General features: G+C 40.6%; 388 protein-coding genes, 7 tRNA genes, 8 pseudogenes and 5 riboswitches. Of the genes and pseudogenes, 182 read left to right on the forward strand and 221 right to left on the reverse strand.

Annotated elements, in window-relative coordinates; all coding sequences use genetic code 11:
• The 4 genes and pseudogenes from DPV92_RS00005 to DPV92_RS00020 all read left to right on the forward strand — a co-directional run.
• Window positions 1-382 (forward strand): annotated as a pseudogene (locus DPV92_RS00005) (glycosyltransferase family 25 protein); the annotation flags it as partial.
• A gap of 9 nt (window positions 383-391) precedes the next feature.
• Entirely contained in the window at window positions 392-703 is a 312-nt protein-coding gene (gene cyaY, locus DPV92_RS00010; protein WP_111353020.1) for an iron donor protein CyaY, read from the forward strand.
• A gap of 72 nt (window positions 704-775) precedes the next feature.
• Window positions 776-2,581 (forward strand): ATP-dependent DNA helicase RecQ, encoded by a 1,806-nt coding sequence (recQ, locus tag DPV92_RS00015; protein ID WP_111353021.1) that lies wholly within the window; start codon window positions 776-778, stop codon window positions 2,579-2,581.
• Window positions 2,582-2,680: 99 nt separating this feature from the next.
• Window positions 2,681-3,766: a 5-methyltetrahydropteroyltriglutamate--homocysteine S-methyltransferase gene (locus DPV92_RS00020; RefSeq protein WP_111353022.1), complete on the forward strand. Its 1,086-nt coding sequence runs from the start codon at window positions 2,681-2,683 to the stop codon at window positions 3,764-3,766.
• 145 nt (window positions 3,767-3,911) lie between these two features.
• Here DPV92_RS00020 and DPV92_RS00025 read toward each other — a convergent pair whose 3' ends face one another.
• Window positions 3,912-4,394, reverse strand: a complete 483-nt coding sequence (locus tag DPV92_RS00025; protein WP_111353023.1) for a Dps family protein — start codon at window positions 4,392-4,394, stop codon at window positions 3,912-3,914.
• Between the two features lie 306 nt (window positions 4,395-4,700).
• Between DPV92_RS00025 and cdd the strand changes: the two genes are divergently transcribed.
• The 3 genes from cdd to rho all read left to right on the forward strand — a co-directional run bounded on the left by cdd (window position 4,701) and on the right by rho (window position 8,098).
• On the forward strand, window positions 4,701-5,579 hold the full coding sequence (gene cdd / locus DPV92_RS00030; RefSeq protein ID WP_111353024.1) for a cytidine deaminase: 879 nt from the start codon (window positions 4,701-4,703) through the stop codon (window positions 5,577-5,579).
• A gap of 108 nt (window positions 5,580-5,687) precedes the next feature.
• The gene (gene cysK / locus DPV92_RS00035) at window positions 5,688-6,638 is read left to right on the forward strand and encodes a cysteine synthase A (RefSeq protein WP_111353025.1); all 951 of its coding nucleotides are present in this window, start codon (window positions 5,688-5,690) and stop codon (window positions 6,636-6,638) included.
• A gap of 197 nt (window positions 6,639-6,835) precedes the next feature.
• Window positions 6,836-8,098, forward strand: a complete 1,263-nt coding sequence (gene rho, locus DPV92_RS00040; protein ID WP_005708792.1) for a transcription termination factor Rho — start codon at window positions 6,836-6,838, stop codon at window positions 8,096-8,098.
• 59 nt (window positions 8,099-8,157) lie between these two features.
• Here the strand turns inward: rho and ribH are convergent, their stop codons facing one another.
• The 5 genes from ribH to ribD form a co-directional block, all read right to left on the reverse strand.
• On the reverse strand, window positions 8,158-8,619 hold the full coding sequence (gene ribH / locus DPV92_RS00045; protein ID WP_111353026.1) for a 6,7-dimethyl-8-ribityllumazine synthase: 462 nt from the start codon (window positions 8,617-8,619) through the stop codon (window positions 8,158-8,160).
• 146 nt (window positions 8,620-8,765) lie between these two features.
• Window positions 8,766-9,965: a bifunctional 3,4-dihydroxy-2-butanone-4-phosphate synthase/GTP cyclohydrolase II gene (locus DPV92_RS00050; protein ID WP_111353027.1), complete on the reverse strand. Its 1,200-nt coding sequence runs from the start codon at window positions 9,963-9,965 to the stop codon at window positions 8,766-8,768.
• Between the two features lie 26 nt (window positions 9,966-9,991).
• A complete protein-coding gene (locus tag DPV92_RS00055; protein ID WP_111353028.1) occupies window positions 9,992-10,534 on the reverse strand; it encodes a cysteine hydrolase family protein in 543 nt (180 codons plus the stop codon).
• A gap of 9 nt (window positions 10,535-10,543) precedes the next feature.
• The gene (gene ribE / locus DPV92_RS00060; RefSeq protein WP_111353029.1) at window positions 10,544-11,191 is read right to left on the reverse strand and encodes a riboflavin synthase; all 648 of its coding nucleotides are present in this window, start codon (window positions 11,189-11,191) and stop codon (window positions 10,544-10,546) included.
• Complete coding sequence (ribD, locus tag DPV92_RS00065) at window positions 11,191-12,276, reverse strand: bifunctional diaminohydroxyphosphoribosylaminopyrimidine deaminase/5-amino-6-(5-phosphoribosylamino)uracil reductase RibD (RefSeq protein ID WP_111353030.1); 1,086 nt, start codon at window positions 12,274-12,276, stop codon at window positions 11,191-11,193. The genes ribE and ribD overlap by 1 nt, the downstream gene beginning before the upstream one ends.
• Before the next feature lie 178 nt (window positions 12,277-12,454).
• Window positions 12,455-12,578: riboswitch (FMN riboswitch) on the reverse strand.
• Between the two features lie 152 nt (window positions 12,579-12,730).
• Between ribD and lon the strand changes: the two genes are divergently transcribed.
• Window positions 12,731-15,133, forward strand: a complete 2,403-nt coding sequence (gene lon / locus DPV92_RS00070) for an endopeptidase La (protein WP_111353031.1) — start codon at window positions 12,731-12,733, stop codon at window positions 15,131-15,133.
• Window positions 15,134-15,249: 116 nt separating this feature from the next.
• Here the strand turns inward: lon and uvrA are convergent, their stop codons facing one another.
• A complete protein-coding gene (gene uvrA / locus DPV92_RS00075; protein ID WP_111353032.1) occupies window positions 15,250-18,078 on the reverse strand; it encodes an excinuclease ABC subunit UvrA in 2,829 nt (942 codons plus the stop codon).
• Between the two features lie 149 nt (window positions 18,079-18,227).
• Here uvrA and DPV92_RS00080 point away from each other — a divergent pair, with 149 nt between their 5' ends.
• Complete coding sequence (locus DPV92_RS00080; RefSeq protein ID WP_111353033.1) at window positions 18,228-18,767, forward strand: single-stranded DNA-binding protein; 540 nt, start codon at window positions 18,228-18,230, stop codon at window positions 18,765-18,767.
• Window positions 18,768-18,806: 39 nt separating this feature from the next.
• Here DPV92_RS00080 and dcd read toward each other — a convergent pair whose 3' ends face one another.
• Together dcd and udk are read right to left on the reverse strand one after the other, a co-directional pair.
• Complete coding sequence (gene dcd, locus DPV92_RS00085; protein WP_111353034.1) at window positions 18,807-19,388, reverse strand: dCTP deaminase; 582 nt, start codon at window positions 19,386-19,388, stop codon at window positions 18,807-18,809.
• A gap of 1 nt (window position 19,389) precedes the next feature.
• Window positions 19,390-20,043: a uridine kinase gene (gene udk, locus DPV92_RS00090; RefSeq protein WP_111353035.1), complete on the reverse strand. Its 654-nt coding sequence runs from the start codon at window positions 20,041-20,043 to the stop codon at window positions 19,390-19,392.
• Window positions 20,044-20,141: 98 nt separating this feature from the next.
• Here udk and DPV92_RS00095 point away from each other — a divergent pair, with 98 nt between their 5' ends.
• From DPV92_RS00095 to lpdA, 9 genes are all read left to right on the forward strand, one after another.
• On the forward strand, window positions 20,142-20,768 hold the full coding sequence (locus tag DPV92_RS00095) for a LysE/ArgO family amino acid transporter (RefSeq protein WP_111353036.1): 627 nt from the start codon (window positions 20,142-20,144) through the stop codon (window positions 20,766-20,768).
• A 133-nt stretch (window positions 20,769-20,901) separates the two neighbouring features.
• Complete coding sequence (locus tag DPV92_RS00100) at window positions 20,902-21,702, forward strand: class II glutamine amidotransferase (protein ID WP_111353037.1); 801 nt, start codon at window positions 20,902-20,904, stop codon at window positions 21,700-21,702.
• A gap of 95 nt (window positions 21,703-21,797) precedes the next feature.
• The gene (gene lolB, locus DPV92_RS00105) at window positions 21,798-22,430 is read left to right on the forward strand and encodes a lipoprotein insertase outer membrane protein LolB (protein WP_111353038.1); all 633 of its coding nucleotides are present in this window, start codon (window positions 21,798-21,800) and stop codon (window positions 22,428-22,430) included.
• Window positions 22,431-22,433: 3 nt separating this feature from the next.
• Window positions 22,434-23,273, forward strand: coding sequence for a 4-(cytidine 5'-diphospho)-2-C-methyl-D-erythritol kinase (gene ispE, locus DPV92_RS00110; protein ID WP_111353039.1), 840 nt, complete (start codon window positions 22,434-22,436; stop codon window positions 23,271-23,273).
• Window positions 23,274-23,300: 27 nt separating this feature from the next.
• The gene (locus DPV92_RS00115) at window positions 23,301-24,251 is read left to right on the forward strand and encodes a ribose-phosphate pyrophosphokinase (RefSeq protein WP_111353040.1); all 951 of its coding nucleotides are present in this window, start codon (window positions 23,301-23,303) and stop codon (window positions 24,249-24,251) included.
• Window positions 24,252-24,455: 204 nt separating this feature from the next.
• On the forward strand, window positions 24,456-25,463 hold the full coding sequence (gene pyrD, locus DPV92_RS00120) for a quinone-dependent dihydroorotate dehydrogenase (RefSeq protein ID WP_111353041.1): 1,008 nt from the start codon (window positions 24,456-24,458) through the stop codon (window positions 25,461-25,463).
• 302 nt (window positions 25,464-25,765) lie between these two features.
• Window positions 25,766-28,423, forward strand: a complete 2,658-nt coding sequence (gene aceE / locus DPV92_RS00125) for a pyruvate dehydrogenase (acetyl-transferring), homodimeric type (RefSeq protein ID WP_111353042.1) — start codon at window positions 25,766-25,768, stop codon at window positions 28,421-28,423.
• 80 nt (window positions 28,424-28,503) lie between these two features.
• The gene (aceF, locus tag DPV92_RS00130) at window positions 28,504-30,402 is read left to right on the forward strand and encodes a pyruvate dehydrogenase complex dihydrolipoyllysine-residue acetyltransferase (protein WP_111353043.1); all 1,899 of its coding nucleotides are present in this window, start codon (window positions 28,504-28,506) and stop codon (window positions 30,400-30,402) included.
• Between the two features lie 91 nt (window positions 30,403-30,493).
• Window positions 30,494-31,918, forward strand: a complete 1,425-nt coding sequence (gene lpdA, locus DPV92_RS00135; RefSeq protein WP_111353044.1) for a dihydrolipoyl dehydrogenase — start codon at window positions 30,494-30,496, stop codon at window positions 31,916-31,918.
• A gap of 352 nt (window positions 31,919-32,270) precedes the next feature.
• On the opposite strand, the gene pntB is transcribed toward lpdA, so the two are convergent.
• Both pntB and pntA read right to left on the reverse strand, forming a co-directional pair.
• A complete protein-coding gene (gene pntB / locus DPV92_RS00140; protein WP_111353045.1) occupies window positions 32,271-33,719 on the reverse strand; it encodes a Re/Si-specific NAD(P)(+) transhydrogenase subunit beta in 1,449 nt (482 codons plus the stop codon).
• A 12-nt stretch (window positions 33,720-33,731) separates the two neighbouring features.
• On the reverse strand, window positions 33,732-35,270 hold the full coding sequence (pntA, locus tag DPV92_RS00145) for a Re/Si-specific NAD(P)(+) transhydrogenase subunit alpha (protein WP_111353046.1): 1,539 nt from the start codon (window positions 35,268-35,270) through the stop codon (window positions 33,732-33,734).
• A gap of 214 nt (window positions 35,271-35,484) precedes the next feature.
• On the opposite strand from pntA, the gene trmJ reads away from it, so the two are divergent.
• The 11 genes from trmJ (at window position 35,485) to mepA (ending at window position 47,989) form a co-directional block, all read left to right on the forward strand.
• Window positions 35,485-36,243: a tRNA (cytosine(32)/uridine(32)-2'-O)-methyltransferase TrmJ gene (trmJ, locus tag DPV92_RS00150; protein ID WP_111353563.1), complete on the forward strand. Its 759-nt coding sequence runs from the start codon at window positions 35,485-35,487 to the stop codon at window positions 36,241-36,243.
• Between the two features lie 110 nt (window positions 36,244-36,353).
• The gene (gene mukF / locus DPV92_RS00155) at window positions 36,354-37,697 is read left to right on the forward strand and encodes a chromosome partition protein MukF (protein ID WP_111353564.1); all 1,344 of its coding nucleotides are present in this window, start codon (window positions 36,354-36,356) and stop codon (window positions 37,695-37,697) included.
• Window positions 37,698-37,718: 21 nt separating this feature from the next.
• Window positions 37,719-38,426 carry a chromosome partition protein MukE gene (gene mukE / locus DPV92_RS00160; protein WP_111353047.1) on the forward strand — a complete coding sequence of 236 codons (708 nt, stop codon included), beginning with the start codon at window positions 37,719-37,721 and terminating at the stop codon, window positions 38,424-38,426.
• The gene (locus DPV92_RS00165) at window positions 38,426-38,647 is read left to right on the forward strand and encodes a hypothetical protein (RefSeq protein WP_005708682.1); all 222 of its coding nucleotides are present in this window, start codon (window positions 38,426-38,428) and stop codon (window positions 38,645-38,647) included. Before mukE ends, DPV92_RS00165 begins: the two co-directional genes overlap by 1 nt.
• 7 nt (window positions 38,648-38,654) lie before the next feature.
• Window positions 38,655-39,362, forward strand: a complete 708-nt coding sequence (locus tag DPV92_RS00170; protein ID WP_111353048.1) for a zeta toxin family protein — start codon at window positions 38,655-38,657, stop codon at window positions 39,360-39,362.
• Between the two features lie 13 nt (window positions 39,363-39,375).
• Window positions 39,376-43,848 carry a chromosome partition protein MukB gene (gene mukB, locus DPV92_RS00175; RefSeq protein ID WP_111353049.1) on the forward strand — a complete coding sequence of 1,491 codons (4,473 nt, stop codon included), beginning with the start codon at window positions 39,376-39,378 and terminating at the stop codon, window positions 43,846-43,848.
• Window positions 43,849-44,063: 215 nt separating this feature from the next.
• Window positions 44,064-44,777, forward strand: coding sequence for a UMP kinase (gene pyrH, locus DPV92_RS00180; protein ID WP_005708728.1), 714 nt, complete (start codon window positions 44,064-44,066; stop codon window positions 44,775-44,777).
• Window positions 44,778-44,816: 39 nt separating this feature from the next.
• On the forward strand, window positions 44,817-45,374 hold the full coding sequence (gene frr, locus DPV92_RS00185; RefSeq protein WP_005706753.1) for a ribosome recycling factor: 558 nt from the start codon (window positions 44,817-44,819) through the stop codon (window positions 45,372-45,374).
• A 68-nt stretch (window positions 45,375-45,442) separates the two neighbouring features.
• Entirely contained in the window at window positions 45,443-46,336 is an 894-nt protein-coding gene (locus DPV92_RS00190) for a cation diffusion facilitator family transporter (RefSeq protein WP_111353050.1), read from the forward strand.
• Complete coding sequence (locus DPV92_RS00195) at window positions 46,336-47,097, forward strand: Zn-ribbon-containing protein (RefSeq protein WP_111353052.1); 762 nt, start codon at window positions 46,336-46,338, stop codon at window positions 47,095-47,097. Before DPV92_RS00190 ends, DPV92_RS00195 begins: the two co-directional genes overlap by 1 nt.
• 64 nt (window positions 47,098-47,161) lie before the next feature.
• On the forward strand, window positions 47,162-47,989 hold the full coding sequence (mepA, locus tag DPV92_RS00200; protein WP_111353054.1) for a penicillin-insensitive murein endopeptidase: 828 nt from the start codon (window positions 47,162-47,164) through the stop codon (window positions 47,987-47,989).
• Window positions 47,990-48,063: 74 nt separating this feature from the next.
• On the opposite strand, the gene priC is transcribed toward mepA, so the two are convergent.
• Window positions 48,064-48,564, reverse strand: coding sequence for a primosomal replication protein PriC (gene priC, locus DPV92_RS00205; protein ID WP_111353056.1), 501 nt, complete (start codon window positions 48,562-48,564; stop codon window positions 48,064-48,066).
• A 482-nt stretch (window positions 48,565-49,046) separates the two neighbouring features.
• On the opposite strand from priC, the gene DPV92_RS00210 reads away from it, so the two are divergent.
• Window positions 49,047-50,099, forward strand: coding sequence for a porin (locus DPV92_RS00210; RefSeq protein WP_111353057.1), 1,053 nt, complete (start codon window positions 49,047-49,049; stop codon window positions 50,097-50,099).
• Window positions 50,100-50,178: 79 nt separating this feature from the next.
• Here DPV92_RS00210 and cmoA read toward each other — a convergent pair whose 3' ends face one another.
• Entirely contained in the window at window positions 50,179-50,901 is a 723-nt protein-coding gene (cmoA, locus tag DPV92_RS00215; RefSeq protein ID WP_111353058.1) for a carboxy-S-adenosyl-L-methionine synthase CmoA, read from the reverse strand.
• A gap of 17 nt (window positions 50,902-50,918) precedes the next feature.
• Complete coding sequence (locus DPV92_RS00220; protein ID WP_111353059.1) at window positions 50,919-51,704, reverse strand: alpha/beta fold hydrolase; 786 nt, start codon at window positions 51,702-51,704, stop codon at window positions 50,919-50,921.
• A gap of 114 nt (window positions 51,705-51,818) precedes the next feature.
• Here DPV92_RS00220 and seqA point away from each other — a divergent pair, with 114 nt between their 5' ends.
• From seqA to aroC, 5 genes are read left to right on the forward strand one after another with little or no spacing between them, the layout of a single operon-like run.
• On the forward strand, window positions 51,819-52,400 hold the full coding sequence (gene seqA, locus DPV92_RS00225; RefSeq protein ID WP_111353060.1) for a replication initiation negative regulator SeqA: 582 nt from the start codon (window positions 51,819-51,821) through the stop codon (window positions 52,398-52,400).
• Window positions 52,401-52,406: 6 nt separating this feature from the next.
• Entirely contained in the window at window positions 52,407-53,858 is a 1,452-nt protein-coding gene (gene menE / locus DPV92_RS00230; protein WP_111353061.1) for an o-succinylbenzoate--CoA ligase, read from the forward strand.
• Window positions 53,855-57,175: a mechanosensitive channel MscK gene (mscK, locus tag DPV92_RS00235; RefSeq protein ID WP_111353062.1), complete on the forward strand. Its 3,321-nt coding sequence runs from the start codon at window positions 53,855-53,857 to the stop codon at window positions 57,173-57,175. Before menE ends, mscK (DPV92_RS00235) begins: the two co-directional genes overlap by 4 nt.
• Window positions 57,176-57,182: 7 nt before the next feature.
• On the forward strand, window positions 57,183-60,494 hold the full coding sequence (mscK, locus tag DPV92_RS00240) for a mechanosensitive channel MscK (RefSeq protein ID WP_111353063.1): 3,312 nt from the start codon (window positions 57,183-57,185) through the stop codon (window positions 60,492-60,494).
• A 32-nt stretch (window positions 60,495-60,526) separates the two neighbouring features.
• The gene (gene aroC / locus DPV92_RS00245) at window positions 60,527-61,609 is read left to right on the forward strand and encodes a chorismate synthase (protein WP_111353064.1); all 1,083 of its coding nucleotides are present in this window, start codon (window positions 60,527-60,529) and stop codon (window positions 61,607-61,609) included.
• Window positions 61,610-61,769: 160 nt separating this feature from the next.
• On the opposite strand, the gene DPV92_RS00250 is transcribed toward aroC, so the two are convergent.
• A complete protein-coding gene (locus tag DPV92_RS00250) occupies window positions 61,770-62,141 on the reverse strand; it encodes a YhcB family protein (protein WP_111353065.1) in 372 nt (123 codons plus the stop codon).
• A 299-nt stretch (window positions 62,142-62,440) separates the two neighbouring features.
• Between DPV92_RS00250 and rplM the strand changes: the two genes are divergently transcribed.
• The 11 genes from rplM (at window position 62,441) to DPV92_RS00305 (ending at window position 73,660) form a co-directional block, all read left to right on the forward strand.
• On the forward strand, window positions 62,441-62,869 hold the full coding sequence (rplM, locus tag DPV92_RS00255; RefSeq protein ID WP_005596850.1) for a 50S ribosomal protein L13: 429 nt from the start codon (window positions 62,441-62,443) through the stop codon (window positions 62,867-62,869).
• 15 nt (window positions 62,870-62,884) lie between these two features.
• The gene (gene rpsI / locus DPV92_RS00260; protein ID WP_005708818.1) at window positions 62,885-63,280 is read left to right on the forward strand and encodes a 30S ribosomal protein S9; all 396 of its coding nucleotides are present in this window, start codon (window positions 62,885-62,887) and stop codon (window positions 63,278-63,280) included.
• Window positions 63,281-63,363: 83 nt separating this feature from the next.
• Window positions 63,364-64,137, forward strand: a complete 774-nt coding sequence (yaaA, locus tag DPV92_RS00265; RefSeq protein ID WP_111353067.1) for a peroxide stress protein YaaA — start codon at window positions 63,364-63,366, stop codon at window positions 64,135-64,137.
• Entirely contained in the window at window positions 64,137-64,691 is a 555-nt protein-coding gene (locus tag DPV92_RS00270) for an ABC transporter ATPase (RefSeq protein ID WP_111353069.1), read from the forward strand. Before yaaA ends, DPV92_RS00270 begins: the two co-directional genes overlap by 1 nt.
• Before the next feature lie 103 nt (window positions 64,692-64,794).
• On the forward strand, window positions 64,795-66,588 hold the full coding sequence (lepA, locus tag DPV92_RS00275; RefSeq protein WP_040215983.1) for a translation elongation factor 4: 1,794 nt from the start codon (window positions 64,795-64,797) through the stop codon (window positions 66,586-66,588).
• Window positions 66,589-66,679: 91 nt separating this feature from the next.
• A complete protein-coding gene (lepB, locus tag DPV92_RS00280; protein WP_111353070.1) occupies window positions 66,680-67,558 on the forward strand; it encodes a signal peptidase I in 879 nt (292 codons plus the stop codon).
• Window positions 67,559-67,638: 80 nt separating this feature from the next.
• The gene (rnc, locus tag DPV92_RS00285) at window positions 67,639-68,307 is read left to right on the forward strand and encodes a ribonuclease III (protein ID WP_111353565.1); all 669 of its coding nucleotides are present in this window, start codon (window positions 67,639-67,641) and stop codon (window positions 68,305-68,307) included.
• 106 nt (window positions 68,308-68,413) lie between these two features.
• A complete protein-coding gene (gene era / locus DPV92_RS00290) occupies window positions 68,414-69,319 on the forward strand; it encodes a GTPase Era (RefSeq protein WP_111353071.1) in 906 nt (301 codons plus the stop codon).
• A gap of 48 nt (window positions 69,320-69,367) precedes the next feature.
• Window positions 69,368-70,105, forward strand: coding sequence for a DNA repair protein RecO (gene recO / locus DPV92_RS00295; RefSeq protein ID WP_111353072.1), 738 nt, complete (start codon window positions 69,368-69,370; stop codon window positions 70,103-70,105).
• A gap of 130 nt (window positions 70,106-70,235) precedes the next feature.
• A complete protein-coding gene (locus DPV92_RS00300; RefSeq protein ID WP_111353073.1) occupies window positions 70,236-72,383 on the forward strand; it encodes a TonB-dependent siderophore receptor in 2,148 nt (715 codons plus the stop codon).
• Window positions 72,384-72,484: 101 nt separating this feature from the next.
• Entirely contained in the window at window positions 72,485-73,660 is a 1,176-nt protein-coding gene (locus DPV92_RS00305; protein WP_225791938.1) for a sugar transporter, read from the forward strand.
• Between the two features lie 38 nt (window positions 73,661-73,698).
• On the opposite strand, the gene upp is transcribed toward DPV92_RS00305, so the two are convergent.
• The 6 genes from upp to rpoE all read right to left on the reverse strand — a co-directional run bounded on the left by upp (window position 73,699) and on the right by rpoE (window position 78,867).
• Window positions 73,699-74,325 (reverse strand): uracil phosphoribosyltransferase, encoded by a 627-nt coding sequence (gene upp / locus DPV92_RS00310; protein ID WP_005705829.1) that lies wholly within the window; start codon window positions 74,323-74,325, stop codon window positions 73,699-73,701.
• Between the two features lie 24 nt (window positions 74,326-74,349).
• Window positions 74,350-76,038, reverse strand: coding sequence for a long-chain-fatty-acid--CoA ligase FadD (gene fadD / locus DPV92_RS00315; RefSeq protein WP_111353076.1), 1,689 nt, complete (start codon window positions 76,036-76,038; stop codon window positions 74,350-74,352).
• 6 nt (window positions 76,039-76,044) lie between these two features.
• Entirely contained in the window at window positions 76,045-76,494 is a 450-nt protein-coding gene (locus DPV92_RS00320) for a SoxR reducing system RseC family protein (RefSeq protein WP_111353077.1), read from the reverse strand.
• A gap of 10 nt (window positions 76,495-76,504) precedes the next feature.
• A complete protein-coding gene (locus DPV92_RS00325) occupies window positions 76,505-77,458 on the reverse strand; it encodes a MucB/RseB C-terminal domain-containing protein (RefSeq protein ID WP_111353078.1) in 954 nt (317 codons plus the stop codon).
• Between the two features lie 190 nt (window positions 77,459-77,648).
• A complete protein-coding gene (locus tag DPV92_RS00330) occupies window positions 77,649-78,236 on the reverse strand; it encodes a sigma-E factor negative regulatory protein (protein ID WP_111353080.1) in 588 nt (195 codons plus the stop codon).
• 55 nt (window positions 78,237-78,291) lie between these two features.
• Complete coding sequence (rpoE, locus tag DPV92_RS00335) at window positions 78,292-78,867, reverse strand: RNA polymerase sigma factor RpoE (protein WP_078208066.1); 576 nt, start codon at window positions 78,865-78,867, stop codon at window positions 78,292-78,294.
• 242 nt (window positions 78,868-79,109) lie between these two features.
• Between rpoE and DPV92_RS00340 the strand changes: the two genes are divergently transcribed.
• Window positions 79,110-80,141: a TrmH family RNA methyltransferase gene (locus tag DPV92_RS00340; protein WP_111353082.1), complete on the forward strand. Its 1,032-nt coding sequence runs from the start codon at window positions 79,110-79,112 to the stop codon at window positions 80,139-80,141.
• 392 nt (window positions 80,142-80,533) lie between these two features.
• A pseudogene (locus tag DPV92_RS10015) lies at window positions 80,534-80,722 on the forward strand (hypothetical protein); the annotation flags it as partial.
• 322 nt (window positions 80,723-81,044) lie between these two features.
• Here the strand turns inward: DPV92_RS10015 and DPV92_RS00345 are convergent.
• The 3 genes from DPV92_RS00345 to mfd form a co-directional block, all read right to left on the reverse strand.
• A tRNA-Gly gene (locus DPV92_RS00345) sits at window positions 81,045-81,120 on the reverse strand.
• A gap of 19 nt (window positions 81,121-81,139) precedes the next feature.
• Window positions 81,140-81,226 (reverse strand) — tRNA-Leu (locus DPV92_RS00350).
• Between the two features lie 167 nt (window positions 81,227-81,393).
• A complete protein-coding gene (gene mfd, locus DPV92_RS00355; RefSeq protein ID WP_111353083.1) occupies window positions 81,394-84,852 on the reverse strand; it encodes a transcription-repair coupling factor in 3,459 nt (1,152 codons plus the stop codon).
• Window positions 84,853-85,432: 580 nt separating this feature from the next.
• Between mfd and DPV92_RS00360 the strand changes: the two genes are divergently transcribed.
• The 3 genes from DPV92_RS00360 to DPV92_RS00370 all read left to right on the forward strand — a co-directional run bounded on the left by DPV92_RS00360 (window position 85,433) and on the right by DPV92_RS00370 (window position 89,183).
• The gene (locus tag DPV92_RS00360; RefSeq protein WP_111353084.1) at window positions 85,433-86,359 is read left to right on the forward strand and encodes an ABC transporter permease; all 927 of its coding nucleotides are present in this window, start codon (window positions 85,433-85,435) and stop codon (window positions 86,357-86,359) included.
• An 8-nt stretch (window positions 86,360-86,367) separates the two neighbouring features.
• The gene (locus tag DPV92_RS00365) at window positions 86,368-87,165 is read left to right on the forward strand and encodes an ABC transporter ATP-binding protein (protein WP_111353085.1); all 798 of its coding nucleotides are present in this window, start codon (window positions 86,368-86,370) and stop codon (window positions 87,163-87,165) included.
• Window positions 87,166-87,251: 86 nt separating this feature from the next.
• Window positions 87,252-89,183, forward strand: coding sequence for an ATP-dependent DNA helicase (locus tag DPV92_RS00370; RefSeq protein WP_111353087.1), 1,932 nt, complete (start codon window positions 87,252-87,254; stop codon window positions 89,181-89,183).
• A 61-nt stretch (window positions 89,184-89,244) separates the two neighbouring features.
• Here DPV92_RS00370 and DPV92_RS00375 read toward each other — a convergent pair whose 3' ends face one another.
• Together DPV92_RS00375 and zapB are read right to left on the reverse strand one after the other, a co-directional pair.
• Window positions 89,245-89,826 carry a thymidine kinase gene (locus DPV92_RS00375; protein ID WP_111353088.1) on the reverse strand — a complete coding sequence of 194 codons (582 nt, stop codon included), beginning with the start codon at window positions 89,824-89,826 and terminating at the stop codon, window positions 89,245-89,247.
• A 64-nt stretch (window positions 89,827-89,890) separates the two neighbouring features.
• Window positions 89,891-90,109: a cell division protein ZapB gene (zapB, locus tag DPV92_RS00380; protein ID WP_111353090.1), complete on the reverse strand. Its 219-nt coding sequence runs from the start codon at window positions 90,107-90,109 to the stop codon at window positions 89,891-89,893.
• A gap of 193 nt (window positions 90,110-90,302) precedes the next feature.
• Here zapB and glpX point away from each other — a divergent pair, with 193 nt between their 5' ends.
• Window positions 90,303-91,298, forward strand: coding sequence for a class II fructose-bisphosphatase (gene glpX, locus DPV92_RS00385; RefSeq protein WP_111353091.1), 996 nt, complete (start codon window positions 90,303-90,305; stop codon window positions 91,296-91,298).
• Between the two features lie 51 nt (window positions 91,299-91,349).
• On the opposite strand, the gene DPV92_RS00390 is transcribed toward glpX, so the two are convergent.
• The 4 genes from DPV92_RS00390 to mazG form a co-directional block, all read right to left on the reverse strand.
• Entirely contained in the window at window positions 91,350-93,272 is a 1,923-nt protein-coding gene (locus DPV92_RS00390; RefSeq protein WP_111353093.1) for a MacB family efflux pump subunit, read from the reverse strand.
• Window positions 93,273-93,381: 109 nt separating this feature from the next.
• Entirely contained in the window at window positions 93,382-94,791 is a 1,410-nt protein-coding gene (gene cpxA, locus DPV92_RS00395) for an envelope stress sensor histidine kinase CpxA (protein ID WP_111353094.1), read from the reverse strand.
• A 50-nt stretch (window positions 94,792-94,841) separates the two neighbouring features.
• The gene (locus tag DPV92_RS00400) at window positions 94,842-95,579 is read right to left on the reverse strand and encodes a response regulator (protein WP_111353096.1); all 738 of its coding nucleotides are present in this window, start codon (window positions 95,577-95,579) and stop codon (window positions 94,842-94,844) included.
• A 78-nt stretch (window positions 95,580-95,657) separates the two neighbouring features.
• On the reverse strand, window positions 95,658-96,464 hold the full coding sequence (gene mazG / locus DPV92_RS00405) for a nucleoside triphosphate pyrophosphohydrolase (RefSeq protein WP_111353097.1): 807 nt from the start codon (window positions 96,462-96,464) through the stop codon (window positions 95,658-95,660).
• 177 nt (window positions 96,465-96,641) lie between these two features.
• Here mazG and accD point away from each other — a divergent pair, with 177 nt between their 5' ends.
• Both accD and folC read left to right on the forward strand, forming a co-directional pair.
• Window positions 96,642-97,532, forward strand: a complete 891-nt coding sequence (gene accD / locus DPV92_RS00410) for an acetyl-CoA carboxylase, carboxyltransferase subunit beta (protein ID WP_005710015.1) — start codon at window positions 96,642-96,644, stop codon at window positions 97,530-97,532.
• Between the two features lie 58 nt (window positions 97,533-97,590).
• Complete coding sequence (gene folC / locus DPV92_RS00415; protein WP_111353098.1) at window positions 97,591-98,883, forward strand: bifunctional tetrahydrofolate synthase/dihydrofolate synthase; 1,293 nt, start codon at window positions 97,591-97,593, stop codon at window positions 98,881-98,883.
• A gap of 62 nt (window positions 98,884-98,945) precedes the next feature.
• On the opposite strand, the gene purK is transcribed toward folC, so the two are convergent.
• Genes purK through purE form a run of 3 tightly spaced genes read right to left on the reverse strand, consistent with a single transcriptional unit; the run spans window position 98,946 to window position 101,533 of the window.
• Complete coding sequence (gene purK, locus DPV92_RS00420) at window positions 98,946-100,049, reverse strand: 5-(carboxyamino)imidazole ribonucleotide synthase (RefSeq protein ID WP_225791940.1); 1,104 nt, start codon at window positions 100,047-100,049, stop codon at window positions 98,946-98,948.
• Window positions 100,050-100,070: 21 nt separating this feature from the next.
• Window positions 100,071-101,036 carry an asparaginase gene (locus tag DPV92_RS00425; RefSeq protein ID WP_111353100.1) on the reverse strand — a complete coding sequence of 322 codons (966 nt, stop codon included), beginning with the start codon at window positions 101,034-101,036 and terminating at the stop codon, window positions 100,071-100,073.
• On the reverse strand, window positions 101,036-101,533 hold the full coding sequence (purE, locus tag DPV92_RS00430; RefSeq protein ID WP_111353101.1) for a 5-(carboxyamino)imidazole ribonucleotide mutase: 498 nt from the start codon (window positions 101,531-101,533) through the stop codon (window positions 101,036-101,038). The genes DPV92_RS00425 and purE overlap by 1 nt, the downstream gene beginning before the upstream one ends.
• A gap of 201 nt (window positions 101,534-101,734) precedes the next feature.
• Between purE and DPV92_RS00435 the strand changes: the two genes are divergently transcribed.
• The 12 genes from DPV92_RS00435 (at window position 101,735) to DPV92_RS00490 (ending at window position 111,487) form a co-directional block, all read left to right on the forward strand.
• The gene (locus DPV92_RS00435; protein ID WP_005705513.1) at window positions 101,735-102,379 is read left to right on the forward strand and encodes a glutathione S-transferase N-terminal domain-containing protein; all 645 of its coding nucleotides are present in this window, start codon (window positions 101,735-101,737) and stop codon (window positions 102,377-102,379) included.
• Entirely contained in the window at window positions 102,379-102,795 is a 417-nt protein-coding gene (locus tag DPV92_RS00440; protein ID WP_111353103.1) for a ClpXP protease specificity-enhancing factor, read from the forward strand. The genes DPV92_RS00435 and DPV92_RS00440 overlap by 1 nt, the downstream gene beginning before the upstream one ends.
• Window positions 102,796-102,946: 151 nt before the next feature.
• Complete coding sequence (gene dapB / locus DPV92_RS00445; RefSeq protein WP_111353105.1) at window positions 102,947-103,756, forward strand: 4-hydroxy-tetrahydrodipicolinate reductase; 810 nt, start codon at window positions 102,947-102,949, stop codon at window positions 103,754-103,756.
• Between the two features lie 176 nt (window positions 103,757-103,932).
• Complete coding sequence (locus tag DPV92_RS00450) at window positions 103,933-105,069, forward strand: methionine biosynthesis PLP-dependent protein (RefSeq protein ID WP_111353106.1); 1,137 nt, start codon at window positions 103,933-103,935, stop codon at window positions 105,067-105,069.
• A 149-nt stretch (window positions 105,070-105,218) separates the two neighbouring features.
• A complete protein-coding gene (locus DPV92_RS00455) occupies window positions 105,219-106,100 on the forward strand; it encodes a metal ABC transporter substrate-binding protein (RefSeq protein WP_111353108.1) in 882 nt (293 codons plus the stop codon).
• A gap of 18 nt (window positions 106,101-106,118) precedes the next feature.
• The gene (locus DPV92_RS00460) at window positions 106,119-106,901 is read left to right on the forward strand and encodes a metal ABC transporter ATP-binding protein (RefSeq protein ID WP_111353109.1); all 783 of its coding nucleotides are present in this window, start codon (window positions 106,119-106,121) and stop codon (window positions 106,899-106,901) included.
• A 3-nt stretch (window positions 106,902-106,904) separates the two neighbouring features.
• Window positions 106,905-107,789 (forward strand): metal ABC transporter permease, encoded by an 885-nt coding sequence (locus DPV92_RS00465; RefSeq protein WP_111353111.1) that lies wholly within the window; start codon window positions 106,905-106,907, stop codon window positions 107,787-107,789.
• Window positions 107,789-108,616, forward strand: a complete 828-nt coding sequence (locus tag DPV92_RS00470; protein WP_005710046.1) for a metal ABC transporter permease — start codon at window positions 107,789-107,791, stop codon at window positions 108,614-108,616. Before DPV92_RS00465 ends, DPV92_RS00470 begins: the two co-directional genes overlap by 1 nt.
• A 367-nt stretch (window positions 108,617-108,983) precedes the next feature.
• Window positions 108,984-109,289, forward strand: coding sequence for an acyl-CoA dehydrogenase family protein (locus DPV92_RS09885; protein WP_225791941.1), 306 nt, complete (start codon window positions 108,984-108,986; stop codon window positions 109,287-109,289).
• Entirely contained in the window at window positions 109,274-110,056 is a 783-nt protein-coding gene (locus tag DPV92_RS00480; protein WP_225791942.1) for an acyl-CoA dehydrogenase family protein, read from the forward strand. The genes DPV92_RS09885 and DPV92_RS00480 overlap by 16 nt, the downstream gene beginning before the upstream one ends.
• Window positions 110,057-110,250: 194 nt before the next feature.
• On the forward strand, window positions 110,251-111,021 hold the full coding sequence (locus tag DPV92_RS00485; RefSeq protein WP_111353112.1) for a threonine/serine exporter family protein: 771 nt from the start codon (window positions 110,251-110,253) through the stop codon (window positions 111,019-111,021).
• A gap of 1 nt (window position 111,022) precedes the next feature.
• Window positions 111,023-111,487: a threonine/serine exporter family protein gene (locus DPV92_RS00490; protein WP_111353113.1), complete on the forward strand. Its 465-nt coding sequence runs from the start codon at window positions 111,023-111,025 to the stop codon at window positions 111,485-111,487.
• Between the two features lie 37 nt (window positions 111,488-111,524).
• Here DPV92_RS00490 and DPV92_RS00495 read toward each other — a convergent pair whose 3' ends face one another.
• A complete protein-coding gene (locus tag DPV92_RS00495) occupies window positions 111,525-112,052 on the reverse strand; it encodes a hypothetical protein (protein WP_111353115.1) in 528 nt (175 codons plus the stop codon).
• 68 nt (window positions 112,053-112,120) lie between these two features.
• Window positions 112,121-113,791, reverse strand: a complete 1,671-nt coding sequence (gene glnS, locus DPV92_RS00500; RefSeq protein ID WP_111353116.1) for a glutamine--tRNA ligase — start codon at window positions 113,789-113,791, stop codon at window positions 112,121-112,123.
• A 176-nt stretch (window positions 113,792-113,967) separates the two neighbouring features.
• On the opposite strand from glnS, the gene DPV92_RS00505 reads away from it, so the two are divergent.
• The 14 genes and pseudogenes from DPV92_RS00505 to DPV92_RS00570 all read left to right on the forward strand — a co-directional run bounded on the left by DPV92_RS00505 (window position 113,968) and on the right by DPV92_RS00570 (window position 137,691).
• Window positions 113,968-114,044, forward strand: a tRNA-Met gene (locus DPV92_RS00505).
• A gap of 188 nt (window positions 114,045-114,232) precedes the next feature.
• Window positions 114,233-114,694 (forward strand): ribosome maturation factor RimP, encoded by a 462-nt coding sequence (gene rimP / locus DPV92_RS00510; RefSeq protein ID WP_111353118.1) that lies wholly within the window; start codon window positions 114,233-114,235, stop codon window positions 114,692-114,694.
• 30 nt (window positions 114,695-114,724) lie between these two features.
• Complete coding sequence (gene nusA, locus DPV92_RS00515; protein ID WP_111353119.1) at window positions 114,725-116,221, forward strand: transcription termination factor NusA; 1,497 nt, start codon at window positions 114,725-114,727, stop codon at window positions 116,219-116,221.
• A 21-nt stretch (window positions 116,222-116,242) separates the two neighbouring features.
• Window positions 116,243-118,795 carry a translation initiation factor IF-2 gene (gene infB, locus DPV92_RS00520; protein WP_111353121.1) on the forward strand — a complete coding sequence of 851 codons (2,553 nt, stop codon included), beginning with the start codon at window positions 116,243-116,245 and terminating at the stop codon, window positions 118,793-118,795.
• 526 nt (window positions 118,796-119,321) lie between these two features.
• Window positions 119,322-121,928 (forward strand): site-specific DNA-methyltransferase, encoded by a 2,607-nt coding sequence (locus tag DPV92_RS10020; RefSeq protein ID WP_225791943.1) that lies wholly within the window; start codon window positions 119,322-119,324, stop codon window positions 121,926-121,928.
• Window positions 121,858-123,981 (forward strand): annotated as a pseudogene (locus DPV92_RS10025) (DEAD/DEAH box helicase family protein); the annotation flags it as partial. The gene DPV92_RS10020 and the pseudogene DPV92_RS10025, both read left to right, overlap by 71 nt.
• A complete protein-coding gene (locus tag DPV92_RS00535) occupies window positions 123,981-127,442 on the forward strand; it encodes an SNF2-related protein (RefSeq protein WP_225791950.1) in 3,462 nt (1,153 codons plus the stop codon). The pseudogene DPV92_RS10025 and the gene DPV92_RS00535, both read left to right, overlap by 1 nt.
• Window positions 127,443-127,527: 85 nt before the next feature.
• On the forward strand, window positions 127,528-127,908 hold the full coding sequence (rbfA, locus tag DPV92_RS00540; RefSeq protein ID WP_111353122.1) for a 30S ribosome-binding factor RbfA: 381 nt from the start codon (window positions 127,528-127,530) through the stop codon (window positions 127,906-127,908).
• A 2-nt stretch (window positions 127,909-127,910) separates the two neighbouring features.
• Window positions 127,911-128,828 carry a tRNA pseudouridine(55) synthase TruB gene (gene truB / locus DPV92_RS00545; protein WP_111353124.1) on the forward strand — a complete coding sequence of 306 codons (918 nt, stop codon included), beginning with the start codon at window positions 127,911-127,913 and terminating at the stop codon, window positions 128,826-128,828.
• Between the two features lie 10 nt (window positions 128,829-128,838).
• Complete coding sequence (locus DPV92_RS00550) at window positions 128,839-129,942, forward strand: lytic murein transglycosylase (RefSeq protein ID WP_111353126.1); 1,104 nt, start codon at window positions 128,839-128,841, stop codon at window positions 129,940-129,942.
• Window positions 129,943-130,085: 143 nt separating this feature from the next.
• A complete protein-coding gene (gene zorA / locus DPV92_RS00555) occupies window positions 130,086-132,407 on the forward strand; it encodes an anti-phage ZorAB system protein ZorA (protein ID WP_111353127.1) in 2,322 nt (773 codons plus the stop codon).
• The gene (locus tag DPV92_RS00560; RefSeq protein ID WP_111353129.1) at window positions 132,407-133,174 is read left to right on the forward strand and encodes an OmpA/MotB family protein; all 768 of its coding nucleotides are present in this window, start codon (window positions 132,407-132,409) and stop codon (window positions 133,172-133,174) included. Before zorA ends, DPV92_RS00560 begins: the two co-directional genes overlap by 1 nt.
• Window position 133,175: 1 nt before the next feature.
• Complete coding sequence (locus DPV92_RS00565; protein ID WP_111353131.1) at window positions 133,176-134,699, forward strand: EH signature domain-containing protein; 1,524 nt, start codon at window positions 133,176-133,178, stop codon at window positions 134,697-134,699.
• A 1-nt stretch (window position 134,700) separates the two neighbouring features.
• Window positions 134,701-137,691 carry a DEAD/DEAH box helicase gene (locus DPV92_RS00570; protein ID WP_111353133.1) on the forward strand — a complete coding sequence of 997 codons (2,991 nt, stop codon included), beginning with the start codon at window positions 134,701-134,703 and terminating at the stop codon, window positions 137,689-137,691.
• 53 nt (window positions 137,692-137,744) lie between these two features.
• Here DPV92_RS00570 and dld read toward each other — a convergent pair whose 3' ends face one another.
• From dld to DPV92_RS00590, 4 genes are all read right to left on the reverse strand, one after another.
• Complete coding sequence (gene dld / locus DPV92_RS00575) at window positions 137,745-139,439, reverse strand: D-lactate dehydrogenase (RefSeq protein WP_111353135.1); 1,695 nt, start codon at window positions 139,437-139,439, stop codon at window positions 137,745-137,747.
• 177 nt (window positions 139,440-139,616) lie between these two features.
• The gene (gene pta / locus DPV92_RS00580; protein WP_111353137.1) at window positions 139,617-141,755 is read right to left on the reverse strand and encodes a phosphate acetyltransferase; all 2,139 of its coding nucleotides are present in this window, start codon (window positions 141,753-141,755) and stop codon (window positions 139,617-139,619) included.
• 57 nt (window positions 141,756-141,812) lie between these two features.
• Entirely contained in the window at window positions 141,813-143,021 is a 1,209-nt protein-coding gene (locus tag DPV92_RS00585; RefSeq protein ID WP_111353138.1) for an acetate kinase, read from the reverse strand.
• A gap of 329 nt (window positions 143,022-143,350) precedes the next feature.
• Window positions 143,351-145,177, reverse strand: a complete 1,827-nt coding sequence (locus tag DPV92_RS00590; protein ID WP_111353140.1) for a monovalent cation:proton antiporter-2 (CPA2) family protein — start codon at window positions 145,175-145,177, stop codon at window positions 143,351-143,353.
• Between the two features lie 169 nt (window positions 145,178-145,346).
• Here DPV92_RS00590 and ybeY point away from each other — a divergent pair, with 169 nt between their 5' ends.
• The 3 genes from ybeY to DPV92_RS00605 all read left to right on the forward strand — a co-directional run bounded on the left by ybeY (window position 145,347) and on the right by DPV92_RS00605 (window position 149,040).
• The gene (gene ybeY / locus DPV92_RS00595; protein WP_111353142.1) at window positions 145,347-145,838 is read left to right on the forward strand and encodes an rRNA maturation RNase YbeY; all 492 of its coding nucleotides are present in this window, start codon (window positions 145,347-145,349) and stop codon (window positions 145,836-145,838) included.
• Window positions 145,838-147,763 (forward strand): GNAT family N-acetyltransferase, encoded by a 1,926-nt coding sequence (locus tag DPV92_RS00600; protein WP_111353144.1) that lies wholly within the window; start codon window positions 145,838-145,840, stop codon window positions 147,761-147,763. The genes ybeY and DPV92_RS00600 overlap by 1 nt, the downstream gene beginning before the upstream one ends.
• 80 nt (window positions 147,764-147,843) lie before the next feature.
• Complete coding sequence (locus tag DPV92_RS00605; protein WP_111353146.1) at window positions 147,844-149,040, forward strand: amino acid aminotransferase; 1,197 nt, start codon at window positions 147,844-147,846, stop codon at window positions 149,038-149,040.
• A gap of 53 nt (window positions 149,041-149,093) precedes the next feature.
• On the opposite strand, the gene DPV92_RS00610 is transcribed toward DPV92_RS00605, so the two are convergent.
• From DPV92_RS00610 to pheS, 8 genes are all read right to left on the reverse strand, one after another.
• Entirely contained in the window at window positions 149,094-151,271 is a 2,178-nt protein-coding gene (locus DPV92_RS00610; protein ID WP_111353148.1) for a transglycosylase SLT domain-containing protein, read from the reverse strand.
• 91 nt (window positions 151,272-151,362) lie between these two features.
• Window positions 151,363-151,905, reverse strand: coding sequence for a hypoxanthine phosphoribosyltransferase (gene hpt / locus DPV92_RS00615; RefSeq protein WP_111353150.1), 543 nt, complete (start codon window positions 151,903-151,905; stop codon window positions 151,363-151,365).
• An 85-nt stretch (window positions 151,906-151,990) separates the two neighbouring features.
• On the reverse strand, window positions 151,991-153,277 hold the full coding sequence (gene pepP / locus DPV92_RS00620; protein WP_111353152.1) for a Xaa-Pro aminopeptidase: 1,287 nt from the start codon (window positions 153,275-153,277) through the stop codon (window positions 151,991-151,993).
• Between the two features lie 18 nt (window positions 153,278-153,295).
• Entirely contained in the window at window positions 153,296-153,745 is a 450-nt protein-coding gene (nrdR, locus tag DPV92_RS00625) for a transcriptional regulator NrdR (RefSeq protein WP_005709859.1), read from the reverse strand.
• A 270-nt stretch (window positions 153,746-154,015) separates the two neighbouring features.
• Complete coding sequence (locus DPV92_RS00630; protein WP_111353154.1) at window positions 154,016-154,531, reverse strand: NlpC/P60 family protein; 516 nt, start codon at window positions 154,529-154,531, stop codon at window positions 154,016-154,018.
• A 151-nt stretch (window positions 154,532-154,682) separates the two neighbouring features.
• Window positions 154,683-154,970, reverse strand: coding sequence for an integration host factor subunit alpha (locus DPV92_RS00635; RefSeq protein WP_111353156.1), 288 nt, complete (start codon window positions 154,968-154,970; stop codon window positions 154,683-154,685).
• A gap of 18 nt (window positions 154,971-154,988) precedes the next feature.
• On the reverse strand, window positions 154,989-157,376 hold the full coding sequence (gene pheT, locus DPV92_RS00640; RefSeq protein ID WP_111353158.1) for a phenylalanine--tRNA ligase subunit beta: 2,388 nt from the start codon (window positions 157,374-157,376) through the stop codon (window positions 154,989-154,991).
• A 127-nt stretch (window positions 157,377-157,503) separates the two neighbouring features.
• On the reverse strand, window positions 157,504-158,487 hold the full coding sequence (pheS, locus tag DPV92_RS00645) for a phenylalanine--tRNA ligase subunit alpha (protein ID WP_111353160.1): 984 nt from the start codon (window positions 158,485-158,487) through the stop codon (window positions 157,504-157,506).
• A gap of 301 nt (window positions 158,488-158,788) precedes the next feature.
• Between pheS and DPV92_RS00650 the strand changes: the two genes are divergently transcribed.
• Window positions 158,789-159,451: an NAD(P)H-dependent oxidoreductase gene (locus DPV92_RS00650; protein WP_192574167.1), complete on the forward strand. Its 663-nt coding sequence runs from the start codon at window positions 158,789-158,791 to the stop codon at window positions 159,449-159,451.
• Window positions 159,452-159,495: 44 nt separating this feature from the next.
• On the opposite strand, the gene rlmM is transcribed toward DPV92_RS00650, so the two are convergent.
• Together rlmM and DPV92_RS00660 are read right to left on the reverse strand one after the other, a co-directional pair.
• Window positions 159,496-160,584 (reverse strand): 23S rRNA (cytidine(2498)-2'-O)-methyltransferase RlmM, encoded by a 1,089-nt coding sequence (gene rlmM / locus DPV92_RS00655; protein WP_111353164.1) that lies wholly within the window; start codon window positions 160,582-160,584, stop codon window positions 159,496-159,498.
• Complete coding sequence (locus DPV92_RS00660; RefSeq protein ID WP_111353166.1) at window positions 160,584-160,982, reverse strand: DUF423 domain-containing protein; 399 nt, start codon at window positions 160,980-160,982, stop codon at window positions 160,584-160,586. Before DPV92_RS00660 ends, rlmM begins: the two co-directional genes overlap by 1 nt.
• Window positions 160,983-161,143: 161 nt before the next feature.
• Window positions 161,144-161,290, forward strand: a riboswitch (molybdenum cofactor riboswitch).
• Here DPV92_RS00660 and moaA point away from each other — a divergent pair.
• The 4 genes from moaA (at window position 161,283) to moaE (ending at window position 163,576) form a co-directional block, all read left to right on the forward strand.
• Window positions 161,283-162,320: a GTP 3',8-cyclase MoaA gene (moaA, locus tag DPV92_RS00665; RefSeq protein WP_111353168.1), complete on the forward strand. Its 1,038-nt coding sequence runs from the start codon at window positions 161,283-161,285 to the stop codon at window positions 162,318-162,320. (Overlaps the previous riboswitch by 8 nt.)
• Window positions 162,321-162,387: 67 nt before the next feature.
• Complete coding sequence (moaC, locus tag DPV92_RS00670) at window positions 162,388-162,864, forward strand: cyclic pyranopterin monophosphate synthase MoaC (protein ID WP_111353170.1); 477 nt, start codon at window positions 162,388-162,390, stop codon at window positions 162,862-162,864.
• A 9-nt stretch (window positions 162,865-162,873) separates the two neighbouring features.
• Window positions 162,874-163,119 (forward strand): molybdopterin synthase sulfur carrier subunit, encoded by a 246-nt coding sequence (gene moaD, locus DPV92_RS00675; RefSeq protein ID WP_111353172.1) that lies wholly within the window; start codon window positions 162,874-162,876, stop codon window positions 163,117-163,119.
• Window position 163,120: 1 nt separating this feature from the next.
• A complete protein-coding gene (moaE, locus tag DPV92_RS00680) occupies window positions 163,121-163,576 on the forward strand; it encodes a molybdopterin synthase catalytic subunit MoaE (protein WP_111353174.1) in 456 nt (151 codons plus the stop codon).
• Window positions 163,577-163,648: 72 nt separating this feature from the next.
• Here the strand turns inward: moaE and DPV92_RS00685 are convergent, their stop codons facing one another.
• Complete coding sequence (locus DPV92_RS00685; protein WP_111353176.1) at window positions 163,649-164,467, reverse strand: PHP domain-containing protein; 819 nt, start codon at window positions 164,465-164,467, stop codon at window positions 163,649-163,651.
• On the reverse strand, window positions 164,467-165,069 hold the full coding sequence (locus DPV92_RS00690) for a DNA glycosylase (RefSeq protein WP_111353178.1): 603 nt from the start codon (window positions 165,067-165,069) through the stop codon (window positions 164,467-164,469). Before DPV92_RS00690 ends, DPV92_RS00685 begins: the two co-directional genes overlap by 1 nt.
• Window positions 165,070-165,174: 105 nt before the next feature.
• Here DPV92_RS00690 and DPV92_RS00695 point away from each other — a divergent pair, with 105 nt between their 5' ends.
• Window positions 165,175-167,967, forward strand: coding sequence for a DNA methyltransferase (locus tag DPV92_RS00695; RefSeq protein WP_111353180.1), 2,793 nt, complete (start codon window positions 165,175-165,177; stop codon window positions 167,965-167,967).
• A 163-nt stretch (window positions 167,968-168,130) separates the two neighbouring features.
• Here the strand turns inward: DPV92_RS00695 and pmbA are convergent, their stop codons facing one another.
• The gene (gene pmbA / locus DPV92_RS00700; protein WP_111353183.1) at window positions 168,131-169,480 is read right to left on the reverse strand and encodes a metalloprotease PmbA; all 1,350 of its coding nucleotides are present in this window, start codon (window positions 169,478-169,480) and stop codon (window positions 168,131-168,133) included.
• 99 nt (window positions 169,481-169,579) lie between these two features.
• On the opposite strand from pmbA, the gene yjgA reads away from it, so the two are divergent.
• Complete coding sequence (gene yjgA, locus DPV92_RS00705; RefSeq protein ID WP_005709848.1) at window positions 169,580-170,110, forward strand: ribosome biogenesis factor YjgA; 531 nt, start codon at window positions 169,580-169,582, stop codon at window positions 170,108-170,110.
• Window positions 170,110-170,484 (forward strand): SirB2 family protein, encoded by a 375-nt coding sequence (locus DPV92_RS00710; protein WP_111353185.1) that lies wholly within the window; start codon window positions 170,110-170,112, stop codon window positions 170,482-170,484. The genes yjgA and DPV92_RS00710 overlap by 1 nt, the downstream gene beginning before the upstream one ends.
• A gap of 39 nt (window positions 170,485-170,523) precedes the next feature.
• On the opposite strand, the gene sbcB is transcribed toward DPV92_RS00710, so the two are convergent.
• Together sbcB and DPV92_RS00720 are read right to left on the reverse strand one after the other, a co-directional pair.
• Window positions 170,524-172,068, reverse strand: coding sequence for an exodeoxyribonuclease I (gene sbcB / locus DPV92_RS00715; protein WP_111353187.1), 1,545 nt, complete (start codon window positions 172,066-172,068; stop codon window positions 170,524-170,526).
• 244 nt (window positions 172,069-172,312) lie between these two features.
• Entirely contained in the window at window positions 172,313-173,695 is a 1,383-nt protein-coding gene (locus DPV92_RS00720) for a chloride channel protein (RefSeq protein ID WP_192574154.1), read from the reverse strand.
• A 193-nt stretch (window positions 173,696-173,888) separates the two neighbouring features.
• Between DPV92_RS00720 and asnS the strand changes: the two genes are divergently transcribed.
• Window positions 173,889-175,292 (forward strand): asparagine--tRNA ligase, encoded by a 1,404-nt coding sequence (asnS, locus tag DPV92_RS00725; RefSeq protein ID WP_111353189.1) that lies wholly within the window; start codon window positions 173,889-173,891, stop codon window positions 175,290-175,292.
• A 151-nt stretch (window positions 175,293-175,443) separates the two neighbouring features.
• On the opposite strand, the gene tsf is transcribed toward asnS, so the two are convergent.
• The 5 genes from tsf to rlmE form a co-directional block, all read right to left on the reverse strand.
• Window positions 175,444-176,295, reverse strand: coding sequence for a translation elongation factor Ts (gene tsf / locus DPV92_RS00730; protein WP_005710032.1), 852 nt, complete (start codon window positions 176,293-176,295; stop codon window positions 175,444-175,446).
• Window positions 176,296-176,400: 105 nt separating this feature from the next.
• Entirely contained in the window at window positions 176,401-177,117 is a 717-nt protein-coding gene (gene rpsB / locus DPV92_RS00735) for a 30S ribosomal protein S2 (protein ID WP_005706354.1), read from the reverse strand.
• A 260-nt stretch (window positions 177,118-177,377) separates the two neighbouring features.
• Window positions 177,378-179,156, reverse strand: coding sequence for an ABC transporter ATP-binding protein/permease (locus DPV92_RS00740; RefSeq protein WP_111353191.1), 1,779 nt, complete (start codon window positions 179,154-179,156; stop codon window positions 177,378-177,380).
• 145 nt (window positions 179,157-179,301) lie between these two features.
• Complete coding sequence (gene ftsH / locus DPV92_RS00745) at window positions 179,302-181,233, reverse strand: ATP-dependent zinc metalloprotease FtsH (RefSeq protein ID WP_111353193.1); 1,932 nt, start codon at window positions 181,231-181,233, stop codon at window positions 179,302-179,304.
• 47 nt (window positions 181,234-181,280) lie between these two features.
• A complete protein-coding gene (gene rlmE / locus DPV92_RS00750) occupies window positions 181,281-181,907 on the reverse strand; it encodes a 23S rRNA (uridine(2552)-2'-O)-methyltransferase RlmE (RefSeq protein WP_040216014.1) in 627 nt (208 codons plus the stop codon).
• Window positions 181,908-182,178: 271 nt separating this feature from the next.
• Between rlmE and guaB the strand changes: the two genes are divergently transcribed.
• The 4 genes from guaB to DPV92_RS09765 all read left to right on the forward strand — a co-directional run bounded on the left by guaB (window position 182,179) and on the right by DPV92_RS09765 (window position 185,991).
• The gene (gene guaB, locus DPV92_RS00755) at window positions 182,179-183,645 is read left to right on the forward strand and encodes an IMP dehydrogenase (protein WP_111353195.1); all 1,467 of its coding nucleotides are present in this window, start codon (window positions 182,179-182,181) and stop codon (window positions 183,643-183,645) included.
• A 70-nt stretch (window positions 183,646-183,715) separates the two neighbouring features.
• Window positions 183,716-184,045 carry a hypothetical protein gene (locus DPV92_RS00760; protein WP_111353197.1) on the forward strand — a complete coding sequence of 110 codons (330 nt, stop codon included), beginning with the start codon at window positions 183,716-183,718 and terminating at the stop codon, window positions 184,043-184,045.
• Window positions 184,046-184,058: 13 nt separating this feature from the next.
• Complete coding sequence (gene guaA / locus DPV92_RS00765) at window positions 184,059-185,630, forward strand: glutamine-hydrolyzing GMP synthase (RefSeq protein ID WP_111353199.1); 1,572 nt, start codon at window positions 184,059-184,061, stop codon at window positions 185,628-185,630.
• The gene (locus DPV92_RS09765; protein WP_133253059.1) at window positions 185,596-185,991 is read left to right on the forward strand and encodes a hypothetical protein; all 396 of its coding nucleotides are present in this window, start codon (window positions 185,596-185,598) and stop codon (window positions 185,989-185,991) included. Before guaA ends, DPV92_RS09765 begins: the two co-directional genes overlap by 35 nt.
• A gap of 219 nt (window positions 185,992-186,210) precedes the next feature.
• Here DPV92_RS09765 and DPV92_RS00775 read toward each other — a convergent pair whose 3' ends face one another.
• Together DPV92_RS00775 and pepN are read right to left on the reverse strand one after the other, a co-directional pair.
• Entirely contained in the window at window positions 186,211-190,728 is a 4,518-nt protein-coding gene (locus tag DPV92_RS00775) for a S6 family peptidase (RefSeq protein ID WP_111353203.1), read from the reverse strand.
• Between the two features lie 48 nt (window positions 190,729-190,776).
• Window positions 190,777-193,383, reverse strand: a complete 2,607-nt coding sequence (gene pepN, locus DPV92_RS00780; protein ID WP_111353205.1) for an aminopeptidase N — start codon at window positions 193,381-193,383, stop codon at window positions 190,777-190,779.
• Between the two features lie 309 nt (window positions 193,384-193,692).
• Here pepN and DPV92_RS00785 point away from each other — a divergent pair, with 309 nt between their 5' ends.
• Window positions 193,693-194,004 carry a CidA/LrgA family protein gene (locus DPV92_RS00785; RefSeq protein ID WP_404810732.1) on the forward strand — a complete coding sequence of 104 codons (312 nt, stop codon included), beginning with the start codon at window positions 193,693-193,695 and terminating at the stop codon, window positions 194,002-194,004.
• A gap of 8 nt (window positions 194,005-194,012) precedes the next feature.
• Window positions 194,013-194,699, forward strand: coding sequence for an LrgB family protein (locus DPV92_RS00790; protein WP_111353209.1), 687 nt, complete (start codon window positions 194,013-194,015; stop codon window positions 194,697-194,699).
• 73 nt (window positions 194,700-194,772) lie between these two features.
• On the opposite strand, the gene tsaB is transcribed toward DPV92_RS00790, so the two are convergent.
• From tsaB to rnd, 5 genes are all read right to left on the reverse strand, one after another.
• On the reverse strand, window positions 194,773-195,468 hold the full coding sequence (tsaB, locus tag DPV92_RS00795; RefSeq protein WP_111353211.1) for a tRNA (adenosine(37)-N6)-threonylcarbamoyltransferase complex dimerization subunit type 1 TsaB: 696 nt from the start codon (window positions 195,466-195,468) through the stop codon (window positions 194,773-194,775).
• A gap of 225 nt (window positions 195,469-195,693) precedes the next feature.
• A complete protein-coding gene (gene aroG / locus DPV92_RS00800; RefSeq protein WP_111353213.1) occupies window positions 195,694-196,776 on the reverse strand; it encodes a 3-deoxy-7-phosphoheptulonate synthase AroG in 1,083 nt (360 codons plus the stop codon).
• Between the two features lie 194 nt (window positions 196,777-196,970).
• A complete protein-coding gene (locus tag DPV92_RS00805; protein WP_111353215.1) occupies window positions 196,971-199,961 on the reverse strand; it encodes a DNA translocase FtsK in 2,991 nt (996 codons plus the stop codon).
• Window positions 199,962-199,972: 11 nt separating this feature from the next.
• Window positions 199,973-200,455, reverse strand: a complete 483-nt coding sequence (gene lrp / locus DPV92_RS00810; protein ID WP_005705549.1) for a leucine-responsive transcriptional regulator Lrp — start codon at window positions 200,453-200,455, stop codon at window positions 199,973-199,975.
• Between the two features lie 15 nt (window positions 200,456-200,470).
• Window positions 200,471-201,589, reverse strand: a complete 1,119-nt coding sequence (gene rnd, locus DPV92_RS00815) for a ribonuclease D (protein ID WP_111353217.1) — start codon at window positions 201,587-201,589, stop codon at window positions 200,471-200,473.
• A gap of 153 nt (window positions 201,590-201,742) precedes the next feature.
• On the opposite strand from rnd, the gene DPV92_RS00820 reads away from it, so the two are divergent.
• Window positions 201,743-202,945, forward strand: a complete 1,203-nt coding sequence (locus tag DPV92_RS00820) for an ROK family protein (RefSeq protein ID WP_111353219.1) — start codon at window positions 201,743-201,745, stop codon at window positions 202,943-202,945.
• Window positions 202,946-203,048: 103 nt separating this feature from the next.
• Window positions 203,049-203,768, forward strand: a complete 720-nt coding sequence (gene bioD, locus DPV92_RS00825; RefSeq protein WP_111353221.1) for a dethiobiotin synthase — start codon at window positions 203,049-203,051, stop codon at window positions 203,766-203,768.
• A 70-nt stretch (window positions 203,769-203,838) separates the two neighbouring features.
• Here bioD and nanQ read toward each other — a convergent pair whose 3' ends face one another.
• The 9 genes from nanQ to zipA form a co-directional block, all read right to left on the reverse strand.
• On the reverse strand, window positions 203,839-204,312 hold the full coding sequence (gene nanQ / locus DPV92_RS00830; RefSeq protein WP_111353223.1) for an N-acetylneuraminate anomerase: 474 nt from the start codon (window positions 204,310-204,312) through the stop codon (window positions 203,839-203,841).
• A gap of 43 nt (window positions 204,313-204,355) precedes the next feature.
• The gene (gene nagA / locus DPV92_RS00835) at window positions 204,356-205,501 is read right to left on the reverse strand and encodes an N-acetylglucosamine-6-phosphate deacetylase (protein ID WP_111353225.1); all 1,146 of its coding nucleotides are present in this window, start codon (window positions 205,499-205,501) and stop codon (window positions 204,356-204,358) included.
• Window positions 205,502-205,596: 95 nt separating this feature from the next.
• Window positions 205,597-206,409 (reverse strand): glucosamine-6-phosphate deaminase, encoded by an 813-nt coding sequence (gene nagB, locus DPV92_RS00840; RefSeq protein ID WP_111353227.1) that lies wholly within the window; start codon window positions 206,407-206,409, stop codon window positions 205,597-205,599.
• Between the two features lie 124 nt (window positions 206,410-206,533).
• The gene (gene nanA, locus DPV92_RS00845; protein ID WP_111353229.1) at window positions 206,534-207,412 is read right to left on the reverse strand and encodes an N-acetylneuraminate lyase; all 879 of its coding nucleotides are present in this window, start codon (window positions 207,410-207,412) and stop codon (window positions 206,534-206,536) included.
• Between the two features lie 18 nt (window positions 207,413-207,430).
• Entirely contained in the window at window positions 207,431-208,297 is an 867-nt protein-coding gene (locus DPV92_RS00850; RefSeq protein ID WP_111353231.1) for a MurR/RpiR family transcriptional regulator, read from the reverse strand.
• A 34-nt stretch (window positions 208,298-208,331) separates the two neighbouring features.
• On the reverse strand, window positions 208,332-209,213 hold the full coding sequence (locus tag DPV92_RS00855) for an N-acetylmannosamine kinase (RefSeq protein ID WP_111353233.1): 882 nt from the start codon (window positions 209,211-209,213) through the stop codon (window positions 208,332-208,334).
• Window positions 209,214-209,351: 138 nt separating this feature from the next.
• On the reverse strand, window positions 209,352-210,038 hold the full coding sequence (locus DPV92_RS00860; protein WP_111353235.1) for a putative N-acetylmannosamine-6-phosphate 2-epimerase: 687 nt from the start codon (window positions 210,036-210,038) through the stop codon (window positions 209,352-209,354).
• 214 nt (window positions 210,039-210,252) lie between these two features.
• Entirely contained in the window at window positions 210,253-212,295 is a 2,043-nt protein-coding gene (ligA, locus tag DPV92_RS00865) for an NAD-dependent DNA ligase LigA (RefSeq protein WP_111353568.1), read from the reverse strand.
• Window positions 212,296-212,374: 79 nt separating this feature from the next.
• Window positions 212,375-213,313: a cell division protein ZipA gene (gene zipA / locus DPV92_RS00870; RefSeq protein WP_111353237.1), complete on the reverse strand. Its 939-nt coding sequence runs from the start codon at window positions 213,311-213,313 to the stop codon at window positions 212,375-212,377.
• Between the two features lie 105 nt (window positions 213,314-213,418).
• Here zipA and cysZ point away from each other — a divergent pair, with 105 nt between their 5' ends.
• Entirely contained in the window at window positions 213,419-214,267 is an 849-nt protein-coding gene (gene cysZ, locus DPV92_RS00875) for a sulfate transporter CysZ (protein ID WP_111353238.1), read from the forward strand.
• Between the two features lie 21 nt (window positions 214,268-214,288).
• On the opposite strand, the gene DPV92_RS00880 is transcribed toward cysZ, so the two are convergent.
• Window positions 214,289-214,480: an alternative ribosome-rescue factor A gene (locus DPV92_RS00880; protein WP_111353239.1), complete on the reverse strand. Its 192-nt coding sequence runs from the start codon at window positions 214,478-214,480 to the stop codon at window positions 214,289-214,291.
• 144 nt (window positions 214,481-214,624) lie between these two features.
• Window positions 214,625-217,225, reverse strand: a complete 2,601-nt coding sequence (gene topA, locus DPV92_RS00885; RefSeq protein ID WP_111353240.1) for a type I DNA topoisomerase — start codon at window positions 217,223-217,225, stop codon at window positions 214,625-214,627.
• Window positions 217,226-217,475: 250 nt separating this feature from the next.
• Between topA and DPV92_RS00890 the strand changes: the two genes are divergently transcribed.
• Window positions 217,476-218,069 (forward strand): SGNH/GDSL hydrolase family protein, encoded by a 594-nt coding sequence (locus tag DPV92_RS00890; protein ID WP_111353241.1) that lies wholly within the window; start codon window positions 217,476-217,478, stop codon window positions 218,067-218,069.
• 66 nt (window positions 218,070-218,135) lie between these two features.
• Here DPV92_RS00890 and DPV92_RS00895 read toward each other — a convergent pair whose 3' ends face one another.
• Window positions 218,136-218,993 (reverse strand): DUF808 domain-containing protein, encoded by an 858-nt coding sequence (locus tag DPV92_RS00895; RefSeq protein ID WP_111353242.1) that lies wholly within the window; start codon window positions 218,991-218,993, stop codon window positions 218,136-218,138.
• 73 nt (window positions 218,994-219,066) lie between these two features.
• The gene (gene rpsO / locus DPV92_RS00900) at window positions 219,067-219,336 is read right to left on the reverse strand and encodes a 30S ribosomal protein S15 (protein ID WP_039851642.1); all 270 of its coding nucleotides are present in this window, start codon (window positions 219,334-219,336) and stop codon (window positions 219,067-219,069) included.
• Window positions 219,337-219,536: 200 nt separating this feature from the next.
• Between rpsO and glnE the strand changes: the two genes are divergently transcribed.
• Window positions 219,537-222,398, forward strand: coding sequence for a bifunctional [glutamate--ammonia ligase]-adenylyl-L-tyrosine phosphorylase/[glutamate--ammonia-ligase] adenylyltransferase (glnE, locus tag DPV92_RS00905; protein WP_111353243.1), 2,862 nt, complete (start codon window positions 219,537-219,539; stop codon window positions 222,396-222,398).
• Between the two features lie 59 nt (window positions 222,399-222,457).
• A complete protein-coding gene (locus DPV92_RS00910; protein WP_111353244.1) occupies window positions 222,458-222,835 on the forward strand; it encodes a YacL family protein in 378 nt (125 codons plus the stop codon).
• A gap of 77 nt (window positions 222,836-222,912) precedes the next feature.
• On the opposite strand, the gene DPV92_RS00915 is transcribed toward DPV92_RS00910, so the two are convergent.
• Window positions 222,913-223,695, reverse strand: a complete 783-nt coding sequence (locus DPV92_RS00915; RefSeq protein WP_111353245.1) for an FNR family transcription factor — start codon at window positions 223,693-223,695, stop codon at window positions 222,913-222,915.
• A gap of 220 nt (window positions 223,696-223,915) precedes the next feature.
• Here DPV92_RS00915 and DPV92_RS00920 point away from each other — a divergent pair, with 220 nt between their 5' ends.
• The 4 genes from DPV92_RS00920 (at window position 223,916) to DPV92_RS00935 (ending at window position 229,211) form a co-directional block, all read left to right on the forward strand.
• Complete coding sequence (locus DPV92_RS00920; RefSeq protein WP_111353246.1) at window positions 223,916-224,341, forward strand: universal stress protein; 426 nt, start codon at window positions 223,916-223,918, stop codon at window positions 224,339-224,341.
• Window positions 224,342-224,562: 221 nt separating this feature from the next.
• Window positions 224,563-227,187, forward strand: coding sequence for an alanine--tRNA ligase (alaS, locus tag DPV92_RS00925; protein WP_111353247.1), 2,625 nt, complete (start codon window positions 224,563-224,565; stop codon window positions 227,185-227,187).
• Between the two features lie 82 nt (window positions 227,188-227,269).
• Window positions 227,270-227,452: a carbon storage regulator CsrA gene (csrA, locus tag DPV92_RS00930; RefSeq protein ID WP_111353569.1), complete on the forward strand. Its 183-nt coding sequence runs from the start codon at window positions 227,270-227,272 to the stop codon at window positions 227,450-227,452.
• A 313-nt stretch (window positions 227,453-227,765) separates the two neighbouring features.
• A complete protein-coding gene (locus tag DPV92_RS00935) occupies window positions 227,766-229,211 on the forward strand; it encodes an alanine/glycine:cation symporter family protein (RefSeq protein WP_005710038.1) in 1,446 nt (481 codons plus the stop codon).
• A gap of 70 nt (window positions 229,212-229,281) precedes the next feature.
• On the opposite strand, the gene apaH is transcribed toward DPV92_RS00935, so the two are convergent.
• The 5 genes from apaH to pnp all read right to left on the reverse strand — a co-directional run bounded on the left by apaH (window position 229,282) and on the right by pnp (window position 235,947).
• Window positions 229,282-230,094, reverse strand: a complete 813-nt coding sequence (gene apaH / locus DPV92_RS00940) for a bis(5'-nucleosyl)-tetraphosphatase (symmetrical) ApaH (RefSeq protein WP_111353248.1) — start codon at window positions 230,092-230,094, stop codon at window positions 229,282-229,284.
• Between the two features lies 1 nt (window position 230,095).
• Complete coding sequence (gene tadA / locus DPV92_RS00945) at window positions 230,096-230,629, reverse strand: tRNA adenosine(34) deaminase TadA (RefSeq protein WP_111353249.1); 534 nt, start codon at window positions 230,627-230,629, stop codon at window positions 230,096-230,098.
• 145 nt (window positions 230,630-230,774) lie between these two features.
• The gene (locus DPV92_RS00950) at window positions 230,775-232,619 is read right to left on the reverse strand and encodes a DEAD/DEAH box helicase (protein ID WP_111353250.1); all 1,845 of its coding nucleotides are present in this window, start codon (window positions 232,617-232,619) and stop codon (window positions 230,775-230,777) included.
• A 183-nt stretch (window positions 232,620-232,802) separates the two neighbouring features.
• Window positions 232,803-233,735 carry a lipoprotein NlpI gene (nlpI, locus tag DPV92_RS00955; protein WP_111353251.1) on the reverse strand — a complete coding sequence of 311 codons (933 nt, stop codon included), beginning with the start codon at window positions 233,733-233,735 and terminating at the stop codon, window positions 232,803-232,805.
• A gap of 88 nt (window positions 233,736-233,823) precedes the next feature.
• Window positions 233,824-235,947, reverse strand: coding sequence for a polyribonucleotide nucleotidyltransferase (gene pnp, locus DPV92_RS00960; protein ID WP_111353252.1), 2,124 nt, complete (start codon window positions 235,945-235,947; stop codon window positions 233,824-233,826).
• 321 nt (window positions 235,948-236,268) lie between these two features.
• Here pnp and parC point away from each other — a divergent pair, with 321 nt between their 5' ends.
• Window positions 236,269-238,512 (forward strand): DNA topoisomerase IV subunit A, encoded by a 2,244-nt coding sequence (gene parC, locus DPV92_RS00965; RefSeq protein ID WP_111353253.1) that lies wholly within the window; start codon window positions 236,269-236,271, stop codon window positions 238,510-238,512.
• Window positions 238,513-238,553: 41 nt separating this feature from the next.
• Here parC and galU read toward each other — a convergent pair whose 3' ends face one another.
• Window positions 238,554-239,441: a UTP--glucose-1-phosphate uridylyltransferase GalU gene (gene galU / locus DPV92_RS00970; protein ID WP_111353254.1), complete on the reverse strand. Its 888-nt coding sequence runs from the start codon at window positions 239,439-239,441 to the stop codon at window positions 238,554-238,556.
• A 230-nt stretch (window positions 239,442-239,671) separates the two neighbouring features.
• On the opposite strand from galU, the gene gyrB reads away from it, so the two are divergent.
• The gene (gyrB, locus tag DPV92_RS00975; RefSeq protein WP_111353255.1) at window positions 239,672-242,101 is read left to right on the forward strand and encodes a DNA topoisomerase (ATP-hydrolyzing) subunit B; all 2,430 of its coding nucleotides are present in this window, start codon (window positions 239,672-239,674) and stop codon (window positions 242,099-242,101) included.
• Window positions 242,102-242,174: 73 nt separating this feature from the next.
• Here gyrB and DPV92_RS00980 read toward each other — a convergent pair.
• The 11 genes and pseudogenes from DPV92_RS00980 to DPV92_RS01025 all read right to left on the reverse strand — a co-directional run bounded on the left by DPV92_RS00980 (window position 242,175) and on the right by DPV92_RS01025 (window position 249,734).
• Window positions 242,175-242,883, reverse strand: a pseudogene (locus DPV92_RS00980) (tape measure protein).
• A gap of 59 nt (window positions 242,884-242,942) precedes the next feature.
• Window positions 242,943-243,188 carry a hypothetical protein gene (locus DPV92_RS00985; RefSeq protein WP_111353256.1) on the reverse strand — a complete coding sequence of 82 codons (246 nt, stop codon included), beginning with the start codon at window positions 243,186-243,188 and terminating at the stop codon, window positions 242,943-242,945.
• Between the two features lie 59 nt (window positions 243,189-243,247).
• A complete protein-coding gene (locus DPV92_RS00990) occupies window positions 243,248-243,475 on the reverse strand; it encodes a phage tail assembly protein T (protein ID WP_111353257.1) in 228 nt (75 codons plus the stop codon).
• A gap of 44 nt (window positions 243,476-243,519) precedes the next feature.
• The gene (locus DPV92_RS09780) at window positions 243,520-243,687 is read right to left on the reverse strand and encodes a hypothetical protein (RefSeq protein WP_192574155.1); all 168 of its coding nucleotides are present in this window, start codon (window positions 243,685-243,687) and stop codon (window positions 243,520-243,522) included.
• A gap of 98 nt (window positions 243,688-243,785) precedes the next feature.
• Window positions 243,786-243,871: transfer RNA gene (locus DPV92_RS00995), tRNA-Leu, on the reverse strand.
• A gap of 12 nt (window positions 243,872-243,883) precedes the next feature.
• Window positions 243,884-244,213 (reverse strand): preprotein translocase subunit SecG, encoded by a 330-nt coding sequence (gene secG, locus DPV92_RS01000; RefSeq protein WP_111353258.1) that lies wholly within the window; start codon window positions 244,211-244,213, stop codon window positions 243,884-243,886.
• Between the two features lie 105 nt (window positions 244,214-244,318).
• Entirely contained in the window at window positions 244,319-246,256 is a 1,938-nt protein-coding gene (locus DPV92_RS01005) for a DNA topoisomerase III (RefSeq protein ID WP_111353259.1), read from the reverse strand.
• A gap of 13 nt (window positions 246,257-246,269) precedes the next feature.
• On the reverse strand, window positions 246,270-246,566 hold the full coding sequence (locus tag DPV92_RS01010) for a YcgL domain-containing protein (protein WP_225791944.1): 297 nt from the start codon (window positions 246,564-246,566) through the stop codon (window positions 246,270-246,272).
• A gap of 16 nt (window positions 246,567-246,582) precedes the next feature.
• Window positions 246,583-248,046 carry a replicative DNA helicase gene (locus DPV92_RS01015; protein WP_111353261.1) on the reverse strand — a complete coding sequence of 488 codons (1,464 nt, stop codon included), beginning with the start codon at window positions 248,044-248,046 and terminating at the stop codon, window positions 246,583-246,585.
• 18 nt (window positions 248,047-248,064) lie between these two features.
• Window positions 248,065-249,072, reverse strand: a complete 1,008-nt coding sequence (gene epmB / locus DPV92_RS01020) for an EF-P beta-lysylation protein EpmB (protein ID WP_111353262.1) — start codon at window positions 249,070-249,072, stop codon at window positions 248,065-248,067.
• Window positions 249,073-249,131: 59 nt separating this feature from the next.
• Entirely contained in the window at window positions 249,132-249,734 is a 603-nt protein-coding gene (locus DPV92_RS01025; RefSeq protein WP_111353263.1) for a flagellar basal body-associated FliL family protein, read from the reverse strand.
• A gap of 147 nt (window positions 249,735-249,881) precedes the next feature.
• On the opposite strand from DPV92_RS01025, the gene efp reads away from it, so the two are divergent.
• From efp to DPV92_RS01050, 5 genes are all read left to right on the forward strand, one after another.
• Window positions 249,882-250,448 (forward strand): elongation factor P, encoded by a 567-nt coding sequence (gene efp / locus DPV92_RS01030; RefSeq protein WP_005705817.1) that lies wholly within the window; start codon window positions 249,882-249,884, stop codon window positions 250,446-250,448.
• Window positions 250,449-250,634: 186 nt separating this feature from the next.
• Window positions 250,635-251,543, forward strand: a complete 909-nt coding sequence (locus DPV92_RS01035) for a siderophore ABC transporter substrate-binding protein (RefSeq protein ID WP_111353264.1) — start codon at window positions 250,635-250,637, stop codon at window positions 251,541-251,543.
• Window positions 251,543-252,490: an ABC transporter permease gene (locus DPV92_RS01040; protein WP_111353265.1), complete on the forward strand. Its 948-nt coding sequence runs from the start codon at window positions 251,543-251,545 to the stop codon at window positions 252,488-252,490. The genes DPV92_RS01035 and DPV92_RS01040 overlap by 1 nt, the downstream gene beginning before the upstream one ends.
• On the forward strand, window positions 252,490-253,431 hold the full coding sequence (locus DPV92_RS01045) for an iron chelate uptake ABC transporter family permease subunit (protein ID WP_111353266.1): 942 nt from the start codon (window positions 252,490-252,492) through the stop codon (window positions 253,429-253,431). The genes DPV92_RS01040 and DPV92_RS01045 overlap by 1 nt, the downstream gene beginning before the upstream one ends.
• Window positions 253,428-254,186 (forward strand): iron ABC transporter ATP-binding protein, encoded by a 759-nt coding sequence (locus DPV92_RS01050; RefSeq protein WP_111353267.1) that lies wholly within the window; start codon window positions 253,428-253,430, stop codon window positions 254,184-254,186. Before DPV92_RS01045 ends, DPV92_RS01050 begins: the two co-directional genes overlap by 4 nt.
• A 58-nt stretch (window positions 254,187-254,244) precedes the next feature.
• Here DPV92_RS01050 and DPV92_RS01055 read toward each other — a convergent pair.
• The 4 genes and pseudogenes from DPV92_RS01055 to DPV92_RS01070 all read right to left on the reverse strand — a co-directional run.
• A pseudogene (locus DPV92_RS01055) lies at window positions 254,245-254,775 on the reverse strand (IS3 family transposase); the annotation flags it as partial.
• Entirely contained in the window at window positions 254,763-254,996 is a 234-nt protein-coding gene (locus tag DPV92_RS01060; protein WP_111353570.1) for an IS3 family transposase, read from the reverse strand. The pseudogene DPV92_RS01055 and the gene DPV92_RS01060, both read right to left, overlap by 13 nt.
• Window positions 254,997-255,037: 41 nt before the next feature.
• Window positions 255,038-255,412: a transposase gene (locus DPV92_RS01065; RefSeq protein WP_111353269.1), complete on the reverse strand. Its 375-nt coding sequence runs from the start codon at window positions 255,410-255,412 to the stop codon at window positions 255,038-255,040.
• A gap of 154 nt (window positions 255,413-255,566) precedes the next feature.
• On the reverse strand, window positions 255,567-261,497 hold the full coding sequence (locus DPV92_RS01070) for an ESPR-type extended signal peptide-containing protein (protein ID WP_111353270.1): 5,931 nt from the start codon (window positions 261,495-261,497) through the stop codon (window positions 255,567-255,569).
• A 527-nt stretch (window positions 261,498-262,024) separates the two neighbouring features.
• On the opposite strand from DPV92_RS01070, the gene DPV92_RS01075 reads away from it, so the two are divergent.
• The 3 genes from DPV92_RS01075 to DPV92_RS01085 all read left to right on the forward strand — a co-directional run bounded on the left by DPV92_RS01075 (window position 262,025) and on the right by DPV92_RS01085 (window position 264,700).
• Complete coding sequence (locus tag DPV92_RS01075; protein WP_111353271.1) at window positions 262,025-262,705, forward strand: TIGR00153 family protein; 681 nt, start codon at window positions 262,025-262,027, stop codon at window positions 262,703-262,705.
• 10 nt (window positions 262,706-262,715) lie between these two features.
• Window positions 262,716-263,981, forward strand: coding sequence for an inorganic phosphate transporter (locus DPV92_RS01080; RefSeq protein ID WP_111353272.1), 1,266 nt, complete (start codon window positions 262,716-262,718; stop codon window positions 263,979-263,981).
• A gap of 113 nt (window positions 263,982-264,094) precedes the next feature.
• Complete coding sequence (locus DPV92_RS01085) at window positions 264,095-264,700, forward strand: TIGR04211 family SH3 domain-containing protein (RefSeq protein WP_111353273.1); 606 nt, start codon at window positions 264,095-264,097, stop codon at window positions 264,698-264,700.
• Window positions 264,701-264,791: 91 nt separating this feature from the next.
• On the opposite strand, the gene pdxY is transcribed toward DPV92_RS01085, so the two are convergent.
• Together pdxY and DPV92_RS01095 are read right to left on the reverse strand one after the other, a co-directional pair.
• Window positions 264,792-265,655 carry a pyridoxal kinase PdxY gene (gene pdxY / locus DPV92_RS01090; protein ID WP_111353274.1) on the reverse strand — a complete coding sequence of 288 codons (864 nt, stop codon included), beginning with the start codon at window positions 265,653-265,655 and terminating at the stop codon, window positions 264,792-264,794.
• A gap of 199 nt (window positions 265,656-265,854) precedes the next feature.
• Window positions 265,855-266,202 carry a hypothetical protein gene (locus tag DPV92_RS01095; protein ID WP_111353275.1) on the reverse strand — a complete coding sequence of 116 codons (348 nt, stop codon included), beginning with the start codon at window positions 266,200-266,202 and terminating at the stop codon, window positions 265,855-265,857.
• 98 nt (window positions 266,203-266,300) lie between these two features.
• On the opposite strand from DPV92_RS01095, the gene DPV92_RS09785 reads away from it, so the two are divergent.
• The gene (locus DPV92_RS09785) at window positions 266,301-266,450 is read left to right on the forward strand and encodes a hypothetical protein (RefSeq protein ID WP_192574157.1); all 150 of its coding nucleotides are present in this window, start codon (window positions 266,301-266,303) and stop codon (window positions 266,448-266,450) included.
• 125 nt (window positions 266,451-266,575) lie between these two features.
• On the opposite strand, the gene DPV92_RS01100 is transcribed toward DPV92_RS09785, so the two are convergent.
• A complete protein-coding gene (locus tag DPV92_RS01100) occupies window positions 266,576-266,986 on the reverse strand; it encodes a hypothetical protein (RefSeq protein WP_111353276.1) in 411 nt (136 codons plus the stop codon).
• 3 nt (window positions 266,987-266,989) lie between these two features.
• Entirely contained in the window at window positions 266,990-269,008 is a 2,019-nt protein-coding gene (uvrB, locus tag DPV92_RS01105; protein WP_111353277.1) for an excinuclease ABC subunit UvrB, read from the reverse strand.
• A 149-nt stretch (window positions 269,009-269,157) separates the two neighbouring features.
• On the opposite strand from uvrB, the gene DPV92_RS09790 reads away from it, so the two are divergent.
• On the forward strand, window positions 269,158-269,304 hold the full coding sequence (locus tag DPV92_RS09790; protein ID WP_192574158.1) for a hypothetical protein: 147 nt from the start codon (window positions 269,158-269,160) through the stop codon (window positions 269,302-269,304).
• 77 nt (window positions 269,305-269,381) lie between these two features.
• Here DPV92_RS09790 and msbA read toward each other — a convergent pair whose 3' ends face one another.
• From msbA to DPV92_RS01150, 9 genes are all read right to left on the reverse strand, one after another.
• Entirely contained in the window at window positions 269,382-271,130 is a 1,749-nt protein-coding gene (gene msbA / locus DPV92_RS01110) for a lipid A ABC transporter ATP-binding protein/permease MsbA (protein ID WP_111353278.1), read from the reverse strand.
• A 312-nt stretch (window positions 271,131-271,442) separates the two neighbouring features.
• Complete coding sequence (locus tag DPV92_RS01115; RefSeq protein WP_111353279.1) at window positions 271,443-274,604, reverse strand: type I restriction endonuclease subunit R; 3,162 nt, start codon at window positions 274,602-274,604, stop codon at window positions 271,443-271,445.
• A 320-nt stretch (window positions 274,605-274,924) separates the two neighbouring features.
• The gene (locus DPV92_RS01120; protein ID WP_111353280.1) at window positions 274,925-276,181 is read right to left on the reverse strand and encodes a restriction endonuclease subunit S; all 1,257 of its coding nucleotides are present in this window, start codon (window positions 276,179-276,181) and stop codon (window positions 274,925-274,927) included.
• On the reverse strand, window positions 276,174-277,871 hold the full coding sequence (locus DPV92_RS01125) for a class I SAM-dependent DNA methyltransferase (RefSeq protein WP_225791945.1): 1,698 nt from the start codon (window positions 277,869-277,871) through the stop codon (window positions 276,174-276,176). The genes DPV92_RS01120 and DPV92_RS01125 overlap by 8 nt, the downstream gene beginning before the upstream one ends.
• A 163-nt stretch (window positions 277,872-278,034) precedes the next feature.
• Window positions 278,035-279,702 (reverse strand): FAD-binding protein, encoded by a 1,668-nt coding sequence (locus tag DPV92_RS01130; RefSeq protein WP_111353281.1) that lies wholly within the window; start codon window positions 279,700-279,702, stop codon window positions 278,035-278,037.
• Between the two features lie 146 nt (window positions 279,703-279,848).
• Entirely contained in the window at window positions 279,849-280,658 is an 810-nt protein-coding gene (locus DPV92_RS01135; protein ID WP_005705671.1) for an ABC transporter ATP-binding protein, read from the reverse strand.
• A 1-nt stretch (window position 280,659) separates the two neighbouring features.
• A complete protein-coding gene (locus DPV92_RS01140; RefSeq protein WP_111353282.1) occupies window positions 280,660-282,645 on the reverse strand; it encodes a dipeptide/oligopeptide/nickel ABC transporter permease/ATP-binding protein in 1,986 nt (661 codons plus the stop codon).
• Complete coding sequence (locus tag DPV92_RS01145) at window positions 282,645-283,598, reverse strand: ABC transporter permease (RefSeq protein WP_111353283.1); 954 nt, start codon at window positions 283,596-283,598, stop codon at window positions 282,645-282,647. Before DPV92_RS01145 ends, DPV92_RS01140 begins: the two co-directional genes overlap by 1 nt.
• A 198-nt stretch (window positions 283,599-283,796) precedes the next feature.
• A complete protein-coding gene (locus DPV92_RS01150) occupies window positions 283,797-285,395 on the reverse strand; it encodes an ABC transporter substrate-binding protein (protein ID WP_111353284.1) in 1,599 nt (532 codons plus the stop codon).
• Between the two features lie 394 nt (window positions 285,396-285,789).
• Between DPV92_RS01150 and nagE the strand changes: the two genes are divergently transcribed.
• Window positions 285,790-287,256, forward strand: a complete 1,467-nt coding sequence (nagE, locus tag DPV92_RS01155) for an N-acetylglucosamine-specific PTS transporter subunit IIBC (protein WP_111353285.1) — start codon at window positions 285,790-285,792, stop codon at window positions 287,254-287,256.
• 69 nt (window positions 287,257-287,325) lie between these two features.
• Here the strand turns inward: nagE and hisC are convergent, their stop codons facing one another.
• The 3 genes from hisC to ppx form a co-directional block, all read right to left on the reverse strand.
• Window positions 287,326-288,426 (reverse strand): histidinol-phosphate transaminase, encoded by a 1,101-nt coding sequence (hisC, locus tag DPV92_RS01160; protein ID WP_111353286.1) that lies wholly within the window; start codon window positions 288,424-288,426, stop codon window positions 287,326-287,328.
• A 70-nt stretch (window positions 288,427-288,496) separates the two neighbouring features.
• Entirely contained in the window at window positions 288,497-289,585 is a 1,089-nt protein-coding gene (gene serC, locus DPV92_RS01165) for a 3-phosphoserine/phosphohydroxythreonine transaminase (protein ID WP_111353287.1), read from the reverse strand.
• A 105-nt stretch (window positions 289,586-289,690) separates the two neighbouring features.
• Window positions 289,691-291,208 (reverse strand): exopolyphosphatase, encoded by a 1,518-nt coding sequence (gene ppx, locus DPV92_RS01170; protein WP_111353288.1) that lies wholly within the window; start codon window positions 291,206-291,208, stop codon window positions 289,691-289,693.
• A 229-nt stretch (window positions 291,209-291,437) separates the two neighbouring features.
• Between ppx and DPV92_RS01175 the strand changes: the two genes are divergently transcribed.
• Both DPV92_RS01175 and lysC read left to right on the forward strand, forming a co-directional pair.
• The gene (locus DPV92_RS01175; RefSeq protein ID WP_005708000.1) at window positions 291,438-291,767 is read left to right on the forward strand and encodes a DUF496 family protein; all 330 of its coding nucleotides are present in this window, start codon (window positions 291,438-291,440) and stop codon (window positions 291,765-291,767) included.
• A gap of 194 nt (window positions 291,768-291,961) precedes the next feature.
• A riboswitch (Lysine riboswitch) is annotated at window positions 291,962-292,156 on the forward strand.
• A gap of 79 nt (window positions 292,157-292,235) precedes the next feature.
• Window positions 292,236-293,585 carry a lysine-sensitive aspartokinase 3 gene (lysC, locus tag DPV92_RS01180; protein WP_111353289.1) on the forward strand — a complete coding sequence of 450 codons (1,350 nt, stop codon included), beginning with the start codon at window positions 292,236-292,238 and terminating at the stop codon, window positions 293,583-293,585.
• A gap of 68 nt (window positions 293,586-293,653) precedes the next feature.
• Here the strand turns inward: lysC and yciH are convergent, their stop codons facing one another.
• The 13 genes from yciH to ung form a co-directional block, all read right to left on the reverse strand.
• On the reverse strand, window positions 293,654-293,965 hold the full coding sequence (gene yciH / locus DPV92_RS01185; RefSeq protein WP_111353290.1) for a stress response translation initiation inhibitor YciH: 312 nt from the start codon (window positions 293,963-293,965) through the stop codon (window positions 293,654-293,656).
• Window positions 293,966-294,040: 75 nt separating this feature from the next.
• Entirely contained in the window at window positions 294,041-294,733 is a 693-nt protein-coding gene (pyrF, locus tag DPV92_RS01190; RefSeq protein WP_111353291.1) for an orotidine-5'-phosphate decarboxylase, read from the reverse strand.
• Window positions 294,734-294,744: 11 nt separating this feature from the next.
• On the reverse strand, window positions 294,745-295,941 hold the full coding sequence (gene lapB, locus DPV92_RS01195; RefSeq protein ID WP_111353292.1) for a lipopolysaccharide assembly protein LapB: 1,197 nt from the start codon (window positions 295,939-295,941) through the stop codon (window positions 294,745-294,747).
• Window positions 295,941-296,225 carry a LapA family protein gene (locus DPV92_RS01200; protein ID WP_039851043.1) on the reverse strand — a complete coding sequence of 95 codons (285 nt, stop codon included), beginning with the start codon at window positions 296,223-296,225 and terminating at the stop codon, window positions 295,941-295,943. The genes lapB and DPV92_RS01200 overlap by 1 nt, the downstream gene beginning before the upstream one ends.
• A gap of 22 nt (window positions 296,226-296,247) precedes the next feature.
• Window positions 296,248-296,529, reverse strand: coding sequence for an integration host factor subunit beta (locus DPV92_RS01205; protein ID WP_111353293.1), 282 nt, complete (start codon window positions 296,527-296,529; stop codon window positions 296,248-296,250).
• Window positions 296,530-296,662: 133 nt separating this feature from the next.
• A complete protein-coding gene (rpsA, locus tag DPV92_RS01210; RefSeq protein ID WP_111353294.1) occupies window positions 296,663-298,327 on the reverse strand; it encodes a 30S ribosomal protein S1 in 1,665 nt (554 codons plus the stop codon).
• Between the two features lie 96 nt (window positions 298,328-298,423).
• Window positions 298,424-299,095 carry a (d)CMP kinase gene (gene cmk, locus DPV92_RS01215; protein ID WP_111353295.1) on the reverse strand — a complete coding sequence of 224 codons (672 nt, stop codon included), beginning with the start codon at window positions 299,093-299,095 and terminating at the stop codon, window positions 298,424-298,426.
• Window positions 299,096-299,110: 15 nt separating this feature from the next.
• Window positions 299,111-300,184, reverse strand: coding sequence for a trypsin-like peptidase domain-containing protein (locus DPV92_RS01220; RefSeq protein WP_111353296.1), 1,074 nt, complete (start codon window positions 300,182-300,184; stop codon window positions 299,111-299,113).
• 64 nt (window positions 300,185-300,248) lie between these two features.
• Complete coding sequence (locus DPV92_RS01225; RefSeq protein ID WP_111353297.1) at window positions 300,249-300,872, reverse strand: DUF1919 domain-containing protein; 624 nt, start codon at window positions 300,870-300,872, stop codon at window positions 300,249-300,251.
• Window positions 300,873-300,953: 81 nt separating this feature from the next.
• Window positions 300,954-301,910 (reverse strand): ABC transporter substrate-binding protein, encoded by a 957-nt coding sequence (locus tag DPV92_RS01230; RefSeq protein ID WP_111353298.1) that lies wholly within the window; start codon window positions 301,908-301,910, stop codon window positions 300,954-300,956.
• Window positions 301,911-302,055: 145 nt separating this feature from the next.
• Window positions 302,056-304,059: a bifunctional tRNA (5-methylaminomethyl-2-thiouridine)(34)-methyltransferase MnmD/FAD-dependent 5-carboxymethylaminomethyl-2-thiouridine(34) oxidoreductase MnmC gene (gene mnmC, locus DPV92_RS01235; RefSeq protein WP_111353572.1), complete on the reverse strand. Its 2,004-nt coding sequence runs from the start codon at window positions 304,057-304,059 to the stop codon at window positions 302,056-302,058.
• A gap of 4 nt (window positions 304,060-304,063) precedes the next feature.
• The gene (gene glnD, locus DPV92_RS01240; RefSeq protein ID WP_111353299.1) at window positions 304,064-306,610 is read right to left on the reverse strand and encodes a bifunctional uridylyltransferase/uridylyl-removing protein GlnD; all 2,547 of its coding nucleotides are present in this window, start codon (window positions 306,608-306,610) and stop codon (window positions 304,064-304,066) included.
• A 3-nt stretch (window positions 306,611-306,613) separates the two neighbouring features.
• Entirely contained in the window at window positions 306,614-307,285 is a 672-nt protein-coding gene (gene ung, locus DPV92_RS01245) for a uracil-DNA glycosylase (RefSeq protein ID WP_111353300.1), read from the reverse strand.
• Window positions 307,286-307,486: 201 nt separating this feature from the next.
• Between ung and grcA the strand changes: the two genes are divergently transcribed.
• On the forward strand, window positions 307,487-307,873 hold the full coding sequence (grcA, locus tag DPV92_RS01250) for an autonomous glycyl radical cofactor GrcA (RefSeq protein ID WP_040217094.1): 387 nt from the start codon (window positions 307,487-307,489) through the stop codon (window positions 307,871-307,873).
• A 134-nt stretch (window positions 307,874-308,007) separates the two neighbouring features.
• Here the strand turns inward: grcA and trhP are convergent, their stop codons facing one another.
• Window positions 308,008-309,402 (reverse strand): prephenate-dependent tRNA uridine(34) hydroxylase TrhP, encoded by a 1,395-nt coding sequence (gene trhP, locus DPV92_RS01255; protein ID WP_192574159.1) that lies wholly within the window; start codon window positions 309,400-309,402, stop codon window positions 308,008-308,010.
• Between the two features lie 142 nt (window positions 309,403-309,544).
• Here trhP and DPV92_RS01260 point away from each other — a divergent pair, with 142 nt between their 5' ends.
• Entirely contained in the window at window positions 309,545-309,928 is a 384-nt protein-coding gene (locus DPV92_RS01260) for a cytochrome b562 (RefSeq protein ID WP_111353301.1), read from the forward strand.
• Window positions 309,929-309,998: 70 nt separating this feature from the next.
• Here the strand turns inward: DPV92_RS01260 and DPV92_RS01265 are convergent, their stop codons facing one another.
• The 7 genes from DPV92_RS01265 to mepM all read right to left on the reverse strand — a co-directional run bounded on the left by DPV92_RS01265 (window position 309,999) and on the right by mepM (window position 318,032).
• The gene (locus tag DPV92_RS01265; protein ID WP_111353302.1) at window positions 309,999-310,511 is read right to left on the reverse strand and encodes a GNAT family N-acetyltransferase; all 513 of its coding nucleotides are present in this window, start codon (window positions 310,509-310,511) and stop codon (window positions 309,999-310,001) included.
• 47 nt (window positions 310,512-310,558) lie between these two features.
• Entirely contained in the window at window positions 310,559-312,271 is a 1,713-nt protein-coding gene (gene narQ / locus DPV92_RS01270) for a nitrate/nitrite two-component system sensor histidine kinase NarQ (protein WP_111353303.1), read from the reverse strand.
• 20 nt (window positions 312,272-312,291) lie between these two features.
• The gene (locus tag DPV92_RS01275) at window positions 312,292-313,110 is read right to left on the reverse strand and encodes a pyridoxal phosphatase (RefSeq protein ID WP_111353304.1); all 819 of its coding nucleotides are present in this window, start codon (window positions 313,108-313,110) and stop codon (window positions 312,292-312,294) included.
• A gap of 89 nt (window positions 313,111-313,199) precedes the next feature.
• Window positions 313,200-314,048: an OmpA family protein gene (locus DPV92_RS01280; RefSeq protein WP_111353305.1), complete on the reverse strand. Its 849-nt coding sequence runs from the start codon at window positions 314,046-314,048 to the stop codon at window positions 313,200-313,202.
• Between the two features lie 144 nt (window positions 314,049-314,192).
• A complete protein-coding gene (gene recJ / locus DPV92_RS01285; RefSeq protein ID WP_192574160.1) occupies window positions 314,193-315,908 on the reverse strand; it encodes a single-stranded-DNA-specific exonuclease RecJ in 1,716 nt (571 codons plus the stop codon).
• A 3-nt stretch (window positions 315,909-315,911) separates the two neighbouring features.
• Complete coding sequence (dsbC, locus tag DPV92_RS09795) at window positions 315,912-316,625, reverse strand: bifunctional protein-disulfide isomerase/oxidoreductase DsbC (protein ID WP_192574161.1); 714 nt, start codon at window positions 316,623-316,625, stop codon at window positions 315,912-315,914.
• 18 nt (window positions 316,626-316,643) lie between these two features.
• A complete protein-coding gene (gene mepM / locus DPV92_RS01290) occupies window positions 316,644-318,032 on the reverse strand; it encodes a murein DD-endopeptidase MepM (RefSeq protein ID WP_111353306.1) in 1,389 nt (462 codons plus the stop codon).
• 209 nt (window positions 318,033-318,241) lie between these two features.
• Here mepM and znuC point away from each other — a divergent pair, with 209 nt between their 5' ends.
• The 6 genes from znuC (at window position 318,242) to holA (ending at window position 327,813) form a co-directional block, all read left to right on the forward strand.
• Entirely contained in the window at window positions 318,242-319,054 is an 813-nt protein-coding gene (gene znuC, locus DPV92_RS01295) for a zinc ABC transporter ATP-binding protein ZnuC (protein WP_111353307.1), read from the forward strand.
• Window positions 319,055-319,252: 198 nt separating this feature from the next.
• Window positions 319,253-322,066, forward strand: a complete 2,814-nt coding sequence (sucA, locus tag DPV92_RS01300; RefSeq protein ID WP_111353308.1) for a 2-oxoglutarate dehydrogenase E1 component — start codon at window positions 319,253-319,255, stop codon at window positions 322,064-322,066.
• A 30-nt stretch (window positions 322,067-322,096) separates the two neighbouring features.
• Window positions 322,097-323,326: a 2-oxoglutarate dehydrogenase complex dihydrolipoyllysine-residue succinyltransferase gene (odhB, locus tag DPV92_RS01305; protein ID WP_111353309.1), complete on the forward strand. Its 1,230-nt coding sequence runs from the start codon at window positions 322,097-322,099 to the stop codon at window positions 323,324-323,326.
• Between the two features lie 206 nt (window positions 323,327-323,532).
• Window positions 323,533-326,118, forward strand: coding sequence for a leucine--tRNA ligase (leuS, locus tag DPV92_RS01310; protein WP_111353310.1), 2,586 nt, complete (start codon window positions 323,533-323,535; stop codon window positions 326,116-326,118).
• A 94-nt stretch (window positions 326,119-326,212) separates the two neighbouring features.
• Window positions 326,213-326,719 (forward strand): LPS-assembly lipoprotein LptE, encoded by a 507-nt coding sequence (locus DPV92_RS01315; RefSeq protein ID WP_005708371.1) that lies wholly within the window; start codon window positions 326,213-326,215, stop codon window positions 326,717-326,719.
• A 71-nt stretch (window positions 326,720-326,790) separates the two neighbouring features.
• Window positions 326,791-327,813: a DNA polymerase III subunit delta gene (holA, locus tag DPV92_RS01320; RefSeq protein ID WP_005708376.1), complete on the forward strand. Its 1,023-nt coding sequence runs from the start codon at window positions 326,791-326,793 to the stop codon at window positions 327,811-327,813.
• Between the two features lie 41 nt (window positions 327,814-327,854).
• On the opposite strand, the gene DPV92_RS01325 is transcribed toward holA, so the two are convergent.
• The 3 genes from DPV92_RS01325 to DPV92_RS01335 form a co-directional block, all read right to left on the reverse strand.
• The gene (locus DPV92_RS01325; RefSeq protein ID WP_005708380.1) at window positions 327,855-328,898 is read right to left on the reverse strand and encodes an ATP-binding cassette domain-containing protein; all 1,044 of its coding nucleotides are present in this window, start codon (window positions 328,896-328,898) and stop codon (window positions 327,855-327,857) included.
• Window position 328,899: 1 nt separating this feature from the next.
• Entirely contained in the window at window positions 328,900-330,885 is a 1,986-nt protein-coding gene (locus DPV92_RS01330; RefSeq protein ID WP_111353311.1) for an ABC transporter permease, read from the reverse strand.
• A gap of 98 nt (window positions 330,886-330,983) precedes the next feature.
• Window positions 330,984-332,033 (reverse strand): ABC transporter substrate-binding protein, encoded by a 1,050-nt coding sequence (locus DPV92_RS01335; protein ID WP_111353312.1) that lies wholly within the window; start codon window positions 332,031-332,033, stop codon window positions 330,984-330,986.
• A gap of 228 nt (window positions 332,034-332,261) precedes the next feature.
• Between DPV92_RS01335 and DPV92_RS01340 the strand changes: the two genes are divergently transcribed.
• Window positions 332,262-332,337 (forward strand) — tRNA-Gly (locus DPV92_RS01340).
• A 15-nt stretch (window positions 332,338-332,352) separates the two neighbouring features.
• Window positions 332,353-332,426, forward strand: a tRNA-Cys gene (locus DPV92_RS01345).
• A gap of 139 nt (window positions 332,427-332,565) precedes the next feature.
• Here the strand turns inward: DPV92_RS01345 and DPV92_RS01350 are convergent.
• From DPV92_RS01350 to ppc, 8 genes are all read right to left on the reverse strand, one after another.
• Entirely contained in the window at window positions 332,566-333,210 is a 645-nt protein-coding gene (locus DPV92_RS01350; RefSeq protein ID WP_111353313.1) for a lipoprotein Hlp, read from the reverse strand.
• A 63-nt stretch (window positions 333,211-333,273) separates the two neighbouring features.
• Window positions 333,274-333,942 carry a lipoprotein HlpB gene (locus DPV92_RS01355; RefSeq protein ID WP_111353314.1) on the reverse strand — a complete coding sequence of 223 codons (669 nt, stop codon included), beginning with the start codon at window positions 333,940-333,942 and terminating at the stop codon, window positions 333,274-333,276.
• 116 nt (window positions 333,943-334,058) lie between these two features.
• Window positions 334,059-334,916, reverse strand: a complete 858-nt coding sequence (gene rapZ / locus DPV92_RS01360) for an RNase adapter RapZ (RefSeq protein WP_111353315.1) — start codon at window positions 334,914-334,916, stop codon at window positions 334,059-334,061.
• A gap of 14 nt (window positions 334,917-334,930) precedes the next feature.
• The gene (locus DPV92_RS01365) at window positions 334,931-335,440 is read right to left on the reverse strand and encodes a PTS sugar transporter subunit IIA (RefSeq protein ID WP_111353574.1); all 510 of its coding nucleotides are present in this window, start codon (window positions 335,438-335,440) and stop codon (window positions 334,931-334,933) included.
• A gap of 45 nt (window positions 335,441-335,485) precedes the next feature.
• Window positions 335,486-336,211, reverse strand: coding sequence for an LPS export ABC transporter ATP-binding protein (lptB, locus tag DPV92_RS01370; protein ID WP_111353316.1), 726 nt, complete (start codon window positions 336,209-336,211; stop codon window positions 335,486-335,488).
• A 7-nt stretch (window positions 336,212-336,218) separates the two neighbouring features.
• On the reverse strand, window positions 336,219-336,722 hold the full coding sequence (lptA, locus tag DPV92_RS01375; RefSeq protein WP_005706872.1) for a lipopolysaccharide transport periplasmic protein LptA: 504 nt from the start codon (window positions 336,720-336,722) through the stop codon (window positions 336,219-336,221).
• Entirely contained in the window at window positions 336,719-337,321 is a 603-nt protein-coding gene (gene lptC, locus DPV92_RS01380; RefSeq protein ID WP_111353317.1) for an LPS export ABC transporter periplasmic protein LptC, read from the reverse strand. Before lptC ends, lptA begins: the two co-directional genes overlap by 4 nt.
• Window positions 337,322-337,479: 158 nt before the next feature.
• Complete coding sequence (gene ppc / locus DPV92_RS01385; protein ID WP_111353318.1) at window positions 337,480-340,116, reverse strand: phosphoenolpyruvate carboxylase; 2,637 nt, start codon at window positions 340,114-340,116, stop codon at window positions 337,480-337,482.
• 199 nt (window positions 340,117-340,315) lie between these two features.
• Here ppc and DPV92_RS01390 point away from each other — a divergent pair, with 199 nt between their 5' ends.
• Entirely contained in the window at window positions 340,316-340,825 is a 510-nt protein-coding gene (locus DPV92_RS01390) for a peptidylprolyl isomerase (RefSeq protein WP_111353319.1), read from the forward strand.
• A gap of 90 nt (window positions 340,826-340,915) precedes the next feature.
• Window positions 340,916-342,154, forward strand: a complete 1,239-nt coding sequence (locus DPV92_RS01395) for a multifunctional CCA addition/repair protein (protein WP_111353320.1) — start codon at window positions 340,916-340,918, stop codon at window positions 342,152-342,154.
• A gap of 73 nt (window positions 342,155-342,227) precedes the next feature.
• On the opposite strand, the gene DPV92_RS01400 is transcribed toward DPV92_RS01395, so the two are convergent.
• Complete coding sequence (locus DPV92_RS01400) at window positions 342,228-344,165, reverse strand: ABC transporter ATP-binding protein (protein WP_111353321.1); 1,938 nt, start codon at window positions 344,163-344,165, stop codon at window positions 342,228-342,230.
• Window positions 344,166-344,387: 222 nt separating this feature from the next.
• On the opposite strand from DPV92_RS01400, the gene DPV92_RS01405 reads away from it, so the two are divergent.
• The 3 genes from DPV92_RS01405 (at window position 344,388) to DPV92_RS01415 (ending at window position 346,400) form a co-directional block, all read left to right on the forward strand.
• Window positions 344,388-344,975, forward strand: coding sequence for a YajG family lipoprotein (locus DPV92_RS01405; protein ID WP_111353322.1), 588 nt, complete (start codon window positions 344,388-344,390; stop codon window positions 344,973-344,975).
• A gap of 117 nt (window positions 344,976-345,092) precedes the next feature.
• On the forward strand, window positions 345,093-345,824 hold the full coding sequence (gene rsmE / locus DPV92_RS01410; protein WP_111353323.1) for a 16S rRNA (uracil(1498)-N(3))-methyltransferase: 732 nt from the start codon (window positions 345,093-345,095) through the stop codon (window positions 345,822-345,824).
• A gap of 12 nt (window positions 345,825-345,836) precedes the next feature.
• Window positions 345,837-346,400 carry a YqgE/AlgH family protein gene (locus DPV92_RS01415; protein ID WP_111353324.1) on the forward strand — a complete coding sequence of 188 codons (564 nt, stop codon included), beginning with the start codon at window positions 345,837-345,839 and terminating at the stop codon, window positions 346,398-346,400.
• 116 nt (window positions 346,401-346,516) lie between these two features.
• On the opposite strand, the gene DPV92_RS01420 is transcribed toward DPV92_RS01415, so the two are convergent.
• Together DPV92_RS01420 and pyk are read right to left on the reverse strand one after the other, a co-directional pair.
• On the reverse strand, window positions 346,517-349,453 hold the full coding sequence (locus DPV92_RS01420) for an ESPR-type extended signal peptide-containing protein (RefSeq protein WP_111353325.1): 2,937 nt from the start codon (window positions 349,451-349,453) through the stop codon (window positions 346,517-346,519).
• A gap of 280 nt (window positions 349,454-349,733) precedes the next feature.
• On the reverse strand, window positions 349,734-351,173 hold the full coding sequence (gene pyk / locus DPV92_RS01425; protein ID WP_111353326.1) for a pyruvate kinase: 1,440 nt from the start codon (window positions 351,171-351,173) through the stop codon (window positions 349,734-349,736).
• 125 nt (window positions 351,174-351,298) lie between these two features.
• Between pyk and sixA the strand changes: the two genes are divergently transcribed.
• The 3 genes from sixA (at window position 351,299) to fis (ending at window position 353,254) form a co-directional block, all read left to right on the forward strand.
• Window positions 351,299-351,787: a phosphohistidine phosphatase SixA gene (gene sixA / locus DPV92_RS01430; protein WP_111353327.1), complete on the forward strand. Its 489-nt coding sequence runs from the start codon at window positions 351,299-351,301 to the stop codon at window positions 351,785-351,787.
• Window positions 351,788-351,981: 194 nt separating this feature from the next.
• The gene (dusB, locus tag DPV92_RS01435) at window positions 351,982-352,947 is read left to right on the forward strand and encodes a tRNA dihydrouridine synthase DusB (protein ID WP_111353328.1); all 966 of its coding nucleotides are present in this window, start codon (window positions 351,982-351,984) and stop codon (window positions 352,945-352,947) included.
• 13 nt (window positions 352,948-352,960) lie between these two features.
• Window positions 352,961-353,254, forward strand: coding sequence for a DNA-binding transcriptional regulator Fis (gene fis, locus DPV92_RS01440; RefSeq protein ID WP_005705819.1), 294 nt, complete (start codon window positions 352,961-352,963; stop codon window positions 353,252-353,254).
• A 253-nt stretch (window positions 353,255-353,507) separates the two neighbouring features.
• On the opposite strand, the gene DPV92_RS01445 is transcribed toward fis, so the two are convergent.
• The 4 genes from DPV92_RS01445 to DPV92_RS01460 all read right to left on the reverse strand — a co-directional run bounded on the left by DPV92_RS01445 (window position 353,508) and on the right by DPV92_RS01460 (window position 356,480).
• Window positions 353,508-354,338 carry a MetQ/NlpA family lipoprotein gene (locus tag DPV92_RS01445; protein WP_111353329.1) on the reverse strand — a complete coding sequence of 277 codons (831 nt, stop codon included), beginning with the start codon at window positions 354,336-354,338 and terminating at the stop codon, window positions 353,508-353,510.
• 36 nt (window positions 354,339-354,374) lie between these two features.
• Window positions 354,375-355,052: a methionine ABC transporter permease gene (locus DPV92_RS01450; protein ID WP_111353330.1), complete on the reverse strand. Its 678-nt coding sequence runs from the start codon at window positions 355,050-355,052 to the stop codon at window positions 354,375-354,377.
• Window positions 355,042-356,079 (reverse strand): methionine ABC transporter ATP-binding protein MetN, encoded by a 1,038-nt coding sequence (metN, locus tag DPV92_RS01455; RefSeq protein ID WP_111353331.1) that lies wholly within the window; start codon window positions 356,077-356,079, stop codon window positions 355,042-355,044. The genes DPV92_RS01450 and metN overlap by 11 nt, the downstream gene beginning before the upstream one ends.
• Before the next feature lie 131 nt (window positions 356,080-356,210).
• Window positions 356,211-356,480, reverse strand: coding sequence for a GNAT family N-acetyltransferase (locus DPV92_RS01460; protein WP_111353332.1), 270 nt, complete (start codon window positions 356,478-356,480; stop codon window positions 356,211-356,213).
• A gap of 131 nt (window positions 356,481-356,611) precedes the next feature.
• Here DPV92_RS01460 and purH point away from each other — a divergent pair, with 131 nt between their 5' ends.
• The gene (purH, locus tag DPV92_RS01465; protein WP_111353333.1) at window positions 356,612-358,201 is read left to right on the forward strand and encodes a bifunctional phosphoribosylaminoimidazolecarboxamide formyltransferase/IMP cyclohydrolase; all 1,590 of its coding nucleotides are present in this window, start codon (window positions 356,612-356,614) and stop codon (window positions 358,199-358,201) included.
• Between the two features lie 81 nt (window positions 358,202-358,282).
• Here the strand turns inward: purH and selD are convergent, their stop codons facing one another.
• Entirely contained in the window at window positions 358,283-359,323 is a 1,041-nt protein-coding gene (gene selD, locus DPV92_RS01470) for a selenide, water dikinase SelD (RefSeq protein ID WP_111353334.1), read from the reverse strand.
• Between the two features lie 82 nt (window positions 359,324-359,405).
• Complete coding sequence (gene ndk, locus DPV92_RS01475; protein ID WP_111353335.1) at window positions 359,406-359,822, reverse strand: nucleoside-diphosphate kinase; 417 nt, start codon at window positions 359,820-359,822, stop codon at window positions 359,406-359,408.
• Window positions 359,823-360,001: 179 nt separating this feature from the next.
• Between ndk and sodA the strand changes: the two genes are divergently transcribed.
• On the forward strand, window positions 360,002-360,643 hold the full coding sequence (gene sodA, locus DPV92_RS01480; protein WP_111353336.1) for a superoxide dismutase [Mn]: 642 nt from the start codon (window positions 360,002-360,004) through the stop codon (window positions 360,641-360,643).
• Between the two features lie 218 nt (window positions 360,644-360,861).
• On the forward strand, window positions 360,862-363,615 hold the full coding sequence (locus DPV92_RS01485) for a TonB-dependent receptor domain-containing protein (RefSeq protein WP_111353337.1): 2,754 nt from the start codon (window positions 360,862-360,864) through the stop codon (window positions 363,613-363,615).
• 183 nt (window positions 363,616-363,798) lie between these two features.
• Here the strand turns inward: DPV92_RS01485 and DPV92_RS01490 are convergent.
• The 5 genes from DPV92_RS01490 to DPV92_RS01510 all read right to left on the reverse strand — a co-directional run bounded on the left by DPV92_RS01490 (window position 363,799) and on the right by DPV92_RS01510 (window position 368,213).
• Window positions 363,799-363,874 (reverse strand) — tRNA-Asn (locus DPV92_RS01490).
• Between the two features lie 106 nt (window positions 363,875-363,980).
• Window positions 363,981-364,733 carry a molybdopterin-synthase adenylyltransferase MoeB gene (gene moeB, locus DPV92_RS01495; protein WP_111353338.1) on the reverse strand — a complete coding sequence of 251 codons (753 nt, stop codon included), beginning with the start codon at window positions 364,731-364,733 and terminating at the stop codon, window positions 363,981-363,983.
• Between the two features lie 13 nt (window positions 364,734-364,746).
• On the reverse strand, window positions 364,747-365,991 hold the full coding sequence (gene moeA / locus DPV92_RS01500) for a molybdopterin molybdotransferase MoeA (protein WP_111353339.1): 1,245 nt from the start codon (window positions 365,989-365,991) through the stop codon (window positions 364,747-364,749).
• Window positions 365,992-366,166: 175 nt separating this feature from the next.
• Entirely contained in the window at window positions 366,167-367,693 is a 1,527-nt protein-coding gene (gene purF, locus DPV92_RS01505) for an amidophosphoribosyltransferase (RefSeq protein ID WP_111353340.1), read from the reverse strand.
• A gap of 13 nt (window positions 367,694-367,706) precedes the next feature.
• Window positions 367,707-368,213, reverse strand: a complete 507-nt coding sequence (locus DPV92_RS01510) for a CvpA family protein (RefSeq protein WP_111353341.1) — start codon at window positions 368,211-368,213, stop codon at window positions 367,707-367,709.
• A gap of 293 nt (window positions 368,214-368,506) precedes the next feature.
• Between DPV92_RS01510 and DPV92_RS01515 the strand changes: the two genes are divergently transcribed.
• Window positions 368,507-369,424, forward strand: coding sequence for an SPFH domain-containing protein (locus DPV92_RS01515; protein WP_111353342.1), 918 nt, complete (start codon window positions 368,507-368,509; stop codon window positions 369,422-369,424).
• Between the two features lie 21 nt (window positions 369,425-369,445).
• Window positions 369,446-369,901, forward strand: a complete 456-nt coding sequence (locus DPV92_RS01520) for an NfeD family protein (protein ID WP_111353343.1) — start codon at window positions 369,446-369,448, stop codon at window positions 369,899-369,901.
• A 57-nt stretch (window positions 369,902-369,958) separates the two neighbouring features.
• Here the strand turns inward: DPV92_RS01520 and rnhA are convergent, their stop codons facing one another.
• Window positions 369,959-370,423 (reverse strand): ribonuclease HI, encoded by a 465-nt coding sequence (rnhA, locus tag DPV92_RS01525; RefSeq protein ID WP_111353344.1) that lies wholly within the window; start codon window positions 370,421-370,423, stop codon window positions 369,959-369,961.
• An 82-nt stretch (window positions 370,424-370,505) separates the two neighbouring features.
• Window positions 370,506-371,837 carry an argininosuccinate synthase gene (gene argG, locus DPV92_RS01530; RefSeq protein WP_111353345.1) on the reverse strand — a complete coding sequence of 444 codons (1,332 nt, stop codon included), beginning with the start codon at window positions 371,835-371,837 and terminating at the stop codon, window positions 370,506-370,508.
• 187 nt (window positions 371,838-372,024) lie between these two features.
• Here argG and DPV92_RS01535 point away from each other — a divergent pair, with 187 nt between their 5' ends.
• The 4 genes from DPV92_RS01535 to groL all read left to right on the forward strand — a co-directional run bounded on the left by DPV92_RS01535 (window position 372,025) and on the right by groL (window position 376,027).
• The gene (locus DPV92_RS01535; RefSeq protein ID WP_111353346.1) at window positions 372,025-373,062 is read left to right on the forward strand and encodes a glycosyltransferase family 9 protein; all 1,038 of its coding nucleotides are present in this window, start codon (window positions 372,025-372,027) and stop codon (window positions 373,060-373,062) included.
• A gap of 76 nt (window positions 373,063-373,138) precedes the next feature.
• On the forward strand, window positions 373,139-373,960 hold the full coding sequence (locus tag DPV92_RS01540; protein WP_111353347.1) for a D-alanyl-D-alanine carboxypeptidase family protein: 822 nt from the start codon (window positions 373,139-373,141) through the stop codon (window positions 373,958-373,960).
• 113 nt (window positions 373,961-374,073) lie between these two features.
• Entirely contained in the window at window positions 374,074-374,364 is a 291-nt protein-coding gene (locus DPV92_RS01545; protein ID WP_005706053.1) for a co-chaperone GroES, read from the forward strand.
• Between the two features lie 19 nt (window positions 374,365-374,383).
• Window positions 374,384-376,027 (forward strand): chaperonin GroEL, encoded by a 1,644-nt coding sequence (gene groL, locus DPV92_RS01550; RefSeq protein WP_111353348.1) that lies wholly within the window; start codon window positions 374,384-374,386, stop codon window positions 376,025-376,027.
• 68 nt (window positions 376,028-376,095) lie between these two features.
• Here groL and DPV92_RS01555 read toward each other — a convergent pair whose 3' ends face one another.
• The 5 genes and pseudogenes from DPV92_RS01555 to DPV92_RS01575 form a co-directional block, all read right to left on the reverse strand.
• Window positions 376,096-377,160, reverse strand: coding sequence for a YcjF family protein (locus DPV92_RS01555; RefSeq protein WP_111353349.1), 1,065 nt, complete (start codon window positions 377,158-377,160; stop codon window positions 376,096-376,098).
• A 1-nt stretch (window position 377,161) separates the two neighbouring features.
• A complete protein-coding gene (gene dusC / locus DPV92_RS01560; protein WP_111353350.1) occupies window positions 377,162-378,115 on the reverse strand; it encodes a tRNA dihydrouridine(16) synthase DusC in 954 nt (317 codons plus the stop codon).
• A 52-nt stretch (window positions 378,116-378,167) separates the two neighbouring features.
• Window positions 378,168-379,031 (reverse strand): co-chaperone DjlA, encoded by an 864-nt coding sequence (gene djlA, locus DPV92_RS01565; protein WP_111353351.1) that lies wholly within the window; start codon window positions 379,029-379,031, stop codon window positions 378,168-378,170.
• A gap of 260 nt (window positions 379,032-379,291) precedes the next feature.
• Window positions 379,292-379,414 (reverse strand): annotated as a pseudogene (locus DPV92_RS09890) (homocysteine S-methyltransferase family protein); the annotation flags it as partial.
• 8 nt (window positions 379,415-379,422) lie between these two features.
• Window positions 379,423-380,259 (reverse strand): hypothetical protein, encoded by an 837-nt coding sequence (locus DPV92_RS01575; RefSeq protein ID WP_111353352.1) that lies wholly within the window; start codon window positions 380,257-380,259, stop codon window positions 379,423-379,425.
• A 222-nt stretch (window positions 380,260-380,481) separates the two neighbouring features.
• Between DPV92_RS01575 and metK the strand changes: the two genes are divergently transcribed.
• On the forward strand, window positions 380,482-381,627 hold the full coding sequence (metK, locus tag DPV92_RS01580; protein WP_111353353.1) for a methionine adenosyltransferase: 1,146 nt from the start codon (window positions 380,482-380,484) through the stop codon (window positions 381,625-381,627).
• A 72-nt stretch (window positions 381,628-381,699) separates the two neighbouring features.
• On the opposite strand, the pseudogene DPV92_RS01585 reads toward metK, so the two are convergent.
• Window positions 381,700-381,807: pseudogene (locus DPV92_RS01585) on the reverse strand (OmpW family outer membrane protein); the annotation flags it as partial.
• A 202-nt stretch (window positions 381,808-382,009) separates the two neighbouring features.
• On the opposite strand from DPV92_RS01585, the gene clpB reads away from it, so the two are divergent.
• The 4 genes from clpB (at window position 382,010) to DPV92_RS01605 (ending at window position 386,069) form a co-directional block, all read left to right on the forward strand.
• On the forward strand, window positions 382,010-384,583 hold the full coding sequence (gene clpB / locus DPV92_RS01590) for an ATP-dependent chaperone ClpB (RefSeq protein ID WP_111353354.1): 2,574 nt from the start codon (window positions 382,010-382,012) through the stop codon (window positions 384,581-384,583).
• 105 nt (window positions 384,584-384,688) lie between these two features.
• Window positions 384,689-385,291 (forward strand): RdgB/HAM1 family non-canonical purine NTP pyrophosphatase, encoded by a 603-nt coding sequence (gene rdgB / locus DPV92_RS01595; RefSeq protein WP_111353355.1) that lies wholly within the window; start codon window positions 384,689-384,691, stop codon window positions 385,289-385,291.
• Window positions 385,288-385,608: a YbjQ family protein gene (locus DPV92_RS01600; protein ID WP_111353356.1), complete on the forward strand. Its 321-nt coding sequence runs from the start codon at window positions 385,288-385,290 to the stop codon at window positions 385,606-385,608. The genes rdgB and DPV92_RS01600 overlap by 4 nt, the downstream gene beginning before the upstream one ends.
• A gap of 5 nt (window positions 385,609-385,613) precedes the next feature.
• Window positions 385,614-386,069, forward strand: a complete 456-nt coding sequence (locus tag DPV92_RS01605; RefSeq protein WP_111353357.1) for a YcgN family cysteine cluster protein — start codon at window positions 385,614-385,616, stop codon at window positions 386,067-386,069.
• A gap of 64 nt (window positions 386,070-386,133) precedes the next feature.
• Here DPV92_RS01605 and lptD read toward each other — a convergent pair whose 3' ends face one another.
• Genes lptD through yihI form a run of 4 tightly spaced genes read right to left on the reverse strand, consistent with a single transcriptional unit; the run spans window position 386,134 to window position 390,931 of the window.
• The gene (gene lptD / locus DPV92_RS01610) at window positions 386,134-388,482 is read right to left on the reverse strand and encodes an LPS assembly protein LptD (RefSeq protein WP_111353358.1); all 2,349 of its coding nucleotides are present in this window, start codon (window positions 388,480-388,482) and stop codon (window positions 386,134-386,136) included.
• Between the two features lie 11 nt (window positions 388,483-388,493).
• Window positions 388,494-389,861 carry an oxygen-independent coproporphyrinogen III oxidase gene (gene hemN / locus DPV92_RS01615; RefSeq protein WP_111353359.1) on the reverse strand — a complete coding sequence of 456 codons (1,368 nt, stop codon included), beginning with the start codon at window positions 389,859-389,861 and terminating at the stop codon, window positions 388,494-388,496.
• Window positions 389,861-390,328: a DUF2489 domain-containing protein gene (locus DPV92_RS01620; RefSeq protein ID WP_111353360.1), complete on the reverse strand. Its 468-nt coding sequence runs from the start codon at window positions 390,326-390,328 to the stop codon at window positions 389,861-389,863. Before DPV92_RS01620 ends, hemN begins: the two co-directional genes overlap by 1 nt.
• Window positions 390,329-390,352: 24 nt before the next feature.
• A complete protein-coding gene (gene yihI / locus DPV92_RS01625) occupies window positions 390,353-390,931 on the reverse strand; it encodes a Der GTPase-activating protein YihI (protein ID WP_111353361.1) in 579 nt (192 codons plus the stop codon).
• A gap of 251 nt (window positions 390,932-391,182) precedes the next feature.
• On the opposite strand from yihI, the gene gltS reads away from it, so the two are divergent.
• The gene (gltS, locus tag DPV92_RS01630; protein WP_111353362.1) at window positions 391,183-392,403 is read left to right on the forward strand and encodes a sodium/glutamate symporter; all 1,221 of its coding nucleotides are present in this window, start codon (window positions 391,183-391,185) and stop codon (window positions 392,401-392,403) included.
• Between the two features lie 100 nt (window positions 392,404-392,503).
• Here the strand turns inward: gltS and ruvX are convergent, their stop codons facing one another.
• Window positions 392,504-392,917 carry a Holliday junction resolvase RuvX gene (gene ruvX, locus DPV92_RS01635; RefSeq protein WP_111353363.1) on the reverse strand — a complete coding sequence of 138 codons (414 nt, stop codon included), beginning with the start codon at window positions 392,915-392,917 and terminating at the stop codon, window positions 392,504-392,506.
• A gap of 12 nt (window positions 392,918-392,929) precedes the next feature.
• A complete protein-coding gene (gene ampD / locus DPV92_RS01640; RefSeq protein ID WP_111353364.1) occupies window positions 392,930-393,493 on the reverse strand; it encodes a 1,6-anhydro-N-acetylmuramyl-L-alanine amidase AmpD in 564 nt (187 codons plus the stop codon).
• Between the two features lie 52 nt (window positions 393,494-393,545).
• On the opposite strand from ampD, the gene DPV92_RS01645 reads away from it, so the two are divergent.
• On the forward strand, window positions 393,546-394,388 hold the full coding sequence (locus DPV92_RS01645) for a 23S rRNA (adenine(2030)-N(6))-methyltransferase RlmJ (RefSeq protein WP_111353365.1): 843 nt from the start codon (window positions 393,546-393,548) through the stop codon (window positions 394,386-394,388).
• A 139-nt stretch (window positions 394,389-394,527) separates the two neighbouring features.
• Entirely contained in the window at window positions 394,528-395,169 is a 642-nt protein-coding gene (gene pyrE / locus DPV92_RS01650; RefSeq protein WP_111353366.1) for an orotate phosphoribosyltransferase, read from the forward strand.
• Window positions 395,170-395,228: 59 nt separating this feature from the next.
• On the opposite strand, the gene DPV92_RS01655 is transcribed toward pyrE, so the two are convergent.
• From DPV92_RS01655 to plsB, 3 genes are all read right to left on the reverse strand, one after another.
• Window positions 395,229-395,990, reverse strand: a complete 762-nt coding sequence (locus tag DPV92_RS01655; protein WP_111353367.1) for a glycosyltransferase family 2 protein — start codon at window positions 395,988-395,990, stop codon at window positions 395,229-395,231.
• A 108-nt stretch (window positions 395,991-396,098) separates the two neighbouring features.
• On the reverse strand, window positions 396,099-397,280 hold the full coding sequence (gene purT, locus DPV92_RS01660) for a formate-dependent phosphoribosylglycinamide formyltransferase (protein WP_111353368.1): 1,182 nt from the start codon (window positions 397,278-397,280) through the stop codon (window positions 396,099-396,101).
• A 113-nt stretch (window positions 397,281-397,393) separates the two neighbouring features.
• A complete protein-coding gene (gene plsB, locus DPV92_RS01665) occupies window positions 397,394-399,805 on the reverse strand; it encodes a glycerol-3-phosphate 1-O-acyltransferase PlsB (RefSeq protein WP_111353369.1) in 2,412 nt (803 codons plus the stop codon).
• Window positions 399,806-400,203: 398 nt separating this feature from the next.
• Between plsB and lexA the strand changes: the two genes are divergently transcribed.
• The 6 genes from lexA to DPV92_RS01695 all read left to right on the forward strand — a co-directional run bounded on the left by lexA (window position 400,204) and on the right by DPV92_RS01695 (window position 405,826).
• Window positions 400,204-400,833 carry a transcriptional repressor LexA gene (gene lexA / locus DPV92_RS01670; protein ID WP_111353370.1) on the forward strand — a complete coding sequence of 210 codons (630 nt, stop codon included), beginning with the start codon at window positions 400,204-400,206 and terminating at the stop codon, window positions 400,831-400,833.
• A gap of 21 nt (window positions 400,834-400,854) precedes the next feature.
• Window positions 400,855-401,544 carry a DNA mismatch repair endonuclease MutH gene (gene mutH, locus DPV92_RS01675; RefSeq protein WP_111353371.1) on the forward strand — a complete coding sequence of 230 codons (690 nt, stop codon included), beginning with the start codon at window positions 400,855-400,857 and terminating at the stop codon, window positions 401,542-401,544.
• A 56-nt stretch (window positions 401,545-401,600) separates the two neighbouring features.
• A complete protein-coding gene (gene nagZ / locus DPV92_RS01680) occupies window positions 401,601-402,638 on the forward strand; it encodes a beta-N-acetylhexosaminidase (protein WP_111353372.1) in 1,038 nt (345 codons plus the stop codon).
• A gap of 2 nt (window positions 402,639-402,640) precedes the next feature.
• A complete protein-coding gene (gene rlmC / locus DPV92_RS01685; RefSeq protein WP_111353575.1) occupies window positions 402,641-403,819 on the forward strand; it encodes a 23S rRNA (uracil(747)-C(5))-methyltransferase RlmC in 1,179 nt (392 codons plus the stop codon).
• Window positions 403,820-404,012: 193 nt separating this feature from the next.
• Window positions 404,013-405,323, forward strand: a complete 1,311-nt coding sequence (eno, locus tag DPV92_RS01690) for a phosphopyruvate hydratase (protein ID WP_111353373.1) — start codon at window positions 404,013-404,015, stop codon at window positions 405,321-405,323.
• Window positions 405,324-405,415: 92 nt separating this feature from the next.
• The gene (locus DPV92_RS01695) at window positions 405,416-405,826 is read left to right on the forward strand and encodes a DUF2251 domain-containing protein (RefSeq protein WP_111353374.1); all 411 of its coding nucleotides are present in this window, start codon (window positions 405,416-405,418) and stop codon (window positions 405,824-405,826) included.
• Between the two features lie 46 nt (window positions 405,827-405,872).
• Here DPV92_RS01695 and trpCF read toward each other — a convergent pair whose 3' ends face one another.
• Window positions 405,873-407,279, reverse strand: coding sequence for a bifunctional indole-3-glycerol-phosphate synthase TrpC/phosphoribosylanthranilate isomerase TrpF (gene trpCF / locus DPV92_RS01700; RefSeq protein WP_111353375.1), 1,407 nt, complete (start codon window positions 407,277-407,279; stop codon window positions 405,873-405,875).
• A gap of 115 nt (window positions 407,280-407,394) precedes the next feature.
• On the opposite strand from trpCF, the gene DPV92_RS01705 reads away from it, so the two are divergent.
• From DPV92_RS01705 to DPV92_RS01720, 4 genes are read left to right on the forward strand one after another with little or no spacing between them, the layout of a single operon-like run.
• The gene (locus DPV92_RS01705) at window positions 407,395-407,706 is read left to right on the forward strand and encodes a YqcC family protein (RefSeq protein WP_111353376.1); all 312 of its coding nucleotides are present in this window, start codon (window positions 407,395-407,397) and stop codon (window positions 407,704-407,706) included.
• A 1-nt stretch (window position 407,707) separates the two neighbouring features.
• The gene (gene truC / locus DPV92_RS01710) at window positions 407,708-408,433 is read left to right on the forward strand and encodes a tRNA pseudouridine(65) synthase TruC (protein ID WP_111353377.1); all 726 of its coding nucleotides are present in this window, start codon (window positions 407,708-407,710) and stop codon (window positions 408,431-408,433) included.
• 21 nt (window positions 408,434-408,454) lie between these two features.
• Window positions 408,455-408,628: a YoaH family protein gene (locus DPV92_RS01715; RefSeq protein ID WP_111353378.1), complete on the forward strand. Its 174-nt coding sequence runs from the start codon at window positions 408,455-408,457 to the stop codon at window positions 408,626-408,628.
• On the forward strand, window positions 408,625-409,101 hold the full coding sequence (locus tag DPV92_RS01720; RefSeq protein ID WP_111353379.1) for a hypothetical protein: 477 nt from the start codon (window positions 408,625-408,627) through the stop codon (window positions 409,099-409,101). Before DPV92_RS01715 ends, DPV92_RS01720 begins: the two co-directional genes overlap by 4 nt.
• A gap of 309 nt (window positions 409,102-409,410) precedes the next feature.
• Here DPV92_RS01720 and DPV92_RS09895 read toward each other — a convergent pair whose 3' ends face one another.
• Both DPV92_RS09895 and DPV92_RS09900 read right to left on the reverse strand, forming a co-directional pair.
• Window positions 409,411-409,575, reverse strand: coding sequence for a hypothetical protein (locus tag DPV92_RS09895; RefSeq protein WP_225791946.1), 165 nt, complete (start codon window positions 409,573-409,575; stop codon window positions 409,411-409,413).
• Window positions 409,576-409,585: 10 nt separating this feature from the next.
• On the reverse strand, window positions 409,586-409,786 hold the full coding sequence (locus tag DPV92_RS09900) for a hypothetical protein (protein ID WP_225791947.1): 201 nt from the start codon (window positions 409,784-409,786) through the stop codon (window positions 409,586-409,588).
• 103 nt (window positions 409,787-409,889) lie between these two features.
• Between DPV92_RS09900 and queF the strand changes: the two genes are divergently transcribed.
• Entirely contained in the window at window positions 409,890-410,729 is an 840-nt protein-coding gene (gene queF, locus DPV92_RS01730; protein ID WP_111353380.1) for an NADPH-dependent 7-cyano-7-deazaguanine reductase QueF, read from the forward strand.
• Between the two features lie 69 nt (window positions 410,730-410,798).
• Here the strand turns inward: queF and znuB are convergent, their stop codons facing one another.
• From znuB to citD, 12 genes are all read right to left on the reverse strand, one after another.
• Window positions 410,799-411,581: a zinc ABC transporter permease subunit ZnuB gene (gene znuB, locus DPV92_RS01735; protein ID WP_111353576.1), complete on the reverse strand. Its 783-nt coding sequence runs from the start codon at window positions 411,579-411,581 to the stop codon at window positions 410,799-410,801.
• Window positions 411,582-411,649: 68 nt separating this feature from the next.
• Window positions 411,650-412,987: a replication-associated recombination protein A gene (locus DPV92_RS01740; RefSeq protein WP_111353381.1), complete on the reverse strand. Its 1,338-nt coding sequence runs from the start codon at window positions 412,985-412,987 to the stop codon at window positions 411,650-411,652.
• 11 nt (window positions 412,988-412,998) lie between these two features.
• Entirely contained in the window at window positions 412,999-413,487 is a 489-nt protein-coding gene (gene mreD, locus DPV92_RS01745) for a rod shape-determining protein MreD (RefSeq protein WP_111353382.1), read from the reverse strand.
• Window positions 413,487-414,551: a rod shape-determining protein MreC gene (gene mreC, locus DPV92_RS01750; protein WP_111353383.1), complete on the reverse strand. Its 1,065-nt coding sequence runs from the start codon at window positions 414,549-414,551 to the stop codon at window positions 413,487-413,489. The genes mreD and mreC overlap by 1 nt, the downstream gene beginning before the upstream one ends.
• Before the next feature lie 89 nt (window positions 414,552-414,640).
• Window positions 414,641-415,693 carry a rod shape-determining protein gene (locus tag DPV92_RS01755; protein WP_111353384.1) on the reverse strand — a complete coding sequence of 351 codons (1,053 nt, stop codon included), beginning with the start codon at window positions 415,691-415,693 and terminating at the stop codon, window positions 414,641-414,643.
• Window positions 415,694-415,897: 204 nt separating this feature from the next.
• On the reverse strand, window positions 415,898-416,185 hold the full coding sequence (gene rplY / locus DPV92_RS01760) for a 50S ribosomal protein L25 (RefSeq protein ID WP_111353385.1): 288 nt from the start codon (window positions 416,183-416,185) through the stop codon (window positions 415,898-415,900).
• Between the two features lie 188 nt (window positions 416,186-416,373).
• Window positions 416,374-417,642, reverse strand: a complete 1,269-nt coding sequence (locus DPV92_RS01765; RefSeq protein ID WP_111353386.1) for a malic enzyme-like NAD(P)-binding protein — start codon at window positions 417,640-417,642, stop codon at window positions 416,374-416,376.
• Between the two features lie 152 nt (window positions 417,643-417,794).
• Window positions 417,795-419,246 carry an anion permease gene (locus DPV92_RS01770; RefSeq protein WP_111353387.1) on the reverse strand — a complete coding sequence of 484 codons (1,452 nt, stop codon included), beginning with the start codon at window positions 419,244-419,246 and terminating at the stop codon, window positions 417,795-417,797.
• A gap of 17 nt (window positions 419,247-419,263) precedes the next feature.
• On the reverse strand, window positions 419,264-420,646 hold the full coding sequence (citG, locus tag DPV92_RS01775; protein ID WP_111353388.1) for a triphosphoribosyl-dephospho-CoA synthase CitG: 1,383 nt from the start codon (window positions 420,644-420,646) through the stop codon (window positions 419,264-419,266).
• Window positions 420,647-420,706: 60 nt separating this feature from the next.
• On the reverse strand, window positions 420,707-422,209 hold the full coding sequence (gene citF / locus DPV92_RS01780) for a citrate lyase subunit alpha (RefSeq protein ID WP_111353389.1): 1,503 nt from the start codon (window positions 422,207-422,209) through the stop codon (window positions 420,707-420,709).
• A gap of 12 nt (window positions 422,210-422,221) precedes the next feature.
• Entirely contained in the window at window positions 422,222-423,097 is an 876-nt protein-coding gene (citE, locus tag DPV92_RS01785) for a citrate (pro-3S)-lyase subunit beta (protein ID WP_192574168.1), read from the reverse strand.
• Window positions 423,098-423,105: 8 nt separating this feature from the next.
• Window positions 423,106-423,393 (reverse strand): citrate lyase acyl carrier protein, encoded by a 288-nt coding sequence (citD, locus tag DPV92_RS01790; RefSeq protein ID WP_111353390.1) that lies wholly within the window; start codon window positions 423,391-423,393, stop codon window positions 423,106-423,108.
• Between the two features lie 239 nt (window positions 423,394-423,632).
• On the opposite strand from citD, the gene metF reads away from it, so the two are divergent.
• Entirely contained in the window at window positions 423,633-424,511 is an 879-nt protein-coding gene (gene metF / locus DPV92_RS01795) for a methylenetetrahydrofolate reductase (protein ID WP_111353391.1), read from the forward strand.
• Between the two features lie 171 nt (window positions 424,512-424,682).
• On the opposite strand, the gene DPV92_RS01800 is transcribed toward metF, so the two are convergent.
• From DPV92_RS01800 to DPV92_RS01815, 4 genes are all read right to left on the reverse strand, one after another.
• A complete protein-coding gene (locus DPV92_RS01800; protein WP_111353578.1) occupies window positions 424,683-425,120 on the reverse strand; it encodes a hypothetical protein in 438 nt (145 codons plus the stop codon).
• A gap of 71 nt (window positions 425,121-425,191) precedes the next feature.
• On the reverse strand, window positions 425,192-426,283 hold the full coding sequence (locus tag DPV92_RS01805) for an IS1595 family transposase (RefSeq protein WP_111353392.1): 1,092 nt from the start codon (window positions 426,281-426,283) through the stop codon (window positions 425,192-425,194).
• Window positions 426,284-426,484: 201 nt separating this feature from the next.
• Window positions 426,485-429,007 (reverse strand): N-6 DNA methylase, encoded by a 2,523-nt coding sequence (locus DPV92_RS01810; RefSeq protein WP_318655603.1) that lies wholly within the window; start codon window positions 429,005-429,007, stop codon window positions 426,485-426,487.
• 115 nt (window positions 429,008-429,122) lie between these two features.
• Window positions 429,123-429,455 carry a helix-turn-helix domain-containing protein gene (locus DPV92_RS01815; RefSeq protein WP_111353394.1) on the reverse strand — a complete coding sequence of 111 codons (333 nt, stop codon included), beginning with the start codon at window positions 429,453-429,455 and terminating at the stop codon, window positions 429,123-429,125.
• 131 nt (window positions 429,456-429,586) lie between these two features.
• Here DPV92_RS01815 and DPV92_RS01820 point away from each other — a divergent pair, with 131 nt between their 5' ends.
• Window positions 429,587-430,624, forward strand: a complete 1,038-nt coding sequence (locus DPV92_RS01820; protein ID WP_111353395.1) for an IS1595 family transposase — start codon at window positions 429,587-429,589, stop codon at window positions 430,622-430,624.
• A 4-nt stretch (window positions 430,625-430,628) separates the two neighbouring features.
• Window positions 430,629-431,047 (forward strand): annotated as a pseudogene (locus DPV92_RS09990) (hypothetical protein).
• 28 nt (window positions 431,048-431,075) lie between these two features.
• Here the strand turns inward: DPV92_RS09990 and DPV92_RS01830 are convergent.
• The gene (locus DPV92_RS01830; RefSeq protein WP_111353396.1) at window positions 431,076-431,573 is read right to left on the reverse strand and encodes a hypothetical protein; all 498 of its coding nucleotides are present in this window, start codon (window positions 431,571-431,573) and stop codon (window positions 431,076-431,078) included.
• A 122-nt stretch (window positions 431,574-431,695) separates the two neighbouring features.
• Window positions 431,696-432,235, reverse strand: coding sequence for an endonuclease SmrB (smrB, locus tag DPV92_RS01835; protein ID WP_111353397.1), 540 nt, complete (start codon window positions 432,233-432,235; stop codon window positions 431,696-431,698).
• A gap of 95 nt (window positions 432,236-432,330) precedes the next feature.
• Here smrB and prmB point away from each other — a divergent pair, with 95 nt between their 5' ends.
• Window positions 432,331-433,275, forward strand: coding sequence for a 50S ribosomal protein L3 N(5)-glutamine methyltransferase (gene prmB / locus DPV92_RS01840; RefSeq protein WP_111353398.1), 945 nt, complete (start codon window positions 432,331-432,333; stop codon window positions 433,273-433,275).
• A gap of 108 nt (window positions 433,276-433,383) precedes the next feature.
• Here the strand turns inward: prmB and rnt are convergent, their stop codons facing one another.
• Both rnt and gloA read right to left on the reverse strand, forming a co-directional pair.
• Window positions 433,384-434,028 carry a ribonuclease T gene (gene rnt / locus DPV92_RS01845; RefSeq protein ID WP_111353399.1) on the reverse strand — a complete coding sequence of 215 codons (645 nt, stop codon included), beginning with the start codon at window positions 434,026-434,028 and terminating at the stop codon, window positions 433,384-433,386.
• 5 nt (window positions 434,029-434,033) lie between these two features.
• Window positions 434,034-434,441, reverse strand: a complete 408-nt coding sequence (gloA, locus tag DPV92_RS01850; RefSeq protein WP_111353579.1) for a lactoylglutathione lyase — start codon at window positions 434,439-434,441, stop codon at window positions 434,034-434,036.
• Window positions 434,442-434,527: 86 nt separating this feature from the next.
• On the opposite strand from gloA, the gene DPV92_RS01855 reads away from it, so the two are divergent.
• From DPV92_RS01855 to DPV92_RS01865, 3 genes are read left to right on the forward strand one after another with little or no spacing between them, the layout of a single operon-like run.
• Window positions 434,528-435,349, forward strand: a complete 822-nt coding sequence (locus DPV92_RS01855) for a hypothetical protein (RefSeq protein WP_111353400.1) — start codon at window positions 434,528-434,530, stop codon at window positions 435,347-435,349.
• A gap of 12 nt (window positions 435,350-435,361) precedes the next feature.
• Entirely contained in the window at window positions 435,362-438,091 is a 2,730-nt protein-coding gene (locus DPV92_RS01860) for an intermembrane phospholipid transport protein YdbH family protein (protein WP_111353401.1), read from the forward strand.
• Window positions 438,088-438,285: a YnbE family lipoprotein gene (locus DPV92_RS01865; RefSeq protein ID WP_111353402.1), complete on the forward strand. Its 198-nt coding sequence runs from the start codon at window positions 438,088-438,090 to the stop codon at window positions 438,283-438,285. Before DPV92_RS01860 ends, DPV92_RS01865 begins: the two co-directional genes overlap by 4 nt.
• 105 nt (window positions 438,286-438,390) lie before the next feature.
• Here the strand turns inward: DPV92_RS01865 and DPV92_RS01870 are convergent, their stop codons facing one another.
• The 4 genes from DPV92_RS01870 to nhaB form a co-directional block, all read right to left on the reverse strand.
• Complete coding sequence (locus tag DPV92_RS01870) at window positions 438,391-439,782, reverse strand: DASS family sodium-coupled anion symporter (protein WP_111353403.1); 1,392 nt, start codon at window positions 439,780-439,782, stop codon at window positions 438,391-438,393.
• A 134-nt stretch (window positions 439,783-439,916) separates the two neighbouring features.
• On the reverse strand, window positions 439,917-441,113 hold the full coding sequence (gene metC / locus DPV92_RS01875) for a cystathionine beta-lyase (RefSeq protein ID WP_111353404.1): 1,197 nt from the start codon (window positions 441,111-441,113) through the stop codon (window positions 439,917-439,919).
• A 79-nt stretch (window positions 441,114-441,192) separates the two neighbouring features.
• Window positions 441,193-441,732, reverse strand: coding sequence for a disulfide bond formation protein DsbB (gene dsbB / locus DPV92_RS01880; protein ID WP_111353405.1), 540 nt, complete (start codon window positions 441,730-441,732; stop codon window positions 441,193-441,195).
• Window positions 441,733-441,830: 98 nt separating this feature from the next.
• Window positions 441,831-443,375: a sodium/proton antiporter NhaB gene (gene nhaB / locus DPV92_RS01885; protein ID WP_111353406.1), complete on the reverse strand. Its 1,545-nt coding sequence runs from the start codon at window positions 443,373-443,375 to the stop codon at window positions 441,831-441,833.
• Between the two features lie 181 nt (window positions 443,376-443,556).
• Between nhaB and fadR the strand changes: the two genes are divergently transcribed.
• Window positions 443,557-444,279 (forward strand): fatty acid metabolism transcriptional regulator FadR, encoded by a 723-nt coding sequence (fadR, locus tag DPV92_RS01890; RefSeq protein ID WP_111353407.1) that lies wholly within the window; start codon window positions 443,557-443,559, stop codon window positions 444,277-444,279.
• Between the two features lie 8 nt (window positions 444,280-444,287).
• Entirely contained in the window at window positions 444,288-445,382 is a 1,095-nt protein-coding gene (locus tag DPV92_RS01895) for a PhoH family protein (protein WP_111353408.1), read from the forward strand.
• A gap of 504 nt (window positions 445,383-445,886) precedes the next feature.
• Here the strand turns inward: DPV92_RS01895 and pgsA are convergent.
• A complete protein-coding gene (pgsA, locus tag DPV92_RS01900) occupies window positions 445,887-446,435 on the reverse strand; it encodes a CDP-diacylglycerol--glycerol-3-phosphate 3-phosphatidyltransferase (RefSeq protein ID WP_111353409.1) in 549 nt (182 codons plus the stop codon).
• A 167-nt stretch (window positions 446,436-446,602) separates the two neighbouring features.
• Between pgsA and DPV92_RS01905 the strand changes: the two genes are divergently transcribed.
• Both DPV92_RS01905 and DPV92_RS01910 read left to right on the forward strand, forming a co-directional pair.
• On the forward strand, window positions 446,603-447,268 hold the full coding sequence (locus tag DPV92_RS01905; protein ID WP_111353410.1) for a Bax inhibitor-1 family protein: 666 nt from the start codon (window positions 446,603-446,605) through the stop codon (window positions 447,266-447,268).
• A complete protein-coding gene (locus DPV92_RS01910; protein WP_111353411.1) occupies window positions 447,268-447,603 on the forward strand; it encodes a TusE/DsrC/DsvC family sulfur relay protein in 336 nt (111 codons plus the stop codon). The genes DPV92_RS01905 and DPV92_RS01910 overlap by 1 nt, the downstream gene beginning before the upstream one ends.
• A gap of 86 nt (window positions 447,604-447,689) precedes the next feature.
• Here the strand turns inward: DPV92_RS01910 and aspA are convergent, their stop codons facing one another.
• Both aspA and msrB read right to left on the reverse strand, forming a co-directional pair.
• Window positions 447,690-449,117: an aspartate ammonia-lyase gene (gene aspA / locus DPV92_RS01915; protein ID WP_111353412.1), complete on the reverse strand. Its 1,428-nt coding sequence runs from the start codon at window positions 449,115-449,117 to the stop codon at window positions 447,690-447,692.
• Window positions 449,118-449,290: 173 nt separating this feature from the next.
• Window positions 449,291-449,686, reverse strand: coding sequence for a peptide-methionine (R)-S-oxide reductase MsrB (gene msrB / locus DPV92_RS01920; protein ID WP_111353413.1), 396 nt, complete (start codon window positions 449,684-449,686; stop codon window positions 449,291-449,293).
• 229 nt (window positions 449,687-449,915) lie between these two features.
• Between msrB and gap the strand changes: the two genes are divergently transcribed.
• Entirely contained in the window at window positions 449,916-450,920 is a 1,005-nt protein-coding gene (gene gap / locus DPV92_RS01925; protein WP_111353414.1) for a type I glyceraldehyde-3-phosphate dehydrogenase, read from the forward strand.
• A gap of 497 nt (window positions 450,921-451,417) precedes the next feature.
• Here the strand turns inward: gap and DPV92_RS01930 are convergent, their stop codons facing one another.
• The 11 genes from DPV92_RS01930 to leuB form a co-directional block, all read right to left on the reverse strand.
• Complete coding sequence (locus tag DPV92_RS01930; protein WP_111353415.1) at window positions 451,418-452,722, reverse strand: MFS transporter; 1,305 nt, start codon at window positions 452,720-452,722, stop codon at window positions 451,418-451,420.
• Entirely contained in the window at window positions 452,706-453,386 is a 681-nt protein-coding gene (gene thiE / locus DPV92_RS01935; protein WP_111353416.1) for a thiamine phosphate synthase, read from the reverse strand. The genes DPV92_RS01930 and thiE overlap by 17 nt, the downstream gene beginning before the upstream one ends.
• A gap of 10 nt (window positions 453,387-453,396) precedes the next feature.
• Window positions 453,397-454,206 carry a bifunctional hydroxymethylpyrimidine kinase/phosphomethylpyrimidine kinase gene (gene thiD / locus DPV92_RS01940; protein WP_111353417.1) on the reverse strand — a complete coding sequence of 270 codons (810 nt, stop codon included), beginning with the start codon at window positions 454,204-454,206 and terminating at the stop codon, window positions 453,397-453,399.
• Window positions 454,199-454,990, reverse strand: a complete 792-nt coding sequence (gene thiM, locus DPV92_RS01945) for a hydroxyethylthiazole kinase (RefSeq protein WP_192574162.1) — start codon at window positions 454,988-454,990, stop codon at window positions 454,199-454,201. The genes thiD and thiM overlap by 8 nt, the downstream gene beginning before the upstream one ends.
• Before the next feature lie 114 nt (window positions 454,991-455,104).
• Window positions 455,105-455,193, reverse strand: a riboswitch (TPP riboswitch).
• Window positions 455,194-455,286: 93 nt separating this feature from the next.
• The gene (locus DPV92_RS01950) at window positions 455,287-455,496 is read right to left on the reverse strand and encodes a pyruvate kinase (protein WP_111353418.1); all 210 of its coding nucleotides are present in this window, start codon (window positions 455,494-455,496) and stop codon (window positions 455,287-455,289) included.
• A gap of 204 nt (window positions 455,497-455,700) precedes the next feature.
• Window positions 455,701-456,240: a tetratricopeptide repeat protein gene (locus DPV92_RS01960; protein ID WP_111353420.1), complete on the reverse strand. Its 540-nt coding sequence runs from the start codon at window positions 456,238-456,240 to the stop codon at window positions 455,701-455,703.
• A 286-nt stretch (window positions 456,241-456,526) separates the two neighbouring features.
• The gene (tenA, locus tag DPV92_RS01965) at window positions 456,527-457,174 is read right to left on the reverse strand and encodes a thiaminase II (RefSeq protein WP_111353421.1); all 648 of its coding nucleotides are present in this window, start codon (window positions 457,172-457,174) and stop codon (window positions 456,527-456,529) included.
• 9 nt (window positions 457,175-457,183) lie between these two features.
• Complete coding sequence (locus DPV92_RS01970) at window positions 457,184-458,128, reverse strand: ABC transporter substrate-binding protein (protein ID WP_111353422.1); 945 nt, start codon at window positions 458,126-458,128, stop codon at window positions 457,184-457,186.
• Between the two features lie 22 nt (window positions 458,129-458,150).
• Window positions 458,151-458,888 carry an ABC transporter permease gene (locus DPV92_RS01975; RefSeq protein WP_111353423.1) on the reverse strand — a complete coding sequence of 246 codons (738 nt, stop codon included), beginning with the start codon at window positions 458,886-458,888 and terminating at the stop codon, window positions 458,151-458,153.
• Window positions 458,885-459,607, reverse strand: coding sequence for an ABC transporter ATP-binding protein (locus DPV92_RS01980; protein ID WP_111353424.1), 723 nt, complete (start codon window positions 459,605-459,607; stop codon window positions 458,885-458,887). The genes DPV92_RS01975 and DPV92_RS01980 overlap by 4 nt, the downstream gene beginning before the upstream one ends.
• A gap of 73 nt (window positions 459,608-459,680) precedes the next feature.
• A riboswitch (TPP riboswitch) is annotated at window positions 459,681-459,769 on the reverse strand.
• A gap of 145 nt (window positions 459,770-459,914) precedes the next feature.
• Window positions 459,915-460,997, reverse strand: coding sequence for a 3-isopropylmalate dehydrogenase (gene leuB / locus DPV92_RS01985; RefSeq protein WP_111353425.1), 1,083 nt, complete (start codon window positions 460,995-460,997; stop codon window positions 459,915-459,917).
• Between the two features lie 93 nt (window positions 460,998-461,090).
• Between leuB and DPV92_RS01990 the strand changes: the two genes are divergently transcribed.
• Window positions 461,091-461,333 carry a YceK/YidQ family lipoprotein gene (locus DPV92_RS01990; RefSeq protein ID WP_111353426.1) on the forward strand — a complete coding sequence of 81 codons (243 nt, stop codon included), beginning with the start codon at window positions 461,091-461,093 and terminating at the stop codon, window positions 461,331-461,333.
• The last annotated feature ends 40 nt before the right edge of the window (window positions 461,334-461,373 follow it).

Below are 461,373 nucleotides of genomic sequence, written 5' to 3' on the forward strand. Positions count from 1 at the left end.
TAGAAAATTTTATAAATTAACCAAATCAAATTCTGGAACTGGAGGCTATATTGTTACTAAAAAAGGAATCGATTTTTTAGTTAAAAATATAAAGGAAATTAAATATATTGAGATAGACAATTTATTATTTAAGCAACTTTTACTAAAAAAAGAATATACTGTATGGCAAATGCAACCTGCAGTATGTATCCAAGATTGCCTATTAAATCCTCAAACATCTAGTTTTGGTGTTATGGGAGGAGAAGGTGGTGAAAGAGATCAAAGAAGGGATAAGAAAAATAAAAAGAAATTACCACTTATTATTAGATTAGTAAAAGAAGTTAAACGCCCATTTGTAAAATTAAATAAAAAATTTTTGGGTAAAAAAGCTTATTTTAAATAAGGAATAAAAATGAACGTAGCACAATTTCACCAATTAGTTGAACAAACGTGGGACGAAATCGAAGAAAAAATTGATGATGAAGGTTTATCGGTTGATGCCGAAATTCAAGGGGCAGTTTGTACTTTAACTTTCGATGACGATTCACAAATTATCATCAACAAACAAGAAGCAATGCTTGAACTTTGGCTTGCAAGTAAACTGGGCGGCTTCCATTTCAAATATCTTGATGATGAATGGAAAACCGCTGAAGGGCGTTCTTTCTGGCAGCACCTAGAAGAAGCCTTCGCAAGACATGGGGAAGAGGTTAAATTTACTTCTTAATTCGTAGGGTGGGCTTTAGCCCACCATTTTCAATTTAAACCCAGTGATGGGCTAAAGCCCTCCCTACATTCAATGCAACCATATTCTGCCCCACAAACCGTACTACAAAACGTATTCGGTTATCAGCAATTTCGTCAAGGTCAGCAAGAGGTGATTGAATCCACGCTTGTGGGCAAGGACACGCTTGTTATTATGACCACTGGCGGTGGAAAATCGTTATGCTATCAAGTGCCAGCCCTCTGTTTAGAAGGGATTACCCTTGTGATTTCGCCGCTGATTTCATTGATGAAAGATCAAGTTGATCAGCTTCTTACAAACGGCATTGAAGCCGCTTATCTCAACTCAACCCAAACGCTTGAAGAACAGCGAGCCGTTGAGCAAAAAGCCTTAAATGGGCAGCTTAAATTGCTCTATCTTTCGCCCGAAAAAGTGATGACCCAAGGTTTCTATCACTTTATTTCTCATTGCAAAATCAGCTTTATTGCGGTTGACGAAGCCCACTGTGTTTCACAATGGGGGCACGATTTCCGTCCTGAATACACTCTTTTGGGCAATTTGCGAAATACTTTTCCAAATATACCGCTTATGGCACTCACCGCCACGGCAGACCCAACCACGCGTGCGGATATTTTGCACCATCTTCGCTTAAACAATCCGTACACTTATTTGGGGAGCTTTGACCGTCCGAACATTCGCTACACCGTGCAAGAAAAATTCAAGCCAATGGAACAGTTAGCAAAATTTATCGCAGGGCAAAAAGGTAAGAGTGGGATTGTCTATTGTAACAGCCGCAAAAAAGTGGAAGAGATTACCGAGAAACTGAGTGCCAGAAACATTTCCGTGATGGGCTACCACGCGGGTATGAGCGTGCAACAGCGGGAAACGGTACAGAATGCCTTTCAACGAGACAACATTCAAGTGGTAGTAGCGACCATTGCTTTTGGAATGGGGATTAACAAATCCAACGTCCGTTTCGTGGTGCATTTTGACTTGCCGAGAAGCATTGAATCTTACTATCAAGAAACGGGGCGGGCTGGACGTGATGATTTGCCTTCACAAGCGGTAATGTTTTACGACCCAGCAGATTATGCGTGGCTGCAAAAAATGCTGTTGGAAGAACCCGAAAGCGAGCAACGCGATATTAAACAACACAAATTACAAGCCATTGGTGCATTTGCTGAATCACAAATTTGCCGTCGCTTGGTTCTGCTCAACTATTTTGGCGAATCTCGTCAAGAACCGTGCAAAAACTGCGATATTTGCCTCGATCCACCGCGTAAATATGATGGGCTAGTTGATGCACAAAAAGTGATGTCGGTGATTTATCGCACAGGGCAAGCATTCGGAATGCACTACATTATTTCTGTGCTACGTGGCTTAAATCATCAAAAAATCCGCCAATATGGACACGACCAACTGAGCGTTTATGGGATCGGAAAAAGCCAAAGCCAAGATTATTGGGTAAGTGTGATTCGTCAGCTGATTCATTTAGGCTTAATTAAGCAAAACATTGTGAATAATTCAGCCTTGCAACTTACCGAAGAGGCACGCCCTGTATTACGTTCAGAAGTGAAGTTGGAATTGGCAACGCCTCGTTTAACTTTCTCAGCTTCTGCATATAGCCAGAAACAAGCTACTGCCCGCTACGACAAAGATTTATTTGCTCGCTTACGTTTCTTACGCAAACAGATTGCCGACAAAGAGAATATTCCGCCTTACGTAGTGTTCAACGATGCGACTCTCGAAGAAATGGCACAATTCACACCAACTACAAAAGCGGAGATGTTAGACATTAACGGCGTGGGTGAACGAAAATTAGAACGTTTTGGCGATGCTTTTATGAACTTAATTCAGTCGCATTTGGCGGCTAGGCAGTAAGCGGTGAAATTTTGTTACTAATTTGTGAAAAAGCGAAAGACTTTCTGGTAAATTTATTGCAAAATCTTACCGCTTATTTTATTAAAGAAGGAAGTGAAAATGACTAAAAAATTACCATTACATGCTGACACTGTTGGCTCTTATTTACGTTCTGATTCTTGGAAACAAGCTCACGCTGATTACAAGGCAGGCAAAATCTCGCTTGAAGCACGCGATGCAATTGTAGAACAAGAAGTGCGTAAATTAGTGGCAGCTCAACTTGAAGCAGGTATTCAAGTAGTTACCGATGGCGAATATCACCGTTCTTGGTGGCACATTGATTTCTTAGAAAACTTAAATGGTATTGAAGGTTATGTGCCAGAAAAAGCCTATGCATTCAAAGGTGTGGAAGTTCGCCCTTACAATACTCGCTGCTGTGGCAAAGTTTCTTGGAATCCAAATCACCCATTTATTGAGCATTTCAAAAAATTTAACGCAATCGTTGATGGTCGTGCGGTCGCAAAATTTACCATCCCAAGCCCGAACCAATTAATGTACCCAGTGCAATGGGATCACGGTGTGTATGCAACTCGTGAAGAATTTGCCAAAGATGTACAACAAGCTTATAAAGAAGCCATCAAAGCATTCTACGAAGCAGGTTGTCGCTACTTACAAATTGATGATGTGTATTGGGGCTCGCTCTGTAACAATCACGCACAACCAACTTTTGAAGCTGATAAAGCCCAAGCAGTTGCGAACGTGCAAGCGATTCTTGCAGACAAACCTGCTGATATGATTATTACCACTCACGTTTGTCGTGGTAACTACAAATCGTCTTACTTATTAACGGGTGCCTATGATCCTGTGGCAGATGGCTTATTTGGTCAAACTAGCTACGATGGTTATTTCTTAGAGTATGATGATGAACGTTCAGGCGGTTTTGAGCCGTTAAAACATTTTGCGAACAACAAAGGTCGCGTGGTGTTAGGTTTAATCAGCTCAAAATTCCCAGAGTTGGAAGATAAAGAAGCCATCAAAGCACGTATTCACGAAGCGGCAAAATATGTGCCACTTGAGCAACTTTGCTTAAGCCCGCAATGTGGTTTCGCTTCAACCGAAGAAGGTAACGTGATGACTGAAGCTCAACAATGGGCAAAAGTTCGCCATGTTGAAGCGATCGCGAAAGAAGTTTGGGGCGAAGATTAATTTTCCCCATTTCATAGAAAAAATAACCGCTTATAGAGTATTCTATAAGCGGTTATTTTTATTTGTTATATATACCTCTTCTTTTCAAAAATTGAGAAAGGCTAACAGCCTCACTGTTAGCCTTTGATTTATTTAATGCTTAAAATTAAGCATGACAAGTTTGGCAAGCTGCTTGGAACATCCACACTAATTTTTCTTGCTCTTTGATGTAGTCACTCATTTGAGAATTTGTGCCTTCATCACCCGCTTCACCTGCAAGTTCAAGAATTTCACGTTGTTGTTCAAGTAACACTTTTAAGCCTGCTAAAGTGCCAGATAAGCACGCTTGAGCACTGCTTATCGCAATGTCTTCTTGAATGCGTGACACTTTTAAGTATTGGCTGTATGCGTTATTTGGTGTGTAACCTAACGTTAAGATACGCTCTGCGATTTCATCTACTTTTGTGATTAAATCTGTATAAATTTCTTCAAATTTAGCGTGTAATTCAAAGAAGTTCACGCCTTTGATATTCCAGTGATAACCACGAACGTTAGTATAAAATACTTGATAGCTTGCTAATAAATCATTTAATTTTGAAGCTAATTCTGCTGATGCAACTTTATCTAAACCGATTGATGATTTTGACATAATGTGTTCCCTCTTTATGTAATATTAAAAAATAAATCAAGGAGCCTTTGCTCTTTGTGCTGATAAGTATATGCCTTTCATTTAACAGATACAAATTACTTCACTCAATAAAATATATAGATAATACCTATCTGTTAATAATTTGTTAAAGCTTGTGCCTATCAATAGTGATCTATAAATGTGATCGGGTTCACAAATTTCAAGATTGCTTTAGCGTAAAGAAGCAAACTTCTCGCGATAAAAACAAATTTCTGCTTTAATAACAAGCGGTTAGATTTTAAATATTTTTTAGATTAGGAGATATTTATGCAAAATGCTATTTCGCAAACGTTATCGGAAAATAGACCGCTTGATCAGGCTCTTCTTCACATATTAAGCCATCAAAATTGGGAGGGGTTTCTTTCTCATCAACAAGTTCAGCAATTATGTCAGCAATTTAAGCTAGACCCTTTAGTCCTGTCAATGCAACTTCTGCCCATCGCTGCTTGTTATAGCCATACCGACATTTCACATTTTCATGTTGGGGCGATTGCCATTGGCGAACACGGCGATTTTTATTTTGGTGCGAACCAAGAATTTTCGAATGTAGAAATTCAGCAGACCATTCATGCTGAACAAAGTGCGATTAGTCATGCTTGGCTTCGAGGAGAAAAACGTATTACTGATATGGTTGTGAATTACACACCTTGTGGTCATTGTCGTCAATTTATGAATGAACTCTATCAAGCCGAAAAGATTTCGATTCACTTACCACATAGCCAACATAACCCACTGCATCGTTATTTACCTGATGCTTTTGGACCAAAAGATTTAGATATTCATACGTTATTACTTAATCAAGAAAATCACCAACTTGATGAAAATCATCCTGATAAGCTGGTTCAACAAGCTATCCACGCGGCAAATCAAGCTCACTGCCCTTATTCAAATAGCTCACACGGTGTTGCTATTTTATTTAGAAATGGGACGATAATAACAGGGCGTTATGCAGAAAATGCTGCATTTAATCCGAGCCTTCCAGCCCTACAAACAGCGCTAAATTATGCTTATCTCAATAATTTAGATTTAGCTAAAGTTGAACGCATAGTATTGGCAGAGAAACCAGAAAAACTTAGTTATAGAGGTATGTCGGAACAATTATGGGCGATGATATCAAAAGTGAAATTAGAATATATTCCACTGTAGCTCCATATGCTTTTTAGTTATATGAAATGATTTTTAACCACTACACTTTTACCCAAAATAGCGTATGCTTATTCCAACTTTAACCTAATTCAAAATAAGGAATTTCCCATGACAATTTATGCAGACAACTCATACACTATTGGTAACACTCCACTCGTACGTTTAAAACATTTCGGCAATAATGGCAACTTGGTGGTTAAAGTTGAATCTCGTAACCCGAGCTTTAGCGTGAAATGCCGTATTGGTGCAAATATGGTATGGCAAGCAGAAAAAGATGGCATCTTAACCAAAGGCAAAGAGATCGTAGATGCAACCAGCGGTAATACAGGGATTGCATTGGCGTATGTTGCAGCAGCTCGTGGTTATAAAATTACTTTAACCATGCCTGAAACTATGAGTCTTGAGCGTAAGCGTTTATTACGTGGTTTAGGCGTAAACCTTGTATTAACCGAAGGGGCAAAAGGGATGAAAGGGGCGATTGCAAAAGCTGAAGAAATCGTGGCAAGCGATCCAAATCATTATGTGATGTTAAAACAGTTCGAAAATCCAGCGAACCCTGCCATTCACCAACAAACGACAGGCCCTGAAATTTGGAATGCGACTGAAGGAAAAGTAGATGTTATCGTGGCGGGCGTCGGCACGGGCGGTACAATTACAGGGATTTCTCGCCATATCAAACAAGATCAAGGCAAACAGATTATTTCTGTTGCGGTTGAGCCGAAAGAGAGCCCAGTGATTACACAAACCTTAAATGGCGAAGAAGTGAAACCAGGTCCGCACAAAATTCAAGGTATTGGTGCGGGTTTCATTCCGAAAAATTTAGATTTAAGTTTAATTGACCGAGTTGAACAAGTCTCTAGCGATGAAGCTCTTGCAACCGCTCGTCGTTTAATGGCTGAAGAAGGGATTTTAGTCGGCATTTCATCGGGTGCTGCAGTAGCTGCAGCGAATCGCTTAGCACAACAACCAGAGTTTGCAGATAAACTGATTGTCGCCATTTTACCATCTGCTTCAGAGCGTTACTTAAGTACAGCGTTGTTTGAAGGTATTGAGGTTTAAATTCATATTTAGGAGATGCTAGTAAAGTGCTAGCATCCCTTTTTATATTTATAAGCGGTCTAAAACTAGAAAAAATTTGCAATTTCTTACTATTTGGCGTATTCTTCGCAAGTCAAATTTATAGCAGGATGCTATATCTCTCATAGTAATATGATGTCCAATCTTCTTTATTTTTAACTTATCAAATTAAAATTCCTATGCATCTTACTCAGTTAAAAAATACCCCAGTTTCGGAGCTTGTCGAAATTGGTGAAAACCAAATGGGTTTAGAAAATTTAGCCCGTTTACGCAAGCAAGATATTGTTTTCGCTATTCTTAAACAACACGCAAAAAGTGGCGAAGATATTTTCGGTCAAGGCGTGTTAGAAATCTTGCCAGATGGCTTTGGTTTCTTACGTTCAGCAGATAGTTCTTACTTGGCTGGTCCTGACGATATTTATGTTTCGCCAAGCCAAATTCGCCGTTTTAACTTACAAACGGGGGATAAAATTGAAGGTAAAATTCGTCCTCCTAAAGAAGGTGAACGTTATTTTGCGTTACTCAAAGTAGATCTTGTCAATGATGACAAGCCAGAAGTTTCTCGTAGCAAAATCCTTTTTGAAAACTTAACCCCCCTTCATGCTAACTCTCGTTTACGTATGGAACGTGGTAATGGCTCAACGGAAGATTTAACCGCTCGTATCTTAGATTTAGCCGCACCAATCGGTAAAGGTCAGCGTGCGTTGATCGTAGCGCCGCCAAAAGCGGGTAAAACCGTTCTTCTGCAAAATATTGCACAAAGCATTACCCATAATTACCCAGAGTGTGAGTTAATCGTGTTATTGATTGATGAGCGACCTGAAGAGGTAACAGAAATGCAACGTACCGTGCGTGGCGAAGTGATCGCTTCAACTTTCGATGAACCTGCAACCCGCCACGTTCAAGTTGCGGAAATGGTAATTGAAAAAGCGAAACGTGCAGTTGAACACAAAAAAGATGTAGTGATTTTATTGGACTCTATTACGCGTCTTGCTCGTGCTTACAATACCGTGACACCTGTTTCAGGCAAAATCTTGTCAGGTGGTGTAGATGCTAACGCTTTACATCGTCCAAAACGTTTCTTCGGTGCAGCCCGTAATGTTGAGGAGGGGGGGAGCTTAACTATTATTGCAACAGCGCTTGTAGACACTGGCTCGAAAATGGATGAGGTTATTTTCGAAGAGTTTAAGGGAACAGGTAATATGGAACTGCATCTTTCTCGTAAAATTGCAGAACGTCGTATTTTCCCAGCAATTGAATTTAACCGTTCTGGTACACGTAAAGATGATCTATTAATGAGTCCAGAAGAGCACCAAAAAACGTGGATGTTACGTAAAGTGCTTAACCCTATGGGTGAAGTGGAAGCTATGGAATGGTTAATTGATAAATTAGGCGTTGCAAAAACTAACGAAGAGTTTTTCGAGATTATGAAGCGCTCATAACCTCTATCATTTAGAAAAATTAAGGGCTGTGATTAAACAGCCCTTTCTTATGCTTAAAATTAAAGCGCTCTTAACACATTCACCATTTCCACCGCCCCTAAAGCACATTCCGCCCCTTTATTGCCTGCTTTTGTACCTGCGCGCTCAATCGCTTGTTCAATGCTTTCGGTGGTTAATACGCCGAACATTACTGGCACGCCAGTTTGTAATGCCACTGCACCAATGCCTTTTGCAGCTTCGTTACAAACGTAGTCGTAGTGAGTAGTTGAGCCACGGATTACTGTACCTAAACAGATTATCGCATCGTATTTGCCGCTTTCTGCCATTTTTTTCGCCACCAGTGAAATTTCAAACGCACCTGGCACCCATACGGTATCGATATCGTCTTCAGATGCACCGTGACGTATTAAAGCATCTACTGCACCACTTAATAATTTGTCGTTGATGAAATCGTTAAAACGAGCCGTTACGATACCGAATTTAATGCCCGTTGCCACTAGGTTGCCTGTAATTTTTGCCATTTAGAAGTTCCTTGTTGAAATAAAAATAAACCATTTGTAGAGTGTGTGAATTGGAAATCCACGCATGTTCTGTAAAACATATAGAAAATTATACCGCTTGAGTGCGTAAATTTTTCAAATTCACACACCCTACGTTTTTTCTCTCATTAAAAATTAAACATATGCCCCATTTTAACTTGTTTAACTTTCAAGTAATCAATGTCGTTTTTATTGGGTTCGACGATAATCGGTTCGCGGGAAACAATGTTCATTCCTTGCTCTTTTAAGCCTTCGATTTTCGCTGGATTATTGGTTAATAAGCGAATGGATTTCACACCGAGGCTTTGTAGCATTTGTGCGCCAATGTAGTATTCACGTTCATCTTCTTTGAAGCCTAATGCTATATTGGCTTCTACCGTGTCCATCCCTTTATCTTGCAATTCGTAAGCACGCAATTTGTTGATTAAGCCGATGCCGCGCCCTTCTTGGCGAAGATAAAGCACCACACCTCGCCCTTCTTTTTCGATTTGGGTCATGGCTGCAGCGAATTGTTGCCCGCAATCGCAGCGTTGTGAGCCAAACGCATCGCCAGTTAAACATTCTGAATGAATGCGGGTGAGCACGTTTTCTCCATCGGCAATATCACCTTTCACCAAGGCAACATGTTCTTTGCCCGAAATAATTTCCACAAAGCTGTGTGCTATAAATTCGCCATATTTGGTTGGCATTTTTACTATAGAAACTTGTTTGACCAAACAATCGTGTTTACGGCGATATTCTTGCAGCTGGGCAATGGTAATAAACGGGATATTGTGTTTAGTTGCTAATTTTTGTAGTTCTGGCATCGTCATCATTGTGCCATCTTCCGCTATGATTTCGCAGCATAAGCCAGCAGGTTTTAAGCCTGCAAGGCGAGTTAAATCGACTGTCGCTTCAGTGTGACCATTACGCACCAACACACCGCCATCTTTCGCGATCAGTGGGAACATATGCCCAGGGCGGCGGAAGTCGGTCGCTTTCGCATTATCATCCATCATTTTTAACACGGTTAATGAACGCTCAAAGGCTGAAATGCCCGTGCTTGTATCAATGTGGTCAATCGTCACCGTGAAAGCTGTTTCGTGATTGTCGGTGTTTTTGGTCACCATCGGGTGCAAGTCTAATTTGTTGGCTAATTCTTGCGAAATTGGAGTACAAATCAAGCCCTTACCGTGTGTTGCCATAAAGTTGATATTTTCAGGTGTTGCGAACTCTGCCGCACAGATAAAATCGCCTTCATTTTCGCGATCTTCATCATCTGTTACTAAAATAATTTTACCTTCAGCAATCGCTTTGAGGGCTTCTTCTACGGTTGAAAATTGGAACATAATCTTTCTCTCTTTTTAATCTAACGTTAAACCACGCTATCAATCAATTCTTGGGTGGATAAAATCAACGCAAATTCTTCGTTTAACGTTGCAATGTTGATTTTATGAACTTGAGCGGCATCAATTTCCTCACCATCTGGCATTTTTAATGGGAAGGAAGCTGTCGCATTTTCAATCAGTTTTACCAAAAAGCCGTAATTGGCTGCCATTCTGATCGTGGTAGAAACACAATGCGGTAAAGTTAACCCCGCAATCGCTAATTCTATAATGCCTTGGCTTTTCAAATAATCTAGCAACGCCGTGCCGATAAATGCGCTATTTACCTTTTTCTGAAAAATAGGCTCATTGGCTAATGGTTCAAACCTAGCTTGAAATGCCTGCGTTTCATCTTGATAAAACAGCGAATTTGGGTTATCTGAAACGTGCTGAATGTGAATAATCTTTCGTTTTTTTACACGAAAATGTTGCAACAATCGCAACATATTTTGCTCTGCATTCGGATTGTTCCGCTTGCCCCATTTCGGGTCTAAAAAGGCATTTTGCACATCAATCAACATCAAGGCTTGCATTCTGTTTCCTTAAAACCCTGCATTTTTCAGAAAATCAACCGTTAATTGGCTTGTTGGATTTTCAGAACCTTTTTTCAGTAAAAACTGCTCAATATATTTTCCGACAATGTCGTTCTCTAAATTCACTAGGCTACCGATTTTTTTCGAGCCTAAATTCGTTTCTTTAATCGTATGCGGAATAATCGACACTCGGAACGAGGCTTCATCGGTATCCACCACTGTAAGGCTGATGCCATCAATGGTAATTGAGCCTTTTTCGATAATATAACGCATCAATTTGGGGGCAGCTTTAATGCGGTACCACGTCGAATTATGTGCAGGCTTAATTTCCACCACTTCGCCTGTGCCATCAATATGCCCTGAAACGATATGTCCACCAAAACGTCCATTTGCTGCCATCGCGCGCTCTAAATTCACAGGACTGCTCGGTTTTAGCTCGCCAAGTGAAGTGCGTTTTAAAGTTTCCGACATTACGTCTGCGGAGAATTGATTCTCTGTGAAAGAAGTTACGGTTAAACATACGCCATTCACTGCAATACTATCGCCTAAATGCACGTCCTCCAGCACTTTGCTGGCTTGAATAGTTACTACCGCAAACTCGCCTTGTTTGTTGATTTGCACAATTTTGCCCACTTCTTCGATAATGCCTGTAAACATCATTCCACCTCGTAATCAATCAAAATATCTTCCCCAACCATTTCCATTGAAACTAACTTCAATTTCACGGCTCGGGATAAATCAACAATTCCTTCGCCACCAATCGGTGTTTTTGCCTGTTTGCCACCAACTAATTTTGGTGCGATGTAACAATGCACACGGTTTACCATGCCACTTTCTAAAGCACTGAAATTCAGGCTTGAACCACCTTCAATTAGGAGGCTGTCGATCTGCATTTCACCGAGCTTTTGCAAAAGATCCTCTAAATCCACCCGCTTGTTTTTCGCTTTACAAACTAGCATTTCTACGCCAAACGGTCGATATTGTTCAATCTTTTGCAAATCCTCACAAACTGTCGCAATCACCGTACGATATTCGTTCGCTGTCTGTACAAGCTGACAATCTAAAGGCGTGCGTAATTGGCTGTCGCACACCACTCGAATAGGCTGTCTGGCATTCGGCATTCTGGAATTCAGCATCGGGTTATCCGCCAACACAGTTTCCACACCAACCATAATCGCACTATATTGATGGCGAGTTTCTTGCACTTTAGCACGTGCTGTTTCGCCCGTAATCCACTTCGATTCGCCCGTGCTGGTCGCGATTTTGCCGTCAGCGGTCATTGCATATTTCAGCAGCACATAAGGGCGTTTGGTTTGAATGTAGTGGAAAAAAATCGGGTTGAGTTTATCGCACTCTTCTCGCATAAAATCTTCCACTACTTCCACGCCAGCTGTTCGCAACTGCTTCGCTCCTTTACCAGACACTAACGGATTCGGATCGCGAGAGCCGATAAAGACTTTTTTAATCCCACGTTCAATCAATAAATTGGAACAAGGCGGTGTGCGCCCGTGATGACAACAAGGCTCTAACGTTACATATACGGTTGCCCCTGTGATATCAGCATCGCTATTTAAAATCGCATTGCGTTCAGCGTGCCAGCCCCCGATTTTTTCGTGGTAGCCTTCGGCAATAATTTTGCCATTTTTGACAATCACACAACCGACTAATGGATTTGGACTTGTCCAACCTCTGCCACGTTCGGCAAGGTTAATAGCGCGTTGCATATATTTAATGTCAGTCATACATTATATTTGTAAAATAGATTTGTAGGGGAGGGCACACTCCCTCTTTATTCAAGGCAGGATTGGGCGTGTACAACACGCCTCTACAATGCTAGATAGAAATAAAAGCCTTGAAATCTCACGATCTCAAGGCTTGCAAAAAAGACATAGAAAACCACCGCTTGCACGGGGTTGTTTTTACGCTCTTCTTCCATCCAGACTATACTGTCGGTACTGGAGTTTCACCAGTTCCTGCCAAGTGTTTTGCTTAGCTCGCGGACTTTACCGCCGATCGGGAATTTCACCCTGCCCTGAAGATTTATAAATTGCCAAGGATTTTGCTCGTATTTAGCAAGAATGTCAAGCCATATATTATTCATTGCACTTATTGAAAAAGTTAATAAAATTCCCTTGTTTTTCCATTTTTAAGCCTCATAATGAGAAATTATTTTGAAATCAAAGAGAGAGCAAATTTATGGCGCCAAGAAAAAAGAAAACTATTGCATTGCCACTTTTGCCACTACGTGATGTAGTGGTGTTCCCGAATATGGTGATGCCATTATTCGTTGGGCGTGAAAAGTCGGTACTTGCACTACGTGCTGCGATGGATGCGAACAAGCAGCTGTTTCTTGTTACCCAAAAAGATCCACAAAATGAAAATCCGACATTAGACGATATTTATGATATTGGTGTAACGGCAAACATTATCCAGATGCTAAATCTGCCAGATGGTACGGTAAAAGTGTTAGTGGAAGGTCAAACTCGTGCAAAAATTGAGAAAGCTCACGACGATGAATCGGGTTTTTGGGCTGAATTAAGTGTGATTGAAACAACGGATAATGTTGAATCTGAAGAGTTAGATGCACTGGCGAAAACTACTTTTGCTGAGTTCGAAAATTACGTTAAAAATAACAAAAAGATTCCTGCTGAGATTTTAGTTAAATTACAAAAAATTACCGTTCAAGAACGTTTAGTTGATACAATTTCAGCTAATCTTTTAACGCCGGTTGCAAAAAAACAAGAGCTTTTAGAAGAAAGTAGCTTGCTCAAACGTTTTGAAACCTTATTGATCGCAATGGCAACTGAGCTTGATTCAATGCAGATGGATAGCCGTATTCGTGCTCGTGTAAAAGAGCAGATGGAAAAAAATCAGCGTGATTACTATCTAAACGAGCAAATCAAAGCGATCCAAAAAGAGCTAGGTAATAACGAAGATGTTGAGCAGAGCGAGCTAGATAAACTTAAAGCGAAAATTGATGAAGCTAAATTGCCTGCCGAAGTATTGGAAAAAACCGAAGCGGAATTTAAAAAGCTCAAAGCGATGCCACAAAGCTCGTCTGAAGCGGCAGTTATTCGAGGTTATATCGACTGGATTTTACAAATGCCTTGGCATAAAAAATCGGCGGTTAAAAAAGATTTAGCGAAAGCCCAAGAGATTTTAGATAAAGATCATTACGGCTTAGAGCGTGTGAAAGAACGCATCGTGGAATATCTTGCGGTGCAAAGCCGTTTGAACAAGTTAAAAGGCCCAATTCTTTGCTTGGTTGGTCCACCTGGGGTGGGGAAAACCTCGCTTGGTCAATCCATTGCAAATGCAACGGGGCGTAAATATGTGCGTATGGCGTTAGGTGGCGTGCGTGATGAGGCAGAAATCCGCGGGCATCGTCGTACTTACATCGGCTCAATGCCAGGCTCATTGATGATGAAAATGGCAAAAGTAGGCGTGAAAAATCCGCTCTTCTTGCTCGATGAAATCGACAAAATGGCACAAGATATGCGTGGCGACCCTGCTTCTGCATTATTGGAGGTGTTAGATCCAGAACAAAACAAAGCGTTCAACGATCACTATTTAGAAGTGGATTATGATTTGTCTGATGTGATGTTCGTTGCAACCTCGAATTCGATGAACATTCCGCCTGCGTTATTAGACCGTATGGAAGTGATTCGTCTTTCAGGTTATACCGAAGATGAAAAACTACACATTGCACGTGAGCATCTAATTGCGAAACAGCAAGAAAACAACGGCTTGAAACAAGGCGAATTGACCATTGAAGATAGCGCAATTATGAGCATTATTCGCTACTATACCCGTGAAGCGGGTGTGCGCAACCTTGAGCGTGAAATTGCTAAAATCTGCCGTAAAGCCGTGAAAGCACTGGTGTTGGATAAAAAATTAAAATCTATCACCGTGAACGAAGATAACATTACCGATTACCTCGGCGTGAAACGTTTTGACTACGGTAAAATGGACAACCAAAACCGTGTGGGTGAGGTAACAGGTTTAGCATGGACGGAAGTTGGAGGCGATCTCTTAACCATTGAAACCGCTTCTGTACCAGGTAAGGGCAAATTCTCTTACACTGGCTCATTGGGCGATGTGATGAAAGAGTCTATCCAAGCGGCAATGATGGTAGTGCGTGCACGTGCCGATAAACTCGGTATTACAGATGACTTCCACGAAAAACGCGATATTCACGTTCACGTTCCAGATGGTGCAACGCCGAAAGATGGTCCAAGTGCAGGTATTGCAATGTGTACTGCGTTAATTTCGAGTCTCACAGGCAATCCTGTGCGTAAAGAAGTGGCAATGACAGGTGAAATTAGCTTGCGTGGTAAAGTGTTGCCAATCGGTGGTTTAAAAGAGAAACTCTTGGCAGCACATCGTGGCGGGATTACCACCGTGATTATTCCAAAAGAGAACGAAAAAGACTTGGAAGAGATTCCTGCAAATGCGAAAGCTTCACTTTCGATTCACCCTGTGGAAACCATTGATGAAGTCTTGGCTATCGCCCTTGAAAATCCACCGCTTGGTATTGAAATTGTGCCGAGTAAAGCGGTAAAAGTGAAGAAAACAACGAGAGCGAAGGCGATTCAATAAGCTCTAAAGCAAAATCCTCCAATATCAGTTGATATTGGAGGATTTTAGGTATCATAGGACGAGAAATGAGATTGTAGAGATAAATTACCTACAATGCCGTTTTTAATCTTTAAGTTCTACCCCTTCGTCAAAATTTCTTTTAAAAATCTTGCTGTATGCGATTTTTTATCTTTAGAGATTTGTTCTGGCGTGCCTGTAGCAATAATTTGTCCGCCGCCAGAACCCCCCTCGGGGCCTAAATCGACAATCCAGTCTGCAGTTTTAATCACATCTAAATTATGCTCAATCACCACAATCGTATTGCCTTGATCGCGCAGTTTATGCAGCACGGAAAGAAGCTGTTTAATATCAGCAAAATGCAAACCTGTAGTTGGTTCGTCCAAGATATAAAGCGTTTTGCCCGTATCGCGTTTGGAAAGCTCGGTTGCAAGTTTTACCCTCTGAGCCTCACCGCCAGAAAGCGTGGTCGAAGATTGCCCTAAACGAATGTAAGAAAGCCCCACATCCATTAAAGTTTGTAATTTACGCGCAATGGCAGGAATCGCATCAAAGAATTCGCGGGCTTCTTCAACCGTCATATCCAACACTTGGTGAATGCTTTTGCCTTTGTAGCGAATTTCCAGCGTTTCGCGGTTGTAGCGTTTTCCTTTACAATGGTCGCAAGGCACGTACACATCTGGCAAGAAGTGCATTTCCACCTTAATTACGCCATCACCTTGACACGCCTCACAGCGCCCACCACGCACGTTAAAGCTGAAACGCCCAACGTTATAACCACGAGCACGAGCCTCTTGCGTGCCCGCAAACAACTCGCGAATTGGGGTGAATAAGCCTGTGTAAGTCGCAGGGTTTGAACGCGGGGTTCGTCCAATCGGGCTTTGGTCAATGTCGATTACTTTATCGAAATGTGCTAAGCCTTCAATGCTATCGTAAGGGGCAACATCGGTGCGTTCAGCTCGGTTTAATGCATTTTGTGCTAGTGGGAATAAGGTGTCGTTAATCAAGGTTGATTTACCTGAGCCCGAAACGCCCGTAATACAAGTGAACAAACCAACAGGCACATCTAACTGCACACCTTTGAGGTTGTTACCTCTCGCCCCTTTTAATGTGAGCACCTTGCTCTCATCGTAAGGAACACGTTTGGCAGGAATTTCTATTTTCTGTTTGCCTGATAAGAATTGCCCCGTAAGCGACTCTTCCACCTGCATAATTTCTTCTGCTGTTCCCTGTGCAATAACATTACCACCGTGCACCCCCGCACCAGGTCCAATATCCACGATATGATCTGCCGCACGAATAGCATCTTCATCGTGCTCAACCACAATCACAGTATTGCCTAAATTACGTAGATGAATCAGTGTGTTTAACAAACGTTCGTTGTCGCGTTGGTGCAATCCGATGGAAGGCTCATCTAACACATACATCACGCCCACTAAGCCTGCTCCAATTTGACTTGCCAAACGAATCCGTTGAGCCTCACCGCCCGAAAGCGTTTCTGCTGAACGAGAAAGCGATAGATAATTCAAGCCAACATTGACAAGGAAAGACAAACGCTCACGAATTTCTTTGAGAATTTTCTCCGCAATTTTGGCACGCTGGCCAGAAAGCTCAAGTGTTTCGAAGAATTTCAAGGCTTCGCCAATAGACTTCTCTGCCACCATCGGCAAGTTGGTTTTCTCTAAGAAAACATAACGAGCCTCACGGCGTAAGCGTGAACCACTGCAATCCAAACACGGGCGGTTGTTGATATATTTCGCTAACTCCTCCCGCACCGCATTCGATTCGGTTTCTTTATAGCGACGAGCCATATTGTTTAATACGCCTTCGAATGCGTGCTTGCGTTTAATTTTATCGCCACGATCATTCACATAAACAAACTCAATTTCCTCTTTTGAACCGTTTAAAATGATATTTTGGAATTTTTTGCTCAATTGGCTAAATGGCGTTTCTATATCAAAACCATAATAATCCGCCACCGATTTCAACAAGCCGAAATAATAGAAACTTCTGCGATCCCAACCCTTAATTGCGCCGCTCGAAAGCGATACATCAGGATTTAGCACCACTTTATTGGGGTCAAAAAACTGCTCTACGCCTAAGCCATCACAAGTTGGACATGCGCCCGCTGGGTTGTTGAACGAGAACAATCTAGGCTCTAGTTCGTGCAACGAATAACCACAATGCGGACAAGCAAAGGAAGAAGAGAAAACTAACTCTTCCGCATTAGGATTGTCCATATCCGCAATCACTGCGGTTGAGCCAGATAAATCTAATGCTGTTTCAAACGATTCCGCCAAGCGAGTTTTAATATCCTCACGCACTTTGAAACGGTCTACCACCACTTCGATGGTGTGTTTTTTCTGTAATTCTAACTTCGGTGGATCAGATAAGTCACAAATTTCGCCATCAATACGTGCTCGAATGTAACCATTAGCGGTCAAATTTTCTAAAAGTTTTACGTGTTCACCTTTGCGATCTTTCACCACTGGGGCAAGCAACATCAAGCGTTTACCTTCCGGCTCTTCCAAGACACGATCGACCATTTGTGAAATGGTTTGAGCTGTAAGTGGAATATCGTGATCAGGGCAACGCGGTTCACCCACACGAGCAAATAATAAACGCAGATAATCGTGAATTTCGGTTACAGTGCCCACAGTTGAACGTGGGTTGTGAGAAGTGGATTTTTGCTCAATGGAAATTGCAGGTGAAAGCCCTTCGATATGATCCACATCGGGCTTTTCCATTAAAGAGAGGAATTGACGAGCATAGGCAGAAAGACTTTCTACATAGCGACGTTGTCCTTCAGCATAGAGCGTATCAAACGCCAAAGAAGACTTGCCCGAACCAGACAAGCCAGTAATAACGATAAATTTATCTCGCGGTAAAATCAGATTGATATTTTTTAGGTTATGGGTTCTTGCCCCACGAATGTCGATTTGCTTCATACGATCTCTTAAAGTATGGGTGGGAATTTTTTCACATTATATACTAAAAATAACGCTGTACAAAATATCAGTTTATTCTAGCTTTTTAGTTTGAAAGCGGTTAAAATGCCACTTAATCTTGTAATTCTAATTCAAGCTAAGAGGATTTTATGGCTGGAGTAAATAAAGTAATTATCGTGGGCAATTTAGGCAACGATCCTGAGATGCGTACAATGCCGAATGGCGAAGCAGTGGCAAACATTAGCGTAGCAACCAGTGAAAGCTGGACAGACAAAAATACAGGCGAACGCCGTGAAGTGACTGAATGGCACCGTATTGTGTTCTATCGTCGCCAAGCAGAAGTCGCTGGTCAATACCTTCGCAAAGGCTCCCAGGTGTATGTTGAAGGTCGCTTAAAAACCCGTAAATGGCAAGACCAAAATGGTCAAGACCGCTACACGACTGAAATTCAAGGTGATGTATTACAAATGTTAGGCAGCCGCAACCAAGGTGGCGAAATGGGCGGTCAAGGCGGTTGGAGCCAATCTAACAACCAAGGTGGCAACTGGAACCAAGCACCAGCATCAAATAACTACAATCAAGGTAATGGTTACAATAACAACTATTCACAAACATCACCAAAACCTGTGGCGAAACCAGCACAAGCTGAACCGCCAATGGATAATTTTGATGATGATATTCCTTTTTAATTATATAAGAAAACCCAGCTTAAGCTGGGTTTTCTGTATCTAATCCTCATTAATCCGACTTGACACCGCACTCTGCTGATTCTTATATTTTGCATCTTTACGGGCATTATATGGTTTGGTGGCGTGTCCGCTTAATACTTCGAAACTTAATGCTCCGATTGCCATATTTGGGCGAAGTGCAAGCGGTAATTTTCCTGCATTGAAAAACTCAAGTACAATACGCCCTTCCCAACCAGGGTCAATGCGGTGAGCTGTCACGTGAACCATTAAGCCAAGGCGTGCTAGTGAAGATCGACCATCTAGCCAACCAACGATATTGGAAGGCAGTTTTACTGATTCAAGAGTAACTGATAAGGCTAACTCTCCAGGATGAAGGAAAAAGGCCTCATCATCACCGATAATAATTTCCTCACTCATTACCCGTTCAAGCTGTGCAGTTACCGCTTCACGTGGGCCGCTGACGTCAATATAAGGCGTTGAATGCTCGCGGAAAATACGGAATGAGTTGCCTAAACGAACATCAACGGTCGCGCCAGAAATTTTATCATTCGCTGGGCGTGGGGTAATTTCGATTAAGCCTTGATCTAAATAACGCTCAATGTCGGTATCACACAGACGCATCTTATTTTTTCCCTAATAATTGTTGAATTTGAGCTTTTAAGATATTGATCGCAATACGATTTTTTCCACCTTTTGGCACGATAATATCGGCATATTGTTTTGATGGTTCAATGAACTGCAAGAACATTGGACGAACGGTTTTGCGATATTGCTCAATTACAGATTCCATTGTTCTACCACGTTCAACCATATCGCGCTGTAAACGGCGGATAAAACAGATATCAAGAGGAGCATCAACGAAGATAGAAACATTGATTTCGTCTCGGATCTCTTCGTCAGTAAGTAATAAAATACCTTCAAGGATAATAATTTTTTTTGCATTAAAGCGGGTGGTAGAGGTTTTGCGGTTGTGTTCCGCATAATCATATTCAGGAATGTCGATAGATTTGCCTTGTTTTAATTGGCGTAAGTGTTCAACCAATAAATGGTGATCCATTGAGCTTGGGTGGTCGTAGTTGGTTTTAACGCGTTCTTCCATCGTCAAATGGCTTTGATCTTTATAATAGGCATCTTCTGAAATAATTCCGATGTCGTCCGAACCTAACTCTTCTTTTAGCTCTTTATAAATGGTTGAGGCGATTAAACTTTTGCCAGAAGCGGAGGCTCCTGCAATGGCAATCACGATACACGCTTGGTTTTCACTGATTACAGACATTTTCTTTTCTCTTGTCAAAATAAAATTCGGGCAATTATACCTTAATTTTGTAAAAAGTTGCGTATAATTGCCCTCTTGCTAAGTTAAATGGAGGAAAAATGGAACATTTTATTCAAGGTTTAATAGTTTGTTTTGGCTTGATTGTATCTATTGGGGCACAAAATGCCTTTTTATTAAAACAAGGTATTTTAAAACAGCACGTTTTTGCCGTCGCACTTTTATGCTTTTTAGGCGATGTGCTTTTAATGACTATCGGCGTGCTAGGCTTAGGAGAATTGATTTCTCAATTGCCTTGGGTCAGTTTTTTACTGGCAATTTTAGGTGTGGTTTTTCTGTTCACTTATGGCAGCCAATCTTTTATTAGTATGTTTAAACAGAGTGGCGCATTAAAAGAGAGTGATAGTTCGGCAACCAGTCTAAAAAGAACCTTGATGATTACGTTTGCGATTACTTTTTTAAATCCGCACGTTTATATTGATACGGTGGTGATTTTAGGCGCAATTGGTGGAAAATTGGCACTTGCTGAAAAATGGATGTTTCTGGCAGGAGCACTAACCTGTTCTTTGATTTGGTTCTTTGGTGTAGGCTATGGGGCTGGCTTTCTCGCCCCTTATTTTGCAAGACGCCGTGTTTGGCAAATCTTGGATTTCATTACTGGCGTGATTATGTATGCGATTGCGATTAGCCTTGCCATTTTTGTGGTTGGTTTGTTTGAGAAACTTTAATCGGTTTTTATTCCCAAAAGTATCAATAAATAAAAATTAGCTCTAACTTTTTTTGAGCAAATGCTATTGAAATTCCCCGAATAATTTACCAAAATGGGGTATCATTTTCAGAGATGTTTTAAGAAGTGAAATTATGTGTCAATTATTAGGAATGAATTGTAATACACCGACCGATATTACTTTCTCTTTTGAAGGTTTTCGGCGGCGTGCAGGGGTAACTGATCAACATACTGATGGGTTTGGTATTGCTTTTTTTGAAGGTAAGGGCGTGCGTATCTTTCGTGATAACCGCCCTGGGGCTTCTTCACCAATGGCGGATTTAGTCAGTCAATATAAAATTAAGTCGTTCAATGTGATTTCGCATATTCGTAAGGCAACGCGTGGGGATGTAAATTTGGAAAACACCCACCCTTTTATTCGCGAATTGTGGGGCGAAAATTGGGTATTTGCTCATAATGGTACTGTGGAAGGCGTTCGCCCTTGTCCTGATTGCCATTATCAACCGATTGGCACAACCGATTCAGAAGCCGCATTTTGTTGCATTGTATCCCGTCTGCGTGAGCGTTTTGATAAAAAACCGAGTGAAAAAGAGATTTTTGATGCAGTGGTTGAGATTACTTCTGATATTGCCACCCACGGTGTGTTTAATTTTATTATGTCGAACGGGCATTGGATGATTGCTCGTTGTTCAACTAGACTTTATTATGTGACACGTAAGGCACCATTTAGCAAGGCATTACGCGATGATGATGTGGAAATCGATTTTAGCAAATACACCACAGAAAATGATAAAGTGACTATTATTGCCACGCAGCCACTCACAAAAAATGAAAATTGGATAAAAATGAAAAATGGCGGTTATGTCTTTTTTAAAAATGGCGAGTTAGTGGAAGAGATTGAAGGGACATTACCAGATAACCAATCGCACGTTTAGTCATTCACTTCATGAAAATTAAGACAAGCGGTGAGATTTCGAGTAGAATTTACAAAATTCTACCTAAATCTTACCGCTTTATTTATATGATAAGTATGAAAAAACTTTCTTTTCTTGGCTCGTTGAGTCTTTCGCTTTTTCTTGTCGGTTGTCAATCAGTGTTGGATGCACCGACTCAAATTGAGCAGCCTGTCGTTCAAATTCCGCATAATGATCCGCAGTGGCAAGCTCATCTTGCTCAGCTTGAAAAAATCAGTGGTTACCAAGCGAAAGGGCAGTTTGGTTATATTTCACCAGAAGAACGCTTTTCCTCACATTTTGATTGGCAATACAAAAATGCGAGCAATTTTGGTTTGGAGCTTTCGTCTAATCTCTCGAGTAAATCATTGAAATTACATCGTAATGCACGTGGCTTGACCGTGTCAGATAGTGAAGGGAATAGCCGCTCTGATCGTGATATTGATGCGTTAATGCAAGAAATTATTGGTGTTTCATTTCCTATTGATCAGTTTGCTTATTGGCTGAAAGGCTTGCCTGAAAAAGAAGGAAATTATGTGGTAAATGAAAAACGCCAATTAGCCCAATTTAGTTATCTGCTGAATGGGGTAGTTTGGAAAGTGACTTACGTTTCGTATGATGAAACTCGCCAGCCGAATTTACCTAAACTAATCGTGCTCGAAAATGGTTCACAAACCTTGAAAATTCGGATAGATAATTGGACGTATTAAAGAATGAATACTCAGATGAAATTACCAAGTCCTGCAAAACTTAACCTCTTTTTATATGTGACTGGCAAGCGGTCGGATGGCTATCACGAATTGCAAACGCTATTTCAATTCTTGGATTTTTGCGATGAGTTGGAATTTGAGGTCACAAATGATGGCGAGATTGTTTTGCTTGACGAACTGCCAGATGTGCCGAAAGAGAAGAATTTGATTTATCGTGCTGCAAAACTGTTGCAAGAAAAGACCGCTTGTAAGCAAGGAGCGAAAATCCATTTGACTAAAAAATTGCCAATAGGCGGTGGCGTGGGAGGCGGTTCTTCTAATGCCGCAACTGTATTGGTCGGGTTAAATCATTTATGGCAAACAGGGCTTTCACTTGAGCAACTTGCAGAAATCGGCTTGTCGCTTGGGGCGGATGTGCCGATTTTTGTGCGAGGTTTTGCCGCATTTGCGGAGGGAATCGGGGAGGTTTTAACGCCTTGTGAACCTGCTGAGAAATGGTATGTGGTGTTAAAGCCTGATGTATCGATTTCAACCCCTGCTGTTTTTCGCGATCCGAATTTGCCCCGTAATACACCTAAACGGACGATGGATGCGTTATTAAATGCAAAATGGGAAAACGATTGCGAAAAAGTTGTTCGAGATCATTATTTCGAGGTTGAAGAATTGATGTCAAAGTTGGTAAAATATGCCACGTTCCGTTTAACGGGAACGGGGGCTTGTATTTTTGCTGAATTTAACAGTAAAGAAGAAGCTGATGCCGTTTTTACTCAAAGACCTGACAACGTGTTTGGCTTTGTAGCAAAAGGGCAGAATCTTTCACCGTTACACCAACGTCTTTTTTAACACACTTATCCTAAAGGATCTATTCCAATGCCAGATATTAAATTGTTTGCAGGTAATGCAACGCCAGAACTCGCAAAACATATTGCAGAACGTCTTTATATTTCTCTCGGTGATGCGACAGTGGGACGCTTCAGTGATGGTGAAATCCAAGTTCAAATCAATGAAAATGTACGTGGTTCAGATGTATTTATCGTGCAATCGACTTGTGCACCAACGAATGATAACTTAATGGAATTGATCGTCATGGTAGACGCATTACGCCGTGCTTCAGCAGGTCGTATTACTGCTGTAATTCCTTATTTTGGTTATGCTCGTCAAGACCGCCGTGTGCGTTCAGCTCGTGTGCCAATTACAGCAAAAGTCGTAGCAGATTTCCTTTCAAGTGTGGGCGTGGATCGTGTTTTAACTTGTGACCTTCACGCAGAACAAATCCAAGGTTTCTTTGATGTACCAGTAGATAACGTATTCGGTTCCCCTGTACTTATCAGTGATATTCTTCAAAAAACTAACCTAAACAATCCAATCGTTGTATCGCCAGATATCGGTGGTGTGGTGCGTGCTCGTGCAATCGCGAAATTATTAAACGATGCGGATATGGCAATCATCGACAAACGCCGTCCAAAAGCAAATGTTTCTCAGGTAATGCATATTATTGGCGATGTGGCTGGTCGTGATTGTATCCTTGTTGATGATATGATCGACACAGGCGGTACTTTAGTGAAAGCCGCAGAAGCGTTAAAAGAACGTGGTGCAACGAAAGTGTTTGCTTATGCTACTCATGCGGTATTATCAGGCACCGCAGCGAAAAACTTGGCAAATCCAGCGTTAGATGAAGTGGTAGTAACAGATACCATCCCACTTTCAGATGAAATCAAAGCGCTCAACAAAGTACGAGCATTAACTTTATCAGGTATGCTTGCAGAAGCGATTCGTCGTATTAGCAACGAAGAATCCATTTCGGCAATGTTTGATGCTTAATTTTTTAAACCCAGTCGAAAGATTGGGTTTTTTCTTGTCTATTTTCTCCCTAGGGCCTTCGCCCTAGGTTATAAATCAGTCCCTTTGGGGCTGGAAATTAGGTTCTATTTAATTATATCGTAATGCAAAACGGTTGCTGAGCTTGTTGAAGCATTAGTTTTGTAATAAAAGAACGACATAATTTTGTTTTAATTTTGGAAGAATATGTATTCCCTCATTCGCAAATTTCTTTTTTCAATGCAGCCTGAAACGGCACATAATTTTACTGTGCAATCTTTAAAACTAGCAGGGAATTTGCCTTTTCCCATCTTTCCGATGCCTGAAAACCCAACTGAAGTGATGGGATTGAAATTTAAAAATCCTATTGGTTTAGCTGCAGGGGCGGATAAAAATGGCGAGGCGATTGATGGCTTTGGTAAACTTGGGTTTGGCTTCATTGAAGTGGGGACGGTAACACCGCTGGCTCAAGATGGGAATCCGAAACCACGTCAGTTCCGCATTGTGGAAGCAGAAGGAATTGTTAATCGTAATGGGTTTAATAATTTAGGCGTAGATGTACTTGTTGAGAATGTGAGAAAATCGAAATATGAGGGCATTCTTGGTATCAATATCGGTAAAAATGCGATTACCCCGATAGAACGAGCGTTAGATGACTATCAGATTTGTTTGCGTAAAGTTTATGAGCATGCAGATTATATTACCGTGAACATTTCCTCGCCAAATACCAAAAACCTTCGTACTTTACAGTATGGTGAGGCGTTAGATGATTTATTAAAATCACTCAAAGCGGAACAAACTCAGCTTTCGCAAAAATTTGGCAACTATAAACCGCTTGTGTTGAAGATTGCCCCTGATTTAAGTGAAGAAGAGATTGCATCGGTGGCGGATAGTTTGGTTCGTCATCAAATTGATGGAGTGATTGCGGGGAATACCACGCTTTCTCGCGATCCTGTGGCGGGGCTTATAAATGCAGAGCAGCAAGGTGGTTTAAGCGGTAAGCCATTGAATGCTCTGAGTTCGCGTTTAATCCGTACGCTTGCTAAGGAACTAAATGGTGCATTGCCGATTATTGGTAGCGGCGGTATTCATTCTGTCGTATCGGGTCAAGAAAAAATTGATGCAGGGGCGAAATTGTTGCAAGTTTATTCAGGGATGATTTACGCAGGACCCAAATTAATTCAAGATTTAGCAAGAGAGATTAAGCTTGGTTAAACGCTCATAGGCTCAGCTTATCTTTCCCATTGCATAGGTCAAAAAAATAGACAAAACAACCGTTTTTTGTTATCTTTATTTAAAAATTTATCTACATTTTTACAACATTTTCACAAATATCAGAAAATCTTTGTAAATCAAATAGATATAGATTGTGTGATAGGCTTTAACAATAATTTGCAAGGCAATTTAGTTGAGAGTGCAAGTTGTTGTTAAGGCTTGTTGCATAAGCATTCAGCACACGATAGGGTTTATTTTTAGCCCTATTTCCATTCAATAATCAATACATTAAGGGAAAACCTATGTCAGAGATTTTAGTAAATGACGTAGATCCAATCGAAACTCAAGATTGGTTACAATCATTAGATTCATTAATTCGTGAAGAAGGCGTTGAGCGTGCTCAATACATCATTGAGCAAGTTATTGGTCAAGCTCGCACAAATGGCGTTTCATTACCTACAGGCGTAACAACAGATTACGTAAACACCATTCCAGCATCTGAGCAACCTGCTTACCCAGGTGATCACGCAATTGAGCGTCGTATCCGTTCTGCGGTACGTTGGAATGCGATCGCAATGGTTTTACGTAGTCAGAAAAAAGATCTTGACTTAGGTGGTCACATCTCAACATTCCAATCTGCAGCAACCATGTATGAAGTGTGCTACAACCACTTCTTCAAAGCTGCGACCGAGAAAAACGGTGGAGACTTAATTTTCTTCCAAGGCCACGCTGCACCAGGTATGTACGCACGTGCGTTCTTAGAAGGCCGTTTAACAGAAGAGCAAATGGATAACTTCCGTCAAGAAGCTTTTGCAGACGGTTTATCTTCATACCCACACCCTAAATTAATGCCTGAATTCTGGCAATTCTCAACCGTTTCAATGGGTTTAGGTCCAGTAAACGCAATCTACCAAGCACGTTTCTTAAAATACTTAGATAACCGCGGCTTAAAAGACACCAAAGATCAAAAAGTATACGCATTCTTAGGCGATGGTGAGATGGATGAAATCGAGTCTAAAGGTGCATTAACTTTCGCCGCACGTGAGCACTTAGATAACTTAATTTTCACTATTAGCTGTAACTTACAACGTTTAGACGGTCCAGTTAATGGTAACGGTAAAATCATTCAAGAATTAGAAGGTTTATTCACTGGTGCTGGCTGGGAAGTTATCAAAGTATTATGGGGCAGCGAATGGGATAAATTATTCGCCAAAGATACTTCTGGTAAATTAACTCAGTTAATGATGGAAGTAGTTGATGGTGACTATTTAACCTTCAAATCAAAAGATGGTGCTTACGTACGTGAACACTTCTTTGGTCGCTACCCAGAAACTGCAGCATTAGTAGCGGATATGACAGATGATGAAATCTGGGCATTACGCCGTGGTGCACACGATAGCGAAAAACTTTACGCAGCGTATGCGAAAGCACAAAAAGCAACTAAACCAGTTGTAATTTTAGCACATCAAGTGAAAGGTTATAAAATCCCTGAAGCGGAAAGTAAAAACACTGCTCACCAATCGAAAAAAATGTCTTACGAAAGCCTTAAAGGTTTCCGTGACTTCTTCGAATTACCATTAACGGATGAGCAAGTAGAAAATCTTGAATATATTAAGTTTGCAGAAGGTACACCAGAGTATGAATATTTACACGGTCACCGTAAAGCATTAAACGGTTATGTACCGGCTCGTCGTACTAAGTTTGACGTAGAGTACAAAGTTCCTGCATTAGAAGAGTTCAAAGCATTATTAGAAGAACAACCACGTGGTATTTCAACCACAATGGCATTTACTCGCGCATTGAATATCTTATTAAAAGATAAAAACATCGGTAAAACAATTGTTCCAATGATCGCAGATGAAGCACGCACATTTGGTATGGAAGGTTTATTCCGTCAAGTGGGTATCTACAATCCACACGGTCAAAATTACGTACCTTCAGACCGTGACTTAGTGGCTTACTACCGTGAAGCGAAAGATGGTCAAGTATTACAAGAAGGTATCAACGAATTAGGTGCAACCGCATCTTGGTTAGCAGCGGCGAACTCATACTCTGTAAACAACCAACCGATGATTCCATTCTTCATCTATTACTCTATGTTTGGTTTCCAACGTGTGGGCGATATGATGTGGGCTGCTGGTGACCAATTAGCTCGTGGTTTCATGGTGGGTGGTACTTCAGGTCGTACAACCTTAAACGGCGAAGGCTTACAACACGAAGATGGTCACAGCCATATCCAAGCAGGTATTATCCCGAACTGTGTAACTTACGACCCATCATTCGCATTCGAAGTTGCAGTAATTATGCAAGACGGTATCAACCGTATGTACGGCGAAAAACAAGAAGATGTGTTCTATTATATGACCACATTAAACGAAGTCATGGATCAACCAGCAATGCCTGCAGGTGCAGAAGATGGTATCCGTAAAGGTTTATATAAATTCGAAACCGTTAAAGGTAAAGGTAAAGGCCATGTTCAATTATTAGGTTCTGGTGCGATTATGCGTCACGTTCGTGAAGCAGCACAAATCCTTGCAAATGACTACGGTGTGACTTCAGATGTGTTCTCAGCACCTTCATTCAATGAATTAGCACGTGAAGGTAACGATGCTGCACGTTGGAACTTATTACACCCAACAGCGGAACAACGCGTACCATACGTTGCTCAAGTATTAGCAGATTTACCAACAGTGGCTTCAACGGACTATGTGAAAGCATACGCAGATCAAATCCGTGCATTCGTACCAAGCAAACACTACCACGTGTTAGGTACTGACGGTTTTGGTCGTTCAGACAGCCGTGCAAACTTACGTGAACACTTTGAAGTAGACGCACGTTATGTGGTGGTTGCAGCACTTTCACAATTAGCGAAAGAAGGCACAGTATCGAACCAAGTGGTTGCAGATGCTATCGCAAAATTCGGCTTGAATGTAGATCGTATTAACCCGTTATACGCATAATACAAGCGGTCTAAATAAGTTAGAATTTTGCAAAATAGGGTAGGGATTCCCTACCCATTTCAAAAAGAAGGATTACCAAAATGTCAAAACAAATTAATGTACCAGATATCGGTAGCGATGAAGTTACCGTAACAGAAGTGATGGTAAACGTGGGTGATACCATTTCTGCTGATCAATCAATCATCAACGTAGAAGGCGATAAAGCTTCAATGGAAGTGCCAGCACCAGAAGCGGGCGTGGTTAAAGAAGTTTTAGTAAAAGTGGGCGATAAAGTAACTACAGGTTCACCAATGTTAGTGTTAGAAGCAGTGGGGGCAGCATCAGCAGCAGAAACTCCTGCAGTAGCGGCTCCAGCAACAGTTGCAACAGCATCAGCAATTGTTGAAGTTAATGTACCAGATATCGGTGGCGATGAAGTTAATGTGACTGAAATTATGGTGAAAGTGGGCGACTCAGTAGAAGTTGACCAATCTATCATCAACGTTGAAGGCGACAAAGCATCAATGGAAGTTCCTGCACCAATCGCAGGTGTAGTAAAAGAAATTTTAATCAACGTAGGTGATAAAGTTTCTACTGGTAAATTAATTATGAAATTTGAAACAGCATCTGCTACACCAGTAGCATCAGCAGCACCAGCTCAAGTGGCTGCACCTGCAGTGCCAGCGGCGGCTGCAATTAAAGATGTAAATGTACCTGATATCGGTGGCGATGAAGTAAACGTAACCGAAATTATGGTAGCTGTAGGCGATACCATAACTGAAGAGCAATCTTTAATTACCGTTGAAGGTGATAAAGCATCAATGGAAGTGCCTGCACCATTTGCAGGTGTCGTGAAAGAAATTTTAGTGAAATCAGGCGATAAAGTTTCAACAGGTTCATTAATTATGCGTTTTGAAGTGGCGGGTGCAGCACCGGCTGCGGCACCAGTTCAAGTAGCAACTTCAGCGCCACAAGCGGCAGCAGCTGCACCTGTAGCTCAATCAGCACAAAGCGGTAACGTTGCAGGCTTAAGCCAAGAGCAAGTGGTAGCAAGTGCAGGTTACGCTCACGCAACACCAGTGATTCGTCGTTTAGCACGCGAATTCGGTGTGAACTTAGATAAAGTGAAAGGTACAGGTCGTAAAGGTCGTATCGTTAAAGAAGACATCGAAGCCTATGTGAAAACTGCAGTGAAAGCTTACGAAAGCGGTGCAACAGCAGCTTCAGCTGGCAACGGCGTGGCGAATGGTGCGGGCTTAGGCTTATTACCATGGCCGAAAGTAGACTTCAGCAAATTCGGTGAAGTTGAAGAAGTAGAATTAAGCCGTATTAACAAAATTTCTGGTGCGAACTTACACCGTAACTGGGTAATGATTCCACACGTGACACACTTCGATCGTACCGACATTACAGAGTTAGAAGCATTCCGTAAAGAACAGAACAAGATTGTTGAAAAACAAAAACTTGATGTGAAAATTACACCAGTTGTGTTCATTATGAAAGCGGTTGCAAAAGCGTTAGAAGCTTTCCCACGTTTCAATAGCTCAATTTCTGAAGATGGTCAAAAATTAACAATTAAGAAATACATTAACATTGGTGTCGCGGTAGATACACCAAATGGCTTAGTGGTTCCTGTATTCAAAAACGTGAACAAAAAAGGCATTATTGAGTTATCTCGCGAGTTGATGGAAGTCTCGAAAAAAGCACGCGAAGGCAAATTGACTGGTTCAGATATGCAAGGCGGTTGCTTCACGATTTCAAGCTTGGGCGGTATCGGTACAACCCACTTTACCCCAATCGTGAATGCACCAGAAGTGGCAATTTTAGGTGTATCTAAATCTGAAATGGCTCCTGTATGGAACGGTAAAGAATTCGCTCCACGCTTAATGCTCCCATTATCATTATCATTCGACCACCGTGTGATTGATGGTGCTGATGGTGCTCGTTTCTTAAGCTACATCAACGGTGTATTAGCAGATATCCGTCGCCTAGTAATGTAATTAGGTCGTGTAACTTAGCAATGTAATCAATCTGTAAGCGGTCGGATTTGCAAGAAAATTGACAAAATCGACCGCTTGAAAAGGAAAAGATATGAGTAAAGAAATTAAAACCCAAGTAGTTGTACTTGGTGCCGGTCCTGCAGGTTATTCAGCTGCGTTCCGTTGTGCTGACTTAGGTTTAGAAACCGTTCTTGTAGAACGTTATTCAACTTTAGGTGGGGTATGTTTAAACGTAGGTTGTATTCCATCAAAAGCGTTATTACACGTTTCTAAAGTAATTGAAGAAGCAAAACACGCAACTAAAAACGGTATTTACTTTGGTGAACCAACTATCAATTTAGACGAAGTTCGTGCAGGTAAAGATGCTGTAGTCGCTAAATTAACGGGTGGCTTAGCAGGTATGGCAAAAGCACGTAAAGTGACTGTAGTTGAAGGCTTAGCAGCATTTACTGATCCAAATACATTAGTTGCACGTGATCGTGATGGTAACCCAACTACTATTAAATTTGATAATGCAATTATTGCGGCGGGTTCTCGTCCAATTCAATTACCATTCATCCCGCATGAAGATCCACGTATTTGGGATTCAACAGATGCACTTAAATTAAAAGAAGTACCGAAAAAACTTCTTATCATGGGGGGCGGTATCATTGGTTTAGAGATGGGTACAGTTTATCACTCTCTAGGTTCAGAGATTGAAGTGGTTGAAATGTTTGACCAAGTTATCCCAGCTGCAGATAAAGATGTTGTAGCAATCTACACCAAACAAATCGAGAAAAAATTCAAGTTAATGCTTGAAACTAAAGTAACTGCAGTTGAAGCTAAAGATGATGGTATCTATGTTTCAATGGAAGGTAAAGCATGTAACGATACTAAACGTTATGATGCAGTACTTGTTGCTATTGGTCGTACACCAAACGGTAAATTAATCGATGCAGGTAAAGCAGGTGTTCAAGTTGATGAGCGTGGTTTCATTCGTGTAGATAAACAAATGCGTACCAATGTACCTCACATCTTCGCAATCGGTGATATCGTAGGTCAACCAATGTTAGCACATAAAGGTGTTCACGAAGGTCACGTTGCAGCAGAAGTGATTGCAGGACAAAAACACTACTTTGATCCTAAAGTGATTCCATCAATCGCTTATACTGAGCCAGAAGTGGCATGGGTAGGTAAAACAGAGAAAGAGTGTAAGCAAGAAGGCTTAAACTACGAAGTGGCTAAATTCCCATGGGCTGCATCAGGTCGTGCGATTGCTTCTGAATGTTCAGAAGGCATGACTAAACTTATCTTCGATAAAGATACCCACCGCGTATTAGGTGGTGCGATTGTAGGTAGCAATGGTGGTGAATTATTAGGTGAAATCGGCTTAGCAATCGAAATGGGTTGCGATGCAGAAGATATTGCATTAACTATCCATGCCCACCCAACGCTTCATGAATCTGTTGGTTTAGCAGCAGAAGTGTTTGAAGGCTCAATTACAGACCTTCCAAATGCAAAAGCGAAAAAACGTTAATTTACGTTGAGTTTTATAGCCCCCTTTATTGGGGGCTTTTTTATATTGTGTTGTGATATTTAAAAATGTGATAAGAGTAAACTCATAAAACTTAAAAAATGCTCTAAATTGATCTATAAAATCATTATATACTTGATTCAATCTAAATAACTTTCTTAGATGTTTATAAACTGGAATAGGGAATGTGAGCATTTAAAAGATACTTATGCTATACCATAAATTTAATATTGAATAAGCTGATTTAAGGTAAACAAAATAACTTGTGAGTTTTGAATTAGAGGATGCAAGAGAATAAAAAAACCTGATTGAAATTGCTCTCAATCAGGTTTTTTATTGTTATGATTTATTTAATTTACGCATTCAACGCTCTTAAAATATCATCCACACGTTCTTTCGCATCACCAAATAACATTTGGGTGTTTTCTTTGAAGAAGAGTGGGTTTTGAACGCCTGCGTAGCCTACTGCCATTGAGCGTTTGAATACCACTACATTTTGTGCTTTCCAAACTTCTAATACTGGCATACCTGCGATTGGGCTTGATGGATCGTCTAATGCCGCTGGATTTACGGTGTCGTTTGCACCGATAACTAATACAACATCAGTATCTTCGAAATCGTCGTTGATTTCGTCCATTTCTAATACCACATCGTAAGGTACTTTCGCTTCCGCTAATAATACGTTCATATGACCAGGTAAACGACCCGCAACAGGGTGAATACCAAAGCGAACATTCACGCCTTTTTCGCGTAATTTTGCGGTGATTTCAGCTACAGGGTATTGCGCTTGTGCTACCGCCATACCGTATCCAGGTGTGATGATCACAGAGCCTGCATTTTTAAGCATTTCTGCTACTTCTTCCGCTGAAGTTTCGCGATATTCGCCTTGTTCTTCTTCACCAGTGCTTGCTTTTACTTCTGTGCCGAAACCACCTGCAATTACGCTGATGAATGAGCGGTTCATCGCTTTACACATAATGTAAGAAAGGATTGCACCTGAAGAACCTACTAACGCCCCTGTTACGATTAACAAGTCGTTGCTTAGCATAAAGCCTGCTGCAGCCGCAGCCCAACCAGAGTATGAGTTAAGCATTGACACCACTACTGGCATATCGGCCCCACCGATTGATGAGACTAAGTGCCAGCCGAATGCAAGTGCGATTGCTGTCATAATTAATACAGGGAAGATATTATCTGGACTGTTTAAGAATGACACCATTAAGAAAGCTGAAATCACTAATGCCGCAAGGTTTAATTTGTGTTTGTGCGGAAGGTGTAATGCTGCAGAGTTTACTTTACGACCAAATAATTTACCGCTTAATTTACCAAACGCAACTAATGAACCAGAGAAGGTTACCGCACCGATGAAGATCCCTAAGAACACTTCCACATTGTGAATGTTCGCAAGGGTTGCTTGTTCTGCGTGGAATGCAGCAAGTGCGACTTCATCTAAGTTTGCAGGTGCAACTGCTTCTACGTGTAAGCCCCAGCTGTTGAAGCCCACTAATACTGCAGCTAAACCTACAAAGCTGTGAAGAATTGCCACAAGCTCTGGCATTTCAGTCATTTCTACTTTAAGGGCTTTTTTTACACCAATGAAACCACCAATTGCCATTGCAATTAAGATCCAAAGTGTGCCTTGTGATTGTGGGCCAAAGATGGTTGCAACTAATGCAATTGCCATACCCACGATACCATACCAACAACCAGCTTTTGCGGTTTCGTGTCTAGAAAGTCCCGCTAGGCTCATAATAAAGAGGATAGCAGCAATAATGTACGCTGCGGTAACAAATCCAAATGACATCTTGCTTTCTCCTTAACCTTTTCTAAACATTGCAAGCATACGTTGCGTAACTTTGAAACCACCAAAGATATTGATGCTTGCGACTAAAATCGCGATAAAGGCAAGAATATCAATGAAGAAATTACCCGTTGGTTGGCGAATTTGTAACACCGCCCCCACGATGATAATCCCTGAAACCGCATTAGTTACCGCCATTAATGGGGTGTGTAATGCGTGGCTTACGTTCCAAACCACGTAGTAACCCACCACACACGCCAATACGAATACGGTAAAGTGAGATAAGAATGCCGCTGGTGCAACAGAAGCTAACCAGAGGAACAGTGCACCAACACCTGCCATCACGCCATATTTTATGCGTGGATCTGTTGGTTTCTCTTCTTTTTTCTCAACTGGTGCTGCCGCCGCTTGTTTTTGCGGTTGTGCAGAAACTTGAATTGGTGGTGCTGGCCACGTTACTTCGCCTTCGCGAACAACGGTTACGCCGCGTAATACCACATCTTCAAAGTTAATGTTGATTTCACCATCTTTGTTAGGTGCTAATAGTTTTAATAAATTCACTAAGTTAGTACCGTAAAGTTGTGAAGATTGGGTTGGTAAACGTGCTGGGAAGTCGGTGTAGCCAATCACTTTTACTTGATTGTTTGTTACCACCATTTCACCTGCTTTGGTGTAGTCACAGTTACCGCCAGTTGCTGCGGCTAAGTCCACAATCACTGAGCCTGGTTTCATTGAATCTACCATCTCTTTCGTGATTAAGCGTGGTGCTGCTTTACCTGGAATTGCCGCTGTCGTGATGATAATATCCACTTCTTTCGCTTGTTCAGCGTAAAGTTCCATAGCACGACGGTTGAACTCTTCTGACATCACTTTCGCATAACCATCGCCTGAGCCGCCTTCTTCTTCGAAGTCAATTTCTAAGAAATCTGCGCCCATTGATTTTACTTGCTCTTTTACTTCAGGGCGTGAGTCAAACGCACGCACAATCGCACCTAAGCTATTCGCTGCACCGATTGCCGCTAAACCTGCTACGCCTGCACCAATTACAAGCACTTTCGCAGGCGGAACTTTACCCGCTGCAGTGATTTGACCTGTAAAGAAGCTACCAAACGCATTTGCTGCTTCAATAACCGCACGGTAACCTGAAATATTTGCCATTGAAGAAAGGGCATCTAATGCTTGTGCACGAGAGATACGTGGCACCGCATCCATTGCTAACACATTGATTTTCTTCGCACTTAATTTTTCCATCAATTGTGGATTTTGTGCTGGCCAAATAAAGCTCACAAGGGTTGCACCTTCTTTAATAAGGGCAATTTCCTGTTCAGTGGGTGCATTCACTTTAAAAATAATGTCTGCATTCCAAATTTCTTGTGTTGTGCCAACAGACGCACCTGCTTTCGCAAAGGCATCATCTTCAAAACTTGCTTTAAAGCCAGCATCGTGTTCAACGATCACCTCAAAGCCGAGTTTTTTAATCTGCTCAACGGTTTTCGGTGTTGCAGCAACACGCGTTTCGCCGTCTAACAGTTCTCTTGGTACACCAATAAGCATAAAGACTCCTGTATTGGATTGGGGTTTATATAGTTAAGCTACTAATGTAGCCTTATGGTTTTTAAAAAATGCCATAACTCTACCATTAAAATTGTCAAATTTGTAAAAAAATTACGCCTATCAATTTAATTATTTGACGAAATTCATAATTTCATAATGAAACCGAAATTTGATAGAATTAGCCGATATAAAAAACGTTTCAAATAAAACCAAAATGAATATTTTAGATCAAATTCAAATTATCCTTGTTGAAACCTCTCTGCCCGCTAATATTGGCTCGGTTGCACGTGCAATGAAAACTATGGGGATTTCTCATTTGCGATTGGTTGCACCAAAACAACCGCTCGATGAAGATGCTTTTGCATTATCGGCAGGGGCAAAGGATCTCCTTGAAAATGCTCAAAGCTTTGCCAGCTTTGACGAAGCTATTGCTGATTGCCAGCTTGTGATTGGCACGAGCGCTCGTTTACGCCATCTACAAAATAGCTTGATTGAACCACGCACCTGCGGAGAGTTAGTCGTAAAACGAGCCGAACAAGGCAAAGTCGCCCTAGTTTTTGGGCGGGAGCGTGTTGGGCTAACCAACGAAGAATTGCTCAAATGCCATTATCACTTAAACTTTCCAACTAATCCTGAATATGGCTCGCTCAATTTGGCTATGGCAGTGCAATTAGCAGCTTATGAAGTGAGAATGGCGTATCTTTGTCATCAACAAGCTGTTGAAAATTCTCAAAACTTTGCTAAAAACCAACCGTTCGCAGCAGTCGAAAAAGATTATCCGAACGCCGAAGCCTTAGAGCATTTTTACCAACACACAGAAAGACTTTATAAAGCACTTGGCTTCATTCGCAATGATGCAGTTATGCTTAAGCTTCGCCGTCTTTATCAACGTGCTGAATTAGAACGCAATGAATTGAATTTATTAAGAGGAATGCTAACGGCAGTTGAACGTAGCCAGAAAGAGTGTAATTAAAATATAAAGGTATGGGAAGTTGTATAAATAGCCTTTCTTTTCCGATTTCTATTTAAATAGCTTTCTTGTACAATAACCTCCATTTTTGATGATATACGAATATGAGCCTTATGCTGAACGAAACTGCACAGAACGAATTGGCACACACTATTCCAGAGCTTATCCATTGGACGAAAGAGAGCGAGTTTTCGCTTTCGCTCACGCCTGAACGCCTTGCCTTTTTATTGGCAATTTCTATTTTTAACCAAGAACAAACTGATGGTGAACTGCTTGAGAGTGATTTAATTGATCTATTTCGCTATGTTTCTCAAACTTTTGAACAATCAGAATTTACGCTTTCCCAGCGTGCAAATAATGCGATCAACGATCTGGTAAAACAACGTCTTCTAAACCGTTTTTCGAGCGAATTTACCGAAGGGTTGGCGATTTATCGTGTTACCCCGCTGGCAGTCGGCATTGCGAATTACTATATTCGTCAGCGTGAGTTTTCTAGCCTGCGTCTTTCAATTCAACTATCTATTGTGGCAAGTGAAATTCAAAAAGCATCGTTAGCCGCAGAAGAGGGCGGAGATGAACGTCATTGGCGAAATAATGTGTTTGCACCACTGAAATATTCGGTAGCAGAAATTTTTGATAGCATCGATCTTTCGCAACGCATTATGGATGAAAATCAACACCAAATTCGAGAGAGAATCGCGAATCTTTTAAGCCAAAATTGGCACGAGGCGATCACGAGCTGTGAACAATTATTAGACGAAACATCGGGTAATCTACGAGAGTTGCAAGATACGTTAAATGCAGCGGGCGATAAATTGCAAGCACAACTGTTGCGTATTCAAAGCTGTTTAATAGGTCGTTACGATTTAGATTTCATCGATCAGCTAGTGGTTAATCTGCAAAATAAATTAGACCGCATTATGAGCTGGGGGCAACAGGCAATCGATCTTTGGATTGGCTACGATCGTCATGTGCATAAATTTATTCGTACCGCGATTGATATGGATAAAAACCGTGTATTTGGTCAGCGTTTGCGTCAATCTATTCAAGATTATTTTGATGCACCTTGGATGCTTTACACCGCGAAAGCGGAGTCGCTCCTGGATTTGCGTGATGATGAAACTGAATTTAACGAAGCAGAAGCGGTTGGTGAATTACCAACAGAGTTGGAATATCAATCCATCAGCGATGTACAAGAGCAAATTGTGGCAAGGATGCAGGCTTATCTCGCACAATTTAGAGCGGAAGGTAAGCCAATCGATTTAGGTGTGGTTTTACGTGAACAATTGGCTCGCTATCCACATTCTCGCCATTTTGATGTGGCGCGTATTATCGTAGATCAAGCAAGTAAATTGGGTATGGCAAGTTTAGATAGCCAAGCGGTTTATCCAGAATGGCAAGCGATTAACGAGACAGGGGCGGAAGTGCAAGCCCACGTGATTGATCAATACCAGTAATCAAGCAAAAAGAGAAAAATTATGACAGAAAATATTCAAGATGTGATTTCAACTAAATTAGCGGTGGCGATTGCAAACCCTATTTTTCCAAGCCTTGATAGCCAATTGCGTGCAGGTCGTCATATTAGTATTGATTTGCTTGATGAACACGCATTTTTGATGGATTTCCAAGCAGAACTTGAGCAGTTTTACAACCGCTATCACGTGGATCTTATCCGTGCACCAGAAGGATTTTTCTACCTTCGCCCACGTGCATCAACCTTGATTAACCGTGCTACTATGTCTGAAATGGAGATGTTGGTGGGTAAAGTATTATGCTACCTCTATTTGAGTCCAGAACGCTTGGCACAACAAGGCGTGTTTAGCTATGATGATGTTTATGAAGAGTTGTTGAACCTTACCGATGAACAAAAATTGTTAAAAGCGGTAAATCCACGTTCTACAGGTTCAGATTTAGATAAGGCTAAATTGGTCGAAAAAGTTAGTGGAGCCTTGCGTCGCTTGGCTCGTATCGGAATGATTACCCGTATTGGCGATCAAAACAGCAAGAAATTTGTCATTTCCGTTTCCGTTTTCCGTTTTGGTGCGGACGTTCGCGCAGGAGATGATTACCGCGAAGCGCAATTACGCTTGATTCGTGATGGCGAGGCAACAGCCCCAAATCCTACAGCTGATACAGAAGAACAAGCGGTAGAAAACGAGGAAGATTTTGCAGAGGGTGAGGAATAATGTGTACGCTAATGCAAAAAGATGTGTTGATTGAGTTAATCGCAAGCACTCAAGCAGATTTAAGTAAAATCTTAGAATTACCACTCAATGAAGATCAACTTTTTCTTAGCTGTTTAAGAGGGCAAGTATATCGTACCGAACCTGAGGAGATCGACTTCGAGTTGCTCTCAAGTCAAGTGAAAGAGATTGGTGCTAAATACCATTCATCACGAGCAATTTAGAGGTTTTATGCAAAACTTTGATATCAATGCTTATGATGTTGAGGCTGATGTTGAACAAAATTTCCCTAAAATTTGGGCAAATTTGCTTGCTGAAAATCTGGTTACCCCACAAGAGTACCCTGTTGCTATTTTACTGGGTGGACAACCTGGTGCTGGGAAATCCTTCGGTTCTCTTGCAATGGGTAAGCGTTTAGATTTCAATTTGCTGATAATTAACGGAGACGAATTTCGCCCTTACCATCAGTATTACCATGAAATTTATCAGCAATATGGCAAAGAGGCTTCGAAATATACAGGTGAATTTACAGGTAAAATGGTGAAACGTATTCGAGATGAAGCCGTAGCACATCGTTTTAATTTATTGATTGAAGGGACTTTTCGCACCGCTGATGTGCCTCTTAAAGAACTTGAAAATTTTAAGCATTATGGATACCAAACCAATGTGTTAATTTGTACTTGCCCTAAAGAGCAGAGTTGGGACAACACACTAAAAAGAGCAGAGGAACAAGCACTTCAAGGTATGCAACCTCGTTATGTACCAAGAGAACATTTCGACTTTGTGATTGCTAATTTAGCAAATAATGCAGAACGCGTTTTGCAAGAGGCAAAACCGGATGGCTTTGAAGTATATTCTCGCTCTCAGAAATTATTTGATATTAAAGATACACCAGCAGATCAATTAACCGCTACTATCAATACAGAATTAAATAGATAAAGGAAAAATCCTAATGAGTAACACGGATTTAATTTTAGAAGAGAACGCACAAGAGACAATAATTGTGCAACCGACAATTCCGCCACAACAGATTGAACGCGGCAAATTCCGCTCCTTAACGCTGATTAACTGGAACGGCTTTTTTGCTCGTACTTTTGATTTAGATGAATTGGTCACCACGCTTTCGGGTGGTAATGGTGCGGGTAAATCAACCACGATGGCGGGTTTTGTCACTGCCTTAATCCCTGATTTAACGCTTTTAAACTTCCGTAACACGACAGAAGCAGGTTCGACTTCTAGCTCACGTGATAAAGGTTTATATGGTAAATTGAAAGCGGGTGTTTGTTATGCGGTGTTGGAAAGTGTGAACTCTCGTGGTCAGCGTGTTATCACAGGCGTGCGCTTGCAACAGATTGCTGGGCGAGACAAAAAAGTGGATATTCGTCCATTTTCATTACAAAACGTACCCTTTGATCAGCAGATTATCTATATTCTGACCGAACAAATGGGCGCCAAAGCACGCGTGTTGGCATTGAATGAAGTAAAAGAAAAATTTGAGCAATCGGACGTTCAATTCAAGCAATATCAATCCATTACCGATTACCACAGCTTTATGTTTGATGTGGGCGTATTGCCGAAACGTTTACGTTCCGCAAGCGATCGTAGTAAGTTCTACAAATTGATCGAAGCATCGCTTTACGGCGGTATTTCAAGTGTGATTACCAAGTCGCTACGTGATTACTTATTGCCAGAAAATACGGGCGTTCGCCAAGCATTCCAAGATATGGAGTCGGCATTGCGTGAAAACCGCATGACGCTTGAAGCGATTAAAGTTACACAGTCAGATCGTGATATGTTTAAGCAGTTGATTACTCACTCAACCGATTACGTATCTGCAGATTATATGCGTCATGCAAACGAGCGTTTAGGGAATATTCAACAGGCGTTGGGTTTCCGCCAAGCGTGGGCGAATTTAAAATCGAAGCGTGAGCTTGAGCAACATCGTTTAGTAGAATTTAGTCGTGAATCGGCAGAAATTGAGGCGACTGAACAAGGGCTAGAGGCAGAATTTAATTCTGCGAACGATCATTTAAACTTGGTGCAAAATGCATTACGCCATCAAGAGAAAGTAGAACGTTATCAAGATGATGTTGAAGAGCTCAACGAGAAGCTTGAAGAGCAACAGATGGTGATTGAGGAAGTTTCTGAAGCGGTGGAAATGGCTCAACACCAAGCTGATGATGCGGAAGCACACGTGGAAGATTTGCGAGCACAGCTTGCGGATTATCAACAAGCATTAGATGCTCAACAAACTCGTGCTTTGCAATATCAACAAGCCATTGCTGCCCTTGAAAAAGCAAAACAGCTTTCAGGTTTGGCGAATTTAGACTTACACAATATTGAAGATTATCACGCAGAATTTTCAGCCCAAGCTGATGAAATTACTGACCAAGTATTCGACTTAGAACAACGCTTATCTGTTTCAGATATGGCGAAAGAGCAGTTTGAAAAAGCCTATGAATTAGTTTGCAAAATTGTGGGCGAAACAGACCGCTTGCAAGCGTTTGAGGAAGCTAAATCACTGCTTAATGCTTTCCCTGAACAAAAAATGCGTGCGACACAAGCGGTCGGATTACGCCAGAAATTGCACGAGCTTGAACAACGCTTGCAACAACAACAGCAAGCAAAACGCTTGTTGGCAGAGCTTAATCAAAGAACGCAAAGTGAGTTTAGTCACGCAGACGAGCTTGAAAATCACTTTGAAGAGCAACAGGCAAAACGCGAAGATTTAGAAACGGAACTTGCCGAGCTTGTTGAGGTTCGTTCAAGCCAACGCCAACAGCTACAACAGCTCCAAAATCAATATAACCAATTGGCAAAAAATGCTCCTGCGTGGCACACCGCTCAATCTGCTTTAACCCGTTTGGAAGAGCAGTGTGGCGAAACATTTGAAGCAAGCCAAGCGGTGCTGCAATTTATGCAAAATATGCTGGCAAAAGAGCGTGAAGCAACGCTTGCTCGTGATGCGTTGGCACGCAAAGAACAGCAATTAAGCGATGAGATTTCACAACTGAGCCAGCCAGATGGTTCGGAAGATCCGCGTTTAAATCAGCTGGCAGAACGCTTTGGTGGCGTGTTGCTTTCTGAGCTTTATGATGATGTATCACTTGAAGATGCCCCTTATTTCTTGGCATTATATGGCGAGGCTCGTCACGCAATTGTGGTACGCGATTTAGAGACTGTAAAAGCACAGCTCGAAACCTTAGATGATTGCCCAGACGATCTCTATTTAATCGAAGGCGATCCAACTGCCTTTGATGACGCTGTCTTTAGTGCTGATGAGTTGAATGAGGGCGTAGTAGTAAAAGTTTCAGAGCGTCAATGGCGTTATTCGAAATTCCCTGCTGTGCCGTTGTTTGGTCGTGCCGCTCGTGAAAAACATGTTGAAGTATTGAAAGCCGAACGCGATGAAGTGGCGGAAAAACACGCAGAACTTTCGTTTGATGTGCAAAAATGCCAACGCTTGCATCAACATTTAAGCCAATTTGTTGGCACGCATTTAAATCTTGCGTTCCAAGAAAACCCAGAAGAGGCGATGCAAGCGGTTGTGGCAGAGCGTAGCGAAATTGAGCGTGAATTTAATCAAGCGGTCGGAAACGAACAGCAACTTCGCAATCAATTGGATGCGGTCAAAACACAATTGCAATTGTTAAGCAAAATTTTACCGCTTGCCGATTTACTTGATGACGAAGTGTTAATTGAGCGTGCAGAAATTTGCCGTGAACAATTGGCGGAAGCAGAAGATGATGAGCAATTTGTGCGTCAATATGGCAACTATATCGCTCAGCTTGAGCCAATTGCCAGCTCACTTCGTAACGATCCAATCCGTTTTGAAGAGCTGGAAACGGAATACAATCAGGCGAAACAGACCCAAAAAGCATTGCAACAAAAAGTGTTTGCACTTTCAGATGTAATGCAACGCCGTGTACATTTCAGTTATGAAGATGCGGTGGGTGTGGAAGGTTCTCGCTTAACCGAACAGCTACGAGCGGAGTTGGAACAGGCTCAACAAACGCGAGAGCAGGCTCGTCATCAATTGCGTCAAGCACAATCGCAATACAGCCAATACCATCAAACCTTAACAGGGTTACGTAGTGCCTATGAGGTGAAAAATCAGATGTTGGCAGAGCTTATCCGTGAGATGGATATGCTGGGCGTACGTGGTGATGCTCAGGCGGAAGAGCGTGCTATTGAGCGTCGTGAAGAGTTACATCAACGCTTAAGCCAACAACGTGCGCGCAAAACGTTCCTTGATAAACAGTTGGGCAGCATTGAAGCAGAAATTGAGAACCTTAGTCGCGAATTGCGTAAAGTTGAACGTGATTATAAAAATCAACGTGCCACTGTGGTAGCAGCGAAAGCTAGCTGGTGCTTGGTGTTACAACTTTCTCGCAACAGCGATGTGGAAAAACGCTTGAACCGCCGTGAATTGGCGTATCATTCATCGGATGAATTGCGTTCGATTTCGGATAAAGCGTTGGGTGCATTACGTACCGCTGTGGCGAATAACGAATACTTGCGTGATAGCTTGCGAGCGTCTGAAGATAGCCGTAAACCAGAAACGAAAGTAGCATTCTTTATTGAAGTTTATCGCCATTTACGTGAGCGTATTCGCCAAGATATTATCAAAACAGATGATCCAATTGATGCGATTGAGCAGATGGAAATTGAGCTTTCTCGCTTAACCAGTGAACTGACGAATCGTGAGAAAAAATTGGCGATCAGTGCAGAAAGTGTGGCAAATATTTTACGTAAAACCATTCAGCGTGAGCAAAATCGTATTCTTCAATTGAACCAAGGTTTACAAAATATCGCTTTCGGTCAAGTAAAAGGGGTGCGTTTAGATGTGAAAATTCGCGATACACACGCGATGTTATTGAATGCATTGAGTCAAGATCGCGAACAGCACAAAGATCTGTTTGAGAGTGAAAAACTCAGCTTCTCAGAAGCATTTGCGATGTTGCATAAACGTGTGAACCCGCATATTGATATGGGACAACGTACACCGCAAACCATTGGCGAAGAGTTGTTAGATTACCGCAATTATCTCGATCTAGAAGTTGAAACCGACCGTGGTGCAGATGGTTGGCAACGTGCGGAAAGTAGTGCACTTTCAACGGGTGAGGCGATCGGTACGGGGATGTCTATCCTGTTAATGGTAGTGCAAAGCTGGGAAGAAGAGTCTCGTCGCCTACGAGCGAAAGATATTCTCCCTTGTCGCTTGCTCTTCTTGGATGAAGCTGCGCGACTTGATGCGATGTCTATCAATACGCTCTTCGAGCTTTGCGAGCGCTTGGATATGCAGCTGCTAATTGCTGCTCCAGAAAATATCAGCCCAGAACGCGGTACGACTTATAAGTTAGTGCGTAAGATCACCAATAACCAAGAGTTGGTTGAAGTGGTTGGATTGAAAGGGTTTGCGTAAAATCTAAATGTATTAAGGCCTTTATAGTGAAAAGCGATAAAGGCTTTTTTGTTTGTAAAACACGAATAAAAATTTACCGCTTATTGAATATTTATATTTCAAGAGAAAAGTCATTGTGAAAGACTGAGTTTGAGATAGCAGAATGAGCTAGTTTATCCAGCCGTTTTATTTTATAATACCACGATTTTTGTTTTCACTTCACAGAGGCAATTAAAATGAGCAAACCGATTTATAAACGCATTTTGTTAAAATTAAGTGGCGAAGCTTTACAAGGTGATGAGGGCTTTGGTATTGACCCATCGATTTTGGATCGTATGGCACTTGAGATTAAAGAGTTAATCGAAATGGGCGTGGAAGTTGGCGTCGTAATCGGTGGCGGTAACTTATTTCGTGGGGCGAAATTAGCGAAAGCGGGGATGAACCGTGTTGTAGGCGACCATATGGGGATGCTTGCAACCGTGATGAACGGTTTGGCGATGCGTGATGCGTTGCACCGTGCGGATGTTAATGCGAAGTTGATGTCTGCATTCCAATTAAACGGGATTTGCGATACTTACAACTGGTCTGAAGCGATTAAAATGTTGCGTGAAGGTCGTGTGGTGATTTTCTCAGCGGGAACAGGTAGCCCATTCTTTACAACAGATTCAGCGGCTTGCTTACGTGGTATTGAAATTGAAGCGGATGTAGTGTTAAAAGCGACAAAAGTGGATGGCGTGTATGATAAAGATCCTGCAAAATTTGCTGATGCAGTGTTATATAATCAATTGACTTATGCTGAAGTGATCGACAAAGAGTTACAAGTAATGGACTTAGCAGCATTCACCCTTGCACGTGACCACGGTATGCCAATTCGAGTGTTTAATATGGGTAAAGCGGGTGCATTACGCGAAGTGATTACGGGAACCACTGAAGGTACAACCATTTCTTAATTTAGCTGTTCTAAATTTATTCAATCAAAGGAAAAATAGATGATTAACGAAATCAAAAAAGATACGCAACAGCGTATGGAAAAAAGCTTAGAAGCGTTAAAAAGCCACATTTCTAAAATCCGCACAGGCCGTGCACAACCGAGCCTTTTAGATGGTATTCAAGTGGAATATTACGGTGCAGCAACACCACTTCGTCAATTAGCAAACGTGGTAGCAGAAGATGCACGTACTTTAGCGGTAAACGTGTTCGATCGTTCTTTAATTTCTGCGGTAGAAAAAGCGATTTTAACCTCTGACTTAGGTTTAAACCCATCTTCAGCGGGTACAACAATCCGTGTTCCGCTTCCACCATTAACAGAAGAGCGTCGTCGCGATTTAATCAAAATCGTAAAAGGTGAAGGCGAGCAAGGTAAAATTGCGATCCGTAACGTGCGTCGTGATGCGAACGATCAAATCAAAGCGTTGTTAAAAGACAAAGAAATCAGCGAAGATGAAGAGCGTAAAGCACAAGATGAGATCCAAAAAATCACTGATGGTTTCATCAAGAAAGTAGATGAAGTGCTTGGTGATAAAGAGAAAGAATTGTTAGATTTCTAATTAAAAGCAAGCGAAGAAAAGTGGGTTTAACGCCCACTTTTTTATTTTAACTTTATGTTATTTTAACGATGGAAAAACAATACGTAGAATTAGTAAGACGCGCTGCTATGTTTGCGATTGCGGTGGCGTGTTTTCTTATTTTATTAAAAGCCTTTGTTTGGTGGAAAACTGGTTCAATCACGATGTTGGCAGCGATGACCGACTCGGTGCTAGACTTATTCGCCTCACTGGTGAGTATGTTCGTGCTCAAATTTGCCTTGCAACCTGCCGATGAAAATCACGCATTCGGGCACGGCAAGGCAGAATCGCTTGCGGCGATTGCTCAAAGCGCGTTTATCAGTGGTTCAGCGATTTTCATTTTACTGCAAGGCTTCCATAAACTGACAAATCCGCAATTGATTGAAGATTCGCAACTGGGGATTTTGGTGAGTATCATCTCCATTATTGTGACCGCAGTGTTGGTTATTTATCAGAAAAAAGTGGTAAAGCTAACGCAAAGTCCTGCTATTCAAGCGGATTCTCTGCATTATCAAACCGACTTATTGATGAACGTAGCAATTCTGATTGCGATGGTGCTCAACTTATTTGGCTTGATTTATGCTGATGCGATTTTTGCGATTTTAATCGCTCTTTATATTGCCTTTAATGCATTGAAAATGCTTTGGGAAGCGGTCAATATTCTGCTAGATATTGCATTGCCACCTGAAGAGATCGATCAAATTGTGATGATGGCGACCAAACACCCGAATATCATTGGCGTACACGATATTCTTACTCGTCGCTCAGGCGCAGTACGTTTTATTCAGATGCATTTGGAATTGGCAGATCATCTCACGCTGTTAGAAGCACATGATATTGCTGATAGCCTTGAGCAGAAAATTTTGGCAGCATTTCCGATGTCGGAGGTTATCATCCATCAAGAGCCGACTTCTGTGGTGCAACAAGAGAGGAAAAAAGCCTAATGTATCAAGCCGTAGCGTATTTTAATTATGCGAATTTTGAAACCGATCCTGTCACTGCCATTTCGCAAATCATCAATCAGTGGCGTTATAACGGGCAAATTATCGGGCGTGAGTTTGGTGTAACTTATCATCAAGATCATTTTGAAGCGAGAGTGTCGATTCCCGAACAAGAAAGCCTATTGCCGAAATGGAACAATGAATGGGTCAATGAGGTGTTCCAACAAGCGGACGAAATTGGCGTAGAATTTGCAGGTTTTGAAATTATCGGGCAAGATTATCAGGCAGACGAAACCAGCCGTGATGAACAGCCAGAATTTCTGATGCTTTACACTACCTATTTGGATAGTTGTTCGCCGATTAAATCGGGCAATAGCTTAAAACCTGTGCCACTTTACCAACTTTTACAACAAAATCCACCGCTTGCAGAAGCGGTAATCAAATGGCAAGAGAGTTGGCAAGCGTGCGATCAGCTACAGATGAATGGCGGTGCATTAGAGCAAACAGCTCTTGCTGAAATTAGCGAATATCAGAGCGAACTGAGCCAGCAAGGTATGGCACTTGCTCGTCAGATTGAACAAGAAACGGGCGTACCTGTCTATTATTATCTCTACCGTTTAGGCAATGATGAACAAGTCGAACACCATCGCACCTGCCCTTGTTGTGGTGGGGATTGGAAATTAGCTAAGCCATTGCACGAGATGTTCTATTTTCAATGTAAGCCGTGTCATTTAGTGTCTAATTTGAGTTGGGCGTTGTTGTAAAGAGCCCTATAAGGACCCATTTATACGTAACCTAGGGAGAGGCCCTAGGCATATAGGAAACAAAATGAAATTAATAAAAACTGTTTTAGTATCAAGCTTAGCACTATTTTCTGTAACTACTGTTGCAACCCAATGGGAAAAGATCCGTACACCTATTTCAGGGCAGCCGCAATCTATCGGTGGATATAGCAATGGCTGTATTATCGGTGCTCAACCGTTGGCATTAAAGGGCGAGGGTTACCAAGTGATTCGTTCAGTGAAAAATCGTTATTATGGGCATCCACAGCTTTTAGATTACCTTACCAAATTAGGTCAGCGAGCGAAAAGTTCTGGGCTTCCACCGATTTTAATTGGCGATATGGGAATGCCAGCAGGTGGGCGCTTCTCTTCAGGGCATGCTAGTCATCAAACAGGGTTGGATGCAGATATTTGGTTACGTTTCGGACCAATGGATGATGAAACGGCACGTAATCCTGCAGGATTAGCGACATTGATGGTCGATCGCGATAGACATATTGTTGATGAGCACGTGTGGACGCCTAACCAGTTCAATTTAATTAAATTAGCTGCACAAGATAGCCGTGTGAACCGCATTTTTGTGAATCCTGCGATTAAAGTGAAATTATGCAACAGCGAGAAAGCAGATCGTAATTGGTTACAAAAAATCCGCCCCTGGTATGGACACGATTCACACATTCACGTGCGTTTAAGTTGCCCGCAAGATGCAAAAAATTGTGAAAATCAAGCCGCTTTACCTGCAGGTGATGGATGTGGGGCTGAATTGTATTCGTGGTTTGAACCAGCACCAAAATCAAGCACACCAAAATCAAAAGTATTACCTGCCACACCTTATCAGTGCCAGATGATTCTTTCTTCGCAGGGGTTAGAGTAGTAAGCGGTTAAATTTCTTTATAAATTGACAAAGAGCGTTTTAATTGTCTTAAAACGCTCTGTTTATTTTAGCGATCAATGCTCTTCTAATCTCTCAATCGCTGACAAACATTTTTTTCTTCTAAATTCGGTTTCTTGGATTTGTTGCTGATAGTGGGTTCTTTCAGCATCATTTGGAGCGTGATATTGCTTATCAAGTAACCAGCTGATTTTGTCATTGAGTATCCTTAATGCTTTTCTGTATTCAATTAAGCGTTTTCCTACAGGTAAGGCGTGGACGTTTCTTGGGAAACGGTAATTGGAAGAAAAAGCGGCCAATTTGCTTTTTTTCTGAATAGATTTTACCGCTTTTTGTAAAGCATCAACCTGTTCGAGCAATTTTTTAGCATAAATTTCAGCATAAGCAACCTCATTTTGCTGGCTTAATATTGCTGCGGTATGTCGAATTTCACCAATAAAAAATGAAACTTTGGCTTCATTTTTAGCAAAATAATTGCCGAAAACGGTCGCTTGTTCGTCTTCAAATGGGGTAAATTGTGCAAGATTTTCTTCAATTTTTTCGATAAAAGCATTCATATATTGGCACTCATTATTCGTTTTAACTTGGTCTTGAAATCATTATACCTGAGCTTTTTTAGGTTTCAATGTGTAGGGTTTGTTGAAAAAATAGACATTTTTCTAATTAAATATCAAAAATGTGATCTAAGTCACAAAATATTTTTTATTTTTGTCTGAACTTTATTTCTAAAAGAAAAATGAAATAAAACTCGTTTAAAATCAAATGGTTATCTTTGGTTTGTTTTGTGAAGTGGAATGCAAAATAAATTCATTTTTAGCTCCATTTTTTACAATTGATTTGTAACATATTGATTTTAAAGCATAATTTTATGAGAGCAGCTTTTCACCAAACTATTGACACTGTATTCGCTTTTTGCCATTATTCGCTTGCACAAACATTTAGACAAATGTAAAGGTTTAGATGTTCGCAAGTTTTTAAGATGGTTCTTTAGTTTTAAAGGACGTATTACTAAAACAAACCTTATAGATAGGTGGTCATTATGAAAAAAACATTAGTTGCATTAACAGTAGCAGCATTAGCAGCAGCTTCAGCACAAGCGGTAACCGTAGTAGACGCAGATGGTACAAAAGTTGATTTCGACGGTTCATTACGTTTAATTATGGAAAAAGGTAATGTAAAAACAACCCAAGCAGGTCAAGCTGATACTAAAAAATCAAACTCAGCATTACGTAACGCAGGTTCACGTTTTGGCGTAAAGGCTAAACACCAATTAGGCGAAGACTTCTATGCATTAGGTCGTGTAGAGTTCCGTTTTAACAAAGGCGCAACTCGTGATGGTTTCGGTGATATGTACGCACACCGTGCATACGTAGGTTTAGGCAGCAAAGCATATGGTGACATCACTTTCGGTCGTCAAGTAACTATCGCTGATGACTTAAGCCAAGCTGACGATTACGAATATGGTTTAATTCCAAAAGGTGATTACATTTCTACATCAAATAAAGGTGTAATCCGTTATGACTACAAAGGTATCGAAGGTTTACAAGTTGGTGGTCACTACTCATTCGGCGAAAAAGAGAATCTTCTTAAAAATGCATACGGTGTAGGTGCATTATACGCACAAGACAACTATGATGTTCGTGTAGCTTATGGTCATACTAACTACGAAACTGGCTCTAATACTTTAAAACATCGTAAAGATGGTTACTTAGCATCTGCTGGTTATTCATTTGGCGACTTCAAATTAACAGGTGATTTCGGTTATGCTTATGAAAAAGCAGGCGTAGCTAACGATCAACCAAGTAAAACAAACAAATTCTATGTATCACCTGGTTTCTCATATCAAGTAATTCCAGCATCTAAAGTATATGGTAACTACTTATATGAACGTGTGAAAACTAAAGAAGATTCTAAAGAAACTACTCATGCATTCTTACTTGGTGTTGACTACAAATTCCACAAACAAGTGGTTGCATTCGTAGAAGGTAAATACGCACGTACTAAATCATTTGATTACGTGAACAATGGCTACAACTACACAAGCAAAAAAGCTGACAAAGCTATCGGTGTAGGTATGCGTGTATTCTGGTAATCTCTGATTGCTTAGATTAAGTTAAAAATAACCCCCAATCAGAAATGGTTGGGGGTTTTGTTATAGTATGATTGATGGATTATTTAACCGCAATCATTGAACCAAAATTAAAGCATTGGAACCAAAGTTCAATTTGGCTAAAGCCTGCTTCTTGTAAGCGTTGTTTATGGGTTTCAATACTATCGGTGAGCATTACATTTTCCAATGCCGTGCGTTTTTGGCTCACTTCTAGCTCGCTATAGCCATTTGCGCGCTTGAAGGTGTGGTGTAAATCAATCAGCAACTCATTCATTGTTTCATTTTCAAAGGTGAATTTTTCCGAAAGTACCAAAATGCCGTTTGGGTTTAATCCTTGGTGGATCTTTTTCAACAAAGCTAAACGATCAGCACGAGGTAAAAATTGCAGAGTAAAATTTAGCACCACCATTGAAGCATTTTCAATTTCGACTTGTCGAATATCATCGCATAAAACCTCAACAGGTACATCGGAATGATAGGCATTGATATGTGTTCGGCAGCGTTCAACCATCGCGGGAGAATTATCAACCCCAATAATTTGCGCCTGTTTTCCCTGAATATTGCGGCGGATAGATAAAATCCCCGCACCGCGAGAGCAGCCTAAGTCATAAATATTGGAATTATCAGTCACAAAGCGTTGAGCCAACATTCCAATTGCAGTGATAATGTTTGAATAACCTGGCACGGAGCGTTGGATCATATCAGGGAAAACTTCTGCCACCGCTTCATCAAAGGTAAAATCACCCAATTTCTCAATCGGTGCGGAAAAAATCGTATCTTTCATATTGTTCCTATTTTCTATTAGTTTTTTTCTAAAAATTTTTGAATGGCACGCACAACAGTTTCGGGTTTTTCGGCATGCACCCAATGGTGTGCATTCGCGACAACAAAAGAGGTTGCTTTCGGGAATTGTTCTAAAATCGTTTGCGTATCCTTTGCTTGGATGTAATCAGAAGCGCCGCCTTTAATAAAGAGTGTTGGTTTATCAAAATAGACCGCTTGCCAGCCCATAATATTGAGATAATTAGCTTTAATGCCTGTGAGATTAAAGCGGAAATAGTCAGGTTTTTGCGAGTCAAAGGCTTTCAGCATAAATTGTTGTTCGCCTTCATCTTTCACAAACTGGCTAAGCACTGCTTTTGCCTCTTGTCGGTTGGCAGGTTTTGCCTCTTTTACCGCAAATAAACCTGCAAAATTAGCATCGTGGCGATGTGTTGGGTTCTTTGTTGGAGCAATATCAATTACCACCAATTTATCCACCAGTTCTGGTGCGATATGTGCTAAAGTCATTGCCGTTTTCCCCCCCATTGAATGCCCAATCACAATAACATTTGATAATTTAAGGGCAAGCAGCAGATTTTTCAGATCTTCTGCCATTAAGGGGTAATTCATCTCATCAGCGTGAAATGACGCCCCGTGATTGCGAAGATCGACCCGTAAAATATTAAATTGTTCAGCAAAACTGCGAGCAATAATGCCAAGATTATTCATATCGCCAAATAAGCCGTGTAAAAATACCATTGTTTGGGCATTTGGGTTTTCGGTGGCAGGTTGGAGTTGATAATTTAAAAGTAAATTTTTATTCATAAGTTATTCTTTTCACTAAATTTGAGTGATTTTTATCTACAAAAAGATCCTGAACTTGATTATAATGCCAAGCTATATTCGGTCAGTAAAATTCAAGTAAATTAAGGGGATAAGATGAAAAATATCGAAATCGATGATGAATTATATCATTACATTGCGAGCAGAACACAATCAATTGGCGAAAGTGCCTCTGATATTTTGCGTCGTCTATTACGTTTACCTTCATCACCTCAGCCATTTGCACTGGTTCAGCAAAATGTGATTGATGAACTCAAAGAAATGGCAAAACCAAAAGAGAAAAAACATTTGCACCACGAACCTCTTGTTAAGTCGGAAGTTAAGCGATCTTCTAATGAGCAGTTACAAAAAGTGTTAGATTCAGCTTTATTTACTGAACCAGCAAAAGGCGTGGTGCGTTTTCTGACATTGCTTGAGGCTTTATATAAACATAATCCTGATGCATTTGCGAAAGCAACAGAAATGGTAACGGGCAATTCAAGAACTTATTTTGCTAAAGATGAAGCTTCATTATTAAAGCACGGCAATAGCGTAAAAGCGAAGCAAATTCCAAGCTCGCCATTTTGGGTGGTAACCAATAACAATACTAACCGCAAAGGTTTGATTGTCACTAATGTGATGAGTGAAATGGGGTTGCCTGAAAAATTGATTAAACGCGTGCAAGATTTATTTGTTTAAATTGCTATGGTGAAATCTTCGCATTTTTTTACCGCTTGTTGGGGAAATAAAGCAGGTGGGCAAGCAAATGATAAGGCGAATGCTGAACGCATCGCTATTGTTTGGGAAAAAGGGGAAAGTCGCTTTTTCCCTTTTTTGCCTGAGCAAATTAGTTGGCAAGATTTTTACCATCTCATCGCTCAAACGGCGACTTTTCTCTCTTCTCAGCCCCCCTTTTCACATGCTCAATTAATTGGCTATCAAGGCTCGCATCGCTTAATCGGGTTGCTCAGTTATTGTGCGGTAATTGCGTTAAATAAGCAGATCTTAATGCTTAATCCTGCATTTTCATCAGAAAAAACAATGCAACTTTGCGAGCAATATGGCATTCAGTTTTTGATTACCGATCAGTTTTTTACAAATTTTGATGAAAATCTTACCGCTTGTGAATTGCCTACTTTAGATTATGCCTCTCCTGCTACTTTAACGCTCACTTCTGGCTCATCAGGTTCGCCAAAAGCCGTGGTGCATAGCATCAAAAACCATCTAGCGAATGCGGAAGGTGTGTGTGAATTACTCAATTTTAAACAAGGCGATAGCTGGCTACTGAGTTTGCCGTTGTTTCACGTTTCAGGGCAGGGGATTGTGTGGCGTTGGCTTTCACAAGGGGCGACGCTCTATGTGAATGAAGATAAAGCAGATTTTTTTAAGCTGCTTTCTCAAGTTTCGCACGCCTCCCTTGTACCCACCCAAATGCAACGTTATTTGGTATCAGCGGAATTTCACAAGCGGTCGAAAAAGCAAACGGTTTTGCTTGGCGGAGCCGCTATTCCTGCGGAATTAGTTCAACAAGCGAAAGTGCAGGGAATAACTACTTTTTCGGGGTATGGTATGACCGAGATGGCTTCGACGATTTGTGCTGTAAAAAATGAGTTAGGCAATGTGGGTAAGACATTGAAAGGGCGGGAAGTCTGTTTGGTTGATAATGAAATCTGGGTAAAAGGCGATTGTTTAGCACTGGGTTATTGGCAAAAAAATGCCGAGATTCGACCGCTTACTAATGCACAAGGTTGGCTGCAAACGAAAGATCTTGGGCAGTGGAATGCGCAAGGTCATTTAATCGTCAAAGGGCGGTTAGACAATATGTTTATTTCGGGGGGGGAGAATATTCAGCCCGAAGAGGTAGAAAAAGTGTTGTTCGCTTCAGGTTTACTCAGGCAGATTTTTATTGTACCGATTGCAGATGTTGAGTTTGGCGAACGCCCTGTGGCAGTGGTGGATTTGCTCGAACCATTCTCAACACAAGCGGTCGAAAAACTACAAAATTTTGCGACACAGCATTTAGAAAGATTTAAACACCCGATTTGCTACTTGCCGTTAGATGAAAATTTACAACAAGGTGGCATTAAAATTTCCAGACAACAACTAAAATCTGAGATTGCCGTTAAACTAGGGCTCACCCGTAAGGATAATTTATGATGAAGAAATATTTTTTCGTTTTTGCTACGATGATTTTTGGTATTTCACTCGCACAGGCTGATTTACCGAGTGAAAAAGCATTGCAGGCACAGATTGCAACGTTGCAAAAAGCGGAGCAAACCGATGCAACGAAAGCAACATTAAAAACCTTGCAAGATACTCAATCGTTGTTGGCTCAAATTGCGAAGCAGAAAGCGGATAATGAAGCGTTAAATAGTGAAATTGAACATTCCAAAGCGAGTTTAAAAAAGAGCCAAGACAATCTTACCAAATTAAAAAATAGTACGGTGACAGTGCCGTCATTTGAACATATTTCGCTAGATGATTTGCAGGGTTTGCTTTCAGCTAAGCAAGATGCATTGAATAATTTACAAACAGAAATGGCATCGTTAAATGGAAAATTAGTCACCCAAAATGCAGTGCCCGATAAAGCACAAACTGCTTTGAGTAACAATGTCACGCATAAGCAAGCAATTAATTCTGCTTTGCTAGGGGCAAATATCAGTGATGAACAAAAAGTGAATTTCACCACAGAGTTGGCGTTGTTAGATTTACAAAATAGCTACAACCAAACATTATTGCGAGGTAACGAAGATCTTTCGGCACTCTATAATAGTCAGTTGGAAGAGAAAAAATTACAACAGCAACAATTGCAAAATGAACTTGCTGCTATTCAGCAAGCGATTAGTGAAAAATTGATGCAGGCTTCTAAAGTAAAAGTGGAGCAAGCAACGCAAACGCTTGAAAAAAATGTAAATGCGGAGAGCAATCCTGTGATTGTTCGTGCATTGGATTTTAATGCAAAAATGTCCCAAGAATTGCTTGATCAAACCACCAAAATGAATGAGCTTTCGCAAGAAAATTTGCGTATTAAAGGTGTGTTGGATAACTTAGAGCAAACACAACGTAATTTGGATGAGCAGATTAGTTCTTTGCAAGGCTCTCTTGTGCTTTCGCGTATTATCAATAAGCAGCGTGCGGCTTTGCCACAAGATGAGATGATCAAAGGTTTGGCAGAACGTATAAATGAACTCCGTGTGAATATTTTTGATATGACTGAGTTCAAAGATAAAATTGCGGATCCTAAAAGTTATATTGCGAAGCTTGAAAAAGAGGAGAAAAACACTTTTACAGATGCTGAAAAGAAACACCTAACGGAGATTTTATCAGCTCGTACGAAAACTTTTGTGGAATTGATTAAATCGATGAATGCTCAGTTGAATTTAGCGATCAACATTGAACTGACCCAGAAACAAGTGCAAACCATCAGTGATGAGTTGCAACAAAAATTGCAACAGCAAAGCTTTTGGGTAAAAAGTAATAATGCGATTGATTTTGCGTGGTTTGCGAAACTAGGCCCAACACTTGGATTTCAGTTAGAAGAGATTGGCAAACAGTTCGATTTTTCAAATTGGCGTGACAATGTGATTCCTGCCACGCTCTTAATTGGTAGTTTATTGTTGCTAATTGGCTTGATTTTGCGTCAAAAAGAGAACATTAAACGCCAATTAACCGAGATAAATAACAGAATGAAATCGGTAGAAACCGATAGCCAATGGAATACACCTAAAGCGATTCTTTTAACCACGATTTTATGCTTGCCAAGCACCTTTATGTTTTTAACGGTGTTTATTTTGGTGACTTACATCTGTTTCCAAGATCCACTTCCGATCTGGCCGTGGGGCTTGAAAATGGCGGGCTATTGGTTCTGCTTTGCCTTTATGATGGCAATTCTTCGTCCTCATGGCATTGGTTATCAGCATTTTGATATGCCACAAAAAAGTAATGAGTTGTTCTATAACATTCTAAAACGCTCAGTTTGGGTTATTGGTTTATTGCTTAACACTTCCATTTTTGCCAATGTGGAAACGGGTATTACGTATGATGTATTGGGCGAAATTATGACCATTACTGTGTTGGCAATGACAGTCTTTATTATCGCACCTGGATTTAGAAAAGCGATTTCAACGTATCAAAACACAGCAGAGGATATTCACGCACCCAAAGGAGCATTAAGTTTTGTGCGTTTGGTCTTGTTGCTGGCACCGATTGCGTTGATTGTGTTGATTGTGATGGGTTATTACTACACATCATTAGTCATCATTGAACATCTGATTTCAACTTATTTTGCGGTAACTACTTGGATTATCGTGCGAAATGTATGTTATCGTGGCTTTACGGTTTCTTCCCGCCGTTTAGCACATCGCCGTTTGCTTGAGAAAAAAGAGTCTTTAGCGAAACAGGCAAGCAATGAACAAGCGCACAACTTCGGTGAAGAGGATGTACCATTCGAAATCAAAGCAGATGAAATGGCTCTGAGCGAGATCAAAAATCAGATGCTGAAAGTAACTGATTTTGTGCTCTGGGTTGGCTTATTTGCAGCGCTTTATTGGGTTTGGTCTGATCTCATCACGGTAGCCTATTACTTAAAAGGCGTGACTCTCTGGCAACAAAGTATGACGACTGATGCGGGTGTGGTAATGGAGTCGATAACCTTACTTAATCTATTGGTTGCACTAGTGATTATTGTGGTAACCTATGTGTTGATTAAGAATTTAAGTGGTTTACTGGAAACGTTTGTTTTCCCGCATCTTTCGCTTTCTCAAGGTACGCCTTATACCATCAGCACCTTATTAACCTATTTATTAGTGGTGTTAGGAGCAGCTTTTGCTTTCTCAACCTTGGGAATGTCGTGGTCTAAGCTACAATGGCTCTTTACGGCATTATCGGTTGGTTTGGGTTTCGGTATGCAGGAAATTTTTGGGAACTTTGTTTCAGGCATTATCATCTTATTTGAACGCCCTATTCGTGTTGGCGATATGATCACCATCGGTTCATTTAATGGAACAGTGTCGAAAATCCGTATTCGAGCAACTACTTTAATCGACAATGACAAAAAAGAAGTGATTGTGCCAAACAAAGCTTTTATTACTGAACGCGTGGTGAACTGGGCGTTAACCAATTCAATGACTCGTTTAGTGATTAGTATCGGTGTAGCATATGGCTCAGATTTAGAGTTAGTGAAGAAATTATTGCTTCAAGCTGCCGAAGAAACTACTACAGTAGTTAAAGATCCTGCACCCATGGCATATTTCCTCTCATTTGGGGCAAGCACATTAGATCACGAGTTGCGTGTTTATGTGGGGCAATTAAGCGAACGTATTCGCACCATTGACCAACTAAACCGCCGTATTAACGAACTTTTCGAACAACACGGAATCGAGATTGCCTTTAATCAGTTGGATGTTTTTATCAAAAATCAAAATACCAATGAAGAAGTAAAATGGGCAACGGAAGATTTAACCGCAAGAAATTAGAATAAGCATGTTTAAGAAAACCGCCATCATACTTTTTTTCTGTTTAGTTAGCCTCTCGCTTTTCTCCCACGAGGTTTGGGCAGAAGTGTCTCAAAACCGAGCGGAAGAGAGCGTAAGGCAGCAGATTAGTGCATTAAGATCGGGCACGTTAGAGACAGCGGAAACGAGTGCTCAAGATCAAAACTTGGAGTTAACCAAGCGTTTTAATGATCAAACCTTAAAGCAAAAGGCAGATATTGCGGCATTAGAAAAACAGTTGCAAACCTTGCCTCAAGATCTCGCACAGGTACAAAAACGGACAGAAGAGAATAAAAAAGAGACGAATACGGTTTCAGCAAATAGCTTTAATGTGCTTTCATTAGCCGATCTTATTAAGCAACAAGAGGGTATTGAAGCAGATTTGCAGAGTGTGCAGTCTCAGCTTTTAGCACTAGATGCCCAAATTTCGAACGATCGTAACTTGCTTAAAAACAACCAACGTTTATTGGATGAAAATAGTGCACGGTTGCAAGAGATTAACCGCGTAAAAGGCTTACCGCCCCAGAGCCAATCGCCGAATGCGATGGAGCGCTGGGATGCTGAAATCCGTTTTATTGAAGAGAGCAATCGTTATAACAATTTACTCAGCAATAATGCAGAGCGATTGATTGCTTTTGATGAGGCAAAACGAAGCGAGGCGGCATCACGTCAAGCCTTAATGCAAAAGCAGTTATCGGTGTTGCAGGAGGTGCTTAATACTAAGCGTTTAGAAGATTCAGAGCAAAAGGCAAAAGATGTCGCTAGTCAACGCATTGCAAGTAGTATTGAGAATTTCTTAATTACAGATGAGCTAGATCATAATAAAGAATTAAGCCAATTTTTGGTGCAACAAACTAAGAAATTAAACACGCTTTCGCACGACGATTTACGGATGCGAAATGTGTTGGAAAGCCTTACTCAAACGCAGCGCAATATTGATGAGCAAATCAGTGCATTGCAGGGTACACTTGTACTTTCAAAGGTAATTAATAAGCAGAAACAAACGTTGCCTACCGAAAAAATCAACAACAATTTAGCGAAATCGATTTCAAATGTGCGGGTTAATCTGTTTGAATATTCGCAACAACGCGATGAGCTTTATAACATTGACGATTATGTCCGCAATCTGACGCATAACTTGGAAGAACCTTTAACGAACGAAGAGAATAGTGCGTTAAATAATATTCTCAAAGAACGTCAAAAATTGTTGGATGAGATTATTAGGTCGTTAAACAGCCAGCTTAATCTTTCGATTACGATTGAAAATAACCAACGCCAAGCCTTGGCAATTGGCGATGCCTTGCAACGTAAACTACAACAGCAAAGTTTCTGGGTAAACAGTAATAATCCGATTGATTTTGCGTGGCTTAAGGCTTTTCCTGCATTAGCATTTGCAGAAGTAGGTGTTTTGACCGATTATGTTGGGATTGAAAACGTACAGCCGAATTTATTATCTACGGTGTTGTTTACTTCTATTTTCTTGTTGATTGCATTACTTATCAATTGGAAAAAATCGGCAATAAAAGACCGCTTGGCAAGCCTTGCTTCACGAGTAAACACCCTGACTAATGATAGTCATTGGTTGACGCCAGAAGCGATGTTTTGGACAGTATTGTTGGCTTTACCAAGTACGCTGATGTTTTTCACCGCTTATAATGCGATAGGTTTTCTTTTCTTTAACGATCCGATTGCAATTGGGCATTGGGGAGGGCGAGTAACACTTTATTGGTGGTTCTTTGCGACGGTGCTTTCATTACTTCGTCCAAATGGTTTAGCATTCCGTCATTTTGGCATGCCGCAAGAGAGTAACCGTATTTTCCAACGCATTATCAAGCAATCCATTTGGATTGTCGGTTTATTATTGGTGTCGTCTATTCCATCGCAAATTGATGAGATTGGCTATCTCAACGATGCGATTGGACAGGTGATGTCAATTATTGCGTTAGCACTTTGCCTTTTAGTGGTTCGTCCACTGCTAAACCGCGCGATCCGAGAATACCAAAAAGCGAAGAAAGAAGAGGGAGCAACGAATACGAGTATCGGCTTGTTCCGTCTATTACGCCTGATTTTAGTAATTGTGCCTATCTCATTGATTATTCTCATTATTTTAGGCTATTACTATACCGCGGTTTACCTCATTACCCACTTGCTTAATAGCTACTTTGTGATTTTGCTTTGGGTTTTTGGGCGTTATTTTGCGTATCGTTTTGTGGCAATCTCCGCCCGCCGTTTGGCATATCGTCGTTTGCAAGAAAAACGTCGTAAATTGCGTGAACAAGTGTTAGAAAATGGTACTAAAGAAGAGACAAAAGAGGACGAAACAATTAAACTTTCGGTAGTGAACCAACAGATTTATCGTGTCACCGATTTGATTGGCTGGGTGGTGCTGTTTGCATCACTCTATGTGATTTGGTCGGATCTGATTAGTGTTGCCTACTACCTTGATGGCGTGATTTTATGGGAGAGCAACGAAGGCAATCAGGTTGAGTCGGTTACGTTACTCAACTTAATGCGAGCCTCGCTTTATGTGGTAATCACCTATGTATTGATTAAAAACATTGCGGGTATTTTGGAAGTGACTGTTTTCTCGAAAATGCACCTCTCCAAAGGCACACCACAGACAATTATTACTGTCTTAACGTACATTATAGTGACCTTCGGTAGCGTATCGGCATTTTCGGCACTGGGAATTTCGTGGACCAAAATTCAATGGATCTTTACCGCCCTTTCAGTCGGTTTGGGTTTCGGGGTGCGAGAGATTTTTGGTAGTTTCGTATCGGGCTCTATCTTGCTATTCGAACGCCCAATTCGCGTTGGTGACAAAGTGACAGTAGGGCAGTATACGGGGATTATCACGAAGATTCGCTTGCGTTCAACCACCTTGCTGAATTCGGATCATATGGAAGTGGTGTTACCAAACCAAGCGTTCGTGACGGATCGTTTTATCAACTGGACGCTGAATAATACCATCACTCGCTTACAAATTTTCTTTAAAGTGAGTTATGATACCGACCTTGATTTGATGCAGCGATTACTTCTACAGGCAGTCAATGAGGCACCAAAAGTGTTGAGTGAGCCAAAAGTGGAAATCAATATGCTTCATTTTGGCGATAATGCATTAGAACACGAGTTGCTCGTGTTTGTGGGCGAATTGGGTGATCGCATAGAGACAATGAACTTCTTGCAATATCGCATCAATCAGCTATTTAGAGAAAATGGCATCCGTTTTGCACTCAATCAGCTTGATGTTCACTTGCATTCTGAAGATAATCAGGCGATAGAAGCGGGTAAAATTGCATAGAATTTTGCAAATAACAATAAAAGGAAAGCAATATGGCAGGCAACAGCATTGGACAATTATTTAAGGTAACCACTTTTGGCGAATCGCACGGTATCGCATTGGGCTGTATCGTGGATGGTGTACCGCCGAATATGGCGTTAAGTGAGGCAGATCTTCAACCTGATTTAGACCGCCGTAAACCTGGGACATCCCGTTATACTACCCCTCGTCGTGAAGATGATGAAGTACAGATTTTATCGGGCGTTTTTGAAGGCAAAACCACGGGTACGAGCATCGGCTTAATTATCAAAAATGGTGACCAACGCTCTAAAGATTACGGCGATATTATGGACAAATTCCGCCCTGGTCATGCGGATTACACTTACCAACAAAAATATGGCATCCGTGACTATCGCGGTGGCGGTCGCTCTTCTGCGCGTGAAACTGCAATGCGTGTGGCTGCAGGGGCGATTGCAAAAAAATATCTGCGTGAACAATTTGGTATTGAAGTACGGGGCTATTTATCGCAAATTGGCTCGGTTAAAATTGATCCTGCAAAAGTGGCAGATATCAGTAAAATTGATTGGAATGAAGTGAATAGCAATCCGTTTTTCTGTCCTGATCCGGTGGCGGTAGAGCAGTTTGAAGAACTTATTCGTGAGCTGAAAAAAGAGGGTGACTCTATCGGAGCGAAACTCACGGTGATAGCTGAAAATGTACCTGTTGGTTTAGGTGAACCCGTGTTTGATCGCCTAGATGCGGACTTAGCCCACGCCTTAATGTCCATCAATGCGGTGAAAGCGGTCGAAATTGGCGATGGTTTTGCCGTAGTAGAACAAAAGGGCAGCCAACACCGTGATGAAATGACCCCAGAAGGCTTTTTATCTAACCACGCTGGTGGCATTTTAGGTGGTATTAGTTCGGGGCAGCCAATTATTGCCAATATTGCGTTAAAACCAACTTCAAGCATTACCGTACCAGGTCAAAGCGTAAACTTAAATAACGAACCTGTGGAAGTGGTAACTAAAGGCAGACACGACCCTTGCGTTGGTATCCGTGCAGTGCCAATTGCTGAAGCAATGATGGCGATTGTGTTACTCGATCATCTCCTTCGTTTTAAAGCGCAGTGTCGATAAAACATATCATAATAAACCCAGTCTTAGGCTGGGTTTTCTTTTAATTTAATCATTAAACTGATTGTATCTGTAATTGTTCAGTTATATGCTTTGAGTGTAAGTCGTATGTCGAATCTGAAGGTTTAATTTATGAAACATTCGTTTTCTTTATCAAATTATTTTATTGCTTTTTAAATAAACCAGAAGAGCTTTCGGAATAATCGCGAGGTTGATCTTCTTTAGTTGTAAGTTTAAAAAATTCGGCTTGATGCTCTTCTGGTAAAAGTTCTGTAGAGCTGTTAGCTAAATGATCGTAGAGTTTTTTATAATCCGTTACGAGAGTTGCTAATAATTCAGCAGACTCAGCAAAGTGTGATTCAAGTTGCAGTTTTTGTTCATCTACTTTATGTTGCATTGTTTTTAAATCAGCTTGCAGTTGTAGGTGTTTTTGCACGTTACGGCTTGCCATGCGGGTTACAAGTACTCCGATGAAAATACCTACAATAAATGCTGCGCCTAAAGCACCCCAAACGGCAATAGTCCATTCTGTCATAAAAAACCCCTTATTTGCTTGGGTAATAAATATGTAATGAGTTGTAACATTTTCTGAGTCAGAAAGGAATAGCCAAGTAGTTAAAAATTCAGTTTTACTGACTAAACGCAAAAAATTGGTGAAAGTATTAGATTTTTAATACGAAATCTGTATAATACGCACACCCTGTTTTTGTTTGGACTTTCCCGCCAAACAAGTTGGTCTAAATAAGACTCGAAGGGGTCGGATTTAGCCGAAAAATTAATAGGTAATATCCACTAGGATATTGGGTTTAAACTTTAAATTTTGGTATTTAATTAATGAAAACTTTTGTAGCAAAACCAGAAACAGTAAAACGTGACTGGTATGTAGTAGATGCGACAGGTAAAACTTTAGGTCGTTTAGCTACTGAATTAGCACGCCGTTTACGTGGTAAACACAAGGCTGAATATACTCCACACGTTGATACAGGTGACTACATCATTGTTATCAATGCAGAGAAAGTAGCTGTAACAGGTAAAAAAGAAACTGATAAAATCTACTACTGGCACACTGGCTATGTAGGTGGTATTAAAGATGCAACCTTCAAAGAAATGATTGCACGTCGTCCAGAAGCAGTGATCGAGATCGCAGTAAAAGGTATGTTACCAAAAGGTCCTTTAGGCCGTGAAATGTTCCGTAAATTAAAAGTTTACGCAGGTAACGAACATAACCACGCTGCACAACAACCACAAGTTTTAGACATCTAATCACGGAGCATCAAAATGACAGCAGCAAATCAAAACTACGGCACAGGTCGCCGCAAAAGCTCTTCAGCTCGTGTATTTATCAAACCGGGCAGCGGTAACATTACTATTAACCAACGTTCTTTAGACGTATACTTCGGCCGTGAAACTTCACGTATGATCGTGCGTCAACCATTAGAATTAGTTGAATTATTAGATAAATTAGATTTATACATCACTGTTAAAGGTGGTGGTATTTCTGGTCAAGCAGGTGCAATCCGTCACGGTATTACACGTGCATTGATCGAATACGACGAAACTTTACGCCCAGCACTTCGTGCAGCTGGCTTCGTTACTCGTGACGCTCGTCGCGTTGAACGTAAAAAAGTGGGTTTACACAAAGCACGTCGTCGTCCACAATACTCAAAACGTTAATTTCGAGTATCTATACGAAAGTATTATCGCAAAAGGCAGGTTTTCCTGCCTTTTTTGTATTTCATTTTTGAAAGGAATTACCTATGCTTGCCATTATCTCCCCTGCTAAAACCCTCGATTTTGAAACGCCCACGCCTCAATTTGCATTTTCTCAACCAAATTTAACCGCTTATAGCCAAAAGTTGATCGAAATTTGTCAGCAATTTAGCCCTGCGGAGTTGGGATCGTTAATGTCGATTAGCGATAAATTGGCGAGCTTAAATGTGGCACGTTTTGCTGAATGGCTGCTTGAACATAACGAAACAAACGCTAAAGCGGCACTTTTTGCATTTAAGGGTGATGTTTACACAGGGCTTGAAGCGGAAACGTTGAGTCATGAACAAGTGGAATATGCACAAAAACATTTGCGTATGCTTTCAGGCTTATATGGCTTGCTAAAACCACTTGATTTGATGCAGCCTTATCGCTTGGAAATGGGGACGAAATTGGCTAATCCCAAAGGCAAAGATCTTTATGCTTTTTGGGGTAATATTATTACTGAGCATTTGCAGCAGGCGCTTGATGAGCAAGGCGATAGCATGCTGGTCAATCTTGCATCAGATGAGTATTATAATGCGGTGAAGCCAAAAAATCTGAATGCAACTATTGTAAAACCAGTTTTCTTGGATGAGAAAAATGGCAAGTTCAAACAGATTTCATTCTATGCCAAAAAAGCTCGTGGAATGATGGTGCGTTTTATCTTAATTGAGCAACCAACTGAAATTGAACAACTTAAAACCTTTAACTATGGCGGTTATTGGTTTGATGAAGAGAGCTCAACGGCAACTGAATTGGTTTTTAAACGCGAGGAGCAGTAATGAATATTTTTCGTTGGGGTAGCTTTGCACTTTTTTTCTTATTTTTGACCGCTTGCCAGTTTAAAACGGGCGGTTTTGATCTGCCTGATGCGGTAACTTTCCAGAAACAGCGCTTTGAGAAAGTCACTCAAAATCAAATCGATGAGATGCAACAACTGCTCTATTTGCCTGCAGAGGGTGCAAAAAATCCTGAGAATTGGCAGAAGGGGATTTTGATTTTTGTAGATAAAAATAGTAAAAGGATGAGTTTAGCTGATCGTGCATCGTTACGTCAAAATGCGTTTGCTCAGCAGAAGGATACGCAAGCGAAAGTTGAAGTAGTGCAAAATGAACTGCGTAGTGAGGTGATTTATCCACCAACGGAGCGTTTTAATGATGTTCAGTTAGAAGTTTCTCGTGGGCGAGATTTGCAATGTGGTTATGCACAGATGCAGTTTTCTGACAAGTGGTCTGCTTTTGCAAATAAATCGCAAAATTTAACCGCTTACCATCAGGTATTAAGCGAACTTGCACTTGAGTTTAGTCGATTGGCTTGGCAGGTGAATTGTCAATAGTAAAATAAAGCATTTCTTTTGAAATAACTGGGAAATTCAAGTAGAATTGCACGGTTATTTTTCCCTAAATTTTTAAAAACAGGACATTTATTGCCCGATGAATATGAAGAACATTCGTAACTTTTCGATTATTGCCCACATTGACCACGGAAAATCCACGCTTTCTGACCGCTTGATTCAAACCTGTGGCGGTTTGTCTGATCGTGAGATGGAAGCACAGGTGCTAGACTCAATGGATCTTGAGCGTGAACGTGGGATTACTATTAAAGCACAAAGTGTAACCTTAAATTATAAAGCGAAAGACGGCGAAACCTATCAATTAAACTTTATCGATACGCCAGGACACGTAGACTTCTCTTATGAGGTTTCGCGTTCACTCGCAGCCTGTGAAGGTGCATTGTTAGTAGTTGATGCAGGGCAAGGAGTAGAAGCACAAACGCTTGCAAACTGCTACACAGCGATTGAAATGGATTTAGAAGTTGTGCCAATTCTAAACAAAATTGACTTACCTGCGGCAGATCCTGAGCGTGTGGCGGAAGAGATTGAAGACATCGTTGGGATTGATGCGATGGAAGCGGTGCGTTGTTCTGCGAAAACAGGTGTGGGGATTGAGGATGTACTAGAAGAAATCGTGCATAAAATCCCAGCACCAGAGGGTGATCCTGAAGCACCTTTACAAGCTTTGATTATTGATTCTTGGTTTGATAACTACTTAGGTGTTGTATCGCTTGTACGTGTAAAAAATGGTACGCTCAAAAAAGGTGATAAAATTAAAGTAATGAGCACGGGGCAGTCTTACAATGTGGATCGTCTTGGTATTTTCACGCCAAAACAAGTGGATACGACTGAACTTAATACGGGCGAAGTAGGTTGGGTAGTGTGTGCGATTAAAGACATTTTAGGGGCACCAGTGGGTGATACTTTAACCCATCACCATAATTCGGCAACGGAAGTGTTACCTGGTTTTAAAAAGGTCAAACCGCAGGTTTACGCAGGATTGTTCCCTATTAGTTCAGACGATTACGAAGCCTTTCGTGATGCATTAGGTAAATTGAGCTTAAACGATGCTTCTTTATTCTATGAGCCAGAAAATTCAACCGCATTAGGTTTCGGTTTCCGTTGTGGTTTCTTGGGCTTATTGCATATGGAGATCATTCAAGAGCGTTTAGAGCGTGAATACGATCTAGATCTCATTACCACGGCACCAACGGTAGTCTATGAAGTAGTGCAAACCAATGGCGAAACAGTTTATGTGGATAGCCCATCGAAATTACCACCGATTAGTAACATTAGCGAAATTCGTGAGCCGATTGCAGAGTGTAATATGCTTGTGCCACAAGAGTATTTGGGCAACGTGATTACCTTGTGTGTGGAAAAACGTGGCGTGCAAACCAATATGGTTTACCACGGCAACCAGATCGCTTTAACCTATGAAATCCCAATGGGCGAAGTGGTGTTAGATTTCTTCGACCGTTTGAAATCAACTTCACGTGGTTATGCCTCATTAGATTATGGTTTCAAACGCTTCCAAGCAGCGGATATGGTGCGTGTAGATATTATGATTAATGGTGATCGTGTGGATGCATTAGCGTTAATCGTCCACAAAGATAATGCACAATATCGTGGTCGTGAGTTGGTAGAAAAAATGAAAGATCTTATTCCACGTCAACAATTCGACATTGCGATTCAAGCAGCCATCGGTAACCACATTATTGCACGTTCAACCGTAAAACAGTTGCGTAAAAATGTATTGGCAAAATGTTACGGTGGTGACGTAAGCCGTAAGAAAAAACTTCTACAAAAACAAAAAGAGGGTAAGAAACGAATGAAATCTCTCGGTAACGTAGAAGTGCCACAAGAAGCATTCTTGGCGATTCTGCACGTGGGTAAAGATTAATCCTCCCAAAGGGAATTTTGCGTTAATCAAGCGGTCGAATTTGCAGATGAATTTGTAAATTTAACCGCTTGTTAATCTAAAAGGAGAAATTATGGCACAGATTGCCCCTATTATTTTTATCGGGATTTTGTACGGCATTTGGAAATGGTTAGATTCAATGCAGTTGCCGAATACTATTTCTATTTTGTTGGTCGGCTTAGTAGTCGTTTGTGGCGGCTTTTGGTTCTACAATAAATTTAACCCAAGCAAGAAAAATGGTTTTACTGATTTCTTCGGTTCACTTTTTGGTGTGTTGGCATTAGTGACTATTTTACGCTCATTTGTGTTTGAACCTTTCCAAATTCCAAGTGGTTCAATGGAGCCAACTTTGCGTGTCGGTGATTTTCTTGTCGTGAATAAATTTAATTACGGCATTAAAGATCCGATTTGGCAGAAAACGCTTATTGAGAACGGATACCCAGAGCGTGGCGATATTATTGTGTTTAAAGCACCACCGCAACCGCATGTTGATTACATTAAACGAGTTGTTGGGATTGGCGGTGATACGGTGAAATACGATATGGCGACTCAATCGCTTACTGTTATCAGCAAAGATGGTACGGTGAATGTATTTAAATATGAAAATGCGAAACCAAATGCTGATTTCTTCTATCATGGTGAAATGCAGGTAGAAAAAACGGAAGTTGGCAGCGTAACGCATCAGATTTTGAATAATCCATCGCCATTTAACTATGCACCTTATTTCTTCAAGCAAGAGGGGCAAACTGACGGCGAATGGGTGGTGCCAGAAGGGCATTATTTTGTGATGGGTGATAACCGTGATAACAGCGAAGACAGCCGCTTCTGGGGTTTTGTGCCTGAACAAAATATTGTAGGTAAAGCAACATTTATCTGGCTAAGTTTAGATAAAAAACCAAATGAATTCCCGAAAGGCTTACGTTTCGACCGAATGTTTACTTCCATTCAATAATTTTAAGCGGTTGAATTTGCAAAATGTTTTGTAAATCTAACCGCTTTCATTCTATTTTAATGGGGAAAACCCCAAAAATTATGCAATTAGAACGATTACAGAAAAAATTGGGTTATCAATTCGAAACTCTTGATTATCTCACCCAAGCTTTAACACACCGCAGTGCGGCATCAAAAAACAATGAACGCCTTGAATTTCTGGGCGACTCTATTCTTAACTTTACCATCGGCAAAGCTTTATTTGATAAATTCCCAAAATCAAATGAAGGCGAATTAAGTCGTATGCGTGCAACACTTGTGCGAGAGCAAACCTTAGCCATTATTGCCCGTCAATTTGATCTAGGGGATTATATGAAACTTGGCGCAGGCGAACTCAAAAGCGGTGGTTATCGTCGTGAGTCTATCTTAGCCGACTGTGTGGAAGCGATTATTGCTGCAATCTATTTAGATAAAGGAATGGATCAGGCAATACAGAAAGTGAATGACTGGTATGTCACATTTTTAACTGAGATCAGCCCAGGTGATGCACAGAAAGATCCCAAAACTCGCCTACAAGAATTCTTACAAGGCCGCAAATTACCACTGCCTGAATATGACGTGATTGATATTAAAGGCGAAGCACACAACCAAACTTTTAAAGTGACTTGCAAAGTGAAAAACGTGGATGAAGTGTTTACAGGCATTGGCACAAGTCGCCGTAAAGCAGAGCAGAATGCAGCAGAGAAGGTATTAAACGTATTAATCAAGTAGGGGTGTGGATTAAAAGTACACGCATGCAAGAGGTTGAAATGTGAAAAGCTTTGCAAAAGCGTGCGTGTGAAACTAGTTTCACACACCCTACAAAAAGGAACAAAAAATGACAGAAAATCAAAAAACATATTGTGGCTTTATTGCTATTGTGGGTCGTCCGAATGTGGGTAAATCGACCTTACTCAACAAAATTCTTGGGCAGAAAATTTCCATTACTTCGCGTAAAGCCCAAACCACACGCCACCGTATTGTGGGGATTCAAACCGAAGGCGCATATCAAGCAATTTATGTGGATACGCCAGGGCTTCACATTGAAGAGAAACGTGCGATTAACCGTTTGATGAACCGTGCGGCAAGTTCAGCAATTGGTGATGTAGATTTGGTGATCTTCGTGGTTGAGGGCACAAAATGGACCGAAGATGATGAAATGGTGCTAAACAAATTGCGCGCGGCGAAAGCGCCTGTGGTGCTTGCGATTAACAAGGTTGATAACATCAAAGAGAAAGATGCACTGTTGCCGCATATTACCGAGCTTTCACAAAAATTCAATTTTGCCGAAATTCTGCCGATTTCAGCCCAACGTGGTAAAAATGTCCATCTGCTTGAGAAAATTGTGCGTCAATCTTTACGTGAAGGCGTACATCACTTCCCTGAAGAGTATGTAACCGACCGTAGCCAACGTTTTATGGCATCAGAAATTATCCGCGAAAAATTGATGCGTTTCACGGGCGAAGAGTTACCTTATTCGGTAACGGTAGAAATTGAACAGTTCAAAGTGAATGAAAAAGGGATTTTCATTATTAACGGCTTGATTTTAGTTGAACGTGAAGGTCAGAAAAAAATGGTCATTGGGGCGAAAGGCGAGAAAATCAAAACTATCGGGATTGAAGCCCGTAAAGATATGGAACGGTTGTTTGATGCACAAGTTCACTTAGAGTTGTGGGTGAAAGTTAAAGCAGGCTGGGCGGATGACGAACGAGCATTGCGCAGTTTGGGTTATATTGACGAGTAGTCTTGTAGGGGGGGCTTTTAGCCCACCATTTTTATCATTAGTGATTAAATGAGCAAAAACTTTGAAGTTCAGCCCTTACAGCGGGCGTTTGTCTTGCATCGGCGAGAATATAGTGAAAGTAGTCTGTTAGTTGATTTCTTCACGGAGCACAACGGGAGGATGACGCTATTAGCAAAAGGGGCTAGACGCCCCCGCTCTCCACTAAAAGCTTTGTTGCAACCTTTCACGCCGTTGTTGCTGCGTTGGACGGGTAAGGGCGATTTAAAAACCTTAACCCAAGCAGAAGCCGCATCACTTACTTTACCGATGGTGCCCATGGCACTATATAGCGGATTTTATGTAAATGAAATATTGGTAAGGGTATTGGAAAATCAGACCGCTTACCAAGAGCTTTTTAACCATTATTTGCAGTGCGTTACGCGATTAGCCAGCAATTCAGAACAACTTGAGCCCATTTTACGAACCTTTGAATTTCAAATGTTACGGGCATTAGGTTATGGTGTTGATTTCTGCCATTGTATGGCAACAGGCGAAGAAGTTGATCCTGAAATGTGGTATCAATTCCGTGAAAACGAGGGCTTTATTGCCTCCCTTTTGCAAAATAATTTGAGTTTCTTAGGCAAAGATTTGTTAGCTTTTGATTTGCTAGATTTTTCTGAAAAATCCACTCAACAATCAGCAAAACGCTTTACTCGCATTGCGCTGAAACCTTATTTAGGTTCACAGCCCTTAAAAAGCCGCGAGCTTTTCCAATCTATCCTACCGCATAATTTGAAAGGGGCGTAAGCCTCTTTTCTTCATTCACTAAAATATTTTTTCATTTGAGAGCGATTTTTATTTCGCTTTTGTGTATAATGTCGCCCGTTTTATTCGTGCCTTGCAAAAGGTTTTTATTTAATCAAACAGGAAAATGTGAATGAAGTTTCAACACACTTTAGTTTATACCTCCCTCTTTATGGTGCCAGTAGTGGCAATGGCGGAAAATGCGGCTGAATTAGAACAAGTTAATGTGGTTTCTCAGCTTGAGAAAGTAAAAGCAGCTGGTGATAAACACAAAGAAATCGTTAATTTAAGTTTGCTTGGTCGTCAAACTGCGTTTACTTCACCTATTGCGGTAGTAAATTATGATGAGAAAGCTTTTGAAGATAAAGCTCCGCGTAATGTTGTAGATGCAATTGCAAAAACAGATGCTTCTGTTGTGAACTTTGGAGGTGAGACAAACACGCTATCTGGTGTTTATGTTCGCAATCTTCAGTTAGATATGCGCCAAGTAAGTGTAAATGGTTTAGCAGGTCTTTATTCTACTTATAACTCACCAACAGCAGGCGTTGCAGCTGCACAATTAATTAAAGGTGCATCAACAGCAACAACGGGAATGGATCCAGAAGGCTCAGCTGGAGCATCAATGAATATTGAAACTAAACGTGCGACCGATGAAGATATCAATAAAATTGGTTTTGGCTGGTATAGCAACAATCGTTTACAAGAAACTTTTGATTTCGGTCGTCGCTTCGGTGCAAATAAAGAATGGGGCGTGCGTGTAAGTGGCAAATATCGTGATGGTGATACAGCTCGTAAAGATTATGATGAACTAGCGAAAGAGGTAGCAATTGGTGCTGATTATAATGGCGACAAATTGCGTGTTGGTGTTGATTATATGATTAATAAACGTGATACCAATGGTGGTCGTGCACGTTTACAAGATATGCAAAACTTAGCATTTACTGTGCCTTCAGCCCCAAATGGTAAAACAAACTTGAATCCGCATTGGATAGGTCAAACTACTCAAGATGAGACCATTATGGGTACATTTGAGTATGATCTGCCTTTTAATATGATGGTTTCTGGTGGTTTAGGTCATATGGAATCTCGTTATGATGGTGCTTTTGGTCAAATTACGAATATACAACAAAATGGTAAGTTCAATGTAACAGGTATTCGCGGTATGGATTTCCGTTCACGTACAACTAGTGGCAATTTGAAGTTACAAGGTGAAATTGAAACAGGTTCTGTATTACAAAACTGGAATATTGCTTATGATAGCGTAGTTCGCCAACGCGATCACGATAACAGCAGTGCAACCAATGGGCGTGTTACAGGTGGTTCAATTTACTCGCCTACTTTTGGTCGTTTAACGCCCACAACTTTTAATTTATCTCCAGTAAAACAGAACACGGATAGTAAATTAACAGCACGCAGTCTTGCACTAGCAGATACATTAGGTTTTATCGATAACACTGTTCGTTTAACTTTAGGTGGACGTTTCCAATGGATTAAGCAATTGGATAAAACGACAGCGAAAGAAGTGAAAGCAGATCGCTTTAGTCCGATGGTAACTTTGGCTTATGTAGCGAACCCCAATACGGTGTTTTATTCTAACTATCTAGAAGATTTAGAGCCAGGTAACGTAGATCAAGATACGGGAGAAATGAATAACCCTCGTGTAAGCAAACAAATTGAAGTAGGTGTGCGTAAGAACTGGAACGATGCATTTACAACAACATTAAGTGCATATGAAATCCGCCGCCCTGGCATTATTCGTGGAAGAACGGGGACAGCTTTAGCTTCTCTTGCGGGAAAAGAGCAAGGTAAAGAACGCAATCGTGGTATTGAGTTTAATGCTTATGCAAGTTTGTTTGATAATACCTTACGTCCATCTATCGGCTTAACCTATAACCAAGCAAAAGTGTTTGATTTCCCAACTTATACAGATACGATCGTATCGGGTGTACAAGTAACCAGCCCTCGTTGGATTGCGAAATCAGCAGTAGAGTGGAATACGCCATTCGTACCTAATTTAACCTTGAATGCAGCGTTACAATATTATGGTGCATCTTATCAAGACTCAGCAGCTAACTACAAATTACCATCTTACACCACTGTAGATTTAGGGGCGAAATATGTGGTTAAAGTGTCAGAAAAACAAACCTTAACTTTACGTGGTGGTGTTGAAAACTTATTCAATAAACATTACTGGCAAGTACAACGTGGTATGTATGACCGTAGCTTTGCCGTGTTAGGTATGCCACGTACATATTGGGCAAATATGGAATATTCGTTCTAATCAATCCCTAATTTTAGGTTTACAAGCGGTCAAATTTTTCTTACGCTTTGCATTGCAAATTGAATGAAAAATTTGACCGCTTTATTTTTAGGATTTAAATAATGATGACCAAACACTCTTATCGAAAACTCGCGTTAATGCGGGTTTTCGCATTTTCGCTTTCCGCATTTATTTTTAACACGACAGAGTTTGTGCCAGTGGCTCTGCTTTCAGATATCGCCCTAAGTTTTCAGATGGAAACCGCAACCGTTGGGCTGATGATTACCGTATATGCGTGGATAGTGTTTCTCAGCTCGTTGCCGTTGATGTTGCTTACCGTAAAGGTAGAACGAAAGAAATTACTGCTTTTGATTTTTGCTCTCTTTATTGTTAGCCATATTCTTTCCGTGGTAGCGTGGAATTTCTGGGTATTACTCATCTCTCGGATCGGCATTGCTTTGGCACACGCCATTTTCTGGTCGATTACCGCCTCGCTCGTGATTCGAGTTGCACCTAAAGATAAAAAGCAACAAGCATTGGGCTTGCTTGCATTGGGTAGTTCATTGGCAATGATTTTAGGTTTACCGCTAGGGCGACTGATTGGGCAGTCATTGGATTGGCGTTCCACTTTCGCTGTAATTGGTATTATTGCAACGTTGGTCATGCTGTTAATGTGGAAATTGCTCCCTCATTTGCCAAGTAAAAATGCAGGCTCATTGGCAAGCATTCCTGTGTTGATGAAACGCCCGTTTTTAGTTGGGATTTATCTGCTTGTGATGATAATTATCTCAGGACACTTTACCACTTACAGCTATATCGAACCTTTTGCTATTAAAGTCAGCCAGTTCGCTCCTGAAATTGCAACAATGATGTTGTTTATTTTTGGTTTAGCTGGTGTGGCGGGCAGTTTTTTGTTTGGGCGTTTATATGCAAAAAATCCACGAAAATTTATCGCTTGTGCCATGCTTTTAGTGATAGTGCCACAACTTTTGCTTTTCCCTCTTAAACACGTGGAAATGGCGATTTTCTTACTGGTTTTCTTATGGGGAATGGGGATTACTTCACTAAGCATTGCCTTACAAATGTGCGTACTAGAACTTGCCCCAGATGCAACGGATGTCGCAACCGCGATTTATTCTGGCATTTATAATGTAGGTATTGGGGCAGGTGCACTCTTTGGTAGCATTGTTATTCATCAATTAGGGCTGGAATATGTTGGTTTAATTGGTGGTGGATTGGGATTGCTGGCGTTAATTTGGTTAGGCATTATGACGATAAAATTCGGTAAGAAAGCCTAGAAAAATTTAGGCGGGATTTCCCGCCTAATTGTTTGGAATTATTTCGTCCCAAAAATCTTATCACCTGCATCACCTAAACCAGGGACGATATAGCCATGTTCGTTTAGGTGGCTGTCGATTGATGCCGTGTAAAGTTCGATGTCTGGATGGCTTGCTTTTAAGGCTTCAATACCTTCAGGAGCGGCAACAAGTACTAACACTTTAATGTGTTTACAGCCAGCATTTTTAAGTAAATCGAGGGTAGCGATCATTGACCCACCTGTTGCTAACATTGGGTCAACAACAATAGCTAAGCGTTCTTCTACATCGTTTGCCAATTTTTTGAAGTATGGTACAGGTTTTAAGGTTTCTTCATCACGGTAGATACCCACCACGCTGATACGTGCACTTGGGATGTGTTCTAACACGCCATCCATCATCCCTAAGCCTGCGCGTAAAATTGGCACCACAGTGACTTTTTTACCTTTAATGCGGTCTACCTCTACTTTACCGCACCAACCATCTATTTCTACTTTTTCTGTTTCTAAATCTTTAGTCGCTTCATAAGTTAAAAGGCTGCCAACTTCAGTAGCAAGTTGACGGAAGTCTTTGGTGCTGATTTCAGCAGCACGCATCAAGCCTAATTTATGGCGTACAAGTGGGTGTTTTACTTCAACAATTTTCATCTTCATTCTCCTTTCTGGATTTGGCTAGGATTTGATATTTAACTTGGCAATTTCTTCATCACGGAGCACGCGACGTAAGATTTTACCCACATTGGTTTTTGGTAATTCATCCCTGAATTCAATCTCTTTCGGGATTTTATAGCCTGTGAGGAATTGGCGACAGTAAGAACGCAACTCTTCACGGGTTAAGCTTTCATCTTTTTTGGTGACGAAAATTTTGATAATTTCGCCAGAAACAGGGTGGGGCACACCTACGGCAACTACTTCATTCACTTTCGGGTTATGTGCCACCACATCTTCGATCTCGTTTGGGTAGACATTAAAGCCTGACACGATGATCATATCTTTTTTGCGATCGACGATGCGTAAGTTGAGATCTTGCCCCATTTCAACAATATCACCTGTTGCCATCCAGCCGTTGTGCAAGACTTCGGCGGTATCTTCTGGGCGGTTCCAGTAGCCTTTCATCACTTGCGGACCTTTTACCCAAAGCTCGCCATGCTCGCCCATTGGCACTTCATTGCCTACGTCGTCCATAATGCGAATATCCGTATTCGGCACAGGCACTCCAATGGAGCCTGTGTGTTCGGTGGAATCCCAACGAGAAGCGGCAATCAATGGCGAACATTCGGTCATTCCATAGCCTTCAATAATGTGACAACCAGTGGTTTCAAACCAGCGTTTTGCGACAGCTCCTTGAATAGCTGCTCCGCCTCCAACGCTTAAACGTAGAGCAGAGAAGTCTACCTCTTTGAAATGTTCGTTATTCAGTAGAGCATTAAAGAGTGTATTTACACCACAAAGTGCCACAATGCGCTGTTTTTTCAGCTCTTTGACAAAGCCTGGAATATCTCGCGGGTTGGTAATCAATAAGCCCGTTACGCCTAATTCGATAAAGAGTAAACAGTTTACTGACAAGGCAAACACGTGGTACATCGGCAATGGAATCGCTGCCACGCGAACTTTGGCATCTTTTAATAATGGCTGTGCCACCCATTTAGCTTGGAAAACATTGGCAACCATATTGGCGTGTGTGAGCATTGCACCTTTTGCTACGCCTGTTGTGCCGCCCGTATATTGTAGGAAAGCAAGGTCGCTACTTTCTAAATTTGGTTTTACATATTGACGCTGTTTCCCAATGCTCAAGGCTTCGCGGAAACTCACTGCGTGTGGGAGTTTATATTTTGGCACGAGTTTTTTGATGTATTTCACCACGAAATTCACCAACGTACGTTTTCCAAATGAGAGCTGATCGCCCATACGGGTTAAAATCACGTGCTCCACTTGAGTGTTGAAGACCACTTTTTCGAGTGTGGCAGCAAAATTAGAAACGATGACAATTGCTTTCGCACCGCTGTCGTTGAGCTGATGTTCCAACTCGCGAGGCGTATAGAGCGGATTAACGTTTACGATCACTAAACCTGCACGTAATGCACCGAATAAGGCAATCGGATATTGCAACAGGTTTGGCATCATTAATGCGACTCGATCACCTTTTTCTAAACGCAATTCATTTTGTAAATAAGCAGCAAAAGCACGACTACGTTCTTCCAATTTTCGGAAGGTTAAAACTTGTCCCATATTGATATAAGCAGGCATATCAGGATGTCGTTTTACGGCTGCTTCAAACATCTCTACGAGAGATTCATATTTCGTTACATCAATCGTTTTTTCTGCGTTAGGTGGGTAATTATCAAACCAAATTTTTTCCATTATTGTTTAGTCTCCTGCCCCGAAAGTGTTACTTTTGCCTAAGAAAATCGGGGTAAATTTTGTTAATGATTGATGGGCAGTAACCAGTTTCACCGTCCAAAAGCTGCAAGCGGTTAAAAAAATTACACCACTTGCAACCAGAAGTTCGTTGCTAAAAAGAGCAGAAAAAAGGAGTGTTGAGCCAATAAGTACCATTAAAGGCACGCAATAAACCCAAAACACGCTCATTAAAAGCGTATTTTCTGCCAAACCGAGCTGGATTTGATCGCCTGCTTTTAAGACTTGATCTACTTTAATTTCAAAGCGTGGTGCAGTTTTCTCGCCAGATAAGCCTGATAAAGCTTTACTTCCACAATGATTTTGTGCGGCACAACCACCGCAGCCGCTTTTGGCATAGCATTGCACCAAGGCTTTACCGTTTTGGTAGCTTAGCACCGTGGCTTGTTCAATCATCATATCGCACTCCTTATTGTGGCAAAACCACACTTTGCGCCACTTTTTCCGCCACTGGCATTGGAATATCGCCAATGACTACCAGTTCGCGATTTCCAACCAAGTGGGTAAATAAAATCAGTTTCTCTTGGCGGGCAAATTGGTTGTTGAATATTTCATCACCTTGTGTGCGAAGATAGACGGTAAAAGTAGATAATCCATCGCTATAAAGCTGGCTTTCGACCACTTCAGTTTGAAGCTGTTCGCTGGCAATCACTTGGTGAGAGCTTGAAATCAGCTTAAACCCTGTCGGTAGCCAACTCACTTGCCATGCAAGCGGCCTGTTTTCTGTGTGAAATTGCGAATTCACAGGTGGTAATAACATCGTATTTAACCGAGGCACAAGGTTGTCGAATTGGTCGATGATACGTTGCTCAATCACTCGGAATTGTTCCAGTAGTGCATTTTGCTCATCGTGTAATTCGCTTTTGAGCAGAAGATAGTTCTCTTCATCGATCCAAAGCGTATAGCTAAAGCGAGTATTGTCGGAAGGTACAATTTTGATCATATTCGCAATGCGATCTGCCACGCGAGATTTACCCAATGGGATAAAATTGTAATGGGTGAGTTCATTAAAATTCGCGTGAAATACGGCAGGAAGATCATCTAAAATTTGGCCACCTTTTAAGCTAAACGGGGTGAAACTAAAGCCAAGATAGCTAATTGTATTATTACGTAATACAATAGTTTCATACGCATTATCAAGGCTGAGCAGTTGAGCAAATTCTTGATTGCTTTCAACAGCGTGATGATATTTCATTGATTTAATATTTTCACCGTGTTGGAGAATGTAATGCAACTCGTAATGACGATTTTTGTGAGCTTCCATCATTGCATTGAGCAAATCGATGGGTTTGGTCAGCTCTGCTTTAACGGGCTGCGCCAATGCAAGCAAAAAGGTGAGAGAGAATAAAATGATTTTCTTCATATTAAGCCTTTTTCATTTTTATAAACATTGAGGCATTAAACGTTCAGATATAAGCGGTGCGATTCTACCAAAAATTTGCAAAAAAATCGCAAAAAGTTATCGCTTGCAGAGAATTAAGCGACACAATTAGGCAAAAATAAAGCCACTCATATAAGTATATATGAGTGGCAGAATTTATTTATTACCTGAGTTATTTTTGTAAATGTTTCTCTGTTACGGTTGAAGAGGTTTGTGCTTTCGCTTTTTCTTCATCGGTTAACGTCACATTTTGAGTACGGCGTTGGATTTCATAATTTTGCAATAATGAATCTAAACGGTGTTGTTGTTGCTCAAGTTTTTCTGGGGTCACTAAATCTTTGCTTGGTGCATTGTAGCTTACTGCTTGAACTGCATTGCTAAATGGTATTGTTTGCAACGTAGGCTCAGTTTGAGCCACATCTTCTGAGCTGTTCATTATATTCACACCCACAAGTGCAACTAAGCAGACAGAAGCAGCAATCCCAGCTTGCATAATTGGGGTTACCCAACGTTTAAGTTTCACCATTAAACCACGAGGTTTCTCTTGTATAGATTCGATGGTTTCGTTTTCAAGCAAGGTTTCCATTTTGGTAGAGAAGTCTGCATTGAGTAACACCTCTTCGCCTTGCATCACGTTACGAATCATATGATAGCTTGCCCATTTTGCTTTTAATTCAGGGCTGTTTGTGAGCGTATAGGCAAACTCTATGCCATTCGCTTGCCCGTCCATATAAGCTGACAAGGTCTCTTTTTGTTGCATAATAAACTCCAATTAACTTGAAATAGACGTGTTTCTCAACACAAATAATAGATGGTTAAGCTGCCATAAGTGGTTGAATTTTGGCATCGATTGCTTCACGTGCTCGGAAAATACGCGAACGTACTGTACCAACAGGGCAACTCATCACTTCAGCAATCTCTTCATAACTTAATCCTTCGATTTCACGAAGTGTGATTGCCATTTTTAATTCTTCAGGCAGATTCTCAATCGTTTCAAACACCACCCGTTTTAGCTCATTCGATAAAACTAAATTTTCAGGAGTGTCAGTTTCACGCAACTGCGTGCCGGCATCATAACTTTCCGCATCTTCGGCTAAAATATCTTCTTTGGGCGGTCTACGACCTAATGCAGTTAAATGATTTTTTGCTGTATTCACCGCAATACGGTAAAGCCAAGTATAAAATGCACTTTCGCCTCTAAATGAAGCTAAAGAACGATAAGCCTTGATGAATGATTCTTGCACAATGTCAGGAATATCATCACGGGAAACATAACGAGTAAGTAAACCAGCTACGCGGTTTTGATAGCGTACTACCAATAAGTTAAATGCTTTTTTATCACCTTGTTGTGCTTTTTCAACTAATTCTTGGTCGGTGATTTGTTCGCTCAATTTGCGGACTCCTAAATATATAATCGATTTATTTTAATCATCGCCATCTCTTTCACAGCTTTAGTGTGTCGTTTTTGGCAATAGTTCAAAAAAGTTTAAAAAATTTTCAAAAAGTATGTTTTTATGAAAATGTAAAGGAGAGCGATTTTACTGAATATCGGCAAAAGATCAAAATATATCGGTGTATTGGGGTTAACTTTGCTATAATTTGGAAACTTTTATCCCTTATATGGAAACCGATTATGAAACCTGTATTTAACGAACACACACCAAAATTCAAAACGGCAGAAGAAAAAAGTTTTAAACGCAATGAACGCTCAAATGATCGCTCGAACGAGCGTCCAACCAATGCCAGAACGCCCAAAGGCAAACTGTCGCTTTCTCGTCAAAATCAACGTATTACGCCAGAAAATATCTACCCAAGCGAAGCACGCAAAGCGAACGGACAAGGGCAAGTTAAAATCAATATAAAACAATCCGCGTCTTTGCAAAAAGAGAAAAAAACGGGACCACTTTCACCGCGTGCACCAGAAAAAATCAAGAAAAACCGTGCAGAAGAGATGAAAATTTACGGTGAAAATAGCTGTTTAGCCCTGTTCGCACAACGCCCAAGCTTAATTGTTCGCCTTTGGGCAACAGTGGAAGGTGCAAAAAAATTAGGCGATATGTTGAGTTATCTTGCTGAACACAAAAAAGCTTATCACATTGTTTCTCGCGAAGAGATGGAAAAAGTAACAGGCTCAGAGCATCACGGCGATGTTTGCTTGCTTGTGAAGAAAAACCGCATTTACAGCCTGGAAGGCTACTTGCAATTAGAACACATTCAAGATTGCCTTGTGTTATTAGATGGCGTAAATAATGCTCAAAATATCGGTGGCATCGTCCGCACCTGTGCTTTCTACGGTGTAAAAGGCATTATCAGCGAAAATGGCGAATGCTTAAACTCAAGCGCTGCCGCACGTGTTGCCGAAGGTGGTTTGGAGTTTGTCCATACGCTGGAAACTAAAAACAAACAGATCGCCCTGCAACAATTACGCCAAGCAGGCTACCAAGTTCTGCACCTCACCCGTCAAAAACAAGCCCCATCCCTTTCAAAAGTGAAATTAGCGAAAAAAGTGGTGTTTGTATTAAGCGAGGTGGTTTCTAACCATATTGAATACAGTGAAGATACTACTGTACAACTTTCTGTGAATAACCCACTTGTAAGTGGTCTGAATGTGGCGGTAAATGCGGGGGTGTTGTTGAATCAGTGGTATGTGAGTCAAGTGTTATAATAAATTAGCTAAAAACTGAAAGAAAATAACCGCTTGAGTGCTATCTCAAGCGGAAATAGGACAGGAGTGATGATAAAAAACATTTACCTATCGTTGTGCCACAGCACACGAAGTTAATTAAAGCGGTAAGCACCAATATCTCTCTTTTGAATAAATTCTTAGCAGTCAAAACAGAGTGGACTCATCAGCAATATTGTGAATGGTGGGATAGTTTGTCTAAAATTTGGCAAAAAGAGTTATCGGAGTATTTAGATAATAAACATCCATAAGAATTTACACTTGAAGAGATTAAAGAGAAATTAGATTCTATAAAATATCTTTATCTTTAGAATCAAGGCAAGAGTGTAAAGATTATTACTAACTTATTGCCATTAAAATAGGAAAATCTTAGTCTTTGGAGAAATCAAATTAGTGATATTTCTGCATTATTAGGTTTAACTCAACTGATAAACCTTGAGCTTAGTAATAACCCGATTTCCCCACAAGATATTAATTGGTTAAAAGAAAAATTATCTAATACAGACATTATTTTTAATTATGCAAGTAGAAGAACTGAACTAAGCAACGCCCTCTATTTATAAGTTGCTTGGTTTACAAATTGTGAATTATTTGATGTGTTGCTGGATAAAGCCAAACAAGGCGTGCAAGTGCAGTTGATGTTATCGAATGATGTGATTAAAAAAAGCGGAAGATAATCACGAATATATTACTATTATTAAAGACGATGATGTTTTATGTGATCAATTTATTACCCAATTTGAGCAAATTCACAATCAATATTACAGCACGCAAGAAGTGCAAGATTTCCCAGTGGATAAAATTATTAAACGCTTGGAAATTCTGAAAAATTATGTAGTGTTGGAAGATGAAGAAGACGTAACGTTTATTTTCTATTGTAAGAAATGGAGCGGGAAACGAGGCTCGAACTCGCGACCCCGACCTTGGCAAGGTCGTGCTCTACCAACTGAGCTATTCCCGCATAATTTGGTGATTTTAAATGGTGCCCGAGGCCAGACTTGAACTGGCACGCCCCGAAAGGCGAGGGATTTTAAATCCCTTGCGTCTACCGATTCCGCCACTCGGGCAACGTTTAAATTATCAGTGTTGCGAACTGATGGGGCGTATTATAGAGATTTCCATTTTGCTGTCAAATAGATTTCTTTTGATTTTTTTAGAAAACACTTCAAGCGGTTTGTTTTTAGACATATCTTGCAAATTTTCGCCAAAAATATACCGCTTGAAGCATGCTTTCTTATTTTGCCAATGTTTCTACAAGCTCAGTAACGAACTGCAATCGTGCTTCATTGCTTTCTAATGGCTTAGTAAATTTAAATTTCAATGGTTCATCAAACTTATAAGCCGTTTTATCTTGCTGGATCAGTTGCAAGAATTTCATTGGGTCAGGCGTGGCGGTTGCTTTAAATTCTAAGAAACCACCGTTGATGCCTGCTTCAATTTTCTTCAAGCCTAATGTTTTAGCTAAATGGCGAATTTGGGTGATCTGGAATAGATTTTTTGTCGCTTCTGGTAATAACCCGAAACGGTCGGTAAGCTCGACTTTCAACTCTTTCAATGCCTCTACATTTTCCGCACTCGCAATGCGTTTATAGAACGATAATCGCATATTAACATCTGGCACGTAATCCTCTGGTAAGAGTGCAGGAATACGTAACTCAATTTCTGTTTGGTTTTGCGTAATCTCATCTAAACTTGGCTCACGTCCTTCTTGCAAGGCTTTTACTGCATTTTCGAGCAAGTCCATATAAAGGGAGAAACCGATAGATTCGATCTGCCCACTCTGTTCGCTCCCTAGTAATTCGCCCGCACCTCGGATTTCCAAATCGTGCGTAGCCAATACAAAGCCAGCACCTAAGTTATCAATTGAGCTCAAGGCTTCCAAACGTTGCTGCGCATCTTTGGTCATCATTTTCGGGTGTGGCGTGAGCAAATAGGCGTAAGCCTGTTGATGAGAACGCCCTACACGTCCACGCAATTGGTGCAATTGTGCCAAGCCAAATTTATCTGCCCGTTCAATAATGATGGTGTTTGCGGTTGGCACATCGATCCCTGTTTCAATAATGGTCGAGCAGACCAAAATATTAAAACGCTGATGATAAAAATCACTCATCACCCGTTCGAGTTCACGTTCACGCATCTGCCCGTGCCCGATGATAATACGTGCTTCTGGCACAAGTTCTGCCAATTTTGAAGCACAATTTTCAATCGTTGCTACATCATTATGTAGGTAATAAACTTGCCCGCCACGTAGAATTTCGCGCAGAATTGCCTCACGAATAATCAAATCATCGCTTTGTCGCACAAAGGTTTTAATCGTTAAACGGCGAGCTGGTGGGCTGGCTATAATCGACAAATCTCGCATACCATTTAACGCCATATTAAGCGTTCTTGGAATTGGCGTTGCGGTAAGTGTCAGAATATCTATATTGGCACGCAACTGTTTGATTTTCTCTTTCTGACGCACACCAAAACGGTGCTCTTCATCAATTACCAGCAAGCCTAAATCGTGGAACTGCACATCTTCTTGTAACAATTTATGTGTTCCAACCAAAACATCAATTTTGCCTTCAGATACTTTCTGCAAAATTTCTTTTTGCTCTTTTGCGGTTTTGAAACGTGAAAGTACCTCAATATTGATCGGATAATTCGCGAAACGATCTTTAAAATTATCGAAATGTTGCTGAGCGAGCAGGGTGGTTGGCACTAAAATGGCGACTTGTTTATGGTTCATCACTGCAAGGAAAGTAGCACGAATTGCCACTTCAGTTTTACCAAAGCCAACATCACCACACACAAGACGATCCATCGCTTTCGGCTGGCACATATCGCTGATTACTGCATTGATGGCCAACCTCTGATCTTCGGTTTCCTCAAACGGGAAAGTTTGGCTAAATCGCAAATATTCCTCGCGGTTATATTCAAAGGCAACGCCTTTTTGCGACTCACGTTTGGCGTAAACATCTAACAATTCTGCTGCCACATCACGGATTTTCTCTGCCGCTTTTTGGCGAGATTTCGCCCAAGCTTCTGAGCCTAATTTATGCAATGGTGCCGTTTCATCTGCCCCACCAATGTAGCGAGAAATCAGGTGCAATGAGGCAACGGGTACGTAAAGTTTCGCTTCGTTAGCATATTCCAGCACCACATATTCAGCTTTTACTCCGCCAGCATCCAGCACGGTTAAGCCTGCATAACGCCCTACGCCATTTTCTAAATGCACCACTGCCTGTCCGATTTTCAGCTCGGCAAGGTTGCGAATCAGCGTATCAGGGTTTACTGTTTTGCGTTTATCGGCTGATTTTGGTTGATGCACTCGTTCGCCCAATAAATCCGTTTCGCAAATGATTGCCAGATTTTCACCGCTTGTTTCTTCTGCATTTTCAATCACAAAACCTTGATCAAGTGCTGAAATCAGCAATGAAATCGGCTCTTTGAGCTCATTAAGCGTTTTAATTTGTTTGGGTTTGAGCTTAAGTGGTGCGAGCAAATCAAGCAATGTTTCACGTCTGCCTTCAGTTTCCACTGAAAAAATAATGTTACCGTTAAATTTTTCACGGAACTGCTCAAAATTCGCAAATGGATTTTTTAAATGCGGATTGATTGTCAAATCAGGTAATTTTGCCACATTTAGATTGCTTTTCGCTGCACTTTTACGCACTTTTTCGGACGTGAGCGTTAAGCGTGGATACCCTTTCAACAAGCGGTTGATTTCTTCCAATGAAAACCAAAGTTTGTTTGGTTCAAGTAACGGACGCATCGGATCAATGCGATTTTCAAAGCGATTTTGTGCATCTTGACGGAATTGTTCCGCTTTTTCTTGCAAGCCATCAAAGGTGATAAACAGCGAATTTTTCGGCAAATAGTCAAACAGGCTTGCCATTTCTTCAAAAAAGAGCGGTTGCCAATACTCAATGCCCGCATTCAAAATGCCTTTGCTGACTTGATGATAAATATGCTCTGGCTCGTGGCGAATATTGGCAAAGGTTTCGCGGAATTTGCCACGAAAAAACTCAATCCCTTTGCTATCAGTTGGAAATTCGTGTGCAGGCAAAAGATTGATTTCAGGAATTTCGCTAATTGTGCGTTGCCTGTCTACATCAAAAGTGCGGATGGAGTCAATCTCATCATCGAAAAAATCCAAACGAAACGGCTGAGTCGTCCCCATCGGGTAAAGATCGAGCAACGAACCACGCACTGCATATTCCCCGTGTTCTAACACTTGCTCTACTGAACGATAACCTGCATTACCAAGCTGTAAACGCAGTTGCTGAATGCTGGTTTGGTCGCCTTTTTTAATCAATAATACGTGATTTGCCAAATAGTTTGGTGGGCAAACTTTCTGCAAAAGCGTGCTAATCGGCAGTAAATAAATCTGCTTTTTGCCTTGTTGCAACTGGTAAAGAGCAGAAAGTCGAGCAGAGATAATCTCTTGATGCGGCGAAAAATTATCGTAAGGTAGTGTTTCCCAGTCAGGGAACATTGCTACAGGTAGCTTGGTAAACGCTGTTAATGCTTTTTCAAGGCGAAGTGCGGTGCGAGTGTCTGGCGTAACTACCACCGTCACGCCTTGAAATTGCTCAGAAGATTGTGCAATAACGAGCGTGTCAGAATGCCCGATAATATTGCCAAGCGTTTGGAAATCTTGATGTGTTGTGTCGGTTTTAGGTAATGAGAATTGGAGGTCTGTGTGCATAGATGTAATTTATTTAAATGAGAGAATGCTTGTAGTTAATTATCTTTGAATTTCGATTATAGGTCTACAAGATTAGTTTTTGGTTAGTGTTTATTTTAAAAACTATTTAATTGATTCTTATCAATAGGATGGCTTTAAAATTTATTATATAAACTTATTAACTCATTCACGGTATTGGAATTTTCAGTGTAGGACATTCAACATCTACTTAAGAAAATAAAACTTATGAAAAATCAACACTCTGGCTTTACCAGATACTCCTTTTCAGCAATAATCATTGCTCTATTTTCTACATTAACATTTTCTCAAACAGCGTTTGCAAATCCGCTTTCAGAGAGCAATTTAATGCATGAAAAGCTGAAGAACTTAAAAGCCAGCTTGATCAAGCCTAAAATCGTATGCAACACCGTATTGATCGTATGAACAAACGTGCTGAAGCAGGTGCAGCGTCTGCGATTGCACAAGGATCGATTCCTCAAGCATCTAAACCAGGTGCAAGCGGTTAAATTTGCGAGAAAAATTGCAAATTCCTATGAAATCCCCTAAAATCATCGTACTAGTTTAATAGTATGGTTTTGCAATGGATATTCTCATTCACTTTATTCAACCGTTTTTAAGCAATATCTCTTGGATTGGCGCATTAGAGCTTGGTTTGATCTATGCGTTGGTTGCGCTTGGCGTGTTGATTTCTTATAAAATTTTAGACTTTCCTGATTTAACCGCAGATGGTTCTTTCCCTTTAGGTGGAGCGGTTTGCGTAGTTTGTATTTTACAAGGTGTGAATCCTTGGCTTGCAACACTTCTAGGTACATTCGCAGGGGCATTAGCGGGTGTGATTACAGCAAGTCTTTATATTGGCTTTAAAATCGAAAAATTGCTTTCCAGTATTTTGATGATGATCGCTCTTTATTCCATTAACCTACGCATTATGGGAATGCCGAATCTTGCCTTACTTGGCGAATCAACCATTTATGATGTGATGCCAATTGAAGATGATGTGAAATTGGCGTTAGTTCGTTTATTGATGGCATTTTTTGTGGTAGTCATTGCTAAAATTTTATTCGACCTTTTCTTTTCGACCCAAATTGGCTTAGCTGTGCGTGCTACGGGAACCAATACTCGGATGGCAAAAGCACAAGGGATTAACATCAATAAAATGACCATTTTAGGAATGGCAATTTCTAACGGCTTGATTGCTTTAGCTGGAGCATTGTATGTACAAAGCAATGGTGGAGTGGATATTTCCATCGGCGTGGGCACAATTGTAATTGGCTTGGCGGCGGTTATTATCGGCGAAGCATTATTCTCAGCAAAACGTATTATCTGGCTAACCACTGCTGTAGTCATTGGCTCGGTATTGTATCGTGGTTTTATCGCATTAGCGTTGAACAATGAGGCATTAAATTCTATTGGTTTCGGACCGCAAGATCTGAATTTAATTACAGCGGTTTTGGTCGTTTTTGTGTTAGTATTACCAAAATTAAAACAACGCTTTTTGGCAAAATGAGGTTAATGATGATCGAGTTAAAAAATGTATTCATTACCTTTAACAAAGGCACAGCCATTGAAAATCCAGTTTTGAAAGGACTTTCATTAGTAGTCGAGCAAGGCGAGTTTGTTTCTGTGATTGGCAGTAACGGGGCAGGAAAGTCCACGATGCTGAATGCGATTAGTGGCGATTGTGAAGTGGATAGTGGTGAGATTCTCATTCAAGAAAAAAACGTCAATCAAGCAAGTAGCTGGCAACGAGCATCTCAAGTGGCTCGTGTTTTCCAAGACCCAATGGCGGGCACGTGCGAAGATTTAACCATTGAAGAGAATATGGCACTTGCCTATCTGCGCGGGCAAAAACGTGGCTTTTCATTTGCCATTAAACGCCAGCAACGTGACATTTTCCGTGAAAAATTGGCTCTGTTAGGTTTAGGCTTAGAAAACCGCTTAACCGACCGAATGGGGCGTTTATCGGGCGGTCAGCGTCAAGCCGTGAGCCTATTGATGGCTTCGCTTCAACCTTCAAGCATTCTCTTGCTGGACGAACACACCGCAGCACTCGACCCCAAAACAACCGATTTTGTGATGCAATTGACCGACAAAATTGTACGTGAACAGAAATTGACAACCTTGATGGTAACTCATTCGATGAAACAAGCTCTGGAATATGGCGACCGTACGGTAATGTTACACCAAGGACAAGTTGCGTTTGATGTGTCTGGCGAAAAGCGTAAACAAATGGATGTGCCCGATCTATTGCAACTTTTTCAACAAAACCGCCATGAACAATTAGCGGATGATGGATTGCTGTTGGGTGTTTAATTTATTGATTAAGAAATTGTAGCAACTGTGTTGCTCTTAGCGTAGGGGCGTGTCGAACACGCCCTTTTATGATCTAGATAAATATGATGAAATATACAGACAAAATTGACCACGCATTCAGCAAAGATGGCTGGTTAAGCACCAATATTCAAGGCTTTCGTCCGCGAGCAGCCCAACTTGAAATGGCACAAGCGGTCGGTAGAGCAGTAAAATTTGCAAGCCCTGTAGTAGTAGAAGCTGGCACAGGCACAGGGAAAACTTTTGCCTATTTAGTGCCTGCCTTGCTTTGGGGCAAGAAAACGATTGTTTCTACAGGCTCAAAAAACTTACAAGATCAGCTGTTTAATCGCGATTTGCCAACCATTCAAAAAGCTTTGAAATATAAAGGCAAGGTCGCCTTACTGAAAGGGCGTGCGAATTACCTCTGTTTAGAACGTTTAGATCAGCTGATTGCGATGGGCGTGGCAGGCGATCGTTCGGTGCTTAATGATCTTTCTAAAGTGCGGAAATGGCATCAATCGACTAAAACGGGCGATTTAAGTGAATGCACAACCATTGCTGAAGATAGCCCTATTTTACCGCAGCTGGTTAGTACAACTGAAAGCTGTTTAGGTTCAGATTGCCCCAATTACAAAGATTGCCACGTGGTGCAAGCCCGTAAAAAAGCTATGGATGCAGATATTGTGGTTGTCAATCATCATCTTTTCTGTGCAGATATGGCAGTGAAAGAAACAGGGTTTGGTGAGCTGATTCCTGAAGCTGAGTTAGTGATTTTTGACGAAGCTCATCAGCTGCCCGATATTGCCAGCCAATATTTTGGACAATCACTCACCTCTCGTTTGTTTTTCGACCTTTGCAAAGATTGTAACATCGTTTATCGCTCGGAGCTGAAAGATTTAGCCCAGCTTGGCAAAGCAGCCGATCATTTGCAGAAAACAGTGCAAGATTTCCGTCTCTTAATGGGAACAGATGGTCAAGTTCGAGGTAATTTACGCGAGCTATTTGCTGATCAAAAAGTAGTAAATGGCTTAAGCAAAATTAGCGAAAACATCGACTTTTTAATTGAAGTGATCAAAAAATCGCTTGGGCGTTCAGAAACGTTGGATAAAATTTTTGAGCGATTAGCGGAAGTGAAAGTACTTCTGAAAAAATTTGGTGACACCACAGTAACAGGCTATTGTTACTGGTATGAAGCCAATGGGCGTTCATTCGGCTTACATATTACACCATTAACGGTAGCAGATAAATTTAGTGAACAGATGAAAATGTTGAAATCGGGTTGGGTTTTTACTTCTGCAACGCTTGAAGTTGGTGGGAGTTTTGACCATTTTTGCTATCGTTTGGGCATTGCAAATGCGGAGCAGCTTGTGTTGCAGAGTCCGTTTGATTATGAACAACAATCGCTACTTTGCGTACCACGTTATTTGCCTGATAGCAATAAATCGCACACGCTGACAACGCTTGGTGAAATGCTTAAGCCTGTGATTGAAGCCAACAAAGGGCGCTGTTTCTTGCTTTGCACCTCTTATTATATGATGCGAGGGTTTGCCGATTATTTGCGTGAACATACTAATCTCAATATACTGCTCCAAGGCGAAACCAGCAAAGCAAAACTACTCGAAAAATTCGTGAATGAAGAGCATTCTGTGCTAGTGGCTACTCAAAGTTTCTGGGAAGGCATTGATGTGCGAGGCGATGATTTGTCTTTGGTAATCATCGATAAACTGCCGTTTACCTCGCCTGATGAACCGTTATTTAAAGCTAGAATGGAAGATTGCCGCTTGCAAGGTGGTGATCCCTTTAACGATATTCAAATCCCCGAAGCGGTTATTACCTTAAAGCAAGGAGTAGGTCGATTGATTCGAGATGTCACCGACCGCGGGGTAGTGATCATCTGCGATAACCGCTTGGTAATGCGCAACTATGGTGCAACCTTCCTCAAGAGTTTACCGCCTTCAAAACGGACACGGGATTTAAAGAAAGTGGTAGATTTTCTAAAAGCAGAGAAAAATGCATAGATTGCAAAGTTAGTTTACTATTGAATGCGTGAATATTAGATACTCACGCATTTCTTTTAGGCTATAGCAAACCTAATCTCTCTTTATAATGCTTACGACAAACCGACAAATACGTATCGTTGCCACCGATTTGGATTTGATCGCCATCTTTTACTGCTTCGCCTTTCTCATTCATTCTAATCACAAAATGAGCTTTTCGACCGCAATCGCAGATGGTTTTTAGCTCTTCTAATTCGTCTGCCCAAGCAAGTAGATAATGGCTGCCTTCAAAAAGTTCAGCTTGGAAATCTGTGCGTAAACCATAACAAAGAACGGGGATATTTAATTTATCGACTACATCAGTCAGTTGATAAACTTGTGCTTTAGTGAGGAACTGGGCTTCGTCAATTAGGATACAATGTAACGTTTTTGTTTGATGGGCTTGTTTGATTTCATCAAAAAGCGGTGTGTCTTGGTTAAATAAATTGGCATCTTGCGAAATGCCGATGCGAGAAGTGACTTTGCCAACGCCATAACGATCGTCAATCGCTGCGGTATAAACTAGCGTATTCATTCCGCGTTCTTGGTAGTTATAGGAAGATTGGAGTAGTGTGGTGGATTTCCCCGCATTCATTGAAGAGTAGTAGAAATAAAGTTTTGCCATAAGAATTGGAAATGTAGCATGAAAAAGAAACGGCTAATTGAACATTAGCCGTTGAGATTGAAGATTAAACGTTGTCGATTTGACCTAAAAGAGAGCGTAAACGGTCTTGGAAATTTTGTTGTTCAGCTTTTAATTGCTGGTGTTCTTGTTGTAACGCTTCATTTTCTTTCTTTGCTGTTTCATTTTTCTCTTTTAATTCTTCAATTTCTAATTGAAGTAATTGGATAGTTTCAACAGCTTGTTTAATTTTTGCTTCTAATTCATCAAGAATTGTTAATGACATAAGATTCACCTCTGAAATTAAATGGATAATTTTGAAATAGTATACATCATTAAGATGTTGATTTCATTGAAAAGTTCGCAACTTTTTGGAAATTTGTTTGTTTGAGTAAAATTTCCTAAATTTTTATAACGAAATCGTTTGCGAATTGGTAGAATAGCGGTCGATTTTAGCGTTTAACTTGAGGAAAATTAAAATGAAACGTTCTACTGCTTTTGAATTCTCTCGTGTGACTGAAGCGGCAGCATTGGCTGCATTTAACTGGATTGGGCGTGGTAATAAAAATGCAGCGGACGATGCGGCAGTAAAAGCAATGCGTGCGTTGTTAAACAAAATGGAAATTCGCGGTGAGATTGTTATAGGCGAAGGCGAAATTGATGAGGCTCCGATGCTTTATATTGGCGAAAAAGTAGGGCGTTCTGAACCACAAGATGAAGACGTTGCCATTGCAGTCGATCCAATTGATGGCACACGAATGACGGCAATGGGGCAGGCAGGGGCGATTGCAGTTCTTGCTGCAGGCGGAAAAAACACTTTCTTACGTGCACCTGATATGTATATGGAGAAATTAGTGGTAGACAGCGAAGCAAAGGGAATGATTGACCTAAATCTACCGCTTGAACAAAATATTCGCCGTGTAGCGTCGAAAAAAGGCAAATTGCTTTCACAAATGACAGTCGCTATTTTAGCTAAACCTCGCCACGATGAAATTATCAAAAAAGTGCAAGAGTTGGGTGTGCGTGTGATTGCTATTCCTGATGGTGATGTGGCTGCATCAGTGCAATGCTGCTTGCCTGATAGTGAAATTGATCTAGTTTACGGCATTGGTGGCGCACCAGAAGGTGTGGTAACAGGGGCTGCGGTTCAAGCGTTGGGGGGCGATATTCAAGGCAGACTCATTCCTCGTAATCAAGTGAAAGGTAACACGCCAGAGAATATGCTTGCTGCTGAAAAAGAGATTGCACGCTGTGCGGAAATGCAAGTGCCTGTCAATCAAGTGCTAAAAATGGAAGAGATAGTAAAAGATGATAATGTGCTATTTGCCGCCACGGGCATTACCACAGGGGATTTACTCAAAGGCGTTCACCGCAAAGGGAGTATGCTGTTTACCGAAACGTTGTTAATTCGCGGTCGCTCTCATACTATACGCCGTGTAGAATCCTTGCACGATGTTTCGCGTATGGATGATTAGTTCTCTTTTCATTTGCAAAAAAGCGGTCAAATTTGACCGCTTTTTTACAGGTTATTCTTGAGCCAGAGCTGTAATTGGATTTAACTTCGAGGCATTTTGGGCGGGCATATAACCGAACATCACACCAATTAAGGTGGAGCAGAACACAGCAAGCACAACGGATTCAGGCGAGAGTACCATTTTGAAATCGCTGCCAAGAGTGTTAAATGTAGTGATAATTGCAATGGCAAAAAGAATACCAATCACGCCACCAAGTAGGCAGATCAAAATTGCTTCAATTAAGAATTGTTGCAAAATATTGCTCTGTTTCGCACCAATCGCCATTCGCACGCCAATCTCTTTCGTGCGTTCGGTTACTGAAACTAACATTATATTCATCACGCCAATGCCTCCCACAACAAGTGAAATCAATGCAATTGAAGAAATCAGTAGCGTCATTGTGTTAGTGGTGCTGGTAATGGTTTGCTTGATGGTATCCGAGTTCATAATAAAGAAATCTTTCTTGCCGTGTTTGGCTGTCAGCAACTCAGTAATGCTTTTCTCAGCCGTCTGGCTTTCCACATTATCTTTAATTTTGACGGTAAGCGAATCAATAGACTTCTCGCCAGAAATACGTTGCATAAGCGTTGTGTAAGGCGTCCAAAGTTTTAGGCTACTTTGGTTCATATTGTTAGACTCTTCCGCTAAGCCGATAATGCGAAGCGGTTTTTTACCCACCAAAATAATTTTGCCTTCAACAGGGGAAGTGAAGCCAAGATCTTTCTGGGTGTTGGCATCAATTACTACTACTTGAGCCGCTTCGTTCACTTCTTCTTCACTGAAAAAACGCCCTGAGCGCATTTTAATGCCTCGCACGGCGGCATATTGTTCGCCTACGCCATTTACTGAGCCTGTTACATTCGTATTGCCATAAATCAATGTTGTGCTAAGTGAACTAGAAGGAGTCGTGCTGTCAACAAAATTCTGTTTGCCTAGCATCACCGCATCGCTAATTGTAAGGTTTTTGGTCAGATTAGCCCGTCGGTCACCAAAGCCCGTACCGTTCATTATGGTCATTGTATTGGTGCCGAGATTGTTGATGTTGGATAAAATCTGCTCTTGTGATCCTCGTCCTAATGCCACAACGGAAATCACAGAAGTAATGCCAATCACAATTCCCAACATCGTTAATAGGGCTCGTAATTTATGGGCAAAAATAGCACTAATTGCCATTTTGAATGATTCGGCAAGTTGATCTAAAAAGCGAGGTTTTTTATGCAGTGGTAGCATTCGTTGTGGCTCTACGGCATGAGGTTGTTGGCGTTTATCACGAATGATTTGTCCATCTTTGATTTCAATCACACGGCTTGCGGTCGCAGCAATTTTCGGATCGTGGGTCACCATAATGATGGTATGCCCCTCTTTATGCAGATCTTGCAAAATGTCTAACACAGTTTGACCGCTATGTGAGTCCAGCGCCCCCGTAGGTTCATCGGCAAGAATAATTTCTCCACCATTCATCAACGCTCGTGCGATACTAACCCGCTGTTGTTGCCCGCCTGAAAGTTGGTTCGGTCGATTTTCAGTTTTATCTGCAAGCCCAAGTTTATCTAACAGCTGGTTGGCTCGTGCTTTACGAGCAGAACTCTCCATTCCTGCATAAATCGCTGGCAGAGCAACGTTTTCATTTGCATTTAACGCACTTAAAAGATTGTAGCGTTGGAAGATAAAGCCAAATTTACGTTGGCGGAGATCTGAAAGTTCATCTGCGGTCATCTGCTGGGTTTCTTTGCCCGCAATACGGCAAATGCCAGAACTTGCTGTATCAAGGCAGCCGATAATATTCATTAGTGTTGATTTGCCCGAACCAGAAGCCCCGATAATCGCCACAAAATCGCCTTGCTGAATGTTGACATTGATATCTTTTAAGATGTGGGCATGGTTTTCGCCTTCGCCAAAGTATTTATTAAGCTGTTCAATTTCTATTACGTTCATAAGTATTTGTAAAAATTTAGGAAAAATTAACCGCTTGTAAATGGTTCACAAGCGGTCAAAAAAAGGAAAAATTTACTCATTCGACTGGCGCAAAAGCAAGAAGTTCAGCTTATTCAAACCAAAGAGGTAAGCGAATTTCAACTCGTAATCCACCTAATTTACTGCGATTTGCTTTCAATTTTCCTTGATGTTGGGTAACTGCATTATCTACAATTGCAAGTCCTAAACCTGTTCCACCTGTTTCTCTTGCTCTATCTTCATTAATGCGATAGAAGGGACGGAAAATGTTTTGTAACTCGCTATCTGGTACACCAATACCATCGTCCTCTATTGAAATTTTGAGGGCTCTTCGACGATCTTTTTGTTCTAATGATATTTGAACCTTAACGGTCGTTTTTGCATACTTTTGTGCATTTCGTATAAGATTTTCTAATGCACTAGCTAATAATCCAGTATTTCCATTTAATTGGTAATGCTCTTTGGTATTAAGATTATTTTCAACCATTAGGGTTAGCCCGTGTTGTGCCGCTTCGAATTTAGCATCGGTTAAAACTTCTCTCCAAATGGTTTCAACAGGAAAAACAGAACGAGAAGTGTGTTGATCAAGTTGTAAACGAGACAGCGACAGTAAATCTAATACCATGTTATTCATTTTTTGAATTTCATTCTCAATACGCTCTGTTTCTTTGGTTTCCCCATTTTTCTTTTTCAAAATAGCAGTTGCAAGCTGTAAGCGCGCAAGCGGGGTTTTGAGCTCGTGTGAAATATCGGACAGCAAGCGTTGTTGATGGTTATTAGAATTTTGCAAAGAGTGAATCATATAATTCAGACTTCGCCCTACAGATCTAAATTCTTTAATGCCTTGAGTTTCAATTTTAGGATTTACAACCATTGAACCGCGTGCAACAGCATTGGCGGTGGCTCGCAATGCTTTTAATGGACGGGTAATTTTCCAAGAAAGAAGAAAAATAGTGGGTAAAACTAATGATAACAGAATCAATACAATTTTAATGGGGTTATCGTAAAGTTGGTTTAGCCACTCTTTTTGTGCTTGCACAGGATAAGTAAAGTAGCCTTTATATTCTCTTGTTTGCGTTTTTAAAAAAAATGGTCCGTTAATTCTCAGATCATCAAAGCTACGGGCCATTGGCTTACTTTCATCTTCGGTTTGATATAAAAAGGAAAGTAATGGACGAACATTGGATTTTTCCATACCACTTACAATATTAGTGTTTTTATCTACTAAAACCAGATTTAGCCCACTAGGTGTATGGACAGTGAGATCTTTATTAAATATTTCATCAAAGTTATAACGGTTTTCTAATTTCTTAATTTCTTTATTGAGATATTCGATATCGTGATGTTTAAGTGGCACAATTCTTCGGTCATCTAAATTTGAAAAGAGGAAAGTTGCCACAAGAATTAAGATAAATACCGTACTAAAGTAGAAGAAGAGCTGGAAGAAAAGATAGCTTTTAGCTAGAGAAAGAAATGATGTAATTTTTTTAGGTATAAACATTGCATTCAATCAAAAAATAGAACCCTCGCATTGAGCGAGGGGAGGGTAGATTATTCGGTTACTAGTAAGTAACCACGGCCACGTAAAGTTTTAAACCAAGGTAAGTTGTCATTACGTTCAGGTAATTTTTTACGCAAATTTGAAACGTGCATATCAATAGCTCGATCATAAGGTGTTAATTGTTTACCTAAAATTTCAAGGCTTAATATCTCACGTGAAAGAATTTGCCCAGGATTGCGCACCAAAATTTGTAATAGTGCAAACTCAGTGCCTGTAAGCTCTAAATCTTTACCTTCGTAAGAGGCTTGTTGACGGCCAGTATGTAAATCAATCCCTCCGAAGGAGAGTGTCTTGCCATCAGTTTCACCTGTGCCAATGTTAAGCTGAACAGGTGTTTCGAGAGTCTGAGTTGCTGATGAAGTAGATTGCGCTGTCCGGCGCAAAATAGCCTTAATACGAGCTACTAATTCACGATCATTAAATGGCTTTGGAAGGTAATCGTCTGCACCTAATTCTAAACCGAGCACGCGGTCAATATCATTATCACGAGCACTCAACATTAATACGGGTATATCAGAGGTTTTACGTAACTGTTTAAGGGTTTCAGTTCCATTTAACATAGGCATCATTATGTCTAATAACATCAAATCAAATGAGCGAGTTTCTAAAAGAGAAAGGGCTTCCTTGCCATTATGGACAACAGTCACATTGAATCCTTCAAGTGAAAGTAGTTCGGCTAAGAGTTCCGTCAGTTCTAAGTCATCATCGACGAGCAAAATTTCTGGCATAACATTACCTTTATCTGTTTTTATTGTTTATCCATTTAATTTGGCATGTAATTTACAACTTTTGCCTAAATTGTCAAATTATTCGCGAGATTTTATCTCGTTCCAAAAAGCATCTAATTCATTTAATGAATAATCGGTCATTGCTTTTTGTTCTGCCTTAACTAATTGTTCTACACCACGAAAACGGCGTTCAAATTTAGCATTGGCTTTGCGTAAACAGCTCTCGGCATCAATATTATAATGGCGGCAAAGGTTAGTGCTAACGAATAATAAATCGCCAAGCTCTTCTTCTAATTTTTCGGTTTGAACTGGCGATTGCACCATCTCATTCCAAACTTCTTGTAACTCTTCTTCAACTTTATTAAAAACTGATTGTGGATTATCCCAGTCAAAACCCACTTTGGCACAACGTTTCTGCAATTTATATGCTCGTGTAAGCGCTGGCAGGGCGAAAGGCAGATCATCTAAAATCGAATCGTGAGCTTGATGTTTTTCATCATTTGCTTTTTGTTCTTCCCAGGTTTTCAATGCTTCTTCGCTGTTCGCTGCTTTTTTATCGCCAAAAACGTGAGGATGGCGATAAATTAGCTTGTTATGAATATCAGTCAGTACATCATTAAAATCAAAATTGCCTTCTTCTTTAGCAAGTTGGCTGAGAAAAACAACTTGAAGGAGCAAATCACCTAATTCTTCACGTAAAGCGGTGCGATCTTGCGTATGAATTGCTTCTGCCACCTCATAGGTTTCTTCTAATAAATGCGGAAGCATGGTGTCGAAATTTTGAGCGAGATCCCAAGGGCAGCCACCATCAGGATTACGAAGCTGAGCAACGATATCTAAAAACTGGCCCATTGTTGGATGAGTGGTTGTTGATTGATTATTCATAGTTTATAAGCGGTTATAACTTAAAAAAGTTTTGCAATAGTAAAAGTATAAAACAAAATTGGTCGGATGGGTAATCTTTCATCTCTGGAAATAAAGTCTCGCTCTTTCAAAAAGGCTTGATTTATGCTTTAATAAAGCGATTTTTTTATTTTAAACATAACAATAGAAGGTTTAAAAATGAGCTGGTTAGATAGAATTTTGGGGCGTGACGCTTCTTCAAATGCAGGGAAATCAAAAGTGCCAGAAGGCGTTTGGACAAAATGTACAAGCTGTGATCAGGTGCTGTATAGCGAAGAATTAAAACGCAATATGCAAGTTTGCCCAAAATGCGATCATCATATGCGTATTAACGCTCGTACGCGTTTATTGAATTTATTAGACGAAGGTTCTGCACAAGAAATGGTAGCAGAGCTTGAACCGCAAGATGTATTGAAGTTTAAAGATCTGAAAAAATATAAAGATCGTTTATCCGCGGCACAAAAAGAAACAGGCGAAAAAGATTCGTTTATCGTATTAGCAGGCACATTACACGGAATGCCTGTGGTAACGGCTTCTTTCAACTTTGAGTTTATGGGGGGCTCAATGGGCTCTGTGGTGGGGGCAAAATTTGTTCGTGCGGCAGAGAAAGCATTGGCAGAGCGTATTCCATTTATCTGTTTCTCTGCATCAGGCGGTGCTCGTATGCAAGAGGCGTTGTTCTCGTTAATGCAAATGGCAAAAACCAGTGCGATTTTAGCTAAAATGAAAGAGCAGGGTGTGCCGTTTATTTCTGTATTAACCGACCCAACTTTGGGGGGGGTTTCTGCAAGTTTAGCGATGTTGGGCGATTTAAATATTGCTGAGCCAAAAGCGTTAATTGGCTTTGCAGGCCCGCGCGTAATTGAACAAACTGTGCGCGAAAAATTGCCTGAAGGCTTCCAACGTGCAGAATTTTTACTTGAGCACGGAGCGATTGATATGATCGTACATCGTAAAGAGATGCGTGATACGCTTGCTCGAATTTGTGCAAAATTGACTCATCAACCGACACCGTTTAAAACAGCGGAATTGATTGTAGAAGAAGCATAATTCAGTTTTACATAAAATCCCTGTTTTTACAGGGATTTTTCTTTATGGAAGAAATAAAATGAATTCAAAAACACTAAGCCGTGCAGATAATCTACAAACTTGGTTAGATTATTTAGAACACGGGCATTTTAAAGCGATTGATATGGGCTTGGAGCGTATTAAATCGGTCGCTTCAAATTTAGACTTACTTAATCCAGCCCCTTATGTGATTACTGTGGCAGGTACGAACGGTAAAGGCTCGACTTGCCGTTTCTTGGAAGTCGCTTTGATGAAACTTGGCTTGAAAGTAGGCGTATATTCCTCTCCGCATCTTATCCGTTACAACGAACGCGTGCGAATTAATGGGCGATTGTTAGACGACCAAGCTCATATTGATAGCTTTGCAGAAATTGATCAGAAAAAGACCGCTTCTTTGACCTATTTTGAATTTAGCACACTCTCAGCGTTGAAGCTATTTAAAGAAGCCAATTTAGATGTGGTGATTTTAGAAGTGGGCTTAGGCGGTCGATTAGATGCAACAAACATTGTTGATCCAAATCTTGCTGTCATTACTTCCATTGATATCGATCACGTTGCCTTTTTAGGCGATAACCGCGAGGATATTGGGCGAGAAAAAGCGGGTATTTTCCGTGCGAATATTCCTGTGATTATTGGGGAGCCTGATTGCCCACAATCAATCTTAGCGATTGCACAAGAACTAAATTCTCAAAAATTCCAACGCAATGTCGATTGGCAATATGAAGTGAAAGATGGAGCGTTTTATTGGCAATCGCAAACGCAACAATTTAATACGCTGCCGATGCCGTTAATCCCTATTCCGAATGCGGGTACAGCAATCGCCACTTTATTGAAAACGCCATTTAATGTGAGTGAACAAGTTATTCGTGAAACCTTGCAAGAAGCTCAAATGACAGGGCGTTTCCAACAATTACAAGCCGCAGATTTTGCTCACTTTTCGGGACATAAACCAAAAGCGCAAGTGATTATTGATGTGGGGCATAATCCTCACGCTGCTCGCTATCTTGCTGAACGCTTGCAAGCGGTCAAAAAAGCAAAAATCTTTGCGATTTTCAGCTGTTTGGAAGACAAAGAGCTCTCGGGCATTGTTCAGCCATTAGCAGGAATTATTGATGAGTGGCATTGCGTAGGCTTAGATTGCTGGCGAGGGCAGAGCGGTCAAGCTGTTTACGATAAATTGGTAAATTGTTTGCCAAATGCGACCGCTTGTGTATATGAGAACGTGGATGCAATTGCTCCAATGTTATTTGAACAAGCTGAAAGGAAAGATATTATTTTGGTCTTTGGTTCGTTCCATACAGTAGCGGATTTTGTGCTTTATTTAGAAAAATAAAAATATTATAAAAAATAAGGGCGGTAAAATTTAGAAAGAATAATAAACCGCCCTTATTTAGATTATTTAAGTTTCCCAATCACCCAATCCAACCCAGAATGAAAATCTTCTGTCAGATTTGGGCGGAGTTGTTTGAGTAATTTAATCAACTCTGTTTTATCTGGATGGGTAAGGTTAATATGCCCCACTTTGCGACCCGCTCGGACTTCTTTTCCATACCAATGCAATTGTGAGAACGGTAAATCTAGCCATTGGTTATTATGTTTAATGCCAATAAGATTAACCATCACGCTTGGTGCGGCAGTTTTGAGTTCTGGCGTTGGAAGATCTAATAATGCTCGTAAATGCAATTCGAATTGACTGATTGAACAGCCTAATTGTGTCCAATGTCCACTATTATGAACGCGTGGGGCGAGTTCGTTAATCAGTAGCTTATCGCCTACCACAAAACATTCCATTGCCATTACGCCGACATATTCTAGTTTTTGCATAATGCTACTGAGCATTTGTTCGGCTTGTTGTTGGAAAATCGCTTGTTTTGGTAACGTGATATCTGAGACGCTGTAACGCAAAATGCCATTTTGTTGTAGGTTATGAGTAACAGGGTAGAAGCGAGTTGAGCCATCTCTAAATCTAGCCCCTACAATTGAGATTTCACCATCGAATGGAATAAACTTCTCGGCAATCACTTCGCCAAACAACTCTGGAGTGATTTGTTCAATATTTTCTTTGGTGACAATCCATTGCCCACGACCGTCATAGCCACCTGTACGGCGTTTGACCACGACTTTTTCGCCAATGTTTTGGAAAACTTGTTCCCATTGTTCTAGGCTTTCTAGCAATTGCCAAGGTGAAGTAGAAAGATGAAGTTGATCAAGTAATGATTTTTGCGTGAAGCGATCGGCTAGTCGTCCAAACACATTTAGGTTCACGAAGTTTTTGTGATTGCCGAGCAGTTGCGTGAGTGGCGTATCTGTCCAACGTTCAATTTCTGCGGTAATAATGCCGTTTTCTGCCAGTTCAAAGACGGGGGCATCAAAGGAGAGCGGAGTTACATCAATATCTAGCGGAGCACCAGCATAACGCAACATTCTGCCTAATTGCCCGTTGCCAAGCACATAAACAGGAGGGTAGATCGCACTTTGAGTTTGCATCGTTGTTTTCATAATCGTGAACCTAAATCTAAGTTAAAAATAGTGAGAAAGTGGTTTTTCGCGTTGTTGGTTGAGTAAAACTAGCAATTTAATGCGAGCTTTTTGACCGCTTAAACCGGTGGTAAAAATCACGCCTTGTTGCTTGAGTTCTTTACCGCCACCAAGATAGTCGTACACATCTTGTGTCACACCATGGAATGCTCGTGATACGAGCACCACAGGAATATTGGCTTCGAGTAATGCATGCACACCTTTAAGTGAAGTTGGTGGAAGATTGCCTGCACCAAGTGCTTCAATCACCACGCCATCACAGCCATGATGAGCCAGTTGCTCAAGCAAGAAGCTATCCATTCCAGCATAAGCCTTTACGAGTTGAATGTTGTTTTTCGTGATCTCCCGAACAGGGAAGCACTCGTAAGCGGTCAATTTTTGGAAATAGATTACATTGTTTTTGGTAATCAATCCGCAAGGTCCAAAGGTTGGCGTTTGAAATGTTGCCACATTAGTCGTGTGTGTTTTGGTCACAAATTTCGCGTGATGCACTTCGTCATTCATTACCACCAATACGCCCTTGCCTTTCGAATCTTCGCTTAATGCCACCAAAATAGCACTTTGCAAGTTAATTAACCCGTCTGAACCAAGTTCATTGCTTGAACGCATTGCTCCAGTAATGGCGATTGGCACATTGATATTGAGAGCCAAATCGAGGAAATAAGCAGTTTCTTCAAGCGTATCCGTGCCGTGAGTAATCACAATGCCATCGAAATGTTCTTCATTCACCGCTTGCTCAATGCGATCTTTTAATACAAGCCAGTGATCGAGCGTGATATGCGGAGAAGGTACATTAAATACAGACTCTTGATGTAATTCTGCAGGATGGTTAAGACGTTCTAATGCATCCAATAATGGATTACGAGCTGAAGGCGAAACTTTGCCGTTTTCACCTTCTTTCATGGAAATCGTACCGCCTGTGTGTAAAATTAGTAACTTTTTCGCCATTATGCAACTCGCGGATCAGGGTTATTTAATACTTGTTCCGTTTGTTCTTGGCGGAAAGCGTGGAGTTTTTGAGCAAGTTCAGGATTAAATGCTGCTAAAATTTGAGCCGCTAATAAACCTGCATTTGCGGCACCCGCAGGGCCAATCGCTAGCGTGCCAACAGGAATGCCTTTTGGCATTTGGACGATAGAGTATAGGCTATCGACACCGCTAAGCATAGAGCTTTTCACAGGTACGCCAAGTACAGGTACAATGGTTTTCGCTGCAATCATTCCAGGCAGATGCGCCGCACCGCCAGCACCAGCAATAATCACTTTATAGCCATTTTTTTTGGCGTTTTCAGCAAAAGTGAAAAGTTTATCTGGTGTACGATGTGCGGAAACCACTTCAACGTGATAAGGTAACGAAAATTGGTCTAATATTTGGGTTGCTTCACTCATTGTTGCCCAATCACTTTTAGAGCCCATAACGATGGCAATTTCAGCTTTATTAGTCATATATTTTCTCTATTGAATTAAAATTTTGCGTAGGATACCACAAAAAGCAAACGGTTGCTTTGCTTTTTCAAGCGGTGAGATTTTATCGTCCTTTCCCCAAAAAGTACAAAAAATAAAACCTGTGATTTTATCAAGCCGTTATGCTACAATACACTACTATTTTAGCAGATTTAATGAGCTTGAATTATTGGAGAAAGATAAATGACGAGTAGTGCAAATAAACGTTCGGTAACCACCTTATTTTCAGAAAAAAGTGATATTTATAGCCACCAAGTTCGCATCGTGTTAGCAGAAAAAGCTGTGCCTTATGAAATTGAAAATATCACGCCAGATGCTATTTCAGAAGATTTAATGGAAGTAAACCCATACGGTAGCGTGCCGACATTGGTTGATCGCGATTTAGTATTATTCAATTCTCGCATCATTATGGAATATCTTGATGAGCGTTTTCCTCATCCGCCACTTTTACCTGTTTATCCCGTTTTACGTGCGAAATGCCGTTTAACTATGTTCCGTATTGAACAAGATTGGTATTCTTTAATTGATATCGTAAATAAAGATCCCGCTTCAGCCCAAGGTAAAAAAGCATTAGCACAACTTCGTGAAGAGATTTTAGCATTAGCCCCTGTTTTTGATGCGATGCCTTATTTTATGAGTGAAGAGTTTGGCTTAGCAGATTGTTATATTGCACCATTATTATGGCGAATGATTAACTTAGGCGTAGAATTTACTGGCCCAGCGGCAAAACCAGTGAAAAACTATATGAACCGTGTATTTAAGCGCGATAGTTTTATGCAATCTGTTGGCGGTGCAGCACCTAAACATTTAATGGATGATAAAGATTAATGAAACCATTACGCCCTTATATTTATTACGCTTATTACAGCTGGATTTGCGATAACAACAATACCCCTTATTTGTTGGTTAATTGCGATTATCCTGATGTGGATGTACCGATTGAGTTTATCCGCGATGGAAAAATCATCTTAAACATTTCGCCTCGTTCCATTGGTAATTATGTGGTAGATGATGAAGGCATTTCATTTAGTGCGAGATTTCAAGGAGTGATTCGCGATTTGTACGTTCCATTTGGTGCAGCCGAAGCACTTTATGCCCAAGAAACAGGCGACGGTACAATGTTCCAAGAGGAAGAATATTACAGCGAGGAAAGCTATTTGGCTCGCACTGCTGAAAAATCGGAAGAAATTAAACCGAAAAAAATTGTGAAGAAAAAACCAACGCATTTGAAGTTGGTAAAATAATTTTACTTAATTGGATAGCTTTAATAGATCTCTATTAAAGCTATTTTTTATGGCTATATATTCTGCGCCATCTTTTACTTTTAAAAAATTGTAAATTTAGAGTAAAATCAAACCGCTTATAGTTTTTTATAATAGGATAGAGGAAGCAAATATGACATTAAAAATCGGGATCGTGGGTGCTGGCGGTCGAATGGGACGTAACTTAATTCAAGCTGTTCATCAATTTGACGGCGTGGAATTAACGGCAGCATTTGAACGTGCAGGATCATCTTTAATTGGTGCAGATGCTGGCGAGTTGGTCGGCTTAGGCAATTTAGGCGTGGCGATTAAAGCAACTTTAGCCGAAAATCCAAACTTTGATGTATTGATCGATTTTACTCGCCCAGAAGGCACTTTAGAGCATATCGCTTTCTGTGTGGTAAACAACAAAAAAATGGTCATTGGTACGACAGGTTTTGATGATGCGGGCAAGCAAGCCATCAAAGTGGCTTCAGAAAAAATTAGCATTGTGTTTGCCTCAAACTACAGTGTAGGCGTGAACTTGGTGTTTAAATTGTTAGAAAAAGCAGCGAAAGTGATGGGTGATTATTGTGATATTGAAGTAATTGAAGCGCATCACCGCCATAAAGTTGATGCCCCTTCTGGCACGGCGTTATCTATGGGCGAACATATTGCGAGAACGTTAGGGCGTGATTTAAAAACTCACGGCGTATTTGAACGAAACGGTATTATAGGTGAACGTAAACGAGATGAAATCGGCTTTGCCACCATTCGCGGGGGTGATGTGGTGGGTGAGCATTCTGTCTGGTTTGCTGATGAAGGTGAACGTGTGGAAATTGCCCACAAAGCCTCCAGCCGTATGACTTTCGCCAATGGTGCTGTGCGTGCTGCAAAATGGCTTGAAAGCAAACAAACAGGCTTATTTGATATGACAGATGTGTTAGATCTAAATAATTTGTAAGAATTTATTGTAAACGCAATGATGTTGATGTGCTAAAGAAAATCCCCCTCTTTTGTAAAGAGGGATTAGGGGAGGTTTTTACGATATTAAATTTCCCTCTGATCAAATTCACATCGCATCAAATCTCCCACAACCCCTCTTTTTCTAAAGAGGGAGAGCTATATAGGAAATATAAAATGACCAAATTCAACAACATCGAAACCACATTAGTACAACTAGGTAACCGTACTGATCCTCGTACAGGTGCAGTGGCAACTCCGATTATTTTATCGACCGCTTATGGGCGTGATGGCTTGGGCGAATCGACTGGCTTTGACTACACTCGAACCAAAAACCCAACTCGTGCCGTGTTAGAGCAGGGTATTGCTGATTTAGAAGGCGGTGATGCAGGTTTTGCTACTGCTTCAGGCATGGCAGCGATTCAGCTAATTATGTCGCTATTTAAATCACCAGATGAGTGGATTATTTCAAGCGATGTTTACGGCGGCACTTACCGCTTGTTAGATTTCTGCTATAAAAACAATCACACCGTGAAGCCTGTGTATGTGAATACCGCAGATGTGGCGGCGATTGAAGCAGCAATCACACCAAATACTAAAGCAATCTTCATCGAAACCCCATCAAATCCGTTGATGGAAGAGTGTGATGTGGATGCGATCTCAAAAGTGGCGAAAAAACATAATTTGATTTTGATCGTCGATAACACTTTCTTAACACCAGTATTGTTCCGTCCGATTGAACATGGGGCAGATATTGTCATTCATAGTGCGACCAAATACCTTTCAGGGCATAACGATGTATTGGCAGGTTTAATCGTTGCCAAAGATTCTGAATCGACGAAAAACGAAGTAGGTCAAAACTTAAGCGAGCGTTTATACTATATCCAAAATGGTGCAGGTGCGGTGCTTTCACCATTCGATTCTTACCTTGCTGTGCGTGGTTTGAAAACGTTGGCGTTGCGTATGGAACGCCACCAATCTAACGCGACTGAACTAGCAAAATTCTTAGCAGAACAGCCAGAAATTGAGAGTGTGCTCTATTCAGGCAAAAGCGGCATGCTTTCATTCCGCTTACAAAAAGAAGAGTGGGTGCCGAAATTCTTGAAAGCGATTCAGCTGATCACCTTTGCGGAAAGTTTAGGTGGTACGGAAAGTTTCATTACTTACCCTGCAACCCAAACGCATATGGATATTCCTGAACACGAGCGTATCGCCCGCGGGATTACGAACACCTTGTTGCGTTTCTCAGTAGGACTTGAGCATATTGATGATTTAAAAGCAGATCTTCGACAAGCCTTCAATCAATTGAAATAATATGTAAAAGCGTATTTCTTTAAACCTTAAAAAGAAGTACGCTTTTTTTACACAATAAATTAAATTAAAAAGATAAAAATTATTTGCATTTAAATATAGTTGGATTAGAATATTCTTGCCAATTAACCATATTTTTAAAGGAGATTAAAATGAAAAAATTATTGGCTGTGTTAAGTGCTGTGGCGCTTTCGATGGGTTCAGTTTATGCAAAACCGCTTAAAGTGGTGACTACATTTACTGTTATTCAAGATATTGCACAAAACGTAGCAGGTGACTCTGCTGTTGTTGAGTCAATTACCAAACCCGGTGCGGAAATTCACGAATATCAACCAACCCCGCAAGATATTGTGAAAGCTCAATCTGCTGATTTGATTTTGTGGAACGGGATGAACCTCGAAATGTGGTTTGAACGTTTCTTTACCAATATTAAAGATAAACCGGCCGTGGTGGTGACAGAAGGTATTGAGCCGATGTCTATCTTTGAAGGCCCTTACAAAGATAAACCAAATCCGCACGCTTGGATGTCACCAAAAAATGCGTTGGTATATATCGAAAATATCCGCAAAGCGTTGGTGAAATATGATCCTGAAAATGCCGAAAAATATAATGCAAATGCGAAAGCCTATGCGGATAAAATTATGGCATTAGACCAACCGCTACGCGAACGTTTAGCGAAAGTGCCTGAAGGTCAACGTTGGTTAGTAACCAGTGAAGGGGCATTTAGCTATTTAACTCGTGATTATGGCTTCAAAGAGCTTTATCTCTGGGCAATTAACTCAGATGAACAAGGCACACCAAAACAAATTCGTAAAGTGATTGACGGTGTTCGTAAACATCATATTCCTGTTGTATTTAGTGAAAGTACTGTTTCTGACAAACCTGCAAAACAAGTAGCGAAAGAAACAGGAGCAAAATACGGCGGTGTGCTTTATGTTGACTCACTTTCAACCAAAGATGGTCCTGTTCCAACTTATATTGACTTATTAAAAGTGACTGTTGGTACCGTCGCAGATGGATTTAACCGTAAATAGAAGGAATAAATAACCAAAATGAATACGTCCCAGCCGTCTTTAATCGTTCAAGATGTCGCAGTTCGTTACAATAACGGACACGAAGCGTTACACGATGTCACTTTTTCGCTTGAAAAAAGCACCATTTGTGCCTTACTTGGTGTAAATGGGAGCGGTAAGTCCACCTTATTTAAGAGCATTATGGGGTTAATTAACCCGAAAGGTTCCATTAAATTATGTGGTTTACCCGTTCGCCAAGCACTTAAGCAAAATTTAGTGGCATACGTTCCGCAAAGCGAAGAAGTAGACTGGCAATTCCCCGTTTCTGTGTATGACGTGGTAATGATGGGGCGTTATGGTTATATGAACTTTTTGCGTATTCCTTCTGCAAAAGATAAACAAAAAGTCCAAGAGGCGATGGAGCGAGTGAGTATAGCTCATCTTGCTGATCGCCAAATTGGTGAACTTTCGGGCGGTCAGAAAAAGCGGGTTTTTCTGGCTCGCTCTCTTGCTCAAGAGAGCAAAATTATTCTATTAGATGAGCCGTTCACAGGCGTGGATGTGAAAACAGAAAATGCGATTATTGAGCTACTTAAACAGCTTCGTGATAGCGGGCATCTCATTTTAGTTTCTACTCATAATTTAAGTACTGTGCCAAGTTTTTGCGATCAAGCCGTAATGATTAACCGTACCGTGTTGGCAACAGGTTCTATTGAACAAACCTTTACACCAGAAAATTTAGAACGAGTGTTTGGTGGCGTGTTGCGTTATCAATTCCAAACTTCACATTTTAATCGAAATCAAAGTCAAAAAGCGGAGTAGAGTATGTTGGAATTATTACTCGAACCCTTTAGTTACGACTATATGTTTAAAGCCATTGCGCTAAGCGGTGTGATTGGGGCAGTGTGTGCGTTTCTTTCTTCCTATTTAATGCTCAAAGGTTGGTCATTGATTGGCGATGCCTTATCGCACGCAGTTGTACCAGGTGTTGCTCTGGCGTATGCTTTTTCTCTACCTTATGCGATGGGTGCTTTTTTCTCTGGATTTTTTGCTACGCTTGCGATTCTTGCTGTGAAATCAATGACTAAACTCAAAGAAGATGCGGTAATCGGCTTTATTTTTACCACCTTTTTTGCCTTGGGCTTATTTATTATTTCCATTCATCCAACTTCGGTAAACGTGCAGTCGATCATTCTCGGCAATATTTTGGGCATTGCAGATGAAGATGTAAACCAAGTATTGATTATTCTGGGCGTTACGATCGTACTTTTGCTCTTTTACTGGAAAGATCTCTTGTTGGTTTTCTTTGACGAAGTACAAGCCAAAGCAGTTGGTATTTCACCGCTTAAGTTAAAAATCATCTTTTTTAGTTTGCTCAGTGCTTGTGTGGTTACTGCACTGCAAAGCGTAGGGGCGATTTTAGTGATCTCAATGGTGGTTACCCCAGGGGCGACAGCCTATCTTCTAACTGATCGCTTCGGTAAATTATTGATTATCTCAACACTATTAGGCGGTATTACCAGCATTGTTGGGGCTTATATCAGCTACTACATTGATGGTGCAACAGGTGGTTGTATTGTCGCATTGCAAACGTTGATTTTCTTAATCGCATTTTTCTTCTCGCCAAAATATGGTTTGATTCCACGCCGATTTGCAAATCAATCCGTAAAAGCCACCGCTTGTGAAGCAGGTCAAGGGGGGAGTCTATGATGAATGCGATTTATCAATGGTTTGCTGAACCGCTTGCGTTTCCTTTTATGCAACAGGCGTTGATTATCGGGCTGGTTGTAGCGGTTATCTGTGCTACGTTATCTTGCTATTTAGTGCTAAAAGGCTGGTCTTTGATGGGCGATGCGATTTCCCATGCGGTGTTACCAGGGATCGTGCTTGCTTATATGCTTTCTATCCCGCTCGCAATTGGCGCATTTTTCTCTGGCGTTTTTTGTACCATTGCCGTAGGCTATTTAAAAACAAATAGCCGAATTAAAGAAGATACCGTGATGGGCATAGTATTCTCAGGGATGTTTGCTATCGGTTTGGTCATGTTTACCAAAGTAGAAAGCAACCAGCATTTAATGCATATTTTATTTGGCGACTTGCTCGGCATCACAGCCCACGAGTTCTATCAAAGCTTGATTATTTCCGCCTTTGTGTTCCTTGTGATTGTGCTCAAACGTCGAGATTTCTTGCTTTACTGCTTCGATACAATGCACGCCCGCACTGTGGGTTTAAACACTACATTCTTGCATTACAGCTTGTTAGTATTATTAGCGTTAGTCATCATTAGTGCTATGCAAGTAGTCGGCGTAATTTTGGTAGTCGCTATGCTTATTACTCCTGGGATTACGGGCTATATTCTTACCAAACGTTTCGAACGAATGATGCTCATCGCAATTTTAACCTCAGTAAACAGCGTTTTCTGGGGCATTTTCCTCAGTTTCCATTTTGATGCCGCAACAGGACCTTTCATTGTGCTCATCCAAGCGGTCGTTTTTTTAACGGCATTAGCAGTGGTGCAGTTGAGACTACATAAATAGAAAAAACGCTATCTTTTATTTTAAAGATAGCGTTTCGTTTAGATTAAAGCCATTTGTCTAAAACCGCTTTTTTCGCCTGCCTTGAATTTTCCAACACTTTTTCTAGTTCAGAAATTTAGGTTTAGATTTCCTTGATTCGATTTTCTCAGACTAAAGCAATATTATTAACAGTAATAGCCATATCATTTGTTAAAATAAAAGAGAAGCACTCATGAAGGAAATACGATTACTTAATTTTTATAACTTTTTAATCTAATGATTTTCAGAATAAAAATGAATAATAAGTAGGTTTTTATTATTTCTCAATCGTTTGCTTTTTGTCTAATATCGCTCCAACTTCATTTTTTAACGATTAAAGGAGCATTTTATGGCTAAATATCTATCAACTGAATTTATTGAATGGTTAAACCAACACGTAGCAGAGATTGATCAATCAAATCAATATGCTGATGAGTTATTTAAGCGAGTGGCACAAGAAGGTATTTTTAAAATTGGTGTGCCTGAAGTATTGGGCGGTAAAGGTGGTTCATTCCAACAAGCGATTGAAGCGGTTTGTGAAATTTCGACTTACTCCTTAACGGCAGGTTTTATCTCTTGGGGGCATTGCACCTTAATCCAAAATTTATTAAGCAGTAAAAATAGCTTGCCGCGTGAACGTTGGATGATTTATTAAATGCCAAATTATCGGGCGGTACGGGCTTATCAAATGCGGTGAAATTCCTTTCAGGTATTGAAGAATTACAAGTAAAAATTGTAGAAGAAGGCGGGAAACGCTATTTACAAGGCCGCTTGCCGTGGATTACCAATTTGAAAGAGAGCGGATTTATTACAATTTTTGCTGCAGAATATGCAGATGGAAGCAAACCACCTGTGATTATTGTGTTACCGTATAACGTAAATGGAGTGACTCGCACGAAAGAATTATCGCTTATAGCACTACAAGGCAGTAATACGGTGGCGATAGAGTTAAATCACGTGGAGCTCGATCCTGATTGGATCATTGCAGAAAACGCAGGTGAATATTTAGCCCAAGTGCGCCCAACTTTCCTAGGTCTGCAATGTGCAATGGCATTTGGTTTGGCAGCACGTAGCCTTTCGGAAGTGAAAAAATTACTCGATTACGTGGATAATCGTTCTGTGCTAAAACCAGAATATGATGAACAGGTACAAAAATTAGCTAATTTAGAGCACCGTTTAGCGGAAGGATTAAATCAATCCAATTTCTTTATCGACAATCCAAAAGCCTTATTTGATATACGTATCGAAATTGTGGATGTAGTTGCTTCAAGTTTATTGCTTGAATTACAAGCCTCAGGCGGCCGTGGCTACTTGCAAAACGCAGGTTTAGATTTTATCCGCCGTTGGCGAGAATGTGCATTTTTGCCTGTAGTAACACCGAGTATTTTACAGCTAAAAACCATTTTGCAGGCGGCTAAATAAAGTTATTGCAAATTCTAATAAAAAATCAACCGCTTGTAATGTCTCTGCTACAAGCGGTTTGTTTTTTTGGAATTTTTGCGATTACATCAATTTTCTTATCTTTTGACCTAGATCATAACTGAAGTTCATTTTCTAATCACATTGAAGCATTAGGATTATAATTCAGGCAGTTTAATTTTTGTGCGAGGTTCAATATGGAACAGGAACATCAACGGGCGGTAACAAGGGTGTGTATTCAAGTAGCGTTATTGCTGTTGCAACACGGAGCGGAGAGTACGGTGGTGGTACAAATGGCTCAGCGATTGGGTGTAGCATTAGGTGTGGAGAGTGTAGAGTGTGCTTTAACAGCGAATGCGATTGTGCTCACAACACTTTCAGATGAACACTGCATTACGACCACGCGGAAAAACAGCGATAAAGGCATTAATATGCAGATGGTCACCGATGTGCAGCGGATTGTGATTGCGGTGGAGCATAAACTGTATGATTTAGAGATGGTGCAACAAAAGTTGAATCGATTAAAACCGCTGAAATATCCACCAATGCTAGTGGTGGGAATGATCGGGCTTTCTTGTGCCTCTTTTGCTCATCTTTCGGGTGGCGATTGGGTGATTTGTGTGATTACCTTTTTTGCTTCCGCTGGGGGAATGTTCGTGCGTCAAGTATTATCTAAACGGCATTATAATCCGCTGATTGTATTTGCAATGACCTCTTTTGTTGCATCTCTGATTTCGGGCTTAAGCTTGAAATATCAGTGGGGAAACGATCCGCAAGTAGCGTTGGCTTCCAGCGTTTTATTGCTTGTACCTGGTTTTCCGCTTATCAATTCGCTGGCGGATATTTTGAAAGGCTATATCAATATGGGAATTGGGCGTTGGACCGTTGCTACTATTCTCACTTTTGGGGCGTGTTTGGGGATTGTGTTTGCGTTAAGCATGATGAATATTTCGACTTGGGGGCATTAAAATGGATTTTATATTCAGTTTGTTAGACGATATGTTCTTTGCAGCCATTCCTGCGGTAGGGTTCGGCTTGGTGTTTAATACACCTATAAAAGCGTTGAAGTATTGTGCGTTTTTAGGAGCATTAGGGCACGTTACTCGCACATTATTACTGCAAATTCATATTCCTATTGTCTTTGCTACTTTTTTTGCTACCTGTGTGATTGGCTTTATTGGTGTACATTTATCTCACCGTTATTTAGCACATCCAAAAGCATTCACTGTTGCGGCAATTATTCCGATGATTCCTGGGGTATATGCCTATAAGGCAATGATTGGGATGGTGCAGCTTCATCATTTCGGCTTCTCTGAAATTAGGTTTGAAAATGCGATTAGTGCATTTTTGAATACCACCTTTATTCTGGGGGCGATTGTGTTTGGATTGGCATTGCCTGGTTTGTTGTTTTATCGGGAGAAGCCTGTGGTGTGATGTGCATAGGGACGGGGTATCCCCGTCCAACTTTTTACTACATGCCGATTGTGCTCCAATTAAATAACCAAGCTCCATTAGGTTGTTTTATGGCGAGATAGCGTCCAATATGAGTTTCTTGGCTTGTTGGTGAGACAAAAACCGTTCTAAAAATAAAGGTATTTGCAGATTTTAGCTGTATGCCATCAATTCGTTGTACATTCACACAATTTGATTTGTTGTAAGACATTTGGCGAACAGGGTTAAGAGGGTAGGATATTCCTACACTACTTTCATCTGTATAAGCCTTCACTTGATCATCTTTTTCACAAGCAATCAATATTAAAACTTTCTCTAAAGTTGGTTTAGCGTCATTAAATAGAGCTTTTACATTTTGAGGTGGGGTAGCGTTGTTTAATGCAGAAGCGACGGAAGATTTTGTGCTTGAAGAAATAGTTGTTCCCGCAAGAGTATCATTAACGGTTTGAAGTGTTTGATTAACTTGACTTAATCCATCATTAAGCACTTGACAGCCTGTCAATAATCCCAAAACTAAGCTAGCGATGAGTGATGGGCGATGAGTCATAATTTTCTCCTTAAATAATCCTATTAAAAAGGGCTAATATGATTAGCCCTATGTAATTTATCGTCTAATTAAAACGCTACACTCTCTTTTAAACTTACAGTTAAGTTGAAGATTAAGTGTTCTGGGTGGCTATCTTTGCTATCTAAGCAGTAGTAACCTTCGCGTTCGAATTGGTAACCTTGTTCTGCTTTTGCGTTTGCTAAACTTGGTTCAACAAAACCGTGTTTTACCACTAAAGAATTTGGGTTTAATACGCTTTCGAGCTCTTCTTCCGCACCTGGATTCGGTACAGTGAATAAGCGATCGTATAAACGGAATTCTGCAGGTTTGGCGTGTGTTGCAGAAACCCAGTGGATTACACCTTTCACTTTACGACCGTCAGCAGGATTTTTGCCTAAGGTTTCCGAATCATATGTGCAATAAATGGTGGTAATTTTACCGCTTGCATCTTTTTCTACACGTTCAGCTTTGATCACATAAGCATTACGTAAACGCACTTCTTTACCTAATACTAAGCGTTTGTATTGTTTGTTTGCTTCTTCACGGAAGTCAGCTTCGTCAATGTAAAGCTCTTTCGTGAAAGGCAATTCGCGAGAGCCTAATTCTTCACGGTTTGGATGATTTGGTGCTTTTAACCACTCTTCGCCTTCGAAGTTTTCAATTACTACTTTAACAGGATTAATTACAGCCATTGCACGTGGTGCATTTTCGTTTAAATCTTCACGAATGCAGGCTTCAAGGGCAGAGTATTCCACTACGTTATCTTGTTTGGTCACGCCAATACGACGACAGAATTCACGAATAGATGCTGGCGTATAACCACGGCGACGTAAACCAGAAATGGTTGGCATACGTGGATCATTCCAACCATCCACAATCTCTTCGTTTACCAATTTCAATAGCTTACGTTTAGAAGTTAAAGTACCTTCTAAGTTTAAACGCGAGAATTCGTATTGATGCGGTAACGGATGTTCAATACTGATATTATCTAACACCCAGTCATATAAACGACGGTTGTCTTGGAATTCTAATGTACATAATGAGTGAGTAATACGCTCAATCGCATCTGAAATACAGTGCGTGAAATCGTACATCGGATAAATGCACCATTTATCGCCTGTTTGGTGGTGGCTAGCGAATTTAATACGATATAACACAGGGTCACGCATTACCATAAATGGCGAAGCCATATCAATTTTTGCACGCAAGCTCGCTTTACCTTCTTCAAACTCACCGTTTTTCATTTTCTCGAATAAGGTTAAGTTCTCTTCCACAGAGCGGTCGCGATATGGGCTGTTTTTACCCGGTTCGGTTAATGTACCGCGATATTCACGCATCTCTTCTGGTGAAAGCTCATCTACATACGCCAAGCCTTTTTTGATAAGTTCAATGGCATAGCCGTGTAGTGCATCAAAGTAGTCTGACGCATAACGGATCTCGCCATCCCAATGGAAGCCAAGCCATTCAACGTCGGCTTTAATAGAATCAACATATTCCACATCTTCTTTTACTGGGTTGGTGTCATCAAAACGGAGGTTACATAAACCTTTGTAATCTTCGGCAATTCCGAAGTTTAAGCAGATTGATTTGGCGTGACCAATATGTAAATAGCCGTTTGGCTCAGGTGGGAAACGGGTGTGAACGCTAGTATGTTTACCCGATGCTAAATCTTCATCAATAATATGGGTAATAAAATTCGCACGAACATCATTTTCTTGTGTTAAAATTTCTTCGCTCATAGTTCTCTCTGTTTTTATCTATATAAATGAATACTTGGAGCATTCTACACTTTATTTGTAATGAATTAAAGGGAGGCAACAAAACTCATTCTTCGACAAGCTCAGGAACCGTTCTGTTTTTATTTTCAAAAAATATTTGACATCATCTCCAAAATCTCTATAATACGCCCATCAGACGCGGGGTGGAGCAGCTTGGTAGCTCGTCGGGCTCATAACCCGAAGGTCGTTGGTTCAAATCCGGCCCCCGCAACCAGTTTTATCGGCTCACATTCCTGATAAGGTCTGTGAGCTTTGTTTTATGTATACTTGTAATCTATTTGCAAAATATCACGTAAAACAAACCGCTTGTATTGCTTGCGTTTAAAGAATATAGGTGGCGGATACAATTTATTCGTATCATAAGGGCTGGTTAAGCCCTTTTTTTACATCTGGAGAAAACCTTTGGCTACTTTAGAGCAGAAATTAGAAGAGCTAACTACGGATACCATTGAAGCAATGGGGTGTGAGTTAGTTGGCATTGAATGTCAACGCGCAGGACGTTATTTAACCGTCCGTTTATTTATTGATAAAGAAGGTGGCGTAACAATTGATGATTGTAGCGATGTTAGCCGTCAAGTTAGTGCGATTTTAGATGTTGAAGATCCTATCGCAGACAAATATAACCTTGAAGTCTCTTCGCCTGGTTTAGATCGTCCATTATTCACATTGGCTCATTACGAGCGTTTTGTAGGGCGTGATGTAGTGGTTCACTTACGCATTCCAATGTTTGACCGCCGTAAATGGCAAGGTAAATTAGAAAGTGTTGAAGGCGATTTGATTACTTTAATCGTAGATAACGAGCCACGTCAGTTCGCATTTGGCAATATTCAAAAGGCAAATTTAGTGCCTGTATTTGATTTTTAACCTATTATTGATAATTGAAAGAGAAATCCAATGAGTAAAGAGATTCTTTTAGCCGCTGAAGCGGTTTCAAACGAGAAACAATTACCAAAAGAAGCGATTTTTGAAGCTTTAGAAACCGCTTTAACCATTGCAACGAAAAAAGGTAGCGATTTAGATATTGATGTGCGTGTTGTGGTTGATCGTAAAACCGGTGCATTCCAAACTTTCCGTCGTTGGTTAGTGGTGGAAGAAGTGCATAATATGACGCGTGAAATCAGCTTAGAAGCCGCACAATTCGACAATCCTGAAATCCAATTAGGCGATGTGGTTGAAGATGAAGTGGAATCTATCGAATTTGGACGTGTGGCAATTCAAACCTTCGGTCAAGTAGTAAAAACGAAAATCCGTGAAGCTGAGAAGAGCAAAATTATTGATGAATTCCGCCCAGATGAAGGCAAAATCATCAGTGCGACTGTGAAAAAAGTCACTCGCGATAACATCTTCCTCGAGCTACAAGGCAAAACCGAAGACATCAAAGGTGAAGCGGTAATTGTGCGTGAAGATATGCTTCCGCGCGAAAACTTCCGTCCAGGTGACCGTGTACGTGGTGTGTTATATGCGATTAAGCCTGAATCAAAAGGCCCACAAATCTTTATAACCCGCGCAAAACCTGTGATGTTAGAAGAGTTATTCAAACTTGAAGTGCCAGAAATTGGTGAACAAATCATCGAGATTAAAGGTGCAGCTCGAGATCCAGGTTCACGTGCGAAAATTGCTGTGAAATCTAACGACAAACGTATCGATCCAGTAGGTGCTTGCGTGGGTATGCGAGGTTCACGTGTTCAAGCGATCAGCAATGAGCTTGGCGGTGAGCGTGTTGATATCGTGCTTTGGGACGATAACCCAGCGCAATTTGTGATCAACGCAATGGCACCTGCAGATGTCAGCTCTATTACAATTAACGATGAAACTCACTCAATGGATATTGCGGTTGAAGCGAAAAACTTAGCACAAGCGATTGGTCGTAACGGTCAAAACGTGCGTTTAGCCACCCAATTAACAGGTTGGACATTAAATGTAATGACGGTGGAAGAGCTTGATAAGAAAGCACAAGAAGAAGATGGTAAAGTAATTAACCTTTTAACTTCAGCATTAGAAATTGATGATGATTTTGCACAAGTGTTAATTGATGAAGGTTTTACCTCTTTAGAAGCGATTGCCTATGTGCCAGTTAATGCATTAACAGCAATTGATGGCTTGGAAGATGAAGACTTAGTAGAAGAGCTACAAGTGCGTGCGAAAAATGCAATTACGAAGAAAGCACTTGAAGAAGAAGCCGCTTTAAAACAAGCTCAAATCGATGAGAAATTATTAAACCTTGAAGGTATGGAACGCCACATTGCATTTAGATTAGCAAAAAAAGGCATTACCAACCTTGAAGAATTAGCTGAACAAGACACAGACGAATTAGCGGATATTGAAGAATTATCTGAAGAGAAAGCAGGCGAATTGATTATGGCTGCTCGTCAAATTTGTTGGTTTAGCTAATTACGTTGAGAGGAATTTATAATGACAGAAAAAACTGAGAAAAAAACGCTCTCATTAGGCGGTGCTCGTAAAACGAGTAAAGCGAATGCGACAACAACGGGAGGTAAAACCAAAGCCGTTGAAGTAAAAGAGAAAAAAGCACCGATTGATGTAAAAGCATTAAAAGAGAAGGCGGAACAAGAAGCTAAATTAGCTTTAGAAAAAGCGGCAAAAGAGAAAGAAATAGCAGAGAAAGCAGCTCGTGAAGCAGAGGAAAAAGCAAAAGCTGAAGCTGATGCAAAAGCAGCAGAAGAGGCGAAAAAAGCCGAAGAAGCTAAAGCTGCGAAAAAACCTGCTGCACCTGTAATGCCAAATAAAGCGACAAAACCAGCTCAACCAAAAGTGGAAACACCAAAACAAGAGAAAGCGGTTGATCCTGAAAAAGAAGCGAAGAAAAAAGAAGAAGCTGAGCTTCGCCGTAAGCAAGAAGAGTTAGCGCGCCAAAAAGCAGAAATGGATGCAAAACGTGCGGCAGAAAACGCACGCCGTTTAGCAGAAATTGAACGTGAAGAAGCGGGCGATAACAATAACGACGACTTCGAAGATGAACGCTTTACCTCAAGCTATGCACGTGATGCAGAGCGTGATAACGACCGCCGTAGCGAAGGTGGTAATCGTCGTGGAGGTAAAAATGGCGTAGCGAAAGCGAAAAAAGGTCGTGAAGACGACAAAAACGAACGCACTGCAGATCGCCGTAACCAACGTGATCAAAAAGGTAAGGGCAAAGGTAAAAAAGGGGCTGCGTTGCAACAGGCCTTTACTAAACCAGCTCAAGTGGTGAAAGCGGACGTTGTGATTGGTGAAACTATTACCGTTGCAGAACTCGCTAACAAAATGGCTGTGAAAGCAACGGAAATTATCAAAACCTTAATGAAAATGGGTGAGATGGTAACGATTAACCAAGTGATAGACCAAGAAACTGCGCAATTAGTGGCAGAAGAAATGGGGCACAAAGTCATTCTTCGCAAAGAAAATGAATTAGAAGAAGCGGTAATGAGCGATCGCGATACCGATGCTGAGTTAGTGACTCGAGCACCAGTGGTAACCATTATGGGGCACGTAGACCACGGTAAAACATCACTACTTGACTACATTCGTAAAGCGAAAGTGGCAGCAGGCGAAGCAGGTGGTATTACTCAACACATTGGTGCATACCACGTCGAAACTAACGACGGTAAGATGATTACCTTCTTAGATACTCCAGGACACGCAGCGTTTACCTCAATGCGTGCACGTGGTGCGAAAGCAACAGATATTGTGGTGCTTGTAGTTGCAGCAGACGATGGCGTGATGCCACAAACTATCGAAGCGATCCAACACGCGAAAGCGGCGGGTGCACCTTTAGTGGTTGCGGTGAACAAAATCGATAAACCAGAAGCAAACCCAGACCGCGTAGAACAAGAATTACTCCAATATGAAGTAATTTCTGAAAAATTCGGTGGTGATGTACAATTCGTACCAGTTTCTGCGAAAAAAGGAACGGGTATTGATGAATTATTAGATGCTATCGTGTTGCAATCAGAAGTGCTTGAATTAACTGCCGTGAAAGACGGTATGGCAAGCGGTGTAGTGATCGAATCTTACTTAGACAAAGGTCGTGGTCCGGTGGCAACCATCTTGGTTCAATCGGGTACCTTACACAAAGGTGACATCGTACTTTGCGGTTTTGAATACGGTCGTGTACGTGCAATGCGTGATGAAAACGGTAAAGAAGTGGACGAAGCTGGTCCTTCATTACCAGTGGAAGTATTAGGTCTTTCAGGCGTACCAGCTGCGGGTGATGAAGCAACCGTAGTGCGTGATGAGAAAAAAGCACGTGAAGTCGCGTTATATCGTCAAGGTAAATTCCGTGAAGTGAAATTGGCTCGTCAGCAAAAAGCAAAACTTGAAAATATGTTTAGCAATATGACGGAAGGCGATGTTTCAGAATTGAACGTCATCGTGAAAGCAGACGTACAAGGCTCGGTAGAAGCGATTGTTCAAGCATTAAATGAGCTTTCAACCGAAGAGGTTCGCGTGAAAGTGGTGGGTTCTGGTGTAGGTGGTATTACCGAAACAGACGCAACCTTAGCGGCAGCATCAAATGCGATTATTGTTGGCTTTAACGTGCGTGCCGATGCAACAGCACGTCGTGTGATTGAAAACGAAAACATCGATTTACGTTACTACTCAATCATTTATGAATTGCTCAACGAAATTAAAGCCGCGATGAGCGGTATGCTTCAACCTGAATTCAAACAAGAAATTATCGGCTTGGCTGAAGTACGTGATGTTTTCCGTCATCCGAAATTCGGTGCAATTGCAGGTTGTATGGTAACCGAAGGAGTGGTGAAACGTAATAATCCAATCCGCGTATTGCGTGACAACGTGGTTATTTTTGAAGGTGAGTTAGAATCACTTCGCCGTTTCAAAGACGACGTATCCGAAGTACGTAGCAATATGGAATGTGGTATCGGCGTGAAAAACTACAACGATGTTAAAGTTGGTGACCAAATCGAGGTATTCGAAGTGGTTGAGGTTAAGCGTTCGATTTAATCGGTAGGGGGTGTGAAATAATATTCCACGCACGCAAGTTAAATAATTTCCGTGCGTGAATTCTTGGTTCACATACCCTACAAGCGGTTTAATTTTGCAAATTTTTTGCGAAATGAGACCGCTTTTTTATGGATACATAACCTATTGATTTCGCAAGAAAAAACACCTAATTTCATCAGAAATAACTTGACAGATAGATTTTAAAAGGACGAAAATATGCCTCACCTCACCTCACCTTGCACAACTTATATCTAAACTCAAGGAAATTTTTCAAATTAATCAACCCGAGCTAGATTTCGGGATCTATCGCATTTTAAATTCTCGCGCAGCGGAAATTGCGACCTTTCTGGAAACCTCACTCCCTCAAAAAATTCAAACTGCACTGGCGGGCAAACCTGAGCAAGAAACCGCTGTTTATAACCACCTTTTTACCTTCTTTTCTCGCTATTACGACAACGGCGATTTTATCAGCCAACGTCGCTATAAAGGCGATACTTACGCCATTCCCTATGCCGGCGAAGAAGTGATGTTGCACTGGGCAAATAAAGACCAGTACTACACCAAATCAGGCGAAAGTTTCAGTAATTATGCTTTCACATTAGAAAACGGCAAAAAAGTACAATTCCGTCTGGTGGAAGCTGATACTGCAAAAGATAATCGCAAAGATAATGAGCAAGCTAGAGTATTTGCCTTAATTGAACCACAAATTAAAACCGAAACAGATGAAAACGGTGATGAAATTCAAATGGATATTTTGCCGTTTGATATCCAAGGCGATTTACTCATACTTCGTTTTGAATACAAAGCGGTAAACAAAAAAGAAAAACAATCAGATTACATCACACAAGCGGTGGAAAAAATCCAAAACTTTGCAATTCCCGATGAATTTCAAGGTATTTTCAAAGCAATGCCAACGGAGAAAAATAAAAATCGTACGCTGCTTGAAAAATATCTTACCGACTACACCGCTAAAAATACCGCCGATTATTTTATTCACAAAAACCTCGGTAAATTTTTAAATCAAGAGTTGGATTTTTATATCAAAAATGAAGTGATGAACTTGGACAATATTCAAGACAGCACCGATTTTTCACATATTGAGCAAAATCTCCAGACGATTAAAACGCTAAAAACAGTAGCAAAAGAAATTATTGCCTTCCTTGCTCAATTAGAAGATTTTCAAAAGAAATTGTGGTTGAAGAAGAAATTTGTGGCAGGCTGCCATTATTTAATTACGCTCGATCATTTAAACGAAGATCAAGTGCAGGCTGCATTAGATAATCCAAAACAAACCGCCCAATGGCAAGCCTTGTTTAACGTGAATACAAGCGGTTTCAATGTGGCAGAACTTTGCAAAAACTATCCGCACTTGGTGATAGATACTGCTTTATTTGAACCGAAGTTCCAAGCTGATGTGTTGAGAGAAATAGAACATTTGGACGATAAAACTAACGGATTGCTCATTCATTCCGATAATTTCCAAGCACTCAATTTATTGCAGGAAAGATATAAAGAACAGGTGAAATGTATTTATATTGATCCGCCTTATAATACTAATGCATCAGAAATTATTTATAAAAATGGGTATAAGCATTCGAGTTGGTTATCTTTGATAGAAGGGAGGATTGCAAAATCAAGATCCTTATTAAAATCAGAAGGTATATTTTGTATAACAATAGATGATTTTGAATTATATAGAGCTAAATTGTTATTAGATAATATTTTCGGTGAGTATAATTTTTTAGCTACAACACCTATAAGAAATAATCCTTCGGGTAGATCAACTTTAAAAGGATTTTCTATTAACCATGAATATGGAATTTATTACCAAAATTCAGACAGCATGAAGTCTGTTGGAAGATTACCTCATTCTGAAAAGCAATTAGAGCGTTATTCTTTAAAAGATGATAATGGTTTCTATGAATGGGAAAATTTAAGAAGGAACGGACCTGATTCCAATAGAATAGATAGACCAAAACAATATTACCCATTAAAGATTAAGATAGATAGTTTGCAAATATTTGTTCCAAATATGAAATGGGATGAAGATAAAAGAATTTGGATCTTAAATGAAGAAATATCAAATGAGTATTTGATTTTATACCCACTTCACCCTGATGGTACCGAAAAAGTTTGGCGTTATAGCGTAGAAAATTTAATTAATGAGCCTGATAGATTTGAGGCTAGAATTGTTGCTGAAAAAATCGAATTATACAGAAAAAAATATGTAAATATTGATGGTGTACTACCGAGAACTTGGTGGGATGAACCTAAATATTCAGCTAGAGATAATGGTACAAGAGTACTAGTAGATATATTTAAAGAGACTAGTGTTTTTGATTTTCCTAAATCTCCTGGAGCCATATATGATTCATTAAAAGTTTTAAATTTGAATCAGAATGATATTGCATTAGACTACTTCGCAGGTTCAGGCACAACTGCCCACGCAGTGATCAATCTTAACCGAGAAGATAACGGCAATCGTAAATATATCTTGGTAGAACAAGGCGAGTATTTTGACAGCGTACTTAAACCACGCGTGCAAAAAGTGATTTTTGCTAAAGAGTGGAAAGACGGCAAACCGCAAGCAGATAACGGGGCATTTGGTGGTGTGTCACAAATCGTCAAAGTGTTAAAACTGGAAAGCTACGAAGACACGCTCAACAATTTGGAATTGCGTAAACCAATACAAGATTTGGCTGATATGGGGTTACCGGAGACGGTACAAAACGACTATTTATTGCACTATATGCTAGATGTAGAAAGTCGTGATTCGCTACTTAATACACAGCATTTTGCTAAACCGTTTGACTATCAACTCAACATCGCCACTACTTCTGCAGGTGCGTATGAAGCGAAAACCATTGATTTGGTGGAAACCTTTAACTATTTGATTGGCTTGCGGGTCAGTGAAATCAACGATAAGCGTGAAAATGGCTTAGTCACGGTGCAAGGCACAAATACGAGCGGTGAAAAAACGTTAGTAATCTGGCGTAATTGTGAAAAATATGATTACGACAAACTCAACCGCTATTTGGACAGCCGAGATATTAACCCACAAGATTTCTTTTTATCAGCAACTTTATTTATTTGCAAAAAATCAGGAAAAACTGACCGCTTACAATCTGCATAAACCGCTGTGGGTATTTGTGGGTAATACGGTAAATGCTGAAAATAGTGATATTTGGGCAGTCGTAGAACAGTTAGCCTATTTTTTAAATGGCAAAAATCGTTCGCAAATTTTAGCGTGGTTAAACGATTTGCTGTGTGATGAACCACTCTTGCTAGATAGTAAAGGTAATGCCATCTTCCGTCATCGCTTTTTGCCATTAGCAAATTTTAAAGGCGATTTAAATGCCCTTTATAGTGATATTCTGAAAACCTTATTTAATGCAGAAAGTGCCTCGCATCTGTATTTGCATAATATTAAAAAAGCTTCGGGCGAAGTGGCGTTAAAAGTGGGCAATAACGATTGTTTTGCTTTAATTAACGTTGGCGATAGCAGTGAATTGCTTAAAAGTGCGGTGGAATTAGAGAATGTATCGGTTGAACAAGACGAATTTTCAGACGGCTTGTTTGGCACGATCAATCAAGACAGTTCAACGCTCAATTTACTGATTGGTTCTCGAAAATTTACCGAAGGTTGGTCTAGCTGGCGAGTTTCAACGATGGGCTTGTTGAATATGGGCAGAGGGGAAGGCTCGCAAATTATTCAACTTTTTGGACGTGGTGTACGTTTGAAAGGACGTAATTTTTCGCTACGAAGAACGCCTATAAACGAAATGCCAAAAGGTTTAGGGTTAGATAAATTAGAAACACTCAATATTTTCGGTATTAAAGCCGATTATATGGCGAAATTCCGTGAATACTTGCAAGATGAGGGAATTCAATCGCCTGATGAAGTATTGCAGTTAGATTTTCCTGTACAGAAAAAGCTGCCTGCTAATGTCGCATTGAAAACCTTACGATTAAAAGATGGCTATAAAGACAACCAAAAAATGGGCTTTAAACGCCAAGAAATGGTGCAGCTTTATGAGCTGCCTAAATTTGCCCAAGGTAAAATCAAGCCGATTTTAGCCGTGTTGGATCTGTATCCAAGATTGGAAGCATTAAGTTCTAAAGCGATTCGTCAAAGCGATAATGATGCACGCCAAAGCAATAAATTCAAGCGAGAAATTTTTGCTTTATTCGATTGGGACAAACTTTATTTAGCATTACAGCAATACAAGATGGAACGCACTTGGTCAAATTTGCGTGTTAGCCGTGATGGATTGCGTAAATTTGTCGAGAGTCGAGATGATTGGTATTTGCTCTATGTGCCAGATTCAGCAATGGAAATTCGTTGTTTTGCCGATGTTCAAACGCAACAGGATATTTTGCTCCGGCTTTTGAAGGAATATACCGACCAATTTTACCGTCGTTTGAAAGTCGCTTATGAACAGCAATTTATGGAAACAACGATTGTTACTGAAGAAAATGGTTCGTTCTTTGATGAATACAAAATGTTGTTTGGTGAGGAAGAAAATGTTCCTTATGAGCGTGAACAAGCGGTTAAAAAAATCGAAGAATTGGCTGATTTAATTCGAGATAAGAAAATTGAGCAGGCGATAAATTGGCAATCCCCACTGGCTGAATTTAAGGCGATTTGTTTTAATAGCCATTTGTTTTATCCTCTTATTTCCTTTGATAAATCAACAGGTTTGCCGATAAAGATTTCCCCGTTACCATTTGACGCAGAAAGTGAAGTGAAATTTATCCATGATTTAATGATTGCCGAAAAATCAGGTGAATTGGCGACATGGCTTGGCGGTAAATCGCTTTATTTAATGCGCAATGCCGCTCGTAAAGACAAGGGCTTAGGTTTTGCCTTAGCAGGTAATTTCTATCCTGACTTTTTACTGTGGGTGGTGGATCACGCAAACGGTAAGCAATGGCTGAACTTTGTTGATCCGAAAAGCATTATCAGGATGGACTTACACGATCCAAAATTAGGTCTCTATAAAGAAGTGAAAGAATTAGAATCCAAAATAGCGGATCCGAATTTGGTGCTAAATAGTTTTATTTTGTCGATTACCAAATTGAAAGATTGGGTCAATATGGAATTAACCGCAGAAGAGCTTGCCGAACGACACATTTTGTTTATGGAAAACAATTATTTACAGCAAATGTTTGAGAAAATGCAATGATGAATATCACACCTTATCACGCCCGTTATTTTGCTAATGAAATCACGTGCCGCAGAACAGATGATAACCGTTTATCACAATCACTATTTGATGCAAGGGTAGATTTAAATCCTCATCAAATTGATGCGGCGTTGTTTGCATTGAAAAATCCGCTACAAGAAGGTGTTTTACTTGCTGATGAAGTTGGCTTAGGAAAAACCATTGAAGCGGGCTTAGTAATTTGCCAAATGTGGGCGGAGCGGAAACGCAAACTGCTGATTGTTTGCCCTGCGATTTTACGGAAACAGTGGGCAAATGAACTTGCCGAGAAATTTAATTTGCCGACATTGGTCGTTGATAAAGCGGTGGTGATGGCAGAAATGCGGCAAAAGAGCGGTTCAAAATTGCTGCATTTTTGCAAAAACCATCTAGAACAACAAGTGATGATTGTTTCGCACCAATATGCTACCAAAGAGATGGCTACCTTTAAGCAATTTGATTGGGATTTGGTGGTGATTGATGAAGCGCACAAAATGCGTAATGCTTACAAAATTGATAACAAAATGGGTAAAGCTATGCGTCAAGCCTTTGGCGGCAAGCGGAAATTGTTGCTGACGGCAACGCTATTGCAAAATTCATTGATGGAGCTTTATGGCTTATCAACAGAAATCACGTGCCGCAGAACAGATGATAACCGTTTATCACAATCACTATTTGATGCAAGGGTAGATTTAAATCCTCATCAAATTGATGCGGCGTTGTTTGCATTGAAAAATCCGCTACAAGAAGGTGTTTTACTTGCTGATGAAGTTGGCTTAGGAAAAACCATTGAAGCGGGCTTAGTAATTTGCCAAATGTGGGCGGAGCGGAAACGCAAACTGCTGATTGTTTGCCCTGCGATTTTACGGAAACAGTGGGCAAATGAACTTGCCGAGAAATTTAATTTGCCGACATTGGTCGTTGATAAAGCGGTGGTGATGGCAGAAATGCGGCAAAAGAGCGGTTCAAAATTGCTGCATTTTTGCAAAAACCATCTAGAACAACAAGTGATGATTGTTTCGCACCAATATGCTACCAAAGAGATGGCTACCTTTAAGCAATTTGATTGGGATTTGGTGGTGATTGATGAAGCGCACAAAATGCGTAATGCTTACAAAATTGATAACAAAATGGGTAAAGCTATGCGTCAAGCCTTTGGCGGCAAGCGGAAATTGTTGCTGACGGCAACGCTATTGCAAAATTCATTGATGGAGCTTTATGGCTTATCAACATTATTAGATGAGCATTTATTCGGCGATAAAAAATTCTTCCAAAAAGAGTTTGTGCGAAAAGGGAATTTAAGCGAGCTGAAAAGCCGCATGGCGAAGTTTATTAAGCGGACGTTGCGGAAAAATGTGTTGGAATATGTGCGTTATACGGAGCGGAAAACCATCACTCAGGAATTTATGCCGAGTGATGCGGAACAACAACTTTATGAGGCGATTTCCGATTTTCTACATAAAGAGACGATTTACGCTTTGCCGAAACAGCACAAACATTTGACAGCATTGATTTTGCGTAAATTGTTGGCTTCCAGCCCACAGGCGGTGCTCGGCACTTTGCGTGCGATTTTAGATCGCTTGTTATCGTTGAAAAATACAGGCGAGCTTTCTTCTGAACTTGCTGTCGTTGATGAATTATTAGCTGATGAAGGCGTAAACGATGAGGATTTAGACGCTGGTGAAGAAACGCCGGAAACGGGCGGCACGTTAAATCTCAATGCGTTAGATAAAGAGATTCGCGAAATTGAAGGCTTTATTCGCTTAACAGAAAGTTTAGTCGGCGACAGTAAACTCAATGCGTTATTAAAAGCCTTGCAAACAGGCTTTGGCGAAATGGCAAAACTGGGGGCGGCACAAAAGGCGATTATTTTTACGGAATCAGTTCGCACGCAACATTATTTGTATGATTTCTTGCTAAAAAATGGCTATGCCAATCAGGTAGTCATGTTTAGTGGGACGAATAACGATGCACAATCTACCCAAATTTACCATGATTGGTTAGCCCGCAATGCGGGGACGGAAAAAGTAACAGGATCTGTTGATGTAGATAAACGTTCCGCCTTGATTGCACATTTCCGCGAAAATGCACAGATTATGATTGCTACGGAAGCGGCAAGCGAAGGGGTAAACTTGCAATTTTGTTCGCTACTGATTAACTACGATTTGCCTTGGAATCCGCAACGAGTAGAGCAACGGATTGGGCGTTGTCATCGTTATGGTCAAAAATTTGACGTAGTTGTGGTGAATTTTCTTAATAAACGTAATCTTGCCGATCAACGCGTGTTGGAGCTACTCACGGAGAAATTTAAGCTTTTCCAAGGTGTTTTAGGGGCTTCTGATGAAGTGCTGGGGCAGATTGAATCGGGCGTGGATATTGAAAATCAAATCGCCAACATTTATGCCACTTGTCGAACAGAAAAAGCAATTCAGCATGCCTTTGATGAACTGCAAGCGAAATTTGCCGATAGAATCAGCGACCGTATGAAAGAAACGCAAGAAGCCTTGGTGGAACGGTTTGATCAATCGGTGCTTGATCGCTTAAAAGTGATGGCACGGGAGCGGTTAAGTGCGATGGAGCAGTGGTTCTGGGGGGTAACACAATTTGCGTTGGCGGATAAAGCCACTTTTAACCATTCCGATTGGTATTTCTTGCTGAATGATTCGCCTGTGGGTGGGGTTTCGCTCGGGCGTTATTTGTTGCCGAAGAAAAACCGTTCTCAACAGATTGCAGGGCAAGAATATCGCCTTCATCAACCGTTGGGGCAATATTGTGTTCAGACGGCACTCAATGCCCAAACGCCTGATGCGGCTTTGGTGTTTGATTATGCCCATTATCCTGAAAAAATCAGTTCGTTAGAACGTTATCAAGGGCAATCTGGCTGGCTGAAATTAGATAAAATTTGCGTCACATCGCCTGTGGAAAAACAAGATGCGTTGGTGTTTAGTATTTGTGATCAAAATGGAAATGCGATTACCGATAGCGAATTTAGCCAACGTCTGTTTTCTCTTTCTGCAAAAGTGCAAAGTTTGACAGAAAATCCACCGCTTGCTTTTGCAGATTTAATCCATCAACAAATTGGGCAGGCGAAGCAACAGATTCAGGTGGAAAATGATGCTTTATTGAAAACGGAAATGTTGCGTATTCAGGCTTGGGCAAAAGATCAAATGCAAGCAGTGGAAGATTTGATTTTAGAGATTAAAGAGGAAATACGAGCAAAAGAACGTGAGTTAGTGACGGAAAATGACTTAGCACGCCAAATTGATTTGCAAGAATCCATTTCTAAATTACGCAAACAGCTTCGCAAAGCACGCAATGAACTTGATGATGTGCAAGATGAAATTCAAGATGAGGAAATGCACCTGCTGAAAGCATTACGTGCTAAAACGCAACAAACGATGGAAGAAGAGAAAGTCTTTTTGATTCAGTGGCGGATTATCTAACATAGTGGTTGCTGTGATTTTTCGTGCTAATTTCCGTAAATTCCAGTAAAATGTCGCACTTTTACGATTTTATAGGATAAAGATAATGAGCAGAGAATTTAAACGTAGTGACCGCGTTTCCCAAGAGTTAAAAAAAGAGGTGGCGGTAATTTTGCAACGTGAGGTGAAAGACCCTCGTATTGGAATGGTAACGGTATCGGATGTGGAAGTGTCGCGTGATTTGGCATATGCCAAAATTTTTGTCACTTTCTTATTTGATAACGATCAAGAAGCGATTAATCAAGGTATGAAAGGTTTGGAGAAAGCTAGCCCATATATCCGTTCTTTAGTGGGTAAGGCGATGCGTTTGCGTATTGTGCCTGAATTGCGTTTTATTTACGATGAATCGTTGGTGGAAGGGATGCGTATGTCTAACCTCGTTTCTAACGTCATTCGTGAAGACGAAGCTAAGCATAAAGAGGGCTAACTGTGTCTAGACCGCGTAAAAAAGGGCGTGATGTACACGGTGTGTTTTTGCTCGATAAACCGAAAGGGATGTCGAGCAATGACATTATGCAGAAGGTTAAACGCCTGTTTCAAGCGAATAAAGCAGGGCATACAGGTGCATTAGATCCACTTGCTACGGGGATGTTACCGATCTGTTTGGGCGAGGCAACTAAGTTTTCTCAGTTCTTGCTAGATTCAGATAAGCGTTATTTTGTGACGGCGAAATTGGGCGAACGTACAGATACTTCTGATGCCGAAGGGCAAGTGGTGGAAACTCGTGAAGTGAATGTGCTTGAAGAGGATATTTTGGCTGCATTGCCGCAATTCCGTGGCGATATTTTGCAAGTGCCTACGATGTTTTCTGCCCTTAAACATAATGGCAAGCCACTTTATGAATATGCACGCAAAGGCATTACGGTAGAGCGTGAAGCTCGTCCGATTACTATTTTTGAGCTGAAATTTGTTGAATATCAAGCCCCTTATTTGTCGCTTGAAGTGCATTGTTCGAAAGGGACTTATATCCGCACGTTGGTGGATGATTTGGGCGAAGTGCTTGGTTGTGGTGCACACGTAACTGTGCTACGCCGTTTGGCGGTGGCAGATTATCCTGTTAAAGAAATGATGCCAATTGAAGAATTACAATTATTGGCGGAGAGTTTTCCACAACAAGAATTAGACCGCTTGTTATTACCAATGGATACTGCAGTGGCAAGTCTTCCGCAAATAAATTTAGATGAATCACAAACTAAAGCGGTTAAATTTGGTCAAAGAGTGAAATTTGAAAATGGCGAGCAAGTTTATGGACTTGTGCGACTCTTTTCAAACACACAGCAATTCTTGGGCGTGGCGGAAATTACCGCGGATAATGTGATTCGCCCTAATCGTATGGTCAATATTTAATTGAATAAAGATGAAATCTAAAAAATTTTTACTTTTCCCGCTGACATTTTTAACACTCACGTTGGTAAGCTGCTCAAGCAATAAGCAGAATTATACGTTCTATGCACCTTTGCCAATGGATGCGGTTTATAGCAAAGTACGTTCGGTAAGCAATTTTAATGATTATGTCTCTTTTCTAAAACAAAAAGCAGCAGGCGAGGGAGTTTCAGAGCGTGTCTTAAATGCACAGAATTTGATTAACTACAACGTAAGAGCGGTGCAGTTAGATCAACAACAATCGGCTCGAAAACGTTCCCCAAATACGCCGCCGCCACCTAATCCGAATGGCGTAACAAATTATCTAAACAAGGTACTGACGCAAGCTAAAGTCGATATGGCAGTAAAACGTTGGTACGATTATAACTCGCCCTTAACCAAAGCCAGTCAAAAATATGGCGTACAGAAAGAATATCTGTTGGCATTATGGGGAATGGAGAGTAGTTTTGGCAAATATCAAGGCAATTTTGATGTGCTTTCGGTATTAGCCACATTAGCGTTTGATGGACGTCGCGAGAAATTATTTACCCAAGAGTTTGTTAATGCGATGAAGATGCTAGATAACGGAGCACTTAAACGCTCAGAAATGAAAGGCTCTTGGGCGGGGGCAATGGGGCAAACTCAATTTATGCCAACCGCTTATTTAGCTTATGCAGCCGATGGCGATAATGATGGCAAAAAAGATATTTGGAATAATGAATATGATGCTTTTGCTTCTATTGCTTCTTATCTTTCGACCGTTGGCTGGGATAATCAATTACCTTGGGGCGTAGAGGTAAAATTCAATAATCCTATTGATCTCTCTTTCTCAGGGCTTGAGGAAAATAAAGCTAAAAATTTAGGAGAGTGGCAGGCTTGGGGTATTTATCTTGCTTACCCAACTGACCAAGAGGTTGAAAAGCTGGATAAGATAAAAAATGCAAATCTCTGGCTTATTCGCCCAGATAAAGAAGTAGGTAGAGCATTTTTAGTGACCAATAACTTCCGTACACTGATGGATTGGAACCGTTCAAATAATTTCGGTGTCAGCATCGGAAAATTTGCAGATCGGATTTTGGCGGGGGTGGGCAATAATTAATTGCAACTTCTTTTTAAATAGGTATAGTTATTCAGTAATAACTGTGCCTATTTTTTCATCCAATAATAACTTTATGATTGACAAAGGTATTTTTTTTTTTTGAATAATAGGGTTTGATTTTTACTTTTTAAAAAGGCTTTCCTATGGAAAATTTTTATACAGACTACTTATCTAAATTCCTTCCCCATTTTCCCATTGCAACATTCTCAGATGGATTAACTTTTGCAATTCTTATCATTTTGGCATTCTTCTTTTTATGGTATTTAACTAAAGTAGTATTCCAATATATCAAAGCTCAAACTGCGATTAACTTCTATGTAAAATTTATTAAGAATATTGAACAAGAAAAAGAGGCATTAGCGGATAAGCGTCGCGAACTTCTTGAAAAAGCAAAACAAAATAAGAAGTTTGGTTCAATTTGGCAAGAGTTTAATGAATCACTCGTTGAAGTTGAATTATTACATAAAAGCAGAAAGTTATATAACACGGTTGATGCAGCGTATTTCTTTAATAATCATACTTTAGCGGGTGGCTTAACTGAGAATCGTCTTTTTTCTGCCGTACCTGGTTTCTTAACTGCAATCGGGGTGTTAGGCACATTTCTGGGATTAACTTTTGGATTAAGTGATATTGATTTTAAAGGAAGTGATCCATCAAAAATTACTGAAGGTATTAATTCTATGGTGAGTGGAGCAGGAACTGCCTTTATTACATCACTTTGGGGGGTTATTACTAGCCTGCTTTTCAACTGGTTTGAAAAAATTTGTGAGCGTAGAGTAAAAAATAATATTAGTAAATTACAAGTACGCATTGATGCTATTTTCCCTCGAATTGTTGCGGAACAAACTTTAACCGAGATTAAAGCAATAAATCATGACGCGAAAACGCATTTGGCTAGCTTAAGTGAAAAAATTGGCGAGCAAATGCAAAAGGTAATGAAAGATACTTCCTCTGAAATTAGCAAAAGTATTACTAATAGCCTTAAAGAATCTCTTGCACCAGCGGTAACTAAAATGATGGAAAATTCCCGAGAAGGTTCGGAAAAAATGGTGGAGGTTTTACTTCAGGAGTTTATTAGCAAAATTGGCAATGCAGGCGAAATGCAAAAAAATGCAATGAACAATGCCAGCCAAGCATTTACGGAAAGTTCAACCCAGATGATATCTCGTCTTTCTACCTTTGTTGAACAATTAGATGCTAAAGTGACCGAAGTACGTGATGGTACTTGCCAAATGTTGGAACAAATGCAACAGCATTTCAGTACCCAAATTGGCGATATGCAATCGCAAACTCAACAGCAGAATGAACAAGCAGTGGAATTTATGCAAACCCTTGCAAGTTCGATGATTGAATTTAATCAGCATAACCAATCCATGTTTTCTTCTATGCAAACTATGTTAAGCGAAAAAGCTGAAGAACAATCTCTTCAGTTTGCAAAACGCGAAGAAAATCTCACCGCTTCAACTGATAGTTTTATGGAAAAACTAACTCAAGCGATTGAAGAACTTAATCGTAACAATGCAAATATGTTGAAGGTGATTGAAGAAACTTTAACGACTCGTTTAAATGCACAAACTGAAGCTGATAATCTTCGAGCAACGGCAATGAACGAACAATTTGCAAAACGTGAGGAAAATCTGACTGCTTCTACCGATAGCTTTATGGAGAAACTTGCTCAATCTATTGAAACCTTGAACAATAACAATAGCCAAATGTTAAAAGCAATGGAGTCAGGTTTAAGCGAACGAATTAATGCCCAAGCAGAGGCGGATAAGGCGAGAGCGGCAGACTTTATGCAACAAGCGGAAAAAGGTCGTCAAACACAACAAACCTTGACAGAGAGCGTAAAAGAAGTGCTGGCAACACAAGGTAAGCAAAATGATGAGCTTTCAGCTCAACTTACTACATTAGCAACTTCATTTGAACGCGTAAGTCAAGCTCATAAAGCAAGTTCAGAATCCATGGAAAGTGCGTCTGCTAAGATCAACAGCAGTGCAACGGGCTTCGATAACGTGGCAACACGCTTAAAAGCTGCATTAACTGAATTTGACACGAAATTAGCTGCCATCCTTGTCAATGTGGAAAAAGTTACGCGTGAAAATAGCAATACAGCTACCTTATTTAATGCTTCAACCAGCCGTTTAGAAACCTCTGGCGTATTCTTGGAAAAAACAGCGGGTAATTTAAGCGATACGGCTCAAACGACTAAAGTTGCCTTTGAAAGTATGCAAACTAACTTCAATCAATTTGCGTTGCAATTAAGAACGTATATCGAAGCCTTAAATGCGGAAGTGAGTAAATTGCTCGTGGATTACAGCAAACAAGTTCAAAGTCAAACCAATGATCGTTTGAATGAGTGGAATAACCAAACTCGTGAATACACTACCAATATGGTGAATGCGGTGAAAGCCTTAAGCGATACAGTGGATGAAATTGAAACAAAAATCTCACATAGAGGTGCATAATGAGATGGCGTAACCCTAATTCTTCTGCTTCAACCGATGAGGAAAATCCATATTGGATGTCATTTTCCGATATGATGGCGAGCTTGCTGGTCATTTTTATGCTGGCGGCGGCAGCGTTAATGTTGCAACTTGCAACCAAAAGCCAAAAAGTGGATGAGCAGGTTGATGAAGTGGCAAGGGCTGAAAAAGTTCGAAAACAGATTATCGATGAGATTGTCGAGGAATTAAAGCAAAAGCAAATTGTAGTTGAGAAGTCGGATAATGATACCGTATTGCATATTCCTGAAAGTTCTCTTCGCTTTGCATCAGGTAGTTCTGATATTCCAGATACGTTACAAAACAATATACGTGAAATTGGCAATGTGTTGTATGAAGCCTTAAATAGAGATATAGATAGCCAAAATAAAGCAAAAGCTCGTTTTACTTTATTAGATACGGTGTTTATTGAAGGACATACGGATAATAATTTCTATAAAAATCCTATATTGCGAGGTAACTGGGGATTATCTGCAATGCGAGCAATCTCAGTATGGCAATTTTGGGCAGAAGATCCAAACCAGGCAAGTAATGGATTAAATGCGATGAAAAATCATATAGGAGAAGCCCTTTTTTCTGTGAGTGGTTATGGCGATACACGCCCACGTAATGAAGCTAAAAATTGCGGAAAATATGATGATATTTGCCATAGTAAAAATCGCCGTATTGATATACGAATTACTGTGAAAAAACCAAGTATTAAAGAATTAGAAGAGATTAAGGGAAAATAAGATGAGTGATGAATTAAAATTACCTCGCATTAGTTTGCCTTCAATCAACTTTTCTTTGCCTGAAAGAGAGATCGATCTTACTAAAGAAGTGAAAAAATTAGCCCAGATGACCAAAAGGGTAGGGATGGGATCAGATGTTTTCAAAACAAACTTTTTGCGTATTTTTCGTGCTTTAGAGAAAGGGGAATTTTTCCCTTTTATGCTACAAACACCTAACCAAGTGAGAGCTTATTTGACGATTGTAACATCAAATGAGGTCAAAGACGAGGTAAAAAAGCAGGTACATTTAAGTCCCGAATTGATTGATCAGTTTGCAGCTGTGCGTTCGCCGATGAGCCGCCTTTCATTGATGATGTTGATTCAGCTCTATTTTGATCGATTTGCCACATTAGAAAGCGGTGAAAATTTTGAGTATTTTTGCCAATTTTTAAAAACACAAGTTAAGAAACTAGAGAAAATTCGTCAGAAAAAAGAAAAAAACGAGCTAGTTAAAAGTGATTTAGCCCGTTATGCCGAATTTGCTTCTCAGCTTTTTAGCCCAACGGCTCCACATAAGATTGTAAAAATGGCCCACCAGAATCAGCAGGATTTTACTCATACTTTGCAAGATATGGGGATAGCTGCATTTAAAAATGGGCGATTATTACAAATTAGTCAATCCATTTACTATATCGAAACTCTGAAAACCATTCCTTTGGGCGAATATCACCAGATTTTTGAAGAAGTAACCAAAGCCGACATTATTCAAGTGCAATACGATAAACATTATTGGATTGGACATAAAGTGGTGGAAATTTTGATTGATCGCACCGCAAAAGAGGGGGGAGAGATTTCCGAAGCATGGCAAAATGTAATTTTAGATATTGCCGATGATCCACGTATTGCCTCTGAAATTAACCTAAATCAATGGTGGCTGCCATTAGGTGAAAAACGCGTAGAACAAATGCGTTCTTGGTTAAGCCGTCACGATCTTAAATTGTTCTTAAAATTACTAGAACAAAGTGCAGTGGATTTAGGAAAAACCGATATGGAACGCATGTTTGCAGGCAGAAAACAGTTCTTAGAAGCGTTATTTGATCATGATTGCATACGTCATTCCCGTTTATTCTTTACCCGAGAAGCTGCAAATTACTTACGCTACCATTATGCGGAACCACATCGATTAGATGCTTATGCAAGGGTTTCGGGCGAAGCATCTGTTATCTATTTACAGTTAAAAAATGGCTGGCATTTAGTAGAAGGCACACATAGCTTTAGAGTTCGCTATTTCCATCAAATTCCTAAATATTCTAGGATCGCCGATTATCAGCATCGTTTTTATGAACGAGATGAGTTATCAGGTGGCTTGGAAGGCTGGTATAGATTAAATTTTGGCAAACAGATGTATAGTACGGCTCATGATGTGCATTCCAGCTGGAAGTTTAAGTTATTAGATTGGTTTAAGAAAACAGGTATTAACCTACCTGCTGATGAAGTGTTAGACTCTTGGGAATACTATCGTTATCGCGAGCAAAATAGAGGGTAAAATGGGATTATTAGATTTAATTAAATCATTTATTTCAACGAGTAAAATTGAAGAGAAAATCCGGTGGAAAATCAATGCTTTTGAAGATATAGAGTTTATTTTTCCTTCACAAGCGGTTGAAAATCCAGAATCTTTTGCAAAAAACAATCCTTTTTTTGCGTTGCAATATGCTTATTTGAAGACCTTGCAAGATAGCTATTCAATTAATCGAGTTTCAGATGGTTTTATTGTTCCTTCCATCATTTTGCCTGATTTAGGCGAAGATTTTATTCATCTTTTTGAAATGCCACCGCATTTTACAGGGAGTTATCAAATCGATATTCGAGGCAACACGACCAGAACCGATTTCTCCGTGAATCTTAAACTCCTTATGCCCGATGGTAGCACAGTGTTCCAACCTCAACGCTTGGGGGCTTTTTTATCTTTAACTAACAAAGAGAAGTATTCTTTAACACCTGCAGAATATCAGGCATTGAAAGCCTTAGAGCGCCATCAAGAACTAAGAGAAAAAGATCGTTCTGAATATGAAAATAATTGGCTAATGTTCCAATTGCAAACGGCAAAAGTGGCTGGGATGCCTATTGATCTTGCTCATTTCAATCAAGGGAATTTGAAGTTAGTTAAACCTGAAACGATAGGCGTGGCGGTAAATCAATTACCGAATGGCGATATTGAGTTGATTCCTGCGATTAAAGGCGTTGCAACAGAGGATATTAGAGAGCGATTAGGGCAGTTAGATAAGCAAGATAAACGAATTTTGCGAGTAAAAAAACAGTTTGTCTTGTTTGATGAAAAGACTATCTCAGCTATTAACGAAATCTTCCCCGTAGATGAAAACGGAGAAAGTCGCCATATTCGCCGTATAAACAAAGCGGAAGTGGCAAATTTCTTGAAAAATCCTACCGCTTATTTGAATGGAGCAGTGGTAGATTTAGATACGGGCTTTTCTCTTCGCGTGGCAGGGGCTGAAAAATTCGTGTATAAATATTTTGGTGGTGAACAAGAGTCGGGTATTGATTGGCTTGGCGATCAGCATTTTATCAATTCGCCAATTGCCTTTGAGGAGATTATTCGTTCTGAGGCTGAGTTAGAAGAGGTTAAAGCACTGATTGAAAATGCTCGCAACGTAGGAGCTTCGGTTATCCAAGTCGGAGAAGCCTCCATTGATATTTCAGATACTGAAACGGTTGAAACCATTTTAGAGAAAATTACTCAGGCTATTCAACATCAGGATGAAGATGCAGAAAGCGGTGTTCCATCAGATACAAATGATTCAGAACAAAGCGAAAAAGCAGTTGTGGATATTGAAGATAATGATGAAGAAAATCGATTTAAGCGGTTTGTTTCTTTGCTAAATTTACAAGAAATTCCACTGCTTGATCAGGCAAATCTAAAACGGCTGCCTTATCCTCATCAGCAAGAAGGCATCCATTGGATTCTTTCGCATCTAAAAACGATTGAACAGGAGCAAACTGAGAGTGGTGCATTGTTAGCTGATGATATGGGACTAGGTAAAACCTATATGACGTTAGTGTCGATTGCTGAATATTATCGTCGCCAGAATGAGCTTTCAAAAACACTGAAACCAATTTTAGTTGTGGCTCCTCTGAGTTTATTAGAAAACTGGCAAGCTGAGCTCGATGAAACCTTTAAACAACCACCGTTTGATGATGTGATTGTTTTACAAGGGCAAGGATTGAAAAAGTATCGACTTGGTGGCAGTGAAATTAAACAATATCTTCATAACGATGTAGCTTCGGTAGATGAAATTCGTTACTCCTTGAAAGTGGGAAACAATTATAAGCAAGATCGTTTAGATATGCCTGCACGTTTGGTGTTAACTACCTATCAAACGTTGCGTGATTATCAATTCTCACTCTGTCGGATTGACTGGGGTATGGTTATTTTTGATGAGGCTCAGAACTTAAAAAATCCAAATACATTAGCAACTCGAGCAGCAAAAGGTTTAAAATCAGAGTTTAAACTGCTCGCAACAGGGACACCTGTGGAAAATAGCTTAAAAGATTTTTGGTGTTTAATGGATACCGCAACACCAGGTTTACTAGGTTCTTGGCGGGAATTTAGAGAAACCTATATTACGCCAATTCTTAAGGCAGATGAGTCAGAAACAGATGAGAAAAAATATGAAATAGGGCGTATTTTACGGGAAAAAGTCGATCGCTTTATGTTAAGACGCACCAAAGCTGAAAAATTGAAAGGCTTACCTGAAAAAGTGATTTATTCAGGATGTCGCTCCGATCAACATTATTTGCCTCAACTTGAAGCCTTGATGAAAGGTGTCCAGCTTCAAAGCTATAATGATGTTGTTACTCGGATACGTAATGCTACAAATAAACAGGGTTTGATGTTGGCGTCATTGCGAGATCTGAAGATGATTAGTATTCATCCTCAGATTCGAGATTTAGAAAGTAAAAATTATTTACCTGATGCCAATCTTTCCGCCAAAATTGGATCTTTACTCAGCATTATAAAAGAAATTAAACAACGACAAGAAAAGGTTATTATTTTTGCTGAGAGTAAGTTGGTTCAGTCCTATTTAATTGCATTGATGATGATTGATTATGGCATCAGTGTTGATGTGATCAATGGTGAAACGGCGGCGGTAGCGACCTCAAAAAATACACGTTCTCGCAAAAATATTATTGATGCATTTCAAGCTCAACAAGGATTTGGTGTACTGATTATGTCACCTGTTGCAGCTGGCGTTGGATTAACGGTAACAGGAGCGAATAATGTTATTCATTTAGAGCGTCATTGGAATCCAGCTAAAGAAGCCCAAGCAACAGATCGGGTGTATCGAATCGGTCAGCAAAAACAGGTTAATGTCTATTTACCGATGGCAGTTCATCCAGAAATTCGATCTTTTGATTTACAGCTACATCAATTGCTTAATAATAAGGTTGATTTAAGCGAAGCGGTTGTGGCAAACCCTGATATTGAACCAGAACAGATGATGAGTATGTTTAATTAGCAGTATTAGCAAACAAGCGGTCAAATTCGACCGCTTGTTTGCAATTGAGAAGATTATTCCGCCCAATATTTTTTCTTCGTGGTTTTACCAATACCAGGGTTGAAGCTATTTGTTGGGTCTAACGCTTTATAGAATTTTTTAAGCGTTGGTTTAGCTTCGTATAAATGCCCTACGTTGTGTTCGGCTGGGTATTGTGCACCGCGTTTATCGAGCAATTTCAACATTTCGTGTTCTAATTCCATACAGTCGTGTCCTTTTTTCACGATGTAATCTTGGTGGAATACGTGGCACATAAAATGTCCGTAGTAGAGTTTATGGCTAATTTTGCTACCAATTTCTGGCGGTAATACTTCGAACCAATCTTGGTCATTACGGCGTAAAGCCACATCTAAGGCAACAATATCTTCCACTTCTTTTTCGTGAATCGCACGGTAGCGAATTGCCGCACTAGCTACCGCAAAACGGTGGAGCATTGCTGCTTGAGTTTCGATTGCGTTACACTCAAAATAACCGCCTTTTGTATTATCCGCAAAGTAAGATTTTAAGTAGTTTCGAGCCTCTTGCACGCCTTTACCACCCATTTTTACAATAAGATGATGTTCATATTTATCGCGATAATCCCACAAACTTTTTGGCAAGTGTTCAGGAATAAATTTAGAGACAGTTTGCATAAATTTATCGCTTAAATGTTGCGGTAAGAAGGCGAATTTTTTACCGATGCGATCCACGTTGGCTTTTAAGGCAAAGAGTTTTGGTAGCCAATGCGTACCAAATTTTTTGATGACCCAGAAAGTATCTTTACCATATTTTGCGGCGATGTCGAATGCATCACGATGGATATATTCTCCTGAAATTGGCAAAACTTCAAAATTCGCTAACATATGGCGGCGAATATCGTTTAATACGGATGTTTGATTGGTGCCGATATAGAAAACAGCGGTCTCTTTTTCAAGTTGGAAGGTATCTAAACGTACAGCAAAAATGGCAAGTTTACCCGCACTGCCTGAAGCTTCGTAGTGGCGAGCTGGGTCTGCATTGAAGCGAGCAGGGGAGTCTTCATCGACTTGACGGACGTGATTGCAGTAGTGATGGTCGTGCCCGCGTCCGCAATCTTGTTGAATATCTTTAACCTGATAACGTTTTTCTTGTAGATTGGTTAAGATTTCTTCTGGGGTTTCGCCTAAATCAATGCCTAAATGGTTTTTTAGTTCTAATTCACCTTTTTCATTAAGTTGAGCAAAAAGCGCCATTTCGGTATAGGCTGGTCCACGTTGAACTAATGCTCCACCTGAGTTGTTACAAATCCCGCCGATAACAGATGCACCAATGCAAGATGAGCCAATAACAGAGTGCGGTTCGCGACCAAATGGTTTGAGTTGATTTTCTAATTCGTTGAGGGTGGAGCCTGGTAAGCAGACAACTTGGGAGGCGTTGTTGATGAGTTGGATGCCGTCAATTCGCATTGCGTTGATGATGACAATATCGCGGTCGTAATCATTGCCATCTGGTGTAGAACCACCAGTTAAACCTGTATTTGCAGCTTGGTTGATAACAATCACATCGTGTTCAACACAGGCTTTTACAATATTCCAAAACTCAAGTAGCGTAGCAGGTCGAACGACAGCAATCGCATTCCCCGTACCAAATCGGTAACCACTTCGATAAGCTTCTGTTTTAGTTAGGTCAGTAATAATATGATGCGTACCGACAATGTCGGTAAGTTGTGAAATGAGTTGTTGAACAGACATTTTGTTATCCTCGTGTGATAAGAATTAACAACATCATAACAGAATAATTCTTATTTGGATAAGGATATTTTAGGCTGCAAGCGGTGGTTTTTTAGAATTTTTTTGCATATAAAAACAGCCCCAAAGGGGCTGAATTATACCTAACCTAGGGTAACTTAGTTACCCTAGGAAAAACAATTAAGCTTGTGTCGCTTGAATTGCAGTTAATGCGATAGTGTAAACGATATCGTCTACTAATGCACCACGAGATAAGTCGTTTACTGGTTTACGCATACCTTGAAGCATAGGACCGATTGAAACGAGATCTGCAGAGCGTTGTACCGCTTTATATGTGGTGTTACCTGTATTTAAGTCTGGGAATACAAACACGGTAGCTTTACCTGCCACCGGTGAGTTAGGTGCTTTAGAACGAGCTACATCTTCCATCACCGCTGCGTCATATTGTAATGGACCGTCAATGATTAAGTCTGGGCGTTTTTCTTTCGCAATGCGAGTTGCTTCTTTCACTTTCTCAACGTCTGCACCAGAACCTGATGTACCTGTTGAGTAAGAGATCATCGCAACACGCGGGTCAATACCAAAGGCTTTCGCAGAGTCTGCTGATTGGATAGCAATTTCTGCTAATTGTTCTGCATTTGGATCTGGGTTTACTGCACAGTCACCATATACCAATACTTGGTCTGGTAATAACATAAAGAAGATAGAAGAAACAATTGAGCTACCTGGAGCAGTTTTGATGATTTGCATTGGTGGGCGAATAGTGTTCGCGGTAGTGTGAACCGCACCTGATACTAAACCATCTACTTCATTTGCTTCTAACATCATTGTACCAAGTACAACGGTGTCTTCTAATTGCTCACGAGCAGACTCTTCGGTCATACCTTTCGCTTTACGTAACTCAACTAAACGAGCTACATAGTTTTCACGCACATCAGCAGGGTTGATGATAGTAATGCCTTTACCTAAGGTTACGCCTTGTGCTTCAGCCACACGTTGAACATCAGTTGGATTCGCAAGTAAGATACATTCTGCGATACCACGTTCTGCACATAATGCAGCTGCTTTAATTGTACGAGGTTCATCACCTTCTGGTAATACGATACGTTTTTTCGCTGAACGTGCAAATTCAGTTAATTGATAACGGAATGCAGCAGGAGATAAGCGTCGTGCACGAGTTGCACCTTTCGCTACTTCTTCGATGAAACCAGCATTTAATGAACCTGCTACGTATTCTTTAATTTCGTTGATACGCTCCTTGTCATCTGCAGGCACTTCTAAGCTGAAGCTTTGAAGATTAAGAGCTGTTTGCCAAGTGTTGCTTTCAACGCGGAATACTGGCACACCTGTTTCGAATGCTTGTTGGCAAAGTTTTGCAATGTTATTCTCGATTTTGTAGCCACCGGTTAATAAGATTGCACCGATTTCTATGCCATTCATTACCGCTAATGATGCAGCCACTAATACTTCTGGACGGTCTGCAGAAGTCACTAATAAATTGCCCGCTTTGAAATGGTCTACCATATGTGGAAGACTACGTGCACAGAAACTTACTCCACGAATACGACGAGAGTTTAATTCTCCTTCGTTGATGATTGAAGCATGTAAATGTTTTGCAAGATCAATTGCACGTGTTGCGATTAAATCTGCTTTCCATTCAATACAGCCAAGCAGTTTGATTGGGCTTTTTGCGAATAAAGTTTCAACTTCAGCCACATTTTGTGTGCTGTGTTGGAAAGAGTCGAAGATTTCAGTTAAATCTGGGCGAGTACGACCTGATTCATCAACAGGTGCGTTAAATTTGTTGATTACCACACCTAAAAGATTAGGGTTGTTACGACCACCAAATTCTGATGCTGCCGCTTCAACACGTTCTTTTAATTGAGCTGGTTTATCTGAACCTGGTGCTGCGACTAATACGATTTCTGCATCTAATGCTTGAGCTACTTCGTAGTTTACGCTGTTTGCGTATGCATTTTTACGTGTTGGAATTAAACCTTCTACTACGATCACTTCATTATTTTTTGATAATGCTTGGTGACGTTCTACGATTTTCTCTAATAATACATCTGTTTGGTTTTGACCGATTAGCGTTTCTGCTTCGCTTAACATAAACGGTTCGCCCACTTCAGTTGTTCGAGTTGCCTTGATAATTGAAGTAGAGCGGTCTAAGGTATCTTCGCCTGTGATTGGTTGTGCAATCGGTTTTAAGAAACCCACTTTAGTGCCTTTTTGTTCAAGTGCGTGAACAAGACCTAAGGTCACACTTGTTAAACCTACACCAGTGGTAGTAGGGATTAAGATAATTGTTCTAGACATTTTATTTCTTCCAAGTTGATATAAAAATGAAAGGGCAGAGTAGTCTGCCCTTAGAAATTATAGTGCTAATTCAGCAGTATCTTGTGCAATCACTAATTCTTCATTGGTTGGGATAACCATTGCTTTGAATGCAGAATCGTCAGTTGTAATCACACCTTCTTTACCGAAGCGTGCTGCAAGGTTGCGTTCATTATCTAATTTTACACCGAATAATTTTAGGTGGTTTAATGTTAATTCACGAACATGCGCAGAGTTTTCACCGATACCACCTGTAAATGCGATAGCATCTAAGTGAGAGTCTCCTAAGATTGCCATATATGCACCGATGTATTTCGCTAAACGGTAGCTATAAACATCTAACGCACGTTTTGCTTCTGGTTTAGATGCATCGTCGTAGTTGTCTTCCGCATAACGGCAGTCACTAGTTACTTCAGTTAAACCTAAAAGACCTGATTTTTTCACTAAGGTATCTTCGATTTGCTCCATTGACATACCTAAGTTTTTGTATAGATAGAATACGATTGCGGGGTCGATGTCGCCAGAACGTGTACCCATTACTAAACCTTCTAATGGGGTTAAGCCCATTGAAGTATCAATACATTTACCGTTACGAACTACAGATACAGAACCACCGTTACCTAAGTGACATACGATAACGTTTGTTTGGTCAACTGGTTTGCCAACACGCTCAGCCACTTCACGAGAGATGAATAAATGGCTTGTTCCATGTGCTCCATAGCGACGAACACCGTGTTCTTTATATAAAGAGTATGGAAGTGCATATAAGAATGCTTCTTCAGGCATTGTTTGGTGGAATGCTGTGTCGAATACAGCAACGTTTTTCTCTTTTAATTCAGGGAAGATACGGAATGCTTCTTTAATACCGATTAGGTGAGCAGGGTTGTGAAGTGGTGCGAATTGAATTGCTTCTTCAATACCTTTAACAACATCATCATTGATCACTACAGATGAAGTGAATTTCTCACCACCGTGAACGATACGGTGACCGATAGCACCAATGCTTGCTTTTAATTCTTCTGATAATAACTCATTAGCGATGAAGTTTAATGCTTCGCTGTGTGCAGCACCTGCACCTAATTCTGCATTACCTTTTTCGCCATGTAATTTCCATTTGATGCGTGCATCTTCTAAATGGAATGCTTCTGCTAAACCAGATAATTTTTCATCACCTGTTTTAGGATCTAAGATAGCAAATTTTAAAGATGAGCTACCACAGTTAAGGATAAGAATTAAATTTTTAGACATGTCAAATACCTTAGTTTTCGTTTTAGGAAATATAAATTAGACACGCAAAGCGTGAACTATGAAGTATAGAATATCACGTTTCATAATCTGAATTAAAGCGTAAATGCAAAAAATTTGATTTAGATTAGAAAAATACAGTTAAAGAGTTAAATAAACAATAAATTAACATACTTTTTACACTTTATTTAATTTCGTATAACGTAGATTATGTTAAATATAATGCAGAAATAATCAAAATAACTATACTCCATTTGTTTCTATAACTTCTATAAAAGAAAAAACCTAGCTGCATTTTTTTTGCAACTAGGTTTTTGTTCTTCTAGTTTTTATTATTCGTGATGCTTATCTTTCGCTCGTTCCAAAATATGCTGAATTTCTACCATCATCTCTTGATCTTCATCTAATGCAATTTTACGCATTGCTTCGTTTTTGAAGCTTTCTAATTTAGGGTCATAAACTTCAGCCATCAATTTTACCCGGTGACGGTCTTTATCGAAGTAATATTTACAGATCTCATCTGCTACTTCATATTCAACGCCTAGTTCTTCAAGTGCTTTGCGTCCCATACGAACGGATGAATCGAATAATTCACGCACTTGGACATCAGCCCCTGCTTTGTAAAGCTCAAACACGTGGCGACGGTCATACGCACGGGTTAAAATGCGAATATTGGGATTTAATGCACGCGCTGTTTCTACAATATGCAACGCTTGTTTTTTGTCATCAACAGCGACAATCATTAAATCAGCGGTTTCAATGCCTGCATTACGCAGTAATTCTGGACGTGTTGCATTGCCGTAATAGCTTTTCACGCCCATCCCCTTCAAACCTTCAACCAGTTTAGCATCCATATCAATTACGGTCGCGTGATAGCCCGACATCGTTAAAATATGGTTCACAATTTGACCATAACGCCCAATTCCGACCAGAATAACAGAACGTTGTTCATCAATGTGATCCTCTGGCTGATTGTTTTTTTCCGCTAAACGAGGTGCTACAAATTTATTATGCAATAGGATTGTAATTGGGGCAAAAATCATTGAAAGTACCACAATAGCGGTTAAATTTGCTTGAATTTCTGCATTGATTACGCCTTTTGTCGTTGCTGCAGCAAATAATACGAAGGCAAACTCCCCGCCTTGTGCCATTACCACTGCTCTATCCATCGCATTTGTATTTGAACTTCCCGCCAGTTTTGCGATACCAAAAATCACCAACGATTTTACAAACATCATCGCAACAACTGCAGATAAAATTAGCAACCAGTTATTGAATACCACATTCAGATCTAACGCCATTCCTACACCGAGGAAGAATAATCCAAGTAATAAGCCTCTGAATGGTTCGATATCCGCTTCTAATTGGTGACGGAAGCTTGATTCTGAAAGTAACACACCAGCAACGAATGCCCCCATTGCGGTTGATAAACCACCCTCTTCCATTAACCATGCTGAACCAAGCACCACAAATAACGCCACAGCAGTCATCAATTCACGTATTTTGGTTTTCGCTAAAATGCGGAATAACGGGTTTAAGAGCCAAATGCCTGCTACTACTAATGCTGTAACTGATAAGCCTGCAATGCCGATTTTCTGCCAAATTGGTGTTGTATTTACCACTGCTGTTGTATCAGCAGGCGCTAAGAATGATACGACTGCAAGTAATGGCACGATGATTAAGTCTTCAAAAAGCAAGATCGAAATCATTTTCTGACCACGGTAGCTCGCCATATCGCCACGCTCGCTTAATACCTGCATAACAATCGCGGTTGACGTTAAAACGAAACCTGCTCCCGCAATAAACGCGACTTGCCAAGGAAAACCAAATGCCATTGCTACAAAAGTAAGCAAAATAGCACTCACGACCACTTGTGCACTGCCTAACCCAAAAATCTGACGGCGTAATCCCCACAAATGGGATGGCTTCATCTCTAAACCGATAATGAAGAGGAACATTACCACACCAAGTTCAGCTATGTGAATGATAGATTGCGGATCTGAAAATAATCCCAATCCAAAAGGACCAATTGCCAAACCTGCGGCTAAATAGCCTAAAACTGAGCCTAAACCAATTCTTTTAAAAATTGGCACTGCAACAATTGCCGCCCCCAATAAAGTGACGACACTCAATAATTGACTTGCACCTTCCGCTGCCATAACACTCCTTAAACATAAAAACAAAAATATGTATGCATTATCAGCTAAAGTCGCCTAAATTCCTAGCTAAATTTAAGCAATTTACCGAAGTTTTACACTTCTCTTTAATGGCTTTAAAAAATAGTGATAAAATACAAAGAATTTCCATTTATTTATTAGGAAAACACTTATGACTACCCCATTTATCGATCTCCAAATTGCTACCGAAAATGAAGCCAATTTGCCAACAGTTGAACAATTTACACACTGGGTGCAAACTGCTCTCGCTTTCGAAGCTCAAACTGACGATTTTCCCGAAACGGAAATGACTATCCGCATCGTAGATGAAGAAGAAAGCCACCATTTGAACCTCACTTATCGTGGTAAAGATAAACCAACCAATGTACTCTCTTTCCCATTTGAAGTGCCTGATGAAGTGGAGCTTGCTTTATTAGGTGATTTAGTGATTTGCCGCCAAGTGGTTGAACGTGAAGCTGAAGAGCAACAAATCAGCCTCGAATCACATTGGGCACATTTAGCGGTACACGGTACGTTGCATCTACTGGGTTACGATCACATCGTAGATGCGGAAGCCGAAGAAATGGAAGGGGTAGAAACGGAAATTATGCAGAAACTCGGTTTTGAAGATCCGTATCTTTCTGAAAAAGCCATCAAAGAATAATGCGTAAACTGGTTATTCTCACACAAATTCCTTCTTGGCTTTCTGAGCAACTCAATAAAAGCGTTACAACGCATCGAAATAACATCCTTCAAGAAGGAATTTTTTTACCTCACGAGGTAGAAACTCAATCCCATTGGCAATTTATTCCCTTTTCAAATGCCAAAAGCCTGCTTGGTTCAGAGTTTCCTACTGCGTTCTATTTTATGGGAAACTGCCCCATTCAATTTAACCTAGAAGCCTTTGCTATTCTTGCAGGAACGATTCAACATCAAGGTTGTTTATATTTAATTTGCCCAAATTGGGAAAAGTTGGAAACTATTCCTGACCAAGATGCGTTGCGTTGGAACGAAAATAACACCATCTTCTGCCCGACGTTTTACCAACATTTTAAAGATTTAGTCCACCAATTTGGTTTTTCTATCGACAAAAGATTAGATACCTTCTCCATCACAAGCGGTCAAAATCAAGCAAATTTTTGCAAAAAAGTAGAAACAGACCTAACCGAAGAACAGCAAAATATTTTTAAAAATCTGCCGCTTGCAAACGAAGATATTCATCTTATTAACGCACCACGTGGACGAGGGAAATCTACCCTCGCTGGAAAATTGGCTACAAAAATTGCTCAACAAAATAGTGTTGTGATTACCGCCCGTAGCCGTAAAGCATTAACCAATTTCTGGAAACTTTCAGATAACACGCAAATGCCATTTTTTGCCCCAGATGCTTTATTACAACAAATTGAAGAAAAAAACATTTCACCAAATCAATGGCTTTTTGTCGATGAAGCTGCAAGCCTTCCCCTCCCATTTTTACAGCAATTTTGCAACTATTTCGATAAAGTCGTTTTAACGACAACAACGCATAATTACGAAGGGACAGGCAGAGGCTTTTCTCTCAAACTGCCCAAACAAATTAACCGCCAAATAAAGCATTGGCAGCTTAGCCAACCGCTCCGTTGGCAAGCAAATGACACACTGGAAGCCTTCGTAAATGCCCTTTTGCTACTTGATGAAGAGCTTTCATACACCGAAAACAACGCAAGATCGCAAAAACACGATTACACCGCTGAAGAGATGAACTTAAGTGAGAAAAAAGCCTTTTACGCATTACTCTCTCAAGCCCATTACAAAACGACTCCTACGGATCTTCGGCGTTTATTGGATGGAACAAACCAGCAATTTTTCCGTGTATTACATCAAGATGACACATTGCTTGGTGGTATTTGGGCAATCGATGAAGGCGGTTTAGATCCAGAACTTATCCAAGCGATTTGGCGAGGCTCTCGCCGTCCTCAAGGTAATTTAGTGGCTCAATATCTATGCTTTCAAGCTAATTTGCCAGAGGCCTGCGAGCTTCGTTCCATGCGTATTTCCCGCATTGCAGTTGACCCAAATTATCAGAATCAAGGCGTAGGCAAGCAGTTAATTTCTGAGTTTATTTTGCAAATCCGCCAACAAAAACAACCGCTTGTCGATTTTGTTTCCGTCAGTTTTGGTATGACAGAAAATTTATTGCATTTTTGGAAGCAAGCAGGCTTTATATTAGTGCAAATCACACCGAATAAAGAAGCCAGCAGTGGCTACCCAAGTGCGATGATGCTCTACCCTATTACCGAACAAGGAAAAACGTTCTGCGAAAAAGCCAAAACGAAATTTGAACATGATCAGGCGGTGATTTTTAACCAAGAAAATGCAAATTTCAGCTTTCAAGCAGAAGATAGACAGAATCTTTTCGGCTTTGCAAATTATTACCGAACATTAACCGCTTGTTATGCGAGCCTAAAGCGGTTGTATTTTTCCGATACATCGCAATTTGCGGAGCTTGCCGAGATTTTATCAAGCCCTTGGAATGCAAAATATAGTAAATCACAAATTGAGCAATGGCGGAAAATCGTTCAACAAAAAATATTCTATGCAAACGTTTAATTTCACTTGCAAAAATACCTATTTAGTTTTATAAATCAAACACTCTAACTTTTGAACAAACACAATTTGAGAGGTAAGAAATGTCAATGTTTGACCATATCCAAGCAGCTCCAGCAGACCCCATTTTAGGCTTAGGCGAAGCATTCAAAGCAGAAACCCGTGAAGGTAAAATTAACTTAGGGATCGGCGTTTATATGAATGCAGAAGGCAAAACAACGATCGTTAAAGCGGTAAAAGAAGCCGAACGCCAATTATTAGCCAATGAAACAACCAAAAACTACTTAACCATTGACGGCGTACAAGTCTATAACGCTTATACACAAAAATTACTTTTCGGTGAAAACGCGGAAGTGATTACCTCAGGTCGTGCAAAGACGGCACAAAGTTTAGGGGGTACAGGTGCATTACGCATTGCTGCTGAATTTATCAAACGCCATACTTCTGCCAAAAATGTCTGGATTTCAAACCCAACTTGGCCAAACCACAATGCGATTGTAAACGCCGTAGGTTTAACCGTAAAAAATTACCGCTATTATAACGAAGCCACAAAACGTTTAGACTGGGATAATTTAATTGCCGATTTAAGCCAAGCAGAAGCAGGCGATGTAGTGTTATTCCACGGTTGCTGCCACAATCCAACAGGGATTGACCCAACGCCCGCACAATGGGACGAATTAGCTAAAATGTCAGCTGAAAAAGGTTGGTTACCGTTATTCGACTTTGCTTATCAAGGTTTCGCAAATGGTTTAGAAGAAGATACCTACGGTTTACGTGCTTTCGTAAAAAATCACCGTGAATTATTAGTTGCAAGTTCTTATTCGAAAAACTTTGGTTTATACAACGAGCGTGTAGGTGCTTTCACACTGATCGCAGACAATACCGAAGTGGCAAATAAAGCCTTCACGCAAATTAAAGCGATTATCCGCACCCTCTACTCTAATCCAGCCTCACACGGGGCAAGTGCAGTTGCAACCGTATTAAGCAACCCAGCGTTAAAAGCAGAATGGGAAGCAGAATTAACCGAAATGCGTAACCGTATTAAATCAATGCGTAGCAGTTTGGTGGAATTATTAAAAGAGAAAGGCGCAACACAAGATTTCTCATTTATCAACGAGCAAAATGGGATGTTTTCTTTCAGCGGTTTAACCCCAGAACAAGTTGATAAGCTCCGCGAAGATTTCGCTATTTACGCCGTTCGTTCAGGTCGTATTAACGTGGCAGGTATTGTTGATAGCAACATCGAAAAACTAGCAGAAGCGATTGTGAAGGTGTTGTAAGGTAAGTTTTAAAGGAATAAAAAAGCCAGCAGCCGCTGGCTTCTCTCTAGCATTTAATATTTCCGTTCTATCTCTTCAGGATTAAACATCGTTGGCTTTTCCACTCCTTGCAATAACTGGTAGTAGTAATCATAAGTTAATACATTTTGCACATAGCCTCGAGTTTCCAAAAATGGAATAGAGGCGATAAACTCATCCATTGCCAATCGTCCGCCTGCAAGTTCTAACCAACGAGTAACACGGCTTGTACCTGCGTTATAGGCGGAAGCAATCAGAATACGGTTTTGTGGGTATTTCTCATTTAATTCCGCCAAATGCGCGGTGCCGAGCATAATATTCCGAAAAGGCTCAATTAAATCACGCTCGCCCGTGTAAATTAATTCACCCACTTTCGCTGTATTACTTGCTGTGCTTGGTAACATTTGCATTAAACCGATCGCATTGGCGTGTGAGCGTGCTTGTGGGTTCCACGCACTTTCTTGGCGAGAAATTGCCATTGCAAACGTTTGAGTAATTGGTTTACCTTGTAAATTCATTGCAAACCAATCAGAGTAAGCATTTGGCAAGCGAAGCGGAATGTAATCCCATGCTTTGGCTTGAATGGTGCCTTCCACCGCTAAGTCATACCAATTTTGTGCTAAAGCAAACTGGCTAAATGCTAATTTTTCCTCAAAATTGACCGCTTGTAATAGCTCAATCCAAGCTATTTTAGCTTGTGCTATACGGTTCAATTCCCGCAGTTCGGCAATGCGTTCAAGCGGTTGTTTCCATTGTGATGTTTGCAAATCTGTCAGCGGTGCAACCGTTGGCATTTCAACTTGGTAGGCTTGTCCTAATTGCTCGGTGGCTAACATTGGATAGAAACCTCGCTCTTTAGCTAATGCAGCCAACACCTTTTGTTGTTCTTCTTTTGGTAAGGTCTTTGCCTGCCAATAACGCCATTCCGCCTTATTTTTCCCTTCTTCGCTAAGTAATGCTAGCCAAGGTTTGAGATCATTTTGTTGCCAAATTGCCATTCGTAAACGACGCTCAGTGAGATTATCTGCCTTAAGTTCCTGCAATTGTGCATCTCGCCACAGTTGGAAACTCGGATCTGAATGGTCAAACAGACGGCTAATAAAACCGATTTTCCAATCCCGAATTTCATCTGCTGACAGTTGCCATTTATCCGCCCATTGCTGATAAAGTGCAAAACTTGGGTTTGGCATTTGCTCACTTAAAGTGTTTATCCATTTGGGGAAAACGGCTAGCACAATTCGTTTGTTTTCAGCAGTAATCGGTTGATTTTTGATAAAATTCTGCAAGCTGCTTGGATTGTTCTGTAATGCTTGAACCGTGGTTAACCAAGTTTGCAATTCAGGATCTTGAGTTTGAGTGAGTAAATTGGCTAAACCTTGTTTTGCTTCTAAATGGAAAAAATTGACCGCTTTCTGTCTGATTTTCTCAGGCGTTCGTAAGTTTTGATCTCGCCAATAAGCCTCAATCCCCGCACATTCTGACGGCAATTGTCCGTTGGTTTTCCAGTAATTCGGCTCAACGTTGCTTGGCATCAGCCAAAAATCGTTATTTTCAGGGTTATTGCCTTGCCAAAATTGATCAAATTTCGTCAGTAATTTACCCATCTCCTCTGAATTTGGCCCTGCGGTTTGGTTGGCTTGAGCCGCTTCAGGATTGATCTGTAACTGCTCGGCTAACAATTGAAATTGAGCAGAAAATAGGCGACATTGATTAAGTACGCTTGTTGCGCTTACCGTTTGTCCGTAAGCCAACAATTCTGCCCATTTTTGTTGTTGATAAAGCGTTTCAAACGGGCGTTGTGCAAGCTGATTACGTTTCGCAATGTTCGGATATTGTGCAATAAACTTCTGCAATTCCTCATCAGTTAGTATATTTGCCTTAATTTTGGCTCTTATCAATGCCCATTGGGCATCTTCATATAACGGATATCCAATTAAAGTCATCTGAAGTTGCTGAACTAGTGCCAAAATATTCGGCGATAAATGCTTTTGTTGTTCACTGGCTTTGAGCAATCCTTCAAGTTGCAGAAAATTATTACGTTGCATCAGCCGCGTTTGTTGCTCAAATTGTTGAGCCTGTTTCCAACCTTTTTCCCAATCCGCAATATTGATGGTCGCGATATTTTGTGTTTCAGTTGAAGAGTGAGGCTTGGGATTATTCGCCCAAACCAAAGGAGCTGCCAAGCAAAGGGCAAGATAGTTTTTTTTCCACATTTTATCTCTTTCCTTAAAAATAATTCTTTTTCTTTGAATACAAAAAACGCTTGAAGTTGCAAGCCTCAAGCGTTTTCTTTGGTAGAATAGATTACTCTTCAATAACCACTTTACCAATATAATCTAAATTGCGGTAACGCTGTGCGTAATCTATGCCAAAGCCAACCACAAATTCATCAGGAATAGTAAACCCAACCCATTCCACTGGCACTTCCACTTCACGGCGAGAAGGTTTATCTAAAAGCGTACAAATGGCAATTGAGCGTGGTTCACGAAGTTTTAAGATTTCACGCACTTTATTAAGCGTAAAGCCTGTGTCGATAATATCTTCTACGATTAACACGTCTTTGCCTTGAATTTCACTGTCTAAGTCTTTTAAGATTTTGACATCACGACTCGATTCTGTACTTAATCCATAGCTAGAAGCGGTTAAAAAATCCACCTCAATAGGCAAGTTAAGATGACGAACTAAATCTGCCATAAACATAAAAGAACCACGCAATAAACCGACAACTACCAAGTTTTGGCAATGCTCGAACTGTTGATAATGACGGTTAATTTCTTGTGCCAACTCTTTTACGCGAGATTGAACATCTTCACGAGAAATTAGCGTTTCAATGTGATGTTTTTTCATAAAATGCTCTCTTTAAAAATTTTCGCTACTCTAGCAAAATTCAATTCATTTTACTAGCTATTTGCAAACGTTTGCAATTTTAAAATTAGACTGCAGCCATTATCTCTTCAATATCCGCAAGCTCTTTTGGGCAACCGCTGGTGAGGTTTTTATTTCCGTACTCGGTCATCAATAAATTATCTTCAATGCGAATGCCAATGCCCTTATATTGCTCTGGCACATCTGTATCACTGGCGATATATAAACCAGGTTCGACGGTAATTACCATACCGATTTCTAATGGGCGACTACGTTCGTTGCTGTAATCGCCGACATCGTGTACATCCAAACCAAGCCAATGACCTAAACCGTGCATATAAAATTGGCGATACGCTTTTTGTTCAATCAAGGTGTGTACATTGCCTTTTAAAATACCGAGTGCGACCAAGCCTTCAGTAAAAATCTCAATTACTCGCTCATTTGCCATTTTGATAGAATTACTCGGCACTAATAGTTTAATTGCCTCTTTTTGGGCTTTTAAAACCAATTCATAAAGCGCTTTTTGTGGCTCGCTAAATTTCCCATTTACAGGGAAAGTGCGGGTAATATCACCTGCATAATAAGCAAACTCTGCTCCTGCATCAATCAACAACAAATCCCCGTCTTTCATTACCGCACTATTCTCATCATAATGAAGTACACACGCATTTTCACCGCTTGCAACAATCGAATTATAAGAAGGAAAACGAGCTCCAAAGCGATTAAATTCATGCTGAATTTCACCTTCAATTTCCATCTCGTAACGATTTGGGCGCGTCTGTTTCATGGCTCGAATATGAGCTAATGCTGAAATATGGCAAGCTTGTTGAATAAGTGCAATTTCAGCCGTTGACTTAATTAAACGCATCTCTGAAAGCATTGGTCTCCAATCAATTACCTCTTTGAATTGAGCATTAACAACCTTATCTCCCCACGCTTGATACCCTTGGGCATAGTAGCAAGCGGTCAAATTTTGTGTTTTTTCTGTAAAAATTTTAGCAAGATGTTCAATTTCAAACGCAGCATCAACCTTTAATGTTTCTGGTGCAGCTTCAACACCTAAGCGACGACCTGTCCAAATCTCTTTTTCACGATCTTTTTTGCGTAAGAAAATAGTACTTTCGCACAGTCCTTTTTGCTTAATTAACAATAACGCAGATTCTGGCTCAGCAAAGCCTGTGAGATACCAGAAATAGCTATCTGGACGGAAGTGGTAATTGCAGTCGTTATTACGGCGTTTTTCTGCTTCGGTAAAAATAATAAAGGCGGAATTATCTTGCATTTGAGCAAAAACATTTTCGCGACGAGTAATAAATTCTTCTTGTGGAAGTTCAGCAAGATAGGCGAGATCCATAATTCCTCTCTTAGCCCATTAGGCTTTTAACTGTTCAATTTCTTTAATAAATTCGTCAATATCTTCAAAACTGAGATAGACAGAAGCAAAGCGGATATAAGCTACTTTATCCAACTCTTTTAATACATTCATCGCTAACGTGCCCACCAATTTACTTGGCACTTCTCGTTCGCCCGTAGCACGCAGTTGCACAATAATCTGGTTAATCGCACGCTCTTGGTCATCCGCACTTACTGGGCGTTTTTCCAATGCCTTGATTAAACTGATGCGTAATTTATTGGCATCAAAAGGTTCGCGATTTCCATTATTTTTCACAATATAGGGAATAAAAAGCTCTGCCGACTCAAAGGTGGTAAAACGCTCTTTACAACTTGTGCATTCACGACGGCGGCGGATTTGATAGCCATCTGCCGCCAAGCGTGAATCAATCACTTTAGTTTCTTCTTTACTACAAAATGGACAACGCATAATACTCTCTCGTGTTCTAAAATGTGGTTTTATTTCGTGTAAAAAACGATCAAACAAAATAAAAAAAGCCCCTTGCAAAGGGGCTACTCGGAAAGCAAATTTATGAAATCGGTTGTTGAACACAACTCTAGTTTTTGTTACTTGCAAAGATACTCGAAAATTTTTGCTTTTTCAAACGCATTTTACAAAAACAGAAAACCAATGTTTAAATTTGTGATCAAGTTCAAAATTTTTATTTTTGATACGATCATTTTTTAATCAAATTAAACACTATAAACGGCGTGCTTGCCAATAAGCTTTTGCCCAAAATGGCGTATTCATACTGGAATAAATGACCCCACCTTTGGTTGAAGCGTGTAAGAATTGCCCATTTTTCACATAAACTCCAACGTGCTTACCGTTTGGTCCTCGCCCTGTATTGAAGAAAACCAAATCGCCCGTTCTGATTTCGTGCTTCTCGATTTTTCTGCCCACTTTAGCTTGATCAACCGTCATTCTTGGTAAATCAATGCCAAACAAGTCTCTAAACGTGATTTGCATAAACCCAGAGCAATCAACCCCACTACGAGAATTTCCGCCAAGCTTATAACGTGTGCCTTTCCATTCTTGCTGATGCTCGCTTAAATTCGCAATCACCAAAATGGGATCGCCTAAACTAGTTTTGTTTGTGCGATAAATTTTGCTTACTTGCGATTGAGATGATGGGCCTGAAGAACAAGCAGTCAAAATGGCAGTTAAACTTACTATCATCACTTTCGGTAAATGTTTTCTTAAAAATGCTTTCATAGCTCCTCTCAATCAAATGTCTATATTCAGATCTATATCTGGGCTTGTTAAACTCGCCCCTATGTTGATACACAAACAGACTCTGAGGTTGTCAAAGTATTAGTTTTGCGCATCTGAAACATAACACTTTTAGGTTTTGACTCTCTATTTACTATTTTTTTGCGGAACTAACACGATCACGCATTTTTTGCCCTGCTTTAAAAACTACCACACGACGAGCAGAAATCGTGACACTTTCACCCGTTTTAGGGTTGCGTCCTGGGCGTGCTTTTTTCTCACGCAAGGTAAAATTACCAAAACCAGATAATTTTACCTCTTCGCCTGAAGCCAATATTTTTCTGATTTCGTCAAAAAATTGATCAATAAACAACTTTGCGGCTTGTTTGTCAAATCCTTTTGCAATTAATGCGTCTGCAAGTTCAATTTTAGTGAGAGCCATAAAATATCCTTTTACGAATTAGTCACGAAGTACCGCATTAAAACGTCCTGCAAGTGTTGCTAAAACTGCTTGCATTACCGCATTAATTTCGTCTTCTTCTAACGTTTTTTCGGTGTCTTGAATCGTTAAGCTAATCGCTAAACTTTTCTTACCTTCGGCAAGATTTGTGCCTTGGTAAACGTCAAATAAATTCACGCCAACCAATTTTTCTCCACCTGCTTTACGGCAAGTTTCAAGTACTTCGCCCGCTGCAACAGTTTCATCAACTACTACCGCAATGTCTCGATTATTCGCGGGGAATTTAGAAATCTCTTTCGCTGCTGGCACAGGGCGTTCTGAAATTGCTGAAGCTAATAATTCAAACACTACAGGTTTGCCTTTAATGCCCAGTTTTTGCACGATTGAAGGATGAACAGTACCAATAAAGCCGATTTCTTTACCATCAAGCATAATTGCAGCCGATTGACCTGGGTGTAAAGCTGGGAACGATTTTGCCACAAATTGCAGATCTTGACGTCTCGCTGTTAAAGAAAGCACGCGTTCTAAATCGCCTTTTAAGTCGAAGAAATCTACCGATTCAGCTTTATTTTCCCAATGGGTTGCACGTTTATCTCCCACGATAGCTGCTGCAAATACAGCTTCTTGACGCACGCCTAATTCTGCATTTGCATCAGGAATAAAGCGTAAGCCGCCCTCAAAAATACGCACGCGATTTTGTTGGCGATTTTGATTGTACATGATTGTTTCAAGCAAGCCTGTTAACAGCGACACACGCATTGCCGACATTTCACTTGAAATTGGATTTGGCAGAATTAACGCTTCTTGATCTGGGTGTAATAATTGTTGCACTTTCGGGTCAACGAAACTATAGGTAATCACCTCTTGATAATCGCTATCTACTAATGCTGTACGCACACGAGATGCTTCCAATAACTTCTCTGGTGTGCCTTTCATTTCAAGGTGTGCTAATGGCGAATTATTTGGAATGTTGTTGTAGCCGTAAATACGTGCTACTTCTTCGATCAAATCTTCTTCAATTTCAATATCAAAACGCCAGCTTGGGGAAACCGCTGTCCAAGTGTTATTCGCGAAGGTAACATTCAAGCCTAAGCGAGTGAGAATATCGGTCACGATTTCATCTTCGATATGGTGTCCGATCACCGCATCTAATTTGCTACGGCGTAGGCTCACGGTTTGGCGAGTTGGTAAATGTTCTTTTGCAACGGCTTCCACAATTTCACCCGCTTCACCGCCACAAATTTCTAATAATAACGCGGTTGCACGTTCCATTGCTTGACGTGTTAATTCAGGATCAACCCCTCGCTCAAAGCGATGTGAAGCATCGGTGTGTAAGCCGTATTGACGTGCACGTCCCGTAATCGCAAGTGGTGCAAAGAATGCGGCTTCTAATACCACATCTTTGGTTTCTTCATTCACGCCACTGGCTTCACCGCCGAAAATTCCCGCCAGTGCTAATGCGCCTTTGCTATCAGCAATTACAAGTGTATTCGACTGTAATTTTGCCGTTGTGCCGTCTAATAACACTAATTCTTCGTCTGCTTTCGCCATACGTACTTGAATTGCACCATCAATTTTAGCCGCATCAAAAGCGTGCATTGGCTGACCTAACTCAAGCAAGCTCAAGTTTGTGATGTCTACAATTGGATCGATAGAACGAATACCACAACGGCGTAATTTTTCCTGTAACCATAATGGCGATGCAGCCTTCACGTTCACGTTTTTTACCACACGCGCTAAATAACGTGGGCAAGCCTCTGGGGCTTGTAATTCAACTGCCACTTTATCGGCAATGGTTGCAGGCACAGCTTCAATTGCTGGTGCTTTCACTTCTGCACGGTTAATTACGCCCACTTCACGCGCAATACCAGCAATGCTTAAGCAGTCTGCTCGATTTGGTGTTAAGCTAATTTCGATTGCCACATCGTTTAAGTTTAAGTATTCACGGAAATCTGTGCCGATTGGTGCATCAGCTGGTAACTCAATAATACCACTATGATCTTCTTTAATCCCTAATTCAGAGAACGAGCAAAGCATCCCTTCCGATGGCTGACCACGTAATTTAGTTTTCTTAATTTTGAAATCACCAGGTAACACTGCCCCTTCTGTTGCACAAGCCACTTTCAAGCCTAAACGACAGTTTGGTGCACCGCATACGATATCTAATAAGCGATCACAGCCTACGTTCACTTTAGTTACGCGTAATTTATCTGCATCAGGATGTTGTGCACACTCTACTACTTCACCAATCACCACGCCTGTGAACTCGCCTGCCACAGGCTCAACGCCATCCACTTCTAAACCTAACATCGTAATTTGGTCACACAGCTGTTCCGTTGAAATCGCAGGGTTCACCCACTCACGCAACCAAGATTCATTGAATTTCATTTTATATCCTTTCCAATTTTGTAAAATCTTTGCGGAATTTTACCGCTTGTATATGATAAACATCGTTATCAAATCTCCCCTACTCCCTCTTTGAAAAAGAGGGAGTAGGGAAGATTTTAGTGAAGCGTTATTTAAACTGTTTCAAGAAACGCAGATCGTTCTCAAAGAATGAACGTAAATCAGTCACGTTATAACGTAACATAGTTAAACGCTCCACGCCCATACCGACGGCGAAACCACTGTATTCTTCAGGGTCAATACCCACGTTGCGTAACACATTCGGATGAACCATACCGCAGCCTAATACTTCTAGCCATTTACCATTTTGACGCATTACGTCCACTTCTGCTGAAGGCTCGGTGAATGGGAAGAATGACGGGCGGAAACGCACTTGTAAATCTTCTTCGAAGAACGCTTTTAAGAAGTCGTGGATTAAACCTTTTAGCTCGGTAAAGTTCGCTTTTTTATCCACATAAAGCAATTCAATTTGGTGGAACATTGGGGTGTGGGTTTGGTCGTAGTCGTTACGATACACACGACCTGGTGCCACAATGCGAAGTGGTGGTTGGACTTTTTCCATCGTACGAATCTGCACACCCGATGTTTGGGTGCGTAATAGACGGTTTGCATCAAACCAGAAAGTATCGTGATCAGCACGTGCGGGGTGGTGTGCAGGAATATTTAACGCATCAAAGTTGTAGTAATCGCTTTCCACTTCAGGACCGTTCGCCACGGTAAAACCTAATTCAGAGAAGAATTTCACCACACGCTCAATCGTAATAGAAACAGGATGTAAACCGCCCAATTCAGTTTTACGACCAGGTAAAGAAACATCAATGCTCTCGCTCACTAATTTTGCGTTTAACTCTGCCGTTTCTAATGCTTCTTTTTTCTCATTTAACGCATTTTGTGCAATTTGTTTTGCATCATTGATTTTTTGCCCTACTGCGGGACGCTCTTCTGCAGGCACATCACGCAAGCCTTGCATTAACGCCGTGAAATGCCCTTTTTTGCCAAAATATTCTACTTTTAATGCTTCAAGTGCAGCCACATCAGAAGCAGCATTTACCGCTTCAACCGCCTGTGCTACCAAACTTTCTAAGTTTTGCATTCTATCCTCTAAAATTACTGATGAAAAATTGTAGAGATAATAATACTTTGCAGACGGAATGTAAACGTGAAGATAAGTTCAAGCACAAATTTTTCCTTTTAAATCAAGGGTTATTTGCTTTTAAACAAATTTCAAGTGGTTAGCTTAAGCAGCCTTTTTCTTCGCTACAGCAAATATTGTTTTCCACTCTTTGTCTGCTAACAAGCCATTATGTGCCCCACCAAAATGGCTGGAAGGTTTTTGCAAAGTCATTTATTATGCCTTATGATCACAAAATCCATTTTAAATAAAATCGAGGAGAATTATGTCAATTGAAAAACAACAAGTTTTAGACGCTTTTCATTTTCGTGCAGCGTGCCGTGCTTACGATCCTACACGCAAAATTAGCCGTGAAGACATGGATTATATTTTAGAACTCGGGCGCCTTTCACCAAGTTCGGTAGGTTCTGAACCGTGGAAATTTTTGGTACTACAAAATGTGACAATTCGAGAGAAAATCGCACCTGTTTCATGGGGTATTAAACACCCGATGAATGAGATGAGCCATTTGGTTGTCATTTTAGCGAAGAAAAATGCCCGTTTTGATAGCGAGTTTTTCCGAACTTCGCTTGAAAAAAGAGGCTTAACGCCTGAGCAGATGAGCGCAACGATTGCTCGTTATAAAACTTTCCAAACTGATGATATTCAAATCTTAGAAAGTGAGCGTACTTTATTTGATTGGTGTAGTAAACAGACCTATATAGCGTTGGGTAATATGATGACAGGCGCAGCACTGATTGGCATTGATTCCTGTCCAATTGAAGGCTTTAGTTACCCTGAAGTGAATCGTATTCTAGCCGAAGAGGGTTTATTCGATCCAAATGAATGGGGAGTTTCTTGTATGGTTACTTTTGGTTATCGTGCCAAAGAGATTAAGAAGAAGTATCGCAAGCCTACTGAAGAAGTAATTGAATGGGTTGAGTAAAACAAAGGTGGGATCTCCCACCTTATTTTTTTAAATATAGACGACTAATTCTTTTTTCCTAAAATTGTTACGTGCACCGTAATCTCCTCACGGTCGTGATAAAGATGTTTCGCCTGAATTCTAAACCAGAACCCTTGTTTTGTGAGCTCTTCTTCAAAGTAATTCAAGCAAAGTTGCACTTCTTGATAACGTTTTTTCATAGGCAATTTAAGGTTAAAAATCGTCTCACGACACCAACCATTGATAAGCCATTTTGCCATCAATTTGCTGATACGAATTGGCTGTTCTACCATATCACACACGAGCCAATCGATCTGCTTGCGTTTCGGCGGTTGGAATTTAAAACCATCTTCCGCACAATGCTCAATCCGTCCTGTATCGTGCAGGCTTGCCGCCATTTTACCGTGATCGACCGCATAAACAAACAAGCCTCGCTTGACAAGCTGATACGTCCAACCACCTGGGCAAGCGCCTAAATCGACACCCGTCATCTCTTCAGTAAAGCGTTTTTTCTCTTCGGCTTGTGGCACAAAAGTTAAAATTGCCTCTTCTAATTTCAACGTGGAACGGCTTGGTGCATCAGCAGGGAATTTTAAACGCGGAATACCCATAAAAAATGGTGAACAGTTATCATTATAGGCATAGCCCACATAACAACAACCCGAACGTACAAACAAAATATGCAAGCTCACGCTACCCTTTGCCTGTTCCAATTTTCCTAACCAGCCCTGTTTTTTGAGCTGATTACGCAACGGCACAGTAAATTTTCGGCAGAAGGTGAGAAGCTCTTTCGCTTCGTTTGTGTCTGGCGTTTCCACGAAAATATCACTACTGTTGCAAGGGTTTAACGCCCGATATTGCTCAATAATAGGGGAAATTCGGTCATTTTCGGGTAAATTTTGCAACAAATCTCCCACAACAATCATTTGTCGGGCGAAAATGAGTTGATTGAATTTTAGTTCACGTGCTAACCTATCAGCATCGCCTGCTTGATAGCATTCGAAGATCACATAACCACTATTCTCTTTCAAATTAGCGAAACCAAACACGCCTAATTCCGCCGCTTTTTCGGTAATTTCGCCGGCCATCTCTTTTTCAAAGCCAGCACGGCAATATAACGCAAGCTTGTTCATTATTTTCGAGTTCTCACGCTAATGTAAAAAAGAGCCGCCCAACCGATCATAAAGAAGATACCACCAATCGGGGTTGACCACGCAAAACCTTTTACGCCAGTAAATGCAAGGCTGTAAAGACTACCGCTGAAAAGCAGGATGCCTAAAATCCAACTTCCGCCAATGATATTAAAGGCTTTTGCTCGACAAGCGGGCGGATTTTGCAGGTGATTTGCAATTTGGAATAAACCTAATGCAAGCAAGGCGAGCGTGTGGAAAACTTGATATTGAATACCTGTTTGAATCCAAGCAAGTTCTTTGGGTTCAAGTACATTTTGTAAGCCGTGAGCGGCAAACGCACCCAGTGCGATACAGAAAAAGCCACTAAAGGCACTAAAAGCTAAGAATTTGTTTTTCATCGGGTTCTCGTTAAGTTTTTGTTAAATCAGTAAACGTCCGTATTATAAAACGCTTTTTCTTTGCGAATCTACCTTTTGCAAAAAACTTTTCAAAATCTATCGCTTGCTGGCTATTGCGTTATTTCTCAACTCCATTAAAATACAGTCGATTTTTACTTTTATATTTTTTATGACTCCGAGCTTGCTTGCCTAAGTTCTATACCTAATATTGGATATGGCAAACTCGCCAGTAGCAAGAAATTGCTCAATGGTTCGCAAAGAAATGAACGATCCACTCGTGTTTAGAAAGGTGTCTTTTTTATGCAAAGTCCGATTATTCCTATTAAAAATGTAGGTAATGACGGCGAAAATGTGATTTCTGGCTTAGTTGATCGCTTTCAGCGTCAATATACCTATCTGCGACTTTCGATTACGGATGTTTGCAATTTTCGTTGTACCTACTGCTTGCCTGATGGCTATCAGCCCCCTGCTCATAAGCAAACGTTTTTAACGCTACCCGAAATTCAGCGGGTTGCGAATGCTTTTGCTTCACTTGGCACAGAAAAAATCCGCATTACAGGCGGCGAACCGACCTTACGCAAAGATTTCCTCGAAATTGCCCATACTATCGCCCAAACACAAGGCATCCGTAAAGTAGCACTAACCACTAACGGTTACCGTATGGAAAAGGATGTTTCCTTTTGGCGAGAAGCGGGCATAACCGACATTAATGTGAGCGTAGATAGCCTCGATCCTCGACAATTCCAACTGATTACCGGCGAAAACAAGTTGCAATCAATCTTAACAGGGATCAATAAAGCCTTTGCCGTAGGCTACAAAAAAGTCAAAGTGAATGCGGTGCTGATGAAGCAATATACCTTGCCGGAGTTGGACAAATTCCTTACTTGGATCAAATATCAACCTATTCAAATGCGATTTATCGAGCTGATGGAAACGGGCGAAATGGATGATTTCTTCAAAACACAACATCTTTCGGGGCAATCTATTCTGCAACGCCTGTTGCAAGAAGGCTGGACATTACAACCGAAATCACTTTCTGATGGGCCAGCGAAAGTACTTTCTCACCCCGATTATTTGGGCGAAATTGGCTTGATTATGCCTTATGAAAAATCGTTTTGTGCTAGCTGTAACCGCCTACGAGTTTCTGCTACAGGCAAATTGCACCTCTGTTTATTTGGCGAGGAAGGCGTGGATATTCGCGATTTATTGCAATCTGATGAGCAAAAATTACAGCTTGAAATGCGTTTAAAATCTGCCTTGCAAGGAAAACGAGAACATCACTACTTGCACATTGGCGATAGTGGCATTCGCAATAATTTAGCCTCAATTGGCGGTTAATTCCCTTGTAGGGACGTGTTGCTACGCCCTTACAACAGCTATATTATTTTTAAATAAAATTCTTACTATGACACAATTTACTCATATCAATCAAAACGGCGAAGCCAATATGGTCGATGTTTCAATGAAGCAAGAAACCGTGCGCGAAGCTCGTGCTGAAGCCTTTATCCGAATGAACCCTGAAACGTTACAGATGATTATTTCTGGCAACCACCATAAAGGCGATGTTTTTGCCACGGCTCGCATTGCAGGCATTCAAGCAGCAAAACGCACTTGGGATTTAATTCCGCTCTGCCATCCACTAATGCTTTCGAAAGTGGAAATTTCACTTGAAGCCTTACCCGAAACCAACCAAGTTCGCATTGAATCGATCTGCAAACTCACAGGCAAAACAGGCGTAGAAATGGAAGCCTTAACTGCGGCAAGCGTGGCGGCACTGACCATTTACGATATGTGCAAAGCCGTGCAAAAAGATATGGTAATTGAGCAAGTTCGCTTGCTCAGTAAAAGCGGTGGTAAATCAGGCGATTTTGTTGCGAAATAGGAGAAACAGATGATTACCGTACTTTTTTTCGCCCAAACTCGTGAATTGGTAGGCCTAGATAAATTAGAAGTAGAAACACAATTTGAGACCGCAGAAGCGTTACGACATCACTTAGCTGAACAAGGCAGCAAGTGGGCGTTAGCCTTAAAAGCAGGCAAATTATTGGTCGCAATCAACCAAAGCATTGCCCCACTTTCTGCAAGTATTAAAGATGGCGATGAAGTGGCATTCTTCCCACCTGTGACTGGAGGCTAAAATGAACAGCACACTCGTAAAAGTACAAACTGAACCTTTCGATCAGAACGAAGTTTACCACTGGCTTAGCGAACACCACTCGGTTGGGGCAAGTACCATTTTTGTTGGTAAAGTGCGAGAAATGAATTTAGGCGATGATGTGTCAGGCTTATATCTGGAACACTACCCTGCAATGACCGAAAAAGCCTTGCACGAAATTGTCGAAGAAGCCCGTAGCCGTTGGGAATTACAACGCATTGCAGTAATTCATCGCATCGGACAACTTTACACAGGTGATGAAATCGTGCTTGTGGGTGTGAGTTCTGCCCATCGTGGCAATGCTTACGCCGCTAACGAGTTTATTATGGACTACCTCAAAACCAAAGCCCCATTCTGGAAGCGTGAAACTACCAATCACGGCGAACGCTGGATTGAAGGGCGTGAAAGCGACCAACAAGCGGCTGAAAAGTGGCTGTAATTTGCAAATAATAATACGATGAGCTAATGCACAAAGATAAAGGCAGATCACGATGATGACCTGCCTTTTTATCTAAAACAACGCCCAAATCGGCTTGCATTCTTGCGGGAGGGTTAATCCTCTTCCTAACTCAATCCAACCTGTTGGATAATGAAAGTCTGAGCCACCAGAGGCATACAAATCAAACTCTTTCGCCCAGCGGGTAATCAATTGGCGTTGGTCTGGAGTTTGTCCACAGCCGGCGACCTCAATACCATCGCCGCCTGCTTGTTTGAAATCTTCAATCAAACGACGCACCCAACGCCCCGTCATTTTATAGCGAAGTGGATGCGCAATAGAAATCACACCGCCTGCTTGATGTACGGTCTCAATAGCCTCTTGCATTTCACACCACATCGGCTTTACATAAGCGGGTTTGCCTTGCCCCAAATATTTTTTGAAGGCGTGTTCGATATTACGCACATATTCTTGCTCAAGCAAAAAACGCCCATAATGCGCACGTGTCACTTCACCGCTGGCTAATTTTTTTGCCCCTTCGTAGGCATTTGGAATCCCCGCCTTTGCAAGTTTTTCGCTAATTTCGACCGCTCGTTGTTCGCGTAATACCGCCTGATTATCCAATAACGCCACTAATTCAGGATGTGTTTCATCCACATTCAGTGCGGCAAGATGAATGCTCTTCTCTTGCCAAACAATCGAAACTTCCACACCGCTAATAAAACGAATCGCCTGATTTTGAGCCACAAGCTTCGCTTCAGCAATGCCTGCCACGGTATCGTGGTCGGTTAAAGCCAGCATTTCTACACCTTGCTCAACGGCTCGATTGACCAATTTGGTGGGTGTTAATAAGCCATCTGAAGCGGTGCTGTGTGAGTGTAAATCGTATTTCATTAAATCAGTCCCACCATTTTGAAAAAGGTTTGATAAGCCTCCACTTTTTTTTCAAATTTGAGCGGATAAGCCCGAGAAGTGGACGGCAAGCGGTATAATTTGAGTGGACGATTTGCAGAATAAGGGTAATCAATCCACTCATTCGTTTTCGGTGGTTTTACTTTTTCTGGCAATAAACCGAGTAAGGTTTCCGTCGCTAATCCGCCTGTGGTAAAAAGCCATTCTACTTTTGGCAAATCAATCAGAAGCTCGTCCATATCAACAGGCTCAACAATTTTTAAATCTTTATCTGCCGCATTACCGCGCAACCGAATTGCCGTTTTCGCCGAAGAACAAAGTGCAATCCCCTTCTCTCGCAAAAATGCCTCAATTCGCACTGGGTCGAATCGCTTTTCATCACCTACGCGAAAATGATCTTTATCGCCATAAAACACTTCGCCCATAATTCGCCACATATCGTTTTGAAAATTTGGATAATGAAATTCCATACAACGTTTCTCATCGGTAGGCGGAAACGTGCCCATCATCACCACTTTTGCTTGTGACGGTAAGATTGGATTAAAAGGATGATGTTCTAAAGGTTGGTTGGTTTCGGATTGCATAAAAATTGTGTCATCATAAAAAAATGGCTCGATCCTAGCGAGGAAGGATAGATTTGTCTAGTAAATTCCAAGTAAAATACCCCCATTTATCCTAACCTACACAACATGATGACTCAAACCCCACTTACCCAAGAGCAACTCGCCCATCTGCAACAACAAGCGGACGAATTTTCCAAAACATTTGCAAATGCCCAATATGAAATGGGCGAAGCGCAGAAATTTATCAACGCACTCTGTATGGTTTACGGCGTGAACTGGCTGCACTCAGTCGATTTTGAACGCCGCGTCAAAAAAGCCAACCGACGTGGCATTAACCGCATCGACGGGTTTTTGCCAGGTCTGCTTTTAATTGAAATGAAATCCGCAGGCGAAGACTTAGATAAAGCCTTCGAACAAGCCCTCCATTATGTGCAGTTACTCGAAAAAGAAAGCGACAAACCCCGTCATATTTTGGTCTCAGACTTCCAAAATCTGCACCTTTACGAACTCAACGATCGCTTTACCACCGAATTACCAGGCAAAACGGTGAAATTCGCCCTTGCGGATTTCCGTGCGAATGTGGAAGCCCTTGCCTTTATGGGCGGTTATGAACGCATTATCGCTGAACGTAACGAAGCCCTAACCATCGCCGCCGCCGAAAAACTTGCCGCCCTGCACGATGCCTTTTTAAGCGAAGGCTACAGCGGCAAAGACCTGCAAACCATGTTGGTTCGCTTACTCTTCTGCCTATTTGCCGACGACACCGAACTCTTCGATGAAACCAACGTCTTTGAAAACTTCATTAAAAATTCGCCCGCGGACGGTGCAGATTTAGGCTATCGCCTGCAAGATTTATTCGAATGGCTCAATACTAATGATACCGAACGCAAACAAACTGCCAAGCCATTATGGGAAGAACATCACGGCTTTCGTAAATCACTGCCTTATATTAACGGAAAACTTTTTGCGGAGAAAACCCAGCGTTTTATCTTCAACAGCACGATGCGAACGGCATTGATCGACTGCTGCGAGCTTGATTGGGGTGAAATCTCACCTGATATTTTCGGCACACTGTTCCAAAATATTATGGAATCTGCCGACAACCAAAAAGACAAAAAAAGCGGCAAAAAATCACAACATCGTCGAGATTTTGGGGCTCACTACACCAGTGAACGCAATATCCGCCGAGCCATTGAGCCGCTCTTTTTAAACGATCTAAAAGCCGAATTTGAACAAGTGCAAAATGACGCAAAGAAATTGACCGCTTTCATTACCAAATTGCAAACGCTGCAAATTCTCGACCCCGCTTGTGGCTGCGGTAATTTTTTAATCGTTGCTTATCGTGAAATGCGATTGCTCGAAATGCAAGCCCTCAAAGCACTTGATCTGCAATCGGGGCAGCAGATGTCTTCTTATTGCGATGTGCATCAATTTCACGGCTTTGAAATTGACTCTGCCGCTTGCGAAATTGCCACCGTCGCAATGTGGCTGACCGACCTCCAAATGAACCGTCGCTACCAAGAAGGCTACCGCCGAATTCCGCTTGCTAACCGAGCCGATATTCATTGCATCAACGCTCTAAGCCAAGATTGGGCAACCATTCTGGGCGAAACCACCGCAAAAAATATCCGCTATATTGTGGGCAATCCGCCGTTTTTGGGTAAAACCTATCAATCAGCAAGCCAAAAAGAGGATATGAAACGCATTGCGGGCAACATCAAAAACTTCGCCTCGTTAGATTATGTGTGCGGTTGGTACATTCAAGCGGTCAAATTTATGCAGCAATTTACCAACGTGCAAACCGCTTTTGTATCGACCAACTCTATTACGCAAGGCGAACAAGTTGCGATTTTATGGCAACCGCTGTTAGACGCAGGTTTGCACATTCGCTTTGCCCACCGCACCTTTAAATGGTCGAACGAAGGCAGTGGCGTTGCCGCCGTGCATTGCGTGATTATCGGCTTCTCACTGATGAAACCCAAACTCGGCTTTCGTGGACAAATTTGGGATTATTCTGACGATATTGCGGCAGAAAAAGGCAAATGTTTGGCTGTTAAACGAATTAATCCTTATTTGGTTGAAGCGGATAATATTTTAATTGAGAACCGCAAAAAAGTACTTTCAGATGTTCCAGAAATTCACTATGGAAGTATGATTAATGATGGTGGCTCATTAATTCTTGATGAAGAAGAAAAAGTAAGCATTATCAAAGAATATCCAGAATTAAAGCCTTATATCAAACGATATTTAGGTGCTGATGATATGATCAACAATAATAAACGTTATTGTTTATGGTTAAAATTTGCCACTTCGGAAATTTTAAATAATGAATTCATAAAAGAACGTTTAAATCAATGCAAAAAACATCGTTTGGATAGTACAAATGTTGCAGCAAATAAAGCGGCTGAAACACCTCATTTGTTCTTTTCAGAACGACAACCTAAAAATACGTTTATTGGAATACCTCGTACAAGTTCTGAACGTCGAGCATTTATTCCAATAGATTTCTTAGATAATGAAACAATTGCAAATACCGATGTTTTTATTGCCCCTAATACAACACTTTACCATTTCGGTATTTTGTGTTCGACTATGCACAATGCATTTATGCGTACCGTTGCAGGACGCCTGAAAAGTGATTACCGCTATTCCAACACCATTGTGTATAACAACTTCCCCTTCCCAAACGTGGACGAGGAAGCCAAAACGACCATCGGCGAATATGCACAGGCAATTTTAGACGCCCGTAAAGCACACCCCAAAATGACTTTGGCACAACTTTACAACCCTGAAACCATGCCGATGAACCTCAAGCAAGCCCACGCTGCACTTGATGATGTCATTGATGATGCCTACGGCTACACCAGCGGCAACAGCGACGCCCAGCGGGTCGCATTTTTGTTTGAGTTGTTGAAGTAGCAGCCGCTGGGGTGTGTTGTACACGCCCTGATAGACCGAAAATGTAAAAAGGGTGTGTTCTACACGCCCCTACATTACATCTGCTACAAATCCTTCATAGCCTAACATCAAAGTCAAATTCTTTTTTGCATTACGCCAAAAGAATTTTCATTCGCCCATTTTATTACTCACCTGAAATCTTCATTTTCTCAATCAAAATAGAACCTGTTTGGATATTGGAACGGTGCTCCACATCATCTGCCACAGCAATAATTTGATTGAACATCTCTTGCAATTGCCCTGCAACGGTGATTTCTGCCACGGGGTATTGAATTTCTCCCTTCTCTACCCAAAAACCTGCCGCGCCACGCGAATATTCGCCAGTAACGGGGTTAATTGCCGAGCCTAAAAATTCGGTTAAAAGCAAGCCCGTATCCATCTCTTTTAAAAGCGTATCCAAGCCACCTGTGCGGTTTGGTTTAACAAGCCAGTTGTGAATGCCACCCGCGTGCCCGGTGCTTTTTAAGCCCATTTTGCGGGCTGAATAGCTGGTCATTAAATAGGTTTGCAACACGCCATCGCTAATAATTTCGCGGTTTTGCGTTATTACCCCTTCGCTATCGAATGCAGTTGAAGCAAGCTGACGCAATAAATAAGGACGTTCAGAAATTTCGAACCAATCAGGTAACACTTGTTTGCCTAAGTGATCGAGTAAGAAGCTCGATTTGCGATACAACGCCCCACCACTGATTGCTCCAGCTAAATGCCCGATCAAGCCTGTCGCGACATCGTTGTAATAAATCACAGGCACTTCGCACGTTTTGATCTTTTGCGGATTAAGGCGATCAACCGCTTTAAATGCTGCTTGCTGCCCCACCCATTGTGGAGCTTGTAACTTATCAAACTCACGTGAAATAGTGTATTCATAATCACGCTCAAGCTGTTCGCCGTGAGCGGCAATCACGCTACACGAAAGCGAATAACGGCTAGAAAGGTTGCTTTGCAACATTCCGTGCGTATTACCATACACGCGAACGCCGCTGTGTGAATTGAAAGTTGCACCTTCGCTATTGACGATTTGTTCATCCGCATTAAGTGCGGCATTTTCCGCTTCAATCGCTAAGGCTAGCGCTTGGTCTACCGATAACTCTGCTTGGTGATAGAGCTCTAAATCAGGTGCATCAAATGCCATCAATTCTTTATCTGCCAAGCCTGCACACTCATCTTCTGAAGTGTATTTTGCAATCGCTAATGCAGATTCGACCGCTCGTTGAATAGATTGGGGTTGTAAATCTGAAGTCGAAGCATTGCCCTTGCGTTTGCCTAAATAGACCGAAATACCAAGCGAGCCATCGTTGTTAAATTCGATATTTTCAACCTGTTCCAAACGGCTAGAAACAGAAAGCCCCGCCACTTTGGTGACACCGACTTCGGCTTCTGCCCCTGCTTTTTTCGAAAAATTTAAGGCAAATTCGACCGCTTGACGGAGTTCTTGTTCTTGGGTTTGTAATTCTTGTTTGGTGATAAAAGACATAGTTTTACCTTGTATGAATGGAATGGCGTATATTCTACCTGAAAACTCTGATAAAATAACGGCATTTTAACTGCCCGAACGGGCGATAATGGAGATGTAATGGCTAAAAAACGTCATAATGAAATCGACTGGACGGATGAAGAAGAGGAAATCATCTGGGTCAGTAAAAGTGAAATTAAACGCGATTCAGAGCAATTGAAAAAATTAGGTGCGGAATTGATTGAACTCACCCCGCAAAATTTAGAAAAAATCCCACTCGATGAAGATTTAAAAGACGCAGTTCGCCAAGCGCAAAGTTTTAGGCTGGAAGCGCGCCGTCGCCAAATTCAGTTTATCGGCAAACTTTTACGCAACCGCGATCCTGAACCAATCCAAGAAGCATTGGATAAAGTTAAAAATCGCCACAATCAACAGCAGGCTTTGTTACACAAACTAGAACTTGTACGTGATCAACTTATTGCGATGGGCGACAGCTCGTTAAATCATTTAATGGATGAATACCCTCATTTGGATCGCCAACATTTACGCAACTTGATCCGCTCAGCGCAAAAAGAGAAAGAGGCGAATAAACCGCCGAAAGCGTATCGTGATATTTTCCAATACTTAAAAACTGAAATTGCGGAGGCATAATGCTCGACATCTTACCAAAACTTGTTCACAGCCACGCTGGCTTTGCTTATTTAAGCCTGATTTTGCTTTTAACGCGTGGGGCGTTAAGCGCAAGACAAATCGACTGGCGACAATATAAAATCTTAAAAATCGCCCCGCATATTATCGACACTTTGTTGTTATTAAGTGGTGCAACGGTGGTTTATGCCTACACTTCTGAAGGCGTTTACACCTTCTCTGAATTAAGTTGGCTGCTTGACAAATTCTTATTTATCGTGCTTTATATCATTTTTTCAGCAAAAGCCTTTAAGAAAGGTCAGCCATATTCCATCAAATTCTACTTGCTTTCTGTTGTGAGTTTTATGATCGCGATGTTTATTGCAGTGCATCATTAAAATAAAGGGCGTGAAATCAAATTCACGCCCTTTATTTTGCTATTTAATCAACGCCCTAAGCTGCTTTAACTTCTCTTCTTTACTCATTGCCTGTTCAGCAACTTTATTTAAATCATCCACCAAATGCGGTTGCATGGTTTCTCCCTGTACATAAACAGGTTTCGCTTCTGAAATTTCTTCAGCATAAGCCATCAGTTGCTCAAGCCATTGCAGTTTTTCTGGGTCATCGTGATAAGTTTGAGATAACGTTTCGATTGATTGGGCGAACTGCTCTGCTTTGGCATCAATCTGCTGATTACAATATTTCTGCCATTTAACTTGCTCTGCTCGGGTTAAGGTTTCAGGATAATGGCGAGCACGATAATGGAATAACAATTGTTCCACACGCGGATCGGAAAATTTTAAGCCGTGATGCGCTAACTCTTCGGGCTTAAGCGTACGTAAAATTGCCATATTATTTTTATCTGCTGGCGAGAAAAAACCATCATAAAGCGTGGTTTCCACATTCTCACTTGGTGCAAAAGCGCGTTCATCGCTAAAAATTTCGCTCACTTTTTGGCGTAATAAACTTTTATGCTGTTTTAACGCTTTTAAATTTTGCAGACAACGTTCGCGATCGATACCTAAACGAGCTGCATTTTCGGGTAAAAGTACTTTTGCAGGGGCTAAAATTGGGCATTTATTAATATGCACTAATTTCAACGGTACAGGCAATTCGCTGTCGGCTAAATTTTCACGCTTGGTGTAAAGGCGAGTTTTGAGGGCTTCGGCATCATCATTCAGTAAACCTTGAATATCGCCCGATAAATCGCACACAATGACGGCATTTTTATTGGTTGGATGCCACTCAATCGGCACTACCCACGCGGTATTACCGCGATAATTGCCAAGCATACCAGATACGTGTACAAGCGGTATCATTTCACCTGTATCTATCAAACTTTCCACTTCTTTTTTACCACGATGTTCAAAGAAATAATCAAACAATTTCGGCTGTTTCTCTTTGAGCAATTTCGTCATTGCAATGGTTGCATACACATCCGCCATCGCATCGTGGGCATTTTCGTGCTCAATCCCATTCGCTCTGGTAAGATTTTCCAATTTAAAATTAGGGATGCCCTCTTCATCTGTTACCCAATTGATTCCATCTGGGCGTAACGCATAACAAGCGCGTACCACATCTAACAAATCCCAACGCGAATTGCCGTTTTTATAGCTGTATTCATAAGGATCAAAAAAATTGCGAAAGAAGGTATAACGCGTCATTTCATCATCATAACGGATATTGTTATACCCGATTACGCAAGTATTAGGTTGGCTAAATTCAGCATGAATTTTTGCCGAAAATTCAGGCTCAGATAAACCTTCAGCATTGCATTGTTGAGGTAAAATCCCAGTTACCATTACCGCTTCAGGGGCAGGCAGATAATCAGGTGTTTGTTTACAATAGAACATCACAGGTTCGCCAATGATGTTAAAATCGCTATCGGTACGAATACCTGCAAATTGGGCGGGACGATCCGAGGCAGGATTAACGCCAAAACTCTCGTAATCGTAGAAAAAGAAGGTTTGGTTTTTGTTCATAGAATGTCACTTGCTTAAAATAATTGGCATTATTGTAACATATTGAAATCACGATGAAATACGCAAAAAAAAGCCCGTAATCAAAAATCGAAAACGGGCGGAGGTCTTATTAAGAAAATGAAAAAAACTTTGCTGATAATTTCAATCAGTTAGCGATTTATCTGACTAAGTCATTTTTATAAAGTTCACTATTTTTTCAAAAAATGTAAAAAAATTTTTAAACTTGCAATAAGTGATTGTTTTATCAACAATCTTTTTGTTCTTTCGCCTCTTCTTGCACGCGTTGGCGGAAACGTCCTGCGGCGAAGTGATAGAACGGTTTCGGGCAGAAATAACGAGAGACCATTGAAGCAATGAGGCTACCGACCAGCACCCAAAATAATACAGGCTGACTTCCTGTCATTTCCATCACAACGACACTGGCGGTAATTGGGGATTGCGTTCCGCCTGCAAGAAAAGCAGCCATACAGAGCAACACCAACAAACGCTGATCGACAATCCCACCTGTAAGCGTTGCAATTTCCGCCCCAATGCCTGCACCAACAGTTAAGGATGGTGTAAAAATCCCGCCTGCAATACCAGTCCAATAGGTTGTTACCGTTGCAAAAAGTTTAGCAATTCCAACCGCTTGCGGGTCTATTACCTCTCCATTCAATGCTCGACTCACGACCTCATAGCCCGTACCGTAAGTTTGTCCTGAAGTATAACGCCCTAATCCTGCAAGAATAAGCCCCAGCATTAACGCCATATAAATAGGATGGCGACGAACCCAACCACGAATTTTAGCAGGCGAAACGCCTGCCACGCCTTTTGCCAACAAGCGGGCAAATAATCCCCCTATAATGCCACAAATCACTCCGCACAATGCAACCCATAAAATCATTTTAGGCACAGTTGTAGCCCCTTGATATTGCGGGAAATAGGGATTATTGCCTTCAATCGCCACCAAAATAAAACCTGAGGCAAGCACGCCAAGTACAACACGTCTTCCCCAACGGAGCACCATTCCTCGACCTAATTCTTCAATCGCAAAAATCACACCTGCAAGCGGTGCATTAAATGCAGCTGCCAAACCACCGCCCGCGCCCGCAGCCATCAGCTCGTTTGCCGTTAAACCTTTGAATGCGTATCCGTGCTTATGGCAAAAATTCCCCCAAGCCAGCATTACTGCAGCGCCCACTTGTACTGAAGGGCCTTCACGCCCCACCGATGCCCCAATTAACATTGCCAGAAAAGTCAATGGAATTTTCCAAATCGTCTGCCCCAAAGTCACTAATCGACTTTTAAGTGAACCGTGCGGCAGGCTCATTGAGGCAATCACTTGCGGAATACCACTGCCCGATACATAAGGTGTATATTTTGCAGTAAACCACGCCAGTAACGCCATTCCAAGCGGTAAAACAAACCAAGCAGCCAGCGGATATTTTGCTGTCCAAACGCTATTCCAATGCAAACCAAGTTCGGCTAATTTGGCAAAACCTAATGACGAAAGTGAAACAAAACTCGCCCCGATAAGCAGGCAAGCAAACTCAATACTTTTGCGTGAAATGCGATTCGTTTGGCGAAGTTTTTTATGCAATCCTCGCCGAAATTTTATGATAAGGGATTTTAGATACTGGGTCATCATATTCGTGACTACCATAACGAGAAGAATTTAGGCTTTAGCATAAAACGAATAGCGAAATTTTCTATCTGATTCGATCAAATTTCTAGTATTTTTGTAAGAAAATGTAAAAAATCCCCCATTCATTGCGGAATTTCTTGTAAAATAAGCAACGATTTTTTATTAAAAATTGATCAAAATAATTTTGAGGTATTCAATGTCTAAATTTCCATCAATTTCAGAAATTCTTTCAGGCAAAGTTGCCGTAGGAGAAGAAGTTTCTGTTCGCGGTTGGGTGCGTACCCGTCGCGATTCAAAAGCAGGTTTATCATTCTTAGCCGTATATGACGGTTCTTGTTTCGATCCAATCCAAGCAATCATCAATAACGATTTAGTGAATTATCAAGATGAAGTGTTACGTTTAACCGCAGGTTGCTCTGTGATCGTAACCGGTAAAGTTGTGGAATCGCCTGCTGAAGGACAAGCGGTTGAATTACAAGCCACCAATGTTGAAGTAGTAGGTTGGGTGGAAGATCCAGATACTTACCCAATGGCGGCAAAACGCCACTCTATCGAATACTTACGCGAAGTGGCTCATCTTCGCCCACGCACAAACTTAATCGGTGCAGTGGCACGTGTTCGTCACTGCTTGGCACAAGCGATTCACCGCTTCTTCCACGAACAAGGTTTCTACTGGGTGGCAACCCCGTTAATTACGGCATCTGATACAGAAGGTGCGGGCGAAATGTTCCGCGTTTCTACCCTTGATTTAGAAAACTTACCACGCACAGAAGAAGGCAAAGTGGATTTCAGCCAAGATTTCTTCGGTAAAGAGTCTTTCTTAACCGTATCAGGTCAGTTAAACGGTGAAACTTATGCTTGTGCATTGAGCAAAGTTTATACATTTGGTCCAACTTTCCGTGCAGAAAACTCGAACACTACTCGTCACTTAGCAGAGTTCTGGATGGTTGAACCTGAATTTGCGTTCGCCACCTTAGCAGACAACGCAAAATTAGCAGAAGATATGTTGAAATATGTGTTTAAAGCCGTATTAGCAGAACGCCCAGATGATATGGCATTCTTCGCAAAACATATCGACAAAGATGCCATTACTCGTCTTGAAAACTTTATCGCTTCACCGTTTGCACAAGTAGATTATACCGATGCGATTGAGATCTTATTAAAATCAGGCAAAGAGTTTGAATTCCCAGTTTCTTGGGGTATCGACCTCTCTTCTGAACACGAACGTTTCTTGGCGGAAGAGTACTTTAAATCGCCAGTGGTGGTGAAAAACTATCCGAAAGATATCAAAGCGTTCTATATGCGTTTAAATGATGATGGCAAAACTGTCGCGGCAATGGACGTATTAGCTCCTGGAATCGGTGAAATCATCGGTGGCTCACAGCGTGAAGAGCGTTTAGACGTGTTAGATAAACGTATGGTTGAAATGGGCTTAAATCCTGAAGACTACTGGTGGTACCGCGATCTTCGCAAATACGGTACCGTGCCACACTCTGGCTTTGGTTTAGGTTTCGAGCGTTTAATCGTGTATGTAACGGGTTTACAAAACATTCGTGAAGTAATTCCATTCCCGCGTGCACCGCGTAATGCGAACTTCTAATTGTTTGACTTCATTCAAGCGGTAAAAATTAAGGCGAACTTTGTAATTTCCAAAGTTCGCCTTTTTAGCGTATCAACCATAGAGGAACCTTGGTACCATAACAAAAAAGCAGGCATAAAGCCTGCTTTTTTAGTTCTCATAAGAGAAAGAATTAAGCGTTACCGCCAGTGATTTTAGCCACTTCAGCTGCGAAATCTTCTTCTTTTTTCTCGATACCTTCACCTACTTCTAAACGGATGAAGTTAGTTACTTTAGTATTCACTGATTTTAAATAATCACCTACAGTTTGTGAAGGATCCATTACGAATGCTTGACCAGTTAATGAAACTTCACCAGTGAATTTCTTCATTCGACCTTCAACCATTTTCTCAGCGATTTCTTTTGGTTTACCTGAATTGATTGCGATATCGATTTGGATTTGACGTTCGTGTTCAACCACATCTGCTGAAACATCTTCTGGGTTTACGAATTCAGGTTTAGATGCTGCAACGTGCATTGCTACTTTACGTAATTCTTCTTCAGAACCTTCACCAGCCACTAATACACCGATTTTCGCACCGTGTAAGTATTGAGCAATTACTTGACCATCTAAGTATTGAACTCGACGGATAGTCATGTTTTCACCGATTTTAGCTACTAATGCAACACGTTGTTCTTCGAATTTCGCTGCTAATTCTTCGATTGAGATACCTTTGTTTGCTACTGCGTAGTCTGCAACTTCGTTCGCTAAACCTACGAAACCTGCATCTTTTGCTACGAAGTCAGTTTGGCAGTTCATTTCAACTAAAACACCGAAACCGTTAGCAACACGTGCTAAGATAACGCCTTCAGCCGCAGTGTTACCTGCTTTTTTAGCTGCTTTAGCTTGACCAGATTTACGCATGTTGTCGATCGCTAATTCGATATCACCGTTCGCTTCAACTAACGCTTTTTTACATTCCATCATACCTGCGCCAGTACGTTCGCGAAGTTCTTTTACTAATGATGCTGTGATCTCAGCCATTTTACTATTCCTCAGAAATGAATTTTAGATAAGAGAAAGCAGGGATTACTTTTCAGCCCCTGCTCTCAGATGATTTAAGGGCTATGCCTTATTTCAAAATAACGATTATTCTGCGTCTGCTGCTAATTCAGCTTCAACATTTGACCCTTTGCCTTCTTTGATTGCAGCTACTGCTGAATCTAAGTAAAGCTGGATCGCACGAGTTGCGTCATCGTTACCTGGGATGATGTAGTTTACGCCATCTGGTGTAGAGTTAGTATCAACGATAGCAAATACAGGGATACCTAAGTTGTTTGCTTCTTTGATAGCGATGTGTTCATGGTCAGCACCGATTACGAAGATCGCATCTGGTAAGCCGTTCATGTTTTTGATACCACCTAAGCTTAACTCTAATTTTTCTAACTCACGAGTACGCATTAACGCTTCTTTTTTAGTGATTTTGTCAAAAGTACCGTCTTGAGTTTGAGCTTCTAAATCTTTTAAACGTTTGATTGATTGACGTACTGTTTTCCAGTTAGTCAACATACCACCTAACCAACGATGGTTTACGTAGAATTGTTGGCAATCTACTGCTGCTGCTTTAACTGCTTCAGACGCTGCACGTTTTGTACCTACGAATAATACTTTACCGTTGTTGCTTGCAATGCGAGTTAATTCTGCTAATGCTTCGTTGAATAATGGTAATGTTTTTTCAAGGTTTACGATATGAACACCATTACGAGCACCGAAAATGAATGGTTTCATTTTTGGATTCCAGTAACGAGTTTGGTGACCGTAGTGAACGCCTGCGTTAAGCATATCGCGCATAGAAACTTGTGCCATAAGAATTTTCCTTTAAAGTTGTTTGCCTTGCCACTTATGAAAGACAAGACGGGGTTCAGCCTCCATCTATCCTAGAAAACCGACCACAAAGTAGCACCCCAATTTCTAGTTTGATGATAGATGTGTGTTTTAGTGTTAAAAATAAAATCCGTTTTCCATCTAAAAATAGACAAAAAACGGGGCGTATTATGGCAAAAAAAATGGCGAAAATCTAGCACAATTTACAAGCGGTCGAAAAAATTTAACCACTTGCAAATAAATTAGCTATACGCACATTCAAAGCGTGGTTTGCCTAAGGTTATCTGCTTATTGTGGAACTGTTGAAGCGTACAACGATGCCCCACACTGATAATAATACTCTCTGGCAACCAATGCTTAATTGTGAGATATAACATTGCCTCCGTTGGTTCATCTAATGCTGATGTCGTTTCATCTAAGAAAATCAGTTGCGGTTTTGCTAACACAATACGGACAAAAGCAACACGTTGTAACTCTCCTGGTGAAAGCGTGGCTTGCCAATCCATTTCTACGTCTAACGCTTGGGTATATTTATCTAACGAGCACACTTCCATCGCCTGACGAATTTCAAAATCGGTTACCTTTAAATTTGGGTAGCAAATCGCCTCTCGTAATGTGCCCTCTGGCATATAAGGGCGTTGTGGTAAAAACAGCGGTTTATCTAAGCACGCCTGCTCTGCCACACCAAAAGTCTCAAACGGATAAATCCCCGCTAAGGCTTTTAACAAAGTGGTTTTCCCTGCACCAGAAGCCCCTTGAATTAACAACGCATCACCCGCCTGTAGCTCAATATTGATATGTGAAAGCAAAATTTGACCGCTTGCGTCCTTAATTCCAAAGTCACGTAAGTGAAACCCTTTTGTGCAAGGATAAGTTGGCTGGCTAGGAAGGCTATCCAAATGATCAAGTGTAGTAAAGAAACCGTACAGACGGTTTAGTCTTGCCTGATAGAGCGTAAATTCTTCATAAAACAAACGGAAGAACGACAGGGCACGCATCAAACGGTTAAAAGATTGCACAGTTTGATGCATATCGCCAAGTGTTGCCTGACCAGCGAAGAAGCGAGGTGCTTGCAACATAAGCGGTAAAATCATCGCTGTTTGGGTTACGCCCGTGTTAAAGCCGTCTAACCCTAACATTCTTCGTACAATCTCCCAGCGATTTTGAATAATAAAGTTGAACCGATCGTGCAAATGGCTTCGCTCTTTTTCTTCGCCCGAATAAAAAGCGATACTTTCCGCATTTTCACGCACGCGAATAAGCGAATAACGGTAATCCCCTTGCAACTTCTCTTTATTAAAATTCAAACGAATCAGCGGACGACCAATCCAAACTGAAAGAGCGGTTGCAACAAGAATAAAAATATAGATAAAAAAGACAACACCTTTTGGAATTTCCAAGCCAAACAGCATTAATAGCCCTGACAATCCCCATAAAATAATGGTAAATTCAATGGTCGCAACAATCGCATTAAGCACGCCTTTTACCGCTGAAACTGTGCCAGAGATAAAGGCTGAAGCATCTTGCTCGATGCGTTGATCGATATTGTCGGGCAGATCTTTCTGGTAACGAAGGAGATAGTAATTTTTATGATCGAGCCAACGATTAAGCATTTCTGCATTCAATTTTTCAAGCCATTTAATTTCAAAGGCCTGCGTGATCAGATAGTTCACTATGGAATGGGTAATTTTAACCAACACAAGTAAGGCGTTAATACCCGCAAAAAACCAGAAAGCATCGACAGCTTTATCTTGTAAAGATTTATACAAGCCGTTGTAGAAATAGGTGTTGAGCACGCTGATTCGTACTTCTAGCAGCACAAAAAGCAAGATCAAAATAATCAGCCCTAAGGTTTTCCCTTTATGACTTACTGTCCAAGCAGGTTGTACTACTCGCCAAAATTGCTTGCCAAATTTCGTTTTACGCAAAAAAGAGAGTGCGATGGATAATCCCACTAAAAGGAAAACCAACGCACTCATTAACCAAGAAAAGCTGTTATTTAATTCTGTTTGCCAATTCATTCTGCTTCCTAAAGAAAAGAACGGAATTGCGAATAATTCACAATTCCGAGCAAGTTATTTTAGAGAGTAAAAATTTATTGTCAATTATTCGGCAAAAGAAAAGCCAGAAGTATCACTCTTCTGGCTTGCTAAATGTAAGGAATAATTATGAATTATCCGCTATATCGCCCTCTTTTGGCTCACAATCTAAGTCGGAACGAACAGGTTCTTCCGTCGTTTCTATTTTATCATTTTGTGATGAACCTTGCGTTGGTTTATCGTTCCAACCATACGGTTCTCCCACGGGACGGCGAGCCATTAAGTCATCAATCTGTTTGCGATCAAGGGTTTCATATTTCAATAACGCATCTTTCATTGCATGTAAGATGTCCATATTATCTTCCAGTGTTTGTTTCGCACGGTTGTAGTTACGGTCAATGATCTTACGCATTTCCGTATCAATCAATTTTTGCGACTCTTCTGAAACACCTTTGATTGCGCCCATACCATCTTCATTTTGATAGAATATTGGACCAAGCTCTTTCGAGAAACCCCATTGCGTTACCATCGCACGTGCAATTTGGGTGGCACGATGAATATCCGATGAAGCACCTGTGGTAATTTTATCTTCACCGAAAATTAAGCCTTCCGCAATTCGACCTGCAAATAAAGTTGAAAGTTGGCTTTCTAACTTAGTGAACGTTTCACTTACGCGGTCGCCTTCTGGTAAAAATTGGGCAAAGCCTAATGCTTGACCACGTGGCACAATGGTGACTTTGTTCAGCGGATCGTGTTCTGGCATTAAATAACCTACGATAACGTGCCCTGCCTCGTGATATGCCGTATTGATGATCTCTTTTTCCGTCATCGTATTTGAACGGCGTTCTGGTCCCATATTGATTTTATCGCGTGCTTGCTCAAAATCTTCCATCGTGACAACACGGCGATTTTTACGTGCGGCAAATAACGCAGCTTCGTTTACCAAGTTCGCTAATTGCGCGCCCGAATAACCTGGTGTACCACGCGCAATTTGCATTGCGTCCACGCCCTCTGCAATCGGTACTTTTTTCAAGTGAACTTGCAAAATCTGCTCACGGCCTTTCACGTTTGGCAGATCAACAGTAACTTGACGGTCAAAACGACCTGGGCGCGTTAATGCATCATCCAATACGTCTGCACGGTTAGTTGCTGCAATAATAATCACGCCTTCTGAACCTTCAAAACCGTCCATTTCCACTAACATTTGGTTTAAGGTTTGTTCGCGTTCGTCGTGACCACCGCTAAAACCAGCACCACCACGTTTACGACCTACCGCATCAATTTCATCAATAAAGATGATACAAGGGGCGTTTTTCTTCGCTTGCTCGAAAAGATCACGCACACGAGAAGCACCTACACCGACAAACATTTCCACAAAGTCTGAACCAGCCATTGTAAAGAATGGCACTTTGGCTTCGCCCGCAATCGCTTTCGCTAGCAAGGTTTTACCTGTTCCAGGTGGACCAACCATCAAGATTCCTTTTGGAATACGTCCGCCCAATTTTTGGAATTTGCTTGGATCGCGTAAGAAATCAACCACTTCGCCTACTTCTTCTTTCGCTTCATCACAACCAGCAACATCTGCAAAAGTGGTTTTAACTTGATCTGCAGTCAGCATTTTCGCCTTGCTCTTACCAAAGCTAAATGCCCCTTTTCCGCCACCGCCTTGCATTTGACGCATATAGAACGCATAGAAGCCAATTAAAAGCAACATCGGGAACCACGAAATTAAGATTTGCGTTAATAATCCGCGGCGTTCTTCTGGCTGACCTGTTACTGTTGCATCTGTTTTCGATAAATCAGCTAACAAATCACGGTCATACATCGGCATCACAGTTTGATATTTCGTACCATCTTTTTTGGTCACGTTAATTGTTTCACTATTGCTCGTCATATCTACATCTTTTAATGTATTCGTACGAATATCATTTAAGAAAGTCGAATATGCCACCGAATTATTGGCATTGTTACCAAAGTTTGAATTGAAACCTTCAAAGGCAGTCATCAACACAATCGCAACCACTACCCAAAGGATGATATTTTTCACAAAATCGTTCAAGATTAAGCCCCTACACTAGAAATAACTAGAAAAATAAAAAATGAAGATTAGCCTTTATAGCCCGTCGCCACAATATAAACTTCTCGTGAACGATCACGCGAAGCCTCTGGTTTCCGGACTTTCACACTGCTAAACATCGCTCGAATTTCACGCAAATATTCGTCAAAACCTTCACCTTGGAATACTTTGACCACAAAACTGCCTTTTGGTGCCAATACTTGACGACACATATCTAATGCTAATTCCACCAAATACATTGCACGTGGAATATCAACTGATGGCATACCGCTAAAATTTGGCGCCATATCCGACATAACTACATCCACCATATCATCGCCTACACGCTCTAACAAAGCATTGAGCACACTCTCTTCGCGGAAATCGCCTTGTAAGAAATCTACTCCAACAATTGGATTCATATCTAAAATATCACAGGCAATAATACGCCCTTTTCCGCCAACCTGCGTGACAGCGTATTGAGACCACCCACCTGGTGCTGCGCCTAAATCCACCACGGTCATTCCTGGTTTAAACAAGCGGTCTGTTTTTTGAATTTCATCTAATTTGAAATACGCCCTCGAGCGTAGTTTCTGCTTATGTGCCTTCTGAACGAATTGATCTTTAAAGTGCTCCGCCAACCAACGTGACGAGCTGGCACTACGTTTTCTTCCCATTTTGCCTTATTCTCTATAAAACGCTGTCTGTTAATTTATTAGTGTACCATAATAAGGACTATTTATCGCTATTCAAGTAAATAAGTTGATTTCTTTGATAGTTTTTACATTCTTTAAATAAATTTTCTACGCATTTTCCCTAAGCATTTGAGAGCCAGCAAACGATTGCTTAATTTTGCGTTTTTGTGATTTACAGGAGAGAAAAAGCTCTGTATAATTCGCTCGCAATAATTTCTGGCACCATTTTTATTTTATTAAGGAACTATTGCAAATGTCTTTACGAATCAAACAAGAAGCCCTTACCTTCGATGATGTTCTACTCGTCCCTGCACACTCTACCGTCCTTCCAAACACTGCCAACCTTTCCACTCAACTCACTAAAGAAATTCGCTTAAATATCCCAATGCTTTCTGCAGCGATGGATACCGTAACAGAAACCAAATTAGCAATCTCTTTAGCTCAAGAAGGTGGTATCGGTTTTATCCACAAAAATATGACCATTGAACGCCAAGCAGATCGCGTGCGTAAAGTGAAAAAATTTGAGAGCGGTATCGTGTCTGAACCTGTCACTGTTTCACCTGATTTATCCCTTGCAGAATTAGCAGAACTGGTGAAGAAAAACGGCTTCGCGGGCTACCCTGTTGTAGATGGCGAAAATAACTTAATCGGTATCATTACTGGTCGCGACACGCGTTTCGTAAAAGATTTAAGCAAAACCGTTTCGCAAGTGATGACGAAAAAAGACCGCTTAGTGACGGTAAAAGAAGGCGCAAGCCGTGATGAAATCTTGGCTCTTATGCACGAACACCGCGTAGAAAAAGTGTTAATGGTGGACGATAGCTTCAAGCTCAAAGGAATGATCACCGTGAAGGACTTCCAAAAAGCAGAACAAAAACCAAATGCATGTAAAGATGAATTCGGTCGTTTACGTGTTGGTGCGGCTGTAGGTGCAGGCCCCGGTAACGAAGAACGTATTGATGCATTAGTGAAAGCCGGCGTAGATGTATTGTTAATCGACTCTTCTCACGGTCATTCAGAAGGCGTATTACAACGCGTTCGTGAAACTCGAGCAAAATATCCTAATCTTCCAATTGTGGCAGGTAATGTGGCGACTGCTGAAGGTGCTATCGCACTTGCAGACGCAGGCGCAAGCGCAGTGAAAGTAGGTATCGGCCCTGGTTCAATTTGTACAACTCGTATCGTAACTGGTGTAGGTGTTCCACAAATCACCGCTATCGCAGATGCTGCTGCAGCATTAAAAGAGCGCAGTATTCCAGTTATCGCCGACGGTGGTATCCGTTTCTCAGGTGATATTGCAAAAGCTATCGCTGCAGGAGCAAGCTGTGTAATGGTTGGTTCTATGTTTGCCGGTACTGAAGAAGCACCAGGCGAAATCGAACTTTATCAAGGTCGTGCATTTAAATCTTATCGTGGTATGGGTTCATTAGGTGCGATGGCGAAAGGTTCATCAGATCGTTACTTCCAATCTGATAACGCTGCAGACAAACTCGTACCAGAAGGTATCGAAGGCCGTATTCCATATAAAGGTTACCTAAAAGAAATCATCCACCAACAAATGGGTGGATTACGTTCTTGTATGGGCTTAACTGGCTGCGCAACCATCGAAGAATTACGTACAAAAGCACAATTCGTTCGCATCAGTGGTGCGGGCATTAAAGAAAGCCACGTTCATGATGTAACCATTACTAAAGAAGCACCAAACTATCGTATGGGCTAACAATGAATAAAAGAGCGGTTAAATTTGACTGCTCTTTTGAAACATTTCAGACGATCAAAAGGAATTCTCAATGAAAAAATTTATATTACTGATTCCATTTATTCTATCGGGCTGTACATTACTTGGTCCGACTTATACTGGAGAAACAACCGCAGATGATTTACTAAAATATGATACGGCAAGTAATATTAATCTTTTTTTCAGAGCAATCCATAATTGCACGCCTAAACAAATTCACACCCAGATCGATGATGTAAAACTAAATCAGACAACTACCACAGTAGATTTAGTGAATGAAACTTGGACAGTAAAAGGCTGTGATAAAACTGAAATATTTCACATTAAATATATCAGCGATGGACATGGTGGAACTTACATCAATATGACAAAACAAAATTAACATAAGGTAAAAAATGACAAATATCCACAATCACAAAATCCTGATCCTCGACTTTGGTTCACAATACACTCAACTAATTGCACGTCGTGTGCGTGAAATTGGAGTATACTGCGAACTTTGGGCGTGGGACGTAACGGAAGAGCAAATCCGTGAATTTAACCCAACGGGGATTATTCTTTCAGGTGGTCCTGAAAGTACCACTGAAGCAAACAGTCCACGTGCACCAGAATATGTGTTCAACGCAGGCGTGCCTGTGCTAGGTGTTTGCTATGGGATGCAAACTATGGCAATGCAACTTGGCGGTTTAACTGAAACATCAGACCATCGTGAATTTGGCTATGCTTCTGTAAACTTACAAGCAAACGACAGCTTATTTGCAAATTTAAACGATAATTTGACCGCTTCCGAGCCAAAATTAGACGTTTGGATGAGCCACGGCGATAAAGTGACTCATTTACCTCAAAACTTCCAAGTAACAGGGACTACCCCAACCTGCCCAATTGCCGCAATGTCAGACGAAAGCCGTCGTTTCTACGGCGTGCAGTTCCACCCAGAAGTGACCCACACGAAAAGTGGTTTGGCATTATTAACCAACTTCGTAGTGAACATCTGTGGTTGCGAAACCAAATGGACGGCAGAAAACATTATTGAAGATGCCGTTGCACGTATTAAAGCGCAAGTGGGCGACGACGACGTAATTTTAGGCTTATCAGGCGGTGTAGATTCTTCTGTTGTAGCGTTGTTATTACACAAGGCTATTGGCAAAAACTTGCACTGTGTCTTCGTAGATAACGGTTTACTTCGCTTAAACGAAGGCGATCAAGTGATGGAAATGTTCGGCAATAAATTTGGCTTGAATATTACTCGAGTAAATGCAGAAGATCGCTTCTTAAGCGAATTGGCAGGCGTGGACGAACCGGAAGCGAAACGCAAAATCATCGGTAAAGTGTTCGTAGACGTGTTCGACGATGAATCGAAAAAACACCCTAACGTAAAATGGTTAGCTCAAGGCACGATCTACCCAGACGTGATCGAATCTGCCGCCAGCAAAACCGGCAAAGCTCACGTGATTAAATCGCACCACAACGTAGGCGGCTTACCGGATTATATGAAACTCGGTTTAGTGGAACCTCTGCGCGAATTATTCAAAGACGAAGTGCGTAAAATTGGCTTGGCATTAGGCTTACCGGTTGAAATGCTTAACCGCCACCCATTCCCAGGCCCAGGCTTAGGCGTGCGTGTATTAGGCGAAGTGAAAAAAGAATACTGCGATTTATTACGCCGTGCTGATGCGATCTTTATCGAAGAATTACACAAAGCGGATTGGTATTACAAAGTCAGCCAAGCTTTCACCGTGTTCTTGCCAGTGAAATCTGTAGGCGTAATGGGCGACGGTCGTAAATATGACTGGGTAGTTTCCCTACGTGCTGTCGAAACCATCGACTTTATGACCGCACATTGGGCACATCTGCCGTATGACTTACTTGGCAAAATCTCCAACCGCATCATCAACGAAGTGAATGGTATTTCTCGCGTGGTGTATGACATAAGTGGAAAACCGCCAGCGACGATTGAGTGGGAATAAAAACCCTGCTTTTCATCCTATTTCAATTCATTTCAAAATGACCTCAAAGCCTTGTGAAAGCAAGGCTTTTTTGTTATCAAGATCACAGACAAAGAAGATCACATCCGATAGAACCCGGCTCAATTTATTACATTTGGAGAAACATAATGAAAAAACAGCTGATTTTGCCAATAAAAACGTAGAAGGTCGTTTATATGACCGCACAACATTAAAAGATAAAAAAGCACTCCCTGAAATTACACTTAAAAAAGGAACGATAATGTCCTTAGATAGCATCGCAAGTTTTGGTGATGTAGCTCATGCAAATATTGATGGAGTACAAGTGTGCACACCTTATGCAGGTACGTTTATGGGGACATAATGTCAAAGAGGTAGACGGATTTGAGATGATCGTCATAACCTTTATGAAGCCTTTGTAGGTAAAAAATAACGCCTATAAACTTAAAAAAACCACCGCTAAACGGTGGTTTTTTGTGAGAAAACAACATTACATTTTTTAAATCGTTAGACGTATCATACAGTAGTAATTTTCATTGAAATAGCCTACTAACCAAAGCCGACAAACTCAATAATGTGTTTCCTACCAACTAAAGCCCACTTTCACCGCACCAAATTTTTGCGGTGCGACATTAGAACCTTTAAGTATTCCGAGGAAAGTGCTGAAATTCCATTGGTTGAACTGTGCACTTAAGGCAAGTTCGTGGGTGAAATAACGTCCGAATTGTTGTTTCATTGCCACATCGTTTACGCTTAACGCTCCATCAATCGCAAGTTTGTGTTGGGTCGTATCATAGTAGTTAGTCGTGAAACTTGGGGTCACTTTCATATCGTTGATATCGAAAGTTTTATCAAGTTTAATGCCTACACGGTAAGCGGTTAAGTGTAAGGCTTTACTGTCAATTTTCGCTTCGGAAAGATTGTAATTTGCCCCAGATAAACGATAGTAACGTACACCCACAGAAGGTTGTACATTCATCCAACCACTAAGATCCCAACTTGCTCCAAGGTTTCCGCCCACATTGAAGATATTGCGATGGAATACGTTATCCACACTGTCAAATTTCACCGTATTGCGGCTGCGACCATAACCTAAATCCATACTTGCGAAAATGCCGTTGTCCCAGTTGCCTTTTACAAATGCATTGACCGAGGTTAAACGATTTTTGCCTGAAACATTCTCATCAAACTCATTGTTTGCACGAGAATGGGAAAGTATAGCCCCGATTTTCACGTTGTCCGTCACATCTTGAGCTACGCCGATTTGCGTCAGTGTTATCGTTTGTTTATAAGGGCGGTAATAATCGGAACGATAAGTCTGTTTAGTCGACTCCGTATTCACCCACACATTAGATGGATCTTGGCTCAATAAATGGCGGTCAAGATTACGCCCAATTTGCAATGCTCCATTTACATTAGCTGAAAGTTCAGATAATGCCGTGTTTGAATAACGGCTGATCAACTGTGATTGAACTGGTATGGACACTGTTTCTGATTGCGTGCTTAAAAATTGTTGAATTTCTTGCTCAGTTTGGTAAGCCTTATTAAGGCTGTCTAATAATGCTAATACAGACTTATTTAAAGAAGACTGTGCAATATCCATCTCACTTTGGTTACCTTGAGCATTAGCTAATGCTTGTTGAGCCAATTCTATACGTTCAATACTTGCATCAATTTCTTCCTCAAATAAAGTAACATTACCTTCATTCGCTACTTTAGCCACTTTGCGACATATATCAGAAGATAAATCCTGAGCTTCACAAAGCTGTTGAGCTCGAGCTATACTACTAGATAAACCAGCCTGTAAACGATTCATTTCTTCCAACACATTGTCTTGGCGAGATTCAAGAAAACGTAAATCTGTTTCTGTTTGATTAACTAGATTTAATAACTGTTGAGCTGCCTGTTGGCTATATTTAGCTTGCTCACTCAAGGCACGGTATTCATTACGTTGTTTTTCTAATAATGCTTGTAATTGAGTAAATTGTTTATATAGTTTACCACGTTTAATAAAACGAATACGGGCAGTCCGATTATACTCTGAGGTAGCATGGTTATAGCTATTAGTCGTATTGTGAATCTCCTCTAATAGACGAACTGCACGATTCTGATCTATTTTATTCACTCCTTCCGCTTGTGTATATGATCTTTGTAAACGTGCTAATTCATGCTCCTTATCTACTAAAACTTGATGTACAACATGAAACTCTCGCTGGCTATTTGCTACTAACTCCGAATTACTGCCAAAATGTAATTCAGCATCACGTAATGGATTATATAAACGGTAATCATTGTTGAAGTTAGCTAAAATATAGCGATACGCACCTAAATCCACGAAACCATTTTCCAAAGCAAAATGTGCATTTTGACGATACTGCTTAGGATGATTCAGTTTTACCAAACTTAATGGGGTCACATTTTTCGGCTCTTCCCCTGTATTCTTCAGTGATAGTAAATAATTCCCAGAAGCTAATCCATTGACAACCACATTATCACCGCGGCTTTCTGCTACATTCGCTAAGAAACGAAAATGTCCATTACCTGTTAATTGCCCATCCACCACCAACTGGTTGAATTTCACCCATCCCTTGTAAGTAGAATTCATCTCATTATATAAACTATTGAGCGTTATCTGGCTATTGGGTGCAAGAAACAAATTTCCAACAACACTATTATTGTTTAATGTCCATTCACTATGTGGTAACAAATTAACTTGTGTTTCTGCACCTACTGAATTAATACGCCCCATTAAATGAGCCTTGCCCAAACTAAATTGGCTCTGATGTTCTAACGAAACATCACCATATATACTTGTTACAGGTACGCTATTAAATGCAGATTGAGAAATAACAGCCTTTTCTGAACATTTTGTTGTACCACTATAACTTTCTCGAATACATTCATCAGACTTCCCTTGTGCAAATCCAAGTTGAATTTGAGCTTGATGACGTGCATTAAAGTTACCTTCTAATACACTAACATTACGGCTGCTCTCAAGAGTCGCATTGCCTGCCACATCGAATTCATTTGCTTTGAACTGTCGGTTAATCCAATTTTCTTCTTCAATGACCTCTTTTTTATTAAGATGGTCATAGGCGTGTGGAACAGGAACACCTGATAATAGCAATTTCCCGTTTTCTACATAAATATTACCATTAAGATTCGTTCCTCCTGTCAAAGACAAAATACTATTTGCAACTTGAGGACGATAAGCAATTGATAATCTTCCATTGTGATATCGCTGATCAGTTTCCCCCAAAAATCCGCTATACGTATCTAGATGTTTTTGCGCGTTAGCTTCTGATAATACTCTCTGAATAACCTCAGATTTATTATTTCCTAAAAATTCCCAGTCATTTGTGGTTTCCATATCCCAAGGGAAATAGGCTCTAGGATTTTTTCCTTCTTTTAGACGGAAATAATCTAATCGGTTATTCCTGTGATTATTTTTGTATTCATAAATTGCTAATGATGTCGTTGGGTGTTGCCCCCAATTTACCCATTCAATATCTTGTTGAGCAAAATTATCACGCCCAATAATATTAATTTCGGCTGCCTGGGTACGGCTATTATTAACAATTTTTGCACCATCATCCGAATTTTGAATTCTGTGGAAAGTAAGATTGTGGCCATTTACATCTAAACGTCCACCACGAAAACCGAAGTAGATATTATCGGGGTTTACTTGTTTGTCGTTCGCTAAAACTACCGTGCCACGTCCACTAGTAATCCCCACTTGGTTAAAGGCTTGTTGCTGACCATTTAAAGATTTTTGGTTAAGAACAACTGTGCCCTCACCTACACTAATATCCCCTAAGTTCTTGCCTTGCCCATCAACATAAAGCGTACCTGTGCCGAGTTTTGACAAGCGGTCATTTTTGGGATTTTTTACACGCCAATTAACCGTTTTATTGCCATTAACCACAACCCCAGCGCCAAGCCAAGTCACATCATTACCATCAGTTCTAACTATCGCATTTTGGTTAAAATGCAAGGCACCAGCACCTTGGTTAATACTCTCTTTTAACACAAGAGTTGAACTATCACGTCCAGTAAAATGCACCGTTTTTCCATTATCTAAAGACGGTCGTTGGCGATTTTCATCTTGTGAAGCCACATTTACATTTGTAACAGGAATTTCGACCGCTTGATTACCACTTTGTAGTACGCTCTTACCCACACCTCGATTTTGCCACGAGTAAGTTGAGCCGTTTAGGCTTACTGTCATTTCATCATTTTCAAATGCACGATGAATAGAATCAGGCTGTATAATTGTATAAATATTATTTTTACCATCATAGCCATTGAAGGTAGAAAGTACGCCCGCTAATACCCAACGCTGCTCTTTAGCATCATAAGCAAGTAAAGCCGAACCACTATCACCTGGTAAGCCATAGGTACCCAACATTTCATAAATATCACCACTAAATAATACCCAATTATCCATTGAACTATTTGGTTTAAGTGGGGTACCTCCTGTAAGATAATTATAACCGGAAGTAAGAGATGTCTTTTCTTTACCATCTTTACTACGTAAATATTGTTGACCAGATCCTACTCGTACAAAATATGGATAACGCTCTTTATCTAAAAACGCACCATTTTTCGGCCCTGTTTTTCTATTGTTATCAAAAGCGATATTATTCAATGGAATTGGGGTAACTTCAGTAACCAGTTTATGCAAACGAGGGGAATGGAAGTCGTATTTATCGTGATTATTGCGATCAGTAATCAAATAATCAAAGTGATGGCTATCTGGATTATTACTATTTTCACCAAATTGCACAGAGCCATAGCCACTATTGTGTTTAACACTAGCGACATATTGAGGATTAAACAAGGTTGCTACACCACTTACTCGGCTAGCTACGTGTAAATCAGGCATTGGTAAATTTGGCAACATCGTACCAACTTGTTTGCCTTGTTTATCAAAGATAGGAATATTTTTTGCTCCAATAAAGAATTGTCCTTTATTCTCAGCAAAATCGCGGAAATATTGATAGTCCACATCATTGCGAACCATTGAGGCTTGCATCCCTGCACACATCACAGCAACATTTAACGCAATAAAAGTTGGACGAAAAATGTTTGATTTATACATAAAAAGCCCTCAGAAACTAACTATAAATAACTGAGGGCAATTGTAAATTTAGTGTAAAGACTTGTCAATTTTCTCAAATAGGTCACGAGCCAAGTTATCAAGCCCTTTTAAGCGTTCTAAGCCACGACGCATTAAGGTCTGACGCTGACCATCATAGCGAGAAAGTTTGACTAACGGCTCAATTAAGCGTGAAGCTACTTGCGGGTTGCTATCATTGAGTTTAATCAACATATCGACCAAGAAGCGGTAACCTGAACCATCAATATTGTGGAAGGCTTTCGGATTCTGGCTTGCGAATGCACCCACGACTGCACGCACGCGGTTTGGATTGTTGAAGTTAAAACTTCTGTGATGTAACAAGCCCTGCACAACATCCAATACCTCTTCATCTGGACGGGTGGCTTGCAATGCAAACCATTTATCCATCACCAAGCCATCTTGATACCATTGTGCTTCAAAGTCTGCTAACAATTCATCACGGCACTCTAATTCTGCTTTAGTTGCAGCTGAAAGTGCAGCAAGCGTATCGGTCATATTATTTGCCTGCTCATAGTGTGCTTTAACCAATTTCTCACCCAAATCACTAAAGGCAAGGTAAGACAAGCACACATTACGCAACGCACGTTTTGCCATATCTTCGCCATTAACGCGATATTCAGCGCAACGATTTGCTTTATAAAGTTTAAATAGACGATCTTCAAAATAAGCTGCAATCGACTCAACGAGGAACTCTCTCACTTTCGCAATGCCTACAGGGTCAATTGTGTCGAATAACTCGGCAAAATCGGTTTCTTTCGGCATCGTCAACATTAACGCGGTAAGTTGCGGATCTTCCACATTATCAAGCAACATCTCAATCGCTGAGCCAAACTCGTGCGAGAATTGCATCATTCCGCCTTGTTGCAAGCGGGTTAAATTTTCTTTTAATTCGCCATTAAAGAGCGATTGAATCGCATCCCAACGTACAAAATCATTTTTCGCAAATTTCAATAAACTAATCAATTGGGATTTACTATAACTGAAATCTAACTTCACAGGGGCAGAGAAATCGCACAATAATGCAGGCACAGGCTGCGTTTTCACGCCAAAAAATTCAAATGTTTGCTGACTTTCCGTCACATTCAACACATCTGACATCTCCGATGCTTCGCTTCTTAGCGGTAAATTTTGACCGCTTGTAGGATCAACCAACGCCACTTTAAGCGGAATATGCAAGTTCAATTTTTCAACCTGATCTGCCGTTGCTGGCGTTTGCTGGCTTACGTTTAAGCGATACACTTGGCGAGCCGCATCATACTCATCGGTCACAGCTAGAATTGGCGTACCTGATTGGCTATACCAACGACGGAATTGGGTTAAATCCATGCCAGAAGCACGTTCCATTGCGGAAACAAAATCTTCGCAAGTCGCTGCCGTACCATCGTTTTCTGCCACATAAAGTTGCATTCCTTTTTGGAATTTCTCTTCACCTAAAAGCGTATGAATCATTCTAATAACTTCCGCCCCTTTCTCATAAACGGTCACGGTGTAGAAGTTATTCATCTCAATCACTTTTTCAGGACGAATTGGGTGTGCCATCGGGCTAGCATCTTCAGCAAATTGTACGGTACGCAACAAACGCACATCTTCAATGCGTTTTGCTGGGCGAGACCATAAATCCGAGGTAAATTCTTGATCACGGAATACGGTTAAGCCCTCTTTCAAGCTCAACTGGAACCAATCGCGACAAGTAATGCGATTACCCGTCCAGTTATGGAAATATTCGTGTGCGATCACACTTTCGATATTGATGTAATCTTCATCAGTTGCAGTTTCTGGTTTTGCCAATACGAACTTAGAGTTAAAGACATTCAAGCCTTTATTCTCCATCGCGCCCATATTGAAGAAATCAACTGCGACAATCATATAAATATCTAAATCGTATTCTAAACCGAAACGATCTTCGTCCCATTTCATCGCACGTTTTAAGCTCTCCATTGCCCAGCCTGCACGGTCTAGATTGCCCTTATCAACATAGATCTCAAGTGCCACTTCACGCCCATTTTTCGTGATGAATTTGTCTTGCAATAAATCAAAATCGCCCGCCACCAATGCAAACAGATAGCTTGGTTTAAAGAACGGATCTTCCCACTCTACCCAATGGCGACCATCTGCCAATTCGCCTTGTGCAATACGGTTACCGTTCGATAGTAAGAACGGATATTTTTCCTTACTCGCAGTGATTTTTGTGCGATATTTTGCAAGCACATCAGGTCTATCCAACATATAAGTGATTTGACGGAAACCTTCCGCTTCGCACTGTGTACAAATTCCATCGCCCGACTGATACAAGCCTTGTAATGAGGTGTTCTGTGCTGGATTTAAGGCAGTTTCAATTTGCAATTGGAATTTATCTGCTTGCTCTGCTACATTCACTGTTAATGACTCCGTATCTCGCTCAAATTCAACGTGCTCTTGCCCATTCAATTTTAACGAGAGGAAATCAAAGCTATGCCCATCTAATTTAAGATGAGTCGCCCCTTCAGTTTTACGCTCAACATTGAGCACAGAAGTCACAAATGTTCTCTCTGCATCAAGTTGAATGTCTAAATAAATCTCCGTGATCGTGAAATCAGGAGCACGATAGTCCTTACGGAATTTTGCTTTTGGTTGCATAGTATCGTCCTTTAGTTTTTAATTCTTTATCAGTTTATCATTAAAAAATAGAAAAATAGAAATATTCTCTTCTCAATTGTTAATAACATAAAATGCCAAGCAACATCTTGACAAGATTTTTTAAAGAAAAATTAAGCTAAATCAAATTTTCTTACTCCTATAGCGGTATAATTTGATTTATTTTTTACAAATCATAAAAAAATTCAATTGTGATTTGCAAAAAGTAAGTGAATTTATACCGTTTTTTTAGGAGGATATGTGATTTTCAAAGTCATTCGCCTTTTACTCTCGCTTGCTTTGCTCTTTGGTATGCTTTATCTGGGGAAATTGATTGCTTATTTCATTCCTATCGGTATCTCAGATAGCATCTGGGGTATGTTATTGCTCTTCGCTTGCCTTGTGATTGGCATAGTTAAAGTGGAATGGGTTACGCCGAGTGCACGCCCATTAACGCGTTATATGACCGTGTTTTTCATCCCGGTCTGTGCAGAAATTATTGAACACGTGGATGTTTTATATTCGCACGTGGTCTCATTCCTACTCGCGAATGTCCTCAGCTCCACTTTATCGCTCATGTTAATCGGTTTATTCGCACAAAAAATGTTCCATCGATATAAATAGAGGCAGCTATGATTTATCTCTTTTCTATTCTAACCATTTTCGCTTTTCTCGTAGGGCAACAAGTCAGCAAAAAACTGCGTTCCAATGTGCTAAATCCATTCCTGATTGCCTTGGTAATTGTGGTGGCATTACTCTATTTTGTCGATATTCCCTATCAATCATATTATCAAGGCAACTTTCCGCTAAACAATTTACTTGGCATCTCTGTTGTTGCTTTAGCTTTACCCTTTTATGAACAGCTCCCGCAAATCCGCAAAAAATGGAAACCTATTGTCGCGGTATTACTTTTCAGTACCTTTGTTACAATGTTTACTGGTGTATTCTTTGCCGTGATTTTAGGAGCACATCAAGATATTTTAGCGACCATTATTCCCAAATCAGTCTCTACCCCGATTGCGATTGCGATTGCTGGACAAATTGGCGGAAGCTCTGCGATTACTGCCGTAGGCGTAATGATTGCAGGTTTACTTGGTTCTGTTTTGGGCTTCTCAATTTTACACTGGTTGGGTGTACGAAATGTACGTGCGATAGGTTTAACGATGGGTTCTGTTTCCCACGCATTAGGCACTGGACGTTGTATGGAATATAGCGTGAAAACGGGCAGTTATAGCTCAATTGCATTGGTTGCCTGTGGCGTGCTTTCTTCTATTTTTGCTCCCGTTATGTATAAACTAGCGGTAATGCTTTTCTATTAAAATACCTAAATAAAAAGCTGAAATAACCAATATTTTAAGTATCTAATATGGTTATTTCAGCTTACAAATTTCTTTACTGCTTATGTGGCAACTTCTTCCAAGTCACTTCATTGCGTAAATAAACAGGTTCAATTTCATCAACCAATTTTACATTGCCTTTCGCAATTTCTTGCTCAGCTAAGGCAAGCATATATTTTGCCGAAGGTAAGGTAATTTCACTTATCGCAAGCGGTAAATTTTGCTCAGCAAATTGCGGATAAGCTGCCCAGCCTGTGCCCACCACGGTAATCTTATCGGTATCTAATTGAAACTGTACTAATGCGCGTTCTGGCGAGCAAACTTGCTCTTTCACTTTCTCAATCCAACCGTTTTCGGTACGAACTAATTGCGAAAAATAGACTTCATTCATTCTGGCATCAATCAAGGCAATCACTTCTGTTGCACCTAATTCTTGATAAGCCTGCTCTGCCATTGTGGTGAGGTTTGAAATTGGTACGACTTTTAGTTCCGCTCCTAACGCTAAACCTTGAGCAACACCCACGCCTACCCGTACGCCCGTAAAACTGCCTGGTCCTCGGCCAAAAGCTAAGTAATCAACCTCTTTGATGGAAAGATTGGCATTTTTTAATAAGCCATCGACCATCGGTAAAATACGTTGCGTGTGCGTTCTTGGGCTAAGTTCATCTTCAAAAGTGATGCGATCTTGATGTAATAAAGCCACCGAACAAGCTTCAGTGGCAGTATCTAATGCGAGAATGATGTTTTTCATTAAGGTGCTCTAAAAATAATATTCAACGAATCTCACTCTCTTCCCTTGTGGGTGAGAGACAAAAAAATTGGGTTCAGCAATTTTTCAGAGAGAGGGGGAAAATGTAGAAAACCCAATTTTGCAAAAGAGCAGTCAAAATTGACCGCTTACCCATCCCCCTTATTTCAATTCTACTCGAATTGAAATTTCCCTCGCCCACAGGGACAAGGGAAGAAATGATAGAAATTATCTATTATGTTTACGACGACGCTCTTCCACCGCTTCAGCTAAGGCAAATAACGCTTTTTCGCTATCTTCCCAGCCGATACAACCGTCGGTGATACTTTGGCCGTAAACTAAATTTTCAAGAGTTTGACCTGCTTTCAGATCTTGACGACCTTCCACTAAATGGCTTTCGATCATCACGCCTGAAATTAAATCTGAACCGTCTGCAATCTGTTTGCAAACGTCTTCACACACATCCATTTGACGTTTGAACTGCTTGCTGCTGTTAGCGTGGCTGAAATCAACCATCACGTGGGGACGATGACCTGATTTTTCGATCTCTGCACACACTGCCGCAACAGATTCCGCATCGTAGTTTGTACCTTTATCGCCGCCACGTAAAATAATATGGCAATCCTGGTTGCCTTCAGTCGAGACGATTGCTGAATGACCAAATTTAGTTACCGACAAGAAATGGTGCGGTGACTCTGCCGAAGCAATTGCATCTAACGCAATTTTTACGCTGCCATTGGTACCATTTTTAAAACCTACTGCGCAAGATAGTCCTGAAGCTAATTCACGGTGTACTTGTGATTCTGTCGTACGAGCCCCAATCGCACCCCAGCTCATAAAATCTGCCATATATTGTGGCGTGATCATATCCAAAAATTCACCCGCTGCTGGCACGCCTAAATCGTTAATATCTGAAAGCACTTTACGACCTAAACGTAAACCATCGTTTAATGCGTAAGTTTCATTCAAATATGGATCATTGATTAAACCTTTCCAGCCCACTGTGGTACGTGGTTTTTCGAAATATACACGCATAACCAGTTCAAGATTTTGGTTAATTTTTGGATTTGCACGCATGGCTTTAATTCGATTAGCATATTCAATTGCAGCTTTTGGATCGTGGATCGAGCAAGGCCCAATCACCACTAATAAACGATCATCTGCACCATGAATAATTTTATGAATTGCTTGGCGTGTTTTTTCCACCGTTTCTGCTGCAACATCGCTCGCAGGAAAACGCTCTAATAAAGCAATCGGCGGTAAAAGTTGTTCAATATTTTTAATACGAAGGTCATCATTTTTGTAAGACATTGTGTTCTCTCTTGTTGTGTTATGAGTAAGTGGCTATAAAGGTAGTGTAATCAAATTAAAATGTCAAACACTTTGTACTATTACAGTAGTACAAAATTACTTTAATTAGTAAAATTTATACAAATGGCATAAATAAGCGGTGATTCTAACCAGATTTTTTACAAAATACTCAGCAAAAACCACCGCTTGCTTATTTAAATAATTTCTCGTCTACCTCGATGATCTGGTGCTGAAAGAATTCCTTCTTGCTCCATTTGATCTAAGATGCGAGCCGCTCGCGGAAAACCTAAATTTAGCTTGCGCTGAATACCACTTGCCGTTGTAATGCCTGTTTCTAATACGAATGCCATCACTTCATCAAAACGCGCGTCAAGTTCTCCAGCACCTCCTTCACTCCGCTCTTCAGGCTCTTGAGGCGATTCCAAAATGCTCTCAATATATTCTGGTTTGCCACGAGCTTTCCAATTATCCGCCACATTTATAACATCATCATCGCTCATATAAGCCCCGTGCACACGCACCAACTCTGGGCTACCCGCTTTGGAATAAAGCATATCGCCGCGACCGAGTAAGTTTTCCGCCCCAATGCTATCTAAAATAGTGCGAGAATCGTAAGGACTTGCCACCGTAAACGCAATACGACTTGGAATATTCGCTTTAATCACGCCTGTAATGACATCGGTTGATGGGCGCTGCGTTGCCAAAATCAGATGAATCCCCACCGCACGGGCTTTTTGTGAAATACGCATAATGTATTCCTCCACCTCTTTGCCTGCAGTCATCATCAGATCGGCAAATTCATCCACCACCAAAACAATGTAGCTGAGTTTACCCAATGCAGGCGGCATTTTGTCCATTGAGTCGCCCTCTTTCCAACTTGGATCTGCAATTGGCATACTCATTGCTTCAGCTTCATCAATTTTATTATTGTAGCCTGTAATGTTACGCACGTTTAAATGAGTCAGTAAAGTGTAGCGACGCTCCATCTCATCCACAGCCCAACGCAAGGCATTTGCCGCCTTTTTCATATCAATCACAACAGGCGTAAGCAGGTGCGGAATATCGTTATACACCGAAAGTTCAACCTGTTTCGGGTCAATCATAATCAAGCGAACTTGTTCAGGCGTAAGTTTATAGAGCAAGCTCAAAATCATGGTGTTGATCCCAACCGACTTACCGCCCCCCGTTTGACCTGCAACAAGCAGATGCGGCGTTTCCACCATATCTATAATCACGGGTTTATTCGCCAAATCTTTCCCCAAAATCATCGGTAGTTTGGCTTTGGTATAACGGAACTCATCGCTTGCAATTAAATCACGCAACCATACAATTTCACGATGCGGATTGGGCACCTCAATGCCCATATAAGGCTTACCAGGCACCACATCGGTAATGCGAATAGTAGACATCATTTCGCGGGCTAAATCACTCGCCAACGAGGTAATTTTCGCTGCCTTTACACCCACAGCGGGTTTAATCTCATAACGGGTAACCACAGGCCCCACTAATACATCCTCAACCGTCGCTTTCACGCCATAGTTTGCCAATGCAGTTTCAATACGACGAGAAGTGGCAATAATTTCGCCCTCAGTCATCTGCTGACCGCTTGGCTGATGCTCTTCTAACAAATCCAATGTGGGTAAGGGGGTTGTTGGTTTTTCTAATTTTTTACTCCCTTGCAACAACGGATGAATTAAGGTTTCACCGTAGCCTCCTCGGGGATAGTCGGGGATTTTGTGCCCTTCGGTGCCTACTGCTGCTTTTAATGGTGTGGTGAATTTTGACGGCGTAGGTTCAGTGCGAATTTGCACATTAGTTGGCAAGGCCGTTTCAAAATGGCTTGAGCCTTCAGTAATCTTATTAAAAGTATGCTCTAAGCCCGCTGCTTTTGCTCGTGCCTCAATTTCCGCCAAACGCTGGCGTTCCATTTCCGCAAACTCACGTTCACGAATCGCATCAAAATCCTCATCTTGTGCTTCTCTCTCTTCATCCTCTGCCATTAATTTAATCTCAGGCGAAGGCGATTGCATAAAATGAGGCACTTCGTTCTCAGATGCTACTTGTTCAACCGCATCAATACCAGAATCCTCATTCGTTAAACGTACACGAATTTTCGGTTGAGTGGGCTGATTTGCACTATTTTCTGTAAAATCCACCACTTGTTCCATAGGATCTGCTTGTGGATCAACAGGGTTTAAACGTACTTTTAGCAGTTCCACATTCAACCCAATGTTATTTTCAGTTTGAGTCGGTTGCACTTCCGTTTCAGGTTCAGGCAAGCTAATTTTTGGCAGCTCAGTATGCATATCTGCAGGATTAAACAAATTCATCTCTACAGTTTTCGCCACTGTCGCAGGCTTAATATCAGAATCCATCTCAGAAGAAGAGGTTTCAGCCGAATAAATTTCAGCAACAGAAACTTGCTGCAAACCGCTGATATTAGGGCGTTTAAAGATCGCAGGATCCGTCAACTGTTCATCCATTGAAATAACGGTTTCCACACGCTCTTCTGGCTGTGCTTCGGTCGCAAGCGGTGAATTTTCACTATCAACTTGCAAATCATCTTCGGTTGACTCAACTTCGGCCACAGGTTTCACTTGCAGCGATTTTTCTTCCATTTTAGTATCTTTCGCACTTACCCAATCATAGAAATTAATCAATAATGGAATAAGCGTTTGACCTGAGCAAAAATAGAACCCGATTGCGGTCAGTAGCATTGCCACAAATAAACCACCGAATTGCCCGATATGCTCGCTCATCAAGCCTTGGCTCATTGCCCCGACAAAACCGCCTGACAGATAATTCGGTGAGTTCGATAAAATAGTATTCGCTAAGCCTGCCAAGCCAATCATCAGCACAAAGAAGCTCAAACTACGGAGTAAAATGCCTTTCAACGTTGCATTTACTGCCCCTCGCGTAAGCAACATATAAGCGGAGAACCCCGTTAAACTGAAAGGCAATAAGAACGCAATTTTTCCGAAGAAGGCATACAATAAATCAATTAACCATGCCCCCAATACGCCTGTTTTATTCAGTACTTCACTTGTTGCCGTGCTCGCCACTGACCATGCATTATCTAACGGGCTATAGCTTGCCCACGCGAAAATAAGATAAATCCCAAACAAGCCACAAAGGGCAAAAAGAAAATTAAAGGCAGTTTCTTTTCCTTTAAGTCGTCTAATCACAATGTTTCCTTTTATTTAAGCAACAAATAATTCGTCTGTTTCACTTCTTCCATCACCACATAAGTGCGAGTGTCGTTCACACCAGGTAAACGCAAAAGTGTGGTACCGAGCAATTTACGATAGGCTGCCATATCAGCTACCCTTGTTTTGAGTAAATAGTCAAAATCGCCTGATACCAAATGGCACTCTTGGATTTCGTCTAATTGTTGCACCGCTTGGTTGAATTCCTCAAACACATCAGGTTTACCTCTCACAAGCGTAATTTCCACGATAACTAAAAGAGGGGCTTCCAATAACTCAGGGTTCAGCAAGGCACGATAGCCCATAATCACATTCTGTTTTTCCAGACGCTTAACGCGTTCAAGGCAAGGCGTTGGCGAAAGTCCTACGCGTTTAGAAAGTTCAATGTTAGAAATTTTGCCGTTGCGTTGAAGTTCGTTCAGGATTTTTAAATCAATTGCATCTAATGCACGGGGTAATTTTTTTGCTTCCATAGTGTTCATCTCATTTTAATTAAATACATTCACCAATTGCTCGCCATATTCTTTTCGCCAACCGCATAATAATTCTGGTAAATGTTCTGAAGATCGTCCTTTGATATGCCAATTAAACAGCTGATTTAACTGACGCTTACTTGCCACCAGTTCAGCAGGAAGATCAAGCGGTCGAATTTCGGTAAGCTTTTGCTGCAAGGCTTTTAAGCTATATTTGTAATTAGGCTCATCCACTAAACGTACAATTTTGGCAGGATAAAGTTCCGCTGGGGTATTCATCCCTTGTTCTACTAAACGTAAGATTTTTTTACCGTGCCGGCGGACTTCATTTGGGTGCATAAAATCTAACAATTGCGAAGGATTTTTTGGTAAAATGCGGGCAATTTCATATAAACTCGCCTCTTTTACCACAAAATTCAAGGCTAAATTGCGACTTCTCGCTTCTTCCGCTCGCCATTTTGCGAGTAATTTTAACACAGCCAACTGCTGTGGTTCTAACCGCCACGCATTTGAAATTTTGATGTAAGCCTTGTCTAAATCATCCTCGCGTTCACGTTTCGTTAAAAAAGAGGAACACTCTTCATTCACTGCATTTTGCCAGTTTGTTTGAGCTAATTCTGTCTGCATTTTCTGATAAATTGGCAACAAATACCACACATCCGCTGCGGCATATTGCAATTGGATTTCGCTTAATGGACGCACAAGCCAATCTGTACGCGAAGCGCCTTTGTCGAGCTCAATATCTAAATAATGTAACACCAATTTTGCAAAACCAACAGATGTGCCTAAGTTTAAGAAATTCGCCATCACTTGCGTATCTACCAACGGCGTAGGCAATTGGTTAAAAGCACATTCAAATACTTCCAAATCTTCACTGCAAGCGTGTAACACTTTAATGACGTTTTGATCGGCAAGTAATGCAATAAAAGGGCTGAAATCTTCAATCGTAGTTGGATCTATCAAACTCACTTGTTTACCATCAAATAGCTGAATTAGCCCCAGTTTAGGGTAGAAAGTCCGCTCGCGGATAAACTCTGTATCTAACGCTACAGCAGGCACTTGACGAGCATTTTGACAAACTTCAGCTAATTGCTGTTCATTTTCCACCCAAAGGTAGTGAATTGATGAATTCATTTCGGCTTTTCTCGTGATTTTCTTTAAATTTAAAAATAAATATGTGAACTAGATCACATTATGCGTATAAATTGGTTGTACTTCTACAAAATTACCGCAAAATATAAAAACAAATGGAGCAAATAACAAATAAATTATGGAGAACGTCAATTAATGATTACTGGCAATAAAATTCAAAATATCGGCAATATTTACCGCCTAACCGAACAATTTGAGCTCATTTCACGTACTGATCTTGCTAAACTTTCAGGACTTGCCCCCGCTTCAATCACCAACATTACAAAACAGTTGATTGATAAACAATTTATTTTAGAACGTAGCGTGCAAGATTGTAACTCTCGTGGCAGACCTGCCGTCGGGCTTTCTGTTTCTACTTTTTTCTGGAAACAGCTCTGCCTCACGATTTTTGCAGACCATCTTACCATTTCGCTCTGTAAATTAGATGGCTCTGTGATTCACAGCCAAGATTATACCTTTTCTTTAAGCGATTATCCTAACTTAGATGAGATTATTGCCGAAAACTTGCAAAATTTCCGCCAAAATCAACCGCTTAATGATGCACAAATTCTCGCACTTTCCATTGCTGTCGTTGGACGTATTAACGCTGAGAAAAATACTATCGTTCAACTTGGACAGCATTTGTTGAAATGTCGCATCGTAGAGAAATTACAAGCAGTTTATTCTCAACCGATTTTACTCAATGAACATTTCCATCTCTGGCTATTGGCGGAATCTACGCTAGGCAGTTTAATTGGCGATGATAATGTGATCTTCTTACAAGTCGATGATGCGATTCGTCTCAGCATTCTGTTGCGTGGTGCGTTATTACACGAGCAGAATATGAATGTAGATCATATGCTTATGCCTCGTTTTAGTACATTAAGTGATGAGATTCACCCTGAATTAGACAGCATCGAACGCTATCAACTCAACAATCAAGCGAGCTTACAAGCATTAATTCAATTGATCGACAAACATCTACCAAAAAACTTTGAGATGGATGACGAGCATTTAAAAGAGGCAAAAATTAGCCATTTCTGCGAACAAGTGGAAGCAAAAAATCCAACGGCACTGGTAATTTTAGAGCATATTAGTAGCAATTTAGCCTATATGTTAATGAATTTAGTCAATATTTTCTCTACCGAAAAAATTTTATTTGATTCTCCACTGCTACGCATTAAAGCCCCTCTCTTTGAACAAATTACACAAAAATTAAATGAAAAAATGATCAATCGTGATCTCAATGTGCAATTAGTAACAAGCCATTTTGATAAAAACAGCACGTTGATCCCGTGTGCAATGATAAAACAGGGAATTTATGAAGGAAGTTTGATCAAGAACATAATTCCTGATTAAAAAATTCGATAGACTAAAGGGTATTCATCCGGTGGGTCTCAAGCCCACCATTTTCTATTTTATTTCTTGGTGAATTAAAAACCAGCTAATCAAAGGATACCCTATGCCCTCTTTATTTATTACAGGGACAGACACTGACGTGGGCAAAACGATTGTAACCCGTGCATTATTGCAAGTTTTAACTGCAAACAATATCGTGGCTGTGCCTTATAAACCAATCGCTTGTGGGGGAGCAGAAGAATTACCCACAGAGCCAAATTTAGATGACTATGCTAGCGAAGATAATAGCGATGTTGTCACGCTTTTAAACAGCACTGCAGTGCCTGTTGGCTATCGTGAAATTAACAGCTACACCTTTATTCATTCTAGCACCCCTGTTTTTGCCGCTCTTGATGCAGTTCGAAATATTCACGTGGAAAAATTGGATGTCGATCTCGCACGCTTACAAAATAGCTACCACAATATCTTAGTGGAAGGTACTTATGGCTGGCTTACTCCGATTAACAAAGATTTGAGTTTTGCTGACTGGGTACAAAAAAACAATATGCCCGTGATTTTAGTCGTCGGCATCAAAGAAGGCTGTGCCAACCATGCCTTATTAACCGCTCAAGCGATTAAAGATAGCGGCGTTCCGCTTTTAGGCTGGATCGCAAACCGCATCAATCCTGGATTGCGGCACTATATGGAATTGATTGAAATGCTTAAGCAAAAAATTCACGCTCCTCTTCTCGGACAAATTCCGTATATCGGACACCCTGAGCAAAAAGATCTGGTACAATACATTCAACATCCAAAACCGTTGTTGGAGTTTTTCAAAGCATAAAAGAAAAAGAGCGTTTTAAATGGAGTTAAACGCTCTTTTACATTAGTTTCTCTTTAAATTTGCAACTCAATTACAGTGCTTCAAATGGCACTTTCACTACCAATTTCTTCACGGTTTGGCATTTACCATTTACGGCATTACCTGGTTTATGCGGTTCATAAGGTAGGAAGATCGCGAACATATTTGGTTTTAACACAACTTCATTTTTGCCTTCTAACACTTCTGTTAATGTGAGTTGATAGTCGTCTTCATCACGATATTCATCATATTGAGCCAAATCAGGTTGTGCCACACTATATTCAATCATCTCTTCGCCTGAAATAAGCAACTGAATATCAATAAATTTACGGTGCATTTCCGCCTTTTTAGTTTCAGGTAACACAGTGTCAAATGACATCACATTCATTTTAATGCCATCAAGTAGTTCGTGTGAGCCTTCTTCTAAATTAGCTAAATCTAAGTTTTTTAATTTCTCACAGCACTTCACAAACACTGGAGCTAGTGATTTTGCGTAATCTGCACGTGATAAATCGCCGTATAACATAGTAAATCCTCTTTTTCGTAAATTTTTTCTTAAATTCGATCGCTTAGTTAGCTTTCCATTCACCGTTTACCACTGTACCAATCACTTTGTAATTTGGGGTAAATACCGCCAAGTTCGCGACTTTGCCTTTTTCAACAGAACCTAAACGGTCATCCACACCAATTGCACGTGCTGGGTAGAGGTTACTCATTCGGATCGCTTCAGCAAGCGGAATTTCGACATATTCTACCGCATTTTTGATGGATTCCATCATTGTAATAGAAGCCCCTGCGATTGTACCATTGGCATCGAAACAACGCCCCTCTTTGATGTAAATGATTTTACCAACGAAGGTGAAACTTTCTAATTCTGGCGGTGCGCCTGCTGCGGCAAGTGAGTCGGTTACGATACAAAGTTTATCTCCTTTCGCTTTTTTATCAATACGAACATTGCCATAATTCACGTGAACACCATCGACAATAATACCCGTGTAAACATCAGAATCTAGCACTGCCCCAACTACACCCATTGCACGTCCAGAACTGATTGGCGACATGGCATTGTGTAAGTGGGTAGCGAAAGTTGCTCCTTTATGGAACGCCGCTTTTGCGACTTCATAGGTAGCATTTGAGTGCCCTACGGAAACAATAATCCCTGCTTTGACAAAATCAGGCGTGTAATTGATAGTCGGATTTTCTGCTGCAATCGTTAATTTAGTGATCACATCTGCATTTTTGCATAGAAAATCTTTCATTTCAGGCGAAATTTCGCGGATATATTCAGGACGGTGAACCCCTTTTTTCTCAATGCTGAGGTAAGGACCTTCAATGTGCAAGCCTAATGCTTGGTTTTTATGACGGTTAAGGTATTCACGCATCACGCCTACTGCCATTTTGATGTTTTCATCAGGGGCAGTAATAAAGGTTGGCAGGAAGCTAGTACAGCCTGATTTCAAATTGGTTGCTTGCATAATTTCAAGCGTTTCGACAGTGGTTTGGTCGTTAAACATCACGCCACCACAACCATTTAATTGCAAGTCGATAAAGCCTGAGGTTAGGTTGTTGCCTTGTAAATCAATCGCTTTGATGCCAGCTTCTAATTCAGCTTGTGGGATTACCGCTTCGATGGTTTCGCCATCAATCACTACTGCATAATCACGCAAAACATCATATTTTGTGTAAATTACACTATTGGTTAATGCATATCTCATATTTTGTTCCTTGTTATATTATCTTTTTTGTATTTTGGCGTGTTCAACACACCCCTACATTTGAGCAACACAGTTACTATAGATAAACAAAATCATTATTTAGTTTGATAATCAGTACCTGCAACCGAACATTCTAATTCGGTAAAGTATTTCACCGTTTTTACTTTCAATTCTTGTTGTGCAGGTTCATCACAAACAAGCAAGAAATGCCGGTGCATTTGTAACGCACTTACCGTCCATAAATGGTTGATACTGCCCTCAACTGCAGCTTGCACAGCAAGGGCTTTTTGATGTCCTGTCGCTAAAATCATCACTTCTTCTGCGTCTAATAATGTACCCACGCCAATGGTTAATGCGTATTTTGGCACTTTATTCACATCATTATCAAAGAAACGAGAGTTTGCAATTAAGGTATCTTGGGTTAACGTTTTAATACGAGTACGAGAACTTAATGAGGAGGCTGGTTCATTAAATGCGATATGACCATCGACTCCAACGCCGCCCATGAAAAGATTGATTTTACCGTAAGATTTAATTTTTTCTTCATAACGACGACATTCCGCATTATGGTCATCTGTGTTACCGTTTAGAATGTTGATATTCTCAGGCAAAATATCAATGTGGTTGAAGAAATTGTTGTACATAAAGCTGTGATAGCTTTCTGGGTGTTCTACAGGCAATCCGACATATTCGTCCATATTGAAAGTGACAACATGTTTAAAGCTCACTTCGCCTGCTTGATAAAGTCGGATCAGTTCTTGATAAGTTTTTAAGGGGGTACCACCAGTGGGTAAACCCAATACGAAAGGTCGTTCGGCAGTCGGTTGGAAATCATTGATACGATTTACGATATGTTGTGCTGCCCAGCGGCTTACTTGTTGTTCTGTTTGTAACGGAATAAAACGCATATTACCCTCCAGTGGTAGGAAATAGGCTGGTAGGGTGTGTGGCAGATGCCACGCACGTATATTGAAGATTGGTGCGTGAAATATACCATTTCACCCCCTACAAGCGGTCTATTTTTATAGAAAATTACAAATATTTCGCTTTCAACTCTTTCGCACGTGCTAATTGTGCATCGGTTGCTTTTGCGGTCATTGGTTCACGGCAGTAACCTGCATCCACACCTTCCAATTTAAGCAATTCTTTGATGGTTAAATATAAACCGTTCGCTAAAATGCCTTCAATTAAATCGTTAGTCACATGTTGGATTTCTAACGCCTCTTTGAGTTTACCTGCTTTGGTTAATTCAAAGATTTGACGAGCACGCACGCCGTTTACGTTGAATGTTGAACCGATTGCACCATCCACACCTAAAGATGCCGCTGGTAACATCATTTCATCAAAACCAGCCCAGATTAAGTGGTTTGGATAGGCTTTTTTCAAGCGTTCTAATAAGTAGAAATCGCCTGCGGTAAATTTCACGCCTAATACTTTCGGGTTTTTGTAAAGTTCGCCGAATTGTTCAATGCCCATATTTACGCCTGTTAAGAACGGAATTGAGTACACAATCATATTGTTGCCAGTTTCAGCAATGATGGTGTCGTAGTAGTGTTTGATTTCAGAAAAGCTAAATTTGTAGTAGAACGGAGTTACCGCAGATAAACTGTCGTAGCCTAACTCTGTCGCATATTTACCTAATTCCACCGCTTCTTTTAAGTTTACACTACCCACTTGGGCGATTAGTGCGATCTCATCTTTCGCTTCATCTTTTGCAATACGGAAAACTTCTTTTTTCTCTTCGGTCGAAAGCATAAAGTTCTCGCCAGTTGAACCGCCTACATATAAACCATCTACTTTCATTTTGTCGATGTTGTGGCGAATAATTTGGCGTAAACCTTTTTCATTAATTGAGCCATCTTCGTTGAATGACACTAATAATGCACTGAAAATACCTTTTAAATCACGCATAATGTTCTCCTAAATTTTTTACTTTACACGTTGTTCAAGAATGACATTGAGGGTTTTTTGCTTAATCTTAGCAGCATGTTCTTCTTCGCTCTGCACCAATAAAGCGTAAATTAAATCTAATACAAAGAGTTGGGCGATTTTGGTTCTAATCGAATCGCCTTGTAGTTTGCCTTGTTTGTTACCATTGACTAACACATAGTCGGCATATTCGGTCACAGGCGAACGTAAACTGTGCGTAATTGCCACAGTTTTCGCCCCATTTTGTTGAGCTATTTTTAATGCGTGAGCCGTTTCCTGTGAATAACCTGAATGGCTAATTCCAATCGCCACATCGTTTTCTTTCAATAATGCTGCTTGCATATACATAAAGTGATTATTGCCCGTTGCATCCACAGGAATACCAATTCGCATCAATTTATTTTTGGCATCTTCTGCGGTAACGCCTGAAGATCCTGCCCCGAAAATAAATACTCTGCCCGCTTTTTTAATCTCTTCGACCACTCTATCAAGCTGTTTTAAATCCAACAGATTGATGGTTTCATTCACCACGCTCGTAATTGAAGCTTGTAATTTTTGGGCAATGGTAAAAGTCTCATCTGATGCTAGAATTTCAGTATCTAACATCATCTCATCTTGGCTCTCTTTTGTCGCCAACTCGATGGATAACTCCAATTTAAAATCGCTAAATCCTTTAAATCCAACAGTTCGACAAAAACGCACTAAGGTCGCTTCACCTACATCCAAATGTTTTGCTATTTCAGAAAGCGGGCTTTGCACCACCAAATCCGGCGAAAGTAAAATCGTATCCGCAATTTTTTTCTCTGATTTCGTCAAGCTATGATAGAGCGAACTAATGGTGCTCAATACACTAGATGTTTTTGTCATCGTTTTCTCTCCCATGTTAATTGCGTGAAAATAGCTATTTTGAAAGTAATACGTCTTTCACCCAATATGCAGCGCCCACTAAGCCCGCATCTTGTCCAAATTTTGCTGCTTCTAATTCACAGCGATACACTGCGGGGATCTCTTGTAAGCATTTTTCCACTAAAGGCAAATATCCCTCAGCTAATCCTACACTACCGCCAATCGCAATTTTTTGAATATCTAAGCTAATCACTAAATCTGCAACTAAATGAGCAATCGCTTTGGCTGAACGCTCTAATAAAGCGGTCGATTTTACATCACCTTTTCTAAAACGTTCGAAAACCTCTTTGGGCTCGCAAGGATCTTCCCATTGAGAAGACACCGCTTCAATCGCACGCCCTGCAGCAATCGCCTCAACGCAACCTCGCCTGCCACAGCCACACACAGGACCATTCGGATCAGCCAACATATGACCGATATGCCCCGCAATTCCGTGAGGACCTGTCTGCAAGATTTTGTTTAACACAATCCCCCCGCCTACGCCTGTTGAAACGGTAATAAACGCGAAGTTCGACACTTGTTCATGATTTTGCAATTGATATTCCGCATAAGTCGCTGCTTGAGCATCATTTAATAGACCAATTGGCTTATCTGTATGTTTTGCAATGCTTACTTTAAGCGGAAACTCCGCTAAACCGCCTAAATTTTTCGGATTTAACGCCGTTAATATGCCGTTATTGATAATACCCGTTGAAGCGACCGCAACATAATCAAACTGCCCTTCATAATCGGCAAGCAGTTTCGCTAACGCCTGGTGCATTCCCTCTACCACATTCTCACGCGGTGTATGGATTTGCTGGCGTTGCTCGATTTCGCCATTTTTTACAATCGCTGCGGCAATTTTTGTCCCGCCAATGTCTAGTGCCAAACAACGCATAATCTATCCTTTTTTATTGAGACAATGTTGCTTTTTCTTTCATAGGGGCAAATTACATTTGCCCTAATATTATTAGGTATGTCAGGGCGAATGTAATTCACCCCTACATTACAAGCAACATAGTTGCTATAAGAAAATTTATCTCGCCGATTTAATCGCCGTTGCAAACCAGCTTACAATATGTTCCAAACGAGTTAATGCAGAACCCACGGTCACACAATCTGCGCCAATTTCAATCGCCACTTTCGCAAGCTCTGGCGTATTGTAACGACCTTCCGCCATCACAAAACAGCCTGCGGATTTCAAATCACGCACCAACTGATAATCTGGTTCTTCAGGCACTTCTCCCCCTGTGTAACCCGACATCGTGCTGCCGATAATATCAAAACCAAGTTGCTTACAATATAACCCTTCTTCTAAATTTGAACAGTCTGCCATCGCTAAACAGCCCATATCGTGAATTTTTTTCACCGCACAGGCAATATCCACAGGGCGCGGACGTTTCGTTCCATCTACCGCAATAATATCCGCCCCTGCATTGGCTAAATCTTCAATATCTTGTAAGAATGGAGTAATACGCACAGGACTATCAGGCAAATCGCGTTTTACAATCCCGATAATCGGAATATTCACAAAAGGACGGGTTGCTTTAAGGTTATCTATCCCCTCAATACGCAAGCCAGATGCACCCCCTACCACAGAAGCTTGTGCCATAGCAGAAACGATTTCAGGTTTATCCATCGGACCATCATCAACAGGTTGGCAAGAAGAAATAAGACCATATTGAATTTGAGAAAGCACTTCTTGATGAGATAATTTCGACATATAAAACTCCTTGAGATAAGAACCATTTTGGAATAAGGAATGCCTAAAATTTTGACTTCCCGTATTATATGAAAAGAAAACTCCATTTTAAACATATTTTTGAAGTGTATTTCTAAAAGTGTGATCTAGGTCTCATTTTTGAAGTAAATAAATAGGGAGTTTTACTCGACTACGACTAAAACTCCCTACTTTGTCAAAGTAATTACTAACTACTCTACTTCATCAGATCAATAAACTCTTGTTCAGATAAAATTTTTACACCCAATTCTTGCGCTTTGGCTAATTTTGAGCCTGCTTTTTCGCCTGCGATTAGGTAATCCGTTTTACTTGAAACTGAACCAGACACTTTACAACCTAAACCCTGTAGTAATGCTTTGGCTTGATCTCGGGTTAATTGACTTAATGTGCCAGTCAAAACCACATTTTTATCTTTCAGAGGATTGTCAGCAATTTCGACTTTTTCGACCGCTTGCCAATGAATACCTTGTGCTTGCAAATCTTCTACGACAGCAACATTATGCGGTTCTTTCCAGAATGAAACGATACGATTTGCTACCACTTCGCCCACATCTTGCACCTCTTGCAGTTGCTCAAAGGTTGCCACCTGAATTGCCTCCAGCGTACCAAAATGATTGGCTAAATTGAGTGCAGTTGATTCACCTACATCACGAATACCCAACGCAAAAAGGAAACGAGGTAAGGTGGTTTGTTTCGCTTTTTCTAAGCTATTTAGGACATTTTGAGCCGATTTTTCTCCCATTCGCTCTAATCGCATCAAGATCGTTTTATCTAGCTTAAACAGATCTGCAGGCGTTTTAATGAGTTCGCTTGCCATCAATTGCTCAATCAGTTTTTCGCCCACGCCTTCAATATCCATCGCTTTGCGGGAAACAAAGTGTTTTAATGCCTCTTTGCGTTGAGCTTCACAAAACAGCCCACCGGTGCAACGCGCTACCGCTTCGCCGTCTACACGAACTACTGCCGATTCACACACAGGACAAGCGGTCGGAAACACGATTTTTTTTGCATCCTCAGGACGACGCTCTGCCACCACACCAATAATTTGCGGAATCACATCTCCTGCACGACGAATAATCACGGTATCCCCAATCGCAATACCAAGACGCTCAATTTCATCGCCATTATGTAAAGTTGCATTACTGACCGTAACCCCGGCAACAAATACAGGTTCAAGCTTCGCTACAGGCGTAATCGCCCCTGTTCGCCCCACTTGAAATTCCACATCATTAAGCACGGTCATCTCTTCTTGTGCAGGGAATTTATAGGCAATCGCCCAGCGCGGCGAACGAGAGATAAAACCAAGCTGCTCTTGCAAAGCAATCTCATTGACTTTCAACACAGTGCCATCAATGTCGTAGCCCAAATCTGGGCGTTTAGTTTGAATATCCGTATAAAATTCAGCTAACTGTTCTACCCCTTTGGCAAGGCAAATTTCGTTATTAACAGGAATACCAATCGATTTTAACCACTGCAAACGATCGAAATGCGTGTTTGGTAGAGGCTGCTCTGCCTCATAAATACCGATACCGTACGCATTCAGTGTAAGAGGGCGTTGTGCGGTAATTTTGGGATCTAACTGTCGAAGCGACCCAGCCGCCGCATTACGTGGGTTTGCAAAGGTTTTCTCGCCGTGCTCTAAAGCTCTTTCGTTTAACGCATTAAAGCCTTTTTGAGGCATAAACACCTCACCACGTACTTCAAGGCGAGCTGGCGGATTATCCGTATTCAAACGCAGCGGCACATTGCGAATAGTGCGAACGTTGGCGGTAATATCTTCGCCCGTGGTGCCATCGCCTCGTGTTGCGGCTTGAGTAAGCACGCCATTGACATACAAAATACTGACCGCCAAACCGTCTAACTTAGGCTCGCAGCAAAACTCTATCGTTTCAGGGTTGCGATGAATTTGCCCTTCAATGCGGCGTAAAAAGCCTAATAATTCGTCATTTGAGAAGGCATTATCAAGAGAAAGCATTGGCAATTCATGGGTAATTTGCCTAAAGCCTGAAAGTGGTTTTGCACCAACTCGTTGTGTTGGCGAATCGTCGGTAATCAATTCGGGATGAGCTTTTTCAATCGCTTTGAGTTCATTCATTAAGCGGTCATATTCTGTATCTGGCACAAGCGGATTATCTAACACGTGGTAGTGATATTCATATTTACGCAATGTTTGGCGAAGTTGTTCCAACTCTGCTGCTGAAATTACTTGTTGATTTGAAGTGTTTGCAAATAAAGGCATAGTAAACTCGAATTTAGTAAAAGGGTCGATAAAAAAGACCGCTTGCAAGCGGTCCATTTTCTAAAAAGTTTGCAGATGATTAGCTCACGCGTTTTAAATATTCAATGCGGGAATTTTCATCAAAGATTTCGCGACGATCGTTTAATACAAAGCCGTTTAATGCGCTTGCCAAACGCTCTGTGCTTTGAAACATCAATCTTAAATTGGTTTGTGGATTGCCATCGGTTGGTAAATGCATAAAAATCACTAAACCAATGGTTGAAAAATCTTTTAAATTGTTAAGATTAAACACGCCAGGTTGCATCATATTCGCAACACTAAAAATCACAGGCGAATTGTTATTCCCCAAATGTTTATGACGATGGAAAATATTATATTCCCCATATTCAAAGCCTAATGCTTCTAAGCATTGCACTACGTGCTCACCTTCAAATTGATAACCTTCCGCAGACACTACATAAAGTGTAATAATATCAGCAGGGATTTCTGGCTCAGATTGTGTAGGGGCGTCCACCACAACTTCTTGAACTGGTTGTTCGTAAATAGGAGAGGTGGCTACTCTATTATCTACATAATCATTTTCATACTTCTGCGTTATTTCTGTTGTATTCACAAAAATTGGACGTTCAGGTTGTGACTCATAAACCGTTTGTTGTGGTTGGCCATAAGTTGATACCTCTGAGCGAATAAATTCTGGAGTAGTGTTATTATCAGCCTCTTGTCCAGGTATGCGAATTTTAATTTCACTAAGCGAGTTTTCTACATCTCGTTGAATTTCTACTGAGGAGGGAATATCAATTTCAGCCTGATTAACTCTCTCTTGTGTTTGCTCTTGCAAATCAAAATGACGGTCATCAGATGGCATCTGCTGAGAATGTATAGGGCTTGATGGTGGACGTTGAGAAAAAGTATTCGAAAAAATACGTGATTTTTCACGGCGATTAGACAGAATACTAGAGCCAATAAGCACTGCAATAAGTAATCCAGCCAAAATAAAGAAAATAATATGAAGTTCCATAAATCCTCTCAGAAAATCATCTTAAAATTTAAGATTCACTATTTGCGAAAAAAGATGGTATAGCTTACCATATTTCAAACAAAATTTTGAGCATTTAAGGTTTTTATGTCATTGTTATTTTCATCTCCACAAAATCAAGTTTCCGCAGGTTTTCATTATTTCATCAAAGGCTGGAGCTTACTGGCACAGAAAAAATTCTTACCATTTGTCATCATCCCCTTAATCATTAACGTATTGCTGATTATCGGACTCTCTTGGCTTTTCTTAAGTAGCGTGAACCATTGGTTCGAACTTCTGCTTCCTTCTTGGCTAGATTGGCTTTCGTTTATCCTTATCCCTCTGATTTTCGTATTATTGTTGGTCGGTTTTTACTTTGCCTTTACTACACTGGCAAATTTTATTGCCGCCCCATTTAATGCGCTATTATCCGAAAAAGTGGAATTACAGCTTACGAATCAACCGCTTGGCGACACCTCACTATTTGGTATGCTTAAAGATATTCCACGTATGTTAAAACGTGAATGGCAGAAAATGATGTATGGCGTACCACGTTTAGTCGCTTTGTTTTTCCTTGGTTTTGTGCCCGTTTTAGGACAAACAGCTGTACCTGTGCTTGCCTTTATTTTCGGGGCTTGGATGATTGCTATTCAATATTGCGACTACCCGTTTGATAATCATAAAATCAGCTTCCCACGTATGCGTAATGCCTTAAGTCAGAATAAATGGATGAATTACACATTTGGCACTTTAGTGAGCCTATTTACCATGATTCCGTTTGTGAATTTTGTAGTTATGCCTGTCGCTGTTTGTGGCGCAACTGCAATGTGGGTGGAAGAGTACCGCCAGTTCTTTTTAGATAATGCAACAGGTGAGTTTGAACGAGCAAATTATACCTTCCGTACATCAACAGGAAAGGATATAACTACTCGTTCTGAAAATTATGAGGTGAAATAACAAACCAAAGAAAAAGCCCATTTAAAATAATCGGTTTATTTTAAATGGGCTTTCGCCTCGGTTTGCACCTTTATGTTTTTCGTGACGCTGGTAGCTGCCTTTGCCTTTTTTATTGCGTTCCACTCGCGTGCGAAAAAGTGGGTCCGTCACTAATGCTTTAACCGTATTATCTTTAATTTTGCCCCGTTGATGGGCATACTGATTTTTTGTCATATTGGTTTCCTTATTGAGTTGATTTATTTTGCGTTCTACGCAGTTGCTATTGTGACAAATTTGATACGGTTTGTACATAATGCAATCATACTTACTAAGAAAAATAAGGCAGACTTTATAAGTCTACCTTAATTTAAAATGAAATTAACGCACTACCCACTTCCCATCAACATAATCCATAATCCATTTCGTTTTCTTTCCGTTCTTTTCAGATGTCACATATTGACGTTTCTCTTTACGGCTGAAGCTGACAATCGCTGGATTACCCTCTGGGTCTGTTAATGGTGCATCTGCCAAATATTGCAGTTTTTCTGGTAAGCGGTCGCGATATTGGGCTAATTCGCTCACTTTTGCAGGGCGGCTTTCACGCACTTTCGGGAAATTATGTGCCGACATAAACACCCCAACCGCACTATCACGCAATACAAAATAGGCATCTGCTTTTTCACATTTTAATTCTGGGAATGCAATTGGCTCTTCACGAGGTGGTGCAACTTCGCCGTTTTTCAGAATTTTACGGGTGTTATCGCAATTCGTACAGCCCATATATTTGCCGAAACGCCCCAGTTTTAAGTGCATATCTGCACCACATTTATCACATTCCACGATAGGGCCATCATAGCCTTTAATTTTGAATGTACCTTCTTCCACCAAATAACCATCGCAGTTTGGGTTATTACCGCATACGTGTAATTTACGATGAGGATCGATAATGTAGCTATCCATCGCCGAATCACATTTCGGACAACGTTTACGTGCCATTAACGCCTTAGTTTCTGAATCTTCATCTAATACGTTAATCAATTCCTCTTCAGGAATTAAATTCATTGTAGTTTTGCAACGCTCTTTCGGTGGTAATGCATAACCAGTACAACCCAAGAATACCCCTGTTGAGGCGGTGCGAATTGCCATTTTGCGTCCACAAGTTGGACAATCAATATTGGTTGGCACAATGCTGTTCGGCTTCATTCCGCCTTGTAATTCGTCCAATTCGGCTTGGGTTAATTGCTCGGAAAAATCTTTAAAGAAGGCATTTAACGCATCAATCCAGTTTTTATTGCCTTCTGCGATTTGGTCGAGAGTCTCTTCCATATTCGCAGTGAAATCATAGTTCATTAAATCACCGAAAGATTCATTAAGGCGATCAGTCACAATTTCACCCATTTTTTCTGCGTAGAAACGGCGATTTTCCACGTGTACATAACCACGCTCTTGAATGGTCGAAATTATCGATGCATAAGTCGAAGGGCGGCCAATGCCACGTTTTTCCAACTCACGCACTAATGCTGCTTCTGAATAGCGTGCAGGCGGCTTGGTAAAATGTTGGCTAGGATTAACCGCTTTTAACGCCAATTTTTCATTTAAGGCAACGCTTGGTAACTCTTGGTCTTCTGCCGTTTTACCTTGCACAGGCAATACTTTCGTCCAACCATCAAAGCGCAACACACGACCTTTCGCTTTCAACTCATAATCGCCAGCAGCAACAGTCAAGCTGGTTGAATCATATTGTGCTGGAAGCATTTGGCAGGCTAAGAAACGTCGCCAAATTAAGTCATATAAACGCTCCGCATCTTTCTCCATACCTGATAAATCTGCCATCGTTACATTTACATCAGAAGGGCGAATCGCTTCATGCGCTTCTTGAGCATTTTCACGGCTAGAGTAGAAATTTGGTTTTTCGGGTAAATATTGCGAGCCAAACTGTTTGTCGATATAACCACGAGCCATATTTAACGCATCTTGGCTGAGGTTAGTCGAGTCGGTACGCATATAGGTAATATAACCCGCTTCGTATAAGCGTTGAGCCAACATCATCGTTTTCTTCACGCCAAAGCCCAAACGGGTGCTTGCCGTTTGTTGAAGCGTTGAAGTGATGAATGGCGGACTTGCTTTTGAGCTGGTCGGCTTTTTCTCAATGTCAGTAACGATAAACGTAGATTGTTGCAAGTTTTTAACCGCTTGCATTGCCTCTTTTTCGTTCTTCGCTTGCCATTTTTTGCCGAAATAATTTGTCAGTTCAAGCGGTAATTTTTTGCCATTCGCTTGCGTATCCGCCACAATTTCCCAAAACTCTTCAGGTTGGAAGGCTTTAATCTCACGTTCACGTTCCACCAATAATTTTACCGCAACAGATTGCACACGCCCTGCCGATAAACCTCGAGCCACTTTTTTCCAAAGTAGTGGAGAAACCATAAAGCCTACCACGCGATCTAAAAAGCGGCGAGTTTGTTGGGCATTCACACGATCTAAATTTAAATGCTCTGGATGTTCAAATGCTTTTCTAATTGCATTTTTGGTAATTTCGTTAAACACCACACGGCTAAAACGGCTCTCATCGCCTCCAATCACCTCACGTAAATGCCACGCAATCGCCTCCCCTTCTCTATCCAAGTCGGTTGCGAGATAGATATGATCGGCTTTTTTCGCCAAGGTTTTGAGTTCTGAAACCACTTTCAGTTTATCAGGCATAATTTGGTAATTTGCTTTCCAACCGTGATAAGGATCGATCCCCATCCGTTTTACCAAAGCATTACGTTCTTTTTCCGCTTTCACTTTTGCCTTTTCTTCGGCACTCATTCCTTTGGTTGAAATCGGTTTTGCTCGCTCTGTTTTTTCCTCTGAGCCAGTTTTGGGCAAATCCCTAATATGCCCCACACTTGATTTCACCACATAATCACTGCCTAAGTATTTATTGATTGTTTTCGCTTTGGCCGGTGACTCAACAATAACTAATGATTTCCCCATTGCTATTTCCTAATATAAAAAAATAAAAATGCTTTTCCGCTTACTATTTTTACAATAACAAGGCTACAAGTAAATTACAACATAAAGATCTAAATTAAGTGGTAATTGCATAAAACAAGCTCAACAAAGCTATTCTTAAAAATGTGATTCATCTCACAAAACTAATATTTCACTCTGGAGCAATATGCCAAATTCATTATAATCATTTAGTGTATATTTTTAGGTATATGCCTATTTTTAGGAGAAAGCTATGCTGACCGATCAAGATATTTTCAATCGTTATCAAGCCAAACAAATTGAGTTTAAAAAACGCGCCAATGTCACGTTAATGGGGCATTCGTTGTTTGATATGTGGGAAGGTTTTGAGAAAACTTTAACCCTAAAAAGACAGAGTGTGGCGAATTTAGGGCTTTCTGGCACCAGCACACGCCAATACTTAAATGTGATCGCCAAACCGCAACATATTCAGCATCTAGGCAAAACGGTGTTTATCTTTTTGGGCGTAAACGACATCGTGAAAGAGCCTGATTATTCACCTCAACAAGTGTTAGATTGGATTTCGCAAATAATCCAAGAAACTCAACCGCTTGCAGAGTTTAATACACGTTATTTCTTGTTGGAAGCAACGCCAGTAAACCGTATCGAAACCGTGACTAATGCAGAAATTCAAGCGATGAATGCTTATTTCAAAGCACATTGTCCCGCACCTTTAGTCTTTATTCCGACTTATGACAAATTCTTGGATAACGAGGGAAATTTAGATCGTAGTTTGACAGTAGATGGATTGCATTATAACGAGAAAGGGTATGCAATTTTGAGAAAGATTTTAGAGGCGTATTTGTAACCCCTCTCCTTCCAAAAATCTTATAGATTTTTTTCAACACTCTCCCACAAGGGGAGAGGGATAAATTTATTTCTTCGAAAATAACTTCATCGCAGGTAAAATTACTGCACAAGCGATAGCGCCAACGATAACTCCTACTACGAAATCAACTGCAGAGGAGAATGAAGTTGGAATAGCGAAATGTTCTACCCAGTGATGAATGGCTGGTACGTTATGAGAGAAAATACCTCCACCAACCAAGAACATCGCAATAGTGCCAATAATAGATAATGATTTCATAAACCAAGGCATAATAAAAAGCAAGCTGCGTCCTATGAATTGCGATAACGAGCCCTTCTTATTTATCAGCCATAAACCGAAGTCATCAAGCTTCACTATTAAGCCCACAAAGCCATAAACAAATACAGTAATACCAATCCCAACTGCGGAGAGTGAAAGGATTTTGGTTATTGTATTACTTTCTTGTAATACTCCAAGGGCGATGATAATGATTTCAGCTGAAAGAATAAAATCAGTACGGATTGCACCTTTGATTTTATCTTCTTTTGAAACGCTATTTTCTTCTTCAGCATTCTCTACGTGATGTAAGAATTTATGCAATAATTTTTCCACGCCTTCGAAACAAAGATAAACACCGCCAATTATCAATAATACTGTGATAGCTTGCGGTAAATAGATAGATAGCAGAAGAGCAAGTGGAATTAAAATCGTCTTGTTAAGAATCGAACCTTTTGCAACCGCCCAAACAATCGGTAATTCTTGTTCAGGTGATATATTTTTCCCTCTGACTTGGTTTGCATTTAAGGCTAAATCATCGCCAATCACGCCAGTAGTTTTCTTAGCAGCCATTTTAGTCATTATGGAAACATCGTCCAACACTGCAGCAATATCATCTAATAAGGTAAAGAGAGAGCTAAAAGCCATAGTTTTTCCTTGAATATAATCTATAAAAAAACCGAGCAAAACTGCTCGGTCTTTAAATTCCAAATTTCGGAAATTAGCGACGTAAACCTAAACGTGCAATGATTTCTGAATATTTAGCAAGATCAGTTCGTTTTAAGTAGTCTAATAATTTACGACGACGTGAAACCATACGTAATAAACCGCGACGACCATGGTGATCTTTTTTATGTGTAGCAAAGTGAGCTTGTAAATGGTTGATTTGAGCTGTTAATAATGCAATTTGAACTTCTGAAGAACCAGTATCTTTTGCATCACGACCAAATTCAGCAACGATTTGTGCTTTTGCTTCTACGCTTAGAGACATCTTAATTTTCCTTTTTGTTAAGGGTTGAACATACATCAATAGCCGATCTCTAACTCAGCTATGATAAGAGGCATAGATTTTAATGTGAAATGCCTAGCAATGCAAGCCTAAATTAAGGTAAATGCAAGAAAGTAGGCATTGCGATTTTATTTTACAAGCGGTAAATTATGGCACGAACTTGACCAAATTTCGGAGCTTTTATGCCGCTTTCCACCTTCCCCGCAACACTTTCGCAAAAAATCGCTGAAAATCCATCGCTTATAAATGCGATTTCAATGTCTAGTTTTATAAAACGCACACTTTTATCTCAGCCTGAATTGTTAAACCAATGGCTTAAGAACCTACCTAGTTCGCAAGATTGTACGCATTATGCTGAGCGCTTAGCCAAAATACTGCAAAATGTGCAAGATGAAGAGCAATTGGGTAGAGAACTTCGCTTGTTTCGCCATCGTGAAATGGCAATGCTTAGTTTTATTCAATCGAATAAATTAGCCAGCGTTGAGTTTGTCTTCCAAGCCCTTTCTGATTTGGCGGAAACGATTATTTTACAAGCCCGTGATTGGCTCTATCAGCGTTGCTGTACGGAATACGGCGTACCGATGAATAGCCTCAATGAACCGCAAGAGTTACTGATTTTAGGAATGGGTAAATTAGGCGGACGAGAACTTAATTTCTCGTCAGATATTGATCTGATTTTTGTCTACCCTGATGCAGGCGAAACGGTTGGCGGGCGGAAAGCGGTCGAAAATAGCAAATTTTTTACCAGACTTGGGCAGCGCTTAATTCGTGCGTTAGATGAAGTGACCACAGAGGGCTTCGCGTATCGCACCGATATGCGATTGCGCCCTTTTGGCGATAGCGGTGCATTAGTGCTCAGTTTTGATTCAATGGAAGATTATTACCAAGAACAAGGGCGAGATTGGGAACGCTATGCAATGATTAAAGCGAAAATCTTGGGCGAAGATTTGAGCAATCTCAACCATCGCTATTTAAAGCAGATGTTGCGCCCGTTCGTTTATCGCCGCTATTTAGATTTCAGTGCGATCCAATCGTTGCGAGAAATGAAAGAGAAAATCAGCCGTGAGGTGGTACGTCGTAATCTGATAGATAACATCAAACTTGGTGCAGGTGGCATTCGTGAAGTGGAATTTATCGTGCAAACCTTTCAAATGATGCGAGGTGGTCGCGATAAAATCTTGCAAGAACGCAGTCTATTGACTGTGTTACCTCGCTTGGCAGAGCTAAATTTACTGACTATAGAACAAGTAACAGATTTACGTACCGCATACCTATTCTTCCGTCAAGTGGAAAATGTGTTGCAGGCGATTGATGACAAACAAACCCAAACCTTGCCAACGGATGAGCAGGCTCAGCAATGTCTGATTTTAGCCACGCAGAAATACTTGATTGAAAGCGAGCATGGCGAAACGTGGATCGAGCATTCAATCCAAAATTGGGCAGATTTCTTGCACGTATTAGGGCAATATCAGCAAAAAGTGCGTGCGGTGTTTAATGAGTTGATTGGGAAAGATGAAGATGAAAATCCACCGCTTGTAAACGAGCAAATCGCACTGTGGCGGGATATTTGGCATCTGGAAATGAGCGAGGAAGATTTGGCCAGCGTGCTGAAAGAGTATGCAGTGCAAGAGACGGATTATGCCGAAATTTTCCGCTGGCTTACCACAACGCTACAAGATTGGAGCCGTAAGCCGATTGGTGTGCGTGGGCGTGAAGTATTGCAAACGCTATTGCCAACGGTGCTTGACCAAATTTTCAACCAACCGAATTACCTGATTTTGTTGCCTCGTTTGCTAAATATTTTGGACAAAATCACTACCCGAACTACCTATTTGGAATTGCTTGCTGAAAAAGAGCAGATTTTGCCACAGCTGATTACACTGTGTGGCCAGTCGATTATGATTGCTGAGCAGATTGCCCGTTATCCAATGTTGCTGGATGAATTGATGAGCAATAAAGGTTTAACGCAAGTGATTGATTTTCACGATTATCAAGCAGCCTTAACCGATTACTTGGTGCGAATCCCAGAAGAGGATGAAGAAGCATTGATTGATGCGTTGCGACAATTTAAGCAGAGCCAGATTTTGCACATTGCCTCTGCTGATATTATGGGCGTGCTACCTGTGATGAAAATTAGCGATCATCTTACCTACCTTGCCGAAGCGATTATCGGCGCAGTAGTTAATATAGCGTGGAAAGCGGTCAGCCAACGTTTTGGCGTGCCCAAGCATCTAAGCGAAAATGAGAAAGGTTTTGCGGTGATAGGTTACGGAAAATTAGGCGGTATTGAGTTAGGCTACAATTCCGATTTAGACTTGGTTTTCCTCCATAATGCACCTGAAAATAGCGAAACGGTTGGCGAACAGAAAGCGGTTTCTAGCCATCAGTTCTACTTAAAACTCGCCCAAAAAATCAACTCAATTTTTAACCTCAATACCAGTGCTGGCGTGTTATATGAAGTGGATATGCGATTACGTCCATCGGGCGAAGCGGGGCTTTTAGTCAGCACTTTCAATGCCTATGATTTCTACCAAAAAAACGAAGCGTGGACGTGGGAAAGCCAAGCGCTTGTGCGAGCAAGATGCGTTTATGGTACAGAAATTTTAAAAGCTGAATTTGATCAAATTCGTCAATCAACTTTAGCGAAAAAACGTGATGAGGTAATGCTTAAAGCAGAAATTACAGGAATGAGAGCCAAAATGTATCAGCATTTAACCCAACCGCAAGCGGTCGAATTTAACTTAAAAACCGACAAAGGTGGGATTACTGATATTGAATTTATCGCCCAATATTTGGTGTTGGCGAATGCAGAAACTTCGCCAGAGATGGCTGTTTGGTCGGATAATGTCCGCATTTTCGACACGGCAATGGCATGCGGCATTTTAACCGAACACGCAGGCGAACAGCTCAAATATTGCTACACCGCAATGCGAAACCGCATTCATCACTTGAATTTATTGCGCCAACCAAGTTGCGTGCCGATGAGTGAATTTGAAGCGGAACGGGATTTTATTGGGCAAATGTGGTTGCAAATTTTTGAGTAAAAACAACCGCTTGAAACAGATAAGTAGCATATAATAAGCCAATTTTAAACGGAGGAAAGATGGAATATCAATTTAACCATACAATGCACGGTGTGATTACCCGTTGCTCAATGGATCACGAAGCGTTTGCTCGTTGGCTAAACAATGAAATTGCGGGCGATCATAAAGCTTTAAATACCATTTTAGCCGAGATCGAACGTTGCAAGGCCGCTTACCCAAATCAATATGAATTTGTTATCGAGGGCAAGGAGTACAGCCTCTATTTCACCAGTGATGAAGTGATGGTGAAAGCGAATAATTTAGAAGATGATTTTGATGAGTCTATGATGGAAGAGGGGTTTAATTTCTATAACGAAGAGAGTATTGCTTTTTGTGGGGTAGATGATTTTGAGGCTTTTTTGAAAGCGTATCAGAAATTTATGAAGACCTATCATTAAAAACTTAAGGGGCATATAATACCCCTGTAATACCAAAAACGGATTTCTAAACTAGACATCCGTTTTTCCGTTAGTAATTAAGAACAGCAAGCATCATCAACATTCTTCACTGTAATTTGATTTTTTGTACCAGCTGCCATTTCAGCTAATACATCCATCTGATTGATGGTAATGTATTTTCCTTGCACGCTAATCATACCTGATTTTTGGAAACGACCAAGTAAACGACTAATAGTCTCAATAGTTAAGCCAAGATAATTGCCAATATCACCACGAGTCATTGTTAAACGAAACTCACGAGCTGAAAAACCACGAGCAGCATAGCGTTGGGAAAGATTATATAAAAATGCTGCTAGTTTTTCTTCTGCACTCATTTTTGAAAGTAATAAAATCATTTCTTGATCGCTTTTGATTTCATTACTCATTAAACGCATAATTTGATGACGAATTTTAGGCATTTTACCAGCAAGATCATCTAGAATATCAAACGGAATTTCGCAGATCATAGCCGTTTCTAAAGCCTGTGCGAAACCTACGTGTTTCATATTCATAATAGCATCAAAGCCAATCAGATCACCTGGAAGATGAAAAGCCGTGATTTGTTCTTCGCCATTTTCGCTTAATGTGTAGCTTTTTAATGTGCCAGAACGAAGAGCATAAATTGAGCGAAGTTCATCACCAGATTGGAAAATAATTTGAGATTTTTGTACAGGTTTTTTACGCTCAATGATGTTATCAAGCTGAGTTAATTCATGTTCGCTTAACGTAAAAGGGAGGCAAAGTTGGCTAATACTACAATTTTGGCAGTGGATCGTACAGCCGGTTCTTCCTTGTGGTTTTGCCTCTGGCACAATTTTCATAACCATTTCCGCATAAATTCTATAAAAGTTTGATTTGGAGCAAAGTCTACCATTTATTTTTGAATGAAGAAAGTATAACTTTTACCTCAAGAGAGTTAATTTTTTTAGTGAATTTATTCCAAGAAATTTCAAAAATGAGAAGTATCTCTCATTTTTCTTCGCAATTATTTGCTAGTATAGAAACGAAAAAGACCAAAGCAGAGACAATAAGGAGTCTATTATGTACAAACACATCTTGGTTGCAGTCGATCTTTCTGAAGAGAGTCTTGTTTTATTACGTAAAGGTGCTGGACTTGCAGAAAAATGTGGAGCGAAATTATCGGTTATCCATGTTGATGTCAATTTTTCCGATTTATATACGGGTTTAATTGATATCAATATGTCTGCCTTACAGGATAACGTTTCAGTTGAAACAACGAAAGCATTAGATGAACTTGCGAGCAAAATAGATTACCCAGTTTCGGAAAAACTCAATGGCACAGGCGATTTCTCTCAAGTTATTGAAGAAGCCGTGGCTAAATATGGTGTTGACTTACTCATCACTGGACACCACCAAGATTTCTGGAGCAAATTTATGTCTTCAACTCGCCAAGTAATGAATAGCGTGACCGTGGATATGTTAGTTGTTCCATTAGATGATGAATAGAAAACAAGCATATTTGTAGCGTTTAAGAATAACCGCTTGTGCAATAAAAGAGCCCAAGCGGTTATTTTTTGCTAAAAATTTGACAAATAAATAACAGTATAAATAAAATTCATTGCTTTTCTTGTATTATTTTCACAATTTCACCTGAAAAATGTGTAGAATAGTACAGTTATACATAACGATTGAATCAATCTTTTTATTTTAAAACGAGCGTTATTAGAATGAAAACAACATCGCAAATTAGACAGTCCTTCTTGGATTTTTTCCATAGTAAAGGACACACTGTGGTAGAAAGTAGTTCGTTAGTTCCCGAAAATGACCCTACTCTACTCTTTACCAATGCTGGTATGAACCAATTTAAAGATGTTTTTCTTGGTTTAGAAAAACGTCCTTACACCAGAGCTACAACGGCACAACGCTGTGTACGTGCAGGTGGTAAACACAACGACTTAGAAAACGTAGGCTATACAGCTCGTCATCATACTTTCTTTGAAATGATGGGGAATTTTAGCTTTGGTGATTATTTTAAACGTGATGCAATCCAATTTGGTTGGGAGTTTTTAACTTCACCAGAATGGTTAGGTTTGCCGAAAGAAAAACTCTACGTCACTGTTTATGAAACAGACGATGAAGCTTACGATATTTGGCATACTCTTGTAGGCGTGCCAGCTGAGCACATTATTCGTATTGGCGACAATAAAGGTGCACCATATGCATCCGATAACTTCTGGGCAATGGGTGACACAGGCCCTTGCGGTCCTTGTACTGAAATTTTCTACGACCACGGTGAAAAATACTGGGGTGGTCTACCAGGTACACCTGAAGAAGATGGCGACCGTTATATCGAAGTTTGGAACATTGTGTTTATGCAATTCAACCGCTTAGCCGATGGCACAATGGAAAAATTACCAAAACCATCTGTTGATACAGGTATGGGTTTAGAACGTATGACAGCAGTTATGCAGCACGTAAACTCAAACTACGAAACAGATATTTTCCAAACACTCATCAAAACAACAGCAGAATTATTAGGCGTTAAGGATTTAGATAACAAATCATTACGCGTAATCGCAGACCACATTCGTTCTTGCTCATATTTAATTGCTGACGGTGTTGTGCCTTCAAATGAAGGGCGTGGCTATGTTCTTCGCCGTATTATTCGTCGTGCAGTGCGCCACGGTAACTTATTAGGTGCAAAAGAAGCATTCTTCTATAAATTAGTACCAACACTTGCAGAAGTAATGGGGCACGCTGGTGAAATCGTTGCACAGAAACAAGCCTTCATCCAACAAACATTAAAAGCAGAAGAAGAGCAATTTGCTCGTACACTGGAACGTGGTTTAGCACTGCTTGAAGATGCATTAACGAAAGTGGAAAACAAAACCCTTTCAGGTAAAGTAGCATTCAAACTTTATGATACTTATGGCTTCCCGCTTGATTTAACCGCTGACGTTTGTCGTGAGCGTGGTATTTTAATTGACGAAGCAGGCTTTGATGCTGAAATGACAGCTCAACGTGAGCGTGCAAAAGCGAGCAGTAACTTTGGTGCAGATTACAGCAATGTCATCAAAGTAGACAGCATAACCAAATTTGTTGGTTACGATCATTTAACATCAGAGGCAACTGTGGTTGGATTATTCAGCCAAGGTAAAGGGGTTGATGCAATTCAATCTGGCGAAACAGCCATTATCATCTTAGACAAAACGCCATTCTACGCAGAAATGGGGGGGCAAGTAGGTGATAGCGGTCTAATTTCATCAGAAATTTGCCAATTTAACGTAATTGATACACAAAAATATGGTCAAGTGTTTGGTCATTATGGTCAAGTGGAATCAGGCGAATTACGCGTAGGAGATAAAATTTATGCCGAAGTGAATGCAACTCGTCGTCACAACATTGAGCTAAACCACTCTGCAACCCACTTATTACACTCTGCATTACGTGAAGTATTGGGTGAACACGTTGCTCAAAAAGGGTCATTAGTAAACGAAAACGGCTTACGTTTTGACTTCTCTCAACCAGAAGCGATTACTAAAGCTCAACTTGAGGAAATCGAACGTATCGTAAACTGTAAAATTCGTGAGAATATTCCTGTTATCATTGAAGAGATGGGCATTGATGCTGCAAAAGCAAAAGGTGCAATGGCTCTCTTCGGTGAAAAATATGGTGATGTGGTACGTGTTGTTGAAATGAGTGCATTTTCGATCGAACTTTGTGGTGGTACACACGTCCGACGTACAGGAGAGATTGGTTTCTTTAAACTCACCTCTGAGGGTGCAGTCGCGGCAGGTGTTCGCCGTGTTGAAGCAATCACTGGCGAAACAACAGTTGCTTGGATCCATCAATTACAACAAGTATTACAGCATTCTGCAGAATTATTAAAAGCAGATAACGCCTCACTTGTGGAGAAAATCCAGCAATTACAAGACAAATCAAAACGCACTGAAAAAGAGTTACAACAACTTAAAGATAAACAAGCTGCTCTTGCAGGTTCTGAACTTGTAAAACAAGCTCAACAAATCAATGGCGTAAATGTAGTGGTAACTCAATTAGATAATGCGGAAGCGAAAACCCTAAGAACAATGGTTGATGACTTGAAAAATCAACTCGGAAGTGCCATAGTAGTTATAGGATCAGTAGCTGATGAAAAAGTGAACTTGATTGTAGGAGTAACCACCGATTTAACCTCAAAAGTGAAAGCTGGCGAGCTAGTCGGTGAAATGGCAAAACAAGTTGGTGGTAAGGGTGGTGGTCGTCCAGATATGGCAATGGCCGGTGGCTCTGAACCACAAAATTTATTACAAGCACTGAACTTTGCACAAGAATGGATTCAAGCAAAATTATAATTTAATACCTAGGCAAGGAAGAATGAATCAGCCTTGCCTTGACCTTAAAAATTTTATTGGGTCTTTTATCTTGGAGGTAGCAATGCTTATTTTAACTCGGAAAACAGGAGAAAGTTTACTCGTAGGAGATGATGTAGAAATTACCGTACTTAGTGTACGAGGAAGTCAAGTAAAGCTAGGTGTAAATGCACCTAAGGATATTGGAGTTCATAGACAGGAAATCTATCAAAAAATTAAAGATTCTGAGACTCAAAAATCTGAGTAGCTAATTTCATAAGAAAGAAAATATTGATAGTAACGAACTTTCTCAGTAGACATTCAATCTGTGTTTTAAGTGTTTAGTAAATTTTATAAATTTATATTATCGGATCATTTTAGCTCTATATTTTGAATGTAAATAATCTCTGTAATTTTAATAAAAGGTCACTTATTTATAGTAAGTGGCCTTTTATATTTAGCTATTAACATCAAACTAGCTATTTTAATATACTTTTTTTTATAAAAAGCATTAAAAAAAGTTTTCAAAATCTAAAAAAAGGTTACAATGCAATCGTTTACTTTTTAATTTGAGAGGTCTTATGGATTTTATTGTTTCAGGCTTTGAGGCCGTATTAAACTGGATCGTTAATACTTTAGATGGACCAATTTGGGATATCACGATTCTCTTGCTTTTAGGCACAGGGCTATTTTTTACTATTACAACAGGCTTAGTACAATTACGTTTACTCCCACAAAGTTTACGAGAAATGTGGGGGGGGCGTTCCGCTGATGGTAATTCTTTAACTCCATTCCAAGCTTTCACCACTGGCTTAGCTAGCCGCGTGGGTGTAGGTAATATTGGTGGTGTCGCAACTGCAATTGCCTTAGGTGGACCTGGTGCTGTATTCTGGATGTGGCTTACTGCTTTGATGGGGATGAGCTCGGCTTTTGCGGAATCTTCACTCGCTCAGCTTTATAAAACTCGTGATCCAAACGGTATGTTCCGTGGTGGCCCAGCTTACTACATCACTCGAGGGTTGAAATGTAAACCGCTTGCGATTGCGTTTGCGATTACCCTGATCTTTACATTTGGTTTTGCATTTAACGCCGTTCAATCTAACTCTATTGTTGCGGCAACGAGTAAAGCATGGGCTTGGGATGCTAAATCAGTGGGTGTTGTGCTTGTAATCTTAACCGCTGTTATTATCGCTGGCGGAATTAAACGTATCGGACAAGTTTCCGCAAAAGTAGTGCCAACAATGGCGTTATTCTATTTGATCATTGCAGTTATTATTCTTGGAATGAATATCAGCAAAGTGCCTGCTATTTTATCAATGATCATCTCAAGTGCCTTTGATTTCTCCGCCGTTGCGGGGGGGATGTTTGGTAGTATTGTGTCAAAAACGATGTTAATGGGGATTAAACGTGGCTTATTCTCAAACGAAGCGGGGATGGGATCTGCACCAAACTCAGCAGCAACATCCGATGCAAAACACCCCGCAAGCCAAGGTTTAATCCAAATGCTTGGTGTATTTGTGGATACCATTGTAGTTTGTACTTGTACAGCCGTTATCATCTTAATGTCTGACAACTATGGCAACGAAACCTTAAAAGGCGTGGAACTTACCCAAATCGCACTGCAATATCACTTGGGCGAATTTGGCGTGCATTTCTTAGCGTTTATCTTGTTACTATTCTGCTACACCTCAATTATCGGTAACTACGCTTACGCAGAAACGAATATTCGCTACATCAAAAACAAAGCATGGTTTGTATGGGGCTTCCGCGCAATCGTATTGTTCTTCGTTTATTTTGGTGCAGTGCGTGATGGTGGGATTGTTTGGGCATTTGCTGACACAGTAATGGCAACCATGGCAATCATCAACTTGATTGCAATTTTAATTCTTTCCCCACTAGTATGGCGAATTTTAAAAGACTATGTTCGTCAGCTAAAAGCGAAACAAGAACCTGTGTTCCGTATTGAAGAACATCAAGATCTCATTCACAGAGGTGTTGATCCGTTAATTTGGAAATCGAAAGAATAGTTAAAACATCAATAAAATGCGTGGTATTTGTTTGATCAAATCCACGCATTTTTATTTTTCTTAGAATCTCCTACTTTAATCTCTCTTGCGTAAAAGTCTGCTTATCTTCCCATCTCATCATCGTAAGATGATTACCCCACGCACAACCCGTATCTAACGCATAAATATTCGGGCGAGTACATTTTCCCATTAGACTTGCCCAATGCCCGAAAATGATTTCTTGGTCATTAAAGAGTGGATTATCTAATTCAAACCACGCTTTTAATTCAGTTGGAGCTTCTTCGATTGGCAATTTACAAGCAAAATCTAACCGCTTGTCTAAATAGCAAAAACGCATTCGGGTGAAAATATTCACGATGTAACGCCAACGCTCAATGCCTTGTAAATTGTCATCCCAATGGTCGGGATAATTTTCATACATTTTCGTGATATAATCAGCATAACTCTCGCTTTTTAGCACGGTTTCTGCTTCTCTTGCACATTGAATTGCGGTAGTTAAATCCCATTCAGGGCTAATGCCAGCGTGCACAAGTAGAAATTTATGCTTTGGATGTTGAGCCATAAGCGGTTGATTTCTCAGCCAATTTTGCAATTCTTCACGATCTGGTGCTTCAAAAATTGGTTCCACTTTATCAGAGGGTTTTACTCGTTTGATGCCTAATAAAGTAGAAAGAAGATGCAGATCATGGTTACCTAGCACAGTTTGGGCTTTTTCACCTAAATCTTTGACAAAACGTAAACAAGCTAACGAATCATCGCCTCGAGCCACCAAATCGCCCGTGAGCCAAATTTCATCTTGTTTTTCATCGAACTGAGCTTTTTCTAACAGCAGTTGAAATTCTTTGAAACAGCCGTGTAAGTCGCCTACGATATAAGTTGCCATATTACTCTTCCTTCTTTGTTTCTTTTGATTGCTTCTGCTCTAATCGTCTCTTTTTGAAAAACGCACTCATTTTTTGGCTACATTTTTCTCGTAACACGCCACCGCAAATTTCAAGCAAATGGTTCATTTTGAAATCTTCAAACAGATGAAAACGTGAACCAATTGCCCCTGTTTTGTAATCACTTGCACCAAAGACTAATCGCCCGATACGGCTATGTAGAATCGCACCAGCACACATTGTACACGGCTCAAGTGTAACATAAAGCGTACAATCGATCAGACGGTAATTTTGAAGATGCTCTCCTGCTTGGCGGATTGCTAGCATTTCTGCGTGAGCGGTGGGATCATTGAGCAAAATAGATTGGTTCCAGCCCTCGCCAATTTTATTGCCGTCTTTATCAACGAGCACTGCACCAACAGGAATTTCACCTATAGCTTCGGCTTTGTCGGCAAGCGTAAGGGCGTATTCAAGCCAATATAGATCTTGTTCGGAATAGTCTAGTGCGCAATGGGTTTCAATGGATTGGATGAACATAATCTAAAATAAATTATTGTTCTTGGTGTAGGGGCGTGTTGCACACGCCCCTAAACTAAGAGCAACACAGTTACTAAATTAAAACAGCCCCAAAGGGGCTGAGTTATGCGTAACCTATGGCAAGAGCCATAGGCACAAGGCTTAATTAACGACGACCACGGTCATTAAAACGTTTCTCTTTAAAACCACCTTTCTTGCGATCGTTGAAACCACGATCATCACGACGATCATCTCTGCGGTCAAAACCACGTCCACCACGATCATGGCGACGGTCATTGCGTTCTCCACGACCTCTACTTTCAAATGGTTGGCTGTTTGCACCATCAACAGGACCTAACAGCGACATCTGCATTTGCTTGTTCAACACGCGTGCTTTTTGGGCAAAGTGTTGCACCAAGTGGTTTGGCATACCTTGCGGAAGCTCGATGGTTGAATAAGTATCGTGCAATTTAATGTGCCCAATGAAACGGCTACTAATATCGCCTTCGTTAGCAATTGCACCCACGATATGACGCACTTCAACGCCATCTTCACGACCTAATTCGATACGATATAAATCCATCGCAACGCCTGTGCCTTCGCGTTGCTCACGTCCACTACGGCGATCATCGCGACGGTCTCCACGTTCGTTACGGTCACGACGACCACGCTCACGGCTTGGTTTCACGACTGGATCTGGCGGAAGAATCAGTTTTTGTTTCTCTTGCAATAACATCATCATTGCCGCAGCAAGTTCTTCGTGATCTTGATCTGCAGTGAATAAATCTTCCAACAATGCACGATATTTTTCTAAATCGTGATGTTCTAATTGTGCTTCAATACGGGCTTTGAATTTCTCACGGCGTTTTGCCATTAGAATTTCGTGGTTTGGAATCGCTACTTCATCAATTGGTTTCTTGATAAGATGCTCAATGTTGCGTAATAAACGGCGCTCACGTGGTTCAACAAATAACAATGCACGACCAGAACGACCCGCACGACCTGTACGACCAATACGGTGCACGTAAGACTCCGCATCAAGTGGAATATCATAGTTCACCACAAGGCTGATACGTTCAATATCAATACCGCGTGCCGCCACATCAGTTGCCACTAAAATATCTAAACGTCCAGATTTAAGTTTATCTAACGTTTGCTCACGCGCTTGTTGGGTCATATCCCCATTGAGTGCTGCGGTACGGTAGCCATTACGCTCACAAAGTTCCGTAATATCGATAGTGCCTGTTTTGGTGCGAGTAAAAATAATCGCTGCATCAAACTCTTCCACTTCTAAGAAACGTAGTAATGCATCATTTTTACGGAAGCCGTTTACCATCCAATAGCTTTGGGTAATATCAGGTGCAGAACGTTGCGTTGCTTTGATTTTAACCTCTTGCGGATCGTTCATAAAACGTTTAGTGATACGACGAATTGGTTCTGGCATCGTTGCAGAAAAGAGTGCTGTTTGGTGCTGTTCTGGCAATTCCGCCATCACCGTTTCTACATCATCAATAAAGCCCATTCGCAACATTTCATCCGCTTCATCTAATACGATGAATTTAAGTTGCGACAAATCTAATGTGCCACGGTTAATGTGATCCAAAATACGACCTGGTGTTCCTACAACCACTTGTGAGCCTTGTTTTAAGGCACGTAATTGAATGTCGTAACGTTGTCCACCATAAACGGTGACCACACGCACGCCACGCATATTTTTTGTAAATTGTTCACAGGCATCTGCTACTTGAATGGCAAGTTCACGGGTTGGTGCCATTACTAACATTTGTGGATGACGAGCTTCAGTATCGATTTGAGCAAGAAGCGGGAGAGAAAATGCCGCCGTTTTACCACTACCCGTTTGTGCCATACCGAGTACATCGCGACCATTTAATAAGTGAGGAATACACTCTTGTTGGATTGGCGATGGGGTTACAAAACCCATATCGTTTACAGCATCAAGAATAGGTTGTGGCAAGCCTAAATCGGCGAAAGTCATAGTTGTTTCTGTCATAAAATTCCAAATAAAAGGAAGTTTCTTTCACGTAAAAAACGTGAAGAAACGAAGTCAAAATATATTGTTGAGCGTTTAGGTAAGAGAAATAAATAGAAAGCAAACCTGTGCTTTTTATAACTTGTCAAATGAATATAGCGATTGAATTTGCAAAATATTTTGCAAATTCGACCGCTTGCGTCCCTAATTATCCCCAACAACGGTGGGTGTTTGAACATTATTAATGCTTTCGTTATTACGAAGCTGTGAGAGTTCAAACAAGGCAAAACGATACTCAACAAAGTTAAACACTTGGTTTGCTAAAGCAAGGCGGAAGAGGCTGATTGCCTCATCTTTTTGATTCAATTTGAGTTTTTGTTTTGCTAAATAAAAGTAAGTTTCGGTAAGCATTTCCGCATAAGCAGCCGTATTTGACTGAGCTTGCGCTTCCATTTTTTTCCGAAGTTGTTTCAATGAGATATTACCTAAGAAATAATCCACCACATTTTTGCCCCAAAATTCATCAGAGATTTTTTTAGCACGAGCAATTAAATTATTTTTTGCTTCTTGTGGGGTTAATTCTAACTCATTGAAATAGAGCCATAACACACGGTATGGATCAGTGGGGTTTTCATTATAAAAATGCAATAAATCGCGCTGTGCTTCTGAATATCGACCGCTGTAATAAAATGCTAAACCACGATTGAGGTAGGTATAGGCATAATCAGGATCTAAATCTAATACCGCATTAAAGGCATCAACCGAGCTGTCATAATCATCTTCTAACAACAAATATAAGCCCATATAGTTATAGGCAGCCGTCATTTTTTGATTAAGCGAAATGGCTTGGTTAAAGTCGTAACGTGCAAGCGACCACAATCCTAAGCTATCGTAAATTACGCCACGCTCAAAATAGAGATCTGCACGGTCATCATCCGTTAATTTTGCTTCTTGCAACACTTGGGTTAAACGCACAATCATCACTTCTTGATCAAAACGAAGTTGCGGATTTAACTCTGCTAATGCCAATTTATCTGTTGAAATCATTTCTGATGAACGGTTAGCACAACCTGCCAGAAATAAAATAATAAACAAACCGAGTGAAAAAAAACGAAAAATTTTAATCTGTTGTAACATAAGTAATAAACAGCCTTAAAATTACTACCCTAGAAAATAGCTAAAAAGGCTCAACCTCTTGTTACCAAGAGGCTGATCGATAAGCCAGTTATTCAGCTTGTTCTTCAACTGGCGTTGCAACTTCTGCTTCCACGTTGTTTACATCTTTCATTGTTAAACGAATGCGGTTTTGTCGGTCAATTTCAACCACTTTCACCATCACTTCTTGTCCTACTGAAAGGTAATCTGCAACGCGTTCAACACGTTCGTCTGTAATTTGTGAAATGTGAACTAAACCTTCTTTTCCGCCTAAGATTGAAACGAATGCACCAAAATCAACCACGCGAGTTACTTTACCTTTGTAAACCACATTCACTTCCACTTCCGCAACGATTTCTTCGATACGTGCCATTACTGCTTTCGCTGCATTGTTATCAGTTGCTGCAATTTTTACTGTACCATCGTCGTCAATGTCGATTGATGTGCCAGTTTCTTCAGTTAATGCACGAATAGTTGCACCACCTTTACCAATCACATCTTTGATTTTCTTCGGATCAATTTTCATCGTGTGAATACGCGGTGCGTAGTCTGAAATATCCGCACGCGGTGCTGGGATTGCTTGTTCCATCACGTTTAAGATATGCATACGTGCACCTTTCGCTTGGTTCAAAGCAATTTGCATAATTTCAGGGGTAATACCTTCAATTTTGATGTCCATTTGAAGTGCAGTCACACCTTCACGCGTACCCGCCACTTTAAAGTCCATATCGCCTAAATGATCCTCATCACCTAAAATATCTGAAAGCACTACAAATTTCTCTTCTTCTTTTACCAAGCCCATTGCGATGCCTGCAACTGCTGCTTTAATTGGCACACCCGCGTCCATTAACGCAAGAGAAGCACCACACACAGAAGCCATTGAAGAAGAACCGTTTGACTCAGTAATTTCAGATACCACACGCACCACATACGGGAACTCTTCAGCGCTTGGCATTACCGCTAATACACCACGTTTAGCTAAACGACCGTGACCGATTTCACGACGTTTTGGCGAACCAATGCGACCTGTTTCACCTACAGAGTATGGAGGGAAGTTGTAGTGGAATAAGAAGCGGTCTGATTTCTCGCCGGTTAATTCATCAATAATTTGTGCATCACGCTCTGTGCCTAACGTTGCCACCGCTAATGCTTGGGTTTCGCCACGGGTAAAGATCGCAGAACCGTGTGTGCGTGGTAATACGCCTGTGCAGATATCTAATGCACGCACGGTATCAACAGTACGACCATCAATACGAGGTTCGCCTACAATGATACGGCTACGTACGATTTGGCTTTCCAATGCAGTAATAATATCAATAATTGCACCTTCAGAAACGGTTTCGTCTTCTGCGGTTAAAGTAGCAATTACTTCTGCTTTGATAGTGTCGATTTGTTCGTAACGTGCTTGTTTTTCAGTGATACGATAAGCATCACCGATACGACTTTCTGCCAACGCTTTCACTTTGTTGATCAAATCTGTATTTGGCTCTGGTGCAACCCAATCCCAGCGTGGTTTGCCAGCTTCTTTTACGAATTCTTTGATGTTCTCAATCACCACCTGTTGTTGTTGATGACCGAATACCACCGCTGAAAGCATTTGCTCTTCGGTTAAAATATCCGCTTCAGATTCCACCATTAATACCGCTTTGTCTGTACCTGCCACAACTAAGTCTAAACGGCTTAATTTTTGTTCTGAAGTGGTTGGGTTTAATACGAATTGATCGTTAATGAAGCCAACGCGAGCTGCACCGATAGGGCCATTGAAAGGCACGCCAGAAAGTGAAAGTGCTGCAGATGCCCCAATCATTGCGACTAAATCTGGGCTAATTTGTGGGTTTACAGAAACCACCGTTGCAATCACTTGAATTTCGTTGAAGAAACCTTCTGGGAAAAGAGGACGAACAGGACGGTCGATTAGACGAGCTACTAATGTTTCTCCTTCAGATGGGCGACCTTCACGTTTGAAGAAACCACCAGGAATACGACCAGCTGCGTAAGTACGCTCTTGGTAATCAACAGTTAAAGGGAAGAAATCTTGACCTTCTTTAACATCTTTTTTTGCCACTACGGTCACAAAAACGGTTGTGTCATCCATACTTGCCATTACTGCTGCAGTAGCTTGACGTGCGATTGCACCTGTTTCTAAGGTCACAGTGTGCTGACCATATTTAAATTGTCTAACAATTGGAGTCATAACTAAATCCTTAAATTTTTGATTAAAATTTAGTTTTATTTCTTACAAATTGCGACTAGCAAAAACGATTTCGTCCATTTTTAAATAAACGCTAAACAAATCGCTTTTGATAGCCGCCTCTACAAATCGGAAATAAAACGCTCGCATTATACAGTCTTTTTCACACAAAATCGCCTACTATTTTTGCTTTTTATAAAATTCCTCGGCATCTCATCATTTCGCAAAGAGGAATGAAAAAACGACCGCTTATTTTATTTTAAGTGGACAAATATCCACAGATCATAGAAAATAAAACGTTTTTTGTAATCAATCATAAAAGTTATGAACAATACCATTATCAATTACGAAGGCGTTGAACAAATGCCAATTAAGCGTTTTACTGAAGACGCTTACCTCAATTATTCAATGTATGTGATTATGGACAGGGCGTTGCCATTTATTGGTGATGGTTTAAAACCCGTACAACGTCGCATTATCTATGCTATGTCTGAATTAGGCTTAAATGCCAACGCAAAATATGCCAAAGCAGCTCGCACCGTCGGTGATGTGTTAGGTAAATTCCACCCGCACGGTGACTCTGCTTGTTATGGTGCGATGGTAGGAATGGCTCAAGATTTTACCTTCCGCTATCCATTGATTGATGGTCAAGGGAACTGGGGGAGCTTAGAAGATGATGCCGCAGCATATCGTTATACAGAAGCACGCTTAACCAAATTCTCGTCCATTTTACTTTCTGAAATTGATCAAGGCACAGTAGATTTCAAACCGAATTTTGACGGTTCCAAAATCGAACCTGTGACTTTGCCTTCTCGCTTGCCACATATTTTATTGAACGGCTCAACAGGGATTGCCGTTGGGATGGCAACCAACATCCCTCCTCACAATATTAATGAATTGGCGAATGCCTGTGTGATGTTGTTAGATAATCCAAATGCAACATTAACGCATATCTTAAGTGTGGTGCAAGGGCCTGACTACCCTACTCAAGCGGAAATTATCACGCCAAAAGCGGAAATAGCAAAAATCTACGAACAAGGACGTGGCTCAATCAAGGCCCGTGCGGTTTGGCAAAAAGAAGATGGCAAAATTGTAATTAACGCGCTGCCATATCAAACCTCGCCATCAAAAATTATTGAGCAAATTGCTGCTCAAATGAAGAACAAAAAACTACCAATGGTGGATGATGTTCGCGATGAATCAAACCACGAAAATCCAATTCGAATCGTGATTATGCCTCGCTCAAATCGTATTGATTTTGATGCATTGATGGATCATCTGTTTGCGACAACTGAGCTCGAAAAAAGCTTCCGCATCAATATGAATATGATTGGTTTAGATGGCAAGCCTGCTGTGAAAAACTTGCATACTATCTTGACTGAGTGGCTGAGTTTTCGCCGTGCGACCGTTACTCGCCGTCTCAATTACCGATTAGATAAAATTTTAGACCGCTTGCATATCATTGAAGGCTTAATTATAGCGTTCTTAAACATTAACGAAGTGATTGAGATTATCCGCAATGAAGATGAACCTAAAGCCATATTAATGGCTCGTTTTGGATTAAGCGAAACTCAAGCTGATGCGATTTTAAACCTACGCTTACGCAACCTAGCAAAACTAGAAGAAACCACGCTTAAAGCAGAACAAAATGCACTAGAAAAAGAGCGAGATGAATTACAAGTTTTATTAGGTTCAGAACGCCGCTTGAATACGCTTATTAAGAAAGAAATTCAGGCTGATGCAAAAGCCTTCGCCTCACCACGTAATTCGATTTTTGTAGAGCGTGCAGAAGCAAAAGTAATTTCAGAGGCTGATCTCACACCAACCGAAGATGTTACCGTCATTTTATCGGAAAAAGGCTGGGTACGTTGTGCGAAAGGGCACGACATGGATGTAAAAGGCTTGGCATATCGTGCTGGCGATCAATATCTTGCCCATGCACACGGACGAAGCAATCAACCTGCTGTGTTCTTAGATAGTACAGGGCGAGCCTATACGATTGACCCAACCACACTACCTTCTGCTCGTTCACAAGGCGAACCGCTTACAAGTAAGATTACCTTACCAGAAGGTGCAGAAATTCAGCAGGTCTTAATGGGGCAACCTACCGAAAATGTGCTAATGGCATCTAACTCCGGCTACGGTTTCATTTGTACTTTTGAAGATTTGGTCTCTCGTAACAAGGCAGGTAAAGCGGTCATTTCTTTAACCGAAAATGCAAAAACGCTTCCGCCTCAACTTGTATCTCTGGAAGAGGAGCTCTCTCTTGTAGCAATCAGTAATGTGGGTAGAATGTTGATATTCCCATTAAGCGAACTACCAACTCTTTCCAAAGGCAAAGGAAATAAAATTATCAATATTTCAGCCCAAGCAGCAAAAGCTGGCGAAGAATATTTGGCTCATTTATTATTGATTAAACCAAATCAATCACTCGTGTTTGTTTCAGGCAAACGCAAAATTACGTTAAAACCTTCAGATATTGAAAAATATCGCGGAGAACGAGCGAGAAAAGGCTCGCAACTTATTCGGGGATTGAGTGCGAACTCAACCATTGAAGTAGTCAGTTAGATAACAAAAAGTGGAATTATAAAATTCCACTTTTCATTTATTTATAATGTTTTTACTAAATCTTTAAGATATTTTTTGAACGCTTCACCAAATTTATTATGACGCAAGCTATATTCTACAAATGCTTCCATATAGCCAAGTTTATCACCACAATCAAAGGTTTTACCTGTCATATGGAACGCCTCTACGGTTTCTTGTTCAATTAACATATCAATTGCGTCGGTTAATTGAATTTCATCGCCTACACCCGCGGGGGTTTTTTCTAATAAATCCCAAATACCAGCTGAGAATACATAACGACCTACAACAGCTAAGTTAGAAGGTGCATCTTCTTTGGCGGGTTTTTCTACCATTTTTACAATTTCTGCTGAACCGCCCGCTGGGATATCAACCCCGTTACAATCAGCCACACCATAACTGCTCACTTCATCCATTGGCACAGGTGCTACCATAATTTGACTATGCCCTGTTTCATTAAAACGTTTAATCATCGCTGCTAAGTTTTCTGTTTTCTGATTAGCACTAAACTCAGCCAAAATTACGTCAGGTAGCACTACCGCAAAAGGTTCATTTCCTACCACTGCTCTACCACATAAAACAGCGTGTCCTAGCCCTTTCGCATTCCCCTGACGAACATGCATAATAGTTACATCTTTCGGGCAGATAGAACGTACTTCTTCAAGTAATTGACGCTTAACGCGTTTTTCTAGCATCGTTTCTAATTCAAACGATGTATCAAAATGGTTTTCGATGGCATTTTTTGAAGAGTGAGTCACCAATACAATCTCTTTAATGCCCGCTGCAACACATTCATTGACGATATATTGAATTAACGGCTTATCTGCAATAGTAAGCATTTCTTTTGGAATTGCTTTTGTTGCAGGTAACATTCGAGTACCTAAACCAGCGACAGGGATAACAACTTTCATTTTTATTCCTTATAAAATACAGAAAAAATCCTAAGTAAACTTAATTTACATCTAAGCATAAGATTGTTTTATCTTAGCATATTATTAAACAGTTCTAAAATTCATTTTTACACTGACAAGCGGTACTTTTTAGTCTATTTTTCACAATTTAACTGAATTTCTGATATAATTCCCCGCAATTTTTAGCTGATTTTTATATCGCTACTCACTTTTTAATTTAGGAATACAGAATGTCTGAACAAAACCAACAAACTTATGATTCTTCAAGCATTAGAGTATTGCGTGGCTTGGAAGCTGTGCGTACTCGTCCAGGAATGTATATCGGTGATACAGATGATGGTACAGGTTTACACCATATGGTTTTTGAGGTGGTGGATAATGCCATTGATGAAGCATTAGCGGGTTATTGTAAAGATATTATCGTGACCATTCATTCCGACAACTCAGTTTCGGTGCAAGATGATGGTCGTGGTATTCCTGTCGGTATTCACCCTGAAGAAGGGGTTTCAGCTGCAGAAGTGATTATGACAGTGCTTCACGCAGGCGGTAAATTTGATGATAACTCTTATAAAGTATCGGGTGGTTTGCACGGTGTGGGCGTTTCGGTTGTGAATGCACTTTCTTCAAAATTACAGCTTACGATTCGCCGTGAGGGCCACGTTCACGAACAATTTTATAGTTTAGGCGAACCTGATGCACCTCTTGCGGTAATTGGTGAAACAGACAAAACGGGCACCATGGTTCGTTTCTGGCCAAGTTTCAATATTTTCAAAAACAAAACTGAATTTGAATACAAAATTCTTTCTAAACGTTTACGCGAGCTTTCATTTTTAAACTCTGGTGTATCTATTCGCTTAATTGATGAACGCGAAGGGAAAGAAGAACATTTCCACTATGAAGGCGGCATTAAAGCCTATGTAGAATATTTAAATGAAGGTAAAACGTCTATCCATAAAACACCATTCTATATTTCAACAGAGAAAGATGATATTGGTGTAGAAATTTCTCTACAATGGAACGACTCTTACAATGAGAATGTTTACTGCTTTACCAATAACATTCCTCAACGTGATGGTGGTACACATTTAGCGGGCTTTCGTGGTGCATTAACGCGTGCATTAAAAAACTACATGGATAACAGTGGCGTATTAAAAAAAGCGGATGCCAATATTGATGCCTCTGGTGATGATGCACGCGAAGGTTTAGTTGCCGTTATCTCGGTGAAAGTGCCTGATCCGAAATTTTCTTCACAAACCAAAGACAAACTAGTTTCATCAGAAGTGCGTTCTGCGGTTGAAAGCTCAATGTATGAAGCCTTGACTGATTACTTAAACGAAAACCCAGAAGATGCAAAAAATATCGTAGGTAAAATCGTGGAAGCGGCTCGTGCACGTGAAGCTGCTCGTAAAGCACGTGAATTAACACGCCGCAAAAGTGCAACCGATTTAGGAGGTTTACCTGGTAAACTTGCTGACTGCCAAGAAAAAGATCCAGCACATTCAGAACTTTACTTGGTGGAGGGGGACTCCGCTGGTGGTTCTGCAAAACAAGGGCGTGACCGTAAAAACCAAGCCATTTTGCCTCTGAAAGGTAAAATCCTTAACGTAGAAAAAGCCCGTTTTGACAAAATGCTCTCTTCACAAGAAGTTGCAACCTTAATTACTGCACTTGGCACAGGGATTGGACGAGAAGATTACAATGTTGAAAAATTACGTTATCACAAAATCATTATTATGACCGATGCGGACGTGGATGGCGCTCACATTCGTACGCTCTTATTGACGTTCTTCTATCGTCAAATGCCAGAGCTGATTGAAAACGGCTACATCTACATTGCTCAACCGCCGCTTTACAAAGTGAAAAAAGGTAAGCAAGAGCGTTATATTCAAGATAACGATGAAATGATGCAATATGAGATTGATATTGCGTTAGAAGATGCTCGTTTATATGTCAGCCAAGATGCACCAGCATTAAGCGGTGTGGCACTTGAAAAGTTGATTTCACATTACAATCAAGTGCAAAAACTCTTTACTCGCTTAACGCATCGCTATCCATTGGCAATTTTAAACGAATTGATTTACAGCCCTACTCTTTCAACTGAATTTGCAAAAGAGGAAGCAAATATTACCGCTTGGAGCGAGAAATTTGTGAATCAGTTGATGGCAAAAGAAGTGGATGGTAGTTTCTATCGTACAAACGTGTTCTTCAACACCGAACGCCATATTTATGAGCCTGAAATTATTGTGACCACACACGGTATGGACACCACCTACCGCTTAGATTTCAACTTTATTACTAGTAATGAATATGCTCGTATTGTGGAATTGATGCTTGAGTTAAAAGATTTGCTCACCGCAACCGCTTATATACAACGTGGCGAACGCCAAGAGCCAGTAAGTAGTTTCGCAGAGGCATTAGATTGGTTAGTGAAAGAATCTCGTAAAGGCTTAACAATCCAACGCTATAAAGGATTAGGCGAGATGAATCCAGAGCAATTATGGGAAACTACAATGGATCCGGTTGCTCGTAAAATGCTTCAAGTAACAATTACTGATGCCATTGCCGCGGATAAACTTTTCAGCACGCTAATGGGTGATGAAGTTGAACCACGTCGTGACTTCATTGAAGCGAATGCATTATATGCAGAACTAGATATCTAATAGACAGTAAAAGAGGAGCTCATTTCAAAGGAAATGAGCTTTTGTCTATTATGCTAAGAATAAATATGGTAAATCAAATAATCTTCAGCGTTATTTTTGCCATTAATGTAATAAAACATTTACCTTCAAAACAAATTAAATCTGCTCTGATTACACTTCTAGAAAATAAACCTATCAACCGTTTGCCTTTGTCCGACATTGTCTTAAGTTCACCCATCGTTACACCTAAACCACGTGCAATAGCTTGCATTACTGCTGGGGTTTGAGTCATTACCGAGTTATATTCTTGCGCTCTGAATTTACCCATCAATAACACTTGCCCCTGAAATTGCGACTGCTTTTGAAATGGTTTCAGTGACTTCCGCCACTTGGCGCTGGTTAATGCCAAGTTCTTTGGCATTTTGAGCAAAAGTCTGATAAACAGAAGAAACGGCTTGGGTCGATTGTGCTGTTTTCATTAAAATGCTGTACACATCAGACATTGCTCTTGCGTGCTGCAATTCAGTCTCAGTAACTAATTTCAGCTTATTCGCTAATTTAGTATTTTTATTGGTGTAGTCAATAATTTGCAATGCGGCTGATTTAACCTTATCAAACCGATCAAAATTGAGATTCCATTTCGTTGCAGAGTTAATACTATTTGCCGCATTTTCGATATTTTTTAAATAATCAACCGTTCTATTTGCGAATAGTCTTGTCTGTTGTTCCGAGCTTTTCAAATTTTGTTGGAACTTAACTGCATCAAGGCTAAGTTCGATATTTAAGTTACCCAAGCCCGCCATAATTTTCTCCAATAAAAAAGCCTGCGATTAAGCAGGCTCTAGGTTATTTAATATGCTCTTTAATTAACTTTTGGTTTCATCATTTTTCCCCAGTGTTGCTGATAGGCAATATAGAAACACCAACCACTAAAGAGAAAAGCAAGAGAGCATAATGTATAAAAGATGATATGCCCTGTTGAACTTTCTTGTGCTAAAACGAATAAATAAACACAACCAAAGAATACGCCAAAAATAATTAACAAAGCAAAAATAAAACGGAATGTTCCTGAAACAAACCAAGCAATAAGTTTAAATTCATCTTTCATATTTCCCCCCTCATTTATTTTCTTTATAAGGAAAGAAAACCAAAAATTCAAGCCTTTTCTTACCTTTTCGCTAAATAATCTGCTATACCGTCATCTTCTTCCATTTCTTTCTCTTCTTGAGCAAAAAATGGCATAAATTCGGTAAGTTTTGGTGGCGATTTTTTCGGATCGCTATTGATAGCTGCAAGCAGATACGCAATTTGGGCGGTACGATAATCTTCCCGCCAAAGCCCGAAGGGTTGTTCTTGGTAGAACAGTTGATATTCTGTTAAGTGTTCTTCGGGCATTTGTTCAATTTCCGCCAGCGTTTTTCCTAGTACGAGCGAAAGAGTTAATTGGAATTTTCTTCGCTCACTAAGGCTTTTGGGAGTTCTGTAGCCATTGCTTGATTAAAATCTGAAATCAATTTTGCATCGAGCTCAGATAATGCTTTCAAGTCATCTAAATTATCCGCATCAAATAACAACAAACCTTTTTCATCGCATAAGCGTGAAACCATTACAGCTCTAAATCCTTGCGGTGTAAGGTTCTAGCGTATGTTGGCGTAAGAAAAAACAAGAAATAAAAAAGCCGCTAAAAAGCGGCTTTCTTTGTTTTTGGTGCTCTGGGCGAGACTCGAACTCGCACATCCTATGGACACTACCCCCTCAAGATAGCGTGTCTACCAATTCCACCACCAGAGCAAAATTTGTATTTTATTGCGGAATATCGTTATTTTGTGTTTTAACTTCCGCTGGTTGTGTAATGTTTTGTTTTACATCACTTAAGTCATCAAATTGACTTGTTGGTTTAGCTTGATGAGTGTTGATATTGCCAATAATCAAGCTAATAGCAAAGAAAAGTGTTGCTAATACTGCTGTTGTTCTTGATAAGAAGTTTGCAGAGCCAGCTGAACCAAATACGGTTCCTGCTGCACCAGCACCAAATGATGCTCCTGCGTCCGCTCCCTTACCTTGTTGCATTAAGATAAAACCAACTAATACAATCGCAACAACAAGATAAATAACTGTAAGAATATTTAACATTGATACTTCTCTAAATTCCGACGCTAATAAATTGCGATGGCGTGAATATTACTGATTATTCGAATGCTTTGCAATAAGAAATTTCACATTGAATTGTCATTTGTTCTATTTTTCAACACTTTGCATTTTTTTATTAAAATTCGACCGCTTGTTGCTGTTCGTTTTAGCATATTGATAACGCATAGGCGGTGTGATTTTACATAAATCTTGCAATTTATCTCGCTCTGTATGCAATAACGATGGCAATTGTGTCACTAATTCGTGCATAAATTGCTGGTAGCTTGCCTGTTTTTTGCTAATATCTGTCAGTTGCATTTCCCAATGAGCGGTCATATCAGGAAGTGTGGCTGTTTCAGGCAACGCAGAAATCAAAATCCGCCCCGCTTCCGTGCTATGAATATTTCTCCCGCGTTTAATCAGAAAACCGCGTTTAAACAGCAATTCGATAATGCTGGCACGTGTTGCTTCAGTGCCCAATCCATCAGTTTCACGTAACACTTTTTTCAGCTGCTTATCTTGTACAAAACGAGCTATCCCCGTCATTGCAGAAAGCAAGGTCGCATCTGTAAAATAGCGAGGTGGTTGCGTTTTTTTACTCACAATCTCACCGCTATCACAATGCAAAACTTGCCCTTTTTTCACCACAGGCAGAAGCGGCAACATTACTTCATCGCTATCTTCTTTGCCAAGCAAACTTTTCCAGCCTGCAGTTAATAGACTGCGTGATGAAGTGCTAAATTTTCCGCCTGCAATTTCAAGCTGAATCTGCCCTTTGCGATATTCAGCATCTGGGCAAAATTGCATCAAATATTGGCGTGCAATTAGTTGATAAATCCGTTTTTCATTTTCGGTCAGTTGCACATTGCCTTGTCGAGCAGTCGGAATAATCGCGTGGTGTGCCTCAACTTTCTTATCATTCCAGCAACGATTGCGAATATTAGGTTCAACAGCTTCGGGTTTCTCCGCATATTCAGGCAGATGATGAGCTATCGCACTCATTACTTTAAAACGATCATTATAATGTTCATTCGGCAAATAACGATTATCAGAACGCGGATAAGTAATCAACTTATGCGTTTCGTACAATTTCTGACAAATATCCAAAACAGCTTGAGCCGATAAACCAAAACGACGTGCCGCATCAATTTGCAACACGGAAAGCGAATAAGGTAGCGGAGCGGTTTCTGTTTCGATTTTATCTTGATAATCGGTGACAGTCGCTGGCTGGTCAGTAATGCGTTTGACCACATTTTCAGCTAATCCACGTGAAAGCACACGTCCATCTTCGTCTTGATAATCTTCACATGCTTTACTCGGCTGCCATTGGGCTTGAAAGGCTTCACCCGTTTCTGACACTCGAACATTCGCCATCACCTCGAAATAATCTTTTGGCACAAAATTTTCGATCTCAAGATCGCGTCGCACAATCAGCCCCAAAACTGGCGTTTGTACTCGTCCGACTGAAAGCACACCTTTATAGCCTGCCCATCTGCCTTGTAGCGTGTAAGCTCGCGTCATATTGATTCCATAAAGCCAATCTGCACGAGCACGAGCTAGTGCCGAGGTTGCAAGCGGTATAAAATCGCAGTTATTTTGCAATTTTTCGAGTGCTTTTTTTACCGCATTAGGGTTGAGGTCGCTGACCAAACAGCGTTGGATTTGACTACGTTTTTCTGGCGGAACATTAAGATAGCTAAACACTTCATCTACCAGCAGCTGCCCTTCGCGATCGGGGTCTCCCGCGTTCACAAGAACATCTGCTTTTTTGACTAGTTTTTCGACCACTTTAAGCTGTTTTAATGTTTCCTTTTTCGGCACGAGTTTCCATTGCGTAGGCACAATCGGCAGATGCTCCATCCGCCACATTTTAAACCGCTCGTCATAGACATCGGGTTCTGCCTGTTCGAGCAAATGACCAATACACCAAGTTACGACATCATTGTCACCACATTGAATATAACCATCACCTCGTTGATGCGGTTTAGGCAACACATCAGCAATGGCTCGGGCAAGGCTGGGTTTTTCTGCAAGGAATAATCTCAAGGGAAAGTCCGTGTTAATTTGAGTTTTCTGTTTGTTTCTCCGCCAAAAATGCCTTCAATAAATTCTCTGGCGGTGGTGGCATTTGTAGATAAAAACCTTGTTGTTCAATGGTTTGTAAAACGTCTTCGTTTTTCGCCCGCTTGAGAGGCTTTTCGCCTGCAAGATTAAATAGCATTACAAATTGTGGCTTGCCGAATTGTTGCATCAAAACCTCAGGCACGGCATCAAATTGGTCGCGTTTTGCGACATAGAGGAACATTCCATCTTTACGAGAACTGCGATAAATCGCACATAAATTCGCTCTGCTCATTTTATCCTCCCTCATCCTAATCTTCCTCATTCCAGTCGCCGCCCGTGTAATTATCGAAGCGAGAGAATTGCCCTTGGAAGGTTAAACGCACCTTACCAATCGGTCCATTACGCTGTTTACCGATAATAATTTCGGCAATGCCTTTAAGATCGGAATTGTCGTTGTAAACCTCATCGCGGTAGATAAACATAATCAAATCCGCATCTTGCTCAATGGAGCCCGATTCACGTAAATCTGAGTTCACTGGGCGTTTATCGGAACGTTGTTCCAAGCTACGGTTGAGCTGAGAAAGCGCCACCACTGGCACTTGTAATTCTTTTGCTAATGCTTTGAGTGAGCGAGAAATCTCGGCTATTTCAAGGGTTCGGTTATCAGAGAACGCTGGTGCACGCATTAACTGCAAGTAATCCACCATAATCAAGCTCAAACCGCCATTCTCTTTATAGACACGTCTTGCACGAGAGCGAACTTCAGTTGGAGTTAAGCCTGAACTGTCATCAATAAAGATATTTTTGCGATCTTGCAAAATTGAAATAGTGGTCGAAAGTTTTGCCCAATCTTCATCATCGTGTAGCTGACCTGTACGAATTTTAGTCTGATCGACACGAGAAAGCGAGGCAAGCATACGCATCATAATTTGATCGCGAGGCATCTCAAGGCTGAAAATCAGCACAGGTTTTGCAGGTTTTTTCTTCGGCAGGCCGTTTTCATCCAGATCATTAGGATCATCAACATCTGATAACGCCGCATTTTCACACAAATTCATCGCAAAGGTGGTTTTACCCATTGATGGGCGAGCAGCGATAATAATTAAGTCTGATGGCTGAAGCCCTGCAGTTTTTTTGTTGAGATCGATAAAGCCTGTGGTAATGCCTGTCAAACCACCGTTATGGCGATTTTTAGAGAGCAACTCAATTTTTGAGAGCGTAGTCATCAATACATCATCAATGTTTTGCGGCCCTTCATTGGCACTATTGCGTTTTTCTGCAATTTCAAACACGATGCGTTCGGCTTCATCCAGCACCTCTTTTGAATCTCGTCCTTTGGTATGATATGCCATTTCTGCGATTTGGTTACTCGCACTAATCACACTACGTAAATCGGAACGATCGCGAACAATATCCGCATATGCCAGTATGTTCGCTGCACTTGGCGTATTTTTCGAGAGCTCAGCTAAATAGGCAAAGCCACCTACATCTTGAGCTACTCCCTTATCTTTCAAGGCTTGTTCAAGAGTGATAATATCAATGGGACTATTGGCTCGCACCAAGGCTTCCATTTGCTCAAAAATAACACGATGGGCGTGGGTGTAAAAATCGCTTGCTTGAATACGTTCAACCACATTATCCCATTGATCGTTACTGAGCATAATCCCGCCGAGCACTGCTTGTTCCGCTTCAATCGAATGAGGGGCAATGTTGATCTGTTCTACTTGTTTATCTTGTTTTTTCTCGTTTGAACGTGGATTGTAATCAGCCATAATTTCCTGCTTTTTTAATTATCCCATCAAGGTTTTATTCGGCTCACGTGCGATTTCGCGCACCAATTTCGGCACTAAATAACCCGAACTGATTTTTTGCAATGCTTGATAAATTTCAAAGGCTTGCTCATCTGATATCCAGAAATGGCTTGCACCTTCAACCTTATCTAATAGATGTAGATAATAAGGCAAAACACCAACAGAAAAAAGTTTATCGCTCAAGGCTTTTAAAATTTGCGCATTATCATTAATACCTTTAAGCAACACCGATTGGTTTAACAAAGTAACGCCAATTCGTTTTAAATCAGCCAGTTTTTCAGCCAAAATATCATCAATCTCATTAGCGTGATTGATGTGTGAAACCAGTACAATATTTAAGCGAGATACTTGTAATCGCTGACAAAGCGTTTCGGTTATGCGGTTTGGAATCACCACGTGAAAACGGCTATGAATACGCAAGGTTTTAAGATGCGAAATTGCCTCTAATCGAGTCAGCAACCAATCAAGCTCTTCATCTTTTGCCATCAGAGGATCACCGCCCGACAAAATAATCTCTTCCAGTTCAGAATGTTGTTCAATATACGACAAACTCTCTTGCCAAATTTGCTTATTACTTTTGACTTCGTGATAAGGAAAATGGCGACGGAAGCAGTAACGACAATTCACCGCACAACTATTCTTGAGCATAAATAACAAACGGTTATGGTATTTATGCAAAATATTCGGTGCAGGGCTATGTTGCTCTTCAAGCGGATCTTTCGTAAACCCTTCCGCTTGTAAAAACTCTTGCTCTGCCGACATCACTTGCAAAAACAGTGGATCTTGCGGATTGCCCTTTTCCATTCGTTCTGCAAAACTTCTTGGTACTCGTAATGGAAACAGCTTGCGAGCTAAAATTGCTTGTTCAAAATCTGCAGGATTGAGCTCAAGAAAAGTCAGCAATTTAACAGGCTCATTAAAAGCCTCGGCTAAATCTGTTAGCCATTGCGGCTTGGTTTGAACGGTATGAATTGAAATTGATTGCATAGCAATAAATAAGTAAAACGGGCGTACTTAACACGCCCTAATATCGGAGTTTTTTGATTTTATGGAACTAAACGGCATTCAAGTGGGCTGCCATTTGGTTTAACCATCACGACGGGTGATGCCTGTACGGTTTGTCCTGCCAATGCTGGAATTAAATATTGCACACCTTCAATGCAGTAGCGACGGTAACCATCCGTTTTCTCAATTAAGAATGGATCAATTTGACCACCAATGCTCTTAAATTGAGTCACTTGAGCGTTTGCAACATCTGCTGTTTTTTCTACCGCTTGTGTAGTGCCCGCGGTTGGCTGAGCAGCCTGCTGAGTGGTTTGATTCGCTTGTGCCGCTGATGGCGTAAGCATTTCACTTAACACATAACCTGCTGCTGCCCCTGTTGCAAAACTCGCTAAACGGCTACCACCAGCTTGCTGTGCTTGAGCCTGCGTCTGAGCACTTTGAGCAGCACGTGTGTTATCGAAAGTCGCATCGCGTTGTGTTTGTTGCTGCGTATTTGTTTTTTGTTGTGAGTTCATTTTCATTGGCTGTACAGGTGCACTAATCGTGCGACCAGAAACAGAGCGAGCAGGACGCATCCCTTTTGCTTCCACAACAGATACCACAGATAACGCTAAAATTGTTGAAAGAGTAATAAGTTTTTTCATTTTCCATCCTTTTTGAAATAATTTTGGATTATACCGTAAAAAAATTTAGAGATCTTTGAATATTTGCGGTATTATATGGGGTCTTTTTGACAAACCCAATAGCGGGTTGTTCAATTTTGTTAACTTTTTGTAAACATTGAGGAAACCATGGCTAACTATAGCACTACTGATTTCAAACCAGGTTTAAAATTTATCCAAGATGGCGAACCTTGCGTAATCGTTGAAAATGAATTCGTAAAACCAGGTAAAGGTCAAGCCTTTACACGTACTAAAATCCGTAAATTGATTTCAGGCAAAGTATTAGAAATCAACTTCAAATCAGGTTCAACTGTTGAAGCTGCAGACGTTGTTGATTACAACTACACATACTCTTATAAAGATGAAGATTTCTGGTACTTTATGCACCCAGAAACTTTCGAGCAAATTTCTGTAGATGCAAAAGCATTAGGCGATAACGACAAATGGTTAGTTGACCAAGCTGAATGTATTATCACATTATGGAACGGCTCTGCAATCTCTGTAACTCCGCCAAACTTCGTAGAATTAGAAGTAACTGACACAGATCCAGGCTTAAAAGGGGATACAGCAGGTACTGGCGGTAAACCAGCAACATTAAGCACAGGTGCGGTTGTTCGTGTGCCATTATTCGTTCAAATCGGTGAGGTTATCCGCGTAGATACTCGCTCTGGCGAATACGTTTCACGTGTAAAATAATTGATACGACTATTTAGTAATCCCTTTTCAAGCGGTAAGATTTCTTGCAAATTTTGCAAAAATCTTGCCGTTTTTTCATTTATTATCTTCCTATTTCAACTATTCTCAGGTAAGATTGGCACGCTTTTGAGAATTGTTTTCAATAAATTTTCTGTTCCATTGATTAGTTTTTAATAGGAATTTCTTATGTTCAAAAAAACACTCCTTACTTTAGCCCTTGCGGTATCATGCTCTTCAGTTTCATTTGCAAAAGATGTGACCATTCCGACCGCTCATGGTGATGTTACTTTCACTCAAACACCAACCAAACTTGCCGTATTTGAAGCAGCAGCAATTGATACGCTTGCACATTTAGGCGTACCTGTTGCAGGTAGCCCTGATGTGGCTCGTACCTTGCCATATTTAAAACCAGCGACAGAAAAAGCGGTGAATATCGGTACTGTTTTTGAGCCAAATTACGAAGCATTAAACAGCTTAAAACCTGATTTAATTATTGTAGGTAGCCGTGCAGCAAAAAAAGTCGATGAGTTAAAAAATATTGCAACAACTATTGATGTAACCACACCGAAAGAAGTGAACACTTTGCAAGGTGGTTTAAACAACATCGAAAACTACGGTAAATTATTCAATAAAGAAGCTGAAGCGGCAAAATTAAAAGTGGAGCTTGAAACCTTAATCGCTGAAACCAAAGAAGCGGTAAAAGGTAAAGGAAATGGCTTAATTGTACTTGTTAATGGTGGCAAAATGTCCGCATTTGGTCCTGTAGGTCGCTTAGGTTGGGTTCACTCTGCTCTTAATATTCCTGAAGCAAAATTTGAAGTGAACACCAAAGGAGCAAACCACGGCACACCAATTTCATTTGAATACTTACAAAAAGTAAACCCAGATTGGTTATTCGTGTTAGACCGCACCGCAGCAATCGGTGAAGAAGGAAAAACAGCCCAAGAAGTGTTAGATAACGAATTAGTGCACCAAACTAAAGCATGGAAAAACGGGCACATTATTTATCTCAGCAGCTCTGCTTATCTTGCTGCAGGTAGCGTAGAGCAAATGCGTTTAGACCTTAACAACATCAAACAAGCGTTCTCTAAATAATGCGGAAGCTCACATTTTTTAATCTTTTCTTACTTTTAATCCTCTGCCCCCTTAGTATGTCCGTGGGGGTAGCGGATTTTCATTGGGGCGAAATTTTCAGCCAGCCTGAACAATTACAACTACTCTTAATCAGTCGCCTGCCTCGTACTATTGCAGTCATCCTTGTTGGGGCAACATTAAGTGTGGCTGGGATGGTATTGCAAATTGTGCTTAAAAACCGTTTTATTGAACCAAGCATGATTGGGGCAAGCCAAAGTGCAGCAGTTGGCATTTTGATCGCAACTTTACTTTTCCCTGCGACTCCGTTGCTGTTTAAGATGTCTTTTGCCTCTATAACCGCTCTTATCGGCATGGCAATTTTTATGCTGTTAATGCGTAATCTTCCGCCTCATCAAAAACTGATGTTGCCACTAGTTGGGATTATTTTCGGTAATATTATTGAAGCGGTAACGACTTTTATTGCCTACGAAACCGACAGTTTGCAACTTCTTTCTGTCTGGTTTGCGGGGGATTTTTCTGGCATACTCGCAGGACGCTATGAGTTACTTTGGCTTACAGCGGGCTTAGCCGTAATCATCTATATTCTTGCAGATCAACTGAGTATTGCAGGGCTTGGGCAGAATATCAGTACTAGTCTTGGGATTAATTACCACCAAATGACATGGATAGCTCTAATTATCGTGGCAATGATTACCGCGGTGATTGTTGTTACAGTTGGGCAAATTCCGTTTATTGGTTTGGTCGTACCGAATATCGTTTCTCGTCTAGCAGGCGATCGCCTTCGTCAAAACTTGCCAGCAGTAGTATTGCTTGGAGCGAATTTGATCTTAGTCTGTGATATTTTAGGTCGCGTGGTAAATGAACCGTTTGAAGTACCGATTTCAACTATTTTCGGTATTGTCGGTACGGTGCTTTTCCTCTATCTACTTTTTAAGGGGAAAAAATAATGAAGTCCTCTCGTATTTTGCTCATCTCAAGCCTGATTTTGTTTGCAAGCGGCCTATTTTTTATGCTATTTAACAGCAATGGCAATTGGGATTTTGTTTTGCCATTTCGTGGAAAAAAATTGTTGTTGTTACTTACCATCGCTTACACAATCGGCGTTTCAACATTGCTTTTCCAAACCTTAACGAATAACCCAATTTTGACGCCAAGCATTTTAGGATTTGACTCACTCTATCTGCTGATTCAAACCTTGCTTGTCTTTTTAATTGGCGGTGTGGGATTTACTCAATTAAACATCAGCGGAAAATTTGCCTTTGAAACGCTATTGATGCTCGCAGCAGCATTGTTGCTATTCCGCACACTTACCAGAGATCATGCCGACATCGCACGCATGTTGCTCATCGGTGTCGTATTTGGCGTGTTCTTCCGCAGTGTCAATAATTTATTGCAGCGTATGATCGATCCTGAAGAATTTGCCGTTGCACAAAGCTCCTCATTTGCGAGCTTTAATAATGCTAACCCAACACTTCTTACGATTGGCATTGCAATTGCTGTGATTACGGCTACCTGGATCTGGACACAACGCCACAAACTTGATGTCTTAATGCTCGGCAAACACAAGGCTATCGGCTTAGGTATCAACTACAACCGCTTTTCACATCAACTATTAATTTGCTGTGCCTTACTGGTTTCCGTTTCAACGGCTTTGGTGGGACCAATCCTTTTCTTGGGATTGTTAGTTTGTGCTATAGTGAATGCCATTAGTCCAACCATGCAACATTCTGTCCGAATTCCGCTCACGTTTATTATCTCCGCCATCACGCTGGTATTAGGGCAAGCCGTGTTTGAACAGTTCTTCAAACTACAAGGCGTGTTAAGTGTCGTAATAGAATTTACAGGCGGCATTGTGTTTATCTATTTGATGTTAAAAAAACAAAAATGATCGAAGTTAAAAATCTTTCCCATCAGATCGGGCAAAGTCCGATTTTAAAAAACATTAACCTCACCATTCCGAACGGAGGCATTACTGCTCTTGTGGGTGCAAATGGTGCAGGGAAATCTACCCTGCTTTCACTCATCGCCCGTTTGAATCCTATTCAACGCGGTCAAATTTTGTTAGACAGTTACGATATTGCTACAACTCATTCTCGCACCATCGCCCAGAATTTGGCGATTCTTACGCAAGATAACGTGATCCACAGCCGTATCACCGTGCAGGATTTGTTGATGTTTGGGCGCTACCCGCATCATCAAGGCAAAATTCGACCGCTTGATCAAGAGATCGTTGATGAAGCCTTAGTACGTTTTGAGCTTAAACCTCTAGCAAATCGTTTTCTAAACGAACTTTCTGGCGGGCAACGCCAGCGTGCGTTGATTGCGATGACATTCTGCCAGAAAACCAATCACGTCCTGCTGGACGAACCACTTAATAATCTGGATATGTTTCACGCCCGTGAGTTGATGCGATTGTTGAGAAAACTAACCGATGAGTTAGCTCTCACCACCGTGATGGTGGTGCATGACATCAATATGGCAGCGGCTTATGCTGACACAATTGTGGCGATGAAAAACGGAGAAATTGTGATGACAGGCACGCCTGAAGAAATCATCACAACCGAGCATTTAAAAAGCGTATTTGGTTTAGATGCAGAAGTGTTGGAACATCAAGGGAAAAGATTAGTGGTTCATCATATTTGATGCATTTAACCTTCTTATCTCAATTTTTGATCTGCCCCCAAAAAGTTGGACAGGTTAGTTAACTTAAATATTGAGCTCGGTATTTTACTGGGCTCAATCCTTTTAAACCAAGTTTAATTCGGTTTTGGTTGTAATACACTACATATTCTTCAATTTCAGCCTGTAATTCAGCAATTGAATGATAACTCCGTGAGTAAAAACACTCTGATTTTAGTATCGCAAAAAAGCTTTCAATCACCGCATTATCGTAGCAATTTCCTCGGCGGCTCATACTTTGCACCGCTTTACCCACCAACATTTTCCCCCATTCCGCCAAACCATACAATACGCCTTGGTCGCTATGAATAATCGGGCATTCTGTCGGTTTAAGTCGACTAAACCCTTGTGCTAACATCTTTTTCACCAATGAAAATTTGGGGCGTGTTGAAAAGTTATAGGCAATAATTTCTCGGTTAGCTAAGTCCATCAACGGTGAAAAATAAAGCTTTTCTTGCCCAACATGAAATTCCGTTACATCCGTTCCCCATTTTTGATTGAGTGCCATTGCTGTAAAATCACAATTCACTAAATTCGGGGCTATATGCGATCTTTTTCCTCGTTTTCCATGTCTTTAATGGAATGAATACCTAACTCGTTCATCAGCTTTAACACCGTTTTATGATTCAAATGAAAACCCATTTGGCGTAATTTAAACGTCATAGGCCGATAACCATCTCGGTTTTTGTTCTTTTTATACAGCGATAAGATAGTCTCTTTTTCCTCGTGATAATTTCGCTTAATCTCTTTATAGTAAAAGCTTGAGCGAGGCATTTTAGCTACACGAAGTAAATCATTTAATGCGTGGTTTGGCTTCAATCTTTCAATAATTTTTCTTTTTTCTGTGGCTGTTTTTGACGGTCGAGTGCCTCCAACTCCTTTAGATAAGCAATCTCCGCTCGAGCCAAGGCGAGCTCTCGTTGTAACTTTTTAAACGCTTTAGGTGAAAAGTCTGTGGTTTCTGGAATTTCAATGTCTTTCTTTTTCATCTTTGGCTTCACTATTTTCGGGGTTTGAAGGTTTGTATAAGGCGATTTTACGCCATCAAGCCCTCCTTCCCGAAATGCGTTTAGCCAATAAATGATGAGAGCATGGGAAATTTGATGAAGTTTAGCCACCTCACGGATACCATAATCCTGTTCAGTGACGAGTTTGATAATTTTCAAACGAAATTGATAAGAGTAGGACATAATCTGCACCTCAAATTAGGTGCCCAGGTTTTGGGGTGCAGTTCACTTTAAAAGTGCGGTCTTTTTTTATCTTATTTTCATATTAAACTAAAAGGGCTAAGTCCTATTTACAGAACTTAGCCCTTTAATTTATTCACTATAAAGCGCGGTTAGATTACCAGAAGTATCCTACTGCTGCACCACCTGTCACTTCACCTTGAGTATTAGCACCCATTGAGAAACGAACACCGTATTTACCGTTATCAGAAAGACGAGAGTAACCCACTGCTACCGCAGATTGGTTTTTGTGTTGACCTACACCTGCTGTTGCCACAGATTGACCCGGTTTATGCGCTTGTAACAAGTTTGCCATAGCTGCAGAAGTCGCCATGCCCGCATTCATACGGTTGCCTAATTTGTTAACCTGACCTTGTAAGTTATTAATACGATTACCTACACCTTTAGCCACGCTATACAACTGGCTGCCGTTGATTGCATCGGTAGAAGTTGATGAAATTTCACCCGCCGCTACATTTTGGATACGACGTTCGTCTCCTGCTGCACCAACTGAAACAACACCATTTGCTTTCGCTCCTTGGAAACCACCGTAAGTCATATTACCTACCGTTGCTGTAGTTACAGTGCCTACAGAACCTGCTGTAGTACTTGTGCCTTTCGTGCCATCTTGTTTAATGTTATATAAACTTGCTGTACGGCTTCCATCTCCAGCTGTTGCTGTTGATTTATTACCTAAATATACAGAGTTTTCAACGGTGCCTTCTCTCGAAGTCGAGTTGCCTGCATTATTAACATCATTACCTAATACAAATGTATTTTTTGTCGTAATCACGTTATTGTTACCAAATGCATAGCTTCCCGTTGCATCAGCTTTAATTACGTTAGGGTCACCAAAGGCACCTGAGTTATTAGCCTCAACAATATTGCCTGTACCGATTGCAATAGAGTCATTACCTAATACTTTAGAGCCATTCCCCATTGCAACAGCGTTATCACCATGGGCAACAGAACTTTTACCAATTGCTGTCGCAAATTTACCACTTGCACTTGAGTCAAAGCTATTTGCAGTTTCCACTTTAGGACGATTTACACCATCATTAGAGTGAAAGAACTTGATACCTTGTTCATTCATATTATGAACAGCCTCAACAACTGAGTTAGTGATAATTTCTTTCTGACCTTGTACATTATAGGTTTTTAAGATTGGTGTACCATTCTCATCAACAACAATATCTTTATAAGTCGTTTTTGAACCATCAGGGTTTGTTACCGTGATGTTTTCCACATTTGGTACATTACCACGACTTAATGCATAAATTTGAGCACCATTTACCGCGTCTGTACTTGTTGGAGAAATATCACCTGCTTTAACACCAGTAATTTTTGTTGGATTACCGTCTTTATCACCAATATTGATGTTATCACCTGCAGCATTAATCTTCGGACCATTATCACCAAATTGAACGCTACTAAAGTTTACTTCATCCGCTGTTGCATAAGTGACTTTACCTTCAGGGTCTTGTTTCACAGTCATATTTTTGCCTGCTGCAAGATCAACTTTCTTACCTGGATTGATAATTTCATCTTTACCAGAAAGTTTCTTACCACCATTTTCTGAAGTTGTTAAAGTAAAGCCTGAATTATTGATTGCATCTGCAATATTTTGAACCGTTGCAATTGGGTTGCCAACATTATCAATATTAGCCTGTGCAGCATCAACCTTATCTTGAGCAGCCTTCTTCGCTTCAGGCGTAGTTGCATCCGCTAATGCTTTTTTAGCATCATCTAAGGCTTTCTTCATTTCAGGCGTAACAGGACCTGAAACAGAACCGTCTTTATTACTTGTAACAGTGCCTGTATCAACATCAAATTTCACTGTTGTGGTCGTAACCTTATTACCTTCCCTATCAACAGTGTCTTTCGTTGCCAACTTAACTTTTGTATTTTTACCGTCTGCAAAACGAAGTTCATCATTAGGATTAACTTTTTCATCTTCATTTTTAAAGTCTGCATCAGATAATGTCTCTGTTTGCTTACCAACAACAAAACCAGATTTTTGAATCGCTGTAGCAACTTTATTACCTGTCACATAGCCATCACCAGCATTAGCAATTGGTGTAGTGCCTTTATCTGGTGTTACTGCTGATACCTTATCATCGACAGGTTTACCTGTTTTAGGATCGATATCAGAGGTTTTATAGTACTTATCTCCCACTTTAGTTACTGGGGTACTTTCACCATTGACGATTGCAGTAAGATCACCGTCTTTTACAACTTCGCCATCTTTAACTGCGATAGTAATTTCACGAACACCGTCTTTAGTTTCACCAGTTACAGAAACTCCAGCCCCAGCCTTGAAATCTACTTTATTAGCATTTTTCACTGTATCTACATAACCATTTTCAGGTGTGCCAACCACCCAACCCATGTTACGTAGATCACCTACTGTAGCAGCTGTGTTATCAGATACATTTGGAGTATCTAAATTAACCAAATCTTTAGCATCTGGCTTCGCATCTCCATATGGTTTCAAGCCAGATGTTACATTCGTAATATTAGCAGGCTCATTCTTATCACCTTTACCTAATTTTAGGCCATCTGCTGTTGGAGCTAAGTTAACTTTATTTCCAGCACCATCATTTAAATCAAGAGTTTTAAACTCTGGGTTATCTACTGTTTTAAAGGTAAATTTATTTGGCGTGCTGTGATCAATTTCAATGTTTTTACCAGCATCAAAGGTAACTTTACCGCTAGGTTTGATGTTATCGTCTTGACCGATTACTTTGCCATCTTTTTCCGCAGATGCTGTCCAGTAAGAGTTATTAATAGCATCTGCTACATTACCTGCAGTGGCTACTTTATCTTTATCTGCATCTGCTACTTTTGGCGCACCATTTTCATTAGTAATATTGCCTGCATCTACAGTGATATTACCTTTATCATCTTTTTTAAGACCTGCGCCAAGTTTTACATCGTATTTCACAGTAGATACTTTATTATCTGTAGTAGTTACTACTGCTGTAGTACTTTCGCCATCAATAAAGTTTACAGTGTCATATGGTTTTACAAAATCCTTAGCTTCACCATTGTTTTGTAGGTTCCAACCTGCATTCAATACATCTCCCACAGTTGCCGCATTATTTATAATATTCGGCAAGTCTGTTGCTGACGGGGCTTCAGAGGATGTAGTAGGTGCAGTTGTATCTTTTTTCGCACCTGGCAAGTTGCCCGCTACATTAGTGATGTTTTGACCACCGTTATTTAAACCGTCTTTTGTCAAAGATACATCGTTAGGTTTCTTACCATCTTTTGCTGGTTGTGAAATAGTGATCCCATTCGGAGTAATATTCGTGGTATTACCAGCATCATCTTTTACTTCAACACTACTCAAGCCTTTTAACGACTTCGCTAATTTAACCGTTAAAGTATCAGTTTTATTTCCAATCACACCAATGTTGTTATCGGATAATTTAGATTCCTCTGTTTCACCACCAACAACTTTAACCTCAGTACCCAAAGTGCGGTCAAATTTTCCAGCTTCTTTATTATCACCAGAAAATGATAATGGTTTCGCTGCCACTTCTTGCACTGCTGTATCTAGTTGTGATTTATTCACGGCATCTTTACCATCTGTGCCTGGAGCAATATTGGTGATTTTTTTACCGCCCAAATCTACACCAGCATCTTTAAAGGTCATTGTCGTACCATTACCACCAATACTTGTAATGTTACTTAACACAGGATTTAAAGAATAAGTAAAGTCCTTACCAGCTTGTTTTAACTTGATGTTTTCGCCTGCTTTAAATGTGACTTTATCGCCAGCTTTGACAGCTTCTTCCGTTGTAGTATTGCCTTCGGCAAACTCACCACCATCTTCAGCGCCAGTTACTTTCCAGGATGCGCTATTAATCGCATTTGCAACATCGTTTGCTGTTGCAAAGCTGTCTCCTGCATCAGCTGCCGATACCGTACCTTTATCAGCATCCGGAGTAATGGTTGTCTTTTTCACATCAAATTTAACCGCACTTACGGCACCGTTTTCAGTGACTGTTACATTCGCAGTTGTGCCGGTACCATTCACAAAGTTCACGGTGTCATAAGCTTTAACGAAATCTTTTTCTGCACCATTTTCTTTTAAATTCCAACCGGCATTTAAAATATCATTTACAGACGCAGCTTTTGTTCCATCTACTTTGGTTGGTGCTGCTTGATTGGTTGTTGGTGCCGCTGCATCATTTTTCGTTACTGGCAATGTACTAGCTAAACCAGTGATGCTGTTGATACCCGTTAAATCAGACTCTAATCCATAAGTGAATACCTTACCTTTACGTTGTAAACGTAGATTCTTACCTGCATCTAGCGTTAATATGCCGTCTGCACCAATGGTTTCAGCGGTATCATCCGTATCTACCGTATCTTCAGCCAAGGTGATACCAGAATTATCAGCCTTCGCTTTCCAAGTTACCTGATCTTTGATTTGTTTCTTACCAGCATCGGTAATATTGCTTAAATTCTTATCCGCCGCATTATCAATTTTATCTTTGGTGGTATCATCCAATTTAACGGTTACATCCGTACCGCTGGCTGTTGTAGTCAAGCCATTTGTACCTTTTACATTAAACTGTAAACCACCAGTTTTATCTAGCTGCTGAGCATCAGTAGTTCCTGAATCACCGCCAAGTTTAATATTATTCGTTGCGACTTTATCTAACTGCGATTTATTAACTGCATCAGTTGGATTCGTTCCCGCTGCTAAATTCGTGATTGGTTTATTGTTCATATTGATGCCGGCTGCATTGGTTACAATGCCGCCAACAGTAGTGCTATTTAAACCAGTCAAATCTTTTGCCAGTTTAAATTTTATGGTGTTTTCGTTGTCATAATTTACACCGATGTTATTGTCTGACAATTCACCGGTTGCACCGCCCAAAAGGTTCAAGCGGCCATCTTTCATGCTTCTGCTTACAATTTTCTTTGTTGCCGCATCCGCTTTTTTCGCATCCGCATCAGCGCCTGTTACTTCCCCTTTATCAGCATCATCACCGGCATATAAGAATGTTGGATCTATCGTCATGTTATTCAAAATGCCGTATAACTGGGAACCGTTGATACCATCAGTGGAAGTTTCAGATACTTCACCAGCGGCTACGTTCTTTAACTGACGCTCATAACCTTTTTTACCGAAAGATACTATGTCACCTTTGCTAGTTGTCGATCCACCACTCCAATTGTATGTATGTCCATTAACAGTAGTTGAAGTTTGTTTTGTACCTTCTTTATCCGTTAGTGATCCGCCACCAAGTGCTACAGAGTTATCAAACGTAGCTGTCGCTCCAGAACCAATAGCGATAGCGTTCACCTTTTCAGCACTTGAACCTGTACCAAGAGCCACAGAAATATCTCCAGCTTGCGCTTTTACACCGATGGCAATAGCTGCTTCACCAGATTTAGTGTCTTTATAACGTCCACCATCAGTATGTAAGTTTTTACCTGTAAGGTTAGTATAAGCAGCACCAACAGTACCTGTTACTTTATTTCCATCAGAGTTAGTATATGTCGTAGTCGCAGCGACTGCTCTATCGACGTCATCATTACCAATAGCAATGGACGAGTTACCGTATGCTAATGTATTAGCACCTAACGCAATAGATTGGTCTCCAAAAGCTTTAGCCCCTTCCCATGCCTTATTTCCGCCACCAATCGCTACAGATTGACCAACCCTTTTCTCATTACCTCTACCATCAGAACCTGCTACGGCATTTTTACCGATGACAATGTTATATGCTCCATTAGCATTAGTATCATCACCAATAGCAATATTGTTATTTTCTTTACTTGCATTAGAATTCTTACCAATCGCAATGCCACTGTCACTAGCTAAAGCAGTGCCTTTATCTAGTGTATTATCAGAGGTACTACCAATAGCAACACCTGCTTCTGCAGTATTAATGCTACATAATACTAATGCCCCACCTAATACCGCTTTCAGTGAGTTACGACTTTGTTTTTTATGTGCTTTAGTTAATTCAGAAACGGCAACCCAAGATTGTGTTGCGTGATTCCAGATTACACGGAAAATTTGATTCATGGATGTCTTTCCTATTTAAAAGTTAAAAGATTATAAAAAATTAGAGCGATTTACTATTCATAAACCGCTCTACATCTGAAAAATACGCCACGTATACTAACGGCAAAAAAATATAGATCAAGCAATTTATTCCCCAATTTACATATATTTACATGCATTTACATATGTAAACGTTTGCATCCTATATCACTAATATATTGTGAAAAATAATTATTTATAAAAACAAAAAAGCTCACCAAATTTGACGAGCTTTTTTTAACTTACATAAACCGTATTAATACAAATTACGCGCGTTTGAAATCAATGTGAACCAATTTTGGTTTGAATCTCAAAGTAGGTGTCTAGATTTTGGGGTGCAGATCATTTAGCGGTTAAATTCACCAAAACTTTTGCAAAATTTAACCGCTTGCACACCCCCCTACCACAATTACCCCGTGATCTTTCCAATAAAATTAAGTAAAATATAGGCGATTTTGTCTACTTTTCACAGCAAGATCATTTTAAATTCATTCTAATGGAGAAATTTTATGGCAATGAATAACATTTTAGGTTTATTCGCACAATCGCCACTCAAACCTCTCAAACAGCTCTCTGTAAAAGTAACTGAATGCAGCGAGCAGTTAGAACCCTTCTTTGAAGCCTCTTTCAATCATGATTGGGATGCGGCAGAAGACATTCGAAACCACATTGTGGAATTAGAACGTGATGCCGATTTGCTCAAACGTGAAATTCGCTTGAAATTACCTCGCGGATTATTCCTCCCTGTTGAACGCTCAGATCTATTAGAAATTGTTACTCAACTGGATAAATTAGCAAACTACTCAAAAGATATCGCAACTCGAGTTATTGGCCGTCACTTAGAAGTGCCAGAAATTATGCAGCCTGCATTCCGCCAATTTATCTTCCGTAGTCTCGACTCTTGTCGCCAAGTACGTAAAGTATTAGGCGAACTGGATGAGTTACTTGAAACTGGCTTCCGTGGCCGTGAGCGTCGTTTCGTGAACGAAATGATCTTAGAGCTAGACAAAATCGAAGATGATACTGATCAACTTCAAATCGCACTACGTCGTACACTTTTCGGCTTAGAGGCAGAATTAAACCCAATTGATGTAATGTTTTTATATAAATGTATTGAGCGAATCAGCATCTTAGCAGATCAAGCTCAGCGTATTGGTTCGAGAATCGAGCTGATGCTTGCAAAAGCGTAGGAGACAGTTGATGGAACTTTTACAAGAATACGGTTCAATTTTAGTGATTGTTACAGCTGTTTTAGGATTCTTAATGGCGTTTGGTATTGGTGCAAATGATGTATCAAATGCAATGGGAACTTCAGTAGGTTCAGGTACAATCACTATCAAACAAGCCATTATTATCGCAATGATTTTCGAGCTTGCAGGGGCTTATCTTGCAGGTGGTGAAGTAGCTGATACCATTAAAAGTGGTATTATTCAAGCAGATGCTTTTACGGATACGCCAGAAATTTTAGTTCTAGGGATGATGTCTTCTCTTTGCGCGGCAGGTGTTTGGCTAATTGTTGCAACTAAAATGGGCTGGCCTGTTTCAGGCACACACACTATTATTGGTGCGGTAATTGGTTTTGCTTTAGTTACCGTTGGCGCTAGCTCAATTCAATGGGGACAACTAACCGGGATTGTAGGTAGTTGGTTCATTACCCCTGTTCTTGCTGGAATTATCGCTTTCGTGATTTTTGTGAACTCACAAAAACTGATTTTTAACCGCTCAGAACCATTCAAACAAGCGAAGAAATATGGCCCATTCTATATGGCTGTTACCATTTTTATTCTTTGTATTGTAACGATCTCAAAAGGTTTAAAACACGTTGGTCTTAACTTAACTAGCTGGCAAACTTTTGGTATTTCACTGGGCTTATCGCTTATTGCGGGTGTAATCGGTGCTGTTTATTTCCGCAGCAAAGCTTTTGAGAATAAAGTGAAAGATAAAAGCGGATTCGGTGGCGTTGAAAAAATATTTAGTATTTTGATGCTTTTAACCGCTTGTGCAATGGCTTTCGCACACGGTTCAAACGATGTAGCTAACGCAATTGGTCCATTAGCGGCAGTTGAATCTATCGTAGCAAGTGGCGGACAACTTCAAAGCTCTGTTGGTATGGCACCTTGGGTATTACCACTCGGAGCTGTTGGTATGGGCATAGGTTTAGCGGTAATGGGGAAATCGGTTATGGCAACAGTGGGAACAGGTATTACTGAACTTACGCCAAGCCGTGGTTTCGCTGCTCAATTTGCTTGTGCTGTTACCGTAGTTCTTGCATCTGGTACGGGGTTACCAATTTCAACGACACAAACCTTAGTAGGTGCAATTCTAGGTGTTGGCTTCGCTCGTGGTATTGCGGCAATCAACTTAGGTATTATCCGTAATATCGTTGCGTCGTGGTTTGTTACCTTGCCAGCGGGTGCGGTACTGTCAATTATTATTTACTACCTCTTGCACGCAATTTTCCATTAATTTTATTGGGGTGGAATTCAATTTCGCCCTTTTAATTTTATTTCTAAACCATTTCCGAAAATGGAAGTCGAACAGAAATAGCTTAGAAATAAAAATTTCTATAAGGATTTTCTATGTCAAAAAGATTACACAAAGTACTTCTCTCTTCACTACTACTAGGCTGCTCGCTTCCTGCCTTTTCTTCAGATTACATCACCGAAAACCTCAGTACTTATATGCGTAAAGGTGCTGGAGATCAATTCAAAATTTCAGGCAGTATTCAAGCAGGAGAGAAAATCACGGTGCTAGATCGCAAGGAACGCTTTGTGTTAATTCGTGACAGCCGTAATCGTGAAGGCTGGGTACTTGCTTCTGAAATTTCACAAACCGCAAGCCCGAAAGAGTTAATCCCTCAACTACAACAACAAGTTCAAGATTTAAACGGCAGACTGGCTAAAATTGATAGCGACTGGCAACAACGCACGGTTGAAATACAACGCCGTAGCAACGAATCACAAAAGCAGACAAGTGATTTACTTGCTGAAAATGCACAACTTAAACGTGAAATGGAAATTCTAAAAAATAAAAATCGTAGTTTAGAAACCATGCAAGATAGCGAGAAACGCTCTATCGCCATTCAATATTTTATTTATGGTGGCTCTGTTTTAGTAGTAGGCTTAATTTTAGGTTTAATATTGCCATATCTTGCACCGCGTCGTAAGCGTGGAGGGTGGGCATAAAAATCTCTTTTATAATTCAAACGGTAAATTACTTTCAAAAGTTTGTAAATTAAGACTACGAAAGCAATTTACCGCTTTATAATTTAGAGCATTACGCTATTTTCACAGCTTTATACTGGCTTTTCGGACTCACAATCCACTCTCTTGCCGCAATAATTTGTAACTCATATTTTCCGCTTTGTTGTGTAACACTCATTACATCATTTACCGCATTTGCCGTATGCTCAAAGGCCTCTAAATCTGATTTACCATTGAGCAAATTTGCTAAAAATAGACCGCTTGTTAAATCGCCTACGCCTACAGGATCACGACCAACAAATTCGTGCAATGGTCGGCGGATATGCCAAACCCCTGCTTCAGTTGCGAGTAACATTTCAAACTGGTTAGGGTCTTGCCCAACTTTACTTAAATGTTTCACCAATACGCGTTTAGGTCCTTTCGCTAAAATCGCTTTCGTTGCGTCAACTGCTTGTGCAAAATTCTCAACAGCTAAGCCTGTAAGCTCTCGCAATTCAACCAAGTTTGGGGCAATTAAATCGGCTTTTGCCATCGCTTCATCACGCAAAAATTCCGCCACACCTGGGGCAACAATGCAACCTTTGTCAGGATGCCCCATCACAGGATCGCAAAAATACACCGCATTCGGGTTTTTCACTTTAATTTTCTCAACCGCTTTTAAGATTTCAGCGCCCTGCTCTGCTGCACCAATATAGCCCGATAAAATCGCATCGCATTCGTGCAGTGCATCAATCTCATCAATCCCTTGCGTAATTTCGCCAATTTGTTCTTTAGGAATAACCATTCCTTTCCATTTACCATATTGAGTGTGGTTGGAAAATTGCACCGTGTTCAACGCCCAAACATCCACCCCAAGCAACTGCATCGGAAACACCGCGGCTTTATTGCCTGCATAACCATACACAACGTGCGATTGAATAGACAATACGTTTTTCATTATTTTCTCCTTTAAGAACGATATTGTTTGCATAGATCTAGGACAATAGCACGCTTGGAGCAAAATTTCATCTGCTTTCAAAATGAAAGGTGGTCGGATTTCTTTGCTATATTGCAAAAAATAAGAGAAATCGACTGCTTTAGAAGCAAAAGTTAGTTTAATTTAAGATGTTATCGTAAATTAAACTTAAAATTATCATTTAATTATTCTTAAAGCTCTCTAAAGAAATTTCCCGAATTTCATTTAAAAAATCTTTTGCTTGTTCATTTATTGAAGAAAGGCAGATAATTTTATAAAAGTTTTTTCTCTTATTTTCTCTATGATCAACAATAAACCGAATATATTTGTTTAATCTATCTTTACTTTTAGTCGGTGGGCGATTAAAAAGTTTTCGGATAACCTCATATTCTGAATTTTCATCAGTATCAGGATCTTGTTGTGCTACTTTCTTAGCTAAATCAGTTTTACTCCAACCTACATCTTCCAAAAGCTGTCTTAATTCATTTACTAAGTCTGCTATTTCTTCATTTTCTTCTAACTTTTTCATTTTGTCCCAAATTGTCCCATTTCAATCTCTAGAATAGATAGTAATGAAGTTAAAACGCTTCAGAAACAATCTTATATACACAAATAAAGGAAACTTGTATGTCTCAACAAACTCAAAAACAATTAGATCATCATGCTAACCAGTTAAATCCTACTAGCGATAAATACCAAAAAGCCCAGGATAATCATGCTAATCAGCTAAATCCAAATAATCCTAGAGATAAAAAGCCTAAACAAATCAAAAAATAAGGAAGCATTATGAAAACTACATTTTTAGAGAATGCGCCAAGCAAAACTGGCAATCCTTCAGGGAAAGGACGTGGTAATAATCCACCTAGAAAATAATCCCATTCTGTAGGCTCTAGTAATAGAGCCTATCTTTCGCATGCTCTTAAACTTTTTTCAAAACTTACTCGAAATTCTTGATCTATTCTTTCCTTATAACCAACATTTTTAATTGTTTTTTCTAACGCACATGAACAAATAAAAATATTGTTTTGTAATATGCTTTCCCGTAAATAACTACGATTTTGAGGATTTGCACATTGAGTGATTATTTGATATTCAAATTGCGGACTATATCGTATTTGATCGAAAGCATCTTCAATAAGATATCCAGTAATTGCACCTCCAGCAACTAAACTAGCAGCTAATAATGCTATCTGTTTATTTTTAATAGGTTTATAGTCATAATCTTTTAAAGAACGTTTGCAATGATTACAGCAAATATGTTCCGCATATTCAATACTAGTATTATTCTGACAGTATGGACATTCAATTTTCATGAGCTAAACCTCCAACAAATGCTCCTTCAATTGCCTAATATTATCCCTCACCGCAGCGGCTTTTTCAAATTCCAGATCCTTCGCAAAATCTCGCATTTGTTGTTCGAGCTGTTTGAGTTCTTTTTCCAGTTCCTTACGCGATTTAGGTGTGTAGGAAGCGGTGGAATTTTCAGACACTTTTGCAGATTTTTTGCCGCGTTTTGGTTTGTCGGTTTGACCAATGTCGAGCAGTTCTCCCACTTTTTTGTTTAACGCTTGTGGGACGATGCCACGTTCTTCGTTGTATTTCATCTGTTTCTCGCGGCGGCGTTCGGTTTCGGTAATCGCTTTTTGCATCGAGTTGGTGATGCGGTCGCCATAGAGAATCGCTTTGCCGTTGAGGTTACGTGCGGCACGCCCGATGGTTTGAATAAGCGAACGTTCGGAGCGTAAGAAGCCCTCTTTGTCAGCATCTAAAATCGCTACCAATGAGACTTCGGGCATATCCAAGCCTTCTCGTAATAAGTTGATACCAACTAGCACATCGAACATCCCCATTCGCAAATCGTGGATAATTTCCACCCGCTCGACGGTGTCGATGTCGCTATGCAAATAACGCACACGTACGCCGTGTTCGTCCAAATAATCGGTTAAATCTTCCGCCATTTTTTTGGTGAGTGTGGTAACTAAAACTCGTTCGTCCACCGCTACTCGCTTATGAATTTCGGAAAGTAAATCGTCTACTTGGGTTGCTACTGGGCGCACTTCGATGATCGGATCAAGTAAGCCCGTTGGGCGCACCACTTGATCCACCACATCAGGATTTTTCTCTAATTCATAAGCCCCTGGGGTCGCAGAAACGTAAATCGTTTGTGGAGAAAGCTGTTCAAACTCTTCAAATTTGAGCGGGCGGTTATCCAGTGCTGAAGGTAGACGGAAACCGTATTGCACGAGCGTTTCTTTTCGAGCTCGGTCGCCACGATACATACCGCCAATTTGTGGCACGGTAACATGCGATTCATCAATCACCAAAATACCATCTGTTGGCATATAATCAAACAAGGTCGGGGGTGGTTCACCCTCTTTTCTACCCGAGAGATAGCGGGAGTAGTTTTCAATACCCGAGCAATAACCGAGTTCATTCATCATTTCGATATCAAACTGGGTGCGCTGGGTAATGCGCTGCTCTTCCAGTAATTTATTCTCTTTGATGAAGTATTCGCGACGTTCCACCAACTCTGCTTTAATCTGCTCAATTGCTTCTAAAATGCGTTCTCGAGGCGTTACATAGTGCGTTTTCGGGTAGATGGTGTAACGCGGTACACGCCCCAAATAATGCCCAGTGAGCGGATCAAACAGCGAAAGGTTTTCGATCTCGTCATCAAACAATTCCACACGCAAAGCTACCTCGTCCGATTCCGCAGGGAAAATATCAATCACCTCACCGCGAACACGGAAGGTTGAACGCTGGAAGGCTTGGTCGTTTCGGGTATATTGCAATTCAGCAAGGAGGGAAAGAATGGTGCGTTGGTCGATAATATCGCCCACTTGCAGATGCAACATCATCTGCATATAAGCTCCCACATCCCCCAAGCCGTAAATAGCGGAAACGGAAGCCACTACAATAGTGTCGCGACGTTCAAGGAAAGATTTGGTGGCAGAAAGTCGCATCTGCTCGATCTGTTCGTTGATCGATGCATCTTTTTCGATAAAAGTATCGCTGCTTGGGACATAAGCTTCTGGCTGGTAATAATCGTAGTAAGAAACAAAGTATTCCACCGCATTTTCGGGGAAAAAGGCTTTCATTTCCGCATAAAGTTGAGCAGCAAGGGTTTTATTTGGAGCAAGCAACATTGCGGGGCGGTTTAACTGGGCAATTACGTTGGCAATGGTAAAGGTTTTACCTGAACCTGTTACCCCCAATAGGGTTTGATGTGCCAAGCCATCATTTAGCCCTTCGGTTAATTTGGCAATCGCCGAAGGCTGATCGCCAGAGGGTTTAAATGGACTATGCAGAATAAAAGGTTTGCCTTGTTTGCTCATACGTTTCCTTTTTGAATACTGTAAAAATGTGAGGTATCTTACCACAATCAAGCGGTCAATTTATCGGGATTTTTTTCTTTACAACCTATTTTTACAAAATGCTCGGAACTCTTTATAATGGCAACTTCTTTTACTTTATAGGCGGTTTTATGAAAAAAGTGGTGTTACTTTTAGTAAGCGTGTTGGCAATCACAGCTTGCTCGCAATCGAAAAATATCTATTTTAACGGCGCGGAAGGCTCACATTCAGGCATTCGTTATAGCACAACAGATAAATCTTTTTCACTTAATCCATAGAAAAAACCTCGCAATCTACATGATTTGCGAGGTTTTCTTTTTTCCTATATGCCTTTCAGTTTAGATAAGCAACTTACTTACGCCCCAAATTGCAATTTATGAAGTTGCTTATAAGCACCATCAAGTGCCATCAATTCGCTATGAGAGCCACGTTCAACAATCTTACCCTGATCGACCACCAAAATTTCATCCGCTTTTTCAATTGTTGATAAACGGTGTGCAATCACAAGCACGGTTTTGTCTTTTTGCAACTCAGCCAAGGCAGATTGAATTGCGCGTTCTGATTCGGTATCTAATGCTGAAGTCGCTTCATCCAACACCAACACGGGCGAATTACGCAATAACGCACGGGCAATTGCTAAACGCTGGCGTTGTCCACCTGAAAGACTCGCCCCATTTTCGCCAATAACGGTATCTAAACCATCATCCAATTTTTCAATAAATTCCATTGCATGTGCTGCTTTGGCTGCCTGAATAATCTCTTCACGAGAGAATTTGTCGGTTGCCGCATAGGCAATATTATTAGCAATCGTGTCGTTAAATAGATGTACCTGTTGCGAGACAATCGAACATTGTTCACGTAAATTCGCTAACGTGTAATCTTGAATATTCACACCATCAAGCAAAATCTCGCCTGAATCAACGTTATAAAAACGGGTTAAAAGGTTGGCAATCGTCGATTTACCTGAACCAGAACGCCCCACCAATGCCACAGTTTTACCTTTAGGAATGCTAAATGAGATCTGATTTAATGCTGGTTTCTCTTTACCTTCATAAGTGAAAGAAACATTTTTAAACTCAACATTGCCTTTGGCACGCTCAATTTCAACCTTGCCTTTATCTTCTTCTGTCGGTAAATCTAAAAATTCAAACAGCGTTTGACACGCCGCCATTCCTCGTTGGAACTGTGAGTTCACATTAGTCAGTGATTTCAGCGGGCGCAACATTGCCATCATTGAAGAGAACACTACCGTGAATGAACCTGCGGTTAAATCCTCGATATCTAAGCCTTTTACCGTCGAAAGATAAAGCACTGCTGACAATGCAAAAGAAGCAATAAGCTGCACTAAACCATCTGAAATCCCATCGGCAGAGATCACTTTCATCCCTTTCAAACGCATATCGTTACTCACGCGTTCAAAACGTTCTTTTTCAACTTGCTGTCCACCAAAAGAGATCACCTCTTTGTGCCCTTTTAGCATCTGTTCTGTGGTTACGGTCAGATCGCCCATTGAACTTTGAATGTTGCGGCTTAACTGACGGAAACGACGAGAAACGATAGCGATCAATGCACCAATAATCGGTGCAAGCACGAAAAGTACCACTGAAAGTTGCCAGCTTGTATAGATCATCACCACAAAAAGCGAGATCAAATAAACGCCTTCACGCACAATCGTGACCAACACATGTGAAGAGGAGTTTGCTACCATTTCCGTATCGTAAGTAACGCGTGAAAGCGAGCGACCAACAGGGTTCTGATCAAAATAGTTCACTGGCATATACATCAAATGCTGGAAAATATTGCGGCGAAGCGTCATCACCACTTTGCCCGACACCCACGCCAAGCAGTAACTTGCGACATAGTTTGTGATACCACGCACGAGGATGAACAGCACCACTAACACCGCCATCAATTTTAAAAAGCCGTGATCGGCTTGACCAAAGCCCTCATCCAGTAACGGTTTAAGCAGATAAATCAGTCCTGAATCGACCAAAGCATTGAGCACCAACGCTATAGCCCCAACAATCAAGCCCCATTTATATTGGCTAATGGTTGGGAATAAACGCTTAAACGTCTTGAATGTTGAAAGATCTTTTTCTTGCATAATTCTTTATTTAGTAAGGAAAATCGGGCGTATTGTACTCTGAATTTGCGTTTTCACCAAACCGCCCCTATTTTTCATCTAAAGTTTCACTCTCTGCCAAACAATTCTCTCACTTTTTTTCTGGACAATCCGCCCGATAATGCGACACTCTGCTCTCTTTGCAATCCAACATTACTTACGCCATAATTTGCGCAGTTTTTAGAGCTTAGTGGATTTCGATACCTTGAAAATCGGCATAGATGAGTAGAGCAAACTCTTATTGCAAACGGTCTGATTCAACAAAAGTTCTGCTAAATCAGACCGCTATATTTATCAAACACTCAACTCATCCGCAATCTCTTCCGCTTGCTTCAACACATACTCCACTGCCCCTTCTGCCTGATCAGGTGGGTATTTGTAGCGTTGTAGGGCGCGTTTAACGAGAATACGCATTCTTGCCCGTACCGCTTCTTTGTATTGCCAGTCGATTGTGACCGATTTTCTAAGTGTTTCCGTGATTTCTTTCGCCAGTTTAGAAAGCACTTCATCGCCCATCAAATCTTTTGCACTTTGATTTTGAGATAGGGCCTCATAGAAGGCAAGTTCTTCCTTGGTTAATCCTAGTTTTTTCCCTAAAGCTAAACGTTCTTGGAAATCTTGGCTCATTTTAAAGAGTTCCTCCAAAATCTCTAATACGCCCAAATTGTGGTTATGGTATTGATTCAATGCTTCCTTCAAACGTTGTTCAAAATCTTTTTGCAAGGTTAGGTTTGTTCCTGATTTAACTTTAATTTCACTTGCTAAATAACGTTCCATTGCCGTAAGCCATAAATTTTTAGTTGGGCTATTTTTAACAGTTTGTAAAAATTCCTCGGAAAGCAAGCTGATTTGTGGTTGTGGTTTTTCTAGCAGATCAAATAAATCAATCACGCCTTCAGAATACACAGTTTGATTAACCAGTTTTTTTAATAAAATCTGTCTTTCATTTGTGCCTGTGCCTTTTTGTTCACGTTTAGTTAAAATTGCCCGTACGGCATCATAAAAGGCTATTTCTTGGTTATACGGTTCAACTTCAGCCAATGAGCCGCACAGCATATAGCCTTTTTTCACCAATCCCGCCGCTTTCAAAAAGGCTTTTTTGCGTGGCTCGGTTTCTTTTTTATTAAACCAATGTTGCTCGTGTGCTTTGCCATCAAACGGTAATTGATCGAGGCTCAAAATATGGTTGGCAGCAAAACGAATCGCCATCAAAAGATCATTCGGATTATCCTTTTCTAAGGCAGTCTGAACATCAAAAGTTTTTCCTTCAACTGGCGTTGCAAACAGGCTGCGGACAAACTCCAAATGCTCTTTCATTTTAAAGAATACATCAATCACGTTATCCGTCAGCTTGCCCTTGCCTTGCGAGTTAGTATATTGTTGGGTGGCTTCTCTGAGCTTGTCAGCAATACCTACATAATCCACAATCAAGCCGCCATTTTCTCGGCTCTTATTACGGAATACACGGTTAACCCGTGCAATCGCCTGCATCAGGTTATGCCCCTGCATCGGCTTGTCGATATACATCGTATTACAACAAGGCGCATCAAAGCCTGTGAGCCACATATCGCGCACAATCACCACTTTCAGCGGATCATTCGGGTCTTTAAAGCGGCGTTCCAGCGTTTGTTTTTCCTGTTTACTGTAAACGTGTTTCTGCATTTCCGGCGCATCGGAAGCAGAACCCGTCATCACAATTTTAATCGCCCCTTCGTTAATATTGTCCGAATGCCATTTAGGGCGCAGTTTGATGATTTCATTGTATAAGTCCACGCAAATCTGACGGCTGGAAACCACTATCATCGCTTTGCTGTCGATGACTTCATTTCGTTTGGCAAAATGCTGCACAAAATCTGCGGCTAAATCAGCCAAGCGGGCTTGCGACCCTAGCAATTTTTCCTGCAACCGCAGGGCAGGGGATCGCTCCTCTTCCAGAAGCTCATCAATTTCTTTGAATAGCTCATCGTGTTCTTTTTCGTTTAAGCGGATTTGGCGTGCTTCATACACAATCGGCACCGTTGCACCGTCTTCCACTGCGTCTTGCAAGTCATAAATCGACACATAACGCCCGAATACATCTTGCGTGTCCTTATCTTCTAAGCTAATTGGCGTGCCAGTAAAACCGATAAATGAAGCATTAGGCAGAGCATCGCGTAAATGGCGGGCGTAGCCTGCCTGAAATTTGCCGTTATGCAGTTTTTGGGTAAAACCGTATTGGCTGCGGTGTGCCTCATCGCTGATTACAATAATATTGCTGCGCTCATTTAAAACAGGGAAGCGGCTTTCTTCCTCATTTAAGGCGAATTTCTGAATCGTAGTAAAAAACACGCCGCCGACTTCATTTTGTGCGAGCAGTTGGCGCAGTTGATCGCGGTCTTCCACTTGTTGCGGTGTTTGTTTGATTAAATCTTTGCCTGAAGAAAAGGTTTGGAAAAGCTGACCGTCCAAATCGTTGCGGTCGGTAACCACCACAATGGTGGGATTTTTCAATTCAGGCTGAGCAAGCAGTTTGCCTGCATAAAACAACATGGAAATCGATTTACCCGAACCCTGCGTATGCCACATCACGCCAATGCGGCGGTCGCCTTTTTCTGATGTCGCCCAAATGGTGGAATCTACCGCCTCATTTACACCGTAATATTGATGGTACGCCGCGATTTTTTTAATGGTTTTACCGTTGGAATCCCGCTCAAATAAGACGAAATAGCGGATATAGTCCAATAAATCCTCAGGCTTCAGCAAGCCATTAAGCAGGCTTTGCAATTCATCATCAAAATATAAGCGCGCACTTTTATTTTTTTCATCGACTACTTTCCACGGCGTAAAGCGTTGGAAATCTGCCGAAAGCGAGCCCAAACGTGCGGCAATACCGTCTGAAATAATCAGGGTTTGGTTGTAAACAAACAGCTCGGCAATTTCATCTTTATAGGTTTCAAACTGATTAAACGCCTGTAACAAATCTGCCGATTCACGCAACGGATTTTTAAGCTCAAATACCACTAAGGGAAGACCATTTACAAAGCCGATAATATCGGGAATTCGTTTACCGCCTTTACGGCTGCGGATTTCCAGCTGATTGACGGCAACAAAACGGTTGTTTCCCCAATGCTCGAAATCTACCAAACGCACCATCTCGATTTTTTGCTCACCGTTTTGCGTATATTCCACCCGCACGCCATCACGCAACAGCTTATAAAACGCCTGATTTCGCACCACCAAGTCACCAATATCACTTTTCGTTGCCGATTTCACCACAGAATCAACCGCACTTTCAGGCAGCTGCGGGTTGAGTTTACGCACCGCCTCACGCAGTTGCTCAATAAAAACTACGCTGCCCAAATCGCCACGGGCAAACGCGCCCTCATGAACGGGTAAGTCTTTACCATAGCGATATTCCCAACCGAGGGATTGCAGGCGTTGAAGGGTGAGTTGTTCGATGTCGTTTTCGTTGAGCATAGGTGTTCCTTTTGTGTATTTGCTGTCTTTGGGGAGCTAATGGATTAATTTCTTCGTTTATTGATATTGCCAAATCTCCCCTACCCCTCTTTGCTAAAGAGGGGAATGGTATTGAGCGTAGTTTTAGTTTAGGTGTTTTTCATTGGCAAAATTTTCTGTTAATCCGACCGCTTGCAGTCAATAAATCTCTGAATAAATCCCCCTCTTTAGCAAAGAGGGGTAGGGGAGATTTGGCAGAAGTGAAATCAACCTCGTAATAAATCAGAGCGTATCTATCAAGCACTCGTATTCTATTTGCTCAAATTCAAGCACCCAATTCATCATAATTGCATTTCTCCATTCAACAATCTAGGCAATAATAAATCTCTTGTGTTTTGAAGATTGAAATTTTCCAGCCTATTAAAAATAATTTTTCCTAAAATATTTTCTAATGTTTTATTTGCTAATAATTCGTCATTTGGCACGATGCATTTTGCAGCAGATAAATGCTCACGTTTAATATGCCCCATTGTTACGGCTTTGTCGTAGGCAATACGCTGAAATTCAGCTAAATGATATTTGGTATAAAAATAGTAAAACCATTTAGGATATCTTTTAGATGTGACTTTAAATAGATGTTGGTTTAGTGCAGCTTTTCCACCACACCAAATATCCACTAATAAACTTCCTGACCAAGAAAAAATCACATCGCCATTATCAATAATACATTCAGGCTTAATACTTGCTTTAGCTTTCTCTTCACCGTCGGCATAACCTTGTCTTAATTGGGCAATTTTCACAACAGGTAAAAATGGTTCGTCATCTTCAGGGCGGAATTTTTGCAATGCTAAACCATTCTGATAATTTGCAATTTCATCTAAGGCTTTAACCTCCCACCCCTTCGGAACCTCAACCCCATCAACCTCCACCATCTCACACGGAAACGCTTTGGCAGTTTCGGCTAGTTCGGCGTAGCGGTCAGGCTGTGTTTGTAAAAGTGCGGTCAGTTCTTCGGGTGTTTTTCCGCTGATTGCCTGCATGGCGGCAAGTTCGGCTTGTTCAAGACTAAGTCCGTCTGAAAGCGCTAGGACTTTGACACGCACGGGATCGAAATCGACAAACCAGCTTTTAAACAGGGCTTGGGCGATTTGTTCCAAGGTTTGGTTGATTTGGGTGTTGAGATCTATTTTTTGGTCAAAACTAAGCAAAATTTCCCCAACTTTTATTTTGTTGATATTTAAATCAGGAAGAGAAATAGATTTTAAAATAGTTTGATTTAAAAGAGGTTGGCCAGATCCTACACGCATGCTATTTAAATTTAAGGATTTTAAATAATAAAACCAAAAAATACTTTCTTTTAAATTCATACTTCTTGCAGATATTGCATTATCTGTTACCCAACATTTCTTATCTGAAAAATGTACACTTCCACAATATGAGCCAACTCTTCCAATAATAATTGTATTTTCATCAGAGTTATATTCAGATGAATAACCAATTATTCCGTTAGCCCCATAGACAGGATAAAAACCAGTATCAGTTCTGTTTGGTGAAGTTTTTCCATTAGAAAATTTCAGGTGTTGCCCTAAGTTACTCATACCCCAATCCCCCTAAATTCTTTTTAATCTCCGCTTCCAATTCCGCACTTTTCGCAAATTGCTCCTTTAAAAGAGCGGTCAGATTTTGCATTTTTTCTGCAAATGGTACGCCGTCATCTTCTTGTTCTGCGGTGCCGACATAGCGTCCTGGTGTGAGGACGAAGTAGTTGTCTTTAATTTCTTCTAAAGTAGCGGATTGGCAGAAAGCAGCTTGGTCTTCGTAGCCGTCTGAAGTTTGCCATGCGTGGAAGGTGTCGGCGATTTTAGCGATGTCTTCCTCAGTGAAATCACGCAATACGCGGTCTTTCATATAGCCGATTTGGCGTGCATCGATAAATAGCACCTCGCCTTTGCGTGCCTTGTTGCGGTTTAAGAACCAAATGCAGGCGGGGATTTGTACGTTTGTAAATAATTGGGCAGGCAAAGCAACCATTGCTTCTACTAAATCAGCTTCTATTATTGCTTTTCGGATTTTTCCCTCAGAGTTAGTTTGGCTACTCATTGAGCCATTAGCTAAAACCAATCCCATTCGTCCATTCGGTGAAAGGTGGTAAATCATATGTTGAATCCACGCATAGTTTGCGTTGCCTTCAGGTGGTATGCCGTATGCCCAACGTTCATCATTAGCCAAAGATTCACTCCACCATTCTTTAGCATTAAAAGGCGGATTCGCCATAATAAAATCCATCTTCATATGCATATGTTTTGGAGTTTGCAATGTATCGGCGTTGTGTTTGCCGAAGTCGTAATCAATGCCGCGAATCGCCATATTCATGGCGGCGAGTTTCCAAGTGGTTGGGTTGAATTCTTGCCCATAGATGGAAACGTTGTTGATGTTGCCTTGATGGGCGGTAATAAAGCGTTCGGTTTGCACGAAAAAGCCGCCGCTGCCCATAGCTGGGTCATACACGCGGCCGGAGTATGGCTCGAGCATTTCGACAATCAGGGAAACAATGGATTTCGGCGTGAAATATTGCCCGCCGCGTTTGCCTTCTGCTTGGGCAAAGCGACCGAGGAAGTATTCGTAAACGTGGCCGAGAATGTCTTTTGCGCCTAAATGCACGGGCTCGCCGTTGTAAGTCGGACGGGTAAAGTTAGTATCGGAGAAAAGGATAATTAGCCCGCGCAGGGTGTCTTCGTTCACGGCATAGCCGCTGATGCGTTGGAGTACGCCTTTGAGTTTTTCGTTGTCTTTTTCAATGGCATCGAAGGCATCGTCAATCAGTTTGGCGACGCCGGAAAATTTCCCTCCCCAAGGCAATTCTGCCCCAGTGTTGAGAATAGAGACTTCTTGTAAGGCTTGCCAACGTGCAGAAGCTGGCACCCAAAATACGTTATCCGCGGTGTAATAATCACGGTTTTCCAGTTCAGCGGTTAAGGCTTCTTGATACTCTTCTTCAGTATCAAAAAAAGTGCGGTCAAGATAGAGTGGGTTTTCAACATCGGAGAGTTCCGCCTGAATTTTTTCCTGTTGATGGGTGAAATTATCAGAAATGTATTTTAAAAAGATAAGACCAAGAACGATATGTTTATAATTGGCTGCATCTAGTTGTTGGCGGAGTTTATCGGCAGATGACCAAAGTTTTTCGTCTAAATCGTTTAAAAATGACTGAGCGAGGATCTGGTCACCAGATTTGTCGTTTGTCGTTTGTCGTTTGTCGTTTGTCGTTTGTCGTTTGTCGTTTGTCATTATACTACAAATCCCTAAAAAAGATAAATAAAAACAATAATTTATGGTTTAATTGATTAAAATTTGTAAGGTGTTTCCACCCTACAAAAATGTGCTATTCTACCCGAAATTCTTGGGTAGATATAGACTATTACGCACTTTAGCCTATTGTTTGATTTTTCGCCTAATTTATCATTTTACTCGTCATTTGGCGATAACTTCTCTCACTTTTTTCTGGATAATCTGCCCGATAATGAGCCCCTCTACTCTCTTTCCGCGCTAACATCGCATTCACCACTGCTTGAGCCGTTTTTAAGCCGTAGAAAATTTCAATACCTTGAAAATCAGCGTTTTCTATCGGGTCAAAGTCCCGCTCCAAGCGAGCTAATTTTTCTTGTAATTTACAAAGATTCTCTTCAGTACGATAAACATTGGCAAATTTAGTCATTGCTTGGCGAATGTCGCTCAGCACTTGCGAAGCGGTAAGCGTGCTATCTGCATTTTCATTATGTAAACGGTTTAATGCCTGTTCTGCAAAAATTTTAGCATTTTCGACCGCTTGTTCGTCTATCGTTGCATCTTGGCAAGCGGTTAAATCTTGCTGAATTTTTGCCATTGCACGTTTGGCAAATACTAAACTTCCTCCAACAGAATTGCCACCTAAGCGGTTTGCTCCCTCAATACAAGAAGAGACTTCTCCCACTGCAAACAAGCCTTGCACCGCACTTTCTGCGTTGGTGTCAATTTCAATGCCTCCGTTGCAGCTGTGAGCGAATGGTGCAATCGACACGCGATCAGTTAATAAATCGATTCCCGCATCAGCTTTTAACCAATCTAAATAAACGCGGTAGAACTCTGTTTGATCTTGGTAAAGTTTTGACGAATAGTGCAAATAAACGCCCTGTTCTTCTGGATTTTCGAGCAGATATTGCATAATGCGTAAGTCGAATTTTACGCAGTCAAAATCGACCGAAAATGGTGCATAGGCACTGCGTTCAGCCATCATTTGAGCAAATTCTTCTGCCGATAAATCAGGGAATAATGAGTTGCCGTTTTTATCCGTTACTGCAGTGCAATATTTCAGCGTATGTTCGCCAAACAGCACTTTGTATTTCGGGGCAATAAACGAAGGAATAAACTGAATAAACTCTAAATTAGTCAGTCTAGCTCCTGCTTGTAAAGCAAGAAAATGGGTAGAGCCAATCACATCAGCAGGGTAAAGATTATCTTTATAAAGCCCGGCAATGCCACCGCTGGCAAGAATAATGGCGGAAGTTTGCACGTAAAAATAAACGATTTTTCGACCGCTCTTTTCTGGGTTTTGGTAAGCAAAAACCGCCCCTACTACGCGATGATTTTCAGTTGCAATATGTACAAGACTAGCATTTTCAAACAACGTCGTCGTATTTTGTTGAGCAATAATCGCCTCCGCATTTTTACGTGCTTTTTGCCATTCATTAATCAGATAAATCGGGCGAGGATATTCGGCAAAACAAGCGGGGCGGTTATCGTTACGTTTCCACGGACAGAAACCAATTTCATTCAATAATTCAACCGCTTGCGGTGAATCTTCAATATAGGCTTTGACGATTTCAGGGTTGTTCATTCCTTGTGCCACACGTTCAATATCTTGCTGGAATAAGGCTTTATCGTGCTCATCGCCTGTCACTTGAATACCAAGGCTTGCTTTCAGTGGAAAAAAACTTGCCCCAGACCCAAGTTGGGTTTTAGTGATAAGAATGTGATTGATGCCTTTTTTGTGAGCTTCAACGGAACAGCTCAAGCCGCCAATGCCTGAGCCTACGATAAGGAGATCGGTTTTAAGGGTTTGGGTAATTTGGATGTTGGGCATTATAGATTTATCCTCTTACTAGCCCCCGCTTTGCTAAAGAGGGGGTTATTCTTTAAACATCAACATCTTGAAAAAACTCAGGCGAGTTTCCTCGCCTGTTATTCACTCTGAAGAGCGGTCAAATTTGCAAAAATTTTTGCAATCAATTACAACAATGATGGTGCTGCACCGAGTAATTTTTTGGTGTAGTCAATCGTTGGGTTTTCAAAAATTTCTGCGGTAGTGCCTGTTTCCATAATTTTACCGCCGTTCATTACTACAATGCGGTCAGATACTTGGCGGACAGTTTGGATGTCGTGAGAGATAAACACCATGGCAAGGTTGAGTTCTTTTTTCAAGTCTGCCAATAAGTTTAGTACTTGAGCACGAACAGAAACATCGAGTGCGGAAGTCGGTTCATCAGCCACAATCAGGCTTGGATTTAACGCTAAGGCACGAGCGATCGCGACACGTTGTTTCTGACCACCAGATAAGCGCGTTGGCTCAACCGCTGCGGCAGAGCGTGGAAGCCCTACGCGTGAAAGCAGTTCATACACGCGTTTTTCGCGTTCGTGTGGTTGCAGAATATTATGAATATCCATCGGATCTTTCAAAATATCCAACACTTTCATCCGTGGGTTTAACGCAGTGGCTGGGTCTTGGAAAATCACAGAGACTTGGCGACCAAAACGTTTACGCGCTTCTGAGCTGCCATATTCCATTTGTAAGCCATTAAATTTTACCGTGCCTGAAGTCGGTTTTAAAAGACCGATCATCACATTCGCCAGCGTTGATTTACCGCAACCAGATTCGCCCACCAAGCCGATGGTTTCGCCTGCTTTAATACCTAAAGAAACGTTATTCACGGCGGTGAATTTTTTGCGGTTAAACAACGAGCCGTCGCGAGAAGGGAATTGCACCACAATGTTCTCTAAGTCGATGATGTTTTGTTCTTTGATTACTTTGATACTGCTCATCTTATGCCTCACTTGCGACTTTAGTTTCAGCTGCTTTGCCTGCTAAATGCGAAGCCCATAGGTGTTGTACATCGCCTTCGAGTGGCGTTAATACGAGTTTTTGGTTCGGATCAGCTTCTGGGCGTAATGAACGGCTTGCGAAGCGGTCGCCAGTGGCGAAGTCGTATGGAGATGGTACGCTACCAGGAATTTGGTATAAGCGTTCCGCACGCACTTCGGTTGAAAGCACAGAACCTAATAAACCTTGGGTATATTCGTGGGTTGGATGTGCCAATAAGGATGATGTCGGCGCAGTTTCCACCACTTGACCTGCATACATTACGGTGATGGAGTGTGCAAGTTGTGCGACTAAGGCTAAATCGTGGCTCACGAATACCATCGCAAAGCCGAGTTTTTCACGCAATTCGTTGAGCAATTTCACCACTTCTGCTTGAACAGTTACGTCTAATGCAGTGGTTGGTTCGTCCGCAATTAAGAGTTTCGGTTCACGGGTTAATGCCATTGCGATTACCACGCGTTGGCGTTGTCCACCAGATAATTCGTGCGGATAGCGGTTCAACACTTTGCTTGGATCTAAGTGTACCCATTCCAACAATTTTTCAGCGGTATGTTTACTACCACGTTTAATCAATTGGTTCATTTGATCTTTGATACGCATTGATGGATTTAATGCACTCAAAGAGTCTTGGTAAATCATCGCGATTTCTGTACCGCGTAGATCCGCTAAATTGTTTGAATTTAACAAGCTATGTTGTTTGCCGCTGCGGTCGGTGAAAAGAATTTCGCCCGTGATTTTCGCAGTTTTCGGTAACAAGCCCATAATGGAGAACGCTGTAATCGATTTACCACAACCAGATTCGCCCACCAATCCCATCGTTTCACCTTCGTTTACGGTAAAGCTGATGTTATCCACAAGAGGAATGTCACCATAACGATTTGGGAAACGAATCGACAAGTTTTTCACTTGTAAAATTGGTTTCGCATTGCTGTTAAGTTGCATACGGTCTGTGCGGGTAACTTCTTTATCGTGTAAGCGTAGGAGATAGCGTTTCAGTGCCAAACCTTCACCCAATGCTTCTTGTACATCGGTTGATAAGCGTTCATCTGATTTATGTTCAGATTTTTTGCTTGCTTTCAAACGTGGGTTCACTAATGCATCAGTTAAGCCTTCTGCAAGAATATTTAACGCTAATACGGTGAGTAAAATCATCACGCCCGCAAAGGTTGTTGCCCACCACGCACCGTTTAACACGATGTTACGACCTTCCGACAACACGTTACCCCAAGATGGATGTGGTGGTTGTACGCCTGCACCTAAGAAAGAGAGTGAAGCTTCAAAAACAATCGCATCTGCTACCATTACGGTTGCAAAAACCAATACAGGTGCTGCGGTGTTGCGAACTACGTGTTTGAGTAAGATATAAGTGCGGCTACCGCCGATTACACGCTCTGCACGCACATAGTCTTCATCCCATTGAGAGACCACGTTTGCACGCACTACACGAGCAAGTTGAGGTGTATAAACCACAGCAATGGTGAAGATAATCACTGGCACAGTGTTACCGAATGTAGCAAGTAATACAGCCGCTAATGCGATACCTGGGAATGCCATCAAGATATCCATCAATCGCATAATGATCTCATTACCCCAGCGGTCTGCGGTTGCGGCGGTTGCCCCAAGAATGCCCCCAAAGAGAATCGCACAGCCCACAGCACCTAAACCGATAAAGAGTGATGTTTGTGCACCATAAACAATACGAGAGAAAATATCGCGACCCAAGCGGTCTGTTCCAAATAAGAAATCACCACTTGGTGGACGCATACGGGCAATTGCTGCTAATGGATCGTGCGTTGCTACCACAGGTGCAAAGACTGCCACTAATGCCACTAAAACTAAGAAAACTAAAGCGATTTTTGAAGCGGGTGAGAGTGCTTTGAAACGTGCTCCGCCCATCGCTAAACGCTGTGCTAAACCTTGACGAAACATTATAGACTCCGAATTTTAGGGTTGATTAGAACATACAAGACATCCACGATGATATTCACAATCACGAATGTAAATGCGATAGTTAATACCACACCTTGCACCAAGTTTAAGTCGTGGTTCACGATACCGTTGAAGATCAATTTACCCATACCTGGTAAGTCGAAGATTTGTTCGATAACCACTGCACCACCTAATAAATAGCCCACGCGTAAACCAAGCACAGTCACAGGCGTAATTAAAGCGTTGCGTAACACGTTATAGCGAATCACGGTCGAATATGGTACACCGTTACCAATTGCAGTACGCACATAGTCTTTATCCATTTCTTCAACCATTGTAGTACGCACCACGCGGATTAAAGACGCACACACAGGCACGGCTAATGCAAGCGAAGGTAAAATCATTGATTGCACATAACCGCTTGGATCTTCACTAAATGGTACAAAACCACCAGAAGGTAACCAGTCAAGTTCAAGCGAGAACCATTGAATAAGTAAAATACCGAGCCAGAAAGATGGCGTTGCGACTGCTGCCACAGAGATTAAACGAATTACTTGGTCTACCCAGCTGTCACGATAAAGTGCCGCTAACACACCAAGTGTAAATGAAACCACCGCAGCAAATACTACACCAATTAAAGTAAGTTGGAGGGTAATTGGGAACGATTTTGCAATCATACCGCTAATTGGAAGCTCTGGCGGCATTGTCATCCCAAAATCAAAGAAGAATAAATTGCCGAGAAAGCGGAAATATTGTACGAAAAGTGGATCATTTAAGCCGTGGCTTTCACGATAAAGTTCTTTTGCCGCTTCTGATGCACTTTCACCCAATGCAACAGTGGCGGGATCGCCAGGAGTGAATTGAAGTACCACAAATACAAGTGCTGTTACCCCCAAAATCATCACGGGCAATGCCATCAATCGGCGGAAAAGTAAGCGAAGTATAATTTCCATGTTGTTCCCCAGTTATCACTGCGAATATAGAGAATATATGGCAGGTTAGTAAAAGATAAGAAGAATTTGACCGCTTTAGGTGGGTAGGGTGTGCGAATTGGCACAATTCACGCACGTATTATCAAAATGACATTTGCTATGCGTGCGTGAAACGATGTTTCACGCACCCTACAGTAAAGAGCGGTTGATTTTGCCGAATTATTTACGACTAACACCTAAGAAAGATACCCCTGTTGTTGCCAATGGTTGATAGCCTTCAAGTTTACTTTCATCCCACGCAGATGGAAGTTTACGGTGAACGATTGGATAAAGTGGCACTTCAGCCGCGATAAGATCGAACGCTTCTTTCCAAAGTTTGCGTGCTTCTTCGTGGTTTGCCGCACGCACTGCACCATCTAAGAAGCCTTGAAGTTTCGAAAATTCAGGCGTGTTGCTCCAACGGAAACGGCGTTTCGGCCATACATCACCACGATACCACCAGCTTAATAATAAGTCTAAGTCGTCACCGAATACAGATGGGTCCCCTGGGGCGATCCCCACACTAAATGAGCCCACATCCACGTTGTTTGCATAGAATGCACCAGATTGTAAGTGTTGAAGTGTCACTTTCACGCCTGGTATGTTATTCCAAGATTCTAAAATTAACGGTGCACACTCTTTCACCCAGTCGTGGTCAGTTGACAGTAATTCAAATTTAAGCTCGGTTAAACCTGCTTCTTTTAACAATGCCACCGCTTTTTCTGGATTATATTCATATTGCGTTGCCGCTTTCATATAATCTGGGTGAGTGCTTTGTACATAGCAAGTTGATGCTTCTGCATTGCCATCGAATACGAAGTCCACTAATTTTTGTCTATCTAAACCGTAGTGTAACGCTTGACGTACTTTTGGATTGTCAAACGGTGCTTTTTCGCAGTTAAACATTAAGAATAACAAGCCGAATGATTGCACTGATTTAACGGTTTGTTTTTTCGCTTTTAAGCGTGGAATGTCAAGATATGGCACACTTTCCATCGCTTGTGTACGTTTAGATTCTTGTGCTGTCACACGTGCTGCCGCATCAGATAACAAGAACCAAGACATTTTTTCCACTAATGCTGGGTATTTACCGTTATAAGGCTCATAAGCTTCAAACACGATTTTATCATCTTTGACAGCTGAAACGAATTTATATGGGCCAGAACCGATTGGGTGAGCATCAAATTTAGATTGCCCTACCTCTTCAATCACGTGTTTCGGTACAATTTTCACGATAGTTAAGCGTTTAGCAAATAACGCAAATGGATATTTGAGCTTGAATTCAACGGTTTTATCATCCACCGCTTTCACGCTTTCAACGAAATCAATAAACATCACGAATAAAGATTTATTCGCAGGGTCCATAATACGATTGTATGAATAAACCACATCTTCTACGGTAACTGGTTTACCATCGTGGAAGGTTGCACCTTCACGAAGGGTTACGCGCCAAGTGGTATCATCAATTTGTTCTGGTTCTTTCGCTGCTAATGCAAGATAAGGCTCACGAGTTGCAGGGTGTAAATCCACCAAACCTTCAAAAATGTGCAAGTTTGCCGCGAATGGTGACGCACCACTTGATGTCATTGGGTCAAAACCGGTTGAAAGCGGATATGCGATCCCTGCTTCAATGGTTTTACCTTTAATACCACTTGCCACTGCATTTGGCACGAATGTACCTAATGAACCACTAAAGGCAAAACCTGCAGTAACACCCGCTGCAACTTTAAGGAAATGACGACGAGATTCATTATTGAGGGAAGAACAATATTTAGTCATATTAGACTCCTTGTGTGTGATGAAAAACTCATTGTGTTCCTATCGTTTTCTTAATAAAAAACTGAAAACACAACCAGCAAACTCATTCTTTCAAAATGAAGTGAAGTGATCACTTTTTCAAATAAAATGATTTGTTTAAATCATATTTTCTTCCAGAATCTCTGTCAATAAAGGAAAACGGTTAAATTTTGATTCTGTGATCAATGTCACACTCTTTTTATTTCTGCCCTTTTCGGAATTTTTACAATAGAAAAATAAAATGCGTTTTCGAGTGTCACACCATTTTTAGAGATTAAATATAGTGATCCACTTCACAAATTTATATAATGCCTCTTGCCATTTTTAATGCAAAACTTGTATTCTTTATCTACATTCAAAACAAAAGGAGCTTCTTATGAGTGTTCTCAGCTATGCACAAAAAATTGGGCAAGCCTTAATGGTGCCTGTGGCAGCGTTACCAGCCGCTGCGGTATTGATGGGGATTGGTTATTGGGCAGACCCAGATGGTTGGGGGGCAAATAGCCAGTTCGCCGCCTTACTGATTAAATCAGGCGGGGCAATCATCGACAATATGGGCTTATTATTTGCGGTAGGGGTGGCGTTCGGACTTTCCAAAGATAAACACGGCTCTGCCGCCCTTTCAGGCTTAATCGGCTACTATGTCGTTACCACCCTACTCTCTCCTGCAAGCGTGGCTCAATTACAACATATTGATGCCAGCCAAGTACCAGCCGCCTTTGGCAAAATCAACAACCAATTTATCGGTATCTTAATCGGTGTGATTTCAGCGGAACTTTACAACCGCTTCTATCAAGTAGAATTACCGAAAGCCCTCTCATTCTTTAGCGGTAAACGACTTGTACCAATTATCGTCTCTTTCGTGATGATGGCCGTCGCATTCATCTTGCTCTATGTATGGCCCCACATCTTCAATGCACTTGTAGGTTTTGGTGAATCCATCAAAGATTTAGGTGCATTCGGTGCAGCCATCTACGGCTTTTTCAACCGCTTGTTAATCCCTGTTGGCTTACACCACGCCTTAAACTCTGTATTCTGGTTTGACGTAGCAGGCATTAACGATATTCCAAACTTCTTAGGTGGTGCAAAATCTTTAGCGGAAGGCACTGCAACCATTGGTGTTACAGGTATGTATCAAGCTGGTTTCTTCCCAATGATGATGTTCGGCTTACCAGGTGCAGCCCTTGCGATTTACCACTGTGCGAAACCAAGCCAAAAAGCAAAAGTCGCCTCTATTATGCTCGCAGGTGCATTTGCCTCATTCTTCACTGGAATTACCGAACCGCTTGAGTTCTCATTTATGTTCGTTGCTCCTGTGCTCTACCTCATCCACGCAATTTTAACAGGTATTTCTGTTCTCATTGCAGCAGCAATGCATTGGATCGCAGGCTTCGGCTTTAGTGCAGGTTTAGTGGATATGGTGCTTTCTACCCGTAATCCACTTGCCGTGAACTGGTATATGCTTATCGTGCAAGGCTTAGTGTTCTTTGTGATTTACTACTTCATCTTCCGCTTTGCAATTAAAACCTTCAACCTTAAAACTTTAGGTCGTGAAGAAGAAAAAGAAGAAACCGAAGCAACTCCTCAAGCACAAACCAACCAATCTCGCGAAGAAAGATCAATTCAATTTATTGATGCGCTCGGTGGTGCAAAAAACTTCAAAACCGTAGATGCTTGTATCACTCGCTTACGTTTAACTTTGGTTGACCACAACAACATTAACGAAGCCAAACTCAAAGCCCTAGGCTCAAAAGGCAACGTCAAAATCGGCAACGATGGCTTGCAAGTGATTTTAGGCCCTGAGGCGGAATTAGTCGCCGAGGCGATTAAAGCGAAACTCTAATTTTCGTTAATCATAAAAAATCCGCCTTTTACCTTTTTAGGTTAGGCGGATTTCCATTTCTACGTCAGACTATTTCAGATTTAAGACCTTCACCAACGCATCAAACAAGCGGTCATTTTCTGCGGGTAATCCGATACTAATCCGCAAATGGTTTGGCATGCCGTAACCTGCGATTGGGCGAACAATTACCCCTTCACGCAATAATGCATCATAAATTGGCTGAGCAGGTTGTTTGAAATCCACAGTAATAAAATTGCCTTTGGATGGGATATATTCCAAACCATATTGTTGGCAGAACGCTTCGTAGCGTTTCATCTCCAAGCGGTTGTTTTCTGCTACTTTTTCGACAAACGCATCATCATTCATTACCGCCACTGCAGAAGCCAGCGCAAGGCTGTTGCAGTTAAAAGGTTGGCGTACGCGGTTGAGTAAATCTGCAATTTCTGGGTTCGATACCGCATAGCCAATACGTAAGCCTGCCAATCCGTAGGCTTTAGAAAGCGAACGAGAAATAATTAAGTTCGGATATTTTTGCAATAAACCGAAAGAATTCACCCGCTCTTCCGCTTTAGTAAATTCGGTATAAGCCTCGTCTAGCACCACAATAATCTGGCTTGGCACTTTCGCTAAGAACGCATCAATTTCCGTTTCAGTTAAGAAATTACCTGTTGGGTTATTCGGGTTCGCAATAAAAATCAGCTTGGTTTTCTCGTTGATTGCTGCTTCAAAAGCGTCCAAATCATGTCCCCAATTTTTGGCAGGAATTTCACGTGCCACGGCGTTAATCGCTTTGGTGACAAGCGGGTAAACAATAAAGGCATATTGCGAATAGATTACTTCATCATGTTCACTGACAAAAGTATGAGCAAAAAGCTCAAGTAGATCGTTTGAACCGTTACCCAGTGTGATTTGATTAGGTTGCACACCGAATTTTTTCGACACTGCCGCTTTAAGCTCAAAGCCATTGGCATCTGGATAGCGGGTAAGCTGGTCAAGTTGGTTGATAATCGCCTGTTTTGCACTTTCTGGAAAACCAAATGGGTTTTCATTAGAGGCTAATTTGATGATGTTAGTAATGCCTAATTCGCGTTCTAATTCTTCAATTGGCTTACCTGCTTGATATGGAGAGAGCGATTTCACGCCCTCGTTAGCGATGTTGATGTATTGCATATGTTTTCCTTTTTTATGATAAATAGAGGGCGTGCCGAGCACGCCCTGATAAAAATATATTTAACAACGATTATGAGTTTTCTTTCGCAAATTTATCCATAAATGCAATTAATGCATCTACTCCTTCAATTGGCATTGCGTTGTAAATTGAGGCACGCATACCACCTAATACTTTATGACCCTTCAATGCCTGTAAACCACAAGCGGTCGCTTCTGCCACAAATTTTGCATTAAGCTCATCGTTGTCGGTTGTGAAAGTCACGTTCATTACAGAGCGGTTTTGTTCCGCAATGTAGTTGCGATAGAATGTGCTTTGGTTGAGGTAATCATATAAACGTTGGGCTTTTGATAAGTTGCGTTGCTCAACGGCTTCCAAACCACCTGTTGTTAATAAGTGTTTGAATACGAGCGAGCATAAATACCATGCAAAAGTTGGTGGCGTGTTGATCATCGAATCTGCATTGGCTTGTACTTCATAGTTCCAAATAGATGGCGTATCTTTGCGAGCTTTGCCGATCAAATCTTCACGCACGATCACAATAGTGATCCCTGCTGGGCCTAAGTTTTTCTGAGCACCTGCATAAATCACACCAAATTTGCTGATGTCAATTTTGCTTGAAAGAATGTTGGAAGACATGTCTGCCACAAGCACCGTATTGCCTACATTCGGAATCTCTTTGATTTCCACCCCTGAAATGGTTTCGTTAGTGCAGTAGTGCACATAATCATATTGTTCTGCGATGTTGCTGAAATCGGTACGATTGACTGAAATCACACCATTTGCATCGGTTTCAATGATAGAAAGCTCATCAATCTCACAGAAATTACGTGCTTCTTTTGCCGCCGTACCAGACCAGTGACCGCTATTTAAATAAAGGGCTTTACCTTTTTCGCCGATTAAGTTCATTGGAATCGCCGCAAATTGACCGCGTGCACCACCTTGTAAGAAGAGGATTTTGTAGTTGTCTGGAATATGGAATAGCTCGCGGAAATCTTTATCGGCTTGCGTAATTAATTCCATAAAGAGCTTACCGCGGTGACTGACTTCCATTACTGAAGTGCCTTGGTTTTGCCAGTTTAAAAGTTCTTTTTGAGCCTGTTCTAACACCGCTTTTGGCATCATCGCAGGGCCTGCACTAAAATTGTAAACTTGTGTCATGTGTTTGCCTCTTTTTCATTAAAAGTCGTTTCATTCTAGCGAAAAGCGAATCGCTTTCAACCTTCAAGCGGTGAAATTTGCAAAATTTTTTGCAAATCAGACCGCTTATTCGATATTCAATTGCAAATCAATCATCGCTAACTGTTTTTGCTCATCCAAGAGATCGGCTTGCACCAATGGATTTTCGTTCAAATATCCATTTTCAAATTGTAACTGCCATTCGTTTTGATTGATGCTCAGATTTAAATCCGCGGGCATCACGCTTGCTTGTCGGGAGCGGTTGAATAACACTGCCAAGCGGAATAATCGTAGCAAGGTTAAAATATCACGGTATTGATAACGGCTGGTACTACGCAAATCACTCTTCTTAAAACCTTTCAAATGGAAACTCATTAAGGTTGCTAACAAGGCTTGTTGCTCATCATCAAAGCCTGCCAGCGTTGCATTGGAAATAATATATGCCGAATGTTTATTCACATTGTTGTGGTTAATGACGATCCCAATTTCGTGCAATAAACTTGCCCATTTAATCAGCTCGCGAAGCTCGGAAATTTGCTGACGGTTTTTCCATACTTTCACTTGGTCAAATAATGAAAGTGCCGTATATTCAACACGGTGAGCTTGAGCTTTATCAATATTAAATTGAATAGCTAACGCCTGTGCAGTACGTTGGCGAATGTCGTCCACTTGGAAATATTTTTCCAAACCATACATTAACCCCTCACGTAATGCTCCATCGGAATAACGCATACTTTCAATTTTAAACGTGTGGAATAATGCCAATAAGATCGCCAAACCAGGCACTAGCACATCAGCTCGTTCTTCAATCAAACCTTTAAGCTGAATTTCTTTTAGCGAATTAAATTTTAAGCAGGCTTGAATAATGTTTTTTAAGCGTTTTTCGGTAATCAAACCATCATGAAAACCATTTGAAATTAACACTTTAGAAACAGTTTTGATTGTGCCAGATGATCCCAACACATGTTGCCAACCAAGTGAACAATATTCGGTTTCTAAATCTTCTAATTTTTCCATCGCCAGCTGATACGCTGATTGGAAACGTGCTTCACTCAATTCACCTTGTGGAAAAAATCGCTTAGCAAAACTCACGCAGCCCATATGTCGGCTTTCAGCACGAATTGGTGTGAAATCATCGCCAATGGTCATTTCAGTTGAACCACCACCAATATCCACCACTAATTTTCTGCCTTTTTCAGGTTGGGTATGGCTGACGCCTGAATAGATAAGGCGGGCTTCATCTTGCCCAGAAATGATTTGAATAGGGAAAGGAAAAACTGCTTGCGCCTGTTTCAAAAACTCATCATTGTTTAATGCACGGCGCAGAGTATAAGTGCCGACCACTTTCACATTTTCAGCAGAAAAACCTTGTAAACGATCAGCAAAAAGCGATAAACAAGCCAATCCGCGATTCATCGCTTCTTGATTTAAAATACGATTTTCATCTAAACCATCCGCCAATCGAACGCGGCGTTTTAGGCGAGAAAGAACTTGAATTGAGCCATTCACAATTCGAGCGACAATCATATGAAAGCTATTCGAACCAAGATCGATAGCAGCAAATTCGCGAGGCTGTTCGGCAGGCGTTCGGGTTTCCACAGGCATTAAACTTTCCTTAAAAGGTAAAAATAGAAAATATAAGAAATAAAAGTAGCTTAAATTGTACCATTTTTTAAACTAAACAGGATAAAGATCTCTTTTGAGTTTGTAAATTTCACGATTTATTTGTTTAAAAACAGATTCTATGAGAAAAAATTTTGACGAATGGAGCTAAAAGGTCTAGGATTTAGGCAGTTTTATCATTGTTCTTTCCATTAAGTTAGAGGATATTTTTATGTCAGACGCACAAAAACAATCTTTCCAAGATATGTTGGACTACGTTCACCTATATCGCCTAAAAAACAAGCTACACCGTGAAACAGCAGACAACGATCGTAAAATCCGCGACAACCAAAAACGTGTGTTATTGCTAGATAACTTATCACAATATATCACCGATGAAATGAGCGTAGCGGAAATTCGTGCGATTATTGCAAATATGCGTGATGACTACGAAAACCGCGTGGATGACTATATGATTCGCAATGCCGAGCTTTCAAAACAACGCCGTGAAATTCGTCAAAAAATGGCATCACATAAACAAGCACCAACAAAAAAAGATTAATTTACATATCCTTACTCAAGCGGTCGTTTTCCTCTTAATTTTGCAAAAGAGAAGAAAAATTTGACCGCTTATTTTTTTACTTTCAGTTTCTTTCTGTTCAATCCTTAAGCATTTCTTTGCTTTTTCAGAATTTTCCCTTGACACTTACTCAAAATCACGTATGTTAGGTCTAAGTTTTCGCTAGACAAACGTTTGCGAAACAGAGAGGCGCAACACTCAGGCAGATTAATTCTAGGCAACTAGGGCCGTTTGACGATTAATTGATGGGAGTGCTTGCCGAGGTGTGAATTCACTAGACTGGAATGAACATCGGCTAGGTCAGGTTGAATCCTACTAGCTGTCATTTAAATCTCGTTTAAAGCGATTTTAAATGGAGTGCTCTGATGGAATGGCTCGCCCACAAATCTACTCAATTTCCTTTCGAATCACTAAAATCACAACATCATCCCTTAATAGGAAATTTTTATTATGTCTAAACTTTCTGTGGCTAAATTTGGTGGTACAAGTGTCGCTAATTTTGAAGCGATGTCATTATGTGCAAATATTATCACTCAAGATCCAAACACTCGCGTTGTGGTGTTATCTGCATCTGCTGGCGTAACCAACTATTTAGTTGAGCTCGCAAACGGTTGTGAAAAAGCTCGCCGCGATGAAATCATTGCAGCCGTTCGCACCATTCAATACAACATCATCGAAAAATTACAACACCAAGCCGAGATTTCAGCCCAAATTGATGAATTATTAGCTCGCATTGAAGCACTCGCTGAATCTGCAAGCCTTGCTACTTCAACTGCCCTTGCGGATGAGCTGATCTCTCACGGCGAGATGATGTCTACCAAAATCTTCACCCAATTATGTGCTGAACGTAACTATACTACCGTTTGGGTAGATGTGCGTGAAATCGTTGCAACCAATAGCCACTATGGTAAAGCGGCACCAAACGATGAAAAAACCAAATTACAATCTGATGCGATTTTAAAACCGCTTATCGCAGCAGGCAAAGTAGCAATTACACAAGGCTTTATCGGTCGTGATGATGAAGGCAAAACTACCACATTAGGCCGTGGCGGCTCAGACTACTCTGCTGCACTTTTAGCGGAAATATTAAACGCAGACGATGTGTTAATCTGGACTGATGTACCAGGCATCTATACCACAGACCCTCGCGTTGAACCAAATGCAAAACGTATCGACACTATGGCATTTAATGAAGCCGCTGAAATGGCAACCTTTGGTGCAAAAGTGCTTCACCCTGCAACCTTACTGCCTGCTGTGCGTAGTAATATCCCAGTATTCGTTGGTTCAAGCAAAGCACCAGAACAAGGTGGTACTTGGGTAACGCGTGATCCACAACCACGCCCAACTTTCCGAGCAATTGCTTTACGTCGCAATCAAACCTTACTCACGCTTTCAAGCCTTTCAATGCTTCACGCTAAAGGTTTCTTAGCGAATGTATTCGCCATTTTAGCGAAACACAACATTTCTGTAGATGTAATTACCACCTCAGAAGTAAGCATCGCATTAACGCTAGATAAAACAGGTTCAGCTTCAACAGGTGCAGAGATGCTTTCTCAAGATTTATTAGACGAATTAAGAGAACTCTGCCACGTTCAAGTAGAAAACGACTTAGCTTTAGTGGCGATTATTGGTAATAACTTGCACACCCAAGCAGGCGTGGCAAAACAGTTATTCCACCAATTAGAAGGCTTTAATATCCGCTTAATCAGCTATGGGGCAAGCACGAATAACGTTTGCACCCTAGTGAAAAATGATGAAGCTGATGATGTTGTACGTGCATTACACGCAGGATTGTTCTAATTCCTAAAATAACTAAGCGGTGATATTGTGCAAAAGTTTTTCGAAATATCACCGCCTGTTTATTGAAATCAACCACCCGCTAGCTTTACTTTAAAACCTTTCTGTTCTAAAACTTGTTTAAGTAATTCTCGGTTATCGCCTTGGATTTCAATCGTACCATTTTTTACTGAACCACCTACGCCACTGCGTTTCTTGAGTTCTGCAGCAAGCTGTTTTAACTCAGTATCTTCTAAATCTAACCCTGTGATAATGCAAACACCTTTACCTTTTCGACCGCTTGTTTGGCGTTGAATGCGGGCGATGCCATCACCTTTTGGGCGTTCTTCTTTGGTTTTTTCTGGCTTAATTCTGCCTGTTTCTGTTGAATAGACTAATGTCATAATAATTCCTATAAATGGCTCAGATAAAAATCCCCTCAAGCGAGGGGATAAGTAAGTTTTTTTGATTATGCGAAATTATGCAATACTTGCGTTAATGCTTTTAAGTACCGCAAGTGGATCTTCTGCCTGAGTAATTGGGCGACCGATGACAAGGAAATCTGACCCCGTTTCAATCGCTTGTTTTGGTGTCATCACACGGCGTTGATCACCAAAATCACTTCCTTCAGGGCGAATACCTGGGGTAACAAGTTTGAAATCTTTACCACAGTGTGTACGTAATACTTCTACTTCTTGTGGTGAACAAACTACGCCATCACAGCCCGCACGTTGAGCCAAGTGGGCTAAGCGGATTACTTGCTCCATTGGCGAAGCGTTAATGCCGATTTGTAACAAGTCTAAATCTTCCATACTGGTTAATACGGTAACCGCAATCAATAATGGAGCATCCTTACCGTATGGTTCAAGAATTTTACGAGCCTGTTCCATCATCGCTAAACCGCCAGAAGCATGAAGATCAACCATCCATACACCTAAGTCTGCTGCCGAACGCACCGCACGAGCCACAGTGTTTGGAATATCGTGATATTTTAAATCTAGGAACACATCAAACTTACGTTCGTGGAGTTGTTTCACAAAATTTGTGCCGAGCGTAGTAAACATTTCTTTGCCTACTTTAAGGCGACAAAGTGAAGGATCAACTTGATCCACAAAATTCAGAGCTTCACGCTCTGTTTCATAGTCAAGTGCAACAATAACTTTATTATTCATAAAAACTCCAATTAGTGAGATTGTGGTTCAATACTGTATGTAGCTTTAATCGTTTCCCAGTGACGACAAGATGGACAATACCAGCTTAAACGGTAACTATGGTAGCCACAATTTGAACAACGATATTTAAAACTTTTTTTAATCTGCTCGCCGACCATATTATGCAGCAAAACCAAACTCTCTTTACCACTCCCCTCTTCCGCTTCGTTAATTTGGTAATAGATAAAACGATGGAAAGTAAGCATATTCGGGAACTGACGTAATTGCTGATATAACTTGGATTGTGCTGCAATTTTACCATCTTTTTCATCAATCAATTGCGTTAATGCTAAATCAACATTTGGATTCTGCTTTGCCTGATTTGCTTTAATTAAAAAGAGCTCATAGCCAGAGAGATCATTTAATTCTAAATAGCAATGTTTAATCTTATCTAGTACTTCGCCAATATAATCAACATTTTGGCTAAGGACCGCTTCGTAATAATCTGCTGCTAAACGAAATTGCTTATTTTCTAGGTGAAAATCGCCTAATAGCATAGAGGCTCTAGAACAACTCGGCAAATGGAATAATGCTTTATTTAGGGCATCCAAAAAAACTTTTTGATCATCATTTTTGACCGCTTGTGCATATTCACAATAATAATGAGCTAATGGGGTTTTATCAGACTCAGGCGAAATTTGCAACAATTTTTCCGAAACATTTATTGCCTTTTTCCACTCTTTGGTTTTTTGATAAATGGTCATTAATTGTGTAAGAGAATTGACTGCAAAATCAGGCTCATCAAGCAGTAAAATATAGTAATTTTCTGCACGGTCATAAAAACCTGCCGCTAAGAAATCTTTCGCAAGTTGCTGCTTTGCTAATAATTTCTGCTCAATAGAATAATCTGGACTAACATCTATTGCTTGATGGATGCGTAAAGCACGATCAACTTCACCACGTGAACGGAATAAATTGCCTAATGTTAATTCCGCTTCGAATTGTGACTCTTGAGAAATTTGATTTTCAGACTCTTGCTTTTGTAACATTGAAAGAAAAAGATCAACCGCTTTTTCTTGTTGATTAGATAATAGGAAGTTTAATCCCGTCACATAGTCACGGGAAAATTGATTTTGAACGGTCTCTTGATCCTTTTTGGCACTTCTCCGCCCCATATACCAACCATAGAGGGCCGCAACTGGAAGTAAAAGGAACAATAATTCAAGCATTATTCAGCCTTAGGCGAGGTCAGTTCTGTAATTTGCTGAGATTGGCGTTTCACACGGCGATTTAATGCAATATTTTGCAGTTTCACTTTAAGATAGAAAATACCTGTAATCAACCAACCTAAAATTAACCCAAATCCAAATAAGATGGCAACAAGAGTAGATAAACGTAATTCGCTTTGTGCAATAACATAGTTAAATGTAATGAGCTGATCATTATTTGCCCCAATGGTAATACCCACTAGAATTACCGCTAATGCAATCACAAAACCTAAAATATACTTAATCATCTCTACCCTCATTTAAAAATTAGACTAAATCAACGCACTCTTTAAGTTTTTTTCCTGCCTTGAAATGTACTACTGTTTTAGCTTCAAGTTTAACACTCTCTCCGCTTTTAGGATTACGAGCAACTCTACCCTCTCTATCACGTATAGAAAAACTACCAAATCCTCGAATTTCAATACGTTCACCCATTGCTAATGCAGAAACCATTTTTTCTAAAATTTCATTAGCCCCTTCTTCAACTAAATTAGAAGGAAGTAATAGATTAAGCGTTGTTAAGTTAGCCACTAATTCTGACTTAGTCATATTTTCTATCCTATGAACTAATTATATTTAAATATTTCTATTTACTTAAATATAATCAGTCGTTGCGATATACCTCGTAACTAAGCGGATATGCTGAAACACATATCCGCCTTGATTACACTAGAAGTGTGAATTATTCACCTTTAGCTTGAGCAAATGCTGCAGCCATTGCGTTTGGTACTTCAACTTCTTGTTTGTTCACTTGAGCGATTGCTGCTGATTCTTCAGCTTCAGCTTTCGCACGAACAGATAAGTTGATTACGCGTGCTTTACGATCAACACCAGTGAATTTCGCTTCAATTACATCACCTACAGAGATTACTGAAGTGACGTCTTCTACGCGGTCAAGAGTTGCTTCGTTTGCACGGATGAAACCTTCAACGCCACCTTCTAATTCAACAGAAAGACCTTTAGCATCTACTGCTGTTACTTTACCTGCAACGATTGCACCTTTTTTGGTTGAATCGATGAAGTTAGTGAATGGGTCTGAGTTTAATTGTTTGATACCTAAAGAGATACGCTCTTTTACTGCATCAACTTGTAAAACAACCGCTTCTACTTCGTCACCTTTTTTGTAGTTACGAACTGCTTCTTCACCTTGAACATCCCAAGAGATGTCAGATAAGTGAACTAAACCATCAATACCACCTTCTAAACCGATGAAGATACCGAAGTCTGTGATTGATTTGATTTTACCTGAAACTTTATCACCTTTGTTGTGAGTTTCAGCGAAGTGTTCCCATGGGTTAGCTTTGCATTGTTTTAAACCTAATGAGATACGACGACGTTCTTCATCTACTTCAAGTACCATTACTTCAACCACATCACCAACGCTTACTACTTTAGATGGGTGGATGTTTTTGTTAGTCCAATCCATTTCAGAAACGTGAACTAAACCTTCAACACCGTCTAAGATTTCAACGAAACAGCCATAATCTGTTAAGTTAGTTACTTTACCAGTTAATTTGCTATTTACTGGATGGTTTTGTGCGATTGCACCCCATGGATCTTGGCCTAATTGTTTTAAGCCTAATGATACACGAGTTTTCTCTTTGTCGAATTTAAGAACTTTAACAGTTACTTCTTGACCTACTGTAACCACTTCGCTTGGGTGTTTAACACGTTTCCATGCCATATCTGTGATGTGTAATAAACCATCAACACCACCTAAATCTACGAATGCACCGTAGTCAGTTAAGTTCTTAACGATACCTTTAACTTCTGAACCTTCAACTAAGTTTGCTAATACTTCTTCACGATCAGCTGAGTTAGTTGTTTCGATTACTGCACGACGTGATACAACCACGTTGTTACGTTTCTGGTCTAATTTGATTACTTTAAGTTCTAAAGTTTGACCTTCAAGATTTAAAGAATCACGAACTGGACGAACATCTACTAATGAACCTGGTAAGAATGCACGAACACCGTTTAATTCAACAGTAAAACCACCTTTCACTTTACCATTTACGTAACCTGTAACAGTTGCTTGTTCTTCGAATGCTTTTTCTAATGCAATCCAAGCTTCGTTACGTTTTGCATCACCACGAGAAACAACCGTTTCACCGAAACCGTCGTCTGTTGCTTTTAACACAACATCAACTTGATCGCCAACTTGAACTTCTAATTCACCTTGTGCGTTCGTGAACTCTGATGCTTCGATACGTGATTCAGATTTGAAACCAGTATCAACGATTACATAACCTTTTTCGATAGCGACTACGGTACCTTTAATAACAGAACCTAAACGAGCTTCGTTTGAAAAGAATTCTTCAAGTAGTTGAGCAAAATTTTCTGACATAATTTTCTTCTTAAATAAAAATAAACTTCCACCTAACATCCTGTTAAATGGGGTTGGTAATAAAAGCAAAACAATCCTTGTTTTACTCAAGAAAAACTAAAGACCTTTGGAAGAAATATATTCCAAGGCTTGACGAATGACTTCATCAATCGATAAATGCGTTGAATCTAATACTAACGCATCTTTCGCTGGAACAAGAGGCGCAACCGCTCGATTTCTATCGCGATAATCACGCTCTTTAATTTCACCCAAAATCTGTTCAAAATTAGCATTAAATCCTTTCAATTGCAACTGTTTTACACGTCTTTTTGCACGTTCTTCTGCACTTGCATCTAAAAAGAGCTTAATTTGAGCTTCTGGAAAAACAATCGTCCCCATATCACGCCCATCTGCCACCAAACCTTTTTCACAGGCAAAATTACGCTGGCGTTGTAGCAACGCTTCACGCACTTTTGGAAAAGCTGCAACTTTAGAGGCATTCTGACCCGCTTCCGCCGTACGAATTTGGTCACCCACATTTTCGCCATCTAAAATTACATTTACTTCGCCATTATCAGGTACAAATTGCACATTCAAATTACGCCCAACTTCCGCCACTGCATCTTCATTTTCTAAATTCACTTGCTTTTTTAGTGCATCTAATGCCGTAATACGATAAATCGCCCCAGAATCTAAAAAATCAAAGCCTAACTTTTCGGCTAAAGCATAGCAAAGTGTTCCTTTACCCGCGCCACTCGGACCATCTACAGTAATAATCACATTTTTCATTATCATTGCCTTTTATTATTCATCAACAGGTTGATATTCTGGAAACTCACCCACTACCACATTAAATTCTAGCTCTTTGCCTTGTCTAAGCAACAGCACTTTCACTTTCGTATTTGGGCTAATATTCCCCAAAGTTTCCATCATTTGCGAAGCAGAAACAGCCTCAATATTGTCAATTTTTAAGATAATATCACCTACGTGGATGCCCGCTTTCTCGGCAGGACCATTCGGATTCACACCCGTAATCAAAACGCCTTTTCCCTCCCCCATTTGTTGAGCACTAAAGAAAATATCGCTTCGTACTCCAAAATAACCACGAATAACTCGCCCATCTTTGATGATTTTATTCATAATTTCGACCGCTTGATTGATTGGAATAGCAAAATTCAACCCCTCTGCAATCGAATCTGTGCCGGTTACACTCAACTCACGGATTTCTCCACTATTTTTAAGGCTAATCGTATTGATCCCAATCAACTCACCTGCCGTGTTGATCAACGCTCCGCCCGAATTTCCTTTACTAATCGGTGCATCGGTTTGAATAAAATTCTGTCTTGTGCGGTCAGAAATCGTATTCCGCCCTTTCGCACTAATAATCCCTTGCGTGACACTCTGCCCTAAATTGTACGGATTCCCAATCGCCAACACAACATCTCCCACTTTAGATTCTCGTTGCTGATTTTGCGGAATAGTAGGTAATTTCCCGCCATCAATTTTTAGCACAGCCAAATCAGTTAACGCATCGAATCCAACCAAGGTTGCCGAATATCCTTTGCCCGATTGCAAATAAACATCAATCTGATAGCCATCTTTAATAACGTGATTATTGGTTAGCACATAACCGTTTTCCGTCATAATCACGCCCGAACCTAAATTCAATCGAGAGCCGTTGCTGCTAGATTGATCTAAAATCTGCGTATAAATATTTACCACGGCAGGCGAAGCTTTTTGTACGGCTTCCGAATAGCTAAAGACGTCTGGCTGAAATACATTCAACTGTTTGACTTGCTTCCCAACCCAAGGAAAAAGCAAAATCAGCCCTGCAAAACAGAGCCCAAATATCACCGCTTGTATGACCTTCTTTAGCATCATTTTCTTCTTAACCCGCCGTTTTAACTGCTACAAAATCGTTGCATTATAACATAACTTTTGCTTAATTTTGGATAGCATTAAACCAGCTTACATAATCAAATTGATCGTAATATTTCAGCCCGTTCCAGCCTGAAAACTCAAATAAATCGCCAACTTGTCCTTGTTTTTCAAAACCTTTGATATAAAAACTGGATTTGATTTCAGGGTAAGACTTATGCGTAAACACTACTTTATGCTTAAACGGCAGTTGGTCAAAATCTTGTAAATCTTGCTCAGTACAACCATCACGATCTGTCATCATAATGAACAGATTATCTAAATTTAGTCGCTGAAGACGCTCTTTCCATTTCGCCTTAGCTTCTTGCTCACTGTGATAATGCATAAAATGTATTGTAATATCACTTAACTTTCCTACAGGGTAAGGCTTATCAGTAGTTATAAAGCCCAGCTCCTCTTGATTATAAGCGGTCATATTTTGCAGATATTTTACAAAGTCAGCAGGTTCAAGATAAAGATTTACAAAAGGCGAACGGAATTGCTCACCTAAATCGTGCAGAATAAGTGCACCATTGCAATTACTGGCAATCACAGACATTTCGTGATTACTCAAACATTGTTGATTTTTCTGATTAATTGATTTTCGTATCTGACGATTAAACCAATTTCTAAATTTAGTAAATAACAAAATTCTTTCCTCTCTCCCAAAATACAAAAGAACAGCAATTTATGGTTGCTGTTCTCTATGACAAAAAGTTCAAAGCGAAGTTTAGAATGTTTCTTTCACTTCTTTTAACAATGCTTCTGGAATGGTAATGCCATAAGCCTTCGCTGTTTGGGTATTGACTGAAAGTTCCATTTTGCTCACTTCGTGTGTTGGAATTGAACCCGCTTTTTCGCCTTTTAACACACGAGCCGCCACTTTACCTGTTTCCACGCCAATATCATATTGATTTACCGCATAAGCCGCCAATGCTCCACGTTTTACCGTATCGCGGTCGGCTGCAATCACAGGAACTTTAATTTCTAATGCAGCTTTGTGCAATGCTTCATAAGCAGAAACCACTGCATTATCTTCAGAGATATAAATCGCTTGCACTTTCCCCGCTAAACTGCGTGTCGCTGTACCAATATCGGCACTACGTTGCACAGCAACAGGCACTACTTTGATATTTGCTTTTGCTGCTTCAGTTTGCAACTCTTTTAACACAATTGCGGAATTGACTTCGCCCGCACTAAACACATAGCCAACTGCTTTAAGCCCTGGCACAAGTTTGTGGATTAACGCTAGTTGAGGTTCAATCGCTTTATGGTCTGAAACACCTGTTACATTCGTACCTGTTGGCTCCCAAGATTTGACTAATTTAGCCACCACAGGATCAGTTACCGCAGAATAAACCACAGGAATGGTTTTGGTTGCCGCGACAACAGGTTGAGCTGATGGGGTTGAAATTGGAATGATGATTTCCGCTTTATCACCTACAAATTTACGAGCAATTTGCGCTGCTGTTGCAGTGCTGCCTTGAGCAGATTGATAGTCAATTTTAATCGTTTTGCCATCTTCAAAACCTTGATTTGCCAACTCATCAACAATCCCTTTTCGAATAGTATCTAACGCTGGATGCTCAACAATGGCAGTAATAGCTACCTTCGGCAATTCTTGAGCAATTGCATTGAATGAAAACGCAGTTAAGGCAGAAATAATTAATGCTTTATAAGATTTCATAACATCATCCTCTGTGAAAATCAATTTTTGCACTATTAAACTAGTACAGATGCAACTCAAGATACTCCAACTTTTTGAGAATAACAAGGGGAAAATTTCCTCTTATTGTTAAGTGTCTAAATAATAAACAACTTATATTGTACCGCTACTCTACTTTACTCCCCTTCAACAACTTCCGCATCCAAGTGCGGTTTGGATTTAACGCTTGCCAAATATCTTCGCTGATTGGCAAAGGTTCGCCTGCAATTAAGCTTGCCAACAATTCGCCCAATAACGGGGCAGAAGTTAAACCACGTGAAGCCAAGCCGTTAATCATATAGAGGTTGGTAAAATTTTCCGTCTTTTCGACTGCTTGTTTGCGGCGTAGTAGATTATACAAATTCGCATATTGAGCTTTTTGAGCCTCAAAATTCGGCACAGCGCCAACCATTGGAATACGATCTCGAAGAGCTGCACGAATGCCTACTTTTGCGAGATTGCCAGACAAATCTATCCCTTTCGTCCAATCACAAGCGGTAAGGTTTTGTTGTAGTTTTGCAAGGTTCTCTTCATGTTCTGATGGGCTAAATTCCGTTGTCGCATCATCACGAATATGGCTTGCGCCAATGCAATGTGTGCCTTTTGACGATTGCGGGGTTAAATAGCCATCGTAACAAATCACGCATTTTAATTTAGCTAATTTTTCAGTCGTTGGCACTTGGCTTACCTGTCCACGAACAGGATAAAGTGGAATCCCTTGTGCTTGAGTGAAAGCATTAAAACTATGTCCATTGGCAAGCACTAAAACCTCGTGCGAGAAGGTTTCGCCCTGATATTGCCACTGCCATTTTCCATTCACAAATTGCGGATCTTTGACTTCGTGATTTAGCACAATTTTCAGCCCTTTTTGTGCTAACCATGCAAAGCCATTTTGCACCAATTGCACGGGTGAAAGCCAACCGCCCTCTTGAATAAATGCCCCGCCTTGGGGTACAGAAGTACCTAATTTTTCGCTCAATTCTTCTGCCGAACAAAGTTGGAACAAGCTTTCATCTTGGGTGATTTCTGCCATTTTGGCTAATTTTTTGACTTGCTTTTCATCGTAGGCATAAAGAGCCACGCCCGTTAAAGCGTGCTCGAAATCAACCGCTTGTTTAAGCCCATTCAAGCGTTGCAGTGCGTAATCAAAAGCGTGCACATAAAATCGCACATTGCGATCGTCATCATCGCTTAATTGCGGATAAATCGCCCCTTGCAAATTGCCCGAAGCATTGCGAGCAACCTGATCATCTTTGCAATAAAGTGTGATTTTCTTGCCTTTTTCAATCAGTGATAACGCCAGAAAGAGGCTTGCGACACCACCGCCAACGATCGCGATATCTTGGCAATATTCAGCATTTTGTTGGTAAAAGTAAGGAAATTGTTGTAATTTGCTTTCAACTTCTACATTTTTCGTTCCCCACAACATCTCCCGCTTTTTACCAAAGCCTTTGCGTTTTTTCACCTCAAAACCGAGCGCTTCTAATCCGCGTCTGACATTGCTTGAAGCAGTAAAAGTAGCAAAAGTGCCGTTAAGACGTGTGGTGCGGAACATCTGCTGATAAAGCCCCTCATTCCACATTTCGGGGTTTTTATCAGGCGAAAAGCCATCTAAAAACCACGCATCTACAGCTCCATTATACAAATCGCCCCATTGCGAAAGGCTTTCTTGCATATCGCCAAACCAAATATCAAGATAAATCTTACCAAAATGGTAACGCTGACAGCCCACTTGGCGAGGTTTCCAACAAGCGGTTAAATTTGTTGAAAGTGTTGCAAATTGCGGATAACTTTCATGAATTTGGTTTAATTGTGCCGAAGTTAAAGGATATTTCTCAAATGAGAGAAAATACAAACGTTGCAATTTATGCGTTGGATTTTCCGCTCGAAATCGCTGGAACTTATTCGCTACCGCCAAGAAATTTAAGCCCGTGCCGAAACCTGTTTCAGCAATCACAAAACTTTCACGAGAGTGCGAAAGCCAGCGCTCCCAAAGTTGATTGCCCTCTTGGAAAACGTAGTAACTCTCCGCCAAGCCATCTTGGGTAGAGAAATAGATGTCGTCAAACAGCTCGGAAACGGGCGTGTTGTTTTCGTTAAATGTAAGTTGAGAGAAGGTAAGTTTTTTCATATTTTTATACATCCAATTCTGCCACAATAATCCGTTTAAGCTCTTTCTTTTGCGTCTCACTTAACGCTTTATTTTCCTGCGTACTTACCACAAAAAAATCCTCCACACGTTCACCGATAGTAGTAATTTTCGCGTTAATCAGAACCAAATCCAACTGGTTAAAAATCTGGCTAACTTGAGCCAATAATCCCTCACGATCAAGCGTGAAAAGTTCAAAAGCGGTTTGATTTAGGTTGGAATTTACCAAAAAGCGAACTTTAGTTTTACGTTTAAAGGTTTGGTGTTTTATTGGTTTTTTCACTACCGAAAAAGGTTTGAGCTGCGGTTCAGTGAGCTCTTTCTGCAAGGTTTGCTGAATTTGCTCGCAACGGATTTCATCCAACGCCATCCCGTTTTGTTCGGTCACGATAAAGCTATCAAAAACGAGATCATTCTGACTGGTAATAATTTGAGCGTCGTGAATGCTGATTTTTTTCTTACTCAAGGCATTCGCAATGCGGGCAAAAAGTTGTTTCTGATCTTCACAATGGATAAAGATCTCCGTTGCCCCTCGGGCGTGCTCGTTAGAAATCAGCACCAACGGCAGTTGCTGTTGCTTAAGCAGAGCCAAAGCGTGCCACACTAGCTGGGTTGGTTTGTTGCGTAAAAAATAGCTTTCAGGACTACTCACCCAGTAAGTTGCTAAACGTTTGTGCTGAGTAGGTGTCAGTGCTAATTTCATAATTTCTAACGCCTCAGCCCGGTTGTTTTCGGCCTCTTTTTTGTAGTCCAGTTGCTCGGCAAGTTGCTGAGTCGTGAACTTGAAAAGTTGTGAAAGCAGCGTGCGTTTCCAATCGTTCCAAAGTGTCTCATTAGTGGCACAAATATCCGCCACCGTGAGGCAAACCAGATCGCTTAAAGCGGTCTGATTTTCCACAATTTTTGCAAAGGTTTGCACCACATTAGGATCGTGAATATCACGGCGTTGAGCGGTGATCGACATCGTCAAATGCTCTTTTACCAACCACGCCATTTGCTTCGCTTCCTCTTCATTAAAACCGTGCAAACAGGCAAAATCGTACATATCCACCGCCCCATTCTCTGCGTGATCGCCCTCTCTGCCTTTGGCGATGTCGTGTAATAATGTAGCAAGATAGACCAATGGTTTATGTGTGCAAGCATTGAAAATTTGATGACAAAGCGGATGGGCTTCCTTGCTCGCTTCATCAAGAAAACTTTCGAGCTTCAACATTACGCGAACAGTGTGCTCGTCCACCGTATAAATATGGAACATATCAAATTGCATCAATCCCGTGATGCCTTGCCACGCGGGGAAATAAGCCGAAAGCACACCTAATTGATGCATCGGCACAATTGCCCGTTTTGCCATTTGTGGCTGCTGGATAAGCTGAATAAAACGGCTTCGTGCTTCTGGTAATTCGCACAATGGCTGTTGATGTTTTTGCAGGGCAATACGCAGATGGCGTAGTGTCATCGGATCAACTTGCAAAGTTTGGTGTTGTGTAAGGTGCAAAAAGAGATCCAATATCATTTCTGGCTGTTTTGCAAAAATCCGATGATTTTCAACCGCTATTTGCTGGTTTTGAACATAAAAATGGGCATCAAGCGGTCGTTTTTCCCCTGTTTTTTGCAAACCAATCATTTCTTGCTGCACACAATTAAGTAAAAGTTGGCTCAGTTGCGAAATAGATTGCGTGGCTTGGAAAAAGGTTCTCATCATCGCTTCGACGGGCTGATTGCCTTCGCCTTGATAGCCCAGTAGTTCGCTCAGTTGCAATTGGCGATCAAATCGAAGGCGATTGTCATAGCGTTTGAGCTGCGTATGCAAAGCAAATCGCATTCGGAAAAGTATGTTCTCCGATTGTTTAAGTTCTTGATATTCTTCAGGAAAAAGCAAGCCTTTGTTAAAGAGTGCATCAAAACTACGTGCACCATAATGACGTAGCATAATCCAAAGCACTAAATGCAGATCGCGAAGTCCACCTGGGCTATGCTTAAGATCGGGTTCAAGGTTGTAGCTCGTATTGTGATAACGGGCGTAACGCTCTTCTTTTTCTGCCATTTTGGCTTGAAAAAAATCGGGCGTTGCCCAAAAATCCTCTTGGAAAATGGCTTCAACCAAGCGATGCCAAAGCTCAACATTGCCGTATAAAAAACGCCCTTCATACATATTAGTTGCAACAGAAAGCTCTTGCTTGCCAATCTCCAAACACTCTTGCAAAGTACGAATGCTCGCCCCTACTTGTAATTTGGCATCCCAAAGCAGATTGAAAAGCTCATTTAATTTGGCGTGAGTTTGCTCGTCTAATGGATTTTCGGTAAGAACGAGAATATCCAAATCGGAGAGAGGGAACATTTCACGGCGACCATACCCACCAACGGCAATAAGAGCGAGATCTTGACGATCTGTAAAACCAAAATCGTGCCAGAGTTTCAGCAAATTTTGATCATAGAAATCGCTGCGTCGGTACAATAACTCCATTACATCACTTGAGGCAAATTGAGTGCTTTGCTCGCTGTTAAATTTGGCAAGCTGTTCTTTTAAATTCATTGTTTACACCTCAAGCGGAAGCTGCCAATTGATTTCCGTCATTCCGTGTGCTTTCAAATATTCATTCGCTTTAGAAAAATGGTGGCAACCAAAAAAGCCGCGATGAGCAGCCAAAGGCGATGGGTGAGGAGCAGTTAAAACACAATGTTTATTACGATCGATGAATGCCCCTTTTTTCTGGGCGTGACTTCCCCAAAGTAAAAAAACAATGTTTTCACGATGTGCATTGAGCTTTGCAATAACCTTATCAGTAAAGGTTTCCCAGCCCCAGTTAGCGTGCGAATTGGCTTTACCCTCTTCAACAGTAAGCATGGTGTTGAGCAACAATACGCCTTGTTTTGCCCAATCGACCAAATAGCCGTGTCTTGGAATAACAAAACCTTCAATATCTGTTGCTAACTCTTTATAAATATTGATAAGCGATGGAGGCGGAGCGACGGGTGGTTTGACAGAAAAAGATAAGCCATGGGCTTGATTTGGACGGTGGTAGGGATCTTGCCCTAAGATCACGACCTTGACTTGATCAAACTCAGTGAGAGAAAATGCACTAAACACCTCATTTTGCGGTGGATAGATCGTCACACCAGCATATCGGGCTTGATGCACCTGTTGCAAAATTTGTTGAAAATAAGGTTTCTCTTTTTCTTCGCCAATGGCTTCTTTCCACGTTTTCATCACAACCTCTTATGTTTAAGCATGAATATAAATACATAAAACGTTTAATTTATATTCAAACAATCTTATTTTTGCAAAAAATGTTCAAAATTTTATCGCTTTCTATCTCGATAGGGGTATAATGCCCTCATTCAAAAAAAGTTGAATCTTTCAAATTTTTTTATAATTTATTTTCAATCCCTTAACTTAGGAGTCATTAAAATGATTAAAGGTGTTCAAATTACTGAATCAACAAACAGCAACTTATTAAACTCATTCTGGTTATTAGACGACGAGAAAAACGAAGCTCGTTGTATCGCTGCTAAAGGCGACGCTTACAAAGAAGACCAAGTTGTTGCAATCAGCGAATTAGGTCAAATCGCATACCGCGAAGTGCCTGTAAACGTTGCTCCAACTATCAAAGTTGAAGGTGGACAACACTTAAACGTAAACGTTTTACGTCGTGAAACTTTAGAAGATGCGGTTAAACACCCAGAAAAATACCCACAATTAACTATCCGTGTTTCTGGTTACGCAGTTCGTTTCAACTCATTAACTCCAGAACAACAACGCGATGTAATTACTCGTACTTTCACTGAAAGCCTATAATTACGATCTAGATTGTTCAAGTATTTTAAAGACGGGTTTTATACCCGTCTTTTTTGTAGTGTGTATGAATTTGAAAAATTCACGCGCCTTTTCATTACTAGCGTGCTTGAAACAAGTTTCACTCATCCCACTTTTTATTTATGCGGATTCCTAGTATTGGTATCAGTTAAATTACGCATTAACAACGCAAAATCTAAATCAATATCCGCAGGCACATCTAGGAACACAAAGTGTCCCTCGCCTAAACCTGCTTCTACGCTTTCATTTTTACGGTTTAACAAGCGGTCAATTTTAAACACGATATTGCCTTTTGGCGTCATCATCTCAACAGAATCACCCACTAAGAATTTATTTTTTACCGCAACTTCCGCCATCCCTTCCGCATTGCGTTTGCCTGTGAATTCACCTACAAATTGCTGACGTTCAGAAATAGAATAGCCATATTCATAATTTTGATATTCATCATGCGTATGACGACGCAAGAAACCTTCGGTGTAACCTCGATGAGCTAGGCTTTCAAGCGTATCCAGCAAGCTTTTATCAAATGGTTTCCCCTCTGCGGCATCATCAATCGCTTTGCGGTAAACTTGAGCGGTTCTTGCACAATAGTAGAACGATTTTGTGCGTCCTTCAATTTTCAATGAATGCACTCCGATTTGGGTTAAGCGTTCTACATGTTGCACCGCCCGCAAATCTTTCGAGTTCATAAAATAAGTACCGTGCTCATCTTCAAAAGCGGTCATCTGTTCATCTGGGCGTTGAGCTTCGGTATAAAGGAACACTTTATCCGTCACTGCACCTTCGCCGAGCGTTGGGGCAACATTGGTCACTTCAATTTCAGGTTGGTATTTTTGCACCGTATCTTCTTTTGGCACAATATTACCCACCTCATCCAGCTTGCCCTCTTCCATTTTATATTCCCAGCGGCAAGCGTTGGTGCAAGTGCCTTGGTTTGGATCACGTTTGTTGATATAGCCAGAAAGCAAGCAACGACCAGAATACGCCATACATAACGCACCGTGTACGAAAATTTCAAGTTCCATATCAGGTACGTGTTTACGAATTTCTTCAATCTCTTCAAGCGAGAGTTCACGCGATAAAATCACGCGAGTTAAGCCCATTTGTTTCCAGAATTTTACCGTCGCCCAGTTTACCGCATTAGCTTGCACGGAAAGGTGAATGTCCATCTCAGGGAAATGTTCACGCACAAGCATAATCAAGCCAGGGTCTGACATAATCAATGCATCAGGTTTCATATCTACAACCACTTGCAAATCTTTAATGAAGGTTTTGAGCTTAGAGTTATGCGGCGCAATATTCACTACCACATAGAATTTTTTGCCAAGCTCGTGCGCTTCCTTAATCGCAATTTCAAGGTTTGCGTGGTTAAATTCGTTGTTACGCACACGTAAACTATAACGAGGCTGCCCTGCATAAACGGCATCTGCACCATAAGCGAACGCATATCGCATATTTTTTAACGTGCCCGCAGGCGATAATAATTCTGGTTTTGTATATTTTAAAGTCATGATTACTCTCTTCTGATTACAAGTCAGCACCTTTCAGAATGAAAGGTATAAAAGCATTATTTTCTAAGAAATACCCCTTTGTAGCAAGTAATTGTTCCATTAAAATGGCAACTCTTTTATTTATTCTTTTTAAGGATTTCAAATGAAACTTAAAACACTATTAAAAACTTCTCTAGTGGTGGGATTATTCGCATTTTCTACAAATGCACTTTCAGCAGGCGTGATGAAAGAGATGATTCAAATGAAAAAGCAACTCAACGCTCTTAACCAATCTCAAACCAGCGAGGAATTCCAAGCTGCTGCTGAGCAATTTATCGAATATTCAAAAGATGCTCAACATACGATGCCAAAAAGTGTAGGAGATGATCAAGAACGTTTCAAAGGCTACCAAGCAGGCGTGCAAGAAGTGATTGATGTGGTAAATCAAGCCAACGAAAAAGCTAAAGCGGGCAATTTAGCAGAAGCGAAAGAGATGATTGAACAGCTTGATGAAATGAGAAAAAAATATCATAAGGAATATAAATAATCCATTCTGAACCATTATATGTTTGCAAAACGGAAGCTTTAAGCTTCCGTTTTGCAATATCATCTATAATCTAAATTTTCTGATACGACAGCATCAACAACGTTCGCCATTTGTCATTATTCTGTTCATCTTTTCCCATATTCGCGATATTGGGAAAACGTCCCCACTGCTCAAAACCGTACTTAAACATTAAATTTTGGCTTACTTGGTTCATCTCAAATACATAAGCCATCAAGGTGTGAATCTGATGATTCAACATTTCGGCTTGCATAAATTCGATAATTTTTGAGCCGTAGCCTTTACCTTTCGCACTGGCATCTAAGTAAATGCTAATCTCAGACGTATGCACAAAAGCAGGGCGCTCATAAAAAGGGGAAAAACTAAACCACCCTGCAATCCCTGCTTCATCTTCCACCGTCCAGATCGGATATTTTTCGCTTGAAAGGTGGAAATCAAACCACGCTCGGCGGTTTTCTGTGCTGGCTAACTCAAGATCCGCGGTAATTTGATGGGTTGGAATCGCTTGGTTGTAAATATCTAAAATGGTTTGGAAATCAGTTTCTATTGATTTTCGGATCTGCATTCTCTGTCCTTTTTCAAAATAGTGAAATTTTTTAACCGCTTGTCGTATTAGCGTTGCCCTAACATATTAGGCAATACAACCATTACTTGAAAACCGCCATCTGAACGATTACTGAAACTCAATTCGCCATTTAATTCGGCAGCTCGTTCTTTCATAATGGTTAAGCCATAATGCCCTTCAGGCTCTAAAACAGTTTCAACGCCTTTGCCATTGTCTTGAATAATTAGATAGTGCTCGCCTTCTGAATTGGTGTCGGCTAGCACATCAATTTCGGTTGCATCAGCATGTTTAATAGCATTGATGACCGCCTCACGGGTAATTTGCAATACGTGCACTTGCTCTTGGGCATTAAACATCAGCGAAGGCAGTTTACAATTTAGGCGAATTTGGGCAGACGTGCGGGAACGTAAGGTGTCCAACATTCGCTCTAATGCACTGGTTAAATTAGACTCCTCAATAGTTAAGCGGAATGTTGAAAGTAGCTCTCGCAGTTGGCTATACGCATCGTTCAGTGCTTTTTCTAAATCATTTAGAATGCTCGCTTGTTTTTGCCAATCTTGAGCCTTTTCGCCATTACGTTTGAGTAAGCTCAACTGAATTTTAAAGAAGGTAAGCGACTGCGCTAGAGAATCGTGCAATTCTCTGGCAATAATCGACCGTTCTTCCATCAAAATAAGTTGCTGTTGCTGCTTATGGTTTTTCACAACATAAACGCTCCGCCCAATCATTTCTGATACACTCTGAATTAAGCGCTCATCAGGGCAAAGTAAGGAAGGTTTCCAACGTAACATCGCAATTTTTTCATTTTCAATCGCTATTTCGTGTTGTTGCCAATGGCTAGAAAGCAAGTCTTGATCAATCTTAACATTCCAATAATCTGCCCCATAAACTTCAATTGCAATGCCTTTGAGCTGTTCATTATCCAGAACTGTCTCCAACACTTGATGCAGAAGATCTTTGCTAATAGGCTTAGAAGTTAAAATTTGCGAGCAGTGATAAAGCACCATAATGGAGCGGTTTACAGCGGTCAAACGGCGCGTTTTATCTGCCACTTTTTCTTCCAGTGAACTATACAATTTTTCCAATTCGCTTGCCATTTGAGTAAAAGTTTTTGACAACACGCCCAGTTCATTGGGTTCGTTAATCGCAAGTTCTACGTGGTTAAAATCTTCCTGTTGAATTTGCTGGCTAGCAAGCACAAGCTGATCAAGATGTCGAATAATGCGTCGGCGTGTGTACCAAACGCCATAATAGGCTAGGGCAATAATAAGCAACATCGAAATAGCGATTACACCAATCGCAATCATCAATTTCTGTTCAGCAAATTTCTGTAAATTCTTCACGAAAGTATCAATCTCATCGACATAATACTCTATATTGCTAAGATATTGCCGTTTATCTTGCGTTTCGATATAAGTCGCCATTTGAGACCAATGTGCTTTGAGATTTTGATAACCTTGTGTGACTTTCTCAGGGGCACAGTCGGAATGGAGCTCTTCATATAAGGCATTAAGACTAGCTTGATATTCTGCCAAACGTGAGCTGCGGATTTCAGGATGGAATTCCATTTCGTGCAAGAAACGGTAGCTTTGATAGCGCAACGAACCTGCCACGTTAATCAACCGAGCGTCTGCGTGGTTACTCCACATAATACCTAGCGAAATGCCGCTAATCAGTGTCGCAAAAGCAATAATGGTGAAGAAATAAAGCCCGATACGACGGGCAATAGAATTTTTAGGATTAACGACAAAAGTGTTCATTGGAGATTATCGTGAGTAGATTAAAGTTGGAATAATTGCGTGAGTTCTGTAGCAATGCTATCTTCGCTGTTCGAGCCAATGGTTTTATCCGCTTTTTGCTGCACTTCGTCTTCAGCCCCCCCCATTGCAATGCCTAAGCCTACAAGTTGTAACATCGAAATATCGTTAAAATTATCTCCAAAGGCAACGACCTGAGCAAGGTTAATGCCTTCACGCTCAAGCAATTTCGCTAACATTGCTCCCTTGCTATTGCCAACAGCAGTAATATCAGCACGATCGACCCAAGACCATTCTGGACTAACTTGATCAAGCGGTAACGCATCGACAAACTTTTGCATTTTGTCTAAATCAGGATCGCTAATTAGCACCTTCCACACCGTCGTGCCATTATCGATTTCTTTTTGGAATTTTTCGACTTGATGCACATCTGGTCGCACATTTTCTGGGCAAGAATCCACCCATTTTTGTAATTTAACAAAATGCGGGTTAAGTTCCTCGTAGGTCATTGCATCGCGGAAATAGACAGAAACGTGGATGCCTTCTGCTTGTGCATTATTGATCAACATCGAAGCTAATGCTGGCGTGAGTGGATTGCTTTCCAATACATCATCTTTTTGGAAATCATAGAGGTAAGTGCCGTTACAGCAAACCACTGGTGTATCTAAATTCATTTCTGAATAGTAAGGACGAACTGCGGTGTGATGACGACCTGTTACAAAATAGACTTTTATGCCTTTTTCTCTTGCCTTTTGAATCGCTTGTTTACTTGATTCCAGAATGGTTGCGTTCGGGGAAAGTAATGTGCCATCTAAATCAAAGGCAATGGCTTGATATTTCATAAAAGTTCCTTTGTGTTTGAAAAAATAAAAAAGAAAGGGTAGCCAATTGGCTACCCTTATATTCTACTCAGTTCTATAAACCCTGTAAATTATTTACCAGAGTTATATGCTGGTGTTTGGTAAAGTGGTGCTGGACCATTAGGACCTGCAACGTTACTACCTTCGCTTTGTTTTACAAGTCCACCATTTGCAGAAATTTCTACACGACGGTTTGGACGTAAACAATCTTTCTCAGCTTGACCTTTCAAACCTTCACATGCTTTAACTTGATTTGCTTTACCATAGCCAACTGCTTCGATTTGCGCAGTTACGCCTTGTTGGATTAAACGCTCTTTAACTATATTTGCACGACGGTTAGATAAATTTAAGTTGTAAGCTTCTGAACCTAAACGGTCTGTGTAGCCTGCTACTTTAACTTGTTGTGCACCAGAAGATTTTAATTGTACTGCAACGTTATCAACAACTTCTTTACCTTTTGTTGTTAAGGTATCTTTGTCGAAGTCAAATAAGAAGTCACCGCTTAAGTTGAATGATGCATTACCGTTACAACCGTTTGGATACCAGAAGAAGCTTTGTGCATTCATATTTTTGTCAAAACCGATTTTGAATTGACAGATTTTGTGAACACCATTTTCACGGTAGTTAAATACGTAGTCCCATTCACGAACGCCATATAAGCCTTCTTCAAAGTGAGGACGACCAATTAAGTAATAAAGTTGATCTTTATTCATACCACGTTCAATTTGACGAACGTTTTCCCAGTTTGGCCATGAACCAAATTGTGAACCATCGTGATTGAATTCTGACTCTGAAATTTTAGGGAATACAGGATTCTCAATAAAACCTTCATCTGATACTTTGCTTAAATTACCACACGCAGCAACTGCAATCGCTACGCTTGATAATAACAAACCACGAAAAACTGTTGTTTTTTTCATTTTTTTATTCCTTTATTAATAAAGACACGATTTAGTAAGGCGAATTTTCTCAAAATCCAACCAGTATACTTAACTAGATTTTGATGAATCGCGAAAATTCTACAATACTACGCAATGAATTTCTATACTTATTCAATATAATTATTAAACAATTACATTTTCTACACGTAACTGTAAATTCTTATTACCTTTATACTCATTTATGTCAAGTTTGTAAATTATTTTAGCTTGTTTAATCGAAAGATCAGGGAATAATCGGGTATCAATATTGAACCAAATGGCATCTAATAACATACCTTGTTGGTTTTCTAGCATCATTTTTAGGTGGTTTCCGCCTAACAATCGCTGTTGCAATATTTTAAAATCTCCTTCAAACGTTGGTTCTGGAAAATGTTGTCCCCAAGGTCCTGCCTGTTGTAATAAACTTGCAGTTTCCAAGGAAAATTCGCCCGCTTGTAATTCGCCATCGGTGTAAATCACACCTCGCAATAGCTCTGGTTCAATCATTTCGTTAATCACTTCATCAAAAATTTTCTGAAATTTAAAGAAGTGATCTTGGTGAATGGTTAAACCTGCCGCCATTGCGTGACCACCAAACTTAACGATCAAATCAGGATAAAGCGTATCAATTCGCTCAAGTACATCCCGCATATGCAATCCAGATATAGAACGTGCCGAGCCTTTGATAAATTCGCTTTCTTCACTCTCTTGAGCAAAGGCAATCACAGGACGGTGAAACTGATCTTTAATGCGTGAAGCCAAAATGCCAATCACGCCTTGATGCCAATCAGGCTGATAAAGCGTAATGCCATAGGCTTGATCTTTTTGAGAGAGTTTTGGCAATTTTGCACAAATCGACAAAGCCTCTGTTTTCATCTCTTGCTCGAACTCTTTGCGAGTTTGATTGAGGCTATCAAGCTCAAATGCCAATTGCCGTGCTAAATCCATATTATCCGCAATTAGTAACTCTACACCGAGAGACATATTCTCTAATCGCCCTGCTGCATTTAATCGCGGTGCAATTGCAAAACCTAAATCAGCCGCTTGTAAATTAATTAAATCGCGTTTACTCACCTCTGCCAAGGCTTTAATCCCCGCACGGCAAGCGCCAGAACGAATACGGCTTAATCCTTGATGGACTAAAATACGATTATTGTGATCAAGAGGCACCACATCAGCAACCGTGCCCAGTGCGACCAAATCGAGCAATTCAGCTAAATTGGGTTCTGAGCCTGTAAATAGATTTTCTTCTCGCATCTTGCCACGTAGTGCTAGCATTACATAGAACGCGACGCCTACGCCTGCCAAAGATTTCGAAGGAAATTCACAATAGGGTAAGTTGGGATTAACCATCGCATCTGCTTTGGGGAAACTGTCTGCCGGTAAATGATGATCGGTAACTAGAACCTCGATTCCATGCAATTTTAGATAATCAATCCCTTCAAAAGAGGATATGCCATTATCAACGGTAATCACCAAATCTGCCCCTTTGATCACCACCATTTCCGCTACGCTTAAACTTAATCCATAGCCTTGCAAGAAACGATCGGGAATCAAATATTCTACTTGGCTAAAACCGAACTGGCGTAATGCCAATAAGGTTAATGCAGTACTGGTTGCCCCGTCCGCATCAAAGTCGCCTACAATCACAATCCGAGATTGCTTTTTGTAGGCTTGCACTAAAATTTCGACCGCTTGTTCAATGCCCGCCAACTGTTTTGGGCGATGTAAAAACTTCAATGTTCGCTCTAATTCTTGAGGAGATTGAACGCCTCGACTTTGATATAAGCGGTTTAAGAGCGGATGATCGGAGAGTTTTTCCTGAGTTAAAAGCGGTCGTTTTTTTATAATTTTTTGCACAATCTATTTTTCTTCCGCCAACATTTTCGCAAGCTGTTTTGGCTCTACATAACCACCAATCACGCTACCTGTCCCGGTCACCATATAAGGCGTGCCTGTTACGCCAAACTGAATACCCAAGTCATAATGTTTTTTCACGATATTTGGGGCTTTTAATGTTTTTGGTAATTCTCCGTTTTCTGCATCATTTAACGCTTTCACTTTATCCGCTGCCGTCCAGATTGCTTCCATCTGTTTTGCCGTTTGCGTGTTCATTCCGCCGCGAGGGAAAGCAAGGAAACGAAGAGTAATTCCTTCATCATTATACTCTTTAATTCGTTGATGCATTAAATGGCAATAATGGCAGGTAATATCCATAAAAATATTCACCACATACTTCTCATTTTTAGCAGGGTACGTGATCATCTCATTTTGTAACGCATTTAGCTCAGCCATTTTGGATTGATGCGTAATATCAGTTACCTTACCATTTTTAAGTTCTAATACTTGGATCTGACCATTTAAGACATAACGCCCATCATTGCTGATATAAACCACGCCTTCATTTGAGCTTGCCGTTTTAAAATGAGGAATTGGCGAGTCACTAATGCGAACATTCGTTGCCCCCATTTTTTCCAAAGTTGCTTTTAAGTTCACATCACCTGCCATTACATTTGCAGAGATTAATCCTGCTGAGAATAGGACAAAGCTTAATTTTGCCATCTGATTTTTTTTCATAATTTCCTACTTTATGTTTTAAAGTTTAAGTTTCTCTTGAACGTTTTTCGCACGCTCTAAGAAGTTTTTACGCTCTTTACTTGCCATATCTGAGCCAGAACCTGGTAATTTCACCGTCATTGGGTTCACAGGTCTGCCATTGATATGAAACTCATAGTGTAAATGAGGCCCTGTCGAACCGCCCGAATTGCCAGATAGCGCAATTCGCTCCCCTTTTCGCACCGTTTGCCCTGGTTTGACTAATGGCTTACTTAAATGCATATACACGGTGGTAATATGCCCGTGACGAATTTTGATATAGCGACCTGCACCGTGAGCTTGGAATGCCACGTGTTCAACCACACCATCGCTTGGTGCGATAATTGGTGTACCTGTTGGAACCCCAAAGTCTACTCCATTATGCGGACGAACGCGTTTGGTAATGGGATGCAAGCGACGAGGATTAAACGGTGAAGAAACCCGAGCGGTAAACAACAACGGCTGACGTGCAAAGCCTTTGGTCAGAGTTTCCCCGTGATTACTATAATAACGTCCATTTGAGGCTTGGATTGCATAGTAGCGTTTTTTACCATTTTCAATCAAAATGCCTTCTACGTTACCAATATCAGTCACCGTATCATTAATATATTCTTGGCGAACTAAAATTGCAAAACGATCGCCATTTTTCAGCTTGCTAGTTGCAATTTGTGATTGTAATCCAACCGCTAGCTGATTGATTTGGCGATCTGATAACCCTACATTTCGCAAACTGGTGGTAAAACTGCCTTGAATCGCCCCTTTTATTACATCTTGTCGCCAAACGCCTTTTTTCTCAATGCTCTGGTAACTGAACTTGCCATTTTCTTGGCGTTCATAAATGCGTTCTTCTTTTTCGGAGACCAACCAATTGAGATATTCCAATTCACCGAAGTTATCTAACACCCAGTAGAATTGTTGTCCTGCTTCAAGCTTGCCTAATGCGGGATATTGACGAATTAAGGCTTTTGCATCATCGTCACCCAAACCAGACTGCTCAAGCACATCACTTAATTTATCGCCTTTAATCACCACATAGCTAAATTGATCTTGGATGCGTAATGCTTCATCAGCAATATTGACAATATCGCTAATCAATAGCTCTGCTTCTTCTGGCAATTTTTCTTGTGCCACTTTGGGCTTACCCTCTTTACCTTCTTCCTCATCATCTTCAGAGGCTAATTCATCATCGTAAGAAGTAGCATTAGGGTCTTCAGTTAAATCTTGTTTTTTCTCTGCTTGTTCAGTGTCTGAATTCGTGCTTTCCACATCATCGACAATATCGTTATCTAAATCATCTAAAATAATGACATTTTCTTGCGATGACGCATTCAATGGTGTTTGTTTTTTTAATGAAAGGGCAATGCCAATACCAATAGAGAGTACCGCCATCAAAAACAGAAATATTCTAATTTTCTTTTTCTTCCGTCTTCGATCCCTTGCGAAAATAATGCGTGACAAAATCTATCCTGTGCGTTTTTATGTAAATTTACTGAAAATTTTCGACAAGATTGTAAAAGAAAAATTCCATCTTGTCATTTAGATAAAAATCCGTTAAGTTGAGCAACCCAATAAATCCCCAAACTTTTTATGAAAATAGTATGAAAATCCATCAAATCACGCCTCTATCCCACTCAGAAAAATTGCTCCGTCAAACTAAAGGCGAAATATTAGTTTCACTTAAGCAGATTGAAGTGGAGTTTAACGGTAATAAGGCGTTAAAAAATATCAATTTAACCATCTACGCCAACGAAATTATGACAATTGTTGGACCAAATGGAGGGGGAAAATCGACCTTATTAAAAGTTTTACTTAAATTACTGACACCAACCAAAGGCAAGGTGGAACATAAAAAAGGGCTAAAAATCGGCTACGTGCCTCAAAAATTGTATCTTGATCACTCAATGCCGATTACTGTCAAAAAATTTCTTTCACTTAAGCCTCATTGCAAACCTTCTGCGATTGATGAAGCATTAAAGCTCTTTTCAATTGAACATTTAGCACAAAATAGTATGCAAAAGTTATCAGGCGGGGAGCTACAACGTGTACTGCTGGCTCGGGCAATTTTAGACAGGCCTCAACTTTTAGTGCTAGATGAGCCAATGCAAGGGGTGGATATTTCAGGGCAAACTGAGCTTTATCAGCTTTTAAACAATACGAGAAAATCGCTCAACTGTGCGATCTTGATGGTTTCTCACGATCTCAATATTGTGATGGCGAATACTGATCAGGTCATTTGCGTGAACCGCCATATTTGCTGCGCGGGTACGCCTGAGGTTATTACAAACGATCCGCACTTCATTCACTTCTTTGGTGACCAATTTGCTCAAAATGTGGCATTTTACTCGCACCATCATAACCATCATCATAATTTACACGGCGATGTATGTAGTGGGGTTTGTCAGTGTAATTAAATAAATTTCCTCATCAATAACTTCTGCCAAATACGAAGGCATACTCATCGCTTCATTCAGTATGAGCATCTCAATGTAGTCAATTTTCCTCTTCGATTTGCTAAAAGTTTGTTAAAAATATGACATTGCTCACAGTTCTCACTCCAAAATTAGAGTATAATTGAAAAGTCCTATACAACCCATAAAGGTTAGACTGCTATGCAATATCAATACGAAAACTTTGATGATTGGCTCGCCTCCAGCCCTTTCGGTGGCTCAAACCAGGCTTACGTAGAAGAAATTTACGAACAATATTTAGATGATCCGCACTCCATTGATGCGTCTTGGAAAGCCATTTTTGATTCCTTTCCTTCAACCACAATGGTTGAACAACCCCATTCTCAAGTGCGTGATTATTTCCGCAAACTTGCCCGTGAAAACATTCCAGAAGCCGTAACTGTCGTCGATCCAGAAGCAAGCACCAAACAAGTGCGCCTGTTGCAATGGATTAACGCATACCGGTTCCGTGGTTACACACAAGCAAACCTTGATCCACTCAACTATTACCGTTGGAAAACCTCAAATGTACCTGAGCTTGATTACCATCACCACGGCTTTAGTGAGACAGATTTAAATGAAACCATGACGGTCGGCAAATACGTGTTTGGTAAAGATACAATGAAATTTGCCGATCTTGTAACAGCACTAAAAGAAACCTACCTAGGTACTATCGGGCTTGAGTTTATGCACGTGCAAGATATGACACAACGCAATTGGCTACAAGCGAAGATGGAAAGTGTGCTCAATAAACCACTTTTCTCAAAAGAAGAGAAAGTCAATTTACTCTCAGAATTAACTGCTGCCGATGGCTTGGAACGCTATATCGGGGCAAAATTCCCAGGGGCAAAACGCTTCTCGCTTGAAGGTTCTGATGCCTTCATTCCAATGATGAAAGAGATTATCCGCCATGCTAGCCGTCAAGGCGTAAATGATGTGGTGATGGGAATGGCACACCGTGGACGCTTGAATATGTTGGTCAATGTGCTCGGTAAAAAACCTGGTGAACTCTTTGATGAATTTGCGGGCAAACACGCAGACGATAACCGCACGGGCGATGTAAAATATCACCAAGGTTTCTCTTCCGATTTTGCTGTAGATGATAAAAATGTTCACTTAACCCTTGCGTTCAACCCTTCTCACTTAGAAATCGTAAACCCTGTCGTTGTAGGTGCTGTACGTGCTCGTCAAGAACGGGCGGGCGATAAAACAGGCGACCACGTGTTAGCGGTTACCGTACACGGTGACTCTGCGGTAACAGGTCAAGGCGTAATGCAAGAAACCTTAAATATGGCAAACGCTCGTGGGTATACCGTAGGTGGCACAATTCGCATTGTGATCAACAACCAAATCGGCTTTACCACGTCAAATCCGAACGACACTCGCTCAACAGAGTTCTGTACCGATATTGCCAAAATGATCCAAGCACCGATTATTCACGTAAACGGCGATGATCCAGAAGCGGTCGCTTTTGCAGCACGAATGGCAGTCGAATATCGCACTCTCTTTAAACGAGATATTTTCATTGATTTAATCTCTTATCGTCGCCACGGTCATAACGAGGCAGATGAACCATTAGCAACGCAACCGATGATGTATAGCATCATCAAAAAACACCCAACACCGCGTAAAGTGTATGAAGATCGCTTAGTCTCTGAAGGCGTGATCAATCAAGATGAAGCTATTGCGATGATGAACAATTACCGCGACGCGTTAGACCAAGGCGAATGCGTTGTGCCAGAATGGCGTGAGATGGATATGGCAGCAGTGGATTGGTTGCAATATCTCAACTACGATTGGACAGCCCCTTACGAAAACCAATTCCCGCAAGATCGTTTCCTAACCCTTGCAAAACGTGTGGCAGAATACCCTGAAAATGTCAAAGCCCACTCTCGAGTTGAAAAAATCTACAACGATCGTAAAGAGATGGCTGCTGGTAACAAACCATTTGATTGGGGGATGGCAGAAACCATGGCGTACGCCACTTTATTAGATGAAGGCACGCACGTGCGTATCTCTGGTGAAGATGCGGGTCGTGGTACCTTCTTCCACCGCCACGCAGTTGTTCACAACCAAAACGATGGTACAGGCTTTGTGCCTCTTACACACTTACACGCCAACCAAGGGCGTTTCCAAGTGTGGGACTCAGTACTTTCTGAAGAAGCAGTGCTTGCATTTGAATATGGTTTTGCAACCACAGACCCGAAAACTTTAACCATTTGGGAAGCCCAATTTGGTGACTTCGCCAACGGCGCACAAATTGTAATCGACCAATTTATCAGCTCGGGCGAACAAAAATGGGGCAGAATGTGTGGTTTAGTGATGTTGCTTCCGCACGGCTATGAAGGACAAGGCCCTGAGCACTCTTCAGCTCGTGTTGAACGTTACTTACAACTTTGTGCGGAACAGAACATCCAAGTGTGCATTCCAAGTACACCAGCACAGGTTTATCATATGCTTCGCCGTCAAGCGATCCGCAAAATGCGTCGCCCATTGGTTGCCATTACACCAAAATCATTGCTCCGTCATCCACTTGCGATTTCTTCATTAGAAGAACTCACAGAAGGTACATTCCAAAATGCGATTGGTGAAATTGATGCAATCGAACCAAGCCAAGTGAAACGTGTGGTAATGTGTTCAGGCAAAGTATTCTACGATTTAATTGAAGAGCGTCGCAAAAAAGCACAAACTGATGTGGCAATTATACGTATCGAGCAGCTTTACCCATTCCCTTACGAAGAAGTGGCAAAAATCCTTGAGTCTTATGCGCACGTAACTGATTTCGTATGGTGCCAAGAAGAGCCTCAAAACCAAGGTGCTTGGTATTGCAGCAAACATAATTTTGAATATGTTATTCCAGAAGGCGCAAAACTTTCTTACGCAGGCAGACCAGCATCTGCCGCACCAGCGGTAGGCTACGCCTCATTACATAACAAACAACAACGTGAATTGATTGAACAAGCCTTAACACTTTAATTTAAGCTTGAGATAAAAAAGGAACCTGATATGACAACTGAAATTCTCACTCCCGTTCTCCCCGAATCAGTTGCAGATGCAACTGTCGCAACTTGGCATAAACAAGCGGGCGACCGAGTAACCCGTGATGAAGTCTTAGTCGAAATCGAAACCGACAAAGTCGTTCTTGAAGTGCCTGCACCTGTAGACGGCGTGCTTGCGGAAATCACTCAAGCAACAGGCGCAACCGTGGTGTCTTCTCAACTTTTAGGCAAAATCAACACCGCACAAGCGGGCGATTTTATCCAAAATGTTGCAAATAACGATGTTGAACCAACCCCGGCTGATCGCCAAAAATCAGCCATTGAGAACGACCATTCAGATGCAGATTCTCAAGGCCCTGCCATCCGTCGTTTACTAGCAGAACATGGCATTGAAGCGAACCAAGTGCAAGGCTCGGGCGTGGGCGGTCGTTTAACTCGTGAAGACATCAACGCTTACCTTGCCAAACGTGAAGCTCAACAAGCCAAAGCAAATATTGCTACCGAACAAAACACCGTGAGTACTGTCGCTTATTCTGCACGTAGCGAAAAACGTGTGCCGATGACTCGCTTACGTAAACGTATCGCAGAACGCTTACTTGAAGCGAAAAACAGCACTGCAATGCTCACCACCTTCAACGAAGTAGATATGCAACCGATTATGAATTTACGCAAACAATACGGCGATAAATTTGAAAAACAACACGGCGTGCGTTTAGGCTTTATGTCGTTCTACATCAAGGCGGTAGTAGAAGCATTAAAACGCTACCCAGAAATCAACGCCTCTATTGATGGTGATGATGTGGTTTACCACAACTACTTCGATATCAGCATTGCGGTTTCAACCCCGCGCGGTTTAGTGACACCAGTACTGCGCAATTGCGACAAACTCTCAATGGCAGACATTGAAAAAACCATCAAAGAGTTAGCGGTAAAAGGTCGTGATGGTAAATTAACCGTAGAAGACCTCACAGGCGGCAACTTCACCATCACCAACGGTGGTGTGTTTGGCTCATTGATGTCTACCCCAATCATCAACCCACCACAAAGTGCAATTTTGGGTATGCACGCCATCAAAGACCGCCCAGTAGCTGTTGATGGTCAAGTCGTTATCCGCCCAATGATGTACTTAGCCCTTTCTTACGACCACCGTTTAATCGATGGCAAGGAGTCTGTAGGGTTCTTGGTTACCGTGAAAGATTTATTAGAAGATCCAACACGTTTGTTGTTAGAAATCTAACAGAATAAATTGAAAGGAAGTAGGGCGAATGAAAGTTCGCCCTATTTTTTACAAAATGAAGACCGATTTTAACCGCTTGTTTTAGCAAAATCGCTAAAGGATATTTTTAGATAACGCTTCACACAGCAAATTACCAATTCAAAAACCTACGTTTTTACGGTAAAATCACGGCAATTTTTTGTAATTTCAAGTAAAGGTTAAAGTTTATGCAACAGCAATACAATCCAAGTGAAATTGAACCAAAGGTTCAGCAATATTGGACAGAAAATAAAGTTTTCAAAGCAATCAAAGACGAATCCAAAGAGAAATATTACTGTCTTTCCATGTTCCCGTATCCGTCAGGTCGCCTGCATATGGGACACGTGCGTAACTACACTATCGGTGATGTAGTTTCACGCTATCAACGTATGTTAGGTAAAAACGTGTTGCAACCTTTTGGTTGGGATGCGTTCGGTTTACCGGCTGAAGGGGCAGCGATCAAAAATAAAACAGCACCGGCAAAATGGACTTACGAAAACATCGCCTATATGAAGAAACAACTTCAACTTTTAGGCTTTGGTTTCGACTGGGATCGCGAAATTGCCACATGTAAACCAGACTACTACAAATGGGAACAATGGTTCTTCACCGAGCTTTACAAAAAAGGCTTAGTGTATAAAAAAACCTCAACAGTAAACTGGTGCCCGAACGATAAAACCGTATTGGCGAATGAACAAGTTCACGAAGGTTGCTGCTGGCGTTGTGATACACCTGTGGAGCAAAAAGAGATTCCACAATGGTTTATTAAAATCACCGATTACGCAGAGCAATTATTAGGCGGTTTGGATAATCTCCCACAATGGCCTGATATGGTAAAAACGATGCAACGCAACTGGATTGGTCGCTCTGAGGGGGTAGAGATCACCTTTGATGTGGCTGATACCAGCGAAAAAGTAGCGGTTTATACTACCCGCCCTGATACGTTCTATGGCGTAAGCTATTTAGGGATTGCCGCAGCACACCCATTAGCTACTCTTGCTGCAGAAAATAATCCTGAACTCGCTACTTTCATTCAAGAAGCAAAAAATGCCAAGGTGGCAGAAGCTGATTTAGCGACTATGGAGAAAAAAGGGATGGCAACAGGCTTGTTCGCCATTCATCCACTCACAGGTGAAAAATTACCAATTTGGGTCGCAAACTTCGTGTTAATGCATTACGGTACAGGTGCGGTGATGGCTGTGCCTGCGCATGATCAACGCGACTACGAATTTGCCAATAAATATGGTTTGCAAATCAAACAAGTAATTGCACCGCTTGCAGGTCAAGAAATTGATTTAGCGAAAGAAGCCTTCACTGAACATGGCTCATTAATCAACTCTGCAGAATTTGACGGCAGAGATTTCGACGGTGCATTCAACGGTATCGCAGATAAACTCGAACAATTAGGCGTGGGTAAACGTCAAGTGAATTATCGCTTGCGTGACTGGGGCGTTTCTCGCCAACGTTATTGGGGCGCACCAATTCCAATGCTGACATTAGAAAATGGCGATGTAGTGCCTGCACCAATGGAAGATTTACCGATTATTCTGCCTGAAGATGTAGTAATGGACGGTGTGAAAAGCCCAATAAAGGCGGATCCAAACTGGGCGAAAACCACCTTTAATGGTACACCAGCATTAAAAGAAACGGATACCTTCGACACCTTTATGGAATCTTCTTGGTATTACGCGCGCTATACGTCACCAAAATTTGCCGAAGCAATGCTTGACAAAGACGAAGCGAATTACTGGTTACCAGTGGATCAATATATTGGTGGTATCGAACACGCTACCATGCACTTGTTGTACTTCCGCTTCTTTCACAAACTCTTGCGTGATGCAGGTTTTGTAACCAGCGATGAACCAGCCACCAAATTATTGTGCCAAGGTATGGTGCTTGCGGATGCGTTTTACTACACCAGCCCAACCAACGAGCGTATTTGGGTGAGTCCAACACAAGTGACCCTTGAGCGTGATGAGAAAGGTCGTATCATTAAAGCGACCGATCCTGAAGGTCGCGAACTGGTTCACACTGGAATGACAAAAATGTCGAAATCGAAAAACAACGGTATCGACCCACAAGAAATGGTGGAAAAATACGGTGCGGATACGGTTCGTCTATTTATGATGTTCGCTTCTCCAGCAGAGATGACTTTAGAATGGCAAGAATCAGGCGTGGAAGGAGCAAAACGCTTCTTAGGTCGTGTGTGGAATTTGGTCTATCAATACCAACAAAATCCAGCAAAAACAGCGTTAGATGTGACCGCACTTTCTGCAGATCAAAAAGCCCTTCGCCGTGAAGTGCACAAAACCATCGCGAAAGTGAGCGATGATATTGGTCGCCGTCAAACCTTCAACACCGCAATTGCGGCGATTATGGAGTTGATGAATAAACTCACCAAAGCGCCGCTTGAAAGCGAACAAGATCGTGCTGTAATGGCAGAAGCATTAAGTGCTGTAGTGCGTATGCTTTACCCAATCACACCTCATATCTGCTTTGAATTGTGGCAAACTTTGGGCTACGAAACTGCTATCGATACTGCAGAATGGGTGAAAGCCGATGAATCTGCAATGGTGGAAGATGAAAAACTAATCGTGGTGCAAGTGAATGGTAAAGTGCGTGGTAAAGTTACCGTTGCAGCAGATGCAGATGAAGAAAACGTGAAAACCATCGCCTTTGCTGATGAAAACGTGAAGAAATTTACCGATGGTCAACAAATCGTCAAAGTGATTTATGTAGCGGGTAAATTGTTGAATGTGGTGGTAAAACCATAATCCGTAGGGGGTGTGGGTTGAAAACCCACGCACCATTTTTTACGCGTGCGTGAAACGTTTACATTTCCCCCCCCCTACAATAAAGGTACTTTTTATGATTAAATCAATCAAAACCTTACTGCTTGTGGCAACGGTTACAACGCTTTCCGCTTGCGGTTGGCATTTCAAAAACAACGATGTTCTTCCTCAAGAACTTCGCACATTAACCTTTGAAAGTGCTGATGAACATAGCGATATTTCACGCACACTCCGCCAACAGCTTCAATTAAATGATGTTACTTTGGTAAAAGGGCAAGAGAATATTGCCAAATTACGTTTAGTCAATGCTTCAACCAGTAGTAAAGTGGTTTCGGTATTTAAACAAGCACGTGAGGCAGAAAAATTATTAAGCTTGACCGTACAAGCGATTGTTGATGTGCCAAATAAAGGTGCTTATCCTTTAGAAGTGTCAGTGCATCGCACCTTCTTTGATGACTCTCGTGCGGCATTGGCAAAATCTGCCGAACAAGAAATGATTATGCGAGATATGTACCAACAAGCTTCTCGCCAATTGATTATCAAAATGGCAGGACTGAATAAAGAGATTAATCAACCCAAATAATAGCAACGGCGTTGCTCATATGTAGGGGCGAATTACATTCGCCCTGTTTATCTCTGCTTTAAAATAATGCTATGCTAAAACTTTTCCCAGAAGCACTTTCTCAACAACTCTCGAAAAACCTCTCTCCATTCTATCTGCTTACAGGTAGCGATTTGCTCCTGCTTAATGAAAGTAAAGATCTCATTGTTCATATCGCTCGCACGCAAGGTTTTGATGAAAAAACTGACATCACCGTGGGCAATGACACCAAATGGGATGAGATTTTTGAGATGGCTCAATCAATGGGGCTGTTTTTTAATCGTCAAATCATCATCCTCAACTTGCCTGAAAATCTGACTGCTGTGATTGCTAAACAGCTAGAAACCCTTAGCCAGCTTGCTCATAGTGATTTATTACTGATTTTCAGCTTACCTAAATTTAGTAAAGCGGTCGAAAAACAGACGTGGTTTACCAAAATTGAGTCGCAATTAGTGCAAGTAAATTGTCAAACCCCAGAAATGAGTAAACTCCCCAATTGGTTGGCTACGCGTGCGAAAACGATGGATTTACAGATTGAATCTGAAGCAGCACAACTTCTTTGCTATAGCTATGAAGGCAATTTGCTTGCCCTTAAACAGATTCTTCAACTGCTCCAACTGCGTTTTACCGACGGAAAAATTACGCTAAACCGAGCTAAAGAAGTAGTAGAACTTTCTGCTCAATTTACCCCATTCCAATGGGTTGATGCTTTACTTGAAGGTAAAACAAGCCGTGCGGTTCACATTCTACAACATCTACAAAATGAAGAAGTGCAGCCTGTCGTATTGTTACGTATTATTCAAAAAGAGCTGTTTACCCTGTTAGAAATTACCCGTTCGCCAACGCCTGTGCTTCCTAATCAAGCATTATTTACCGGTAATCTACGCACTGAATTTGACCGCTTGAAAATCTGGCAAAACCGCCGAGCTTTTTATATTCAAGCCTGCCAGCGTTTTACCTATGAAAAATTATATAGATTGATTCAAGACTTAGCCCAGCTTGAAAAAGCAGTGAAGCAAGAATTTAGTGATGATGTGTGGATAGAGCTAGAAAGGTTTTCGTTGGGGTTTAAGTAATCAAATTATCAGGCATATAGAAAACTCTATATGCCTATTTTCTAGGTTATGCCTAACAAAAACATCCCCTCTCGCTGAAAAATCAAACCGTATTGCTTAATATTTTCATCATACTCTGCAATACCTGCATAAACCGTAAGCGGTTGATTTTGCCAGAGAATTTGTAACTCCCAATAGCTTCCCATATAAACGGCATTATGCACTTCACCAATGTGTTCCGAACTTGCAAGATTTTGTGATAATTTCACCGCTTCTGGGCGGATGCCAAGTGTGTAGTGTCCATCCGCTTGCGGGAATTGCTCTTCATCAACAACTAAAAGATGTTTGCCGATTTTCAGCTGATTTCCCTGTTTTTCTGCAGGCAATAAATTCACTTCGCCCATAAATTTTGCCATAAACGCATTTTGGGGTTGGCGATAAAGCGTTTGTGGTACTCCTTGCTGGACGATCTCGCCTTTGTTCATCACAATCACCTCATCCGAAACTGCAAAAGCTTCCGCTTGATCGTGCGTCACATAAAGGGCGGTGATGTTCAGTTTTTGCTGAAGATGACGAATATTCTCTCGCATTACTCGACGAAGATTGGCATCCAGATTACTCAAAGGCTCATCAAAAAGTAGCACTTTCGGTTTTAAAATCAATGAGCGCGCCAAGGCAACACGTTGTTGTTGCCCACCCGAAAGTTGGTCGATCATTCGTTCTCCCAAGCCTGATAATTCCACTAAGGCGAGCACTTCGGCGACTCTCATCTCCCGTTCTCCTTTTCTAACGCCTTGCATTTTCAGGCTATAGCCCACGTTTTCCGCGACGGTTAAATGCGGAAATAAGGCGTAAGATTGGAACACGATGCCGATATCACGATCTTGTGGTGTAGCTTGAGTAATGTCACAATCTTCCAAGAAAATTTGACCGCTTGTGGGCAAATCTAAGCCTGCGATTAGGCGAAGAATGGTGGTTTTGCCACAACCTGATGGACCAAGCAAAGTCGTCATTGAGCCTTGTTTTAAATGTAAATTAAAGTCTTTGATGACTTCGGTATTACCGAACGATTTATGGATATTTTCTAATCTCAAATAGCCTTGCATTTCACGAACCTTTACGATCTATTAATTTATTAAAGCCCAAAATCACAAGCATCATTACTACAATGAGTGTCGCACCATAGGCAACCGCCATTCCATAATCGCCATCTTCTACACGGTTTAAAATATAGGCGGTCGCCACTTGCGTATTCGGCGTAACCAAGAAAATGATCGCACTCATTGTAGTCATTGAACGAACAAAACTAGTCACCAATGCTGAAAGCAACGCTGGGCGAAGCAGTGGCAAAATAATAAACAGAAACGTTTTAAACGGGCTAACTTTAAGCGATTTAGATGCTTGTTCAAGATTCACATCAATTTGTGCCAGCCCTGCTATGGCGGAACGCATCCCAATTGGCATATTTCTCGTCACCATGGAGAGCACAATAATCACGGCTGATCCCATAAGGTAAATCGGTGCATCGTTGAATGCCATCACATAAGAAACGCCGGCTACCGTGCCTGGAATCGCAAAGCAAAGCAAGGCGATAAATTCAAAAAAGGATTTGCCTTTGAACTGTACGCGCGTAGTTAAATAGGCGATCAATACGCCAAACAGCGCCGTAATGGGCGCAGCACAAAGTGCAAAAATCAGCGTATGAATCAGCGATGGAAAACCACCAAAATCCAAGCCTTGCCCAAATAAACGGAGATAATGCTCAAGCGTAAAACTGTGGTTCACGCCCCAATTGACCACAAAACTCCCAAAGAAAATCGAACCGTATAAAACGGCATTAAACGTAATCCAGATAAGCAAAATGCAAGAAATCAACCATTTTAGACCGCTTGCAAGAGGCAAATGACTCGTTTGATTACCTTTGCCCACTAAGGTTTGATAAGAGCGTTTGCCAAGCCATTGATATTGAATGAAAAAAATCGCCAATGAAAAGGCAAGTAAAATCACGCCCATTGTGCTTGCGGTGGTGTAATCGGGCTGTGAACCAACGATATAAAAGTAAATTTGGCTTGCTAATACATCATAATTTCCGCCTAAAACAAATGGCGTGCTGAAATCGGAAAGTGATTGGATAAAAGTAATCAAAAAGGCATTCGCCAAAGCGGGTTTCAACAGCGGGAATAAAATATGACGGAAAGTTTGGCTTGGCGAGCTTTTGAGGCTGTAACTCGCTTCTTCCAAATTAGCAGGAATAAATCGCAACGCCCCTTCAATAATCATAAATGCCATTGGCGTAAGGGCAAGCGTATGCGACAGCAAAATACCATTAAAACCATAAAGCCAGTTTTTGTTGATGCCGAACTGTTCAACTAAAAAATAGGTAATCATACCATTTCGCCCCATCAATAGCACCACACCTAACCCGACAACAAAAGGCGGAGTCACAATCGGTAAGATTGAGAATAACTTACTGATAAATTTCGTTTTTTTAGCAATGCGAGTGGTGTAAAGGGCAAAGCAAAGCCCGAAAAAAGTAGAAAGCAGCCCAACGCTTGCAGAAACGCCAATGGACTGCCAAATTACTTTGAGTAAATGCGGTTGTTGGGAGATTCTAAAGGCTTCATCAAGCGAAAATTTGCCATTAATATAGACAATTGTACTTAAAATTGAAAACATTGGGAAAAGGATGAAAGTACAAAGGACAATCAGGCTCGCAAGCAATGCACCAATAATAAAGCGATCGCCCCGTAAAATGCCAAGTCTGGCAATGTTTTCGGTGAATAAAATAAAAATGGAGAGAAATAAAAAGAGCGTTGCGTAGCCAAAACTGGTTGCAGTGAGTTTTGCTGAGAGAAAAATCAGCCCTAAAAAGGCGACTAAAAAGCCGATTTTAGCTTTTGGATGTTTAAAAAATACAATTGCCAATAAAGGTAAAAACCAAAGCCATGTGATATTAACGCTACGCCAGCCTATTGCTGCCAAAATTTCTTTTGCGCTGGAATCAAAAAGCCCATAGTGCAACGCCTGTGATGGAAACACGAGAAAGGCAAGCAAGGGCAAAATCAACCAAAATCGGGATTGGGTAGAAAACATCGGTATTAACGTTATATTTGCTCAAAGAGAAAGCGGTTAAATTTCTTCAAAATTTTGTAAATTCTAACAAAAATTTAACCGCTTGCGGGAAAATAAGGCTATTTAGCAAGTTTATCGCCTAATTTTACATCTTCCACCCACTTATTGATCAGATATTTTCCTTCTTCACTTGAGCCAAATTTATCGAAATCGTATTCCACAAAATCTAATTTTTCCGCATTTGGCATCAATGGCGAAACCTCAGCACCGACAACGGATGGCAATTGATAAAGGTGATGCTCTCGCCAAGGTAATTCTTGGATCTCCTTGGTAAGCACAAAGTCTGCGAAGAGTTTAGCATTATCTAAGTTACGAGCATTTTTCACGATACTGGTTCCGCCTAATGCGTAACCCACTTTGCCTTCTGGAATCACATATTCAATTGGATTGCCTTTCTCTTTTTCAGTAATGTAGGCGTGTGTAAAACCAATGCTTTCGGCAACTTCACCACGCACAAGATTAGAGGTCACTAGGTTACTTTTTGGATATTGTGAAATATTGGCATCCAATTTTTTAAGGTAGTCAAAGGTTTTTTCTTCGCCCCAAAGTGAGATAAGGGTTGCCATAATGGTATAGGTTGTGCCAGATGAGCGAGGATCTGGAATTTGCACTTCGCCAGCTAACTTCGGATTGAGTAAATCTTCCCATTTTTTTGGCATCTCAAGTCCAAGAGCTTTTAATTTCTCGGTATTTATCCCTAGGCCAAGAACTAGCATATAGGTTGCAGAAGTATAGTTTCCTTTGTCCGATGCCATCAATTTTTGGAATTGTGGCAAAATGCTTGCCTGATTTTTCGGGCGATATGCTTCTAATAAACCTAATTCAGCCGCTTGAAAGTGGGGTTCGATCGTACCACCATACCAAACATCAGCTTGCGGATTTGATTTTTCAGCTTTTAATTTGCCTAAAATCGTGCCAGTACTCATTTGAGTAAAGGAAGTTTGCACATCATATTTTTCAGAGAAGCGTTTTGCTACATCTTCACACAATGCATTTTGCACCGTGCAATAAATGGTTAAACGCCCTTCTGCTTGTACATGATGAGAGGCAAGTAGTGCCGTTGTGGCTAAGCCTAAAGAACAAAGTAAAGATTTTAATTTGAGTTGCATATTCACGCTCCAAGGATGTTGTGTATATAAAAGTGAATGGGGTGGACTGTATCACATAGGTTGGGAGTGTCAAGTATTGGTTTTATTCCATTCATATATTTAAAAACCAACAATGCGATCTTTTTTTAGGCAGTTAAACATAAAATAACGATAAATTGAGATTTTTTATTTGACTTCATTTTGATAATCCGTAAAATGCACCTCGTTGTTTCGCACAACACTCCAAATGCGGGAATAGCTCAGTTGGTAGAGCACGACCTTGCCAAGGTCGGGGTCGCGAGTTCGAGCCTCGTTTCCCGCTCCATATTTATCATCTTACGGCGTGTTAGCAAAGCGGTTATGCACTGGATTGCAAATCCATGTAGCTCGGTTCGACTCCGGGACACGCCTCCATTTTAATTGACTTTAAATTTTCATATAGAATCAATTAGCTAATTACTAGCATAAAACATCTATGTTTTCATACCTACTAAAAAGGCATATAAAACCTAATTATCCCATATGCCTTTAATGTCAAATAAACATTACAATCTTATTTATTTTCAGTTGTAGATTCAATCACAGCTTTTTGCTCTGGCGCAGCTTCGTATTTTTTAATTAACTCAGCTTCTAATGCCTTTCCCTCTTTCGCCACTTGATCTAATTTCGCTTGTAATTCGCTAAAAATTTTATGCGATGCTTCTGTTGGCTGCTGAGCTACTTTTTCTCCTTCTGCCATCAATTGTATGCCCAATGCTAAGGCTTCTAAAGATTTTTCTTTAAGTTGTTTCACTTTCTCATCAGTAATTTGCAAAGTATCTGCACTTTGTTTAATCGCATCAGATTGAGCTAATAACGCTCTATTCATTGCATCACGCAATAATTTTTCATCTTTTGCTTTGTCGCCTAGTTTTTCTACTTCAGCGGTAATTGCATTTTCGATACCTTGTTCTTGAGTTTTTTGCCATTCACGGAATTTTTTGTAATCTTCTGCCCCCGCGTCTACTACTTCAGCAGTTTTCTCCTCGGCGTTCACTTCCGTTTTTTCTTGATTGCTTGGTGCAGTTTCTGGTTTTGTTTCTGTTTGGGCTGCTGGTGCTGTGTTTACAACATTAGATGTTGTTTCTACCGGTTTATCACAAGCGGTTAAAAGTGCAGATAATAATGCAATCGCACTTAATGTTTTTAATTTAGTCATATGAAACCTCAAAAAAATGGCTAGCGAAACACTAGCCATTGTTATTATTATTTGAATCTAAAATTATTCGCCGAAAGTTTGTTGTAATTCAGCTTGTAATTGTTGTAGCACATTGCCTTCTTGGATAAGTTTCTGTGTTTTCTCTGATAATGCCTTTTGTGATTCAGGTGTTGGCTGAGCCATCACTTTTACAGAATCTGCTACGATTGAGCTTGATAAAGTTAAAACTTCTTTTGTTTTTGCTTTAAATGCAGCAACTAATGGGCTTTTCACCTCTACCGCATCTAAAGTTTTTACTGTTTCATCTACAGTTTTTATAAATTCAACTAATGCTACTTCTATTTTTTGGGGATCATTTGTTGCTAATTCAGTTTGAAGTTTTTGTTGAGCGGAATCTGCTGCTTGCTCTTGTGCTTTGTTCCAATCTAAGATTTTTTGTAAATCTGCTTTACCTTGAGCTAACTCTTCTGCACTTAATTGCACCGCTGGTTTTACAGTTTCAGTTTGAGCAGGTGATTGAGCTTGCGCTGCTGGTGTTGCGGTTTCAGTTTGAGCAGGTGATTGAGCTTGTGCTGCTGGTGTTGTGGTTTCAGTTTGAGCAGGTGCTTGAGTTTGTGCTGCTGGTGCTGCATCTGCTTTTGGTGTTTCAGCGGCTTTATCAGCTGGTTTATCACAAGCGGTTAAAAATAATGCAAATAATGCTGTTGCACTGATTTTAGTAAATTTAGTCATTTAAGTTTCCTTTGTCTAAAATAAATATTCCTCAATAGAGAGGTTTCTATATTGTACGCTGTATAGACCGACTTTCAAAACGAATGTTCCGTAAAATCTTGTATATTTATGTAAATTTAGGCTTTTTTGTGATGCTTTTCCAAACTACGGTGGCGAATTTGCACTTTTTTACCTTTCGCTTGGAAATATTTTGCGAGTTGTTCCGTCACAAAAACAGAGCGGTGTTTTCCTCCCGTACACCCAATGGCTATGGTCAAATAACTTCGGTTGTTTTTTTCAAGCGCAGGCAACCACATTTCTAAATAGTTGCGTGTTTGATAAATAAATTGATGCACCTCTGTTTGTCGCTCTAAAAAATCAATCACAGGCTGCTCAAGCCCCGTCATTGGGCGAAGTTCTGGGTTCCAATGCGGATTAGGCAAGAAACGCACATCAAACACATAATCTGCATCAGCTGGCAAACCATACTTAAAGCCGAAAGATTCAAATACGATATTTAGCTCTTTCTCTTGATGCCCTTGTAACAATGTTCTTAAATTTTCTGCCAGTTCGTGTGAAGAAAGATGGGTGGTATCAATAATATAATTAGCTTGTTGAAGCAATGGTTCTAGCAGGCGTTCTTCCAAATCAATCGCACTTTCGAGAGATAAATCTTGGCTCGAAAGCGGATGCAATCGGCGAGAATCACTATAACGGCGAATAAGCGTGCTTCGCTCGCAGTCTAAGAACAACAATTTCACGTAATAAGGTGAAAGTTTAGCAAATAGTTCATCTAAAACTTTTGCATCTTCGGGCAAATTTCGAACATCAAGGCTCACAACAGCTGATTCTCTTGACTTCGAGAGATACTCTGCTAATTGAGGGATTAACGGAAGCGGAATGTTATCCACGCAGTAATATCCGACATCTTCTAATGCACGTAATGCAACCGATTTGCCCGAACCTGAACGCCCACTAATAATGATAAGTTCCATAATCCCCCCACCAACTACTCTTCTGTTTCTGATTGTCTATCAATATATGCCAAAATCTGCCAGATTTCATCTGCCGATTGTGCCGTTCTGAGCTGCTTAGCTAATGCTTTATCGCTAAGTTTTTGGGCAATTTGTTGCAAACAGCCTTTGTATTTTTCACAACAGCCTTCAGGAAACATCATGGCATAAACCAAATCAACCTCTTTATTATCGCTCGCCTCATAATCAATGGACTGCTCTAATTTAAAAAAGAGAGCGATAGGTTGATTAAGTTCTTCACAATCAGAAGGCAGTTTTGCGTGTGGTAATGCAATACCATTACCGATGCTTGTAGAACCTAATTTTTCGCGTTTGAACAAATTTTCAAAACAGCTCACAGGGCACATTTCTTTTGTATTAAGACTGTATTCTAACTGGAGAGATTCAGCAACCGTTTTGCCCGCTAACTCTAATAAGCGTTTTTTACTTGAAACGACCACATCACAATAAATATGTTCTGGCGTTAAAAATTCTGTTAATTGCATAAGAAAAGTGCCATTGAAATTCAATGGCATTCGTTATTGGAAGAATTAAAGTTTAAACTGATCACCTAAGTAAACTTCTTTTACTTTCGGATTTTCAAGCACTTGGCTTGGTGTACCTGTCGCAATCATTTCACCACTACCCACAATATAAGCACGCTCACACACATCAAGCGTTTCACGCACATTATGGTCGGTAATCAACACACCTAACCCACGTTCTTTTAGATTGACGATAATTTTTTTAATATCGATAACCGAGATTGGGTCCACTCCTGCAAAAGGTTCATCTAACAAGATAAATTGCGGATTAGCCGCCAGTGCGCGAGCAATCTCCACGCGACGGCGTTCCCCCCCTGAGAGTGCTTGTCCAAGACTGTTGCGGATATGCTCAATATGAAATTCTGAAATTAACTCATCAGCACGTTCACGGCGCTGTTTATCATTCAGATCTTTACGCACTTGCAACACTGCCATCAAGTTATCATACACACTTAAACGGCGGAAAATGGAGGCTTCTTGCGGAAGATAGCCGATCCCTTGTTTCGCACGATCGTGCATAGGTAGCGAGCTAATATCTTCGTGATCAATACGAATTGTACCGTTATCATGGCGAACTAAGCCCACCACCATATAGAATGAGGTAGTTTTACCCGCCCCATTCGGACCAAGTAATCCCACAATTTCACCCGTGTTTACGTGAAAGCTCACATCTTTCACTACATTACGATTTTTATAGCTTTTCGCTAAATGTTCTGCATAGAGCGTTGCCATAACTTTCCTATTTTTTATTCTGATTTAACTGATTTGGAATAAGTACGGTTTTCACGCGTGTTTTTCCACCGCTTGTTGCTTTAAGCTGCTGTTTTTTTACATCATAAGTGATTAACGGTGCCTTAATAAAGCTATCTAATTGCTTCAATTCCGCATCACCCGTTAAAGTTAAAAATTCGCTGTTCAAATCATATTTTACGCTTGAGCCTTTCCCGTTTACAGGCTTACCATCATCAAGAGTTTGTTGGAAAGTAACAGGAGAGCCTACCGCATCTAATGTCTCTTTTTTACCTTCTTGACGAACGATTGTCACTTTATTCGCTTTCACAATAATTGAACCTTGTGTAATGGTAACACCATCAGCAAAAACGACCGTGTTCGTATTCATATCTAATGATTGACTGCCTGAATCAATGTTAATTGGCTGATCAGTATCATTTTTTAGTGCTTGAGCCGATAAACTCACACCTAATAAAGCGGTTAAAATGGTTGTTTTTATTGCAAATTTCATTGTTTTTCCTTCTCTTGCTCATTTGCCACTTTAATGACTGTCGGCTCAATATAGCTTTTCACATCTTTTAGCAAGGTTGCCACTTGCTGTTTTAAATTTCCTTTCAGCCCAACGCCGGTGGTGGTAAAACCTAAACCTTGCGATTTAACTTCGCTATCGGTAAACACATCTTGCGTAGTTAAATTAACTGAAAGATGATCTGTTTCAATACGTTGTAATTTTGAAGTTGGCTCAAGAGCTTGTAGTGTTACATGACCAGAAAGAGTCAAAATTCTCTCCGCGTTGATTTCTGCGTGTTCTGCACTCAATTTCCACTGCTTTAAAGCGGTCAATTTATCAAATAAATTAACTAACGGGTTTGTAAATTCGGTTTTTTCGCTCTCTTCATAACGCTTGATCTCTTCTGCTTCAGCGTAATATTCTGGTTTGCCTTCTAAATCAAACACCGAAGTAGACATTCGATTACCTGTGTAATCTGGCATTCCTTCTTTTTTAATCAGATTATCTAGTCCGTTTGTCTCGTCTTTGGCTTGATATTGCATCCAGCCTAGCAAGGTAGCCACAATCACCAATAGCAGGGCAGTTATTCGTTTATTCATATCCCATACCTATAAATTTAACGCTAAATCATAACATAATTTTGATATTCATACAGAGAGTTAGTTCAGGGATTTTGTAAATTTTGTGAAAAAACTAACCGCTTGTAAGTTTTTTAATACTTACAAGCGGTTAGTTTGCACAGTAATTTTACTAAATTCTAACCCGTATTTCGCATCCCTGCTGCAATCCCTGTGATAGTAATCATCAAGGCTTGTTCAAGTTCTGGATCTGGGTTCTCTGTTTGGCGTAAACGGGCAAGCAACTCAACTTGTAATAAGTTAAGTGGGTCGGTATAAACATTACGTAAGGCGATAGAATCGGCAATCCAAGGTAAATCACCCATTAACTGACCATCGCTCGATAGTGCAAGAATGGTTTGAATATCCTCACTCAATTGCGTACGAAGATTTTGCCCTAGTCGTTGCAACTCTTTAGCGACTAAGCGTTGATCATAATATTCTGCCAACCATAAATCTGCTTTTGAGAACACCATTTCAAGCATACCGATACGAGTTGAGAAGAATGGCCACTCTTTACTCATCTCTTTAAGTGTTGCTTCGTCGCCTGCTTCAATCATTTTACGCAGTGCCGCACCCGCACCAAGCCACGCAGGCAACATTAAGCGGTTTTGCATCCATGCAAAGATCCAAGGAATGGCACGTAAGCTTTCCACACCACCGTTAGGGTTGCGTTTTGAAGGGCGTGAGCCAAGTGGTAATTTAGCTAACTCTTGCTCTGGCGTTGCCGCACGGAAATAAGGCACGAAATCAGGTTCGCCACGTACCACGCCACGATAAATTTCGCATGAAATTTCTGAGCCTTTATCCATTACATCACGCCAGCTCTGTTTAGGCTCTGGCGGCGGAAGTAAGTTCGCTTCTAACACCGCACTCGCGTATAAATTCAAGGTATCAACAGCCACTTCTGGCAAGCCAAGTTTAAAGCGAATCATCTCACCCTGTTCTGTTACACGTAAGCCTGATTTGAGCGAACGAGGAGGTTGAGATAAAAGTGCCGCATGCGCAGGTGCACCACCACGCCCCACTGTACCACCACGACCGTGGAATAAAACGAACTCAATATTATGTTTTTCCGCCAAATTCACTAAGGCTTCTTGTGAGCGATATTGTGCCCAAGAAGCGGCTAACATTCCCGCATCTTTTGCAGAATCGGAGTAGCCGATCATTACCATTTGGTAGTTATTGATAATGCCACGATACCAGCCGATATTGAACAAATCGGTCATTACTTTTTCACTGTGATCCAAGTCGTCCAATGTTTCGAATAGCGGAGCAACGGGAATCGTATATTTACAGCCTGCTTCTTTGAGCAATAAATGTACTGCTAATACATCAGATGCTTCACGTGCCATAGAGATCACATAAGCTGAAATCACGCCTTCTGGCTGCTCAGCGACAACTTTGCAAGTATCTAAAATTTCTTGCGTTTCTGGACTTGGTGTCCAATTGGTTGGAATGAGCGGACGGCGCGAGCTTAATTCACGCACTAAGAACGCCTGTTTATCATCTTCGGTCCATTGAGAATAATCGCCTAAACCAATATAGCGAGTAATTTCAGCAATCGCCATTTCGTGTCGAGTACTCTCTTGGCGAATATCTAAGCGTGAAAGGCTTAAACCAAAGCAACGAATACGACGTAAGCAATCCAATAAGCCACCGTTAGCGATAATACGCATTCCGCAAGCGTGCAGTGATTGGTAGCAATCGAAGAGTGGTTCCCACAACTCTTCATCGTTAAATAGCACGTCCTCTTTGTTAATAGTAGCAGGCTTGTCTTCGATTAACTCGCCAAAATAAGTTAAAGTATTTTGTAATTTGCTGCGTAAACCTTTAACCACAACACGATACGGCTCGATATGGTCGCCATATTTTTCACAGAATTCAGGCGTACAATTGACAACAGAAAGTTCTTCAGCTAAATCGCTGATATCGTTTAAGAAGAGTTCCGCTGCTTTCCAGCGATTCATATAGAACACTTTACGGGTTACTTCCGAAGTCACAAATGGGTTACCATCGCGGTCGCCTCCCATCCAAGAAGAGAAACGCACTGGAGCGAGTGCCACATCGTGCTGCACGCTAAAATATTTTTCTAATTGGAAATTCAACTCACGGCAGAAATCGGGCACCGCTGTCCAAAGGCTATTTTCAATGATTGCCATTCCCCATTTTGCTTCATCAATTGGCGTTGGGCGAGCAGCACGAATTTCGTTGGTGTGCCATGCAAGTGCGATTAACTGCATTAAACGGCGTTGTAAGCAGAATTTTTCACCCTCGGTTAAATCATCGTGTTCTAATTGCTCTAAACATTTGTTGATCTCAACGTGTTTATGCACTAAAGAACGACGGGTTACTTCGGTTGGGTGAGCCGTTAAAACCAGCTCAACGAGTAATTTTTCAACGGTTTGAATGACTAATTCAACAGGCGTATTTTGCGCTTTCAAGCGGGCGAAAAGTGCACCTAAAGCGCGATTACCTAAGGTTTCATCATAGTCGTGACGAGAAATCGTTTGATATTGTTCTGCAATATTGGTGAGGTTTAAGAATTGGCTAAACGCACGAGCCACAGGTAAGACATTTTCAGTTGAAATATGAGCGAGTTTATCCAGTAACTGCTCTCGGGCTTGTTCATCGCCGCTACGAGATTTTTTTGAAAGCTGACGAATACTCTCAATCAGATCTAAAATTTCGCTTCCTTGTGCTTCCCGAATCGTTTCCCCTAAAAATTCGCCCAACATATGAATGTTTTGACGCACGCCAGAATGAGGTTGGCTCATAATATTTCCTCTTTGATTTTGAAAATTAACTGAAAGTAGATATATCGAATTTGAGTTAAAATTTCAACCTAGAATTTTTTTATTTATGAAAAAAATGATAAAACGCAAATTTTCTCTTTTTTAGTTTTTTCATTGCGTTTGTTTTGTCCTACTCGCTCTGCTATGATACGCCCGTTTTATTTACTGATAAGGACAAAAAATGATTACATTACACACTAACTTTGGCGACATTAAAATCGCGTTAAATTTTGAAAAAGCCCCGATTACAGCAAAAAACTTTGAAGATTACTGCAAAGAAGGCTTCTACAACGGTACGATTTTCCACCGTGTTATTGATGGCTTTATGATTCAAGGCGGCGGTATGACTTCTGGCTTAAAAGAGAAAGCAACTAAAGCCCCAATTGAAAACGAAGCGCACAATGGTTTAAGCAACAAACGCGGTACGCTTGCAATGGCTCGCACTTCAGACCCACATTCAGCGAGTTCACAATTCTTTATTAACGTGGCAGATAACACCTTCTTAGATTATCGTGCAAAAGAGATGTTTGGTCGCCAAGTGGTTCAAGAATGGGGCTATGCAGTATTCGGTGAAGTGGTTGAAGGGATGGATGTTGTTGATAAAATCAAAGGCGTGAAAACAGGCAATAAAGGTTTCCACCAAGATGTGCCTGTTGAAGAGGTAGTGATTGAGTCTGTGAGTGTAGAGTAAGTTCAGATTTCTCCTAGAGCTTTTTCCCTAGGTTACGCATAATTCAGCCCCTTTGGGGCTGTTTTTATATATTTAAATCAATTGACAATAATGAAAACCTACCTCGTTGGCGGTGCTGTCCGCGATGCTTTATTAAATATCCCCGTAAAAGACCGTGATTTCTTAGTGGTTGGCTCAACGCCTGAAGAACTCCTTTCGCTTGGCTATCAACAAGTGGGGGCGGACTTCCCTGTTTTCCTACACCCAGAAACCAAAGAAGAATACGCCCTTGCACGCACAGAACGCAAAAGTGGGCAAGGTTACAACGGTTTTATCTGTGATTTCTCACCAGATGTGACGCTTGAGCAAGACTTAATCCGCCGCGATCTAACCATCAACGCAATGGCTCAAGATCTCACAAGCGGTGAAATTTTCGATCCATTTTGCGGATTGCAAGATCTGAAAAACAAAATGCTTCGCCACGTTTCTCCGGCGTTTGCGGAAGATCCGCTGCGTGTATTACGCGTGGCACGCTTTGCGGCTCGGTTTGCCCATTTAGGCTTTAAGATTGCCGATGACACGGTAAATCTGATGCAAAAAATGGCCGCTTGTGGAGAGCTCGCTCACTTAACTGCTGAGCGAGTTTGGCTTGAAACACAAAAAGCCTTTGCTACCCCTTCGCTACATATTTATTTTGAAGTGTTGCGAGAAGTGGGAGCATTGAAAGTCCTCTTTCCTGAAATTGATGCCTTATTTGGCAAGCCCCAACCAGAAAAATATCACCCCGAAATTGATAGCGGTGTACATACGTTAATGGTATTAGCACAAGCTAAAAAATTAGCAAAACAGGCGGAAAATCCGACCGCTTTACTCTTCTCTGCCCTTTGCCACGATTTAGGAAAAGGCTTAACACCCGAAGATATTTTGCCACACCATTATGGGCACGAAGTCAAAGGCATTCAGCCGACAAGAAATTTAGCGAATCGCTTAAAAGTGCCTAGCGAGGTCAAAGACTTTGCGATTTTGGTGACCGAGTATCACACTCATTGCCATAAAATTGCTGAGCTTCGCCCTGAAACGGTGTTAAAACTCTTTAATACGTTAGATGTGTGGCGAAAACCCAATCGATTTAAAGATTTCTTGCTTGCTTGCGAAGCAGATAGCAAAGGCCGCTTAGGTTTTGAAGATCGCGAATATCCGCAAGCTCAACTTGCGATGCAATATTTTGAAGTGGCAAATAAAGTGGATGTGCAGCAAGTGATTAGAGATGGCTTTGAAAAACAAGCAATTCGGGATGAGTTGAATAAACGCAGGATTTTAGACATTAAACGCATTAAATCACAACAGTAAGTAAGCATTGCACAAAACGAATGAGCTTGCCTAAAGCACGCCTAAGTAGTCGTTTTGTGCAATCACTTTATGTTTAGCTATTCAACATCCCTTCCAACGTTTCCTGTGCTTCTAACCATTCCATTTCAATCTCTTCTACTTTCTGTTTTGCTGAGATCTGCTTGGCAAGTGTTTCGGTCAGCTGGGCTTTATTTTCTGCTTCGTAGATTTCACTGGTTGCAAGTAGCTCTTCGAGCTTGTTTAACATCGCCATTGCCTTTTCTAGCTCTTTTTCAAGTTGAGTAATTTTCTTGCGAAGTGGGGCGGTTTGTTGACGAAGTTCTGCCTCCAAACGTTTTTGCTCCTTGCGATCTTGCGCTGAAAGATTACCGCTTGTACTCGTACTTTCTTCACTGCTAGCGGTCGAATTTTCCTCTTTTTTTGCAGAAGCCAATGCAAGAGCATTTTGTCCGTTTAGCCATTTTTGATAATCTTCTAAATCGCCTTTAAACTCTTCGACTTTATGATCGTGCACCAAATAAAATTCGTTCACCGTGCTACGCAATAAGTGACGATCGTGCGAAACCACCACAAGCGAGCCTTCGTAATAAGTAAGAGCATCGGTAAGAGCTTGGCGCATTTCTAAATCAAGGTGGTTGGTCGGCTCGTCCAATAAGAGTAAATTCGGGCGTTGCCACACAATCAAGGCAAGCACAAGGCGGGCTTTTTCACCGCCAGAAAAAGATCTGACCGCTTGTTTCACTTTATCACCTTTGAAGTCAAATCCGCCTAAGTAATTACGCAATTCTTGTTCGGTTTTTTCGGGTGCAAGCTTTTCCAAATGCCAAAGTGGGCTTTCATCAAAACGTAGCGTATCGACTTGGTGCTGTGCAAAGTAGCCAAGCTGTACACCTTTCGCTAATTGCACTTGCCCTGACAGGGCAGAAATCCCCCCCGCAAGCAGTTTAATCAGAGTAGATTTACCCGCACCGTTTCGCCCTAAAAGCCCGATGCGAGAACCTGGCACGAGGTTGAGTTTGACCGATTTCAGCACTGTTTTATCGCCATAACCCGCTGCAACATTTTCCATCATCAATAGCGGGCTTGGTAAGCTCAATGGCGGGCGGAATTCAAATTCAAACGGAGAATCTGCATAGGCTGGTGCAATTAACTCCATTTTTTCCAAAGCTTTAATACGGCTTTGAGCCTGTTTGGCTTTGGTTGCTTTTGCTTTGAAACGGTCGATAAAACTTTGTAAATGTGCCACTTTGCGTTGCTGTTGTTGATAAGCAGCATTTTGTTGGCTGATTTTAGTTGCTCGCTGAATTTCGAATGAGGTGTAGTTGCCCGTATATTCGTTCAATTTTTGGTGTTCAATATGAATAACGCGGTCTATAATCGGATCAAGAAAATCACGATCGTGTGAAATCAATAACAATGTGCCACGATAGTTGGTCAACCAACGTTCAAGCCAAATCACGGCATCCAAATCCAAGTGATTGGTCGGTTCATCAAGAAGGAGTAAATCTGAACGACAAATCAACGCTTGTGCTAAGTTTAGACGCATACGCCAACCGCCCGAAAAAGATTTTACGGGGAAATTCAGCTGTTCGGTGCTAAAGCCTAAGCCATTTAATAACGTTGCAGCACGAGATTGAATTGTCCACGCATCAATGGTGTCTAATTGGGCGTGTGTGGTGGCGATTAAATGACCATCGTTATCGTGGTTGGCTTGTTCAAGTTGTGCCATGAGTTGTGTGTATTCACGGTCGCCTTGAATCACATAGTCGATTGCTGAAATATCTAGTGCGGGGGTTTCTTGGTTCACCCACGAAATTGCCCAACTTTTCGGCAAGCTAACTTCACCGCCTTCTGGTTGTAATTCATTTTTTAAGAGTGCAAAAAGCGAAGATTTTCCACAACCATTTTTACCGACTAGCCCCACTTTTTGACCTGTGTGGATGGTGGCGGAAGTGTTTTCCAAAAGCGTATTTAAACCGCGTTTTAAAATTAAATCTGTAAAAAAAATCATAATAAATTGACTAAATATGCTAAAATTAACAGCATATTTTAGCATAATCAAAGAAGAGATGTTTGATTCATTCGATGTACAATTTGTTCTATATTGAGCAGTCATATGGTTGTGTAATAGGCTTGACTTTAGTCTTCGTTGCAATAAATAATCTATATCTCAAATTGAGATTTTTACACAACAAGTAACATCTCTTAGTTAATTTACTTTTAAGGAAACACTATGAAATTCTCTAAAAAAGCACTCTTTTTAGCAACGGCATTAACCTCAGCGGTGCTTGCAGGTTGCCAAGCACAATCTAACGTCTTGGTATTTAATACGCCATCACCAACGGCAACGTTTAATACCAACAACCAAACCGCTGCAGTAAGCGTCAATACGCGCGATTTACGTACTTCACGCGAAGTCTCTTCTTACACTAAAAATGGCGAAGTGATCCGCTTAACTTCAAGCCCTGAAGTAGTGCAACTTTTACAACAAGCGGTACAACAAGATTTAAATGCAAAAGGTTTCCAATTAGTGCAAGGTGCAGCGAATGCGAACGTCACTGTGAATGTAAAACGTTTCTTCGCAACGGTTGAGCAAGGCAATCTTCGTCACAAAACCAATGCGGAAGTGAATGTAGATATTGCCGTGCAAGGTGCAAAAGGTAACTTCAACAAATCCTTTAATGCTACCCGTGGTTATGAAGGTGCGTTGGGGGCAGATAATAAAGACATCCAAAAAATCTTAAACCAAGCCTATCAAGATGTGATCAACGCCATTTATAACGACAACGAAGTGGCGAATGCAATTCATCAATATAAATAATATTGTTTTGATGTAGCAACTATGTTGCTCCCATGTAGGGGCGAATTACATTCGCCCTATAGCTTCATACCAGATTATCTTCACAATAGGGCAAATATTATTTGCCTCTACAAAATTATGCGAATCCCAAGAATTTATCATCCCTCATCATTAGCCAACCAAACAAGCTGTATGCTTAGCGAAGATGCCACCAATCACGTTGGGCGTGTATTAAGAATGAATGAAGGTGATGCCATTATTTTATTTGATGGCTCAAACCATATCTTTCACGCCACATTACAAGCGGTCGAAAAAAAGCAAATTATTGCAAAAATTCACGCTAGCGAATTAGATGATCGCGAATCACCTTTGCCTATTCATTTGGGGCAAGTAATTTCTCGTGGCGACCGAATGGAATTTACCATTCAGAAATCCGTAGAGTTAGGTGTAAAAACCATTACTCCGCTTTGGTCGGAGCGTTGTGGCGTAAAACTCAATGAAGAACGCCAAGATAAAAAATTGCAACAATGGCAGAAAATTGCAATTGCGGCTTGCGAGCAGTGCGGACGTAATGAAATCCCTGAAATTCGCCCCATGATGAAGCTCACCGATTGGTGCAAAGAGCAAGATGGGATGCTAAAGTTGAATTTACATCCTAGAGCCCAATATACTATCCGTCAATTGCCGAATATGCCGAAAGAAGGCGTGCGATTGCTCATTGGTTCTGAAGGCGGGCTTTCTCCCGAAGAGATTGCAATGACAGAAACAGAAGGCTTTACCGAAGTGTTGTTGGGCAAACGAGTATTGCGTACAGAAACCGCATCTCTTGCGGCAATTACTGCTTTACAGGTCTGCTTTGGTGATATTTAACGAGAAAAGAGAATGTTAGAGAACTTACAAGGTAAATTTTTAATTGCAACGCCCGACATGGACGATCCTTATTTCGATCGTGCCGTTGTGTATATTTGTGAACACAATAACAACGGAGCCATGGGGTTAATCATCAATATACCAACCGATTTGTCTGTGTTGGAACTGCTTACACGAATGGATTTCCAAATGGCAAATCAGCGTGATTATAAAAAAGATCAAATGGTATTAAGTGGCGGTCCTGTGAGCCAAGATCGCGGCTTTATTGTCCATACCAAAACGGCACAATCTTTCTTGCACTCTTATAAAGTCACAGATGATATTATGCTAACCACATCGGGCGATGTGTTGGATACCTTAGGCACAACAGATGCACCTGAACACTTTATTGTTTGTTTAGGTTGCTCTACTTGGAATAGCGAGCAGATACAACAAGAAATTGCTCAGAATATGTGGATTTATTCCGATGCAAATAACAAAACGTTATTCAAAACAGGTTACCTTGATCGCTGGTTAGAAGCCAATGAGATGATGGGCATTTCATCGGGGGTGTTAAGCGCGGCGGGAAGAGCTTAAACCTGCCAAATTTTTTATTATTCATCTTCATTATTCGTTATTCATCAAACAAAAAGGCTAGCATTTCTGCTAGCCTTTTTCATTAGATAGAAATTCTATCTTTCTGCATTAACCAATTACCATTGGAAACCGTATGCAGCACCCACCATCGCATCTTTCTTACCAGATACGTTTGATGAACCGCTTAGTTTGATAATATGTTTACCATTATCTGATAAGCGTGAATAACCAACTGCTACTGCTTGTTCACCACGGTAGTTAGTAGTTGCAACACCTACCATAGATTTACCAGAGGTATGTGGTTGTGGAATCATACCGATTGCACCAGCAATTGCGGTACCTTTTCTGCCACGTTTCTCCACTTGGTCAATCTTATCGTTTAATTTACCGATAGCTTGAGTGTTTTGGTTGATGTTTGCTTTCGCGTCATTTAATTGACGAACGTTTACTGCATCACCATCTTTCACGCCGTTTGCAACGTTAGTTACACGAACAGGTTTTCCTGCATTGTCACCGAATTTAACTTCAGTTACGTTATCGCCTGCTTTAGAAGTGCTGATTGTAGTTGCAGCATCACCTTTACCTACTGTTGCTTTTTCAGTAGTTACAGTGTTTACGCTCACATCGTTCGCTAACGCGTAAGTCACATTGTTGCCATCACGTTTAACTTTTAAGTTTTTACCTGCAGTGTGAGTAACTGTTGTACCTGCACTTACAGATGCACCTTTATCGTTAGCCGTTGAAGTTTCGATAGCTTCTTGTGAATCTGCCACTTTCACTGTCCATGCTGCACTGTTGATTGCATCTGCTACATTTTTCACAGTTGCAACTTTGTTTTCATCGCCTGCATTCACAGTTACTTTACCACGGTTTGCATCGTCTTCCGCTGTGCTTGCATTTACAAGAGAACCTGTATTCACTTTCACGCCGTCTGCACCAACGGTTAAGGTAGAGTCTGCTGCTTTAACAGAGAAGTCCAACGTAGTTTTTTTACCGTCTGTGTTTGGTGTAATCACAACAGAGTTGTCTTTACTTGTAAAGTTAACGGTATCGGCATGAGTTACAGCATCAACGCCTTTGTCGTTTGCTTGCAAGTTCCAACCTGCGTTTAATACATCTTCAACTGTTGCCGCTTCGTTCTTTTTAGCATCTAGGCTTTCTGGTGTTGTAGTCACAGTTTCAGTTGGTGCTGCAATATGGCTGTCTAAACCAGTTAATTTACCATTAGAAAGAACCGTTTTGTCTCCAGCCTTCACGCTGTCTACCTTAATATTTGGTGATAATCCAATTGTTACTTTCTTATTATCAGTTGTATCTGGAGTAATATGAACATTTTGATCACCCTTAATTTCATTTATTGCACCAGTTGAAGGCAAAGCAAGTGTAAATTTAGGTGTGAACTTAATTACAGCATTATCATCAGTACCAGTTTGTTCAATAGTAAGTTTAGATGGATCAGCACTTTCAAATTTTACTTTAGCACCAGCGTGTACTTTTGCTGCATTACCTCTATCTGCTGTGGCTGTCCAGTAGAGACTATTTACTGTGCTTGCTAATTCACTACCCGTTACTACGCCTTCGTTTTTTGTAGTTGGAGCTACTGCTTTACCATCCGCTACCGTTACATCTGCTTTTTTCGTGCCAATAGTAATAGTATTGTTATCTGCTTTTGTTGAGATAAAGCTATTATTTTCACCTTTAACAGTTAAACCCTGATCCCATAAGCGCACATCTGCACCTTTCTTTTCAGTTGTGTCACCTGCAATTTGTAAGTTAACAGATTTTAATTGCGCTACGTTTACTGCGTCAGTATCTGCTTTACCTGCTGCCAAGTTGTTGATTTGACGAGTATCAGTATTGCTACCTACAGAAACGCCAGCTCTCGTTGAAGTTAACACATTGCCTGTTAACGGAGTGTATGTATTTAACACAGAACGAGCGTTACGAGTAGTTGTGTTTTGGTCGAAACCCTTAACGCTTTTATCAACAGTAGTTTTAGAGTTAGAACCTAAAGCTACGCCGTCTTGGATATTCGCTATTGATTTAGGACCAGCAGCGAAAGCAAATTGAGCACTTGCCGCAGATTCAGAACCGATTGCCGTTGCATATTGGCTGTTTGTTGATGATGCTTTGTAACCAATTGCAACAGAATGATTTGATTTAGCCGCACTTTCACGACCGATTGCAATTGCGTTGCTACCCGTTGTTTCCGTGATAATACCAATTGAGATACTGCTGTTACCTGATGCTTTAGCGGCTTGGTACTGACCAGCACGATTTGGGTTGCTTGTTGTTGCTCCACCAATTGCGATTGCAAAATCATTATCTGCTTTAGAGAAAGTACCTAATGCAACTGTTGCTTGTTTGCTTGCTGCCGCAGAAGTACCTACAGCAGTAGCATGGTTACTTGTTGCTTGAGCAGAACGACCTAATGCTGTTGCTCGGTCATAAGTTGCTTGTGCTTGCATACCTAAAGCTGTGGTTGATTGCCCCATTGCTTTCGCCTCAGCACCCACAGCAGTGGTAAAGTTACCGTTATTTTGGTAGGAACCACGCTTAGTATCTATACCTGCATAAGCTTGTTGACCTAATGCAGTTGAAGATCCACCTAATGCACTAGAGTATGAACCTAAAGCAACCGCTGCTTGACTAATGGCTGCACCGCTACCAGTTGCTTTCGCCATTAAACCGATTGCAATATGACCGTTACCACCGTTTTGACCATTTTCGCCACCAGAGTGAGAGCCGTTACCAATTGCGATACCATCATACGCTGTTACTGTTGCACCTGCAGTTTGAGTCGCACCGTTTAAAGATTGCTTTGATACGTGATCAGTACCAATTGCTAAGCCACCGCGGTCATATGCAGTAATAACTGGCTTTGCTGACTCTGCCGCCATTACACCACTTACTGTTACTAAAGAAGCCGCTAAGACTGAAAGTTTAGCCACTTGTTTTACTGAGCTTTGTTTTTTATGAGCCTTACTTAATTCAGACACAACCGTCCATGATTGAGTTGCGTGATTCCAAATAACTTTAAATATTTTATTCATTTACATGTTTCCTTATGAATAAGAGGTAGATTATGGTGCTTTTAAATAAAAACGCCTGTAGAAGTTGATCATCTTAGAAGTAAGATATCAAGTCCTCATAATAATACCTTTTTTTTGCTTAATAAAGAAACAAATTTACATAAGATTACACGAAAAGAAATTTGGGATAGGAGTTTTGGGGATAAATTTACAAAAAATTAACAATTTAAGTGCAAATTATCTAAAAAGAGAAGATAAGTAAAGGGCGAGTATAACCCCGCCCAAACATATAATGGATTTATTATTCCACTTTTAAGATACGGCAAGTGTTTGTGCCGCCTTCTTTTAACTCATCGCCATGCGTTAATAACACTAAATCGCCTGCTAATAAGTAGCCTTGCTCTTTTAATAATGCTAATGCTTTTTTCGCACCATCAATCGTGCGGCTCTCTTCATCGTAGAACACTGGGGTTACACCACGATATAATGCCGTACGGTTTAATGCACGTGGGTTACGTGATAATGCGAAAATAGGTAAGCCAGAACTGATACGGCTCATTAATTTTGCGGTTTCGCCTGAGTGAGTTAATGCGATAATCGCAGAAACGCCTTCTAAGTGGTTTGCGGTGTACATTGCAGACATTGCAGTTGCTTCATCAACGTGTGTAAATGTACCTTCCATACGGTGACGAGAGACATTGATGCTTGGCATAGATTCTGCACCTAAACATACATCCGCCATAGATTTTACGGTTTCAACCGGGTAGTCACCGTTTGCGGTTTCGCCTGAAAGCATTACTGCATCAGTACCATCTAATACCGCATTCGCCACGTCCATTACCTCTGCTCGAGTTGGCATTGGTTTTTTGATCATCGATTCCATCATTTGGGTTGCCGTAATCACTACGCGGTTTAATTTACGTGAACGACGAATTAAACGTTTTTGCACGCCAACTAATGCTGCATCACCAATTTCAACACCCAAGTCACCACGTGCCACCATAATCACGTCTGCACCTAAGATGATGTCGTCCATCGCTTCTTCTGTTGCAACAGTTTCAGCACGTTCTACTTTCGCAACGATTTTCGCATCTAAGCCTGCTTCTTGTGCTAATTGACGTGCATAGTTTAAGTCTGCACTTGATTGTGGGAATGACACCGCTAAGTAATCTACGCCAATTTTTGCTGCTAATTTGATGTCGTTTTTATCTTTTTCAGTTAATGCTGGTGCAGATAAGCCACCACCTAATTTATTGATCCCTTTGTTGTTTGATAAAGGGCCACCAACAGTCACTTCAGTGTGAACTTTCACGCCTTCAACTTCTAATACTTTTAATTGAACGTTACCATCGTCTAATAAAAGAATATCGCCTGGTACGACATCGTTTGGTAAGTTTTTATAGTCTAAACCTACTGCATCTTGGTGACCTTCACCACGTGGCAAATCTGCATCTAAAGTGAATTTATCACCGATATTTAAGAAAATTTTGCCATCTTTAAAGGTAGAAACACGGATTTTAGGGCCTTGTAAGTCACCTAAAATTGCCACGGTTTTACCTAATTTAGTCGCAATTTCACGTACTTTATTTGCACGCTCAATGTGATCTTCTGGAACACCATGAGAAAAGTTCATACGAACCATATTTGCACCTGCGGCAATAATTTTTTCCAAAGTATTGCCACGGTCAGTTGCAGGACCTAATGTGGTAACAATTTTGGTTCTTCTTAATTTTCGAGACATTGATTACTCCAATTATTGAAAGTTAGATTTTAAAAAATTTTCTTGATACAGTAATAACCATACAAAACTCTGGGTATTATACGCCTAAAATATAATTCTTGAAATACAAAAATAGGAAACAGCTTATGAACATCTGGATTATGCGCCACGGAGAAGCAGGCTTTGATGCGCCAACCGATAGCGAAAGAACCTTAACAGAAAAAGGCAAAAATGCAGCGTTTTTACAAGGCAAATGGTTGGGTGAACAATGTATTCCGCGAAATATTCAGTTCGATAAAATCTTAGTAAGCCCTTATGTTCGAGCTCAGCAAACACTTACAGCACTCACACAAGGCATGGAAGCGGTTGGTTTTTCCCAACATTTTGCAAATATTACTGAGGAATGGGATGAAATCACGCCAAGTGGTTCACCTGTTTTGATCCAAGATTATTTGGCATTTTTGAATGAAGAAGGGGCAAAGCAAGTACTTATCGTTTCACATTTACCGCTGGTGTTTGATTTAGTCCAAACATTCACACAATATCAGCAAAGCGTGCATTTTTACCCCGCTGTCATCGCTGAAATCCATTGGAATGGAACAAAAGGCGTGCTTTTACAAGAAAAAATCGCTTAAACAAAAAAATCAAGCAGATTTTTTCATATTTTTTATTAAATTGTTTAAAAATCACTCTTCTCAAACGTGTAAAAAATGCGTATGATACGCCCCCTTAATTGTTGCATTACATAACAATTAGGCAAATTATAAAAAGATGCAGTATGGAATTGCATCTTTTTTCGTTGATATTTTAAGAAGAATGCGGAGAAATGATGCGAATTGGACAATATGAATTTAAAAACCGTATTTTCCTCGCACCAATGGCAGGAATCACTGACCAACCATTTCGCCGTTTATGTAGCCAGCTTGGTGCTGGGCTTACCTTCTCTGAAATGATGTCAACTAACCCTGATGTATGGCATACTGAAAAGTCTAAACTGCGTTTAGCTCATCACCAAGAAATTGGCATTAATGCCGTACAAATTGCAGGAGCTGATCCTATTGAAATGGCAGAAGCAGCAAAGGTAAATGTAAGCTATGGTGCTGAAATTATTGATATCAATATGGGATGCCCCGCTAAAAAGGTAAACAAAAAAATGGCAGGCTCTGCCCTTTTGCGTGAGCCCGATTTAGTGGCTGATATTTTACAGACTGTGGTGAATGCTGTAGATGTGCCTGTTACCTTGAAAATTAGAACAGGCTGGGATCTTGAGAATCGAAATTGCGTAGAAATTGCCCAAATTGCAGAGCAATCGGGTATTCAGACTTTAACGCTTCATGGACGCACACGAAGTTGTTTATTCAACGGAGAAGCAGAGTATGAGAGCATTAAAGCGGTCAAAAATGCGGTTTCCATTCCAATTATTGCCAACGGGGATATTACCTCCGCTGAGAAAGCGAAATTTGTGCTCGATTACACAGGCGCAGATGCCGTGATGATTGGTAGAGGGGCTTATGGTCGCCCTTGGATATTCAAGGAAGTGAATGATTTTTTAGAGAATGGTTATTACACTACCTTAGCAACGGAAGAAAAATGTCGCCTTATGTTGCGACATATCCAAGATCTTCATCAGTTTTATGGCGAAGAAAAAGGATATCGGATTGCTCGGAAACACGTCAGTTGGTATGTAGAAAATTTAATGCCAAACTCAACTTTTAAGCGTGCTTTTAATGCGTTAGAGAGTGCGAAAGCGCAGCTCGATGCATTAGAAGATTTTGTAGAAGATCTTTTAGATTAAGTGGATAAAGGAAATGATTGAACAACCAGTAAACAACCCATTAACGGTTACAATGCTAAATGCACAAGCTCAACAAGTAGTAAAACCACTACGCGATAACGTAAAAGCAGCATTAAAAAACTATTTAGCACAATTAAATAATGAAGATCCAACAGAATTATACGAATTAGTATTATCTGAAGTTGAGCATCCAATGCTTGATATGGTGATGCAATATACACGCGGTAACCAAACTCGTGCTGCAACTATGCTTGGCATTAACCGTGGCACATTACGTAAAAAATTAAAAAAATACGGTATGGGTTAATTCTTACTCGGATAAAAAACCTCACTCATCGAAAGATAGTGAGGTTTTTTACGATATTATACTGCCGTTGTTCCATCATCATAGTCTGGACTCAAAATGAACATTTAAAGATAATTAGCCAATATAGGGGAAATGTTAAGGAATTTTTATGGAAACGCCAAAATCCGATAATGTAATGATAAAAAGGCATAATAAAAATCCCTATTGAATTAAAGTTTCAATAGGGATTTTAAGATTTTTAATCAGTAAAAAATTACCAACCTTTTACTACACCATCTTTGAAGTGTTTTTGTGCTTCTTGGAACACTTCTTCAGTTTGATATGCTTTCACAAAGTTTTTCACCTTGTCGCTATCTTGGTTATCTTTACGAGCCACGATGATGTTTACATATGGAGATTCTTTGTCTTCCACAAACACACCGTCATTTGCACTTAAACCGACTTGCCCCGCGTAAGTGTTGTTGACCACCGCTAAATCTACATCATCCAATGCTTTTGCTGCGACCGAAGTATCAACTTCTTGGATTTTTAAGTTTTTCGGGTTTTCAACAATATCAATCGCGGTTGAGAATAGATTTGTGTTGTCTTTTAATTTGATTAAGCCTTGTTTTTCTAACAAGATTAACGCACGTGCAAGGTTACTTGGGTCATTTGGCACAGCTACTACTGCACCATCTTGTAACTCGCTCACTGATTTAATTTTTTTAGAATAACCCGCTAATGGATACACGAATGTGTTACCTACGATAACAAGGTTATCTAAGCCTTTAGATGCCGTATCTTTGTCTAAATATGGTTTATGTTGGAAAGCATTAGCATCTAAATCGCCTTTACTTACCGCTGTGTTTGGTAATGCGTAGTCGTTAAATAAAACGAACTCGACATCTAAACCATATTTTTCTTTTGCGATTTGAGCCGCTTTTTCTGCCACGGTGTGTTCAGGGCCAGACATTACGCCTACTTTGATTTTTTGAGTAGGTTGAGCTGCTGGAGTTTGAGCAGTTTCTGCTTTTTTCTCTTCGTTACAAGCGGTTAAAGCTAATGCTGAAACGAATGCAACAGTTAATACTTTTTTAAAGTTCATAAAATACCTCTAAGAGATGTTGTGTTTAACTTGATCTTAGCGATGATCATATTTCTTCGCCAAATGATCGCCTAGTTTTTGAGAAACCATCACAATGGCCACAATAATGACTGTTGCAATCCATTTCACATAAACCATATTGCGGTGTTCGCCATAACTAATCGCAAGATTACCTAAGCCACCCCCGCCAACAGCGCCAGCCATTGCCGAATAACCAATTAACGCCACAAGCGTTAACGTGATACCGTTAATTAAAATCGGTAAAGATTCTGGCAAATAGAAACGGGTTACTACCTGCCAATTTGTTGCTCCCATTGATTTTGCTGCTTCGGTTAAACCTGCAGGAATTTCAAGCAAGGCATTTGCAGTTAAGCGTGCAAAGAATGGAATAGCTGACACACTTAATGGCACGATTGCTGCCGTTGTGCCTAATGTTGTTCCGACAATTAAACGGGTGAAAGGCAACAGCACAATTAACAAAATAATAAACGGCACAGAACGACCGATATTGATAATAATATCTAAAAATTGGTATGCACGTTGGTTCTCTAAAATCTCGCCTTTAGCTGTTAAGAAAGCAAAAAAACCGATTGGCAAGCCAATTACCACAGAAAGCAATGTTGCAACAAAGCCCATATAAATGGTTTCTACCGTTGATGAAGCCACGAGTTGCCACATCTGCGGAGTAAGCTCATTGAGAAAATCATTCCACATAACCTAGCACCTCAACTTTTACGTTATTATCAATTAAATAGAATCTTGCTTCTGAAATCGCATCTTCTTCGCCGGTGACCTCCGCAATCACAAAGCCGAATTTTACACCACCTGCATAATCAATTTGCGACATCAAAATACTAAAATCAATGCCGAAGCGTTTTGAAGCGTGCGAGAGCAATGGTGCATCAACCGAACGCCCTGTAAATTCAAACTTAATAATCGGTTTGTTTTTCTCTGCGGTTGGTTGAGCAGAAAGTTGTTCCATATACTCTTGCGGAAGCTCAATATGGAAGGTCGATTGAATAAATTTCTGAGCCAGTACGGTTTTCGGATTAGAGAAAATTTCACTTACTGACCCCGTTTCAATCAGCTGACCTTTATCAATCACCGCCACACGATCACAAATACGTTTGACCACTTCCATTTCGTGGGTAATCAACAAGATAGTTAAGCCTAAACGTTTATTGATGTCTTTTAAAAGTTGCAAGATCGATTGCGTGGTTGCAGGATCTAGTGCACTGGTTGCCTCATCACAAAGCAATACTTTTGGGTTAGAAGCTAACGCACGAGCAATAGCGACACGCTGTTTTTGACCACCAGATAAATTACTTGGGTAAACATCTTTACGCTCGGTTAAACCGACTAATTCAAGCAACTCATTCACTTTCTTCTCAAGCTGCTCTTTTGGCGTATTATTTAAACGCAATGGCAACGCCACGTTTTCAAATACGGTTTGCGAAGAAAGCAAATTAAAATGCTGGAAAATCATTGCAATGTTGCGGCGAGCTAAAATCAGATCTTTATCTGACATTGCGGTTAAATCTTGTCCATCGACAATCACTTGCCCAATGGTTGGGCGTTCTAATAAATTCACGCAACGAATCAGTGTACTCTTCCCTGCCCCAGAAGCTCCAATTACGCCGTAAATTGTGCTTTTCGGAACTTCAAGGTTTACATTGTCAAGGGCAGTAATTTTTTTGCCCTTCACCTCAAATTGTTTGCTGATATTTTTCAGCTCAATCATAAATTTATCCACACACTTGTTAAAATATTTCGGTTATTTTAGACGTCTAGAATGCTATGTCAATTCACCTTGCTTATTTTTTTATTCAAAAATGGAATAAAGACAAACTAAACTGCCCATTTTTACTGAAATTAAGCGATCAAATCAGGATTATTTCGCTGCATTTTGACATCAATATAGCTACAACTTGGCTTGATTTTAAGCTGATTTTGTTTAGCAAACTCAATTACGGCAGAATAGAGTTTCCCAGCAATCCCCTTGCCTTGAAAGGCTTCATCCACTTTTGTGGTAAATACATCAATCACATCATCACGAATATAACGATAGCGTAATTTGCCCATTTTTACTTCACCTTCAAAATAACTAAATTCGCCTTGTTCTGCGTTATGAATAATTTGCATACTTTGCTCCTAAAAATTTCACTTTGTAAAAAATTTGTAGAAATACACCGCTTGCTAATGAAAAAAGCAAACGTTTGCGTTATAATCTCGCCCGATTTTTTTATTTTAATCTATATTAAAGGGAACTCAAAATGGCGATTCAACAAGCGTTATTAAGTGTGTCTGATAAAAAAGGCATTGTGGAATTTGCACAAGGGCTGGTGGCTCGTGGTGTAAAATTGCTTTCAACAGGCGGAACAGCAAAATTACTTGCTGAAGCAGGCTTGCCTGTGACTGAAGTGTCAGACTACACGGGTTTCCCTGAAATGATGGATGGGCGCGTAAAAACTCTTCATCCGAAAGTACACGGTGGGATTTTAGGGCGTCGCAGCATCGATGATGAAGTAATGAACCAACACGGTATTGAGTGCATTGATATGGTGGTGGTGAATCTTTATCCGTTCGCTGCAACGGTCGCAAAACCAGATTGCACCCTTGAAGATGCGGTAGAAAATATCGACATTGGCGGTCCAACAATGGTGCGTTCTGCAGCGAAAAATCACAAAGATGTAGCGATTGTGGTAAATAATGGCGATTTCGATGCAATTTTAGCAGAGATGGATCAAAACGAGAATAATCTGACCTTAGCTACTCGCTTTAACCTTGCAATTAAAGCCTTTGAACACACTGCGCAATACGACAGTATGATTGCCAACTACTTCGGACAAAAAGTGCCACCTTATCAAGGGGCAGAGGACGAAGATTTAACCCAAGTTTGCGGTCAATTTCCACGTACGCTAAACCTCAATTTTGTGCGTAAACAAACGATGCGTTATGGAGAAAATGCTCACCAAAATGCCGCATTCTATGTAGAAAATGAAGTGAAAGAGGCTTCCGTTTCAACCGCAAAACAATTACAAGGTAAAGCTCTTTCTTACAACAACATTGCTGATACCGATGCCGCACTTGAATGCGTAAAAGAGTTTGAGCAGCCAGCTTGTGTAATAGTGAAACACGCGAATCCGTGTGGGGTGGCATTAGGTGAAAACATTTTAGAGGCCTATGATCGCGCCTATCAAACCGACCCAACATCTGCGTTCGGAGGCATTATCGCTTTCAACCGTGAGTTAGATGGCACAACGGCACAAACTATTGCAGATCGTCAATTCGTAGAAGTCATCATCGCACCAAGCGTTTCTGCTGAAGCGAAAGAGGCACTGGCGAAAAAGAAAAATGTTCGCGTATTAGAATGTGGCGAATTTAGCCAAGCACAAAAACGCTTAGACTTCAAACGTGTAAATGGTGGCTTGTTAGTGCAAGAAGCGGATCAAGGTTCAGTATCGCTTGCAGATTTGAAAGTGGTTTCTAAACGCCAACCAACCCAAGCAGAACTTGAAGACTTACTCTTCTGCTGGAAGGTCGCGAAATATGTGAAATCGAATGCGATTGTGTATGCGAAAAACGGACAAACCATCGGTATTGGTGCGGGGCAAATGAGCCGTGTTTATTCCGCAAAAATTGCAGGTATTAAAGCCGAAGATGGAGGCTTGCAAGTGGCGGGGTGTGTGATGGCATCAGATGCTTTCTTCCCATTCCGTGATGGCATTGATGCAGCTGCAAAAGTGGGCATTACTTGCGTAATTCACCCAGGTGGTTCAATGCGTGATCAGGAAGTGATTGATGCAGCAGATGAACACGGAATGGCGATGGTATTAACAGGAATGAGACATTTCCGTCATTAATCCACCATTTGAATGTACAGGATATAAACAAAAAAGGGAGAATAACCACGTTATTTTCCCTTTTTGCTCTATATGCCTATATTAACGCACTTCAATTAGCGGTCTATTTTCATCCATTTCTAACAAACGCCCTACTCGGAAAAGTGGCACATTCATTGTGTTTGCAATTTGTTGGATTTTTTCGACCGCTTGTGACTCAACCGCCACCAATAAACCACCAGAAGTTTGCGGATCACACAAAATTGTTTTCTGCTTGTCCGTCAATGGTGAAATCAAATGCCCGTAGCTTTCAAAGTTGCGGTTTGTACCACCCGGTACAGAGCCTTGCGCAATATAATCTTGCACGCCATCAAGCGTTTGAATATGAGCAAAATCGACCTCTGCTCGCAAATTTGAGCCTTCGCACACTTCTTTTAAATGTCCCAACAAGCCAAAACCTGTGACATCCGTCATCGCTTTCACCTCATCCAATTTGGAGAATTCTGCACCAATCAAGTTCATTTGACACATCGCATCTCGTGCTAAATGTTGATGCTCAGGCTTCAAAATTCCCCGTTTTTCTGCGGTTGTCAAAATACCAATACCAAGTGGTTTGGTTAAGAAGAGTTCACAACCTGCGGTTGCCGAAGCGTTGCGTTTCACTTTTTCAGTTGGAATAACGCCCGTTACCGCTAAACCAAAAATTGGCTCAGGCGCATCGATGGAGTGTCCGCCTGCCAAAGCAATGCCCGCTGTGGCACAAGCTGCTCGTCCGCCTTCTACAATTTGTTGCGCGACTTCTGCAGGGAGTTTGTTGATAGGGAAGCCTAAAATCGCAATTGCCATAATCGGCTTACCGCCCATCGCAAAAATATCGCTAATTGCATTGGTTGCAGCAATTCGTCCAAAATCAAATGGGTCATCGACGATTGGCATAAAGAAATCGGTGGTGCTGATAATGCCTACACCGTTGCCAATGTCGTAAACTGCTGCATCATCTGCGGTTTCGTTACCAACTAATAAATTCGGGTCGATAAATTTTTCGAGTTCGCTATGTAAAATTGTCCCTAACACCTTAGGCGAAATTTTACAGCCTCAACCTGCACCGTGACTAAATTGCGTTAAACGTACTTGTTCGGTCATCTCGCCTCCTTATCCATAAAATCATTATGAGCATTTTACCAGAAGTAACACAAGCGGTCGATTTTCTGTAATAAATCTTCTCTTACACAATTTCATTTGTTGTAAAGAAATAAGCGATTTCATGCTCTGCTGATTCAACAGAATCAGAACCGTGCACGGAATTTTCACGTCCGCTTAATGCGTACATTTTGCGAAGCGTCCCTTGTTTTTGATCTTCTGGTTTTGTTGCTCCCATTAAAGCACGATAATTTGCTACTGCGTTTTCGCCTTCCAGAACCACAGCAACCACAGGGGCTGAAATCATAAAATCAATGAGCGAGGTAAAATATTCGCGCCCTTGATGTTCTGCATAAAAACCTTCCGCTTGTTCACGGGTAAGTTGGATTTTTTTCAAGGCCTTAATGGTTAAACCTGCATCTTCTAAATGCGATAAAATTTTGCCGATTAAATGGCGTTTCGTCGCATCTGGTTTAATTAAGCATAAAGTTTGTTGGATCATTCTTTTCTCCATTATTTTAGTCATAAAATAAGCATATAAGTAAGCGGTGATATTTTAGCAAAAATATGACAAATATTTGCGATAGATCAAATTAAAGTGTATTAACTGACTATTTTTTGCTAGAATTTACAGCGAGTTTTAACTCAAGTTTTACCTATTTTTATTTGAGGATAACAATAATGGCATACACATTACCAGAATTAGGCTACGCATATGATGCATTAGAGCCACATTTCGATGCAAGAACAATGGAAATTCACCATTCTAAACATCACCAAACTTATGTAAATAATGCAAATGCAGCATTAGAAGCATATCCAGAATTATTAGAACAATGCCCAGGTAAATTAATTTCAAACCTTGAGCAAGTTCCAGCAGAAAAACGTGTTGCGGTACGTAACAATGTGGGCGGTCACGTAAACCATACGTTACTCTGGAAAGGTTTAAAAACTGGCACAACTTTACAAGGTGCATTAAAAGACGCAATTGAGCGTGATTTCGGTTCTGTTGAAGCATTCCAAGCACAATTTGAACAAGCTGCAGCAACTCGTTTCGGTTCAGGCTGGGCATGGTTAGTGTTAGAAGAGGGCAAATTAGCCGTTGTTTCAACTGCAAACCAAGATTCTCCGTTAATGGGTAAAGCAGAGGCTGGCGTTTCAGGCTACCCAATCTTAGGCTTAGACGTTTGGGAACACGCTTACTATTTAAACTACCAAAACCGCCGTGCAGACTACATCAAAGCCTTCTGGAACGTCGTAAACTGGGATGAAGCAGCTCGCCGTTTTGAAGATAAAGTAAACACTTGCGGTTGTGCTAAATAATTAAAAATTAATCTTATATCATTTACCTAGTAAGTAACGCGGATAAAGTAATGGATTTAACTTTATCCGCTTTTTTATTTTCCATTTTCCTTTCTCTTTCATTTATTTAGCAATTTATTTTAAATTGATAGGTAAAAACCATTTGAATATAGTGGTTTTTAGATAGAAAATGCGAGCCATTTTCATTAAATAACCATAAAAAATAAAAGGAGAAAAGCATGAGCAAAAAGTTTTCGCTCAACATCATTACATTATCATTACTGGGGGTAGCCCAATTTGCTTCTGCAGATTTAGTACTAGATGAAATCCAGGTAAAGTCTAGCGAAGTGAGTAACGATAAGAAGCCTTTCACTGAAGCCAAAGCCAAAAGTACGCGTGAAAATGTCTTTAAGGAAACCCAAACCATTGACCAAGTGATTCGGAGTATTCCTGGGGCATTTACTCAACAAGATAAAGGCTCGGGTGTCGTTTCTGTAAATATTCGTGGCGAAAATGGATTAGGTCGTGTCAATACGATGGTTGATGGTGTAACCCAGACCTTCTATTCTACAGCCTTAGACTCTGGTCAATCAGGTGGGAGTTCTCAATTTGGTGCGGCAATCGATCCTAATTTTATTGCAGGTGTAGATGTCAATAAAAGTAACTTTTCGGGAGCAAGCGGTATAAATGCGTTAGCGGGCAGTGCTAATTTTAGAACATTAGGCGTTAATGATGTCATTACCGATGACAAACAATTTGGCTTTATTCTGAAAGGAATGACAGGAAGCAATGCTACTAAATCCAATTTTATGACGATGGCTGCAAGCAGAAAATGGCTTGATAATGGTGGCTATATAGGCATGGTGTACGGTTATAGCCAACGTGAAGTTTCACAAGATTATCGTATCGGTGGCGGAGAACGATTAGCATCATTAGGGCAGGGTGTTCTAGCTAAAGAGAAAGAAAAGATTTTTCGTAATGATGGTTATGTTTTAAATTCTGCTGGACAATGGGCTCCTGATTTAAATCAAAATTCTTGGACTTGTAATACTAAAAATCCTTATTTAGCAGATACAAGAGTAATAGAGGGTTTTACGCCTGATTGCAAATATATTGCATTCCCAAAAAGCCCAACAACTATAAAGAGAAAAAAAATACTTAAAGATATAGATGATGGTAAGCCTTTACAAGATATACCAGAACTACAAGCAGACATAAAAGAGACTGATGATAGCTTTGAACGCAATAAAGATCAATATGATGTTGCACCTATTGAACCTGGCAGTTTGCAATCTCGTTCACGTAGCCATTTGTTAAAATTTGAATATGGCGATGATCACCATACTTTAGGGGCACAATTACGCACGTTGGATAATAAAATTGGCTCACGTAAAATAGAAAACCGTAATTACCAATTCAATTATAACTTTAATGATCACAACTATCTCGATCTTAATTTAATGGCTGCACATAACATTGGTAAAACCATTTATCCTAAGGGTGGCTTTTTTGCTGGCTGGCAAGTGGCAGACAAACTTATTACCAAAAATGTCGCAAATATTGTTGATATAAATAACAGCTATACCTTCTTATTGCCAAAAGAAATCGATTTAAAAACCACATTAGGTTTTAACTATTTTACCAATGAATACAATAAAAACCGCTTTCCTGAAGAATTAAGTTTGTTTTATGTGAATGAATCACACGATCAAGGCTCATATTCACTCAGTAATAAAGGGAGATATTCTGGCTCAAAAGGTTTATTACCACAACGTTCAGTAATCTTACAACCTTCTGGCAAGCAAAAATTTAAAACAGTGTATTTTGATACCGCACTTTCTAAAGGCATTTATCATTTAGATTACAGCGTGAATTTTACCCATTATGCATTTAACGGTGAGTATGTAGGTTACGAAAATACACCAACACAAATTAATGAACCGATTTTGCATAAATCAGGGCATAAAAAAGCGTTCAATCATTCTGCCACATTAAGTGCTGAGCTAAGCGATTATTTTATGCCATTTTTCACTTATTCTCGCACACACAGAATGCCGAATATTCAAGAGATGTTTTTCTCTCAAGTGTCTGATGCGGGGGTGAATACTCCATTGAAACCTGAACGTGCAGAAACTTATCAACTTGGTTTTAATACCTATAAAAAAGGCGTTTTTACAAAAGAAGATATATTAGGAGTTAAGGTTGTTGGCTATCGTAGTTTTATTAAAAACTATATCCACAATGTGTATGGAGATTGGTCACGAGATGGTGTTATTCCAGAGTGGGCAAGACTCAATGGTTTTCGTCTGACGATTGCTCATCAAAATTATCAACCAATAGTGAAAAAAAGCGGAGCTGAGTTAGAGTTAAATTATGATATGGGGCGTTTTTTTGCGAATTTCTCTTATGCTTATCAACGTACAAATCAACCAACTAATTATGCCGATGCTAGCTCACGTCCGCGTAATGCTTCAAAAGAAGAGATTTTGAAACAAGGTTATGGTTTATCACGTATCACTATGTTACCAAAGGACTACGGTAGATTAGAGCTTGGCACACGTTGGTTTGATCAAAAATTAACTTTTGGTATCGCAGCCCGTTACTATGGAAAAAGTAAGCGTGCTACAACTCAAGAAGAATATATCAACGGATCTCACTTTGAATTAAATACCGCGGGTGATAGAACTTACTATGCCGTTAAGAAAACGGAAGAGATTGAAAAACAACCGATTATTTTAGATTTACACGTCAGCTATGAACCAATCAAAGATTTGATTATTAAAGCAGAAGTACAAAATCTGTTAGATAAACGTTATGTCGATCCATTGGATGCTGGAAATGACGCGGCTTCGCAACGTTATTATTCAAGTTTAAATGATTCTTTAGCCTGTAAAATAAATGAATCAACCTGTAATGATGGTTCAGATAAATCTGTACTTTATAACTTTGCACGTGGAAGAACTTTTATTATGAGTTTGAATTATAAATTTTAGGTCATATAGGAAAATTGGAGTGTAATTTAGAGTAATAATAGAACTTATTTTAAGATAAAAAATAACCCTATAGCAAAAGGGCTATAGGGTAAATCTTTTGTTCTAATTCTGGAGGTAAGAATCACTGTTTTACAAAAGGAGACAAATAAAACAAGAACAAAAGCAAAACTAAAGGAAAATAGTTGGCTCCTCCTGCGGGACTCGAACCTGCGACATATGGATTAACAGTCCACCGTTCTACCGACTGAACTAAGGAGGAACAAAACGGTGTGCATTTTAGGCTAAAACGTTTTAGCTGTCAAATAAATTATTTCATAAATAAAATTATAAGTAATATTAGCCTTATTTATGTGATTTTATGCCATCTAACATGATGCTGTGCAAACCTGACAACTCGGCATTTTCGGTAGATTCATCTCGCGCATAGAAAAATGCAAGCCATCAATAATCAACAATTTCCCCGCTAAGGTTTTACCAATATTGAGTAAAACCTTGATGGTTTCCAATGCCTGCAAACTGCCGATCACCCCCACAATGGGAGAAATCACGCCTGCTTCCACGCAGCTTAACGTATCACTGCCAAAAAGCTGGCTTAAACATTGGTAGCAGGCTTCGTTTTTGGCATAAGTAAACACAGAAATCTGCCCTTCAAAGCGGATTGCAGAACCTGAAACAAGCGGTCGTTTTTGTTCAAAACATTGTAGATTGAGCTGATTACGCACTTCTACATTATCGGTACAATCCACTACCACATCTACTTGCTTGATGAATTCAGCAAATTCCGCATCATCACATTTTTTTACGACCGCTTGCACCTCAATGTTTGGGTTAATCGCTTGCAAACGCACCTTTGCCACTTCCGCTTTGGTCTTGCCAATATCGGCATCAGTGTAAAGAATTTGACGTTGCAGATTAGAAAGTGAGATAGTATCGAAATCCACAAAAATGATTTTGCCTACACCTGCACTGGCTAAATATTGGCTTGCAGCACAGCCTAAACCACCCGCACCAACAATCAGCACGCAGCTAGCTTTCAGTTTCTCTTGCCCGTCAAAATCCACTGCTTTTAGGCTGATTTGGCGGTTATAACGCAACATTTCGTGATCGGTTAATTCCATTATTTAACCGCCACTATTTCAATAAGCCATTAAACGGTTGAATGGTCACTTTTTCGCCCACTTGTACATTGCCACGCTCGGCTTCAAGTACGATAAAACAATTACTTTCATAGAAAGCACTAAAAATATGCGAACCTTGCTGCCCGACTGGTTTTACCATCAATTCGCCTTGTTCGTTGATGAAATAAAAACCACGTTGGAAGTCTTGGCGCCCCACTGCTTTTTTCAAATTGGTTGCCGCACAAGCGGTCATTTTTGGCATTAAATTTGCAAGATAGTCTGCATTCAAACCAGCAAGTTGAGATAAGGCAGGCTGTACTAATTGGTAGAAAGTCACCAACGCAGAAACAGGGTTGCCTGGTAAGCCAAAGAAGATGGTTTGTTTTTCACCCTCATTGCCTAAAAAACCGAAAGCAAATGGCTTACCTGGTTTCATTGCGATTTTCCAGAAGGCGATTTCGCCCAATTTTTCGAGCACATCTTTGGTAAAATCCGCCTCACCGACTGACACGCCACCGCTAGTAATTAATACATCTGCAGCTTGTTGAGCTTTCATAAAAGTCTCTTCGAAAATTTTCGGATCGTCAGGCAAAATGCCAAAATCTAAAATCTCACAATTCAATTTCTCAAGCATTAAACGTACCGCAAAACGGTTGGTATCATAAATTTGTCCTGCAGCAAGCAATTTGCCGACGCTCACTAGCTCATCACCTGTCGAAAGAATCGCCACTTTAGTACGTTTAAATACCTCAACTTCTGCAATACCAAGCGATGCTAACAATGGCAAACTCGCCACGTTTAATAGGCTACCTTTGGCAAGCACAAGATTACCTTTTGCCACATCTTCGCCCACGCGACGGATATTTTGCCCAAGTTTAATTTCATTGGTAAAACGGATCTGATTTTCTCCCGCTTGTTCGGTTTCTTCTTGCATAATCACCGCATCACAGCCTGTAGGAATCATTGCACCCGTCATAATGCGGACACATTCGCCCGCCTGAGTTTCACCCTCAAATGGCTTGCCCGCAAAGGATTTGCCTGCGATATTAAAAGCGGTAAACTTTTCTAAATCAGCAAACTTGATCGCATAGCCATCCATTGCAGAATTATCAAAACTTGGGACGTTAATTGGCGAGATAATATCTTGAGCTAATACACGATTAGTACAGTTGTTTAAGGAAAGTGTTTCAGTTTCTGTTGGTTGTGGCAGTTGTGCCAACATATTGGAAAGTGCTTCGTTGAGAGGTAAAAGTGCCATTTTATTTTCCTTATGAAAATAGACTTAAATTCTACCTTGTAGTGTGTGTGAACAAAGTTCACGCACCAAGTTGGATATGTTACGTGCGTGAATTTTTCAAATTCATACTCCCTACAAGTTAAAGAGAAAGGGCATAAAAACGCCCTTTTTTCTTAGTTTACCCGATTTTCACTGATTATGCACTTGCACTGATATTGTGAATTTCTAAATTACCCGATTGAGCCGCATTTTTCGCTTTGGCTTTATCATTACGAGCATTGGCAATAGCATCTAAATAGGCTTTGTTCACATCGCCTGTGATGTATTCGCCCGTAAAGACAGATGCGTCAAAGTTTTTGATGGTAGGATTTTCAAGTTGTACCGCTTTAAAGAGTGAAGATAAATCTTGGAAAATCAATTTATCTACACCAATCATCTCTGCGATTTGATCCACATCACGATGGTAAGCGACTAACTCTTCGCTGGTTGGCATATCAATGCCGTATACGTTTGGATAGCGAATTTCTGGTGCAGCCGATGCGAAATAGACTTTTTTTGCCCCTGCTACACGCGCCATTTCGACAATCTGTTCAGAGGTTGTACCGCGCACGATAGAGTCATCGACTAATAATACATTTTTGTCCTTAAACTCAGCTGCAATCGCATTGAGCTTACGGCGAACAGAACTTTTACGCTGTGCTTGACCTGGCATAATAAAGGTGCGAGCTACATAGCGGTTTTTCACAAAACCTTGACGATATGGTTTGTAAAGCACGTTGGCGATACGCACGGCAATATCATTTGAAGTTTCAGGCACAGGGATAACCACATCAATTTCATCCACAATTCTGCCCCATTCTCGTTTGATTTTTTCGCCCAACATTTCCCCCATATGCACACGAGATGCGTAAACTGAAACGCCATCAATCACAGAATCTGGACGAGCAAAGTAAACGTATTCAAAAATACAAGGATTGAGCGTTGGGTTATCTGCACAAATTTTAGAATGAAGTTCGCCATCGAAAGTAATATAAATCGCTTCACCTGGGAGCACATCACGTTCAAATTCGAAGCCAACAATGTCTAATGCCACACTTTCAGAAGCAAACATATATTCAGTTTTGCCGTCTACCACGCGTTTACCCAATACAAGCGGTCTAATTCCGAACGGATCGCGGAAAGCCACCATACCGTGCCCGATAATCATTGCGATACACGCATAAGCCCCTTTGATGATCTGATTAGTTTTGCGAACGGTTTCAAAAATGTTTTCAGGTAAAAGATATGATGTTGGATATTGATCAAGATAGTGGGCGAAGATGTTTAATAACGCTTCAGAATCAGAGTTGGTGTTCACGTGACGACGTGCCTCGGTGAAAAGCAACGCTTTTAATTCTGCACTGTTGGTTAAGTTGCCATTATGCACGAGCGTTAAACCGAACGGTGAGTTTACATAGAATGGTTGTGCTTCTGAAACGCTTGAGCTGCCCGCAGTTGGATAGCGAACGTGCCCAATCCCTGCATTACCTTGCAAGCGTAACATATGTTCTTGACGGAAAACCTCGCTCACCAAGCCATTAGCTTTACGTAAGCGAAAACAGTTTTCCTCATCAATAGTGACAATACCTGCGGCATCTTGCCCACGGTGTTGAAGTAATGTCAATCCATCATAAATCGCTTGGTTTACAGGCGATCCCCCAATAATCCCGACAATGCCGCACATAAAAAAGTAACCTCTATTTAGTTGAATTTAAGAAACTAGAATTTGCCTGTAATTGCTCAAAGAACCATTGCACAATAAAGTCAAAATGCGGAATGAGTTGCGACTCTTTCCAAAGCTCATTTTGGCTTAACGATGTAAAGGTATCGAGGAAGAAAAGTGCCACGGAGACAATTAAAATCCCACGCAATGCACCAAACGCTCCACCGAGAATACGGTCTGTAGTTGATAAAATGCCTGTGGTTGAAATAATTTTATTTAATAACGCATTGATGACACCGCAAATAATCAGCACAATCACAAAAAGTGCTGTAGCCGCTACGCCATTGCGTAAATATTCTGAATTTTGTAAGTAAATAGAGTTAACTTGGGTAAGGTAACCACTCAAATAAGGATAAAAATTACTTGCTACCCAAAATGCCACTACCCAGCCAGCCAGTGATAATGCCTCACTTACAAAGCCACGCCATAAGCTAATCAGAATAGAAAAAGCAATCAAACCAACGATAATAATATCAACCATAAAAACCTCTACGGGCAATAGCCACCCTATTTTACAAAAAAAGAAAACGTTTGCGTAGTGCAAACTGTTGAAAAAACACCATTATTTTGATGAAAATGAATAAGCGGTCGATTTTGCAGAGTATTTTGCAAATCTTTTCTCTTTTTGACCGCTAAAGGACAATGCCTTTACGATTTTAACCGTAAAGGCATTGGTTGTTATTGTAACGAGAATTTTCTGCAGATTCTACTATAAAAAGTGAAACGAATTTGCTAGACTTTTCTTGGTTAAACAATCATCAGAGGAAGTAAAAAATGTTAGATGGATTCACGCTTGCCGCCTTAATTTTTGTGGTATTTGTAGTGGTTATTTTATATTCCACCGTTAAAACCGTGCCTCAAGGTTATAACTGGACGATTGAACGTTTTGGTCGCTACACTCGCACCTTAATGCCAGGGCTGAATTTAGTCTTGCCGTTTATTGATCGTGTTGGCCGCAAAATCAATATGATGGAACAGGTATTGGATATTCCTTCGCAAGAAGTCATTTCTAAAGACAATGCGAATGTTGCCATTGATGCGGTTTGTTTCGTGCAAGTGATTGATGCTCGCAGTGCAGCATATGAAGTAAACCACCTTGAGCAGGCGATTATCAACTTAACAATGACTAATATTCGTACTGTTTTAGGATCGATGGAATTAGATGAAATGCTCTCACAACGAGATTCAATTAACAGCCGATTACTTGCAATAGTGGATGAAGCAACCAACCCTTGGGGAGTAAAAGTCACTCGTATTGAAATTCGTGATGTACGTCCACCGCGTGAGCTGATTGATTCAATGAATGCTCAAATGAAAGCGGAACGAAATAAACGAGCAGAAGTATTAGAGGCAGAAGGGATTCGCCAGGCTCAAATTTTACGTGCTGAAGGGGAAAAACAGGCGCGTATTTTGAAAGCGGAAGGTGAGCGTCAAGAAGCCTTTTTACAAGCCGAAGCCCGTGAACGTGCTGCTGAAGCGGAGGCAAAAGCAACACAGATGGTTTCAGATGCGATTGCCGATGGCGATACCAAAGCGATTAACTATTTTATTGCTCAAAAATACACTGAAGCACTAAAAGAGATTGGTGGTTCACAAAATAGCAAAGTGGTGTTAATGCCTCTTGAAGCGGGGAATTTAATTGGCTCTGTGACGGGCATTGCTGAATTATTGAGAGGCGAAAAACGTACATAATACATAATATTAGAGGATAACATGATGGATTGGCTCACAACTTGGTCATTATGGCATTGGCTGATTTTCGGGTTCGCTTTATTGATTGGTGAAGTACTCACGCCTGGTGTTTTCTTAATGTGGTGGGGATTTTCTGCTTTAATCACTGCCCTATTACAGTGGCTATTCCCTGCATTACCTCTCTCTGTCTTTGCAATTTTTTATGCTGTTTTAGCCTGTATTCTTTCCGTGATTTGGTGGAAATATCAAAATGAGAAAGATCGCCAAGCACAATCACATTCTAGTTTAAATCAACGCGATCACGCTCTAATTGGTAAATTTGGCACAGTGCAAGAAATTTCACCTAGTGGCATTGGTCGAGGTATCTTTGGTGATACCACTTGGCGAATTCAAGGCGAACAACTCGCTGTAGCTGATTTGATTTATGTTGAGCGAGTGGAAGGAATTACGCTTATTGTCAAAAAGCCCAATAAATAAACAAAAATAAGCGGTGGTATTTTGCAAATGTTTCGCAAAATATAACCGCTTGAATATTTAAATTTCTGGATTGTATCCAACATCTTCCAAACTAGGGTTATTTGCTCCTTGTTTGGCTAGTTCATCACAAATTTCATTTTCACGATGCCCTGAATGCCCTTTTACCCAAATCCACTCTATTTGGTGGCGTTGAATTTCTTGATCTAAAGCTATCCACAAATCTTTATTTTTTACTGGTTTTTTATCACTCGTTTTCCAATCATTTTTTTTCCAGTTAAAAATCCATTTTTGAATGCCATTCTTCATATATTGGCTATCAGAATTTAGCTCGACCATACAAGGTTCTTTTAACATTGATAAAGCTTCAATCACCGCACGTAATTCCATACGGTTATTGGTGGTTTGAAAATACCCTTTGCTCACCGTTTTCTCGTGCTGGTTGTAACGCAGTAAAATCCCAACACCACCTTTTCCTGGATTACCTAAACAAGAACCATCAGTAAAAATTTCGACTTTTTTCATTTTAGTTTTAAATACAAAGGGCGTGTTCAACACGCCCCTACATTATTGATTTATATAACAAATTTTAGTTGTCATTGACTCTTTATCTGCTACCCAATTGCGGCACTACTTGATTATTCGCAGAGATTAAACCTGTATCAGTGTAAATTGCTAATTTACCGCGAGTGTCTACGATGTCTAGGTTACGCATCGTTAATTGACCGATACGATCACTTGGAGTAAACGGTGCATCTTCCACTTTTTCCATACTTAAGCGCTCTGCTTCGTAAGTTAAGTTTGGAGATTCAGTATTAAGAATCGTGAAGTCGTTACCACGACGTAATTCAAGTGTTACCGTACCAGTAATCGCTTTCGCTACCCAGCGTTGTGCGGTTTCACGCAACATTAATGCCTGCGGATCGAACCAGCGACCTTGGTAAAGTAAGCGACCTAAACGTAAGCCGTTAATGCGGTATTGTTCGATGGTATCTTCGTTGTGAATACCTGTTACCAAACGTTCGTAAGCGATGTGTAATAGCGCCATTCCAGGAGCTTCGTAGATACCACGAGATTTCGCTTCGATGATACGGTTTTCAATTTGGTCTGACATACCTAAACCGTGGCGACCACCAATGCGGTTTGCTTCAAGAATTAACTCTACTGCATCGTCAAAACGTTTGCCGTTTAAGGCAACTGGCACACCTTCTTCAAAAGTAACGGTCACAGTTTCAGGTTTGATTTCAACAGACTCATCCCAAAATGCCACGCCCATAATCGGTTTGACGATTTTCATTCCAGTGCTTAATTCCTCTAAGTCTTTCGCTTCGTGCGTTGCACCAAGCATATTTGAGTCGGTTGAATAAGCTTTTTCTACTGACATTTTATAGTCGAAGCCGTTTGCGATTAAGAATTGAGACATTTCAAAACGACCACCAAGCTCGTCGATAAATTGATTATCTAACCACGGTTTGTAAATTTTTAATTTCGGGTTAGTTAATAAACCGTACCGGTAGAAACGTTCGATGTCGTTACCTTTGAACGTTGAGCCATCGCCCCAGATATTTACATCATCTTCTTTCATTGCTGCCACAAGCATTGTCCCCGTTACCGCACGACCAAGTGGCGTAGTGTTGAAGTAAGGAATACCGCCTGTTGAAATGTGGAATGCACCACATTGAATTGCCGCAATCCCTTCGTGGGCTAATTGTTGGCGACAGTCGATTAAACGTGCATTTTCCGCACCGTATTCCATTGCTTTTTTCGGAATTGCATTGTAATCATCTTCGTCTGGCTGCCCTAAGTTTGCCGTGTAAGCATAAGGCACCGCACCTTTTTTACGCATCCAAAGTAATGCTGCTGAAGTGTCTAAACCGCCTGAGAACGCGATACCCACTTTTTGACCTAATGGGAGAGATTCTAAAATTGTTGCTGACATACAAATTCCTATATTTGAAATGAATGGAAAATTACCAACCGCAAACGGTTGCGAGTAAGTAAAACTGACACATTCTATTAGAAAAAAAAACAAATTTCATCTAAAATTTAGCTAAATTGTTGAATTTACTATTTTTGCAAACTTTAGCGAAAAATCGACCGCTTGAAATGAATAAAAGAGTCTCAAAATGAAAAAAATCCTTGTTATCCGCAACGATAAAATCGGTGATTTTATGGTCTGCTTTCCCGCTTTTACGATGCTCAAACAATCGTTACCCGATGTTGAAATTACCGCTCTTGTGCCAAGCTACACTGCACCACTTGCGGAACTTTGTCCCTCTATTGATAAGGTCATCATCGATGCCTCAAATAAAAAAGATCCTGTGGCATTTCAAAACGTATTACAAGCGGTCAAAAAAGAGCAATTTGATGCCGTAATTTCATTTGTATCTGATTGGTATAACGCTAAGCTCGCGTGGAAAAGCGGGATAAAATATCGTCTTGCTCCTGCAACAAAGTTGTTTCAATTTTTATATAACCATCGCTTAACCCAGCGCCGTTCTCAATCAGCAAAAGCGGAATCGGCATACAATTTAGATTTGTCTCGTGCATTTTTAGAAAAACAAGATATTCCTGTTATTGAACCTTCTGTGCCCTATTTGCAATTTAGTGAACAAGAGATTGCCACACAAAAAACCAAATTAGCAAAACTTTTGGACATTTCAACCGCTTGTAAATGGGTCTTTGTACATAGCTCTACTGGTGGTTCAGCAACCAGTCTTTCGCTTGAACAATATGCGACATTACTTAATAACTTAACCGAACACTTTGATTGCCAAGTAATTTTAACGGCAGGAAAAGGCGAGGAAGCACGAGCAAACGCATTGGCATCTCAACTTACACAAAAAGCGGCGGTTTATGCCAAAAATGATGGCTTGCAAGATTTTAGCCATTCAATTGCTTGTGCCGATCTTTTTATTGCAGGTTCAACAGGTCCGTTACATATTGCGGGAGCATTAAACGTGCCAACTATCGGCTTCTACCCAAGCCGACTTTCTGCCCAACCACAACGTTGGCGACCAATTAACGCAGAGGGAAAACATCTTGCTTTTATGCCGCCATTAGCACACGATCGTGCTTCGCAGATGAATTTGAGCCTAATTTCTATTGAGAAAGCACTCAAAGAGATTATCCCTTTTGTGGAAAGAAATTGGCAAAAAGCCTAGTTCTTTCAATGGTCTAGTCAAGAGAAATTTGTTACACTAGACCTTCTTATTAGCCTGCAATATATCTATTCACATTATGTTAAAAAAAATTCTGCTTTCCTGTTTAGCTCTACCAAGTATCACATTGGCACAATCTTACGTTGTCTATGACTTTACTCACGATCGCGTACTTGAAAGTCATGATCCTCATTCTTCTCAACCCATTGCTTCTGTCACTAAATTGATGACGGCAAATATCTTTTTAGAAAATAATAAACAGAAAAACTGTATGGCATCTATTATACGTGACGACGAGGATACCATTAAAGGTACAAGTACAAAATTACCAAGAAATACACCGATTTCATGTGATGAATTATTAAAAGCAATGATTGTGCACTCTGATAATTATGCTGCTCACGCTCTTTCTCGCTCAGCAGGAATAAGCCGTGCTCAGTTCATTCAAAAAATGAATGAAAAGGCTCGTCAATTGGGGATGACGGCAACCCACTTTAGTGATAGCTCTGGTTTATCAAGTAGTAACGTGTCTAGTGCAATGGATTTGGTGAAATTGGCGAAATACTCGTTGAAAAAACCTGAATTACAAAAATTATCGAATGAAAGAGCAACGCTTGTGCAAGTGGGCAATCGCCGTGTATTTATGCAAAATACCAGTGCATTAGTGCGAGAAGAGATTTTCGATGCAGCATTGAATAAAACAGGCTATATTCGTGAATCGGGTTACAACTTGGTGTTTGTAAATAAACATCGTTGTGGTAATAATGCGACCATTGGCGTAATTAGTTTGAATAATCGTAGTTCTGCCAAGCGGTCAAATTTTACGAAAACTAAGCTAGAACAATATGGTTGTGCGAGTTTGGCTCACAATCATCATTTTTCAGATAATGATGATTCATAATCTATGTACTAATTTTTTTATTTTTGCCCTTGAAAATGCTGAGCATAGCTCCATTTAATTGGCGTGACGCCCAAAAGCGTAAATTGTTTAATTTTTAACAGAGGAATTGAAATATGGCTCTTCGTCCATTACACGATAAAGTAATTTTAAAACGTGAAGAAGTAGAAACAAAATCAGCAGGCGGAATTGTTTTAACAGGTTCTGCAGCAACTAAATCTACCCGTGGTAAAGTAATTGCGGTGGGTACAGGTCGTTTATTAGAAAATGGCAATGTGCAACCATTAGCGGTAAAAGTTGGTGACGTGGTGATCTTCAACGAAGGTTATGGCGTGAAATCAGAAAAAATTGATGGCGAAGAAGTGTTAATTCTTTCTGAAAACGATATTTTGGCGATTGTAGAATAATTAAAAAAGGAATATAAAAATGGCAGCAAAAGACGTTAAATTTGGTAACGATGCACGCGTAAAAATGTTAAAAGGTGTGAACGTATTAGCAGACGCAGTCAAAGTAACTTTGGGTCCTAAAGGTCGTAACGTTGTTTTAGATAAAGCTTACGGTGCACCAACCATCACTAAAGATGGTGTTTCAGTAGCACGTGAAATCGAATTAGAAGATAAATTCGAGAACATGGGTGCTCAAATGGTAAAAGAAGTTGCCTCTAAAGCAAACGATGCAGCGGGTGACGGTACAACAACCGCAACAGTGCTTGCTCAAGCTATCGTAAACGAAGGCTTAAAAGCAGTTGCAGCGGGAATGAACCCAATGGATTTAAAACGCGGTATTGATAAAGCAGTTGCAGCAGTGGTAAGCGAATTAAAAGCGATTTCAAAACCTTGCGAAACCGCAAAAGAGATCGAGCAAGTGGGTACAATTTCTGCAAACTCTGATGCAACCGTAGGTCAATTAATTGCTCAAGCAATGGAAAAAGTGGGCAAAGAAGGCGTAATTACCGTTGAAGATGGCACAGGTTTAGATGATGCATTAGATGTAGTGGAAGGTATGCAATTTGACCGCGGTTACTTATCACCATATTTCATCAACAAGCCTGAAGCAGGTACCGTTGAATTAGATAGCCCATACATCTTATTAGTAGATAAAAAAATCACAAACATCCGCGAAATTTTACCGGTGTTAGAAGCAGTTGCGAAAGCAGGCAAACCATTGTTAATCATTGCTGAAGATATCGAAGGTGAAGCATTAGCAACTTTAGTCGTGAACACAATGCGTGGTATCGTGAAAGTAGCAGCGGTTAAAGCACCTGGTTTCGGTGATCGCCGTAAAGCAATGTTACAAGATATTGCAATTTTAACTGCAGGTACTGTGATTTCGGAAGAAATCGGTATGGAGCTTGAAAAAGCGACATTAGAAGAGCTTGGTCAAGCAAAACGTGTAGTAATCACCAAAGACAATACAACCATCATTGATGGCGTAGGTGATGAAGCACAAATCAAAGCACGCGTAGCTCAAATTCGCCAACAAATCGAAGATTCAACTTCAGATTACGATAAAGAAAAACTTCAAGAACGTGTTGCTAAATTAGCAGGCGGTGTGGCTGTTATCAAAGTTGGTGCTGCAACCGAAGTTGAAATGAAAGAGAAAAAAGACCGTGTGGATGATGCACTTCACGCGACTCGTGCAGCAGTGGAAGAAGGTATTGTACCAGGAGGCGGTGTAGCATTAGTTCGTGCAGCAAGCAAAGTGGCTGAAGAATTAAAAGGCGACAACGAAGAACAAAACGTTGGTATTCGTTTAGCATTACGTGCGATGGAAGCTCCACTTCGTCAAATCGTGACTAACGCAGGCGAAGAAGCATCAGTTGTTGCTCGTAACGTGAAAGATGGCAAAGGTAACTTCGGTTATAACGCAGGCACTGAACAATACGGCGATATGTTAGAAATGGGTATCTTAGACCCAACAAAAGTAACGCGTTCAGCATTACAATTCGCTGCATCAATCGCAGGCTTGATGATTACCACTGAATGTATGGTGACCGATCTTCCAAAAGATGAAAAAGCTGACCTAGCTGCTGGAATGGGCGGTATGGGAGGCATGGGCGGAATGATGTAATTCTCCCTATTTCTTAAAGCAACACCCGAGTGAAAACTCGGGTGTTTTTTTAGGAATGGCAAACAAAATCACTGCTCTACTTTTTCTTTAGTATTTTTCACAAACACCTCTTTCTGCTCCGAATTCACCAACGACAAATAAATCTCCTTACTCATCGCTTTTAAGCTCGGTTTTTCGTGAGGTTGGAACATCATAGGGCGGCAAAATTCCATTGCTTTAATGCCTAATCGGGCAGTTAAAATCCCCACGCCTAAGCCTTGGATAGCTTGCCCGAAGAGTCTACGCAATACGTTGTGCGACAACATGCCCGCGACTAACTCTGTAGTGCCCGCAAAGACCATATTTTTGATTACCATTTTGAACAGATGTAGGCGACTGAAATAGCCTAGTTCCATACCATAAATGCGGGTAATTTTGTTGATTAAGGCAAAATTTCGCCATGCAACCATCAACACGTCAGCAATGGCGACAGGGCTTAACGCTACAATCACGGCATTATCTCTTGCGTGTTTGGCGATCAGCTTTTGCGCTTGCTTATCAAGCGGAGAAAGTACGGTTTCACTAAATAGAGTCATCACTTGTTCTGAATTGTGATATTCATTGATTTGCGATAACCACTGTTTTTGGCTTTGTTCAAGTTGTGGGGTTATTTGTATTTGCTCAAGTAATTGTTTGCAAAAGATTTGCGATTTTTCACCGCTTGTCGTCGGTAATTCGGCTCGATATTGCTCCGACTCTTGTTGCATGAGTTCGTGCTGTCTGAGTTTACGTAGTTTTCGCCACTCTTGGAAAATGGTTCCCACGCCTGTTAAGCTGATTAATAAAAAGGCAACCGCAAAGAAAAGCGTAATCCATTGTTGATCCGTAATCGCATTTACAATCCATTGCACGCCTTGGGCAAGCAAGGCAATACAAAATAACACGAGAGAGGTCATTATTAGGCGGATGCGAAAACGTGAAGGTTTGAAATCTTCTTCAAAAAGCAAATCACCTTCCACTTCGCGATTCTCTTCCAAGTTCTGATAGGCGTTTAAATCTTCTTCCAATACATCCTTTTCGCTAAACTCTTGCTTCGCTTGGTAACGTTCTCGAGGTTCGATAATATCTTCTTCGCTAAAAATCTGTTTTTGCATTTTACGCTCCTTTTTCGACCGCTTGCTCAATATGCTTTTTCAAGCCCTCATATCCGTGTTCGGTTTTCAAAATTTGGAACAGCTGCATTGCTTCTGGGTACTCTTTATCCAAATAATGCAACCACTGTTTAATGCGTGCCACGTGGTAAAAGCCAGAATCGTGCTCATTTTCCATTTGTACATATTGATAAAGCAGTTGCAGCACTTCTGCCCACGGCATTTTGGCTTGATTGAATTTCACCACTCGGCTTAAATTTGGGGTATTCAAGGCTCCGCGACCAATCATTAAACGGCTGCAAGCGGTGATTTCTTGGCATTGTTTTGCAGAAGCATAATCCCAAATTTCGCCATTGGCAATCACAGGAATGCTCAACCGCTTTTGAATATCACCAATCGCTTGCCAGTTTATCCGTTCGGCACGGTAGCCGTCCATTTTGGTTCGACCATGCACCGTGATTTCATTCGCTCCACCTTGTGCGACTGCATCGGCAATTTCAAAGCATTGCTCACTACTATCCCAACCTAAACGCACTTTCACCGAAACAGGTTGCTCTTTAGGCACCGCGGCTCGAATGGCTTTTGTGGCTTGATAAATCAACTCAGGTGTTTTCAATAATGCCGCACCGCCTTGACTGCCATTTACCGTTTTAGACGGACAACCGCAGTTGAGATCAACACCATGCGAACCCAATTCAATTGCAAGTTCTGCATTTTCTGCCAACCATTCAGGATATTGCCCCAGAAGTTGCACACGAACGGGCGTGCCAGAATCTGTTAAGCCTTGGTTGTGCAATTCAGGGCAGAGGCGGTAAAAAGTTTTGCGAGGCAGTTTTTGATCAACCACACGGACAAATTCAGAAATACAAAGATCATAATCGTTCACAGCGGTCAGTAGCTTACGAACAAAAGGATCTAACACGCCCTGCATTGGGGCTAAAATAACTTGAGGGAGCATTTGAGACCTCATATAAAAAAGAACGGATAACGCTAGTTATCCGTTTAAACTCCTATTTCCAACCTTTTTGCTTGCAAATCAGATCGTAAGCGGCTTGAATTTGCTGGGTTTTTTCTTTAGCTAATTCCATCATCTCATCTGGCAAACCTTTTGCCGCCAATTTGTCTGGATGGTTTTCATTCATCAGTTTGCGATAAGCTCGTTTCACAGTATTTTGATCATCATTAGCCGTTACGCCCAATACTTTATAAGCGGCATCAATGCTTGGTTGACTACTCTGCTGATAGCTGCCCGAATAACCACCTTGAGAATAACTACCTTGTTGATGCGAATAATAACCTTGTTGGAAACCGCCACGGCTGAATTGCTGTGCTGCCATAATCATGCCAAGCATTTGCTCAAATTGCATGCGGCTCATGCCCATCGCTTCAGCAATAGTAAACAACACTTGTTGTTCTTGTGCGTCTAATTCGCCATCTTGAATCGCTGCGGTAATTTGCACTTGAATAAAGAAACGCAATAAATCTTGGCGTCTTGCACAAGCCTCACGAAATTCACGAATTACATTACGAAGCGGGAAATCCGCCTCTTTACCTAAGGTAAACGCTTTTTGTGCTTCTTGCTGTGCTTTGGCATCTAAATTCAGATGAGCCATTAAATTACGTGCATTTTGAATATCCTCTTCAGTGACACGCCCTTTAGCTTTGGCTAAATGTCCAAGGACGGCAAAAGTGGTTAGTGTAAACAGTGTTTGACGGGTTAAGTTTTTTCCAAAAATGGAAGAACGTACACTGCCTAGTTCATAGAGTTTTTTATCTGCTAAATGTCCTAAAAATGCACCAAAAATTCCTCCGAATAATCCGTGAAAAATTTGATAACCTAGAAAGAAACCGATGATCTTTCCAATATATTGCATAGCTTATTTCCTTTGTTAAGTGTTATGTGTATCTATTCTAAAATTCTCTGCTTTATAAGGGCATTTTCATTGAATACAACCCTATAGGGAATAATGACCACAAATTTAATGAATTTATCAACATGATTTCAAATTTTCTGCTAATTTTTGAATATATGTAGGTGTAATACCGCAGTGATATTCAACAATAATGGTACCTATAGCACAACGGCGTAGCTATTGGTAGTAATGGCTTCTACCCCGTGTTCGATAAAAATTTAGTGAACCTGCTGTACTGTAGATAGTTTTTCATAAAGCCAAAGTTACCATCCAAATTACTTGAATGGTGCTTTCAAACGCATTAATTCACGACCCATACTGCCGTCTAAGATAGTGATTGTCATAAGATTTCCTATTGTTTAAATTTTATAAAAATACGTTTAGCGATAAGAAAGAGTAATAAAATAAAAATCCATCTGAACCAAAAATTGTCTTTAATGAGATCAATAAATGTTTGCCAAGTAGTTTCAATAATATTTTGTTGATTTGCTTGTTCAATTTTTGTTTTCCAAGCAAGTACCGTATTTTTAGCCCAAGTGCTATCTAATTTTTCAGGAGAATTTACGTTATCATAGCAATTTATATTAAGGAATTTCCCTTTTACCATCATCATTCCCCCAACGTTTAAAGAATAGTCAGTAACTGTGTTATCTAATTGCTGTGTAGTTGTGCTTTTCTTTAGTTCATAAAAATAGCTTTTTTCGTCACTAAATATTTTATTAATACCGAGAATTTTTAACCCTAAAAACTGTACGCCTACAGTGTCTGCGTTAGCATCTAGTTGTTTTTGTTCGATTCGAGAGACGTCTTTCTCAAACTCTGCCGACTCAAGTAAAGAGGAAAATTCATTTTCCAATAAATGCCTTACTTCTGTTATTTGTTCTTTAGATAACGTTTTATCAATAATCCTTTTTGATGTAAAAACCGAGCAAGATTGCTCTCTACTTTCTTGCAAGCCATTAAAATTGAAATAATTCGCAAAATACTGATTTCGAGTATCTTGGGCATCGTGCCTTTCTAACATCAAATAAAGTTCACCCATTTCTGGTGTGATACGGATTGTATTTGGTGGTTCAGGTAGGTTAATTATGGTATTTCCCATTAAGATAGGATAAATATTTTCTTGCTCTCTCGTATTTGAGTACGCTATTTGGCTCAGAAAGATAAGAGATAGAAGTATTTTTTTCATTTACGTTAGACTAAATTGAATAAATTCTTGGAAATTTTATCATATGTTGCAAATAGATTGCATAGTAAAAGCATTGCATTAAATGCTTAAAAAATGTATTATGGACGTCTAGACGGAAAAACGGCTAATTTATTTTAAGTACAAGCGGTTAGAAGTAGCAAAATTTTTGCAAATTTAACCACTTGTGTGCTTTTCACTTTATAACACGAAATAAGGACAAATATGGCTATCAATTTATTTACTTCAGAGTCTGTTTCTGAAGGTCACCCAGATAAAATCGCAGACCAAATTTCAGATGCAGTATTAGACGAAATTTTAAAACAGGACCCGAAAGCACGCGTAGCGTGTGAAACTTATGTGAAAACAGGTATGGCTTTAGTGGGCGGTGAAATCACCACTTCTGCATGGGTGGATATTGAAAATTTAACTCGCCAAGTAATCGCAGACATCGGTTACAACCATTCAGATATGGGCTTTGATGCACACTCTTGTGCGGTATTAAACGCGATTGGTAAACAATCACCAGACATCAACCAAGGTGTTGACCGTGCTGATCCGCTAGAACAAGGTGCAGGCGACCAAGGGATTATGTTCGGTTACGCAACCAATGAAACTGATGTGTTAATGCCAGCTCCAATCACTTACGCTCACCGTTTAATGGAACAACAAGCGAAAGTGCGTAAATCAGGCAAATTAGACTGGTTACGCCCAGATGCGAAAAGCCAATTAACCTTCATTTACGAAGACAACCAAATCAAAGGCATTGATGCAGTGGTACTTTCAACGCAACACGCAGAGTCTGTTTCACAAAAAGAAGTGTATGAAGGCGTGATGGAAGAGATCATTAAGCCAATTCTTCCAAGCGAATGGTTAAGCCAAAATACCAAATACTTCATTAACCCAACAGGTCGTTTCGTGATTGGCGGGCCAATGGGCGACTGTGGCTTAACAGGACGTAAAATCATCGTAGATACCTACGGTGGTGCGGCTCGTCATGGTGGTGGTGCATTTTCTGGTAAAGATCCATCAAAAGTAGACCGCTCAGCAGCTTATGCAGCTCGTTATGTTGCGAAAAACGTCGTTGCAGCAGGTTTGGCAGATCGTTGTGAAATCCAACTTTCTTATGCTATCGGCGTGGCTGAACCAACCTCAATCATGGTAGAAACTTTCGGCACAGGCAAAGTAAGCAACGAAGTATTAGTACGTTTAATCCGTGAAAACTTCGATTTACGCCCTTACGGTTTAATCAAAATGTTAGATTTAATCCGCCCAATCTACCGCGAAACAGCCGCTTACGGCCACTTCGGTCGTTCACACTTCCCTTGGGAACAAACTGATAAAGCGAAAGCGTTAAGAGCGAGTCTCTAATTTTTAAATCTTCAATAAAAAAATCCCACGGTTGTGGGATTTTTTGTTTTTATAGAAATTGTTTTATAAGTTTTAGAATTTCACCGCAAAACCAGCGAAGTAAACCACTGGGTCAAGTTTTAATTTTACTTCGTGATCTAAACCAAGAGCTTTAAAGTTTGCTGTTGTTTTGATGTGTGACAGTTTAATTGTTTCAAAACAAAATTTCTTGATAACAATCAATTTTTTAACATTTGCTAGCATAAAAAGAAAATAAATGCAAAAAAATGTGATCTAGTTCACATTTTTCTCTTGAAATTCATTTGTCAAGCTCCATTTAGTGTAATGCTAAAGTTTCACGCTAATGTGAAACGGGTACAAATTCAAAGAAAGAGGAAAGAATATGAACTTTGAAAAATTCACAACAAAATTACAAGAAGCCTTAGCTGAAGCTCAGTCTTTAGCCGTCGGCAAAGATAGCGGATACATTGAACCAGCCCATTTACTTTACGCTTTATTAAAGCAAGCAGATGGCTCAATTGCTCCACTTTTTACTGCATTAAACGTTCAACCAAAACAGTTAGAAAGTGAATTATCCGCAATTTTAGACCGCTTACCACAAGTTCAAGGTGGCACAACACAACTTTCGCAACAAACTATTCGCTTATTAAATCAAGCAGATAAATTATCACAACAATTCGGCGATAGTTTTATTTCATCTGAATTGTTTGTACTTGCCGCCATCGATGACAATGGCGATTTAGGCAAATTATTGAAAAAACTTGGCTTAACAAAAGAAAAAATTACACAAGCAATTAGCCAAATTCGTGGAGGAGAAACCGTGAATAATCAAAACGCAGAAGAAACCAGACAAGCATTACAAAAATATACTATTGACTTAACTGAACGTGCCAAAGCAGGCAAATTAGATCCTGTGATTGGTCGTGATGAAGAGATCCGCCGTGCAGTGCAAGTACTACAACGCCGTACTAAAAATAATCCTGTGTTGATTGGTGAACCAGGGGTGGGTAAAACTGCGATTGTAGAAGGCTTAGCACAACGTATCGTCAATGGCGAAGTGCCTGAAGGGTTAAAAAACAAACGCGTACTTTCCCTTGATATGGGAGCATTGATTGCTGGGGCAAAATATCGTGGCGAATTTGAAGAACGTTTAAAAGCAGTCTTAAATGAGCTAGCAAAAGAAGAAGGACAGGTAATCCTCTTTATTGATGAAATTCACACAATGGTCGGTGCAGGCAAAACCGACGGTGCAATGGATGCAGGCAACTTGCTCAAACCTTCTCTTGCTCGCGGTGAATTGCACTGTGTTGGGGCGACAACCTTAGACGAATATCGCCAATATATTGAAAAAGACGCAGCATTAGAACGTCGTTTCCAAAAAGTATTAGTTGATGAACCAAGTGTTGAAGATACGATTGCAATTTTGCGTGGTTTAAAAGAGCGTTATGAAATCCATCACCACGTTCAAATCACAGACCCTGCAATTGTAGCGGCTGCTGTGCTTTCACACCGTTACATCAGCGACCGTCAATTGCCAGATAAAGCAATCGACTTAATTGATGAAGCGGCTTCAAGCCTACGTATGGAAATTGATTCCAAACCAGAACCGCTAGATAAATTAGAACGTCGTATTATTCAATTAAAATTGGAACGCCAAGCATTACAAAAAGAGGAAGATGAAGCGAGCCGCCAACGCCTTGCAAAATTAAATGAAGAATTGACCGCTAAAGAGCGTGAATATTCCGAATTGGAAGAAGTCTGGAAAGCAGAAAAATCTGCATTACTAGGTACACAGCACATTAAAACTGAGTTAGAAAACGCACGTATTGCGATGGATCAGGCTCGCCGTGAAAATAACTTTGAGAAAATGTCTGAGTTACAATATGGCAAAATCCCTGCACTTGAAAAACAATTGCAAGAAGCGGTAAAACGGGAAGAAGAAGGCGGCGAAAACCACTTACTCCGCACTAAAGTAACTGATGAAGAAATCGCGGAAGTGCTTTCTAAAGCAACAGGTATTCCTGTGTCTAAAATGATGGAAGGCGAAAAAGACAAATTACTTCGTATGGAAAGTGTATTACACGCTCGTGTGATTGGTCAAAATGAAGCGGTGGAAGCAGTGGCAAATGCGATTCGTCGTAGCCGTGCTGGTTTATCAGACCCGAACAAACCGATTGGTTCATTCTTGTTCTTAGGGCCAACAGGGGTAGGTAAAACCGAACTTTGCAAAACCTTAGCGAATTTCTTATTCGATGATCCTGATGCGATGGTTCGTATTGATATGTCGGAATTTATGGAAAAACACAGCGTCTCTCGCTTGGTCGGTGCGCCTCCAGGTTATGTGGGCTATGAAGAAGGCGGTTACTTAACCGAAGCCGTTCGCCGTCGCCCATACTCTGTAGTATTGTTAGACGAAGTGGAAAAAGCCCATCCAGACGTATTCAATATCTTACTGCAAGTGTTAGATGATGGACGATTAACCGATGGACAAGGCAGAACCGTAGATTTCCGCAATACCGTAGTGATTATGACCTCCAACTTAGGCTCACATCTCATTCAAGAAATGCCAGAGGCAACCTATGGCGAATTGAAAGAAGTGGTGATGTCGGTGGTAAGCCAACACTTCCGCCCAGAGTTCATTAACCGTATTGATGAAACCGTCGTATTCCACTCACTCGGTCAAGAACACATTCGTTCAATCGCACGCATTCAATTAGAACGCTTGATAAAACGTATTGCTGAACGTGGTTATGAAGTAACCATTACTGATGCAGCCATCGATCACATTGGCAAAGCTGGATTTGATCCATTGTTCGGTGCTCGTCCACTTAAACGTGCAATCCAACAAGAGCTTGAAAATCCACTTGCACAACAAATTCTTGGCGGAAAACTATTGCCAAACCGCCCTGTTGTTGTGGATTATAAAGATGAAAAATTGGTGATTGAAAATCAATAGAAAGAGAGGGCGTAATATCTATTACGCCAATCTCTCCTACACTTTTGATTGTTTTTATTTAGAGATATAATTCAAATTATTTAATAGTTATTGATGAGAATAAAAATGCAAAAAACAAAAGTCGTTCTTGCGACGGGCAATCAAGGTAAAGTAAAAGAGATGGCAGATGTGTTAGCTCAATTCGGTTTTGAGGTAGTGGCACAATCTGAATTTGGTATTCAAAGCCCCGAAGAAACAGGCTTAACCTTCGTTGAAAATGCGTTATTAAAAGCGCGTTATGCGGCAAAAATTACAGGCTTGCCTGCTATTGCCGACGATTCTGGCTTATCGGTGAAAGCCTTAAACGGTGCACCAGGTTTATATTCTGCACGTTATGCGGGCGAAGAGGGGAATGACGAAACGAATCGTCAAAAATTGTTGCGGGAAATGGCCTCCGTGCCTGCCGAAGCACGCCAAGCTAAATTTGTCAGTTGCATCGTCTTTTTAGCTCACGAAACTGACCCAACCCCTAAAATTGCAATTGGCGAATGTTTTGGTGAAATCTTAACCGAAGAGCGTGGCTCAAACGGTTTTGGTTATGATTCGCTCTTCTTCTATCCACCGAAAAATTGCAGTTTTGCTGAATTAGAAACCGCAGAGAAGAAAAAAATCTCACATCGTGCCATTGCTCTGGCTCAATTAAAAACACAATTTGAGGACTCAAAATGATTATCACAACAACGCCAACGATCGAAGGCAAACGTATTAAAGAATATAAAGGTTTAGTGTTTGGCGAAGTGGTTTCTGGTGCAAATTTTATTCGTGATTTCTTCGCTAGCATTACCGATGTGATTGGCGGGCGTTCAGGCGTTTATGAAAGCAAACTGAATAAATCTCGCCAAGAGGCTTTGGATGAGCTATCGGAAGAAGCACGTAAGGTAGGGGCAAATGCCGTAGTGGGTGTCTCGCTCGAATATCAATCGATGGGCGGCGATAAGAGTATGTTTATCGTGGTTGCCACTGGCACAGCGGTTGTGGCCGAATAGGGGAAATTTTGCAAAAAAATACCGAAATTGAACCGCTCTTTTGGCAGAAAAAATCGCTACTTGAAATGAACGATGTTGAGTGGGAAGCTTTGTGTGATGGTTGCGGGAAATGTTGTTATCGTAAATATATTCAAGGGCGAGGCAAGCGTGAACGCCTTTATTACACCCGTGTGGCGTGCAATCTTTTAGATGTGAACACGGGGCGTTGTAGGTACTATATTGATCGTTTCAAACTTGAATCAGATTGCACCAAACTCACCAAGAAAAATTTGCCCGATTTTGGTTGGTTGCCGAAAACTTGTGCTTATCGCCTGCTTTATGAAGGGAAGCCGCTGTTTGATTGGCACCCTCTGATTTCTCACGATCCTGAATCAGTAAGAAAAGCGAATGTGCTCATTCCTAACGGCATCCACGAAAAAGAGGTGATTGATTGGTTTGAGTTCGTGATTGATGAGGTTTAACAGAATGCAATTGCAATAAAAAAGCTAGATGGTGATTTACATTTCATCATCTAGCTTTTTCATTTTAGTTAATACCGTAAGGCTCTGTATAAGAAATCAAGCCACGCTTCAACATTCTGCTTACACCACTGCTGTAGTTTGTGCCAAAGCGAAGTTCAAAATTTACCCCAAATTTATTGTCATAAAATAAATCGTTAATGGTATCGCTTATTACATTTGACGGCGTTGAAACCAATCTACGTGCAACATAAACATTCGCAGTCCAGCAGCAAGTGTTGTAGTTCATCGAAAACTTCGTTTCAACAGGCTTTTTCAACGCAATATCTTGGTAATGGCTAAACATTGCTGCTACGTTATCCGTTAATTCCCACGCCACGACACCACCAAGCTGTTTAATATCTTGACCATAACGGTTTGTACTTAAGTTTTGGTTAATATAATCACGGCTTGCAAAGCGATAATTTAATTGAAACAATTTGCTATCGCTTGGCTTATATTGCAATGACATATTCGCCAATGAGGTTTGATTCAAACGTGTATCATATTGATAACTTCCATGCCAATTCCATTTACGATGGAATTTCCAGTTTGATTCTAACGCCCACGAAGAAGAACGCTTTGCCGTACTATTGCTCGAATTATCATCAATTTTAGATGGACTTAAATAGTATGTTTGCCCTGCACTAAAATTGAATACCTCTGTCCCTGTCTTATCGCTGAAGAATCGCGTTGTTCCACCTGCTGTCACAAGGTTTGCAGAAGAAATACGGTCTAAACCACTATAACGACGATCGTTAAATAGAGAGAAATAATCAGTTTGCAATAAAGCAGAATCATAACCTAACCCCACGCTTTTATGACGTTTAGAGCCAATATCTGCTTGGTTTTTGTATGGGCGATAAATATATTGCATACGAGGCTCAAAGGTTTGATTATAACCTTTAAAGAACTGCTTATCTGCCTCAAGTACCGTTTGGAAATCTAGCTTAATTTGAGGAATCACACGAGTCACATTTTTCTTCATTTCTTCCGCATTGATATCACTGCCTTTTTGTTGAATATAGTGTGTTGCGTAAAGTTTAGTTTCCAGATTTAAACTGCCATAGCGATTGGTAAGTGGTGCGTTTAATGTTGGTTCTACATGAAAACGCCACGCTTTTGGCATTAGGTTGCTATCATTATCAAAACGAGCGGCTTGCGAGAATAAATGGAAATCAGCAATGCCTTTTAACACATCATTTTTATAATAATTGAAATCAATTTGCGGTAATACGCGGTATGGGCCAACTGAATTTGTAGAAAGATCAAAAGTCTGGAATTTTTTACCTGAAACTGACAAATTATAGTTTGATTGATAGTAACCTAATTTAAATTGTTGTGTAGCATAGCCATCCGTACTGCTACCGTAGTCTGAATCAAAATCAGAGAAATAACGGCGATCGCTCACTTTAGTATAATTCACATTCAAACGCCAATCGCTTAAAAAACTCATATTATGACGCCAATGTAATAAATAACGTTTACGGCTGCCATCACCTGATTTATATTCATCTAAACGATCTTTCGCCATATATTCGGTTGCAACCAAGCCTTCCCCCAACTTCGTTAAATAACGAAGTTCAGGGCTAAGTTGCCAGCCACGACGAGAATAATAGGTTGGTGTAAAGGTTGCATCCATATTCGGTGCAATGTTCCAATAAAATGGCTGTGAATAAGTAAAACCATTTTTGCTTGAACGCTCAAAACTTGGAATCAATAAACCTGAACGACGACGATCGCCAATAGGGAATTGTAAATAAGGAGAATAAAAAACGGGTACGCCCATCACTTTAAAACGAGCGTGCCACATTTCAGCATATTCATCTTGAACGTGCTGAATCATTTCGTTCGCTTCAATTGACCAAGATTTATCATTTACTAAACAGGAGGTAAAGCTCGCATTTTTTAATGTGCGAGTTTGGTCATTAAAATGACCGCTTTCCGCTGTACCTCGCCCTTGTCTATCCACTAATTGATAGCTTGTATTAGAAAGGTCTGCCTCTTTACTCGTTAAATCTACCGCCGCATCACGACCTTCAGCTTGAATGAAATTATCGCGATATTGGTAAGAGCCTTTCAAGAACGCCTTGCGAGCTTGTTCACCATTTTGCTCTACGCGAACTTCCTCACCAAATAACGAGCGGCTGCCTTGCTTAATGCTCACATCCCCCGTATAGGTCGCATCTGTCGGCTGGTTAATTAATGCATTATCTGCCTCAATGTAGACAGGTGCTTGGTTCGGATCGCCTTTAACCTCTTCACCTTGAAAGTGCGGTACGCCTAATAAACATTGCTCTCTTAAATCCGCTGCTGCAGTTTGGCTATAACAAGCCGCAACTACCGCCAGCGAGAGAAGATTGTAACGTTGTTTCATTCTCGTTTCTCTTAAATAATTCTGGAAAACTGTTGTCTTTTTGCAAGCTGTCTTGAATACACATCAAAGCATAAACAGATGTTACGAATTAACAAACGGCCTCTTGGTGAAACCACAATGCTTTTTTCGTTAATTTCAAGCAAGCCATCTTTAGCAAGCGGCTTTAAATAGGTTAAGTCTTCAGCAAAATAAGTATTGAAATCAATGCTGTATGCTTTCTCCAAGCGGTCAAATTCAAGTTTAAAATTGCAAATTAATGCTTTGATCACATCACGGCGGATGCAGTCGTCTTGAGTAAGAGCAAGACCTTTGCTTAATGCGATGCCCGTTTCTTCCACATCGGCATAATATTGTTTTAGCTCTTTTTGGTTTTGAGCATAAGTATCGCCAAGCAAGCTAATTGCAGAAACCCCCATACCTAATAAATCACACTCTTCTTGTGTCGTATAACCCTGGAAATTACGGTGTAGTACGCCATTAGCTTGGGCGATTGCTAACTCATCATCAGGTTTAGCAAAGTGATCCATTCCGATAAATTTATAGCCATTCTCGCCTAAGAATTGAATAGAATTTTGCAAAATCGTCAGCTTGGTTTCTGGCGGTGGTAACATATCATCTTTAATTTTGATCTGTGCGGCAAAACGGCTTGGCAAGTGAGCATAGTTAAATACGCTCATACGATCTGGGTTAAGTTCCACCACACGTTTTAACGTGTACATAAAACTTTCCACGTTCTGTTTTGGTAAACCGTAAATCAAATCTACGTTAGTTGAAACAAAGCCTAGCTCTTTTGCACGTTTCATCAAGGCAAAAATAAACTCTTCGTCTTGCTCACGATTTACGAGTTCTTGCACTTCTTTATCGAAATCTTGAATCCCCATACTGATACGGTTAAAACCAATATGACGAAGATGATCAAGCATATTCAGCTCAATTTCACGAGGGTCCATTTCAATACTGATTTCTGCATCAGCCTGCACATCAAAGTGTGTCTTGAGTAAATTCATCAAACGAGCTGATTGTTCTTCGTCTAAATACGTTGGTGTACCACCGCCCCAGTGAATTTGGGTCACTTTACGATTTTTGAAAAGCGGTGCACGAGTTTTAATCTCTTTTTCAAGGTAATCTAAATAGAGATCGACTTTATGACGATGACGGGTAATTACTTTATTACACGCACAGAAATAGCAAAGTTTATGGCAAAACGGAATATGCACATAAAGCGAAAGCGGACGCTCAGGATAACGTTCTGCTGCCGCTTTAAAATCTTCATTAGTGTAATTTTCGCTAAATTCCAATGCGGTCGGATATGACGTATAACGCGGACCAGATTGGTTATATTTTTGAATAAGGTTTAAATCCCAAATAATTTCTGACATTATTGTGCCTTTTTTAAAGTTTTAATTACTTCGATCAATTGACCACATTCTGCTTGGATTTGCTCAAAAAGCTCGGCTTCTTTTGCTTCACGTGCGAGGTCTTGACGCATACGCTCATTACGTTTCAACGCTTTGCGTTCCTCCAAAATTGCCATATCCTGCACTAGCTCATAAAGCTCCCACATGGCAGGATAATTCGACAATTTATGCCCCAACACATCCAACAGCGGTTTTAAACGTAACACACCTTCAGAAGGATTGCATTGCTCCGTTCTTACCGCATGGGCAATCACTTCCACGCTTTCAAAAATACGTTCAAAACGTGCTTTTTGCTCTTCTTTGGCTTGCTTTCTTAACTCTTGCTCTAAAGCTTGCTGATTTTTCACTTTCGCCCACAAATAGACTGCATAGCCCACCATTGAAAGTAAAATCAACACTGCCAAAATAATGAGAAAAAATCTAATCATATCAATGCTCAATTTACTGATTATCTACTTAAATTGATTAAGATTGATGGTTTCAAATTGGTGCAATAAGGCATCACCTTCATCCATCTCTTCATCTTGAATGCCTAAAATTTCCATCAATTCATCAATGCGATCTAAGCATTCATCTACAAATTTTTGATCTTCTGCAGAAAGTACTTTACCTGCATCTAACTCATCCAGTAATTGGTGTAAACATTCATTATTTTCGAGTTGCTCTAACTCCAATTCTGGCGATAAAACTGGTTTAACCTCTTCTGGCAATACAGGTTTAATGAACAGACCTTTTTCAGGTTTGTTTACAAACTCCACCATCAACGGAATTTTCTTTTTGCTACCAATACGCGGATCTTTAACTTCTTTCACCACTGCTTTTTTCTGCTCAGTAGGATCAACATTACGCGAACCTGTTGGCAAGCCTTTATGCTTACGTTTTTTCTTCTCCTCACGTGCTTTTGCATCTAATTCATAGCGAGTTGGCTTACGATTTTTACCACTGGTTAATTTCGGTTGTTCTGGTCTTTTATCTGCCTTACGGGTTGGCATAATGTCGGTAATACGACGTGTTTTTTTGGTACGACTCATATTCTCTTCTTTATTGATCTAATAAATAATTAAGCGAGCTATTCTACTAGGAAAGCAAGCGAGTGAACAGAAAAGATTTAATTTCACACTTTAAAGTTTACATTTAACAGCTTATTAACATAAGATTTAATAATCTTAGAAATAAAAATTTCTTATAACCTATATTGACAAACGAATTTTAATGCGATAACTTCAAAACTCATTTTAAAACTGCCTGCTGAAAAGTAGGTCCAATCAAGAGGAACTTTATCGTGGAACCAATCATATTAAATGGCTATTACACGCTAATTGCAGCAACTCTCGTATTACTTTTAGGACGTTTGCTCGTAAAAAAAATCCAATTCTTACAAGATTTTAATATCCCCGAAGCAGTTGCAGGTGGTTTAATCGCAGCAGCTATCATTTTTGCACTTTATCAGTGGTTCGGTTTATCTTTCAAATTTGAGAAAAGTTTACAAGATGCCTTTATGCTTGTTTTCTTCTCTTCTGTTGGCTTATCAGCAGACTTCTCTCGCTTAAAACAAGGCGGTTTCCCGCTTGTGATTTTCCTTGCTGTAGTAGGCGTACTCATCCTGGTACAAAATGGTGTAGGGATAGGTTTAGCCTCATTACTTGGCTTAGATCCGAAAATTGGCTTAATCACAGGTTCTATTACCCTAACAGGTGGTCACGGAACAGGGGCAGCTTGGGCAAAAGTATTTACAGAGAAATATGGATTACAAGGTGCAACGGAAATGGCTATGGCATCTGCTACTTTCGGTTTAGTAGCTGGTGGCTTAATTGGTGGGCCTGTCGCTCGTCGTTTAGTAAACAACTTGAAACGTGGCAAAAAAGCGGCATCAGTGAAAAAAGCAGATACATCTGATTCACAATACGATGGTGAAACCTTTGAAGAAAAAGATCATATGCGTTTCATTACTGCAAGTTCGACTATCGAAACTATGGCTCTCTTTGCAGCATGTTTAGCTTTCTCTTCAATTATGAATGCACAATTCTCTGGTTTAGGCTTGCCACAATTCGTATGGGCTTTAGGTTTCGGTGTTATCTTGCGTAACGTGTTAACCAAAGTATTCAAATTCGATATGTTCGACCGTGCGATTGACGTATTTGGTAACGCATCATTAAGCTTATTCTTAGCAATGGCATTAATGAGCATCAAATTATGGGAATTAGCAGGTCTAGCAGGTCCAATGCTTATCATCCTAGTTGTTCAAACTATCGTCATGATTTTATACGGCTACTTCGTAACTTTCCGCATTATGGGTAAAGATTACGATGCAGCAATATTAACAGCTGGTCATTGTGGTTTCGGTCTAGGTGCAACACCAACAGCTGTTGCAAATATGCAATCTGTAACACAAACCTTCGGACCTTCGCATAAAGCTTTCTTAATCGTACCGCTTGTAGGGGCTTTCTTTGTTGATATTATCAACTTGTTTGCGATTACTTGGTTTATTAATATGTTAGGTTAATTTTACTCATTGTAAATTGATTGATTATTTGAAAATGTCCTTATTACCAGTAATAAGGGCATTTTTCTTTATATCTTTTATCAATGAAACGTTTACAAGCTTAGTTATTCTCAAACCAACTCTCCAAAATCAAACAAGCCGAAATTGAATCCACTTTATCTTTTTTCAGTGCTTTATAACCACCACGAGCAAAAATCTCTGATTTTGCTTCAACCGTGGTTAAGCGTTCATCTTGCAATTCCACAGGTAAGTTAAAACGCCCATTTAATCGATTCGCGAATTTTTTTGCTCGCTGTGTGAGCAGTTGTTCTGTACCGTCCATATTCAGCGGTAAGCCAACCACAAGCAGATCAGGTTTCCATTCTTGGATCACTTTGCCAATCATATCCCAATTAGGAATACCATCTTGGGCTTTAAAGGATGGCAAGCCTTGTGCTGTGCCCGTAATGCTTTGCCCTACGGCACAACCGATGCTATAAGTGCCAAAATCGAAGGCTAAAATGGTTTTTGTCATTGATATTATTCCTTATTTGTTTCTATTTTTTCTAAGTAATTGTTTGTAATAATCCCACGTAAAATATCGACCAGGATCTTGTTTTCGTCCTGGTGAAATATGCTGATGCCCTGTAATTCGCTCATCGGTAATGGCGGGGTAAGCGGTCTGAATTGCCTGGGTTAATGCAACTAAACTTTCATATTGTGCTTGGGTAAAAGGCTGATTATTTGAGCCCTCAAGTTCAATGCCAATTGAAAATTCATTGCACTTTTCTCGCCCTTCAAAATTTGATAATCCTGCGTGCCACGCCATATCATTAAAATTCACATATTGGGTAATTTCGCCTTGTCGATTAATTAAGCAATGCGCAGAAACGCGTAAATCCTTGATTTCTTGGAAATAAGGATGGGCATTGGGATCAAGTTTCCCTTGAAAAAAATCATCAATGAAATGCTCGCCAAATTGTTCGGGTGGCAAACTGATGTAATGAATAACCAAGAGCGAAATATCATCAATATTCGGGCGAGGGTTAAAATGAGGCGAGGGAACTTGCTTTTGATAAATCAAGCTGCCATTTTTTAAGGTTAAATCCATAGCGTTTTGTGGTAGAATCTTGCCGTTTAAAATCAATCAAATCGAGAGAAAAATGCTTAGCTATCGTCATAGTTTCCACGCTGGAAACCACGCAGATGTGCTTAAACACATTGTGCAACTTCTTATTCTACAGTCGCTCAAACAAAAAGAGAAAGGCTTTTTATATTTAGACACTCACTCTGGCATAGGGCGCTATAGCCTATTCAGTGCTGAATCAGAAAAAACGGGCGAATATTTAGAAGGAGTGGCTCGCCTTTGGGAACGTGATGATTTGCCTGAAGACGTGGCTCTTTACATTGAGGAGCTGAAAAAAATCAATCGTGGTGGGAAGTTAAAATATTATGCGGGTTCGCCATTGCTAGCCGTAAATCAATTACGCCCACAAGATCGTGCGATTCTCACCGAACTTCATCCAAACGATTTTCCATTATTACGCCAAGAGTTTGCTAAAACAGAGAATGTGCAAACCAAGCGCGAAAATGGTTTCCAGCAATTGAAATCAGCATTACCACCGAAAGAACGTCGAGGCTTTGTGCTTATCGACCCGCCTTACGAGCTTAAAGAAGATTATGAATTAGTAGTGAAAGCGATCGAAGAGGGCTACAAACGTTTTGCAACAGGCGTGTATGCGATTTGGTATCCTGTGGTACTTCGCCAACACACAAAACGTATCTTACGTGGCTTGCAAGAAACAGGCATTCGCAAGATTTTACAAATTGAACTTGCTGTTCGCCCAGACTCAGACCAACGCGGAATGACGGCAAGTGGAATGATTGTAATCAATCCACCTTGGCAGTTAGAAAGCCAAATGAAAAAAATTCTGCCTTATTTAACAGATGTGCTTGTGCCAGAAGGTACGGGTTCTTGGGCTGTTGATTGGATCACACCAGAATAATCTTTCCCCCATCTTGGTTTTAACCGAGATGGGGATTTTTTTGTAAAAATTTTAGTAAAAACAACCGCTTGTAGGGTGTATGAACGACGTTCACGCACATTTATCCAAACAAGTGTTTTTCATACAAAGCGAGGATATTATGCAACAATACAAACACGACTTTATTGAATTCGCACTCAGCCGTCAGGTGCTCAAATTTGGCGAATTTACCTTAAAATCAGGCAGAAAAAGCCCTTACTTTTTTAATGCGGGTTTATTCAATACAGGTCGAGATTTAGCTAAATTAGGCGGGTTTTATGCTCAAGCCATTCAAGCCTCAACATTAGATTACGACGTGTTATTCGGCCCAGCTTACAAAGGAATCCCTATTGCAACAACGGTTGCTGTTGCGCTAGCCAATCAATTTGATATAGATAAACCTTGCTGTTTTAACCGTAAAGAAACGAAAGATCACGGTGAAGGCGGCAATTTAATTGGCTCGCCACTTAAAGGTAAAATTTTGTTGGTGGATGATGTGATTACTGCAGGCACGGCAATTCGTGAATCAATGGAAATTATCCAAGCAAACCAAGCCGAATTAGCAGGGGTTTTAATTGCATTAAACCGTAAAGAAAAAGGCAAAGGCGAGCTTTCTGCTATTCAAGAAGTAGAACGTGATTATGGTTGCAAAGTATTATCAATCGTAGATTTTAATGATCTAGTGCAATTTATCGAGAAATCGCCAGAATATGCTCCGTTTTTGCCTGCAATGAAGGCATATCGCGAGCAGTATGGCGTTTAGTTTATAAAATAAAGCTACTAATGCTTTTATCATTAGTAGCTTTACTAATTCAATGTTATTTAATACGATCTTGTCCTATTCCATAAATCAGCATATTTCACAAATGTTGAATGCGCAGACAGAATAGCTAATAAGAAACCTTGTTTTCCATCTAAAAAACCAGCTTTGAGTAGATACATTTTCATAAAGCACCCTAAAGCGTGCATTACGCCATCCAATAAAGTTGCTTTTTTATTAGCCTTCTCTCGTTGCATTGCCCATGCTTTTGCATATCCTGCAGATTTTACAAGATAATGATAAATGTCTTTATAAGTAAAATGTAATAAATCACCTTTAAGTTTTTTTACTTGTGCATCTTTAGGATAATGTACTTTTTCATGAACCAATTCATTACCATATTGAGCAAAATCAGTCGCATATAATCGAACAACATAGTCGGGATACCAACCAGAATGTCGAATTTGTCGCCCAAATACCTCGCTTAAGCGACTTACTTGGTATATTGCATTTCTTTCGTTCTTTTCTACTGCTTGTAAAATACTATTTTTAAGTTCTGGGGTAACTCGCTCATCTGCATCAAGCCATAAAACATAATCACTTGTTACATATTGTTGTGCGAATTGACGCTGTTTACCAAAGCCTCGCCAATCGGTATTTATATAAAATTTTGCACCATATTGTTCAGCAATTTGCTGGGTATTATCGATGCTCCCACTATCTAAAATAATAATTTCATCTACCCAGCCTTTTATTGTTTCAAGGCAGGCACTTAAATCTTGCTCTTCATTTTTTACAATCATTGCAACACTTAATGTTGGCATATCTGAATTCCTATACTTAAAATAATTTTGTCTATTCTATGCGATTGTTAAAACAAAAAAAAGAGATAGCAAAATTGAAGCTATCTCTGTTTTCTAATAAGTCTATGTTTATAAAGATATTGTCAGTTTATGGTACGCTCGCAAGGCTTTTTCTTTCGCTTTTTCAGTGTTCTTATCGCGAGCTAAAATCACCCCCATACGACGGTGACCATCCACACTACCTTTACCAAATAAGCGAATATTCGTACCGATTTCTTCTAACACTTTATCGAGATTGCCAAAAGTAATATTATCTGACTTGCCTTCTACCACAATTGCTTTAGAAGCTGCTGGACTAATTTGATAGATCTCTGGAATAGGTAAGCCTAAAATCGCACGAGCATGTAAGGCAAACTGAGAAAGCTCTTGTGAAGCCATCGTGACCATGCCCGTATCGTGTGGGCGAGGAGAGACTTCGTTGAAAATGATTTCATCACCACAAACAAAAAGTTCAACCCCAAAAATACCACGACCGCCAAGAGCTGAAGTGATTTTCTCTGCCACTTCTTGGGCTTTGCGTTGGGCTGTTTCACTCATTGCTTGTGGCTGCCAAGATTCTTGGTAATCGCCGTTTTTCTGAATATGCCCAATCGGTGCAAGAAATGATGTACCGTGAATATGGCGTACTGTAAGTTGCGTTATTTCATAATCGAATTTGATAAAACCTTCCACAATCACACGACCGCCACCTGCACGACCACCTTCTTGAGCATATTGCCACGCTTGCTCAATTTGGTCAGCTGATTTGATAATCGATTGCCCGTGCCCCGAGGAAGACATAATCGGTTTTACCACACAAGGAATCCCAATTTCCGTAATCGCTTGTTGGAAAGCATCAAAATTATCCACAAAGCGATAAGGCGACGTTTTCAGTCCTAATTCTTCTGCAGCTAAACGACGAATGCCTTCACGGTTCATTGTTAGTTTTGTAGCCTTCGCTGTTGGAATAACGTTATATCCCTCACTTTCCAACTCAACTAAGGTATCAGTTGCAATAGCTTCCACTTCTGGCACAATAAAATCAGGCTTTTCTTTTCCCACTAATGCACGCAAAGCCTGCCCATCTAACATTGAGATAGTATATGCACGATGAGCTACTTGTTGAGCAGGAGCATTCTCATAGCGATCAACTGCAATCACTTCCACGCCTAAACGTTGGAGTTCAATCACAACTTCCTTGCCCAATTCGCCTGAGCCTAACATCATGACTTTAGTTGCATTCGGTCTTAACGCTGTTCCAATTGTGGTCATTTTTTTGATCCTTTAGGGTAAAATAAAAAAGCAAACGTTTGCGTAAATTATACAGAAAAGCGATAAGATTTTGCAAAAGTTTTACAAAATCTTATCGCTTGAAGAGATGCCGATTACTCCATTGATTTCACCGCACTACTAATTGTCATCTTAATTTCTGCTGAAATCAGGCTTGAAATCAAATCTTCAATTACTTCGATTTTAGCTTTATTGGCCTTACCTTCTGCATCAAAGTAACCTTCTACTTTTAATGCTGAAGTAAAGGTTGAGAACAATGCTTTATCGAAGAATTCTGGAGCGTTGATTCCGTGTAGCACTGATAAACGTTGAGCAATTGAGCGGCTTTCTTTCTCTAATTCGCCACGTGAGATTTCAGGGCGATCAAGCAAAATATTTAAGCCGATAAAATAGCGTTGTAACAATTCGCGTACACCATTGCTGTGCAATTGTAATGAGCGTAAATGAGCTGGATTGATTTTAAAGACTTCGCTTTCGCTTTTTACTAATTGTTGGCAAATAAATTCGTTTAGAATCAATTCAATTTGGGTGCGAAGTTCTGTTTCGTTAAAGCGTAAGAAAAGTTCTGCTTTTAAGAACGGGTAAATTTGCTGTACCGTTTTAACGATTAGATCTTTCGACACTGCTTCTAAGTGTAAAATCACGCTGGCAACTAAAGATGGCAATACAAACAAATGTTGAATGTTATTTCGGTAGTAAGTCATCAATACTGCCGATTCTCGATCTAAGCGGATAAGTTCACCAAAATTATCTTTTTCTGCAGTAACGCCTGAACGCGGTAGTTTTAATACATGCTCAAGCATCGCTTCCGCAGAGTCTGTTGGTAATGTCATATCCTCAGAATAAGGTACATTGAGGAATAATTGCATGTAACTTTCGACTTGTTCAATCAACTGTTCACGTGCCAACGCTCGTTGACGAGAAGCAAGTAAGGCTGAGCCTATCAGATTTTTCGCATTGACCGCAGCTGCCTTATTGATATTAACCATTACTTCTTTCGCAATGCTATCGACGGCATCATTTAACCATTTTGCACGGCCGTCTTCGCTTGGCTCGCGCCATTCTGGGAAATGTTGGTTTAAATAATGGTTAATTTGAATCGGTTCACCGAAATTGACATAACCTTGCCCTAAGTTTTTCAATTTTTTAATGACACGAAGTACTAAACCTGCATTTTCTTTCTCTTTTGCCGCACCACGTAATTCTTTGGCGTAAGTATCCACTTCTAGCACGTGCTCATAACCGATATAAACAGGCACAATGCTGATTGGACGTGTTAAGCCACGTTGTAAGGCTTGAATAGTCATCGACATCATTCCCGTTTTTGGCTCAAGTAAGCGCCCTGTGCGAGAGCGGCCACCTTCGATAAAATATTCAACCGAATAACCACGATAGAAAAGCTCAGCTAAATATTCGCGGAAAATGGTGGAATATAAGCGATTGCCTTTGAATGTGCGGCGAATAAAAAATGCTCCCCAGCTGCGGAAAATTGAACCTACAGGGAAAAAATTGAGGTTAATTCCTGCTGCAATATGTGGCGGCACTAAGCCTTGATGGTAGAGCAAGTAAGAAAGTAACAGATAGTCCATATGGCTACGGTGACAAGGCACATAGACGATTTCGTGTCCTTCTAAGGCAAGTTTACGTACACGCTCACTGTTTTCAACATTGATGCCTTGATAGAGCTTATTCCAAAGCCAGCTTAACAGACGATCTGCCACACGTAAGCTATCGTGTTTTACATCGGCTGCAATTTCATCAAGCATTTTGGCGGCTTCAGCACGTGCTTTCTCAAGCGGGATTTTTTTATTTTCTGCTTCATCTGCAATCGCTTTTTTCAATACATCAGAATCAAGTAATTTGTTGAACATCGCTTGGCGATCAGGTAGTTGTGGGCCCATTGCTGAGTAACGTTGTTTAGCAAAGTGCATACGAGCAATGCGAGCCAATTTACGTGCTAATTGTTCATCTGCATTTTGATTTGCAACTATCTCATTTAAAGAGACCGCTTGTGAGAAACGGACGAAATTATCACGCCCATACCAAATCATGGAAAATAGGCGAGAAAATGCCCCTAATGCTCGTAAACTTGGTGCTTTTTCTTTTCCCGGTGCTCGCCCCCACAGTACTGAAACAGGAATAAGTTGCACATCTAAGTTTGAATCTTGTTTATGTAAATCTAAATAACGATGGATCACGGCGACCGTTTCGCTCTTGGCTTCTTTTGATTTAAAAAAGCGACGATCTTCATTTAAAAAAACGAAACGTGGCAATGAAATACTGTTGATCACATTTTGTTCTAACGGATCAGGCAAGTTCAAACTACGACAGTTTCGCTGCAAAATCAGGAGATCTGATTGTGAAGTGTAAGGTAAAATGTAAATCAATGGCTGTTCACGATTAAGTGCTAATTCGGTAATCGGATCGGTTGGAATAGATCGCGGCTTTACCAGCAAAGAAAGCGGTAAATTCAGCAATTTACGGTATAAATTAAGCAAAATTGACATTGGATTATCCTTTGATTTATTTTGTCAAACTAGGGGCTGTTAATAATTCATTTCGCATTTGAGTTATCGTTTAAAATAAGCACAATCGCGACGCAATTCGAAATCAAGAGTAGTCTTCTTAAAGAGAATTGCAACAAAGAGTGTGCTTATTTTAAACATAATCCGAAGGGCTGGGACTATTTTTCATGATAACGGTGTTAAAAGCGGTTCGTTTAGAATGACTAAACTTCACCGCTTTCGCCTTGTTCTCACAAAAAATAGTCTCCAGCTCAAATGTGAAATGAATTATCGACAGCCCCTAATCCATTTTATCACAAAATTTCGAAAAAATTAGTTACAAATCATAGCTTACTGTATATAATGCCAAATATTATGTATAAAAGACCAGAGAGGATAAAATGGCACGTAAACAATTAACAGAACGCCAGCAAGAAATCTTTGATTTTGTTAAAAATCATATCACAACGACTGGTATGCCCCCAACGCGTGTAGAAATTGCACGTGAAATCGGTTTTAAATCGCCTAATGCTGCAGAAGAGCACTTAAAAGCCTTAGCGCGTAAAGGCTATATTGAGATGCTTTCAGGCACATCTCGCGGTATTCGAATTTTGGTAAACGATGAAGAAGCGGCAAATGAAGATAGTTTACCGTTAATTGGTCGTGTAGCTGCAGGTACGCCAATTGAGGCGATTGAACATATTGAAGATCATTATCCTGTAAGCGGGACAATGTTCAACCCAACCGCGGATTATCTGCTTCGCGTGAATGGAAATTCAATGGAGAATATCGGCATTTTAGATGGCGATTTATTAGCCGTACATAAAACTAAAATTGCGAAAAATGGACAGGTTGTTGTAGCTCGAGTGGATGATGAAGTGACAGTAAAACGTCTTGAGAAAAAAGGTAATTTAATCTACCTTCATCCTGAAAATGATGAGTTAGAAGCGATTGTGGTTGATCCTCGTCTTGAATATATTGAGATTGAAGGAATTGCTGTTGGTGTCATTCGTAGCAACGCTTGGATGTAGTTTGAAGCCGATATTTTTGTAATGAATTTAGCCAAACTTCCCACTTCTGAAGCAGAGCTGTTAGCCAATGCGAATTGGTTAGCAGGTTTTCGATTGGGCGAAATTGCCGAAATGTTACAAATACCCGTGCCAAAAGATTTAAAACGCGATAAAGGCTGGATTGGGCAATTGATTGAAACGGCACTTGGAGCAAATGCGGGATCAAAAGCGGAGCAAGATTTTGTACATTTAGGCATAGAGCTCAAAACGATTCCGATTAACGCACAAGGCGAACCGTTGGAAACAACCTTTGTAAGCCTTGCCCCGCTTATACAAAATAATGGCATCACGTGGCAAAGTTCGCACGTGCGACATAAATTACAAAAAGTGTTGTGGATTCCCATTGAAGGTAGCCGGGATATCCCACTTGCAGAACGGTATATTGGGCAACCGATTTTGTGGCAACCTTCTTCCGAACAAGATCAGCAACTTCAGCAAGATTGGGAAGAGTTGATGGAATTGATTGTATTAGGGCAATTGCACAAAATTAATGCCACTTTAGGCGAGGTTTTACAACTTCGTCCTAAAGGTAGAAATAGCAAGGCGCTTGCCAATGCAGTAAATGAACAAGGGCAGCCTATTCAATCCTTGCCGTTAGGTTTTTATTTGAGAAAGCAATTTACTCGACAAATCTTGCAACAATTTTTGATTGCAAATGACAAAAGCCAATAATTAAAGCGGTTGCTGAGCTTGTCGAAGCATTAGCTTTATCATCATATAACAAGATTATGTTACTTATTGATTTAAAAGACAAAGAACTCTCCCAAGAAGAAGTTGAATTATTAGAACATCCCTTGGTTTCTGGTTTAATTCTGTTTAGCCGAAATTTTCACGATAAACAACAAATCCAAGCCTTGATTAAAGATGTTCGCCGACGGGTAAAAAAGCCACTTTTGATTACCATCGATCAAGAAGGCGGACGAGTCCAACGTTTCCGAGAGGATTTTACACAGCTCCCCGCAATGCAATCTTTCGCTCATCTTGCTCAAAGCAAACAAGAAACTAAGCAGCTTGCGTATGAAGCAGGTTGGGTAATGGCGAGCGAAATGTTTGCTTTAGATATTGATTTAAGTTTTGCGCCTGTATTGGATTTAGGGCATCAAAGTAAGGCAATTGGCGATCGTGCCTTTTCGCAAAATATCCACGAATTATTACCGATTGCAGAACGCTTTATTGATGGAATGCAAGCCGTTGGAATGGCAACCACAGGCAAACATTTTCCAGGGCATGGGCACGTTTTAGCTGACTCACATTTAGAAACCCCATTTGATGATCGCCCAAAAGCGGTTATTTTTGAGCAAGATCTTCAGCCATTTAAACAGCTAATTGCGAAAAATAAACTCTCTGCGATTATGCCTGCGCACGTGATTTATACTCAATGTGATAGCCAACCTGCCAGCGGTTCAAATTATTGGCTAAAAGAGATTTTACGTCAGCAATTGAATTTTAATGGCGTGATTTTCTCCGACGATTTAGGTATGAAAGGGGCGGGATTTATGGGCAATTTTGTTGAACGTGCAGAAAAAGCGATTTCAGCAGGTTGTGATTTATTACTGCTTTGTAATGAACCTGAAGGTGTGGTACAGGTGTTGGATAATTTAAACTATCAACCTACTCAAGCACAGAAAGAACGCCATATTAGCTTGATGAAACGCAAGCATATCAGTTGGTCTGATTTAGAAAAAAATCATGACTATTTGCAAGCCTCTGCTCGTTTGAGTGAATGGCAGCAAAAATGGCTTGAATGGAAAGCTCTTAATAATTGATGATGAACTTAAATTGCCAACATTTTACTCAACAACAATGTCGCTCTTGCCAATGGCTTGAAAAAGACAAATTTGAGCAAATTTCGCTAAAAGAAGAGGAGCTCAAGCGGTTGATTTTACCTTTTATTTTGCAAAATCAGACAGAAATTCTACCGCCTGTAATGTCGGAGATTTCACACTTTCGTAATAAAGCTAAAATGGTCGTCAGTGGCAGCGTAGAACGTCCAATTTTAGGCTTACTGAAAGATCAGAATAATCCACAAAGTGGCATTGATTTAACCGATTGCCAATTATATACACAGGGTATTGAAACGCTTTTTCCAGTTTTGAAAGATTTTATCGGACGAGCAGGATTAGTACCTTATAACATTGCAAAGAAAAAAGGTGAGCTCAAATATATTCTGATTACCCAAAGCCAAGCTAATCAATCCATTATGCTGCGTTTTGTGTTACGTTCTACTCAAAAACAACCGCTTGTGGAACGCGAATTGCCTACATTGTTAGCAAAATTGCCTGCCAATTCAGTAGTCAGTTTAAACATTCAGCCACAGCATGCAGCGATTTTAGAAGGCGAAACGGAAATATTCTTAACTGAACAGACGACTATTGAAGAAAATTTTAACGGCATTCCGCTTTTTATTCGTCCGCAAGGCTTCTTCCAAACGAATCCGCTTGTTGCTAGCCAGCTGTATAAAACCGCTCAAGAATGGATAAAAGATTTACCTATTCAGGACTTTTGGGATCTGTTTTGTGGAGTAGGAGGATTTGGGCTACATTGTGCTTACGCATTACAAGCAAAAAATCCAACCGTTTCACTCACGGGGATTGAGATTTCTGCCTCTGCCATTGCTAGTGCAACAAAATCTGCTGAAAAGTTAGGGATTGATAATGTCTCTTTTGCATCACTGGATTCAGCGCAATTTGCTATTCATTCTGATGAAGTACGAAGCCAGCCTGATTTGGTAATTGTAAACCCACCAAGGCGAGGAATTGGGCAGGCATTGAGTGAATATTTAAACGAGCTTGCGCCACCATATTTAATTTATTCCAGCTGTAATGCTCAAACAATGGCAAAAGATTTTGAGGCATTAACGAACTATGCATTATACAAGGTACAACTCTTTGATATGTTTCCGCATACTGCCCATTATGAGGTTTTAACCTTATTGGCTAAAAAATAGAATTTTATCTCACTCTTTTGCGGTAGGCTTACCGAAAAAGCGGAAAAGTTGCTATAATATTGTCGATTTATAGTATTAGATCAAATTAGCTGCAAATAAAATGAACTAAATCATCTTTTTGCAAGACAAACTAAGCAAATATCCTTACTATATCCCTATTCTTTTTTCAATCTCAATTAGAGGAATATCAACAATGGCTAAAATTGTAAAAGTAATTGGTCGTGAAATCATCGACTCTCGTGGTAACCCAACAGTTGAAGCAGAAGTTCACTTAGAAGGTGGCTTCGTAGGTCTTGCAGCAGCTCCATCTGGTGCATCAACTGGTTCTCGCGAAGCATTAGAGTTACGTGATGGCGATAAATCACGTTTCTTAGGTAAAGGCGTATTAAAAGCGGTTTCAGCAGTAAACAATGAAATTGCGAACGCTATCGTTGGTAAAGATGGTTCTGCACAAGCTGAAATCGACCAAATTATGATCGATTTAGATGGTACAGAAAACAAATCTAAATTTGGTGCAAACGCAATCTTAGCAGTTTCATTAGCAACGGCTAAAGCAGCAGCAGCATCTAAAGGTTTACCTCTTTACGCTTATATTGCAGAATTAAATGGCACTCCAGGCGTTTATTCTATGCCATTACCAATGATGAACATCATCAACGGTGGTGAACATGCAGATAACAACGTTGATATCCAAGAATTTATGATTCAACCAGTAGGTGCAAAAACTTTACGTGAAGCATTACGCATCGGTGCTGAAGTATTCCACAACTTAGCTAAAGTATTAAAATCTAAAGGTTTAAATACAGCTGTAGGTGATGAAGGTGGTTTTGCACCTAACCTTGCATCTAACGCAGATGCTTTAGCATGTATCAAAGAAGCAGTTGAAAAAGCAGGTTACGTTTTAGGTAAAGATGTCACTTTAGCAATGGACTGTGCATCTTCTGAGTTCTACAACAAAGAAACTGGCAACTACGAGTTAAAAGGTGAAGGCAAAACCTTCACTTCTCAAGAGTTCACTCACTACCTTGAAGGCTTAACAAAAGAGTATCCAATCGTTTCTATCGAAGATGGTCAAGATGAATCAGACTGGGATGGTTTTGCATACCAAACTAAAGTATTAGGTGACAAAGTTCAATTAGTTGGTGACGACTTATTCGTAACTAATACTAAGATCTTAAAAGAAGGTATCGAAAAAGGTATCGCAAACTCAATCTTAATCAAATTCAACCAAATCGGTTCATTAACTGAAACTTTAGCAGCAATCAAAATGGCTAAAGATGCAGGTTACACAGCGGTAATCTCACACCGTTCTGGTGAAACTGAAGATGCAACTATCGCAGACTTAGCGGTAGGTACAGCAGCAGGTCAAATCAAAACAGGTTCTATGAGCCGTTCAGACCGTATTGCGAAATACAACCAATTAATTCGTATCGAAGAAGCATTAGAACGTGCTGGCACTCCAGCTCCGTTCCTTGGCTTAAAAGCGGTTAAAGGTCAAGCATAATTCAGACTTTGATTAAAGCTGATTAGCTTAAAAAATGCCACAGATTTCTGTGGCATTTTTTCTATCTTTTTTGCTATTGTGAGGAAAACAGAATGTTATATTCCGTATTAACTGACCAAATATTATTAGGTGAAGGCTATCGTAATGGAGCACATTCCACCCAACATGAACATTTAGTAGTCATGTTTGAAGATGATGGCGATACAGGCTATTTTTATGCGATGGATTTACACCAAGCCGAGCAACCAATTGTTGATAGTCTGTTTGTTTACAACGTAAGTGATATTGACCAAAACAGTCTAAAAGAACCACGCCGATTAGAAATTTGTTGGTCTGAAGATGGCTACCAAGCCTTTTTATTGATTAACGGCTACCCACACGCCGTGTTTGATTTCCATCAGTTTGTGGGTTACAACCACACCAAATTCCCGCAACCAAATTTAAACAGCATATGGGTGCATAAAGAAACCACCAACGAGCATGTTGAGAAGTGGTTGGGGTAAACATAAAAAGGCATAGTCAAATGACTATGCCTCATTCAGGTTAAACCTACTTAATCTTCTCAAAACAAGCGGTCAATTTCGCAAAATCTTTTACGCCTTTGCTGCTTTCCACACCTGAATTTAAATCCACGCCTAAACAACCTTGTTGGAGTGCTTGCTCGATATTTTCTAAGCTAATGCCACCGGCTAATAACGATTTCGCTTTGATATTTTCAGGAATGAGCGACCAATCAAAGGCTTTGCCTGTACCGCCTTGTTGATTGCCCGACTTGCTATCAAGCACAAAACGGTTGATTTGCGGGTTATCTTCAATTGCCACATTTTCAGCATTCAGATCAATAGAAATGGCTTTCCAAATTTGGACTTTGCCTTCCAAACTTTGATACAGTTTATTGATGTAATGTTCGTCTTCATTGCCGTGCAGTTGCACCGCAAAGAGTTCAAGCTGTTTTGCAATTTTCTCAACAAAATCAACCGCTTGATTTTGGAATACACCTACATAGCGAAGGGGGGCATTCACGACCAACTCTTGAGCTTGACGAAGCGAGAGTTGGCGAGGTGAACCTTCGGCAAAAATCAAACCACCGTAAAGCCCACCAAGCTGATAAACGGCTTTCACATCTTGCGGTCGGGTTAATCCACACACCTTGTTTTCGCCGAAAATAATCTGACGCACTGCATTATTTAGATCTGAACTTCCCATTAAGCTACTACCGATTAAAAAAGCGTGTGCATAAGGCTGGATTTTTTGCACTTGGAGGTGGTTGTGCACGCCCGATTCAGAGATTAAACGAACGTCAGGAGGAATGCGGTCGCGGTATTTTTCCACCAAACGCACAATGCGGTTCATATCAATGGTGAGTGTGTGTAAATCACGGTTATTCACGCCAATGATTTTTGCCCCTAGTGTTAAAGCTCGTTCGAACTCTTCTTCTGTGCTGGTTTCCGTCAACACCCCCATTCCCAACGAATGGGCAAGGTTGGCAAGCTCAGTGTAAGTAGCATCATCAACCACAGAAAGCATAAGCAAAATCGCATCCGCATTAAAATAACGAGCTAGGTAAACTTGATATGTCGAGATCATAAAATCTTTACATAAAATTGGCTGTGTAGTTTGCTGCTTGACTTGGTTGATGTAGCAGAAATCACCTTGGAAATATTGCTCATCCGTTAACACCGAAATCGCTGTCGCATAGTTTTTGTAAACACATGCGATCGCATCTAAATCAAATTCAGCACGAATTAGCCCTTTAGACGGAGAAGCTTTTTTGCATTCCAAAATATAAGCGGGCTGATTATGCAAACCTTTTGCTAATTCAGCATAAAAATAGCGATCGCTTGGTGTGATATGTGGCAGAATCTGCTCAAGTGGCAATTCTTTTTGTTTATTTTCTACCCAGTTCGCTTTATCTTGCACAATTTTTTGAAGAATAGTCGCTTGATTGGTTTGCATATTTACCTTCTGTTGTTCGTCATAATTAGATTTTTACAAAAAGTTTACTCTAAGCTGTCCAAAATAGGAAGAAAATAGCCTAAAATATCGCATTTAATTCAATAGATTTTTGATAATGAAAACCAAAATTAGACAACATTTAACCGATTTACAAATTGCAATGCGAACCCACGAAATTTGGGAAGTCACGCCACCTTCTGCAGAAGCTTTAGCAAATCCGCAACCTTTCTGTATTGAAACGCTCACACCAACTCAATGGCTACAATGGATTTTTATCCCGCGCATGCACGCCTTGTTAGATAGCGACGCGGATTTACCACGCAATTTTTCTATTACACCTTATTTAGAAGAAGCCTTAAAAGAAGAAGTCTACTTAAAGGCAATCCACTCGCCCGTCTTGCAAATTGAGTTGTTGTTAAAAGATTGATATGGAATTAGAGATTTTATATCGCGATGAGGAGCTGATTGCGATTAACAAGCCTGCAGGAATGTTGGTGCATCGCAGTTGGTTAGACAAAGCAGAAACGGTATTTGCAATGCAAACCTTACGGGATCAAATTTGTCAGCACGTTTTCCCACTGCACCGTTTAGATCGCCCTACTTCAGGCGTATTGCTATTTGCTTTGAATAGCGAAATGGCGAAAACAATGTGTGAATTATTCGAAAATCATCAAATGGAAAAAGGTTATTTAGCAGTGGTTCGAGGTTATTTACAAGGGCAAGCGAGAGTGGACTATCCGCTCAAAGTGATTTTAGATAAAGTAGCGGATAAATTTTCTCAAGAAAAAGAAGCACAAGAAGCGATAACCGACTATCAAGGTTTAGCAACGGTGGAAATGCCATATCCTGTGGGTAAGCATCAAACCACGCGTTATTCATTGGTCGAACTTTTCCCGCGAACAGGGCGAAAACATCAGCTAAGACGCCATTTAAAGCATCTTTTTCACCCTATTATGGGGGATACTAAATATGGCGATTTGCATCAAAATCGTGCCTTAGGCGAACATTCTGGCGTAAATAGACTGATGTTACATTCGCATTTTTTGCGTTTTATTCACCCAAAAACTTCGGAAAAAATTACGATAAAAGCCCCGCTTGATGAACAATGGCAAAGGCTTTTTCAGATCTTTAATTGGGATTTTCCTGATTTTTAATTAGACAAAAAGAGAAACAAAATGGATAATGCACTACTTTCATTAACGCATGAGCAACAGCAAGAAGCAGTTGAAGAAATCCAGAAACTTGCAAAACAAGGCATCAGTATGGGGCAAGCAATTCAAATTGTTGCGAAACAGTTAAGAGAAAAATATCAACAAAATCAATTAGATCAAACGGAGAAAACCAAATGAAAAAAATGATAATTGCAACATTAGCACTTATTTCTGCCAGTGTAATGGCTGCACCTAAAACAGAAACCACATCTACTGCTAAAGATCCAATAAATGGTCAGCCTGCAGTCGTTTTAAATGTGTATGATGTTAGCTCAAAATCACCTCGCCTTGTAAAAGGAACTCAAATTTCAAGAAGTCAAAATCAACAACTCTGTTGGAGCTCTCTCAATGTGCCATTAACAGGCAGAGTACGCATTGCTGAAGCATTTTATGCTCCAGCACCAACCAATTTTGCCTCTGAAAGAATGAGTGTTACTGCATCGGAAGACAAAAAAGAGTTCTTAATTGTTGGTGATGTGATTGCAAAAGATAAAGAAAACATTACCCGCTGTTGGAAATTTGGTAAGTCAGATCCAATTGGTAAATATGGAATGGAAGTGCAAATTGGTAGCTATGTATTTAGAAACCTTGCATTTGAAGTAGTAAAATAGACATTATCAAAATTACTGTAAAAAGTGGATAAAGTTGAATTAATCACTTTATCCACTTTTTTCATCAATATAATTACACTCTAAAATATTTTCCCATCGCTGATCATCCCTCAAAACTATGCCAGTTCTTACCGCTTCTTCTGAATTATTTCTGCAACGACTGATACAGCTTATCCGTTAGCATCGCTTACGCTATAGCTAATGTTAATGGCATCAAAAATTCTGCTTTTCCACGCGTCAGTTCCAGCAAGAAATCGCCTCGCTAAAAGTGAGCTGATTACCCGCTTTACCATTGCCCAAAATTTTAGGCTAGTAAATGGAAATTAAGCCAATCGAGCTAAAAATCACAATCGCAAGGGGAATAATGCGTTTCTCGGTGCATTTTAGAAAAGGCACGATTAAACCCGCACCCGAAGCTCGGGCGAGCAGTAGTTTCGCATCGCTATCGTTGAGCGACATACCAGCCAAAGCCAACAACTGCACCTCAGAAGGTCAATACAAGCCAGCGGCGTAAAGGCTCGCTTTGTTGCACGCCTTCGAGAAAGGATAGAGGCTCACCGTTTGTACCGTAATCAAATGCAAGTTGCTGAATAGTATGCAATAAAAAGGTCAGACAAACCCCGATTAAACCTGTGATGATGCCGATATAAATAAGTGAAAAATAAAATCGAAAGGTAGTTTTCATAATAAAAGGTGACTGCTGGAAATTGCCTTTAGTATAAGCTTTCTCATTTTTCGTTTAAAGCAGAAATATGCTACACTTCCCGCCTATTTTGCGAGGAAATATTATGAACTACCAAGATAAATCTCTTTCTGCCCTCAAGCTTGGGCAAAAAACCGAATACAAAAGCCAATATGATGCTTCACTTTTGCAACCCGTGCCACGCCGATTAAATCGTGAAGGTTTGGGGATTGTAGAAGATCAGCCTTTCAATCAAGGAGCAGATGTTTGGACTTGCTATGAACTTTCGTGGTTAAATCCAAACGGCTTGCCACAAGTAGCCATTGCGGATGTTGCGATTGATTTTAAAAGCGAAAATTTAATCGAATCAAAGAGCTTTAAACTCTATTTAAACAGCTTCAACCAAACTAAATTTGCTTCAATCGAAGAGGTTGAACAAACACTTACGAAAGATTTAAGCCAATGTGCAAGCGGTCAAGTTTCGGTAAAAATTCACAAATTAGCTGATTACACCAACCAGCCAATTATGAATTTTGCTGGCAAGTGCATTGATGAACAAGAGATTCAAATCAACAGCTACGCATTTTCGAATCAATATTTAGAAAATGTTGCAGAAGGCGAAATAGTAGAGGAGACACTGGTTAGCCACTTGTTGAAGTCTAATTGCTTGATTACCTCACAGCCAGACTGGGGTAGTGTGCAAATTCATTATATTGGCAAGCAGTTAAATCGTGAAAAACTTTTGCGATATTTAGTCTCTTTCCGTGAACACAATGAATTCCACGAGCAATGTGTAGAGCGAATTTTTACAGATTTAATGCAATTCGCAAAACCTGAAAAACTTACCATTTATGCTCGCTATACTCGGCGCGGTGGATTAGATATTAACCCATTCCGTTCTAATTTTGAGAGTGTTCCTGCGAATTTGAGAATGGCGAGACAGTAATCAATAAGCAAAAGAAAGACTGATAATTTAATATTATCAGCCTTTTTGTCTACTATGCGACAATTTTTATTACGTCTCTTTTTTAAATAAACTTAACAAAAATAGCACTCCAGCACACACCACTACTGATGGCCCTGCGGGGGTATCTTTAATCCCTGAAAGCAGCAGTCCGAGAGAGACCGCAATAATGCTAAAAACAGTGGCATAAATAACCATTGCTTCTGGTATGCGAGCGAAACGTCTTGCCGTGGCCGATGGAATGATTAAAAGTGAGGTGATAATCAACGCTCCAACAAATTTCATACTCAAGGCAATCGTTAATGCAGTAAGAAGCATCAGTAATAATCGCACACGAGCAACATTCAATCCCTCAACTTGCGCCAATTCTGGGCTAATGGTAATAGAAAGTAATTTAGACCAGAAGATGGCTAAAATTCCACCAATTACAATGACACCAATGCCGATAAAAATAACATCGTTAAAGTTGATCGCCAAAAGATCACCAAAGAGGTAAGACATTAAATCTACGCGGACATTATCAAGCAAACTAATCGTAATCACCCCAAGCGAAAGGCTGCAATGAGCAATAATGCCGAGCACGGTATCGACTGAGTAGTTAGTTTTGTGCTCAAGCCAGACTAAAGCCATTGCGAGAATAACTGTCATCACGATCACAGCAATATAAGGATCAACCTCAAGAAAGATACCTAGTGCCACGCCAAGCAGTGCCGAGTGAGAAAGCGTATCGCCAAAATACGCCATTTTCCGCCAAACAACAAAAGCTCCAAGCGGTGCGGTAATCAGTGAGAGTAATAAGCCTGCAAGCCAGGCAGGGAGTAGAATATCAAGCATAATGTTACAGACGGTTGAATTTGCAAATATTTCTGCAAATCCCACCGCTTTTCTCTATTTATATTGGACTATCTATATCGTTTCTGTGGACTTTGAGCATCTTGAGCTTTCAGCCACTCCATTTTTTCTTTGATCTGTTTTTCCATTCCACGTTCGGTTGGAAAGTAGAATGCTGTATCCTTCAATTCAGGTGGGAAATAATTTTCACCTGCGGCATAAGCGTTCAGTTCATTGTGAGCATAACGATATTCATCACCATAACCCAGTGATTTCATCAACTGTGTTGGTGCGTTACGTAAATGCTCTGGTACATCATAATCTTTCGCCTCTTTTGCCAAACGTTTTGCCTCATTGAACGCCGTATAAACTGCATTACTTTTTGGAGCAACAGCCAAATAAATAACCGCTTGTGCAATGGCACGCTCCCCTTCATAAGCCCCTACTCTGGTATAGCAATCCCAAGCGTTAATCGCAATTTGCATCGCACGTGGATCGGCATTCCCAATATCTTCAGAGGCAATCGCTAATAATCGGCGTGCAACATAAAGTGGATCACCGCCTGCAGTTAAAATGCGGGCATACCAATATAATGCACCATCAGGCGAAGAGCCTCGAATAGATTTATGCAAGGCTGAAATCAGATCGTAATAGCGATCACCACCTTTATCAAAACGGGCTTGTCGTTCGCCTAGAATTTCTGTTAACAAGGATTTATTGAGTAACTTACCTTTTGCGGTCGTTTCCGCCATATCCGACATTAACTCTAAGCAATTTAATGCATAACGAGCATCACCATTCACATAATCGGCAAGTAAATCAAGTACTTCATCTTCAAATACAAAAGTCTCGCTGCCCAAGCCCCGCTCTTTATCAGTCAAAGCTTGCTCTAATACACTTAGAATATCTTGCTTTTGAAGTGGTTTGAGAATGTAAATTCGAGCCCGAGAAAGCAAGGCATTATTTAATTCAAAGGATGGATTTTCAGTTGTTGCACCAATAAAAATAATCGTGCCATCTTCAATATGGGGCAAAAACGCATCTTGTTGGCTTTTATTAAAACGATGCACTTCGTCCACAAACAGCACCGTTCTTCTACCTGTTTGCTGATTTAATTTTGCTTTATCAATGGCTTCACGGATCTCTTTAATGCCAGATGTTACTGCTGAAAGACGCTCTACTTCTGCATTCAGATGATACGCAATAATCTCTGCTAATGTGGTTTTACCCGTGCCAGGGGGGCCCCAGAAGATCATTGAATGGGCTCGTTGCATTACAATCGCTTTTTGCAGTGGCTTGCCTTCGGCAATTAGATGCGATTGTCCACGATATTCTGCCAGTGTACGAGGGCGCATTCGGGCTGAAAGCGGTCGAAAATCTTCAGCAAAATCTAAAGAGAGAGTGCTCATTTTTCCCTCCTCTAACGTAAACGTAATTGACGGCGAATTTGTCGCATCAGCAAGAAAACCCAAGGCCAGAGTATGCCACTAATTATAGCACCAATAATTTCCTGGCTATTAAACGTTGCAGAATGTAAAAGTACACCAATTAAATAGATAAAAATGCGAATAGCGATAATATAAGCAATCACAATCACGCCTTGCAGCCAAAGCGATAGATTCCGTAAAATAAGATGGTGTTTTGTGACAAAATAGATTGCTATAGAAAGCACAAGAGCGTGAACGCCAAGCACTGAGCCTAAAATCAGATCCCAAATAATCCCTGCCATAAAAGCCGTGCCTACACTGACTTTATCAGGCAATGCTAATGCCCAATAAATCAACACGAGAATAAGCCAAGAAGGGCGGAAACCTTGTAACCCAACAGGCCAAGGCATAATTTCTAAAATAAGGGCGACTACAAAAATAAACGCCAACACAATAATTTGAAAAAGTGGATGCTGTCGCATTATTCCGCCCCTTGTTCAGTATGATGTTCTTGCTCTTGCACTGCTTCTGGTTGAGCTGCCGGATTGTCCGAGGCTTCATCCGTTTGATCAATCACTTCTAGTTTTTCTTCTGGTTTATCTTCAACCTGCTCTTTCTTATTCGTTAAATTACGTAAGCGATCAATTGGACTAATGCTACGGCGACGCTCTTCAACCACCTCTCGTACTTCTTTAGGAGAAAGGGCTTGAGCTTTACGCATTTCATCGTTAATTGGCCAAAGTAACAGTAAGTAACGCAAGCGGTCTAAAGAAGCAAGCGGTTTTGCAATAATGCGAGCAAATTGGCTTTTAGTATCATTGGTTACACTTTCTACAATTGCTACGGGATAACCTTCTGGAAAGCGACCACCTAAGCCAGAGGTAACAAGCACATCACCTTTTACAATATCAGTCGAACGAGGCAGATTATCGATAACAAGCTCGTCATTATGCCCTGTACCATTTGCAATACCTCGCACATCATTACGTAATACCTGCACAGGCACCGCATGAGTAATATCGGTAATCAGCAACACGCGGCTCATATTCTCGCCCACAGAAATTACTTGTCCCACAACACCGCGTTCGTCAATTACCGCCTGCCCAACATAAGCCCCGTTTTTTTGCCCTTGATTAATCACTACTTGCTGACGATAAGCATCCATCTCTGAAGTTAAAACTTCAGTGATTTTCTTATATTCATCTTGACGTAATGGCGAGCCTAACAGCAAACGTAAACGTTGGTTTTCAACTTTTAGCTGATCGAGTAACAACAAATCGGCGTTTTTTTCGCGAAGTTGCTCTTTTAACACCTTGTTTTCAAGCTGTAATTTATTGGTATCAATAAAATTATCACTGATGCCATCTAACACGGAACGGGGAGTATTGGCAAAATAGTACAAGCCACTCACGGCAGTTTCGAGCATATTACGGATTTGGATCATCGCACTGCTTCGACCATCGAGCACAATCAGCGTGATTGAAATGCAAATTGCAAAGAAGAGGCGAACCCCTAACAAGGGTGTTTTCGCAAAAATTGGCTTCATAGAGTTGCTAATAAAATGAAAAGGGTTGGGATTAAATAGAAAATGGACACAAACTGATGTCCATTTCTATTTTAAATGATTAGCCGATATTACTCATCGTGGCTGAAAACATCACCGCCATGCATATCGATCATATCTAACGCTTTACCACCACCGCGAGCCACACAAGTTAATGGTTCTTCAGCAGTCACCACCATTACGCCTGTGCTGTCAGATAACAAGCGGTCTAAATTTTTCAATAAAGCACCACCGCCCGTTAATACCATACCACGTTCGAAAATATCTGCGGCTAATTCTGGTGGGCATTGTTCTAACACCGCTTTTACTGCATCCACAATACCTGTTAATGGCTGTTCGATTGCTTCTAATACGTGTTTTGAGTTTAAAGTGAATGTACGTGGTGCACCTTCGGCAAGGTTATGACCGTGTACTTCCATCTCTAAAATATCATCATCATTTTCAATTTTCGCTGTTGCGATCTCTTTTTTGATACGTTCTGCGGTAGCCTCACCAATCGCTGAACCGAAATGACGACGCACATAAGCAACAATCGCTTCATCTAATTTATCGCCTCCAATACGCACAGAACTTGAGTACACAATACCGTTTAATGAAAGCACAGCCACTTCGGTTGTACCGCCACCAATATCAATAACCATCGAACCTGTTGCTTCGTGAACAGGTAAACCTGCACCAATTGCTGCCGCCATAGGCTCTTCAATTAAGTAAACTTCACGAGCACCTGCACCAATTGCAGACTCTTTGATCGCACGGCGTTCAACCTGCGTTGCACCTGCTGGCACACACACCAATACACGCGGGCTAGGACGCATAAAATTATTGCTGTGCACTTGTTTAATGAAATGCTGTAACATTTTTTCTGTTACAAAAAAATCTGCAATCACCCCATCTTTCATCGGGCGAATCGCCAGAATGCTTTTAGGTGTACGACCAAGCATCAATTTTGCATCCGAGCCAACAGCAGCAATGCTTTTTAACGATCCCATTCTATCTTGACGCACCGCCACTACAGAAGGCTCATCAAGCACAATGCCCTGCCCTTTTACATAAACTAAAGTATTTGCAGTACCAAGATCGATTGATAAATCGTTAGAAAATAATCCAAGAAATTTTTTAAACATAGACGGAATCCGTTATTTATAGCTACCTACATAGAGCAACCACCTAAGGTAGTCGCAAAAAATTGCCCTATAATATAGCAAAAAATAGGCATTTGTTTCAATGGATAAACGAATAATCAGGATAAAATAACGTAAATTAAAATAAAAAAATCCCGAATACATAATGCATTCGGGATAACCGTTTAGACTATAAGAGCATCTAAATTATGCACGTTTGAAGTCCAAGTGAACTAATTTTGGTTTAGTTGGGTGACGCTGAATCGCTTGTACTTTCACTTTTTCTTCTTTGCCAGCCACAACGATAGTTAAAACTTCGTTGTAGAACGCATCATGAGCTTGTGCGTTGTTTACGTTATCATGGTTTAAAACGATTGATACAGGCTCTGCGTTACCACCGTAGATGATTGCAGGAACTTGGCCAGCATGACGCAGGCGGCGGCTCGCACCCTTACCTTGCGCTGTACGAACTTCAGCTTCAAATTTGAATGACATAGTGTAATTCTCTTTAAATAAATGGAATTTTCATTCCGTTAAAAAATAAAAAATAGCAGGCGACCCAGCTATTTTCGTGAATAATTGACAAAAAGTCGGGACGTATTTTACACACTTTCCGACTAAATGCCAAGCTTGAAAATGAAGAAAGAGATAGCTTTTCGGCTATCTCTTTTGCAAAATTTAGATTAAACGGTCAATTTTTTCAATCTTTCTGCATAATCATTCCAATCGGTAATTGGGCGCGTTGCGACTCCGCTTTCCATTGCAGCTTTCGCAACCGCTGATGATACCTGCACGATTAAACGCGGATCAAATGGCGTTGGGATTAAATAATCCGCACCGAATGATAAGTGACCATAGTTTGAAATCACTTCAAGTGGCACTGGTTCTTTGGCTAAATCTGCGATGGCGTGAGCGGCTGCCATTTTCATTTCTTCGTTGATTGCGGTTGCCCCTACATCTAACGCACCACGGAATAAGAATGGGAAGCAAAGCACGTTGTTTACTTGGTTTGGATAGTCTGAACGACCAGTACATACAACCGCATCTGGACGTACTGCTTTCGCATCGTGAGGAGTTGTTTCTGGCACTGGATTCGCAAGTGCCAGAATTAACGGAGTATCTGCCATCGTTTTGATCATCTCTTGGCTTAATGCCCCTGCTTTTGAGCAACCTAAGAACACATCTGCTCCTTTAATTGCATCTGCAAGGGTACGCCAGCCATTATCTTCAATAGCATAGAACTGTTTGGTTTCATCCATTTTATCGCCACGACCTTCGAAAATCACCCCTTTCGAGTCACACATTGTAATGTTTTCTTTTTTGAAACCTAATGAGCGAAGCAAGTTGGTACACGCAATGGCTGATGCACCCGCACCATTGACAACTAAACGCACTTCATCAATTTTTTTGCCTACTACTTGTAAGCCATTTAATGCAGCAGCACCCACGATAATTGCCGTGCCGTGTTGGTCATCGTGGAAAACAGGAATGCCCATACGTTCACGTAATGTTTTTTCGATGTAGAAACATTCTGGTGCTTTAATATCTTCAAGGTTGATACCACCAAAAGTCGGCTCAAGAGAGGCAATAATATCGACTAATTTTTCAGGATTGGTTTCGTTGATTTCGATATCGAAAACATCAATGCCTGCAAATTTTTTGAAAAGTACGCCTTTACCTTCCATAACAGGTTTTGATGCCAATGCCCCAATATTACCCAACCCTAATACCGCTGTACCATTTGAGATAACAGCGACTAAGTTACCCCGAGCAGTATAACGGCTTGCCGTAGAAGGATCTTTTTCAATTTCTAAGCAAGGCTCTGCCACGCCAGGTGAGTATGCAAGGGCTAAGTCGTGCTGAGTTGCAAGGTTTTTGGTTGGGGTCACAGAGATTTTACCTGGGATTGGAAATTCGTGAAAATCGAGGGCTTCTTGTTTTAAATCGCTCATATTATGTCCTTATTTTGTTGTGTTATGGAATGAATGTAGAGGTTTTTATCGAATTAAGAAAGATAAGTCAGATACGATATATAAGATAACAAAAAGCGGTGAGGTTTTGCAAAATTTTTACAAAATCCCACCGCTAGTTGATTAAGAAATAATTAGTTTACTGAAGGTAAGATGCCTGCACCGAAAAGGTATTCCCACCATGCTAAACCTAAAGTTGCGTGAATGATTAAGCTACCGAATGCAACCACCGCCCCTGCAATCCACCAAGATTTGATGTCGTTATAACCCGCACCAAAAGTAATTGGACCTGGACCGCCGCCGTAGTGAGTCACAGAACCGCCGTAAGAGTTAGAGAATAATAAGCCTAATGCTAATAACTCAACTGGCGCACCTGCTACTTTACCCACCGTTGCAAATACTGGCACCATTGCTGCCACATAAGCACCGCCTGATGCGAATAAGTAACGCACAGAAACACTTAACAACAAGATAACCATTAACGCCAACATACCTTGACCTTCAAATTGGAGATAGCTTTCAAGGCTTGATGCTAACCATTTGAAGAAGCCTGCTTTTTCTAAGATAGAAGACATGCCTATGATACCACCGTACCAAATTAAGGTATCCCAACCTGCTTTGTTTTTACGCACATCATCCCAGGATACGATGCTTAACACGATACAAAGTACCATGGTGATTAACGCGATTGTAGTTGCGTTAACGTGTAAGAAATCTGCGAAGATCCAGCCTAATAACGCTAAAACGAATAACACCGCTAATGCTTTTTCACGGAAAGATATTGGACCTAACTCTTCCAAGCCTTTTTTCGCGATTGCTTTGTTATCTACTTGTTTTAACTCAGGTTTTGCGATGATGTAGCAGATAAATGGAATAATGAATAAGCATAATAAACCTGGTACAGAAGCGGCAAAGAACCACTCTACCCAGTTTAATTTGATGCCTAAAATTGGCGACATCAACTCTAATGCTAATGCGTTTGGTGCCATTGCAGTTAAGAAAATGTATGAGGTGGTTTTTACCGACATATACACGTTCATCATTAAATAGCGACCCGCTAATTTAGGTGATTTTTCGGGATCTGAGCCTAATGCTACCGCCACACTGTTCATAATTGGGAAAACAATACCGCCTGCACGTGCTGTATTTGATGGTGTTGCAGGAGATAATAATAAATCCAAGAACATACTCACATAACCAAGGCGAAGTGTAGTGCTACCTAACCAACTGATTAAATGGTATGCGATACGTTTACCCAAACCAGTAATCACAAATGCAGAACTTAGCGTAAATGCGGTAAAGATTAACCACGTTGTACCGGATTGGTAACCTGAAAGTGTTTGGCTCACTTTCACAAGCTCTTTTGCCCCTTCGGTATTACCGATAGTTGCTGCAGATGCGGCAACTGCTGCCAATAATAAGACTGGCTCACCGAATGGTTTAATCACCAAACCAACGATAGTTGCGATATAGATACCTAACAAACGCCACGCAATCAGAGACAGTCCCTCTGGTGCAGGCAACAAGAAGAAAATCACAGGGATGGCAACCAACACTGCAGTTTTCTGAGCTTTAGATAAAGCCATAGATCACCTCTAAAAGATTAAAGTTTAAGATAATGTTTAAGGAAAATCAGTAATGCCAACAGATCTGCACTGCCCCCTGAGCTGAGGTTACGAGCAATACACGCCTGATCAAGTTGGCTCAAATTGTTTTTTAGTTCGATTTCATTCAGCAATATGCTTGGATTATCCAGCAATTTTTTTGCCTCTTGCTGTACAAATTTCAGCTCTGCCATTCCACCACGATGTACGACATTGGTGTCAGGGTTCACTGCCATCAAATAGACCAACGCCATTAGCCATTGATGTTCGGTTGAGCTAGCCCGCTTGCTTGATAGAAACTCAATAGTCTGACGAACCAAAGCGAAACCGCTTTCTGCCTCGCCTCTTGCTCCCGTTAAACCATATTGCTGAAAGAGCTGAACGCCTGCGGTAAGCGGTTGATTTTTCGGGAAATATTGCAATTCAGCACAAAGCCCTTGGGTAAATTCTGCTACCATTTCGCAAATCTGGTCGATGTTTATTGCCACAGGATGCTGCTGATATAATCGACCTATTGCCGTGCAAACCAAGCCAAAAGCAAAAATTGCCCCTTTATGGGTGTTTACCTGTTCTGTTGCTTGCAACATTGCCTGTTCTGCTTGCAAACCAAGTGGCCGAATTTGGCGGAGAATTTGCGAACTTGGATCTTCAGCGGTTTTCATTCCTTCTAATACAAAGATTGAAAAAAATGGCTTTAACGCCAACGCACTTTGTTCGAAGGTATGCAAATTCATATCCTTATGCGAACCATTATTTATACTGTCTACTAAACCTGGCTTAGGCGAAAGTCTGGCTTCACTCAGCAAAGCGGCGTAAGCCAATTCTGCAATTTGATCAGCAAAATCAACCGCTTGCACCCGTTTTTGCATCTCTGCAAAAATCTCATCAATATGATGTTTACGCGAACGAGCACAGTTTTTCGCACTCTCATTACAAACCAAGCAAGGACGAGGTGAGAAATCAAAATCGGCACGACTTAATAAATTGCCGTGACGGTCGATCACATCAATATCCCACAAGCGAGCCAGTGGCGAACTATCCTCTAGCTGCATTGTTGCTTGCTTAAGCAAGATTGCTTCAATAGGCAGTATAAATAACGCTTCGTGCCCTGTTTCTAACCGGCGAATAAATTGGGCGGTGGGTTGCACGCCCAATGTCCCAAATAAAGCGGTCAAATTTTCTAGTGCTTTTGCAAAAACAAAATCTAGCAAAGCATTTTTCTTTATTCCCCCAACTGCAAGCAAAGTTAGTGAAAGTACCGTTTCACCATACTGTTCAAGGCATTGTTGTTGAAGATTAGCACGATTTTCTCGGGCTTCTAAAAGTTGCTCAAGTGAAATTTCCTGCCCTTCAAGGGAAAATTTTTTGAAAAGATGTTGCAAATTTTGACCGCTCTTTTTATGTATTGCGGGCGTGAATCTTTGGTTCACACACCCTACAAATTACTCTTTAACCTGATACACAGTATCAATCACCGAACCATCACGATAACGCACTACCGCAACTGGTTTGTCAGTAAATTCAATCTCTTTTGGTTTACCTGTGATGCTGTAAGCACGTTCACAAAGTTGCTCAATCGTGAATAACGGAATGCCTGCATTGGTTAATGCCTCGATTAAATCTGGACGTTTCGGATTTACGGCAACACCATGATCGGTTACAAGAATATCAATGTTTTCACCTGGCGTTACGCAAGTGATCACATTTTCCACTACCGTTGGGATACGACCACGAACGAGTGGCGCAACAATAATTGCCACTTGGGCAGAAGAGGCAGTATCACAGTGACCACCTGAAGCACCGCGGATCACACCATCAGAACCTGTTAACACGTTCACGTTAAACTTGGTGTCGATTTCAAGTGCTGAAAGAATCACCACATCTAAACGCTCAACAGAAGCCCCTTTTGAGCTGTAGTTTGCATATTGGTTTGCCGATACTTCAATATGATTTGGATTACGTGCAAGTGATTCAGCAGCGACTGCATCAAAGCTTTGCACATCGATCAATTTTTTGATTAAGCCTTTTTCGTGTAACGCCACCATACTTGAGGTAATGCCACCTAAAGCGAAATCAGCCGTAATGCCATCACGTACCATTTTGTCTTCTAAGAAACGGGTTACCGCAAGTGCTGCACCGCCAGAACCTGTCTGAAGTGAGAAACCCTCTTTGAAGTAGCCAGAGCCGAAGATCACTTCCGCACATTTACGTGCGATCAATAATTCACGCGGATTGGTTGTCATACGGGTGGCTCCACCACCGATTTTTTTCGGATCACCTACCGCATCAACTTGCACGATTAAGTCTACTTGATCTTGAGCAATACTAATTGGGTGGTGTGGATATTCCGCAAACTCTTCAGTTAATAACACCACTTTATCGGCATATTCCGCATCTACACGAGCGTAACCTAATGAGCCACATTTGCTTTTGCCTGTAAAGCCATTTGCATTACCGAATTTATCACAGCAAGGCACGCCTAAAAAGGCAACGTCGATTTTCAACTCCCCTGATTTTACTAAGTGAACACGACCACCGTGAGAATGGATGTTTACGGGCTCAGCCAAAATACCTTTTGAGATTTCATCCGCTAATTGACCGCGTAAACCTGATGAGTAAATTTTGGTGACTACACCATTTTTGATATGCTCAACAATTGGAAAATGGCTGTCGATTAACGAGCTTGAAGCTAAGGTTAAGTTTTTAAAGCCCATTTCCGCAATTTTGTTCATCACCATATTTACTACGAAATCACCGCCACGGAAAGCGTGGTGGAATGAAACGGTCATTCCATCTTTTAAGCCTGAACGGCGGATAGCATCTTCAAGACTATCGCAAATTTTGCGGTCTTTTGCTGTACGTGCAAGAGATTCTGCTTTTGGCACCGCTTGATAAACTGGGCGACCTGCATTGAATTTTTCGATACGTTGTTCACGAGTTGTCATTTTTTATTCCCCTTACTCTTCACGGATACCAGATTTTGCACGTTCAAGAACGAGTTTCGCACGGTCAATAATTGGTGCATCAATCATTTTACCGTTTAATGAAACTACACCTAAACCGTTACGTTCAGCTTCTTCTGCTGCGTCAATAATGCGTCTTGCTTGATCCACATCTTTTTGTGTTGGTGCGAATAAGTTGTGAAGTAACTCAATTTGGCGAGGGTTAATTAACGATTTACCATCAAAGCCTAATTGCTTGATTAACGCTGCTTCTGCTAAGAAACCTTCTTCGTTGTTTGCATTTGAGTAAACCGTGTCGAATGCTTGAATGCCTGCGGCACGAGCAGCTTGGAGAATTGAGCAACGAGCGAATAATAACTCGATACCTTCTGTAGAACGTTCAGTTTTTAAGTTACGCACATAGTCTTCTGCCCCTAATGCGATACCGATTAAACGTTTAGAAGCCATCGCAATTTGGTTTGCTTGGGTAATACCTAATGGCGATTCAATTGCTGCCAACATTTTGGTTGATCCCACTTCACGACCACACGCTTTTTCGATTTCAGTGATTTCGCGATCCATATCAATTACATCTTGTGCGGTTTCCGTTTTTGGCATACGCACCACATCAACGCCTGCACGCACAACGGCATTTAAGTCAGCTAAACCAAATTCAGAATCTAATGGGTTTACACGCACTACAGTTTCAATCTCTTGATAAAGTGGGTGCTGTAAGGCGTGAGCAACTAAGATACGGGCTGAATCTTTCTCTTTTAACGCAACTGCATCTTCAAGATCAAACATAATGGCATCAGGTTTATAAATGAAAGTGTTGCTGATCATCGCAGCATTTGAACCTGGCACAAACAACATACTTCTTCTTAATTTAATTGGTTGGTTCATAGCACCTTCTCCCAGTTAATTTGTTCATCGGTTGCACGTAATAATGCTGCTTTTAATCTTGCACGAAGCACGCAATCTAATGCGCCTTTATCTTCCACGATCACTTGGACGTTTGAGACTTCAAACTGTTTTAACACATCGTGAATAGTGGCAAGAATATCATCGCCAAATTGTTTACCTACTGAACTGTTAAGTTCAATTTCAAGCGTATTAGCTGGTGCAATTCGCACTTGTGCATCGCTAGATTCTAATGTACCAGCTACGGCAACTTTGGTTATCTGCATAATGCGTTCCTTATTTCAAATTAACAAAAGTGGTTTATTTCAGTGAAAAAACAATACCTAAGCATTCTACTGATTTTTTATCAAAAATCTAATAATAAAGTGGTACTATTGATGTATATCAAAAAAATATTCTACATGAATATATTTCATATTAAATCCTAAAAATAGGAACTTGATTTAATAAATTAATCCATTTAAAGTGAAATTAATTTCGACTTTACAGCATAACAGAGGTAGCTATGAGCTTTGCAACAGATATCGATCACTTAAACCAAAACATTGCAGATTTAAACGGAAAAATTAACGTCTCTTTTGAATTTTTCCCACCTAAAAATGAAAAAATGGAAAATTTACTATGGGATTCTATCGCTCGTCTTGCACCACTTAAACCTAAATTTGTCTCGGTAACTTATGGGGCAAATTCGGGCGAACGTGATCGCACGCATAGCATTGTGAAAAGTATTCAACAAGAGACGGGACTCATTGCGGCACCACACTTAACAGGGATTGATGCAACACCTGACGAATTACGCCAAATTGCCAAAGATTATTGGGATAACGGCATCCGTAATATCGTAGCTTTACGCGGTGATGAGCCAGAAGGCTACGCGAAAAAACCATTTTATGCGTCCGATTTAGTGACTCTATTAAAAGAAGTAGCAGATTTTGACATTTCAGTTGCTGCTTACCCTGAAGTTCACCCAGAGGCAAAATCAGCACAAGCCGATTTAATCAACTTAAAACGCAAAGTTGATGCAGGCGCGAACCGAGCTATCAGCCAGTTCTTCTTTGATATCGACAGCTACCTTCGCTTCCGCGACCGCTGTGTGAATGTAGGGATTGATGTTGAAATCGTGCCAGGTATTTTACCTGTGACTAATTTCAAACAGCTTCAGAAAATGGCAAAAATCACTAACGTGAAAATCCCAAGTTGGATGCACCGAATGTACGATGGTTTAGATGATGACCCAACCACCCGCAACCTTGTTGCTGCAAGCATCGCAATGGATATGGTTCGTGTATTATCGAAAGAAGGCGTGAAAGATTTCCACTTCTACACCCTCAACCGCTCAGAATTAACCTATGCGATTTGCCATACTTTAGGGGTCAGACCTTAATTATCAGAAAAAATAATAAAAATAAGCGGTCGGATTTTACAAAAATTTTCGGTATTATGTAGCAGTTGCACAAAGACCAAAATTTAAACAAAACCGTACAAAAATGCCCTTATTTCAATAAGGGCATTATTTTTTATAAATGTATTTTACAGAATTCTACTTATTTTTCCATTACTCACTTTTCCGTTTTCTTCTAAACAGTCTTTCTCGTTGCTCCTCTAGCAGCATTTGTTCCATCATTGCAGGGTAAGCCTGTTCGCAGAGAGCAACGTATTCAGGTTGAGTGAGGTGTTCTCTAATTTTAGTCGGGCAACGTAGATAGGTTTTATCTTCAGCAAAACTGCTAATAATCGAAAGCATCTGATAAGGTTTCCCATCTTCGGTTTCAAACACTTCATCGGTAAATTGCATTTCAAATATCGCCACGACCACCTGATTATTAGCGATTTCATAGGCTCCATAAAATATCAGCGGATTACGGGGTAAAGTACCGACTTCTTTCGCAAGGTCTCGCAAATTGTGATAGAACAACAGATAGGCATCATCTTTTACGTTTGAATACATCTGAGCCAGTTCACGCATAAAAGTTTTGAAGGTTTCATAGTCCATATTTTTTAAATCCACATTAAGTGGCGTGTGTCATAGTTTCCATCATTGTTCCTTATGTTGTTTTAAATTATTTAGGCTACGGCTAAATATTGGTTATCGTTTGAGGCTTCCAAACACAAACTTTCTAATCCGAATTTTGCCGTAGGCTTCTTATTTCCCTGCCAGTAACCTGTTAAATCTCGTGAAGGTCTGGCTTTCAAACAGCGTTTTAATACGTTGTCGAATTTGTCTTTATCCGACTGGTAACGAAAATCTTCACGCCATGCGGTTTCATTTGCATAGTGCATCATGTAATTATTTCCCATCTTATGATACACACCCATAATCATTCTTCTAAATCTTGCAAAGAAGGATTCAGCTAGATTATTGGTGGTGCCGTCAATCGAACAATACTCTTGTGAATGATTTACGCGACATAAGTCATAGTGAAATTCCAAGCCATCATAAGCAGGATTTTCATCAGCACAAATTGTAGATTTTGGTACGACTAAGCGATGTGTTAAAGCAAACATATCATTAGCATTTTCCTCTTTAACTAACGCAACGAGTGTGCGGTCGGCTCCTTTTATTATTTCCTGATTTGCAGCTTGTTGACGGAAAACCATAACGCAGGATTTATCTTTACGTTGGTGGCATCTCTTACGTCTATCAATTCGCTTATGTTTAAAATTTTTTGGTCGAAGGTAGTTATTCACATAACAACCATCAATATGAATAATGCCCGTGAGCGGTGTGTAATCTTGCGTTTTTTCAACTGCTTCACGAAATTTATGTAGTAATGCCCATGATGTTTTATATTGCACACCAATATGACGAGATAAGTTAAGCGCAGAAATCCCTTTACTATTGATAGTGAAATAATAAACCGATAACAGTAGCTTTTTTAGGGAAAGTTTAGTGTGCTGAAAAATCGTATCACTTTTTACAGAAAAACGATGTTGGCAATGCTTGCACTGCCATTGCTTACGAGAAGAAATAAAATAGGCTTTATGCTCAATCTGACAACGAGGACATTGAACAGTATGAAAACAATGAGAGTTTCCCCAACGGGCGTTTTTAAGCAGAATGAGAATTTCGGTATCTGATAAATCGTAAATAGCGAACGCAGAGAGATTGCGAAGTGCAGAAAGTAAAAGTGGTGATGTTTTCTTGTTGTTTTTCATTTTTTTCGTTCAACGTGCATAATCAACTTTCAACTTATTGTTTTGTAGTCAATAAGTCATGTTTCTCTTACTAAATTGGTTGAACGAATTAAATATGAAAAAAAGAAAACGAGAAGATTTGCTCAAAACGAGAGGATTTTAGATCAAAGTTTGATCGATTTGCAAGAAAAAAAGCAACCCCTTTCGAGGTTGCTCCCGTAATTATAAATTTCCTATTTTGGCTTTGTTTTGGATACCCATCAAATTTTCTACTTTATCTATTAAACAATATGACTGAGCTAAAAATTTAGCATCCCTCTTATTTTTTATAATAGAGTGAATTTTATTAATAATCTCTGTTTTAAGAATATCATCAGTTGGTATTGGAATCTTAACTTCTAAAAGGCGGTTTCCCAATGTTGAAATAGTTCCCTGTCTGAAAGATTTTGCTTCAATTTGTCTTTGTACGACTTCTAATCCCATCAGACCTAGAAGTAGATATGGTGATAAAACTTCTTTTTTTAACACTTTAATTTGTCTAAAATGGCTTTGAATAACAATTCTCTCATCAATGTCAGTAACCATTGCCGAACGTCCCATTAAATAAGTTCCATCATTAACCATTAATATATCTTCAGCCTTTATTTTCTGCTTATCTTTATATTTTTGATAAATTTCTTCAGATACACAATGAGTACAATCTGCCGCAATTTCCCAGTTGGACACTTCAGATGTTCTAACAAAAGGAATTTCACCTGTTCCATAATTATCGCTACCAACCTCATGACCTCTTTTGATTTTTATAATTTTTTCTTGTTCCAACTCACCAAAAGTTTTAATTATATATTTTCCTGTTTCGATATATTTATTTAGTTCATTATCAATTTCAGGATTGTAATATTTTGGTAAGAGAATGTTATTTTTTATTTGACTTAAATTAATATGCCACCCTAAATGCGAATGTTTGTCACATTTATTGGATTTCTTTAATTTTTCTAGGTGTTTTGGAATCAATTGTATCTCATCTTCATTAATTTCTTTTCCTCGTTTGTCATGTCCACAAGTTTTAGCATAGCTCATAAAAAATTCATAATCCTTACGAGGATTATTTGTTTTCTTAAGGAATAATAAATGTGTTTTTGTTGGAGTATAAGGTAAAAAGGTACTCATAGGTAAATCAATCAAACCTATAATCTCTGTATTTTTAAGTAGATGTTGAACAATATACCCATCTGTAGGATTACTTAATATTCCGTCTGGTAACACTAAAGCGAGTTTTCCCCCTTCTCTAACTAGCTCTAAACATCTGTCAATAAATAATACTTGAGGAGCTTCACTATCTTTTACTTGTCCTTTTTCCCAAATGTTATTTTTATTTAATTTCCATTTATGCCCTAAAGGATATTGCGATAATTTAGCCTCTCCCTTAACAGGTATTTTTGAACCAAATGGAGGGTTAGCTAGTAAGATATCAAAAACTCCTAATTGTATATTAGATTGAGTTTTTGGACTCCAGTTTTGAGTGCGTTCTAAACTATCTTCACAAAAGATGCCACTTTTTCCATCTCCCATAATCACCATATATGCTTTAACAACTTTACTTAAGAACTTATCTCTTTCAATTCCTCTAAAATTAATATTGGCTTTTGCTAATTTTTCATTGTGAATTTCTTCTTGAGGCCAATTGTATTCCAAGCCATTACGTTCTATTTTTTCATGTAAATACTTTAAACTTTCAATAATAAAACCACCTGAACCGCAGGCAGGATCAATGATTTTATCTTCAAGTTGTGGATCTAAGATTTTTATTGCTGTCCTTACAACATTCTTTGGAGTAAAGTATTGACCTTGACCACCTTTTAATGCTCGATGAATAAAAACCTCAAAAGCATCTCCCACGACATCTCTTTGAGCCGTCATTAACGAATAATTTTGTAATTCTCCAACTACATATCTTATAGATGAGTTATCTAGATCAATGCAATCTGATTCATCTAACACATCAGGATAAATTTTCTTTGCCTCATTAAAACGATTCTTAATTCTCTCTCCTATTACATCATCACTTTCATCATACCCAGCTCTGAAAGTTACAATATCATTAGGTTTGGTAAATTTTTCATCATATAATTTACATAAAATTATATTTATTATTTGTTTTGCTAATTCTTCATCTCTGGTTGTACCAACTGCATTTCCTGCCAAATAATTTCTTATAGAAATAAACTTATGTTTTAAGTTATGAGTTGGTAACAAATCTGAACGTTTAAACTTACCTATATCTTCTATTTTCTGACCAAATCTAGGGATATTTATTAATTCATCATCAAATTCAATTAAGCCATTTTTTATCCGTTTCAGAACGTAATGAATCTCCTCACCATTAAACCATACTCCAAGCTTAGCTTCAGAAAATTTTAGATAATCTTTTAATTGAGATATGCCATCTTTCCTATCCTTCTTCTTGCATTCCACTACAATAAATTCTTCCCCTCTATTTTTAGAGGTTGAAGAGAAAACAGTAATATCAATAGGATATTTATATGAAATATCTGATGGGGAGCCTTTAACTCTGAATTGAGGTCTTGTCTGTATATATTCTTTAGGATAACCATAATCTTCTACTAGAATTTTAGAAAAGACTTGTACAGATTCTATTTCTTCAGGGGTTCCATTAACAGGAATACCAGAAATATAATCTAAAATGTAATTATTATTTACTTTTATGCTATTTGTAGATTCAATCTGTTGGCTGTTGGCTGTTGGCTGTTGGCTGTTGGCTGTTGGCTGTTGGCTGTTGGCTGTTGGCTGTTGGCTGTTGGCATTTTTTGTTCCTTATTGAGTTAATGTCAAGTAATATTTACTGCTTATTGGAAATTTCTTTGAAAGAAATTGAGAAAGCATCTTTTAGGTTTTCAGGCATAGAGCGGTAGTCTGCGAGCAGTTTTTCTTCCTGCTCTGACATTTCATTTTTTTGTACTACCGCTTGAAACATCTCACCTTCACCGCTAACGAGCCAATTTAAATTGACCCCAGCTTTAGCGATGCCTGACATCCCTTCTGCATTGGGTTCACGTTCACCACCGATATAACCTTGCATCGTGCGATAGGCGATCCCTGTTTGTTCTGCAAAGTCCGTAATTTTCCAATTTTTAGCTTCACAAACTTGTCTTAATCTTTCTGATATGCACATTTGAGCGTTCCATTTCTAATTTAGAATTGACAAATACCGCAATCGAGCGTATATTTGTTTTAAATTCAAACGCATTTTATCACGTTTGAGCATATTTAAAATCTCTATTAACATAAATTTTAAACAAGACGATGACTCAGCATTTCTTACTTTCTAGCAAAGCTCGCACGCTTTCTTCTTACGAGATTGCACAACTCTCGGAAGAAGAAGCGTATGATTTGCTTTGTAAATTAAGATGGGGTGGAAAAGAGTTCATCACTTGTCCTAAATGTGGGGTACAACACAAGCCTTATTATATTTCTACACGTAAACAATGGCGCTGCAAACATTGTACTCACACTTTTAGTGTCACTTCTGGTACTATTTTTGCTAATCGCAAGAAACCGATTAAGGTTTATCTCTATGCTTTAATGGAATGGGTAAATGCCGTCAAAGGCTTATCTTCCCTTCAATTAGCTCGTAATGCAAAACTTAATCCTCGCACAGCATTTGTTTTATCACATAAATTCCGCAAGGCATTACTGGAAAGTCGTGATATGAAACCCCTTTCAGGTGTAGTGGATATGGACGGTACTTATGTTCATCCTGCACCACGTAAAGCAAATAAGAAATCTGACCGCATTGACTATCATTTAAAGGAAAATCATAATCCTGATAAACGTTGTGTAATGGTTGCACGTGAACATTATTCGCCAGAAGAAAAAGCCAGTAATACGTTGCATTGTGGAGCAAAACGCTCTCACATTTTTGTGGCGCATACGGAATCGCAATCGGTAGTGAAAAGTTTTGCCGATAAATTCATTAAACCGAATACGCAAATTAATACTGATGAAAGTACGGCTTATGATGTCTTGTTGCCTTACTATAACTTGAGAACAGTAAACCATAAGGAAGAATATCGCAGCGATTTAGGTGTAACAAACAATCAGGCAGAAAGTTTGTTCAGTTGTTTCAAACGTATGTACTACGGACAAGTTCACCGTATCAGCAACGAATACTTACTTAACTATGCTAATGAAATTGCCTACCGTGAGGATAATCGCCGTACCTCAAATAAAGCGCAGTTTATTGATGTATTAAGCCGATGTTTGAAAACCACTAACGATAACAATGAATGGTGCGGTTATTGGCAACGAAAAATTATTCATCAAGAAGTGATTTGGCAGTAGATATATGGCATACAACCTAGATAAGAAGCTCAAAGAATTTGAGTTTGAACGTAAACAAGTCTTGCATCATCTGGCGTTACTTGATGCGAACATTGCCACATTAAAACGTGCTATTGAGCTTACTCAACAGGAAAGGTAGCCCTTTATAATACGGACAACTTTGTGTACCGTTCCAAATATAAGCTCTTTAAAGGGAAAATTCGTAAATACATCGTACAAATGATGCGAGAAGCACCAGATAAAACCTTTACAATTGCCGAGCTTACGCAGCGCATTTTTGATATTGAACAAAATCCTGATACACCGTCCGAAAAACATCTTGATTCCATCCGCAAACGACTCAACGAGTTCTACCAAAGAGACTGGATTACGAGGACACAAATCAGCCGAAATGAGGTTCACTGGCAATGGAAACAAAAATAGCGGTATTTCTACCGCTAGTTATCCATTTTTACTCAAGAGGTTTTAATCGCCATTCAGAACGCCTGAAAAATCTTCGCTTTAGTGTCCGTTTATGTAATTCAACTTCTTTCCGTTCAATAATTCCTTTCTTATACAGTTCTTTCAATACGCGAGCAACAGCTAATTCATGTTCTCTTTGGGAGAGAGGATAATCTTTGCCAGTGTCTAATTCCAACGCCGCCTCTGTAATAAAGTATAATGTTTTCCAACTATCACTTTGCTTTAATACTCTTGCAACCAACAATTGAAGATTTTGCTTAAACAATCGAGGTTTTATTAGTCTTGAAACATTAAATTGTGTTTTGATTTGCCTTAAATCGAAATTGGGTTCAATGTATATCAAGGTATTCTCAAAACAAAGTATTTTATCCTCTAAATCTGATTTCTGTTGTTTTAACTGCTCAAGTTGATGTTCAAGAATTGCTTTTTCTTTATAGCTACTTTCGATTAATTTGGTAAGTTGAGAAATAAGGTGGGATTCTGCCATAATAAAAATCTCCATTGAGTTAAACTTTCAATGGAGATTCTAGTATTTTCAAGCGGTTAGGTCTTTGTGCAACTGCTACATAATACCGAAAATTTTGTCAAATTCCACCGCTTGTTTTTATTTTAACGCTCAAACAATCGATGTTCCAAGCTGTCTTGTTGTTCGACTAAAATCAGAATAGCCGCATCTCCGCCCCACTCTTTTGGAGCTTGGTGCAAGGCTAACACTTTCGGGTGTTGCACTAACCAGCGTGGAATTTGATCTTTAAGTGTGCGAGTACCAAACCCTGTCATAATGCTTGCGCAATAAACGTATTCACGTTCGCATGCTAAAATTAAAGCGGCTAACTCTTTTTTCGCTTTTTCTTTGGTTAAACCGTGCAGATCTAAGAACAATTCTGGTTGGAAATCACCTCGGCGAAGCTGTTTTAAAATGTAAGGATCGGCATCTTCACGCAAATAGCGAACTTTTTCATTTTCTTCTTTTAGAAGCGGTTCATATTCATCCGAAAAGAAAAATTCGGTATCTTTTTGTTCTTGCATTTCACGCAGTTCATTGATTTTTTTGCGTGGTGGTTGGCTTGGTATAAACGTATCTTGCTTTATTTTTTTTGTGCCTTTAATTGCTTCGCGAAATAGTGCGAAATCATCTGTCTCTGTCATTATTTTCTCCTTGTTTAAGGCTATTTTATCACAATAAAAAAGTTGATACATCCAAGCCAAAAAGGGATAATGCCCGTTATTTTTGAGGGGATAGTATGTATCAACATAATTTAGAACTGCTTGAAGAAATGTCTGCTTCAAGTGCATTACAAGATTTAAAAACCATTCAAGATATGATGCGTTGGGCATATAGCTATTTTAATGCATCCGATCTTTATTACGGACATGGCTATGAGAACGGTTGGCAAGAAGCGCAACAGCTTGTCTTGAGTGCACTTTCACTGCCTGCAGATGTGCCCGAAGCAATGTATGCGTCACGCTTAACCAATGTAGAAAAAACGCATGCGATTGAGCTTATTCAAGCCCGTTTAGGTACGCGTCAGCCCGTTGCTTATTTAACCAATTCTGCCTGGTTCTGTGGTTTGGAATTTTATGTCGATGAGCGTGTGATTGTACCTCGCTCACCCATTGGTGAGTTAATTCGTGACCAATTCTCAGGCTTTATTAACCATAAACCTAAACGTATTTTAGATCTTTGTACTGGCAGCGGTTGCATTGCCATTGCTTGTGCAGAAACCTTCCCTGAGGCTGAGGTTGATGCGGTGGATTTATCGCTTGATGCATTAGATGTGGCTCAGATTAATATTGAACGCTATCAATTATCAGAGCGAGTGTTCCCAATTAGTTCGGATCTGTTTAACGATATTCCGCAAGATAAATACGATCTGATTGTGACAAACCCACCTTATGTGGATCATGAAGATTTAGATGAAATGCCAGAAGAGTTCCATTTTGAACCAGAATTAGCACTTGGTTCGGGCGAAGATGGGCTGGATATTACTAAACGTATTTTAGCTCAAGCTTCTGATTATTTATCAGACGATGGCGTGTTAATTTGTGAAGTCGGCAATAGTATGATTCACTTAATCGCACAATATCCAACCGTGCCATTTAATTGGGTTGAATTTAAACAGGGTGGCTTGGGCGTGTTCAGTCTAACTAAAGCACAGTTGGATGAGAGTCATCATCTATTTAAATAAAAATATAGACATAGTAGACAAAATCGTTGCTAAAAAGCAATTTAAAACCTTATAAAATAAGGATTAAAGTACATTTTTACCAACGATTTGATCATATATACTTTTTTATTATTCCGAACGTATCATCGGAAATCCACCTAAATCCTTCAAGCTATTGACCATTTTGCAAAACAGCTCAGTTGTTTTTTCAGTATCGTATAACGCTGAATGTGCTTGCTTACCATCAAAGCTAATTTGCGCTTCTTTACACGCCTTGACCAAAACAGTTTGCCCATACATAAAGCCTGCAAGGGTTGCGGTGTCGAACATTGCAAATGGATGGAAAGGATCTCGCTTGGCGTTAATACGTTTAACTGCTGCTTGCAAAAAGCCTTGGTCAAAGGCAGCGTTATGTGCCACGATTACTGCCCTCTGGCAACCTTGTTCCTTCATTGCTCGGCGAACCATTTTAAACATTTCAGGAATCGCAATCACTTCTGGCACTGCACCACGCTCTGGGTTATCAATATCAATGCCATTTACCTTAAGTGATTCAGGGTTAATATTCGCCCCTTCAAAAGGTTGAATATGGTAGTGGCATTTTTGATCTTCGACTAAATAACCTTTTTCGTCCATTTTCACTGTGACGGCGGCAAGTTCTAATAGAGCATCGGTTTGTGCATTGAGCCCTGCAGTTTCCACATCAATAATCACAGGCAAATAGCCACGAAAACGGTTCTTAAGCAAATTATAATCAGTTGTTTCTTCCATCACGGGAATTAATTCCCCAACGCATCTTGTGCTTGTTTATTTTCGATAAACTCAATTTTGTAGCCATCTGGATCTTCAGCAAAGGCAATTACGGTTTTACCACCAAGTACTGGGCCTGGCTCACGGGTAATTTTACCGCCTGCAAAACGAATTGCTTCAATGGTTTCGTAAATATTGTCTACGCCTAATGCGATATGACCGTAAGCTGTGCCCAACTCATAATTTTCTACGCCCCAGTTGTAAGTGAGCTCAATCACTGCACTTTCGCTTTCATCCGCATAACCTAAAAACGCAAGCGAATATTTGTATTCCGTATTTTCGCTAGTGCGGAGCAATTTCATCCCTAACACTTCTGTATAGAATTTGATTGAACGCTCTAAATTACCCACACGTAGCATAGTATGTAAAATTCTCATCATAATTAACCGCCTTAAACATTAAAAAAGTTGGCGTATTATGGCATAATTCCGCCACAAAATCATTTTTAAAATTAAATTACACTATGTCTCATGATCACAACGCTCAAAAAAAATATGAAATTGCAATACACGCATTAGTCCCGCTGGTAACAATGCTTTTTGTACAAATGTTGCTAAATTACACCACAGCTCCTGCCAATATGATTTTTATCTCACCTTATTTATTAGCATTTTTGGTAGCTGTTGTTATCAGTATTTTTGTGCTTTGGAAAGGGCAAATCTGCCCAGGACAAGCAAGTCGATTACTCTTTGTCTTTAAATTTTTCCTCATTTTTGCAGTGGGAAATCTTGCCTATTCGCTTGCCTTCACGCCCAAACACATCCCAATGGCAATGGTGGCGATTGCCGCTATTCTCATTTCGTTAATTTATTGGAATGTCAGCAATACCGAACGTTTAACCAATGCAGTCGCTTACGGTTGTTTTGCCATTTGTGGCTTGGCGATTGTGCAATATTTAGCAATTTATTGGGTGGAAATTCCCTCGCTTTTCAACGGCATTCGTGCCAATAATTTTGCTCAATTATTGCTGGGCATTTTATTAGCGGGTTGGTATTTAATGCTTGCCAAAAGCCGTTTAGACGGTTTCTTTAAGTTACTCGTGCAGCTTGCCCTGCTTATGCTCATTTTGAACTATGTTTGGGTTGCTTTTGTGCTTTATCAACAGCTTCAAATGATGCCTGAAATATCGCTTGTGCCTTATCTTATCCACTTCTGCATTCAGTTTGTGATTTTTGCAATTTTAGCTTGGTTACTACTTGGTAAAGGCGATAAGCAGATCAAAAATCCGCTTGGCTGGTCAGTTGCACTTGCCTTGGCGATGTTGTATCCCTTCACCAATATTTAACCGCTTGTAACAATGTTAAGACGCCTAGCAATTGGTTTGATGGCAATGATGGCTCTGCTTGTGGTGAGTGGAGCACTTTTCATTTCTAGCCCTGCTTTTTTCCACACCTTGAATCATTTTATGCCTGAAGGTTGGACAATTCAGCGCCTCGAACGAAATTTTTCACAGGAAAACCAATCAGTGCTGTTGCCCGCTTTTTCGGTGAATTTTCAAACTTGCTCGGTGGTAGAGATTGCCCCGATTCAATTCCATTGGCAATCACCTAAAATGGTTTCAAGCGAAAAAGTCACGCTAGACTATCAATGCTTGCTGGATTTACCCTCTTCAGAAAGTCAAACTCGCGAATTTTCGCTTACCCCGATTTTGGCGTTAGTGCCGGAGATGATGCTAGAAGTGAAGCAAGTTACGTGGAAAAATCTCCCCGAAACACTTTCGCCTAGAATTAAACAATTGCTTACTGAACCCGCTCAACTTAAAGCAAGCTATTTGAACGGCACGTTATCTACCGAAATCAATCAGCAAGCGGTCAAATTTGAAGGAAAACTTGCCGATCTTGTTTTTACAGGCAACCTGTTTTACCAGCCGAGTGAAACAGAAAAACACAATCTCTTTTTTACCACACAATTTAATAAAAATTTACTTGATTTACCTAGCAAGTTTGAAGGCGATTATCACTGGGCTTATCCATCGAATTTCGTTGAAGATCCAATTTTGAGAGAAGGCAGCGCTCTATTAAATTGGTCACCCAACGAAGAAAATGCCTTGGTTGGCACAGCACAAGTCAGCTTTGAAAAAGAACCCAAAAACACCCTTAACTTGCCGTTTAAATTCGATTTTAAATCGCTTTACGTTTATCAAGGGAAATTTAACTGGGAATGGTTACCCGATTTTCCGATTAACGGATCAACTACCGCCACTTTTACGCCCAAATCGATTATGCAAGGCGAGATTTTCCCGCTTGAAACCGAATTTCGTTTAAACCTGTTCTCACACGATAAAAATACGCTTAGCCTTGCAACGACGAAAGGCATTATCAAAGATAAAGAAACTTTTGAATTACCGCTCACGCTATCTGGCAATGTAAAATATAACAGTTTTATTCTTACTAGCCTTTCAACCATTTATGCAAATGAAAATGGAATGAAATTCTCGCCTAAGTCAGTCTTTAATATCATTAGCGGTAAAGAGCGTTTTATTACCATTAACGAACTTAAAATTCCACTTGGCGATATTGAGTTTAACCGCTACGGCGTGACTGGGCGTTTTCAGGCCAATTTCAAAGGCGAAACGCCTGATTTTCGTAATATTGAACTGAATTTAGACGGTTCGGCGAAAAATTTTAAAATGGGCTTTTTAGACTATTTTGATGATTTCAACGGCAAACAAAATGAGCAAGATCTCTGGCAATGGCAGCTCAATGGCAAAGCTCATTTGAACGCATTAAACAGTCAAATTGACTTGCAAGGTCGCGGGCAGTGGCATGCAGATTTGGTGCAGATTGATCAGTTAGATGGTCTATTGGCGGATGTCAAAAAACCTGCAATGGTACTAGAAAAAACACAACTTTCGTTAAATAAACCGATCAAATTTAACACTGAAAAATGGACATTAGACGGAGAAGCTAAACTTAAAAGCCCCGCATTGCGTTTTGATTATGGTGGAAACCTCACCAACACGGAGGCAATGTTAAATATTAATGGCGAAATTGAAAATCTCAATTTTAACGGCAAGTTACAAGCGGGCAAAATTGGACCAATTTTTGTTAATGGGCATCGAGAGCTAACTGAACAGACACAAAGCAGTCTTTTCCACGGCAAACTGACTTGGAAAGCACAGCCCGCTGATGTATTTCAGCCACTCATTCCAGAGCGTACGGATTGGATTATCAAAAATGGGACAGTGTCTGGCAATACGGTGTTTAGCACAAAACCAACAGGCGGCATCAATGCAAGCGGTCAAATTTCGATAAAAAATGGCGGCATTTCGATGCCGAAAGGCGAGATTAACGGCATTGAGTTTACCTTGCCTTATCAGCTTAACGATACGCAGCTAAAATTTGGGCGGAACAAACCAATTGCAGTCAATATTGATGAAGTGAATGTTGGCTTGCCAATTCGTAATATTCGCGTGAATATATCTGGCTATTATCCTTACAGCCGAAATAAACCGCTCAATTTAAATAAGCTCACAATGAATTTGTTAGATGGCGAATTAAAAGTGGAATCTTTTTCTCTACCACAGCTCAAACCTGCATATTTAGAGTTAGCACATATTCGTTTTGAGTCTATTTTAGAGGTAGCACAATACCAACAGATTGATTTACGCGGACGGGCAAATGCTCGCTTGCCTTTCTGGTTAAATGGTACGCCTTGCTATGTTTGTGATGGCGAATTTTGGCAAGAATCGCCTTCAACGCTTAAAATCTCCAAAGAGATTATGAATGCCATTGCAAAAAGTAGCGGATATTCCGAGCAGATTTTGGTCTATTTATTAAATGATACAACCATTAACAAACTCAAAAGTCGCCTTCATTTAACAAAATCGGGCGATTTAATACTTAATTCCCAACTTAAAATGAAGTTAAATCAACAAGAAAATGCCCGCGTAAATTTTAATTACAACCATAAAGAAAACCTGTTCCAGCTATGGCATTTGATCAATACAGGCGCTTATGTGGAACAAGATATTGAAAATCGTCTTTATCAGAAGTTAGATAATCAAAAATTGGATAACCTAAAATGAGAATATTTGCCCTAATTGCATTTGCAAGCATTCCGCTTTTTCTAACCGCTTGCACCCCAAAAATTCAACTGGAAACCCCCAAAGAGGGGATTACCATCAATATGAATGTAGTGGTAGATCATAAAATTGAAGTGAAGATGGATGAGAGAGCGAAGGCTGTGATTAGTACAGTTGAGAGTGAGGAGAGTAAATAAATTAGCCTAAATTGCTATCAATGTTTCAAAAAAGAGTGCTTAAAGCCTTATAGAGCAAGGCTTTAAGCACATTTTTACCAACTATTTTTCCTATATACCATATTCTTAGAACCAGAACAAATACCCGATAGTCCCAATCACAAACACGCAGATGATATTAAGCCAGAAACCTGCTTTGACCATCTCGGTTTGTTTTATCATTCCCGTACCGAATACGATGGCATTTGGTGGCGTTGCAACAGGTAGCATAAAGGCACAAGATGCACCTAACCCGATAATCAATGCCAAACCAAGTGATTGAATATTCAAGGCTTCTGCAATGGAGATGAAAATCGGCACAAGTAATGCTGCACTTGCAGTGTTTGAGGTAAATTCAGTCAAGAAGATGATGAAGGTTGCCACAATTAAGCCGATGATGTAGTAATGACCGCCTTCAATAAAGGCTACAATGCCATCTGCCATAATTTTGCTTGCACCAGTATGCCCTAAAATCGCACTTAAGGTTAAGCCACCTCCAAAGAGGAATAGCACACCCCATTCTGTACCTTCTTGAATTTGTTTCCACGTTGCTATGCGAGTAATACAAATAACCGCCGTGGCAATTAAAGCAATAATGGTATCGAAACTTGCAATTTTGCCTTGTAATCCAAGTAAACTTGAAAGCGCTGGATTAATTTTTGAGCTAAAAATCCAACCAATTGCTGTCAATGCGAAGATAATTAAGGTTAAGATGCGAGTTGGCGTTAGCTCAATTTTCTCGAAAGATTGCTCAAATTTAACATCGAAATGAGGGCGAAAAACCACATAAAGCACGCCGATCATCAATGGCATTAAAATTAGCATAATTGGCAAACCATATTTCATCCATTCTGCAAATGAGACACCTAATTGCGTTGCCACAATCCCGTTTGGTGGACTCCCCACAAGTGTACCCATACCACCGATACTGGCACTATAAGCGATACCAAGTAACACGAAAACGTAAGTGTTGTGATCGCGTTTTGGGTCGAGTTTGCTTAAAATCCCCATCGCAAGCGGTAACATCATCGCCGCAGTTGCGGTGTTACTCATCCACATTGAAAGGAATGCGGTCACAGAGAAGAGGTAAATCGCAGCCACAGAAAGTTTACCGTGCGACATTGCCATAATTTTATTAGCAATCAAGCGGTCTAAATTTTGAATATGAAGTGCGGTTGCTAATGCAAAGCCTCCAAAAAATAAGAAAATAGTCGGATCCGCAAAAGCAGCTAATGCTTCTTTAGATTTCACCAAACCAAGTAAAATACCTAGAATAGGTACAAGTAGTGCTGTCACTGTTACGTGCAATGCTTCAGTGAGCCATAAAATTGCGATAAACACGAGTAATGCCAAACTTTTATTGGCTTCAGGTGTAAAAGGCAAGGTATTCAAAAGAATAAAAAAGAGCACGACATCGGCAATAAAAATCAGATTATTACGAGTGTTTGCTTTTTTAATTGAGATTAAATCAGTATTCATAAAGTCCCCCACAGCTAAATAGCTAAAAGATGACTTAAATATACACAAATTGAGGTAGAAAAAAACAAAAATGTAATAAAATTGTGAAGCTCATCACAAAATTATTACATTTTAGATCAAAGTGGGCGAGAAGTTTATTTTAGACGCTCAAAACCTTTTTCAAGATCAGCAATTAAATCTTCAACTGCTTCTAAACCGACATGAATACGAATCAATGTGCCAGTTAATTTACGTTCAATACCTGGACGAATACGTGCGATTTCCGCTGGTTGATTAGCTAAAATCAGTGATTCAAATCCCCCCCATGAATATGCCATCGTAAAGAGCTCAAAATGATCTAAGAAATTCGCTAATTGCTCATCACTCAATTTTTCGCAAAGTTCAAACGAAAATAGACCGCTTGCACCACTGAAATCTCGTTTGAAAAATTCGTGTCCAGGGCAGCTTGGTAACGCAGGATGGAACACTGATTTTACTTCTGGGCGTTTAGCTAACCACTCTGCAATTTGAAGCGAACGTTCACCATGTTCTTTTAAGCGAATTCCCAATGTACGCAAACCACGAGCCGTCATATAAGCCGAATCCGCATCCACCATTTGCCCCATTAAATAAGAGCGTTCGCGAAGTTGATCCCAGCAACGAGCATTAGAAACCGCCGTACCAATCATTACATCAGAGTGCCCAACCAAATATTTGGTACCTGCTTGAATAGAAATATCGATCCCGTGTGAAAGTGCAGGGAACAGCACACCACCACCCCAAGTGTTATCAATCATAATCACGATTTCAGGATTCACTTCACGAGCTACACGCACTAGCGTTGGCACATCAGGCACTTCCATCGTAAGCGAGCTAGGGCTTTCTAAGAAAAGCACTTTTGTGTTTGGTTGAATAAGCTCACGAATGCCTTCGCCAATCATCGGATCGTAATAGATGCTCGACACGCCCATGTTTTTCAAAATTACATTACAGAAGTCTTGGGTTGGCTCGTATGCTGCGCCCGTCATCAATACGTGATCGCCTTGTGCCACAAAAGCTAAAATCGCATTGGTTACAGCAGCCGCACCACAAGGATAGAGATAGCAACCTGCACCGCCTTCAAGCTCACACATTGCATCTTGGAGGGCAAAATGAGTCAGCGTGCCACGACGACCATAAAATAGCTCACCTTTGTAGCGGTTTTTGGTCGCATGTTTTTTATCCGCAACGGTTGGAAAAACAAGTGATGAAGCACGTTGAACGACAGCATTTACCGAACCATGGGTATAGCGAGATTTTCGCCCTGCGTGAACAAGCTTGGTTTCTAAGTTTGAGAATGAAGTGTCTGACATATAATTTCCTAATCTATTGTTTTTAAAAAGGAAAACGGTAAATCTTCGCAAAACTTTTGCAAAAATCTACCGCTTGCAATTATCTGAAAACGGAACGATATTGAGGTCTGCTTTTCTTAAATTGGCTAATCAGCACCAAAACAAAGGAGAGCGTGAAACAACCAAAGGCAAGAATTAGCCATTGTGGCATTCCCCAACCGAGCATTTCCCATTGGCTTTGACTACAATTTACCGGACCTGGTGCAAAGATTTGTGGAAACCATTGGTCAAACGGCATTGTTTGTGGGAAGTCAGGTTTAAATTCGCATTGATTCCAAGGAGAAGGATTGAGCTGATAATCAGTGTGGCGAATGGCTAGTAATAAGCCTTTAATGGCACTATAACCCCACAGAAGAATTGCAAAATATCGGGTGAGTTTAAGACGAGGTGAAATAGCTCCAATAATGCCAGAAAGCAATAAGCCACTAATCGCTAAGCGTTCATAAACGCACATCACACAAGGTTGCAAGCCCATTACATATTGGAAATAGAGCCCTGTTGATTCAAGAAGTAAAGCGATGATTGCTAATAAAATCCACGCGGTTCGGTTAAGGGAAAGTTCTTTAAAATAGGTGAGCATAATCGCCTCTCTGTGAGTGAATTTGAAGCATTGTAACAATTGCGGGGGGTAAAATAAAGGTGTATCTAGCGATACGCCCAATGTAATTTATTGATTTATTATCGGTTAATAATCCAACCCCATTGCAACATTAAATCAGTCATTTCAGGTAGTAAAAATTCAAGTGATAAGAACCCTACCACAGAAAGGACAATGGTGTATGGCAACGCCATCCAAACCATTCTGCCGTATGAGAGACGAATAAGCGGTGCAAAGGCTGAGGTTAAAAGGAATAAGAATGCTGCTTGACCATTTGGTGTTGCAACCGATGGTAAGTTTGTCCCTGTATTGATTGCCACTGCAATCATATCGAATTGTTCGCGATCAATGATACCAGAAGTTAAGGCGTGTTTTGCTTCGTTGATGTAGACTGTACCTACGAATACATTGTCTGAAATCATTGAAAGTAAGCCGTTAAAAATGTAGAACAATGAGAGCTGTGAATGCGGTTCAGCGGATAATACAAAGTGGATGATTGGCTCGAACAATTTCAAGTCAATAATCACTGCAACAACCGAGAAGAACACAATTAACAAGGCACAGAATGGCATTGACTCTTGGAAAGAACGACCAAGTGAATGTTCATCAGTTACACCACAAAATGCGGTGGTGAGGATAATCACGGTTAAACCAATAATACCCACATCTGCAAGATGTAAAGCTAAGCCACAAATAAGCCACATGCCTGCAACCGCTTGGATTGCCATTTTAAAACGGTCTTGTTTAGTCATGCGTTTTTCTTTGGTTTGATTATAGCGAGCAAGGATTACCCATACACGAAGAGGTAATTTTGCTCCATAACCGAAGAGTTTAAAACGTTCAACAACTAAACAAGTGAAGATACCTACAATCAATACTGGAATGCTAACAGGGCCTACTCGAAGTAAAAATTCCACAAACGACCACTCCGCTTGCCCTGCAATAATTAAGTTTTGCGGCTCGCCAACCATTGTCATTACGCCGCCTAATGCAGAACCAACGCCTGCGTGCATCAATAAACTACGTAAGAATGCTCGGAATTCTTCTAAAATATATTTGTGATTGGTGATTTTATCGTCATTGCTCACATCCAATTGCTCTTCAATTGAGGTATTGCCTGAAGCCACTTGGTGATAAACTGAATAGAAGCCCGTGCCCACGCTCATAATCACGGCAATAACAGTTAAGGCATCAAGGAAAGCAGAAAGGAAAGCTGCGCTTAAGCAGAAAGTTAAGGCAAGAACCTTTTTAGATCGGATGGAAAGAAGCAGTTTCGTGAAGACATAAAGCAGGAGCTGTTTCATAAAGTAGATCCCTGCCACCATAAACATCAATAGCAAAATCACATCAAAGTTCGCCATGACTTCTTCTTTTATATGGTGTGGATTTGTCATGCCTATCACAACCGCTTCAATCGCCAGCAAACCACCTGGTTGAAGTGGGTAACATTTCAATGCCATCGCAAGTGTGAAAATAAATTCAGCCACTAACAACCAGCCTGCAACAAAAGGCGAAACGAAGAAATAAATAACCGGGTTAATGATAAGAAAACTGACGATTGCCAGTTTATACCAGTTTGGACTTTTTCCTAAAAAAGTTTTGAAAAAGACATTTGCTCCTTTCATAAGGAACTCCCTGTAAGACTAAGAAAGATAAAGATAAAAAAGATGAGTAGTTTGCAATATAATAGAAATTAAGCGACAATACAATTCGATTTCGCTGGTTATTTATTCAACTTTTTATAAAATTTTGATAATAATTAAAAAATCGATAAATTTTTATTTTATTTTGCCGATTGGAGGCATTTTGGATAACACTTCTCTTTTAACCTCTCAAAGCCCTGCCGCTTTAGCAGAAGAATATATAGTCAAAAGTATTTGGAATCATCACTTCCCAGCAGGTTCAGATCTCCCTGCTGAACGTGAGCTTGCTGAACACATTGGTGTAACGCGAACAACCTTGCGTGAAGTATTACAACGCCTAGCCCGAGATGGCTGGCTACAAATTCAGCATGGAAAAGCAACCCGTGTCAATAATATTTGGGAAACGGGTGGACCAAACATTATCAAAACAATTATAAAATTAGACCGCTCATATCTACCTGTTATTATTTCAAATGTGGTTTCACTGCGTACTCGAATGGTTGAATATTACGTACGTGAAGCAGTAAAAATTAATGCTACAGCATCGGCTGAACTATTTTCTAACCTAGAAAGCTTAGAAAATACCGCCTTAGCTTATGCTACCTTTGACTACAACTTATTCCGCCAATTTACCTTTATTGCAAATAAACCCGTTTACGGTTTAATTCTTAACAGCTTTAAAGAGATGTACATTCAAGTTGCCAGTCTCTTTTTCCGTGAAGAAATTGCTCGCCAAGGCACGCTTAACTTCTATCAAACCTTAAAAATGCTCTGCGAACAAGGTAATGATGAAGCCGTACAGCAATGCATTGCGAAAAATCGCCAACAAAGTGGTATATATTGGACTAAAATTCTACAAAATTTACCTGAAGATTTTGGAGAATAGGAGTTATTTTGAACGAAATTATTTTTACTCTTTCGCCTGCAGATAATGCTCGTTTGCAATCTCTCTGCGGAGCATTTGACGAACATTTAACCTTAATTGAAAAGAGCTTCAATCTTACCATCGCTCGCCAAGGTTTTGTGTTTACGATTATGGTAGCAGAAGAAACACATCATTCCACCACGCTTTTGCCACAAGCAGCAAAATTGATTCAACAACTTTATGTTGAAACGGCTCCGATTAAAGGAAAAATAAAAGAACTCGATTTAGAAGATGTACATCTCGCCATTCAAGAGAGTCGAATGTTGCTACAAAATCATTGGCAATCGTCTAATCATGGTGAAATTTCAATCAAAACTAAACGTGGTGTAATTAAACCACGTGGCGAGCATCAGCAAGCCTATTTACGTAATATTTTAACCCACGACATCAGCTTCGGGATTGGGCCTGCTGGAACAGGTAAAACCTTTCTTGCTGTTGCGGCAGCAGTAGAATCGCTTGAACGTCAAGAAATTCGCCGTATTTTACTTACTCGCCCTGCTGTTGAAGCTGGTGAAAAATTAGGCTTTTTACCAGGGGATTTAGGACAAAAAATCGAACCTTATTTACGCCCACTTTATGATGCGTTATTTGAAATGCTCGGCTTTGAACGTGCACAAAAATTGATAGAGCGAAGTGTGATCGAAATCGCACCGCTTGCTTATATGCGTGGTCGAACACTAAACGATGCGTTCATTATTTTAGACGAAAGCCAAAACACCACAACCGAACAAATGAAGATGTTTTTGACCCGCATTGGCTTTAATTCAAAAGCAGTAATTACAGGGGATGTCACTCAAGTCGATTTACCTCGTAACCAAAAATCGGGCTTAAAACACGCCATGGAAGTGCTCAAAGATGTATCTGAATTAAGTTTCAATTTCTTCGACAGCAAAGATATTGTTCGCCATCCAGTAGTCGCTAAAATTGTTCAAGCTTATGATGTTTGGGAAGCAGAAGATGAAATCCGCCAACAAGCATTAAAAGAAGAGCGTAAAGCCCAACGAGAATTAGCGAAATTGGAAGCGGAGCAGTTGAAAATTTTGGAACATGCTAAAAAAATGTAAGAAAATATAATTGATACTGAAACAACTTCTAATTCTACATTAGATGTCTATATCAATGAAAAACTATTAGGTAAAGCATATAATCTATCGAATAGCGCTCATCACACTAAACCTGCTATTTTCTTTTAAAAGGAAAATCTCTTAACCCGAATAAAAAAGAAAATATTTCATTACTCACGAAAGCCTCTCAATGAGATTTCTTTGAATTTGGTAATCGTAGTATAAGCCATGTAAAATTTAGCTCAGAAAATGGAATATGTCAGGATTTTCGTAGTTCATTAGGTGTAATGATTTAATATCATCACTAATTATTTTATCTTAGATGAGAAAAAACATGCTTTCCCTTCAGCAGATTACATCGATAAACACCTCTTACGAAACGACTTTATCTGTAATAGATTATTGCTAACATTTTGAAAAATAATTGCAATGTTTAATTCTTATAATGTTAGCAACTTTTTATGTTATTAACTCAAAATAGCTCAGACTGCGAAAATGCTTTAATTAAGATTTCAACAAACTCCCCTTAGAGGCTTTCAGATATTGCAACATCGACCAAATTGTTAATGCAGCTGCAATATAAAGCAAGATAAATGCAAGTGTTTCCATTAAATTGCTTTGTCGCCAGAGCATTCCCCCTAAGGCTAGCATTTGTGCTGCAGTTTTTACTTTTCCCCAAATAGAAACAGCCACGCTAGTACGCTTGCCAAGTTCCGCCATCCATTCGCGCAAGGCGGAAATAATAATTTCACGGGCAATCATAATGCAAACAGGGATGGTAATCCACCACGTGTGGTAGTATTCCACCACGCAAACAAAGGCAACAGCAACTAAAACTTTATCCGCAACAGGATCTAAAAACGCACCTAGTGGAGTGGTTTGATTCCATTTTCTTGCTAAATAACCATCAAACCAGTCGGTAATGGAGGCAATAAAAAAGATGAGTGTGGTAATTTCAGGAGAGTATGTGAGAGGCAAGTAAAAAGCACTCACAAAGAGCGGAATTAAAACCACACGAAAAAGGGTTAGATAGGTTGGGATGTTTAGTTTCATTATGTTTGCTGATTGGGAAAATTCATAGGTAAAAGTGTACCATATTTTAGCAGTAGATTTCGATTGACTTTAGCAGAATTTACAGATAATTTGCACTTGATTTATGGTTCTTTGTCCATAGATAATAGAAAAATTTTTCGTTTTTCAAACAAGTTGAAGGAGAACTTATGGAAAACCGTTTAGAACATAGCTACGCACGTAGCGAATCACTGATTAGCACCCACAAAGTGCTTCGTAACACCTACTTATTATTGGGAATGACACTTGTCTTTTCTTCTGTTGTTGCCTTTGTTGCAATGAGTACAAACGCACCAGCACTACCTTGGTGGGGCTTATTAGTGGGCTTTTATGGCTTACTTTTCTTAACCAATGCAACCGCAAATAGTGCAACAGGTTTAGTGAGCGTTTTCGCTTTAACAGGCTTTTTAGGCTACACCTTAGGCCCTATTCTTAACCGCTATGTTGGCACAGGATTAGGCGACACTGTTGTATTGGCACTAGGTGCTACCGCATTAGTTTTCTTTGCTTGTTCAGCTTACGTATTAACGACTAAAAAAGATATGTCATTCCTAAACGGAATGATGATGGCACTCTTCGTTGTCGTTTTAGTCGGTGTTATCGCAAATATTTTCTTAGCAATGCCAACATTAAGCCTTGCATTAAGTGGGTTATTTGTGATTTTCTCAAGCGGTGCAATTTTGCTCACAACGAGCAATATCATTCAAGGTGGCGAAACTAACTATATTCGTGCAACCGTTGATCTTTATGTTTCACTCTACAACCTCTTCGTAAGTTTCTTACAAATTTTTGGTGTATTAGGAAACGATGACTAATGGCACAAATTGAGTTAAATGGCACATCTTATCAAGTAGATAACGATGGTTATTTGTTAAACCTTGATGATTGGTCAGAAACATTTGCAACATTGATGGCTGAGCGTGATGGCATTACGCTCACGCCCGACCATTGGGAAATTATTCAGCTAGTGCGGGAGTTTTATCAAGAATACAAAACCTCGCCAGCAATTCGAATGTTGGTTAAAGCGATGTCGCAGAAATTTGGTGAGGAGAAAGGAAACAGCCGTTATTTACAACGCTTATTCCCCGATGGTCCTGCAAAGCAAGCAACGAAATTTGCAGGTCTCCCCAAACCCGCGAAGTGTTTGTAATCCATATAGGACAAAGCAGTTAGTCTTCTGAGACATTATACATTTGTCCTCTTTTCGTACTATAGCTCCTTGTGTTGACACTCACGTTATTCATCTTCATTAAAACGTTTCGCTTTATAAGTCGGTTTCATTAAGTTCTCAACAGAAAGAATATCATCTAATTCAGCCTCTGTGAGCAACCCTCTTTCTAACACGACTTCACGTACGCCTTTGCCTGTTTGAGCACAGATTTTACCCAAAATATCACCGTTGTGATGACCAATAAACGGATTGAGGTAAGTAACGAGCCCAATTGAATTGAATACATAATTTTGGCAAATTTCACGGTTAACAGTAATACCATCAATACATTTATCACGTAAATTAACGCATGCATTTGAAAGAAGCGAAATGGTTTCAAACATTGCTTGACCAATCACAGGTTCCATCACGTTAAGTTGTAATTGCCCTGCTTCTGCAGCAAATGTAATGGTGCTATCGTTGCCAATAACTTTAAAGCAAACTTGGTTGACTACTTCTGGTACAACTGGGTTTACTTTAGCTGGCATAATGGAAGAACCAGCCTGTAACTCTGGTAAGTTGATTTCATTTAAGCCAGCACGAGGGCCTGATGACAACAAGCGCAAGTCATTACATACTTTAGAGAGTTTTACCGCTGTGCGTTTTAAGGCACCGTGTACCATCACATAAGCACCGCAGTCGGATGTTGCTTCGATTAAATTATCAGAAAGTACGCAAGGTAAGTTGGTTACTTTTGCTAAGTTTTTAACCGCGAGCTCTGGGTAACCTTCTGGCGTGTTTAACCCTGTTCCGATTGCCGTTGCGCCTAAGTTGACTTCAAGCAATAATTTGACGGTGCGTTTGAGGTTTCTAACCTCTTCTTCTAGCAATACAGCAAAAGCTTTGAATTCTTGCCCTACTGTCATTGGTACCGCATCTTGTAACTGGGTGCGCCCCATTTTCAAAACATCAGAAAATTCGACCGCTTTCGCCTCAAAACCTTGTTGCAAGTAGTGAACTTGATCGATAAGTTTTAACACGCTGTTATAAACTGCTACACGGAAACCTGTAGGGTAAGCATCGTTGGTTGATTGGCTGGCATTCACATGGTCCATTGGGTTTACGATGTTATAACTTCCCTTTGGATGCCCTAAAATTTCCAACGCAAGGTTCGCTACCACTTCGTTGGTGTTCATATTTACCGATGTGCCCGCTCCACCTTGATAAACATCAGACGGGAATTGATCCATACAGCGTCCGTTTTCTAAAATCTCATCGCAGGCTTGCACAATGGCATTCGCAATTTTCTTCGGAATAACGCCCAACTCTGCATTGGTTAATGCCGTTGCTTTTTTTACCATTACCATACCGCGAACAAATTCAGGTACATCTGAAATTGTGTTATTAGAAATGTTAAAATTTTCAATTGCTCTGAGTGTGTGGATTCCCCAATAAGCCTCATTTGGAACTTCTCTTTCACCAAGTAAATCTACTTCAGTACGTACATCTTTCATATTAAATTCCTCTTGTGTATTTATGATTAAAATCATAACAAGCAATCCGACTTTAAAATGTGATCTATGTCATATTTTTCAAAGCAAGCTGTAGATATAAACTAGGGCAATAGATTAGATTTTTTTATCTATTCTATCGCCCTGTTCTACATAATCTCTTTGAATTCAATTAATTAGCCATCTATTTCTTCGCCAGTTTCATCCCATTTAAAATTAAGCGCAACGGAATTTAAGCAGAAACGTAAACCTGTTGGTGCAGGCCCATCATTAAATACGTGCCCTAAATGCGAATCGCACGTACCACAACGAATTTCTGTACGATGGCGACCAAGGCTATAGTCATCTAAATATCGTAATGCATTATCTGAAACCGCCTCATAAAAACTTGGCCATCCACAACCAGCATCAAATTTTGTATCAGAACGGAAAAGGGCGTTATGGCAGCGCCCACAGCGGTATGTGCCAACACGCCCTTCATTTAAAAATTTACCTGTAAAAGGTAATTCGGTTCCAGCATTGATCAATACTTCCAATTGCTCATCAGAAAGTTCGTCAATATCTTTAATCATTGTTATCTCCTTGAAAAATTTCATTTTTGCATTCTACAATTTTTTTACCTAAAAAGTGTGAGAAATCTTAAAAAATTGACATAGATCATATAAAAACAATCTGATATATTGAGAACCGTTCTTTTTTGTTGTCAAAACAACGAGATGGTGTGTTATAATTCAACCGTCTTGATACCTCTTTGAGGTGATAGAACAAATTTGTTTAACTTTAATATAGGTGTAAAATCTTATGGCAATTAAAATTGGTATTAACGGCTTCGGTCGTATCGGTCGTATCGTATTCCGTGCAGCTCAACTTCGTGATGATATCGAAGTTGTAGGTATCAACGACTTAATCGACGTTGATTACATGGCTTACATGTTAAAATACGATTCAACTCACGGTCGTTTCAACGGTACTGTTGAAGTTAAAGATGGTCAATTAGTTGTAAACGGCAAAACAATCCGTGTAACTTCTGAGCGTGATCCAACTAACTTAAAATGGGATGAAATCGGTGTTGATATCGCAGTTGAAGCAACTGGTTTATTCTTAACTGATGAAACTGCTCGTAAACACATCACAGCAGGTGCGAAAAAAGTTGTATTAACTGGTCCATCTAAAGATGCTACACCTATGTTCGTTAACGGTGTAAACTTCGATGCATATGCAGGTCAAGACATCGTTTCTAACGCTTCATGTACAACAAACTGCTTAGCACCATTAGCGAAAGTAATCCACACTAAATTTGGTATTAAAGAAGGTTTAATGACAACCGTTCACGCAACTACAGCAACTCAAAAAACTGTAGATGGCCCTTCAGCGAAAGACTGGCGCGGTGGTCGTGGTGCGTCACAAAACATCATCCCTTCATCAACAGGTGCAGCGAAAGCAGTAGGTAAAGTATTACCTGCATTAAACGGTAAATTAACTGGTATGGCGTTCCGTGTTCCTACAGCAAACGTTTCAGTTGTTGACTTAACTGTAAACTTAGAAAAACCGGCAACTTATGCTGAAATCTGTGCAGAAATCAAACGTGCTTCAGAAAACGAAATGAAAGGCGTTTTAGGTTACACAGAAGATGCAGTTGTATCAACAGACTTCAATGGTGCAGTTGAAACTTCTGTATTCGATGCAGCAGCTGGTATCGCATTAACTGATACTTTCGTGAAATTAGTATCTTGGTACGATAACGAAACTGGTTACTCAAACAAAGTATTAGACTTAGTAGCTCACGTATATAACTACAAAGGCTAATATCTAAAGCAAAGTTAGATGCTTTAAACCCCTTTAAAAATCAACGCCTTGCAATAAAATGCAAGGCGTTTTGTTTTTGAAACTAAATATTGAGCATAGTAGATAAAACATTGGCAATAAGTGGGATAGAGCCTTATATTACAAAGTTTCAAGCTCATTTTGAGCAACAATTTTTTACTATGCCTTTATGTATTGAATATATATTCAACGGAATTACAGCTCCCCTTTTCATTTCGCAATGCTATAATTCAACTAATTACACTTATTTACCAGGGGTATTGCCCATCTATTTTTTACATCTAAGCATTTTATAGTCCCTCAATAAGTCCCTCTACTTTATGATAATTGGTAGCCCATTCTTTGAGTTTGTTTAAGTAAACCTTATTTATACAAAATCTGCTTTCAATGCTGCATTTTCAGCATAATAAAAATAGATGAATTTCTTGCAAAGCTCTGCCCCTTGAAACTGCAGCTTCAAGGGGCATTTTTTACTTTCTTTAAGCTAATGTACTATCTCTTGTCTCCTTCATAAACCACAACCCAATCAGGCTCAACACGGCATTCAACGTTAAATAAATCCCTACGCCTTTTAGCCCGTAGTTTGCATTTAATGGCAAAGCAATAATCGCCGCAACACTTGCGCCAAATAAGCCTGCAATGTTGTAAGTGAGTGATGCACCTGAATAGCGGGCGTGAGTCGGGAAGAGTTCAGGCAGGAAGCTCGCAAGTGGTCCATAGCCCATACCAATTAACCCCATCCCAATGAACAAAAACCAAAACAGGCTGGCGGTCGTACCATTTTCAAGGAAGAACGGCAAAGCTAAACCGAAAAAGGCAACACCAACAGTTGTCCAAATCAACCAAATACGGCGACCAACTTTATCGATATATTTGCCCGAAGCAGCAATCGTTATTGCCAAAGAAACCGCACTTGCCATCAATAAAGCGGTAAAAATTTGCGGGGAAAATCCCAATCCCATCGTATAGCCTGCTTCTGATACTGTTGGGGCAGATTTTGCATAAATTTGGCTAAAGGCAATCATAATATAGAACAGCACATAGCCTGCGATGCAAACCAACATTCCTAAGAAAAACGGCTTGAAATGAGTAGTGATGACTTCCAACATTGGCAAACGTTTTGGCTGCGGTTTGTTAAGTGCAGCAAGGAAAATCGGTGCTTCCGCCAATTTTAGGCGAACATATAAGCCAATTGCCACTAAGATAACGGAAGATAAAAACGGAATGCGCCACGCCCATTCAGCCATAGCTTCTTGTCCGAAAATTGCCGTAATGCCCAAGAATACACCATTTGCTAACAACAAGCCAAGCGGTGCACCCAGTTGTGGGAAGGTGCCATACCAACCGCGTTTGCCTTCTGGGGCATTTTCAACCGCAACTAACGCTGCACCGCCCCACTCTCCACCTAAACCGATACCTTGCCCAATACGGCATAAACAGAGCAAAATTGTCGCCCAAATGCCGATACTGTCATAGGTTGGCAACAAGCCGATAACCACAGTGGAAATGCCCATCAACAGCAAGCTCATCACAAAGGTATTTTTCCGCCCGAAACGGTCGCCAAAATGCCCGAACAATATTGCTCCCAAAGGACGAGCGATAAAGGTGAGCGCCAAGGTGGAAAGGGCGGCAATTTGCCCTGAAAGTGGATCAGCAGCATGGAAAAATTGATGATTAAACACCAACACCGCTGCCATTGCGTAAATGTAGTTATCGAAATACTCAATTGCGGTGCCGACCATCGTCGCTGTCGCGACCTGTTTTAGACTATTTTGCGTATTCATCACTTGCCTCCCGTAATGCTTTTGTTGCGGCCTGTACATTTTCTGCGTGACTGATAGCTGTAATTACTGCCACACCGTCCGCTCCGAATTCTCGTAAGGTTTTAACGTGAGCTAACTTCACCCCACCAATTGCCACAAGCGGTTTAGTTATCCCCGCATTTCGCAGAGTTTGAATAAACGCCATTCCTAGTGTTGGCTTCGGATTCTCTTTCGATTGCGTTGGGAAAATCGGACCAATTCCAAAATAATCAATTTCAGCCAGATTTTCCCCAATCTTCGCCTCATCTAAACGGTTTACCGACCAACCAATAATTAGCGGTTTATTCGTTTTAGCTCGAATCTCCGCCACGGGCGTATCACTTTGTCCAACGTGAATACCATCAGCCTCGATTTCCAACGCCAAATCGACGTTATCATCCACAATAAACGGTACGCCATATTCACGGCACAAATCACGACAACTAATCGCCAATGCCTTCTGTGCTGAGGGCGTATGTTCTAACGAAAACTTACCTTTATCCCTAAATTGAAAGCAGGTAATCCCGCCTTCTAACGCTTGTTTTAGCACTAATAATAAATTTTCTGACAAGTTCTCGCCCAAATAACGGCAATCTTGCGTGCCTGCTACAAAATAGAGCGGTAAAATTTCTTGAATATTTTTCATCTTTCAATCCTTAAAGGCGACTGTAAGCCCAATGATTGGTCGGTCCATGTCCATGCCCGATATTCAGTGGGTGAGAAATCGCTGCGGTAATAAAATCCTTCGCTGTTTTCACCGCACTTTGCAACGGTTCGCCTTTCGCCAACTCTGCGGTTAAACAGGCAGAAAAAGTACACCCCGTACCGTGTGTATGTGGCGTGTTGAAACGTGGGCTTTGCAAAGTAAAATGACGACCATCTGCAAGTAAAACCCAATCTTGGCACAGCTCACTTTGCGAATTGAGCGAATGTCCGCCCTTAATAATCACATTCTTCGCCCCCTGTTTTTGCAACGCTTTTGCGGCTTGTTGAATACTGATGTCGTCCACAATCGCAATCCCCGTTAACGCTTCCGCTTCGGGAATATTTGGTGTAATCACGTCCGCTAACGGCAGCAATTTTTGGCTTAACGCACTCACCGCTTGCTGTTGCAATAACGGTGCACCACCTTTGGCGATCATCACAGGGTCTAGCACCAGCGTGCCGAATGGTTTATCGGCAAGAAAATCTGCCACACATTCAATAATTTCTGCATTGCCCAACATACCGATTTTGCAACTTGCAATTTGGAAATCATTTTTGAGCGCTTGCAGCTGGGCAGTAATAGTGTTGAGCGGAATAGTATGAATATCAAACACGCCGAGCGTATTTTGAGCTGTAACAGCTGTAATTGCTGATGTACCAAACACCCCCCGCATTTGGAAAGTTTTGAGGTCCGCCTGAATGCCTGCACCACCGCCACTGTCTGACCCCGCGATGGTTAAAACTTGTTTCACGTTACTCATTGATGCGTCCTCTTTGTCCAATGGTTTCAGGGGAAAGTGCAGCAAGTTCGTCCAACAAACGGATTTGGAACTGCCCTACTTCGGTTGTCAAACCTTCAGCAGCCAATTCACCTGCTACTGCATAAGCCACACTCGCCTCAAAGGTAGCGGCAAAATGATTGCCAGAATCAACCGCTAAAAATGCCGCACACACGGCACTCAACAAGCAACCCGAAGCCGTGACTTTTGGGAACAATGGAGTGCCGTTGTGAATGGTCGCAGTTTGCGTGCCATCGCTAACAATATCCACTGCCCCACTAATCAATACCGTACAGCCATAGCGTTGAGCCACTTTCTCGGCAACAGCTTTTAAATCCACTTCGCCCTGCCCCGCATCCACACCTTTTGCCTGCCATTCTTCACCTGCAATCGCAGCCAGTTCGCCCGCATTGCCCCGAATCAGGGCAAATTTTACCTCGGCTAAAAGCTCACGAATGGTCTCACGGCGATAACTGGTTGCCCCCACACCCACAGGATCTAACACCACAGGAATCCCAACCGCATTCGCAGTTTTGCCCGCCAATAACATTGCCTCTCGCTCCTTGCCAATCAGCGTGCCGATATTAATAACCAACGCTTGACTGATTTTCGGTACTTCCTGCATTTCTTCGACATTCGCCGACATCAATGGCGAAGCCCCCAATGCCAACAAGCCATTGGCACTAAAATTCGCTGCCACAATGTTGGTGATGTTATGAATGAGCGGATTCTGCTGACGGATTTTGGAGAGATAGATGGATTTCATGACAATTTCCCTATTTTGTGCGTGTAACAAACACAAACGCCCACAAGCTAGTGGGTGAAAGTAGTGATGGAAATCGGGGAAGATAAGAACGATAAGATCGTGATTGATAAGAATAGACTTGGCATATTAGTTTCCTACGTCAGTGCTAACTGTTTCAGGTTCACGGGTATCATCTCAGCCTTTCGGCACCCCGACTAAAAATTGGATGAAGTTTACGCTTCTTTTTAAGAAAAAACAAGCGATCAATTTCTTCTCACGTTTTGCAAATAGTGGGAGGAATTTGACCGCTTGGGCAATTATTTCTCTTGTTCTTTTTCGTTTAACTCTCGATATTTATCACACCCTTCTTGACTGCGTAAATCGCAAGCATCGCCAAAGTATTTTTGGGCTTTGGATTTATCTTTTTCCAACTCGCCTAGCTTGATTAACACTTTCGGATCTTTACTTAATACCAACTCTTCTTTAATTGCTTCAATTTTTTCTTGAAGATCGGGCTGTTTTGGCAAATCAAAAACACACTAAGACAAGGCGAAAATATGCTTACTAATCCTGGCTGCCAATTATGCTTTGAACCATGATGAGGAACTTGCAAACAATAAACCCAATGAAAGTCTGGGGCGTATCCCATTTGAATACGCCCACTTGAAAATAACCCTTGCCCCACATTCCAAAATTCACATTGTAAAGTTGGCATTAGCGTTTTCCTCTATTTAATCTAGGTTATACTTATAAAAGCAACCTTTTTGATCGCCATTATCACAAGCCTTACTAAGCCATTCTTTAGCGAGTGTTCTATCTTTCTGAACACCTTGTCCAGAAAGATACATCATACCCAAATTAGATTGAGCAAATGTATCTCCCTGCTCCGCCGCTTTGCGATACCATTTCACCGCTTCAACATCATCTTGTTTGACGCCTTCTCCATTTTGATACATCAAGCCCAAATGAACTTGAGCCAATGTATGTCCCTGCTCCGCCGCTTTGCGATACCATTTCACCGCTTCAACATCATCTTGTTTGACGCCTTGTCCATTATCATACATCATGCCCAAATAAGATTGAGCAGCTGCATCTCCCTGCTCCGCCAGAGGTAACCAAAGTTTAACGGCGGTTTGATAATCGCCTCTCGTCAATGCTTTAAAAGCTTGTTGGAGTTGCTGTTCCCGCGTATCCGCCCAAGCGGTGGATTGAAAAGAAAATACAGAAGCACCCAAAAGTGCGGTGGTAAGAAGTGTTTTTGTGAATCGCATAGAAATCGTCCATTTATTAATCAATCATTCATCTTTCTAAACACGTTTTTTGTTTAGCAATATGTTTTGTTAGTATCTCTGTAAAGAGATACTAACAGGCAGTATACTGAAAATTGAACTAAAAGGAAGGGAAAAAGAAGGGAAAACAAATGGTCAAATTCTTCTCACGTGTTGCAAATGGTAAGAGGAATTTGACCGCTTGGCTGAGGTTCTACTCTGTTATCTTTATTTTGATGAATAGCTGCTTTTTTCGGTTCTCCATTTTGCTGACTTCAGTAAAATGTACCTAAGCCAAATCCAATCCCATTTGCCAAAACGCAATTTCCATTCTAGTGGCGGTGGTAAAAATCTGTTGAATCTCCGCAAGCTGGCTTGGGTTTAGCGGTTTGCAAAGTGCGGTAAGAAAATCAACGGTTTCTTGGGCGGCTTGTTGAAATTCCTCACTCGCATAGGTGTCAATCCACGTTTGATAAGGGTTGTTCGGTAAGCGAGGATAATGCTGAGTAATATAACGGGCAACTTGAGCGTAACCCAAAGCACAAGGGGTAACGGCTGCATAAAGCTCAGCCAAACTGCCCGTCATGCCACAATCAAGCAAATAGCGAGTATAAGCAATACAAGCGGCACTTTCTTGAGTAGCAAAAATCTCTTGTTCGCTAATGCCCCATTGGCGGCAATAATCCAAATGTAATTGCACTTCTTGACAGATAACCTCCAACGTTTGACGAGGAATTTCCATTTCCGCAAAATTTTTTGCTTTATATACGCCCAAAGCAAAGGCTCGACTATAGTGGAACAGATAGAGGTAATCCTGCTTTAAATAATGCTGAAAACAAGCTTTTGGCAAAGTCCCTTTTGCAAGTTGTTGCACAAATTCATGCTCAACATATTGCTTCCAATAAGGTTGCGCTTGCTGAATGAGTTGGTTGATCATCATTTTCCCTTACTGTAATTCGACAGCATAGTCTTTCAATTCAAGTGCTTTTGGAATCAAGCCTTTTTGATGCATAAATTCCGCCATTTGTTGATAACGTTTGGCATCCAATTGACGAGGTTTCGTTGCTAATAAAGGCAAGGTATCTTTCCAGGCTAATTGATTTAATTCTGTATTGAGTTCTTTTGGCTTATGGTTCACAAAAGCTTGCCATGCTTCATCTGGATGGCTTTGTAGATATGTTGTGGCTTGCTCAAGTGCAGTCAAAAAAGCGGAAATTTTTTTAGAGGCAAGACTGTTTCTATTCGCCACTAAAATCAATTCATCATAAGCTGGCACACCATATTGTTCTGGGAAAAATGCCACGCCTTCTTGTTTTTCTAAATGGATTTGATTCAGTTCGAAATTACGAAATGCCCCGATGACCGCATCGACTTGTCCTGTTAAAAGGGAAGGGGAAAGCGACCAATTCACATTCACTAATTTTACGTCTTGATTGTTGAGTCCAATAGAACGGAGCATTGTATCGAGCAACACATCTTCAAAACCACTGACGGAATAGCCTACTTTTTTGCCTTTCAGATCGGCAAGTGTTTTGATGTTGCTATTTTTGAGCACTACAACGCTATTTAGTGGACTAGAAATCAGTGAACCTACGCGTACTAAAGGTAATCCTTCTGCAACTTGTTGATAAAGTTGAGGTTGATAATTAATGGCTAAATCCACTTTCCCAGCAGCAACTAATTTAGGCGGTAGAGATGGATCAGCGGGTTCGATAATCTCGACTTCTAAGTTATTTTTTTCAAAAAAGCCTTTTTGCTGAGCAACGATGATTGCTGCGTGGTCAGGATTCACATACCAATCTAGCATTACGCTGATTTTTTCTTTTGCCAAGCTAGGAAGCGTGAGCATTAGCCCCATTACAAAGCTGAAATAACGGATGATTGTCTTCATTTTTTTCTCCTTTAATGAAAAGTTAAACAGACCAGATAAAACGGTGTAATAGCCAATCAATGCTGAAATATAAACAGAGTGAAATTGCCACTAAAATCAGCAAGGCTGCAAACATTAAATCAACTTGCATTCGGGCATTGGCGTGAATCATCAAATACCCCAAGCCTTCAGACGAACCTACCCATTCACCCACCACCGCACCAATCGGGGCGACCGAAACCGCAATACGCAAGCCCGAAGCAAAAGCAGGTAAAGCCGCAGGTAATCGCACTTTAAGCAATAAACGCAAGGAGGAAATGTTAAAGGTTTTCGCCAGATCGAGCCACGCTTGCGGTGTGTTGCGTAGTCCATCATAACAAGCTGCCGTGACGGGGAAGTAGATAATCAGCACCGACATAACTATTTTGGATGCCATTCCATAACCAAACCACAACACCAACAACGGTGCGATAGCAAACACGGGAATCGCTTGTGAAATCACCAAAATCGGCAATAACACGGCGGAAATTTGACGAGAAAATGAGAGCAACAACGCCGAAATCAACCCAAACAGAAAGCCTAACAACAGCCCTAAGCAGATTTCTAACAACGTGACTTGCGTATGCTGCCAAAGCAGTTCAGCGTGTGTGAACAACTGCTGCCCTACAGCTTGCGGTGAGGGAAAAATGTAGTGAGGGAAGCTGCCCAAGGTTGCGACCATTTGCCAGAGCATCAACAACACACCTACAATTAAAAGCGGTTTAAGTAGGCGAATTTTCATTGCTCGCCCCCTAATTCTCGCAATAATTGTTGCTGCAACGCCCATAAATTGGCTTGATGCAACTCACGCGGAGCGTTCCCTTCGGGCAAAATCACCGCCGACAATGCTGTTTGATGAGTTTCAGGCGAACGCAGCACAAAAATACGATGGCTTAGCCGCAATGCCTCTTGCGGATCGTGGGTCACGAGCAACACTGATTTATCTTTGAGCAGTTCAAAGGCTAAATCTTGAAGTTGATGGCGACTGATGGCATCAAGAGCGGAAAAAGGCTCATCAAGCAAAATCAAATCCGCCTCTTGCATTAAAGTGCGTGCCAAGGCAACCCGCTGTTTTTGCCCGCCCGAAAGTTGCGAACAAGACTTGTGCCAATGTGCTGCCATTCCCACTTTTTCAAGCAACATTTTAGCTTTTTCAGTGGTTTTTGCAGATTTTCGCCCAAATAAAACTGCTTGCAACTGCACGTTATCTACAATTGATAGCCACGGATAAAGCGTCTCTTTTTGTGGCATCCACGCAATGCGAATTTTCGGTTCAAATAGGATTTTTCCCTGCACCACACCTTGCGTCTCAATGCCCGCCAGTAATCGCAAAAGTGTCGATTTCCCCACGCCTGAACTGCCCAATAAGCTTACCCACTCATTCGGCAACAGGGTTAAATTAAGATGCTCAAATAACGTCTGCCCATTAAAAGCAAGACTCAAATCTTGAATACGCACCATTGCTCGCCTCAACAATCAAAGAGAACGGGCAAGCAAGACGAAATGATGAAAAATAGGATGAAAAGAGAATGGATTTTTTGACATATTAGTTTCCTACGTCAGTGCTAACTGTTTCAGGTTCACGGGTATCATCTCAGCCTTTCGGCACCCCGACTAAAAATTGGATGAAGTTTACGCTTCTTTTTAAGAAAAAACAAGCGGTCAATTTCTTCTCACGTTTTGCAAAATAGTGAGGGAAGTTGACCGCTTGGATTCTTAAAGATGCGTTGACTTTGACAAATCGCGTTTAATATTATGAATTATAAAACTACGCCAAGATATTCTTCGCAATCACATCACCCATTTCGCTGGTGGAAATTGGGGTAGTGTTGTCTGCTAAATCACCAGTGCGGTAACCGTCAGCAAGGGCTTTTTGGATTGCTTGTTCAATCGCATCAGCCGCCTCGTTGAGGTTGAAGCTATAACGTAACATCATTGCCGCAGAAAGAATTTGTGCGATTGGATTGGCGATGTTTTTGCCTGCGATGTCTGGTGCAGAACCGCCAGCTGGCTCATATAAACCGAAGCCGTCTTCGTTGAGGCTGGCAGATGGGAGCATTCCCATTGAGCCTGTGATCATCGCTGCTTCATCGGAAATAATATCACCGAAGATGTTTGAGCAAAGTAAGATGTCGAAAGACTCTGGTGCTTTGATAAGCTGCATCGTGGCGTTATCGATATACATATGCTCAAGGGTCACTTCTGGGAACTCTTTTGCCACTTCATTCACGGTTTCACGCCATAAAATCGAGCTTTGTAACACGTTCGCTTTATCAATTGAAGTAACGTGTTTTCTGCGTTTCATTGCAGATTCAAATGCCACACGTGCAATGCGTTCGATTTCATATTTGTAATAGACTTCAGTATCGAATGCTTTGGTTTGTGCACCTTCGCCTTCACGACCTTTTGGCTGACCGAAGTAGATGCCGCCTGTTAATTCACGCACCACCACCATATCAAACCCTTTTGCGGCGATGTCTGCACGCAATGGGCAGAATTTTTCTAAGCCTTGATAAAGTGCCGCTGGGCGCAAGTTGCAGAATAGTTTGAAATGTTTGCGAAGTGGTAATAATGAGCCACGTTCTGGTTGCTCATCAGGCGGTAAGTGAGTCCATTTTGGGCCACCTACTGAACCGAATAAAATGGCATCGGCTTCTTCACAGCCTTTTAAAGTGTTTTCTGGAAGTGCTTTGCCTTGTGCATCAATTGCTGCACCGCCAATATTGAAGTGGTTAAAATTAAGTTTAAAACCGAATTTTTGTTGGGTTTCTTCAAGCACTTTAATCGCTTGTGCCATAATTTCAGGTCCGATGCCGTCGCCTGCTAAAACTGCAATGTTGTAAGTTTGCATAAAATCCTCTGTTGTTATTTATTAATAAAATGGCGTTAGTTTACCCAAAAAGCGGATTTTCGGCTAGAATTAAGTTCGCTTTAAGGAGTGAAAATGAAACGAGGAACTAGCAAAAAAGTATACAAATTCATCTGTTTTACCATTCTTTGGATGAATTTAACCGCTTGTGGCACAATTATCAATCTTTCAAAAGGCGATTATACCGTTTATAGCGGGGTAAAAAATGACTTCTCAGCCATTCAAAATGGTGGCTTTTTAGGTGTACTCGCTGTGCTTGATTTACCACTCAGCTTTGTCTTTGACACCTTGTTATTGCCTGTAACATTAAGCAAATAGATGTCTGCTCCTTTATTTTAGTTCGCCCCATCCCGTGCTA

Origin of the sequence: Pseudohaemophilus paraphrohaemolyticus, assembly GCF_003253115.1 — a bacterium.
Taxonomy (GTDB): Bacteria; Pseudomonadota; Gammaproteobacteria; order Enterobacterales; family Pasteurellaceae; genus Haemophilus_A; species Haemophilus_A paraphrohaemolyticus_A.

Excerpts from the sequence above, each read along its gene's own strand:
- holA (WP_005708376.1), top strand. The coding sequence starts at position 326,791 with ATGCTAAAACTTTTCCCAGAAGCACTTTCTCAACAACTCTCGAAAAAC.
- DPV92_RS00300 (WP_111353073.1), top strand. The coding sequence starts at position 70,236 with ATGAAGTTTCAACACACTTTAGTTTATACCTCCCTCTTTATGGTGCCA.
- DPV92_RS01555 (WP_111353349.1), bottom strand. The coding sequence starts at position 377,160 with ATGCAAAAACAGATTTTTAGCGAAGAAGATATTATCGAACCTCGAGAA.
- plsB (WP_111353369.1), bottom strand. The coding sequence starts at position 399,805 with ATGTCAATTTTGCTTAATTTATACCGTAAATTGCTGAATTTACCGCTT.
- DPV92_RS00325 (WP_111353078.1), bottom strand. The coding sequence starts at position 77,458 with ATGAAGAAAATCATTTTATTCTCTCTCACCTTTTTGCTTGCATTGGCG.
- parC (WP_111353253.1), top strand. The coding sequence starts at position 236,269 with ATGAACAATACCATTATCAATTACGAAGGCGTTGAACAAATGCCAATT.
- trpCF (WP_111353375.1), bottom strand. The coding sequence starts at position 407,279 with ATGCAAACCAATCAAGCGACTATTCTTCAAAAAATTGTGCAAGATAAA.
- ung (WP_111353300.1), bottom strand. The coding sequence starts at position 307,285 with ATGAAAACGTGGAAAGAAGCCATTGGCGAAGAAAAAGAGAAACCTTAT.
- DPV92_RS00890 (WP_111353241.1), top strand. The coding sequence starts at position 217,476 with ATGCTGACCGATCAAGATATTTTCAATCGTTATCAAGCCAAACAAATT.
- DPV92_RS00195 (WP_111353052.1), top strand. The coding sequence starts at position 46,336 with ATGTATCAAGCCGTAGCGTATTTTAATTATGCGAATTTTGAAACCGAT.
- ndk (WP_111353335.1), bottom strand. The coding sequence starts at position 359,822 with ATGATCCAACAAACTTTATGCTTAATTAAACCAGATGCGACGAAACGC.
- hpt (WP_111353150.1), bottom strand. The coding sequence starts at position 151,905 with ATGAAAAAACATCACATTGAAACGCTAATTTCTCGTGAAGATGTTCAA.
- seqA (WP_111353060.1), top strand. The coding sequence starts at position 51,819 with ATGAAAAATATCGAAATCGATGATGAATTATATCATTACATTGCGAGC.
- moaD (WP_111353172.1), top strand. The coding sequence starts at position 162,874 with ATGATTACCGTACTTTTTTTCGCCCAAACTCGTGAATTGGTAGGCCTA.
- DPV92_RS00855 (WP_111353233.1), bottom strand. The coding sequence starts at position 209,213 with ATGCGTTGTTTGGCACTAGACATTGGCGGGACAAAAATTGCCGCAGCG.
- aceF (WP_111353043.1), top strand. The coding sequence starts at position 28,504 with ATGTCAAAACAAATTAATGTACCAGATATCGGTAGCGATGAAGTTACC.
- DPV92_RS01325 (WP_005708380.1), bottom strand. The coding sequence starts at position 328,898 with ATGCAAGGCTATTTGAGATTAGAAAATATCCATAAATCGTTCGGTAAT.
- tsaB (WP_111353211.1), bottom strand. The coding sequence starts at position 195,468 with ATGAAAAACATCATTCTCGCATTAGATACTGCCACTGAAGCTTGTTCG.
- cyaY (WP_111353020.1), top strand. The coding sequence starts at position 392 with ATGAACGTAGCACAATTTCACCAATTAGTTGAACAAACGTGGGACGAA.
- leuB (WP_111353425.1), bottom strand. The coding sequence starts at position 460,997 with ATGCAAACTTACAACATTGCAGTTTTAGCAGGCGACGGCATCGGACCT.
- DPV92_RS00630 (WP_111353154.1), bottom strand. The coding sequence starts at position 154,531 with ATGAAAGCATTTTTAAGAAAACATTTACCGAAAGTGATGATAGTAAGT.
- dsbB (WP_111353405.1), bottom strand. The coding sequence starts at position 441,732 with ATGCTCACCTATTTTAAAGAACTTTCCCTTAACCGAACCGCGTGGATT.
- DPV92_RS00760 (WP_111353197.1), top strand. The coding sequence starts at position 183,716 with ATGAAAAAATTTATATTACTGATTCCATTTATTCTATCGGGCTGTACA.
- mukE (WP_111353047.1), top strand. The coding sequence starts at position 37,719 with ATGACAGAAAATATTCAAGATGTGATTTCAACTAAATTAGCGGTGGCG.
- csrA (WP_111353569.1), top strand. The coding sequence starts at position 227,270 with ATGCTTATTTTAACTCGGAAAACAGGAGAAAGTTTACTCGTAGGAGAT.
- DPV92_RS01150 (WP_111353284.1), bottom strand. The coding sequence starts at position 285,395 with ATGACTAAATATTGTTCTTCCCTCAATAATGAATCTCGTCGTCATTTC.
- gyrB (WP_111353255.1), top strand. The coding sequence starts at position 239,672 with ATGTCTGAACAAAACCAACAAACTTATGATTCTTCAAGCATTAGAGTA.
- DPV92_RS00390 (WP_111353093.1), bottom strand. The coding sequence starts at position 93,272 with ATGAACGTAATAGAAATTGAACAGCTTAATAAATACTTTGGCGAAGGC.
- groL (WP_111353348.1), top strand. The coding sequence starts at position 374,384 with ATGGCAGCAAAAGACGTTAAATTTGGTAACGATGCACGCGTAAAAATG.
- DPV92_RS00600 (WP_111353144.1), top strand. The coding sequence starts at position 145,838 with ATGCGTAAACTGGTTATTCTCACACAAATTCCTTCTTGGCTTTCTGAG.
- rpsO (WP_039851642.1), bottom strand. The coding sequence starts at position 219,336 with ATGTCTCTAAGCGTAGAAGCAAAAGCACAAATCGTTGCTGAATTTGGT.
- mscK (WP_111353062.1), top strand. The coding sequence starts at position 53,855 with ATGATGAAGAAATATTTTTTCGTTTTTGCTACGATGATTTTTGGTATT.
- topA (WP_111353240.1), bottom strand. The coding sequence starts at position 217,225 with ATGGGGAAATCATTAGTTATTGTTGAGTCACCGGCCAAAGCGAAAACA.
- DPV92_RS01575 (WP_111353352.1), bottom strand. The coding sequence starts at position 380,259 with ATGAAAAAAATACTTCTATCTCTTATCTTTCTGAGCCAAATAGCGTAC.
- prmB (WP_111353398.1), top strand. The coding sequence starts at position 432,331 with ATGTATCAACATAATTTAGAACTGCTTGAAGAAATGTCTGCTTCAAGT.
- lptD (WP_111353358.1), bottom strand. The coding sequence starts at position 388,482 with ATGAAACAACGTTACAATCTTCTCTCGCTGGCGGTAGTTGCGGCTTGT.
- DPV92_RS01025 (WP_111353263.1), bottom strand. The coding sequence starts at position 249,734 with ATGAAAAAACTTATTACTCTTTCAACAATTTTAGCGTTATCTGTGGTA.
- moeA (WP_111353339.1), bottom strand. The coding sequence starts at position 365,991 with ATGGCACTTTTACCTCTCAACGAAGCACTTTCCAATATGTTGGCACAA.
- DPV92_RS09900 (WP_225791947.1), bottom strand. The coding sequence starts at position 409,786 with ATGAAAACTACCTTTCGATTTTATTTTTCACTTATTTATATCGGCATC.
- aspA (WP_111353412.1), bottom strand. The coding sequence starts at position 449,117 with ATGAAAGATGTACGTACTGAAGTAGATTTACTTGGTGAAAGAGAAGTT.
- truC (WP_111353377.1), top strand. The coding sequence starts at position 407,708 with ATGGAATTAGAGATTTTATATCGCGATGAGGAGCTGATTGCGATTAAC.
- eno (WP_111353373.1), top strand. The coding sequence starts at position 404,013 with ATGGCTAAAATTGTAAAAGTAATTGGTCGTGAAATCATCGACTCTCGT.
- aroG (WP_111353213.1), bottom strand. The coding sequence starts at position 196,776 with ATGTCTTACAAAAATGATGACCTTCGTATTAAAAATATTGAACAACTT.
- DPV92_RS01060 (WP_111353570.1), bottom strand. The coding sequence starts at position 254,996 with ATGCCTCGCTCAAGCTTTTACTATAAAGAGATTAAGCGAAATTATCAC.
- mscK (WP_111353063.1), top strand. The coding sequence starts at position 57,183 with ATGTTTAAGAAAACCGCCATCATACTTTTTTTCTGTTTAGTTAGCCTC.
- efp (WP_005705817.1), top strand. The coding sequence starts at position 249,882 with ATGGCTAACTATAGCACTACTGATTTCAAACCAGGTTTAAAATTTATC.
- hemN (WP_111353359.1), bottom strand. The coding sequence starts at position 389,861 with ATGTCAGAAATTATTTGGGATTTAAACCTTATTCAAAAATATAACCAA.
- DPV92_RS00535 (WP_225791950.1), top strand. The coding sequence starts at position 123,981 with ATGAATATCACACCTTATCACGCCCGTTATTTTGCTAATGAAATCACG.
- pyrD (WP_111353041.1), top strand. The coding sequence starts at position 24,456 with ATGTATTCCCTCATTCGCAAATTTCTTTTTTCAATGCAGCCTGAAACG.
- rho (WP_005708792.1), top strand. The coding sequence starts at position 6,836 with ATGCATCTTACTCAGTTAAAAAATACCCCAGTTTCGGAGCTTGTCGAA.
- DPV92_RS01085 (WP_111353273.1), top strand. The coding sequence starts at position 264,095 with ATGTCAAAAAGATTACACAAAGTACTTCTCTCTTCACTACTACTAGGC.
- DPV92_RS01770 (WP_111353387.1), bottom strand. The coding sequence starts at position 419,246 with ATGGCTTTATCTAAAGCTCAGAAAACTGCAGTGTTGGTTGCCATCCCT.
- yjgA (WP_005709848.1), top strand. The coding sequence starts at position 169,580 with ATGGCTAAAAAACGTCATAATGAAATCGACTGGACGGATGAAGAAGAG.
- uvrA (WP_111353032.1), bottom strand. The coding sequence starts at position 18,078 with ATGAAGCAAATCGACATTCGTGGGGCAAGAACCCATAACCTAAAAAAT.
- pheT (WP_111353158.1), bottom strand. The coding sequence starts at position 157,376 with ATGAAATTCAATGAATCTTGGTTGCGTGAGTGGGTGAACCCTGCGATT.
- dcd (WP_111353034.1), bottom strand. The coding sequence starts at position 19,388 with ATGCGTCTGTGTGATACCGACATTGAGCGTTATTTAGATCAAGGCTTA.
- metC (WP_111353404.1), bottom strand. The coding sequence starts at position 441,113 with ATGTCAGACACTTCATTCTCAAACTTAGAAACCAAGCTTGTTCACGCA.
- apaH (WP_111353248.1), bottom strand. The coding sequence starts at position 230,094 with ATGGCAACTTATATCGTAGGCGACTTACACGGCTGTTTCAAAGAATTT.
- DPV92_RS00365 (WP_111353085.1), top strand. The coding sequence starts at position 86,368 with ATGATCGAGTTAAAAAATGTATTCATTACCTTTAACAAAGGCACAGCC.
- nagZ (WP_111353372.1), top strand. The coding sequence starts at position 401,601 with ATGTTACTTATTGATTTAAAAGACAAAGAACTCTCCCAAGAAGAAGTT.
- dld (WP_111353135.1), bottom strand. The coding sequence starts at position 139,439 with ATGTCTGTTCAACAACTCATTTCACAACTTACCGACATTGTCGGTACG.
- DPV92_RS01130 (WP_111353281.1), bottom strand. The coding sequence starts at position 279,702 with ATGCCCAACATCCAAATTACCCAAACCCTTAAAACCGATCTCCTTATC.
- DPV92_RS00560 (WP_111353129.1), top strand. The coding sequence starts at position 132,407 with ATGAGATGGCGTAACCCTAATTCTTCTGCTTCAACCGATGAGGAAAAT.
- grcA (WP_040217094.1), top strand. The coding sequence starts at position 307,487 with ATGATTAAAGGTGTTCAAATTACTGAATCAACAAACAGCAACTTATTA.
- DPV92_RS01265 (WP_111353302.1), bottom strand. The coding sequence starts at position 310,511 with ATGCAGATCCGAAAATCAATAGAAACTGATTTCCAAACCATTTTAGAT.
- alaS (WP_111353247.1), top strand. The coding sequence starts at position 224,563 with ATGAAAACAACATCGCAAATTAGACAGTCCTTCTTGGATTTTTTCCAT.
- ppc (WP_111353318.1), bottom strand. The coding sequence starts at position 340,116 with ATGAGCCAACCTCATTCTGGCGTGCGTCAAAACATTCATATGTTGGGC.
- DPV92_RS01870 (WP_111353403.1), bottom strand. The coding sequence starts at position 439,782 with ATGAATACTGATTTAATCTCAATTAAAAAAGCAAACACTCGTAATAAT.
- mfd (WP_111353083.1), bottom strand. The coding sequence starts at position 84,852 with ATGCACACAGACCTCCAATTCTCATTACCTAAAACCGACACAACACAT.
- asnS (WP_111353189.1), top strand. The coding sequence starts at position 173,889 with ATGTCTAAATTTCCATCAATTTCAGAAATTCTTTCAGGCAAAGTTGCC.
- DPV92_RS01040 (WP_111353265.1), top strand. The coding sequence starts at position 251,543 with ATGCGGAAGCTCACATTTTTTAATCTTTTCTTACTTTTAATCCTCTGC.
- mreD (WP_111353382.1), bottom strand. The coding sequence starts at position 413,487 with ATGCGACAGCATCCACTTTTTCAAATTATTGTGTTGGCGTTTATTTTT.
- rnd (WP_111353217.1), bottom strand. The coding sequence starts at position 201,589 with ATGAATTCATCAATTCACTACCTTTGGGTGGAAAATGAACAGCAATTA.
- DPV92_RS01075 (WP_111353271.1), top strand. The coding sequence starts at position 262,025 with ATGGCAATGAATAACATTTTAGGTTTATTCGCACAATCGCCACTCAAA.
- DPV92_RS01740 (WP_111353381.1), bottom strand. The coding sequence starts at position 412,987 with ATGAGCACTCTCTCTTTAGATTTTGCTGAAGATTTTCGACCGCTTTCA.
- DPV92_RS00020 (WP_111353022.1), top strand. The coding sequence starts at position 2,681 with ATGACTAAAAAATTACCATTACATGCTGACACTGTTGGCTCTTATTTA.
- DPV92_RS09885 (WP_225791941.1), top strand. The coding sequence starts at position 108,984 with ATGGCTAAATATCTATCAACTGAATTTATTGAATGGTTAAACCAACAC.
- DPV92_RS00895 (WP_111353242.1), bottom strand. The coding sequence starts at position 218,993 with ATGGCTTTTAGCTCTCTCTTTACCTTATTAGATGATATTGCTGCAGTG.
- DPV92_RS00190 (WP_111353050.1), top strand. The coding sequence starts at position 45,443 with ATGGAAAAACAATACGTAGAATTAGTAAGACGCGCTGCTATGTTTGCG.
- DPV92_RS01930 (WP_111353415.1), bottom strand. The coding sequence starts at position 452,722 with ATGAATACGCAAAATAGTCTAAAACAGGTCGCGACAGCGACGATGGTC.
- tsf (WP_005710032.1), bottom strand. The coding sequence starts at position 176,295 with ATGGCTGAGATCACAGCATCATTAGTAAAAGAACTTCGCGAACGTACT.
- DPV92_RS00465 (WP_111353111.1), top strand. The coding sequence starts at position 106,905 with ATGTTGGAATTATTACTCGAACCCTTTAGTTACGACTATATGTTTAAA.
- guaB (WP_111353195.1), top strand. The coding sequence starts at position 182,179 with ATGTCTTTACGAATCAAACAAGAAGCCCTTACCTTCGATGATGTTCTA.
- DPV92_RS00590 (WP_111353140.1), bottom strand. The coding sequence starts at position 145,177 with ATGGCAGCGGAAGGTGCAAGTCAATTATTGAGTGTCGTCACTTTATTG.
- rlmE (WP_040216014.1), bottom strand. The coding sequence starts at position 181,907 with ATGGGAAGAAAACGTAGTGCCAGCTCGTCACGTTGGTTGGCGGAGCAC.
- sbcB (WP_111353187.1), bottom strand. The coding sequence starts at position 172,068 with ATGAACAAAAACCAAACCTTCTTTTTCTACGATTACGAGAGTTTTGGC.
- cpxA (WP_111353094.1), bottom strand. The coding sequence starts at position 94,791 with ATGTTTATACCTAAAAAAATTACATCATTTCTTTCTCTAGCTAAAAGC.
- DPV92_RS01135 (WP_005705671.1), bottom strand. The coding sequence starts at position 280,658 with ATGAGCAGTATCAAAGTAATCAAAGAACAAAACATCATCGACTTAGAG.
- mazG (WP_111353097.1), bottom strand. The coding sequence starts at position 96,464 with ATGAATAATCAATCAACAACCACTCATCCAACAATGGGCCAGTTTTTA.
- rsmE (WP_111353323.1), top strand. The coding sequence starts at position 345,093 with ATGCGAATCCCAAGAATTTATCATCCCTCATCATTAGCCAACCAAACA.
- DPV92_RS00360 (WP_111353084.1), top strand. The coding sequence starts at position 85,433 with ATGGATATTCTCATTCACTTTATTCAACCGTTTTTAAGCAATATCTCT.
- rapZ (WP_111353315.1), bottom strand. The coding sequence starts at position 334,916 with ATGGAACTTATCATTATTAGTGGGCGTTCAGGTTCGGGCAAATCGGTT.
- DPV92_RS01080 (WP_111353272.1), top strand. The coding sequence starts at position 262,716 with ATGGAACTTTTACAAGAATACGGTTCAATTTTAGTGATTGTTACAGCT.
- accD (WP_005710015.1), top strand. The coding sequence starts at position 96,642 with ATGAGCTGGTTAGATAGAATTTTGGGGCGTGACGCTTCTTCAAATGCA.
- DPV92_RS00635 (WP_111353156.1), bottom strand. The coding sequence starts at position 154,970 with ATGGCTCTCACTAAAATTGAACTTGCAGACGCATTAATTGCAAAAGGA.
- yihI (WP_111353361.1), bottom strand. The coding sequence starts at position 390,931 with ATGAGTCGTACCAAAAAAACACGTCGTATTACCGACATTATGCCAACC.
- DPV92_RS00570 (WP_111353133.1), top strand. The coding sequence starts at position 134,701 with ATGGGATTATTAGATTTAATTAAATCATTTATTTCAACGAGTAAAATT.
- lrp (WP_005705549.1), bottom strand. The coding sequence starts at position 200,455 with ATGGAAGCAAAAAAATTACCCCGTGCATTAGATGCAATTGATTTAAAA.
- DPV92_RS00055 (WP_111353028.1), bottom strand. The coding sequence starts at position 10,534 with ATGCAAGCCTTGATGTTGATTGATGTGCAAAATGCCTTTTTAGACCCG.
- DPV92_RS00950 (WP_111353250.1), bottom strand. The coding sequence starts at position 232,619 with ATGACAGAAACAACTATGACTTTCGCCGATTTAGGCTTGCCACAACCT.
- leuS (WP_111353310.1), top strand. The coding sequence starts at position 323,533 with ATGCAACAGCAATACAATCCAAGTGAAATTGAACCAAAGGTTCAGCAA.
- lapB (WP_111353292.1), bottom strand. The coding sequence starts at position 295,941 with ATGCTTGAATTATTGTTCCTTTTACTTCCAGTTGCGGCCCTCTATGGT.
- DPV92_RS01910 (WP_111353411.1), top strand. The coding sequence starts at position 447,268 with ATGGCACAAATTGAGTTAAATGGCACATCTTATCAAGTAGATAACGAT.
- msrB (WP_111353413.1), bottom strand. The coding sequence starts at position 449,686 with ATGATTAAAGATATTGACGAACTTTCTGATGAGCAATTGGAAGTATTG.
- recO (WP_111353072.1), top strand. The coding sequence starts at position 69,368 with ATGAGCAAAAACTTTGAAGTTCAGCCCTTACAGCGGGCGTTTGTCTTG.
- zapB (WP_111353090.1), bottom strand. The coding sequence starts at position 90,109 with ATGTCATTAACAATTCTTGATGAATTAGAAGCAAAAATTAAACAAGCT.
- folC (WP_111353098.1), top strand. The coding sequence starts at position 97,591 with ATGAATTCAAAAACACTAAGCCGTGCAGATAATCTACAAACTTGGTTA.
- DPV92_RS01975 (WP_111353423.1), bottom strand. The coding sequence starts at position 458,888 with ATGAAAATTCGCCTACTTAAACCGCTTTTAATTGTAGGTGTGTTGTTG.
- DPV92_RS00250 (WP_111353065.1), bottom strand. The coding sequence starts at position 62,141 with ATGACAGAATGGACTATTGCCGTTTGGGGTGCTTTAGGCGCAGCATTT.
- glnE (WP_111353243.1), top strand. The coding sequence starts at position 219,537 with ATGCCGCTTTCCACCTTCCCCGCAACACTTTCGCAAAAAATCGCTGAA.
- ybeY (WP_111353142.1), top strand. The coding sequence starts at position 145,347 with ATGACTACCCCATTTATCGATCTCCAAATTGCTACCGAAAATGAAGCC.
- pnp (WP_111353252.1), bottom strand. The coding sequence starts at position 235,947 with ATGACTCCAATTGTTAGACAATTTAAATATGGTCAGCACACTGTGACC.
- DPV92_RS01720 (WP_111353379.1), top strand. The coding sequence starts at position 408,625 with ATGAAAAAAATGATAATTGCAACATTAGCACTTATTTCTGCCAGTGTA.
- pntA (WP_111353046.1), bottom strand. The coding sequence starts at position 35,270 with ATGCTTATTGGTGTACCAAGAGAACTGTTAGACGGCGAAACGCGTGTT.
- DPV92_RS01865 (WP_111353402.1), top strand. The coding sequence starts at position 438,088 with ATGAGAATATTTGCCCTAATTGCATTTGCAAGCATTCCGCTTTTTCTA.
- thiD (WP_111353417.1), bottom strand. The coding sequence starts at position 454,206 with ATGAGTAACGTGAAACAAGTTTTAACCATCGCGGGGTCAGACAGTGGC.
- DPV92_RS00935 (WP_005710038.1), top strand. The coding sequence starts at position 227,766 with ATGGATTTTATTGTTTCAGGCTTTGAGGCCGTATTAAACTGGATCGTT.
- DPV92_RS01145 (WP_111353283.1), bottom strand. The coding sequence starts at position 283,598 with ATGGAAATTATACTTCGCTTACTTTTCCGCCGATTGATGGCATTGCCC.
- pyrE (WP_111353366.1), top strand. The coding sequence starts at position 394,528 with ATGCAACAATACAAACACGACTTTATTGAATTCGCACTCAGCCGTCAG.
- nanQ (WP_111353223.1), bottom strand. The coding sequence starts at position 204,312 with ATGTTATACGGCGATTTATCACGTGCAGATTACGCAAAATCACTAGCT.
- pyrF (WP_111353291.1), bottom strand. The coding sequence starts at position 294,733 with ATGAATAATAAAGTTATTGTTGCACTTGACTATGAAACAGAGCGTGAA.
- DPV92_RS00495 (WP_111353115.1), bottom strand. The coding sequence starts at position 112,052 with ATGACTCATCGCCCATCACTCATCGCTAGCTTAGTTTTGGGATTATTG.
- DPV92_RS00485 (WP_111353112.1), top strand. The coding sequence starts at position 110,251 with ATGGAACAGGAACATCAACGGGCGGTAACAAGGGTGTGTATTCAAGTA.
- priC (WP_111353056.1), bottom strand. The coding sequence starts at position 48,564 with ATGAATGCTTTTATCGAAAAAATTGAAGAAAATCTTGCACAATTTACC.
- DPV92_RS01010 (WP_225791944.1), bottom strand. The coding sequence starts at position 246,566 with ATGAGCAGAGCGAATTTATGTGCGATTTATCGCAGTTCTCGTAAAGAT.
- lysC (WP_111353289.1), top strand. The coding sequence starts at position 292,236 with ATGTCTAAACTTTCTGTGGCTAAATTTGGTGGTACAAGTGTCGCTAAT.
- yaaA (WP_111353067.1), top strand. The coding sequence starts at position 63,364 with ATGCTTGCCATTATCTCCCCTGCTAAAACCCTCGATTTTGAAACGCCC.
- DPV92_RS01230 (WP_111353298.1), bottom strand. The coding sequence starts at position 301,910 with ATGAAATCTTATAAAGCATTAATTATTTCTGCCTTAACTGCGTTTTCA.
- DPV92_RS01330 (WP_111353311.1), bottom strand. The coding sequence starts at position 330,885 with ATGTTTTCTACCCAATCCCGATTTTGGTTGATTTTGCCCTTGCTTGCC.
- DPV92_RS01395 (WP_111353320.1), top strand. The coding sequence starts at position 340,916 with ATGAAAACCTACCTCGTTGGCGGTGCTGTCCGCGATGCTTTATTAAAT.
- DPV92_RS00270 (WP_111353069.1), top strand. The coding sequence starts at position 64,137 with ATGAATATTTTTCGTTGGGGTAGCTTTGCACTTTTTTTCTTATTTTTG.
- DPV92_RS01405 (WP_111353322.1), top strand. The coding sequence starts at position 344,388 with ATGAAATTCTCTAAAAAAGCACTCTTTTTAGCAACGGCATTAACCTCA.
- DPV92_RS00740 (WP_111353191.1), bottom strand. The coding sequence starts at position 179,156 with ATGAATTGGCAAACAGAATTAAATAACAGCTTTTCTTGGTTAATGAGT.
- DPV92_RS00400 (WP_111353096.1), bottom strand. The coding sequence starts at position 95,579 with ATGCCAGAAATTTTGCTCGTCGATGATGACTTAGAACTGACGGAACTC.
- uvrB (WP_111353277.1), bottom strand. The coding sequence starts at position 269,008 with ATGAGCAAACAAGGCAAACCTTTTATTCTGCATAGTCCATTTAAACCC.
- DPV92_RS00550 (WP_111353126.1), top strand. The coding sequence starts at position 128,839 with ATGAAATCTAAAAAATTTTTACTTTTCCCGCTGACATTTTTAACACTC.
- pepN (WP_111353205.1), bottom strand. The coding sequence starts at position 193,383 with ATGCAACCAAAAGCAAAATTCCGTAAGGACTATCGTGCTCCTGATTTC.
- lptA (WP_005706872.1), bottom strand. The coding sequence starts at position 336,722 with ATGAAATTTGCAATAAAAACAACCATTTTAACCGCTTTATTAGGTGTG.
- DPV92_RS00095 (WP_111353036.1), top strand. The coding sequence starts at position 20,142 with ATGGAACATTTTATTCAAGGTTTAATAGTTTGTTTTGGCTTGATTGTA.
- DPV92_RS01815 (WP_111353394.1), bottom strand. The coding sequence starts at position 429,455 with ATGTGCATATCAGAAAGATTAAGACAAGTTTGTGAAGCTAAAAATTGG.
- ppx (WP_111353288.1), bottom strand. The coding sequence starts at position 291,208 with ATGCCTGTGGAAACCCGAACGCCTGCCGAACAGCCTCGCGAATTTGCT.
- DPV92_RS00470 (WP_005710046.1), top strand. The coding sequence starts at position 107,789 with ATGAATGCGATTTATCAATGGTTTGCTGAACCGCTTGCGTTTCCTTTT.
- narQ (WP_111353303.1), bottom strand. The coding sequence starts at position 312,271 with ATGAACACTTTTGTCGTTAATCCTAAAAATTCTATTGCCCGTCGTATC.
- DPV92_RS00710 (WP_111353185.1), top strand. The coding sequence starts at position 170,110 with ATGCTCGACATCTTACCAAAACTTGTTCACAGCCACGCTGGCTTTGCT.
- pmbA (WP_111353183.1), bottom strand. The coding sequence starts at position 169,480 with ATGTCTTTTATCACCAAACAAGAATTACAAACCCAAGAACAAGAACTC.
- DPV92_RS01970 (WP_111353422.1), bottom strand. The coding sequence starts at position 458,128 with ATGAAGACAATCATCCGTTATTTCAGCTTTGTAATGGGGCTAATGCTC.
- DPV92_RS00850 (WP_111353231.1), bottom strand. The coding sequence starts at position 208,297 with ATGACAAAAACATCTAGTGTATTGAGCACCATTAGTTCGCTCTATCAT.
- DPV92_RS00785 (WP_404810732.1), top strand. The coding sequence starts at position 193,693 with ATGCTTTATCTGGGGAAATTGATTGCTTATTTCATTCCTATCGGTATC.
- DPV92_RS01515 (WP_111353342.1), top strand. The coding sequence starts at position 368,507 with ATGTTAGATGGATTCACGCTTGCCGCCTTAATTTTTGTGGTATTTGTA.
- moaA (WP_111353168.1), top strand. The coding sequence starts at position 161,283 with ATGCAAAGTCCGATTATTCCTATTAAAAATGTAGGTAATGACGGCGAA.
- lolB (WP_111353038.1), top strand. The coding sequence starts at position 21,798 with ATGAAAAAACTTTCTTTTCTTGGCTCGTTGAGTCTTTCGCTTTTTCTT.
- DPV92_RS01830 (WP_111353396.1), bottom strand. The coding sequence starts at position 431,573 with ATGGCAGAATCCCACCTTATTTCTCAACTTACCAAATTAATCGAAAGT.
- DPV92_RS00585 (WP_111353138.1), bottom strand. The coding sequence starts at position 143,021 with ATGTCTAAAAATTTAATTCTTATCCTTAACTGTGGTAGCTCATCTTTA.
- DPV92_RS01450 (WP_111353330.1), bottom strand. The coding sequence starts at position 355,052 with ATGTGGAATGATTTTCTCAATGAGCTTACTCCGCAGATGTGGCAACTC.
- DPV92_RS00820 (WP_111353219.1), top strand. The coding sequence starts at position 201,743 with ATGATTACTGGCAATAAAATTCAAAATATCGGCAATATTTACCGCCTA.
- fis (WP_005705819.1), top strand. The coding sequence starts at position 352,961 with ATGATTGAACAACCAGTAAACAACCCATTAACGGTTACAATGCTAAAT.
- lepB (WP_111353070.1), top strand. The coding sequence starts at position 66,680 with ATGGCACAGATTGCCCCTATTATTTTTATCGGGATTTTGTACGGCATT.
- DPV92_RS01035 (WP_111353264.1), top strand. The coding sequence starts at position 250,635 with ATGTTCAAAAAAACACTCCTTACTTTAGCCCTTGCGGTATCATGCTCT.
- DPV92_RS01980 (WP_111353424.1), bottom strand. The coding sequence starts at position 459,607 with ATGGTGCGTATTCAAGATTTGAGTCTTGCTTTTAATGGGCAGACGTTA.
- znuB (WP_111353576.1), bottom strand. The coding sequence starts at position 411,581 with ATGCTTGATATTCTACTCCCTGCCTGGCTTGCAGGCTTATTACTCTCA.
- ribD (WP_111353030.1), bottom strand. The coding sequence starts at position 12,276 with ATGACTGACATTAAATATATGCAACGCGCTATTAACCTTGCCGAACGT.
- pntB (WP_111353045.1), bottom strand. The coding sequence starts at position 33,719 with ATGTCATTTGGATTTGTTACCGCAGCGTACATTATTGCTGCTATCCTC.
- lexA (WP_111353370.1), top strand. The coding sequence starts at position 400,204 with ATGGCACGTAAACAATTAACAGAACGCCAGCAAGAAATCTTTGATTTT.
- DPV92_RS01645 (WP_111353365.1), top strand. The coding sequence starts at position 393,546 with ATGCTTAGCTATCGTCATAGTTTCCACGCTGGAAACCACGCAGATGTG.
- frr (WP_005706753.1), top strand. The coding sequence starts at position 44,817 with ATGATTAACGAAATCAAAAAAGATACGCAACAGCGTATGGAAAAAAGC.
- ispE (WP_111353039.1), top strand. The coding sequence starts at position 22,434 with ATGAATACTCAGATGAAATTACCAAGTCCTGCAAAACTTAACCTCTTT.
- glnS (WP_111353116.1), bottom strand. The coding sequence starts at position 113,791 with ATGAGCGAAGAAATTTTAACACAAGAAAATGATGTTCGTGCGAATTTT.
- recQ (WP_111353021.1), top strand. The coding sequence starts at position 776 with ATGCAACCATATTCTGCCCCACAAACCGTACTACAAAACGTATTCGGT.
- DPV92_RS01355 (WP_111353314.1), bottom strand. The coding sequence starts at position 333,942 with ATGACTAAATTTACTAAAATCAGTGCAACAGCATTATTTGCATTATTT.
- rnhA (WP_111353344.1), bottom strand. The coding sequence starts at position 370,423 with ATGAAAAAAGTCGAAATTTTTACTGATGGTTCTTGTTTAGGTAATCCA.
- udk (WP_111353035.1), bottom strand. The coding sequence starts at position 20,043 with ATGTCTGTAATCAGTGAAAACCAAGCGTGTATCGTGATTGCCATTGCA.
- DPV92_RS01260 (WP_111353301.1), top strand. The coding sequence starts at position 309,545 with ATGAAACTTAAAACACTATTAAAAACTTCTCTAGTGGTGGGATTATTC.
- DPV92_RS00440 (WP_111353103.1), top strand. The coding sequence starts at position 102,379 with ATGAAACCATTACGCCCTTATATTTATTACGCTTATTACAGCTGGATT.
- sucA (WP_111353308.1), top strand. The coding sequence starts at position 319,253 with ATGCAATATCAATACGAAAACTTTGATGATTGGCTCGCCTCCAGCCCT.
- DPV92_RS00490 (WP_111353113.1), top strand. The coding sequence starts at position 111,023 with ATGGATTTTATATTCAGTTTGTTAGACGATATGTTCTTTGCAGCCATT.
- clpB (WP_111353354.1), top strand. The coding sequence starts at position 382,010 with ATGAACTTTGAAAAATTCACAACAAAATTACAAGAAGCCTTAGCTGAA.
- nhaB (WP_111353406.1), bottom strand. The coding sequence starts at position 443,375 with ATGAAAGGAGCAAATGTCTTTTTCAAAACTTTTTTAGGAAAAAGTCCA.
- pgsA (WP_111353409.1), bottom strand. The coding sequence starts at position 446,435 with ATGAAACTAAACATCCCAACCTATCTAACCCTTTTTCGTGTGGTTTTA.
- secG (WP_111353258.1), bottom strand. The coding sequence starts at position 244,213 with ATGTTAAATATTCTTACAGTTATTTATCTTGTTGTTGCGATTGTATTA.
- DPV92_RS00920 (WP_111353246.1), top strand. The coding sequence starts at position 223,916 with ATGTACAAACACATCTTGGTTGCAGTCGATCTTTCTGAAGAGAGTCTT.
- purT (WP_111353368.1), bottom strand. The coding sequence starts at position 397,280 with ATGACCACAATTGGAACAGCGTTAAGACCGAATGCAACTAAAGTCATG.
- tenA (WP_111353421.1), bottom strand. The coding sequence starts at position 457,174 with ATGATCAACCAACTCATTCAGCAAGCGCAACCTTATTGGAAGCAATAT.
- sixA (WP_111353327.1), top strand. The coding sequence starts at position 351,299 with ATGAACATCTGGATTATGCGCCACGGAGAAGCAGGCTTTGATGCGCCA.
- DPV92_RS00330 (WP_111353080.1), bottom strand. The coding sequence starts at position 78,236 with ATGCAACAAAAAGAGACCTTGTCAGCTTATATGGACGGGCAAGCGAAT.
- DPV92_RS01600 (WP_111353356.1), top strand. The coding sequence starts at position 385,288 with ATGATTATCACAACAACGCCAACGATCGAAGGCAAACGTATTAAAGAA.
- pyk (WP_111353326.1), bottom strand. The coding sequence starts at position 351,173 with ATGTCTCGAAAATTAAGAAGAACCAAAATTGTTACCACATTAGGTCCT.
- DPV92_RS00025 (WP_111353023.1), bottom strand. The coding sequence starts at position 4,394 with ATGTCAAAATCATCAATCGGTTTAGATAAAGTTGCATCAGCAGAATTA.
- DPV92_RS01315 (WP_005708371.1), top strand. The coding sequence starts at position 326,213 with ATGATTAAATCAATCAAAACCTTACTGCTTGTGGCAACGGTTACAACG.
- mnmC (WP_111353572.1), bottom strand. The coding sequence starts at position 304,059 with ATGAAAAAACTTACCTTCTCTCAACTTACATTTAACGAAAACAACACG.
- DPV92_RS00320 (WP_111353077.1), bottom strand. The coding sequence starts at position 76,494 with ATGATGATTGAACAAGCCACGGTGCTAAGCTACCAAAACGGTAAAGCC.
- DPV92_RS00220 (WP_111353059.1), bottom strand. The coding sequence starts at position 51,704 with ATGAATAAAAATTTACTTTTAAATTATCAACTCCAACCTGCCACCGAA.
- DPV92_RS01125 (WP_225791945.1), bottom strand. The coding sequence starts at position 277,871 with ATGACAAACGACAAACGACAAACGACAAACGACAAACGACAAACGACA.
- epmB (WP_111353262.1), bottom strand. The coding sequence starts at position 249,072 with ATGCAATCAATTTCAATTCATACCGTTCAAACCAAGCCGCAATGGCTA.
- DPV92_RS01545 (WP_005706053.1), top strand. The coding sequence starts at position 374,074 with ATGGCTCTTCGTCCATTACACGATAAAGTAATTTTAAAACGTGAAGAA.
- purH (WP_111353333.1), top strand. The coding sequence starts at position 356,612 with ATGGCGATTCAACAAGCGTTATTAAGTGTGTCTGATAAAAAAGGCATT.
- DPV92_RS00880 (WP_111353239.1), bottom strand. The coding sequence starts at position 214,480 with ATGACAAAAAATCAGTATGCCCATCAACGGGGCAAAATTAAAGATAAT.
- trhP (WP_192574159.1), bottom strand. The coding sequence starts at position 309,402 with ATGACTTTAAAATATACAAAACCAGAATTATTATCGCCTGCGGGCACG.
- glpX (WP_111353091.1), top strand. The coding sequence starts at position 90,303 with ATGAAACGTTCTACTGCTTTTGAATTCTCTCGTGTGACTGAAGCGGCA.
- nanA (WP_111353229.1), bottom strand. The coding sequence starts at position 207,412 with ATGCGTGATTTAAAAGGTATTTTCAGTGCATTATTAGTGTCATTCAAC.
- DPV92_RS01100 (WP_111353276.1), bottom strand. The coding sequence starts at position 266,986 with ATGAAAATTGAATGTCCATACTGTCAGAATAATACTAGTATTGAATAT.
- aroC (WP_111353064.1), top strand. The coding sequence starts at position 60,527 with ATGGCAGGCAACAGCATTGGACAATTATTTAAGGTAACCACTTTTGGC.
- infB (WP_111353121.1), top strand. The coding sequence starts at position 116,243 with ATGACAGAAAAAACTGAGAAAAAAACGCTCTCATTAGGCGGTGCTCGT.
- nagB (WP_111353227.1), bottom strand. The coding sequence starts at position 206,409 with ATGCGTTTTATTCCGTTACAAACAGAACAACAAGTAAGCCGCTGGGCA.
- dusC (WP_111353350.1), bottom strand. The coding sequence starts at position 378,115 with ATGCTCCCTCAAGTTATTTTAGCCCCAATGCAGGGCGTGTTAGATCCT.
- DPV92_RS09780 (WP_192574155.1), bottom strand. The coding sequence starts at position 243,687 with ATGGTTTCACGCTTATGCGATGAAAAAGGTTTGTTGTTATTTGATGCG.
- DPV92_RS01420 (WP_111353325.1), bottom strand. The coding sequence starts at position 349,453 with ATGAATAAAATATTTAAAGTTATTTGGAATCACGCAACTCAATCATGG.
- pdxY (WP_111353274.1), bottom strand. The coding sequence starts at position 265,655 with ATGAAAAACGTATTGTCTATTCAATCGCACGTTGTGTATGGTTATGCA.
- DPV92_RS01390 (WP_111353319.1), top strand. The coding sequence starts at position 340,316 with ATGATTACATTACACACTAACTTTGGCGACATTAAAATCGCGTTAAAT.
- dapB (WP_111353105.1), top strand. The coding sequence starts at position 102,947 with ATGACATTAAAAATCGGGATCGTGGGTGCTGGCGGTCGAATGGGACGT.
- serC (WP_111353287.1), bottom strand. The coding sequence starts at position 289,585 with ATGACACAAGTTTACAATTTTAGTGCAGGCCCTGCGATGATGCCAAAA.
- DPV92_RS09790 (WP_192574158.1), top strand. The coding sequence starts at position 269,158 with ATGAAAAAAGTGGTGTTACTTTTAGTAAGCGTGTTGGCAATCACAGCT.
- DPV92_RS01520 (WP_111353343.1), top strand. The coding sequence starts at position 369,446 with ATGATGGATTGGCTCACAACTTGGTCATTATGGCATTGGCTGATTTTC.
- zipA (WP_111353237.1), bottom strand. The coding sequence starts at position 213,313 with ATGGAACTTCATATTATTTTCTTTATTTTGGCTGGATTACTTATTGCA.
- nagA (WP_111353225.1), bottom strand. The coding sequence starts at position 205,501 with ATGAGATATGCATTAACCAATAGTGTAATTTACACAAAATATGATGTT.
- DPV92_RS00370 (WP_111353087.1), top strand. The coding sequence starts at position 87,252 with ATGAAATATACAGACAAAATTGACCACGCATTCAGCAAAGATGGCTGG.
- zorA (WP_111353127.1), top strand. The coding sequence starts at position 130,086 with ATGGAAAATTTTTATACAGACTACTTATCTAAATTCCTTCCCCATTTT.
- hisC (WP_111353286.1), bottom strand. The coding sequence starts at position 288,426 with ATGCAATACATCAACATCGCTAACGAGGGCGTGAAATCGCTCTCTCCA.
- DPV92_RS01275 (WP_111353304.1), bottom strand. The coding sequence starts at position 313,110 with ATGAAATATCAAGCCATTGCCTTTGATTTAGATGGCACATTACTTTCC.
- metK (WP_111353353.1), top strand. The coding sequence starts at position 380,482 with ATGGCTATCAATTTATTTACTTCAGAGTCTGTTTCTGAAGGTCACCCA.
- galU (WP_111353254.1), bottom strand. The coding sequence starts at position 239,441 with ATGAAAGTTGTTATCCCTGTCGCTGGTTTAGGTACTCGAATGTTACCT.
- DPV92_RS01695 (WP_111353374.1), top strand. The coding sequence starts at position 405,416 with ATGTTATATTCCGTATTAACTGACCAAATATTATTAGGTGAAGGCTAT.
- cysZ (WP_111353238.1), top strand. The coding sequence starts at position 213,419 with ATGTCATTGTTATTTTCATCTCCACAAAATCAAGTTTCCGCAGGTTTT.
- DPV92_RS00720 (WP_192574154.1), bottom strand. The coding sequence starts at position 173,695 with ATGATGACCCAGTATCTAAAATCCCTTATCATAAAATTTCGGCGAGGA.
- DPV92_RS01050 (WP_111353267.1), top strand. The coding sequence starts at position 253,428 with ATGATCGAAGTTAAAAATCTTTCCCATCAGATCGGGCAAAGTCCGATT.
- DPV92_RS00610 (WP_111353148.1), bottom strand. The coding sequence starts at position 151,271 with ATGTGGAAAAAAAACTATCTTGCCCTTTGCTTGGCAGCTCCTTTGGTT.
- upp (WP_005705829.1), bottom strand. The coding sequence starts at position 74,325 with ATGAAAATTGTTGAAGTAAAACACCCACTTGTACGCCATAAATTAGGC.
- bioD (WP_111353221.1), top strand. The coding sequence starts at position 203,049 with ATGCCCTCTTTATTTATTACAGGGACAGACACTGACGTGGGCAAAACG.
- DPV92_RS00455 (WP_111353108.1), top strand. The coding sequence starts at position 105,219 with ATGAAAAAATTATTGGCTGTGTTAAGTGCTGTGGCGCTTTCGATGGGT.
- DPV92_RS00450 (WP_111353106.1), top strand. The coding sequence starts at position 103,933 with ATGACCAAATTCAACAACATCGAAACCACATTAGTACAACTAGGTAAC.
- tadA (WP_111353249.1), bottom strand. The coding sequence starts at position 230,629 with ATGTTCATCCAATCCATTGAAACCCATTGCGCACTAGACTATTCCGAA.
- DPV92_RS01905 (WP_111353410.1), top strand. The coding sequence starts at position 446,603 with ATGGAAAACCGTTTAGAACATAGCTACGCACGTAGCGAATCACTGATT.
- DPV92_RS00425 (WP_111353100.1), bottom strand. The coding sequence starts at position 101,036 with ATGGCGAAAAAGTTACTAATTTTACACACAGGCGGTACGATTTCCATG.
- DPV92_RS01535 (WP_111353346.1), top strand. The coding sequence starts at position 372,025 with ATGAAAAAAATCCTTGTTATCCGCAACGATAAAATCGGTGATTTTATG.
- gloA (WP_111353579.1), bottom strand. The coding sequence starts at position 434,441 with ATGAGAATTTTACATACTATGCTACGTGTGGGTAATTTAGAGCGTTCA.
- DPV92_RS01510 (WP_111353341.1), bottom strand. The coding sequence starts at position 368,213 with ATGGTTGATATTATTATCGTTGGTTTGATTGCTTTTTCTATTCTGATT.
- DPV92_RS00340 (WP_111353082.1), top strand. The coding sequence starts at position 79,110 with ATGAAACCTGTATTTAACGAACACACACCAAAATTCAAAACGGCAGAA.
- ribE (WP_111353029.1), bottom strand. The coding sequence starts at position 11,191 with ATGTTTACAGGCATTATCGAAGAAGTGGGCAAAATTGTGCAAATCAAC.
- pheS (WP_111353160.1), bottom strand. The coding sequence starts at position 158,487 with ATGCAAAACTTAGAAAGTTTGGTAGCACAGGCGGTTGAAGCGGTAAAT.
- DPV92_RS01115 (WP_111353279.1), bottom strand. The coding sequence starts at position 274,604 with ATGCTCAACGAAAACGACATCGAACAACTCACCCTTCAACGCCTGCAA.
- DPV92_RS00080 (WP_111353033.1), top strand. The coding sequence starts at position 18,228 with ATGGCTGGAGTAAATAAAGTAATTATCGTGGGCAATTTAGGCAACGAT.
- purF (WP_111353340.1), bottom strand. The coding sequence starts at position 367,693 with ATGTGCGGCATTGTCGGGATTATTGGGGGATCGCCTGTAAACCAAGCG.
- mukF (WP_111353564.1), top strand. The coding sequence starts at position 36,354 with ATGCTGAACGAAACTGCACAGAACGAATTGGCACACACTATTCCAGAG.
- cdd (WP_111353024.1), top strand. The coding sequence starts at position 4,701 with ATGCAAAATGCTATTTCGCAAACGTTATCGGAAAATAGACCGCTTGAT.
- rbfA (WP_111353122.1), top strand. The coding sequence starts at position 127,528 with ATGAGCAGAGAATTTAAACGTAGTGACCGCGTTTCCCAAGAGTTAAAA.
- DPV92_RS01280 (WP_111353305.1), bottom strand. The coding sequence starts at position 314,048 with ATGAAAAAAACAACAGTTTTTCGTGGTTTGTTATTATCAAGCGTAGCG.
- dsbC (WP_192574161.1), bottom strand. The coding sequence starts at position 316,625 with ATGAAAAAAAATCAGATGGCAAAATTAAGCTTTGTCCTATTCTCAGCA.
- purK (WP_225791940.1), bottom strand. The coding sequence starts at position 100,049 with ATGAAAACAACGATGCAAACTCAAAGTGCGATCTACCCTCCTGTTTAT.
- ruvX (WP_111353363.1), bottom strand. The coding sequence starts at position 392,917 with ATGACAAAAACCATTTTAGCCTTCGATTTTGGCACTTATAGCATCGGT.
- rplM (WP_005596850.1), top strand. The coding sequence starts at position 62,441 with ATGAAAACTTTTGTAGCAAAACCAGAAACAGTAAAACGTGACTGGTAT.
- lon (WP_111353031.1), top strand. The coding sequence starts at position 12,731 with ATGGCGCCAAGAAAAAAGAAAACTATTGCATTGCCACTTTTGCCACTA.
- DPV92_RS01860 (WP_111353401.1), top strand. The coding sequence starts at position 435,362 with ATGTTAAGACGCCTAGCAATTGGTTTGATGGCAATGATGGCTCTGCTT.
- DPV92_RS01415 (WP_111353324.1), top strand. The coding sequence starts at position 345,837 with ATGTTAGAGAACTTACAAGGTAAATTTTTAATTGCAACGCCCGACATG.
- DPV92_RS00790 (WP_111353209.1), top strand. The coding sequence starts at position 194,013 with ATGATTTATCTCTTTTCTATTCTAACCATTTTCGCTTTTCTCGTAGGG.
- DPV92_RS01065 (WP_111353269.1), bottom strand. The coding sequence starts at position 255,412 with ATGTCCTACTCTTATCAATTTCGTTTGAAAATTATCAAACTCGTCACT.
- DPV92_RS00695 (WP_111353180.1), top strand. The coding sequence starts at position 165,175 with ATGATGACTCAAACCCCACTTACCCAAGAGCAACTCGCCCATCTGCAA.
- DPV92_RS00050 (WP_111353027.1), bottom strand. The coding sequence starts at position 9,965 with ATGTTCCAATTTTCAACCGTAGAAGAAGCCCTCAAAGCGATTGCTGAA.
- DPV92_RS01220 (WP_111353296.1), bottom strand. The coding sequence starts at position 300,184 with ATGCTAAAGAAGGTCATACAAGCGGTGATATTTGGGCTCTGTTTTGCA.
- guaA (WP_111353199.1), top strand. The coding sequence starts at position 184,059 with ATGACAAATATCCACAATCACAAAATCCTGATCCTCGACTTTGGTTCA.
- metN (WP_111353331.1), bottom strand. The coding sequence starts at position 356,079 with ATGATTGAGCTGAAAAATATCAGCAAACAATTTGAGGTGAAGGGCAAA.
- rpsB (WP_005706354.1), bottom strand. The coding sequence starts at position 177,117 with ATGGCACAAGTTTCTATGCGCGATATGCTTAACGCAGGCGTTCACTAC.
- thiM (WP_192574162.1), bottom strand. The coding sequence starts at position 454,990 with ATGAAATCCATCTATCTCTCCAAAATCCGTCAGCAGAATCCGCTCATT.
- rplY (WP_111353385.1), bottom strand. The coding sequence starts at position 416,185 with ATGTCATTCAAATTTGAAGCTGAAGTTCGTACAGCGCAAGGTAAGGGT.
- nagE (WP_111353285.1), top strand. The coding sequence starts at position 285,790 with ATGAGTGTTCTCAGCTATGCACAAAAAATTGGGCAAGCCTTAATGGTG.
- DPV92_RS01335 (WP_111353312.1), bottom strand. The coding sequence starts at position 332,033 with ATGCAACTCAAATTAAAATCTTTACTTTGTTCTTTAGGCTTAGCCACA.
- aceE (WP_111353042.1), top strand. The coding sequence starts at position 25,766 with ATGTCAGAGATTTTAGTAAATGACGTAGATCCAATCGAAACTCAAGAT.
- DPV92_RS00375 (WP_111353088.1), bottom strand. The coding sequence starts at position 89,826 with ATGGCAAAACTTTATTTCTACTACTCTTCAATGAATGCGGGGAAATCC.
- metF (WP_111353391.1), top strand. The coding sequence starts at position 423,633 with ATGAGCTTTGCAACAGATATCGATCACTTAAACCAAAACATTGCAGAT.
- DPV92_RS01140 (WP_111353282.1), bottom strand. The coding sequence starts at position 282,645 with ATGTTTCGTCAAGGTTTAGCACAGCGTTTAGCGATGGGCGGAGCACGT.
- lpdA (WP_111353044.1), top strand. The coding sequence starts at position 30,494 with ATGAGTAAAGAAATTAAAACCCAAGTAGTTGTACTTGGTGCCGGTCCT.
- moaC (WP_111353170.1), top strand. The coding sequence starts at position 162,388 with ATGACACAATTTACTCATATCAATCAAAACGGCGAAGCCAATATGGTC.
- DPV92_RS01460 (WP_111353332.1), bottom strand. The coding sequence starts at position 356,480 with ATGCAAATTATTCATAACGCAGAACAAGGCGAATTTAGTTATTTTGAA.
- DPV92_RS00985 (WP_111353256.1), bottom strand. The coding sequence starts at position 243,188 with ATGAAAGATGAATTTAAACTTATTGCTTGGTTTGTTTCAGGAACATTC.
- DPV92_RS00690 (WP_111353178.1), bottom strand. The coding sequence starts at position 165,069 with ATGCAATCCGAAACCAACCAACCTTTAGAACATCATCCTTTTAATCCA.
- DPV92_RS01350 (WP_111353313.1), bottom strand. The coding sequence starts at position 333,210 with ATGACTAAATTAAAAACATTAAGTGCGATTGCATTATTATCTGCACTT.
- thiE (WP_111353416.1), bottom strand. The coding sequence starts at position 453,386 with ATGAAAAATATTCAAGAAATTTTACCGCTCTATTTTGTAGCAGGCACG.
- DPV92_RS00305 (WP_225791938.1), top strand. The coding sequence starts at position 72,485 with ATGATGACCAAACACTCTTATCGAAAACTCGCGTTAATGCGGGTTTTC.
- queF (WP_111353380.1), top strand. The coding sequence starts at position 409,890 with ATGAACTACCAAGATAAATCTCTTTCTGCCCTCAAGCTTGGGCAAAAA.
- trmJ (WP_111353563.1), top strand. The coding sequence starts at position 35,485 with ATGAATATTTTAGATCAAATTCAAATTATCCTTGTTGAAACCTCTCTG.
- DPV92_RS01205 (WP_111353293.1), bottom strand. The coding sequence starts at position 296,529 with ATGACTAAGTCAGAATTAGTGGCTAACTTAACAACGCTTAATCTATTA.
- yciH (WP_111353290.1), bottom strand. The coding sequence starts at position 293,965 with ATGACATTAGTCTATTCAACAGAAACAGGCAGAATTAAGCCAGAAAAA.
- DPV92_RS00165 (WP_005708682.1), top strand. The coding sequence starts at position 38,426 with ATGTGTACGCTAATGCAAAAAGATGTGTTGATTGAGTTAATCGCAAGC.
- dusB (WP_111353328.1), top strand. The coding sequence starts at position 351,982 with ATGCGAATTGGACAATATGAATTTAAAAACCGTATTTTCCTCGCACCA.
- DPV92_RS01855 (WP_111353400.1), top strand. The coding sequence starts at position 434,528 with ATGTCTCATGATCACAACGCTCAAAAAAAATATGAAATTGCAATACAC.
- DPV92_RS01620 (WP_111353360.1), bottom strand. The coding sequence starts at position 390,328 with ATGATTAGATTTTTTCTCATTATTTTGGCAGTGTTGATTTTACTTTCA.
- pyrH (WP_005708728.1), top strand. The coding sequence starts at position 44,064 with ATGAGCAAACCGATTTATAAACGCATTTTGTTAAAATTAAGTGGCGAA.
- DPV92_RS00990 (WP_111353257.1), bottom strand. The coding sequence starts at position 243,475 with ATGCCCGAAGAACACTTAACAGAATATCAACTGTTCTACCAAGAACAA.
- rlmM (WP_111353164.1), bottom strand. The coding sequence starts at position 160,584 with ATGAACAAGCTTGCGTTATATTGCCGTGCTGGCTTTGAAAAAGAGATG.
- DPV92_RS01095 (WP_111353275.1), bottom strand. The coding sequence starts at position 266,202 with ATGAAAAAGTTAGAAGAAAATGAAGAAATAGCAGACTTAGTAAATGAA.
- msbA (WP_111353278.1), bottom strand. The coding sequence starts at position 271,130 with ATGCAAGAAAAAGATCTTTCAACATTCAAGACGTTTAAGCGTTTATTC.
- DPV92_RS10020 (WP_225791943.1), top strand. The coding sequence starts at position 119,322 with ATGTTGCACTGGGCAAATAAAGACCAGTACTACACCAAATCAGGCGAA.
- DPV92_RS00605 (WP_111353146.1), top strand. The coding sequence starts at position 147,844 with ATGTCAATGTTTGACCATATCCAAGCAGCTCCAGCAGACCCCATTTTA.
- DPV92_RS01755 (WP_111353384.1), bottom strand. The coding sequence starts at position 415,693 with ATGTTTAAAAAATTTCTTGGATTATTTTCTAACGATTTATCAATCGAT.
- rlmC (WP_111353575.1), top strand. The coding sequence starts at position 402,641 with ATGAACTTAAATTGCCAACATTTTACTCAACAACAATGTCGCTCTTGC.
- DPV92_RS01365 (WP_111353574.1), bottom strand. The coding sequence starts at position 335,440 with ATGCAATTAACAGAATTTTTAACGCCAGAACATATTTATTGTGATGTG.
- DPV92_RS00660 (WP_111353166.1), bottom strand. The coding sequence starts at position 160,982 with ATGAAAAACAAATTCTTAGCTTTTAGTGCCTTTAGTGGCTTTTTCTGT.
- sodA (WP_111353336.1), top strand. The coding sequence starts at position 360,002 with ATGGCATACACATTACCAGAATTAGGCTACGCATATGATGCATTAGAG.
- DPV92_RS01045 (WP_111353266.1), top strand. The coding sequence starts at position 252,490 with ATGAAGTCCTCTCGTATTTTGCTCATCTCAAGCCTGATTTTGTTTGCA.
- rnc (WP_111353565.1), top strand. The coding sequence starts at position 67,639 with ATGCAATTAGAACGATTACAGAAAAAATTGGGTTATCAATTCGAAACT.
- rpsA (WP_111353294.1), bottom strand. The coding sequence starts at position 298,327 with ATGTCAGAAAATTTTGCTCAACTACTTGAAGAATTCTTTTCAAACGAA.
- DPV92_RS01765 (WP_111353386.1), bottom strand. The coding sequence starts at position 417,642 with ATGAGCGATTTAAAACAAGAAGCCCTCGATTTTCACGAATTTCCAATC.
- DPV92_RS00565 (WP_111353131.1), top strand. The coding sequence starts at position 133,176 with ATGAGTGATGAATTAAAATTACCTCGCATTAGTTTGCCTTCAATCAAC.
- DPV92_RS09785 (WP_192574157.1), top strand. The coding sequence starts at position 266,301 with ATGTCTCAACAAACTCAAAAACAATTAGATCATCATGCTAACCAGTTA.
- DPV92_RS00435 (WP_005705513.1), top strand. The coding sequence starts at position 101,735 with ATGACGAGTAGTGCAAATAAACGTTCGGTAACCACCTTATTTTCAGAA.
- DPV92_RS01655 (WP_111353367.1), bottom strand. The coding sequence starts at position 395,990 with ATGCCAACATTAAGTGTTGCAATGATTGTAAAAAATGAAGAGCAAGAT.
- DPV92_RS01960 (WP_111353420.1), bottom strand. The coding sequence starts at position 456,240 with ATGCGATTCACAAAAACACTTCTTACCACCGCACTTTTGGGTGCTTCT.
- DPV92_RS01175 (WP_005708000.1), top strand. The coding sequence starts at position 291,438 with ATGTCAGACGCACAAAAACAATCTTTCCAAGATATGTTGGACTACGTT.
- moeB (WP_111353338.1), bottom strand. The coding sequence starts at position 364,733 with ATGGAATTAACCGATCACGAAATGTTGCGTTATAACCGCCAAATCAGC.
- rpsI (WP_005708818.1), top strand. The coding sequence starts at position 62,885 with ATGACAGCAGCAAATCAAAACTACGGCACAGGTCGCCGCAAAAGCTCT.
- mepA (WP_111353054.1), top strand. The coding sequence starts at position 47,162 with ATGAAATTAATAAAAACTGTTTTAGTATCAAGCTTAGCACTATTTTCT.
- mutH (WP_111353371.1), top strand. The coding sequence starts at position 400,855 with ATGAATTTAGCCAAACTTCCCACTTCTGAAGCAGAGCTGTTAGCCAAT.
- DPV92_RS00910 (WP_111353244.1), top strand. The coding sequence starts at position 222,458 with ATGGAATATCAATTTAACCATACAATGCACGGTGTGATTACCCGTTGC.
- era (WP_111353071.1), top strand. The coding sequence starts at position 68,414 with ATGACAGAAAATCAAAAAACATATTGTGGCTTTATTGCTATTGTGGGT.
- DPV92_RS00860 (WP_111353235.1), bottom strand. The coding sequence starts at position 210,038 with ATGTCGAAATTATCTCATCAAGAAGTGCTTTCTCAAATTCAATATGGT.
- argG (WP_111353345.1), bottom strand. The coding sequence starts at position 371,837 with ATGTCAGCAACAATTTTAGAATCTCTCCCATTAGGTCAAAAAGTGGGT.
- DPV92_RS00775 (WP_111353203.1), bottom strand. The coding sequence starts at position 190,728 with ATGTATAAATCAAACATTTTTCGTCCAACTTTTATTGCGTTAAATGTT.
- DPV92_RS00460 (WP_111353109.1), top strand. The coding sequence starts at position 106,119 with ATGAATACGTCCCAGCCGTCTTTAATCGTTCAAGATGTCGCAGTTCGT.
- ribH (WP_111353026.1), bottom strand. The coding sequence starts at position 8,619 with ATGGCAAAAATTACAGGCAACCTAGTGGCAACGGGCATTAAATTCGGT.
- pta (WP_111353137.1), bottom strand. The coding sequence starts at position 141,755 with ATGTCTAGAACAATTATCTTAATCCCTACTACCACTGGTGTAGGTTTA.
- lepA (WP_040215983.1), top strand. The coding sequence starts at position 64,795 with ATGAAGAACATTCGTAACTTTTCGATTATTGCCCACATTGACCACGGA.
- mreC (WP_111353383.1), bottom strand. The coding sequence starts at position 414,551 with ATGAAGCCAATTTTTGCGAAAACACCCTTGTTAGGGGTTCGCCTCTTC.
- mukB (WP_111353049.1), top strand. The coding sequence starts at position 39,376 with ATGAGTAACACGGATTTAATTTTAGAAGAGAACGCACAAGAGACAATA.
- DPV92_RS01715 (WP_111353378.1), top strand. The coding sequence starts at position 408,455 with ATGGATAATGCACTACTTTCATTAACGCATGAGCAACAGCAAGAAGCA.
- fadD (WP_111353076.1), bottom strand. The coding sequence starts at position 76,038 with ATGGAAAAAATTTGGTTTGATAATTACCCACCTAACGCAGAAAAAACG.
- moaE (WP_111353174.1), top strand. The coding sequence starts at position 163,121 with ATGAACAGCACACTCGTAAAAGTACAAACTGAACCTTTCGATCAGAAC.
- DPV92_RS01015 (WP_111353261.1), bottom strand. The coding sequence starts at position 248,046 with ATGGCTGATTACAATCCACGTTCAAACGAGAAAAAACAAGATAAACAA.
- DPV92_RS00685 (WP_111353176.1), bottom strand. The coding sequence starts at position 164,467 with ATGAAATACGATTTACACTCACACAGCACCGCTTCAGATGGCTTATTA.
- odhB (WP_111353309.1), top strand. The coding sequence starts at position 322,097 with ATGACAACTGAAATTCTCACTCCCGTTCTCCCCGAATCAGTTGCAGAT.
- rdgB (WP_111353355.1), top strand. The coding sequence starts at position 384,689 with ATGCAAAAAACAAAAGTCGTTCTTGCGACGGGCAATCAAGGTAAAGTA.
- citD (WP_111353390.1), bottom strand. The coding sequence starts at position 423,393 with ATGCAGATAACCAAAGTTGCCGTAGCTGGTACATTAGAATCTAGCGAT.
- pepP (WP_111353152.1), bottom strand. The coding sequence starts at position 153,277 with ATGGATCTCGCCTATCTTGCTGAACTTCCACAAGAAGAATTTATTACT.
- DPV92_RS00915 (WP_111353245.1), bottom strand. The coding sequence starts at position 223,695 with ATGAAAATTGTGCCAGAGGCAAAACCACAAGGAAGAACCGGCTGTACG.
- DPV92_RS01485 (WP_111353337.1), top strand. The coding sequence starts at position 360,862 with ATGAGCAAAAAGTTTTCGCTCAACATCATTACATTATCATTACTGGGG.
- DPV92_RS00100 (WP_111353037.1), top strand. The coding sequence starts at position 20,902 with ATGTGTCAATTATTAGGAATGAATTGTAATACACCGACCGATATTACT.
- DPV92_RS01705 (WP_111353376.1), top strand. The coding sequence starts at position 407,395 with ATGAAAACCAAAATTAGACAACATTTAACCGATTTACAAATTGCAATG.
- gap (WP_111353414.1), top strand. The coding sequence starts at position 449,916 with ATGGCAATTAAAATTGGTATTAACGGCTTCGGTCGTATCGGTCGTATC.
- DPV92_RS01120 (WP_111353280.1), bottom strand. The coding sequence starts at position 276,181 with ATGAGTAACTTAGGGCAACACCTGAAATTTTCTAATGGAAAAACTTCA.
- lptB (WP_111353316.1), bottom strand. The coding sequence starts at position 336,211 with ATGGCAACGCTCTATGCAGAACATTTAGCGAAAAGCTATAAAAATCGT.
- nusA (WP_111353119.1), top strand. The coding sequence starts at position 114,725 with ATGAGTAAAGAGATTCTTTTAGCCGCTGAAGCGGTTTCAAACGAGAAA.
- lptC (WP_111353317.1), bottom strand. The coding sequence starts at position 337,321 with ATGAATAAACGAATAACTGCCCTGCTATTGGTGATTGTGGCTACCTTG.
- DPV92_RS01820 (WP_111353395.1), top strand. The coding sequence starts at position 429,587 with ATGACTCAGCATTTCTTACTTTCTAGCAAAGCTCGCACGCTTTCTTCT.
- DPV92_RS01540 (WP_111353347.1), top strand. The coding sequence starts at position 373,139 with ATGTTAAAAAAAATTCTGCTTTCCTGTTTAGCTCTACCAAGTATCACA.
- glnD (WP_111353299.1), bottom strand. The coding sequence starts at position 306,610 with ATGAATTTAAAAGAACAGCTTGCCAAATTTAACAGCGAGCAAAGCACT.
- DPV92_RS00170 (WP_111353048.1), top strand. The coding sequence starts at position 38,655 with ATGCAAAACTTTGATATCAATGCTTATGATGTTGAGGCTGATGTTGAA.
- DPV92_RS01800 (WP_111353578.1), bottom strand. The coding sequence starts at position 425,120 with ATGGACTATGAAACCTTCAAAACTTTTATGCGTGAACTGGCTCAGATG.
- DPV92_RS01445 (WP_111353329.1), bottom strand. The coding sequence starts at position 354,338 with ATGAACTTTAAAAAAGTATTAACTGTTGCATTCGTTTCAGCATTAGCT.
- nrdR (WP_005709859.1), bottom strand. The coding sequence starts at position 153,745 with ATGCGTTGTCCATTTTGTAGTAAAGAAGAAACTAAAGTGATTGATTCA.
- DPV92_RS01400 (WP_111353321.1), bottom strand. The coding sequence starts at position 344,165 with ATGATTTTTTTTACAGATTTAATTTTAAAACGCGGTTTAAATACGCTT.
- djlA (WP_111353351.1), bottom strand. The coding sequence starts at position 379,031 with ATGCAATATATTGGAAAGATCATCGGTTTCTTTCTAGGTTATCAAATT.
- DPV92_RS00115 (WP_111353040.1), top strand. The coding sequence starts at position 23,301 with ATGCCAGATATTAAATTGTTTGCAGGTAATGCAACGCCAGAACTCGCA.
- znuC (WP_111353307.1), top strand. The coding sequence starts at position 318,242 with ATGAAAATCCATCAAATCACGCCTCTATCCCACTCAGAAAAATTGCTC.
- DPV92_RS00210 (WP_111353057.1), top strand. The coding sequence starts at position 49,047 with ATGAAAAAAACATTAGTTGCATTAACAGTAGCAGCATTAGCAGCAGCT.
- smrB (WP_111353397.1), bottom strand. The coding sequence starts at position 432,235 with ATGACAGAGACAGATGATTTCGCACTATTTCGCGAAGCAATTAAAGGC.
- ampD (WP_111353364.1), bottom strand. The coding sequence starts at position 393,493 with ATGGATTTAACCTTAAAAAATGGCAGCTTGATTTATCAAAAGCAAGTT.
- nlpI (WP_111353251.1), bottom strand. The coding sequence starts at position 233,735 with ATGTTACAACAGATTAAAATTTTTCGTTTTTTTTCACTCGGTTTGTTT.
- cysK (WP_111353025.1), top strand. The coding sequence starts at position 5,688 with ATGACAATTTATGCAGACAACTCATACACTATTGGTAACACTCCACTC.
- menE (WP_111353061.1), top strand. The coding sequence starts at position 52,407 with ATGGTGAAATCTTCGCATTTTTTTACCGCTTGTTGGGGAAATAAAGCA.
- mepM (WP_111353306.1), bottom strand. The coding sequence starts at position 318,032 with ATGGCGGTACTCTCTATTGGTATTGGCATTGCCCTTTCATTAAAAAAA.
- DPV92_RS01990 (WP_111353426.1), top strand. The coding sequence starts at position 461,091 with ATGAAACGAGGAACTAGCAAAAAAGTATACAAATTCATCTGTTTTACC.
- ligA (WP_111353568.1), bottom strand. The coding sequence starts at position 212,295 with ATGCCTTTATTTGCAAACACTTCAAATCAACAAGTAATTTCAGCAGCA.
- DPV92_RS01805 (WP_111353392.1), bottom strand. The coding sequence starts at position 426,283 with ATGAAAAACAACAAGAAAACATCACCACTTTTACTTTCTGCACTTCGC.
- cmoA (WP_111353058.1), bottom strand. The coding sequence starts at position 50,901 with ATGAAAGATACGATTTTTTCCGCACCGATTGAGAAATTGGGTGATTTT.
- cmk (WP_111353295.1), bottom strand. The coding sequence starts at position 299,095 with ATGAAAAATGTGATTATTACTGTAGATGGTCCGAGTGGCGCGGGTAAA.
- DPV92_RS01070 (WP_111353270.1), bottom strand. The coding sequence starts at position 261,497 with ATGAATCAAATTTTCCGTGTAATCTGGAATCACGCAACACAATCTTGG.
- citF (WP_111353389.1), bottom strand. The coding sequence starts at position 422,209 with ATGACAACTCGTGAACAACGTATCGAAAAATTCAATGCAGGTCGCCCA.
- purE (WP_111353101.1), bottom strand. The coding sequence starts at position 101,533 with ATGACTAATAAAGCTGAAATTGCCATCGTTATGGGCTCTAAAAGTGAT.